General features: G+C 64.7%; 464 protein-coding genes, 4 tRNA genes, 1 other RNA gene, 3 pseudogenes and 3 riboswitches (2 of these 475 running past the window's edge). Of the genes and pseudogenes, 223 read left to right on the top strand and 249 right to left on the bottom strand.

Translation table 11 applies throughout. From position 1 onward, the window contains the following. Both GRI47_RS03425 and GRI47_RS03420 read right to left on the bottom strand, forming a co-directional pair. A protein-coding gene (locus GRI47_RS03425) for a M1 family metallopeptidase (RefSeq protein WP_202387164.1) crosses the window boundary here: on the bottom strand, positions 1-1197 show its start. 1215 nt of this gene lie to the left of the window's left edge; the window shows 1197 of its 2412 coding nt (coding positions 1-1197); the start codon lies at positions 1195-1197; its stop codon lies off the left edge, out of view. A 227-nt stretch (positions 1198-1424) separates the two neighbouring features. Next, entirely contained in the window at positions 1425-1811 is a 387-nt protein-coding gene (locus GRI47_RS03420) for a response regulator transcription factor (RefSeq protein ID WP_160659959.1), read from the bottom strand. A 277-nt stretch (positions 1812-2088) separates the two neighbouring features. Between GRI47_RS03420 and asd the strand changes: the two genes are divergently transcribed. Continuing rightward, positions 2089-2940, top strand: a complete 852-nt coding sequence (gene asd / locus GRI47_RS03415) for an archaetidylserine decarboxylase (RefSeq protein WP_160659958.1) — start codon at positions 2089-2091, stop codon at positions 2938-2940. A gap of 19 nt (positions 2941-2959) precedes the next feature. Here the strand turns inward: asd and GRI47_RS03410 are convergent, their stop codons facing one another. Then, positions 2960-6595: a CHASE domain-containing protein gene (locus GRI47_RS03410; protein ID WP_160659957.1), complete on the bottom strand. Its 3636-nt coding sequence runs from the start codon at positions 6593-6595 to the stop codon at positions 2960-2962. Between the two features lie 287 nt (positions 6596-6882). Between GRI47_RS03410 and GRI47_RS03405 the strand changes: the two genes are divergently transcribed. Next, on the top strand, positions 6883-8601 hold the full coding sequence (locus GRI47_RS03405; protein ID WP_160659956.1) for a DEAD/DEAH box helicase: 1719 nt from the start codon (positions 6883-6885) through the stop codon (positions 8599-8601). Positions 8602-8603: 2 nt separating this feature from the next. Here the strand turns inward: GRI47_RS03405 and GRI47_RS03400 are convergent, their stop codons facing one another. After that, a complete protein-coding gene (locus GRI47_RS03400) occupies positions 8604-8873 on the bottom strand; it encodes a hypothetical protein (protein WP_160659955.1) in 270 nt (89 codons plus the stop codon). A gap of 74 nt (positions 8874-8947) precedes the next feature. Between GRI47_RS03400 and GRI47_RS03395 the strand changes: the two genes are divergently transcribed. After that, positions 8948-10309: an MATE family efflux transporter gene (locus GRI47_RS03395; RefSeq protein WP_160659954.1), complete on the top strand. Its 1362-nt coding sequence runs from the start codon at positions 8948-8950 to the stop codon at positions 10307-10309. A gap of 4 nt (positions 10310-10313) precedes the next feature. On the opposite strand, the gene GRI47_RS03390 is transcribed toward GRI47_RS03395, so the two are convergent. Then, a complete protein-coding gene (locus GRI47_RS03390) occupies positions 10314-11510 on the bottom strand; it encodes a GGDEF domain-containing protein (RefSeq protein WP_160659953.1) in 1197 nt (398 codons plus the stop codon). A 99-nt stretch (positions 11511-11609) separates the two neighbouring features. After that, positions 11610-12983, bottom strand: a complete 1374-nt coding sequence (locus tag GRI47_RS03385; RefSeq protein ID WP_160659952.1) for a M20/M25/M40 family metallo-hydrolase — start codon at positions 12981-12983, stop codon at positions 11610-11612. A gap of 121 nt (positions 12984-13104) precedes the next feature. On the opposite strand from GRI47_RS03385, the gene ettA reads away from it, so the two are divergent. Together ettA and GRI47_RS03375 are read left to right on the top strand one after the other, a co-directional pair. Then, positions 13105-14778 (top strand): energy-dependent translational throttle protein EttA, encoded by a 1674-nt coding sequence (ettA, locus tag GRI47_RS03380; RefSeq protein ID WP_160659951.1) that lies wholly within the window; start codon positions 13105-13107, stop codon positions 14776-14778. A 153-nt stretch (positions 14779-14931) separates the two neighbouring features. Next, a complete protein-coding gene (locus tag GRI47_RS03375) occupies positions 14932-15369 on the top strand; it encodes an FKBP-type peptidyl-prolyl cis-trans isomerase (RefSeq protein WP_160659950.1) in 438 nt (145 codons plus the stop codon). A gap of 42 nt (positions 15370-15411) precedes the next feature. On the opposite strand, the gene GRI47_RS03370 is transcribed toward GRI47_RS03375, so the two are convergent. Further along, positions 15412-15981 carry a PNPOx family protein gene (locus GRI47_RS03370; protein ID WP_160659949.1) on the bottom strand — a complete coding sequence of 190 codons (570 nt, stop codon included), beginning with the start codon at positions 15979-15981 and terminating at the stop codon, positions 15412-15414. Positions 15982-16179: 198 nt separating this feature from the next. Between GRI47_RS03370 and GRI47_RS03365 the strand changes: the two genes are divergently transcribed. Beyond that, entirely contained in the window at positions 16180-17226 is a 1047-nt protein-coding gene (locus GRI47_RS03365) for an RcnB family protein (protein ID WP_160659948.1), read from the top strand. Positions 17227-17326: 100 nt separating this feature from the next. On the opposite strand, the gene GRI47_RS03360 is transcribed toward GRI47_RS03365, so the two are convergent. Then, entirely contained in the window at positions 17327-17878 is a 552-nt protein-coding gene (locus GRI47_RS03360) for a cytochrome b (RefSeq protein ID WP_160659947.1), read from the bottom strand. 103 nt (positions 17879-17981) lie between these two features. On the opposite strand from GRI47_RS03360, the gene GRI47_RS03355 reads away from it, so the two are divergent. After that, positions 17982-18671, top strand: coding sequence for a prolyl hydroxylase family protein (locus tag GRI47_RS03355; RefSeq protein WP_160659946.1), 690 nt, complete (start codon positions 17982-17984; stop codon positions 18669-18671). Positions 18672-18709: 38 nt separating this feature from the next. Here the strand turns inward: GRI47_RS03355 and GRI47_RS03350 are convergent, their stop codons facing one another. Both GRI47_RS03350 and GRI47_RS03345 read right to left on the bottom strand, forming a co-directional pair. Then, positions 18710-19783, bottom strand: coding sequence for a PAS domain-containing protein (locus GRI47_RS03350; RefSeq protein WP_160659945.1), 1074 nt, complete (start codon positions 19781-19783; stop codon positions 18710-18712). A 22-nt stretch (positions 19784-19805) separates the two neighbouring features. Then, a complete protein-coding gene (locus GRI47_RS03345) occupies positions 19806-21437 on the bottom strand; it encodes a lysine--tRNA ligase (protein ID WP_160659944.1) in 1632 nt (543 codons plus the stop codon). Positions 21438-21552: 115 nt separating this feature from the next. Here GRI47_RS03345 and GRI47_RS03340 point away from each other — a divergent pair, with 115 nt between their 5' ends. Together GRI47_RS03340 and GRI47_RS03335 are read left to right on the top strand one after the other, a co-directional pair. Next, positions 21553-24315, top strand: coding sequence for an ATP-dependent DNA helicase (locus GRI47_RS03340; protein ID WP_160659943.1), 2763 nt, complete (start codon positions 21553-21555; stop codon positions 24313-24315). Continuing rightward, a complete protein-coding gene (locus tag GRI47_RS03335) occupies positions 24312-24833 on the top strand; it encodes a histidine phosphatase family protein (protein WP_160659942.1) in 522 nt (173 codons plus the stop codon). Before GRI47_RS03340 ends, GRI47_RS03335 begins: the two co-directional genes overlap by 4 nt. Here GRI47_RS03335 and soxR read toward each other — a convergent pair. Further along, the gene (gene soxR, locus GRI47_RS03330; RefSeq protein ID WP_160659941.1) at positions 24830-25267 is read right to left on the bottom strand and encodes a redox-sensitive transcriptional activator SoxR; all 438 of its coding nucleotides are present in this window, start codon (positions 25265-25267) and stop codon (positions 24830-24832) included. The genes GRI47_RS03335 and soxR overlap by 4 nt on opposite strands. A gap of 138 nt (positions 25268-25405) precedes the next feature. Between soxR and GRI47_RS03325 the strand changes: the two genes are divergently transcribed. Both GRI47_RS03325 and GRI47_RS03320 read left to right on the top strand, forming a co-directional pair. Continuing rightward, positions 25406-25801 (top strand): VOC family protein, encoded by a 396-nt coding sequence (locus tag GRI47_RS03325; RefSeq protein ID WP_160659940.1) that lies wholly within the window; start codon positions 25406-25408, stop codon positions 25799-25801. Further along, a complete protein-coding gene (locus GRI47_RS03320) occupies positions 25788-26591 on the top strand; it encodes an arylamine N-acetyltransferase family protein (RefSeq protein WP_160659939.1) in 804 nt (267 codons plus the stop codon). The genes GRI47_RS03325 and GRI47_RS03320 overlap by 14 nt, the downstream gene beginning before the upstream one ends. 13 nt (positions 26592-26604) lie before the next feature. Here GRI47_RS03320 and GRI47_RS03315 read toward each other — a convergent pair whose 3' ends face one another. Then, on the bottom strand, positions 26605-26922 hold the full coding sequence (locus tag GRI47_RS03315) for an ArsR/SmtB family transcription factor (protein ID WP_160659938.1): 318 nt from the start codon (positions 26920-26922) through the stop codon (positions 26605-26607). Positions 26923-27054: 132 nt separating this feature from the next. Between GRI47_RS03315 and GRI47_RS03310 the strand changes: the two genes are divergently transcribed. Then, complete coding sequence (locus GRI47_RS03310; RefSeq protein ID WP_160659937.1) at positions 27055-28128, top strand: succinylglutamate desuccinylase/aspartoacylase family protein; 1074 nt, start codon at positions 27055-27057, stop codon at positions 28126-28128. Here GRI47_RS03310 and dapA read toward each other — a convergent pair. Continuing rightward, a complete protein-coding gene (dapA, locus tag GRI47_RS03305) occupies positions 28125-29006 on the bottom strand; it encodes a 4-hydroxy-tetrahydrodipicolinate synthase (RefSeq protein ID WP_160659936.1) in 882 nt (293 codons plus the stop codon). The genes GRI47_RS03310 and dapA overlap by 4 nt on opposite strands. Positions 29007-29101: 95 nt before the next feature. Between dapA and GRI47_RS03300 the strand changes: the two genes are divergently transcribed. From GRI47_RS03300 to GRI47_RS03290, 3 genes are read left to right on the top strand one after another with little or no spacing between them, the layout of a single operon-like run. Next, complete coding sequence (locus tag GRI47_RS03300) at positions 29102-31057, top strand: lytic transglycosylase domain-containing protein (protein WP_160659935.1); 1956 nt, start codon at positions 29102-29104, stop codon at positions 31055-31057. A gap of 20 nt (positions 31058-31077) precedes the next feature. Continuing rightward, entirely contained in the window at positions 31078-31593 is a 516-nt protein-coding gene (locus GRI47_RS03295; RefSeq protein ID WP_160659934.1) for a GreA/GreB family elongation factor, read from the top strand. Beyond that, positions 31586-32080: an invasion associated locus B family protein gene (locus tag GRI47_RS03290; RefSeq protein ID WP_160659933.1), complete on the top strand. Its 495-nt coding sequence runs from the start codon at positions 31586-31588 to the stop codon at positions 32078-32080. The genes GRI47_RS03295 and GRI47_RS03290 overlap by 8 nt, the downstream gene beginning before the upstream one ends. Positions 32081-32145: 65 nt before the next feature. On the opposite strand, the gene GRI47_RS03285 is transcribed toward GRI47_RS03290, so the two are convergent. Further along, positions 32146-32811 carry an outer membrane protein gene (locus GRI47_RS03285; protein WP_160659932.1) on the bottom strand — a complete coding sequence of 222 codons (666 nt, stop codon included), beginning with the start codon at positions 32809-32811 and terminating at the stop codon, positions 32146-32148. Positions 32812-33086: 275 nt separating this feature from the next. On the opposite strand from GRI47_RS03285, the gene rlmN reads away from it, so the two are divergent. From rlmN to GRI47_RS03230, 11 genes are all read left to right on the top strand, one after another. Continuing rightward, a complete protein-coding gene (rlmN, locus tag GRI47_RS03280) occupies positions 33087-34343 on the top strand; it encodes a dual-specificity RNA methyltransferase RlmN (RefSeq protein ID WP_160659931.1) in 1257 nt (418 codons plus the stop codon). A gap of 4 nt (positions 34344-34347) precedes the next feature. After that, positions 34348-35367: a septation protein IspZ gene (locus GRI47_RS03275; RefSeq protein ID WP_160659930.1), complete on the top strand. Its 1020-nt coding sequence runs from the start codon at positions 34348-34350 to the stop codon at positions 35365-35367. Further along, on the top strand, positions 35364-35966 hold the full coding sequence (locus GRI47_RS03270; protein WP_160659929.1) for a class I SAM-dependent methyltransferase: 603 nt from the start codon (positions 35364-35366) through the stop codon (positions 35964-35966). Before GRI47_RS03275 ends, GRI47_RS03270 begins: the two co-directional genes overlap by 4 nt. Further along, positions 35963-36601, top strand: a complete 639-nt coding sequence (locus GRI47_RS03265; protein WP_160659928.1) for an MOSC domain-containing protein — start codon at positions 35963-35965, stop codon at positions 36599-36601. Before GRI47_RS03270 ends, GRI47_RS03265 begins: the two co-directional genes overlap by 4 nt. 136 nt (positions 36602-36737) lie before the next feature. Next, positions 36738-37124 carry a glycine zipper 2TM domain-containing protein gene (locus GRI47_RS03260; protein ID WP_160659927.1) on the top strand — a complete coding sequence of 129 codons (387 nt, stop codon included), beginning with the start codon at positions 36738-36740 and terminating at the stop codon, positions 37122-37124. A 104-nt stretch (positions 37125-37228) separates the two neighbouring features. Next, positions 37229-38014, top strand: a complete 786-nt coding sequence (locus tag GRI47_RS03255; RefSeq protein WP_160659926.1) for an SDR family oxidoreductase — start codon at positions 37229-37231, stop codon at positions 38012-38014. Then, positions 38011-38688, top strand: coding sequence for a cytochrome b/b6 domain-containing protein (locus tag GRI47_RS03250; protein ID WP_160659925.1), 678 nt, complete (start codon positions 38011-38013; stop codon positions 38686-38688). The genes GRI47_RS03255 and GRI47_RS03250 overlap by 4 nt, the downstream gene beginning before the upstream one ends. Beyond that, positions 38685-39422, top strand: a complete 738-nt coding sequence (locus GRI47_RS03245; RefSeq protein ID WP_160659924.1) for a molybdopterin-binding protein — start codon at positions 38685-38687, stop codon at positions 39420-39422. The genes GRI47_RS03250 and GRI47_RS03245 overlap by 4 nt, the downstream gene beginning before the upstream one ends. Positions 39423-39511: 89 nt before the next feature. Continuing rightward, positions 39512-39775, top strand: coding sequence for a DksA/TraR family C4-type zinc finger protein (locus GRI47_RS03240; RefSeq protein ID WP_160659923.1), 264 nt, complete (start codon positions 39512-39514; stop codon positions 39773-39775). A gap of 166 nt (positions 39776-39941) precedes the next feature. Next, complete coding sequence (locus tag GRI47_RS03235; protein ID WP_160661284.1) at positions 39942-41174, top strand: argininosuccinate synthase; 1233 nt, start codon at positions 39942-39944, stop codon at positions 41172-41174. A 162-nt stretch (positions 41175-41336) separates the two neighbouring features. After that, positions 41337-41837 carry a septal ring lytic transglycosylase RlpA family protein gene (locus GRI47_RS03230; protein ID WP_160659922.1) on the top strand — a complete coding sequence of 167 codons (501 nt, stop codon included), beginning with the start codon at positions 41337-41339 and terminating at the stop codon, positions 41835-41837. A gap of 99 nt (positions 41838-41936) precedes the next feature. Here GRI47_RS03230 and GRI47_RS03225 read toward each other — a convergent pair whose 3' ends face one another. The 4 genes from GRI47_RS03225 to uvrA all read right to left on the bottom strand — a co-directional run bounded on the left by GRI47_RS03225 (position 41937) and on the right by uvrA (position 47517). After that, entirely contained in the window at positions 41937-42179 is a 243-nt protein-coding gene (locus GRI47_RS03225; RefSeq protein WP_160659921.1) for a hypothetical protein, read from the bottom strand. Positions 42180-42551: 372 nt separating this feature from the next. Then, entirely contained in the window at positions 42552-43427 is an 876-nt protein-coding gene (locus GRI47_RS15235; protein ID WP_160659920.1) for a restriction endonuclease, read from the bottom strand. Then, entirely contained in the window at positions 43424-44533 is a 1110-nt protein-coding gene (locus GRI47_RS03215; protein WP_160659919.1) for a hypothetical protein, read from the bottom strand. The genes GRI47_RS15235 and GRI47_RS03215 overlap by 4 nt, the downstream gene beginning before the upstream one ends. 56 nt (positions 44534-44589) lie before the next feature. Continuing rightward, on the bottom strand, positions 44590-47517 hold the full coding sequence (gene uvrA, locus GRI47_RS03210; RefSeq protein ID WP_160659918.1) for an excinuclease ABC subunit UvrA: 2928 nt from the start codon (positions 47515-47517) through the stop codon (positions 44590-44592). A 247-nt stretch (positions 47518-47764) separates the two neighbouring features. On the opposite strand from uvrA, the gene GRI47_RS03205 reads away from it, so the two are divergent. Beyond that, positions 47765-48946, top strand: a complete 1182-nt coding sequence (locus GRI47_RS03205) for a GGDEF domain-containing protein (RefSeq protein ID WP_160659917.1) — start codon at positions 47765-47767, stop codon at positions 48944-48946. On the opposite strand, the gene GRI47_RS03200 is transcribed toward GRI47_RS03205, so the two are convergent. Further along, complete coding sequence (locus tag GRI47_RS03200; protein ID WP_160659916.1) at positions 48943-49155, bottom strand: hypothetical protein; 213 nt, start codon at positions 49153-49155, stop codon at positions 48943-48945. The genes GRI47_RS03205 and GRI47_RS03200 overlap by 4 nt on opposite strands. 345 nt (positions 49156-49500) lie before the next feature. On the opposite strand from GRI47_RS03200, the gene GRI47_RS03195 reads away from it, so the two are divergent. The 4 genes from GRI47_RS03195 (at position 49501) to GRI47_RS03180 (ending at position 54081) form a co-directional block, all read left to right on the top strand. Then, entirely contained in the window at positions 49501-50412 is a 912-nt protein-coding gene (locus GRI47_RS03195) for a lysozyme (protein ID WP_237452605.1), read from the top strand. Positions 50413-50434: 22 nt separating this feature from the next. Then, a complete protein-coding gene (thpR, locus tag GRI47_RS03190; RefSeq protein ID WP_337190627.1) occupies positions 50435-50974 on the top strand; it encodes an RNA 2',3'-cyclic phosphodiesterase in 540 nt (179 codons plus the stop codon). Positions 50975-51003: 29 nt separating this feature from the next. Then, positions 51004-51666 (top strand): hypothetical protein, encoded by a 663-nt coding sequence (locus tag GRI47_RS03185; protein WP_237452604.1) that lies wholly within the window; start codon positions 51004-51006, stop codon positions 51664-51666. Positions 51667-51807: 141 nt separating this feature from the next. Further along, positions 51808-54081, top strand: a complete 2274-nt coding sequence (locus GRI47_RS03180) for a M3 family metallopeptidase (protein WP_160659914.1) — start codon at positions 51808-51810, stop codon at positions 54079-54081. Between the two features lie 207 nt (positions 54082-54288). On the opposite strand, the gene GRI47_RS03175 is transcribed toward GRI47_RS03180, so the two are convergent. Genes GRI47_RS03175 through GRI47_RS03155 form a run of 5 tightly spaced genes read right to left on the bottom strand, consistent with a single transcriptional unit; the run spans position 54289 to position 59103 of the window. Next, positions 54289-54588 (bottom strand): GCN5-related N-acetyltransferase, encoded by a 300-nt coding sequence (locus tag GRI47_RS03175; protein WP_160659913.1) that lies wholly within the window; start codon positions 54586-54588, stop codon positions 54289-54291. Between the two features lie 48 nt (positions 54589-54636). After that, positions 54637-55362: an ABC transporter ATP-binding protein gene (locus GRI47_RS03170; protein WP_160659912.1), complete on the bottom strand. Its 726-nt coding sequence runs from the start codon at positions 55360-55362 to the stop codon at positions 54637-54639. After that, positions 55359-56324 carry a FecCD family ABC transporter permease gene (locus GRI47_RS03165; protein ID WP_160659911.1) on the bottom strand — a complete coding sequence of 322 codons (966 nt, stop codon included), beginning with the start codon at positions 56322-56324 and terminating at the stop codon, positions 55359-55361. The genes GRI47_RS03170 and GRI47_RS03165 overlap by 4 nt, the downstream gene beginning before the upstream one ends. Next, positions 56321-57133: an ABC transporter substrate-binding protein gene (locus GRI47_RS03160; RefSeq protein ID WP_160659910.1), complete on the bottom strand. Its 813-nt coding sequence runs from the start codon at positions 57131-57133 to the stop codon at positions 56321-56323. Before GRI47_RS03160 ends, GRI47_RS03165 begins: the two co-directional genes overlap by 4 nt. Next, on the bottom strand, positions 57130-59103 hold the full coding sequence (locus GRI47_RS03155) for a TonB-dependent receptor plug domain-containing protein (RefSeq protein ID WP_160659909.1): 1974 nt from the start codon (positions 59101-59103) through the stop codon (positions 57130-57132). Before GRI47_RS03155 ends, GRI47_RS03160 begins: the two co-directional genes overlap by 4 nt. Positions 59104-59209: 106 nt before the next feature. After that, positions 59210-59398, bottom strand: a riboswitch (cobalamin riboswitch). A gap of 264 nt (positions 59399-59662) precedes the next feature. Between GRI47_RS03155 and GRI47_RS03150 the strand changes: the two genes are divergently transcribed. The 11 genes from GRI47_RS03150 (at position 59663) to GRI47_RS03100 (ending at position 71597) form a co-directional block, all read left to right on the top strand. Further along, entirely contained in the window at positions 59663-60691 is a 1029-nt protein-coding gene (locus GRI47_RS03150) for a cell wall hydrolase (RefSeq protein WP_160659908.1), read from the top strand. Positions 60692-60823: 132 nt separating this feature from the next. Beyond that, positions 60824-61153, top strand: coding sequence for a hypothetical protein (locus GRI47_RS14920; protein WP_237452603.1), 330 nt, complete (start codon positions 60824-60826; stop codon positions 61151-61153). 304 nt (positions 61154-61457) lie between these two features. Next, entirely contained in the window at positions 61458-62420 is a 963-nt protein-coding gene (gene mdh / locus GRI47_RS03140; RefSeq protein ID WP_160659907.1) for a malate dehydrogenase, read from the top strand. A 109-nt stretch (positions 62421-62529) separates the two neighbouring features. Further along, positions 62530-63420, top strand: coding sequence for a succinate--CoA ligase subunit alpha (sucD, locus tag GRI47_RS03135; RefSeq protein WP_160659906.1), 891 nt, complete (start codon positions 62530-62532; stop codon positions 63418-63420). Between the two features lie 76 nt (positions 63421-63496). After that, positions 63497-66349, top strand: coding sequence for a 2-oxoglutarate dehydrogenase E1 component (locus tag GRI47_RS03130; protein WP_160659905.1), 2853 nt, complete (start codon positions 63497-63499; stop codon positions 66347-66349). Between the two features lie 12 nt (positions 66350-66361). Then, entirely contained in the window at positions 66362-67621 is a 1260-nt protein-coding gene (odhB, locus tag GRI47_RS03125) for a 2-oxoglutarate dehydrogenase complex dihydrolipoyllysine-residue succinyltransferase (protein WP_160659904.1), read from the top strand. A gap of 5 nt (positions 67622-67626) precedes the next feature. Beyond that, positions 67627-67977, top strand: coding sequence for a hypothetical protein (locus GRI47_RS03120; RefSeq protein ID WP_160659903.1), 351 nt, complete (start codon positions 67627-67629; stop codon positions 67975-67977). Beyond that, entirely contained in the window at positions 67977-69395 is a 1419-nt protein-coding gene (lpdA, locus tag GRI47_RS03115) for a dihydrolipoyl dehydrogenase (protein ID WP_160659902.1), read from the top strand. Before GRI47_RS03120 ends, lpdA begins: the two co-directional genes overlap by 1 nt. A 7-nt stretch (positions 69396-69402) precedes the next feature. Then, a complete protein-coding gene (locus tag GRI47_RS03110) occupies positions 69403-70242 on the top strand; it encodes a hypothetical protein (protein ID WP_160659901.1) in 840 nt (279 codons plus the stop codon). 2 nt (positions 70243-70244) lie between these two features. Then, the gene (locus GRI47_RS03105; protein WP_160659900.1) at positions 70245-70955 is read left to right on the top strand and encodes a PepSY domain-containing protein; all 711 of its coding nucleotides are present in this window, start codon (positions 70245-70247) and stop codon (positions 70953-70955) included. 6 nt (positions 70956-70961) lie between these two features. Next, positions 70962-71597 carry a trimeric intracellular cation channel family protein gene (locus tag GRI47_RS03100; RefSeq protein ID WP_160659899.1) on the top strand — a complete coding sequence of 212 codons (636 nt, stop codon included), beginning with the start codon at positions 70962-70964 and terminating at the stop codon, positions 71595-71597. Positions 71598-71609: 12 nt separating this feature from the next. On the opposite strand, the gene GRI47_RS03095 is transcribed toward GRI47_RS03100, so the two are convergent. The 12 genes from GRI47_RS03095 to rplO form a co-directional block, all read right to left on the bottom strand. Continuing rightward, positions 71610-72413 (bottom strand): hypothetical protein, encoded by an 804-nt coding sequence (locus GRI47_RS03095; protein ID WP_160659898.1) that lies wholly within the window; start codon positions 72411-72413, stop codon positions 71610-71612. 122 nt (positions 72414-72535) lie between these two features. Next, the gene (locus GRI47_RS03090) at positions 72536-73087 is read right to left on the bottom strand and encodes a hypothetical protein (RefSeq protein ID WP_160659897.1); all 552 of its coding nucleotides are present in this window, start codon (positions 73085-73087) and stop codon (positions 72536-72538) included. 168 nt (positions 73088-73255) lie between these two features. Further along, positions 73256-75400, bottom strand: a complete 2145-nt coding sequence (locus GRI47_RS03085) for a prolyl oligopeptidase family serine peptidase (RefSeq protein WP_160659896.1) — start codon at positions 75398-75400, stop codon at positions 73256-73258. Between the two features lie 153 nt (positions 75401-75553). Further along, entirely contained in the window at positions 75554-75976 is a 423-nt protein-coding gene (gene rplQ / locus GRI47_RS03080; RefSeq protein ID WP_160659895.1) for a 50S ribosomal protein L17, read from the bottom strand. Between the two features lie 80 nt (positions 75977-76056). Further along, positions 76057-77112 (bottom strand): DNA-directed RNA polymerase subunit alpha, encoded by a 1056-nt coding sequence (locus GRI47_RS03075; protein WP_160659894.1) that lies wholly within the window; start codon positions 77110-77112, stop codon positions 76057-76059. Between the two features lie 113 nt (positions 77113-77225). Further along, positions 77226-77615: a 30S ribosomal protein S11 gene (gene rpsK, locus GRI47_RS03070; RefSeq protein ID WP_067680150.1), complete on the bottom strand. Its 390-nt coding sequence runs from the start codon at positions 77613-77615 to the stop codon at positions 77226-77228. A 59-nt stretch (positions 77616-77674) separates the two neighbouring features. Next, positions 77675-78043 carry a 30S ribosomal protein S13 gene (gene rpsM, locus GRI47_RS03065; protein ID WP_160659893.1) on the bottom strand — a complete coding sequence of 123 codons (369 nt, stop codon included), beginning with the start codon at positions 78041-78043 and terminating at the stop codon, positions 77675-77677. 304 nt (positions 78044-78347) lie between these two features. Next, positions 78348-79718 (bottom strand): NADP-specific glutamate dehydrogenase, encoded by a 1371-nt coding sequence (gdhA, locus tag GRI47_RS03060; RefSeq protein WP_237452602.1) that lies wholly within the window; start codon positions 79716-79718, stop codon positions 78348-78350. Between the two features lie 84 nt (positions 79719-79802). After that, positions 79803-80474, bottom strand: coding sequence for an SRPBCC family protein (locus tag GRI47_RS03055; RefSeq protein ID WP_160659892.1), 672 nt, complete (start codon positions 80472-80474; stop codon positions 79803-79805). 64 nt (positions 80475-80538) lie between these two features. Further along, positions 80539-81183, bottom strand: a complete 645-nt coding sequence (locus tag GRI47_RS03050) for an adenylate kinase (protein WP_160659891.1) — start codon at positions 81181-81183, stop codon at positions 80539-80541. 47 nt (positions 81184-81230) lie between these two features. After that, complete coding sequence (secY, locus tag GRI47_RS03045; RefSeq protein ID WP_160659890.1) at positions 81231-82595, bottom strand: preprotein translocase subunit SecY; 1365 nt, start codon at positions 82593-82595, stop codon at positions 81231-81233. Between the two features lie 104 nt (positions 82596-82699). Continuing rightward, positions 82700-83224, bottom strand: a complete 525-nt coding sequence (gene rplO, locus GRI47_RS03040) for a 50S ribosomal protein L15 (protein WP_160659889.1) — start codon at positions 83222-83224, stop codon at positions 82700-82702. A gap of 164 nt (positions 83225-83388) precedes the next feature. Between rplO and GRI47_RS03035 the strand changes: the two genes are divergently transcribed. After that, entirely contained in the window at positions 83389-84891 is a 1503-nt protein-coding gene (locus GRI47_RS03035) for a hypothetical protein (protein WP_160659888.1), read from the top strand. A gap of 71 nt (positions 84892-84962) precedes the next feature. Here the strand turns inward: GRI47_RS03035 and rpmD are convergent, their stop codons facing one another. The 25 genes from rpmD to GRI47_RS02910 form a co-directional block, all read right to left on the bottom strand. Continuing rightward, on the bottom strand, positions 84963-85148 hold the full coding sequence (gene rpmD, locus GRI47_RS03030; RefSeq protein WP_160659887.1) for a 50S ribosomal protein L30: 186 nt from the start codon (positions 85146-85148) through the stop codon (positions 84963-84965). Between the two features lie 5 nt (positions 85149-85153). Continuing rightward, a complete protein-coding gene (gene rpsE, locus GRI47_RS03025; protein ID WP_337190682.1) occupies positions 85154-86005 on the bottom strand; it encodes a 30S ribosomal protein S5 in 852 nt (283 codons plus the stop codon). After that, entirely contained in the window at positions 86005-86349 is a 345-nt protein-coding gene (gene rplR, locus GRI47_RS03020; protein WP_160659886.1) for a 50S ribosomal protein L18, read from the bottom strand. The genes rpsE and rplR overlap by 1 nt, the downstream gene beginning before the upstream one ends. 1 nt (position 86350) lies before the next feature. Further along, positions 86351-86884, bottom strand: coding sequence for a 50S ribosomal protein L6 (gene rplF / locus GRI47_RS03015; RefSeq protein ID WP_160659885.1), 534 nt, complete (start codon positions 86882-86884; stop codon positions 86351-86353). After that, complete coding sequence (gene rpsH / locus GRI47_RS03010; protein ID WP_160659884.1) at positions 86884-87279, bottom strand: 30S ribosomal protein S8; 396 nt, start codon at positions 87277-87279, stop codon at positions 86884-86886. Before rpsH ends, rplF begins: the two co-directional genes overlap by 1 nt. Before the next feature lie 11 nt (positions 87280-87290). Continuing rightward, a complete protein-coding gene (gene rpsN, locus GRI47_RS03005; RefSeq protein WP_067680186.1) occupies positions 87291-87596 on the bottom strand; it encodes a 30S ribosomal protein S14 in 306 nt (101 codons plus the stop codon). Between the two features lie 26 nt (positions 87597-87622). Further along, positions 87623-88216 carry a 50S ribosomal protein L5 gene (gene rplE / locus GRI47_RS03000; RefSeq protein ID WP_160659883.1) on the bottom strand — a complete coding sequence of 198 codons (594 nt, stop codon included), beginning with the start codon at positions 88214-88216 and terminating at the stop codon, positions 87623-87625. Beyond that, positions 88209-88529: a 50S ribosomal protein L24 gene (gene rplX, locus GRI47_RS02995; protein WP_160659882.1), complete on the bottom strand. Its 321-nt coding sequence runs from the start codon at positions 88527-88529 to the stop codon at positions 88209-88211. Before rplX ends, rplE begins: the two co-directional genes overlap by 8 nt. Continuing rightward, the gene (gene rplN, locus GRI47_RS02990) at positions 88529-88897 is read right to left on the bottom strand and encodes a 50S ribosomal protein L14 (protein ID WP_067680194.1); all 369 of its coding nucleotides are present in this window, start codon (positions 88895-88897) and stop codon (positions 88529-88531) included. The genes rplX and rplN overlap by 1 nt, the downstream gene beginning before the upstream one ends. Before the next feature lie 56 nt (positions 88898-88953). After that, positions 88954-89244: a 30S ribosomal protein S17 gene (gene rpsQ / locus GRI47_RS02985; protein ID WP_067680197.1), complete on the bottom strand. Its 291-nt coding sequence runs from the start codon at positions 89242-89244 to the stop codon at positions 88954-88956. Positions 89245-89254: 10 nt separating this feature from the next. Then, entirely contained in the window at positions 89255-89464 is a 210-nt protein-coding gene (rpmC, locus tag GRI47_RS02980) for a 50S ribosomal protein L29 (RefSeq protein WP_202387264.1), read from the bottom strand. Further along, entirely contained in the window at positions 89464-89898 is a 435-nt protein-coding gene (gene rplP, locus GRI47_RS02975; RefSeq protein WP_160659880.1) for a 50S ribosomal protein L16, read from the bottom strand. Before rplP ends, rpmC begins: the two co-directional genes overlap by 1 nt. Positions 89899-89920: 22 nt before the next feature. Next, positions 89921-90616 (bottom strand): 30S ribosomal protein S3, encoded by a 696-nt coding sequence (gene rpsC, locus GRI47_RS02970; protein ID WP_160659879.1) that lies wholly within the window; start codon positions 90614-90616, stop codon positions 89921-89923. Between the two features lies 1 nt (position 90617). After that, positions 90618-90995 (bottom strand): 50S ribosomal protein L22, encoded by a 378-nt coding sequence (gene rplV / locus GRI47_RS02965; protein WP_067681480.1) that lies wholly within the window; start codon positions 90993-90995, stop codon positions 90618-90620. Next, complete coding sequence (gene rpsS / locus GRI47_RS02960; RefSeq protein ID WP_160659878.1) at positions 90995-91270, bottom strand: 30S ribosomal protein S19; 276 nt, start codon at positions 91268-91270, stop codon at positions 90995-90997. Before rpsS ends, rplV begins: the two co-directional genes overlap by 1 nt. Before the next feature lie 6 nt (positions 91271-91276). After that, on the bottom strand, positions 91277-92113 hold the full coding sequence (gene rplB / locus GRI47_RS02955; protein ID WP_067678691.1) for a 50S ribosomal protein L2: 837 nt from the start codon (positions 92111-92113) through the stop codon (positions 91277-91279). A 4-nt stretch (positions 92114-92117) separates the two neighbouring features. After that, positions 92118-92435: a 50S ribosomal protein L23 gene (locus GRI47_RS02950; RefSeq protein WP_160659877.1), complete on the bottom strand. Its 318-nt coding sequence runs from the start codon at positions 92433-92435 to the stop codon at positions 92118-92120. Further along, positions 92428-93051: a 50S ribosomal protein L4 gene (rplD, locus tag GRI47_RS02945; protein ID WP_160659876.1), complete on the bottom strand. Its 624-nt coding sequence runs from the start codon at positions 93049-93051 to the stop codon at positions 92428-92430. The genes GRI47_RS02950 and rplD overlap by 8 nt, the downstream gene beginning before the upstream one ends. A 4-nt stretch (positions 93052-93055) precedes the next feature. Further along, positions 93056-93922: a 50S ribosomal protein L3 gene (gene rplC, locus GRI47_RS02940; protein WP_160659875.1), complete on the bottom strand. Its 867-nt coding sequence runs from the start codon at positions 93920-93922 to the stop codon at positions 93056-93058. A 249-nt stretch (positions 93923-94171) separates the two neighbouring features. Next, positions 94172-94483: a 30S ribosomal protein S10 gene (rpsJ, locus tag GRI47_RS02935; RefSeq protein WP_006831877.1), complete on the bottom strand. Its 312-nt coding sequence runs from the start codon at positions 94481-94483 to the stop codon at positions 94172-94174. Positions 94484-94838: 355 nt separating this feature from the next. Further along, positions 94839-96014, bottom strand: coding sequence for an elongation factor Tu (gene tuf / locus GRI47_RS02930; RefSeq protein ID WP_160659874.1), 1176 nt, complete (start codon positions 96012-96014; stop codon positions 94839-94841). A gap of 125 nt (positions 96015-96139) precedes the next feature. Beyond that, positions 96140-98275 (bottom strand): elongation factor G, encoded by a 2136-nt coding sequence (fusA, locus tag GRI47_RS02925; protein WP_160659873.1) that lies wholly within the window; start codon positions 98273-98275, stop codon positions 96140-96142. 122 nt (positions 98276-98397) lie between these two features. Beyond that, positions 98398-98868, bottom strand: a complete 471-nt coding sequence (rpsG, locus tag GRI47_RS02920) for a 30S ribosomal protein S7 (RefSeq protein WP_067678709.1) — start codon at positions 98866-98868, stop codon at positions 98398-98400. A gap of 161 nt (positions 98869-99029) precedes the next feature. Then, entirely contained in the window at positions 99030-99401 is a 372-nt protein-coding gene (rpsL, locus tag GRI47_RS02915; RefSeq protein WP_019831557.1) for a 30S ribosomal protein S12, read from the bottom strand. 821 nt (positions 99402-100222) lie between these two features. After that, on the bottom strand, positions 100223-101020 hold the full coding sequence (locus GRI47_RS02910) for a LysR family transcriptional regulator (RefSeq protein WP_160659872.1): 798 nt from the start codon (positions 101018-101020) through the stop codon (positions 100223-100225). Positions 101021-101126: 106 nt separating this feature from the next. Here GRI47_RS02910 and GRI47_RS02905 point away from each other — a divergent pair, with 106 nt between their 5' ends. After that, the gene (locus GRI47_RS02905; protein WP_237452601.1) at positions 101127-103367 is read left to right on the top strand and encodes an RNA degradosome polyphosphate kinase; all 2241 of its coding nucleotides are present in this window, start codon (positions 101127-101129) and stop codon (positions 103365-103367) included. Beyond that, positions 103364-104905, top strand: a complete 1542-nt coding sequence (locus tag GRI47_RS02900) for a Ppx/GppA family phosphatase (protein WP_337190626.1) — start codon at positions 103364-103366, stop codon at positions 104903-104905. Before GRI47_RS02905 ends, GRI47_RS02900 begins: the two co-directional genes overlap by 4 nt. Positions 104906-104928: 23 nt before the next feature. Here GRI47_RS02900 and apaG read toward each other — a convergent pair whose 3' ends face one another. Next, on the bottom strand, positions 104929-105327 hold the full coding sequence (gene apaG / locus GRI47_RS02895) for a Co2+/Mg2+ efflux protein ApaG (protein WP_160659871.1): 399 nt from the start codon (positions 105325-105327) through the stop codon (positions 104929-104931). 80 nt (positions 105328-105407) lie between these two features. Between apaG and GRI47_RS02890 the strand changes: the two genes are divergently transcribed. Both GRI47_RS02890 and GRI47_RS02885 read left to right on the top strand, forming a co-directional pair. Next, a complete protein-coding gene (locus GRI47_RS02890; RefSeq protein WP_160659870.1) occupies positions 105408-105725 on the top strand; it encodes an excalibur calcium-binding domain-containing protein in 318 nt (105 codons plus the stop codon). 138 nt (positions 105726-105863) lie between these two features. Then, positions 105864-106283: a DUF6628 family protein gene (locus tag GRI47_RS02885; protein ID WP_160659869.1), complete on the top strand. Its 420-nt coding sequence runs from the start codon at positions 105864-105866 to the stop codon at positions 106281-106283. Between the two features lie 7 nt (positions 106284-106290). Here the strand turns inward: GRI47_RS02885 and GRI47_RS02880 are convergent, their stop codons facing one another. Next, a complete protein-coding gene (locus tag GRI47_RS02880; protein ID WP_160659868.1) occupies positions 106291-107496 on the bottom strand; it encodes a trans-sulfuration enzyme family protein in 1206 nt (401 codons plus the stop codon). A 116-nt stretch (positions 107497-107612) separates the two neighbouring features. Beyond that, positions 107613-107819 carry a hypothetical protein gene (locus tag GRI47_RS02875; protein WP_160659867.1) on the bottom strand — a complete coding sequence of 69 codons (207 nt, stop codon included), beginning with the start codon at positions 107817-107819 and terminating at the stop codon, positions 107613-107615. Positions 107820-108069: 250 nt separating this feature from the next. Here GRI47_RS02875 and GRI47_RS02870 point away from each other — a divergent pair, with 250 nt between their 5' ends. Beyond that, positions 108070-109371, top strand: coding sequence for a phospholipid carrier-dependent glycosyltransferase (locus GRI47_RS02870; protein WP_160659866.1), 1302 nt, complete (start codon positions 108070-108072; stop codon positions 109369-109371). Positions 109372-109375: 4 nt separating this feature from the next. Here the strand turns inward: GRI47_RS02870 and GRI47_RS02865 are convergent, their stop codons facing one another. The 7 genes from GRI47_RS02865 to gorA form a co-directional block, all read right to left on the bottom strand. Then, positions 109376-110515: a glycosyltransferase gene (locus GRI47_RS02865; RefSeq protein WP_237452600.1), complete on the bottom strand. Its 1140-nt coding sequence runs from the start codon at positions 110513-110515 to the stop codon at positions 109376-109378. Between the two features lie 31 nt (positions 110516-110546). Further along, a complete protein-coding gene (leuB, locus tag GRI47_RS02860; protein ID WP_160659864.1) occupies positions 110547-111614 on the bottom strand; it encodes a 3-isopropylmalate dehydrogenase in 1068 nt (355 codons plus the stop codon). A gap of 175 nt (positions 111615-111789) precedes the next feature. Beyond that, the gene (gene recO / locus GRI47_RS02855; RefSeq protein WP_160659863.1) at positions 111790-112401 is read right to left on the bottom strand and encodes a DNA repair protein RecO; all 612 of its coding nucleotides are present in this window, start codon (positions 112399-112401) and stop codon (positions 111790-111792) included. A gap of 25 nt (positions 112402-112426) precedes the next feature. Continuing rightward, the gene (locus GRI47_RS02850; protein WP_160659862.1) at positions 112427-112660 is read right to left on the bottom strand and encodes a hypothetical protein; all 234 of its coding nucleotides are present in this window, start codon (positions 112658-112660) and stop codon (positions 112427-112429) included. Between the two features lie 74 nt (positions 112661-112734). After that, positions 112735-112995, bottom strand: a complete 261-nt coding sequence (locus tag GRI47_RS02845; RefSeq protein ID WP_160659861.1) for an accessory factor UbiK family protein — start codon at positions 112993-112995, stop codon at positions 112735-112737. A 43-nt stretch (positions 112996-113038) separates the two neighbouring features. After that, positions 113039-113593, bottom strand: coding sequence for a TspO/MBR family protein (locus tag GRI47_RS02840; protein ID WP_160659860.1), 555 nt, complete (start codon positions 113591-113593; stop codon positions 113039-113041). 84 nt (positions 113594-113677) lie between these two features. Then, the gene (gene gorA, locus GRI47_RS02835) at positions 113678-115045 is read right to left on the bottom strand and encodes a glutathione-disulfide reductase (RefSeq protein WP_160659859.1); all 1368 of its coding nucleotides are present in this window, start codon (positions 115043-115045) and stop codon (positions 113678-113680) included. 166 nt (positions 115046-115211) lie between these two features. On the opposite strand from gorA, the gene GRI47_RS02830 reads away from it, so the two are divergent. Then, positions 115212-116321, top strand: coding sequence for a mechanosensitive ion channel family protein (locus tag GRI47_RS02830; RefSeq protein ID WP_160659858.1), 1110 nt, complete (start codon positions 115212-115214; stop codon positions 116319-116321). 3 nt (positions 116322-116324) lie between these two features. Here GRI47_RS02830 and GRI47_RS02825 read toward each other — a convergent pair whose 3' ends face one another. From GRI47_RS02825 to pgi, 6 genes are all read right to left on the bottom strand, one after another. After that, positions 116325-117737, bottom strand: coding sequence for a DEAD/DEAH box helicase (locus tag GRI47_RS02825; RefSeq protein WP_160659857.1), 1413 nt, complete (start codon positions 117735-117737; stop codon positions 116325-116327). A 203-nt stretch (positions 117738-117940) separates the two neighbouring features. Further along, positions 117941-118651 carry a CDP-alcohol phosphatidyltransferase family protein gene (locus tag GRI47_RS02820; protein ID WP_160659856.1) on the bottom strand — a complete coding sequence of 237 codons (711 nt, stop codon included), beginning with the start codon at positions 118649-118651 and terminating at the stop codon, positions 117941-117943. A 72-nt stretch (positions 118652-118723) separates the two neighbouring features. After that, entirely contained in the window at positions 118724-119314 is a 591-nt protein-coding gene (locus tag GRI47_RS02815) for an urea carboxylase-associated family protein (protein ID WP_337190625.1), read from the bottom strand. Beyond that, positions 119311-120012 carry a guanitoxin biosynthesis heme-dependent pre-guanitoxin N-hydroxylase GntA gene (gene gntA, locus GRI47_RS02810; RefSeq protein WP_160659854.1) on the bottom strand — a complete coding sequence of 234 codons (702 nt, stop codon included), beginning with the start codon at positions 120010-120012 and terminating at the stop codon, positions 119311-119313. Before gntA ends, GRI47_RS02815 begins: the two co-directional genes overlap by 4 nt. A 53-nt stretch (positions 120013-120065) precedes the next feature. Further along, entirely contained in the window at positions 120066-120959 is an 894-nt protein-coding gene (locus GRI47_RS02805) for an SGNH/GDSL hydrolase family protein (protein WP_160659853.1), read from the bottom strand. Then, the gene (pgi, locus tag GRI47_RS02800) at positions 120956-122539 is read right to left on the bottom strand and encodes a glucose-6-phosphate isomerase (protein ID WP_160659852.1); all 1584 of its coding nucleotides are present in this window, start codon (positions 122537-122539) and stop codon (positions 120956-120958) included. The genes GRI47_RS02805 and pgi overlap by 4 nt, the downstream gene beginning before the upstream one ends. A gap of 84 nt (positions 122540-122623) precedes the next feature. Here pgi and lepB point away from each other — a divergent pair, with 84 nt between their 5' ends. Genes lepB through era form a run of 3 tightly spaced genes read left to right on the top strand, consistent with a single transcriptional unit; the run spans position 122624 to position 125045 of the window. After that, the gene (gene lepB, locus GRI47_RS02795; RefSeq protein ID WP_160659851.1) at positions 122624-123466 is read left to right on the top strand and encodes a signal peptidase I; all 843 of its coding nucleotides are present in this window, start codon (positions 122624-122626) and stop codon (positions 123464-123466) included. Then, on the top strand, positions 123421-124134 hold the full coding sequence (gene rnc / locus GRI47_RS02790) for a ribonuclease III (protein ID WP_160661276.1): 714 nt from the start codon (positions 123421-123423) through the stop codon (positions 124132-124134). The genes lepB and rnc overlap by 46 nt, the downstream gene beginning before the upstream one ends. Further along, positions 124131-125045, top strand: a complete 915-nt coding sequence (gene era / locus GRI47_RS02785) for a GTPase Era (protein ID WP_160659850.1) — start codon at positions 124131-124133, stop codon at positions 125043-125045. Before rnc ends, era begins: the two co-directional genes overlap by 4 nt. A 10-nt stretch (positions 125046-125055) precedes the next feature. On the opposite strand, the gene GRI47_RS02780 is transcribed toward era, so the two are convergent. The 6 genes from GRI47_RS02780 to plsY all read right to left on the bottom strand — a co-directional run bounded on the left by GRI47_RS02780 (position 125056) and on the right by plsY (position 131616). Then, the gene (locus GRI47_RS02780; protein ID WP_237452599.1) at positions 125056-126417 is read right to left on the bottom strand and encodes an MFS transporter; all 1362 of its coding nucleotides are present in this window, start codon (positions 126415-126417) and stop codon (positions 125056-125058) included. Positions 126418-126535: 118 nt separating this feature from the next. Next, positions 126536-126718, bottom strand: a complete 183-nt coding sequence (locus tag GRI47_RS02775; protein ID WP_160659848.1) for a hypothetical protein — start codon at positions 126716-126718, stop codon at positions 126536-126538. Then, positions 126718-129306: a type I DNA topoisomerase gene (gene topA / locus GRI47_RS02770; protein WP_160659847.1), complete on the bottom strand. Its 2589-nt coding sequence runs from the start codon at positions 129304-129306 to the stop codon at positions 126718-126720. The genes GRI47_RS02775 and topA overlap by 1 nt, the downstream gene beginning before the upstream one ends. Before the next feature lie 204 nt (positions 129307-129510). Next, positions 129511-129813, bottom strand: a complete 303-nt coding sequence (locus GRI47_RS02765) for a GIY-YIG nuclease family protein (RefSeq protein WP_160659846.1) — start codon at positions 129811-129813, stop codon at positions 129511-129513. Positions 129814-129931: 118 nt separating this feature from the next. After that, positions 129932-131023: a DNA-processing protein DprA gene (dprA, locus tag GRI47_RS02760; protein WP_160659845.1), complete on the bottom strand. Its 1092-nt coding sequence runs from the start codon at positions 131021-131023 to the stop codon at positions 129932-129934. Next, positions 131020-131616 (bottom strand): glycerol-3-phosphate 1-O-acyltransferase PlsY, encoded by a 597-nt coding sequence (gene plsY, locus GRI47_RS02755; protein ID WP_160659844.1) that lies wholly within the window; start codon positions 131614-131616, stop codon positions 131020-131022. Before plsY ends, dprA begins: the two co-directional genes overlap by 4 nt. A 139-nt stretch (positions 131617-131755) precedes the next feature. Here plsY and murI point away from each other — a divergent pair, with 139 nt between their 5' ends. The 6 genes from murI to GRI47_RS02725 all read left to right on the top strand — a co-directional run bounded on the left by murI (position 131756) and on the right by GRI47_RS02725 (position 137143). Beyond that, on the top strand, positions 131756-132526 hold the full coding sequence (gene murI / locus GRI47_RS02750; RefSeq protein ID WP_419956980.1) for a glutamate racemase: 771 nt from the start codon (positions 131756-131758) through the stop codon (positions 132524-132526). 119 nt (positions 132527-132645) lie between these two features. Further along, the gene (gene hemA, locus GRI47_RS02745) at positions 132646-133866 is read left to right on the top strand and encodes a 5-aminolevulinate synthase (protein WP_160659842.1); all 1221 of its coding nucleotides are present in this window, start codon (positions 132646-132648) and stop codon (positions 133864-133866) included. Continuing rightward, entirely contained in the window at positions 133863-134342 is a 480-nt protein-coding gene (locus tag GRI47_RS02740; RefSeq protein ID WP_160659841.1) for a hypothetical protein, read from the top strand. Before hemA ends, GRI47_RS02740 begins: the two co-directional genes overlap by 4 nt. 48 nt (positions 134343-134390) lie before the next feature. Beyond that, entirely contained in the window at positions 134391-135608 is a 1218-nt protein-coding gene (locus GRI47_RS02735) for a cell wall hydrolase (RefSeq protein ID WP_160659840.1), read from the top strand. A gap of 59 nt (positions 135609-135667) precedes the next feature. After that, entirely contained in the window at positions 135668-136366 is a 699-nt protein-coding gene (locus GRI47_RS02730) for a nitroreductase (protein ID WP_160659839.1), read from the top strand. A gap of 6 nt (positions 136367-136372) precedes the next feature. After that, positions 136373-137143 (top strand): hypothetical protein, encoded by a 771-nt coding sequence (locus GRI47_RS02725; RefSeq protein ID WP_160659838.1) that lies wholly within the window; start codon positions 136373-136375, stop codon positions 137141-137143. A gap of 7 nt (positions 137144-137150) precedes the next feature. Here the strand turns inward: GRI47_RS02725 and GRI47_RS02720 are convergent, their stop codons facing one another. From GRI47_RS02720 to GRI47_RS02700, 5 genes are all read right to left on the bottom strand, one after another. Further along, on the bottom strand, positions 137151-137756 hold the full coding sequence (locus GRI47_RS02720) for an SOS response-associated peptidase (RefSeq protein ID WP_160659837.1): 606 nt from the start codon (positions 137754-137756) through the stop codon (positions 137151-137153). A 26-nt stretch (positions 137757-137782) separates the two neighbouring features. Then, the gene (locus GRI47_RS02715; RefSeq protein ID WP_160659836.1) at positions 137783-138985 is read right to left on the bottom strand and encodes a type III PLP-dependent enzyme domain-containing protein; all 1203 of its coding nucleotides are present in this window, start codon (positions 138983-138985) and stop codon (positions 137783-137785) included. A 215-nt stretch (positions 138986-139200) separates the two neighbouring features. Next, positions 139201-140373 (bottom strand): carboxynorspermidine decarboxylase, encoded by a 1173-nt coding sequence (locus tag GRI47_RS02710; RefSeq protein ID WP_160659835.1) that lies wholly within the window; start codon positions 140371-140373, stop codon positions 139201-139203. Between the two features lie 55 nt (positions 140374-140428). After that, the gene (locus tag GRI47_RS02705; protein WP_160659834.1) at positions 140429-140839 is read right to left on the bottom strand and encodes a GxxExxY protein; all 411 of its coding nucleotides are present in this window, start codon (positions 140837-140839) and stop codon (positions 140429-140431) included. Between the two features lie 36 nt (positions 140840-140875). Next, positions 140876-142087: a saccharopine dehydrogenase family protein gene (locus GRI47_RS02700; protein ID WP_160659833.1), complete on the bottom strand. Its 1212-nt coding sequence runs from the start codon at positions 142085-142087 to the stop codon at positions 140876-140878. A gap of 61 nt (positions 142088-142148) precedes the next feature. Here GRI47_RS02700 and GRI47_RS02695 point away from each other — a divergent pair, with 61 nt between their 5' ends. Both GRI47_RS02695 and GRI47_RS02690 read left to right on the top strand, forming a co-directional pair. Further along, positions 142149-143129: a threonine ammonia-lyase gene (locus GRI47_RS02695; RefSeq protein WP_160659832.1), complete on the top strand. Its 981-nt coding sequence runs from the start codon at positions 142149-142151 to the stop codon at positions 143127-143129. A gap of 198 nt (positions 143130-143327) precedes the next feature. Then, positions 143328-143771: an MAPEG family protein gene (locus GRI47_RS02690; RefSeq protein ID WP_160659831.1), complete on the top strand. Its 444-nt coding sequence runs from the start codon at positions 143328-143330 to the stop codon at positions 143769-143771. A gap of 3 nt (positions 143772-143774) precedes the next feature. Here GRI47_RS02690 and trxB read toward each other — a convergent pair whose 3' ends face one another. From trxB to GRI47_RS02655, 7 genes are all read right to left on the bottom strand, one after another. Further along, on the bottom strand, positions 143775-144761 hold the full coding sequence (gene trxB / locus GRI47_RS02685; protein WP_160659830.1) for a thioredoxin-disulfide reductase: 987 nt from the start codon (positions 144759-144761) through the stop codon (positions 143775-143777). A gap of 64 nt (positions 144762-144825) precedes the next feature. Next, complete coding sequence (locus GRI47_RS02680; RefSeq protein ID WP_160659829.1) at positions 144826-145608, bottom strand: tyrosine-protein phosphatase; 783 nt, start codon at positions 145606-145608, stop codon at positions 144826-144828. 49 nt (positions 145609-145657) lie between these two features. Next, positions 145658-146335, bottom strand: a complete 678-nt coding sequence (locus tag GRI47_RS02675; protein ID WP_160659828.1) for a retropepsin-like aspartic protease family protein — start codon at positions 146333-146335, stop codon at positions 145658-145660. 53 nt (positions 146336-146388) lie between these two features. Continuing rightward, positions 146389-147387, bottom strand: coding sequence for an L-histidine N(alpha)-methyltransferase (gene egtD / locus GRI47_RS02670; protein WP_160659827.1), 999 nt, complete (start codon positions 147385-147387; stop codon positions 146389-146391). Then, positions 147387-148694 carry an ergothioneine biosynthesis protein EgtB gene (gene egtB / locus GRI47_RS02665; RefSeq protein WP_160659826.1) on the bottom strand — a complete coding sequence of 436 codons (1308 nt, stop codon included), beginning with the start codon at positions 148692-148694 and terminating at the stop codon, positions 147387-147389. The genes egtD and egtB overlap by 1 nt, the downstream gene beginning before the upstream one ends. 120 nt (positions 148695-148814) lie before the next feature. Beyond that, positions 148815-150185: a class II 3-deoxy-7-phosphoheptulonate synthase gene (locus GRI47_RS02660; RefSeq protein ID WP_160661275.1), complete on the bottom strand. Its 1371-nt coding sequence runs from the start codon at positions 150183-150185 to the stop codon at positions 148815-148817. A gap of 146 nt (positions 150186-150331) precedes the next feature. Next, positions 150332-153304 carry a M16 family metallopeptidase gene (locus GRI47_RS02655; protein ID WP_160659825.1) on the bottom strand — a complete coding sequence of 991 codons (2973 nt, stop codon included), beginning with the start codon at positions 153302-153304 and terminating at the stop codon, positions 150332-150334. 130 nt (positions 153305-153434) lie between these two features. Here GRI47_RS02655 and GRI47_RS02650 point away from each other — a divergent pair, with 130 nt between their 5' ends. The 7 genes from GRI47_RS02650 (at position 153435) to GRI47_RS02620 (ending at position 157818) form a co-directional block, all read left to right on the top strand. Beyond that, a complete protein-coding gene (locus tag GRI47_RS02650; protein ID WP_160659824.1) occupies positions 153435-154022 on the top strand; it encodes a NifU family protein in 588 nt (195 codons plus the stop codon). A 30-nt stretch (positions 154023-154052) separates the two neighbouring features. Beyond that, entirely contained in the window at positions 154053-154661 is a 609-nt protein-coding gene (locus tag GRI47_RS02645; protein ID WP_160659823.1) for a malonic semialdehyde reductase, read from the top strand. Between the two features lie 59 nt (positions 154662-154720). After that, the gene (tsaB, locus tag GRI47_RS02640; protein WP_160659822.1) at positions 154721-155383 is read left to right on the top strand and encodes a tRNA (adenosine(37)-N6)-threonylcarbamoyltransferase complex dimerization subunit type 1 TsaB; all 663 of its coding nucleotides are present in this window, start codon (positions 154721-154723) and stop codon (positions 155381-155383) included. Beyond that, a complete protein-coding gene (locus tag GRI47_RS02635; protein ID WP_237452597.1) occupies positions 155380-155838 on the top strand; it encodes a GNAT family N-acetyltransferase in 459 nt (152 codons plus the stop codon). The genes tsaB and GRI47_RS02635 overlap by 4 nt, the downstream gene beginning before the upstream one ends. A gap of 119 nt (positions 155839-155957) precedes the next feature. Then, complete coding sequence (locus GRI47_RS02630) at positions 155958-156398, top strand: Ros/MucR family transcriptional regulator (RefSeq protein WP_160659821.1); 441 nt, start codon at positions 155958-155960, stop codon at positions 156396-156398. Between the two features lie 77 nt (positions 156399-156475). Continuing rightward, entirely contained in the window at positions 156476-156901 is a 426-nt protein-coding gene (locus GRI47_RS02625; RefSeq protein WP_067680791.1) for a Fur family transcriptional regulator, read from the top strand. Between the two features lie 74 nt (positions 156902-156975). Further along, positions 156976-157818, top strand: a complete 843-nt coding sequence (locus GRI47_RS02620; protein ID WP_160661273.1) for a lysophospholipid acyltransferase family protein — start codon at positions 156976-156978, stop codon at positions 157816-157818. On the opposite strand, the gene GRI47_RS02615 is transcribed toward GRI47_RS02620, so the two are convergent. The 6 genes from GRI47_RS02615 to GRI47_RS02590 all read right to left on the bottom strand — a co-directional run bounded on the left by GRI47_RS02615 (position 157815) and on the right by GRI47_RS02590 (position 163285). Further along, positions 157815-158699: a LysR family transcriptional regulator gene (locus GRI47_RS02615; RefSeq protein ID WP_160659820.1), complete on the bottom strand. Its 885-nt coding sequence runs from the start codon at positions 158697-158699 to the stop codon at positions 157815-157817. The genes GRI47_RS02620 and GRI47_RS02615 overlap by 4 nt on opposite strands. Before the next feature lie 73 nt (positions 158700-158772). Further along, the gene (locus GRI47_RS02610; RefSeq protein ID WP_160659819.1) at positions 158773-159702 is read right to left on the bottom strand and encodes a hemolysin family protein; all 930 of its coding nucleotides are present in this window, start codon (positions 159700-159702) and stop codon (positions 158773-158775) included. A gap of 22 nt (positions 159703-159724) precedes the next feature. Then, positions 159725-160216 carry an rRNA maturation RNase YbeY gene (ybeY, locus tag GRI47_RS02605; RefSeq protein WP_160659818.1) on the bottom strand — a complete coding sequence of 164 codons (492 nt, stop codon included), beginning with the start codon at positions 160214-160216 and terminating at the stop codon, positions 159725-159727. Then, on the bottom strand, positions 160216-161271 hold the full coding sequence (locus GRI47_RS02600; RefSeq protein ID WP_237452596.1) for a PhoH family protein: 1056 nt from the start codon (positions 161269-161271) through the stop codon (positions 160216-160218). The genes ybeY and GRI47_RS02600 overlap by 1 nt, the downstream gene beginning before the upstream one ends. Positions 161272-161391: 120 nt before the next feature. Next, a complete protein-coding gene (gene miaB, locus GRI47_RS02595; protein ID WP_160659817.1) occupies positions 161392-162735 on the bottom strand; it encodes a tRNA (N6-isopentenyl adenosine(37)-C2)-methylthiotransferase MiaB in 1344 nt (447 codons plus the stop codon). 88 nt (positions 162736-162823) lie between these two features. Continuing rightward, the gene (locus GRI47_RS02590; protein WP_160659816.1) at positions 162824-163285 is read right to left on the bottom strand and encodes a peptidylprolyl isomerase; all 462 of its coding nucleotides are present in this window, start codon (positions 163283-163285) and stop codon (positions 162824-162826) included. Positions 163286-163388: 103 nt separating this feature from the next. Here GRI47_RS02590 and mgtE point away from each other — a divergent pair, with 103 nt between their 5' ends. The 3 genes from mgtE (at position 163389) to GRI47_RS02575 (ending at position 165690) form a co-directional block, all read left to right on the top strand. Continuing rightward, positions 163389-164834: a magnesium transporter gene (gene mgtE, locus GRI47_RS02585; RefSeq protein WP_160659815.1), complete on the top strand. Its 1446-nt coding sequence runs from the start codon at positions 163389-163391 to the stop codon at positions 164832-164834. Between the two features lie 170 nt (positions 164835-165004). Further along, complete coding sequence (locus GRI47_RS02580) at positions 165005-165394, top strand: DUF1489 family protein (RefSeq protein ID WP_160659814.1); 390 nt, start codon at positions 165005-165007, stop codon at positions 165392-165394. Positions 165395-165444: 50 nt separating this feature from the next. Further along, a complete protein-coding gene (locus tag GRI47_RS02575) occupies positions 165445-165690 on the top strand; it encodes a hypothetical protein (RefSeq protein ID WP_160659813.1) in 246 nt (81 codons plus the stop codon). Positions 165691-165747: 57 nt separating this feature from the next. Here the strand turns inward: GRI47_RS02575 and GRI47_RS02570 are convergent, their stop codons facing one another. The 3 genes from GRI47_RS02570 to GRI47_RS02560 are packed head-to-tail and all read right to left on the bottom strand — an operon-like array spanning position 165748 to position 168598. Continuing rightward, positions 165748-166431 carry a DsbA family oxidoreductase gene (locus GRI47_RS02570; RefSeq protein WP_160659812.1) on the bottom strand — a complete coding sequence of 228 codons (684 nt, stop codon included), beginning with the start codon at positions 166429-166431 and terminating at the stop codon, positions 165748-165750. Continuing rightward, positions 166428-167300 (bottom strand): NAD(+) diphosphatase, encoded by an 873-nt coding sequence (nudC, locus tag GRI47_RS02565; RefSeq protein WP_237452595.1) that lies wholly within the window; start codon positions 167298-167300, stop codon positions 166428-166430. The genes GRI47_RS02570 and nudC overlap by 4 nt, the downstream gene beginning before the upstream one ends. Beyond that, entirely contained in the window at positions 167297-168598 is a 1302-nt protein-coding gene (locus GRI47_RS02560) for a serine hydrolase (RefSeq protein ID WP_160659811.1), read from the bottom strand. The genes nudC and GRI47_RS02560 overlap by 4 nt, the downstream gene beginning before the upstream one ends. 108 nt (positions 168599-168706) lie before the next feature. Between GRI47_RS02560 and GRI47_RS02555 the strand changes: the two genes are divergently transcribed. Then, complete coding sequence (locus GRI47_RS02555) at positions 168707-168958, top strand: hypothetical protein (protein ID WP_419956979.1); 252 nt, start codon at positions 168707-168709, stop codon at positions 168956-168958. Positions 168959-168965: 7 nt separating this feature from the next. Here GRI47_RS02555 and GRI47_RS02550 read toward each other — a convergent pair whose 3' ends face one another. Then, the gene (locus tag GRI47_RS02550) at positions 168966-169988 is read right to left on the bottom strand and encodes an NUDIX domain-containing protein (protein WP_160659810.1); all 1023 of its coding nucleotides are present in this window, start codon (positions 169986-169988) and stop codon (positions 168966-168968) included. 29 nt (positions 169989-170017) lie between these two features. Here GRI47_RS02550 and GRI47_RS02545 point away from each other — a divergent pair, with 29 nt between their 5' ends. The 5 genes from GRI47_RS02545 (at position 170018) to GRI47_RS02525 (ending at position 176637) form a co-directional block, all read left to right on the top strand. After that, positions 170018-170605, top strand: coding sequence for a DUF721 domain-containing protein (locus tag GRI47_RS02545; RefSeq protein WP_160659809.1), 588 nt, complete (start codon positions 170018-170020; stop codon positions 170603-170605). A gap of 17 nt (positions 170606-170622) precedes the next feature. Beyond that, positions 170623-171327 (top strand): DsbA family protein, encoded by a 705-nt coding sequence (locus GRI47_RS02540; RefSeq protein ID WP_160659808.1) that lies wholly within the window; start codon positions 170623-170625, stop codon positions 171325-171327. 89 nt (positions 171328-171416) lie between these two features. Next, on the top strand, positions 171417-172169 hold the full coding sequence (locus GRI47_RS02535) for a DsbA family protein (protein WP_160659807.1): 753 nt from the start codon (positions 171417-171419) through the stop codon (positions 172167-172169). Between the two features lie 9 nt (positions 172170-172178). Continuing rightward, complete coding sequence (locus GRI47_RS02530) at positions 172179-175622, top strand: AAA family ATPase (protein ID WP_160659806.1); 3444 nt, start codon at positions 172179-172181, stop codon at positions 175620-175622. A 163-nt stretch (positions 175623-175785) separates the two neighbouring features. After that, on the top strand, positions 175786-176637 hold the full coding sequence (locus GRI47_RS02525) for an OmpA family protein (protein ID WP_160659805.1): 852 nt from the start codon (positions 175786-175788) through the stop codon (positions 176635-176637). A 75-nt stretch (positions 176638-176712) separates the two neighbouring features. Here the strand turns inward: GRI47_RS02525 and GRI47_RS02520 are convergent, their stop codons facing one another. The 5 genes from GRI47_RS02520 to rpmF all read right to left on the bottom strand — a co-directional run bounded on the left by GRI47_RS02520 (position 176713) and on the right by rpmF (position 179737). Further along, positions 176713-177102, bottom strand: coding sequence for a MerR family transcriptional regulator (locus GRI47_RS02520; RefSeq protein ID WP_160659804.1), 390 nt, complete (start codon positions 177100-177102; stop codon positions 176713-176715). Between the two features lie 20 nt (positions 177103-177122). Further along, a complete protein-coding gene (locus tag GRI47_RS02515; RefSeq protein WP_160659803.1) occupies positions 177123-177419 on the bottom strand; it encodes an integration host factor subunit alpha in 297 nt (98 codons plus the stop codon). Between the two features lie 104 nt (positions 177420-177523). Beyond that, positions 177524-178489 carry a beta-ketoacyl-ACP synthase III gene (locus GRI47_RS02510; RefSeq protein ID WP_160659802.1) on the bottom strand — a complete coding sequence of 322 codons (966 nt, stop codon included), beginning with the start codon at positions 178487-178489 and terminating at the stop codon, positions 177524-177526. After that, a complete protein-coding gene (gene plsX, locus GRI47_RS02505) occupies positions 178486-179535 on the bottom strand; it encodes a phosphate acyltransferase PlsX (RefSeq protein ID WP_160659801.1) in 1050 nt (349 codons plus the stop codon). Before plsX ends, GRI47_RS02510 begins: the two co-directional genes overlap by 4 nt. Positions 179536-179557: 22 nt before the next feature. Beyond that, positions 179558-179737 carry a 50S ribosomal protein L32 gene (gene rpmF, locus GRI47_RS02500; RefSeq protein ID WP_067678449.1) on the bottom strand — a complete coding sequence of 60 codons (180 nt, stop codon included), beginning with the start codon at positions 179735-179737 and terminating at the stop codon, positions 179558-179560. Positions 179738-179935: 198 nt separating this feature from the next. On the opposite strand from rpmF, the gene GRI47_RS02495 reads away from it, so the two are divergent. Next, the gene (locus GRI47_RS02495; protein ID WP_160659800.1) at positions 179936-180334 is read left to right on the top strand and encodes an MAPEG family protein; all 399 of its coding nucleotides are present in this window, start codon (positions 179936-179938) and stop codon (positions 180332-180334) included. Between the two features lie 5 nt (positions 180335-180339). Here GRI47_RS02495 and GRI47_RS02490 read toward each other — a convergent pair whose 3' ends face one another. The 4 genes from GRI47_RS02490 to GRI47_RS02475 form a co-directional block, all read right to left on the bottom strand. Continuing rightward, positions 180340-180981, bottom strand: a complete 642-nt coding sequence (locus GRI47_RS02490) for an MBL fold metallo-hydrolase (RefSeq protein WP_067678588.1) — start codon at positions 180979-180981, stop codon at positions 180340-180342. 105 nt (positions 180982-181086) lie between these two features. Further along, a complete protein-coding gene (locus tag GRI47_RS02485) occupies positions 181087-181371 on the bottom strand; it encodes a hypothetical protein (protein ID WP_160659799.1) in 285 nt (94 codons plus the stop codon). A 113-nt stretch (positions 181372-181484) separates the two neighbouring features. After that, the gene (locus tag GRI47_RS02480; protein ID WP_237452594.1) at positions 181485-181874 is read right to left on the bottom strand and encodes a hypothetical protein; all 390 of its coding nucleotides are present in this window, start codon (positions 181872-181874) and stop codon (positions 181485-181487) included. A 101-nt stretch (positions 181875-181975) separates the two neighbouring features. Further along, entirely contained in the window at positions 181976-182662 is a 687-nt protein-coding gene (locus tag GRI47_RS02475) for a S24 family peptidase (RefSeq protein ID WP_160659798.1), read from the bottom strand. A 125-nt stretch (positions 182663-182787) separates the two neighbouring features. Between GRI47_RS02475 and GRI47_RS02470 the strand changes: the two genes are divergently transcribed. Together GRI47_RS02470 and GRI47_RS02465 are read left to right on the top strand one after the other, a co-directional pair. Continuing rightward, positions 182788-182973 (top strand): hypothetical protein, encoded by a 186-nt coding sequence (locus GRI47_RS02470; protein ID WP_160659797.1) that lies wholly within the window; start codon positions 182788-182790, stop codon positions 182971-182973. After that, positions 182966-183334, top strand: coding sequence for a hypothetical protein (locus GRI47_RS02465; RefSeq protein WP_237452593.1), 369 nt, complete (start codon positions 182966-182968; stop codon positions 183332-183334). The genes GRI47_RS02470 and GRI47_RS02465 overlap by 8 nt, the downstream gene beginning before the upstream one ends. Positions 183335-183430: 96 nt before the next feature. Here the strand turns inward: GRI47_RS02465 and GRI47_RS02460 are convergent, their stop codons facing one another. The 6 genes from GRI47_RS02460 to fsa are packed head-to-tail and all read right to left on the bottom strand — an operon-like array spanning position 183431 to position 190504. Beyond that, positions 183431-184861: an aldehyde dehydrogenase family protein gene (locus GRI47_RS02460; RefSeq protein ID WP_160659796.1), complete on the bottom strand. Its 1431-nt coding sequence runs from the start codon at positions 184859-184861 to the stop codon at positions 183431-183433. 51 nt (positions 184862-184912) lie between these two features. Further along, complete coding sequence (locus tag GRI47_RS02455; protein ID WP_160659795.1) at positions 184913-185851, bottom strand: D-2-hydroxyacid dehydrogenase; 939 nt, start codon at positions 185849-185851, stop codon at positions 184913-184915. After that, entirely contained in the window at positions 185848-187314 is a 1467-nt protein-coding gene (gene cysS, locus GRI47_RS02450; protein ID WP_160659794.1) for a cysteine--tRNA ligase, read from the bottom strand. Before cysS ends, GRI47_RS02455 begins: the two co-directional genes overlap by 4 nt. A 25-nt stretch (positions 187315-187339) precedes the next feature. After that, the gene (locus GRI47_RS02445; RefSeq protein ID WP_160659793.1) at positions 187340-188014 is read right to left on the bottom strand and encodes a nitroreductase family protein; all 675 of its coding nucleotides are present in this window, start codon (positions 188012-188014) and stop codon (positions 187340-187342) included. After that, the gene (gene cobT / locus GRI47_RS02440; protein ID WP_160659792.1) at positions 188011-189840 is read right to left on the bottom strand and encodes a cobaltochelatase subunit CobT; all 1830 of its coding nucleotides are present in this window, start codon (positions 189838-189840) and stop codon (positions 188011-188013) included. The genes GRI47_RS02445 and cobT overlap by 4 nt, the downstream gene beginning before the upstream one ends. Before the next feature lie 10 nt (positions 189841-189850). Beyond that, on the bottom strand, positions 189851-190504 hold the full coding sequence (gene fsa, locus GRI47_RS02435; protein WP_160659791.1) for a fructose-6-phosphate aldolase: 654 nt from the start codon (positions 190502-190504) through the stop codon (positions 189851-189853). 157 nt (positions 190505-190661) lie between these two features. Between fsa and GRI47_RS02430 the strand changes: the two genes are divergently transcribed. Beyond that, positions 190662-191255 (top strand): DUF2490 domain-containing protein, encoded by a 594-nt coding sequence (locus tag GRI47_RS02430; protein ID WP_160659790.1) that lies wholly within the window; start codon positions 190662-190664, stop codon positions 191253-191255. 145 nt (positions 191256-191400) lie between these two features. Continuing rightward, positions 191401-191490: riboswitch (yybP-ykoY riboswitch) on the top strand. Positions 191491-191597: 107 nt separating this feature from the next. Beyond that, positions 191598-192155 (top strand): manganese efflux pump MntP, encoded by a 558-nt coding sequence (locus GRI47_RS02425; RefSeq protein ID WP_237452592.1) that lies wholly within the window; start codon positions 191598-191600, stop codon positions 192153-192155. Positions 192156-192188: 33 nt separating this feature from the next. Here GRI47_RS02425 and GRI47_RS02420 read toward each other — a convergent pair whose 3' ends face one another. Continuing rightward, positions 192189-192929, bottom strand: coding sequence for a DUF4197 domain-containing protein (locus tag GRI47_RS02420; RefSeq protein ID WP_160659788.1), 741 nt, complete (start codon positions 192927-192929; stop codon positions 192189-192191). Positions 192930-193022: 93 nt separating this feature from the next. On the opposite strand from GRI47_RS02420, the gene GRI47_RS02415 reads away from it, so the two are divergent. The 3 genes from GRI47_RS02415 (at position 193023) to GRI47_RS02405 (ending at position 198306) form a co-directional block, all read left to right on the top strand. After that, entirely contained in the window at positions 193023-195188 is a 2166-nt protein-coding gene (locus GRI47_RS02415) for a primosomal protein N' (RefSeq protein ID WP_160659787.1), read from the top strand. Between the two features lie 43 nt (positions 195189-195231). Continuing rightward, positions 195232-196806 carry a cryptochrome/photolyase family protein gene (locus tag GRI47_RS02410; RefSeq protein ID WP_160659786.1) on the top strand — a complete coding sequence of 525 codons (1575 nt, stop codon included), beginning with the start codon at positions 195232-195234 and terminating at the stop codon, positions 196804-196806. 120 nt (positions 196807-196926) lie between these two features. Beyond that, positions 196927-198306, top strand: coding sequence for an NAD-dependent succinate-semialdehyde dehydrogenase (locus GRI47_RS02405; RefSeq protein WP_160659785.1), 1380 nt, complete (start codon positions 196927-196929; stop codon positions 198304-198306). 98 nt (positions 198307-198404) lie between these two features. On the opposite strand, the gene ada is transcribed toward GRI47_RS02405, so the two are convergent. Continuing rightward, positions 198405-199460: a bifunctional DNA-binding transcriptional regulator/O6-methylguanine-DNA methyltransferase Ada gene (ada, locus tag GRI47_RS02400; protein ID WP_160659784.1), complete on the bottom strand. Its 1056-nt coding sequence runs from the start codon at positions 199458-199460 to the stop codon at positions 198405-198407. Between the two features lie 83 nt (positions 199461-199543). Between ada and GRI47_RS02395 the strand changes: the two genes are divergently transcribed. After that, complete coding sequence (locus GRI47_RS02395) at positions 199544-201136, top strand: S1C family serine protease (RefSeq protein WP_160659783.1); 1593 nt, start codon at positions 199544-199546, stop codon at positions 201134-201136. 9 nt (positions 201137-201145) lie between these two features. Here GRI47_RS02395 and GRI47_RS02390 read toward each other — a convergent pair whose 3' ends face one another. Continuing rightward, positions 201146-201985, bottom strand: coding sequence for a TauD/TfdA dioxygenase family protein (locus GRI47_RS02390; RefSeq protein WP_160659782.1), 840 nt, complete (start codon positions 201983-201985; stop codon positions 201146-201148). A 204-nt stretch (positions 201986-202189) separates the two neighbouring features. Here GRI47_RS02390 and GRI47_RS02385 point away from each other — a divergent pair, with 204 nt between their 5' ends. The 8 genes from GRI47_RS02385 to GRI47_RS02350 all read left to right on the top strand — a co-directional run bounded on the left by GRI47_RS02385 (position 202190) and on the right by GRI47_RS02350 (position 209148). Further along, positions 202190-202744 carry a F0F1 ATP synthase subunit delta gene (locus tag GRI47_RS02385; RefSeq protein WP_160659781.1) on the top strand — a complete coding sequence of 185 codons (555 nt, stop codon included), beginning with the start codon at positions 202190-202192 and terminating at the stop codon, positions 202742-202744. Between the two features lie 12 nt (positions 202745-202756). Beyond that, positions 202757-204286, top strand: a complete 1530-nt coding sequence (gene atpA, locus GRI47_RS02380; RefSeq protein ID WP_160659780.1) for a F0F1 ATP synthase subunit alpha — start codon at positions 202757-202759, stop codon at positions 204284-204286. A gap of 110 nt (positions 204287-204396) precedes the next feature. Further along, a complete protein-coding gene (locus GRI47_RS02375; protein WP_160659779.1) occupies positions 204397-205272 on the top strand; it encodes a F0F1 ATP synthase subunit gamma in 876 nt (291 codons plus the stop codon). 61 nt (positions 205273-205333) lie between these two features. Then, entirely contained in the window at positions 205334-205672 is a 339-nt protein-coding gene (locus GRI47_RS02370) for a hypothetical protein (protein ID WP_160659778.1), read from the top strand. Between the two features lie 45 nt (positions 205673-205717). After that, the gene (atpD, locus tag GRI47_RS02365) at positions 205718-207175 is read left to right on the top strand and encodes a F0F1 ATP synthase subunit beta (protein ID WP_160659777.1); all 1458 of its coding nucleotides are present in this window, start codon (positions 205718-205720) and stop codon (positions 207173-207175) included. Continuing rightward, positions 207175-207357: an eL24 family ribosomal protein gene (locus GRI47_RS02360; RefSeq protein WP_160659776.1), complete on the top strand. Its 183-nt coding sequence runs from the start codon at positions 207175-207177 to the stop codon at positions 207355-207357. The genes atpD and GRI47_RS02360 overlap by 1 nt, the downstream gene beginning before the upstream one ends. A gap of 1 nt (position 207358) precedes the next feature. Beyond that, on the top strand, positions 207359-207616 hold the full coding sequence (locus tag GRI47_RS02355) for an ATP synthase F1 subunit epsilon (RefSeq protein ID WP_160659775.1): 258 nt from the start codon (positions 207359-207361) through the stop codon (positions 207614-207616). A gap of 56 nt (positions 207617-207672) precedes the next feature. Next, positions 207673-209148 (top strand): ArnT family glycosyltransferase, encoded by a 1476-nt coding sequence (locus tag GRI47_RS02350; RefSeq protein WP_160659774.1) that lies wholly within the window; start codon positions 207673-207675, stop codon positions 209146-209148. Positions 209149-209164: 16 nt separating this feature from the next. Here GRI47_RS02350 and glmU read toward each other — a convergent pair whose 3' ends face one another. Further along, the gene (glmU, locus tag GRI47_RS02345; RefSeq protein WP_160659773.1) at positions 209165-210526 is read right to left on the bottom strand and encodes a bifunctional UDP-N-acetylglucosamine diphosphorylase/glucosamine-1-phosphate N-acetyltransferase GlmU; all 1362 of its coding nucleotides are present in this window, start codon (positions 210524-210526) and stop codon (positions 209165-209167) included. Between the two features lie 62 nt (positions 210527-210588). Between glmU and GRI47_RS02340 the strand changes: the two genes are divergently transcribed. The 3 genes from GRI47_RS02340 (at position 210589) to GRI47_RS02330 (ending at position 213598) form a co-directional block, all read left to right on the top strand. Continuing rightward, complete coding sequence (locus GRI47_RS02340; RefSeq protein WP_160659772.1) at positions 210589-211284, top strand: HAD hydrolase-like protein; 696 nt, start codon at positions 210589-210591, stop codon at positions 211282-211284. Between the two features lie 146 nt (positions 211285-211430). Continuing rightward, positions 211431-212360, top strand: a complete 930-nt coding sequence (locus GRI47_RS02335) for an SDR family NAD(P)-dependent oxidoreductase (protein WP_160659771.1) — start codon at positions 211431-211433, stop codon at positions 212358-212360. Between the two features lie 71 nt (positions 212361-212431). Beyond that, on the top strand, positions 212432-213598 hold the full coding sequence (locus GRI47_RS02330) for a hypothetical protein (RefSeq protein WP_160659770.1): 1167 nt from the start codon (positions 212432-212434) through the stop codon (positions 213596-213598). Positions 213599-213823: 225 nt separating this feature from the next. On the opposite strand, the gene GRI47_RS02325 is transcribed toward GRI47_RS02330, so the two are convergent. The 4 genes from GRI47_RS02325 to GRI47_RS02310 are packed head-to-tail and all read right to left on the bottom strand — an operon-like array spanning position 213824 to position 216855. Continuing rightward, positions 213824-214183 (bottom strand): DUF2794 domain-containing protein, encoded by a 360-nt coding sequence (locus GRI47_RS02325; RefSeq protein ID WP_160659769.1) that lies wholly within the window; start codon positions 214181-214183, stop codon positions 213824-213826. Further along, complete coding sequence (gene epsC / locus GRI47_RS02320) at positions 214183-214893, bottom strand: serine O-acetyltransferase EpsC (RefSeq protein WP_160659768.1); 711 nt, start codon at positions 214891-214893, stop codon at positions 214183-214185. Before epsC ends, GRI47_RS02325 begins: the two co-directional genes overlap by 1 nt. 28 nt (positions 214894-214921) lie before the next feature. Beyond that, positions 214922-215533 (bottom strand): HdaA/DnaA family protein, encoded by a 612-nt coding sequence (locus GRI47_RS02315; protein ID WP_160659767.1) that lies wholly within the window; start codon positions 215531-215533, stop codon positions 214922-214924. A gap of 26 nt (positions 215534-215559) precedes the next feature. Then, positions 215560-216855: a heavy-metal-associated domain-containing protein gene (locus GRI47_RS02310; protein WP_237452591.1), complete on the bottom strand. Its 1296-nt coding sequence runs from the start codon at positions 216853-216855 to the stop codon at positions 215560-215562. 69 nt (positions 216856-216924) lie between these two features. Between GRI47_RS02310 and purM the strand changes: the two genes are divergently transcribed. The 3 genes from purM to GRI47_RS02295 are packed head-to-tail and all read left to right on the top strand — an operon-like array spanning position 216925 to position 219813. After that, positions 216925-218022 carry a phosphoribosylformylglycinamidine cyclo-ligase gene (purM, locus tag GRI47_RS02305; RefSeq protein ID WP_160661266.1) on the top strand — a complete coding sequence of 366 codons (1098 nt, stop codon included), beginning with the start codon at positions 216925-216927 and terminating at the stop codon, positions 218020-218022. Then, positions 218015-218614: a phosphoribosylglycinamide formyltransferase gene (purN, locus tag GRI47_RS02300; RefSeq protein WP_160659766.1), complete on the top strand. Its 600-nt coding sequence runs from the start codon at positions 218015-218017 to the stop codon at positions 218612-218614. Before purM ends, purN begins: the two co-directional genes overlap by 8 nt. Beyond that, entirely contained in the window at positions 218614-219813 is a 1200-nt protein-coding gene (locus GRI47_RS02295) for a sulfotransferase family protein (RefSeq protein ID WP_160659765.1), read from the top strand. The genes purN and GRI47_RS02295 overlap by 1 nt, the downstream gene beginning before the upstream one ends. A 1-nt stretch (position 219814) precedes the next feature. On the opposite strand, the gene ndk is transcribed toward GRI47_RS02295, so the two are convergent. The 5 genes from ndk to GRI47_RS02270 form a co-directional block, all read right to left on the bottom strand. Further along, positions 219815-220237 carry a nucleoside-diphosphate kinase gene (gene ndk / locus GRI47_RS02290; protein ID WP_160659764.1) on the bottom strand — a complete coding sequence of 141 codons (423 nt, stop codon included), beginning with the start codon at positions 220235-220237 and terminating at the stop codon, positions 219815-219817. 83 nt (positions 220238-220320) lie between these two features. Beyond that, positions 220321-220854: a hypothetical protein gene (locus GRI47_RS02285; RefSeq protein WP_160659763.1), complete on the bottom strand. Its 534-nt coding sequence runs from the start codon at positions 220852-220854 to the stop codon at positions 220321-220323. Positions 220855-220887: 33 nt separating this feature from the next. Next, entirely contained in the window at positions 220888-221337 is a 450-nt protein-coding gene (locus tag GRI47_RS02280) for a DNA polymerase III subunit chi (protein ID WP_160659762.1), read from the bottom strand. Positions 221338-221341: 4 nt separating this feature from the next. Continuing rightward, complete coding sequence (locus GRI47_RS02275; protein WP_160661265.1) at positions 221342-221494, bottom strand: DUF2256 domain-containing protein; 153 nt, start codon at positions 221492-221494, stop codon at positions 221342-221344. 32 nt (positions 221495-221526) lie between these two features. Next, positions 221527-222981, bottom strand: a complete 1455-nt coding sequence (locus tag GRI47_RS02270) for a leucyl aminopeptidase (protein ID WP_160659761.1) — start codon at positions 222979-222981, stop codon at positions 221527-221529. Positions 222982-223095: 114 nt separating this feature from the next. Between GRI47_RS02270 and GRI47_RS02265 the strand changes: the two genes are divergently transcribed. The 5 genes from GRI47_RS02265 to GRI47_RS02245 all read left to right on the top strand — a co-directional run bounded on the left by GRI47_RS02265 (position 223096) and on the right by GRI47_RS02245 (position 229471). Beyond that, positions 223096-225489, top strand: a complete 2394-nt coding sequence (locus GRI47_RS02265; RefSeq protein WP_160659760.1) for an LPS-assembly protein LptD — start codon at positions 223096-223098, stop codon at positions 225487-225489. Positions 225490-225627: 138 nt separating this feature from the next. Beyond that, positions 225628-226980 carry a peptidylprolyl isomerase gene (locus GRI47_RS02260; protein WP_337190623.1) on the top strand — a complete coding sequence of 451 codons (1353 nt, stop codon included), beginning with the start codon at positions 225628-225630 and terminating at the stop codon, positions 226978-226980. 1 nt (position 226981) lies between these two features. Next, positions 226982-227980 (top strand): 4-hydroxythreonine-4-phosphate dehydrogenase PdxA, encoded by a 999-nt coding sequence (pdxA, locus tag GRI47_RS02255; protein WP_160659759.1) that lies wholly within the window; start codon positions 226982-226984, stop codon positions 227978-227980. After that, positions 227980-228816 carry a 16S rRNA (adenine(1518)-N(6)/adenine(1519)-N(6))-dimethyltransferase RsmA gene (gene rsmA, locus GRI47_RS02250; protein ID WP_160659758.1) on the top strand — a complete coding sequence of 279 codons (837 nt, stop codon included), beginning with the start codon at positions 227980-227982 and terminating at the stop codon, positions 228814-228816. The genes pdxA and rsmA overlap by 1 nt, the downstream gene beginning before the upstream one ends. A gap of 40 nt (positions 228817-228856) precedes the next feature. After that, positions 228857-229471 (top strand): flavodoxin family protein, encoded by a 615-nt coding sequence (locus tag GRI47_RS02245; protein WP_160659757.1) that lies wholly within the window; start codon positions 228857-228859, stop codon positions 229469-229471. 3 nt (positions 229472-229474) lie between these two features. Here the strand turns inward: GRI47_RS02245 and GRI47_RS02240 are convergent, their stop codons facing one another. Continuing rightward, positions 229475-231580, bottom strand: a complete 2106-nt coding sequence (locus tag GRI47_RS02240; RefSeq protein ID WP_160659756.1) for a malate synthase G — start codon at positions 231578-231580, stop codon at positions 229475-229477. A 172-nt stretch (positions 231581-231752) separates the two neighbouring features. Here GRI47_RS02240 and GRI47_RS02235 point away from each other — a divergent pair, with 172 nt between their 5' ends. From GRI47_RS02235 to GRI47_RS02220, 4 genes are all read left to right on the top strand, one after another. Further along, on the top strand, positions 231753-232952 hold the full coding sequence (locus tag GRI47_RS02235; RefSeq protein WP_160659755.1) for a hydrolase: 1200 nt from the start codon (positions 231753-231755) through the stop codon (positions 232950-232952). Further along, positions 232949-233965, top strand: coding sequence for an arginine N-succinyltransferase (locus GRI47_RS02230; RefSeq protein WP_160659754.1), 1017 nt, complete (start codon positions 232949-232951; stop codon positions 233963-233965). Before GRI47_RS02235 ends, GRI47_RS02230 begins: the two co-directional genes overlap by 4 nt. Beyond that, positions 233962-235212, top strand: coding sequence for an N-succinylarginine dihydrolase (locus GRI47_RS02225; protein ID WP_160659753.1), 1251 nt, complete (start codon positions 233962-233964; stop codon positions 235210-235212). The genes GRI47_RS02230 and GRI47_RS02225 overlap by 4 nt, the downstream gene beginning before the upstream one ends. 133 nt (positions 235213-235345) lie before the next feature. Further along, entirely contained in the window at positions 235346-235588 is a 243-nt protein-coding gene (locus GRI47_RS02220; protein WP_160659752.1) for a hypothetical protein, read from the top strand. Between the two features lie 134 nt (positions 235589-235722). Here the strand turns inward: GRI47_RS02220 and ssrA are convergent. Together ssrA and mscL are read right to left on the bottom strand one after the other, a co-directional pair. Then, positions 235723-236066, bottom strand: a transfer-messenger RNA (tmRNA) gene (ssrA, locus tag GRI47_RS02215). A 150-nt stretch (positions 236067-236216) separates the two neighbouring features. Continuing rightward, positions 236217-236696 (bottom strand): large conductance mechanosensitive channel protein MscL, encoded by a 480-nt coding sequence (gene mscL, locus GRI47_RS02210; protein WP_160659751.1) that lies wholly within the window; start codon positions 236694-236696, stop codon positions 236217-236219. Between the two features lie 144 nt (positions 236697-236840). On the opposite strand from mscL, the gene GRI47_RS02205 reads away from it, so the two are divergent. The 5 genes from GRI47_RS02205 to GRI47_RS02185 are packed head-to-tail and all read left to right on the top strand — an operon-like array spanning position 236841 to position 240341. Next, complete coding sequence (locus GRI47_RS02205) at positions 236841-237461, top strand: LemA family protein (protein WP_160659750.1); 621 nt, start codon at positions 236841-236843, stop codon at positions 237459-237461. 8 nt (positions 237462-237469) lie between these two features. Further along, positions 237470-238333: a TPM domain-containing protein gene (locus GRI47_RS02200; protein ID WP_337190622.1), complete on the top strand. Its 864-nt coding sequence runs from the start codon at positions 237470-237472 to the stop codon at positions 238331-238333. Then, positions 238334-239008 carry a TPM domain-containing protein gene (locus GRI47_RS02195; protein ID WP_160659749.1) on the top strand — a complete coding sequence of 225 codons (675 nt, stop codon included), beginning with the start codon at positions 238334-238336 and terminating at the stop codon, positions 239006-239008. Beyond that, positions 239005-239544, top strand: coding sequence for an NUDIX hydrolase (locus GRI47_RS02190; protein ID WP_160659748.1), 540 nt, complete (start codon positions 239005-239007; stop codon positions 239542-239544). Before GRI47_RS02195 ends, GRI47_RS02190 begins: the two co-directional genes overlap by 4 nt. A gap of 2 nt (positions 239545-239546) precedes the next feature. Continuing rightward, positions 239547-240341: an SDR family oxidoreductase gene (locus GRI47_RS02185; RefSeq protein WP_160659747.1), complete on the top strand. Its 795-nt coding sequence runs from the start codon at positions 239547-239549 to the stop codon at positions 240339-240341. A gap of 65 nt (positions 240342-240406) precedes the next feature. Here GRI47_RS02185 and GRI47_RS02180 read toward each other — a convergent pair whose 3' ends face one another. From GRI47_RS02180 to GRI47_RS14745, 3 genes are read right to left on the bottom strand one after another with little or no spacing between them, the layout of a single operon-like run. Continuing rightward, positions 240407-240622, bottom strand: coding sequence for a PspC domain-containing protein (locus tag GRI47_RS02180; RefSeq protein ID WP_160659746.1), 216 nt, complete (start codon positions 240620-240622; stop codon positions 240407-240409). Next, on the bottom strand, positions 240619-240732 hold the full coding sequence (locus GRI47_RS02175) for a recombination protein F (RefSeq protein ID WP_160659745.1): 114 nt from the start codon (positions 240730-240732) through the stop codon (positions 240619-240621). The genes GRI47_RS02180 and GRI47_RS02175 overlap by 4 nt, the downstream gene beginning before the upstream one ends. A 25-nt stretch (positions 240733-240757) precedes the next feature. Then, positions 240758-240871 carry an enoyl-CoA hydratase gene (locus tag GRI47_RS14745; RefSeq protein ID WP_202387154.1) on the bottom strand — a complete coding sequence of 38 codons (114 nt, stop codon included), beginning with the start codon at positions 240869-240871 and terminating at the stop codon, positions 240758-240760. Positions 240872-241095: 224 nt separating this feature from the next. Here GRI47_RS14745 and recF point away from each other — a divergent pair, with 224 nt between their 5' ends. Next, positions 241096-242187 (top strand): DNA replication/repair protein RecF, encoded by a 1092-nt coding sequence (gene recF / locus GRI47_RS02170; protein WP_160659744.1) that lies wholly within the window; start codon positions 241096-241098, stop codon positions 242185-242187. A gap of 13 nt (positions 242188-242200) precedes the next feature. Here recF and GRI47_RS02165 read toward each other — a convergent pair whose 3' ends face one another. After that, positions 242201-242905, bottom strand: coding sequence for an arylesterase (locus tag GRI47_RS02165; protein ID WP_337190621.1), 705 nt, complete (start codon positions 242903-242905; stop codon positions 242201-242203). 14 nt (positions 242906-242919) lie between these two features. On the opposite strand from GRI47_RS02165, the gene GRI47_RS02160 reads away from it, so the two are divergent. Further along, positions 242920-243642: an ABC transporter ATP-binding protein gene (locus GRI47_RS02160; RefSeq protein ID WP_419956978.1), complete on the top strand. Its 723-nt coding sequence runs from the start codon at positions 242920-242922 to the stop codon at positions 243640-243642. Then, complete coding sequence (locus tag GRI47_RS02155) at positions 243639-246146, top strand: ABC transporter permease (RefSeq protein ID WP_160659743.1); 2508 nt, start codon at positions 243639-243641, stop codon at positions 246144-246146. Before GRI47_RS02160 ends, GRI47_RS02155 begins: the two co-directional genes overlap by 4 nt. Before the next feature lie 90 nt (positions 246147-246236). On the opposite strand, the gene GRI47_RS02150 is transcribed toward GRI47_RS02155, so the two are convergent. Continuing rightward, entirely contained in the window at positions 246237-248885 is a 2649-nt protein-coding gene (locus tag GRI47_RS02150) for a TonB-dependent receptor (protein ID WP_160659742.1), read from the bottom strand. Between the two features lie 302 nt (positions 248886-249187). Here GRI47_RS02150 and typA point away from each other — a divergent pair, with 302 nt between their 5' ends. Continuing rightward, positions 249188-251017: a translational GTPase TypA gene (typA, locus tag GRI47_RS02145; RefSeq protein ID WP_160659741.1), complete on the top strand. Its 1830-nt coding sequence runs from the start codon at positions 249188-249190 to the stop codon at positions 251015-251017. 144 nt (positions 251018-251161) lie between these two features. On the opposite strand, the gene budC is transcribed toward typA, so the two are convergent. The 3 genes from budC to GRI47_RS02130 form a co-directional block, all read right to left on the bottom strand. Continuing rightward, a complete protein-coding gene (gene budC / locus GRI47_RS02140) occupies positions 251162-251950 on the bottom strand; it encodes a meso-2,3-butanediol dehydrogenase (RefSeq protein WP_160659740.1) in 789 nt (262 codons plus the stop codon). Positions 251951-252030: 80 nt separating this feature from the next. After that, a complete protein-coding gene (locus tag GRI47_RS02135; protein ID WP_160659739.1) occupies positions 252031-252780 on the bottom strand; it encodes a ZIP family metal transporter in 750 nt (249 codons plus the stop codon). A 76-nt stretch (positions 252781-252856) separates the two neighbouring features. Next, positions 252857-255208: a TonB-dependent receptor gene (locus tag GRI47_RS02130; protein ID WP_160659738.1), complete on the bottom strand. Its 2352-nt coding sequence runs from the start codon at positions 255206-255208 to the stop codon at positions 252857-252859. 305 nt (positions 255209-255513) lie between these two features. On the opposite strand from GRI47_RS02130, the gene putP reads away from it, so the two are divergent. From putP to GRI47_RS02115, 3 genes are all read left to right on the top strand, one after another. Continuing rightward, positions 255514-256989 carry a sodium/proline symporter PutP gene (putP, locus tag GRI47_RS02125; RefSeq protein ID WP_160659737.1) on the top strand — a complete coding sequence of 492 codons (1476 nt, stop codon included), beginning with the start codon at positions 255514-255516 and terminating at the stop codon, positions 256987-256989. 15 nt (positions 256990-257004) lie between these two features. Continuing rightward, positions 257005-258774 carry a gamma-glutamyltransferase family protein gene (locus GRI47_RS02120; protein ID WP_160659736.1) on the top strand — a complete coding sequence of 590 codons (1770 nt, stop codon included), beginning with the start codon at positions 257005-257007 and terminating at the stop codon, positions 258772-258774. A gap of 65 nt (positions 258775-258839) precedes the next feature. Beyond that, complete coding sequence (locus tag GRI47_RS02115) at positions 258840-259526, top strand: extensin family protein (RefSeq protein ID WP_160659735.1); 687 nt, start codon at positions 258840-258842, stop codon at positions 259524-259526. 1 nt (position 259527) lies between these two features. Here GRI47_RS02115 and GRI47_RS02110 read toward each other — a convergent pair whose 3' ends face one another. From GRI47_RS02110 to GRI47_RS02090, 5 genes are all read right to left on the bottom strand, one after another. Continuing rightward, the gene (locus GRI47_RS02110) at positions 259528-260280 is read right to left on the bottom strand and encodes a proteasome-type protease (protein WP_160659734.1); all 753 of its coding nucleotides are present in this window, start codon (positions 260278-260280) and stop codon (positions 259528-259530) included. 23 nt (positions 260281-260303) lie between these two features. Further along, positions 260304-261119 (bottom strand): transglutaminase family protein, encoded by an 816-nt coding sequence (locus GRI47_RS02105; protein WP_160659733.1) that lies wholly within the window; start codon positions 261117-261119, stop codon positions 260304-260306. Beyond that, entirely contained in the window at positions 261119-262063 is a 945-nt protein-coding gene (locus tag GRI47_RS02100) for an alpha-E domain-containing protein (protein ID WP_160659732.1), read from the bottom strand. Before GRI47_RS02100 ends, GRI47_RS02105 begins: the two co-directional genes overlap by 1 nt. Next, on the bottom strand, positions 262063-263487 hold the full coding sequence (locus GRI47_RS02095; protein WP_202387152.1) for a circularly permuted type 2 ATP-grasp protein: 1425 nt from the start codon (positions 263485-263487) through the stop codon (positions 262063-262065). Before GRI47_RS02095 ends, GRI47_RS02100 begins: the two co-directional genes overlap by 1 nt. Before the next feature lie 82 nt (positions 263488-263569). Beyond that, entirely contained in the window at positions 263570-264352 is a 783-nt protein-coding gene (locus GRI47_RS02090; RefSeq protein WP_160659730.1) for an esterase/lipase family protein, read from the bottom strand. A gap of 150 nt (positions 264353-264502) precedes the next feature. Here GRI47_RS02090 and uvrB point away from each other — a divergent pair, with 150 nt between their 5' ends. The 5 genes from uvrB to GRI47_RS02065 all read left to right on the top strand — a co-directional run bounded on the left by uvrB (position 264503) and on the right by GRI47_RS02065 (position 269630). Continuing rightward, positions 264503-266698 carry an excinuclease ABC subunit UvrB gene (uvrB, locus tag GRI47_RS02085; RefSeq protein WP_160659729.1) on the top strand — a complete coding sequence of 732 codons (2196 nt, stop codon included), beginning with the start codon at positions 264503-264505 and terminating at the stop codon, positions 266696-266698. Positions 266699-266842: 144 nt separating this feature from the next. Continuing rightward, a complete protein-coding gene (locus tag GRI47_RS02080; RefSeq protein WP_160659728.1) occupies positions 266843-267124 on the top strand; it encodes a type II toxin-antitoxin system RelE/ParE family toxin in 282 nt (93 codons plus the stop codon). Beyond that, complete coding sequence (locus GRI47_RS02075) at positions 267051-267419, top strand: HigA family addiction module antitoxin (protein WP_337190681.1); 369 nt, start codon at positions 267051-267053, stop codon at positions 267417-267419. Before GRI47_RS02080 ends, GRI47_RS02075 begins: the two co-directional genes overlap by 74 nt. A 58-nt stretch (positions 267420-267477) precedes the next feature. Continuing rightward, entirely contained in the window at positions 267478-268977 is a 1500-nt protein-coding gene (locus tag GRI47_RS02070; RefSeq protein ID WP_160659726.1) for a S10 family peptidase, read from the top strand. 68 nt (positions 268978-269045) lie between these two features. Next, positions 269046-269630 (top strand): hypothetical protein, encoded by a 585-nt coding sequence (locus tag GRI47_RS02065; RefSeq protein ID WP_160659725.1) that lies wholly within the window; start codon positions 269046-269048, stop codon positions 269628-269630. Here GRI47_RS02065 and GRI47_RS02060 read toward each other — a convergent pair. Then, positions 269578-271638, bottom strand: a complete 2061-nt coding sequence (locus GRI47_RS02060; protein ID WP_337190620.1) for a protein-disulfide reductase DsbD family protein — start codon at positions 271636-271638, stop codon at positions 269578-269580. The genes GRI47_RS02065 and GRI47_RS02060 overlap by 53 nt on opposite strands. A gap of 55 nt (positions 271639-271693) precedes the next feature. On the opposite strand from GRI47_RS02060, the gene GRI47_RS02055 reads away from it, so the two are divergent. Beyond that, positions 271694-272914: a UbiH/UbiF/VisC/COQ6 family ubiquinone biosynthesis hydroxylase gene (locus GRI47_RS02055; protein WP_160659724.1), complete on the top strand. Its 1221-nt coding sequence runs from the start codon at positions 271694-271696 to the stop codon at positions 272912-272914. Between the two features lie 6 nt (positions 272915-272920). Here GRI47_RS02055 and GRI47_RS02050 read toward each other — a convergent pair whose 3' ends face one another. The 3 genes from GRI47_RS02050 to hemC form a co-directional block, all read right to left on the bottom strand. Next, positions 272921-273859, bottom strand: a complete 939-nt coding sequence (locus tag GRI47_RS02050) for a hypothetical protein (RefSeq protein WP_160659723.1) — start codon at positions 273857-273859, stop codon at positions 272921-272923. Between the two features lie 69 nt (positions 273860-273928). After that, a complete protein-coding gene (locus GRI47_RS02045; RefSeq protein WP_160659722.1) occupies positions 273929-274615 on the bottom strand; it encodes a uroporphyrinogen-III synthase in 687 nt (228 codons plus the stop codon). Next, positions 274612-275565, bottom strand: coding sequence for a hydroxymethylbilane synthase (hemC, locus tag GRI47_RS02040; protein WP_160659721.1), 954 nt, complete (start codon positions 275563-275565; stop codon positions 274612-274614). The genes GRI47_RS02045 and hemC overlap by 4 nt, the downstream gene beginning before the upstream one ends. Before the next feature lie 45 nt (positions 275566-275610). Between hemC and tsaD the strand changes: the two genes are divergently transcribed. From tsaD to GRI47_RS01995, 10 genes are all read left to right on the top strand, one after another. After that, on the top strand, positions 275611-276651 hold the full coding sequence (tsaD, locus tag GRI47_RS02035; RefSeq protein ID WP_160659720.1) for a tRNA (adenosine(37)-N6)-threonylcarbamoyltransferase complex transferase subunit TsaD: 1041 nt from the start codon (positions 275611-275613) through the stop codon (positions 276649-276651). Then, positions 276648-277643, top strand: a complete 996-nt coding sequence (locus GRI47_RS02030) for an NAD(P)H-dependent glycerol-3-phosphate dehydrogenase (protein ID WP_160659719.1) — start codon at positions 276648-276650, stop codon at positions 277641-277643. Before tsaD ends, GRI47_RS02030 begins: the two co-directional genes overlap by 4 nt. Positions 277644-277705: 62 nt before the next feature. After that, positions 277706-279214, top strand: a complete 1509-nt coding sequence (locus tag GRI47_RS02025) for a lipopolysaccharide biosynthesis protein (protein ID WP_160661259.1) — start codon at positions 277706-277708, stop codon at positions 279212-279214. Between the two features lie 84 nt (positions 279215-279298). After that, entirely contained in the window at positions 279299-280039 is a 741-nt protein-coding gene (locus GRI47_RS02020; protein ID WP_160659718.1) for an OmpA family protein, read from the top strand. After that, positions 280039-280176, top strand: a complete 138-nt coding sequence (locus GRI47_RS14740) for a hypothetical protein (protein ID WP_202387150.1) — start codon at positions 280039-280041, stop codon at positions 280174-280176. The genes GRI47_RS02020 and GRI47_RS14740 overlap by 1 nt, the downstream gene beginning before the upstream one ends. Next, positions 280173-280826, top strand: a complete 654-nt coding sequence (locus tag GRI47_RS02015; protein ID WP_419956977.1) for a helix-hairpin-helix domain-containing protein — start codon at positions 280173-280175, stop codon at positions 280824-280826. The genes GRI47_RS14740 and GRI47_RS02015 overlap by 4 nt, the downstream gene beginning before the upstream one ends. A 94-nt stretch (positions 280827-280920) precedes the next feature. Further along, entirely contained in the window at positions 280921-281274 is a 354-nt protein-coding gene (locus tag GRI47_RS02010; RefSeq protein WP_160659717.1) for a response regulator, read from the top strand. A gap of 107 nt (positions 281275-281381) precedes the next feature. Continuing rightward, positions 281382-282557, top strand: coding sequence for an acyl-CoA dehydrogenase (locus GRI47_RS02005; RefSeq protein ID WP_160661257.1), 1176 nt, complete (start codon positions 281382-281384; stop codon positions 282555-282557). 67 nt (positions 282558-282624) lie between these two features. Beyond that, positions 282625-283275, top strand: a complete 651-nt coding sequence (gene maiA, locus GRI47_RS02000) for a maleylacetoacetate isomerase (protein ID WP_160661256.1) — start codon at positions 282625-282627, stop codon at positions 283273-283275. A 13-nt stretch (positions 283276-283288) separates the two neighbouring features. Continuing rightward, on the top strand, positions 283289-284299 hold the full coding sequence (locus tag GRI47_RS01995) for a fumarylacetoacetate hydrolase family protein (RefSeq protein WP_160659716.1): 1011 nt from the start codon (positions 283289-283291) through the stop codon (positions 284297-284299). Between the two features lie 66 nt (positions 284300-284365). Here GRI47_RS01995 and GRI47_RS01990 read toward each other — a convergent pair whose 3' ends face one another. Both GRI47_RS01990 and GRI47_RS01985 read right to left on the bottom strand, forming a co-directional pair. Then, the gene (locus tag GRI47_RS01990) at positions 284366-285529 is read right to left on the bottom strand and encodes an acyl-CoA dehydrogenase family protein (RefSeq protein ID WP_160659715.1); all 1164 of its coding nucleotides are present in this window, start codon (positions 285527-285529) and stop codon (positions 284366-284368) included. 2 nt (positions 285530-285531) lie between these two features. Continuing rightward, positions 285532-286293: a crotonase/enoyl-CoA hydratase family protein gene (locus tag GRI47_RS01985; protein WP_202387146.1), complete on the bottom strand. Its 762-nt coding sequence runs from the start codon at positions 286291-286293 to the stop codon at positions 285532-285534. 100 nt (positions 286294-286393) lie between these two features. Here GRI47_RS01985 and GRI47_RS01980 point away from each other — a divergent pair, with 100 nt between their 5' ends. Beyond that, positions 286394-287662 carry an acetyl-CoA C-acetyltransferase gene (locus GRI47_RS01980; RefSeq protein WP_160659713.1) on the top strand — a complete coding sequence of 423 codons (1269 nt, stop codon included), beginning with the start codon at positions 286394-286396 and terminating at the stop codon, positions 287660-287662. Here the strand turns inward: GRI47_RS01980 and GRI47_RS01975 are convergent. The 7 genes from GRI47_RS01975 to GRI47_RS01945 form a co-directional block, all read right to left on the bottom strand. Further along, positions 287659-288648 carry a DUF2891 domain-containing protein gene (locus GRI47_RS01975; protein ID WP_160659712.1) on the bottom strand — a complete coding sequence of 330 codons (990 nt, stop codon included), beginning with the start codon at positions 288646-288648 and terminating at the stop codon, positions 287659-287661. The genes GRI47_RS01980 and GRI47_RS01975 overlap by 4 nt on opposite strands. Next, the gene (locus tag GRI47_RS01970; protein WP_160659711.1) at positions 288639-289589 is read right to left on the bottom strand and encodes a DUF979 domain-containing protein; all 951 of its coding nucleotides are present in this window, start codon (positions 289587-289589) and stop codon (positions 288639-288641) included. The genes GRI47_RS01975 and GRI47_RS01970 overlap by 10 nt, the downstream gene beginning before the upstream one ends. Further along, positions 289586-290383 carry a DUF969 domain-containing protein gene (locus GRI47_RS01965; RefSeq protein WP_160659710.1) on the bottom strand — a complete coding sequence of 266 codons (798 nt, stop codon included), beginning with the start codon at positions 290381-290383 and terminating at the stop codon, positions 289586-289588. Before GRI47_RS01965 ends, GRI47_RS01970 begins: the two co-directional genes overlap by 4 nt. After that, complete coding sequence (locus GRI47_RS01960; RefSeq protein WP_160659709.1) at positions 290380-293961, bottom strand: hydantoinase B/oxoprolinase family protein; 3582 nt, start codon at positions 293959-293961, stop codon at positions 290380-290382. Before GRI47_RS01960 ends, GRI47_RS01965 begins: the two co-directional genes overlap by 4 nt. Positions 293962-294024: 63 nt before the next feature. Next, positions 294025-295488 carry an efflux transporter outer membrane subunit gene (locus tag GRI47_RS01955; protein ID WP_160659708.1) on the bottom strand — a complete coding sequence of 488 codons (1464 nt, stop codon included), beginning with the start codon at positions 295486-295488 and terminating at the stop codon, positions 294025-294027. Continuing rightward, entirely contained in the window at positions 295485-298754 is a 3270-nt protein-coding gene (locus GRI47_RS01950; RefSeq protein ID WP_160659707.1) for an efflux RND transporter permease subunit, read from the bottom strand. Before GRI47_RS01950 ends, GRI47_RS01955 begins: the two co-directional genes overlap by 4 nt. A 3-nt stretch (positions 298755-298757) precedes the next feature. Continuing rightward, on the bottom strand, positions 298758-299936 hold the full coding sequence (locus tag GRI47_RS01945; protein ID WP_160659706.1) for an efflux RND transporter periplasmic adaptor subunit: 1179 nt from the start codon (positions 299934-299936) through the stop codon (positions 298758-298760). Between the two features lie 124 nt (positions 299937-300060). Between GRI47_RS01945 and GRI47_RS01940 the strand changes: the two genes are divergently transcribed. Beyond that, entirely contained in the window at positions 300061-300675 is a 615-nt protein-coding gene (locus GRI47_RS01940) for a TetR family transcriptional regulator (protein WP_160659705.1), read from the top strand. Positions 300676-300739: 64 nt separating this feature from the next. Here the strand turns inward: GRI47_RS01940 and GRI47_RS01935 are convergent. Together GRI47_RS01935 and GRI47_RS01930 are read right to left on the bottom strand one after the other, a co-directional pair. Further along, a tRNA-Ser gene (locus GRI47_RS01935) sits at positions 300740-300830 on the bottom strand. 132 nt (positions 300831-300962) lie between these two features. Continuing rightward, positions 300963-301643, bottom strand: a complete 681-nt coding sequence (locus GRI47_RS01930; RefSeq protein WP_160659704.1) for a hypothetical protein — start codon at positions 301641-301643, stop codon at positions 300963-300965. A 65-nt stretch (positions 301644-301708) separates the two neighbouring features. Between GRI47_RS01930 and GRI47_RS01925 the strand changes: the two genes are divergently transcribed. After that, positions 301709-302701 carry a peptidylprolyl isomerase gene (locus GRI47_RS01925; protein ID WP_160659703.1) on the top strand — a complete coding sequence of 331 codons (993 nt, stop codon included), beginning with the start codon at positions 301709-301711 and terminating at the stop codon, positions 302699-302701. Positions 302702-302708: 7 nt separating this feature from the next. On the opposite strand, the gene GRI47_RS01920 is transcribed toward GRI47_RS01925, so the two are convergent. The 3 genes from GRI47_RS01920 to hemF form a co-directional block, all read right to left on the bottom strand. Beyond that, positions 302709-304814: a RelA/SpoT family protein gene (locus GRI47_RS01920; protein ID WP_160659702.1), complete on the bottom strand. Its 2106-nt coding sequence runs from the start codon at positions 304812-304814 to the stop codon at positions 302709-302711. A 63-nt stretch (positions 304815-304877) separates the two neighbouring features. Then, positions 304878-306794: a M1 family metallopeptidase gene (locus GRI47_RS01915; RefSeq protein ID WP_337190619.1), complete on the bottom strand. Its 1917-nt coding sequence runs from the start codon at positions 306792-306794 to the stop codon at positions 304878-304880. Positions 306795-306838: 44 nt separating this feature from the next. Further along, a complete protein-coding gene (hemF, locus tag GRI47_RS01910) occupies positions 306839-307693 on the bottom strand; it encodes an oxygen-dependent coproporphyrinogen oxidase (RefSeq protein WP_160659701.1) in 855 nt (284 codons plus the stop codon). A 44-nt stretch (positions 307694-307737) separates the two neighbouring features. Between hemF and pdeM the strand changes: the two genes are divergently transcribed. The 3 genes from pdeM (at position 307738) to GRI47_RS01895 (ending at position 309811) form a co-directional block, all read left to right on the top strand. Then, the gene (gene pdeM / locus GRI47_RS01905) at positions 307738-308439 is read left to right on the top strand and encodes a ligase-associated DNA damage response endonuclease PdeM (RefSeq protein WP_160659700.1); all 702 of its coding nucleotides are present in this window, start codon (positions 307738-307740) and stop codon (positions 308437-308439) included. A gap of 144 nt (positions 308440-308583) precedes the next feature. Further along, complete coding sequence (gene infC / locus GRI47_RS01900; protein ID WP_067677661.1) at positions 308584-309102, top strand: translation initiation factor IF-3; 519 nt, start codon at positions 308584-308586, stop codon at positions 309100-309102. A gap of 61 nt (positions 309103-309163) precedes the next feature. Further along, positions 309164-309811, top strand: a complete 648-nt coding sequence (locus GRI47_RS01895) for a hypothetical protein (RefSeq protein ID WP_160659699.1) — start codon at positions 309164-309166, stop codon at positions 309809-309811. Between the two features lie 9 nt (positions 309812-309820). Here GRI47_RS01895 and GRI47_RS01890 read toward each other — a convergent pair whose 3' ends face one another. Further along, the gene (locus GRI47_RS01890; protein WP_237452590.1) at positions 309821-310495 is read right to left on the bottom strand and encodes a hypothetical protein; all 675 of its coding nucleotides are present in this window, start codon (positions 310493-310495) and stop codon (positions 309821-309823) included. Positions 310496-310721: 226 nt separating this feature from the next. Here GRI47_RS01890 and GRI47_RS01885 point away from each other — a divergent pair, with 226 nt between their 5' ends. Continuing rightward, positions 310722-312071: a cystathionine gamma-synthase family protein gene (locus tag GRI47_RS01885; RefSeq protein ID WP_160659698.1), complete on the top strand. Its 1350-nt coding sequence runs from the start codon at positions 310722-310724 to the stop codon at positions 312069-312071. Between the two features lie 71 nt (positions 312072-312142). Next, positions 312143-313051, top strand: a complete 909-nt coding sequence (locus GRI47_RS01880; protein WP_237452589.1) for an ATP-grasp domain-containing protein — start codon at positions 312143-312145, stop codon at positions 313049-313051. Here GRI47_RS01880 and GRI47_RS01875 read toward each other — a convergent pair. The 15 genes from GRI47_RS01875 to hisB form a co-directional block, all read right to left on the bottom strand. Next, on the bottom strand, positions 313048-314148 hold the full coding sequence (locus tag GRI47_RS01875; RefSeq protein ID WP_160659697.1) for an energy transducer TonB: 1101 nt from the start codon (positions 314146-314148) through the stop codon (positions 313048-313050). The genes GRI47_RS01880 and GRI47_RS01875 overlap by 4 nt on opposite strands. 39 nt (positions 314149-314187) lie before the next feature. Continuing rightward, positions 314188-314721, bottom strand: coding sequence for a J domain-containing protein (locus tag GRI47_RS01870; protein ID WP_160659696.1), 534 nt, complete (start codon positions 314719-314721; stop codon positions 314188-314190). A gap of 151 nt (positions 314722-314872) precedes the next feature. Then, on the bottom strand, positions 314873-315391 hold the full coding sequence (gene pal, locus GRI47_RS01865; RefSeq protein ID WP_160659695.1) for a peptidoglycan-associated lipoprotein Pal: 519 nt from the start codon (positions 315389-315391) through the stop codon (positions 314873-314875). 72 nt (positions 315392-315463) lie between these two features. Beyond that, positions 315464-316870, bottom strand: a complete 1407-nt coding sequence (tolB, locus tag GRI47_RS01860) for a Tol-Pal system beta propeller repeat protein TolB (RefSeq protein ID WP_160659694.1) — start codon at positions 316868-316870, stop codon at positions 315464-315466. Next, positions 316867-317778 carry a flagellar biosynthesis protein FlhF gene (locus GRI47_RS01855; protein WP_237452588.1) on the bottom strand — a complete coding sequence of 304 codons (912 nt, stop codon included), beginning with the start codon at positions 317776-317778 and terminating at the stop codon, positions 316867-316869. Before GRI47_RS01855 ends, tolB begins: the two co-directional genes overlap by 4 nt. Continuing rightward, complete coding sequence (locus GRI47_RS01850; protein ID WP_160659693.1) at positions 317768-318214, bottom strand: ExbD/TolR family protein; 447 nt, start codon at positions 318212-318214, stop codon at positions 317768-317770. The genes GRI47_RS01855 and GRI47_RS01850 overlap by 11 nt, the downstream gene beginning before the upstream one ends. Then, positions 318214-318912 carry a protein TolQ gene (gene tolQ, locus GRI47_RS01845; RefSeq protein ID WP_160659692.1) on the bottom strand — a complete coding sequence of 233 codons (699 nt, stop codon included), beginning with the start codon at positions 318910-318912 and terminating at the stop codon, positions 318214-318216. Before tolQ ends, GRI47_RS01850 begins: the two co-directional genes overlap by 1 nt. Continuing rightward, on the bottom strand, positions 318913-319365 hold the full coding sequence (locus GRI47_RS01840) for a YbgC/FadM family acyl-CoA thioesterase (RefSeq protein ID WP_160659691.1): 453 nt from the start codon (positions 319363-319365) through the stop codon (positions 318913-318915). Positions 319366-319446: 81 nt separating this feature from the next. Beyond that, positions 319447-319827: a histidine triad nucleotide-binding protein gene (locus tag GRI47_RS01835; RefSeq protein WP_160659690.1), complete on the bottom strand. Its 381-nt coding sequence runs from the start codon at positions 319825-319827 to the stop codon at positions 319447-319449. After that, on the bottom strand, positions 319827-320141 hold the full coding sequence (locus GRI47_RS01830; RefSeq protein ID WP_160659689.1) for a phosphoribosyl-ATP diphosphatase: 315 nt from the start codon (positions 320139-320141) through the stop codon (positions 319827-319829). Before GRI47_RS01830 ends, GRI47_RS01835 begins: the two co-directional genes overlap by 1 nt. A gap of 60 nt (positions 320142-320201) precedes the next feature. Then, entirely contained in the window at positions 320202-320375 is a 174-nt protein-coding gene (locus tag GRI47_RS01825) for a hypothetical protein (protein ID WP_160659688.1), read from the bottom strand. A gap of 92 nt (positions 320376-320467) precedes the next feature. Beyond that, on the bottom strand, positions 320468-321226 hold the full coding sequence (gene hisF, locus GRI47_RS01820) for an imidazole glycerol phosphate synthase subunit HisF (RefSeq protein ID WP_160661251.1): 759 nt from the start codon (positions 321224-321226) through the stop codon (positions 320468-320470). 241 nt (positions 321227-321467) lie between these two features. Then, on the bottom strand, positions 321468-322208 hold the full coding sequence (gene hisA / locus GRI47_RS01815; RefSeq protein ID WP_160659687.1) for a 1-(5-phosphoribosyl)-5-[(5-phosphoribosylamino)methylideneamino]imidazole-4-carboxamide isomerase: 741 nt from the start codon (positions 322206-322208) through the stop codon (positions 321468-321470). A 4-nt stretch (positions 322209-322212) separates the two neighbouring features. Beyond that, entirely contained in the window at positions 322213-322839 is a 627-nt protein-coding gene (hisH, locus tag GRI47_RS01810) for an imidazole glycerol phosphate synthase subunit HisH (protein ID WP_160659686.1), read from the bottom strand. 104 nt (positions 322840-322943) lie between these two features. Then, positions 322944-323537 carry an imidazoleglycerol-phosphate dehydratase HisB gene (hisB, locus tag GRI47_RS01805; RefSeq protein WP_160659685.1) on the bottom strand — a complete coding sequence of 198 codons (594 nt, stop codon included), beginning with the start codon at positions 323535-323537 and terminating at the stop codon, positions 322944-322946. An 81-nt stretch (positions 323538-323618) separates the two neighbouring features. Here hisB and GRI47_RS01800 point away from each other — a divergent pair, with 81 nt between their 5' ends. The 4 genes from GRI47_RS01800 to GRI47_RS01785 all read left to right on the top strand — a co-directional run bounded on the left by GRI47_RS01800 (position 323619) and on the right by GRI47_RS01785 (position 326126). Continuing rightward, entirely contained in the window at positions 323619-324122 is a 504-nt protein-coding gene (locus GRI47_RS01800; protein WP_160659684.1) for an SspB family protein, read from the top strand. Positions 324123-324157: 35 nt separating this feature from the next. Beyond that, positions 324158-324571 carry a hypothetical protein gene (locus GRI47_RS01795; RefSeq protein WP_160659683.1) on the top strand — a complete coding sequence of 138 codons (414 nt, stop codon included), beginning with the start codon at positions 324158-324160 and terminating at the stop codon, positions 324569-324571. Positions 324572-324643: 72 nt separating this feature from the next. Further along, the gene (gmk, locus tag GRI47_RS01790; RefSeq protein WP_160659682.1) at positions 324644-325306 is read left to right on the top strand and encodes a guanylate kinase; all 663 of its coding nucleotides are present in this window, start codon (positions 324644-324646) and stop codon (positions 325304-325306) included. A gap of 4 nt (positions 325307-325310) precedes the next feature. After that, positions 325311-326126 carry a helix-turn-helix domain-containing protein gene (locus tag GRI47_RS01785; RefSeq protein WP_272916489.1) on the top strand — a complete coding sequence of 272 codons (816 nt, stop codon included), beginning with the start codon at positions 325311-325313 and terminating at the stop codon, positions 326124-326126. Between the two features lie 108 nt (positions 326127-326234). Here the strand turns inward: GRI47_RS01785 and GRI47_RS01780 are convergent, their stop codons facing one another. Next, positions 326235-326942 (bottom strand): PAS domain-containing protein, encoded by a 708-nt coding sequence (locus GRI47_RS01780; RefSeq protein ID WP_160659680.1) that lies wholly within the window; start codon positions 326940-326942, stop codon positions 326235-326237. 152 nt (positions 326943-327094) lie between these two features. On the opposite strand from GRI47_RS01780, the gene GRI47_RS01775 reads away from it, so the two are divergent. Further along, positions 327095-327316 (top strand): hypothetical protein, encoded by a 222-nt coding sequence (locus tag GRI47_RS01775; protein WP_160659679.1) that lies wholly within the window; start codon positions 327095-327097, stop codon positions 327314-327316. 85 nt (positions 327317-327401) lie between these two features. On the opposite strand, the gene GRI47_RS01770 is transcribed toward GRI47_RS01775, so the two are convergent. From GRI47_RS01770 to GRI47_RS01760, 3 genes are all read right to left on the bottom strand, one after another. After that, a complete protein-coding gene (locus GRI47_RS01770; protein ID WP_160659678.1) occupies positions 327402-328208 on the bottom strand; it encodes an SDR family oxidoreductase in 807 nt (268 codons plus the stop codon). 38 nt (positions 328209-328246) lie between these two features. Next, entirely contained in the window at positions 328247-329386 is a 1140-nt protein-coding gene (locus GRI47_RS01765; RefSeq protein ID WP_160659677.1) for an acyl-CoA dehydrogenase family protein, read from the bottom strand. 125 nt (positions 329387-329511) lie between these two features. Beyond that, positions 329512-330690, bottom strand: coding sequence for an acyl-CoA dehydrogenase family protein (locus tag GRI47_RS01760; RefSeq protein ID WP_160659676.1), 1179 nt, complete (start codon positions 330688-330690; stop codon positions 329512-329514). 219 nt (positions 330691-330909) lie between these two features. Between GRI47_RS01760 and GRI47_RS01755 the strand changes: the two genes are divergently transcribed. The 4 genes from GRI47_RS01755 to GRI47_RS01740 all read left to right on the top strand — a co-directional run bounded on the left by GRI47_RS01755 (position 330910) and on the right by GRI47_RS01740 (position 335995). Continuing rightward, positions 330910-332370 (top strand): MFS transporter, encoded by a 1461-nt coding sequence (locus GRI47_RS01755; protein WP_160659675.1) that lies wholly within the window; start codon positions 330910-330912, stop codon positions 332368-332370. 96 nt (positions 332371-332466) lie between these two features. After that, a complete protein-coding gene (locus tag GRI47_RS01750; RefSeq protein WP_160659674.1) occupies positions 332467-333819 on the top strand; it encodes an acyl-CoA dehydrogenase family protein in 1353 nt (450 codons plus the stop codon). After that, entirely contained in the window at positions 333819-334916 is a 1098-nt protein-coding gene (locus GRI47_RS01745; RefSeq protein WP_160659673.1) for a Zn-dependent alcohol dehydrogenase, read from the top strand. Before GRI47_RS01750 ends, GRI47_RS01745 begins: the two co-directional genes overlap by 1 nt. Beyond that, on the top strand, positions 334916-335995 hold the full coding sequence (locus GRI47_RS01740) for a phosphotransferase family protein (protein ID WP_160659672.1): 1080 nt from the start codon (positions 334916-334918) through the stop codon (positions 335993-335995). Before GRI47_RS01745 ends, GRI47_RS01740 begins: the two co-directional genes overlap by 1 nt. 18 nt (positions 335996-336013) lie before the next feature. Here GRI47_RS01740 and GRI47_RS01735 read toward each other — a convergent pair whose 3' ends face one another. Next, positions 336014-338206, bottom strand: coding sequence for a S8 family peptidase (locus GRI47_RS01735; RefSeq protein ID WP_160659671.1), 2193 nt, complete (start codon positions 338204-338206; stop codon positions 336014-336016). A 389-nt stretch (positions 338207-338595) separates the two neighbouring features. Between GRI47_RS01735 and dapD the strand changes: the two genes are divergently transcribed. From dapD to GRI47_RS01695, 8 genes are all read left to right on the top strand, one after another. After that, positions 338596-339420 (top strand): 2,3,4,5-tetrahydropyridine-2,6-dicarboxylate N-succinyltransferase, encoded by an 825-nt coding sequence (dapD, locus tag GRI47_RS01730; protein ID WP_160659670.1) that lies wholly within the window; start codon positions 338596-338598, stop codon positions 339418-339420. Positions 339421-339523: 103 nt separating this feature from the next. Next, positions 339524-339829 (top strand): hypothetical protein, encoded by a 306-nt coding sequence (locus GRI47_RS01725; RefSeq protein WP_160659669.1) that lies wholly within the window; start codon positions 339524-339526, stop codon positions 339827-339829. A gap of 128 nt (positions 339830-339957) precedes the next feature. After that, the gene (locus GRI47_RS01720; RefSeq protein ID WP_160659668.1) at positions 339958-340185 is read left to right on the top strand and encodes a hypervirulence associated TUDOR domain-containing protein; all 228 of its coding nucleotides are present in this window, start codon (positions 339958-339960) and stop codon (positions 340183-340185) included. Next, the gene (locus GRI47_RS01715) at positions 340185-340379 is read left to right on the top strand and encodes a DUF3008 family protein (RefSeq protein WP_160659667.1); all 195 of its coding nucleotides are present in this window, start codon (positions 340185-340187) and stop codon (positions 340377-340379) included. The genes GRI47_RS01720 and GRI47_RS01715 overlap by 1 nt, the downstream gene beginning before the upstream one ends. Continuing rightward, a complete protein-coding gene (locus GRI47_RS01710; RefSeq protein WP_160659666.1) occupies positions 340379-340723 on the top strand; it encodes a DUF3140 domain-containing protein in 345 nt (114 codons plus the stop codon). Before GRI47_RS01715 ends, GRI47_RS01710 begins: the two co-directional genes overlap by 1 nt. A gap of 5 nt (positions 340724-340728) precedes the next feature. Further along, the gene (locus tag GRI47_RS01705) at positions 340729-341151 is read left to right on the top strand and encodes a DUF1810 domain-containing protein (RefSeq protein WP_160659665.1); all 423 of its coding nucleotides are present in this window, start codon (positions 340729-340731) and stop codon (positions 341149-341151) included. Positions 341152-341175: 24 nt separating this feature from the next. Next, positions 341176-341439 carry a DUF3253 domain-containing protein gene (locus GRI47_RS01700; protein ID WP_160659664.1) on the top strand — a complete coding sequence of 88 codons (264 nt, stop codon included), beginning with the start codon at positions 341176-341178 and terminating at the stop codon, positions 341437-341439. Next, a complete protein-coding gene (locus GRI47_RS01695; protein WP_160659663.1) occupies positions 341436-341840 on the top strand; it encodes a DoxX family protein in 405 nt (134 codons plus the stop codon). Before GRI47_RS01700 ends, GRI47_RS01695 begins: the two co-directional genes overlap by 4 nt. A 15-nt stretch (positions 341841-341855) precedes the next feature. Here GRI47_RS01695 and GRI47_RS01690 read toward each other — a convergent pair whose 3' ends face one another. Next, the gene (locus GRI47_RS01690) at positions 341856-342107 is read right to left on the bottom strand and encodes an SWIB/MDM2 domain-containing protein (protein ID WP_160659662.1); all 252 of its coding nucleotides are present in this window, start codon (positions 342105-342107) and stop codon (positions 341856-341858) included. 74 nt (positions 342108-342181) lie between these two features. Then, entirely contained in the window at positions 342182-342796 is a 615-nt protein-coding gene (locus GRI47_RS01685; RefSeq protein WP_337190618.1) for a YbhB/YbcL family Raf kinase inhibitor-like protein, read from the bottom strand. Between the two features lie 240 nt (positions 342797-343036). On the opposite strand from GRI47_RS01685, the gene GRI47_RS01680 reads away from it, so the two are divergent. After that, positions 343037-344455: a S41 family peptidase gene (locus GRI47_RS01680; protein WP_160659660.1), complete on the top strand. Its 1419-nt coding sequence runs from the start codon at positions 343037-343039 to the stop codon at positions 344453-344455. Between the two features lie 81 nt (positions 344456-344536). Here GRI47_RS01680 and GRI47_RS01675 read toward each other — a convergent pair whose 3' ends face one another. Beyond that, positions 344537-344932: a response regulator gene (locus GRI47_RS01675; protein ID WP_160659659.1), complete on the bottom strand. Its 396-nt coding sequence runs from the start codon at positions 344930-344932 to the stop codon at positions 344537-344539. Between the two features lie 10 nt (positions 344933-344942). Further along, positions 344943-346103 (bottom strand): PAS domain-containing protein, encoded by a 1161-nt coding sequence (locus GRI47_RS01670; RefSeq protein ID WP_337190617.1) that lies wholly within the window; start codon positions 346101-346103, stop codon positions 344943-344945. A gap of 131 nt (positions 346104-346234) precedes the next feature. Between GRI47_RS01670 and GRI47_RS01665 the strand changes: the two genes are divergently transcribed. After that, positions 346235-346570, top strand: coding sequence for an Mpo1-like protein (locus tag GRI47_RS01665; protein WP_160659658.1), 336 nt, complete (start codon positions 346235-346237; stop codon positions 346568-346570). 71 nt (positions 346571-346641) lie between these two features. On the opposite strand, the gene GRI47_RS01660 is transcribed toward GRI47_RS01665, so the two are convergent. Beyond that, positions 346642-347097, bottom strand: coding sequence for a DUF3429 domain-containing protein (locus GRI47_RS01660; protein ID WP_160659657.1), 456 nt, complete (start codon positions 347095-347097; stop codon positions 346642-346644). A 19-nt stretch (positions 347098-347116) separates the two neighbouring features. Next, positions 347117-347599, bottom strand: coding sequence for a COG3650 family protein (locus GRI47_RS01655; RefSeq protein WP_237452586.1), 483 nt, complete (start codon positions 347597-347599; stop codon positions 347117-347119). Positions 347600-347711: 112 nt separating this feature from the next. Between GRI47_RS01655 and GRI47_RS01650 the strand changes: the two genes are divergently transcribed. Further along, positions 347712-348335 (top strand): hypothetical protein, encoded by a 624-nt coding sequence (locus GRI47_RS01650; RefSeq protein ID WP_160659656.1) that lies wholly within the window; start codon positions 347712-347714, stop codon positions 348333-348335. A gap of 105 nt (positions 348336-348440) precedes the next feature. On the opposite strand, the gene GRI47_RS01645 is transcribed toward GRI47_RS01650, so the two are convergent. Together GRI47_RS01645 and GRI47_RS01640 are read right to left on the bottom strand one after the other, a co-directional pair. Further along, positions 348441-349028, bottom strand: coding sequence for a fasciclin domain-containing protein (locus tag GRI47_RS01645; RefSeq protein ID WP_160659655.1), 588 nt, complete (start codon positions 349026-349028; stop codon positions 348441-348443). A gap of 177 nt (positions 349029-349205) precedes the next feature. Then, complete coding sequence (locus GRI47_RS01640; protein ID WP_160659654.1) at positions 349206-349550, bottom strand: HPF/RaiA family ribosome-associated protein; 345 nt, start codon at positions 349548-349550, stop codon at positions 349206-349208. Positions 349551-349845: 295 nt separating this feature from the next. Here GRI47_RS01640 and GRI47_RS01635 point away from each other — a divergent pair, with 295 nt between their 5' ends. Beyond that, positions 349846-350328: a DUF188 domain-containing protein gene (locus GRI47_RS01635; RefSeq protein ID WP_419956976.1), complete on the top strand. Its 483-nt coding sequence runs from the start codon at positions 349846-349848 to the stop codon at positions 350326-350328. An 8-nt stretch (positions 350329-350336) separates the two neighbouring features. Here GRI47_RS01635 and GRI47_RS01630 read toward each other — a convergent pair whose 3' ends face one another. After that, entirely contained in the window at positions 350337-351884 is a 1548-nt protein-coding gene (locus GRI47_RS01630) for an anti-phage dCTP deaminase (protein WP_160659653.1), read from the bottom strand. Between the two features lie 282 nt (positions 351885-352166). After that, positions 352167-354056 carry a phosphomethylpyrimidine synthase ThiC gene (gene thiC, locus GRI47_RS01625; RefSeq protein ID WP_160659652.1) on the bottom strand — a complete coding sequence of 630 codons (1890 nt, stop codon included), beginning with the start codon at positions 354054-354056 and terminating at the stop codon, positions 352167-352169. Between the two features lie 38 nt (positions 354057-354094). Beyond that, a riboswitch (TPP riboswitch) is annotated at positions 354095-354202 on the bottom strand. 33 nt (positions 354203-354235) lie between these two features. Between thiC and GRI47_RS01620 the strand changes: the two genes are divergently transcribed. Continuing rightward, positions 354236-354916 carry a DUF6445 family protein gene (locus GRI47_RS01620; RefSeq protein ID WP_160659651.1) on the top strand — a complete coding sequence of 227 codons (681 nt, stop codon included), beginning with the start codon at positions 354236-354238 and terminating at the stop codon, positions 354914-354916. A 15-nt stretch (positions 354917-354931) separates the two neighbouring features. Here the strand turns inward: GRI47_RS01620 and GRI47_RS01615 are convergent, their stop codons facing one another. Next, positions 354932-355117, bottom strand: coding sequence for a DUF1328 domain-containing protein (locus GRI47_RS01615; RefSeq protein WP_160661247.1), 186 nt, complete (start codon positions 355115-355117; stop codon positions 354932-354934). Positions 355118-355303: 186 nt separating this feature from the next. Here GRI47_RS01615 and GRI47_RS01610 point away from each other — a divergent pair, with 186 nt between their 5' ends. Next, a complete protein-coding gene (locus tag GRI47_RS01610; protein ID WP_160659650.1) occupies positions 355304-356911 on the top strand; it encodes an AbgT family transporter in 1608 nt (535 codons plus the stop codon). A 160-nt stretch (positions 356912-357071) separates the two neighbouring features. On the opposite strand, the gene GRI47_RS15320 is transcribed toward GRI47_RS01610, so the two are convergent. The 3 genes from GRI47_RS15320 to GRI47_RS01595 are packed head-to-tail and all read right to left on the bottom strand — an operon-like array spanning position 357072 to position 359742. Continuing rightward, entirely contained in the window at positions 357072-357284 is a 213-nt protein-coding gene (locus GRI47_RS15320; protein ID WP_160659649.1) for a DUF2474 family protein, read from the bottom strand. Then, entirely contained in the window at positions 357284-358279 is a 996-nt protein-coding gene (cydB, locus tag GRI47_RS01600; protein ID WP_160661246.1) for a cytochrome d ubiquinol oxidase subunit II, read from the bottom strand. Before cydB ends, GRI47_RS15320 begins: the two co-directional genes overlap by 1 nt. A 2-nt stretch (positions 358280-358281) precedes the next feature. Then, positions 358282-359742 carry a cytochrome ubiquinol oxidase subunit I gene (locus tag GRI47_RS01595; RefSeq protein ID WP_160661245.1) on the bottom strand — a complete coding sequence of 487 codons (1461 nt, stop codon included), beginning with the start codon at positions 359740-359742 and terminating at the stop codon, positions 358282-358284. Between the two features lie 169 nt (positions 359743-359911). Here GRI47_RS01595 and GRI47_RS01590 point away from each other — a divergent pair, with 169 nt between their 5' ends. Both GRI47_RS01590 and GRI47_RS01585 read left to right on the top strand, forming a co-directional pair. Continuing rightward, complete coding sequence (locus tag GRI47_RS01590; RefSeq protein WP_160659648.1) at positions 359912-362020, top strand: amino acid permease; 2109 nt, start codon at positions 359912-359914, stop codon at positions 362018-362020. 89 nt (positions 362021-362109) lie between these two features. Continuing rightward, positions 362110-364158, top strand: coding sequence for a TonB-dependent receptor plug domain-containing protein (locus GRI47_RS01585; RefSeq protein WP_237452585.1), 2049 nt, complete (start codon positions 362110-362112; stop codon positions 364156-364158). Between the two features lie 33 nt (positions 364159-364191). Here the strand turns inward: GRI47_RS01585 and GRI47_RS01580 are convergent. Further along, positions 364192-364281: transfer RNA gene (locus tag GRI47_RS01580), tRNA-Ser, on the bottom strand. Between the two features lie 179 nt (positions 364282-364460). On the opposite strand from GRI47_RS01580, the gene hspQ reads away from it, so the two are divergent. Next, positions 364461-364841 carry a heat shock protein HspQ gene (gene hspQ / locus GRI47_RS01575; protein ID WP_160659647.1) on the top strand — a complete coding sequence of 127 codons (381 nt, stop codon included), beginning with the start codon at positions 364461-364463 and terminating at the stop codon, positions 364839-364841. Positions 364842-364880: 39 nt separating this feature from the next. Here the strand turns inward: hspQ and GRI47_RS01570 are convergent, their stop codons facing one another. Next, positions 364881-365804, bottom strand: a complete 924-nt coding sequence (locus GRI47_RS01570; RefSeq protein WP_160659646.1) for an ABC transporter permease — start codon at positions 365802-365804, stop codon at positions 364881-364883. A gap of 108 nt (positions 365805-365912) precedes the next feature. Between GRI47_RS01570 and GRI47_RS01565 the strand changes: the two genes are divergently transcribed. From GRI47_RS01565 to GRI47_RS01555, 3 genes are all read left to right on the top strand, one after another. Further along, positions 365913-366686 (top strand): GcrA family cell cycle regulator, encoded by a 774-nt coding sequence (locus GRI47_RS01565; RefSeq protein WP_160659645.1) that lies wholly within the window; start codon positions 365913-365915, stop codon positions 366684-366686. A gap of 176 nt (positions 366687-366862) precedes the next feature. After that, on the top strand, positions 366863-368044 hold the full coding sequence (locus GRI47_RS01560) for a GGDEF domain-containing protein (protein WP_160659644.1): 1182 nt from the start codon (positions 366863-366865) through the stop codon (positions 368042-368044). A gap of 38 nt (positions 368045-368082) precedes the next feature. Further along, on the top strand, positions 368083-368604 hold the full coding sequence (locus GRI47_RS01555; protein WP_160659643.1) for a DUF1993 domain-containing protein: 522 nt from the start codon (positions 368083-368085) through the stop codon (positions 368602-368604). Between the two features lie 19 nt (positions 368605-368623). Here GRI47_RS01555 and GRI47_RS01550 read toward each other — a convergent pair whose 3' ends face one another. Next, positions 368624-369304 (bottom strand): spermidine synthase, encoded by a 681-nt coding sequence (locus GRI47_RS01550; protein WP_160659642.1) that lies wholly within the window; start codon positions 369302-369304, stop codon positions 368624-368626. A 95-nt stretch (positions 369305-369399) separates the two neighbouring features. Between GRI47_RS01550 and GRI47_RS01545 the strand changes: the two genes are divergently transcribed. Beyond that, positions 369400-370503, top strand: coding sequence for an NAD(P)-dependent alcohol dehydrogenase (locus GRI47_RS01545; RefSeq protein WP_160659641.1), 1104 nt, complete (start codon positions 369400-369402; stop codon positions 370501-370503). 82 nt (positions 370504-370585) lie between these two features. On the opposite strand, the gene pnp is transcribed toward GRI47_RS01545, so the two are convergent. The 12 genes from pnp to pspF all read right to left on the bottom strand — a co-directional run bounded on the left by pnp (position 370586) and on the right by pspF (position 383629). Then, the gene (gene pnp / locus GRI47_RS01540) at positions 370586-372892 is read right to left on the bottom strand and encodes a polyribonucleotide nucleotidyltransferase (protein WP_160659640.1); all 2307 of its coding nucleotides are present in this window, start codon (positions 372890-372892) and stop codon (positions 370586-370588) included. Positions 372893-373065: 173 nt separating this feature from the next. Then, positions 373066-373335, bottom strand: a complete 270-nt coding sequence (rpsO, locus tag GRI47_RS01535) for a 30S ribosomal protein S15 (protein WP_067679500.1) — start codon at positions 373333-373335, stop codon at positions 373066-373068. 5 nt (positions 373336-373340) lie between these two features. Continuing rightward, on the bottom strand, positions 373341-374414 hold the full coding sequence (truB, locus tag GRI47_RS01530; RefSeq protein ID WP_160659639.1) for a tRNA pseudouridine(55) synthase TruB: 1074 nt from the start codon (positions 374412-374414) through the stop codon (positions 373341-373343). After that, positions 374411-375103, bottom strand: a complete 693-nt coding sequence (locus GRI47_RS01525) for a site-2 protease family protein (protein ID WP_160659638.1) — start codon at positions 375101-375103, stop codon at positions 374411-374413. Before GRI47_RS01525 ends, truB begins: the two co-directional genes overlap by 4 nt. A 24-nt stretch (positions 375104-375127) precedes the next feature. Beyond that, on the bottom strand, positions 375128-375667 hold the full coding sequence (locus GRI47_RS01520) for a GrpB family protein (protein ID WP_160659637.1): 540 nt from the start codon (positions 375665-375667) through the stop codon (positions 375128-375130). A gap of 1 nt (position 375668) precedes the next feature. After that, complete coding sequence (locus tag GRI47_RS01515) at positions 375669-376244, bottom strand: thymidine kinase (RefSeq protein WP_160659636.1); 576 nt, start codon at positions 376242-376244, stop codon at positions 375669-375671. A gap of 185 nt (positions 376245-376429) precedes the next feature. Continuing rightward, complete coding sequence (rbfA, locus tag GRI47_RS01510; protein ID WP_160659635.1) at positions 376430-376822, bottom strand: 30S ribosome-binding factor RbfA; 393 nt, start codon at positions 376820-376822, stop codon at positions 376430-376432. A gap of 18 nt (positions 376823-376840) precedes the next feature. After that, positions 376841-379417 carry a translation initiation factor IF-2 gene (gene infB / locus GRI47_RS01505; protein ID WP_160659634.1) on the bottom strand — a complete coding sequence of 859 codons (2577 nt, stop codon included), beginning with the start codon at positions 379415-379417 and terminating at the stop codon, positions 376841-376843. After that, complete coding sequence (locus GRI47_RS01500) at positions 379418-380266, bottom strand: DUF448 domain-containing protein (protein ID WP_160659633.1); 849 nt, start codon at positions 380264-380266, stop codon at positions 379418-379420. It lies immediately after the preceding gene. After that, positions 380247-381911 (bottom strand): transcription termination factor NusA, encoded by a 1665-nt coding sequence (gene nusA / locus GRI47_RS01495; protein WP_160659632.1) that lies wholly within the window; start codon positions 381909-381911, stop codon positions 380247-380249. Before nusA ends, GRI47_RS01500 begins: the two co-directional genes overlap by 20 nt. Next, complete coding sequence (gene rimP, locus GRI47_RS01490) at positions 381911-382474, bottom strand: ribosome maturation protein RimP (protein WP_160659631.1); 564 nt, start codon at positions 382472-382474, stop codon at positions 381911-381913. The genes nusA and rimP overlap by 1 nt, the downstream gene beginning before the upstream one ends. A gap of 132 nt (positions 382475-382606) precedes the next feature. Beyond that, positions 382607-383629 carry a phage shock protein operon transcriptional activator gene (gene pspF / locus GRI47_RS01485; RefSeq protein WP_160659630.1) on the bottom strand — a complete coding sequence of 341 codons (1023 nt, stop codon included), beginning with the start codon at positions 383627-383629 and terminating at the stop codon, positions 382607-382609. A gap of 122 nt (positions 383630-383751) precedes the next feature. Between pspF and GRI47_RS01480 the strand changes: the two genes are divergently transcribed. The 12 genes from GRI47_RS01480 to GRI47_RS01425 are packed head-to-tail and all read left to right on the top strand — an operon-like array spanning position 383752 to position 388218. Continuing rightward, complete coding sequence (locus GRI47_RS01480; RefSeq protein WP_160659629.1) at positions 383752-383943, top strand: hypothetical protein; 192 nt, start codon at positions 383752-383754, stop codon at positions 383941-383943. After that, positions 383940-384863: a phage shock protein PspA gene (gene pspA, locus GRI47_RS01475; protein ID WP_419956975.1), complete on the top strand. Its 924-nt coding sequence runs from the start codon at positions 383940-383942 to the stop codon at positions 384861-384863. Before GRI47_RS01480 ends, pspA begins: the two co-directional genes overlap by 4 nt. Before the next feature lie 3 nt (positions 384864-384866). After that, on the top strand, positions 384867-385163 hold the full coding sequence (pspB, locus tag GRI47_RS01470) for an envelope stress response membrane protein PspB (protein ID WP_160659628.1): 297 nt from the start codon (positions 384867-384869) through the stop codon (positions 385161-385163). Further along, positions 385160-385534 (top strand): envelope stress response membrane protein PspC, encoded by a 375-nt coding sequence (gene pspC / locus GRI47_RS01465; RefSeq protein ID WP_160659627.1) that lies wholly within the window; start codon positions 385160-385162, stop codon positions 385532-385534. Before pspB ends, pspC begins: the two co-directional genes overlap by 4 nt. A 36-nt stretch (positions 385535-385570) precedes the next feature. After that, entirely contained in the window at positions 385571-385888 is a 318-nt protein-coding gene (locus GRI47_RS01460) for a hypothetical protein (protein ID WP_160659626.1), read from the top strand. Beyond that, on the top strand, positions 385888-386208 hold the full coding sequence (locus GRI47_RS01455; protein WP_160659625.1) for a hypothetical protein: 321 nt from the start codon (positions 385888-385890) through the stop codon (positions 386206-386208). The genes GRI47_RS01460 and GRI47_RS01455 overlap by 1 nt, the downstream gene beginning before the upstream one ends. Next, positions 386205-386546: a hypothetical protein gene (locus tag GRI47_RS01450; protein ID WP_419956974.1), complete on the top strand. Its 342-nt coding sequence runs from the start codon at positions 386205-386207 to the stop codon at positions 386544-386546. Before GRI47_RS01455 ends, GRI47_RS01450 begins: the two co-directional genes overlap by 4 nt. Then, positions 386546-386833: a hypothetical protein gene (locus GRI47_RS01445; protein ID WP_160659624.1), complete on the top strand. Its 288-nt coding sequence runs from the start codon at positions 386546-386548 to the stop codon at positions 386831-386833. The genes GRI47_RS01450 and GRI47_RS01445 overlap by 1 nt, the downstream gene beginning before the upstream one ends. After that, positions 386830-387150: a hypothetical protein gene (locus GRI47_RS01440; RefSeq protein WP_160659623.1), complete on the top strand. Its 321-nt coding sequence runs from the start codon at positions 386830-386832 to the stop codon at positions 387148-387150. Before GRI47_RS01445 ends, GRI47_RS01440 begins: the two co-directional genes overlap by 4 nt. A 39-nt stretch (positions 387151-387189) precedes the next feature. Next, a complete protein-coding gene (locus GRI47_RS01435) occupies positions 387190-387423 on the top strand; it encodes a hypothetical protein (protein WP_160659622.1) in 234 nt (77 codons plus the stop codon). A gap of 24 nt (positions 387424-387447) precedes the next feature. After that, on the top strand, positions 387448-387852 hold the full coding sequence (locus GRI47_RS01430; RefSeq protein ID WP_160659621.1) for a SufE family protein: 405 nt from the start codon (positions 387448-387450) through the stop codon (positions 387850-387852). Positions 387853-387870: 18 nt separating this feature from the next. Continuing rightward, positions 387871-388218: a YbaN family protein gene (locus tag GRI47_RS01425; protein WP_160659620.1), complete on the top strand. Its 348-nt coding sequence runs from the start codon at positions 387871-387873 to the stop codon at positions 388216-388218. 3 nt (positions 388219-388221) lie between these two features. On the opposite strand, the gene GRI47_RS01420 is transcribed toward GRI47_RS01425, so the two are convergent. The 3 genes from GRI47_RS01420 to GRI47_RS01410 form a co-directional block, all read right to left on the bottom strand. Further along, a complete protein-coding gene (locus tag GRI47_RS01420) occupies positions 388222-388734 on the bottom strand; it encodes a sterol desaturase family protein (protein WP_337190616.1) in 513 nt (170 codons plus the stop codon). Beyond that, a complete protein-coding gene (locus GRI47_RS01415; RefSeq protein WP_160659618.1) occupies positions 388731-389513 on the bottom strand; it encodes a fatty acid desaturase in 783 nt (260 codons plus the stop codon). The genes GRI47_RS01420 and GRI47_RS01415 overlap by 4 nt, the downstream gene beginning before the upstream one ends. Before the next feature lie 84 nt (positions 389514-389597). Next, positions 389598-390020, bottom strand: a complete 423-nt coding sequence (locus GRI47_RS01410) for an acyl-CoA thioesterase (RefSeq protein WP_160659617.1) — start codon at positions 390018-390020, stop codon at positions 389598-389600. Positions 390021-390134: 114 nt separating this feature from the next. Here GRI47_RS01410 and leuC point away from each other — a divergent pair, with 114 nt between their 5' ends. The 22 genes from leuC (at position 390135) to GRI47_RS15310 (ending at position 404111) form a co-directional block, all read left to right on the top strand. Continuing rightward, positions 390135-391574 (top strand): 3-isopropylmalate dehydratase large subunit, encoded by a 1440-nt coding sequence (gene leuC / locus GRI47_RS01405; RefSeq protein WP_160661241.1) that lies wholly within the window; start codon positions 390135-390137, stop codon positions 391572-391574. 50 nt (positions 391575-391624) lie between these two features. Next, complete coding sequence (locus GRI47_RS01400; RefSeq protein ID WP_160659616.1) at positions 391625-391789, top strand: isopropylmalate isomerase; 165 nt, start codon at positions 391625-391627, stop codon at positions 391787-391789. Continuing rightward, positions 391789-392394 (top strand): 3-isopropylmalate dehydratase small subunit, encoded by a 606-nt coding sequence (leuD, locus tag GRI47_RS01395; RefSeq protein ID WP_160659615.1) that lies wholly within the window; start codon positions 391789-391791, stop codon positions 392392-392394. Before GRI47_RS01400 ends, leuD begins: the two co-directional genes overlap by 1 nt. A 38-nt stretch (positions 392395-392432) precedes the next feature. Next, positions 392433-393428 carry an NADPH:quinone oxidoreductase family protein gene (locus tag GRI47_RS01390; RefSeq protein ID WP_160659614.1) on the top strand — a complete coding sequence of 332 codons (996 nt, stop codon included), beginning with the start codon at positions 392433-392435 and terminating at the stop codon, positions 393426-393428. A gap of 81 nt (positions 393429-393509) precedes the next feature. Further along, the gene (locus tag GRI47_RS01385; RefSeq protein WP_160661240.1) at positions 393510-393848 is read left to right on the top strand and encodes an ATPase inhibitor subunit zeta; all 339 of its coding nucleotides are present in this window, start codon (positions 393510-393512) and stop codon (positions 393846-393848) included. A gap of 4 nt (positions 393849-393852) precedes the next feature. Next, entirely contained in the window at positions 393853-394089 is a 237-nt protein-coding gene (locus GRI47_RS01380; RefSeq protein ID WP_160659613.1) for a BolA family protein, read from the top strand. Positions 394090-394125: 36 nt separating this feature from the next. Next, complete coding sequence (gene grxD, locus GRI47_RS01375) at positions 394126-394455, top strand: Grx4 family monothiol glutaredoxin (protein ID WP_160659612.1); 330 nt, start codon at positions 394126-394128, stop codon at positions 394453-394455. A 295-nt stretch (positions 394456-394750) separates the two neighbouring features. Continuing rightward, positions 394751-395530, top strand: coding sequence for an NUDIX hydrolase (locus GRI47_RS01370; RefSeq protein ID WP_160659611.1), 780 nt, complete (start codon positions 394751-394753; stop codon positions 395528-395530). A gap of 247 nt (positions 395531-395777) precedes the next feature. After that, complete coding sequence (locus GRI47_RS01365) at positions 395778-396053, top strand: hypothetical protein (RefSeq protein WP_160659610.1); 276 nt, start codon at positions 395778-395780, stop codon at positions 396051-396053. Next, on the top strand, positions 396050-396301 hold the full coding sequence (locus tag GRI47_RS01360) for a hypothetical protein (RefSeq protein ID WP_160659609.1): 252 nt from the start codon (positions 396050-396052) through the stop codon (positions 396299-396301). The genes GRI47_RS01365 and GRI47_RS01360 overlap by 4 nt, the downstream gene beginning before the upstream one ends. A 3-nt stretch (positions 396302-396304) precedes the next feature. Then, the gene (locus tag GRI47_RS01355) at positions 396305-397456 is read left to right on the top strand and encodes a tyrosine-type recombinase/integrase (RefSeq protein WP_160659608.1); all 1152 of its coding nucleotides are present in this window, start codon (positions 396305-396307) and stop codon (positions 397454-397456) included. After that, positions 397456-398010 carry a hypothetical protein gene (locus GRI47_RS01350; protein ID WP_160659607.1) on the top strand — a complete coding sequence of 185 codons (555 nt, stop codon included), beginning with the start codon at positions 397456-397458 and terminating at the stop codon, positions 398008-398010. Before GRI47_RS01355 ends, GRI47_RS01350 begins: the two co-directional genes overlap by 1 nt. Positions 398011-398088: 78 nt before the next feature. Then, positions 398089-398268: an AlpA family phage regulatory protein gene (locus tag GRI47_RS15315; RefSeq protein WP_160659606.1), complete on the top strand. Its 180-nt coding sequence runs from the start codon at positions 398089-398091 to the stop codon at positions 398266-398268. Positions 398269-398458: 190 nt separating this feature from the next. Next, positions 398459-398770, top strand: coding sequence for a hypothetical protein (locus tag GRI47_RS01340; protein WP_160659605.1), 312 nt, complete (start codon positions 398459-398461; stop codon positions 398768-398770). Next, complete coding sequence (locus GRI47_RS01335; protein WP_160659604.1) at positions 398763-399935, top strand: AAA family ATPase; 1173 nt, start codon at positions 398763-398765, stop codon at positions 399933-399935. The genes GRI47_RS01340 and GRI47_RS01335 overlap by 8 nt, the downstream gene beginning before the upstream one ends. A gap of 287 nt (positions 399936-400222) precedes the next feature. Beyond that, positions 400223-400510, top strand: coding sequence for a P27 family phage terminase small subunit (locus GRI47_RS01330; protein ID WP_160659603.1), 288 nt, complete (start codon positions 400223-400225; stop codon positions 400508-400510). 10 nt (positions 400511-400520) lie between these two features. Then, positions 400521-400775, top strand: a complete 255-nt coding sequence (locus tag GRI47_RS01325) for a hypothetical protein (protein WP_160659602.1) — start codon at positions 400521-400523, stop codon at positions 400773-400775. 25 nt (positions 400776-400800) lie between these two features. Further along, positions 400801-401067 (top strand): hypothetical protein, encoded by a 267-nt coding sequence (locus GRI47_RS01320; RefSeq protein ID WP_160659601.1) that lies wholly within the window; start codon positions 400801-400803, stop codon positions 401065-401067. Further along, positions 401030-401383: a hypothetical protein gene (locus tag GRI47_RS01315; protein ID WP_160659600.1), complete on the top strand. Its 354-nt coding sequence runs from the start codon at positions 401030-401032 to the stop codon at positions 401381-401383. The genes GRI47_RS01320 and GRI47_RS01315 overlap by 38 nt, the downstream gene beginning before the upstream one ends. A gap of 76 nt (positions 401384-401459) precedes the next feature. Further along, complete coding sequence (locus GRI47_RS01310) at positions 401460-402710, top strand: phage major capsid protein (RefSeq protein WP_160659599.1); 1251 nt, start codon at positions 401460-401462, stop codon at positions 402708-402710. Between the two features lie 325 nt (positions 402711-403035). After that, a complete protein-coding gene (locus GRI47_RS01305; RefSeq protein ID WP_160659598.1) occupies positions 403036-403689 on the top strand; it encodes a hypothetical protein in 654 nt (217 codons plus the stop codon). Further along, entirely contained in the window at positions 403677-404111 is a 435-nt protein-coding gene (locus tag GRI47_RS15310; protein ID WP_419956973.1) for a DUF6950 family protein, read from the top strand. Before GRI47_RS01305 ends, GRI47_RS15310 begins: the two co-directional genes overlap by 13 nt. Positions 404112-404143: 32 nt before the next feature. On the opposite strand, the gene GRI47_RS01300 is transcribed toward GRI47_RS15310, so the two are convergent. Both GRI47_RS01300 and GRI47_RS01295 read right to left on the bottom strand, forming a co-directional pair. After that, entirely contained in the window at positions 404144-404998 is an 855-nt protein-coding gene (locus GRI47_RS01300; protein WP_337190615.1) for an AbiJ-NTD4 domain-containing protein, read from the bottom strand. A 60-nt stretch (positions 404999-405058) separates the two neighbouring features. Next, positions 405059-405135 (bottom strand) — tRNA-Arg (locus GRI47_RS01295). Between the two features lie 61 nt (positions 405136-405196). On the opposite strand from GRI47_RS01295, the gene GRI47_RS01290 reads away from it, so the two are divergent. Further along, entirely contained in the window at positions 405197-405964 is a 768-nt protein-coding gene (locus tag GRI47_RS01290; RefSeq protein ID WP_160659596.1) for a queuosine precursor transporter, read from the top strand. 53 nt (positions 405965-406017) lie between these two features. On the opposite strand, the gene GRI47_RS01285 is transcribed toward GRI47_RS01290, so the two are convergent. The 10 genes from GRI47_RS01285 to GRI47_RS01240 form a co-directional block, all read right to left on the bottom strand. Beyond that, positions 406018-408921 carry a TonB-dependent receptor gene (locus tag GRI47_RS01285; protein WP_160659595.1) on the bottom strand — a complete coding sequence of 968 codons (2904 nt, stop codon included), beginning with the start codon at positions 408919-408921 and terminating at the stop codon, positions 406018-406020. A 172-nt stretch (positions 408922-409093) separates the two neighbouring features. Continuing rightward, a complete protein-coding gene (gene virB11 / locus GRI47_RS01280) occupies positions 409094-410110 on the bottom strand; it encodes a P-type DNA transfer ATPase VirB11 (protein WP_160659594.1) in 1017 nt (338 codons plus the stop codon). Between the two features lie 16 nt (positions 410111-410126). After that, on the bottom strand, positions 410127-411266 hold the full coding sequence (locus GRI47_RS01275; RefSeq protein ID WP_237452688.1) for a TrbI/VirB10 family protein: 1140 nt from the start codon (positions 411264-411266) through the stop codon (positions 410127-410129). Next, positions 411266-412090: a TrbG/VirB9 family P-type conjugative transfer protein gene (locus GRI47_RS01270; RefSeq protein WP_160659593.1), complete on the bottom strand. Its 825-nt coding sequence runs from the start codon at positions 412088-412090 to the stop codon at positions 411266-411268. Before GRI47_RS01270 ends, GRI47_RS01275 begins: the two co-directional genes overlap by 1 nt. Next, positions 412087-413298: a TrbL/VirB6 family protein gene (locus GRI47_RS01265; protein WP_160659592.1), complete on the bottom strand. Its 1212-nt coding sequence runs from the start codon at positions 413296-413298 to the stop codon at positions 412087-412089. The genes GRI47_RS01270 and GRI47_RS01265 overlap by 4 nt, the downstream gene beginning before the upstream one ends. Further along, complete coding sequence (locus GRI47_RS01260) at positions 413295-415739, bottom strand: VirB4 family type IV secretion/conjugal transfer ATPase (protein ID WP_160659591.1); 2445 nt, start codon at positions 415737-415739, stop codon at positions 413295-413297. Before GRI47_RS01260 ends, GRI47_RS01265 begins: the two co-directional genes overlap by 4 nt. A gap of 72 nt (positions 415740-415811) precedes the next feature. Next, positions 415812-416096 carry a VirB3 family type IV secretion system protein gene (locus GRI47_RS01255; protein ID WP_160659590.1) on the bottom strand — a complete coding sequence of 95 codons (285 nt, stop codon included), beginning with the start codon at positions 416094-416096 and terminating at the stop codon, positions 415812-415814. A gap of 1 nt (position 416097) precedes the next feature. After that, positions 416098-416400 carry a TrbC/VirB2 family protein gene (locus GRI47_RS01250; RefSeq protein ID WP_160659589.1) on the bottom strand — a complete coding sequence of 101 codons (303 nt, stop codon included), beginning with the start codon at positions 416398-416400 and terminating at the stop codon, positions 416098-416100. An 8-nt stretch (positions 416401-416408) separates the two neighbouring features. After that, complete coding sequence (locus GRI47_RS01245) at positions 416409-417080, bottom strand: lytic transglycosylase domain-containing protein (RefSeq protein ID WP_160659588.1); 672 nt, start codon at positions 417078-417080, stop codon at positions 416409-416411. Positions 417081-417259: 179 nt separating this feature from the next. Further along, positions 417260-417643 (bottom strand): hypothetical protein, encoded by a 384-nt coding sequence (locus tag GRI47_RS01240; protein WP_160659587.1) that lies wholly within the window; start codon positions 417641-417643, stop codon positions 417260-417262. Positions 417644-417924: 281 nt separating this feature from the next. On the opposite strand from GRI47_RS01240, the gene GRI47_RS01235 reads away from it, so the two are divergent. Then, positions 417925-419499, top strand: coding sequence for a hypothetical protein (locus GRI47_RS01235; RefSeq protein ID WP_160659586.1), 1575 nt, complete (start codon positions 417925-417927; stop codon positions 419497-419499). Positions 419500-419627: 128 nt separating this feature from the next. After that, the gene (locus GRI47_RS01230) at positions 419628-422384 is read left to right on the top strand and encodes a TonB-dependent receptor domain-containing protein (protein WP_160661238.1); all 2757 of its coding nucleotides are present in this window, start codon (positions 419628-419630) and stop codon (positions 422382-422384) included. A 72-nt stretch (positions 422385-422456) separates the two neighbouring features. Here the strand turns inward: GRI47_RS01230 and hslU are convergent, their stop codons facing one another. From hslU to GRI47_RS01215, 3 genes are read right to left on the bottom strand one after another with little or no spacing between them, the layout of a single operon-like run. Further along, positions 422457-423758 carry an ATP-dependent protease ATPase subunit HslU gene (gene hslU / locus GRI47_RS01225; protein ID WP_160659585.1) on the bottom strand — a complete coding sequence of 434 codons (1302 nt, stop codon included), beginning with the start codon at positions 423756-423758 and terminating at the stop codon, positions 422457-422459. 38 nt (positions 423759-423796) lie between these two features. Beyond that, on the bottom strand, positions 423797-424357 hold the full coding sequence (gene hslV, locus GRI47_RS01220; protein WP_160659584.1) for an ATP-dependent protease subunit HslV: 561 nt from the start codon (positions 424355-424357) through the stop codon (positions 423797-423799). Between the two features lie 45 nt (positions 424358-424402). Beyond that, positions 424403-424885, bottom strand: a complete 483-nt coding sequence (locus GRI47_RS01215; RefSeq protein WP_419956992.1) for an outer membrane protein assembly factor BamE — start codon at positions 424883-424885, stop codon at positions 424403-424405. Between the two features lie 204 nt (positions 424886-425089). On the opposite strand from GRI47_RS01215, the gene GRI47_RS01210 reads away from it, so the two are divergent. Both GRI47_RS01210 and GRI47_RS01205 read left to right on the top strand, forming a co-directional pair. Continuing rightward, positions 425090-425602 carry a ubiquinol-cytochrome C chaperone family protein gene (locus tag GRI47_RS01210; RefSeq protein ID WP_160659583.1) on the top strand — a complete coding sequence of 171 codons (513 nt, stop codon included), beginning with the start codon at positions 425090-425092 and terminating at the stop codon, positions 425600-425602. Further along, positions 425599-426135, top strand: a complete 537-nt coding sequence (locus GRI47_RS01205) for a YceD family protein (RefSeq protein WP_237452584.1) — start codon at positions 425599-425601, stop codon at positions 426133-426135. The genes GRI47_RS01210 and GRI47_RS01205 overlap by 4 nt, the downstream gene beginning before the upstream one ends. A 21-nt stretch (positions 426136-426156) precedes the next feature. Here the strand turns inward: GRI47_RS01205 and ssb are convergent, their stop codons facing one another. From ssb to GRI47_RS01180, 5 genes are all read right to left on the bottom strand, one after another. Then, on the bottom strand, positions 426157-426723 hold the full coding sequence (ssb, locus tag GRI47_RS01200; protein ID WP_160659582.1) for a single-stranded DNA-binding protein: 567 nt from the start codon (positions 426721-426723) through the stop codon (positions 426157-426159). Between the two features lie 91 nt (positions 426724-426814). Continuing rightward, positions 426815-428701: a ferrous iron transporter B gene (gene feoB / locus GRI47_RS01195; RefSeq protein WP_160659581.1), complete on the bottom strand. Its 1887-nt coding sequence runs from the start codon at positions 428699-428701 to the stop codon at positions 426815-426817. Continuing rightward, positions 428698-428955, bottom strand: coding sequence for a FeoA family protein (locus GRI47_RS01190; protein ID WP_160659580.1), 258 nt, complete (start codon positions 428953-428955; stop codon positions 428698-428700). Before GRI47_RS01190 ends, feoB begins: the two co-directional genes overlap by 4 nt. A 206-nt stretch (positions 428956-429161) precedes the next feature. Beyond that, positions 429162-429815 carry a COQ9 family protein gene (locus GRI47_RS01185; protein WP_160661235.1) on the bottom strand — a complete coding sequence of 218 codons (654 nt, stop codon included), beginning with the start codon at positions 429813-429815 and terminating at the stop codon, positions 429162-429164. A gap of 41 nt (positions 429816-429856) precedes the next feature. After that, positions 429857-430438 carry an ankyrin repeat domain-containing protein gene (locus tag GRI47_RS01180; protein WP_337190614.1) on the bottom strand — a complete coding sequence of 194 codons (582 nt, stop codon included), beginning with the start codon at positions 430436-430438 and terminating at the stop codon, positions 429857-429859. 122 nt (positions 430439-430560) lie between these two features. On the opposite strand from GRI47_RS01180, the gene GRI47_RS01175 reads away from it, so the two are divergent. From GRI47_RS01175 to GRI47_RS01150, 6 genes are read left to right on the top strand one after another with little or no spacing between them, the layout of a single operon-like run. Continuing rightward, positions 430561-431190, top strand: coding sequence for an SCO family protein (locus GRI47_RS01175; RefSeq protein WP_160659579.1), 630 nt, complete (start codon positions 430561-430563; stop codon positions 431188-431190). Continuing rightward, positions 431178-431636, top strand: a complete 459-nt coding sequence (locus tag GRI47_RS01170; RefSeq protein WP_160659578.1) for a YcgN family cysteine cluster protein — start codon at positions 431178-431180, stop codon at positions 431634-431636. Before GRI47_RS01175 ends, GRI47_RS01170 begins: the two co-directional genes overlap by 13 nt. A 14-nt stretch (positions 431637-431650) precedes the next feature. Then, positions 431651-432397 carry a M48 family metallopeptidase gene (locus tag GRI47_RS01165; RefSeq protein ID WP_160659577.1) on the top strand — a complete coding sequence of 249 codons (747 nt, stop codon included), beginning with the start codon at positions 431651-431653 and terminating at the stop codon, positions 432395-432397. A gap of 48 nt (positions 432398-432445) precedes the next feature. Next, positions 432446-432916 carry a hypothetical protein gene (locus GRI47_RS14910; RefSeq protein ID WP_160659576.1) on the top strand — a complete coding sequence of 157 codons (471 nt, stop codon included), beginning with the start codon at positions 432446-432448 and terminating at the stop codon, positions 432914-432916. 1 nt (position 432917) lies between these two features. After that, on the top strand, positions 432918-433892 hold the full coding sequence (ribD, locus tag GRI47_RS01155; protein ID WP_237452686.1) for a bifunctional diaminohydroxyphosphoribosylaminopyrimidine deaminase/5-amino-6-(5-phosphoribosylamino)uracil reductase RibD: 975 nt from the start codon (positions 432918-432920) through the stop codon (positions 433890-433892). A 4-nt stretch (positions 433893-433896) separates the two neighbouring features. Continuing rightward, the gene (locus tag GRI47_RS01150; RefSeq protein WP_160659574.1) at positions 433897-434529 is read left to right on the top strand and encodes a riboflavin synthase; all 633 of its coding nucleotides are present in this window, start codon (positions 433897-433899) and stop codon (positions 434527-434529) included. A gap of 24 nt (positions 434530-434553) precedes the next feature. On the opposite strand, the gene GRI47_RS01145 is transcribed toward GRI47_RS01150, so the two are convergent. Next, positions 434554-435732 (bottom strand): amino acid aminotransferase, encoded by a 1179-nt coding sequence (locus GRI47_RS01145; protein ID WP_160661233.1) that lies wholly within the window; start codon positions 435730-435732, stop codon positions 434554-434556. A gap of 94 nt (positions 435733-435826) precedes the next feature. Next, positions 435827-436681: a DUF1134 domain-containing protein gene (locus tag GRI47_RS01140; protein WP_160659573.1), complete on the bottom strand. Its 855-nt coding sequence runs from the start codon at positions 436679-436681 to the stop codon at positions 435827-435829. Positions 436682-436942: 261 nt separating this feature from the next. Between GRI47_RS01140 and GRI47_RS01135 the strand changes: the two genes are divergently transcribed. Next, positions 436943-437033, top strand: a tRNA-Ser gene (locus GRI47_RS01135). Positions 437034-437179: 146 nt separating this feature from the next. Continuing rightward, positions 437180-437377: pseudogene (locus tag GRI47_RS14905) on the top strand (Arm DNA-binding domain-containing protein); the annotation flags it as partial. Positions 437378-437544: 167 nt separating this feature from the next. On the opposite strand, the gene GRI47_RS15230 reads toward GRI47_RS14905, so the two are convergent. Then, positions 437545-438135 carry a tyrosine-type recombinase/integrase gene (locus tag GRI47_RS15230; RefSeq protein WP_337190613.1) on the bottom strand — a complete coding sequence of 197 codons (591 nt, stop codon included), beginning with the start codon at positions 438133-438135 and terminating at the stop codon, positions 437545-437547. Between the two features lie 14 nt (positions 438136-438149). Between GRI47_RS15230 and GRI47_RS01125 the strand changes: the two are divergent. Continuing rightward, positions 438150-438377: pseudogene (locus GRI47_RS01125) on the top strand (IS3 family transposase); the annotation flags it as partial. Between the two features lie 18 nt (positions 438378-438395). On the opposite strand, the gene GRI47_RS01120 reads toward GRI47_RS01125, so the two are convergent. Beyond that, positions 438396-438713, bottom strand: a complete 318-nt coding sequence (locus tag GRI47_RS01120) for a hypothetical protein (RefSeq protein ID WP_156488969.1) — start codon at positions 438711-438713, stop codon at positions 438396-438398. A 432-nt stretch (positions 438714-439145) separates the two neighbouring features. On the opposite strand from GRI47_RS01120, the gene GRI47_RS01115 reads away from it, so the two are divergent. Then, on the top strand, positions 439146-439526 hold the full coding sequence (locus GRI47_RS01115) for a hypothetical protein (RefSeq protein WP_160659571.1): 381 nt from the start codon (positions 439146-439148) through the stop codon (positions 439524-439526). Between the two features lie 562 nt (positions 439527-440088). Here the strand turns inward: GRI47_RS01115 and GRI47_RS01110 are convergent. The 5 genes and pseudogenes from GRI47_RS01110 to arsH all read right to left on the bottom strand — a co-directional run. Beyond that, complete coding sequence (locus GRI47_RS01110) at positions 440089-441006, bottom strand: DUF1259 domain-containing protein (RefSeq protein WP_225081837.1); 918 nt, start codon at positions 441004-441006, stop codon at positions 440089-440091. A gap of 23 nt (positions 441007-441029) precedes the next feature. Continuing rightward, complete coding sequence (gene chrA, locus GRI47_RS01105; protein ID WP_160659570.1) at positions 441030-442424, bottom strand: chromate efflux transporter; 1395 nt, start codon at positions 442422-442424, stop codon at positions 441030-441032. Between the two features lie 330 nt (positions 442425-442754). After that, positions 442755-443024, bottom strand: a pseudogene (locus GRI47_RS01100) (carboxymuconolactone decarboxylase family protein); the annotation flags it as partial. 235 nt (positions 443025-443259) lie between these two features. Beyond that, on the bottom strand, positions 443260-444357 hold the full coding sequence (locus GRI47_RS01095) for an APC family permease (protein ID WP_202387135.1): 1098 nt from the start codon (positions 444355-444357) through the stop codon (positions 443260-443262). A gap of 207 nt (positions 444358-444564) precedes the next feature. Continuing rightward, a protein-coding gene (gene arsH / locus GRI47_RS01090) for an arsenical resistance protein ArsH (RefSeq protein ID WP_119593915.1) crosses the window boundary here: on the bottom strand, positions 444565-444693 show its 3' end. The gene runs 621 nt beyond the window's last position; 129 of the gene's 750 nt are visible here — the last part of the coding sequence; its start codon lies beyond the right edge, outside the window; the stop codon is at positions 444565-444567.

Raw genomic sequence — 444693 nt, 5'->3', positions numbered from 1 at the left:
GTCGAAGCTGAAGCGCGAATAGACCTCCATCGTGTGGACGACGGCTGCGGTCGAATATTTCTGCCACAGCTCGCCGCCTTCCTTGGGGTAGAAGGACATCGCCATCACGGTCTCGTTCTCGGCACCGGGCTGGTTATGGCCCTGCGCATCCCAGGCGAATTTGCGGCTCGACGCCCAGGCGAAATCGCGCACGTTCTGCGCGGAATAGCGCCAGGTCTTCATGCCCGATGCGCCGCTGCGCTCGTTCGCTTCGGCTTCCTGCGGGGTGACGATGAAGACCGGCGCATCAGCAGTGCGCGCCCGCTCCAGACGCTGGATCTGTTGGGCGGTCAGGACCTGCGTGGGGTTCTGCAACACGCCGGTCGACGACACGATGTGATCGTCCGGCACGGTGATCGAAACATCGTAATCGCCGAATTCCAGCGTGAACTCGCCCCGGCCCAGGAACTCCTTGTTGTGCCAGCCTTCATAGTCCGAATAGGCGACCATTCGCGGAAACCACTGCGCCATCAGGAAGATGTCGTTGCCGCCGGGGCGCGGATCGTCGGGGAAGTGTTCGTAGCCCGATCGCGCATAGACCGCGTTTTCCTCGACGATGTTGAAATCCCATTCGATCGTGAATTCGACGCTCTGCCCCGGCGCGAGCGCCACCGGCAGATCGATCCGCATCAGCGTGCCTACGACCGTGCGCTTCAGCTCGCCGCCGCCGACCAGTCGCAGCGAGCGGATGTCGTAGCCGAATTGATTGTCCTCCATCGTCTGCTGGCGGCGCAGTTCCTCCAGCGACAGGCGCGCGGGCTGGCTGCCGCTGGCATTGCTCACCGCCGGACCGCGCCGCCCCGCCCCGCCGAAATCGTCGGTCAGTTCGGCCATGGAATCGTTGCGGAAGATGTTCTGGTCGAGCTGCATCCACAGCCAGGGTAGCGAGTCAGGCGAATTGTTGGTGTAGCGGATCGTGGCGCGCGAACTCGACCGGCGGCGGTCCTCGTCCAGCGTCGTCTCGATCGTGTAATCGGCTTCCTGCTGCCAATATTGATGGCCCGGCGCGCCAGAGGCGTTGCGATAGACATTGGCCGTCGGCAGCACTTCGTCGAGCTGGCGGAACTTGTCTTCGAACGAGCCCTTGGTCTGCTCGATCCCCTGCGCAGCGGCAGGCGAGGCCACTAGCATGGCGCACAGCGTAACGATCCGTTTCAATGGTATCTCCCCTGACCCCATATCGGGGCCTTAAGCCCATGGATTAGCAGCACTCGCCCGGCAATGGCAACGCATCTGCGGCGTGGGAGAGCGCACGCATAGCGGATGGGGAAGGACAGGCTGCGAAAGGGAGTAGCGACGCCGTCACTTGGTGTGAATGTGATCGGAGGGGCCGCAGGGATTAGTCACGAAGGAGAAAGTAGAAAGGCCGAATTCTTGCGCCAGATTCAGCCCGCCAGGACCCGGCGCGATCGGCCGAGCAATTCCTCTGTCCGAAAGACCACTTCTTCGGGGTCGAACGGCTTCACCATGTAATCATCGGCGCCTTCGTAGAAAGCGATCGCCTTGTCGTTATCGCTCGATACGGCGGACAACATCATGACAGGGACAAGGGTCGTAAACGCATTGCGCCGCAGATCGCGCAACAATTCCATTCCCGGCACCCCAGGCATACGCTGGTCGAGGATAATGGCGTCGGGCTTTCGGTCGCGAATGACCTCGATGGCCTGCGAGGAGTCTCCGATCCAGCCGAAGGTGTGCCCGGCGTCGAAGAAAGCCGCCCCGACCATCTCCGCGACGATCTCGTCATCCTCGATAAGAAAAATCTTAGCCATGTATCCCCCACGATTATGTTTGGATTCGTACGCACGCCCCGCAGAATATTTTTTGACCCATCGGCGATAGTGGCGAAGCATTAACAGGCTGTAAAAACGCGAAGTTTTTCTTTTCTGCGCTTATTGGCGTTAGGAATCCCCAAGCCATGGCCGCTTCGAGACAGCCAGCCGTCCGGCATCATCATTGCCGCGCGGTGGCCCTGTCGATATGCCCGCATCCTTCGCCAGCTCGGCAATCCGATCCGGCACGATCCTCAAGACACGGCGTTGGATAACGATGAGCGACCGCCTCTTCATCCTGTTTCAGCACCTCCTTCCCAAGCAGGGCCTCACCCGCCTGGCAGGCCGGGTGGCGAATGCGCGGCGGGGTCGATCGACCACTGGGCTGATCCGCTGGTTCGTCGATCGCTACGGCGTCGACATGAGCGAGGCGGAAAACCCCGACATCGCGAGTTACGAGACCTTCAACGATTTCTTCACCCGCCCTCTCAAACTTGGTGCGCGCCCTCTGGCCGATGCGCCCTTCGTGTCTCCGGTCGACGGGGCGATCAGCCGGTTCGGCGAGATCGAGGATCACCACATCATCCAGGCCAAGGGGCATGGTTTCACCACCGCGCAATTGCTCGCCGGAGACACCGCGCTTGCGGAGCGATTCCGCCACGGCAGCTTCGCCAACCTCTATCTCTCGCCGCGCGACTACCATCGCCTGCATATGCCATGCGCCGGGCGGTTGGAGCGGATGATCTATGTCCCCGGATCGCTATTTTCCGTGAACCCGGTGACCGCGCGCGGCGTGCCGGGTCTGTTCGCGCGCAACGAGCGGACCGTGTGCGTCTTCAGGTCCGAGCAGCACGGCCAGTTCGTCATGGTGCTGGTCGGCGCCACCATCGTCGGCAGTATGGAGACGGTGTGGCATGGCGTGGTCAATCCCGAACGGACGGGCGAAATTGCGCAATGGGATTACACCGATCGGGACATCATGCTCGATCAGGGCGAGGAGATGGGACGCTTTCGGCTCGGCTCGACAGTCATCATGCTGTTTGAACAGGACACGATTGCGTTCAATCGGGACTGGACGCCCGAAGGAAGCATCCGGCTGGGCGAGATGATGGGGCGAATACCGGCCTGAGCCGCCGCTTCACGCGAGATCACTCGTCCTCAATTGTTTCTTCCGGGCTCTCCTGCCCGAGCAGTCGGTCGATCCTCGTCAGCATCGCCCGCATTTCGCCATCGTCTTCGCAGGCCAGCAGGGCCTTTTCAGTCTCCAGACACCGGCTGCCAAGCTCCGCCCCGTCGAAATAGGCGGCGGTTCCAGCGATCTGGTGCAGAAGCCCCGCAATGTCGTCGCGCGTATCCCTATCGATCGAGCCCATCGCCTGCGCCGCAGCGATCGCATCGCGCGTCGCGGTCAGGCGATCGGCGAACATCTTGCGCAGACGCGGACTTGTGGCAGCATCGCGCCTGGCGGCAGCGGGTTTTGCTGACGCAGGCTTGGACGGAGCCGGTCTCGTATCGTCTTCGCCAGGCGAGGCCGACCATTGTGCGATCACCCGCGAAAGATCCCCCATCCGCAGGGGCTTCGCCAGATGCCCCTGCATCCCGGCCACGCGGCACTGGCGGATATCGTCGGTATAGGCGTTGGCGGTGACGGCGATGATGGGCAGTTCAGCGGGTGAGAAGCCCGCCTCGCGGATCGCCATCGTCGCGCCGACGCCGTCTAGCACCGGCATCTGCATATCCATCAGAACCAGATCGAAGGGAGCGCCTTTCTCCCTGGCGAGCCGAACTTTAGCGATCGCCTCGCGCCCATTCTCAGCCAGTTCGCATGTGTGCCCCGCCTTTTCGACCATGGCGCGCGTCAGCTCTTGGTTCACCGGGTTGTCTTCGGCGACGAGGATGCGAAGATTCCCCGATTGCGAAGCCTCGCCGTTATCCGGGCTTCCGAACTCTTCGCCTTCTTCCGCCACCGGCTCGGCTACGCGCAGCGGCAGGTCGAGGATGAAGACCGACCCCTTGCCGAGTTCGCTTTCCACCCGAAGGTCGCCGCCCATCAGCCGCGCCAGTTCAGCGCTGATCGGCAGGCCGAGCCCCGTTCCGCCGAAGCGGCGCGCCGTGGTCGCATCGGCCTGGGTGAATTTCTCGAACACGTTTTCCAGCCGGTCGGCGGGAATGCCGATCCCGGTGTCGCGGACTGTAATCCGTATAACCCGATCATCGCCTGATGGGATGATCTCCAAACCCAGCGCCACCTCGCCCTCTTCGGTGAACTTGACCGCATTGCCGAGCAGGTTGAGGACGATCTGGCGCAACCGCATCTTGTCGACCACCACACGGGAAGGCAGATCGGGGTCGATATCGAGATTGAGGTGGATGCGCTTCGCCTTGGCGACCGGCTCCATCAGACGCAGGCAACTGCGCATCGTATGGCGCATATCGGCTGGTTCGCCGTTCACGCTCATCTGATTGGCCTCGATCTTGGCGAGATCGAGCAGATCGTTGAGCAAGCGCAGCATCGCATTGCCGGAATCCGCGATCATCCCCAGACGGCGGCGCTGGACCGGGTCTTTTTCTTCGCAAAGCGCGAGTTCGGTGAACCCGATCACCCCGTTCATGGGCGTGCGTATCTCGTGGCTCATATTGGCAAGGAAGCTGGTCTTGGCCTCATCCGCAGCGCGCGCACGGTCGCGTGCATCGGTGAGGCTGCGTCGCATCTCGACCTCTTCGGTGCGATCGATAATGACGCCGAACAGGGACTTGGCCCCGGCATTGTCCGCAGCGGCAATTTCGCCGCCCCGATCGCCCTCCCCGTCGTTTCCGGCATGTCCGATCACCTCGACATGGCGAAAGGTACCCTCGGCCACCATCAGCCGCGCGTTGAAGCGAAAGCCCGTCTTGCTCGCGGCGGCTTCGGCAATCGCATCCTCGACGAAGGGCCGGTCTTCGGGATGATAGAACTCGATCGCCTTGTCGAGTGTGGGCGGGGCCTTTCCTTCGAGCCCATGCAGGCGGAAGACCTCGTCCGACCAATCGACGGTTCCCTGCTCGAGATCGACATACCAATGCCCGACATGGGCGGTGGCTTCGGCGAGATTGAGCATCCGGTTGCGCTCTTCCACCTCTGCGGTGGCTTCCTCGACCATCCGCACCACCACTGCCTCGCGCCGGGAAAGGGCGACCAGGAGGAGGCCGAGAAGGATCGTGACCACGATGCCGGACGCGAGGACGATAAGAGGCTCGTCAGACGTTATACGTTCCTCGAAGGCCGGCAGGGCGCGCCAGCGAAGCGTGATCGGCTCGTTCGCCATCTCGATCGTACGGACGATCTCGAATGCGGGTGCGGATGCCCGGTCGACACCCGTCGCATACATGAGGTCGTCGGGTTCGGTGCTGCGCCCGAAGAACACCTCGAGCGAGAAATCGCCACCCTGGCGCGGCGTCAGATCGGCCAGGAAATCCGCCGCGATCAGAGGCGAATAGGACCACCGCCGTCCGAACTGGGGATCATCTTCCTCGATCGGACGCATCAGCAGGAAGCCGACCCCTTGCCCGGAATCCTGCACCAGCTTGATCGGGCGCGTGATGGTGGGCTGCCCCGTCGCCGACGAAAGCGCGATCGCATCGCGGCGCCCCTGTTCGAAGGCGAGATCGAGGCCGAGAGCGGCGAGATTGTCCTCCAGCGGCTCGATCCGGTCGATGACGAAGTGCACGTCGCTATCGACCTCGGGGTGAACGGCAAATCGATCGCCGAATTCGTCTGCGAACTGGTTTCTGAACGTCTCCATCTTGTCGGCCCGCACCTCGCGGAAAATGCCGAGGCCGCGCATGCCCGGATAGGAGTGCTCGAGGTGGAGGCGGCTGACATAGTTGCGCCAAGCGTCGGGCGTAACGTGATTGCTCAGCGCCGCGAACGCTCCCGCCGCTTCGATCGCGCGGGAATAGGTTCCCAGCCGATAGGCCAGCGCCTGTTCGGTGTCGGTGGCGAGCGCTTCGAAGCTCTCGTTCGACTGGTGATACGCTTGCTCGGCCGCGTGGCGCGTGGCGTAGAATGTCAGCAGCAGCGTGGTCGTGAGACAGGCGGCGATGAGCGCGCTCGCTCTGCCGAGCGCCCTGCCCCGCCACAGCATCGTGATCGGCGAATGGCCGGAAAAGATCAGGATCGGGAGGACGAAGAATATCCCGAGAACGTCACCGAAGAGCCATGTCGACCAGTTCGTGCCGATCATCTCGACTGGCACGGCCCCCGCCATGACGAGGGTTCCGACCCCGATCGTCGCGGATATCAGGCAGGGCAGGATCAGTGCGCCGGTCAGCCGCATCAGTTGGCGCCAGTCGCGCGCCTCGATCCGCGCCGAAAGTCGCTGGAACATCGCCCAGCCCGCAAGCGCCTGGAGGCAGGCACCCAGTCCGACTATCGCCGCGATGGCGAGCGGGAGGATCGCCTCGCGCACGCTTGTGATGCCTTCGAAACTGTGGAGGATGTTGATCGCCGCGGAACCCATCCACACGCCCGCGCAGATCCGGGGCCCGCGCAGCAGCAGTGCCGCCAGCGCGACGCCCGATGCGGGCCAGACCACGGTCGCATATCCCGGCGGCACGGCGAGCGAGAGGCCGATATAGCCGGCGATGAAATAACAGACCGCGAGCACGGCGGGATCGATCAGCCAGCGCAGCCTCGAATGAGCGCTGGGAAGCGTTGGTTTGGGCGTTTCCGCCCCTTCGTGGTCGCGCGCTGGCATCCCGGCGGATTCGCCATTCGGCACGGCATCGATTGTCGAATGGATCACATTAACCACCTAACCGCTTCGCGAAACTCGGGTTCGCAAGCTGCCAGCGCTATCGCGAGACGGTAAATTTTTCGCAAAACCGGGCCTATTCTTCGACGAGAAGCGCAGGCGGGGCATCACGCCAAATTAAGGGGCTAAATTAGGAGGCGCTTTTTCCCGCGCGATGGTCTAACGGGCTCGCACAAATGTGCGCCCACACGCGCCCGCCCCCCGCTCCCCCAAGCGCTTCCCCCCGTTCCGCTCCGGCCGCAAGGCCGCGTGCGCTCGCTCGAAAGTTTCTGATTTCCATGCCGTTCCCCCAATCCCCCGCCCCACTGGCCCAAGCCCTGTCCTCGCGCGGATACGATACGCCGACCTCGGTGCAGGAGGCCGTGCTGCAACCCGAAGCGAGGGGGCGCGATCTGGTCGTGTCCGCACAGACCGGGTCGGGCAAGACAGTGGCCTTCGGTCTCGCCTTCGCAGATCAAGTGCTGGGCGAAGACGGCGATCTGTTTTCGCGCGGCGCCCCGTCGGCCCTCGTGATCGCTCCGACGCGCGAGCTGGCCCTTCAGGTCAGCAAGGAACTGGGCTGGCTGTATGAAAAGACCGGCGCGCGTATCGCATCCTGCGTCGGCGGGATGAACCCGCAGGCCGAACGCCGTGCCCTGAAGGCGGGCGCCACCATCGTGGTCGGCACGCCCGGTCGGTTGCGCGATCACATCGAGCGCGGCGCGCTCGACCTCTCGGCGCTTGCCGTCGTCGTGCTCGACGAAGCGGACGAAATGCTCGACATGGGTTTTCGCGAGGAGCTGGAATACATCCTCGACGCCACGCCCCAGGGGCGGCGCGTGCTGATGTTCTCCGCCACCATGCCGCGCCCGATCGAAGCGATGGCGCGCCGTTACCAGCAGGATGCGCTGCGCATCGCCACGGGAGGCCAGGAACGCGGCCATGGGGACATCGCCTATCAGGCTGTCGCCGTCCCCCCCGCCGCGATCGAGACGGCGGTCGTCAATCTCCTGCGCTTCCACGAGGCGGAGACCGCGATCCTGTTCTGCGCCACGCGCGAGCGGGTGCGGCAATTGCACACCGTCCTGCAGGATCGCGGTTTCGCTGCTGTCGCACTGTCGGGCGAACATTCCCAGTCGGAGCGCAACCAGGCCCTCCAGGCCTTGCGTGACGGGCGCGCGCGGGTCTGCGTGGCCACGGATGTCGCCGCGCGCGGGATCGACCTGCCTTCGCTGACGCTGGTCATCCATGTCGACTTGCCGCGCGATGCGGAGACCTTGCAGCACCGCTCGGGCCGCACCGGGCGCGCCGGGCGCAAGGGTACGGCGGTGATGGTGGTCCCCTTCAACCGCCGTCGCCGCACCGAAGGGATGCTGCGCCACGCCGGGATCGAGACGCTGTGGATCGACGTGCCCGATCGCAAGGCGGTGCTGGCGCAGGATCGCACGCGTCTCCTCGAAACGCTGTTGCAGCCGATCGACGCCGCTTCGGTCGAGGACGCGGATCGCGAGCTTGCCGATACCCTTCTCAACGAGCGCAGCCCGCGCGACATCGCGCTGCTATTGGCGCAGGCCTATCGCGCCAAGCTGCCCGAACCGGAGGAGTTTTCGGCCCAGACCGTGGATGCCCATCGCGCCGCGCAGAAAGAGAAGCACCGCGCCGGGTTCGAGGATACGGTCTGGTTCCGGCTCGATGTCGGACGCCGCCGCAATGCCGATCCGCGCTGGATCCTGCCGATCCTGTGCCGCCGCGGCGGGATCACCCGCAACGAGATCGGCGCGATCCGCATCGGTCCCAACGAAACCTATTTCCAGATCCCCCGCACCGTCGCCGACAGTTTCGCCAGCACCGCGGCGAAGACCGCCGGTCAGGATGAAAAGGGTGGCGAGCTGACGATCGAGCGCTCCGCCGAAGGGCCGCGTGTCCAGGCACGCGAGAATGGGCGCAAGAAGCGGCATCAGGATTTCCATCCCAAACCGTCGAACCGCCACGACGCGCGGCGCAAGCGCAACGCCTGAGCCTAATCGTCCGGGGGATCGTTGGCCTGAGCCATCAGATCCATCAGATTGCGCGCGGCCTCCCGATCCTCTTCGTGTTCGAACGCGACGTCGAGATCGGGGGCTGCGTCGAACATATGGAGCAGGGTCCACAGGGCGAAGCGCCGCCCGCGATCCTGTTCCAGGCCGAAATCGACCCGCATCCGCTCGACCCCGGCGCGGGTGGCCTCGGGATCGATCGCGGCCAGATCGCGCGTGCCGAAATAGTTCTGCATGAGGTCGCGTAAGTCCATCCGCCATCGCTAGCCGAGCGCGCCGTGGATGCAAGCGCTTGCCCGATCGCGCTGCGCGCCGCATGGCTCCTGCGATGCGGTCCCGTTCCTTGTCCCTTTCAGCGCCGATAGACACGCGGGCGATCTGGGCTATCGCCCTGCCCGCCATGGTCACCAATGTCGCCACCGCGCTGATCGGCGTCGGCGATATGTGGATTGTCGGACGGTTGGGCGATGCGCCGACGCAGGGCGCGGTCGATATCAGGGCGCGGCTGTTCGCCATGCTGTTCGTCGTCATGAACTTCCTCAAGACAGGCACCACGGGGCTGGTCGCCCAGGCAGGAACGCGCAGCGAAGGCGGGGCTGGCGGCGAAGCGCAGGCGGCCCTGCTGCTACGCGGCCTCGTGGTCGGTGTGACGATCGCTGCGCTGCTGCTGGTGCTCAAGCCCGTGCTCCTGCCGCGCCTGCTCGGCGTGTTGGGCGCCGAGGGCGGTGTCCTCGGAGCGGCGCGCATCTATGCCGACATCCGATACTGGAGCGCGCCCGCCGTGTTGGCGAATTTCGCCCTGGTCGGCTTCCTCGTCGGGCAGAGACGGATGCGTGCCGTGCTCGCCTTCGAGGTGGCCTATAACCTTCTCAATCTCGCGCTTGGGCTATTCCTCGCCCTGGGCCTCGATTGGGGTATCGCCGGGATCGGCTGGTCCAGCTTCGTCGCCGAATATGCCAAGCTTGCCGCGATCGCGCTGTTCGTGCTGCGCGGCGAGACGGGGCGCGCGATACGAGCCGCCGCACGCTCCGCTTCGATCCTCTCGCTGACGAAATTGCGCCCTTTCCTGTCGGTCAATCGCGACCTGTTTTTGAGGACCGTGGTGCTGATGATCGCGCTCGCCGCCCTCACCCGCCTCAGTGCGGAGCGGGGCCCAGTGGTGCTGGCTGCGAACGGGATCTTCCACCAGCTCTTCGTCCTCATGGCGCTGCTGCTCGACGGGTTCGAGAATGCGGCGCAGGTCCTCAACGGAGAGCGGCGCGGGGCCGACGACCGGGCGGGCTTTACCGCCTATATGCGGGCGATCCTGTGGCGCGGCTTCGCGCTCGCTGCCTGCGTATCGCTCGCGCTGGCGTTGTTCGCAGGGCCACTGATCGACGCCTTCGCCGCGACGCCCGCCGTGGCCGAGACCGGACGCTCCTATGCAATATGGCTCGCGATCATGCCCTTCGCTGGCGTCGCGGCCTTCGTGTTCGACGGCGTTTTCGTTGGGGCGAGCTGGACGCGCGCTCTGCTCGTTTCCATGATCGGCGCGGCGGCGGTCTATGCCCTGTCGCTGTGGCTGACCTGGCCGCTGGGCAATGACGGTCTGTGGCTGTCCTTCGTCCTGTTCCTGGCCCTCAGGGCAGGGTTCCAGCTCGTGCTGGTCCCCCGCCTGCTGCGCCAGGAATTCGGCACGGAACGGCTATGACCGGTCAGGCGTGGGCGGCGGCAATCGAAGCGATCGCGCCGGATGGCATTGCGTTTCCACCATCCTGCATCACGCAGTTCCGGCCGGCTTGCTTGGCCCGATACAATGCGGCATCGGCCCGCGCGAACAGCTTGCCATAGCCTTCGCCCGGCTTCATTTCTGCCACCCCGAAGCTCGCAGTCAGACGAATATCGGAAGGAAGCCCTTCTATCGGCAGACAGCTCATCTCGCGCCGGATGCGATCTGCGAGGCCCGTCGCGCCCGCCCCGTCGCATTGCCACACGATCACGCAGAATTCCTCGCCGCCGATCCGGCCCGCATGATCGCCATCGCGCACCATGCGCGCAATCAGCCGCCCGAAGGTCGCGATGGCATGGTCCCCCGCCTGATGCCCCCAGATGTCATTGACCCGCTTGAAATAATCGATGTCGGCCACGATCGCGCTCGCCACGATCCCATTGGCATGAGCCTGCTCGATCAGGTCCGTCGCCCGGCTTTCGAAGGCTTTGCGCGCGTAAAGGCCCGTAAGCAGATCGCGCGAGGAATCGTCCCTCACCTTGTGCATCAGATCGACGATGCAGGCCGCGACCATCGCCATCGCCATCATCAGCGACACCACCGCTACCATCGCCACCATCACGGCATAGAACACTGACTCGCGATAGACCTCGCCGCTCACCACGCCCTGGTAGAGGATTGTCGTGAAGGGGCGGATGAAGAACTGCGCGGCGGACAGTATCATGATCCACAGCAGCACCCGGTCGATCGCCGCGGTTCGTCCGCTACGCGATAGAATCTGCGCGCCGAGTGCCATCAAGATACCGTAACAGGTGTTGGACGCGTAGATGCGGGCATTCACATTCGACGCGACATCGCCAGTGGCGAGCGCGATCGCCGTCGCGACCACGATCGCCGCCATGATCGGAACGCGGACGCGCACGCCCGCCCGGCGGCAGACCCCCCAAACCGTCCCGCAAACGCCTGCGGAATATCCGAAATGCGTGATCAGGACCGACGAAGTCGAATCCCCGGTGGAATCGAAGTGAAAGGCCAGGAATCCGATGGCCGTCCCGAAATAGCCCAGCCCCATGGCCAGCACATGCCGCGCCGCCCGATCGCGCCACCACAGAAGCAGAAAAGTCGCCGCGAAAAGCAGCGCGATCGCCGGATTGATGAGGCCGATGATCTGGTTCTGCATCATCCCCCCGGCTTCCTTCGGTCTCCTGCAACCCGGCGTCCGGTCTAGCTTGCCAAGGTTAACGCTTGCTCAAGAGCCGTGACGATGCAGCGCCCTGGCAATTCAACGCGGCAGGATCGCACCCGGCTCGTTCGCCAGGATACCGACCACCTGCGTCCACACCGCCACGTTCTGGCGCAGCTGGACCGGATCGATCTTGTCCAGCGTATCGTCGGGCGTGTGGTGCAGGTCGAAATAGCGGGTGCCGTCCTGCTGAAGGTCGATGATCGCGGTCTTCTGGTCGCGGGCGATGTCGATATCCGCACCGCCGGTTGCGACAGCCGTGCCGTTCGACACGCCGAAGCGCGCCACCGCGCTGGCGATCCGGGCGTGGAGCGCCGGATTGGCTTCACGGAAATTGCTTTCGAAGCGCCAGATGCGATCGGCGCCGAAATCGCTTTCCAGCCCCACCGCAATCGGTTCGTCGATATGGGCGGCGCTATAGGCCTTGGAGCCCCACAGGCCGGTTTCCTCCGCGCCCGCCATCAGCACGCGAATGGTGCGCAGCGGCTGTGCGCCCGAGGCCGCATGTTTCGCCGCCGCCGCGACGATGCCGCAGCCCGCCCCATCGTCGAATGCGCCGGTCCCGTTCCACCAGCTGTCGAGATGGCAGGCGACGAGCACCGGCGGCAGCGAGGGATCGCGCCCGACGATTTCGCCGACGACATTGCCGCTCGTCGTCATGCCCAGACGGCGCGGCGTCAGCGTCAGCTTCATGCGGATCGGCGTACCCTGCGCGCGGTCGAACATGCGTTCGAGATTCGCCGCATCGGGCAGGCTCAGCGCGCCGGCCGGGGTCGGCTCGACGCCATCGGGGAAGCTGGTGCCGCCGGTATGCGGGTTGCGATGATAATCGGTTCCCACCGCCTTGATGATGGTCGCTACCGCGCCCTTGCTCGCCGCGATCCCCGCGCCGACCCAGCGCGCGGGCCCTGCAAACCCGTATTGCGAGCCGTCCTGCGTCGGCGTCATCGAATGCGAGATATAAGCGATCTTGCCCTCGAGGCTGCCATCGGGCGCAGCGCGCAGCGCGTCGACGTTCTCGAACTCGACCACTTCCGCCTCGATCCCGTCCGGCCCGGTCGAGGCGCTGTTGCCGAGCGGCTGGATGACCAGCGGCTGGGCATAGGGGCTGAGGATTTCCGCCTTATGCGTATCGCCCGGCACCCAGGTATCCATCTCGAACGGCTCGTCCGCGACGTTTACGAAGCCGTTGCGCTTGAGCCAGGCGACCGCCCAGTCGCGTCCGCGCTGCTCCGCCTCGGTGCCTGCCTGACGCGGGCCGACTTCGGTGGTGACGCCTTCGACGAAATCCCAGGCATAGCGATCCTGCGTCAGCGCCGCATCGGCGGCAGAGGCGACGGGATCGGCCTGCGCCACCACAGGGGTGGCGACGGTGGCGAGGAGGGCGGCGGCGAGCATGGCGGTTCTGGTCATGCGCGCTTCGCTATCGGGCATTGAAGCGCCTGCCAAGCGTCAAACTTGCCCCCTTCCCCGCCAGCGCCTATCTGACGCGCAGATTTCCCCGATTCCAGATTTTTGAAGAGGAACGCCGTCCGTGTCCGCCCAATACGCCTATGTCATGAAGAACATGACCAAGACCTTCCCCGGCGCCCAGAAGCCGGTCCTGTCGAACATCAACCTGCAATTCTACCAAGGCGCCAAGATCGGCATCGTCGGCCCCAACGGCGCCGGTAAATCGACGCTGATCAAGATCATGGCCGGGATCGACAAGGACTATACCGGCGAAGCCTGGGCGGGCGAGAACATCACCGTCGGCTATCTCGAGCAGGAGCCGGAGCTCGACGAGAGCAAGACCGTGCTCGAAAACGTCAAGGACGGCGCGCGCGACATCGCCGACATGGTCGAACGCTTCAACCAGATCGGCATGGAAATGGGCGAGGAAGACGCCGATTTCGACGCGCTCAGCACCGAGATGTCCGATCTCCAGGACAAGATCGACGCGGTCGATGGCTGGACGCTCGACAACCAGCTCGAAGTCGCGATGGAAGCGCTGCGCTGCCCTCCCGGCGACTGGCCCGTCACCGATCTTTCGGGCGGTGAGAAGCGCCGCGTGGCGCTCACCCGCCTGCTTATCCAGAAGCCGTCGATCCTGCTGCTGGACGAGCCGACCAACCACCTCGACGCGGAATCCGTACAGTGGCTGGAAAACCACCTCAAGGAGTATGCGGGCGCGGTGCTGATGATCACCCACGATCGCTACTTCCTCGACAATGTGGTGGGCTGGATCCTCGAGCTCGATCGCGGATCGTATTACCCCTACGAGGGCAATTACTCGACCTATCTCGAGAAGAAGGCCAAGCGCCTCGAACAGGAAAGCCGCGAGGAATCGGGCCGCTCCAAGGCGCTCAGCCGCGAACTCGAATGGATCCGCCAGACCCCCAGCGCGCGCCAGACCAAGTCCAAGGCGCGTATCCGCAAGTTCGAGGAATTGCAGGAGAGCCAGAACGATCGCAAGCCCGGCAAGGCGCAGATCGTCATCCAGGTGCCCGAACGTCTGGGCGGCAAGGTGATCGAAGCGAACAACATCTCGAAGGCCTATGGCGACAAGCTGTTGTTCGAAAACCTGTCCTTCATGCTGCCGCCGGGCGGCATCGTCGGCGTGATCGGGCCGAACGGTGCGGGTAAGTCGACGCTCTTCAAGATCCTGACCGGCAAGGAAGAACCCGACAGCGGAACCGTCGAAATCGGCTCGACCGTCCATCTCGGCTATGTCGACCAGAGCCGCGACCATCTGAACCCGTCGAACAATGTCTGGGAGGAAATCTCGGACGGGCTCGATTATATGAAGGTCAACGGCCACGACACCAGCACCCGCGCCTATGTCGGGGCCTTCAACTTCAAGGGACAGGACCAGCAGAAGAACGTCGGCAAGCTGTCGGGCGGCGAACGCAATCGCGTCCACATGGCCAAGATGCTGAAAGAAGGCGGCAACGTCCTGCTGCTGGACGAACCGACCAACGACCTCGACGTGGAAACGCTTGGTGCGCTGGAAGAAGCGATCGAGAACTTCGCCGGCTGCGCCGTGGTCATCAGCCACGACCGCTTCTTCCTCGACCGTCTCGCCACCCACATCCTCGCCTTCGAGGGCGACAGCCATGTCGAATGGTTCGAGGGTAATTTCGAGGCTTACGAGGAAGACAAGCGCCGCCGCCTGGGCGATGCGGCGGATCGGCCTACGCGCCTCGCCTACAAGAAGCTGACGCGCTGAGCCCGGACGGGGAGAGTCCGCTTCGTTTGACTCTCCCCGTCCCGCTTCCCACATGGGTGTCGACGCGCTCGATACGCGGGCGCATTTCCTGACGGCGCAGTCGCGGGCCTGAGCGCCCCCGCGCCGCGAACACGAAATCCCCAAAGGATATCCATGACGACTCCCACAAACGGCGACACCGTGACCATCGACTACGTCCTCAAGCGGGGGGACGGCGAACAGGTCGGCACCACCGCGCAGAGCGGGCCGCAGGACGTTCAACTCGGCGCGGGCCAGATCTTCCCGCAGATCGAGGCGGCCCTGACCGATATGAAGGTGGGCGACGAGCAGAGCGTCTCCATCCCCTGCGACAGCGCCTTCGGGCAGCGCCAGGACGCGCTCGTGGTCGACATTCCGCGCGAGAACCTGCCGCCCGAACCCGCCCCGCAGCCGGGAATGGCCTTGCAGGCGCAATCGCCCGATGGCCAGCCGATGACGCTCTATGTCGTCGAGGTCGGCGAAACGGCCGTCAAGGCTGACGGAAATCACCCGCTCGCGGGCGAGGACCTCACATTTGACATCACACTGCGCGATATCAAGCAGGCTGCGTGAAGCTTGGGCGGCGGGCATGATCGCCCGCCGCCTATCAGTATTTTAGGGCGCCACCCATCGGCCTTTGCCGTGCAGGAATTGCGCGCGCACATGGCCGTCATTGGACAGGTAGAACCAGTCCGCTTCCTCGACCGTGACCAGCAGGACCGCGAAATTCTCGCGCGCTGGTTCTAGGTCTTCGTCGCTGGGCTCGACCCCTTCGAACCGCTCGGGAAGCCCGCTTGTCGGTCCGTCCGATACCGCGCCGGGGCCGTCACCCAGATAGCAGCGCCGCGCGAAATTGGTCGCTTCCTCCCATGCAGCGTCGGCGATGGGGCCATAGTGCTCGATCCGTCCGGTGCCCCGGCAGCGGAGCTGGATCTTCGCTCCGGCATCGTAGAACAGCACACCCACCGGCGCGCTTTCACCGATCGCCGCCACCTTGGGAGCGCGGGCATCGGTGTTGAAGCGCAGGGTCCATGCATCCTCGTCAAAGGCGCGCAGGACCATGATCCGGGCGTCGGCATCCGCAGTGGCAATAGCGGGGCAATGGAAGGCCGATTTCCGATCGCTCGCGCCGCGCTTCAGGCGCTGGGCGATATCGGTTCGGACGGCGTCGAGAGTGTCGAACATCCGATAGGTGAGACAGCGTCGCGACCAAGCTGTCAATCACCACATCGTTCATAGTTCGGCGCGCAAATATGAACAATAAGCGTTGCACCCGGTTCAGTTTCGCGTCATGGCCGGACCGATACTGCACCATTTATCGCATCGGCGATCATTCAAGCCGCAATGGTGGGGCGGCTTTCCACGGGGAAGGACAAAAGCTCCATGACGAATATCTTATTGAAAGGCAGCGCCCTGGGGGCCTTGGCGGTTGCGCTTGGCCTCTCGGCCATGTCGGCCTCGGCTGCCCCCGCCGTCGATTTCGACGCGCCGATGGTGGCGATCGATACCGGCGTATCGGCGCAGGCTGCGGAACTCGCGCAGGATCGCGACCAGTATCGTCGTGGGCGCAGCGAGCGCAGTGAACGCCGTCAGGTGCTTCGCGAGCGGGCCGCCGCGCCCGATGCCGCGGTCGCACCCGCCCGCGCTCAGCGAGCCCAGGAAGCGCGCCGCACCGAAACTCAGCAGCGCGCGCAACGGCCCGATCGTTCGGGCCAGGGGGACTCGCGGGACGGCAACGTCTTCCGCCGCGCCAACGAAGCGCTTCGCGAACAGGCCCGCGCCGATGCGGCCCGCCGTGACGCACGCCAGGACGCGCGCGACCAGCGCAGCCCCTCTGGGAGCAATTGGCGCGAGCGGCGCGAGGACGCTCGCGAGCGTCAGCAGGATCGGCGCGAGGATTGGCGCGATCGTCGGCAGGATCGTCGCGAGGATGCGCGAGACCAGCAGCAGGACCGCCGCGACGCCTATCGCGACCAGAGGAACTGGCGCGACCAGCGCGATCAGAGCCGCTATCGCGACCAGCGAAGCTGGGATCAGAGCCGCTATCGCGACCAGCGTCAGGCCTATCGCAATGGCTATGGCCGCTATTACGATGGACGCCGTTGGAACGATTACCGTGTCTGGAACCGCAGCGACTGGCGCCGGAACCAGCGCTACGACTGGCATCGATATCGCGCCGCCAATCGCAGCCTGTTCAATATCGGCCGGTATTATTCGCCCTATCGCAATCACCGCTACAGCCGGATTTCGATCGGTTTCACGCTCGGCAGCGGCTTCTATTCCAACCGCTATTATATCAACGATCCGTGGCGTTATCGCCTGCCCGAAGTCTACGGCCCCTATCGCTGGGTGCGCTATTACGACGACGTCCTGCTGGTCGATATCTACAGCGGCGAAGTGGTCGACGTGATCTACGACTTCTTCTGGTAGTCGTTTTTGAAATCTCCGGTGGCTTTGAGAGTGGTCTGCCGGAGGACTGGCCCCCTGCCCCGCGCACGATTGCGGGCCGGGGGCCTCTTTTTGGGTCTCGCTAGACTTTTCCGAAGGGCAGCATACGGAAGATGCCGCCATTCCTGTCGAAGAAGGTGTGCTTGAGCGCGCCGAGAATATGCAGGCCGATCAGATAGATGAAGATCGAGCCGCCGGTTCCGTGAGCCGAGAACAGCGCGCTGCCCAACGCATCGTTCTTCCCAATCGGCAGCGGTGGAATCGTGAACAGGCCGAACATGTCGATCTCGCGTCCGGTGAGGGAATTGGCGATCCATGCGCCCAGCGGAAGAGCGATCAGCAGCACGTAGAAGATGACGTGCACCACGCGCGCCAACACCTGTTCCCACCTGGCGAGATCCGAGGGCAAGGGAGGGACCGGGTGGGTCCAGCGCCAGGCGAGCCGCCCCAGCGTCAGGGCCAGGATGAGGATGCCCAAAGCCTTGTGATTGGCGAAGATGGCGCCCCTGTCGGCACCCTGGGCATGATGGGCCGCCTCTGCGATCCGCCAGTTCACGATCACGGCGATTGCGATGGTCCAGTGAAAGATCATGGCGCCAACGGAATATCGACGATTGGTATTGGTGTTCGGCATGGACCCCTCCTGCTTATCCGTGCGGCGGCCATGAATTAACGACCATCCTGCCTTCCGCAAGGGATGTCTTGCGGCAGGCAGGGTGTTTGCTACATCCCTGACCATGGCCTCCAGCGCGACTTATGACACGTCCTCCCTGCCCAATCCCGATCGCGCCGCGCTCAAACGCGTCGGTGCGCAGGTTCGCGAACGGCTGGCGCAGGATACCGGGATCTATCGCTTCCCGACCGAAGATGCCGAGATTTTCGCGCTCGGCGGCTTTCTGTCGCCTTCCGAATGCGAGCGGCTGATCGCCATGATCGATGCGATCGCGAGGCCTAGCCAGCTGCACGATCAGGATTACGCCAAGGGATTCCGTACGTCCTATTCCGGCGATCTCGACCCGACCCATGCTTTCGTCAAAAGCGTTTCGCGCCGGATCGACGATCTGCTGGGCATCGATCCGCGCTTCGGGGAATCGATCCAGGGGCAGCGCTATCTCCCCGGCCAGGAATTCAAGCCGCATAACGACTGGTTCTATACCGACCAGCCTTACTGGAAACTGGAAAACGAACGCGGAGGCCAGCGCAGCTGGACCGCCATGGCCTTCCTCAACAAGGTGGAGGAAGGCGGACACACCTTCTTCCCCGAAATCGAAGCGGCGATCGAACCCGAACCCGGCGTCCTGCTGATCTGGAACAACGCCCTGCCCGACGGGACGCCCAACGAGGCGACGCTTCATGCGGGAACGCCGGTGGTGAAGGGACAGAAATACGTGCTGACCAAATGGTATCGCACCCGCGAGTGGAGCTGATCCTCCGGTAGTTGCAGTCGGTTCGAGCCGTTACCGAGTTAGGTCTGCACCTTGCGCGGCACGCGGATCGTCGCGCGCAAGCCTTCGGGGTCGAGCCGGCTTTCCACCGATCCACCGATACCGCCGATCACACCCTGCATCAGCCGCGTGCCGGTCCCTTTGCTGATCGCATCCCGGCCCCCATCGGACAGGCCGATGGCCTGGCCCAGCAGCTCGATCCAGTGAACCACGATGAAATCGTCCTCGACCTCCCAGTCGATATGGACCCGCCCGTCGCCACGCGACAGGGCGCCGTATTTGATGGCATTCGTCGCCAGTTCATGCAGGCTGAGGCCGAGCGGCGTGACGTGTTTGCGCGGCAGTTCGAACGTGTCGCCCACGATATCGATCCGGTCGGCATTGGAACTGCGATAGGGCTTCATCACCGCCTCGACCAAGGTGCGCAGGTCGGAGGAATCGCTGTCCATTCCCGTGGCCGAGAGGGAAACCCGGTGGGCGGCCGCCAGCGCTTCGATGCGGCGCTGGACCTTTTCGGATAGTTCCTCGACCTCTTCCGCGCCCCGAGCCGACAGGCGCACGATCGCGGTCAGAACGGCAAACAGATTGTCGGTGCGATGGCGCAATTCATCCGCCACCCGGTCGTTCTCCACGATCGTATCGCGCGCGGCCAGCAATTCGCTGACATCCCATTGCGAGCCGAAGAAATACTCAAGCTCGCCTTCGGGGTTATAGATCGGCCCGACGTGAACCGCGTTCCAGAACGACGTGCCATCCTTGCGGTAATTCAGGATGTCGGCCACGGTATAGACGCGCTGCTCGACCGCGCTGCGCAGGCGCGCCACGGCGGAAGGCGCGGTCTTTTCTCCCTGGAGGAACCGGCAATTGCGCCCGATGATCTCGTCGATCGGGTATCCCGTCAGGTCGACGAAAGCCTGGTTGCAATAGACGATCGGGCAATCGGGCTGATGCGGATCGGAAATGCACTGCGCCATCCGGGTCTGCGCGGTGGTCTGCAAAAACAATTGGTCGGCCGTGAGACGCAGCGAGGACAGACGCGCGGAATGCCCCGCATCGCCCGCGTTCCCGCCTGTTGCATCGTCACTCTCCGCCATGTTGCGAATCCCTGCCCAGGGTTCAGTCCCCCAGTGCATCCTTTATCAAAGCACGTGTATTGTCGATCCCGTAAAGAGCGACGAAGCTACCCATACGCGGGCCCTGATCGCTGCCCAATAAAGTTTGATATAATGCCTTGAACCAATCGCGAAGGGATTCGAAACCGTAGGCTTCATCCTTGCCTATTTCATAGATCGCAGTCTGGATGTCTTCGGCCGAGGTCCCCTGCGCCATCCCGGCCAGTTCTTGGTCGAGTCTTTGCAACGCTGCCGCTTCATTCTGTTCAGCCTTGCGGCGCTGGAGCGAGGGCGCGACGAAATCGCGGTTATAGGCCAGCGCCTTGTCCACCAGCGCATCAAGTTCGGGATGCGCCGAGGGATCGGGATCGGCGATGTAATTGCCCAGATACGACCACACCTGATCGCGATCCGCCTGCGCACCCAAAACGCCGACGAGGTTCAACAGCAAAGCGTAGGTCACTGGCAGGCTGTCGCCCGCGCCCGGTGCTTCGCTACCCACGAACCCGCCATTCGCGCGCGCCAGATGCCAGACCGGATTGCCGAGCTGCTTGTCCAGATCCTGTTCGGCCAGCCGCTCGCGGAACTGCCAGTAATCGTCGACCGCGCGCGGGATCACGCCGCCATGCAGCTGCTTCGCGCTCTTGGGATTGGGGAAAATGTAGAAGCCGAGCGAATCCTCGCTCCCATATTCGAGCCACTGCTCGATCGTGAGGCCGTTGCCCTTGGACTTCGATATCTTCTCGCCGTTCTCGTCCAGGAACAGCTCGTAGATCAGCCCTTCGGGTTTTCTGCCGCCCAGGACCTGCGCGATCTTGCCCGACTGGATGCCGGTATCGGTCAGGTCCTTGCCATACATTTCATAGTCGACGCCCTGCGCCACCCAGCGCATGGCGAAATCCACCTTCCACTGAAGCTTGGCCATGCCGCCCAGCGCGGATTGTTCGATTTCGCTCCCATCCTCGTCGGTGAAGCGGACCGTTCCGGCCTCGGCATCCACGACCTCGACCGGCACCTGCAACACGCGCCCGGTCGTGGGGCTGATCGGCATGATCGGCGAATAGGTCGCCGCGCGTTCGGCCCGCAAGGTGGGCAGCATGATGTCGAGGATCGCCTGGTTCTTGCGCATAACCTCGCGCAGCGCATCGTCGAAAGCGCCCGAATTGTAGCGATCGCTGGCCGAGACGAATTCATAAGCGAACCCGAACCGGTCGAGAAATTCGCGCAGCATCGCGTTGTTGTGCGCGGCGAAGCTGTCGTGATCGGTGTCGAACGGGTTCGGCACCCGGCTCAGGGGCAGGTGCAGATTGTCCTGCAACAACTGCTGGTTGGGCACATTGTCGGGGACCTTGCGCAACCCGTCCATATCGTCGCTGAAGGCCACCAGCCGCGTCTTGCCGTCTTCCGGCTTCGCGCCGATCAGCGCTTCGAACGCACGGCGGACCAGCGTGGTGCGGAGCACTTCCTGGAACGTGCCGATATGCGGCAGGCCGCTGGGGCCGTAGCCGGTCTCGAACAGGACCGGCGATCCGTCAGGCTTGGCACCGTCGGGATAGCGCTTCAGGAGCTTCTGCGCCTCCTGGAAGGGCCAGGCTTTGGAGGAATTGGCGGCGGTCATCAGGTCGGTCATGGTCATCGCCCGCGCTTTTCCGTGAATTTCCGCGCTGTTGCAAGTGCGAACCACACAACGCGGCGCGGATCGGCGGCCAGTCTTGTTTACTTTTCGTTCCAGGCTTGGAATAGCACCTTTCGTGACCGAGCCTGCCGTCGAACCCCTGGCCCTCCCCGCGATCCATGCCAGCCATGCGGGCACATGGCTGCGCGATGCGAATGGGGAAACGCGCGGCTGTTCCAAGGGCGAGGCGGTGATGGCCGCAGCCGACACTCCCCTCTTGCTGCTGAACGCGCCGCTGGTCGCCAATCGTCTGGGCTATCCCGACTTGTCCGGGCTCGATCTTCTGGAGCTGTTCGCTTTCGTGAGACCAGCGCGGTTCTGCGTGCCGACACCCAAAGGGTTGGCCGAGGCGCTCGATCTCGCTGTGCCGGGTAGCGACGATGCCGTGCCTCTGTTGCTTCAGAGAGCGGCCGCGCGTCTGCTCGAGATCTGCGCGAGCGGCGATTGGGCCGAGCGGGAGGGCGCGTGGTCCTCTTTGCAATCGCTAACCCGGCTGCGCTGGCCCTGGGCGCAGGTGCTCGCCCCGCACATCAAGAAACCCGAACGGGCGGAGAAATGGCTGTTCTCGCGCCTGCCCGAATGGGAGGAGGCGCCCGAACGCACACAGCCCCAGCAGGTCGCGCTCGACGAACTGGCGATCGAGGGCAAGCTGGAACGCCTGACCGGCGAAGGCGCCGAAAAGCGCGAGGGGCAGCGCCTGTTCGCGCGCGGCGCGGGCGGCGTTTTCGCACCGCGCGCGCAGGACAGGAGGCCCCATATCTTGCTGGCGCAGGCCGGGACCGGGATCGGCAAGACGCTGGGCTATCTCGCCCCCGCCTCGCTCTGGGCGGAACGATCGGGCGGAACGGTCTGGGTCTCGACCTACACCAAGAACTTGCAGCGCCAGTTGCGCAAGGAGAGCAGCCGCGCCTGGCCGGATCGGCGCGCCGATGGATCGCGCCCGGTGGTGGTGCGCAAGGGGCGCGAGAATTATCTCTGCCTGCTCAACCTCGAAGATGCGCTACAAGGCGGGTTCGCGGGGCGCCCTGCCATTCTAGCGCAACTGGTGGCGCGCTGGGCTGCCTATTCGCAGGATGGCGACATGATCGGCGGCGATCTGCCCGGCTGGCTCGGCACGCTGTTCAGAAAGCGCGGGATCGCCGCGCTGACCGACCAGCGCGGCGAATGCGTCTATGCCGGGTGCCCGCATTACAGAAAATGCTTCATCGAACGCAGCGCGCGGGCGAGCGCGCAGGCCGATCTCGTCATCGCCAATCATGCACTGGTGATGGTCAACGCCGCGCGGGGTAGAGACCATGCCCAGCGCCCGACACGCATCGTGTTCGACGAGGGGCATCACGTCTTCGATGCCGCCGATTCGACCTTTTCCGCCGCGCTCACAGGGCAGGAAAGCATCGAACTGCGGCGCTGGATCGTCGGGCCGGAACGCGGCAATCGCGGGCGGCGCCGGGGCCTCGCCGCGCGGCTCGCCGATGTCGCCAGCTATGACGATGCGGGCGGCGAGGCGGTCGAGGCGGCGGTTGCCGCGGCGCAGGACCTCCCCTCGGAAGGCTGGCTGGGCCGATTGGCGGAAGGCGCTCCTTTGGGCCCCGTCGAGGCCCTGCTCGCCCAGGTCCGCGCCACGACCTATGCGCGCGACGAGAGCGGGCAGGAGGCGGGATACGGGATCGAGACCGAAACCGCATCGCTCCCCGGCGAGCTGGTCGAGGCGGCGGGCATGGCGGCGCAGGCCCTCGCCGCGATCCGCACACCGCTGATGAAGCTGGCGGGCCGGTTGGAGGCCATCATCGTGGATGCGCCGGACTGGCTCGACGGACAGGGGCGCGCCCGGATCGAAGGGGCACGCCATTCGCTCGCCTGGCGGATCGACCTGCTGGCCGCATGGGAGGCGCTCTTGTCGCGGCTCGGCGGCCCGGCGGACCCCGATTTCGTCGACTGGCTGGCCGTCGATCGCAATGATGCGCGCGAATTCGATGTCGGGCTGCATCGCCACTGGGTCGATCCGATGAAACCCTTCGCCCGCACCGTGCTCGAGCCCGCGCATGGCGTGATGCTGACCAGCGCAACGCTAACAGATCGCGGCGAGGATGGGCCGGACTGGCCGCACGCCGTGGCGCGCAGCGGTGCCGCGCATCTCGAAATCGCGCCGCGCACCAGCCAATCGGACAGCCCCTTCGATTACGCCAACCGTGCCGAGGTCCTGATCGTGACCGATATCAGGCGCGGCGATATTGCCGGGCTCGCCGGTGCCTATGCGCGGTTGATCGAGGCATCGGATGGCGGCGTTCTCGGCCTTTTCACCGCGATCCGGCGAATGCGCGCGGTGCATGGCCGCATCGCCGACCGGCTCGCGCGCGCTGGCCTGCCACTCTACGCCCAGCATGTCGATCCGATCGACACCGGCACGCTCACCGACATCTTCCGCGACGATCCGCGCGCCAGCCTGCTCGGCACCGATGCGCTGCGCGACGGGGTGGACGTGCCGGGGCGGTCCTTGCGCTGCGTCGTCATGGAAAGCGTGCCCTGGCCGCGCCCCACCATTCTCCACCGGGCGCGTCGCGCCGCCGCCGCGGATGAGCCCGGCGGCGCCAAGGGGCATGACGATCGCATCATCCGCGCCCGCCTCGCCCAGGCGTTCGGACGGTTGATCCGCACGCGCGAGGATGCCGGCCATTTCGTCGTCCTCTCATCCGCCTTCCCCTCGCGCTTTCTCTCCGCCTTCCCCGATGGCACCCCGGTCCTTCGCCTGACGCTCGCGGAAGCTTTACAGCGGGTCGCGCAAGGTGTTCATGCGGTGCCGGGTGGCGAAACGGCCAAAGAGAGCAAGGAAAGCGCGTGAAGATCCTCGGCCTGATGCGTCATGCAAAATCGGATTGGAGCGATGGCGACACGCGCGATTTCGATCGCGGGTTGAACGCGCGCGGGCGCAAGGGCGCGCGGCTTATGGGCGATCATATCCGCGACCACGGGATCAAATGGGATGCGCTGATCGCCAGCCCGGCCCAGCGGGTGAAGACGACACTCGAAGAGGCCTTGCCCGAACTGTCGCCCGAATGGGACCGCCGCCTCTATCTCGCCGGGACCGACACGATGATGGATGTGCTGCATCAGGCGAGCGGCAAGGCCGTGCTGATCGCGGCTCATAATCCCGGTCTCGGCGACATGGTCCTCGAACTGGTCGCGCCCGCGCATGAGAACGCCCTGTTCGACGAAGCGAAGGTGAAATTCCCGACCGCGAGCTACGCTGTCTTCGAACTGGATATCGATGATTGGGCGGATTTGACGCCGGAATGCGGCAAGCTCGTCCACTTCGCGCGCCCGCGCGATCTCGATCCCGAGCTTGGGCCGGATACCTAACGCAGGATGCGCGGCCCCGCCCCGCCCTCGGCGGCGATGTCCTGCGGATTGTAGATCTGGCAAGTCTTGAGGCTCAGGCAGCCGCAGCCGATACATCCGTCGAGATTGTCGCGCATCGCCTGCAATTGCGCGATGCGCTCGTCCAGCCCGCCACGGATCGCCTCGCTGATCTTCCACCAGTCGAAACTGCTCGGTGTGCGACCCTTGGGCAGCGCGCGGAGATGTTCGCCGATCTCTTCGAGCGAGAGGCCGAGCTTCTGGACGATCAGGATGAAGCTCAGCCGACGGATATCGCTGCGCAGAAAGCGCCGCTGATTGCCGCCAGTACGCATCGGTTCGATCAGCCCCTTGTCCTCGTAGAAGCGGATCGCGGAGACGCTGAGCCCCGTGCGGCGGGCGAGTTCGCCTATCGAAAGTGTGTCGTTCGGTCCCATCGATCACACTGATAGCGACGTTGCGGCTTGACCTCAAGCAAACTTGAGGTTGCATGAGTGTGGGCACCGGACCTGCCGCATGGGAAGCCTGCCTCACTGTCGAAGCGGGCACACGCGGCGGTTCGGATGGAGATGTCCATGCCCGATCGAACCCACGTTTCCGCCCGGCTCGAACACGTCAATATCTCGTCGAGCGACCCGGACCGGCTCGCCGATCTGATCGCCCAGATCACCGGATGGACCCGCCGATGGGAAGGCCCAGCCATGGCTGGCGGACGCACCATCCATCTCGGCGATGCGCAGGCCTATCTCGCGATTTACACCAATCCGGACGTCGCTGCCGGGTTCGGCAAGGGCGCGCCGATGAACCATATCGGGATCGCGGTCAGCGATCTGGATGCGGCCGAAGCGCTGGTGGCCGAGGCCGGTCTGCTTCCGTTTAATCAGGGACAATACGAGCCCGGACCGCGCAGCTTCTATTTCCTCGATTGGGACGGAATCGAATTCGAGGTAGTCAGCTATGAAGCCGCTTGATCGCTATCTCGCGCGGATAGGATTGACAGGCCCTCTGACGCCAGATCTGAATGGACTGCGCGCCATCGTCTCTCGGCATGTCGCTACTTTTCCCTTCGAAACGCTGGATATCCATCTCGGTCGCCCACCCGGGATTGAACCGCGTCGCGCCTTCACCAAGATGGTCGATCAGAAGCGCGGAGGATGGTGCTACGAACAGAACGGACTTCTGGGCATGATGCTCGACCAAATCGGCTTCACGACCGTCCGCCTGTCGTGCACGGTCCAGAACCATCGTTCTGCAACGGCCCGTCCTGGCTCGCATCTCGCACTGCTGGTGCTGCTGGAACGCCCCTATCTGGTGGACGTCGGCTTCGGAGGCAGCCTAACGCAACCGCTTCCGCTCAAGGGGGGCACGTGGTCGGACGGCCCCTTCGTGGTTTCCCTTGAAGACCTCGGCAACGATGGCTGGCGTTTCACTGAACGCCTAGCCGGGCGGGATCCATTCGGCTTCGACTTCCGCGCCGAGCCCGCGGACGAGGCCGAACTCGCCAGGATGAGCGAATGGCAGGGAAAAGATGGGAATTCGCCGTTCGTTACGCGCTTGACGGTGCAGCGTCGAGATGGCGATCGTCATCTCAGCCTCCGGGGTAAAAGCTTGACCGAACACCGATCGGGACCAGTCCTTATCCGGCACGTCGAGACAGCAAGGGACCTCGTTGCCATCCTCGAACAAGAGTTCGAACTCGATTTGCCACAACTCCTCCGGCTGCCATTGCCCGAATTCGGCGCGCCCACCAGCGACGATTGATCTCGGGGTGAAGTCAGCCGGGGGCGTGGAGTTCGGCCGCCCCCTGGAAGCCCGCCATCGCGCCCAGTGGCACCTCTTCGAACCGTCCCAGCCACCGGCGCGCCATCTTGGCCAGCGGGATCGGGTTAAGGTAATGTCGCTTGCAGCGCCCGTCACGCTCGGAAGCGACCAGTTCGGCCGCTTCCAGCACGGCGAGGTGCTTGGCCACCGCCTGGCGCGTGATCGGCAGGTCTTCCGACAGGTCCGACAGCGTCATCCCGCCCCGCTCGCTCAAGCGATCGAGCAGCAGCCGCCGCGTTGGGTCGGACAGGGCGGAGAAGGTATCGGTCATGGGCGGCAGGCTATGGCGGGGGTCGCGAGTCGCGCAAGTTAGCCGCCCCCGCCCCGCCCGTTTTTTCCACGACCGGCGCTACGCGCGCTTTTTCGCTTGCGCATGGCTGCCCCGGTGTTCCTAAATCTCCGCATGAGTTCGCACAACGCGCCCGCCCCCTTCGCCATCCACGATCGCAGCATCGCACCCGGAACGAGCGAGATCCTGACGATCCCGGTCAGCCAGCAGGTCACGGGCCTCGATTCCTCGCTGGCGTTGAAAGTGCTGCATGGGGCCAAGCGCGGTCCATGCGTTTTCGTGAGTGCGGGCATCCACGGGGACGAGATCGTCGGCACCGCCATCGTCCAGCGCCTGCTCGACCATCTCATGCCGGAACACCTTTCGGGCACGGTGATCCTGGCGCCCGCCGTCAATATCTACGGCTTCGCCGCGCACAGCCGCTATCTGCCCGACCGGCGCGATCTCAATCGCAGCTTTCCGGGCCATGAGGGGGGTAGCCTCGCTGCGCAGCTCGCGCATTGCTTCCTCGCCAATGTGATCGAACGCTGCACGCTCGGCATCGATATGCACACCGCCGCAGTCCACCGCTACAATCTGCCGCAGATACGGATCGCCTCGGGCAGTCCCTATCTGACCGAACTGGCCATGGCCTTCGGCGCGCCGATCATCGTCGAAAGCCCGCTGCGGCCCGGATCGATGCGGGCGCTCGCGGCTGAACGTGAAGTTCCGATGCTTCTCCTGGAAGCAGGCGAGGCGCTGCGTTTCGATCGCTATTCGATCGGCGTCGGGGCTGCGGGCGTGCTGCGGGTGCTTGCCTATATCGGCATGATCGCGGCGAGCGACGGGATCGATAACACCGCCGTCCCGATGCGCGCCAACCGATCCCACTGGGTGCGCGCGCCGCGCGGCGGGGTCTCTCGCCGGGTGAGGAAATCGGGCGATATCGTGCGCCAGGGCAATCTGCTGGCCGTGGTCGGCGGTCTGTTCGGCGAAGACGGCATAGAACTCGTCAGCCCGATCGACGGCGTCATCATCGGCCACGCGACACTGCCCGTGGTCAATCAGGGCGATGCCCTGTTCCATATCGCCGAGGTCGGAGCGCTCGACCATGTTGGGGAAAACGCGCATTCGATCGTCGAGGCGATGGCCGTCAGCGACCCGCCCTTCCCGGCCTCGCCGATCCTCGACGAGGACGAATTGCTTTAGATCAGTCCCGCGATCGCAAGCGCCTCGTCCACCGCCTTGCGGCTGGCATCGCTGGCGCGGCAGATCGGCAGGCGGACCTCGTCGGAGAACCAGTCATGCACCCGGCTGAGCGCGTATTTCACCGGCGCGGGGCTCGCGTCCGAGAACATCGCGTAATGCAGCGGGAACAGGCGGTCGTTCAATTCGCGCGCCTTTGCCAGTTCGTTGGCGGCGATCGCCTCGTGGAATTCGGCGCACAGTTTCGGCGCGACATTCGCGGTGACGGAGATACACCCCGATCCGCCCGCCGCCGCATGGGGCAACCACAATTCGTCATTGCCCGACAATTGGCAGAAATCCTTGGACAGGCCCATGCGATGATCGGCCACGCGCGACAGATCGCCGCTCGCATCCTTGATCGCCACGATCCGGTCGGGGAATCGGCGCACCAGTTCCACAACCGTCTCGTCCTCGATATCGGTGACGGTGCGTCCCGGCACGTTGTACAGCACGATCGGCAGGTCGCTGTGTTCGGCGAGATAGCTGAAATGGGCGATCAGCCCGGTCTGGCTCGGGCGGTTGTAATAGGGCGCGACGCACAGCCCAGCAGTCGCCCCCGCCTTCTTCGAAAACCCCATATGGAGCAGCGCGTTCTTGGTATCGTTGCTGCCGCAGCCCGCGATCACCGGGACGCGGCCCGCCGCCTGTTCGATACAGACCTCGATCACCCGGTGATGCTCGGCATTGGACAGCGTCGACGCCTCTCCCGTGGTACCGCAGGGGACCAGCCCCTTGCTCCCGTTCTCGATCTGCCAGTCGATCAGCTTGCGATAAGCGACCTCGTCGAACGCTCCGTCGCGAAAAGGAGTCGCCAGAGCGGGAATCGAACCTGTGAACATTTACCCGGATCCTGCGTTAGAGGCATGACAATGCGGGCGAATTCGCCGCATCGACGCGATTTCATTCAGCGCCTGATAAGGAGCGGGGGGACATTATGTCCAGCATGGTACTCAAAACAGTTTTCAAGACCGCAATTCTCGCCGGCACCGCGCTGGCGACCCCTTCCATCGCCAGCGCGCAGGACGGATCGAGCTGGGACCGCGCGCGCAGCAATCTCGTTGCGGGGCAGCAGGGCGCGATGGCTCCCGCGATCGAGCGGTGGGAATATCTGATCGGTCAGGATGGGTTGCCCTTCGCGACCTACGCCAATTTCATCACCACCTATGAGGGCTTCCCGCAGCAGGACCGCTTGCAGCGCCGTGCAGAGGCCGCGCTGGATCGCGATCCGGTCACCCCCGACCAGCTGGTCGCCTTCTTCGATCGCAACCCGCCGATCACCAATAGCGCGAAGGCTCGCTATGCTCTCGCGCTCGGCACACAGAACCGGGCCGAGGCGTATGACGTGGCTCGCGCGGCATGGCGCGGCGGCACGATGAGCGGGCCTTCGGAGGCCTATATCCAAGGGCTCTACGGCACGCGCTTCTCCGCCGAGGATCAGGACGCGCGCATGGATGCGCTGTTGTGGCAGGGCGATAGCGAAGGTGCCGCGCGGCAGGCGGTGCGCGTCTCGCCGCAATCGCGCGCGCTGGCGATGGCGCGCCTGTCGCTGTTGCAGGGTTCGATGCCCGACACATCCGCGCTCGCGCCGAATGTCGCGCGCAGCGATCCGGGCTATATCTACAATCTCGTGCGCCACTACCGCACCTCGCGCCAGATGCCGCAGGCGATCGCGCTCCTGACCAGTCGCCCGAGCTTCGAGCAGCCTGCTTTCGATCCCGAAGCGATGATCGGCGAAATGCTCAGCGTCGCGCGCGGCGCCAGTCCCGGCCAGGCGGCCCAGATCGCCGCATCGGTCGACGATCTGTTCGCGCCCGGCTTCGACGTCAGCACGGGCAGCTATCGCCTGCGCGACGATTACACCTCGCTTGTCTGGCTCGGCGGGACTTCCGCCCTGTGGGATCTTGGCGACGGACGCCGCGCCGCGCCGCTATTCTATCGCTACGGCGCCGCCGCGCAGACACCGCAGACCCGGTCCAAGGGGTTCTACTGGGCGGGCCTCGCCGCGAAGCATGCCGGGATGACGGACGAGGCGAACCGCTATTACGAGATGGCCGCCGAATATGCGGACCGGTTCTACGGCCAGTTGGCGTTGAAGGAGTTGGGCCGCCCGGTCCCCAAGCTCGCCGCCGACAATCTGACCGTCCCCACACCCGAAGCGCGCCAGGCCTTTGCCGCCCAGCCGATCGTGGCCGCCGTGCGCGAAGTCGCCCGCGATGCTCCCTGGCGCACCGGCATCCAGTTCTATCGCGAACTGGCCCAATCGGCTGACACGCTGGAAGAACACCAGATGGTCGCCGATCTCGCCCGCGAAATCGGGCGGCGCGATCTGGCGGTCAATGTCGCCGAAGCGGCGGGCGCGGACGGACATCACGAATTCGTGACGCAGGGCTTTCCCGTCCTGCCGCTCCCCCCGGGCGCCGAATTCACGCTGGTCCACGCGATCGCGCGACAGGAAAGCCAGTTCGCGCAGAACGCGATCAGCCATGCGGGCGCGCGCGGCCTGATGCAGCTGATGCCGGGCACCGCGCGCGAGGAAGCGGACAAGGCGGGCGTGACCTACATGTCCTCCTCCCTCATCGACGATGCGAATTACAACGTCCGCCTCGGTTCCAATCACATCACGCGGCTCGTGAGCTATTACGACGGCAGCTATCCGCTCGCCTTCGCGGCCTACAATGCCGGGCCGGGCAATGTGAACAAATGGCTGCGCTCGAACGGCGATCCGCGCACCGGATCGATCAGCTGGGTCGAATGGATCGAGAAGATCCCGTTCTTCGAGACCAAGAACTATGTCCAGCGTGTGATCGAGAATGCGGCGGTCTACGAACAGCTCTATCCCGAACGCACCGCCTATGGCCGCGCACGCTCGGCTGGTGACTTCCTGCGCTGATCTGCGGTAGGAGGCGGGCGATGCCTGCCTCCTCTCCGCCTCCCGATACCAACGCCCCTGCGCGCAAGACCAATCCGATCAGCGCGGCGGGCTACGCCGCGTTGAAAGCGCGTTACGATCACCTGCTCGGCACCGAACGGCCGGAAATCGCCGAAATCGTGAACTGGGCGGCGGGCAATGGCGATCGCAGCGAGAACGGGGACTATCTATATGGCCGCAAGCGGATGCGCGAGATCGACCGCGAACTCGGCCATCTGGCGCGCCGGATGAAGGCCGCCCGCGTCATCGAACCGCACGAACAGGTCGATAGAAGCCGGGTGTTCTTCGGCGCCACGGTCACCCTCGCCGACGAGGACGATGCGCGCCGCACCGTCACCCTGGTCGGCGATGACGAACAGGACGCAGGCCGGGGCAGGATCGGCTGGACCAGCCCGCTGGCGCGCGCTCTGCGCGGTGCGGCTTTGGGCGATCTGCGGACCGTGCGCCTGCCCGGCGGGGTGAAGGAGTGGGAAATCATCGAGATCGCCTATGATTAGGCTCGCCGCCGTCGCGCTGCTCGCCGCCGCAGCCCCGCTCCAGGCCAAGGACAGCCTCGGCGTCTTCGGGGATTGGGGGGCGTTTCGCGACGAGCTTCGCAATGGAGGCGGCCCGCGCTGCTATGCCATCGCCATGCCCGCGCCGAGCCGGCTGCAACGCGACCACGAACCCTATGCCACCATCGCGACCTGGCCGCGCCGCGCGATCCGTGGTCAGGTTCATTTCCGCCTGTCGCGCGATCTTCGCGATGCAGCCGCGGTCACGCTGAACATGAACGGCAAGCGCTTCACCCTGACCGGCGGCGGAGCGGACGCCTGGGCGCAGGATCGCGCAATGGATGCCGCCATCGTCGCCGCGATGCGATCCGCCAGCCGGATGACGGTCTCCTCCGTGGATCGGAGCGGTCGGCGCTTCTCGAACACCTACACGCTCGACGGCGCATCGTCCGCCATGGATGCCGCGACCGTGGCCTGCGCCCGCCGCTAGACACGAAAAAGCCGGAGGCGCTCGAAGCGCCCCCGGCCCCTTTTTTTTCGTCGATCAGGCGGCGCTTAGAAGCGCAGGCCGTAACCCACCATCACCTGATGACGGTCGAGATCGATCTCGCCCAGATCCTGATCGGGCGTGTCGCCTTCGAAGTCGAGTTCGGCATCGCTGTAGTTCGAATAGCGGTATTCGATCTTCGCGTAGCTGTTCCCGCTCAGCGCGTATTCCGCACCCGCGCCGATGCGGAAGCCATCGGTGTCGATCTTGGCGCGATATTCGTCACCGTCGAACGAGCTTTCGATGTTGTAGCGGGCGTTGGTGTAGCCGCCCTTGCCGTAGATCAGCAGGTCCGGCGCGGCGAGGAAACCGGCGCGCGCACCGACATAGATGTCGCGGCCCGTCTCGACATTGCCGAGGCCGAAGCCTTCGAAATCGCCGTTGGTGAACTCGGTCTTGGCGGTGGAATCGCTCAGTTCCGCTTCGAGACCGAGGACGACGCCACCGGCGTTGAAATCGTAACCCGCGCCGATGCCGTAATTGAAGCCGTCGATCGACTGGTCGTCGTTCTCGTTCGCTTCGTTGTCCGCATCGCTACCGGCCTGGCTGACGTCGTAACCGGCGAGGCCTTCGACGCGGAAGCCGGTGAAGGGAGCGTCGGCGCTCTGCGCCATGGCGGGGGCTGCAACCGCGAAGGTGGAAGCGGCGGCGAAAAGGGCAGTAATGGTCTTCATTGGTATTCTCCGTTAACAGCGCGACCCTCGGCATCGGCTATTCATCCGGTGCGTCGCGTCGGGCACGGAGAGGAAACGGCGGCCCAAGCCGTGTAGTTTCATTAACGTCACACAACATGAAACTGTGGCATTTTTGAAACATTGTTGCGACCAGATGAACGGATTTTCGGGATGGATGGCCGGGAACCGGCGATGGTCGGCACGGAGGCCATCTGAGCACCCATCCCAGCGCCCGCTTCCAAAACCCGCCTGACATCGCTATATGGCGCGCTCCCATGGCCGATACGAACCTCATGAGCATCCCCGGGCAGATCGACCCGGTTCCCGTCGCGCGCGACATTACTCCGCGTGCCGATGGCCGCACCGACCTGCTCGGCCTGTCGAAAGACCGCATCCGCGCCCTCTTCGCCGATGCCGGTCTCGATGCGAAGCAGGCCAAGCTGCGCGCCAAGCAGGTGTTCCACTGGCTCTATCACCGCGGCGTCACCGATTTCGAGGCGATGACGGACATCGCCAAGACGATGCGCCCGTGGCTGACGGAACGCTTCGTGATCGGGCGCCCCAACGTGGTCGAGGCCCAGCATTCGACGGACGGGACCCGCAAATGGCTGCTGCGCACCGATGACGGCCACGAATTCGAGATGGTCTTCATCCCCGATGCGGATCGCGGGACTTTGTGCGTCTCCAGCCAGGTCGGCTGCACGCTCAATTGCCGGTTCTGCCATACCGGCACGATGCGGCTGGTGCGCAATCTGACGCCCGGCGAGATCGTGGGGCAGGTCATGCTGGCGCGCGATGCGCTGGGCGAATGGCCGAAAGGGCGGATGGACGATCTGGGCGACGAGAGCGAGAGCGCCTACACCTCGGACGGGCGCCTGCTCACCAATATCGTCATGATGGGCATGGGCGAACCGCTCTACAATTTCGACAATGTGCGCGATGCGCTGCGCATCGTGATGGATGGAGACGGGCTGGCGCTGTCGAAGCGCCGCATCACTTTGTCGACCAGCGGCGTCGTGCCGATGATGGCCCGCTGCGGCGAGGAGATCGGCGTCAATCTCGCCGTGTCGCTCCACGCCGTCACCAAGGATATCCGTGACGAGATCGTGCCGATCAACAAGAAATACGGCATCGAGGAATTGCTGCAGGCCTGCGCCGATTATCCCGGCGCGTCCAACGCCCGGCGCATCACGTTCGAATATGTGATGCTGAAGAACAAGAACGACAGCGACGAGGACGCGCGCGAGCTCGTCCGCCTGATCAAGCAGTACGATCTGCCCGCCAAGGTCAACCTCATCCCCTTCAACCCCTGGGGCGGCGCGCCTTACGAATGTTCGAGCCCGGAGCGGATCAGGCGTTTTTCCGACATCGTCTTCGAAGGTGGAATCAGCGCGCCTGTGCGCACGCCAAGGGGGCGCGATATCGACGCCGCCTGCGGGCAGTTGAAGACCGCGGCGGAGAAGAAGAGCCGTGCCCAGCGCGATCGCGAGGCGGCGGAAGCGGCAGAAACGACGCAGGCCGTCGAGGCCTGAGCACATGGCCGAAAAGCAAGGCGGGCTGACGCTCTGGCGCTACCGCCGCCAGTTCGCGGTGGACGGCGTTCCGGGATGCGTTACGCTGCGCTCGCGCACGGACGGGCTGTTCAGTGAGCTCGAACTGAATGGTCGCATCGTCGCTCGCGACCAGACTCCCGCCATCGGGCCTTCGGCGGTGCGCAATCACCTCCTTACTTCGACGCTTCCTGACGGATCGCTCCTGACGGTAGAAGCCGGCTATATCAGCTCGCGCAATATGGGGATCGCAGTCCGCCGCGATGATGTGACCGTGCATGAGAGCCACCCCGGAAGAACCATTGCCTATCCCGAGAAATACCGCGCGCAGATGGTGGCCTACGCGGACGGATCGATGGGCGACGCCTTCAAGCAGAACGCCAGCGGCGATGCGAATTCGGAGATCGATTTCAGCGCGTTCAAGCGCAACCGCATTCCGCTCGCCGTCGATATCCTGCTCGGCCTCCTGTTCTTCGTGATCGCCAAATATACCGACCTCACCACCGCTGCGATCGTGGGTGCGGGATTGGGTCTCGCGCTGCTGGTCGCGCAGAAGATCACGAAGATCGACCTGCTCGGCGGGCTGGCGCTGTTCGGCATCGCGCTGATGATCGCCTCTGCCGCTCTCGCGCTGATGTTCCAGTCCGACGAGGCGGTGAAATATCGCACCACGGTGATCGGCCTTGTCAGCGCGGGTCTGTTCCTGATCGACGGGCTGCGCGGCGGGAACGGGCTGGCGATCCGGCTGAAGAATTACCTCCCCTATCGCGGGATCGACGCCGGGCGGCTGGGGATCGGCATGGGATTGATGGGGGCCGCGATGGCCGCGCTCAACCTGATCGTCGCGCTCTACACCTCGACCGATGTCTGGCTGTTCTACAGCACCTTCGCCGATTTCGTCGTGTCGATGGGGCTGATCCTGATCGTGTTCCAATATGCGCAGGGCAAAATCTGGCGCGAGACATGGCCGCGCTATCGCCCGCCGCCTGCGGACGAGGCCGGATGAGCGCCGACCCGGCCACGCTCGCCTTCTATGCCGGGCTTGCGCCGGGTTTGACCGCGAGTTCCGGGCAGGCGCCCAGCCGCCATCTCGACGGCTTCCTCGACCGGCTGGAGCCAGGCGCGCGCGTCCTCGAACTAGGATGTGGAACCGGGCGTGATGGGGCGCACATCGCTGAGCGCGGCTTCGTGGTGGACGCGACCGACGCGGTTCCCGCGATGGTAAGGAAGGCGAACGAACGCTTCGACCTCGGCGCGCGGGTCATGCGCTTTGACGAGCTTGCGGCGCGCGGGGAATACGACGCGGTCTGGGCCCATGCCTGTCTGCTCCATGTCGCGCGCGCCGATCTGCCCGATGTCCTCGCGGCGATCCGCACCGCGCTGAAGCCCGGCGGATGGCATTATGCCAGCTATAAACTCGGCAATGGTGAGGGACGCTGCCTGCTGGGCCGCCTGCACAATTTCCCCGACGCCGATTGGATCGCGGGCCTCTATCGCGAGGTAGGCTTCGCGATCGCGGATAGCGAGATATTCCGTGGGCAAGGCGCCGATGGGACGGTTCGCGATTGGATCGCGCTCACCGTGCGCTTAAAAGACCCCGCATGACGTCCCTTACCGCCCTCTGCATCGGCCAACCCAAACCCTTCCGCGGCGAGGATACCAGCGCGATCGACAAACACCCGGTCGACGGCCGGGTCGCGATCCGTTCGCTCGGCCTAGCGGGCGATGCGGTGGCCGACCCCAAATATCACGGCGGGCCGGAAATGGCGGTCCATCATTACCCGCACGACCACTATCCGATATGGCGCGATTATCTTGGGGGACACGATCTCCTCTCCCGCTACGGCGCGTTCGGGGAGAACATCGTCGCGACCGGCTTGGCCGAGAACCAAGTCCATATCGGGGACCGGTTCCGCATCGGCGGCGCGCTGCTCGAAATCAGCCAGCCGCGCCAGCCATGCTGGAAGATCGAACACCGGTTCGCTCGCAAGGGGATGATCAAGCATATCCTCAAGACCCATGCCTGCGGTTGGTATTACCGCGTGATCGAGGAAGGCGAGGCCGAAGCGGGCGATGCGATCGAGCGCGTCGAAGTCGGTCATGCGGAATGGTCCGTCGCACGGGTTTTCGCTGCCCTGTTCGACCCGGACGATCGAACCACACCCGCAGATCTGCGCGCCATCGCCAACCTCGATCGGCTGTGCCCGCAATGGCGCGGCAAGGCGCGCGACCTTTTATGACTGCCGCATTTCGTCGCGAAAATCCGCACGTTCCGTCGCGGATTTCGCCTTACAACCGCGCGTTCACCTGAGGTTGTGGGCCCATGGCCAAACGACTGGATCGTAGTTTTCAAATTCAGTCATGAGGACATAACTTATGAAAAAGCTCACTCTGGCGTTCGCCGCATCGACCATGGCCGTAACCGGGATCGGAACCGCTGCCCCGGCCCTTGCCGATCCGCCGTCTTGGGCGCCCGCCCATGGCAAGCGCGCCAAGGATCGCGCACGCTATGACAGCCGTGGCTATTACGTGCAGCCGCAGCGCATCACGCGCTCCGACCGGATGTGGCAGGGCAATGACGGTCGCTATTACTGCAAGCGCGACAACGGGACGACCGGCCTCGTGATCGGCGCGGGCGTCGGCGCGCTCGCCGGGCACGAACTGGCGGGCCGCGGTGATCGGACGCTCGGCGCGATCCTCGGCGGCGCGGTCGGCGCTCTGGTCGGTCGCGAGATCGATCGCGGGAGCCTTAGCTGCCGCTAAGACGCTGAACAGCCTTGCGAAGAATGGCGCGTCGCCTTTTCCCGGACCTTTTGGGGAGGCGGCGCGCCTTTTCTTTACGCAGGGCTCCGCTATGGTCGCGGGCGATGGCCGACAGTGAAAGACCCAGCGTGCTCGTGACCGGCGGTGCCAAGCGCCTCGGCGCGGGGATCGCGCGCGGGTTCGGCGAGGCGGGCTGGCATGTGATCGTGCATTACGGCCAGTCGCGCGAGGAGGCCGAACGGCTTGCCGCAGACCTTCCGAGCGCGGAGACGGTGACCTGCGATTTGGAAGACGGTGACGCCTCGGTCGCGATGGTCGAGGCTGTGGCCGGACGGCTCGCGGACTGGCGCGTGCTGGTCAATTGCGCCAGCGTGTTCGAACCCGACGAGGTCGGGGCACTCGATCCCGAAACCGGACGACGCACTATGCAGATCAACGCGCGGACCCCTGCGCGCATGGCGCAGGCCTTTCTGACCCACGCGCGAGCCAGGGGCGGACGGCGGGTCATCAGCGTGACCGACCAGAAGCTGCGCAATCCCAACCCCGATTTCTTCAGCTACACGATGAGCAAGCACGCGCTCGGATCGACGATCCCGATGCTATCCAAGGGCCGTGCACTGGCGGGATGGCGCGAGACGGATCGGATCTACGGCCTCGCCCCCGGTGCCATTCTGCCCAGCCACGATCAGGACGAGGATGAGGCCGAGGTCAGCCATCGCCTCAATTTGCTTGGCCGCAAGACCGGCAAGGACGAGGTTGCGCGCGCCGCCCTGTTCCTGTCGCATGGCTGGCTCGCCAGCGGCCAGACCCTGTTCGTCGATAGCGGCCAGCATCTGTGCGATCAGGATCGCGACGTCATCTATCTCGCGCGCGAAAAGATGGACTCATGACCAAACCCGCCAAGCGCCACGCGCTGACCACACGCCTATGGCACTGGAGCAATCTCGTCGCCGTGGTGATCCTCTTCATGTCGGGCCTCACCATTTCCAACGCGCATCGCTATCTCTATTGGGGCGAGTGGGGGTTCGAGGCGAAAGACGCCTGGCTCGCCGTCCCGCGCTTTCCCGACTGGATGACGATTCCCGGCTATTACAGTCTGGCGGTGGCGCGCGACTGGCACATCCTCGCCGCGTGGCTGTTCGCGCTGACGCTGCTGTTCGGCTGGATCGCGATGCTATTGAACCGCCATTTCAAGCGCGACATCGCGACACGCCGCGAAGAATGGCGTCCCGCCAACATCAAGGCCGACGTCGCCGCGCATCTCAAGCTCGATTTCGAACATGGCAAGGGCAAGTATAATTTCCTTCAGAAGATCACCTATGGCCTCGTCCTCGGCGTGATCCTGCCGGGAATGGTTCTGACCGGGATCGCGATCAGTCCGGGGATGGAGCCGAGTTTCGGCTGGATGGTCGACCTGATGGGCGGGCGCCAATCGGCGCGCAGTTTCCATTTCATCTTCGCCGCGCTGCTGTTCGCCTTCTTCGTTATCCACGTCTTGCTGGTGATCCTGTCCGGGCCGGTCTGGCAGCTGCGCAGCATGATCACCGGAAGGGACGCGCGATGAAGCGCCGCAATTTCCTCGTCGCTGCGGGCGCGGCGTTCCTCGCGGGCTGCAACAAGGTGGCCGAAAGCGCGCCGGGTGCGAAACTGCTCTCCGCCGCCGAAAGCTGGCACAAAACCGCGCATCGCTTCCTCACGGATCGCGAGGCACTGGCCCCCGAATATCCGCGCAGCGCGATCAGCCCCTATTTCCGCGGCAACGGCTCGACCGATCCGACGAATGGCGATTATCAGGCGCAGGCCGCGAGCGATTTCGCGGACTGGCGGCTGGAAGTGCGCGGCCTTGTCGAGACGCCGCTCACCCTCACGCTCGACAATATCCGCCGCCTGCCCCAGCGCACCCAGGTGACCCGCCACGATTGCGTCGAGGGATGGAGCGCGATCGGCGAATGGACCGGGCCGCAACTCTCCGTGTTGCTCGAAGCGGCGAAACTCAGGCCCGAAGCGCGCTACATCGTCTTCCGTTGCGCCGATGAATTGTCGGGTGCGCGCTATTACGAGAGCGTCGATCTGGTCGACGCCTATCACCCCCAAACCATCATCGCCCATCGCCTCAATGGCGAGCCGCTTCCCATCAAGAACGGCGCCCCGCTACGGATGCGGATCGAGCGCCAGCTGGGATACAAGCACGCCAAATATCTGACCGCGATCGAAGCGGTGGCGAGCCTCGACGATCTCTACGGCGGCCATGGCGGCTATTGGGAGGATCGCGGCTACCAATGGTATGCGGGGATCTGAGCCCACACCCTGAGGAGCGAAGCGCGGCTTGCGTTTCGCCCGCCCCGCCCCCACCTTTAAACTTCGCAACCAGTTGAAAGGAAGCGGAAATGGCGGGCGGATGGACGCGGGATGGCGCGGTGCAGGATCAGATCGACGACACCGTGTCGGATGCGGTCAGCGCCGCGCGCGCCCGTATGCCCAGTGGCGAGAGCGAGCGCTGGTGCCTCGAATGCGGCGAGGAAATTCCCGAAAAGCGCCGGACTGCCCTTCCCGGCGTGAAACGCTGCGTCGAATGCCAGTCCGGTCAGGATGCCTCGGCCCGGAGCAGCGGGTTCAACCGCCGTGGGAGCAAGGACAGCCAACTCCGCTGACCCAGGCGGCGCCTGCGAAACGCAGCTTTGGCCTTTCGCACCAAAACCATTTTCCTACCCGCCCGCCCCGGTGCTAGCACCCGCGCGACTCGCGAGAGCCCCGCTCTTCGCATCCCATGTATTCCGCGCAATCCCACAGGTGCCGCCCATGTCCGATATCAAGCCCATGTCCGATATCAAGAAAGTCGTCCTCGCCTATTCCGGCGGCCTCGACACGTCCGTCATCGCCAAATGGCTCGAGGCCGAACGTGGGCTGGAGGTCGTCACCTTCACGGCCGATCTGGGTCAGGGCGAGGAGATCGAGCCTGCCCGCGAGAAAGCCCGCGCCATGGGCATTCCCGACGAACACATCTTCATCGAGGATCTGCGCGAGGAATTCGTGCGCGATTTCGTCTTCCCGATGATGCGCGCCAATGCCCGGTACGAAGGGGATTACCTCCTCGGCACCAGCATCGCGCGGCCCCTGATCTCCAAGCGGCTGGTCGAGATCGCGCGCGAGACGGGCGCGGACGCGATCGCCCACGGCGCTACCGGCAAGGGCAACGATCAGGTCCGCTTCGAACTCAGCGCCTATGCGCTCGCGCCCGATATCAAGGTGATCGCCCCCTGGCGCGAATGGGACCTGACCAGCCGCACCGCGCTGATCGCCTGGGCCGAACAGCACCAGATCCAGGTGCCCAAGGACAAGCGCGGCGAAAGCCCGTTCTCGACCGATGCGAACCTCCTCCACACCTCGTCCGAAGGCAAGGTCCTGGAAGATCCGTGGGAGGAAACGCCGGATTACGTCTATTCTCGCACCGACCATCCCGAGGATGCGCCCGACACCCCTGAATATATCACGATCGACTTCGAAAAGGGCGACGGGACCGCGCTCAACGGCGAAAAGATGAGCCCCGCCGAACTGCTCACCGCGCTCAACGATCTGGGTCGCAAACACGGGATCGGGCGTCTCGATCTGGTCGAGAACCGCTTCGTCGGCATGAAATCGCGGGGCATGTACGAGACGCCGGGTGGCGAGATCTATGCCCGCGCCCATCGCGGGATCGAACAGATCACGCTCGATCGCGGTGCCGCGCATCTCAAGGACGAGCTGATGCCGCGCTATGCGGAGCTGATCTATAACGGGCTGTGGTTCAGCCCCGAGCGGCTGATGTTGCAGGCGGCGATCGATCTCAGCCAGGAAAAGGTCGACGGCACGGTGCGGCTGAAGCTCTACAAGGGTAACGCCATGGTCGTCGGCCGCAAATCGCCGCATTCGCTGTATTCGGAGGCGCACGTCACCTTCGAGGACGATGCGGGCGCCTACGACCAGAAGGATGCGGAGGGCTTCATCAAGCTCAACGCATTGCGGCTGCGTCTGCTGGCCCAGCGCGACGGGGGCGGCAGAGGGGCGGATTGATCGCAATCAGAGCGATTCGGGCCTGAGAATTCGCCCGAGCGACTGGTCGTCCGGCTCAAACCACGACGAATCGTGGCAAGATCGAGGCAAATTCCCGACGCGTAAACGACTCCCGCGCTTCGCTCGGCTATCAGGCTGGGCGAAACAACGGAGGACACTAAAATGTCCAAACGCGTATTTCGTTCCTTTGCTCTTGCCGCGATCATTGCCAGCCCCGCCACCGCCGCCACCCCGGCCGAGCGCGTGAGCGAAGCGCATTTCGCCGCCGCCTTCACGGCGCATTCCGCCCTTCCCCAGCCTTCCGCGCCCGCCGCCGGAGCGGTCGATCTCGACACGTTCGATCCGCCGATCGAGGAAGCCCCGGTCGCGCGCGCGATCGGCAGCGGCACCGCCTCCTATTACGGCGCCAAGTTCCAGGGCCGCCGCACCGCGAGCGGCGAGAAGTTCGACATGCACGCGATGACCGCAGCGCACCGCACCCTGCCCTTCGGCACGCTGGTCGAGGTCACCAACCCCCGCAATGGCAAGACCGTGACCGTCCGCATCAACGATCGCGGCCCCTTCCACGGCAACCGCATCCTCGACGTAAGCCGCGCCGCCGCCACCGAACTCGGCCTGATCCAGCGCGGCAGCGGCACGGTGGAGCTGGCGCTGCTGGATTGAGGGTGGGGTAGAAAAGCTCTGCCCCCTTTATTGCGCGATAGGCGCTAAGGGCGGCCCAGCGCGAACGCACGGCTCGCCACGAACGCTAAACGATCCTCATCAGGACCGGCCCCGACCGACCACCGGAACCCCCGCGCCATTCTCCCCGAACGCGTCCTGGAGCGCTTCGAGGACGAGATCGTCCACCGCATCGCCCACATCGGGCACCCCACCCACCGCCGCGACCATCCGCAGATAGCGCTGCGCGGCAGCGGGATTGTCGGCGAGAAGCTCGGGATTTCGGGCGTGTCGGCTATGGTTCCATGCTCCGTGTGAGGAAAGGAACCGAGGCAGGTATGGCATTTGGGGGTTGTAGGACAGTTTTTTTAGATCGTAGATAGCTTGGCGAAACGCGGAGGATTTGACAACGTGATAGAGTGTCCTGTGCAACAGGTCGCCGTCATTCTAAGGGAACAGCCTGGTAAGCAGCACTGTCTGGTCCTAAACTAATGAAGCAATCGCCCAGGATCAGGCGCAGCGCGCTTCCCGATGCGGCCTGCGTCGGCATGAATTTGCCACGCCTCAAGGGCCCCGTGCTTAGTCGGCTTGGGGTTAGCCGACAGGTCGGGGACGGTATGGACAGGGGTGCCTCTCGGGTTCGTGGAGGAGGGGCCAGAGAGGAATATTGGTCCGAGGGGTGTAAGACAGAGTTTTGCGTTGAGTCGGACCGGCCTCTCAGTGAATCGATTGGAGCATCCAGTCTTTAAATACCGCCTCGGAAAACCCCCCCGTCTCTGGGACTATACCGACTCCCAAATCAGCCAAATACGTCGCGATTTGGTCTCCAGAACGAATTATTATACCTGACTTTTCAGCAACAGAGCGGGCACCTTCCGTTACAGGTCCTGTACTTATTAGAAGCGCAAAAACTGGGCTGAAAGACTTTAGTGACAGGTCCTCAAGCAAACAGAAATCGTCGTTCGAGAAATGTCGTGATCTCGCGAGCTCCAAACTACCAACAAGTTCTCTAACTGTAGATGGATTTAGCGGTCTATTTGGATAATGCTTGGCCTGCCCAATGAAATCAATTTGCATATCATGCGCGAGCTTAAAGATATTTTTAGGGTGCGAAAGTAGCTCGCCCAAACGCGTTGTGCCGACAAAATCTATTCCTTGATCGCCGGTTTGCCTAGTTTTCTCCGACACAGATGCTCCAAGAGACCGGATCAATGCGGCACCGAATAATTCAAACTGGTTATGGTCAAGTGCTTTCATGCAAGCCAAAATGGATGCGATTTGGCGTCGCCCCTGTTTCGCCAGAGAAAGCTTGTCGTCGTCAGCGACCTCCGGCCTACCGGCTCCGCCGACGTGAGATCGAAAAGCGCCTACAACTTCGAGCGTATGAACCAAGCCATCAGCTTGGGCGGATCGTTGGCGGTCGTCGATGATCTTTACGATTGCTGATCGACGTGTCGCAGCCAAACCGACAGCATCAATTTCGTCGTAACCGCCTTGGCAAAGCGCAGCGGTCACCGCGTCAGTTAAGTTTCGAGCTTCGCCGTCGATGCCAATTTCTGCCTCAAGGGCATCGACGATATTCGCGTTCTTCACTCATCATCCTCAAGAACCTTATCGATCGCATCGAAGACTGCTCTTAATTCTGCCCAAAGTTGCTTCGTTCGATCGGTCGGATCATTCCAAGCATCAATGCCCGGTTTACGAAGTCCTTTGAGAGCCTGCCTGAGAGCATACTCTGTGGCACCAGATTGATCCGTCTCAGCTTCATCGTCCGCAACCTTCACAGCCTCATCGAATGATTTCTCTGGATCAGACAATAGCGCGAGCGCGGCATCGCTTTCGACTATCTGTTTTAATTGTCGAATCTGGCGATTGGCATTCTGAAGTTTTGGGTCGTATTTCTCACCATCCACCTCAGACGGGCTAAGGAGCTGATAAAACAATGTTCGACTCTCATCATTCTGAGCCGTGTATGTATCGTTTGAGAAATCAAGCCATTCGCGTAGCTGTGGGGAGGAGACTGTTTCATGGAAAAAGCTGTACAACTTCGGGCTTGCATGAACGCCAAATTCATCGTCGCTCTCCATCTGGTTGAGCGCCTTCGATGCCCGGTATCGCCTTCCTACCTCTTGAGGGCTTATCCCAATTTGCTTCGCAACTTGGGAAAAGCTCTCCGCCTCGTCTTCGTACATCTCGACCACAAGCTTTGCTTGCTGATACGCGCCCCATTCACGGATCCCAGAAACATGGCGAATAGCCATGAGAGTCTTGTGAAAATTGTCTTTTTCCTTTTCATCACCACTCACAATTATGACTGGCAGAGCGCTTAATGAGCTTTTGACCTCGTCAGAAAGATCAACCGAACCATCCTCTTGATCCCGTAGAAGTGTCTTCACCGCTGCGGCGCGGCGATTCCCTTCAATGACCAAATAGCGCTTCTTGTTGTCCTGCTCATCGAACTCTTCAACTACCAATTGGTCTAATGGGACGAAGCCATTGCTCGCGATCGAATCCCTCAACGACTCAAGATCGAAGCCCTGATGGGACGTAAGAAGGTCCAACGCCTTAGCTTGAACGCCATCCTCGCCGTAGCGTTCGCGCTTGGCGACTTTTCTATATCCGGGGATATCGAGGAATCGATAGTTGTTGGGGTCTAAAAGCAACTGCTCAGGAGCGATTTTTGTGACTTCGGTTTCCACTACTATCCCCTAGGTGTTGACGCCTTCTGATACGCAGCCAGACGCTGCTAAATCAACTACTGAGCCAGCTCTTTCACCCGCAACAGCATCGGCTTGAGATACCGCCCCGTGAAGCTCGCCTCCGTTGCGGCGACCTCTTCCGGCGTGCCTTTGGCCACGATCTCGCCGCCGCGCACGCCGCCGCCCGGCCCAAGGTCCAGCAGGTAATCCGCCGTCTTGATGACATCCAGATTGTGCTCGATCACCACCACACTGTTGCCCTGGTCCACCAGCCGGTGCAGCACTTCGAGCAGCTTGCGCACGTCTTCGAAATGCAGGCCGGTGGTCGGCTCGTCGAGGATGTAGAGCGTCTGTCCGGTGCTGCGGCGGCTTAATTCTTTGGCGAGCTTCACCCGCTGCGCCTCGCCGCCCGACAGGGTGGTCGCCTGCTGGCCGACCTTGACGTAGCCGAGGCCCACCTCGTTCAGCATGTGCATTTTGTCGCGGATGGGGGGGACGTTTTCGAAGAAGGTTTCCGCATCCTCCACCGTCATGTCGAGCACGTCGGCGATGGAGTGGCCCTTGAACTTCACCTCCAGCGTTTCGCGGTTGTAGCGCTTGCCGCCGCATTCCTCGCAGGTGACGTAGACGTCGGGCAGGAAGTGCATCTCGATCTTGATCAGGCCGTCGCCCTGGCACGCCTCGCACCGGCCGCCCTTGACGTTGAAGCTGAAGCGGCCGGGCTTGTAGCCGCGCGCTTGGCTCTCGGGGAGGCCCGCGAACCAGTCGCGGATCTGGGTGAAGGCGCCGGTATAGGTGGCGGGGTTCGATCGCGGCGTGCGGCCGATGGGGGACTGGTCGATCTCGATCACCTTGTCGCAATTATCGAGCCCGGTGACCTTGTCATGCGCGCCCGCCACGATGCGCGCGCCGTTCAACGTGCGCGCGGCGGCGGCGTAGAGGGTGTCGATGGTGAAGCTCGACTTGCCCGAGCCGGATACGCCGGTGACGCAGGTGAAGGTCCCGAGCGGGATCGAGGCGGTGACGTCGTTCAGATTGTTCGCGCGGGCGCCATGGACAGTGATCTGCTTGCCATTGCCCTTGCGGCGTTCCTTCGGAACCGCGATCTCGCGCCGCCCGGTGAGGTAGTCCGCCGTGAGCGATTTCTTGGACTTGAGCACCTGCTTCAGCGTGCCTTCCGCCACGACCTCGCCCCCGCGCACGCCCGCGCCGGGGCCGAGATCGACGACGTAATCGGCGGCACGGATCGCATCCTCGTCATGCTCCACGACGATCACCGTGTTGCCGAGATCGCGCAGGCGTTTGAGCGTTTCCAGAAGCCGGTCGTTGTCGCGCTGGTGGAGGCCGATGCTGGGCTCGTCGAGCACGTAGAGCACGCCCGACAGCCCGCTGCCGATCTGCGAGGCGAGGCGGATGCGCTGGCTCTCCCCGCCCGACAGCGTGCCGCTGGTCCGGTCGAGATTGAGGTAGTCGAGCCCGACATTGTCGAGGAAGCCCAGCCGCTCGTTGATTTCCTTGAGGATGGCCTTGGCGATCTGCGATTGCTGGTCGTTCAGATGCTCGGGCAGGCCGAGGAACCAGGCCTTGGCATCGGCGACGCTCATCTTGGTGGGGGTGGCGATGTCGGTGACCCCAGAAGGACCTGGGATCTTCACCGCCAGCGCCTTTTCGTTGAGGCGCTTGCCGTTGCAGGTCTCGCAGGGCTGCGCGGTCTGGAACTTGGACAATTCCTCGCGCATCCAGGCGCTTTCGGTCTGGAGCAGGCGGCGGTTGAGATTGCCGATCACGCCTTCGAACGGCTTCTTGACCGTGTAGCTCTTGCGCCCGTCCTTGAAGGTGAGCGGGATGGCGCGGCCCTTGGTGCCGAACAGGATGATGTCCCGGATTTCCTTGTCGAAATCCTCCCACGGGGTCTCGAGGCTGAACTCGTATTCCTTGGCGAGGCTGGCGAGCACCTGCATGTAATAGGGCGAAGGCGGGTTCGATTTCGCCCAGGGCACCACGGCGCCTTTCTTGAGGGTCAGCGCCTCGTTGGGGACGACCAGCTGGGGATCGAACAATTGCTTTTCGCCGATGCCGTCGCAGGTCGGGCAGGCGCCCTGCGGCGCGTTGAAGCTGAACAGGCGCGGCTCGATCTCCTCGATGGTGAAGCCGCTGACCGGACAGGCAAATTTTTCGGAGAAGACGATACGATTGGCGGGCAGGCCCGCGCCTTTCATCGCGCCCCCTCCCTCGCCCTCATTCTCGCGGCCCGGCACCACGCCATCGGCAAGGTCGACATAGGCGAGACCATCGGCCAGCCGCAGCGCCTGTTCGAAACTGTCGGCCAGGCGCGTCTCGATGCCTTCCTTCACCGCCAGGCGATCGACCACCACCTCGACATCATGCTTGAACTTCTTGTCGAGCGCGGGCGCTTCCTCGATCGGGTATATCTCGCCATCGATCCGCACGCGGGTGAAGCCCGCCTTCTGCCATTCGGCGAGTTCGCGGCGGTATTCGCCCTTGCGCCCGCGCACCACCGGCGCGAGCAGATAGAGCCGCGTGCCTTCGGGCAGCGCCATCACGCGATCGACCATATTGGATACCGTCTGCGCTTCGATCGGCAGGCCGGTGGCGGGCGAATAAGGCACGCCGACACGCGCCCACAACAGGCGCATATAATCGTAGATTTCGGTCACGGTCGCGACCGTGGAACGCGGATTGCGGCTCGTCGTCTTCTGTTCGATCGAGATGGCGGGAGACAGCCCGTCGATATGTTCGACATCGGGCTTCTGCATCATCTCGAGGAATTGCCGCGCATAAGCGCTCAGCGATTCCACATAGCGCCGCTGCCCTTCCGCATAGATCGTATCGAAGGCCAGACTGGACTTGCCAGAGCCCGAAAGCCCGGTGATCACGATCAGCGCATCGCGCGGCAGATCGATATCGACACCCTTGAGATTGTGTTCGCGCGCGCCGCGCACCGATATTTTCGTAAGAGCCATGGGTTGGGCGTGTTCCGCAAATGTTCGTCAGGGTCAAGAAGAGGATCGAGCCCACCTCGGAACCGTCAACGGTCGGGCTGCTCGGTTCGGTTCCATGTGGGAGCGATCGCATGGAATTTAAGGGGATTACGCGATCGGCAAACCTGGTGTTAACCAAGTCAGGGCTAAAATTGGCTCACTTCCACCGAAAAGAGTGGTGTTTCGCGTCTAGCGAATAAAGAAATTGAGCGGGCAGAGGACGGTCAGGATGCAGGGCACGGACGGTATCGACGCGATCACCAGGCGTGTCGATCGCCAGATCGAGGTCAGCGAGCGCGCGGTTAATCGCCAGAAGCTCAGCCTGGTGCTCGAAATCGAGAAGAAAGCCCAAATTGCCAATGCCGTGTGCTGGCTTATCATGGTGTTCGCGGTGTTCCAGTTGGGCGATCCGATGGCCTTCGCCATCCCGCTAGCCAGCCGCTTCGTGGCAAGCCCGCTGACCCATATCAGTTTCAAGCGCGCCCGCGCGATCCTTGCCGATGGCGGCAAGGGTTCGCAGGCGATTCGCCCTGTTGCTCTTGCCCTGATCGTGGGCGGCGCGAGCTGGGCCAGCATGTTACCCCCGCTTCTCGCCAACTCGCTCAACGAGCCTGCGGCGATGCTGATATTCGGATCGCTGGTGGCAGGGATCACGATCATCGTCAGTATGCTGGCACCCGTCCCGGTCCTGGCGCTGACCTATTCCGCGGGGTTTCAGTTTACGGCCCTGGCCCTGCTGTTACTCGAACAAAACGATGGGCGCGATTGGGGCGCCTTGTTGGCGATTAGCACGCTCTTCCTGGTTTTCCTGGCTTATGCTTTCGCGGCGACGAACCGTCAGGAGGAGACGGCGCGCACTCTCGTCACCAACCGGGCGCTGACCCGGCAATTGGAGGATTCCCTGCGCGAGGTCGAGCAATTGGCGTATCGCGATCACCTGACCGGCCTGATGAACCGTCGTTCGTTCTTCCGTTTCGCCGAAACGCTCGATCCCGCGCAAACGCGGCATGTGCTGACAATCGATCTCGACCATTTCAAGGCGATCAACGACACGTTCGGTCACGCCGCCGGCGATCTCGTGCTGGAACGGGTGGGCGCGGCCTTGCGCGAAGTGGTATCCGGGCTGGAGGGCAACGAACATTGCGCGGCGCGCACCGGGGGCGAGGAATTCGTCATGATAGTGGCTATCGACGATATGGAACGGGCCATCGGCGTGGCCGAGAAAATCCGCTTTGCCATTGGCGGCCTGTCCGCCGGAATGCCCTATGCCGAACTCAAGACTTCCGCATCGATCGGGGTTGGGGAATGGGCAGCTGGCGACGACCTCGACGAGGTCCTCGCGCGGGCCGACAGGGCGACCTATCGTGCCAAGGCAGGGGGCCGCAACCGGGTCGAGCGTTCGGCTGCCTAGAACAGCGTTTGGGGGCGCGGCGTTTCGAGGCCGAGCTGACTGGCGATCAGGTCGATCCACTGACCGACCTGCGCGATTTCCTCCTCGGTTACGGCGCTGCGGGAGCGGGCCGCATCCGCCGCGTCTTTCGTAGCGAAATCCTCACCCGACTTGGCATGGCTGGCGAAGACCGGCCCTTCGGCAATTTCTTGCGCGGTCGCTCGCTCCATCCCGAAGCTCAGATACGCCCGGTCGGCCCGGCGCCACGCCCGCTCCGGCCCGTGCGGCGAGAATATGCGGTTCGTTAAGCGCCGCGACCTTCCCCGGCCGATGGAGCGCGCGCGCAAGCGGGGTTGAGCGGCAGAATGCGGGGTTTCGGCTACGCAAGGGGGATCGGACGGTATTCACGTGCAAGCCGTGTCCGATTCTCGGTGAACCGAGGACCCTTCCCCCTTCGCCGTCCGTTAATGGGGTAAGACGGGGGCCCAAGTCTGCGCTTTGCGAAGAATTTGCCGCGAGTGCGGGCCTGATCGAGGCTCCCACCAACGAGAAGTTGCCCGGAGCACCCGCAAGCCATGTCCGCCAATCCCAGCCAGCGCGCGCCAGACCGCCAGCGTCCCCCGCGCAAGCCATCCGATTCCGCCGAACGGATTCGCCAGATGCTGAAGGACCTCGACATGCCCTTGGATGGCGTGCCGGCGAGCCGTGACGCTGCGGCGGACAGGCGCTTTGCGGAAGCCCGCAAGCAACGCGAACGCGAGGCGAAGAAGCGCCATCGTAGCGACCTATCGCTCGCCCGTCGTGCAGCGCGCAAGGCGTTCAACGTCAAGCCGAACATGTCGTCTCGGAGGGCGGCAACCGCCATGCTGACGGCAGGCGCGGTCGGACTTGCCGCCTTTACCAACCCCTTCGGACCCAGCCGCTCGATCGGCGGCGTGGTGGACACGCACGCCGTTTACGAAGATCCGACCCAGACGCGTCTGGCTGCGCACAAAATTGGCACGAGCGCCGATTTCAAGCGTGCGCTGATCCAGGAAGAAGGCGTGCGTTACATCGTCTATCGCGACGTGGCGGGGTATCCGACCGTGGGCATCGGCCATCTCGTCGATCCTGAAGATGGCCTCAGGGTCGGCGACCGGGTGTCGAAGGAGCAGATCCTCGAATTCCTCGAAACCGATCTTTCCGATGCCGAACGCCACGTGCGTGAGCTTGTCGGCGATCTGCCGCTCTATCAGCATGAATTCGATGCGCTGGTCGATCTTGTCTACAATGTCGGTCCGGGCAATGTCGCGGAGGACGAAAGCCCGCGTCTCAACGCCGCGATCCAGGCGCGCGATTACGATGCCATCGCGGCGGAGTTGAACTATACCCACGCCGCCGGGCAGGTTGCGCGCGGGCTCCAGTTCCGCTCCGAACGACGCGAGAAGATATTCAGTGAAGCCGCCTATGACGATCCCCGCGAAAGCGAGTTTTCCTCCACCGTCTGAGCCAGATCGTGAGCCCAAGATCGTGAGCCATCGCCTTTTCGTCGCAATCCGGCCTCCGCCGCCTATCCGCGACATGCTGATCGACCGCATGGAAGCGCTCGACGGAGCGCGCTGGCAGGATGACGACCAATTGCACGTCACGCTGCGTTTCGTCGGCGAGGTTGATGCCCGGATGGCTGACGATCTGGTCGCCTCGCTCGCCAGCGTCGATTGCCCGCCCTTCCCGCTCTCTCTGGCGGGTGTCGGCCATTTCGAGCGCAAGGGTCGCGCGCACACCCTGTGGGCTGGCCTTGGCGAAAGCGAGGCGTTGCGCCGCTTGCAGGGCCGGGTCGAAATGGCGTGTCGCCGGGCGGGCCTGCCGCCAGAAACCCGCAAATTCGCGCCGCACATCACCATTGCGCGGCTGAACGCTAGCACTGATCCGATAGGTCCGTGGATAGCCCGGCAAGGCGATCTCGCCAGCCAGCCCTGGATCGTCGATGCGTTTACCCTGTTCGAAAGCCATCTCAGCGCCTCGGGCGCGCTTTACGAGCCTGTCAGGCGCTATGCGCTTCTCCGTTAACACCAATCCGACCGATAGACCCCGTACCGATGCCGAAATACCTCCTCCCGCTCCTCCCCATTCTCGCGACAGGATGTTCGCCCGTATCCGATCCTTCGCCCGAAATTCGCGGGCAGGATCAGGCGATGGCGATGCGCACGCAGGACAGGGATGAAACGCCCCTTCTCGACGCGATGACGGAGAAGCCGGAGGATTGCCTGCTGATGGTGTGGTCCAATCAGCGGAGCCGCGACATCGAGTTCGACCGGGCCAACGATCTCGTCGACGGGGGCGCGATATCCTGCGCCACCAACACCAGCGCCAGCCAGTTCCAGGCCGCGATCGATGCCTTGCGAGCTGCGGCCCGATCGGGCGACAAGGCGCGAATGCTCGAACAATTGGGCCTGCCGCTGCTCTATATCGATGGCGATGGCGAGGAGGTCGAACTCGACGACGATCAGGTCGACGCGTTGTATGACGAAGTGTTCGACGCGCGGTTGATCGATGCGATCGAGCGGCTCGACCTGTCGCGCATGACGGTGGTCCCGGAACGCGGCGGCTTCTTCGAACTCGGCTCGATCTGGCTGGTGGTGGACAAGGCGGGGGGCCGCCCGCGCCTCGTCACTGTCAATCGCCAGGCACTGGACGAGGCAGCCGGGGCGGCGCGGCGCAAGGCGCAGGACCGGCAGGGCGAGCCCGTCCCTGACCTTTAAACCGCGCAAAGGTTGGGATCCAAAGGCTCCGCGCTTGCAATCGCCATCAATCCGCTGTTCAAGCGCGATCATATACAAACGCAACCATTCCTGCCTTTCGCGATCCGCGCGGGGCGCCCCGTTCGAACTGGAGAGACATTTATGAAGGCCCAGATCCTGGCCACCACCGCCGCCGCCGCCCTGTTGGCCGGTTGCAGCACCACGATGAGCGATACTGCCATGGCCTCGACCAATTCCACCGCGGTCGCCGACGCCGACATTCCCGAAGGAACCGGCTATTTCGCTTCTGACAGCACCCTCCCCTTCCACGCGCCCGATTTCAGCGCGATCTCGGAAGACGATTACATTCCGGCCTTCAATCAGGGCATGGCGATCCAGACCGCTGAGGTCGAAGCGATCGTGAACAATCCCGCCGCGCCCACTTTCGACAACACGATCGTCGCGCTCGAGAAGTCGGGCCGGATGCTCGACCGCGTCGGCAACGTCTTCTTCGCGCTGACGGGCTCCAACACCACCGATCGCCTGACCGAGATCGAGACCGAGATCAGCCCCAAGCTGACCGCGCATTACGACAGCATCACGCTGAACCCCGCGCTCTTCCAGCGCGTGAAGGCAGTCTATGACAATCGCGCCGCGATGGCGATGACGGTCGAGGACGCCAAGCTGCTCGAAAACACCTTTGACGGCATGGTGCATGCCGGTGCCTTGCTGACCGATGCGCAGCGCGAACAGGTGAAGTCGATCAATTCGCAGCTCTCGACGCTGACGACCGATTTCTCGCAGCGTGCCCGCAATGCCATGGCGGACCAGCCGGTGATCTTCGACACCCGCGCCGAACTCGCCGGGCTCAGCGAAGGCGATATCACCGCTGCCGCCAATCTCGCGACCGAGAAAGGCTATGACGGCAAATTCGCGATCGCGCTGCAGAACACCACGCAGCAGCCGCTTCTCCCGGCCATGGAAAACCGGGCCGCGCGCGAAAAGCTGTTCAACGCCAGCTATCACCGCGCCGACGGGACGACCGATATCGACACCCGGATGCTGATCGCCCAGATCGCCGAACTGCGCGCGCAGAAGGCCGCTCTTTTCGGCGAACCCGACTGGGCCAGCTATGCGATGTGGGACCGGATGGCGGAAACGCCCAAGACCGCGCTCGACTTCATGGGCCAGATGGTCCCCGCCCTGGCCGCCACGCAGCGGCGCGAGGCGGCCATGCTGAACGCGGCGATCGCTGCGGATGGCGGCGATTACACCGTCAAGCCGTGGGACTGGTATCGCTACGCCAACAAGATCAAGGCAGAGCAGTACGATCTCGACGAAGACGCGGTCATGGAATATTTCCAGATCGACAAGGTGCTGGAAGATGGCGTGTTCTACATGGCCAACCAGCTTTACGGCCTGAACTTCGAACGCCGGACGGACCTGCCGGTCTATCACCCCGACGTGTCGGTCTACACCGTGTTCGACCGCGACGGGTCGGAACTCGGCCTGTTCTATTTCGACCCGTATCAGCGCCCGTCCAAGCGCGGCGGTGCGTGGATGAGCAATTTCGTCGAACAGAGCGATCTGTGGGGCACCAAGCCGGTGATCTACAACGTGCTCAACATTCCCAAGGCGCCGGAAGGCGAACCGCAGCTGGTCAGCTTCGACTGGGTCAACACCGCCTTCCACGAATTCGGACACGCCCTGCACGGCTTCTTCGCGGACCAGAAATACGAGAGCCTGTCGGGCACCGCCACGGCGCGCGATTTCGTCGAATATCCCAGCCAGGTCCACGAAATGTGGGCCACCTGGCCGAGCGTGCTGTCGAACTACGCCAAGCACTACAAGACCGGCGAGACCATCCCTGCCGAAATGATCGAGAAGATCGAAGCGGCCTCGAAGTTCAACCAGGGCTATGATTTCGGGGAAACGGTGGAAGCTGCCCTCCTCGACATGAAGTGGAGCGCGCTGACCCCGCAGCAGGCCGCCGCGCTCGACACGCCCGAAAAGGTCGACGCGTTCGAGCGCCGGTCCCTTCAGGAACTGGGGCTGGAGATCGATCTGGTGCCGCCGCGCTATCGCAGCACCTATTTCAACCACATCTTCAGCGGACCGACCGGCTATTCGGCGGGCTATTACAGCTATCTGTGGACCGAGATGCTCGATCGCGACAGCCGCAAGTGGTTTCGCGAGAATGGCGGACTGACGCGCGAGAATGGCGACCATTATCGCGACACCGTGCTGAGCCGTGGTGGGACGATGGATTACTTCCAGATGTTCCAGAACTTCGCCGGGCGCCAGCCGGACGTCACGCCGATGCTCGAAGCGCGCGGACTGGTTCCGGGCAACGAAGCGGCGGACAGCGAAGTCGCCGATGACGGCCCGGCCACTGTCGGCGATGCGGGCAATGCCGGGACCGGCACCGTACAGTAAGCGCGTCGTCCGAACGAAACTCGAAAGGGGCGGGCTTCGGTCCGCCCCTTTTTTCGTCTGGTGTCGGCCTTGCGCGTAACGCAGCTGGATCGCCGCGTCGCCTTCGGTTCCTCGCAATGACGAAGGGGGAACACCACCTCTATTCTCGTCATTGCGAGCGTAGCGAAGCAATTCAAAGCGGCGCCGAACCGCATCCGGAAAACAAAATCAGGCTAACTCGCCTTGGCCGCGCCAGGCGAGCGAATTGCGGTTGAGATCGTCGAGATCCTCGCTCCCGGCGATCGCCGCTTCGCCGAGGGCGATGGCGCGTTCGAGCAGGTCGTCGGGGGCGTTGCGATAGGCGGGCGCGGGAATTTCATTGTTCCATTTCTCGCCCACCGCATTGTCAAGCAGGATGCGTTGGAAACAATGATCTTCGAACACGGGCCAGCCGCGCTGTTGGGCGAGGCCCGGCATTCGGTCGCGGGTGAGGGCGAACCAGCGCCGAGCGGTATTGTCTGAAGCCATGGTCGCCGAACGCGCGACAGGCGATCGGGTGCCAGAGCGCCAAGAAAATCAGACGGAAAGGGCGCGCCGTCCGGGTGGGCCGACCCATTCGCCCCGCACGCCGAAGACTCGCTCGATACTCTCGCGCGACAGGGCTTCGCTCGGCGGACCGTCCGCGACGATCGCACCGCGATCCAGCAGGACCACGCGATCGGCGTGGTTCAGCGCGATGGCAAGATCGTGCAGCACCAGGGCCACGCCGCGCCCCCGCCGCGCCTCGCTAACGAGATGGCGCATGATGATCCGCTGATGCGCGAGGTCGAGCGCGGCGAGCGGCTCGTCGGCGAGAATCCAGTCGGGCTCGCCCGCCAGGATGCGCGCAAGGAGGACGCGCGCCGTCTCGCCGCCGGACAGGGTCAGCACGCGGCGCTGTTCGAAGGGGCGCAAATCCAGCGCGTCGATCGCCGCATCGACGGGCCCTTTCGCGCGATCGCCGTGCGGCATACGGCCCAGCTCGATCAGGCTCCGCACTGGCACGTCCCAGGCGATCTCGGGTGATTGCGGCAGATAGCCGATGCGCCGGGCGCGCTCGCGGGGATTGTCGCGTCCCGGCAGAAGATCGCCCAGCAGCGTCTCGCCCGCATTGGGCTTGAGCAGACCCGCCATGACCTCGAGCAGGGTAGATTTGCCAGCGCCGTTGGGTCCGCAGATTGCCGTGACCTTGCCGGGCTCGAGCGCGAGCGTGACGCCGGACAGGCGCTTACCCAGCGACACGTCCCTCACCGAAAGGGTCATCCCATCGCTCCCGCAAGCCCGCGCCGCATCCGCAGCAGCAGGGCAAGGAAGAAGGGCGCGCCGAGCAGGCTGAGCGCGATGCCGAGCCGCAATTCGGTGACCAGCGGCAGCACGCGCACCACGCTGTCCGCAGCGAGAACCAGCAGCGCCCCTGCCAATGCGCTCGGCAACAAGAGCGAGGACGGACGCCGGTCGGTCAGCGGGCGAACCAGATGTGGCACGATCAGGCCGACAAAACCGATGATCCCCGCCACCGCCACGCTCGCGCCCACGGTCAAGGCCACGCCGACGATGAGCAGCCAGAGCAATCGTGTCGGATCGACGCCGAGCGAGCGGGCGACCGCATCGCCCAGAGTCAGCGCGTCGAGCGCCGGTCCGGCGCGCCACAGCACCGCGATGCCGAGCGTCACCAGCGGCGCGGCGATCCAGACCTCGCGCCAGCCGCGATCGGTCAGTGCGCCGTTTAGCCACAACACGATCTCGCTCATCGCGAAGGCATTGGGGGCAAGGCTGATTGCAAGCGCGGTCAGCGCTCCGGCAAGGCTCGCCACCATCAGGCCCGCGAGCGTGAACAGGGCGATCCCGCCCGTGCGTCCCGCGATCAGCGCCAACAGGCCCATCGCGGTCCCGGCCCCGACCAGCGCGAAGGCGGGCAAGAGCCAGGGCGACGCCGTATAGCCGAACCACAACGCCACCACCGCGCCCAGCGCCGCCCCTGGGGCGATCCCGAACAGGCCCGGATCGGCGAGCGGATTGCGCAGATAGCCCTGCATCGCCGCGCCCGATGCGCCGAGACCCGCTCCAATGACGATCGCGAGCACGCCGCGCGGCAGGCGCAGTTCTGCGAGTATCAGGGCGGCGTTGGGCGTGCTCGCCGGATCGACCCAGACCCTCCCTGCCAGCAGCGACAACGGCAGGGCGATCGCGAGCAGTACGGCAAGGATCAGCGAGGCGCGCGTCATGACGCAACGCTCTGTCGCAGGGCGCGCAGTTTCGCCATCGCGCGGGGAATGGTCGGCCCGCCGCAATAGACGAGGTTGGGATCGAGCCGCGCGATCCGCGTATCCGGCAGGGCGGCCAGAGCGGGATGGCCCTGCCCCCGTTCGCTGCCCGCGACCAGCAGCAGGTCCGGCGGATCGGCGAGGACCGCTTCGAGCGAGAGATAATCCGCCTGCCCCAGCCCACGGTTCGCCGCGCCATTGGCAAGCCCCGCGCGGGCAAGCAATTCGCTGACCAATGTGGCCTCTCCCGGCACGATCCCGCCCGATTGCCAGAGGACGGTGTCGACCGGGGTTTCTGCGGAAGGCCGCGCGGCCTTCTCGATTCGTGCAACCAGCGCCTCGCCCGCCGCCTTGTCGCCAGTCAGCGCCGCGAGCTGGCGGACCTGGGCGATACTGTCCGCCACGCTGCCGACGCTGCCCACGGTCTCGACCCTGATGCCGAGATCGGCCAGCGCCGCCCGCGTGGCAGGGGCGATGAAACTGCCCGCGACCACCACATCGGGGTCGAGCGCCAGCACCTCCTCCACCGTGCCGCCGGTCGCTTCGTATCGGGCCGCATCGCCCGGCTGCATCGAGCTGGCGCGCGGGTCCTTGCTGTAATGCGAGATCGCCAGCAACTGCCCCGGCGCGGTAACCTCGGCGAGGATCGCATCGGCGCAGGGGTTGAGGCTGACGATGGTGGGACGGGTTTTCGGCGCCGGGGCGGGCGTCGGTTCCGGCGCCGAGCATCCGCCCAGCGCCAGCACCGCCGCCGCGACGAGGCGGATCACATCCGCGTCCTCACACCGACAAACGCGCCCCGCCCCGCCTGAGCGTAACCCGCTGCGGTCTGGTAGTCCTCGTCGAACACATTCTCGACCCGGCCGAATATCTCGACCGCGTCTGTGACAGGCATCGCGGCGCGCAGATCGACCAGCGTATAGCCATCAAGCCTGACGCTGTTCGCCGCATTGTCGAAACTGTCGCCAACGAGGCGCAGATCGGCGCCGAGCCGCACCCCGAACGGCGCTTCGTAATCAGCGTAGAGCGTCGCCGAATGGCGCGGACGGCGCGCCAACTCGTTGCCGGTCGTCCGGTCCTCGGTATCGATCAGGCTGTAGATGGCGGAGACGCGGAAGGTTTCGCCGAGCAGGGCGCTGCCCTCCACCTCGATCCCCTGCGCGCGGGCGCGGTCGGTGTTCTCGTAATATCCGAACGGGCGCGATGCGCAGATCGGGGCGGGGTTCTGGAAACACGAGGCGAAGCCGATCAGATCCTCGCTATCGCGCCGGAATCCCGTCACCGCGAAATAGCGCGCCGCACTGCGGTCGCCCAGCGCGATGCCGAGATCGTAACTGGTGCTGCGTTCGGGCTGCAAAGCCTCGTTGCCGAAATCGCTGAAGAGCTGGAACAAAGTCGGCGCCTTGAAGCCTTCGCCGATACTGCCCTTCACGCGCCAGCCACCGCCGAGCGCATAGCTGACATCGCCGCCGAAGCTGACCGCGCTGCCGAACAATTCGTGATCGTCGACCCGCGCGCCCGCATGGGCAGCAAGCCCGCCGAACACCCAACCGGCCTGGAGATAGCCGCCGGTGATCGAGACATCCGCCCCGGCATCGCTGTCGGTCGCATAGCTCGACCAGTATTGTTCGCCGCCGAAAGCCAGAGTCAGCCCCCCGATCGCGCGATATTCGCCGCGCAGTTGCAGGCTGTCGGTATGGCCGTCGCTCGAAAAGCTGGGGCCGGTCAGCGGATTGGCGTTTTCGCGCTCGGTATCGGACAGGCCGTAGGACCCGCGCAGGGTCAGATTCTGCCCGTAATAAGTCGCGCCCACCGCGCCCGAATATTGCCGCGTGTGCTGCGTATCGAGCGTATCGCCGAACGCGAAAGTCGGCGGCGCGAAGCCGTCGATGTCGAGATCGCTTTCGGCGTAGCGGGCATTGGCGAAGAGTTCGATTGCATCGGTGACATCGAAGAAGGCGCTGCCGCCGAGCCCGAACTGTCTCGTCCCGTCCTTCTCGGTCCCATTGGCCGCCGCAGAAAATCCGTCCGTGCGCAGCGCCGATCCGCTGAGACCGACAAAATAGCGATCCCCCTCGACCCCACCCGAGACGGCCGAGGTGAGCGTGTCGCGCGCGCCATATTCGAGCGAGGCGTCGAGACCTGCCGCGCCGCGGGTCGAGACGTTCAGCACCCCACCCAGCGCATCGGCTCCCCAGATCGTGCTGTTGGCGCCGCGCGTCAGGTCGAGGCTGGCGACGTTCGTGGCGAGCAGGGTTCCGAAATCGAAGCCGCCGCCGGGGGACGCCTGATCTGCCACGCGCACTCCGTCGACCAGCACCAGCAGCTGTTGGGATGCCGCGCCGCGCACGTTCAGGCCGGTGAAGCTGCCGATCGGCCCGTTCCGCACCGAGGTTACGCCGGGCAGGCGCGCAAAGACGCGGCTGAGGTCGGCACCTTGGATCGCGGCGATTTCGTCGCGGCCGATCACGGTCACCGACTGGCCGGTATTGTCGGGATCGAGCGAGAAACCGGTCGCGGTGACGGTGATCACATCCGCTCCGCCATCCTCGCGCGCGACGAATTCGATCTCGCGGCGCTGTTCCGGCGGCACGGGGGCAGGGCCGCCCTGCCCGGCGATGATCTCGGCCAGAGCCTCTTCGCCCGCATCTCTATCGGGCTGCGCCTCGGACTGCGTTTGCTGCGCAGATGCGGCGATGGACAGGCAGGAAACAGACAGGGAAAACAGGAATTTATACATGATACCTCCAAAAATGAACGAACGCCGCTCATTACGGAGGGAGCGCCTTCCCCAGGATCGGGATAGGCGGCTCTCGCCCGTCTGCCATCGGTACACCCCGCCCGCGGCCGAACGACACGCATGGGCAGGTCTCCTGGCTCCCGGATCACCGCTTCCCCGCCGCCTTCCCGTATCCGAAGATACAGTGGCCTATGGCGGGATCGCTCCCCGGTCACAGTTGCGGGGGCAGCCGGGGCGTTTGACCCCGTTCCCTCTTAGGCCGGCGCGAACCGGCACCCATGACGCTGGCGGCGCGCTTAGGCGCGGTGCGGGCCGGTGGCAAGCGGCGCGTGGCTTGAACGGCTCTGCCGCATCCTACGCATTAGTGCTAAGGCAAGCTTTGCGCTGCTAAGGCGGCGGATCGGTGGAGAAGGACACGCGCGATTCCATGACCGGGTTCGAAACCGGAAGGCGACCACGAAGCTCGGCTGCGCGCGCACGCAGGCGGCGGTCGGGTGCGCGTGCCCACGATCGGGCGCCTGTCGCGACGGGCCGCGAACCGATCTCGCGGCGTCGCATCATGGCGGTGAGCGCGCTGCTGGTCGCAGTGGCGGTGCCTGCCTTGGCCGAGCCGATCGCCTGGGACACGTTGGCGGCCCGCGCCTTCGGCCTCGAACGCAGCAAGGCCGCGCCCACCCCGATGCCGTTCGAACGGCCGGGTCAAAGCTTCCCCGGTTCCGCCTTCTATTACCTCGAGGAGACGCCCCGCCTCGCGCTCGATTTCGACGAATTGCGCGTCTCCGGTGACAAGGAGGGGACGGTCCAGTTCGCCGCCAGCAGCCTGCCCGCCGATGCCAGCGCCGCCGCCGCGCCTGCCTTCCAATCGGCAGGATCGGGCATCGACAAGGCGCGTGCGCTGCAATGCCTGTCGATGGCGGTCTATTACGAAGCGGCGAGCGAGAGCCATGCCGGGCAGGAGGCGGTGGCTCAGGTAGTGCTCAACCGTGTGGCCCACCCCGCCTATCCGAACAGTGTGTGCGGCGTGGTCTTTCAGGGGTCGGAGCGGCATACGGGCTGCCAGTTCACCTTTACCTGCGACGGCAGCCTCAATCGCCGCCCAGCCGCGCGGCCCTGGGCGGTGGCGCAATCGGTGGCGCTCGAGGCTCTTTCCGGCAAGGTGTTCGCCCCCGTCGGCACCGCCACCCATTACCACACCCATGCGGTCAATCCCTATTGGGCGAGCAGCCTCGACCTGATCGGGTCGATCGGGGCGCATCGATTCTATCGCTGGAAAGGGCGCGCGGGCCTCGCCGATGCGTTCTCCATGAGCTATCGCGGCGGCGAGCCTTTGGCCGCGCCCAAGCCACGCCTCGCGGGCGATGCCGTTCCCTCGCTCGTGACCGAACCGGATCGCACGATATCGCCCCCTCTCCTCCCCGGCCGCACCCTGTCGGAGCCGCCCTCCCCCGCCGAGGCTTTCGCTCCGCCACGCGGGTCCGGTCCGGTCGAAGCGCAACAGCCGCAGGTCGACGACAATTTGCCAAGCGGCGGCACGGTGAAACCCGAATATGCGCGCAGCGGCCAGTGGATCCGCAAGCCCGGCACCTGACCGGGAGCAGGTCAGAGGCGCGAATTGGGAGCGGCCCGAGACCTTTACGCACTGGAAACCTTGCCGCGGAACAGAAGGTTAGCGACCCGCCCCTTACAGAGACCTCGCCACAGAGCGAGGTCGCCTATCCAAATGCCGTATTCCATCGCCGCCCCGATCGTCACTTCGCGAACCCTCATGGTCCGCATCGGCGCGGATGGTTTCCACCGGCGCGCGCATAATGACAACGGATCGGCCCTTCCCGAGCCCGATGCGCAGTCGGATATGCTGCTGGCCGCAGCGCTGAAATGCCTCACGCAGCATGGGCTGCGCGCGGCGCAGGAAGCGCATGACCGGGCCGAACGCGCATTCCTGGCAGGCGAGCGGGCGAATTGCGACTGGTGGCTGGGCGTGTGCAGGATGCTCGATCGCAGGCTGGCGAACGGCCTCTGCGAGAGATTCGAGGCGCGCACCACCCCTTAACGACCGCCGAGCCGGAACCCGATGCGCTCATCGGCGTAGGGATAGGGGCCGTTGGAAAATGGCGCGGCCCTAGCGGCGCCAGCTCTTATTGCAATTGCGAACCAATCGCATAAATAGTTTGATGCCCCAGCGCGTTATCGGTTGCAATCGGGTTTTCGCGGGCCTAGGTCGCTTGGCGAATTGCCGAGCGTGATGCCTTTGCGGGATGCGGGTGCGCGCCGGTTCGATCGACCGTTTCGGCCCAAGGTCGGACAGAGCGATCGAAGGCAGGCCGGGTCCCGCGTTTTTATAAGGACGGACAGATATGGCCCGCAAGAAGATCGCCCTCATCGGTTCCGGCATGATCGGCGGCACACTCGCCCATCTCGCCGCGAAGAAGGAAATGGGCGATATCGTCCTGTTCGACATCGCCGAGGGGATGCCGCAGGGCAAGGCGCTTGACCTCAGCCAGTGCGGCCCGGTCGAAGGCTTCGACGCGAAGATCACCGGCACGAACGATTATGCCGATATCGCCGGTGCCGATGTCGTGATCGTGACCGCGGGCGTTCCGCGCAAGCCCGGCATGAGCCGCGACGATCTTCTCGGCATTAACCTCAAGGTGATGAAGTCGGTCGGCGAAGGCATCAAGAACAACTGCCCCGACGCATTCGTGATCTGTATCACCAACCCGCTCGACGCGATGGTCTGGGCGCTGCGCGAATTCAGCGGCCTGCCGCACAACAAGGTCGTCGGCATGGCCGGCGTTCTCGACAGCGCGCGCTTCGCCACCTTCCTCGCATGGGAATTCGACGTTTCGGTGAAGGACGTGAACGCCTTCGTCCTCGGCGGCCACGGCGACACCATGGTGCCCGTCACCAGCTACACGACGATCAACGGCATCCCAGTCAACGACTTTGCGAAGATCAAGGGCGTGTCGGAAAGCCGCATCGATGAAATCGTCGACCGCACCCGCAAGGGTGGCGGCGAAATCGTCGGCCTGCTCGGCAACGGCTCGGCTTACTATGCTCCGGCCACCAGCGCGATCGCGATGGCGGAAGCCTATCTGGGCGACCAGAAGCGCATCCTGCCCTGCGCAAGCTATGTCGAAGGCAAATACGGCCTCGACGGTCTCTATGTCGGCGTCCCCACCGTAATCGGCGCGGGCGGCACCGAGGATGTGATCGAGATCGAACTGTCTGACGAAGAAAAGAGCAACCTCAAGGTCTCGACCGACGCGGTCGAGGAACTGCTCGAGGCCTGCAAGGGCTTGGACGAAAGTCTGAAGTAAGCCCTGAACGAAATATCGTCACTCCGGCGCAGCTGGAGTCTTGTGCCGCGAGGTGCGGCATTGCTGATAGCGATCCCAGCTTTCGCTGGGATGACGAAAGGACAATCGGATGAGCATCCTCGTAGACAAGAACACCAAGGTCATCACGCAAGGGATGACCGGCAACACCGGCACTTTCCACACGCAGCAGGCGCTCGATTACGGGACGCAGATGGTTGCGGGCGTGACGCCGGGTAAGGGCGGCACCGACCATATCGGCCTGCCGCAATTCGATACCGTCAAGGAAGCCAAGGCCGAAACCGGCGCGACCGCTTCGTGCATCTACGTGCCGCCGCCATTCGCCGCCGACGCGATCCTCGAAGCGATCGATGCGGAAATCGAACTGATCGTAGCCATTACCGAGGGTATTCCGGTTCTCGACATGGTGAAGGTCAAGGCCGCGCTCACGGGCTCCAAGTCGCGCCTGATCGGTCCGAACTGCCCCGGCGTCCTCACGCCCGGCGAATGCAAGATCGGCATCATGCCGGGTTCGATCTTCCAGAAGGGTTCGGTCGGCGTGGTCTCGCGTTCGGGTACGCTGACCTACGAAGCCGTCCACCAGACCACCATGGTCGGCCTCGGCCAGACCACGGCTGTCGGCATCGGCGGCGATCCGGTCAACGGCACGAACTTCATCGACGTGCTCGACCTCTTCCTCGACGACGACGACACCAAGTCGATCATCATGATCGGCGAGATCGGCGGCAGCGCGGAAGAAGAGGCGGCTGCCTTCATCAAGGAACAGCGCGCCAAGGGCCGTTACAAGCCGATGGTCGGCTTCATCGCGGGCCGCACGGCGCCTCCGGGCCGCCGCATGGGCCATGCGGGCGCGATCGTTTCGGGCGGCCAGGGCGGCGCGGACGACAAGATCGCGGCGATGGAAGATGCGGGCATCCGCGTCAGCCCCTCGCCCAGCGAGCTTGGCACCACGCTCGATGCGATGCTGAAGGAGCTGGCATAAGCCAGCGCGGCTGACAGAGCCGGCGCAAGCCGCGTCGGCTCTCGCGCCGACTCTCCCGGGGGCGCAGGAGATCACAATGGGTAACGAGAACCAGTCCTTCATCCCCGAACTGAGCGATCAGGACGGGCCGCAGCCGGGCCCGAGCTGGGCCAATCCGAACTGGCTGGCCGAAGTCGCCGATAGCGGCGCGGATCTGGTCCAGGCGCTCGACCCGACGCAGATGAAGCTGGTGGTCGAGCAGGCCGCGAAATCGGCGGGCAAGCCGGTGGACGACAAGGCGCTCGAAAAGGCGTCCGACGATTCCAACCGTGCGATGATGCTGGTGCGCAGCTTCCGTGTGCGCGGGCATCTTGCCGCCAATCTCGATCCGCTGTGCCTCTCGCATCGCGAACTTCCCGAGGATCTCAAGCTCGCCTGGCACGGATTCGAAGGCCAGGAAGATCTGGAAGTCTTCGTCGGCGGCGTGCTCGGCTTTGGCTGGGTCACCGTGGGCGATCTCTACGACCGGCTGCGCGAAGTCTATTGCGGCGATGTCGGCCTCGAATACATGCACATCGCCGATGTGGAGGAGCGCCGCTTCCTTCAGGACCGCATCGAATCCCCCGGCGAGACGATCCAGTTCACCGACGAAGGCAAGCGCGCCATCCTCGCCGCCGTGATCCGGGGCGAGGAGTTCGAGAAGTTCCTCGCCAAGAAATATGTCGGGACCAAGCGCTTCGGCCTCGATGGCGGGGAATCGATGATCCCGGCTTTGGAAGCGGTCATCAAATATGGCGGCCAGTCGGGCACGCGCGAGATCATCTACGGCATGGCCCATCGCGGCCGCTTGAACGTGCTCGCGAATGTGATGGCCAAGCCCTACAGGGTCATCTTCCACGAATTTTCGGGCGGCAGCGCCAATCCCGACGATGTCGGCGGTTCGGGCGACGTCAAATACCATCTCGGCACCAGCACCGACCGCGAATTCGACGGGATTTCGGTGCATATGTCGCTGGTCCCCAACCCCTCGCATCTCGAAGCGGTCAATCCGGTCGTGCTCGGCAAGGCGCGCGCCCAACAGGCGATCCGCGACGATCTGAAGAAGCACGAACAGGTCCTTCCCGTACTGATCCACGGCGATGCCGCCTTTGCGGGCCAGGGCATCGTGTGGGAGTGTTTCGGCCTGTCGGGCGTGCGCGGCTACAACACCGGCGGCTGCATTCACTTCATCATCAACAACCAGATCGGCTTCACCACCTCGCCCCAATTCGCGCGGTCGAGCCCTTATCCCTCGGATGTCGCAAAGGGCGTCCAGGCGCCGATCCTGCACGTCAATGGCGACGATCCCGAAGCGGTTACCTTCGCCTGCAAGCTGGCGATCGAATACCGCCACACTTTCGGGCGCGACATCGTGATCGATATGTGGTGCTATCGCCGCTTCGGCCATAACGAGGGCGACGAGCCGAGCTTCACCCAGCCGCTGATGTACAAGGAAATCCGCCGACATCCCAAGGTCAGCGAGCTCTACAGCGCGCGCCTCAGGGACGAAGGCGTGATCGACGAAGGCTATGCCGACCAGCTGCGCGGCGAATTCAACGATCGGCTGGAAGAGGATTTCGCCGCCGCCAAGGATTACGAACCCAACGAGGCCGACTGGTTCGGCGGACGCTGGGCGGGCCTGAACAAGCCGGCCGATCCAGAAACCGCGCGCCGCAATGTCGACACCGCGATCGAGAAGAAGCTGTTCGACAGTCTCGGCCGCACGCTGACCACGGTCCCCGACGATCTGACCATCCACAAGACCCTGGGCCGCGTCCTCAAGGCCAAGGAGGAGATGTTCTCCAGCGGCGAAGGCTTCGATTGGGCCACCGCCGAGGCGCTCGCTTTCGGTAGTCTCGTCACCGAAGGATACGGTGTGCGCCTGTCCGGCCAGGATTCCGGGCGCGGGACGTTCAGCCAGCGCCACGCCATCTGGGTCGATCAGGAGGACGAGCACAAATACGTCCCCCTCGCCACGCTGCCGCACGGCAAGTTCGAGGTCTATGACAGCATCCTGTCCGAATATGGCGTGCTCGGCTTCGAATACGGCTTTGCCATGGCCGACCCCAAGACGCTGACGATGTGGGAAGCGCAGTTCGGCGATTTCGCCAATGGCGCGCAGATCATGATCGATCAGTTCATCGCCAGCGGCGAGGTCAAGTGGCTGCGCGCCAACGGGCTCGTGATGCTTCTGCCGCACGGGTATGAAGGCCAGGGGCCGGAACACAGCTCCGCGCGTCTCGAACGCTTCCTCCAGCTGTGCGCGAACGACAATATCCAGGTCTGCAACATCACCAGCCCGGCGAATTACTTCCACGTACTGCGCCGCCAGATGCTGCGTTCGTTCCGCAAGCCGCTCGTCATCATGACGCCCAAGAGCCTGCTGCGCCATCCGCTCGCCAAGAGCGAAGCGCGCGAGTTCACCGGCGACACGCATTTCATGCGGATCAAGTCCGACATGACCGAAATCGCGGACGAGAAGGTCAAGCGCCTTGTCCTGTGCTCGGGCAAGGTCGCATACGACCTGATGCAGAAGCGCGACGAGGAGGGCCTCGAAGACGTCTCGATCGTCCGTATCGAGCAGCTCTACCCCTTCCCCGGCGAGCCGCTGGCGCTCCGCCTGGGCCGGATGCCCAACCTCGAAGAGGTGATCTGGTGCCAGGAAGAGCCCAAGAACAACGGCGCCTGGTTCTTCGTCGATCGCCTGATCGAGGATGCGCTGACCGCGTCGGGCCATCAGGGCAAACGCCCGATCTATGCCGGGCGCGAAGTCGCCGCCTCGCCCGCCACGGGCCTTGCGAAACGGCACGAGGAGCAGCAGCGCTGCCTCGTCTCGATGGCGCTGGGCCTGAACGATGGCGGCGCATCTCTGCGCGACAAATCCCAAGACACTTCTTCCAACAAGGCCTGAGGACCGACACGCATGTCCAAGGAAATCACAGTTCCCACCCTGGGTGAATCGGTCACCGAAGGCACGATCGGCGAATGGCTGAAGAAGCCCGGCGATGCCGTCGCGGTCGATGAACCCATCGCCAGCCTCGAGACCGACAAGGTCGCGGTCGAGGTCCCCTCCCCCGTCGCGGGCGTGATGGGCGAGTTGAAGGCCGAAGTCGGCGAGACGGTCGAAGTCGGCGCGGTCATCGCGATCATCGAGGAAGGCGGCACGCCCGCCGCCAAAGGCGAGGAAGCGGGCCGCGCGAAGGAAGAGCGCGAGGAAGGCAAGCAGGAACGCGCCGGTGACACGCCGAAGACGCAGGCGAAGGACGCGCCTTCGGATGCGGTCAAGGCGCTGAACCCGGCGGTGCGCCGCGCAGTGCTGGAACACGGCCTCGATCCGTCGACGATCAAGGGCACAGGCCGTGATGGCCGCCTGACCAAGGAAGACGTCGAAGCCGCCGCGAAGGCGAAGAAGAGCGGGTCGGACACGGTTGCAGACGCCGCGCCCGCGCAGGCAGCGACCTCTTCGGCGCCTGCTTCGGGCGAGCGCAAGGAAGAACGGGTCAAGATGACCCGGATGCGCCAGACGATCGCGAAGCGGCTCAAGGGCGCGCAGGACAATGCCGCGCTGCTCACCACCTTCAACGATTGCGACATGAGCGCGGTCATCGAAGCGCGCGAGAAATACAAGGACCTCTTCGCCAAGAAGCACGACATCAAATTGGGCTTCATGGGCTTCTTCGCCAAGGCCGCGTGCCTGGCGCTGAAGGACGTGCCCGCCGCCAACGCCTATATCGAGGGCGACGAGATCGTCTATCACGAGTATGTCGATATCTCGGTCGCAGTCAGCGCGCCCAACGGCCTCGTCGTCCCCGTCATCCGCGATGCGCAGGACAAGGGCTTCGCGCGGATCGAGAAGGATATCGCCGATTTCGGCAAGCGCGCGCGTGACGGCACGCTGACGATGGACGACATGAAGGGCGGCACCTTCACCATTTCGAATGGCGGCGTGTTCGGATCGCTTATGTCGACGCCGATCATCAACCCGCCGCAGAGCGCCGTGCTTGGCCTGCACCGCATCGAGGACCGCCCGGTCGTCGTGAACGGCGAGATCGTGATCCGCCCAATGATGTATCTGGCCCTGAGCTACGACCACCGCCTGATCGACGGGCGCGAGGCCGTTACCGCGCTCAAGATCATCAAGGAAGCGATCGAGGATCCGACCCGGATGCTGATCGACCTGTGATCCCCATGGCCGGCAATCGCTTTCTTACCAGGCTCGGCCTCCTTGCCCTGCCCTTCGCTTTGGCCGCGTGTGGCCAAGCGGGCGTCGGCGCGGGCGAATCCGGGACGGAAGGCAGCGGTGGCCTGACCGCGCAATTGAAGGCGCGCTGTGTCGAGCAGGTCGAGGGCATGGGCGCGGGCGATTACACCGCGGTCAGCGAACAGATCTGCGATTGCGCCAGCCGTCGGGCCCAATCCGAATTGAGCGTGGTCGATCTCGCCCAGGGCGATACCAGCGCGCTCGAAACCATCATGACGCAATGCGCCGACGAGGCACTCGGTATCGGCGCCACCACGACTAACGAGGCAGACATCTGATGAGCGATACCCAATACGATTACGACGTCCTCGTCATCGGAGCGGGCCCGGGCGGTTACGTCGCCGCGATCCGCGCCGCGCAATTGGGCCTCAAGACCGCGTGCGCGGAAAGCCGAGAGACGCTGGGCGGCACCTGCCTCAATGTCGGCTGCATCCCCTCGAAGGCGATGCTGCACGCGAGCGAGTTCTACGATGCCGCCGCGAATGGCGCGATGGCCGATATGGGTATCGAGGTTTCGCCGAAGCTCGACCTCGAAAAGATGCACGGCCAGCGCCGCGACGCGGTCAAGGGCCTGACCGGCGGGATCGAATTCCTGTTCAAGAAGAACAAGGTCGACTGGAAGAAAGGCCGCGCCACCTTCCAGGACGCGCATACCGTCAAGGTGGGCGACGAAACCGTCACGGCAAAGGACGTGATCATCGCCACCGGCTCCTCGGTCACGCCTCTCCCCGGCGTGGAGATCGACAACGCCAAGGGCGTCGTGGTCGACAGTACGGGCGCGCTGGAGCTTCAGAAGGTCCCTGAGAAGATGGTCGTCATCGGCGGCGGGGTGATCGGGCTCGAGATGGGTTCGGTCTGGAACCGCCTGGGCGCGGAAGTCGTGGTCGTGGAATTCCTCGACCAGCTGCTCCCCGGCATGGACGGCGAAGTCCGCAAGGAAGCGGGCAAGATCTTCAAGAAGCAGGGCATGGAACTGCGGCTCTCGACCAAGGTCACCGGGGTCGAGATCAAGGGCGACAAGGCCGTGCTGACGCTGGAGCCTGCTGCGGGCGGGGACAGCGAGACGCTGGAGGCGGATTGCGTCCTCGTATCGATCGGGCGGCGCCCCAACACCGAAGGCCTCGGCCTCGAAAATATCGGCCTCGAGCCCAACAAGCGCGGCCAGATCGAGGTCGATAACGATTTCCGCACCTCGGTCGACGGCGTCTGGGCGATCGGCGACGTCGCGCCCGGCCCCATGCTCGCCCACAAGGCCGAGGATGAAGGCATTGCGTGCGCTGAAAACATCGCGGGCCAGACCGGCATCGTCAATCACGACATCATTCCCGGCGTCGTTTACACCTTGCCGGAGTTCGCAGGTGTCGGCCTGACCCAGGAAGAAGCGATCGAGAAAGCGGGCGGCGACAAGGCCAAGGTCAAAGTCGGCAAGTTCCCGATGATGGCCAACAGCCGCGCCAAGACCAATCACGAGCCCGACGGTTTCGTGAAGGTCATCGCCGATGCGGAAACTGACCGCGTGCTGGGCGTCTGGGCGATCGCCAACGTCGCTGGCACGATGATCGCTCAGGCCGCGCAGGCGATGGAATTCGGCGCCACCAGCGAAGACATCGCCTATACCTGCCACGCTCACCCGACGCATTCGGAAGCGATCAAGGAAGCGGCGATGGCGGTTCAGGGCAAGCCAATCCACATCTGATCGGCGCATGATGCGCCGTTACGGGATGTCGCAGCGGTTCCGCCTCTGCTCGGCGCTATGGGTGCCGGGCCTTGGCGGAGCGATCTTCCTGATCCGCGCCGGTGCGCCGCTCACTTTCGCAGCGACCAATCTCGTCGCGCTGGCGCTCGCTCTGGGTACGATCCTTAGCGAGGGAGTACGGTGCGGACCAGGCGCGCGGCGGGTGGTCAGCGCGGCTCTCGTGGCTCTCCTGGCCCTTCCCCTGCTGACCGGACAGGACGTGGACGGGGTTGCCCGCTGGTTGCCCCTCGGGCCGCTGGCGCTGCATTCGGGAATGGTCGCCGTGCCTCTCCTGGTGGTTTGTGCCGCTACCGATGCCGATGTCCGCTGGGGCGCCGCACTACTGGTGGCTGCCATGACCTGCGCCGCAATCCAGCCCGATGCGGCGACCGCGCTCGCCTTGGCATTCACCGCCGCTACCTTGACCGTTCTGTCGCGGAGCCCTGCGATGGCGTTGACAGCAGTGCTCGGAATAATCGCCGTGGCTTTTGCCCTGCGCAGCGACGGTCCGCCCCCTCAGCCTTTCGTGGAAGACGTGCTGCCCCAGCTCTGGGCGACCCAGCCGATCGCAGCGATCCTGTTGGGGGCGACCCTGGCGTGGAGCGCCTTCATCCTCCTGACGCTCGAAGCGCCCTCGCGCCTTCCCGCTCTGGCGAGCACGGCAGCCCTTGCCGGCTTCGTTGCGATGTCCTTCCTCGGCGCCTATCCCACGCCGCTTATCGGATATGGCGCTGCGCCCTTCATCGGGTTTGGCCTTGCATTCGCAGGCCTGACGCGCTTTGCGGCGCGCGACGCGGCAGGAGGATAATCATGATGAGACGGCTCGCAAAATGGCATATCTGGCTCGGCTGGCTGGTGGGCGTGCCGCTCGTGATGTGGACGCTGACCGGCCTCGTCATGGTCTCGCGCCCGATCGAGACGGTGCGCGGCGATCACCTGCGCGCCGATATGAGCGCGGTCGATGAGTCCCTGCCCGCTGGACTGGCGCTGCCAGCCGCACTCGACCTTTCCGGCGGCGATATCGAGCGGATCGAGATCGCCTCGCCCGATGGCGTCCCGCTGGTCTGGGCAACGCGCGAGGACGGCAGCGTCCAGCGATACGACGCCCGCACCGGGCGCGCCCTCCCGCGCCTGACCATGCGCGAGGCGCAGGGCATCGCCGTCGCGGGAACGGCGATCGACGGGCAGGCTTCGGCCCCGCCGCCGCCAGCGCAATTCTTCGAAGCCGATGCCGTCCCCTTCGATTTCCGCCGCCCCATGCCCGTCTGGCAAGTCGCGATGGCGGACGGCACACACGTCTATGTCGGCGCGGACACCGCGCGGATCGAGGCGGTGCGCACGCGCTGGTGGCGGCTGTTCGATGTCATGTGGGGGCTTCATATTATGGACCTCGAAGCGCGGGAGGATACCAGCCATCCCATCCTCATCGCCTTCGCCGCTTTGTCGCTGATCGGATCGCTGGTCGGCTGCGTGCTGCTGTTCAGGCGGCGCAAGGCGCGGATCAAGGTCCCGCGCGGCTGATCCACCATGAACGAGATCGTCCTCACCCCGCTGCTCGACTGGCTGGATATCGCCGGTGTCGCGATCTTCGCGCTGACAGGCGCGCTGGTCGCCGCGAAGGAGAAGCAGACCTTCGTCACCATGGCCTTCTTCGCGCTCGTCACTGGCGTCGGCGGCGGGACCGTGCGCGATCTGCTGATCGGGGCGCCGGTCTTCTGGATCACGGACCCCTGGGTCGCCGCGGCGTGCCTCGCGACTGCACTCCTGACCTGGTTCACGCCGACGCGGTGGTGGGAAGGTCGCCTGCTCGATCTCGCGGACGGGCTGGGCCTGACCGCCTATGCGGTGCTCGGTGCGGCGAAGGCGCTCAGCTACGGCATCCCGCCGATCCCCGCCGTCCTGATGGGCGTGGTGACCGGAACCGTCGGCGGGATCATCCGCGACGTGATCGCGGGCCGCCCGTCGATCCTGATGCGGCCCGAACTCTACGTGACGGCGGCGGCCCTGTCGGCGGCGCTGGCGGTGATCGGGGAGATACTCGATCTGCCGCGCGTTCCGGTTTGGATCAGCGCAAGCGTGGCGGGATACGCCCTGCGCGCGGCTGCGATCCAGTGGCAATTGGCCCTGCCCGCCTATCGCGATCGCGACAGCGAGCGCACCTAGCCGTCCTCGGGCCTAGTAGTCGGTATCGCCCGGCAGAGGCCCGCCGGGATAGGCCGGAACGGGGCCATCCGGCGGAGGTCCGGCGTTCGGCGAGCCTTGCAGAACGGGCGCAGTGTCCGCCACGACTGCATATCCGCCCCGCGCTTCGATATCGGCGCGCGCGGCGCGATAGCGGTCGGCGGGCAATTGGTTGTCTTCACCCGAAAACGCCCGTCCGTCATAGGCGGTGCCGTAGGGAGCCGCTCCGTTTCCGTAATCTATCGTGTCGATCCGCCCGTCCTGCCCGATGGCACAGGTGAAGCCCTGCCCGTCGAACAGGCGGCCCACCACCGTCCAGCCTGCGGCATTGCGATCGACGCTGTCGACTGTCTCCACCCGCGCATCGCGTTCGATGGCGGCGACGCACAGCGACGCCGCACGGTCGAGGCCGGTGGCATTGCTGTCGCGATAGGGCTCACCGCGCCGATCTCGATAATCGCGATCCCGATAGTCGCTGTCCCGGTAGTCGCGATCCCGATACCGTTCGTCACGGTTCGAATTCTTGACCGCGTCGGCAACCGCCGCGATCCCACCGAGGATCAACACCCCGGTGATGACATCGCCCGCATCGAGGCGGTTGCGGCGATGGCGATAGCGGTAGGGATCGTAATAGCGCCCGTAATAGGCGGTGGTCTCCGAATCCGGCGACCAGGCCGAGCCTGTCGCGACCGGGTTCGACTGCATCGGAGCAGGCAGATCCGCCGCGCCTGCCGGTACGCCGAGCGAAAGGGCGGCGGTGACCGCAACAAGGCTCGCTACTCTCGATCGTTTCGTCATATACAGTCACCCCACCGGCGCGCCCCACCCCGACGCGACCTTGTCAATAATGCAAAAGGTCTGGGCGGCCCAGACTGGATACAGCCTGAACCGCCCGACGCGTTAACTCAACTCGGCTTTCCTCAACGAAGGCCGCGAATGCCGCTATAGTCGATATCGACCACCCGGCCGCGCGACACGTCGCAGGTGAACTTGCCTTCGTCCGCCCGGCGATAGCCCCGGCGATCGTAGCGATCATAGCCACGCTGGCCCTCGACGACCAAACGCCCCTTGACCTCGTATCCATAGCGTTCGCGATCGACATCACGGATCTGGGTCACGTCGGCATAGCGATACCCGTAACGGCGCACGTCACGCTGGACGGCAGCGGCGCAGAGCTGGACCGCGCGCTGGCTGTTGTCGTAACCGCGATTGTAGCGGCGGTCGTAGCGGTTGTCGTACTGGCGATCGTAATCGTAGCCGTAGCCGCGCGTGCGATAGCGATCGTCGTAGCGGTCGTTCTTGGCCGCAGAAGCGACAGCGGCGATCCCGCCGATGATCAGAGCGCCCGCGATCACGTCACCCGCATCGATCCCCCGGTCGCGATCGCGATACTGGGCGGCGGCGGGTGTGGCGGTCAGCGCCATGGCGCCGGCTGCGGCGGTGGCCATCAGGCCTTTGGTGATCGTCTGCATCGGGAGCTCCTCATGCTCGGCCGCTGCGGGTCTGCCTCGGCTTCACACACCTTTTAGGAGATCGGCAGTGAGACGAGCCTGAATTCTGCCGTCAGCCATCGTTCATTATAGCAGGCTGTTTTCTGAACGCCGATGGGGAGGATGGCAATCATCCTCCCCTTCCGGTCGTTACTCCGCCGGCGGCACTTTCAGACCCGTGTGGTAGGCGAGGAAGGCGAGGATATCGCCATATTCGTCGATCACCTTGTCGGTCGGCTTACCCGACCCGTGGCCCGCACGCGTTTCGATGCGGATCAGATGCGGTTCGTCGCCCGCATCGGCAGCCTGCAAGGCGGCCGTGTATTTGAAGCTGTGCCCCGGCACCACGCGGTCATCCGTGTCGGCGGTCGTCACCAGCATCGCGGGATAGTCCACGCCCGAACGGATGTTGTGATAGGGCGAATAGGCGCGCAGCACGGCGAAATCGGCCTCGCGGTCGGGATAGCCGTAATCGTCCACCCAATAGCGGCCCGCCGTCCAGCGATCGAAGCGCAACATATCCATTACGCCGACCGCCGCATTGGCGGCATCGACCAGGTCGGGCCGCTGATTGGTCACCGCGCCGACCAGCAGGCCGCCATTCGAGCCGCCCTGGATCGCGAGGCCTTCGGGCGTGGTATAGCCTTCCGCCTTCAGATACTCGCCCGCCGCGATGAAATCGTCGAACACGTTCTGCTTGTTGTTCAAGCGGCCCGCATCGTGCCATTCCTTGCCATATTCGCCCCCGCCGCGGATATTGGCGAGCGCGAAAGTGCCGCCCGCCTTCAGCCAGGCGAGGCGCGTGGCAGCGAAGCTCGGCGTCAGCGAGATGTTGAATCCGCCATAGCCATAGAGCAGCGTCGGCGCGGGGCCGGTCGAATCCTTGCCGCGCACGATGAACATCGGCACGCGCGTCCCGTCCTTCGAGGAATAGAACACCTGTTCCACCCGGTAATCGTCGGGCGAAAAGGCGACTTCGGGTTCGGCGAAGACCTGCGTTTCCCCAGTGTCGACATCGAGGCGATAGATCGCGCCCGGCTGGTTGAAGCTGGTGAAGCTGTAGAAGGTCTCGCTGTCGCCCGGCTCCCCGCCGAAGCCCGCGATCGACCCGATGCCGGGAAGATCGAGTTCGCCGGTGCGATTGCCGTCGAGATCGTAATAGACCGCGCGGCTGCTCGCATCCTGCATGAATTCGACCACCAGCCTGTCGCCGATGATGGAGGCGCCGGAGATGGGATTGTCGCCCTGCGGGACCACTTCCTCCCATTCCAGGGTCGGCTGCGTCAAATCGGCGCGCACGATGCGATAGCGCGGCGCATCCTTGTTGGTCATGAAATAGACCGTGTCGCCGGTTGAGGCGATCGGGCTCCACTCGTTCTCGAAACCGGTCACGATATCGCGCGTCTGCCAGCTACCATCCGCGCGGTTTTCGAGATCGATCACGCGCAATTCGTTGCGATTGTCGGTGCCGGTCGAGCTGGAAATAAAGGCCCAGCGCCCGTCATCGGTCACGCCGAGGCCATGGCCCTGCTCCTTGAATTGCGGGGTTTCATAGACCAGCTGGTCCTCGCTCTGCGGCGTGCCGAGGCGGTGGAAATAGACTTTTTGGTTGTAATTAAGGGACTGGAAATCCTGCCCCTCCTCGGTCTCGGGGAAGCGCGAATAGAAGAAGCCTTCATCGCCGAGCCAGGAAATGCCCGTGAATTTCGCCCAGCGGATCTCGTCGCTCATCTCTTCGCCGGTCGCGACGTCAAGCACCTTGATCGTGCGCCAGTCGCTGCCGCCGTCCTGGATCGCATAGGCCAGATAATCGCCCGATTTCGACGGGGCGGTGTCGGCGAGCGCGGTGGCATTGTCCGCCGACCAGGTGTTCGGATCGATCAGCAGACGGCCCTCGCCGCTCCACCCGTCGCGCACGAAATATTGCGACTGGTTCATCAGCCCGGAATTGTAACTGTAGAAATAGCGATCACCCGCCTTGGTCGGGATGCCGAAGCGTTCGTAATCGATCAGCTTGGCGAGTTCTTCCTTGAACCACTCGGTACCCGGAAGCTGTTCGAGATAGGCATCGGTGACGACATTCTGCGCCTCCACCCAGTTCGCCACCTCGGCATCGCTGCGCACATCGTTTTCAAGCCAGCGATAGGGATCGGCGATCTGCTGGCCGAAAATCGTCTCGCTGGTGTCGGTCGCGCGCGTTTCGGGATAATCCGACACGGTCTGCGCCGAAACGGGTGCGGTCGAAAGGGCGACGAGCGCGGCACCGGCAAGCGCGGCGGCAGTGATGCGGTTCATGATGGGAATCCTCTGCGTCGAATTGCGTAGAGGTAATGTAGGGCGAACGGGAAACCGTTCAATCGCCATCTCCCTGATCGCAGGGTCGGCCCATACGGAAAAGGGCCGGAAGGTTTCCCCTCCGGCCCTCGAAATCCTGGACTACGAAATCGCTTAGGCGTCTTCGTATTCTTCCTCGTCGTTCATGACGGGGCCGCTGTCCTGGCCCTTGGCGTCGACATCGCGGTCGACGAATTCGATCACGGCCATCTGCGCCGCGTCGCTGCCGCGATAGCCGGCCTTGATGACGCGGGTATAGCCCCCGTCACGATCAGCATAGCGCTCGGCCAGAACGTCGAACAGCTTCTTCAGCTGCGTCTCGTCGCCAAGGCGGCTCATGGCGAGACGACGGTTGGACAGTCCACCGCGCTTGGCGAGCGTGATCAGCTTTTCGATATAGGGGCGCAGCTCCTTCGCCTTGGGGGCGGTGGTCATGATCTGCTCGTGCTTGATCAGCGCGGCCGACATATTGCGGAACATGGCGGTGCGGTGGCCCGACTTGCGACCGAGCTTACGCTGGCGAATACCGTGACGCATAATTCATTCCTTCGTTCGTTAGGGGCCCGTTCTAGGTAGCCCATAGCTGGCGACGCTCAGGGTGCGCCGCCGGAACCCGTTCAGCCCAGAAGTTCCTGTTCGAGCTTCTTGGCCATTTCCTCGATGTTTTCCGGCGGCCATCCGGGGATGTCCATGCCGAGGCGCAGACCCATGCTGGACAGCACTTCCTTGATTTCGTTCAAGGACTTGCGGCCGAAGTTCGGCGTGCGCAGCATCTCGGCCTCGGTCTTCTGGACCAGGTCGCCGATATAGATGATGTTGTCGTTCTTGAGGCAGTTGGCCGAACGGACCGACAATTCCAGCTCGTCCACCTTCTTGAGAAGGTAGCGGTTGAGCTGGTTGGTGTCGCTTTCCTGCGGCTCGGCGGCCTGACCGATCATCGCCGAAGACGGCTGCGGAATGCCTTCCTCGAAGTGGACGAACAGGGTGAGCTGGTCCTGGAGGATGCGCGCGGCATAGGCCACGGCGTCTTCCGGGGTCACGGTGCCATCGGTTTCGACGGTCAGCGACAGCTTGTCATAATCGAGCTCCTGCCCGACGCGGGCATTCTCGACCTTGTAGCTCACCTGGCGGACCGGCGAATACAGGCTGTCGACCGGGATCAGACCGATCGGCGCATCGGCCGGACGGTTGGCGACGGCGGGCGAATAGCCCTTACCGACATCCGCGGTCAGTTCCATGTTCAGCGTCGCGCCTTCGTCGAGATGGCACAGGACCAGGTCCTTGTTCATCACCTCGATATCGCCCGAAACGGCGATGTCGCCCGCCTTGACCTCGCCCGGACCGGTGGCGGAAAGCTGGAGGCGCTTGAGGCCCTCGCCTTCCATCTTCAGCGCGATCTGCTTCACGTTGAGGACGATGTCGGTGACATCCTCGCGCACGCCGGCGAGCGAGGAGAATTCATGCAGCACGTTCTCGATCTTGATCGAGGTGATCGCCGCGCCCTGAAGCGAGGAGAGCAGCACGCGGCGCAGCGCGTTGCCGAGCGTCAGGCCGAAGCCGCGTTCCAGCGGTTCGGCAACGAAGGTGGCCTTGCGCTTCTTGTCGCCGCCTTCCTTGATCTCGAGGGTGTTGGGTTTTTTCAGTTCCTGCCAGTTCTTGTTGTTGACGGACATGGATATCCCCTGGTTCGAATACGGACGGGACCGGCGCTCTGGGCTGAGAGCGTCCGGTCCGTGAAGATGGTGTCGGCGGCCCTATCGCAACAGGGCCGCCAGGCAGGCACGGATCAGACGCGGCGGCGCTTGGAAGGCCGCACGCCATTGTGCGGGATCGGCGTCACGTCGCGGATCGAGGTGATCGTGAAGCCCACCGCGGCGAGACCGCGCAGCGCGCTCTCGCGGCCCGAACCCGGGCCCTTCACTTCGACTTCCAGCGTGCGGACGCCGTGTTCGGCGGCCTTCTTGCCGGCATCGTCGGCGGCGACCTGGGCGGCATAGGGCGTCGACTTGCGGCTGCCCTTGAAGCCCATCATCCCCGCGCTGGACCAGCTGATCGCATTGCCCTGAGCGTCGGTGATGGTGATCATCGTGTTGTTGAAGCTGGCGTTGATGTGCGCGACGCCGCTCGTGATATTCTTCTTGTCGCGCCGCCTGATCCGGCCGGGTTCGCGTGCCATGGTCTTGGTATCCTTATCTCAATCTCAAGAAGGGAAAAGCGTATCGGGGAACCCGACGCTTACTTCTTCTTGCCGGCGATCGGCTTGGCCTTGCCCTTGCGGGTGCGGGCGTTGGTGTGGGTGCGCTGGCCGCGCACGGGCAGACCCGCACGATGACGCAGGCCGCGATAGGAACGCAGATCCATCAGGCGCTTGATGTTCATCGCGGTTTCGCGGCGAAGGTCGCCCTCGACCCGGTGATCTTCGTCGATCGTTTCGCGGATGCGCAGCACTTCCTCATCGGTGAGGTCCTGCACGCGGCGCGAATGGTCGATGCCGAGCTTGTCGGCGATCTCGACGGCCGTGGTCCGGCCGATACCGTGGATATAGGTGAGCGCGATGATCACGCGCTTGTTGGTGGGGATATTCACCCCGGCAATACGAGCCACTTACTTCTCCATGCTCCACAGGGACTTACGGCGGAGGCCAACCCTATCTCATCGCTCAATTCATTCGAGACGGCGGATGGCACAAAAGCCAAAAGTCCGGTTGCAGCGCCATGGAAGAGGGCAACCGCGTGCCGGACATATCCGTGATTGTCGAATGAACCGCGCGCTTAGGACGATTCGCCCGCGGCGTCAACAGCCAGCGTCGCGCGCCATTGCGCAGCCGCCATAGGGGCGGCGCGGACGCCTGTTCGTGCCCTTCTATAGCGTACCGCGCGTCGCAGGTCAAAACGCGCCTCGCGGTCCGTCACACCACCCCGAAAGCCAGCATCGCGCCCGCGACCTTTTCGAAGCCCGCGATATTGGCGCCGCGCGCGTAATCGACTTTGCCGTCCTTATCCGCGCCATGCTCGACGCATTTGTCGTGGATTTCGGCCATCAGGTCGGTCAGCTGGTTATCGAGCTTCTCGTGGTTCCAGCTCACGCGTTCGGCGTTCTGGCTCATTTCCAGGCCCGACACCGCCACCCCGCCCGCATTCGCCGCCTTGGCCGGGGCGAAGAGGATGCCCGCATCGCGGATGGCGCGCGCGGCCGCATGGGTGGTCGGCATATTCGCGCCCTCCACCACGGCGAGGACATCGTGATCGATCAGCGCTTTCGCATCGTCCTCGTCGATCTCGTTCTGCGTGGCGCAGGGCATCGCGATGTCGCAATCGACATCCCAGGGTTGCGCCCCGTCGCCATGGTATTCGGCATCGGGATATTCCTCGACATATTCCTTGATCCGCCCGCGCCGCTCCTGCTTCAGCGCCTTGATCCAGTCGAGCTTGCCCTGATCGATTCCGTCGGCGTCATGAATGAACCCGTCCGAATCCGACAGGGTCAGCACCTTCGCTCCGCTTTCGATCAGCTTCTGCGCTGCGTGGAGCGCGACATTGCCGGCCCCCGACAGGACGACCGACTTGCCCTCCAGCGAGTCGCCCGCATGGTCGAGCATCCGGCGCAGGAAGTAGACCGCGCCGAACCCGGTCGCCTCGGGGCGCAGTTCCGACCCGCCCCATCCCAACCCCTTGCCCGTGATCGCGCCTTCCCAGCGGTTCACGATCCGTTTGTACTGGCCGAACAGGTATCCGATCTCGCGACTGCCGACGCCGATATCGCCTGCGGGCACATCGGTGTGCGGCCCGATATGGCGATAGAGTTCGGTCATGAAGCTCTGGCAGAAGCGCATGATCTCGGCATCGGACTTGCCTTTGGGGTCGAAGCTCGATCCGCCCTTACCTCCGCCCAGCGGCAGGCCGGTGAGCGCATTCTTGAAGGTCTGTTCGAAAGCGAGGAATTTGAGGACGCTTTCGGTCACGCTCGGGTGGAAGCGTAGCCCGCCCTTGTAGGGACCGATGGCGTTGTTGTTCTGCACCCGCCAACCGCGTTCGACGCGAATACGATGATCGTCGTCTTCCCAGCATACGCGGAAGCTGACGATCCGGTCTGGCTCGGTCAGGCGGCGCAGGATCTGGGCGTCGGTATATTCGGGCTTGTCGGCGATCCAGTCGAACACGTCGCGCGCCACTTCGCCCACGGCCTGGACGAATTCGTCCTGCCCTGGGTTGCGCTCGCGCAGCTCGTCCATGAGTTTGTCGAAGTCCGGCGCGGTATCGCGCTGGTCAGTCTGCGGCATCGATAGGCCCTCCGGTTTCGCGGAATTAACCTATGCCGCCAATGCATCGTTCCCTTCGATCCGACGATCAGCCCGCCAAGGAGTCTATTCTTCCATGTCGAGATCGCCGAACTGCTCGTCGAAGGCGGAGGGCTCGGCCTCGTCCGCCGGGTCATCCACCACCGGTTCGGGGTCCGATACAGCCGGAGCCGAAGTGCCGGGCAGCGCGCCAAGACGGCTGCGCAATCCGGCGAGCTGCTGGCTCATCACCTGATCCACGGCGGCGGAAATCACGGGAATCTCGAACCGCATGGGGCCGCCGACATTATACTCCCACAACACGCGGGTGCCGCCGGGGATTTCCTTGAGCGTGATCGTCAGGACGCCCTCAGCCGGTTCGCCTTGGAGTGGCCCCAGCCCTCCGCGCAGGCGCAGGACCTTGAGCGGGAAGGCCTGCACCACCGTCGCATGAAGCGCGCTGCCATCCATCGCCGATGCGTTGCTCGCATCGCCGCCGGGGATCGTCTCGCAGAAACAGCCGCCCGCCTGGGGCGTCAGGGTGAGGTTGGCGGCATCGCCCGACCAGGTGTGCTCGTCGTTCCACCAGTCGGCGGGCTTCGTCAGCGCGAGCCATACCGCCATCGGAGGCGCCGCGATCTGCGCGGTGTCGCGCGTGACGAACCCTGTCGGTGTGGTCGAGACGACCTCGGCGTTCAGCGGTCCGGCGGACGCCAGAAGCGTCGCGGCCAATGCGGCGAAAGCTGTGATATGTCGCATCGCGTTCCCTCCCCCTCGGTCCCACCGCTTTAACCCGGCGGAGCGATGGAGGAAAGGCGGATAGCTAGGCCAGGATCGAATCGATCGCGTGAGTCACGTCCGCAATGCTGGCCATCCCGTCGATCCGGCTGACGATCCCGCGCTTTTCGTAGCCGGGCAGGATCGGCGCGGTCTCGGAGCGATAGACCTGCATCCGGTGGCGCACGGTCTCTTCGTTATCGTCGGGGCGGCGCTTGAACTCGGTGCTGCCGCACTTGTCGCACACGCCTTCCGTCTCGGGCTGTTTGAAGACGTCGTGATAGCCTTCGCCGCACTTGGCGCAGGTGAAGCGGCCCGTAATGCGCTCGACAAGCGCCTCCTCGTTCACGCCCAGTTCGATGACATGGTCGAGCTTGCGGCCGTGCCGTTCGAGGATTTCGTCGAGCATCCGGGCCTGCGCTTCGGTGCGGGGATACCCGTCGAAGATCGCGCCGGTCTCGCTGCCCATCGCGGCGAGTTCGGCATCGATCAGCTCGCTGACGATATCGTCGGACACGAGCTCGCCGCGATCCATGATCGCCTTGGCCTTGATGCCCACCGGCGTGCCCGCGCTGACGGCGCCGCGCAGCATGTCCCCGGTCGAAAGCTGGCGCATACCGTGATGCTCGACCAGACGATGAGCCTGGGTGCCCTTGCCCGCACCCGGAGGGCCAAGAAGGATGATGTCCATCGTTCGAAAATTCCCTCTGCCCGAATCCTTCTATTCGGGCACGTAGCCTAGCGCATCCGGCCTTTCAACTTGGCCTTCTTGATCAGATCGCCATACTGGTGGGCCAGCAGGTGCGACTGGATCTGGCTGATCGTGTCGACCGTGACGTTCACGACGATCAGCAGGCTGGTCCCGCCAAGGAACAGCGGAATGCCCGTCTGCGCGATCATGTATTCGGGGATGACGCAGACCAGCGCGAGATAGATCGCTCCGACCACGGTGATGCGCGTCAGCACGTAATCGAGATATTCCTCGGTCCGCTTGCCCGGACGGATGCCGGGGATGAACCCGCCATTCTTCTTCAGGTTCTCCGCCGTTTCCTCGGGGTTGAAGACCACCGCGGTGTAGAAGAAGCAGAAGAAGACGATCCCCGCCGCATAGAGCGTCATGTAGATCGGCTGGCCATGCTGGAGATATTGCAGCAGGGTCTGCAACCACGCCCCGGTCGTGCTGTTCGTATCGAGCGAATTGCCCGCGAACTGCGTGATCGTGAGCGGAAGCAGCAGCAGCGAGCTGGCGAAGATCGGCGGGATCACGCCTGCGGTGTTGAGCTTCAGCGGCAGGTGGCTGCGATCGGCCTGCATCATCCCGCGCTGCGTGGCGCGCTTGGGATACTGGATCAGCAGGCGCCGCTGCGCCCGCTCCACGAAGCTGATGACGAGGATCAGGATCACGATCATGGCGATGAAGCCGATGATGATGCCGGGCGAGATCGAGCCCGTGCGACCGCCTTCGAACAGATTGCCCGCAAAGCTCGGGAACTGGGCGACGATGCCCGCCATGATGATGAGCGACACACCGTTGCCGATGCCGCGGCTGGTGATCTGCTCACCCAGCCACAACAGGAACATGGTGCCCCCGACAAGGCTGATGACCGCACCGATGCGGAACATGTAGCCGGGATCGACCACCGCCTGGATACCGCTCTGCGCGCCGTAGCTTTCGAGACCCGCGGCGAGGAACCAGCCCTGCACCGTGCACAGCAGCACCGTGCCGTAGCGGGTATATTGGTTCAGCTTCTGCCGTCCGGTCGTGCCTTCCTTCTTGAGGGCGGCGAGCGAGGGGTGGAGGGCCGCGGCGAGCTGGATCACGATCGAGGCGGTGATGTAGGGCATCACGCCCAATGCGATCAGGCTCATGCGTTCGAGGCTGCCGCCGGTGAACATGTTGAACATGTCGAGGATGCCGCCGCGCGCCGTATCGGCGAGCGATTGCAGCACCAGCGGATTGACACCCGGCAGCGGCACGAAGCTCAGGAAACGGAAGACGATCAGGGCCCCGATCGTGAACCAGATACGCTGGCGCAGTTCGGTGGCCTTGGAGAAATTGGCGAGGCTCAGATTGCTCGCGATATTATCGGCGCGTGATGCCATGTCGAAATGTCGATCCTAGCTTGGTGCCGGCCCCTCCCGGCGATGGAGGGGTAGATAGGGAGGGGTTCGCACGATGTCGAACCCCCACCCCGTGATTTTCCCGCTTACTTGGCCTTCTTGGCCTTGTTCGCTTCGGTGCGAGCGGCTTTCTTCTCGTGCTCCGGCTGCTTGGCAGCGATCACCTCGACCGAACCGCCGGCCTTCTCGACCGCTTCGATCGCGCCCTTCGACGCACCGGCGACCTTGAACGCGACCTTCGCGGTCAGCTCGCCCTTGCCGAGGAGGCGCACGCCATCCTTGCCGCCACGGGCAAGGCCAGCGGCCTTCAGCGTTTCGTGGTCGAGCGTCGCCTTGGCGTCGAGCTTGCCCGCATCGATGAACTTCTGGACCATGCCGAGGTTCACTTCGGCGAAATCCTTGCCGAACGGATTGTTGAAGCCGCGCTTCGGCAGGCGCATGTGAAGCGGCATCTGGCCGCCTTCGAAGCCCTTGATGGCGACGCCCGAACGGCTCTTCTGGCCCTTCTGGCCACGTCCGCCGGTCTTGCCCTTGCCCGAGCCGATGCCACGGCCCACGCGCATACGCTCTTTACGGGCGCCGGGATTGTCGCGGATATCATTCAGTTTCATAGTGCACTCGCTTTCGCTTTCTAGGCCCCCTAAAGGGGTGCGCGCTGTTGGAAAGGGGGGCCGATAGGAGTTTTGCCGCCGGTTGTCGACCCCAATGATTCTGCCGCATGACGCGGCGGGTTTCACACGGCGCGAGAAACGATGCAGGCGGACATGCGGTAGAGATGGCCATCCCGATCCCTTCCTTCACGACGCCGAAACAGCCGGGCCGCTGGTATCGCGGCGGGATCGCGCTGGCGGGATTTCTCCTGCTAGCGTTTCTGAGCCGGGCCGCGACTTTCGGGCATCCCGATCTCTATGTCGACGAAACCTTTTATTTCGCCGCAGGCGTCGAGATGCTGCACGGCGCCATCCCCTTCGTCGACATATGGGATCGCAAGCCGCCGGGCCATTTCCTGCTCTTTGCGGGCATCGCCGCGATCTCGGACCAATTCGTCACCTACCAGATCGTCGCAGCCATATTCGCCGGAGCGACCGCCTTCGTCATCTATCGCGCTGCGAGGCATATTTGCGGAGCCCCCGCCGCGGGTTTTGGCGGCGCGACCTACATCTTCTCGATCTACGCCTTCAACGGGTATGGCGGGCAGAGCGCGGTATTCTACAATCTGTTCGTGGCTCTTGCCGCCCTGCTCCTGCTCGCGAGCCTGTCGCGGATGGAAGAGCGCGGGACCGCGCTGCGAATCGGGATCGCGATGCTGTGTGCGGGCCTGGCGGTCGCCATCAAGACAAGTGCGGTGTTCGAAGCGGCGTTTTTCGGCCTCTTCGCCGCCGCGACGCAAATCCGCGCGAGAATGCCGCATTCGATCACGATCCGGCGCATCATGGTCTGGGCCCTGCTCGCTTTGCTTCCCTCGGCGGCTTTCGCGATCTGGTATTTCCTGCATGGGTATTGGGACGAATATTGGACCGCCATGGTCCTTTCGAATCTGCGCAAGCCTGCCGAGGAAGCGGGCGCCGGATTGCGGCTCGAAGTCATTGCCGGAATGCTCGCCCCCTTGCTGGCCAGCGCGATCGTCGGCTGCTTCTTTCTCCCGCGAGCGGCGCGAAGCCTCTTGGTCGGCTGGATGCTCGCAGCGCTGGTCGGGTTCTTCGCCCTGCCCTCGTTCTACCTCCATTATGCCCTGCCGCTGATCGCACCGTTATGCGTCCTGGCGCCAGCGGCCACCCATCTTCGGGCCCGAGGCTGGATCCTGCTGGCGAGCACAGCCATCCCGCCGCTGCTTTTCTACATTTATGTCGACAATCCCCAGACCCAAAGGGTGCGGGCCGGGATGGAGCGGCTGGTGGATGGCGTAAATCGCGGCAAGGTGGGCGGCGGCGACCTTCTCGTCTTCGATGGCCCGCCCTTGCTCTACACGATGACGGGCTCACCCTTCCCGACCCCGCTCGCCTTCCCCAACCATCTTTATCAGGCGGAAGAGCGCGACGTGAGCCATATCCCCACGCTGCCGGAGGTTAGGCGCCTTCTTGCCGCAAGGCCGGGCGTGGTCGTCGATCGCACCTTCCCCCATACCAATCGACAGACGGACCGGCTCGTTCGCGCCTATATCACGAGAAACTGCCGCCCCATGGCCAGCATGAAGGATCGGTGGGGCCATACGGTGACGGTCTATGGCTTGTGCCGGGGCGACCCGACCGCCCTATCTTCGCCACAGCCGCAAAACTAAAAAGGGCCGGACAGCGTACCACGCTGCCCGGCCTTTCTAATTTGTGCCACCTTCAAGGAAGGTCGCGTATCTCAGTCGACGATAGCGACCAGATGCGGGACCTTGGCGATCGCGCCGCGCACCTCGGGGGTGTCCTGGCGGGTCACGGTCTTGTGCATCTTGTTGAGGCCCAGGCCGATCAGGATCTTGCGCTGGCTCTCGGGCCGACGCAGCGGCGAACCGATCTGCTTGATGGTGATGGTTTTTTTGTCAGCCATCTCGATTACTCCACAAGAGCCGCGGCGTCGGCTTGCGCCTCGGCCTCGTTCGATCCACCGCGACCGAGGAGGTCGGCGATCTTCTTGCCGCGACGCTGCGCCACCGATTTCGGCGACGTCTGGTCCTGCAGCGCATCGAAGGTCGCACGGATCATGTTGTAGGGATTGGACGTGCCGACCGACTTGGTCACCACGTCGGCGACGCCAAGGCTTTCGAACACGGCGCGCATCGGACCACCGGCGATGATGCCGGTACCTGCCGGAGCCGTACGCACGGTCACCTTACCTGCACCGAAACGGCCATTGCCGTCATGGTGGAGGGTGCGGCCGTCCTTCAACGGAACGCGGATCATGTGCTTGCGCGCAGCGGCGGTCGCCTTGCTGATCGCTTCCGGCACTTCGCGGGCCTTGCCCTTGCCGAAACCGACGCGGCCCGAGCCGTCACCGACCACGACCAGCGCTGCGAAACCGAAGCGCTTGCCGCCCTTCACGGTCTTGGAGACGCGGTTGATGTGGACGAGCTTCTCAATGATGCCGTCGTCTTCTTCCTCGCGTCGTCCGCCGCGACGATCGTCGCGACCACGACCACGACCACGGCCACCACCATCACGTCCGCCGCGATCGCCGCCGCCACGGCCACCACGCTGACGCGGCTGGCCTTCGGCGCCCTGAGCGGGCGACTGGTTGTCGGCAGCTTCGGACGGCGTATCGGCCACGGCGGGCTGCTCGTTGGTCACGGCGTGTTCGGTTTCCGCAGTCGCGACACCGGCGTCAGCCTTGGCCTTCGCGACTTCGGGCGTGTCCGCCACGGCGGGAGCCGCATTGTCTTCGGGGGTCTTGTTCTCGTCGGCCATAATCAGAACTCCAGCCCGCCTTCACGGGCGGCATCGGCCAGCGCCTTGACGCGGCCATGGAACAGGAAGCCACCGCGGTCGAACACGACGGTGGTCACGCCGGCCTTCTTGGCGGCGGCGGCGATGTCCTTGCCGACCTTCTGCGCGGCATCGACATTGGCACCCGAACCCGAGGCGCCCAGCGTGGAGGCTGCGGCGACGGTCTTGCCGGCGGCATCGTCGATGATCTGCGCGTAGATGTGCTTGCCGGTGCGGTGCACCGAAAGACGCGGCTTGCCGCCCGCACGGTTGCGGAGCGCCGTGCGGACACGGCGGCGACGGCGTTCGAAGAGGGAAAGCTTGGCCATCTTACTTCTTCTTCCCTTCCTTGCGGAAGATATACTCGCCCTGGTACTTGATACCCTTGCCCTTGTAGGGTTCGGGCTTGCGCCAGCGGCGGATTTCTGCGGCGAACTGGCCGACCTTCTGCTTGTCGATGCCCGAGACGATGATCGTCGTCTGGTCGGGCGTCTTCACATCCAGACCTTCGGGAACGTCGAGATCGACGTCATGCGAATAGCCGAGCTGAAGCTTGAGCTTGCTGCCCTGCGTCGAGGCGCGATAGCCGACACCCGAGATCTGCAGCGTCTTGGAAAAGCCTTCCGTGACGCCTTCGACCAGGTTCGAAACCATCGTGCGCTGCATACCCCAGAAAGCGCGCGCCTTCTGCGTATCGTTCGCGGGCTGGACCGAGATGCCCTCGTCCTCGACCTTGTAGTCGATGAGGTCGGAAAGACCCATGGTGAGAGTGCCCTTGGGGCCCTTCACCGACAGCGTCTTGCCGTCGATATTGGCAGTGACCCCGCTGGGGATCGCCACCGGACGTTTACCGATGCGGCTCATCAGAACACCTCCGCCAGCACTTCGCCGCCGACATTCTCGCTACGCGCTTCGTTGTCCGAAAGCACGCCGCGCGGGGTCGAGACGATGGTGATGCCAAGGCCGTTGCGCACGTTCGGAAGGTCCTTCGACCCCGAATAGACGCGGCGGCCCGGCTTGGAGACGCGGGCGACGTGCTTGATCGCAGGCTCGCCCTCGAAATACTTCAGTTCGATCCGCAGCGCCTTGTGCTTGCCGCTGTCGTCTTCGCTGTAGCCACGGATGTAGCCTTCGCGCTGGAGCACTTCCAGGACGTTCGCGCGCAGCTTGCTGGCGGGCGAGAGGACGCTGTCCTTCTTCGCCTGCTGGCCGTTGCGGATACGGGTGAGCATATCACCCAGGGGATCGGTCAATGCCATGGTCTAGATCCTCACCAGCTCGACTTGGTCAGGCCGGGGATCAGGCCTTTATTGCCAAGATCCCGCAGCTCGATGCGGTTGATGCCGAACTTGCGGTAATAGCCGCGCGGGCGGCCGGTGGTGGAGCAGCGGTTGCGCACGCGCGTGGGGTTCGCATTGCGCGGCAGTTCCGCCATCTTCAGGCGCGCCATCAGCCGATCGCTCTCGTCGGCCGACTTGTCGTCCGCGATCGCCTTCAGCTTCTCGTACTTCGCAGCATACTGCTTGACGAGCTTCTTGCGCTTCTCGTTCTTATTGATCGAACTCAGTTTCGCCATTGGACTTAAGTTCCTCTCTTAGCGGCTCACGCCGCTTCCTTCTCTTGTGACGCTTCCTGGCCTTCGGGGGCCGGGAACGGGAAACCGAACAGACGCAGCAGCTCGCGCGCCTCATCGTCGGTCTTCGCCGTGGTGGTCACGATGATATCCATGCCACGGACCTTTTCGATCCGGTCGTAGCTGATCTCGGGGAACACGATCTGTTCCTTCATGCCCATCGCGTAATTGCCGCGCCCGTCGAAGCTCTTCGGGTTGAGGCCGCGAAAGTCGCGGATGCGGGGCATGGCGATGGTGACCAGGCGGTCCATGAATTCGTACATGCGGTCGCGGCGCAGAGTAACCTTCGCACCGATCGGCATGCCTTCGCGCAGCTTGAACTGGGCGATCGACTTCTTGGCCTTGGTGATGACCGGCTTCTGACCGGCGATCAGGGCCATTTCCTCGGCGGCGGTCTGGACCTTCTTCTTGTCCTGGCTCGCCTCGCCCACGCCCATGTTGAGCGTGACCTTCTCGATCCGGGGGACTTCAAGACGGTTCTTGTAACCGAACTTCTCGGTCATCGCTTTGACGACCTCGTCCTCGTACTTCTTCTTGAAGCGCGGCGTGTAGTTATCAGCCATCGATGGTCTCCCCGGACTTCACGGCGACGCGCACCTTTTTGCCGTCCTTCTCTTCGAAACGGACGCGGGTGGGCTTGCCGTCCTTCGGATCGGCCAGCGCGACCTTCGAGATGTGCATCGGGGCCGGGAAACGGTCGATGCCACCTTGCGGGTTCTGCTGGTTCGGCTTGCGGTGACGGGTGGCGACGTTCACGCCTTCGACGACGATCTTGCCGTCCTTGGGCATGACCTTCTCGACCGTGCCCGTCTGGCCCTTGTCCTTGCCGGACAGGACGACGACGGTGTCACCCTTCTTGATCTTGGCGGCGGCCATTACAGCACCTCCGGAGCGAGCGAGATGATCTTCATGAAGCCGCGGCCGCGCAGTTCGCGCACCACCGGGCCGAAGATACGGGTGCCGATCGGCTCTTCGCTCTTGTTCACGAGCACGGCGGCATTGCTGTCGAAGCGGATCACGCTACCATCGGGACGGCGAACGTCCTTCTTGGTGCGGACGATCACCGCGCGATGGACGTCGCCCTTCTTCACCTTGGCGCGCGGCTGGGCTTCCTTCACGGAAACCACGATCACGTCCCCGACACTCGCGGTGCGGCGCTTCGAGCCGCCCAGTACCTTGATGCACTGGACGCGCTTGGCGCCGCTATTGTCCGCGACGTCGAGATTGGATTGCATCTGGATCATCGATCCGGTTCCTTCTCTTGGCTTGCCGGGACAGGTGCCCGGCAGTTCCGATTACGTCAGTTTCCTGCGGCTTCGACTTCGAGGTCAGCCTCGACAGCCTGCGTGCCGCCCGCCGTCACCCGGTCCTTGACCTGCCAGGTCTTGGTCTTCGAGATCGGCTTGGTTTCTTCGATACGCACGACGTCGCCGAGCGTGTACTCGTTCTGCTCGTCATGGGCGTGATACTTCTTCGAACGGCGGATGATCTTCCCGTAAAGCGGGTGCTTCACCTTGCGCTCGACGAGCACGGTCACGGTCTTGTCGGTCTTGTCCGAGGTCACCGTGCCGATCAGGATACGCTTTGGCATAATCTGTTCCTTAAGCCTTGGCAGCCGCTGCGCGGGTGCGTTCACCCTGCAACGTCTTGATCGTGGCGATCGAGCGGCGCACTTCGCGGATGCGAGCCGGCTTTTCCAGCTGGTTGGTCGCGGCCTGGAAGCGCAGGTTGAACTGCTCGCGCTTGAGCGAGGTCAGCTCTTCGGCGAGCTGATCGTCCGACTTCTGGCGGAGGTCTTCTGTCTTGCTCATCATTCGCCTCCCAGGTGCGAGGTGTCGCCGAGGCGGGCAACGACCTTGGTCTTGACGGGCAGCTTCATCGCGGCACGCTCGAACGCTTCGGCGGCGAGCGGACCCGCGACACCGTCGAGTTCGAACAGGATGCGACCCGGCTTCACGCGGGCGGCCCAGTATTCGATCGAGCCCTTGCCCTTACCCTGACGGACTTCGGCAGGCTTCTTCGAAACCGGCACGTCCGGGAACACGCGGATCCAGAGACGGCCCTGACGCTTGATGTGGCGCGTGATCGCGCGGCGAGCCGCTTCGATCTGGCGCGCGGTGATCCGCTCGGGCTCCAGCGCCTTCAGGCCGTAGGACCCGAAATTGAGCGCGGTGCCGCCCTTGGCGTTGCCGTGGATACGGCCCTTAAACGCCTTGCGGTACTTGGTTTTCTTCGGTTGCAGCATGGTGCTTTCCTATGTCCTGCAATCAGCGCGCGGGGCGCACGCCCGAGGTCTGCGATTCCATCATCAGACGGTCATGCGCGGTCGGATCGTGGCCGAGGATCTCGCCCTTGAAGACCCACACCTTGATGCCGATGATGCCATAGGCGGTCAGCGCCTCGGCTTCGGCATAGTCGATGTTGGCGCGCAGCGTGTGAAGCGGCACGCGGCCTTCGCGATACTGTTCGACACGCGCGATTTCCGCGCCGCCGAGACGGCCGCCGCACACGATCTTGATGCCTTCGGCACCCAGACGCATGGCGGACTGGATCGCACGCTTCATCGCCCGGCGGAACGCCACGCGGCGGATCAGCTGGTCGGCAATGCCCTGGGCGACGAGCTTGGCATCGACTTCCGGCTTGCGGATTTCGACGATGTTCAGCTTCACTTCGCTGTCGGTCATCGTGGCGAGCTTGGAGCGCAGCTTCTCGATGTCCGCGCCCTTCTTGCCGATGATGACGCCGGGACGCGCGGCATAGATCGAGATGCGGCACAGCTTGGCCGGACGCTCGATCACCACCTTCGAAATCGCGGCCTGGGGCAGCGAGCTGACGATGTGCTTGCGGATCTCGATGTCCTCGCTGAGCAGCTTGGCATAGTCGCGCCCTTCGGCGTACCAGCGGCTGTCCCAGGTGCGGTTGATCTGCAGGCGCAGACCGATCGGATTGCTCTTGTGACCCATGTTACGCCTCTTCCTGCTCGCGAACCACGATCCGCAGCCGGCTGAACGGCTTGAGGATGCGCGTGGACTTGCCGCGGCCGCGCGTGTGGAACCGCTTCATGGTGATCGACTTGCCGACCGAAGCTTCCGCAACGACCAGAGCGTCGACATCCAGATCGTGATTGTTTTCCGCATTGGCGATCGCGGATGCGAGCACCTTGCTGGCGTCGCGCGCCATCGCCTTCTTGGAGAAAGCGAGGATGTTGAGGGCCTCTTCGGCCTTCTTGCCGCGGATCAGACCGGCGACGAGGTTCAGCTTCTGGGCCGAACCACGGATCGTGGTGCCGACGGCCAGAGCCTCGTTCTCACCGACGCGGCGGGGTGCCTTCTGCTTGCTCATCAGCGCTTGCCCTTCTTGTCGGCGGCGTGGCCCGGGAAGGTGCGCGTGGGCGCGAATTCACCGAGCTTGTGGCCGACCATTTCTTCCGAAACGGAAACCGGGATGAACTTGTGGCCATTGTAGACGTTGAACGTCAGGCCGACGAATTGGGGGAGGATCGTGCTGCGCCGCGACCAGGTCTTGATCGGCTTGGTGCTGCTCGCATCCTGCGCGGTTTCGGCCTTCTTGAGAAGGCTGAGTTCCACGAACGGACCCTTCCAGACGGAACGTGCCATGTGCGCTTACCTCTTCTTCTTGGCGTGGCGCGAACGGATGATCATCTTGTCCGTCTGCTTGTTGTTGCGCGTACGGGCGCCCTTGGTGGGCTTGCCCCACGGAGTGACCGGGTGACGACCGCCCGAGGTCCGGCCTTCACCACCACCATGCGGGTGGTCGACCGGGTTCTTGGCGACACCGCGCGTCAGCGGCTTCACGCCCATCCAGCGACGGCGACCGGCCTTGCCCAGGTTCTGGTTCTGGTTGTCGGGGTTCGACACGGCGCCAACGGTGCCCATGCAGTCGGCGCGCAGGTAACGCTGCTCGCCGCTATTGAGGCGCACGATGACCATGCCGCGATCGCGACCGACCAGCTGGACATAGGCCCCGGCGGAACGGGCGATCTGCCCGCCCTTGCCCGGCTTCATCTCCACATTGTGGCAGATCGTGCCGACCGGCATCTGACCCAGCAGCATGGCGTTGCCAGGCTTGGTATCGGTCTTCTCACCGGCGACGACCTTGTCACCGACAGCGAGACGCTGCGGCGCGATGATGTAGGCCTGCTCGCCATCGGCGTAGCTTACGAGCGCGATGAAGGCGGTGCGGTTGGGATCGTATTCGATCCGCTCGACAGTGCCTTCGACGTCCCACTTGCGACGCTTGAAGTCGATGAAGCGGTACTTCTGCTTGTGACCGCCGCCCATGCCGCGCGAGGTCTTGTGACCCTTGTTGTTGCGGCCGCCCGTCTTGCGCTTGCCTTCCGTGAGCGACTTGACCGGCTTGCCCTTGTACAGGCCGGACTTGTCGACGAGGATGAGGCCGCGGCGCGCGGGGCTCGTCGGATTGTAATTCTTCAGTGCCATGGGATCAGCTCACACCTTCCGTGATGTCGATCATCGAGCCCTCGGCGAGGGTCACGATCGCCTTCTTCACGTCGTTGCGCTTGTAGGGCTTGCCCTTCCAGCGCTTGGTCTTGCCCTTCACGTTGATCGTGTTGACGGCGACGACCTTGGCCTTCTGGCCGGAATAGATCGCTTCGACCGCTTCCTTGATCTGCGGCTTGGTCGCATCGCCCGCCACCTTGAACACAACCGCGTTGTGTTCCGAAGCCATGGTCGACTTCTCGGTGATGTGGGGCGAGAGGATCACGTCGTAGTGACGTGCATCGATGTCCTGCTTAGCCATTGAAACGGCCCTCCAGCTTGGCGACCGCGTCCTTGGTGAGGACCAGCGTGTCGTGCTTCAGGATGTCGTAGACATTGGCGCCCATCGCCGGGAGGACGTTGATGCCCGGCAGGTTGCGCGCGGCCTTCTTGAAGCCGTCGTTCACCGTGTCACCGTCGACGAAAAGGACCTTGCCGTTCCAGCCATTGCTGTCGAACTGGGCCTTCAGCGCCTTGGTCTTGGCATCGCTCAGCTCCAGGCTGTCGACGACGATCAGGCCGTCTTTCGCCTTGCTGGACAACGCCATCTTCAGACCGAGCGCGCGAACCTTCTTGTTCAGCGACTGGTTGAAGTCACGCTTGCGGGCACCGTGGGCCTTGCCGCCGCCAATGAAGATCGGAGCGCCGCGATCGCCGTGGCGAGCGCCGCCCGAACCCTTCTGGGCGCCGAACTTCTTGCCGGTGCGCGCCACGTCCGAACGCTCACGCGTCGGGCGGGCGGTGCCGCGGCGGTTCTCGAGCTGCCAGGTGACGACACGGTGCAGGATATCCGCACGCGGCTCGACACCGAACACCTCATCGTTGAGCTCGACGTCGCCAGCGGCTTTTCCGTCGATTTTCTGGACCTTCACCTTCACGGGATCAGCCCTCCTTGTTCTCGTCCGAGCCGGTGTCGGCTGCGGACGTATCGGTGGTGGTCTCGGTGTCAGCACCGGCTTCCTGCTCGGCAGCGAGGACTTCCTGCTGCTCAGCGGAGACCTGGGTGTTGACCTCGTGCTCGGCACCGCTCTCGACCAGACCGGCATCGGCTTCCTGATGCTCGAACTCGTCGCGGTTGCGATACATCACGCCCGGGAACGGGAGGTCTTCGTGCTTCACCTTCACGGCGTCGCGGACGAGCATCCAGCTGTTCTTGGCGCCGGGAACCGAACCCTTGACGAAGAGCAGGCCGCGATCGGCGTCGGTACGCACGATTTCGAGGTTCTGCTGGGTGCGCTGACGGTCGCCCATGTGGCCGGCCATCTTCTTGCCCTTGAACACGCGGCCCGGATCCTGGCGGTTACCCGTCGAACCGTGCGAACGGTGGCTGAGCGAGACGCCGTGCGTGGCGCGAAGACCACCGAAGCCCCAACGCTTCATGGCGCCGGCGAAGCCCTTGCCCTGCGTGTGGCCGGTGATGTCGACCTTCTGGCCGGCGATGAAATGTTCGGCCGAGATGCGCGCGCCGACGGGCAGCAGCCCGTCTTCGCCTTCGACGCGGAATTCCGCGACCTTCATCTTCAGGCCGACATCCGCCTTGGCGAAAGCTTCGCGCTGCGGCTTGTTGACGTTCTTCTGCTTCGCTTCGCCCGCGCCGAGCTGGACGGCGAAATAGCCGTCACGGTCGCCCGTGCGGTGAGCGGTAACCTGGCAGTTCTCAAGAGCGAGAACGGTCACGGGAACGTGCCGCCCATCCTCCTGGAACAGGCGGGTCATCCCGACTTTCTTTGCGATCACGCCAGTGCGCATCGTCAAAACTCCTTCACAGAGGCACCCCGGCGAAATCCGAGGGTGCGTGTCAGCCCGTTTTTCGATGCGTCGCCCCGTCCGGGCTGAACTGCCCTTCCCCGAGAGGAAGAGCGAGACGGGGGACGCAGGCCCGGATGAAATCCGGCGGTATCCCGATGTCTTGTCTGGCCTTGCGGCGAGACGGGCCTTCGGGGGCCCTGAACTGTCCGGTGCGCTTAGCGTCCTTCCGGCAGGACGGAAACCCCTCGCTTAGGCGAGCTTGATTTCGACGTTCACGCCCGCGGCGAGGTCCAGCTTCATCAGCGCGTCGACCGTCTGGGCGTTGGGCTGCACGATGTCGAGCAGCCGCTTGTAGGTGCGCACCTCGAACTGCTCGCGCGACTTCTTGTCGATGTGCGGGCCGCGGTTCACGGTGAACTTCTCGATACGCGTCGGCATGGGAATGGGGCCGCGAATAAGAGCACCCGTGCGACGTGCGGTGTCTGCGATTTCGCCAGTCGCCTGGTCGAGAACGCGGTGGTCGAACGCCTTGAGGCGGATGCGGATGTTCTGAGCTTCCATTACCTATACCGATGCGAAAGAGCCAAGGGACCACCCGACGGGTCGAGCTATCCCAAAAACAAAGGCCTGCCTCGCTTTAGCCCGGTTTCCCGGAACGGGCGGCCTCGTGAAATTCGTGTCGCAAGGGACGAATCCCCCGCTGGAGGCGCGCATATACGGGGAAGGCGGTTAGCTGGCAACCCCCTAATCCCGCCTCTTTTCCGCATTCCGCGCAAGGACACGACGAACCGTGCCACAGGGTGGATGCGGACCGGAATCACGCTTCTACAAAAACGAGGCCCGGCTCCCCATCGGAGAGCCGGGCCATCATTTTCGGCTATCGCCACTCCCCTTTTCGGGAAGCGCGATCGCTGGCTTACTTCGTGATGTTCGCCACGACGCCCGAGCCGACGGTACGGCCGCCTTCACGGATCGCGAAACGCAGACCTTCGTCCATGGCGATCGGCGCGATCAGCTTGACCGAGATGGTCACGTTGTCGCCCGGCATCACCATTTCGGTGCCTTCGGGAAGGATCACTTCGCCGGTCACGTCGGTGGTGCGGAAGTAGAACTGCGGGCGGTAGTTGGCGAAGAACGGCGTGTGACGGCCACCTTCGTCCTTCGACAGCACGTAGACTTCGGCGCTGAAATCGGTGTGCGGCGTAACCGAACCCGGCTTCGCGAGGACCTGGCCACGCTCCACGGCTTCACGGCCGACGCCACGGATCAGGGCGCCGATGTTGTCGCCGGCTTCACCGCGATCGAGCAGCTTGCGGAACATTTCCACGCCGGTGACGGTGGTCTTCTGCGTGTCCTTGATGCCGATGATTTCGACTTCGTCGCCCACGTTCACAACGCCGGTTTCGACGCGGCCGGTGACGACCGTACCACGACCCGAGATCGAGAACACGTCTTCGATCGGCATCAGGAAGTCCTTGTCGACCGGACGATCGGGCTGCGGGATGTAGCTGTCGACAGCGTCCATCAGCTCCTTGATCGACTTTTCGCCGATTTCTTCGTCACGGCCTTCGAGAGCGGCCAGAGCCGAACCCTTGACGACGGGGATTTCGTCGCCGTCGAAGCCGTATTCGCTGAGCAGTTCGCGAACTTCGAGTTCGACCAGCTCGAGCAGTTCCTCGTCATCGACCTGGTCGACCTTGTTGAGGTACACGACCAGCTGCGGCACGCCGACCTGGCGGGCCAGCAGGATGTGCTCGCGGGTCTGCGGCATGGGGCCGTCAGCGGCGTTCACGACCAGGATCGCGCCGTCCATCTGGGCGGCACCGGTGATCATGTTCTTCACGTAGTCGGCGTGGCCCGGGCAGTCGACGTGCGCATAGTGACGCGCGTCGGTTTCGTATTCCACGTGCGCGGTCGAGATGGTGATACCACGCTCACGCTCTTCGGGGGCCTTGTCGATGTTCGCGAAATCGACGGCCGAACCCTGGACCTTGGTGATCGCAGCGGTCAGCGTGGTCTTGCCGTGGTCGACGTGACCGATGGTGCCGATGTTGCAGTGCGGCTTGTTCCGCTCGAATTTTTCCTTCGCCATTGTACTCTTAACCTCTGTCTAAGATTGAATCTCTGCGGGGGAGAGAGACGGCACCCGCCGAAACAGGCGCCGCCCCTAGCTGTCTCGCTCGCCTTAGGCAAGCTTCTCCTTCACCCCATTCGCCGTCAGGCGAGCTTTTCCTTAACTTCCGCCGCGACGTTGGCCGGAACCTCGTCGTAGTGGCTGAACTGCATCGAATACTGCGCGCGGCCTTGCGTGAAGGAGCGCAGTTCGTTGACGTAGCCGAACATGTTCGCGAGCGGCACATTCGCCTCGACCGCCTGGGCGTTGCCCCGGCTGTCGGTGCCCTGGATCTGCCCGCGACGGCTGTTCAGATCGCCGATGACGTCGCCGAGATAGTCCTCGGGAGTCACGACTTCCACCTTCATGATCGGCTCGAGCAGCTTGATGCCGGCCTTCTGAGCCACTTCACGCATCGCACCGCGACCAGCGATTTCGAACGCGATCGCGCTCGAGTCGACGTCGTGGTACTTACCGTCGACCAGGCGGATCGCGAAGTCGATGATCGGGAAGCCGACCAGATGGCCGCTCTCGGCCTGCTCGCGCATGCCCTTCTCGATCGCCGGGATGTATTCGCGCGGAATGTTGCCGCCCTTGATCTGATCCTCGAAGGTGACGCCCTCGCCGCGCTCACCGGGGGTGACCACGACCTTGACTTCACCGAACTGACCCGAACCGCCTGACTGCTTCTTGTGGGTGTAGGTCACTTCGACTTCGCGGCCGAGATATTCGCGATACGCCACCTGCGGCGCGCCGACATTGGCCTCGACCTTGAACTCGCGCTTCATGCGATCGACGAGGATGTCGAGGTGAAGCTCGCCCATGCCCTTGATGATCGTCTGGCCCGATTCGTGATCGGTCGAAACGCGGAACGAGGGATCCTCGGCAGCCAGGCGGTTGAGCGCGACGCCCATCTTTTCCTGGTCGGCCTTGGTCTTCGGTTCCACCGACAGCTCGATCACGGGCTCGGGGAATTCCATCCGCTCGAGGATGATCGGCTTGGCCGGATCGCACAGCGTATCGCCCGTGGTCGTGTCCTTCATGCCCGCCAGAGCGACGATGTCGCCGGCGAACGCCTCATCGATGTCCTCGCGGTTGTTCGAGTGCATCAGCAGCATCCGCCCGACCTTTTCCTTCTTGTCCTTCACCGAGTTCAGGACCGAACCCTTGGAAAGCTTGCCGGAATAGATGCGGGTGAAGGTGAGCGAGCCGACGAACGGATCGTTCATGATCTTGAACGCGAGGGCCGCGAAGGGCTCGTCATCGCTCGACGGGCGGGTTTCCTCGACATCGCTGTCGGGCAGGACGCCCTTGATCGCCGGAACGTCGAGCGGGGACGGCATGTAGTCGACAACCGCATCGAGCAGGGGCTGGACGCCCTTGTTCTTGAAGGCCGAGCCACACAGCACGGGAACGAAGGCGCGTGCCATGGTGCCCTTGCGGATCAGCTTCTTGAGCGTAGCGGCGTCGGGCGCCTCTCCGCTTTCAAGATAGGCCTCCATCGCATCGTCGTCCTGCTCGACCGCCATTTCGACCAGCTGCTCGCGATATTCCGCGGCCTTGTCGGCAAGGTCTTCCGGGATGTCGATGAACTCGTACTTCGCGCCGAGATCTTCGTTCTGCCAGACGATGCCGCGCATGTTGACGAGATCGACAACACCCTTGAGATCGCTTTCGGCACCGATCGGAAGATAAAGAACGAGCGGCGTAGCACCGAGACGATCGACGATCGACTTCACGCAGTAATAGAAGTCCGCACCGGTGCGGTCCAATTTATTAATGAAGCACATCCGGGGAACGCCGTACTTGTCGGCCTGGCGCCATACTGTCTCGGACTGCGGTTCAACTCCGGCAACGCCGTCGAAGACTGCAACGGCGCCGTCGAGCACGCGAAGACTACGTTCGACTTCGATGGTGAAGTCGACGTGGCCAGGGGTGTCGATGATGTTGATGCGGTGCTTCGGCTCGTTGGCGCGCAGCGCTTCGGGGTCCGAGCGCGGATCCATGGTCGCGTCTTCGGCGGTCCAGAACGTGGTCGTCGCGGCGGACGTAATGGTAATACCGCGCTCCTGCTCCTGCTCCATCCAGTCCATGGTCGCGGCGCCGTCATGCACTTCGCCGATCTTGTAGGACTTGCCGGTGTAATAGAGGATGCGTTCGGTCGTGGTGGTCTTGCCGGCATCGATGTGGGCCATGATGCCGATATTGCGATAGCGCTCCAGCGGATAGTCGCGGGCCATGTGGAATTCCTCGTGAAAGCGAGAGGGTGGTCGGGGGACGAGCAAGCTCTGGCCCCTATGTAGGATCAAATGTGACAGGTTGAAGGCCGGGACGCAGCGCCCCGGCCCTCAAACCGAACGCCCTACCAGCGGTAGTGCGAGAACGCGCGGTTCGCGTCGGCCATGCGGTGGGTATCTTCCCGCTTCTTGACCGCGTTGCCGCGATTGTTGGCCGCATCCATCAGCTCGCCCGACAGGCGCGCCGACATGGTGGTTTCCGGGCGACCGCGCGCGGCGGTGATCAGCCAGCGGATGGCGAGAGCCTGGGCACGCTCGGGACGCACCTCGACCGGGACCTGATAGGTCGCACCGCCGACGCGGCGCGAACGCACCTCGACCTGCGGCTTGATGTTGTCGAGCGCGGCATGGAACAGCTCGACCGGATTGGCCTTGGCCTTCGTTTCCACCACGTCGAGCGCGGTGTAGACGATACCTTCGGCGACGGCCTTCTTGCCGTCCAGCATGAGGTTGTTCATGAACTTCGACAGGACCTGATCCCCGAACTTGGGATCCGGCAGGATTTCCCGCTTTTCGGGACGACGACGACGTGACATGGCACGAATTCCTTCTCTTGGCGCTTGCTGCTCTCGTCATTCCCGCAAAAGCGGGAATCCAGCGAGGCGCAGACTGCGCTTGAAACCTTGACCGCCCCTCCCGCCCCGCCCTTGATCCCCACCTGCGCGGGGATGACGGATGCCGGAGGAGCCGGCGCTCCTTACTTGGGACGCTTGGCGCCGTACTTCGAACGGCTCTGCTTGCGGTCCTTGACCCCTTGCGTATCGAGCACGCCGCGCAGGACGTGATAGCGCACGCCGGGAAGGTCGCGCACACGGCCGCCGCGGATCAGCACGACGCTGTGTTCCTGAAGGTTGTGGCCTTCGCCGGGGATGTAGGAGATGACTTCGCGCTGGTTGGTCAGGCGCACCTTGGCCACCTTGCGCAGAGCCGAGTTCGGCTTCTTCGGAGTCGTCGTGTAGACGCGCGTGCAGACGCCGCGCTTCTGCGGGTTCTGCTCCATCGCAGGGACCTTGGACTTGGCCTTCTGCGGTTCGCGGCCCTTGCGGACCAGCTGGTTGATTGTCGGCATGTGAGTTCTTTCTCTTCACCTGATGATCCGAGCGCGCGCATCTGTGCGCCCGGGGCGCCCCTTCCGGGCGGGAGTCGAACGACGGCGCGAAGCGCCAAAACCGGCTCCCATACCCATCGCGGGCTGGTGACAACTAGCGGACGGGGTCGGATTGTATCGGGTTCGTGCCCTTCACCGTCACCCCGGACTTGATCCGGGGTCCAGCGAACCAAGACCATCCGCCGAACGGACGATCTGCGCACGAGCCTGAAACGCTCCACCCCCGGCCCACACGGCCACCGGGTTACTCTGACGGCTGCCCCGAGCCCCTCCCCGTCGTCACCCGGCAAAACCGGGATCGCGTCGAGGTCTGGAACCCAATAGAAAAGAGCCACGCCGCACCTGGCGACTGGCCCCCGGGACATGACCGGCAATGTTCAGCTCTATCTGACCGGCGTTGGACGAGTCCCACACCGGATGGAGGCGCGCTTAGCGGGGGATGAGGGTTGGGTCAAGGGTAACGCATACGAGAGCTCGGGCGCCAAGAGCGAGCGTTGAGGTTTTTTGTTTTCCGCACGCCATCCGGCGCGCGATGTCCTCGTGCCTAGCGGCGCTGCGGGCGGCCGGTCGGCCTTGCGGTCGGCTGGTCGCCGACCGGACCATTCCCGGCCTATAGGCTTGGTGGCGGAGCTCGGGCCGTAGGCCCGCAAGCGCACGGCGCGCCCCGCAGGTGCCCCGGAGCGAAGCGGAGGGAACAGCACCAAGGACGAACCGGCGGAGGCCGGTTCGAAAAACAAAAAACTCCCGCCCAAACCCAAGCCAAGCCTCTCAGGCCAGACTACTCAACCACTCAAAAACTCAACCAGGCTCTTCACCTTGCGCGTCCGCCATTGCGGCGTGGGGGCGACCAGCCAATAGGCCCTGCGGCCCGGTTCCGGCCCGGCGAGCGCTTCCAGGCGGCCATCCTCGACCGCGTCCTTCACCAGCAATTCGGGCAGCATCGTCCGGCCCAGCCCGGCCAGCGCGCTCGACAGGGCCTGTCCGGCGTTCGAAACGGTGATCGCGGCGCTCTCGCCTTCGGGGAGCGCGACACCCCAATCGATCCAGCGTTCCGGCGCGCCGCCATGCGCCTCGGCGCGCGCCACGGTCATCCGCGCGGCAGGCGCCAGTTCCACGCCCTCGAGATCGCCCGGCCCGTCCACCAGCCGGATCGCGCAATCGAGATTGGCTTCGGTGAAGTCGGCGTGCTCGTCCGCCACGAAGGTGAAGCGCGTTTCCGGCTTGTCGGCACCGAATTCCGCCAATCGCGGCGCGAGCCACTGGGCGTAGAATTCGCGCGGCACGGCGATGGTGTAGCTGTCGCTCGCCTGTCCGGCCTGCATCGCGCTGACGCTTTCCTCGAACTTCAGGAATCCTTCGCGCAAGGGGTCGAGCCCGGCGGCACCTTCCGCGGTCAGCTCCAGCCCCTTGCTGGTGCGGCGGAACAGGACCGTGCCGAGGTGATCCTCCAGCGCCCTGATCTGCTGGCCGACGGCGGCGGGCGTCACCGCCAGCTCGTCCGCCGCGCGGGTGAAGGAGAGGTGCCGGGCAGCGGCGTCATATACGCGCAGGGCGTTCAGGGGCAGATGGGTGCGCTTCATGGTTCCTCGCGAATAGGCAGAGCGACGCCCCGGTGCAATATCCGGCATTTGACAGAGACGACGCACTGCCACATTTCCGTAGCACCCGGCCCCTAGCGCCGAGCAGATGGACGACACACCAATGAACGCCCCCGACCCTGTCGATAGCTCCGACACCGCGTCGGCGACTCCCGTGACGCTGGAAGAGGCGGCAGAGCGCTACACCAATCGCGAGCTTTCCTGGCTGAGCTTCAACCGGCGCGTGCTCGCGGAATCGGAGAACGAGGCCTATCCGCTGCTCGAACGCCTGCGCTTCCTGTCGATATCGGCCAGCAATCTCGACGAATTCACCATGGTGCGCATCGCCGGCCTCGAAGGGCAGATGACGCGCGGGATCGACACCCACGCGATCGACGGGCGCACCCCCCGCCAGCAGTTGACCGCCATCCGCGATCAGGTGCTGACACTCGAGGAACGCCAGCAGCGCAGCCTCCAGACCCTGCGCGCGTTACTGGCCGCGGAAGGGATATTGATCGCCGAGACCGACCAGCTCGATGACGAGCAGATGGCATGGGCGGAAGGCTATTTCACCACCGATATCCTGCCGCTGATCACGCCGCAGGCGATCGACCCGAGCCACCCCTTCCCCTTCGTGCAGACGATGGGCCTCGGCCTGATCTTCCGGTTGAAGCGCGGCAAGCGCAAGGCCGATCTGATGGAGATGGTGCTGATCCCCAGCGGCGCGCCGCGCTTCGTGCGCGTTCCGGGCGACAAGGCGGTCTATATCGCCATCGAGAAGCTGGTGACGCGCTTTGCCGGCCTGCTCTTCCCCGGCTTCAAGATTTTGGGCGACGGGGTTTTCCGCGTTCTCAGGGACAGCGATATCGAGGTGGAGGAAGAGGCAGAAGATCTCGTCCGCTATTTCCGCACCGCGATCCAGCGCCGCCGCCGGGGCCGTGCGGTCCTGCTCGAACTGGACGAGGAGTGCGACGAAAAGGCCGAGGCGCTGCTGCGCGAACAGTTCGATGTCGATGCCGCGATGATCGTGAAGACCGACGGGATGCTGGGCTTGAGGAACCTCGACGCGATCTGCGACGAACCGCGCCCCGATCTCAAATTCCCGCCCTTCAGCCCCCGCTATCCCGAACGCATCCTAGAACATGACGGCGATTGCTTCTCCGCCATTCGCGAAAAAGATCTGGTGATCCATCACCCCTTCGAAAGCTTCGACGTGGTGGTCGATTTCCTGGCCCAGGCGGCGAACGATCCCAATGTCGTTTCGATAAAGCAGACGCTCTATCGCGCAGGCGACCAGTCGCCGGTGATCGCCGCGCTGGTCGAGGCCGCGCAGAACGGCAAGGCGGTGACCGCGGTCGTCGAATTGAAGGCCCGCTTCGACGAAGAGCGCAATATCCGCTGGGCAAGCGAACTGGAACGCGCGGGCGTGCAGGTGATCTATGGCTTCACCGAATTGAAGACCCACGCCAAGGTCAGCCTCGTCGTCCGCCGCGAGGAAGACGGCTACCGGACCTACTGTCATTTCGGCACGGGCAATTATCACCCCGTCAATGCCAAGATTTACACCGATCTCAGCTACTTCACCGCCGATCCTGCCCTCGGGCGCGATGCGGCGCGGCTGTTCAATTTCGTCACTGGCTATATCGAACCCGAACGGCTCGAGGCGCTTGCGATCTCGCCCGGCGGCATTCGCGAAAAACTGTACGACCTGATCGATGCTGAAATCGAAGCCGCGCGTGCTGGCAGACCATCAGGCATCTGGGTTAAACTCAACGCGATCACCAATCGCGGCATGATCGACAAGCTTTACGAAGCGAGCGCGGCGGGCGTCGAAATCCGCATGGTGGTGCGCGGCATCTGCTCCTTGAAGGCGGGCGTTCCCGGCCTCTCGGAGAATATCCATGTCAAATCGATCATCGGTCGCTTTCTCGAACATGGCCGCATCTGGGCCTTTGCGAATGGCAAGGCCCTGCCAAGCCGCCAGGCCAAGGTCTATATCACCAGCGCCGATGCGATGAGCCGCAATCTCGACCGGCGGGTCGAGGTCATGGTTCCGATCATCAACAAGACCGTGCACGATCAGGTCCTTGGCCAGGTCATGCTGGCCAATATCCTCGATATCGACCAGAGCTGGGAACTGCATCCCGACGGTCAGTACGAGCGGATGCAACCTGTGAGCGGGGACGACGAGGATGCAGAAAGCTTCAACTGCCATCGGTATTTCATGAGCAATCCCTCCCTTTCCGGGCGCGGCCAGGCCCTTGAGGCCGATGCGGTCCCGCGCCTGCGGCTGAGCGGGTGTATGGGCAACCCGACGGACTTGCCTGCGGACGGGGAGGCTCGCTCGTGACGCAAACGCCCGCGACCCGGCGCGAGAAGCGCATCGTCTATCTGCCGCGCGCGGTCATCGATATCGGCTCCAACACGGTGCGCATGGTGATCTACGAAGGCTCCCCCCGCGCGCCCCGCACGGTCTGGAACGAGAAAGTGGCCGCCCGCCTCGGCCGCGACCTGTCCGAGACCGGATTGATCCCGAAGGAAGCGAGCGATGAAGCGCTCGGCGCGCTGGCCCGCTATGCGCGCATCCTCGACGATCTGGGCGTCACCGACGTGCAGACCGTGGCCACAGCGGCCGCGCGCGAGGCTGCGAACGGTGCCGAATTTCTCGCCGCCGTCGCCGAACTCGGCCTCGAACCGCGCCTTCTGACAGGCGAGGAAGAGGCGCGCATTTCGGCGACCGGCGCGATCGGCGCGTTTCCCGGTGCGCGCGGCGTGGTCGCGGACCTTGGCGGGGGCAGTCTCGAACTGGTGTCGATCGTGGACGGAGAATGCCATCAGGCGTCGAGCCTGCCGCTCGGCACGCTGCGGCTTCCCGCGCTCGATCGCAGCGACAAGAAACGGTTCAACACACGCGTGCGCGCGCAACTCGACAAGGTCGGCTGGGCGGCGGCGCATCCGGGCCCGCTCTACATGGTCGGCGGGACATGGCGCGCCTTTGCCGCCTATGCGATGATGCGGCGCGATTACCCCTTGAGCGATCCGCACGGCTTCCGGCTCGACGTCGAAGAGGCCGATATGCTGGCGCAGCGCCTGATTGCCGCCGATCCCGCAAAGCTGGCCGAGTGCCCCGGCATCAGCCAGATGCGCGCCGAATACCTCCCCGATGCCGTCGCCCTGCTGCGCCCGCTGCTCAAGGCGCTGGAGCCGGACGAGCTGGTCTTTTCCAGCTGGGGCATTCGCGAAGGCCTGCTGTTCGACCGGCTCGATCCGGTCCAGCGCGCCAAGGATCCCCTGATTGCCGGGGTGAGCGAATTCGCCACCATGCTCGGCGCGGCGATTACCGATGCGGCCCTGGTCGCGGGGTGGAGTGTCGAGCTGGCAGGCAATGGCGGCATAACCGGCCATGCGAACGCGCAGGACGAGCGCCTGCGCCTGGTCGCCGCGCAATTGTCCGACGCGCTCCAGCGGGTGGAGCCCAATCTGCGGCTCTCGCACGCCAGCGCGTGGGCGCTCGACAAGAGATGGATCGATTGCCTGCCCGCCGAACGAGCCCAGATCTGCGCGGCCCTCTATGCCAGTCTCGGGCGGACCGACTATCCCGAACGCCTGCTGGCGCTGGCCGATCGCGACGCCTTGCGCGATTCGGTCACCTGGGGATTGGGCTTCCGGCTCGCTCGCAAGCTCGGCGGGGGCTCACGCCCGGCGCTGTCGGCTTCGCGCCTCCATTGCAAGAAGCGCAAGCTGGTGCTGCGCCTCGACCCCTCGTGGGCGGAACTGGCGCATTATCCGGTCACGCGGGAGCTGGAAATTCTCGCAGGCTGGCTGGGCGTGGAAGCGAAGCTGAAGATCGCGCCGACCGATAGCGAGATCGACGAATCCGACGCCTGATTGCGGCTTCTCGGTGCTTCGTTTCAGTGGGTCGTTGCGGGCGCGGCGAGCGGGAAGAACGGGATGCGGACCTCCATCGGCGATCCGTCCGCGCGGCGGAAGCTGTAGAACCCCTCCATCGACCCATGCGGCGTTTCGAGCGGGCATCCCGAAACGTAATCATGCGACTGGCCGGGCGAGAGCGTGGGCTGTTCGCCGACCACCCCTTCGCCATCGACGATGCTGATCCGTCCCTCGGCATCGGTGATCCGCCAGTGCCGCCGTTCAAGCGTGACGGTCTCCTCCGATCCGTTCTCGATGCGGATGTGATAGACCCAGAACCACTTGCCGATCTCGGGCCGCGATTGTTCGGGCATGTAATTGACCGACACGCGAACCGTGATGTCGTGCGTGATCGCGGCATGGGGAAACAGGAATTTCATCGTCCTTCAGAATAGGCATAGACGCGCGCGGAGCAAGGGCGGGCAGGGAATTGGCAAGAAATGCGCCTTAAGCTCACCGGATGCGGAAGACATTCCTCACTCTGCTGGCCCTTGTCGGAGTAGCAACGAACGTGTCCTTTACCGGGTCGGCCGCCGCCCATCCCGGCGGGCTGAACGGCGAAGGGTGCCACAACAACCGCAAGACGGGCGACTATCACTGCCACCGCAGCGGACGCGCCGCGCAGCCGGTTTCAGCCGCGCAATCGATCGACGGGCGCGTATACTACGCCAATTGCGCTGCCGTGCGAGCCGCCGGGAAAGCGCCGTTGCGACGCGGCGATCCCGGCTATCGCGCCGGGTTGGACCGCGACGATGACGGGATAGCCTGCGAAATCTGATACCGGGACCCGGCGGTACCGGTCGCAGGCATGGGCTCTGATCCATCTGCTTGGGGAGAGAGGCTATCTCCTTCCATTCAGCTGTTGCGAATGATTTGCATTTGCATATTATAATAGCGAACCATGATGGAGGATTCGATGCCCAACGCCGCACCCGCCCCCGCACCCGGTCGTCCCGACACCGCTCTGGTCCTCCCGCTCCCTTCCGATCGCGGCAGGCGCATCGCGCTGATCCTGATCCGCCGCATGGTGGGTTGCGGTTTGCGGGATGCCTCGGCCGCCTTGCTGGCGCTCGATACGTTCGGCCCGAGTTTCCAGCGTCCGCTTACGCTCGCCCGCAGTCTGGTCGTGGACCTTGCGGGCAGTTCGCGCCGCACCATCCGCCTCGCACCGTGCTGCGCGCCAGGCATGACGCGCGACGAAGGGCTGATCGTGGCGATGATCGATGGCGAAGGCCTCGCCGCCCATGCCGCGCTGACGGACGATGCGCCCTGCAATCGCGCCTGGTCGACCGCCGCCGCCCTGGGCGCGGCGCTCGACGATTGCTGCCCGGCCTGATCCTTACCTAGAGACCCGCTTTATCGAGCGCGCGGTCGAGATCCTCGATCAGGTCGGCGACGTCTTCCAATCCGACATTGATGCGCAGCAATCCCTCGCTCACGCCCATCTCGGCGCGCGCTTCGGCGGTCATCCCGGCATGGGTGGTGCTGGCTGGGTGGCACATCAGGCTGCGCGAATCGCCGATATTGTTGGACAGGTCGATCAGCTCCAGCGCATCGAGCACGGCGAAGGCGGTTTCGCGGCTGCCGACATCGAAGGCGAAGACCGGTCCGGTCGCTGTCATCTGCCGCTTTGCGAGCTCGTGCCGCGGATGGCTGGTCAGCCCCGGATGGCGCATCTCCAGTCGCCGCCCCGCGATCGCCTCGCCCAGCGCGACCGCGTTTGCGCTCTGCCTCTCGGCGCGAAGGCTCAGCGTTTCGAGACCTTTCAAGACCACCCAGGCGTTGAAGGGCGAGATATTGGGCCCGGTGTTGCGCTGGAACGGCAACAGAACCTCGTCGATCCATTCCTGCGATCCGCACACCGCGCCCGCCAGCACGCGCCCCTGCCCGTCCATCAGCTTGGTCGCGGAATAGGCGACCACATCCGCCCCGAAATCCATCGGTTTTTGCAACGCGCTCGTCGCGAAGGCGTTGTCGACCACCGTGACGATGCCGCGGCTCTTCGCCAGTCCGCACACGAAATCCATATCGACGACGTCGAGCGTCGGATTGGCCGGCGTTTCGAAGAAGAACACCTTGGTGTTGGGGCGGATCGCCTGTTCCCAGGCATCATTGTCGGCGCTGTCCACCACGCTCGTTTCGATCCCGAAGCGCGGTAGCAGGCTGTCGAGCAACCAGCGGCACGATCCGAACGCGGCTCGCGCGCCGACCACGTGGTCGCCGGCCGATAGCTGGCAGAGCAGCGCGGTCGACATCGCCGCCATGCCGCTGGCCTGCGCGCGGCAGGCCTCGGCCCCTTCGAGCAGAGCGATGCGCTCTTCCAGCATCGCCACGGTCGGGTTCTGGAGGCGCGAATAGGTCATCCCCTCCGCTTCGCCCGCGAAGCGATCGGCTACGGTCTGGGCATCGTCATAGGTGTAGCCCGAGGTGAGGAACAGCGCCTCGCTGGTCTCGCCATGCTCCGATCGCCAGGTGCCGCCACGCACCGCCTGGGTGGCGGGGCGCCATGTCTGGGTGATCGCGCGGTCGGTTCCGGTGGTCTTCTTCATGGCCACGGGGCTTAGGCAAGCATGGCGCGCGCCGCAATCGCCCCGAGGCGCTTCGGACAACGAAAAAGGGCGGAAGGTCACCCTTCCGCCCCCAGTTTCTGCGATTCCTACAGCCCTCAGGGGCTGACGGCGTCGTCATCGTCATCATCAGCGATAAGGACGACGGCAGCGATGACGGCTGCTGCGCCGAGAGCGGCAATCAGAAGGCTGCCACCAACCAGTTCCGATTCGCTTTCGACCGGCGCAGCGGAACGATCGGCTGCGGCCAGCGGCGCTGCAACCATGGCGAACGCGGCGGTGCCGAGGGCGATTGCACGTTTCATGAAAAATCCTCCAAATTCGTACGCGAGTGGGCGAACGCGACCTTATTTGATCCAAACCTGCCCGAAGGTCCGAAACTTCCGTAAGGGTCTATCATGACAGGATTGCTGCAACGCAGCAGTTTCCGGTCGACGGCCTCCCCTTCGCGCCGGGGTGTGACTGCATTACAACAGGATGCGCCAGCCAAACCGCGTTGCTCGAGTCCGCGCCGGGAAACTTGTCAAGCGCCCGGCTCAGCCGTACCGCGCACACATGAAATCCGCGCGCACGGCATCGCAGGACCCGATCGGCTGGTGCGCGCTGTTTGCGACCGCGTTCCTGGCGCTGTGTTGCGTGCGCTTGACGATCCCCAGCATCGCCTATTTCGACGAGGTCCATTACGTCCCGGCGCTGCGCGAATGGATCGCGCTCGATCATTTCACCAATCGCGAACACCCCCCGCTCGCCAAGCAATTGCTGGCGCTGAGCGTGCTCGTATTCGGCGACAATCCGCTGGGCTGGCGTGCCCTGCCGGTCCTCGCGGGCGCGCTGGCGCTGTTCGCCGCGATGCGGGCACTGTGGTTCGCCACGCTGAGCCGTTTCGCGACGCTCGGTTACGGCGTGCTGCTCGTGACCGGATTCCACCTGTTCGTGAACGCGCGCATCGCGATGCTCGACATCTTCTATCTCGCCTTCCTCGCGCTCGCCTTCTGGCAGGGAGCGGCGGCGATGCGCGAGCCAGAGACCGGGCGTCGCAGATTGGCGATCACGGGGGTCGCGCTCGGCCTCGCCATGGCGGCGAAATGGAACGCGCTGGTGCTCGCTCCGGTGCCCGGCCTCGTCTTCCTCGGATTGCGCTGGGCGGCGGGGCGGCGGCGCCTGTTCCTCAGCCGCAGGGGATTGCCGGTTCCGGGCATCACCCTGGTCGAGGCCGCCCTGTGGCTCGGGATCGTGCCGCTCGTGGTCTATGCCGCGACCTACCTGCCCGCCTATCTCTTCGCCGATGGCGCGATCGGCAGCGCGGGCGCGCCGCGCGACATCATCGATCTTCACCGAACCATGCTGACGATGCAGGAAAATGTGGTGAAGCCCCACCCCTATCAATCGGTGTGGTGGCAGTGGGTGCTGAACCTGCGCGCGATCTGGTATCTCTACGAGCCGGTCGACGGGGCCTATCGCGGCATCCTGCTGATCGGGAACCCCTTGACCATGCTCCTGGGCCTGCCCGCGCTCGGCTGGTGCCTGTGGCGCGGCGTGGTGGGGCGGAGAGCAGGAAGGCGCGATCCGGTCGCGCTGTCGGTCGCGCTGCTTTATCTTCTGACGCTCGGCTTCTGGATCGTGGCGGCAAAGCCCATCCAGTTCTATTATCACTACATGCTGCCGAGCATGTTTCTGCTCGCCGCGCTCGCCTTGGCGCTCGACGCGTTATGGACAAGCGGGAAGCGCTGGCTGGCGCTGGCGCCGCTCGCGATCAGCGCGGCCCTGTTCGCTTGGTTCTACCCGATCCTGTCCGCCGCCCCGCTCGAGGGGAAGATGGCGTTTCTCGACTATGTCTGGCTGAAGGGCTGGCAGTAAAGCGTCAGAACCGGCCCCAGACGAAGCGGCTGGACAGGGCATAATTCCACACCGACCCGATCCCGATCCCGACCAGTGCGGCCAGGACCTCGTGAAGGCCGCGATCGTGCAGCGTCGTCGCCACCGCGACATTGGCGAAGGCGCCGATCGAACAGGCGGCGATGAAGCTGACCCAGCCCCAGAAAACCGCCTTCGATTCGGTCAGGCGCCGGTCGCGATAGGTGAGGAAATTGTTCAGCCAGAAATTGAACGTCATCGCCCCGAAAGTCGCCACCGCCTGGCCGATGCTGAATTGCGTGCCCGCAGCGAGGAACAGGTAGAGCAGCGCCATGTGGACGACCACGCCGATCAGGCCCACCGTGCCGAACAGGGCGAAGCGCGTGGGAATGACGCGCCCGAAGCTCTTGTCGTAAAGCCCGGCGAGGAAGTCGAAGGCGATGGCGCGGTCCAATTTGCTTTCGCCGGAGCGGCGGGCGGAGAAATTCATCGGGAAATCCTTGACGCGCAGGGGTTTCTCGCTGGTGGCGAGCAGGTCGAGCAAGATCTTGAAGCCGATCGCCGACAGTTTCGGCGCGAGTTCGCGGGCGGTTGCCGTCGGCAGCAGGAAATAGCCGCTCATCGGGTCGGACAGGTCGACGCCGGTCAGTTTGCGCGCGAGCGTGTTGGCCATGCCCGACAGCTTTTCGCGATCCGGGCGATTCCATTCGGCCATGCTGGCGCCATCGGCAAAGCGGCTGGCCACGGCGACGTCCGCCTCGCCCGCCTTGACCGAAGCCAGCATCGGCACGAGCAGTTTGGGATCGTGCTGGTGATCGGCGTCCATCACCGCGGCATAAGGCGCGGCGGTGGCGCAGAAGCCTTCGATCGCCGCGCTCGACAGGCCGCGCCTGCCGATCCGCTCGATCACGCGGATGCGCGGGTCCGATAATGCGAGGCGGCGCGCCTCGTCGGACGTGCCATCGGCGGAATTGTCGTCCACCACCAGAACCTCCCACCCCACCGGGCCGAGCGCATCTGCGATCCGGTCCATCAGGGGGGCGAGATTGTCGCGCTCGTTGAAGGTCGGCAGCACGATCGCAAGTTCCAGCGGCGCCGCCATATGGGGTGTCAAAAGAGCATCCTCGGGGAGGGTCGAAAGCGTCATGTCCATGCCATGTCGGCGTAGGGACAAATTCTCAAGATATGGTTTCCAACGCTTTAAGAACGGCCTCGGCGATCGTTTCGGTCGAGGCACTGCCGCCGAGATCCGCGCCGTGCACGCCATCGGCAAGAACCTGCGCCACCGCGCGCTCCACCCGGCCCGCATCCGCCTCGCGCCCCAGCGAGTGGCGCAGCAGCATGGCGAGGCTGAGGATCGCGGCGAGCGGGTTGGCCTTGCCCTGCCCGGCAATGTCCGGCGCGCTGCCATGGATCGGCTCGTAGAGGCCGAACGTGCCGTATTCGGTTTTGCGCTCGCCGAGCGAGGCGCTGGGCAAGAGGCCGATCGAGCCGACACAGGCGCTCGCCTGATCGGACAGGATATCGCCGAACAGGTTTCCGGTCAGGATCACGTCGAACTGGCCGGGGCTCTTGACCAGCTGCATCGCGGCATTGTCGACATACATGTGGTCGAGTTCGACATCGGGATAGTCGGCCGCGACCGCAATCACGGTTTCGCGCCAGATGCGGCTGGTTTCGAGGACGTTGGCCTTGTCGACGCTGGTCAGGCGCTTGCGGCGCGATTGCGCGGCGCGAAAGCCGGCATGGGCGATGCGACGCACCTCGGCCTCGTTATAGGCCATCGAATCCCACCCCTCGCGCCCGCCATCGCTGTCGCGCTCGCCCTTGGCGCCGAAATAGACGTCGCCATTGAGTTCGCGGACCACGAGAAGGTCGATCCCGCGCGCGAGCTGCGGCTTCAGGGGCGACAGGTCCTCGAGCCCCGGCCAGCCCGCCGCCGGGCGCAGATTGGCGAACAGGCCGAGTTCGGACCGCAGGCCCAAAATCGCCTGTTCGGGCCGGTGTTCGCGCGGCAGATCGTCACAGGCCGGATCGCCGACCGCACCGAACAGGACCGCATCGGCGGCGCGCGCCATGTCGATCGTCTCCTGCGGCAAGGGATGGCCGTGGCGCTTATAGGCGATCCCGCCGACATCGCCTTCGAACAGCACGAGACCGGGCAGCGCCAGCGCGTCAAGCACCCGCAGCGCCGCGCGCGTCACTTCCGGTCCGATCCCGTCACCGGGTAGAACTGCGATCTTCATTCCGTCCTCCATACTCCGATCCCGACCACCGACTCGACCTTCCCGAACCCTCGTCATTGCGAGCCGCGAAGCGGCGCGGCAATCCAGGGTCATCCGGTCACCAGTCGCCGCACCCTGGATCGCGTCGTCGCCTGCGGCTCCTCGCGATGACGATCGTTTGGGGTCAGGACGGAAGCTACACCATCCTCGCCAGCCGATCCCGCAACTGTCTGCGCGCGGCCATAACATCGGCGCGCATGTCGGCAATCAGATAGGTCGCGATCGGGCGCTCCAGCCGGTCGAGAATTTCCAGGGCCTGGCCTAGATCGGCTATCTCGGGGCGATGCCCGCCTCCGCTGCGCGCCCCGTACCCCAGCTCGCGCAGCAACAGCGTCTCGTAGCCGATCAGCGCCTCCACCCAGCCGCGCGCTGAAGGGGCATGGCAGATTGCATCGAGCAAGGCGCCGAGCGCGGCGTGGAGCGCGGGATAGGGATTGCGTTCGGGGAGGGTCGCGGCGGTCACGGCGCAGGCCCAGGCGATGGCAGCGGACGGCAGCGGCTCGCTGAGCCAGGGGCCGCGGCTGGTGGCGAGTTCGAGGCGTGCGAAGGGCAATTGGCTGTCCGATTTCGCCCTGATCTCGGCCGAGACGACATTGCCGGGGATCACGACCGGGCGCAGCTGACGCCCTCGCCCGCCCGCGACATAGGCCGCGACCACGCCCGCCTCATGCGTGAACAGCCGCGCGATCACCGCGGTTTCCCCATGCGCGCGCGCGGCGACGACAATCGCAGGCGAGGTCAGCTGCATGAGCGCGCCATACCTCGCAGCGCTATCAGGCCGTTGCTTCCTTCGATGCCTTCACCGCCATGCCCTGCGGCCGTTTCATCGACCAGTTCGCCTGCATTCGAACCTCCGGGTTGGGCGCGCACCAGATTTCGCCCGTGGCGTCGATCGCGGTCACCCAGAGCAAATTGTGTTCCTGCCCGTAATCGATGACGGCAAGGGCGTAGCCGTCGCCGCGTCCCAGAACATGGAGGGGAATGGGGGGATCGAGTTGCGTGAACATCGGCGTCACCTTTCGTTCGGGCGACGTCTCGGCTGATGGGATGTTCCCCAACCATCATATGTTGGAAAGATCGCTTATCGCGCTTCCGGCGATGTGCCCTTGGCTTCCAGCGCAGCGACCCGCGCGGCGAGATCATCGGCTTGTTCGCGGGCCTTGGCGGCCATCGCCTTAACCGCGTCGAATTCCTCGCGGGTGACGAAATCCATGCCCCCGAACACCTCGCGCGCACGTTCGCGCGCGGTTTCGCGCGCCTCGCGGGTCATTCCGGCAAAGGTTCCGGCCGCCGAATTGGCGAGTTTGACGAAATCGGCGATCAACGGGTTCTGGCTCTGCATGATGTCTATCTAGGCGCGGCGGGACGCGGCTTCAATCACCCGTTTAGCCGCCGATCCGAACCCGCTCCACCGGCGCGTCTGGGAGGCCGCCATCGAGATCGGGATTGAGCTGAAGAAACTGCCAATTCAACACGAACGCGAACAGGACCCAGGCGAGATAGGGCAGCAGCAAAACGCCCGCCAAAGTCCTGATCTTCCAGAACAGGACGATGGTGGCGATCAAGGTCACAATGACGAGACCGAGCACGATCAGCGCGCCCGTTATCTCCTGCATCCCGAAAAAGACCGGCGTCCAGGCAAGGTTAAACGCGAAATGGACCGCGAAGACGATCAGCGCCACTGTCCGCCCGCGCGCGCCCCAGGCGGCGCAGATTAGCGCAAGCGCGAAGCCGACCATCACATAGAGGATCGACCACACGATCCCGAACGTGGCCGGAGGCGGATAGATCGCGGGCTTGTCGAGCGTCTGGAACCACAGGGAATCCGGCCCGCCAGCCTGACCGGCGAGGAAACCCAGCAAAACGATCAAGGGCACGGTGAACAGCGCCCAGCGAATGAAACTGGCGCGCAACTGGCCGCGCGAGGCAAGCATGGTCATTACGGTTCTCGTCCCCCGATACCGATTCGCGACACCTCCCGCTTGTGGCGGGTCGCGAACCGCTTGCCAATCACAGAGCGCGGATCAGCGCATCAGCACCATTTCTTCCGCCATGGTCGGGTGGATCGCCACGGTGGCGTCGAAATCCGCCTTGGTCAGCCCGGCCTTCACCGCGATGGCCGCCGCCTGCATCATCTCGGGCGCATCGGGCGCGATCATGTGGATACCCACGATCTTGCCGTTCTCCCCGTCGCAGATCATCTTGATGAGGCTGCGTTCGTTGCGGCCCGCCAGCACGTTCTTCATCGGGCGGAAATCGCTGAGATAGACCTTCACGCTGCCCAGCTTATTCTTCGCCTCGCCCTCGGTCATGCCGACCGCCGCGATCGGCGGATGGCTGAACACGGCGCTCGGAATGCAACCATGGTCCACCGCCACCGGATCGCCCTTGCCGAAGAGGGTGTCGGCAAAGGCCTGGCCTTCGCGAATGGCGACGGGCGTCAACTGCACGCGATCGGTCACGTCGCCCACGGCATAGATGTGATCGATATTGGTCTTGCTGAAGCGGTCGACCTTGACCTCGCCCTTATCGCCCAGCTCGACCCCGGCATTCTCCAGCCCAAGCCCTTCCGTGTTGGGCAGGCGCCCCACCGCGAACATGACGAGATCGGCCCGCTCCTCCTCGCAATCGGACAATTTGACGAAATAGCCGCCCTCGTCACAGGGTTTGATATATTCGAAGGTCGTGTTGAAGCGGAACTTGATCCCCTTCATCGTACTGATCTGAAGCAGGCGATCGCGCACCGCCTCGTCGTAATGGCGCAGCAGGCGATCGCCGCGATTGACGATATGCACGTCGCAGCCGAACTCGTTGAAAATCCCCGCGAATTCATTGGCGATATAGCCACCGCCCGCGATGATGATCTTCTTGGGCAATTCGTCGAGATGAAACGCCTCGTTCGAACTGATCGCGTGGTCCGCGCCTTGGCATTCGGGCATGTGCGGCCGCGCACCGGTGGCGATCAGGATGTGCCTGGCGGTCACGGTCTTGCCGCTAGCCAGAGTGATCTCGTGCGGGCCGGTGATCTCGGCCCGTTCCTTGAAGATCGTGACATCGTGGTTTTCGAGCGTTTCGGTGTAAGCGCCCTCCAGCCGGTCGACATCGGCAAGGACATTGTCGCGCAGGACCTTCCAGTCGAATTTGCGCTCGCCAATCTCCCAGCCGAATTTCTGGCAGTCCTCGAGGTCCTCGGCGAAATGGGCGCCATAGACGAGCATTTTCTTCGGCACGCAGCCGCGGATCACGCAGGTGCCGCCGACCCGATGCTCTTCGGCCAGCGCCACCTTGGCGCCGTGCGCGGCGGATACGCGGCTTGCGCGCACGCCGCCCGATCCCCCGCCGATGGTGAAGAGATCGTAATCGTATTCGGTCGTATCGCTGTTCGCGGCCATCGGGTGCTCCTGGTGCGGGGGAGCGCGCGATATGGAGGTCGCGACCGCGATTGCCAAGCTCGACGGGGTATGCGGTGCTCGGGAACCCGCCGCGCGCCCCGCCCATTGGTCATGCGTCCTTGGGAGGGGATGCTGCACCGATCCGAAGCTTCGAACGGAAGACAGCATGAAAGACCCGATTTCCGACCGCGTGGTCCAAACTGCCGGACTGCTGCCCTATCCCTGGGATCTCGTCGTCTACGGCGCGATCGCAATCCTCGCCGCGCTGGCGCTCCACGCAGCGGCCTTCTTCGTGTTGCGCCGCCTGGCCCGCGGTTCGCATAGCGAATCGGACGATGTGCTGGTCCGGCGTCTTGCCCGCCCCACCCGCTACGCATTGGTGGCTCTGGCGCTCGTGATGACCGCACGCGAGATCCCGGCTTTCGACACCGTATGGCAGAAGGTGGCAGGATTCGTGATGCCTGCCCTGGTCGGCTGGATTGCGATCGCCATCCTTCATGCGCTGGTCGATGCGATGAAGATGCGCGCGGATGTCAGCGTGGCGGACAATCTCGCCGCGCGCCGCCGCCGCACCAAGCTGACCATGTTCAACCGGATCGCCACGTTCATCATCGTGTTCGTGACCGTGGGCCTGGTGCTGCTGTCGATCCCCGGCGTGCGCGACATCGGAGTTACGCTTGTCGCTTCGGCGGGTTTGGCGGGCCTGGCCGTGGGTGCCGCCGCGCAGCCGGCGCTCAAGAGCCTGATCGCGGGCGTGCAAATGGCGATGACGGAACCGATCAATATCGACGACGTGGTCATCATAGAGGGCGAATGGGGCTGGATCGAGGATATCCGCACCACCTATGTCGTGGTCAAGATCTGGGACGAGCGGCGGCTGATCGTGCCGACTTCGCAATTTCTCGAAAGCGCGTTCCAGAACTGGACCAAGAAGACCGCGCAGCTGCTTGGGACCGTATTCCTCTATCTCGACCCGTCCACCCGGATCGGCCCGATCCGTAGCGAGTTCGAAAGACAGGTGCGGGCAAATCCACGCTGGGACGGCCGCGTGCAGGTGACTCAGGTGACCGAGACGACCCGCGACGCGATCGAGGTGCGGCTGTTGATGAGCGCCAAGGATTCGCCCACCCTGTTCGACCTCAGATGCGATATCCGCGAAGGGATGCTGGAATGGCTGGCCGATAACCAGCCAGAAGCCTTCGCCAAGCTGCGGCTGGTTTCACCGGAGCCGGATGGACGGGACGCCTCCGGCCTGCTGGCCGATGCGTCCCGCTGATCCCTAGCCGCGCGGCGCCCCACCCCCGCCGCCACCGCTCCGGCGACGCCGGTTGCGATTGCGATTGCCGCCGCCCTGGCCGCCAGAACCTTGGCCGCCCGAACCCTGGCCGGAACCCTGGCCAGCCCCCTGCGGGCGACCCTTGCGGGCCCCATGCTTGGGGTTCGGTTTGCGCTTGGCCGCATCGCCAGAGGGCGTAACCTTGGGGCGGGCCATGCGCTGCTGCTTGGGCGGCGGCTTGGTCGGACCGACCCCTTCGACCACGGCACGGAAATTGTCCGGCAAGGGAAGGCGCTCGAACTCGGCGTCCGTCGTCTTGCGGATGTCCTTGAGATAGCTGCGTTCGTCCTCGGCGCAGAAGGCGATCGCAATGCCGTCCGCCCCGGCGCGCGCGGTGCGGCCGATGCGGTGGACATATTGTTCGGGCACGTTGGGCAGCTCGTAATTGATGACGTGGCTGACGCCCGGAATGTCGATCCCGCGCGCGGCCACGTCGGTCGCGATCAGCACGGGCGTCTTGGCGCGCTTGAACTCGTCGAGCGCGCGTTCGCGCTGCGGCTGGCTCTTATTGCCGTGGATCGCGTTGGCCTGGATGCCGGTCTGCGCCAGCTTCTTCACCACCCGGTCGCAACCATGCTTGGTACGGGCGAAGATCAGCACGCGCTCGATCTTGCCGGGGACCTGATGGCGGCCCGACAGGATCAGTTCGAGCAGGCTCTGCTTCTCGTCCTGCTGGACCATGAAGAGATACTGCTCGATCCGCTCGGCGGTCGTGCTTTCGGGCGTCACGCTGACCTGGACGGGATCGTGGCAATAGGCGCCGACCAGTTCCTTGATCTGCTTCGGCATCGTCGCGCTGAAGAACAGCGTCTGGCGCTCCTTCGGCGCGAGCTGGTGAATCTTGCGCAGCGCGTGGATGAAGCCGAGATCGAGCATCTGGTCCGCCTCGTCCAGCACCAGTACTTCGACGCCGTTCAGATTGAACGCCTTCTGGTCGATCAGGTCGAGCAGGCGGCCCGGCGTCGCGACGAGAATGTCGGTCCCGCGATGCAGCTTGTTGCGGTCCTTGTTGACCGAAGTGCCGCCGACGATCGAATGCACTTTGAGACCGGCAAGCGCGCCGTAATCCTTGGCGCTCTGGGCGATCTGCCCGGCCAGTTCGCGCGTCGGGGCGAGCACCAGCATACGGCAGGATTTGAATGGGGTCTGCTTGTCCGCTTCGCGCAGGCGATCGATGCTGGGCAGCATGAAGGCCGCGGTCTTGCCCGTGCCGGTCTGTGCGATGCCGAGCAGGTCGCGGCCCGACAGAACGGGCGGGATCGCCTGCGCCTGAATCGGCGTCGGCGTCGTATAGCCCTTGAGGTCAAGGGCCTGGAGGACGGGCTGCGAAAGCCCGAGATCGGAAAACTGTGTCATGAAAACTCGCATGAAATGCGGCGCGCGCGCCGAACGGGCGCGCGGTCGCGGGGTTTGAAAACCACCCGCGTGAAAAGGGAAGTCTGGGAAATTTCCGAGGCGCGGCCGGGGCGCCGGCTATCTCGCCCTGCGCCGCTTCACGCTGGCTAGCGCGCTTCGGTGACCGCCAAGTGGGCGCGGCCGAGCCTAAAGTCAAGCACTGCTCAACTGCGCCCGCGCCATTCCGCGTTGCGCGCGGGCTCTTCCACCGCCAATCGCCGCGCAGTCACCAGTGTCTGGTGGACGAACAGGACGATCATGATCGTGCCCGCAGACGCGGTGAAAATATCGAATCCGGAAATACGCCCGAACCAGCCCTGCCCTTCACTGCCGAACGCCATCATCGCCAGCGTGAAGCCGATCAACAGGAAGCGCAGCTCGGTCGGCCCGGCGGCGAGGTAGGACAGTTTCATCTCGCTCAGCACCCTGACGCGCAGGAAGGCGTGGATCGAGAGGAGGAGATAGCCCGCCAGCGCGACCAGTGCCGCTTCCAGTTCGACATAAGGCGACAGGCCGATCCCCGCGAGCACCAGTAACGTCGCCAGCCCGTCGCAGCTATGGTCGAGGAAATAGCCAAAACGCGGGCGTTCGATCTTGCGGAAGCGCGCGAGGCTTCCATCGGTGGAATCGCCGAACCACTGCACCGCATAGCCCGCAATGGCGAGGAACAGCCAATCCTCGCCCAGATTGCTGAGCAGATAGCCCGAGAAGACGAGCACCGCCCCCACCATGCCGGTAAAGGTCATCATGTCGGGCGTGACCCAGCCCGGCAGGCGGGCGCAGATAGCGTTCAGCAAGCGCCGTTCGCTACGCGCGAGCAGGTTTTCCTGGATGCGCAGGGGCGGAACGGAAGCGGGCGGCGGCTCGGAACTCATGTCGCCTCTTCGGCTCCATCGGCGATATTGTCCACCCGACGCGCATCCGGCCTTTATGCGAGCCTGCCGCGATCATCCTTCTATACGGTATTCGATCGGGCCGAAGCTCCCGCCGTTGGAATCATAGGCGCTGCACGCCGTGAGGCCGATCACGAGGTCCATTTCGGCGCGCAGCGCGAGATGATCGCCCGGCTTGCTGGTCGGCGGATCGACACGCAGCCGCCCGCTCGCGCCATCCACGGGCACGTTCATGAACACATTGAAGGCGGTGGGAATGGCGTCAGGTTCCACGCCAAAAGGTTCGAGCGCTGCGGCGAGATTGCCGAAGCATCCGCGATGAACCGGCTTGGTCGGGTAGAAATGCTTGAAGGTCGCCTCGCTGCACGGGGTCAGCAGGAAATCGTGGCGACCCACGCTGTCTTCCACGATGGTCAGCATCCGGTTCGAACGGTTGGACCATAAAGTGTTTCCCGTGGTCAGCGCGATCGTCTCCTCGTAATCGAAAGTGCGTCCATTGCTGACGACCTCGCGCACATCGTCCTTCGCATAGGCGAGGAGATCGGCGACCTGCTGGCCGCCGGGATCGGTCACGATCAGCGTCTGGCCCGTTTCGAGCACGAAGGCCGCGCCCGAACGCGGCGGGATTTCGACCGTTCCGCTCACGAGCGCTTGTCCCTGAAGGGGCATTTCCAGTCCTCACCGACCAGCCTGCCGCTATATTGCGGCGCCGCGCTCGCATCGCCGTGATCGGCCAGCATCGGATTGGTCGATCCGGCCAGCTTCGCGTCGCGCGCCATGATCGCTTCGCGCATCCGCCCGTAACGGTTCTGATCGCGCAGCCGTTCGAATTGGTCGTGCGGGTTGAACACGATGGCGGGATGCGCGAAACGGCGCGCCGGACGCGAAGCGTGGGGGTGCAGGCCGACCGCGAAGAAGGCCTTCCCGCCGAAGCTCAGCGCGAAATGCGGGTCCTGCGGATCGCGGCTGACCGTGCCTGCGTATCGCTGGCCGAGCCAGGCATCCTTGTCGGCGAAGGACTGGATACGTTCCCACATCAGACGTTCGAAGGCATCTTCGTCGAGGTTATCCGGACCCTGGAACAGAACCGCGAAGCTGTGGAGCGCGCCATCGTCTTCGCCATGCGCGGCGGCCCAGTCCAGCAGTTGTTCGTGGACTTCGAGGTCGTTCCACCCGCTGCGCAGGTCGCGCGCGCGCACCATGGTCAGATTGCCACGCGCGGAAGCCGATTTCGCTCCGACGCAGGGAAAGTCGGCGGCCTCAATGAAGGCTTTAAAAGCGGCTTCGATAGAATCGGGTTCGCCGATCGTATCGCTCGCCGCACGGTCCAGTGTCAGTGTCATGACCGCCCAACGGTGCGAAATGACTTACGGTCCCGAACCTCGCTTATGTTATGTCAGGGGTTCGCAATACCGACCTGACGCGCGGCGATCGCCTGCAATTGCTCGGCCACCTTGCCCTCGATACCCAGCTCGTGCGCCGCGCGCTCTGTCCCGCCGAATTTGCGGACGTCGTAGCCGGTTATCTGCGCGAAGACCGTCAGCGCTTCGAGGTACGATCCTTCGGCGCTGGCGTGATAGTGGTCGTAACTCCACAGGTCGATCGTGCCGTAATCGCGCCCATCATAGGGGTTGGGGTCGGCGATCCCCGCCGCGATGGCCGCGTTCCAGGCCTCGCCCACCGGAATGACCGCGTCGATATCGTCGCTCGCCCTATCCACCGCGTCCAGCTCTCGCCTGAGGTCGAGCGCCATGGTCTCGATCGGTTGGCCGTACCAGTGGCCGTTCGGCTTGTAGGTCTGGTCCGCGCGGCTCCAGGTGGACATCAGATAGACGCGCACGTCGGGCTTGGCCGCGGTGAACATCTTCGCCAGCGCGGGCGCATCGCGGCGCGTGTCGGTGGCATCGAGCGGGCGCTCGGGATTCAGCGTCGAAAATTGCTGCATCACGACCACATCCCAGCCCTGATCGATCGCCTCGCGCTTCTCGTTGAGATGGAAGTCTAGCGTGGTCCCGCCGCGCAATTCGTGGGCGACCGACCATTCCATGCCCGCCTGCTCGGCGAATTTGGCGAACAGCGCGGGAATGCCGCCGACGCGGTCGTCGGGCTTTTCGGCGTTCAGATCCTCGACGCTGTCGGGGCGATAGCGCAGCACCGCGCTGTTCGCGCCCTGGGTGAAGCTGTTGCCGATGAACAGGATACGCTCCGGCCCATGGGCCAGCGCGGGCATGGCCATGGTAGATGCGATCAGCGCGGCGGGTAGCAGCGCGAGGCGGGTGAGCGCGCTCATGCCTTCATCCCCGCCGCCTCCAGCAGCGCCTCGGTGCTCGCATCGAACCGCTCGCCCCCGCGCTCGATCGCCTTGGCCATGCTCTTGCCCAGCTCGACGCCGAACTGGTCGAAGGGATTGATCCCCATCAGGACGGCGTTGGCGAAGGTGCGGTGTTCGTGGAAGGCGATCAGCGCGCCCAGGGCCGCCGCGTCGAGATCGTCGGCCAGCATGGTGGCGCTCGGCCGGTCGCCGGGGAAATGGCGGGCGGGATCATTGCCCGGATCGCCTTTCATCAGGGCCGCCCCTTGCGCGAAGCAGTTCATCAACAGGATGCGGTGATGCGCCGGGTCGAGCGCGTCACCCGGTGCCACGCTGGCGATGAAGTCGACCGGGATCAGATGCGTGCCCTGATGCAGCAGCTGGAACACCGCGTGTTGCGCATCGGTGCCCACCCCGCCCCAGGTGATCGGCGCGGTCGGCTCGTCCACCGGCTGCATGTCGCTCGTAACGCGCTTGCCGTTCGATTCCATCTCGAGCTGTTGGAGATAGTCGGGAAACAGGCCGAGACGTTCGTCATAGGCGAAGACCGCGCGGGTCTGGCAGCCGCGGATGCGCGCATAATACCGGTCCGCGAAGGCAGCGCGCAGCGGCAGATTGGCGCGGCCCTGCGTTTCCGCGAAATGCCGGTCGACCGCCTGCGCGCCCGCCAGCATCGCTTCGAAATCGTCCCACCCGACCGCGATCGCGACCGGGAAGCCGATCGACGACCACAGCGAATACCGCCCGCCGACGCTTTCCATGAAGGGCAGGACGCGAGTCTCGTCCACGCCCCATTCGACGGCCTTTTCCGGGCTGGCCGTCAGCGCGACGACCCGGCCTGAGGGATCGGCGACGCCGTTATCCTTCAGCCAGGTCAGCGCGCTGTTGGCGTTGGTCATCGTCTCGATCGTAGTGAAGGTCTTGCTGGCCACTGCGATCATGGTCGTCGCGGGATCGCAGGCCGCGAAGGCCGCCTCCAGCGCAACGCCGTCGATGTTCGAGACGACATGCACATCCACCAGCGGGAAATCGCGCGCCAGCGCATCCACCGCCAGCGCCGGTCCCAACGCGCTGCCGCCGATACCGATATGGATCAGATGCTTGACCTCGCCCAGCGCGCCCTGATGGACCGCCTGCACCAGCAGGCGCATCCGGTCGCGCAAGGCGGCGGCTTCCTCGACATGCGCGTCCTTGCCGATGCCGCGTTCCGCCGTGTGGGTGGCGGCGCGATTCTCGGTGACGTTGACTCTCTCGCCCCCGAGCAGGGCGTCACGCCGTCCGGTAAAATCATGCGCTTCGGCGAGCGCTTCGAAATTGTCCAGAAGCACGCTGTCGAGATGGGTCTTCGACCAGTCGAACAGCACGCCGCCAGCCGTCTCGTCCGCGCCCCATTCGATCCGGCCCGACAGCATCGCGACGCGATCCTCCCCCGCCGGTTCGTCACCGCCCTCGCCGCCGTCGCGTTCCTTGCTGAAGAGTTCGCCCAAAGTCGGGCGCGGCAACGCCTCGATCCGCGCCCAGACATCGGATGCAGCGGCGTGGCGGGAGGAAGCGGACATATGCAAAAACCCTTTCGTGGCGTTCCCCCTGGGACTAGGGGTCGCTGCGATGATGGACAAGCCCGAACCCTCGCTCACATGAGCATGAGCGCCACGCTTGCACCGGAAGGGACCCGGCCCTTGCCCAAAGATCCGCAAAGCGAACCGAAACCGGGCGAAGGCTGGGGTGGCTTGCTGGCTTTCGTGGCGAAGCTGGTGCTGGCGGTCGTCCTGTTCCGCACGCTGCTGTTCGCGCCTTTCACCATCCCGAGCGAAAGCATGATGCCGCTGCTCAGGAACGGCGATTATCTGATCGCGGCGAAATGGCCCTATGGCTATTCGCGGCTGTCGCTGCCGTTCGCGGCCCCACTACCGCCCGGCCGTATCTTCGCCCATCTGCCAGAGCGCGGCGACGTCGCGATATTTCGCCATCCGGTCGACGATGTCGATTACATCAAGCGCGTGATCGGCCTTCCCGGCGATACCGTCGAGATGCGCCGGGGGCGGCTGATCCTGAACGGACGAATCGTTCCGCAGACCGCCAAAACGGAGATGTCCGTTCCGCTCTCGGCCAATACGCGCTGCCATCCAGCCGCACGCGAACGGCTGACGCCGCAAGGCAATGTGTGCGACTATGCCAGCGCGGTCGAAACCCTGCCGAACGGGCGCAGCTACCGCGTGATCGATCTCGGCACCGGTCCGGCGGACGATTTCGGTCCCGTCACCGTGCCCGAGGGGCGCCTGTTCGTCACGGGCGACAATCGCGACAATTCGCAGGACAGCCGCTATCCCGCCATTGCGAACGGCGGCGTGGGCCTCGTACCCACGGACCTGCTGGTCGGGCGCGCGAGCATGATACTGTTCTCGACCGACGGAAGCGCCCAATGGGCAAAACCCTGGACATGGTTCACCGCCGCGCGCTGGGACCGGATCGGAGACGGACTGTGAGCGAACTGACATCCGAAGCCCGCGAATGGCTGGAGAGGACCGGATACACGGTCGGCGATCCGGCATTGTGGCAGGCCGCGCTCACCCATGGCAGCATGGGGGAGAAGCGCGATTACGAACGGCTCGAATTTTTGGGCGACCGGGTCCTCGGCCTCGCCATCGCGGACTGGCTGTTCGAACGCAGCGAAGCGCCGGAAGGCAAATTGTCGCAGCGCCTAAATGCGCTTGTCAGCCGCGCCATGTGCGCGGAAATCGCGCGCGGCATCGACCTTGCGCCGCATATCCGTATCTCGAAACAGGCGAGTTCCGATGGCGGTCGCGACAGCGACAATATCCTTGGCGATGTGATGGAATCGCTGCTCGGCGCGCATTTTCTCGAACACGGGTTCGGCCCGACGCGCGATCTGGTCCACCAATTGTGGCGCCCCGCGCTCGAAAGCGGTGCGGGCAAGTCCAAGCACCCCAAGAGCGCGCTTCAGGAATGGGCCGCAGGCAATCAGCGCAAGCCACCGGAATACGAAGTCGTCGACCGGTCCGGCCCCGATCACGCGGCGAAATTCACGGTCCGGGTCAAGGTCCACAAGGTCGGCGAGGCGCAGGCCACCGCCGGCAGCAAGGGCGAAGCGGAAAAGGCTGCGGCCAAGACATTCATGGAGAAATACGGGTGAGCGATAGTCATACCAGATGCGGGATCGTCGCCGTGATCGGCGCGCCCAATGCGGGCAAATCCACGCTGGTGAACCAGTTGGTCGGCCAGAAGGTCGCGATCACATCGGCCAAGGCGCAGACCACGCGCGCGCGCATGATGGGCATCGCGCTGCACCCCGATACCGATCCCGACACGCAGATGATCCTGGTCGACACGCCCGGCATCTTCGCGCCCAAGCGGCGATTGGACCGCGCGATGGTGAGCGCGGCGTGGGAAGGCGCGGAAGCGGCGGATGCGGTGCTGCTGCTGGTCGATCCGATCAAGCAGCGCCGCCACGAACTCGAACCGCTGATCGAACAGATCGCTGGTCGCCCCGAGCGCAAGATCCTGGTGCTGAACAAGGTCGATCGGGCCAGGAAGGAACCGCTGCTCGCTTTGGCGCAGGAGCTGGGCGAGAAGGTCGATTTTACCGAGGTCTATTTCATCTCGGCCCTGACGGGGGATGGGGTGCCGGAGATGAAGGATGCGCTCGCCGCGATGATGCCGGATGCGCCGTGGATGTATCCCGAAGATCAGGTGAGCGATGCGAGCGAACGCTTGCTGGCCTGCGAGATCACCCGCGAACAGCTCTATCGCCAGCTGCACGAGGAACTGCCCTATGACAGCGCGGTGCGGCCGGAAAAATACGTCGAACGCAAGGACGGCAGCGTCGAGATCCACCAGCAGATCGTGGTCATGCGCGACAATCAGCGCGCTATCGTCCTTGGCAAGGGCGGCAGCCGCATCAAGGAGATCGGCCAGGCCGCGCGCGAGGAGCTGAGTGAGTTACTCGGTCGCAAGGTCCACCTCTTCCTCCACGTCAAGACCGACGAACGCTGGAGCGAGGACAAGGAGATGTTCGAGGAGATGGGGCTGGACTGGGTGCGGTAGATCGGCCCCGTCAGCGCACCGTATCGGGATGCTGGGGCTTTCGCACGATCGTCGCCCCGGTCGCCTTGAAGCGCCAAGCGCTGCACGCCATCGCCAATACGCAGAAGGCCAGCGCCACCGAATAGGGTGTCGCGCCCAGGCCAAGGCCCAGTGCCAGAAGCAGACCCACCACCGCCGCGCCGGTCGACTGGCCGAAGAGGCGCGCGGTCGAAAGTATACCACCCGCTGCCGCGCTGCGATCCTTCGGCGCGCTGCCGATCATCAACCGCGAATTGGGGGCGAGGAACAGGCCGAAACCCAGCGCGCAGATCGACAGGCGCCAGGCTATCCCTACCGCCCCTGCCTGATCGGGCATGAAAGCCAGCGCCACCAGGCCCGCGATCGCGATCCCCATTCCCACCACCCCCATCACCGAGGGTGATATCCGATCGGACAGCCAGCCCGCCGCCGGAGCGACGACCAGCATGGTGAGCGGGAAAGGCGCAATCAGCAAGCCGACCTCGTCGGGCGAATAGCCCATGCCCTGTTCGAAGCGGAACGGCAGCGCCACGATCAGCATCGCCGAAGCCACGAAGGCACAGACCGCAGCCAGCACCGAAAGGCCGATGACGGGGCGGCGCATCAGATCGACGGGGAGGACCGGGCGCTCCTTCGTGCTCTCGCGTCGCGTCAGGAGAAAGGCGGAGACGATCCCCAGCACGACCGCCGCCAGACCCGGCACGATCCGGTCATGCGTCGCCAGCGTCAGCCCGCCGATCAGCAGCATCGCGGTCACCGCGCTCCACACGCCGCTGACCGCATCGATCCGGCCCTTTCGCGGTTCGGGGTCGGGCAGGAAGCGCCCGATCGCCAGCGATACCAGCGCCAGGGGCGCGGCGGCGACGAAAACCCAGCGCCAGTCGAGATGCTCGACGATGAAACCGCCCAGCGTCGGCGCGATGGCGTAAGCGGTCGCCACGATCACGCTGTTGATACCGAGCCCGCTGCCGAGGCTTTTTGCCGGATAGATCGCGCGCAGCATCGCGGCGGATACAGCCAGCGCGATCCCCGCACCGAAGCTCTGCACCACGCGCACCGCGATCAATTGCCAGAAGCTATCGATCAAAAACGCTGCGGCGGATGCGGCGAAAAAGACGATCTGACCGATCTGGTAAAGGCGCCGATGGCCGATCCGGTCGCCGATCGTGGCGAAGGGCAGCAAGACCATGACCATCACCAGCTGGTAGATTGTGACGACGTTGGTCGCCGCTCCGGTGCTGACCGAAAGATCGCGCGCGATGGTCGGCAGGGCGACGTTCGCTACCGCGCCATCGACCACGAACAGGGCGGTGCCGAAGCTTATCGCGCAGATCGCCCAGATTCGCCGTGGCATGGGCAGTCCGTCGCTGCCGGGTTCTGGAGCGAGGGCGGGCGCACCGTCCGCTATTGAGTTCGGCCCTGATTTCGCACCGGGGCCTTGCGCATCCACCATGACCGAACGCCCTTCGCTGCTACCGCTTCTTCAAAATCTCGATCTTGTTCTTCTTGGCGAAATCCTTGGTCGATTCCTCGCTTCGGCCGATCGCCTTGGCGATTTCCTTGAGGCCCTTGCCCTTGCCAGCCAGCATACGAAGCTGGCCAGCCTCGTCGGCCTTCCAGGGCTGCTTATGGCGTTCGAAAAACTCCTTCGCCATCACTCGGCGTCCTTCTTCGCTGCGGCCTTCTTCTTGGCGGCGGGTTTCTTGGCCGGAGCCTTCTTGGCAGCCGTTTTCTTCGCCGGGGCCTTCTTCTTCGCCGGGGCCTTGCGCTTCTTCTTCGCAGGTCCCTTGGCCGCGCGCGCGTCGATCAGTTCGATGGCCTGCGCCTCCGTCAGATCCTCAGGCTTCATGTCCTTGGGGATCGTCGCATTGGTGGTGCCGTCGGTCACATAGGGGCCGTAGCGGCCCGGCATCACCTTCATTTCGCCGCCGCTGGTGGGATGTTCGCCTAGCGACTTGATCGGCTCCGCCTTGCCGCGCCCGCCGCCGGCACGATTGGCGGCCTGGGCGAGGATATCGACCGCGCGGTTCATCCCGACTTCGAACACTTCGCGCGTGTTCGACAGCTTCCCGTATTTGCCATCATGCCGCAGATACGGCCCGTAACGCCCTATCGCAGCTTCGATTTCCTTGCCCGTTTCGGGATGCGCGCCGACGATGCGCGGCAGGCCGAGCAGCTTGATCGCCCATTCGAGATCAAAATCGTCGAGGTCCTTGGGAATGCTCGCGCGCTTGGCCTCCTTGCCCTCGCCGAGCTGGACATAGGGGCCGAACCGACCGCTCTTGCGCTCGATCGGCAGGCCGGTTTCCGGGTCCTCGCCCATCACGCCGTCATCGGCCGGGTCCTCGCCATCCGCGCCCGGCTGGGCGAAGCGGCGAGTGTATTTGCATTCGGGATAATTCGCACAGGCGACGAAGGCGCCATAGCGCCCGCCCCTAAGGGCCAGCCGCCCGCCATCGCGGCCTTCCTGTTCGCAGAGCGGGCAGAAGCGCGGGTCCTTCCCATCGGCGCGTTCGGGGAAGAGGAAGTCGGAGAGATACTCGTCCAGCACCTCGGTGACCTCGGACGGCTTCTTCTCCATCACCTCTTCGGTCTTGGGCTTGAAGTCCTTCCAGAACGCTTCGAGCAGCTTCTTCCAGGCCTCGTTACCCGCGCTGACCTCGTCGAGTTCGTCCTCCATCCCGGCGGTGAAATCATACGCGACGTAGGTCGGGAAGAATCGCTCGAGAAACGCCGTCAATAACCGCCCGGACTCTTCTGCAAAGAAACGGTTTTTCTCCATCCTGACATAGGCTCGGTCTCGTAGCGTCTGGATGGTGCTGGCATAGGTCGAAGGGCGCCCGATACCGAGTTCCTCCAGCCGCTTGACCAGCGACGCTTCGGAAAAGCGCGGTGGCGGCTGGGTGAAATGCTGATTGGCTTCGACCGCCGTCTTGCTCGGCGCGTCGCCCTTGCGAAGGATGGGGAGTAACCCCTCGTCCTCGTCTTCGCTGTCGTCCCTACCTTCCTGATAAACAGCGAAATAACCGGGGAACTTCACCACTTGGCCAGTGGCGCGAAGCTCGTGCTGGCCGGTCGCATCGCGCAGGGTGACGGTGGTGCGTTCGAGCTGGGCGGTCGCCATCTGGCTCGCCATGGCGCGCTTGAAGATCAGGTCGTAGAGTTTGGCCTCGTCGCCCGAGCCTGCGCGATCCTTGCGGAAATCGGTCGGCCGGATCGCTTCGTGCGCTTCCTGAGCATTCTTCGCCTTCGTGCTGTAAAAGCGCGGTTTCTCCGGGCGATAATCGTCGCTGAACCGCTCCACGATGGCGTCGCGCGCAGCCATGATGGCGCTCATGTCCATCTGCACGCCGTCGGTCCGCATATAGGTGATCGCGCCCGCCTCGTAGAGCGATTGGGCCAGCCGCATCGTATGGCTGGCGGAAAAGCCGAGCTTGCGCGCCGCCTCCTGCTGCAAGGTCGAGGTGGTGAAGGGCGGCGCGGGATTGCGCTTCAGCGGCTTGGTCTCGACCTCCTCGACCGTGAAGCGCCCGTCCTCGACGGCCTTTTTCGCGGCCATGGCGCTGCCCTCGTCGCCGAGCGTCAGCTTTTCCAGCTTCCTGCCGTCGAATTTGACCAGCCGCGCATCGAAGGCGGTCCCGTCATGCTGCAATTTCGCAAGGACGCTCCAATATTCGTCAGGCCGGAAGGCCTCGATCTCACGCTCGCGCTCGCAGACGAGGCGCAGCGCGACCGACTGGACGCGGCCCGCGCTCTTCGCGCCCGGAAGGCGCCGCCACAGGACGGGCGACAGGGTGAAGCCGTAAAGATAGTCGAGGGCGCGGCGCGCCAGATAGGCGTCGATCAGGGGCTGGTCGAGCTCACGCGGGGATTTCATCGCCTCGGTCACGGCGGGCTTGGTGATTGCGTTGAAGGTCACCCGATCGACCTTGGCGGGCAGCGCCTTGCGGTTGTTGAGCAGCTCGCGGACGTGCCAGCTGATCGCTTCCCCCTCGCGATCGGGGTCGGTGGCGAGGACCAGGCGATCGGCCTTCTTGGCGGCGTCGGCGATTTCCTTGAAGCGGCTCTGCTTGTCGCGATAGAGTTCCCAGTCCATCGCGAAATCCTCGTCCGGGCGCACGCTGCCATCCTTGGGCGGCAGATCGCGGACATGGCCGTAACTGGCGAGGACCTTGAAGTCCTTGCCGAGATATTTCTCGATGGTTTTGGCTTTCGCCGGTGATTCAACGATGACGAGTTGCATGGATGAAAGAGCCGTCCCTTACGTGCGTATGTGCGTATACGCGCGAAAATGGGGATCGGGTGAGAGCGGCGTCAAGCGGGATTGTCGGAGTTGGTAGGAAGAAAGCGCAACCCCGGATCAAGTTCGGGGCGACGGTGAGGATTAGGGCACCGCATTTGGGTATCGTCGCCCCGGACTTGATCCGGGGCTACGCTGCCTTCCGCACTACTGGTTCAGATCATCGAACAGGTCGCGCCATTCCGGGTTCGCCTTTTCGACCAACGCGATCTTCCACTCGCGTCGCCAGCGCTTGAGGCGCTTTTCGTGAGCGATCGCCACGTCGATCGGTTCGGTGAATTCCGCCCAGACCAATCGATCGATCTCATGTTTTGCACAATATTCCGATCCGTGTCCTACCCGATGGGCTGCGGTGCGGGCAGCCAGATCGGATGTTACGCCGACATAGAGCTTACCGCGATACCGGTTCGCAAGGATGTATACCCAGCCGCCATGTCGTGCGCGGTCCATCGCTCAGTGCTGAGAACAGCACTGTCCCGGATCAAGTCCGGGGCGACGAGGAATGAGGGAGACGATGAAACCCGCTTCGCCATCCCGGACCTGATCCGAGATCGGGCTGCCCATCCTTTCAGCCACGAAGACTCACCCGCCCCGCGGCGTGGCGCTCCAGTCTTCCGGCGATTTCCAGTTCCAGCAGCGCCAGTTGCACCGCCGCCGCGCCTGCGCCTGATTGTCGGATCAACTCGTCCACCGAAACTGGCGCGGTGGTCAGCAGGGCGGCAATGTCCGCCGGTTCCGCCTCTGCCAGTTCTTCCGGCGCATGGTCGAACGCGCCCACCGGCTCGCGGAAGGTCGATCGCGGGCTGCCGTCGAAACCGGTCAGCAATTCCACCACATCCTCGGGCGAATTGACCAGCACTGCGCCCTCGCGGATCAGGTGGTTGCAGCCGTGGCTGCGCGGCTCGAGCGGGGAACCGGGGATCGCCATCACCTCGCGCCCCGCCTCGCCCGCCAGCCTTGCGGTGATGAGGCTGCCGGACTTGACCGCCGCTTCGACCACGAGCGTGCCCGAGGCCAATCCGGCGATGATGCGGTTGCGGCTGGGGAAATGGCTGCCGCGAGGCTCGGTGCCGGGGGGCTGTTCGGCGATCAGCAGGCCTTCGCTCGCAATGCGCTCCTGCAAGTCGCGGTGCTGCGGCGGATAGGCGATGTCGATCCCGCTGGCGATCACGCCGATCGTGCGCGGGAACGCGCCCTCATGCGCCGCGCCGTCGATTCCGCGCGCGAGGCCCGAGACGACGGTGAAGCCCACCTCGCCCAGCGCGCCTGCGAAATCGCGCGCCAGCTTGACCGCCGCCGCGCTCGCATTGCGCGCACCGACCACGGCGACACACGGGGCCGAAGCCAGCGCGAGGTCGCCGCGAAAGGTCAGGATCGGCGGCGCCCCATCGATCTCGCGCAGCAGGGCCGGATAGTCCGGCTGATCGTGGAAGAGGTATTTGGCGCCCGCGCGCCGCACCGCATCGACTTCGCGTTCGACACGCTCGCGCGGGGCCGCCTGATAGCTCTGCCCGCCGCTTTTGCCCATCTCGGGCAGCGCCTCCAGCGCCGCATTCGCATCGCCATAGCGCGCCAGGAGCTGCGCATAGCTGACAGGGCCGATGCGGGGGCTTCGCAGCAGGCGGATGCGTGCGAAAGCCTCGGCCTGGGTCAGCGTCACTTCTTGCCGCCCACCTTCGGTTCCTCACCCCGCATCAGCCGGGCGATATTGGCGCGGTGGAGGTAAATCACCAGCACCGCGATCGCCGCCAGGACGGGGAAGAATTGCGGATACCCGAACAGGGGAGCGGCGGCGGCGGCGGCCACCACCGCGCACATCCCGGCGAACGAGGAGATGCGAAAAGCTGCCAGAACGCCGAGCCAGACGGCGGCGTAGACCAACCCGATCGGCCAGGCGAGGCCGAAGCTGACACCCGCATTGGTCGCCACGCCCTTGCCGCCCTTGAAGCCGAGCCAGACCGGGTAGCAATGGCCGATCACGGCGGCCCCGGCGGCAAAGGCCATCGCCACTTCGCCCCACAATGCGCCCGCCAGCAGCACCGGCACCAGCCCCTTGACGAGATCGAGCAGCAGGGTCGCCGCCGCCAGTTTCTTGTTGCCCGTGCGCAGCACGTTGGTGGCGCCGATATTGCCGCTGCCCTGCTTGCGCACGTCGCCCAGCCCCGCCGCTCTCGTCAGCAGGAGGCCGAAGGGAATCGAACCGATCAGATAGCCGAGCAGCGCGGCAAGGATGGTGTCCACCGGGATCTCCATTCGGGCCGAGCTTGTCGAACCCCTGTTCTTTCTTCTAGCGCAGGGCTGTAAAGTGAAGGACGGTCCTTCGACAAGCTCAGGACGAACGGATTTGTCAGAAAGCCCCATATCCGCTCCATCGGCATCGGCCCCCATCCTCTTGTTCGATTCCGGTGTCGGAGGGCTGACCGTGCTGGCCGAACTGCGCGCGCTCCTGCCGCAGGCGCCGGTAATCTACGCCGCCGATATCGCCGGCCTGCCCTATGGTTCGAAGACCGAGGCGGAGGTGGCCGCGCGCGTTTCCGGCCTGTTGGGGCGCATGGCCGAACGCTATCAGCCGCGCCTCATCTGCATCGCCTGCAACACCGCCAGCACGATCGCCCTGGGCATGGTTCGCGAGGTGCTGGAGACGCCGATCGTTGGCACCGTGCCTGCGATCAAGCCCGCCGCCGCAATGACCGAAACCGGCACGATCGGCCTGCTCGGCACCGAAGCGACCGTGCGCCAGCGTTATGTCGACGATCTCGAGAACGCATTCGCGAAGGACAAGACGCTGCTGCGTTACGGCGCCAACGATCTGGTCGCGCTGGGCGAGGCGAAGCTGCGCGGCGATGCGGTGAGCGTGGATGCCGTGGCGAACGCCGCCAAGGGGCTGGTGCTGCAACCCGGCGGCGAGAATCTCGACACGGTCGTTCTGGCCTGCACCCACTTCCCCCTGCTCGAACCCGAATTGCGAGAGGCCTTCGGGCCCGGGGTGCGCTTCGTGCACGGCGCTGCGGGAATCGCGCGCCGGATCGCCAGCCTTCTCGACGGGCAGGATTTCGCGAGGACCGTACCGGATTTCGCAGTCACCACGGGGGTGGCGGAGGATTTCGACCGGCTCGCCCCTGCCTTTGCCCGGCACGGAATCGAGCGGCTGGTACGGTTCTGAAACCCGCTATTCCCTGCGAATCGTTCGCAAAGATCGCTGTGGCGAAACCCATCGCGAAGGCCTAGATGGCATTTCCATGACGGCCGCCCAAAGCGCGGCGTTGGACGAGCGATACGCGCGTGAACTACGGACACATTTTCGACCAGGCGATCGACCGGCTCCATTCGGAGGGCCGTTATCGCGTTTTTATCGACATCATGCGCAACAAGGGCGCCTTCCCCAACGCGCGCTGCTTCCACGGCCATAACGGGCCGAAACCGATCACGGTCTGGTGCTCCAACGACTACCTCGCCATGGGCCAGCATCCCAAGGTGATCGCTGCCATGGAAGAGGCGCTGCACGATGTCGGCGCCGGATCGGGCGGCACGCGCAATATCGGCGGCAACACCCACCTGCATGTCGAGCTGGAGCGCGAGCTCGCCGACCTGCACGGCAAGGAAGGCGCGCTGCTCTTCACCAGCGGCTATGTCTCGAACGACGCCACACTGTCGACGCTCGCCAAGCTGCTGCCGGGCTGCGTGATCTTCTCCGACGAGCTGAACCACGCCAGCATGATCGCGGGCATCCGCAATTCGGGCTGCGAGAAGCGGGTGTTCCGCCACAACGATCTCGACCACCTCGAAGCGCTGCTCGCCGCCGAGGATGCGGACGTGCCCAAGCTGATCGCGTTCGAGAGCGTCTATTCGATGGACGGCGACGTCGCCCCGATCCACGCGATCTGCGACCTGGCCGAGAAATACAACGCGCTGACCTATATCGACGAGGTCCACGCCGTCGGCATGTACGGCGCGCGCGGCGGCGGCATTTCGGAACGCGACGAGGCGGCGCACCGGATCGACATCATCGAAGGGACGCTGGGCAAGGCGTTCGGCGTGATGGGCGGCTATATCGCCGCCGATACCCGCGTGATCGACTGCATCCGCAGCTATGCCCCCGGCTTCATCTTCACCACTTCGCTCTCGCCCGTTCTGGTCGCGGGCGTGCTGGCGGCGGTGAAGCATCTGAAGGAATCGAGCGAGGAGCGCAATGCGCAGCAGGCGGCTGCCGCCATGCTCAAGTCGATCCTGCGCGAACGCGGGCTGCCGGTGATGGATTCGACCACCCATATCGTCCCGCTGATGGTCGGCGATCCGGTGCGCGCCAAGAAGATCAGCGACATCCTGCTCGCCGAATACGGCGTCTACGTCCAGCCGATCAATTTCCCCACCGTGCCGCGTGGGACCGAGCGTCTGCGATTCACCCCCGGCCCGGCCCATTCGGTCGAAATGATGCACGAACTGGGCGATGCGCTGGTCGAGATCTGGGACCGGATGGAACTGGAACTCCGGCAGGCGGCATGAACTCGCACCGTCTCGTGCTGCCCCTTGCCTTGGCCAGCGCGCTGGTGGCTTCGCCGCTCTTCGCGTCCGAGCCCATTGCCGAAGACGAAGGGCTTATTCTCGCACGCGAGATTGCCGGTCATTCATTCCTCGCCACGATCGGGCCATTGCAGACAGGCGCCGAGGTCGAGGCGATACTCGCCGATGCGCCCGATCTGACCGAAGAGGAGCAGGCAAGCCTGCGAGCCATCGGTCGTGAACGGGCCGATGCGCTGGGCAAGGCCGCGCTGGAGGCGGAAGCGCAGGCTCTGGCAACCGCGCTGTCGGTGGAGGATTTGCGCGCGATCGCCGCATTCGAACGCAGCCCGGCCGCGGCAAACCATCGCGCCGCCGCGCCGATGGTGATGGCTGCCGTGATGGAAGATCTGGCCGGTGTCGATTACAAGCGCGAGGTGAAGCGCAGCTTTTGCGAACGCACCGGTAAGCTCTGCGAATAATCCGGGCGCCAGGCTTTCACCGCGCCGCTCACGTCCCATCTATCCACCATGGCCGCCCTGCCTCCTTCGCCTGTGCGGGACAATCTGCCCCTGTTCGCAGTGGGGGCAATCCTGCTGCTGACCTTCCTGGCTCTGGCGGTGTTCGGCGAAGGAGAGCGCGACGCGGCCCCCACCGTGGCCGTGACGGTTTCCGGCGCGCCAGCAAGCTCCACCGCCCCACCCCCGCTCGAGGCGCTGCCCGCGAATGCAAAGGATGCGGGCGTGGTCTGGTCGCGGCTCGGCCCCGATGCCGCGCGCGAGCGCAACGCCGCCGTGCCCTTGGCAACCATCGGAGTCGGGAAAGCCGCGCCGTTCTCCTTCGCAGGCAATGGCGTCGACCGCGAACGCGCCACCGGATGTCTCGCTCTGGCGGCGCTTGCCGAAGCGGGCCAGGGCGATGCGGACCAGCGCGCCGTCATGCAGGTCGTCCTCAATCGCGTGCGCCATCCCGCTTTCGCCGGCACGGTGTGCGGCGTCGTCTTCGAAGGGTCGGAGCGCGCGACCGGGTGCCAGTTCAGCTTCACTTGTGATGGATCGCTCGCCCGCACCCATACCCCCGCCGCCATGGGCGCCGCCCGCCGCCGCGCCGCCGAGGCGCTGGGAGGATACGTCCACGCGCCGGTCGGCAACGCCACCCACTATCACGCCGAATACGTCTGGCCGTGGTGGAGCCCGCAATTGGACAAGGTCGCGGTCGTGGGCCCGCATATCTTCTATCGCTGGCGCGGTTTCTGGGGCACGGCGCAGGCGCTGGCAGCGCGCTATCGCGGCGGCGAACCCGATCCGCTGGGCCTCGAAAGAATGGCCGAAGCGATCGAGCGGCCCGAACTGCCCCGGCCCTCCTTCACCGAGGACGGCACCGCGACGCGCACGATCACGGCAGGCGATGGAGACCGTCCCCGCATCGTCGAGCGGGCGGATGCGCCGACCGCGCCGTCTTCCGGCGATCCGCGCGTCCATTTCGTCCTCGTCACGCGCGGGGACGCCCCCGATGCGTTGGTTGAGCGCGCCCGCGCCCTGTGCCGGGGCGAAGGTTTCTGCCAGGTCTATGGGTGGAGCGAGAATGCGGCGATCCCCTCCGCCCTGCCCCTCACCTCCGAGGCACGACAGGCGCTGCGCTTCAGCTTCCTTCCCGCTCGGTCCGGCAATGGCGAGGCGATCTTCTTCGACTGCCAGACCTTTCCCGCGCCGTCGCAGGGCCGCTGCCTGCCACGGGCGCGGCCGTGACGGCCTGCCGGTGCCGTAAGGGATTTGGCGGCGCGGCCTGCGGCGGCTAGAGCGGTCGCATGAGCGGAAACCCGACCCAGACCTACGCCGACATCGTCACCTCGCGCCGATCGATCCGGGGCTATCTCGACAAGCCCGTGCCGCGCGATCTGATAGAGGAGATACTGGCGCTCGCCATGCGCTCGCCCACTTCGATGAACACCCAGCCTTGGCATTTCCACGTCATCACCGGCGAGCCGCTCGACCGTATCCGCAAGGGCAATACCGAGCGTATTCTGGCAGGCGAGCCCGACAGCCGCGAATTCCGCCGGGGCGAGCCGTTCGCGGGCGTCCATCGCGAACGCCAGATCGGCGTCGCCAAGCAATTGTTCTCGGCCATGGGGATCGAGCGAGACGACAAGGCAGCGCGGCAGGACTGGGTGCTGCGCGGGTTTCGCCAGTTCGATGCGCCGGTCTGCGTGATCGTGACCTATGATCGCGAGCTTGGCGGAAGCGATGACACCGCCTTCGATTGCGGCGCCGTCACCACCGCACTCGTCAACGCCGCATGGTCGCGCGGACTGGGTTGCGTCATCAATTCGCAAGGCATCATGCAGAGCCCGGTGGTGCGCAAATATGCAGGCATCCCCGACGATCAGGTCATCATGAAGGCGGTGGCGATGGGCTGGCCGGACGAGGATTTCCCCGCCAACGCCGTCGTCAGCGAGCGCAAACCCGTGGACGAGGCGGCGCGCTTCGTCGGCTTCGAAAAGGAATAGACAGGCATGGCCGAAGCGATCGAGCACTTGGCGGACGGGTTCTGGCGCATCACGGGCGAATGCAAGATCGGCGGCCTCGTCGATCTGGGAACGCAGGCCTCGCTGGTGCGGCTCGGGAACGGCAATTTCGTCTTTCTCGACAGCTACACATTACCGGCAGACGTGCATCGCGAAGTTCTGCGGATCGTCGGCGATGCGAGGGTCGAGGCGATCCTCAACCTCCACCCCTTCCACACGCTTCATTGCGAGTGGATGCACGCGGCCTTTCCGGCAGCGAAACTCTACGGCACGGCGCGCCATGCCGAGCACCTGCCCACGCTACCGTGGCAGGAGACGCGTTGCGAGGATGTGGCGCTGGCGGAGCGTTACGGGGCCGATTTCGCCTTTTCGACTCCCGAAGGCGTGCCGCTGATCTGTTCGGACGAGAGCGTCCATTTCTCGTCCGTCCTCGCGCTCCATCGGGCGAGCGGGACGCTGCATGTCGACGATACGCTGGTCTATCTCGCCAAGGGGCCGCCCCTGTCGCTGCTGCCGATGACCGGGCGGTTGAGCTTCCATCCGACCTTGAAGAAGGCGCTCATCCCCGAAGCGGGCGCGGCTGACCTCTTCCGCGAATGGGCGATCGCGCTGGGCGTCGAATGGGCCGACACAACCCGCATCGCCGCCGCGCATAATGCGGTGCTGGAACTCGACGAGGGGGAATTTCCCGATCTCATCGGTGCGGCGCTGGGCCGGGTGAAGCCGGTGCTCGACGCGCATCGGGAGCAATACGGGTGAGGTCGCGCTAGGCCCGTTTCGTCCACGGGTCTTCGGTCCGCTCGATTTCGAGCGGGCCGGTCCACGGCACGCAAAGCGCGCGCGCATCTTCGGTCGAGCCATCGGTCCAGCCTGCCCAATCATCCCTTCCCAGCAGAACCGGCATCCGATCATGGCATTCCGCCGCGACGCCTGCGCTGTCGGTCATCACCATGGAATAGACGTCACCCCACTCCTCGCTGGTGCGCCAGATTCCGGCGACCGCGATCAACTCGGCATCCGACCGTGACAGCCAGGTCCGCGTCTTGCGCCCTTTCGCGCCTTCGGCCTCCGCCCAGGCGGTGACCGGGATCAGGCAACGCCGCTCCTCGAAGCTGTAGCGCCAGAAGAAGCTGTCGAGCTTGTCGGTGCGGGTGTTGTTGACCGGGCGGGGTTTAAGCGGTTGGCCGCCTTTCCCCTTCATCTGCAAGGGAAAGCCCCAGTTCATGCGGCGCACCGCTCCTTCCGCGATGACGACACCGGGATAGCCAGGATAGACCTCGCCAGCGAAATTCGCGCCCTGCGATGCCTCAACGGCATCGAACCAGAGCGCGACCTCGTCAACGTTCCTGGTCATGCGGTAGAGATTGCACATAGCGCGACTTTGCCGCGCTGCACGCGCTACCGCAAGCTCACCACGTTATCGCTCGCCACGCGGGCGCGGCTGCCGTCGTAGAGGCTGGCCATCGGCTCGTCCTCCACAATCACATGGCGGGTCGCGCCGAAGCCGTTGAAGTCGGTCTTCATCGCGGCGCCGTATGCGCCGAGCATCCCGATCTCGATATAGTCGCCCGCCTGGATGTCGGACGGCAGGACGAAGGGGCCCTGCATATAGTCCGCATCGTCGCAGGTCGGCCCGTAGAAGGCGAAGTCCATGTCCGGGTTGATGAGATCGTCCTCGAGCGCGCGGACGGGGAATTTCCACGCCACATGCGCGGCATCGAACAACGCGCCATAGGCGCCGTCATTGATGTAGAGCTCCTCGCCCCGGCGCTTCTCTACGCGCACGATCAGGCTGCTGTATTCTGCGCATAGCGCGCGACCGGGCTCGCACCACAATTCGGCATTGTAGGCGATCGGCAGCGCGTAGAAATGCTGGTGGATCAGCGCGAAATAATCTTCGAGCGGCGGCGGTTCGAGGCCGGGATAGACGCTCGGAAAGCCGCCGCCGACATCGACCATGTCGATCACGACCGACGCTTCGGCGATCGCCGCGCGGGTGCGGTCCAGCGCCTGAACGAAGGCGAAGGGTGTCATCGCCTGGCTGCCGACATGGAAACACACGCCCAGCCAGTCGGCATATTGGCGCGCCTCGCGCAACAGCAACGGCGCCTCGGTCAGGTCGCAGCCGAATTTCGATGCGAGCGAGAGTTCGGAATATTCGCTCGAGACGCGCAGGCGGATGCACAAGCGCAGATCGCGCGCGGCCACGCCGTCATCACCGCGGGTCGCTTCGACGATCTTTGCCAGCTCTTCAGACGAATCGAGGCTGAACGTGCGCACGCCGTGATCGAAATACGCCTCACGGATCGCGCCGGGGGCCTTGATCGGGTGCATGAAGCACAGCGTGGCATCGGGCAGCAAGCCGCGCACGAGCCGCACTTCGGTGATCGAGGCGACGTCGTAATGCGTCACCCCGCTTTCCCACAGCACGCGGATCAGGTCGGGCGAGGGATTGGCCTTGACCGCATAGAGCGACTTGCCGGGAAATTTCTCGACGAAGAACCGCGCCGCGCGCGCCGCAGCGTGGGGGCGGTTCAGAATGACGGGCTCGTCCGGCGAAAGGGCGCGAACTACGGCCTTGGCGTCAGGGAAATGCTGCAATTCAAGGGACCCCCTAAACAGCCCTTTCGGGCCATGAAACGACAAGCTGCCTTGCGGTTAGGAAGGGTCCTTGGGGCAGCGGGAGCGGCGCGTATATAGGCTGGATCATGAAACGCAAGTGAATACCCCAACGGTTCGGCGCAAGGTTGGGACGGATGCGGCGATGCTGAGATGCGGTGGGCCGTTCGCGCAGCGATCGCCGCCCGGAACAGGCGTCAGGAAAGCCGGTTGCGAAACTCCTCGTACCCGAATTCGCGCACGCATTCGAGCTGGTCGCTCTCGCTGTCCCACAGCCAGATCGACGGCAGCGGGACCCCGTTGAAGGTGTTGGTCTTGACCATGGAATAATGCGCCTGGTCGAGGAAAGCGACGCGCTGACCCGGCTCGCTGGGAACGGGCAGGCTGTAATCGCCGATCACATCGCCCGCCAGACAGGATGGACCGCCCAGCCTTACCGGCTGGTCGCCCGGCTGTTCGCCCAGCATGGCCGGGCGATAGGGCGCCTCGATCACGTCGGGCATATGGCAGGTCGCCGATACGTCGAGGATGGCGAAGGGCACTTCATTGGTGCCGGTATCGAGAATGGTGCCGACCAGGATGCCCGCATCGAGCGCGACCGCCTCGCCCGGTTCGAGATAGATCTCCGCGCCCGAATCCTCCTTCGCATCCTTCAGGAATTCGATCAGCTCCTCGCGCTGATAGTCGGCGCGGGTGATATGGTGGCCGCCGCCCATATTGATCCATTTCAGCTGCCCGAACCACGGCTCGATCGCGTCGAACACCTTGTCCCAGGTGTGATGCAAAGGCTCGAAATCCTGTTCGCACAGATTGTGGAAATGGATGCCGTCGATCCCTTCCATTATCTCGGGCGTCAGCTGGTCGATGGGGAAGCCCAACCGGCTGCCGGGGCTCGATGGATCGTAGCGCGGCACCTCGCCGGTCGGGACCTGCGGGTTGAGGCGCAGGCCGACATCGAAACTCTGCCCCGAGGCACGCGCGTTTTCGAGGATCAGCGCGGCCCGCTCGATCTGCTGCGGGGAATTGAAAATGACGTGGTCGGACAGGCGGACGACCTCGTCGAGATCTTCGGGCTTGTAGGCCGCACAATAGGTGCTGATCTCGCCATCGTAGAACTCGCTCGCCAGCCGCGCTTCGTAAAGGCCGGAGGTGCAGACACCGTCGAGATATTCCCCGATGATCGGCGCGGCGGAGAACATGCTGAAAGCCTTGAGCGCGGACAGCATCTTGATGTCCGCCGCGTCGCGAATATCGGCCAGCACCTGACAATTGGCGCGCAGCTTGGCGGCATCCACAACGAAGGCAGGACTGTCGACGCGCGAAAGGTCGAAATGAGCAAAAGCGCCCGGATCGCCGGCTTTGGTTTCCATAATGTTTCTGGTGCCTTTGTTTTGATTCACGCGAAGCCGCGAAGACGCAAAGCCATCATCGCTGGCGGAAATCTCCGTCATAATCGTTCACGACGCGCTTCAAGCCCTCCTTCATGGTTCCCTGCCCGAAATTCATGAGCAGTCCGAGCGGCAGGTTCATCAGGCGCAGATAGGTCAGAAGCTGCTTCGCATGAATTGGAGAAACGCGCTCGGTCGATTTCAATTCTAACGGAAGCATATCCTCCACCAGCAAGTCGATCCTGAACGCGTTGTCTACGACAACGCCATCATACTTGATCGGAACGGCAACCTGCCGTCGAACATGCAAGCCGCGCTTTTGGAGAAGGCCGGTTAGAAGCACCTCATATGCCGTTTCCAGTAATCCCGGCCCCAGGTCGCGATGCAGGTGGTATCCGCAATCGACCACGATGCGGGTGATTTCCTCCAGCCGATTGTGATCGATCATCTTCGTGTCTTCGCGGCTTCGCGTGAACCGAATCGACTAGAAGTCCACCGGCCCGTCCAGCTCTTTCACCTGCCAGGGGAGGCCGTGGTCGTTGAGCATGTCCATGAAGGGATCGGGGTCCAGCTGTTCCATGTTGAATACGCCGTCCCCGTCCCACTTGCCGGTGACCATCATGGCCGATCCGATCATGGCGGGCACGCCGGTGGTGTAGCTGACCGCCTGGTTGCCCGTCTCCTCGTAGGCTGCCTCGTGCGAGCAGATATTGTTGATATAGAACGTCTTCTCGCCCGAACCGTCCAGCGCCTCGCCGGTCGCGATGACGCCGATATTGGTGTTGCCCTTGGTCGTTTCGCCCAGCGTTTCCGGCTTGGGCAAGACGGCGGCGAGGAACTGGAGCGGGATGATCTCCTTGCCCTGATACTTGACCGGATCGATCCGGGTCATGCCGACATTCTGAAGCACGGTCAGGTGCTTGATGTATTCATCCCCGAACGTCATCCAGAACCGCGCGCGCTCCAGCTCCGGGTTGAACTTGGCGAGGCTTTCCAGCTCCTCGTGATACATCATGTACATGTTCTTCTTGCCGACGGCTTCGAAGTCGAATTCGACCTTCTTGGCCATCGCGGGCGTTTCGACGAACTCGCCGTTCTCCCAGTGGCGCGCGGGCGCGGTCACTTCGCGGATGTTGATTTCGGGGTTGAAATTGGTGGCGAAAGCCTGACCATGATCGCCGCCGTTGCAGTCGAGAATGTCGAGCTGGCGGATGGTCTTCAGCTTGTGTTTCTTGAGCCACATGGTGAAGACGCTGGTGACGCCCGGATCGAAACCGGAGCCGAGCAACGCCATCAGCCCCGCTTCCTTGAAACGGTCGTGATAGGCCCATTGCCAGTGATATTCGAACTTGGCCTCGTCCTTGGGCTCGTAATTGGCGGTATCGAGGTAATCGACGCCCGCTTCGAGGCAGGCGTCCATGATCGGCAGATCCTGATAGGGGAGCGCGAGATTGACGACGAGGCTCGGCTCGATCTTGCGGATCAGATTTACCATCGCGGGAACTTCCTCGGCGTCGATCTCGTAGGTCGCGATGTCGACGCCGGTGCGCTCCTTCACGCTCTTCGCGATGGCGTCGCATTTCGATTTGGTGCGGCTGGCGAGGTGGATATCGGGGAAAATATCCTTGTTCATCGCCATCTTGTGGACGCACACGCTGCTGACGCCGCCCGCGCCGATTACCAGGACTTTCGACATAACTTGCTTCTCCGAATTCGAATCTTGCCGGTTCCCTAGCGAAATGCGCTAGGTCCGCCAAATGATCCAATCCGAACCGCGCCCCAGCCACCAGCCAGACCGTATGCCGACCCGCGTAGGCGTCCTCGCCGCTGCGCGATCGATCGCGGAAATTCTCCCGCCGACGCCGCTGCTTCCCGTCGAGATTTCGGGCACGCGCTGCCATATCAAGGCCGAGAGCCTCCAGCCGATCGGCGCCTTCAAGATCAGGGGCGGCTGGTGGCGGCTCGTCAATCTTTCCGATGAGGAAAAGACGCGCGGCGTCGTGGCCGTGTCGAGCGGCAATCATGCGCAGGGGGTCGCCTGGGCGGCGCGCAGGCTCGAGATCGGGGCGAGGATCGTGATGCCGCGCAACGCCCCGCAGGTGAAGCTCGACGCGACACGGGCCTTGGGTGCGGAGATCGTGCTCTACGAACGGCCGGGCGAGGACCGGGACGAGGTCGCCGCCGCGCTGGTCGCCGAAAGCGGCGCCACCCTGGTCCATGCCTTCGGCGACAGCTGGGTGATCGAAGGACAGGGCAGCGCGGGTGTGGAGATCGCGGCGCAGCTTGGGCGCGCGCCGGACCGCATCCTGGTCTGCTGCGGCGGCGGAGGGCTGGCGGCGGGACTGTCGCTCGCCTGCCCCGACAGCGCGATCCATGTGGTCGAACCGCATGGCTGGGACATGGTCGGGCAAGCTCTCGAAGCAGGGGAAATCGTGCGCGTGACTGACGATCCGCCGACGACGATCTGCGATGCACTCCAGCCCGATGCGACGAAACCGATCAATCTCGCGGTGCTGAAGGATCGCGCCGAACCGGGCGTGACGGTGACCGATGCCGAAATCCGCACAGCGCAGCGCTTCGCCTTCTCCCACTGCAATCTCGTCGTGGAACCGGGCGGCGCGGCGGCCTTGGCTGCAGCGCTCGCGGGGAAGGTTCCGCTCACCGAAGACACGGTGATCATGGTGACGGGCGGCAATTGCGACCCGGCGCGGTTCGCCGAGACGCTGATTGGTCAGTAAGAACACTCCTGGATTGCCGCGCGGCTGCGCCGCTCGCAATGACGAAGACTAAGACCGCCTTTCTCGTCATTGCGAGCGCAGCGAAGCAATCCAGGGCGAGCAGGTGCAATTTCCTAGAGAAGGCATGGCGCTCGCGTCGTTAGGATTTGACAGCGTTTCGCGCGGCCCTAGGTTCGCGCGCAACAGGGAGAGAATATAATGCAGGCCCAAATGCTCGCACCCGCCGCCGTGCTGGTCGCCTGGTCGATCGTGATGCTGTTCTGGATGGCGTTCACTCGCCTCCCCGCCATGGCGAAAGGCGGCGGTCTGAAAGGCGCGAAGCCGGGCGGGCGCGGCCAGGATCTCGAAGGCGTCATCCCCGATCGGATCAACTGGAAGGCGCATAATTACGCGCATCTGATGGAACAGCCGACGCTGTTCTACGCCGCCGTGGTCATCATCGCGATCATGGGCCCCGGCGCGCTCGATCCGGTGTTCGCCTGGATTTATGTCGCGATCCGGATCGTCCATTCGATCTGGCAGGCGACCGTGAATATCGTGTCGGTGCGGTTCCTGCTGTTCCTGCTCTCGACGCTGGCGCTGATCTGCCTCGCCTGGCGCGCAGTGGCGCTGACGCTGTTCACGGACCCAACGCTGCTCTAAAAGCTACTCCGCCGCTTCGACCGCTTCAACATGGCCGTCGAGCTCGATCTCGAGCCCGGCCAGGAAGCGTTCGGCGTCGAGCGCCGCCATGCAGCCCGTGCCCGCCGCGGTGACGGCCTGGCGATAGGTGTGGTCCATCACGTCCCCGCAGGCGAAGACGCCGGGGATTTCGGTGCGCGGCGTGCCCGGCTCAACGATCACATAGCCGCCATCGTCGAGCGGCAGCTTCCCTTTGACGAGGTCCGTCGAAGGGGCATGGCCGATCGCGACGAAGGCGCCGTCGACCTTCAAATCGCTGCTCGAGCCATCGACCGTGTCCCGCAGCGCGAGGTGGGTGAGCCCGCCCGCCAGCGGATCGCCTTCGAAGCTCTCGACCGCCTTGTTCCAGAGGACGGTGATCTTGGGATGCTTGAGCAGGCGGTCCTGAAGAATTTTCTCGGCCCGCAATTCGTCGCGACGGTGGATCAGCGTCACGTCGTCGGAATGGTTGGTGAGGTAGAGCGCTTCCTCGACCGCAGTGTTGCCGCCGCCGATCACGGCGACCTTCTTGCCGCGATAGAAAAACCCGTCGCAGGTCGCACAGGCCGACACGCCCTTGCCGCCCAGCTCCTGTTCGCCGGGCACGCCCAGCCATTTCGCCTGCGCGCCGGTCGCGATGACGATCGCATCGCCGATATATTCATCGCCGCTGTCGCCCACCGCGCGGAAGGGAGAGCCATTTTCGAGATCCACCTCGACGATGGTGTCCCACATCATCCGCGTGCCGACATGTTCGGCCTGCGCCTTCATCTCTTCCATCAGCCAAGGGCCCTGCACTACGTCGCGAAAGCCGGGATAATTCTCGACATCGGTGGTGATCGTGAGCTGTCCGCCGGGCTGGAGGCCCTGGACCACGATCGGCTCCATCATCGCGCGCGCGCCATAGATCGCGGCGGAATAGCCCGCCGGGCCGGAACCGATGATGAGGAGCTTGGTGCGATGGGTGGCCATGAAAAATCTCGTGCGAAAGTCTTGAATAGGATGGGCGGCTATATGGGAAGCGGCGCCGCTTTTGTCACGCCAGGTAGCGTTCGCGCAGGCTTTCGCGCAATGCGTCGTCCACACCTATCTCGGCTTCAAGCCAGGCGTCGAGCGATCCGTGCTTGTCGCTGACGATCTCGTGGAAGCGGTCGAGATAGTCGCCATGCACTTCGAGAAGGGCCCGAATGCCCTCCTCGTCTAGCGTGCGGCCCAGTCGCGCCTCGATCCCCGGCACGGACTGGCGGCGCAGCACGTCGATTGTCGGCGCATCATTGGTGCGCAGGAATTCGGCGCGCTGGTCCGCCTCGCTCACGCCGAGGATATGCAGGACCAGCGTCGCCGCGATCCCGGTGCGGTCCTTGCCCGCGAAACAATGCACGAGGCTCGCCCCCTCGCGCTCGACCAGAGCGCGCAGATAGCGCGCGAACATGGTCTGCATCGCCGGGTTGACGGGCATCCGCGTATAGACCGCCAGCATCCGCTCGCGCGCGAAGGCGGCGGTGGTGGTATCGGGCGTGATGTCCATATGCGGCGGGCTGGAACTGGTCTCGCCATCGTAGAACAGCACCTCCCCATTCCAGCCTTCGACCCGGCGACAGGGATTGCGCGCCCGCTCACCCTCCCCGCGCAGATCGATCACCGTGCGAATGTCGAGCGCGGCGATGGCGGCGAGGTCCTCGTCGCTCGCCTCGACATGCTGGCCGGAGCGGTACAGCAGGCCGGTGCGAACCGTCTTGCCATCGGCACCCGGCCAGCCGCCGAAGTCGCGGAAATTGTGGATGCCTTCGGTGATGAGAAAAGGATCGGGAGTCTGCATTAGACGCGCGTGGCAGGTCGCAGCCCCGCGGACAAGCGCTGCGCGGCTATCAGGCCCCGCCGCGATCCTCCGCGTCGGGCACGAGGATCAGCGTGTTGTCCTCGACCCGCCAGCTCGACAAGCGCGACAGCACGTTCATTCCCAAAACATTGGTGCGGCCCAGATTGGGCGCGATCACCACATCGATGCCCCGCGCCTCGACATTGCCGAAACTCAGCGAATCCGCACTCGCGATCGACGCGTTGATAGGGCCGTTTGCCGTGGTGATCCTGACCGGAATGCCGCCCCGGCGCGGCTCCAGCCCGGCGGCCTCTGCGACGCCCTGCGAGACCGCCGTGACCGTCGCGCCCGTATCGACGAGGAAATTGGCCGGCACGCCGTTCACCTCCGCCTCAAGCCAGAAATGCCCATCGGGCGAGAGCGGCACGCGCGTCTCGCCGCCGGCCACGACCTGTTCGGGCAGGCCGATTTCCGGCACTGCGATATCGAGGCGCGGGTCCATGCGCGACAATTGCAGCACCACCGTCACCAGCACGCCCACCAGCGCCACGGTCGAAGCGGTGCGGATCAGCCGCCCACCGGGCACGCGGGCGCGCACCAGCATCGAACCGATCCAGCCGCCCACCATCGCGGCGAGCGCGATCATCAGCAATTCGAACCGCGGGACGGCGCGCACGATCTGGGCGATCGCATCGAAAGCGGAAGCTAAAGCGGCGGAAAAATCCATGGCTTGTCGCTACCCCGAACGGCCTGCCGAAATCCTGAACGATAAGCGCGCGATCAGGGAGCGTTGCGCGGCTCGCTCGCCTCGGCGAGGATCAGCGAGAATTGCTTCTTGCTGTCGCGCCAACGCTTGCGCGGCGACCAGCCCGCCGCCTGCAACAACAGGTTCGCGCTGCGGCGGGTGAATTTGTGGCTGTTCTCCGTGTGGATGGTCTCGCCTTCGGCCATCGCGAAAGACTGGCCCGAGATTTCGAATTGGATGGCCCGCGTCGCCACCAGATGCATTTCCACCCGCGCCATCCGGTCGTTCCAGCGCGCTTCGTGGCGCAGCGCATCGATGGGAATAGTGCCCGACAGCTCGCGATTGATCCGCCGCGCGAGATTGTAGTTGAATTCCGCCGTCACGCCCGCCGCATCGTCATAGGCCGCTTCGAGCACGGCCGGGTCCTTCACCAGATCCATCCCGATCAGCAGCATTGGCTGAACCCCGTGATCGGCGCGCAAGGTCGCGCGCATCGAGCGCAGCAAATCGACCGCCGTGCGCGGGACCATGTTGCCGATCGTGGAGCCGGGGAAGAAGCCGAGCTTGGGCAGCCTATCGATCGCATCGGGCAGATCGACTTCGCGCATGAAATCCGCCTCAATCGGATAGACCGGGAGGCCGGGGAACTTTGCCGAGAGCTCGTCCGCCGCCTGGCGCAGGAAATCGCCCGCGATATCGAGCGGAACATAAGCCGCCGGATCGATCGCGTTGAGCAGCAGTGGCGTCTTGACCGAACTGCCCGATCCGAATTCGACCACCGCCCGCCCCTTGCCGATCGCCGCGGCGAATTCGGCACCGCGCGCGGTCAGGATTTCGGCTTCGGCGCGGGTCGGATAATATTCGGGGATCTGCGTGATATCCTCGAACAATTGCGATCCCGCATCGTCATAGAGCCAGCGGGCGGGAATCGCCTTCTGCCTATGCCCCAACCCTTCGAGAACGTCCGCCCGGAACGCGCGATCGACCCCCTGCTCGTCCAGATCGACGAGCGCGATGCCCCCTTCGCTTGCCATCAGATATCCTTTGCGAGCCTTAAGCCGGTGAATTGCCAGCGTTGGTGCGGGTAGAAGAAATTGCGGTAGGAGGCGCGCGAATGGCCGCGCGCCGTCGCGCAGCTTGCGCCTTTCAGCACGAACTGCCCGCTCATGAACTTGCCGTTATATTCGCCCACGGCGCCCTCGGCAGGCCGGAAACGCGGATAGGGTAGATAACCGGACCGGGTGAATTGCCAGCAATCGCCGAACAGGTCGGTGCCCCCGACGGGAAGCGGCGGTGCGGCGCGATCCAGCTGGTTGCCGCCTGACGGATCGTGAGCGGGTGCTGCGCCCTCTTGTCCGCGCGCGACGGCCTCCCATTCGAACTCGGTCGGCAGGCGATGACCAGCCCAGCTCGCATAGGCATCCGCTTCATAATAGCTGATATGCGTGACGGGCGCGTTCGGATCGCGCTTTTGCCAGCCGGAATGGGTGAAATGGCGGTCTTCCTCCCAATAAGAGGGAGTGCGGACCCCGTTCTGGTTCACCCACGCCCAACCGTCCGACAGCCACAGCGATGCGGTCTCGTATCCTCCGTCGCTGATGAAATCGGCCCATTCGCCGTTCGTGACGAGGCGATCGGCGAGCGCGAAGGGTTCGAGCAGGACGCGGTGGACCGGGCCTTCATTGTCGAAGGCGAATCCGTCCGCCTGATGACCGATCCTCGCGATCCCGCCGGGATGGGTGTGCCAGCCCAAGTCGGACTTGTGTGCCTCCGTCAACGCATCATCGCCCTGCCACATCGCCGGGCCGAGCGGATTCTGAAACAGAGCGTGCTTGATATCGGTCAGCAGCAATTCCTGATGCTGCTGTTCATGCGCGATGCCGAGTCGGATCAGCGGCTCATGCTCAGGGTTTTCCAGCAGCGCGCCCATCGCCTCTGTCACATGGGCGCGATAGGCGAGGATCTCGTCCAGCGTCGGGCGGGACAGCATTCCGCGCGAAAAGCGGGCGATCCGCTCCCCTTCGGCCTCGTAATAGCTGTTATGGATGAAGGGCCAGCGCTCGTCGAACAGCGTGTAGCCCGGCGCGTGTTCGCGCAGCAGGAAGGTTTCCCAAAACCACGTTGTATGCGCTAGATGCCATTTGGCGGGCGAGGCATCTTCCATCGACTGGATCGTGGCGTCCGCATCGCTGAGCGGCGCGACCAGAGCTTCGCTCAGCGCGCGGGTGTCGGCAAAGGAGCTGGCCAGATCAAGAGCGGGATCAGGCGCGCGATCAGGCGCGCGATCAGGCGCTGGGGCACCCCGGATATCCGGTTGGGAACGGGTCTGGATTTGGGCCATGCTCGTGCCCCCTTTGCGTGTCTGCGCCCGCGGGATTCGCACGGGCCGACGCCTACATGGCGAACGAAACCCGAACGCGAAAGGGAAAGCACGGAATTTCTTCGCAAATCTTAACCTTGGTTAAGCCGCCGCGCGTCGCTCCGCCGCTTCCTCGTTCAGCATTTCCGCCAAAAGGAAGGCGAGTTCGAGCGATTGCGCAGCGTTGAGGCGCGGGTCGCAATGGGTGTGATAGCGATCGCCCAGCGCCTCGTCGGTGATGGCGACCGCGCCGCCGACGCATTCGGTCACGTCCTGCCCCGTCATCTCGACATGGATGCCGCCGGGATGCGTCCCTTCCGCACGGTGCACGGCGAAGAAATCGCGCGCTTCGCGCAGGATGCGGTCGAAGGGGCGCGTCTTGTAGCCGCTGTCCGATTTGACGACATTGCCGTGCATCGGATCGCAGCTCCACACCACCGGATGCCCTTCGCGTTGCACCGCGCGCACGAGCGGCGGCAGGCCCGCCTCGACCTTGTCGTGGCCGAACCGCGCGATCAGCGTGATCCGACCCGCCTCGCGATCCGGGTTCAGCGTGTCGAGCAGGCGCAGCATCGCGTCGGGCTCGAGGCTCGGCCCGCATTTCATGCCCAGCGGATTGCCGATGCCGCGCGCGAATTCGACATGCGCGCTCCCCTCGAAGCGGGTGCGATCGCCGATCCACAACATATGCGCGCTGGTATCGTACCAGTCGCCGGTCAGGCTGTCCTGACGGGTCAGCGCCTGCTCGTAGGGAAGCAGCAAAGCCTCGTGGCTGGTGTAGAAACTGGTGCGTTGCAATTGCGGCACCGTTTCGGGGTCGACGCCGCACGCTTCCATGAAGTCGAGCGCCTCGCCGATCCGGTCGGCGACGTCGCTGAAGCGGTCCGCCCATGGGCTGCGGCCCATGAAGTCGAGCGTCCAGCGATGCACCTGCCGTAGATTGGCGTAGCCGCCCCCGGCAAAGGCGCGCAGCAGGTTGAGCGTCGCGGCAGCCTGCGAACAGGCGCGCACCATGCGCTGGGGATCGGGCACACGGCTGGCGGCATCGAACCCGATCCCGTTGATATTGTCCCCGAAATAGCTTGCCAGCGTAACCCCGTCCTGCGTCTCGGTCGGCGCGCTGCGCGGCTTGGCGAATTGGCCCGCCATCCGCCCCACCTTCACCACCGGGCGCTTGCTGGCAAAGGTCAGCACGACCGCCATCTGCAACAGGACGCGGAAGGTGTCGCGGATATTGTTGGGATGGAATTCGGCGAAGCTTTCCGCGCAATCGCCACCCTGCAACAGGAAGGCGCGCCCCGCCGCCACCTCGGCGAGGTCTTCCTTGAGCGCGCGCGCTTCGCCAGCGAACACCAGCGGGGGATGCGAGGCGAGCGCTTCTTCCGCCGCCGCCAGAGCTTCCTGATCCTCGTAAGCCGGCAAGTGCCGCGCCTCGGCCTGCTTCCAGCTATCGGGGCTCCACGCCTCAGTCATAATCTTTTCCATCATCTCGGATACGGTCCGCTACGCAAGACCAGCGCGGTGCCTTGCGCAAACAGGTTTTGCTTGGCCAGCCGAAAAGGCCGATTGCCGTGATCGAGCGCGACGGCCTTGTCGCGCTGCGGTTTGTCAGTCCGCTCTCAACGCCCGCCGCGCTGCGTTGCCTGTCCCGCCTTCGCGGTGGCGAGGGTCTGACCCTGCGGGATCACGGCCAGCCGCCACCCTTCCCTACCGCCGAAATATTCCTGCGCCAGCGCCTGCATCGCCTGCGGAGTGGTGCGCGAATAATCGTTGAGGAGCGAACGCAACAGCCCGATCCGGCGCGGGTCCTGCGTGCTGCCTTCGAGCTGGAACAGCCAGAACAGATTCCCGGTCGACGCGCGCGAGATATACTGGCGCAAGGGCTCGGTAACGCGCTCCAGCTCGTCCGCCGTGGGCGGCGTCGCGGCGAGATCGCGGGCGATCCGGTCCGCTTCCTCGAAGAAGATCGGCACGTCCTTGGGCTGCAACTGGGCCAGCGCGCTGATCCGCCCGCCGCCCGCAATGTCGCTCGGCCATTCGCTGCGCACATTGGGCGCATAACTCGCCCCTGCACGCTCGCGCATCGCATCGAGCAGGCGGTTGTTGAACACCTGGACGAGGATTTCGAGCTGACGCGATTCGCGCAGATCGGTGACCCCGCCCCCGCTCGGCCAGGCGATAACCGCCGCGGCCTGATTGGCGTCGCCGCGATGATACAGCACTTTCGTTTCGCCCGCTTCGGGGAAGCCGGGGACGCGCGCGGCGACGTCCTGCGCCAGGCCTTCGCGCGGCTGCAAGGCGCCGAAGCTTTTCGCCAGCGCCTCCACCGCAGCCTCGCGCTGGAAATCGCCGAACACCAGCACTTCGACCGGCCCCTGTTTCAGGATCGGCTCCCAGAATGCGCGGAAGCCTTCGGGAGTCGCAGCCTCGATCGCGGCCAGATCGGGCGTCGCATAGCGCGGATCGCCGTCACGGATCGCGCTGTCGAGATCACGGCCCAAGACGCCCGCCGGGCTGGTGAAGTAGCTTTCATAAGCCAGCCGCGCCGCTGCCTTGGCGCGCAGCACCGGGTTCGGGTCCCAGCGCGGCATCGCCAGCTTGGCGGCGAAGAGATAGAGCTGATCCTCCAGGTCTTCCGCGCGGGTCTGGGCGAAGAAGGTGAAGCCCCCTTCGTCGATCGCGAAGTCGAAGCCCATCTTGCGCCCGGTCGAGATGCGATCGAGTTCGTCCTGGCCGAGTTCGCCGACGCCCGAACCGACCAGCGCCATCTGGCCCAGCCGCGCATAGACCGCATCGTCCGGCCCGACGGATCGATATCCACCGCCGAAGCGAACCTTTACCGCCACGCGGCCCGGTTCCGCATCGTTCGACCACAGGATCGCCTTGACCCCGTTGGCGAAATCCACCCGCTCGATATCGAGCACGCCGAGCGGCTGCGCCTGGGTGATTTCACCCGGCTCACCGATAACAGGCTGGTCGGCAAAGGAAATCTCGCTCGCCGTGACGCGCGCGCTCGCATCCGGTTCGACCGGCGCGGTCAGCGCAGTGCGCAGGGCAGCGGCATCCGCCTCCCCTGCAGCAGGTGTCGTATAGGCCGCGCGAATGACCGGCCCGCTGAACAGAGCCCGCGTGTGCTCGAGAATCTGTTCGGGCGTGATCGTGTCCTTCATGCCCCGGAATACCGTCAGCACGGTTTCGGGCGCGGCGACCGCCTCGCGGATGTCGACCGCCTGGACGATGTCGTCGGCCAGCCTGCCGCCTGCGAGAACAGCACGCTCCTCGACCGAGCTGACGAACACCTGTTCGAATTCGGCGATCTCGCGCGCCAGTTCCTCTTCGCTCGGCGGCGTGGCGAGCGCGTCGGCGATCACGCCCCGCACATCGGTCAGCGCACCGCGCCAGTCCTCGCCGATCGGCGCGAAGCTGACGAAGGTCGCGTCGGTGGAGCGGCTGACATCGTCCTGCTGGACCTGGGCGTAAAGGTAGCTGCCGCCGCCCCGCGCCCGCGCCTCCAGTCGGCGATTGATCAGCTGCTGCGCGAGCGAATCGCGCAGCAGGCCCTGATTATAGGCGATGGTGTCCTGCACCGGCCGCCAGGGCCGGAGGACGGCGTAGGTGAAGGAGCGCGGCAGATCGGGTTCGACCGTGACGGCGGTCTCGCCGACCGGGTTGGCGGGATCGGCCCCGGCGGGCGCGACCGGGTCGCCGAAATCGGGGGCAGCAACCGCCTTGCCGCTCCCCTTCCAGTCGCCGAAATATTTCTCGATCTCGGCGGCGAGAACCTCGGGATCCATGTCGCCGACCGCGACGATCACGGTGTTTTCCGGGCGATACCAGCGCTTGTAGAAGTCCGAGACGCTGCGTCCGCGGGCCGCGCCCAGCGTCTCGGGCGTGCCGATCGGGCTGCGGCTTGCGAGGCGCTGTCCGGCGAACAGGGTCTTGCGCGTGGCATCGCCGCTGCGCTGCGCCGCGCCGCCCCGCTCGCGCATTTCGGCGAGCACGATCGGCACCTCGGCGCGCACATTGGCATCGCTGAGGACGGGCGCGCGCACCATGCCGGACAACAGCTTCATGCTTTCGTCCAGCTTGGCTGCGTCGATATTGGGCAGGTCGAGCTTGTAGACCGTATGCGTCGGCGTGGTTTCGGCGTTGGTGTCGCTGCCGAACGTCGCGCCCAAGCGCTGCCAGGTCGGGATGGCCTGGGCCGGGCCGAGATATTTGCTCTCGCGGAACAGCATGTGTTCGAGAAGGTGGGCATAGCCCAGCTCGCTATCGCGTTCGTGCAGCGACCCGGCATCGATCCTGACCCGGATGGAAACCTGATCCGGCGGCACCCCATTGCGGCGCACGGCATAGCGCAACCCGTTCTTCATCTTGCCGAACAGCCATTCGGGATCGCGCGGCACGTCGCTGCCTTCGTAGATCCACGGTGTTGCGTCCCCACGCTGGAGCGCTGTCGGTGTTGGAAGCGCAATGGCCGGAGCAGTCGCCGCCGCCTCCACGGACGGTTGCGCCGCCGCGTGGGGCACGGCGAGAGCGGACAAGGGAGCGAGGAAGGCGAGGCGCCGGACGGCACGCGCAAGAAATGTCATGGAGCCTCTATAGGGATCGCCGCGGTGAAGCGCGAGTGAATGCCCGATATTTCCGACGAGATGTTAGGGACCGGCCAATCGCCCGCCCTCGCGCCTTGTAGCTTCGGCGCCCCCTGCCTATGTGCCCGCCATGTTCATCGAGACCGAAACCACGCCCAATCCCGCCAGCCTCAAATTCCTGCCGGGTCGCCCCGTCATGGACAGCGGCACGCGCGAATTCGCGGACCCCGAAGCTGCCGAGGCGAGCCCGCTGGCGCAGGCGATCTTCGACACCGGCGATGTGGTGAACGTCTTCTTCGGCAGCGATTTCATCACCGTCACCGCCGCGCCGGGTGTCGACTGGACCGATCTGAAGCCGATGGTGCTCTCGATCCTGCTCGACCATTTCGTCAGCGAGGCGCCCCTGTTCGCCGCGGCACCGGGAACGGCCGCCGGCTTTTCCGTTCCTCCCGAAGACGAGGCCTTGCTGGTCGAGGACGATCCGGCAAATGCCGATATCGTCGCGCAGATCAACGAATTGCTCGAAACGCGCGTGCGCCCGGCTGTGGCGGGGGATGGCGGGGATATCCGCTATCGCGGCTTCAAGGACGGGATCGTCTATCTCACCATGCAGGGCGCCTGCGCGGGCTGTCCGTCCTCGACCGCGACACTGAAGCACGGGATCGAAGGGCTGTTGAAGCATTACGTCCCCGAGGTCGAAGAAGTTCGCGCCGCCTGAGCGCGCTATCAATCGAAACGAGGTTCCATCATGCCCAAGCAGTTCCACGACACGCACCTTTCCGACGATGCGCTCGACCAGATTTTTCGCGAGGCGCGCAGCTATAATGGCTGGCTCGGCAAGGACGTGTCGGACGAACAGCTGCACGCGATCTACGAACTGATGAAGATGGGGCCGACCTCGGCCAATATGCAGCCCGCACGCATCGTCTGGGTCAAGTCGGACGAAGCCAAGGCCAAGCTCGTCGAATGTGTTTCCGATGGCAACAAGGACAAGGTGAAGGCCGCGCCCGTCACCGCGCTCGTGGGTTACGATATCGACTTTCACGAGGAGCTGCCCTGGCTGTTCCCCCACACCGACGCCAAGAGCTGGTTCGAAGGCGATGAGGAGGGCCGCAAGGAAGGCGCGTTCCGCAATTCCGCTCTACAGGGCGCCTATCTCATCATCGCGGCACGCGCGCTCGGCCTCGATACCGGCCCGATGTCCGGCTTCGACGCCGAAGCGGTCGAGAAGGCCTTCTTCGGCGACGATCCGAAGCACAAGGTCAATTTCATCTGCTCGATCGGCTATGGCGATGCGGAAAGCATTTTCGAGCGCAGCCCGCGTCCCGAGTTCGACAAGTTCACCCGCATCGCCTGAACCGGCGGGTCGGACCTGGCCGCTTGAAGCAACGACACAGCTGAGGCAGCGCTGACCCGATGCGAAGCGATCAACGAATCCTGGCGATCGAATGCGCCACCGAAGCGTGTTCGGTCGCGTTGTTCGGCGGCGACGGCAACGAAGACGGGCCAAGCCTGCTCGACCACCGCCACGAAACCATCGGTCGAGGGCATGCCGAGCGGCTGGTGCCCCTAATCGCCGAATTGCCCGAGCGTGGGCGCGCGGATCGCATCCTCGTTTCGCTCGGGCCGGGGAGCTTCACCGGAACGCGCATCGGGCTTGCCGCGGCACGCTCACTCGCCATCGCATGGGGCGCGGACGTGCGCGGATACCCCACTCTGGCGCTGGTCGCCGCCATGGCGAGAACGGGGCCCGAGCATGAGGGCCGAGAAATCCTCGTCGCCATGACCGGTGGTCACGGGGAAATCTTCGTCCAGCCTTTTGGCCCCGGTGGGCATCCCAGCGAACCGCATCGGTCGCTGCCCACCGACAGCGCGGCGGGCTTGTTTCGAACCGAATTCGTCGCAGGCAACAAAGCGGCCGAGCTGGTCGATAGAAGGGGATCGGGCGTGGCTCTCGACCTATTGCCCGATGCCCGCTTCGCCTGCGCGCTGCCGCAAGCGCTGCTCACCGACAGGCTGGCCCCGATCTATGGCCGCGCGCCCGACGCCAAGCCGCGCCACCTTGTGTCAGGTTCATGACAGTTCTTGATGGCATCATGCTCGTCATGGACGAAGCATTCGATCCCCATTGGGGCGAGGCCTGGACTCGCGCGCAGGTCGCCAGCTCGCTGACGATGCCGCACACCTATGCGCTGGTCGTCGATAGCGAGGGCCGGATAGATCGGCCCGCCGACGCACGCGAACCGGCGGGATTTGCCCTGATACGGAGCGCGCCGGGCGAAGAAGAACTCCTGTTGATCGGAGTGCGCCCCCGTTTTCGCAAACGCGGTCTCGGACGCATCCTGCTGGAATCGTTTTTCACGCAAGCGCGCAAGAAGAAAGCCGATCGAGTCTTCCTTGAAATGCGCGCGAACAACCCGGCGCGCAGCCTCTACACCTCGCTGGGATTCGAACAGATCGGGCATCGGCCCGACTATTATCGGCTCAGCGACGGATCACGGATCGATGCGATAACTTTCGGCAAATCCATTTGAAAATCGATCGCGGCAATAAAATACGCATTTATTCACAGCTAGTTTTTGTGTCGAATGGTGTGGCTTGACTGGACATCGTGATGTCGAAAGGTCTAGGGGCGCGAAAAAGGAGACAATCCATGGAAGAATTCCAGACCGACATGTCGGAAACGCTAATCACTCTCACTTCCGATATCGTCGCCGCGCATGTCGCCAACAACAATGTCGAAGTCGCTGATGTCCCGACTTTGATCCAAACTGTTTATTCCGCACTCGCGGGTCTTGGCGGCGAAGAACAGCCGAAAGAAGAACGACCAGAACCGGCAGTATCGGTGCGCGCCTCTGTCAAGCCTGACTACATCGTTTGCCTGGAAGACGGCAAGAAGCTGAAGATGCTCAAGCGCTATCTTCGGACCAATTACGATATGTCGCCCGAAGAGTATCGCCAGCGCTGGGATTTGCCCTCGGACTATCCGATGGTTGCACCGAACTACGCGGAGAAGCGTCGCGAACTCGCCAAGCAGATCGGTCTCGGTCGCAAGCCGGGTCAAAAGCGCGGTCGCAAGAAGAAAACAGACTGATTCGTCAGGTCACCGACTTGAGCCAGACGCCTCGGCCCCTTATGGGTCCGGGGCGTTTTGTTTAGCCGGAGCCTGTTTTGCCGCATCGGATCGATCTCGAACAGCTTTGCGCCGACAAGGGTCTGCGCATCACCGAACAGCGTCGCGTGATAGCGCGGGTGCTGTCAGACGCGGACGATCACCCCGATGTCGAGATGGTGCACGAACGCGCCAACAAGATCGATCCGGGCATTTCGATCGCCACCGTCTATCGCACCGTACGCCTGTTCGAAGAGGCGGGGATTCTCGATCGCCACGATTTCGGGGACGGCCGCTCGCGCTATGAAGCCGCGCCCGAAGCGCATCACGATCACCTGATCGATGTGGAAACGGGCAAGGTCGTGGAATTCGTCGATCCCGAACTGGAAGCCTTGCAGAAACAGATCGCGGAAAAGCTCGGCTATCGCCTCGTCGATCACCGCATGGAACTGTACGGCGTTCGGCTGGAACGCGACGAAAAGTGAGTGACGCGCCCTCGGGGCAGCCCGTTCGGAGCGAGCGGGCCCGCCGCCGGGCGGAGAAATACGGGCGCAAGCGCATGGCCGCCATGCGGGGCGAAACGGTCCCGCTGACCGTGGCGGGATGGATACGCTTCATCCTGCGTGCGATCGGTATCCTGGCCCTGCTGATCGTCTTCGTCCCGCTCCATTACCTTTATCGCATCTTCGCTTACGGTTCTCCGTTTCCGATGCTGTTCCTGCGCTACACTGCCCGCGTGGTCGGTGCGAAGGTGACGCGCGTCGGCACGCCCTTGCGGCGCGATGTCTTTTTCATTTCCAACCACCTGTCCTGGATCGACATCCTCGCCCTCGCCGGTGCGAGCGGCACGGCGTTCGTCGCCAAGCAGGAATTGTCCGAAGTGCCGGGGATTGGCCGGCTGTGCAGCCTCAACCGCACCGTCTTCGTGAAGCGCGAGAACCGCATGGGGGTCGCCGAACAGATCAACGCCTTGAAGGAGGCGTTGCAGGACAATTGGTCGGTCACCGTATTCCCCGAAGGTACGGTGACCGATGGCCAGTCTCTGTTACCGTTCAAATCGAGCATGTTGAGCGTATTGGAGCCGCCCCCGCCCGGCGTGCTCGTCCAGCCGGTGGTCATGGATTACGGCGCCGCAGCCGAAGAGATCAGCTGGATCGGCGACGAGAGCGGATTGCACAATGCGATGCGCGTAATGGCACGGCGTGGGACATTTCGGCTCAAGATCCACTTTCTCGATCCGTTCAGCCCGGAAACCCATCGCGGGAGGAAAGCCATCGCCGCGCAGGCCCGCACGCAGATCGTCGAACGGCTTGAAGAGGTGCTGGGCAAACCGTTGCGCGACTATCAACACACGGTGGACGCGATCCGGTATCGCCCTCCCCCCGCCGCGGACAACAGCTAGAGTTCTGCCCTCACCAGCCAGTCGTGAAAAATGCGCACGGGTCGCTCCTCGAGTGCGGTAGGCTTGCACACGAACCAGTAGCTGTAGGGGCTTTCGACATCGATGCCGAAGAGATCGGTCAGCCGGTCGTCTGCCGCGCGGCGCATGTGATCGTCATGCATGATCGCGATGCCGAGGCCCTGCTTGGCCGCCTCCAGCATCAACTGGCCGGAATCGTAATGGTCGATCGCCGCCGGTTCGAGATCGTGCATCGCAAGGGCCGCCTTCCACGCTTCGAAGCTGGCGGGCAATTCGTTGTGGATCAGGAAGGTCTGCGCTTCCAGCCTTTCTCGATCCGGCAAATCGCCGACCGCCTTGGCGATGTCGCGGCTGGCGATGGCGTGGACCCTGTTATGATCGAGCCGCACGGCGTGAAGGCCACTGGCAGGCCCGCGTGACAGGATGATCCCGGCGTCGAGCGTGTCGCCCACCCGGTCCTCGATATGCGCGCCGGTGTCGATATCGATATGCAGGAGCGGATGCGACCGCCGCAGTTCGGCGAGGCGCGGGAACAGCCGCTGGCTGCCGAACAGCGGGAGCACGCCCAGATGCAGGCGCAGCAGCGAAAGGTTTTCCGACTGGCTTTCCACCGCGCGGGCGAGCGATTCGAGATGCGGATTGACCGCCTCGTAGAACGCCTGCCCTTCATCGGTAAGCTGCATCGACTGGCGCGCGCGCGTGAACAGCTTCTTGCCGACGAAGGTCTCGAGATTGCCGATGCGGCGCGACAGGGCCGACGGGCTCAGGCCCAATTCGTCCGCTGCCGCGCGCGCCGAACCCAACCGCACGGTCCGCACGAACGCTTCGAGCGCGCGCAAGGGTGGAAGACGACGAATGGCCATGGCTTACCCGTATTGCCGCCCCCAACGCGTGTCGAGCGCGAATTGCATTTTCCGCAACGTTACACTTCGGTCTCTAGTTTTCGCTGTGGGTCTCTTCGGGCGCGTGCAATCGCAACCGCGTGACATGCGTTTCGTCGCCCTCGATCACCTCGATCCGCCAGCCGCTGGGATGGTCGACCACGACGCCGACCGGTGGGACCTGTTCGGCCAGGACGAAGGCCAGCCCTCCGAGGGTATCGACCGATTCCTCCACCTCGGCGAGGCGGGCGTCGATCAGTTCGGCGACATCGTCCAGTTCGGCGCGCGCATCGCATTCCCAGATCCCGTCACCCATCGGGCGGATCATTTCGAGCGGCGCATCGTCGTGCTCGTCCTCGATCTCGCCGACGATCTCTTCGACCAGATCCTCGATCGTGATGATCCCGTCAGTGCCCGAAAATTCGTCCAGCACGATGGCGAGATGCATCCGTTGGGCGCGCATGTCGGCCAGGACGTCGAGCGCGTTCCGGGTCTGCGGGACATAAAGCGGCTGGCGCATCAGCGCGGTCCAGTCGCTCGGCGGCGGATCGGCCTTGGCGAGATAGGGGAAGACGTCCTTGATGTGGATCATCCCGATCACGTCATCCAGCTGGTCGCGATAGACGGGCATCCGCGAATGGCCGTTATCGGCGAAGATCGCGATCATCTCGTCCCAGCTGGCATCGGCGCGGATCGCCACGATCTCGCCCCGCGGCACGGCGACATCGTCCGCGTCGTGCTCGCTGAAATGCAGGAGATTGCGCAGCATCTGGCGCTCGACCGGGCTGAGATCGCCCTTGGCCTTCTCCTCCGGCGTTTCCTCGCCGCCGCCATTGTCATGGCCGTGCTCGTGCTCGTCGATCGCCTCTTCGAGCTGCGCGCGCAGCGAGCGCCCGCCCTCCGTGCCTGCGAAGATGCGTTTGAAGGCGGACACCAGTCCGCCGCTACTTTCCGCGTCTCCCGCGGCGGTGTCGGAATCGGGCATGGCCCTGCAATCTGCTCCTTAGCTAGTCGCGATCCCCATATGGGTCGGCGATGTCCAGTTTGGCAAGCGCCGCGATCTCCAATCGTTCCATGGCAGCGGCCTGCTCGTCGTTTTCGACATGATCGTGACCCGCAAGATGCAGCAATCCATGGACCAGCAGATGCGCGGTATGCTGGGCGAGCGTGACGCCCTTCTCGCCGGCCTCGCGCTGGCAGGTTTCGTAGGCCAGCGCGATATCGCCCAGCATTTCCGGCCCGCCCTCCGGCGCCAGACCCAGCAGCGCATCGCGCGACAGCATGGGAAAGGACAGGACATTGGTCGGCCTGTCCTTGGCCCGCCATTCCTTGTTCAACGCCTGGACCTCGTCATCGACGGTGAACAACACGCTGGCGGTGAGGCGCGGATTGGCGAGCGCAGGCTCCACGGTTTCGGCGGCGGCGTGCGCGCGCTCGGCGAGATCCGCCCAATCGGTTTCAGCCGACGGCCAGCCGTCGACTTCGATATCGAGGTCCATCAGACGGTCGGGCCTTCGTAAGCCTCGACGATCCGCCCCACGATCGGATGGCGCACCACATCCGCGGCGGTGAAGCGGATCGTGCCGAACCCGTCGACGCCCTCCAGCTTCTCGACCGCATCGGCCAAGCCGCTCATCCGATCGCCGCCGGGAATGTCGACCTGGCGCGGATCGCCGCACACCACCATCCGGCTGTTCTGGCCGAAGCGGGTGAGGAACATCTTCATCTGCTCGCGCGTGGTGTTCTGCGCCTCGTCGAGGATGACGAAGGCATCGGCCAGAGTGCGCCCGCGCATGAAGGCGATGGGAGCGATCTCGATCTCTCCGCTCGCCAGCCGGCGCTCGACCTGTTCGGGCGGCATACAATCGTAGAGCGCGTCGTAGAGCGGGCGCAGATAGGGATCGACCTTGTCCTTCATGTCGCCGGGAAGGAAGCCGAGCTTCTCACCCGCCTCCACCGCCGGACGCGAGAGGATCAGGCGCTGCACGCTGCCGGTGATGAGCTGCGCCACGGCCTGCGCGACCGCCAGATAGGTCTTGCCCGTACCCGCCGGACCCAGCGCGAAGATGATGTCGTCACGCACCAAACTACGCATATAGGTCGCCTGCGTGGCGGAGCGCGGCACGATGGTCTTGCGACGGGTGCGGATCATGATCGGCGGCATTCCCGCCCGCTCGCCCGGCTCCGCATCGACGATACCGTCCAGCGTCGGCTCGTCCGACATGGCGATGATCGATTCGATCAGGCCCGCATCGAGATCCTGACCGACCGCCAGCTTGTCGTACATCGCCCGCAGAACGTCACGCGCCCGCGCGACGCTGTCTTCCGGTCCTTCGAGATGAAGCTCGTTGCCCCGCGCCGAGATGAAGACGCCGAGGCGGTTTTCCACCTGCACCAGATTGGCGTCGAACTGTCCGAACAGAGCACCCAGAAGGCTCTGATTGTCGAAACTCAGATCGAGTTGCGCGCGGCGCACCTCGCGCTGGGGGACGGGGGATTTGCTGAACGCGATGCGCTCGGCGCTTCCAGGCCGGTTTGCGGGTTTTCGAGCCATTGGTTCCTTTCGCTCAGATGAAAGGAATGTAGGCGGGTTGGGGCCTTACGCAAGCGAGGAAGAGTGCCGTGACAGTGGATAGTCATCGCGCTGCAACACAAGCGAAGCCTGTCCGGCGTCTTACGCGGTCTCGCGTTCCAGCAATTCGCCGGCCATCGAATTGGGCCCCGCCTCGCCCAGCCTGACCTCGACGAGATCGCCGATCGCGCAATTTCCTTCGAACCACACGCTCTGGAGCCAGGGCGACTTGCCGAGCCATTGGCCGGGAAGCTTGCCCTTGCGTTCGACGAGGACCTGGCAGGTCCGGCCCTCGGTCACACGATTGAAGGCGAACTGATCGCGGTTGAGCGCAGCCTGGAGGCGCTGGAGGCGATCATCCATAATCTCTGGCGCGATCTGTCCATCCATCGTGGCAGCCGGGGTGCCGGGGCGCGGCGAGTATTTGAAGCTGAAGGCCTGCGCGTAACCGACCGCGTCGACCAGCTTCAGCGTCTCTTCGAACTCGGCCTCGGTCTCGCCGGGAAAGCCGACGATGAAATCGCCGCTCAGCGCGATATCGGGGCGCGCGGCGCGAAAGCGGTCGAGCAGTTTGAGATAGCTTTCGGCAGTGTGCGAGCGGTTCATCGCCTTCAACACCCGGTCGCTGCCCGCCTGCACCGGCAGGTGGAGGAAGGGCATCAGCTTCTCGACCTCACCATGCGCTGCGATAAGCGCATCGTCCATGTCGGCAGGATGGCTGGTGGTGTAGCGGATGCGCGCGAGGCCATCGATCTTCGCGAGATCGCGGATCAGCCCCGCGAGGCCGACCGTGTGACCGCGCTCGTCCTCACCGCTCCATGCCGAGACGTTCTGGCCCAGCAGCGTGATCTCCTTAGCGCCCGCATCGACCAGCTTGCGCGCTTCGGTCACGAGGTCCTGATAAGGTCGGCTGATCTCCGCGCCGCGCGTATAGGGCACGACGCAATAGGTGCAGAACTTGTCGCAGCCTTCCTGCACGGTGAGAAAGGCGTTCGGCGTCACGCGCCTGCGCTCGGGAAGCGCCGCGAATTTAGCGATCGCGGGCATGTCCGTATCGGTCGCCCGTTCGCCCTTGACCGCCCGGTCGAGCATCTCCGGCAAGCGATGATAGGCCTGCGGCCCGACCACCATGGACACGGCGGGCGCACGCGCCATGATCTCCTCGCCCTCGGCCTGCGCGACGCAGCCCGCGACCGCGATCAGCGGCTCCTTGCCCGCCGCGCGCCCCGCCTTGGTCAGGCGGCCGATGTCGGAATAGACCTTCTCCGCCGCCTTCTCGCGGATGTGGCAGGTGTTGAGGACGACGAGATCGGCCTCCTCCCCCTCCGGCGCGGGCGCAATGCCCCGCTCGGCCAGCATCTCGGCCATGCGCTCGCCGTCATAGACGTTCATCTGGCAGCCGAAGGACTTGACCCGGTAGGTCTTGGGAGAATTTGTCTGTTTCATGAGTGGCGCGCCTTTACCCGAGGGGGGCGCTCCTTTCAACGAAAAGGGCGGCACTTGGCCGCCCTTCCCTCGTCGCTGTTCGTAAGGCTTACGAAACGCTCGCCTTCACGATCTTGCCCGGCGCCTTGGGCGGCTCGCCCTTGGGCAGGGCGTCGACGTGTTCCATGCCGCTCTCGACCTGACCCCAGACGGTGTACTGGCCGTCGAGGAAGTGCGCGTCGTCGAAGCAGATGAAGAACTGGCTGTTCGCGCTGTCGGGCACCTGGGTGCGGGCCATCGAGCAGGTGCCGCGCACATGCGGTTCGGCGTTGAATTCGGCCTTCAGGTCGGGCTTGTCGCTGCCGCCCATGCCGGTGCCGGTCGGATCGCCGCCCTGCGCCATGAAGCCGGGGATCACGCGGTGGAACACCACGCCGTCATAGAAGCCTTCGCCGACCAGTTCGGTGATCCGCTCGACATGGCCGGGCGCGAGATCGGGGCGCAGCTTGATGACCACGTCCTTGTTTTCGCCGTCTCCGGTGTCGAGCGTGAATGTGAGAGTGTCGGCCATCGTGTCTGTCTCCTGATGAATATGTGGCCGCCTACATAGGGTCTCCGGCCCTGATGTCACCCTCTCGCTTGCCATCCGCGTCCGACTGCCTAGAGCGGGCCGCATGGCAGACGATGCTCTCCTCGACGACGACCGGCTGACGGACGACCTGCCCGAGGATGGCGGCCGCCCGGACGACCGCATCGACGACGAGCGGATGGACGAGGAGAACACGCTCAAGCCGCAATTCGTCCGCCGGGTGGAAGACGCGCTCGAGGAAGGCGACGACGGGGCGGTCTACGATCTCGTCGAACCGCTCCACCCCGCCGATGTCGCCGACCTCCTCGAACTGTTCGACCGCGAGGATCGGCGCAAGCTCGCCTCGGCCATCACCGATCTGATGACCGGCGACGTGGTCGCGGAACTCAACGACTACGTTCGCGACGACATGATGGAGGATCTGCCCGCGGCCAGCGTGGCGCAGATCGCCGAACAGCTCGAAACCGACGACGCCGTCCAGCTGATCGAGGATCTCGACGAGGAGGACCAGCAGGCCATCCTCGCCGAGCTGGACGATGAAGACCGCATCGCGATTGAAAGCGCGCTCGCCTATCCCGAGGAGACTGCCGGGCGCCTGATGAGCCGCGAGCTGGTCGCGGTGCCCGAGCATATGAGCGTGGGCGATCTCATCGATTTCCTGCGCGACGGGCGCGACCTGCCGCAGGATTTCTTCGAGGTGTTCGTGGTGGACGAACGGCACCATCCGGTCGGCACCTGCCAATTGTCGTGGATATTGCGCACGCCGCGCAGCGTCGCCCTCGCCGACGTGATGAAGCGCGACCAGACGCTGATTCCCGCCATGCTCGACCAGGAAGAGGTCGGCAACATGTTCCAGAAATACGCCCTCATCAGCGCCGCCGTGGTGGACGAGAGCGGGCGGCTGGTCGGCCAGATGACGGTGGACGACGTTGTCCACATCATCGCCGAAGAAGCGGGCGAGGACGCGCTTCTCATGTCCGGCGCGGGCGATGGCGACATCAACGAACCGATCCGCGACGCCTATTCTGCCCGCGTGCGCTGGCTCGTCGCCAATCTGGGCACGGCGCTGCTCGCCAGCTTCATCATCGCTCTGTTCGGTGCGGCGATCGAACAATTGGTGGCGCTCGCCGTGCTGATGCCAATCGTCGCCAGTATCGGCGGGAATGCGGGCACGCAGACCATGGCGGTGACGGTCCGCGCGATCGCGATGAACCAGCTGACGCGATCGAACACCAAGCGCATATTGTGGCGCGAATTGCGCGTGGCGATGCTGAATGGTGCGACCATCGCGGTGCTGATCGGGCTGGCGACGGGCGTATTCTTCACGCCGCTGCTCGGCGGAGTGATCGCGGCGGCGATGGTGGTGAACGTGCTGGTCGCAGGTCTGGCGGGCGTCCTCGTCCCGGTCATCTTCGACCGGCTGGATCAGGACCCGGCCGTCGCGTCGAGCGTGTTCGTGACGATGATCACCGATTCCATGGGTTTCTTCGCGTTTCTCGGCCTCGCGGTCGCGAGTGGGGTGGTGGGCTGAGGCGCGCGCTCTTGGATGCCTCTGGATTGCTTCGCTTCGCTCGCAATGACGAAGAAACTCGCCTCTCTCGTCATTGCGAGGAGCGCAGCGACGAAGCAATCCAAAGCGGCTCTCCGCGCCTTTGCCCCATCCGGCTTGAGTCCCTCCGCCCCACACCCATATCGGAGCCGATGCCGCTCAATCTGACCAAGATCGCCTTTGGCGCGAAAAGCTATGCCGATATCGAAAGCTGGTTCGCCAATCGCCCGCGCATGAGCGTCAACACCCGCTATCGCCCGACGCGGTGGGAGGAATGCATCGGCGGGTCGCTGTTCTGGATTCACGAGCACAATCTGGTCGCGCGCAGCCCGATCATCGGCTTCACCGAACAGGATAACGGTCGCTGGTTCATCGACCTCGAACCCCGGCTGATCCCGGTTCTCCCCAAGCCCAAGCGCGCGCATCAGGGCTGGCGTTACCTGAAGGGCGAACCGCCCCGCGATCTGGCCGAGGGCGAAGAGGTCGGCGATGTCATCCCCGGCAGGATCGCGACGAAATTGCAGAGGCTCGGTCTGATTTAAGTCGGAACGGGACCGCTCCCTTACCCGTTGAAAGGAAAAGGAGAATTCGAATGCCCGAACGCCAGTCCCTGCATCCCGACAACGAATTGATCGACGAGATCACCGAAGGCGCGACGCCGTCGCAATCCAGCTCTTCCGGCGGCGAGGTCAATCGCCAGGTTGGCAAGCGCGCCGAGTTGAACGGCGCGACCGACCCAGCCAATCGCGAGCCGGAAGTCGGATCGGACAATCCGGCGCAGGACGCGCAGAAGGGTCCGAAGACCCGCGCCGCCATTCAGGATGAGCGCAACAGCTGATCTTCATCCCGATCGCGATAATAACGCCCCGCCCTCGCCCGGCGGGGCGTTTCGCGTTCAGGCGGGCAATTTCTCGGCCACCCGCCGCAACGCATCGGCGTAGACCTGTGGGGATTGCGCGCCGGGGATCATGAAGGCGTTCTCGACCACCATGGCGGGCACGCCGGTAATGTTGAGATCGTAGGCCGCGCGCTCCTCGGCGCGGACCTTGTGCGCCCATTCCGAACTGTCGAGGGCGACTTCGGCCTCCGCCCGGTCGAAACCGGTCTCTTGCGCGATGTCGAGCAAAACCGCGCGCTCCCCGATCGGACGACGCGCGTTGAAATGCGCGTGAAACAGGGCGAGCTTGAGATCGGTCTGGCGCGCATAGCCATGCGTGTCGCCCGCCCAGACTAGGAGCTTGTGAGCGGCGAAGGTGTTCCACATCATCGCTTCCGGTGCGGGCTCTTCGCCTTCGTAATCGAGCGACACGCCTGCCCGTTCCGCCGCCTCGCGCATCTGGCCCTGCACCCCGCGCGACTGTTCCAGCGTGCGGCCGTATTTGCGCGCGATATGCGCGGTGCGCTCCTCGCCCTCAGGCGCCATATCGGGATTGAGCTCGAACGCGTGCCAGCGCAATTCCGCCGCGATCTCCACATCGAGTTCGTCGAGCGCCTGTCTGAGATTGCCCCAGCCGACGAGGCACCAAGGGCACATCACGTCGGACCAGATATCGATGGTCAGTTTGCGGGGGTCGGTCATTTTGCGCTCCACCAGGTCAGCAGATGTGTCGCGATCGCCTCGCGCGGAGGCTTCGCGAAGGGGGCATCGGGCCCGCCGACAAGCGCCGCTTTGACCTCGTCACGCGTGAACCAGCGCAGTTCGGCCAATTCGGTCTCGTCCATCGTGACCGTATCGTCGTCGGCAAGGGCGTGGCAGCCGATCATCAGCTGGCTCGGGAACGGCCAGGGCTGGCTGGCGACATAGCTGACATCGCGCACCGTAACGCCGCTTTCCTCCAGTACCTCGCGCGCGACCGCTTCCTCGATACTCTCGCCCGGCTCCACGAAACCGGCGAGCGCGGAAAAGCGCCCCTCGCCCCAGCCGAGCCCGCGACCGAGCATCAGGCGGTCTTCATGTTCGACCAGCATGATCGTGACCGGATCGGTGCGCGGGAAATGCTGCGCGCCGCATTGCGTGCAATTTCTCTGCCATCCGCCCTTGGCGATTTCCGTCGCGCCGCCGCACTGGGCGCAGAAGCGGTGCCGCGCGTGCCAGTCGACCAGACTGCGCGCGCCGCCATAAACGGCCAGATCGCCCGGCGAGAGCGCCGCCATCGCCGCCCAGAGGGCCGGATTGGCCATGCGCGGGGCGCTGTCACCCTGCGGGGGCACACAGGCGAAGCAGGGCCGGTCTCCATCGAGGCCGAGAAAGACCAGTTCCGCATCCTGCGGCGCATCGGCCAGGCTGGTCCAGGCGAGCGCGCCCGCTTCGTCCATGCCCGGCATCAGGCCATCGAGCGCAAGCAATCGCGCCCGCCAGCCCATCATACTTGCCAACCGCTCGGGATCGGCGCGGACATGGTCGGCGCGGTCGATCCGCGATCCGGTGAAGGCAAGCGGTGCCTTCATCGTTTTTGCATCGCCGCCAGATCCTTCGCCACCGCAGCGGGAAAGCCTTCGTGGATCGGATAGGCTTCGGACGGCATGTATTGGGTGAACAGGGCCGCCCGCAGACCGGCATCGTAATTGACGAAAGCGACCGTGCCCGCCGCGCCGCCCCATCCGTAGGAGCCGCCGGTCACGCGCCCGCCCGCGCCATAACCCTGACCCTCGACCCAGGTGCCCTCGGTCTTGGCGGTTGCGGGCAGGATGTTGGACGTGCCGACACGGACCGCCAACTCGCCCATCACACGCTTTCCGTCGATCACGCCATAGCCGAGCAGCATCCGCAGGAAGCGGTCGTAATCGCGCGGGCTCGACACCAGCCCGGCGCCGCCGAAGGGGAAAGACGGCTCGTCGAGATAGATGGACGCGCGCGCCGGATCGATCGGAATGGGGACGCCGTTGACGATGCCGTAATTGGTGGTGAAGCGCCCGATCTCGCTCTGCGGCACGCGGAACCAGGTGCTGGTCATGCCGGTAGGCTGGAAGATGCGTTCATCGAGGAAGCGGTCGAACGGCATCCCGCTCGCCACCTCGATCACCCGGCCCATCAGGTCGAGCCCGACCGAATAGCTCCATTTCGATCCCGGCTGGAGGACGAGTGGCAATTCGGCCAGCCGGTCCGCGAAATTGGCGAGGCCCTTGACCGCCGTCGCGCGCCCGAGGCCCGGGATCGGCAGGCGGCTGACCTGGCCCGGCACCACGCCGCGCTCGACATAAGCCTGCGCGATCGGCCCCTTCTGGACGATATTGTAGCCCAGCCCCGCCGTATGGGTCAGCAATTGGCGGATAGTGATCGGACGTTCGGCAGGCACGGTATCGGTGAGCGATCCGTCATAGGTGCGCTGCACGCGCATATCGGCGAATTGGGGCAGTATCTCCGCAAGCGGCTGGTCGAGGCCGAGCTTTCCCTCATCGATCAGCATCATCGCCGCCATGCCGGTGATCGGCTTGGTCATCGAATAGATGCGATAGAGCGAATCGATATCCGCACGCTGAGGCTGCCCGATGGCGAGCGTGCCTTTCGCGATGGTGGTCGGCGCCTGCTGGCCCCAGCCCAGCGTCGCGACGATGTTGGCGACCTTGCGCTCGTCGACATATTTGTCCGCCATCGCGGCGACAGAGGGCCACGCGACGCGCGACGCGTTCGACGCCTGCGCGAACAGCGCAGCCGGGCCGGAAAGGGCGGCTCCGGCCCCAAGGAAGGCACCCCCGCGCAAGAGGGCGCGGCGGGAAAAACCGGTGTCGAAATCGCGATAGGCCACGGGGAAATCCTCTCTGAAATCATTGCGGGCCGATCGCCCTTGTCGCGCTCACTGTGAACGATGGATTGCGGATTGCAACCCGTTCGAAGGCGAACAATCCGCTCTTGCGTGACGAGCCGTATTACCTATCTGGGACACATGCTGAACATCGTCTCCTTCATCCTTGGCCTGCTCTCGCTGGTGATCGTGATCCCCTCGACCATTCCCCTGCTCGGCTGGGGCAATTGGTTCGCCCTGCCGCTGATCGTGGCCGGCATCGTGGTGGGACAATTGTCCTCCAAGCGTTCGGGCCGCAATTTCTGCCTGATCGTCCTGCTCGTCGCAGTGATCCGCCTGTCGCTGGGCGGAGGTATCATCTGACGCGAAATCATCCGGCGGCGAGCCGCGCGGCCTTCGCATAGAGGGTGGGCAGCCCGGCCTCGTCCAACCGGTCGATCCGCCACCACTCGCCCTCGCCGAGCGGTGCCGAACCGCGCATGACCGACAATTCGAGGTCGAAATGCGTGAAGCCATGGCGCACGAGGCCGAGCGGTTCGCCGCGCTCGCCGCCGATTCCGTCGCCGCGCGCGGACCATCCGTCATCGGGCAGACCGCGCATCCCGCCGAGCATCCCCTTGCCCGGCCTGCGTACCAACCAGACGACGGCGCCCTCCGGGCCCTCGCGCTCGATCCACCATGCCATCCCCTTGCGCAGCGGCTTGGGTTTTTTCGGCGGCTTGACGGGAAAGCGTGTGGGGTCGCCCGCCATCCTTCCCGCGCAATCGCCCGCCAGGGGGCAAAGCAGGCATTTGGGATCGCGAGTGGTGCAGATCGTCGCGCCCAGATCCATCATCGCCTGCGCGAAATCGCCCGCGCGTTCCTCGGGCGTGATCGCATCGGTTTTTGCGCGAATGGGTTTGCGCGCAGCGGGAAGCGGTTCCGAAATCGCGAACAGGCGCGCGACCACGCGTTCCACATTCGCATCCACCACCACCGCGCGGCGACCGAATGCGATCGCCGCGACCGCCGCCGCGGTATAGGCACCCAGCCCCGGCAATTCGCGCAAGGCGGCTTCGGTATCGGGGAACCCGCCCCGCTCCGCCACGGCGCGCGCCGCCTTCACGAGATTGCGCGCCCGCGAATAATAGCCCAGCCCCGCCCAGGCTGCCATCACCTCCTCTTCCGGCGCCGCGGCGAGCGCCTCGACGCTGGGCCAGCGTTCGGTGAAGGCGCGGAAATACGGCTTTACCGCCGCCACGGTCGTCTGCTGGAGCATCACTTCCGACAGCCACACGCGATAGGGATCGGTCGGCGGTTGGCCGGGCGGCGCGCGCCACGGCAACTCGCGCCCATGCCGGTCGTACCACGCCAGAAGATGGGCGGCGAAGATGGTGGTCGCGCTGGAGGTCACGCCGTTCCTATGGCATAGGCGCCGCGACGATGAAAAGCGACGACACTCCTCCAGGCAAAGCAGCGACACCGAAGTCGCGCGGGAAATCCACGGCCTCAGGCAGCGAAGCGGTAGGCCGAAAAAAAATTCGCGAATATCACCGCCCGCGCGGCGGACCGGCCCGCGCCGTGTCCGACCTCATGCCGCAGATCGGGCGCACCGCGTTCCGGCGCTTCGGCTTCGTCCAGTCCTCCGTCGTGACGCGCTGGCCCGAAATCGTGGGCGAGACCCATGCGCGCGTATGCGCTCCCGAATCGATCCGTTTCCCGCCGGGCGAGAAGTCGGAAGGCATCCTCCAGCTCGTCGTCACGCCCGCCCATGCCCCGCTGATCCAGCACGTGATCCCCGAGATCATGGAGCGGGTGAACACCTTTTTCGGCTACCGCGCGGTGGCGCGGGTGAAGATTCGGCAAGGTACGGTTAAGCCGCCCGAGGACATGGCCAATCCATCGACCAGGCCGAAAGCGCCGCCCTCGCTCAAGCCCATTCCGATGGAACTGGGCGACAGTCTGCGCGATATCGGCGACCCGGAACTGCGCACGGTGCTCGAATCGCTGGCACGCAGCTTCGGCGATTGAACAGGATGATACGAGACATGACGATGCAGGTTCGCGGCTCGAAACTGGCAGCCCGGCTTACAGCTTCGATGGCCGCGCTGGCGCTTCTTGGCACGGGCGCGGTCGCGCTGGCGCAGAACTGGTCCACCACCGTGGTCGCCAGCGATAACGGGCACAAGGTCGGCAATCCCAAGGCGAAGACCAAGCTGGTCGAATTCATGAGCTATACCTGCTCGCACTGCGCCGATTTCGCGCGCGAGGGCGATGCCGCAATCAAGCTCGCTTACCTTCCCAAGGGCGATGTCAGCTACGAAATCCGCCATCTGCTGCGCGATCCCTTCGATCTGACCGCCGCCCTGCTCACGCAATGCGGCGATCCGAAGAAATTCATGGGCAATCACAACGCCATCATCCTCAGCCAGGAAGACTGGTTCGAGAAGGGCCGCAAGACGACGCGGGCGCAGCAGGCGCGCTGGCAATTCGGATCGAACGGGGCGCGGCGGCAGGCGATCGCCAGCGATCTCGGCTTCTACGAACTGATGGAAAACCGCGGCTACACCCGCGCCCAGCTCGACAAATGCCTCATCGACGAGGCCAAGGCGAACGCGCTGGCCGAAGCGAGCCAGGCCGATGTCGAGAAATACGGCCTCACCGGCACGCCCAGCTTCGTGATGAACGGCGCGCTGCTGGACGGGGTGCACAATTGGGCCGCGCTGCGCCCGGTGCTCGACAAGCAACGCTGAGGGCGCGCCCCTTTCCCTTGCGACTGTAGCGGGCTAAGGCGGCTGCAAGGCGCCCAGCCCGATAGAAATCCCTTGTCTATGGACCTGTCATGACCCGTATCCGCTCTCTCTCTTTAGCCGCCCTGTCCGCCCCGCTCGCACTGGCACTGGCTGCCTGCGGCTCTACCGACGAAGCGGGCGAGGGCGCGGTTTCGGGACAGCCGGTCGCGGCGGTCGAAGCGCCCGCCGGCACCACCTGGACAGACACGGTCCAGGTAACCGATTCCGACGGATATCTGCTCGGCAATCCCGATGCGCCGATCAAGCTGCTCGAATACGCTTCACTGACCTGCCCCGCCTGCGCCGCCTTCGCCGCGAACGGGGCGGACCAGCTGAAGGAAGACTATGTCGCCACCGGCAAGGTCAGCTACGAATTGCGCAACCAGATTCACGGGCCGCACGATCTCGTGCTCGCCCAGATGGTCCGCTGCGGCGCGCCCGAAACCTATCATCCCCTGTCCGATCAGGTGTGGAAGAATCTTCAGGAAGTGCTGAGCCCGGTGTTCGAACGCCAGGAACAGTTCGGCCAGGCGCTCTCGCTTCCGGAAGACCAGCGCTTCGTCCAGGCGGCGCAGGTCGCAGGCTTCTACGATTTCTTCGCCGCGCGCGGCCTCAGCGAAGATCAGGCGCGCACCTGTCTCGCCGATTTCCCCGCCATGGAAGCCATCGCCGAACGGTCCGACACGCAATCGCAGCAGTTGGACGTGACGGGGACACCCACGTTTTTCATCAATGGCCGGAAAATAGACGGCAATAGTTGGGCTCAGGTCGAACAGGCTCTCCAACAGGCCGGCGCGCGCTAAGCGGGTTCGATGCAGCTCGGCAAGCTCAGGCTCAGCGGCTTCAAGAGCTTCGTCGAGCCTGCCACGCTGAGCATCGAGCCCGGGCTGACCGGCGTGGTCGGTCCCAATGGCTGCGGCAAGTCGAACCTCCTCGAAGCGATCCGCTGGGTCATGGGCGAAAACTCGCCCAAGAGTATGCGGTCGGGCGGGATGGAGGACGTCATCTTCGCGGGCACCGCAACGCGCCCCCCGCGCGATTTCGCCGAAGTCGTATTGTCGGGCACGCGCTCCGATGGTGACGAGCTGGAGGTCATGCGCCGCATCGAGCGCGGGGCGGGCTCCGCCTATCGCCTGAACGGGCGGGATGTGCGCGCGAAGGATGTCGCGCTGATCTTCGCCGATGCCGCCACCGGCGCGCACAGCCCCGCCCTCGTCAGCCAGGGCAAGATCGCGCAAGTGATCGCCGCCAAGCCGACCGAACGCCGCCAGATGCTGGAAGAAGCGGCGGGGATCGCGGGCCTGCACGTCCGCCGCCGTGACGCGGAAGCCAAGCTGCGGCAGACCGAGGCCAATCTCGCGCGCCTCGAAGATCTGATGGCGGGCCTCGACAGCCAGATCGCCTCGCTCAAGCGGCAGGCCCGCCAGGCCGAACGCTATGGCGAATTGTCCGAACAGATCCGCACTGCCGAAGCGCGCCTCGTCTTCGTGCGCTGGCGCGATGCGGCGCGTGCGGCGGACGAAGCGAAGCGCGCGGCGAAGGGCGCCGATGCGACAGTCGCCCAAGCGCAGGCGGAGGCCGACGCGGCGCAGAAGGCGCAGCGTGGGGCGGCTGAAGCACTGTCAGCGGCGCGCGAGGAACTGGCCGACCGGCGCGACGATGCCAGCGCCCACGGCCACCGGATGGCCGCGCTCACCAGCCAGCTCGAAACCGCCGAACAGCGCCTCGCCGATCTCGACCGGCAGAAGGTGCGTCTGGAAGAGGATCGGGGCGAGGCCGACCGGCTGACGCGCGATGCCGCCGAGGCGCTGGCGCGGCTCGCGAAAGACCTCGCCCAAAACGAGAAGGCGTTGGCAGACGACGAAAAAGAGCGCCCCGCCCTCGTCAGGCGCGCGGAGGATGCGGAACGCGCCAGCCGCGCCGCCGAACTGGCGCTCGCCAATGCGACGGCGGAACTGGCGGGGGTCGAGGCCGAATGGCGCGTGGTCGAAGCTGAGATCGCACAGGCCCGCGCGCGGCTCGACCGGATCGAGGCCGAGATACGCCGCATGGCCGAACAACGCGCCGCGCTTTCGGGCCGCGACGGAGAGAGCGAGGTCGAAGACGCGCGCGAGGCCGCCGAAAGCGCCGCTACCCGGCTGCGATCGGCGCGCGAGGCTCTCGAAGCGATGCGGGAGAGCAAGTCGGCGCTCCAGACTGCGCGGGACGAGGCCGCAAGCGCCCTGTCGCAGGCGCGCGCCGAACTGACAGGGGTCGAGCGCGAATGGCAGGCGCTCACCCGCGACCGCGAGGCGCGGCAACGCGCGGCGGCGAAGCGGTCCGGGCGTGGTCCCGCGATCGATGCGGTCCGCGCCGAACCGGGCTACGAGCGCGCGCTCGCCGCGGCACTCGGACGCGATGCGAAGGCTCTGCTCGGATCGCCCGATGGGGAGGAAGGACGCTACTGGACCGGGGGCGAGCCCCCCCGCCGCCTTGAAAACTCCCTGCTCGACCATGTTGCGGACTGTCCGCCCGAACTCGCCGCGCGGCTGGCGCTGGTGCATGTCGTCGACAGCGACGATGGCCGATCGCTCGAACCGGGCGAATGGCTGGTCACGATGGCAGGCCATTTGCGGCGTTGGGACGGGCTGGTCGCGCGCGGCGAAGGCGCGGCGGACGCTGCACGGCTCGAAGCGGAGAACCGGTTTCGCGAGCTCGATGGCGCGCTTCCGCCTTTAAAGGACGCTGTCGACGAGGCCGAACGCGACGAGGCTGCGACTCGCGAGGAGCTGGCGCAGCTCCAGCGGGATCTGGTCGCAGCCGAGCGTGCTGTGGCCGATGCGGCGGACGCGGAACGCGGTGCCCTGCGTGCGCTCGATCAGGCGGAAGCGGCGCGCGAGCGGATCGCGGCGCGGCTGGCCGAACTCGCCACCGCCGAGAGCGAACAGGCCGAACGCCTCGCCATCGCGCGCGCCGATCTTTCCGAAGGCGAGGCGAAGCGCAGCGCCCTGTCCGATCCGGCAGCGGGCCGGACGCGGCGCGACACTGCGCGAGATAGCAACGAGGCCGCGCGCGCCGCGATGCAGGCCAGTGCCGCGCAACTGGCCGCGCACGATCAGGCGCTGGCCGTGGCGCGCGAGCGGACGGCGGGCCAGCGATCCGACATGGCGGGCTGGCAGGCGCGCTCGGGCGATGCGGCACGGCGCCTGTCGGACATGGCACGGCGGCTGGAAGAGATCGGCGAGGAGCGCGCGATCGTCGCCGCCAAGCCCGAGGGCCTGATGCGCGAGATCGAACAGGGCGATGCGGTGCGCGCGCGGCTTTCCGAAGAGCTTACGAAAGCGGAAGCCGCGCTCTCCGAGGCGCAAGCGGCCAGCGAACAGGCCGACCGGGCCTTCTCCGCCGCCAACGAAGCCCTCGCCGCCGCGCGCGAGACTCGCGCCGGACTTTCGGCACGGGCCGAGAACCAGGAATTGCGCCGGGTGGAGATGGGCCGCGTATCGGGCGAGCGGTTCCAATGCCCGCCTCCGCTCCTGCCCGAACGGTTCGCTTTCGCCGAAGGCTCCCTGCGCTCCGCCGAACTCGAAAGCGAGGAGATGGACCGCCTCACCGCCAGCCGCGAGCGGATCGGCCCGGTCAACCTTGTGGCGGCGGACGAACTAGCGCGGATCGAGAGCCAGCACGGCGCGAATGCCGAGGAACAGGCCGAACTCGCCGAAGCGGTCGCGCGCCTGCGCGGCTCCATCGGCAGCCTCAACCGCGAAGGGCGCGAACGGCTGCGAGCCGCCTTCGAGGAAGTGAACGGCCATTTCCAGCGCCTGTTCGCGCGCCTGTTCGATGCCGGCGAAGCGCCGGGCGCCGCCGGGGGCCAGGCGCATCTGGCCCTCATCGACAGCGAGGACGTTCTCGAGGCGGGACTCGAAATCTTCGCCCAGCCGCCCGGAAAGCGCCTTCAGTCGCTGACGCTGCTGTCAGGGGGGGAACAGGCGCTGACGGCGGTGGCGCTGATCTTTGCCCTGTTCCTCACCAATCCGGCGCCGATCTGCGTGCTGGACGAGGTGGATGCGCCGTTGGACGATGCCAATATCGACCGCTTCTGCGACCTCCTCGACGCGATGGTGCGCGAAACCGACACGCGTTATCTGATCGTCACGCACAACGCCGTGACGATGAGTCGGATGCACCGCCTGTTCGGCGTGACCATGATCGAAAAGGGCGTCAGCCGCCTCGTAAGCGTCGATCTGGGGGGCGCGGAAGACCTGCTGGCGGCGGAATAGGATCTGCTTGGTGGCTTCGACTGATCGCAGGACTCGCCCCACCCGCCCCCTCTTGCCCTAATTTCGACACGATCGTTCATCCCGGCGACAGGCCGCGATGGCACCCGGCCGCTCTCTTTTGGGCGCGGCCGGTTGGCGCGCTACGTATTTCGAGGAGATTGAAATGACCAAATTCACCGCTGCGCCGCGTGCGCTCGCTTTCGCCGCCGCGATCGCCCTGCCCCTTGGTGGTGGGCTTTCCGCGCAGGAACAGGCCGCAACCGTCGACGTCTATGGCGAGGCGCTGGTCGCCGGGCCGGATGTAGACGGCATCATCTCCGCACGCCGCGACAACCGCATCCAGATCACCGCCGAAGACGGCACCAGCACCGTGGTAACGATCGACCAGGATACGGAGGTCAAGGGCAAGGGCGGTTTCCTCGGGCTCGGCAACAAGACGCTCGCCGCCGATGCGCTGATTAACGGCCTGCCGGTGAGCGTGGAAACGCTCCAGACCGCGAATGGCGATCTGGTCGCCAGCGCGATCGATTTCCGCAACAAGGATCTCGAATTCGCCTCGATGATCCGCCAGGGCACCGCGCAGGGCTTCGCCGAGCAGACCGCCGCCACCGATGCGTTGCGCAACCGGGTCGCCGATATCGACCAGTATAATGTGAAGGGTACCACGAACGTCTTCTTCGATACCGGGGAAGCCAAGCTGTCCGGTCAGGCGCAGGCCGATCTGTGCGCCGCCGCCGCACAGGCCAACGCGACCGACAACGCGCTCCTGCTCGTCGTCGGATACACCGACTCGACCGGCGACTATGATTTCAACCAGCAATTGAGCGAGAAGCGCGCGGCGCGTGTCGTCAATTACCTGCAACAGCAATGCGGCTGGAAGCCCTATCGGATGCTGACGCCGACCGGGATGGCCGAGGCCGACCCGCTGGCCGACAATTACACCGAGCAGGGCAAGGCGCAGAACCGACGCGTTGCAGTGAACGTCCTCGTCAGCAAGAGCGTCGACGGGTTGTAAGCGTTCAGAAACGAAGTGTCGGGGGTGGGAGCGATCCCGCCCCCGTTCGCTTTCTTGGCCGGTTCCTGTGCTCGATCAGGCGGCCAGCGCGCGCCTCAGATCGTCGCGAATCGCCTTGAGGCGCGGCAGGATGTTCGCCATTTCAGCACCCCGATCCTGTGCCACCGTATTGTCGGTGGAAGGTCCCGCAGTGCGATCCTCAGGCTCGCGAAGCGCGGCCTCGGCGCCCTTCAGCGTGTAGCCGTCGCGATTGACCAAACGGTCGATCCGTTCGATCAGCGCGATGTCGGCGGGCCGGTAATAGCGGCGATTGCCGCTGCGCTTCAGGGGTTGGAGCTGGGGAAACTGCTGTTCCCAATAGCGCAGGACATGCTGCTTGATGCCGAGCGCGCGGGCGACCTCGCCGATGGTGCGCAGCGCCCCATCATCCTTGCCGTCATCGAATGTCGCGTCGAACTCAGCCATGCGGCTCCCCCCGATCGCATTCACCCTTGGGCGATGCGGTCCTTCAAAAGCTGGCTCGCGCGGAAGGTCAGCACCCGGCGCGAGGTGATGGGAACTTCGACACCCGTCTTGGGATTGCGACCGATCCGTTCCTTCTTGTCGCGCAGCACGAAGCTGCCGAAGCCGGAGATCTTCACGTTTTCTCCGTCACTCAACGCATCGCACATCTTGGCCAGGATCGCTTCGACCATGTCCAGCGATTCCGCACGGCTCAATCCCATCTTGCGATTGATGGTTTCTGCCAGATCGGCGCGTGTGAGCGTACCCACAGAACGCATGTCGCTTCCTTTCGTAACAAGTGCGACCCTGTGTAACTTAACCTAAGTCTATAAAGCGCAGGCGTGCAAGCTGCAACCGATGGGGACGCCCCGTCCCGAAATGGTCACATCCGGGCCAACGCGGCACCCCATGTGAAGCCGCCGCCCATCGCTTCGAACAGCACCAGATCGCCCTTCTTCACCCGCCCGTCGCGCACCGCCACGTCGAGGGCGAGCGGGACCGAAGCGGCGGAGGTGTTGGCATGGCGATCGACGGTGACGACCACCTTCTCCTCGGCCAGGCCCAGCTTGCGCGCCGTCGCATCGAGGATGCGGGCATTGGCCTGGTGCGGCACCACCCAATCGACCTGATCGACCGCGATGCCAGCCGCCTCGATCGTTTCCCTCAAAACCTCGGCGAGGTTGACGACGGCGTGGCGGAAAACCTCGCGCCCGCGCATCCGCAGTTTTCCGACCGTGCCCGTGGTCGACGGCCCGCCATCGACATAGAGCAATTCCTTGTGCTCGCCGTCGGCGTGGAGCTTGCTGGCGAGGATGCCGGGACCGTCCTCCGCCACGTCCTGCGCTTCGAGGACGACGGCGCCCGCCCCATCCCCGAACAGGACGCAGGTGGTCCGGTCTTCCCAGTCGAGAATGCGGCTGAAGGTTTCCGCGCCGATCACCAGCGCTTTCGTGGCCATGCCGGTGCGCAGGAGCGAATCGGCCGTGGCGAGCGCGTATAGGAAGCCCGAGCAGACCGCCGCGACATCGAAGGCCACACCGCCCTTGCAGCCGAGCGCGTGCTGGACCTGCGTGGCGGTGGCGGGAAAGGTATGGTCGGGGGTGGCGGTGGCGAGGACGATCAGGCCGATCTCGCTCGCATCGACCCCCGCAGCCTCCAGCGCGCGGCGCGCCGCTTCGGTGGCGAGGCTGCTGGTGGTCTCGTCCGGTTCGGCGAGATAACGCTGGCGAATACCGGTCCGCTCGACGATCCATTCGTCCGAAGTGTCGACACGCTCTGCCAGATCGGCATTGGTGACGAGCCGACGCGGGAGAGCGGACCCCGTGCCGGTCAGGACCGAACGGATCATTTCGCCGCCCCGTTCGCGGCGAACCCCATATCCGACACCTCGCCCAGATCGTGAGCGATCCGGTTGACGATATCGTCTTCGAGCAGGCGCGCGGCGACCTTGACCGCATTGGCCACGCCCTTGGCGTTGGCGCTGCCATGGCTTTTCACGACCACGCCGTTGAGGCCGAGGAAGACCGCGCCGTTGTGGTTGTTGGGGTCGAGATGGTGCTTCAGCAATTCCGTCGCGGGCCGCGAGACGAGGAAGCCGACCTTGGAGCGGATCGAGGAGCTGAAGGCCTGCTTCAGCAGATCGGTAACGAAACGGGCCGCGCCTTCGATTGCCTTCAGGGCGATATTGCCCGAGAACCCGTCGCACACCACCACGTCGCACTGGCCACGATTGATCTTGTCGGCCTCGACGAAGCCTTCGAAATCCATCGCCAGGCCGGTGGACGCGCGCAGCCGGTTGGCGGCTTCCTGGATATCCTCGGTGCCCTTGGTTTCCTCGGTGCCGATATTGAGCAGGCGCACGCGCGGACGTTCGCGCCCGGTGACGATACGCGAATAGGCCGCGCCCATGATCGCGAACTGGACGAGATTGCGCGCATCGCAGTCGCGATTGGCGCCGAGGTCGAGCATGATGACGTCGTCTTCGCCCAATGTGGGGAGCAGCGCCGCGAGCGCGGGCCGGTCGAGCCCCGGCATGGTGCGCAGCGCCAGCTTGCTCATGGCCATGAGGGCGCCGGTATTGCCCGCGCTGACGGCGGCACCCGCCTCGCCCCGCTTCACCGCATCGACGGCGAGGCCCATGCTGGTCGTGCGGGCGCGGCGCAGCGCTCTCGACGGTTTCTCGTCGCCCCCGACCACATCCTCGCAATGGAGGATTTCGGACGCGCCGCGCATATTCGGATGGGTTTCCAGCGCGGCTTCGATCCGCGCCTGGTCGCCCACCAGCAGGAATTTGAAAGTGTCGTGCTCGCGCCGCGCCAACGCAGCGCCTTCGACCATGACGCGCACGCCATCATCCCCGCCCATCGCGTCAACGGCGATACGCGGCAAAGTCATGGCATACTCCGGTCAGCTACGGTCAGAGACCGACGGCGATGACTTCGCGGCCGTTGTAGAATCCGCAATGCGGGCACAGATTGTGCGGGCGCTTCAATTCGCCACAGTTCGAGCATTCGTGATGTGCTTCGACCTTGAGCGAATCGTGCGAACGGCGATTGCCGCGGCGGTGGGGCGATACTTTTCTTTTGGGGACGGCCATGGCGGCACCTGTTCCTCAATCAATTCGAATGGTTGATGGCCGCCCTAGGGGAAGGTCCGGGACCGCACAAGTGCGCGGCAGACCGAAATTTCCGACCCGTGACGGTGAAGGCGGGCGCTATAGCGATATTTTGCCGCGTTGCAAGCGCGCCCGTCGCCCCCTAGCACTGCGGCGCACTCAAACCGGGAAATTCGTTCTATGGATATCGTCCTGCCGATCACGCTGACATCCGCCGCGGCGGCGGCCCTCATCAATATCTGGCTCGCGGCCAGGATCGGGCAGCTACGCCTCGCGACCAAGACCGTTCACGGCGACGATGCGGGCGGACCGCTCTCGCGGCGGATGCGCGCCCAGCTCAATTTCGTCGAGAACACCGCCTTCGTCCTGATCCTGATCGCGGCGATCGAACTGGCGGGCAATGGCGGCCTCTGGCTGTCGATCACGGCGGGCGTCTACATGTTGGCGCGCGTGGCGCACGGGATCGGGATGGATGGCGAAGGCCCCACTTTGCTGCGCAAGATCGGCGTGATCGTCACCTTCGGGACCCAATTGTTCCTGGCGGGTTACGCGGTCGGCATCACCCTCGCGGTGATCTGATCCGGTCAGGCCAGCGCCGCATCGCTGACGAAGGCGTTGGTCTTGCGCTCCTGCCCGAACGTGCTGGTCGGGCCGTGGCCGGGGATGAAGGTGACATCGTCGCCCAGCGGCCAGAGCTTGGTGACTATCGCGTCGATCAAGTCCTGATGGTTGCCCATGGGGAAATCGGTGCGCCCGATACTGCCCTGGAACAGCACATCGCCGACAAGCGCGAACTTGCTCGGGCGGTGGTAGAAGATCACATGGCCGGGCGTGTGGCCGGGGCAGTGAAACACTTCCAGCTCGAGATCGCCGACGGTGACCGTCTCGCCCTCTTCCAGCCAGCGATCCGGCTCGAACGTCTGTCCGTGGACACCGAAGCGCGCGCCATCGTCGTCGAGGCGGGCGATCCAGAACCGGTCGGCCTCGTGCGGGCCTTCGATGGGAACGCCCAGCTCCTTGGCGAGAATGCCCGCTTCCCCGCAATGATCGATATGGCCGTGGGTAAGCAGGATCTTTTCCAGCTCCACGCCGGAATTCTTCAGCGCCGCCTTCACCTTGTCGAGATCGCCGCCGGGATCGACCAGCGCGCCCTTATTGGTGGCGGTGCACCAGATCAGCGAGCAATTCTGCTGGAGCGGCGTGACAGGGATGATGCCCGCCTTCATCGGCGGAGTGCGGGGCGGCGTGGTCTTCGGCTCGGTCATGCCAAGGAGATGGCGCAGCGCCACCGGCATTGCAATGCTGCCGGATCCAGGCCGCCTACGATCAACTCAACGCGACAAACGACGCCGGTTCGACCGCACCGTCTTGCCGAAATGCGCCAGACTGCGCTGGGCCGCGACCGCCGGGTCGAGCGTCGGCATTGGGCTGACCATGGCCAGAGGGAGCATCCACAGGGCGAAAATCTTCTCCGCGACCATGCGCTCGCTTTCGCGGTCCGCCACGGCGCCACCGCTCGCCAGCCGCATCGTGCGCAGGCCGATCACGGTCATCGCATCGAAGGACAGGGACCAGGCGTCGAACGCGATTCGCGGCCAGGCATTGCTGGATGTCATACCGATCCTTCCATTGGTGAGCAGAATTGTGAGCGCTTTTTCAGCATCACGCCACCGATCTTCCAGATCGGAAAGGGAGCGCCGCCGATCGGCCGCGCTCCCCTAGCGCCGGATCATCCGAGGCGGAAATCGACGATCCTTCCGTCGCTGCGGAAGGTGCAGCCGAATTCGTCACGGCGCGAATCGCGCGAATCGGTACGACCGATTACGCGAACCGAGTTTTGATCGATCTGCTCGACCCGGTCGATCGCGACACGGCCATATTGCGAGGCCTGGCGCCCGCAGGCGTTGAAGGCCGCGCGTTCGAAATCGTTGCGGTAATTCGTGCCGTAATTGTCCGGTCCGCGATAGGGTTCGTAACCGTAGGAGCCGCTGCGATAGGGATCGTCGCGATAGGTATCGCCGCCCAGAATGCCGCCGAGACCGCCCAGCCCGCCATAGGCGGAACAGCCGCCCAGAAGCATGGTGGCGGCGGCGATGGCGGGGATGAGGGATGTCTTCATGGCGATACTCCTGCAAGATCAGAGAATTACGCGCCCACCACGCGGTCGATGCCAGTGCTACGAAGCGGGGCGCCGATAGTTCCTGCGGGGTCTCCCCGGCCTCACATCCTGCCGCCCTTCCACACCACGCGGCCGATCACCTCGACCTCCTCGCGCGCGAGATCGATCGGGGCATAGGCCTCGTTGGCGCTGACCAGCGCGATGCGGCCGGGCGCGCTCGCCTGCACCTGCTTGACGTGAAGCGCCTCGCCGATGCGGACGACGAAGATGCCCTCGCCCGTGCGGCGGGTGCGATCGACGAAAATCTCGTCGCCCGATTTCAGGAGCGGATCCATACTGTCGCCTTCCACGCGGATGGCGGAAAGGTCCGCCCCTTCCAGCCCCATTTCGCGCAGCCACCGCTTGGAAAATTGGAAGCTGTCGTAGGAAATTTCCTCGGCACCATAGGAACCGGGACCCGCAGACGCTTCCAAGGGCAGGCGCGGGACGCTGACGAACCCGTCGATCCGCGCCCCGCCCGCAAGGTTCCGGCTCGGCTGGGCGATCGTGCGCGTGCCGATCGTATCGCGATCGACGCCCAGAAATTCCGCGATTCGCAGCAAGTCCGGCTCATCGAGATGACGCGGACTGCCGCGGTTCAGATATTGGTGGAGATAGGCGGGATTGCGCCCGATCAGCCGGGCCAGCGCGCTCAGCGTGTGGCCCTGATCCTTCACGATTCCGGCGAGGCGGGCGCGTGCATAGCGTTCCTCGGGTTCGAAGCGGTCGAGCGGGTCCTGCAAGTCCATGAGCGGTCCTTTCCGATGCCGCGTGGTATTTTTCCTATAGAGTAATATTTTTCCTAGACAAGTAGGATTTCAGCTGGAACGTAACGGGAACACAAGCCGACTCGCTACCAGTAACAGAGGGACCCATGCTGCTTCGCAAAGTCGAGAAATTCCTCCGCCGCCACCGCATGGCACCAACCACCTTCGGTCGCCTCGCCGCACGCGATCCGCGCTTCGTGCTCGATTTGCGCCTCGGCCGCGAGCCGCGCGGAAGGACCGAACAACGCGTGACGCGCTGGATGAATGAATATGAGGAGCCGCTCTATGTCTGATGCGCAGGCACTGGAACTCAGCAAGACCAGACCGGCCAAGCGCGCGCGGCGCACATCGGCGGACCGGCTGCGCGACGCGATCCTGGCCCTGTCGGATCATCGCGCCCAGGTGATCGCCCAATCCGAACGCTCTTGGGCCAGCATCACCTTCGCGGGCGCGCGGCACGTCTTCACGCTGATCTTCGTGGGCGAAGAAGCGGTCGAAGCGGGCGAACGCTTCGTAGCGAACCTGCCCGAACACGAATTCGCGCTGTCCGGCCATCTGGTGGCGGATGCGACGGTGAGCGAAGTCGAACACCGCATGGTGCCCAGCCCGCGCATGGTCGTGACCTGCGAAGTGCTGATGCTGGAAGAGGGGTGAATTGGGGGCAGAAGGAGATGACCCCGCTGCCCCCGATCATTCAGTTATATTCGACGATGCTCTTTTCGCGCCGACAAAATCTGTCCTCGGCCGCGCCTACCGCCGGATAACCATGTTCCTGATCTCGGTCATGTCTTCCATCGAGAAGCGGACACCTTCCCTTCCCAGTCCCGAGTTCTTCACCCCGCCATAGGGCATGTTGTCGACGCGGTAGCTGGGGATTTCGTTGACCATCAGCCCACCGACATCGACGCGGTCCCAGGCGTCGAGCACCTTGAACAGATCGCGGGTAAAGATGCCCGCCTGAAGGCCGAACTCGCTGCGATTGACCTCGGCCAGGGCATCGTCCCAGTCGCGGAATTTCATCAGCACGGCGACGGGGCCGAACGCCTCCTCGTTGACGATCTTCGCCGACCGGTCGACATTTTCGAGCAGGGTCGCTTCGACCAGCCGCCCGTCGCGCCCGCCGCCGCAGAGCACTGTCGCGCCGTTCTCGACCGCCTCGGCGATCCAGCTTTCCAGCCGCTCCGCCTCGTCATCGTCGATCATCGGGCCGATAAAGGTCTCGCGCTTCTTCGGGTCGCCCACCTTGAGGTCCTTCGCCGCCGCCACCAGTTTCTCGCGGAAATCGTCATAGACGTCCTCGTGGATGACGATGCGCTGCACGCTGATGCAGCTCTGGCCGGACTGATAGAACGTGCCCTTGATGACCCGCTCGCAGGCATCGTCGAGATCGGCGTCATGGTCGATGACGACAGCCGCATTGCCGCCCAGTTCGAGCACGACCTTCTTCTTGCCCGCCTTGGCCTTGAGCGCCCAGCCGACCGTGTCCGACCCGGTGAAGCTCAACAACTTCAGGCGCTCGTCCTCGGTGAACAGATCCGCGCCGTCGCGGCTGGCGGGCAGGATGCTGAACGCGCCTTCGGGCAGATCGGTCTCGGCCAGAATTTCACCGATGATGAGCGCCCCCAAGGGTGTCTTGCTGGCTGGCTTAAGGACGAAGGGACAACCGACCGCCAATGCAGGCGCGATCTTGTGCGCGGCGAGGTTAAGCGGGAAATTGAACGGCGAGATGAAGCTACATGGGCCCACCGGCACGCGCTTCCAGATCGCCTGATAGCCTTCCGCACGCTCCGATATGTCGAGCGGCATGACCTCCCCGCCCATGCGCACGCTTTCCTCTGCCGCGATCTCGAACGTGTCGATCAGGCGGGTGACCTCGCCCTCCGCATCGCCGATCGGCTTGCCCGCCTCGACGCAGAGCGAATAGGCCAGCTCGTCGAACCGTTCGCGGAACCGCTCGACGCAATGCATCAGCACCGCCTTGCGCCGATAGCTGGCGAGGCGCGCCATCGGCTCGGCGGCGCGGACCGTCCCGGCGATGGCCTTATCGATGATCTCGGGCGTGGCGAGCGCCGTCTTGAACGCGACTTCGCCGGTGAACTTGTCGGTAACTTCGAGATCGGTGTTCGGCTGCTCCGCTCTGTTGCAGAGGTAGAGCGGGTAGGTGTCTTTGAGAGTGGGCATGGGAGTCTCCGTTTCGAGACATTAACGGCGGCCCACCGTGTGACGTTCCGCTCAATAACCGAGCGTCAGATCCATCTGCGGCGCAACCGGCTCGCCATCGTTCCAGCGCCCGAGGTTCTCGATAAAGCGGTCGGCGCTGCGCTGGAACATCTTCGTCTGCGCGCGGCCCGACAGGTGCATGGTGATCTGCGCATTGGCGAGGCTCCACAGGGGATGATCCTCGGGCAGAGGCTCCGGGTCGGTCACGTCGAGCAACGCGGCCTCGATTCGCTTTTCTTCGAGCGCGGACACGAGCGCCGCCTGATCCACCACGTCGCCGCGCGCGATGTTGACGAGGACGGCGGTGCTTTTCATCGCCGCGAGTTCTTCCGCACCGATCATGCCGACTGTTTCCGGCGTGGAGGGCACGGCGAGCACCACCCAGTCGAAATTGCCGAGCTGGCCGCGCCATTCGTCCGGCGCGAGCGAGTTTTCGTGGCGCGAGCGGCGCACCGGCACCACCTCCATGTCGAACGCCTCCAACCGCGCCTTCACCAGCGACCCGATCGCGCCAAGGCCCAACAGCAGCACCCGCTCGCCCGCCAGTTCGCGCTTGCCGGGGCTGTCCAGCAGCCATTCTCGCCGGTCCTGCGCGCGCACGACGTCGCGGTAGCCCTTGGCGTGGGCCAGCATCAGCATGACGGTGTATTCGGCGATCGTGATCGCATTGATGCCGACCCCGTTCGTGACCGTGACGCCGCGTTTATCCAGCAGATCGAGGGGAAGAAAATCGAGCCCCGCATAGATCGAGTTCAGCCATTTCAGCGACGTCGCGGCCTTTACCACCTCCACCATCGGCTCGGGCTGGGTGAAATCGAACCACCCGATCTCGGCCTGCGGCGCCAGTTCCAGCGCCTCGTCCTTGCTGGCGAACCACAGCGGTTCGACCCAGTCGGGCAGACGCGGCTCGACCAGCGGACGGATCATGGCGGACAGGACGGTTTTGGTCATACGAGTTTCCATTCCCAACCCAGCGGATCGCCATCCATCACCTCGACGCCCATAGCCGAAAGGCTGGCGCGGATCGCATCCGATGTGGCGAAATCCTTGGCGAGGCGCGCTTCCTTGCGACGCAGCAACTCGGCCTCGATCTCGGCCTCGGTGATCTGCGCGTCCTTCGGACGGATACGAAGATCGGCGCGGGTGAGATTGGAGAGATTCAATCCAAAAATTTGATCGACGATTTCTAAAGCTTCTAAGCGAACCGATCCTGCGTCATCCAGACTTCCCAGAATTAAATCAAGGTTGGTGAGCGCGGCAGGAGTATTCAGATCATCGGAAAGGAGAAAGTCGACCCCGTCCAAATAAGACTGGAGAGCGGCTGAGCGCTTCTCTGATAACCCGGAGGCGCTTGCTAAATTTCGGGATTTTAGCGCCTCCACGGCAATCACCAGCCGCTTCAACCGCGTCAGCGCCGCGCCCAGCCCTTCCCACGAAAACTCCAGCTCGCTGCGGTAATGCGCCTGGAGGCACATCAGGCGGTAGGCGAGCGGGTGGTAGCCCTTGTCGATCAGCAGCTGGAGCCGCAGGAACTCGCCGGACGATTTGCTCATCTTGCCGGATCGCTCGACGAGGAAATTGTTATGCATCCAGATCTTCGCGCCCGAATGCGTCGCCTCGTCCAAACCGCCACACCCGCAGAACGCCTGGTTCTGCGCGATCTCGTTGGGGTGGTGAATTTCGCGGTGGTCGATCCCGCCGGTGTGAATGTCGAAGGGGAAGCCGAGCAGCTTCTCGCCCATCACCGAGCATTCGAGATGCCAGCCGGGCGCGCCCTTACCCCAGGGGGAGTCCCATTCCATCTGCCGCGTCTCGCCCCGCGGCGTCTTGCGCCAGATCGCGAAATCGGCCGCGTTGCGCTTGCCTTCGACCGCGTCGATGCGTCCCTCACCCTCTTCGGTGACGGCACGCGCCAACCGGCCGTAATCCTCGATGGTCGAAACGTCGAAATAGAGCCCGCTGTCGAGCTCGTAGCAGTGCTCGTCGGCTATGCTTTTCGCGAATTCGATCATCGGCTCGATATAATCGGTCGCGACCGACCATTCCTTCGGCTGGCGGATATTCAGCGCGGCGATATCCGCCTTGAACGCCTCGGTATAATGCGCCGCGATATCCCAGATCGATTTCTCGGATTTCGCGGCGGCCTTTTCCAGCTTGTCCTCGCCCGCATCGGCATCGTCGGTCAGATGGCCGACATCGGTGATGTTGATGATGTGGGTGAGATCGTAGCCCTTCCAGCTCAGCGTCCGGCCCAGTACGTCCGCGAAGACGTAGGCGCGCATATTGCCGATATGCGGGTAGTTGTAGACCGTTGGGCCGCAGGTATAGATGCGCGCCTCGCCCTCATGGACGGGCTGGAATTCCTCCAGCGAACGGGTCAGCGAGTTGAAGAGCTTGAGCGGGGTATCGGGCATGAAGGGCGCTTAAGCCGCAGGGCTGCTACTGCCAACCCTCCCAGCGCACGCTTTCGTCGAGCGGCGCGCGCTTCACGTCGAACCTGTTCACCGCCGCATCCTCGTCGCGATAGCCGATCGCCATGCCGCAGAAGAAGATGTGATCCTCCGGGATGTCGACCACCTCGCGGATCTGCGGGGAATAGACCGCCCACGCCTCCTGGACGCAGCTGTCCAGCCCCTCTTCGCGCAGCAGCAGCGCGATGGTCTGCAACCACATGCCGATATCCGACCATTGCGGCGGGCCCATGTATCTGGGCGTATGCACCAGCATCAGCACCGGCGCCCCGAAGGCGCGGAAATTGCGCGCGAACCATTCGAGCCGCTGGCCCTTGTCCTCACGCGCGATTTCGAGCGCGCCATACATATCCTCGCCGACGCCGAAACGGCGCTGCTCGTAGGCCCCGTCGAGTTCCGGCGGGTAGATATCGTATTCGGGCTTATGCGCCGCGCGGCCCTTGGGGAATTCCTCGGCAATGCGGTCGAACAATGCCTGCATCGGCTCGCCGCTGAGCACGATGCCATGCCAGGGTTGCGTGTTGCCGCCGGACGGCGAACGCTGCGCCTTTTCGAGAATACGAGCCAGCGTCTCGCGCTCGACCGGCTGGTCGGTAAAGGCGCGGACGGAACGGCGCGTGGCGACTGCGTCCGAAACCTTCACCCGTTCTCCCCCTCGAACAACGCCGCCAGCTGCTCGATGATCGTCCCGCCCAATTGCTCCACATCCATGATCGTGACCGAGCGTTTGTAATACCGCGTCACGTCGTGCCCGATGCCGATCGCGGCGAGCTGGACGGGCGACTGCTTCTCGATCCAGCCGATCACCTTGCGCAAATGCCCTTCGAGATAGCCCGCCTGATTGACGCTCAGCGTGCTGTCGTCGACCGGGGCGCCGTCGCTGATGACCATCAGGATGCGGCGATCCTCGGGCCGGGCGAGCAGGCGGGTGTGCGCCCACAACAGCGCCTCGCCGTCGATATTTTCCTTGAGCAGCCCTTCGCGCATCATCAGGCCGAGATTGCGGCGCGCGCGGCGCCAGGGCTCGTCCGCCTTCTTGTAGATGATGTGCCGAAGATCGTTGAGGCGGCCCGGATCGGCGGGGCGACCGTCCGCCAGCCACGCCTCGCGCGACTGGCCTCCCTTCCAGGCGCGGGTCGTGAAGCCCAGAATCTCGGTCTTCACCCCGCAGCGTTCCAGCGTTCGCGCCAAAATATCCGCGCTGATCGCCGCGATGGAGATCGGTCGCCCGCGCATCGAGCCGGAATTGTCGATCAGGAGCGTGACGACCGTGTCCTTGAACTCGGTATCGCGCTCGATCTTGTAGCTCAGCGCATGGCCGGGGCTGATGACCACGCGGGTCAGCCGCGCGGCATCCAGCAGCCCTTCTTCTTGGTCGAAATCCCAGCTGCGGTTCTGCTGCGCCATGAGGCGGCGCTGCAAGCGGTTGGCGAGCCGGGTGACGATGCCCTGCAAGCCGGCCAACTGGCTGTCGAGATAGGTCCTCAGACGATCCAGCTCCTCGTGGTCGCAAAGTTCGGGGGCCTCGACCACCTCGTCGAATTTCTCGGTGAAGGCGCGATAGTCGAACTGTTCGGGCAGGTCGGTCCAGGGGCGGTTCGGGCGGACGGGCTGCATCCCCTCCTCGCCATCGTCGGCGGGGTCGCCCTCGCCCATTTCCTGGTCGCCGCCATCCTCGCCATCGGTATCGGCATCGCTCTCGCCCTGCGCGGGTTCGCCTGCGATCTCGGAGGATTGCGGTTCGGAATCGCCCTCGTCCTGCTCGTCCTCGCCGGTCTCGTCCTCTTCCGGCGCTTCGCCCTCGTCGTCGCCGGTATCGTCGCCCGAATCGTCCGCATCTTCGGGCAAAGTGAGGTCGAGATGGCGCAGCATGTCGAGCGTCAACTGCTGGAAGGCGCGCTGGTCTTCGAGATTGTCGACCATGGAGGCGATGTCCGCCCCCGCCTTCGCTTCGATTTCGTCGCGCACCATATCGACGCCCGCGCGGGCGCGCTCGGGGATCGGCTCGCCCGTCAACGCCTCGCGCAGCATCAGGGAAAGCGCGGTAGGGAGCGGCACCTGCGAGGCCTCGTTCGCGCGCGCGATCGGGTCGGACGCGGTGCGCATCTCCACCGCCGAGGTGATGTTGCCGCGAATCCCCGCATAGCACGTGGCGCCGAGCGATTCGTAGCGCGTCTGCTCGATCGCGTCGTAACAGGCGCGCGCGATCGGCTCGCGCGGCGCACCGCTCGAATGGACCCCCTCGTCGTGATGGCGCAGCCGCAGAGCGAAGCTGTCGGCAAAGCCGCGCGCCTGCCGCGCCTGGTCGGGCGGCAGAGTGCGGCCCGGCAGGGGCACGCGGAAATTCTTGCCCGACTGGGCCGGGCTGTCCGCACTCCATGCGACCTCGACCTCGTCCTCGCGGGCGAGCGCGCGCGCCGTGCCGGTCAGCGCCTGCTTGAAACGATCGAGCGGTGTCTGTTCGGTCATGGAAGCGAAATCACAGGATCGACTGGCCCGTTCCCGCCCAATCCTTCAGAAAACCTTCGATCCCCTTGTCGGTGAGGACGTGGTTGAACAGCGCCTTGATCACCTTGGGCGGCATGGTCGCGACATCGGCACCGATGCGCGCGCTTTCCAGCACATGGGTCGCATGGCGGATGCTGGCGGCGAGGATTTCGGTCTCGTAGCCGTAATTGTCGTAGATCAGGCGGATATCGCGGATGAGGTCCATCCCGTCGAAGCCGTTATCGTCATGGCGACCGATGAAAGGCGAGATGAAGGTCGCCCCCGCCTTCGCCGCCAGCAGCGCCTGATTGGCGGAGAAGCACAGGGTGACGTTCACCATCGTGCCGTCTTCCGCCAGCGCCTTGCAGGTCTTGAGGCCATCGATCGTCAGCGGCACCTTGATGCAGACATTGTCGGCGATGGCGCGCAGCTTATCGGCTTCCTTCATCATGGTCGGATGGTCGAGCGCCACGACCTCCGCGCTCACCGGCCCGTCGACCAGCGCGCAAATCTCCTTCGTCACCTCCATGAAATCGCGTCCCGACTTGGCGATCAGCGATGGATTGGTGGTAACGCCATCGAGAAGGCCGATATCGATCAGCTCTTCGATCTCGGAAATTTCGGCGGTGTCGGCAAAGAATTTCATCTGGCGAGCGCTCCTGTCACGAACCGGTCATAAAAATCCGGCTGGGGAAGATTTCACTTTCGTGTCGCTAATGCGACAGATTTCCAACCGGAGTTATCGTCCCGTGTCGAACAGATTTCCGGCCCTTGCGATCGGCTTTGCCGCCCTGGGCGCCTTTATGCAACCGACTGCCGCCCAAGCCGCCACCAGTGACGACGAGCTGTGGATCGAGACGGGGATCAAGGGCGATATCGCACCGGGCACGGACTTCAAGCTGGAGCTGGAAACGCGCCGCCGCGAAGGGCCGAACGAATATATCCTGGGCGCGGAAGTGAACACCGACGTCTCGAGCGCATTGGCGCTTGGCGGCGGGATCGAGATCCATGACGAGGACGGCTTCACCGAAGTCCGCCCCTATCAGCAGCTGACCTTCGGCCTCGGCAAATTCGACTTCCGCAGCCGGATCGAGGAACGCTTCTATGACGGCGCCGACCGGATGGCCCTGCGCCTGCGCCAGCGCGCCCGCTTCCGCACGAAGATCGCGGACAAGATCACCGGCTTCGCCTCGGGCGAACTGCTCTACCAATTGCGCGACCGCAACGAAGGCGGCCCGCAGCGGATCGACCAATGGCGCCTCAACGCCGGCGCCACCGCCCGGATCGCGCCCGAACTGGAACTGACGGGGGGCTATCTCTTCCAGATCCGCCCGCGTGACAACGGCAACACCCGGCACACCCATGTGAGCCAGGTGTCGCTGTTCTATCGGTTCTGAGCCGCCTGTCGCGCACGGAGCGATTGCCGCGGGTCCCCGGATCGGCGGTTCTCGAACCCGCAAGCACCTCTTCGGGCAAGCGGCGGGATAGCAGGGCCAATACCTGCCGCCCCGTTGCAGAATGGTCCATGACAGGTTAGGGGCGCCGCGTTGGGGAGTAGCTTCCGACTTTAGTCGGCTCTGCGTCAACACACTTGCGCCTTGCGCATGGTGCAGAGAGCGGCGTTCGCCGCCTAGCGAGACCAGCACATCCGAGGCCTTCCGGGCGTCTCGGAGCGTGCTGTCTTGTGCCCGGCGGAGCTTGTGATGTCCCCGTTATCGATTACCGTCCTCGCCTTCAGCATGTCCGCCGATGCGTGTGCCGCCGCGATGGCTCGTGGCGCCACTACCAAGCCATCGTTCCTGCAAGCGGCCAAAGGCGGTCTCGTATTCGGCATCATCGAGACTGTGACGCCGTTGCTGGGCTGGATGCTGGGCCTCGCCGCCAGCGCCTACATAACCGCCATCGATCACTGGATCGCCTTTGGCCTACTCAGCCTCGTGGGCGGCAAGATGGCGTTGAACGCCGGACAGCGCCTCGTCGCGCGCGGCAGCGTCGACGAAACGGATACGGATGAGGTCGTGAGCAAGCATAAGGGCATGCTCGCACTGATCCTCACTGCCTTCGCAACGAGCATCGACGCGGCGGCGGTAGGCGTCACTCTCGCCTTCGTGGATGTCAACATCGTGTCGGTTGCCCTCGCCATCGGACTGACAACCTTCGTTCTCGCGACGGGCGGGCTGATGATCGGAAAGATTGTGGGCGTGAAATTCGGGCCCGTAGTCGAACTGATCGGAGGCCTTGGCCTGATGGCGATTGGAACCGGTATCCTGCTCGATCACACAGGCATTCTCGCCTAGCTTTCAGGCCGTCGATTCACGCACAGCAATCGGTCAGAACGCCGCTTCCGCGCCGAATACGCCAGCGATCAGCGGGTCGTTAACGCTGCTGGGATTGTCACGGATGAAGCTCTCCTCGCGGCCGATCTCGGTCCAGATCGTGTCGTCGATGCGGCTGGCAAAAGTGGTTGCGATGCGCGGCACATCGACGCCGGTGAGGCCCGCCAGCAATTCGCCCACCAGCGGATCCTGCGCCACGCGCATCGCCTGGCCGAGTTCGGGGACCATCGCGTCGATCAGGCGCGAGCCCATGCTGCCGCGCAGATAGGATGTCGCCGCGGTGGGCCCGCCGCGCACCAAATCGATCGCGTTCTGAAAGCCGATCACGCGCACCGCGTCGGTCACGATCGGCGCCGCGCGATAGGCCGCGTCATAGGCGAAATTGGCGAAGGCATCCTCGAGCCGGTTCTTGAACAGCGCCGAGGTGAGGATGCGCCCGAGTACGTCGCCGCGCGCGCCGAGCAGCCCGCCGAGGCCCAGCTGCGCCACCTGCGCGTCCCAGAACCCGTCGGGCTGCAACATGCGCGTGAAGGCCCGTTCGCTGGACAGGAACAGCAGGCGCTCGACCGCATCGACCAGGCTGAAGCCGCCATTGCCGAAGCTGGTGCAGGCAGGCAGCGACAACAGCGCCGCGCCCGCGCCCAGCCCACCACCGACCTTGCCGAGAAAGGCCCGGCGCCCGGTCGGGCGCTCGAGCGTGGAAACGCCAGTACGAAGGGTGAGAATATCGGTCATCTGTAATCTCCTCGAAGGTCCCACCCTTGTTTAGAGCCACTTGTTTTCAGCCACTTGTTTTAGGGGGCATGGCCCGCCCATATTGACGCATTCATGAACCGCGTGCGCTGCCTCGTCCTCAATGCCGCCCTCGGCCCGCTCGATTACAAGGTCCCGGACGGGATGTCGGTCGAGCCGGGGCAGGTCGTGGAGTGTCCACTCGGCCCGCGCGCAGTGATCGGAATCGTCTGGGAGGCGGAACGGCTTCCCGGGGCCGAGGTTCCGGCGGAAAAATTGCGTCCTTTGAGGGGCCTGCTGCCAATCCCGCCGCTGCCCGCACCCTTGCGGCGGCTGATCGAATGGACCGCGGATTATTATTGCGCACCGCTCGCCAGCGTCGCGCGGATGGCGCTGAGTTCGGGCGGCGCCCTGAAGGGCCCGGCGACGACGATCGAGTATCGGCTGACAGGCGGCCTGCCCGAACGCATGACCCCGCAGCGCCAGGCCGCGCTGGAAGCGCTCGAGGGCGAGCAGGCGACGATCCGCGAGCTGGCGGGCATTGGAGGCGTATCGGAAGGCGTGCTGCGCGGGCTGGTCAATCAGGGCTGCCTCGAACCTGTCGAGGTCGATTGCGACCGGCCTTATCACCTCGCCCGCCCCGATTTCGCTCAGGTCGATCTGTCGGACCACCAGCAGGCCGCCGCCGCCACGCTGGGCGCGGCGGTGAAGGCAGGCAAGTTCGCCCCGTTCCTGCTCGACGGCGTGACCGGATCGGGCAAGACCGAAACCTATTTCGAACCCATCGCCGAAGCCCTGCGCATGGACCGGCAGGTGCTCGTCCTGCTGCCCGAAATCGCGCTGACCGAAGCGTTCCTGTCGCGATTCGAGGAAAGGTTCGGTGCCAAACCGGTCCTCTGGCATTCCTCGCTCAAATCCACCGAGCGCCGCCGCGCCTGGCGCGCCATCGCGAACGGGACCGCGCAGGTCGTGGTCGGCGCCCGCTCGGCGCTGTTCCTCCCCTACGCCGCGCTCGGCCTGATCGTCGTCGACGAGGCGCACGAGGTCAGCTTCAAGCAGGACGATGGCGTGCGCTACAATGCGCGCGACGTGGCGGTGATGCGCGGTGCGTTCGAGGAAATTCCCGTTGTTCTGGCAAGCGCCACGCCCGCTCTGGAAAGCCTCGCCATGGTCGAGAGCGGCACCTACGCCAAGCTCGACCTGCCGAGCCGGTTCGGCGGGGCGGCAATGCCCACTATCCGCACGGTCAACCTTACCGAACATGTCCCCGGTCGCGGATCATGGCTGGCCCCTCCGCTGGTCGAGGCACTGGAAGAGCGGCTGGCGCGCGGCGAACAATCGCTGCTGTTCCTCAACCGGCGCGGCTATGCGCCGCTGACCTTGTGCCGCAATTGCGGCTTCCGCTTCCAATGCCCCAATTGCAGCGCCTGGCTGGTCGAGCATCGCTTCTCCCGCCGCCTTGCCTGCCATCATTGTGGGCACGAGACCCCGCCGCCCGACACGTGCCCCGAATGCGGCGAGCCCGATTGCCTCGTCGCCTGCGGCCCTGGGGTCGAACGGATCGCCGACGAGGTGGCTGAACGCCTGCCCGATGCGCGCGTGTTCGTCGCGACATCGGATACGCTCAATTCACCGGGACGCGCGGCGGAGTTCGTCACGCTGGTGGAGAATGGCGGGGTGGACGTGATCGTCGGCACGCAATTGGTAACCAAGGGGTTCCATTTCCCCGATCTGACGCTGGTCGGCGTTGTCGATGCCGATCTCGGCCTCGAAGGCGGCGATCTGCGCGCCGCCGAACGCACCTACCAACAGGTCGCGCAGGTGGCGGGGCGTGCGGGGCGCGGATCGAAACCGGGCGAGGTCCTGATCCAGACCCGTCACCCCGATGCGCCGGTGATCGCCGCGCTGGCGGCGGGCGATCGCGATGCTTTCTACGAAGCCGAAACCGAAGCGCGCCGCATGGCAGGCGCCCCGCCCTTCGGAAGATGGGCCGCGATCATCGTGTCGAGCGAGGAGGAAAGCGAAGCGCGCGACGCAGCCCGCCGCATCGGCGATGCCCGCCCGCGCCATGACGACATGGCGATCTACGGCCCCGCACCCGCCCCGCTGAGCCTGCTGAGAGGCCGCTACCGCTATCGCCTGCTCATCAACGCAAAACGCAGCGCGCGCTTGCAGGACACGATCCGCGAATGGCTGGGCGCGCTCGACCACCCGGCGGGAGTGCGCGTGGGGGTCGATATCGACCCATATAGTTTCGTGTGAAGCCGTCCAGGAAACGCCCGCGCCTATGTCGCGTTCTACGCGCATGGCATCTGACAGCACCGCCCCCGTCCTCGTCCCCATTCTTGGCGATCAGCTGACCCGTAATCTCGCCAGTCTGCGCGGGCGGACAAAGGACGACACCGTCATCCTGATGATGGAGGTCTGGGACGAGGCGACCTATGTCAGGCATCACAAGCAGAAGATCGTCCTGATCTTTTCCGCCATGCGCCACTTCGCCGCCGAGCTGGAGGATGCGGGCTGGACGGTCGATTACGTGAAGCTCGACGACGAGGACAACGCGGGCAGCTTCACCGGCGAAGTCGCCCGCGCGATCGAGCGGCATGATCCGCGGCTCGTCAGCGTGGTCGAAGCGGGCGAATGGCGGGTGCGCGAGGATATGGAGCAATGGGCGGACAAGTTCGCCTGCGAAGTCGAGATCCTGCGCGACGATCGCTTCATCTGCTCGCAGGCCGAGTTCGACGATTGGGCCGAGGATCGCGATGCCCTGAGAATGGAATTCTTCTATCGTGAGATGCGCCGCAAGACCGAGCTGCTGATGACCGACGAAGGCAAACCCGAAGGCGGCGAGTGGAATTACGACAGCGAGAACAGGAAGCCGCCCAAGGAAGGCCTCTCCGCACCCGAGCGCCCGAAATTCGAGCCCGACGAGATCACGCAAGCCTGCATCGCCCTTGTCGAGCAGCGCTTCGGCGACCATTTCGGCAGCCTCGAGAAATTCCGCTGGCCCGTCACGCGCGACGAGGCCGAGAAAGCCGCCGACGCCTTCTTCGCCGAGCGGATCGAGAAGTTCGGCCCCTATCAGGATGCGATGGTCGCGGGCGAGGACGATCTGTTCCATTCGATGCTGTCGACCAGCATCAATCTTGGTCTGCTCGACCCGCTGGAATTGTGCCAGCGCGCCGAACAATCCTATGAGGACCGCAAGGCGCCGTTGAACAGCGTCGAAGGCTTCATCCGCCAGCTGATCGGCTGGCGCGAATATATCCGCTGCTTCTACTGGCATCAGATGCCGCATCTGGAAAAGGCAAACGCCTTGAACGCCCAGCGCGGGTTGCCGGACTTCTACTGGACGGGGGAGACCGACATGGCCTGCCTCGCCGATTGCATCCGCTCGACGCGCGACAACGCCCATGCCCACCATATCCAGCGCCTGATGGTGCTCGGCAATTTCGCGCTGATCGCCGGGATCAATCCGCGCGAGGTGCAGGACTGGTATCTGGTCGTCTATGCCGACGCCTATCAATGGGTCGAACTGCCGAACGTGGCGGCGATGATCCTCTATGCCGATGGCGGCAAGCTCGCCAGCAAGCCCTACGCGGCAAGCGGAAACTACATCAACAAGATGTCGAACTATTGCTCGGACTGCACCTATTCGCCGCACAAGAAGACCGGCGAAGGCGCCTGCCCGTTCAATCCGCTCTACTGGCATTTCATGGACCGCCATCGCGATCGTCTGGAAAAGAACCACCGGATCGGGCGGATCTATTCGACCTGGGACCGGATGGATGCGGACAAAAGGCAGGACTATCTCGATAGCGCCGAGGCTTTCCTCGACACGCTGACTCCCGCGGACAGCAGCTGGGCGCGCAACGCGTAAACGAGCCAGCGCGGACACACGCCATTCCACCGCGCGAACGGGCCCGATTGCGTTGCGAAATGGAACCGATCGCCTGCCTCACCCCTTTCCTGTGTAACTCCAACAGGAAAGACCGCACTCATGGCAACCGTCACAACCGTCAATCCCGCCACCGGCGAGGACATCGAAACCTACACCCAGATCACCAAGGACGAGGCCTTCGCCAAGGTCGATGCCTGCCATCAGGCCTTCACCCAATGGAAGCTGCGCAGCCTCGAAGAGCGCGCCGAAATCATCAAGGGGATCGGCAAGGCGCTGCGCGACAACAAGGAAGACCTCGCCCAACTGATGACGGCCGAGGTCGGCAAGCTGATCGGCGACAGCCGCGACGAGGTCGATCTGTGCGCGGGCATCTGCGATTACACTGCCAAGACCGGCCCTGACGAACTGGCCGACGAGAAGCGCGACCCGAGCAACGCCGCGCGCGGCCTCGTCACCTATTCGCCGATCGGTGTCGTCTACGGCATCCAGCCGTGGAATTTCCCGTCCTACCAGGTCGTGCGCTATGCGATCGCCAGCCTGATGGCGGGCAATGGTGTGCTGTTGAAGCATTCCTCGCTCTGCATCGGCAGCGGGTTGATGCTGGAGAAGATTTTCAAGGAAGGCGGCCTTCCCGACGATCTCTTCACGGTGCTCGTCATCGACCACGACACATCGGACGAAATCATCGCGCATGACAAGGTGCGTGGCGTCACGCTGACCGGATCGGACGGTGCGGGCCGTCATGTCGCGGAAAAAGCCGCCAAGGTCATCAAGAAGACCGTGATGGAACTCGGCTCGAACGACGCCTATCTGGTGCTCGAAGACGCCGATATCGACCTCGCCACCAAGGTCTGTGCGCAGGCGCGGCTCTACAATAATGGCCAGACCTGCATCAACGGCAAGCGCTTCATCGTGACCGACAAGGTCTATGACGCCTTCCTCGAAAAGTTCGTTGCCCGCTTCGAGGGCGTGGAGACAGGCGATCCGACGAAGGAAGGGACCGATATGGGCCCGATGTCCTCGACCGATCAGCGCAAGGATCTGCACGAGCAGGTCGAAAAGTCGGTGTCGAAGGGCGCGAAGATCGCGTGTGGAGGCGAAATCCCCGATGGTCCGGGTGCGTTCTATCCCGCCACGGTCCTGACCGATGTCGAGCCCGGCCAGCCCGCCTATGACGACGAATTGTTTGGCCCCGTCGCCAGCGTGATCCGCGCGAAGGACGACGAGGATGCGATGAGGATCGCCAATGACAGCCGCTACGGCCTTGGCGGCGGCATCCTGTGCGGCGATACTGAACGTGCGATCGAACTGGCGTCGAAGCATTTCGACACCGGCATGGTCTATATCAACACCTATGGCGTCGCCGATCCGTCCATGCCGTTCGGCGGGGTGAAGGATTCGGGTTATGGCCGCGAACATGGCGGCTTTGGCGTGAAGGAGTTCGTCAACGCCAAGGCGATCTTCATCGGCAGCGATTGATTGCAATCTCCGGGGCGAGCATCCGTTCGGGATGATCCTGGACGACCTGCTCGCCCCGACCTACCGTTATGGTCCGAGCGCCGACGCGTAGGCGAGTATCAGGCCTGATCGGGCCTTTCCCTCTTAAGCAGCTCCGCCTTGATCTCGGTCCCATAGGCATAGCCGCCCAGCCCCCCGTCCGCCGCGATCACGCGGTGGCAGGGTATCAGGACCGCGACATGGTTCGCCCCGTTCGCCCCGCCTACCGCGCGGCTGGCCTTGGGGTTGCCGAGCGCCGCGGCCAGTTCGCCATAGCTGCGCGTTTCGCCCGGCGGGATGTCGCGAAGCGCTTGCCAGACGCGCTGCTGGAAGGCAGTGCCCATGACGTCGATCGGGATATCGGCGCCGGTGCCCGGCTGTTCGACCGCTTCGGTCACCCGATCGAACAGGGCGCGGAAATCCTCGCCCGCCGCGACCAGATCGGCCTTGGGGAAGCGGGCGCGCAAATCCGCCTCGCCTTCCCCGAAGGCAAGGCAGCATACGCCCCTGTCGGTCGCCGCGACGAGCATGGGGCCAAAGCTCGTCTCGATAACGCTCCAGGAAATCGTCACGCCCTTGCCTCCCGCCTGCCAGTCGCTCGCTCGCATCCCCAATCGTCCTTTCACATCGGCATAGAAACGGCTCGGCGCATCATAGCCCGCCGCATAGATCGCATCGGTGACCGTGCCCGCCCCCGACAGCGCGCCGCGCGCTCGTTCCTCGCGAAGCGCCCTCGCATAGGCGGCGGGCGACATCCCGGTCGATCGCAGGAACAGGCGCTGGAAATGCGCAGGCGAATAGCCGACCGCGTCCGCCAGTTCGCCTAGCGAGGGAACGGCGTCGCCCGCCTTCGCCGCAGCCTTGATCGTGTCGATCGCAGCGCGCACCGCCGCATCCTCGCGGCTGATCTGGTCGGGCGCGCAGCGTTTGCAGGCCCTGAGGCCCGCCCCTTCGGCCTCGATCGGCGTGGCATAGAAGCGGACGTTTTCCCGCTTTGGCGCGCGCGCCGGGCAGGAGGGGCGGCAATAGATCCCGGTCGAGTGCACACCTGTGACGAAGTGCCCGTCATAGGCACGGTCCTTCGCCAGCGCGATGCGCCAGCGATCGTCGTCGGTCAGGAAGGTCGATTGGGTCATGGGACAAGGGTGTTAGGCCTTACAGGCAGACTGCGCATCCCGAAGCTTGCGGTCAATGTCCGCCGAAGGGTAAGGCCCCGCCGATGGCTCGCCTTCTCGCCCTTGCCGCCTGCCTCTGCGCCCTTCTTGCGGCGTTGCCCGCCCCGGCGCTGGCCGAGCCCGCCGATATCGACGCCGCCGCGCGCGGCGTGGTGCGCGTGGTCATTATCGGGACCGAGGATACGCCCGATGGCGCGGAGGTCTTTCCGATCGGCCACGGAACCGGCTGGGCGGTCGCGCCCGACCGGATCGTGACCAACGCCCATGTCGTGCGCGACGCGATGATGGATGACAGCCTGCGGATCGGGATCGTGCCGTCGGACGGGGCGGATGCAGGCTATGCCGAGATCGTCGCCGCCGATCCGCGCAGCGACCTCGCTCTGCTGCGCATCACCAGTGGATTGCGCTTGCCACCGCTTACGATGGCGAGCGGGCCGGTATCGGACAGCGGCGAAGCCTTCGCGGTCGGCTATCCGATGAATGTCGACCGGGCGCAGGGGCTGGAGATCGGCGACATCTTCAGGAGCCAGCCCCCGGTGAAGAGCCGCGGTTTTCTTGCCGGAATGCGGCCCAGCCGCAATTTCGACACCGTGCTCCACACCGCGCCCATCGCGCGCGGCAATTCGGGCGGGCCTCTGCTGGACGGATGCGGGCGCGTGCTCGGCGTCAACAGCTTCGGTGCCGATTCGGGGGGATCGGATGCGGAGTTCTTCTTCGCCGTCTCGAATCGAGAGGTCATCCCGTTCCTGCGCGCCCACGGCGTCACTGCGCGCACCAACGACACCGCTTGCCGCAGCCTCACCGAGCTGGAAGATGACGAGCGCGAGCGGCTGGAGCGGGAACAGGCGCTCGCCCGCCAGGACATGGCCGCCCGCAGCGAGCAGGAGCGCGAGCGATTGACCCGCGCGCGCTTCGAGGCCGAGATGCAGGTCCGCGACGAGCGTGACGACCGGTTGCTGGCGAGCATCGTGCTGCTGCTGATCGGGGCGGGTGCGATCTGGTGGGCGTTCGAGAAGCGCCGCGTGCCCGAGCCGAGCGAAGACCACCCGAATCCCAGCGCCTGGCCCGTCCCCAATCGCATTGCTCTTGCCGCGGGCGGCGGTGCGATCGTCGTCGCCCTGCTCGTCCATTTCACCCGCCCCGGGATCGACGAAATCGACCGGCGGGTCGCGAGTGTCATGCAGGGGCGCGATACAGGCGAGGCCGCCGATCCCGCAAAGACAGCGACCGAAAGGCGCACTTTCCTCTGCCGTCTCGATCCGCAGCGCAGCCGCGTCACCAATGCGGAAACCGGCGATGTGCGCTTCGAATGGTCACCGGCCGGCTGCGTCAACGGGCGCACGCAATATGGCGTATCCGGCGGGACGTGGTCGCGCGTGCTGGTGCCGAATGACGAGATGGCGGTCTCGGTCAACAGCTTCGACCCGGACCGCGCGGTGTTCCGCACCGAACGCTATCTCCTCTCGCGCGACGCGATGAGCAAGGCCCGCAGCGCACGCGGCGAATACAGCGCACCGAGCTGTGAGGCCAAGGGCGCCGCGACCCAGCTCGGCGAAATGCAGAGCGGCGTGCTCGCGGCCCTGCCCTCCAACCCGAACGAGCGGCTGGTCTATGACTGCGAGCCCGTCAGGGATTGACCGCGCGGCCTAGGCCGCCAGCTTCTCGCCCGTCAGCGTGATCCGGTGCATCTCGCGGGCGTGGCCGTGATAGTCGTTCAGCGCATTGTGCCAAGTGGTGCGATTGTCCCAGATCGTGACCGTGCCCGGTTCCCACACCACGCGGGCATGATGCGCGGGGTTGCGGGCCTCCGCGAACAGTTTTTCGAGCAGCGGCAGACTGTCCGCGCGGCTTCGTCCCGCGATCGTGACGGTGAAGGACGGATTGACGTAAAGCAGCTTGCGCCCGGTGCTCGGGTGGCGGACCACGACAGGGTGAGTAGCGCCGGTGGTCAGATCCTGCCCGCGCAATTCGCCGCCGATATCGGTCTGGGCGTAGATGCCGCCTTCCTTATAGACGTGGTCGGCGGTGTGAAACGCCTCCAGCCCCTCGATCTCGCGCTTCGTATCCTCGTCCAGCGCATCATAGGCCGCGCCCATGTGGGCGAACAGCGTGTCGCCTCCCTTAGGCGGGAGAATGCGGGCGACGAGGATCGATCCCATCGCGGGCACCTGATCGTAGCTGTGATCGGTGTGCCAGGCGCCGCCGATATTGGTTTCCTGCCCGGCGGCCTTGCGCACCACCGCGATTTCGGGATGCGCGTCGGTCAGCGGAAAATAATTGTTGATGTCGATCCCGCCCCATCGTTTCGCCAGCTCGATATGCTCTTCGGGTGAGAGCGCCTGATCGCGAAACACCGCGACTCCGTGTTCGAACACCGCCCGGCGAATCGCATCCAGCGTCTCGTCTTCCGCCTCGGCCAGCCGGATATCGTGGATTGTGACGCCGCATTGCGGCGCCAGGGGCTCACTCTTCAGATCGACGGCCATCCTCTCTCTCCTTTTATAAGGAGGTTCTACAGCATCGCTGGTGGCGCGCATAGCCGCGCACCTTCGAACGGCAGGGACAGCCGGTTGCCAATTCGCGGGCCCGGTGCTAGTCGCGCGCCAGCCTGGCCCGGATGGCATCGTTCCACTCGACACGGCCCGGTTTTCGCATCGGTAATTTTCCGTCACCCGAGAGGACGAGAGCGCGTGGAGACTTCCGCCGGTATACAGGCAAGCCTTGCAGGGCGCTATGCGTCGGCCCTGTTCGATCTGGCGAGCGAGGCCGGGACCGTGACTGCGGTCGAATCGGACCTGGACAAGCTGGAGGCCGGCCTTTCCGAATCGTCCGAACTGGCCATGCTGACGACCAGCCCCAAGGTCTCGCGCGATGCCGCGAAGAAGGCGCTGTGGGGCGTTGCCGCCATCATGGGGCTGAGCGAGCTGACCCAGAATTTCCTCGGCACGCTGGCGCAGAATCGCCGCCTGTCGAAGCTGCCCGACATCATCCGCTCCTTCCGCTCGATCGCCGCCGCCCAGCGGGGTGAGGTCAGCGCCGAAGTCGCCAGCGCCCACGCTCTCACCGATGCGCAGCTCGACCAGTTGAAGGCCAAGCTCACGCAGCGCGAGGGCCGGACTGTCAAACTCACCAGCAAGGTCGATCCCGACCTGCTCGGTGGCCTCGTGGTCACCATCGGATCGAAGCGGATCGACGGCTCGATCCGCACCCGTCTCAATTCGCTTTCCCAGGCAATGAAGGCCTAAAGGACTTACATCATGGATATCCGCGCCGCAGAAATCTCCAAGGTCATCAAGGACCAGATCGCCAATTTCGGCACCGAAGCCGAAGTCAGCGAAGTCGGCACCGTGCTGAGCGTGGGTGACGGGATCGCCCGCATCCACGGCCTCGACAAGGTGCAGGCCGGCGAGATGATCGAATTCGCCAACGGCGTTCAGGGCATGGCGCTGAACCTCGAAGCCGACAATGTCGGCGCGGTGATCTTCGGGTCGGACAACGACATCAAGGAAGGCGACACGGTCAAGCGCACGCAGACCATCGTCGACGTTCCCGTCGGCAAGGCCCTGCTCGGCCGCGTGGTCGACGCGCTCGGCAATCCGATCGACGGCAAGGGCCCGATCGCGACCACCGAACGCCGCCTGGTCGAACAGAAGGCGCCCGGCATCATCCCGCGCGAATCGGTCAGCGAACCGGTCCAGTCCGGCCTCAAGGCGATCGACGCGCTCGTGCCCGTGGGTCGCGGCCAGCGCGAACTGATCATCGGCGACCGTCAGACCGGCAAGAGCGCGGTGGCGATCGACACCTTCATCAACCAGCGCGAAAACAACCAGTCGGACGACGAGAAGAAGAAGCTCTACTGCATCTACGTCGCCGTCGGCCAGAAGCGGTCGACCGTCGCGCAGATCGTCAAGAGCCTCGAGGAAAACGGCGCGATGGATTACACCATCGTGGTCGCCGCGACCGCTTCGGAGCCCGCTCCGCTTCAGTATCTCGCGCCCTATACCGGCGCCGCGATGGGTGAGTTCTTCCGCGATAACGGTATGCACGCCGTGATCGTCTATGATGACCTCTCCAAGCAGGCCGTCGCCTATCGCCAGATGTCGCTGCTCCTTCGCCGCCCGCCGGGCCGTGAAGCCTATCCGGGCGACGTGTTCTACCTCCACAGCCGCCTGCTCGAGCGTGCGGCGAAGATGAACGAGAGCGAAGGCGGCGGCTCGCTGACCGCGCTGCCGATCATCGAAACGCAGGCGGGCGACGTGTCGGCCTATATTCCCACCAACGTGATCTCGATTACGGACGGGCAGATCTTCCTCGAAACGGACCTGTTCTATCAGGGTATCCGTCCGGCCATCAACGTCGGCCTGTCGGTCAGCCGCGTCGGCGGTGCCGCGCAGACCAAGGCGATGAAGAAGGTCGCCGGCTCGATGAAGCTGGACCTCGCGCAGTACCGCGAAATGGCCGCCTTCGCGCAGTTCGGCTCGGACCTCGACGCCGCGACGCAGAAGCTCCTCAATCGCGGTGCGCGCCTGACCGAGCTTTTGAAGCAGCGCCAGTTCTCGCCCATGCCGGTGGAAGAGCAGGTCGTGTCGATCTATGCGGGCACGAACGGGTATCTCGACAAGATCGAGACCAGCCGCGTGACCGAATACGAAGCCGCCATGCTGAGCTATATGCGCAGCGAACACGCCGACGTGCTGGAGACGATCCGCACCACCGGCAAGTTCGAGGACGACACCAAGAGCAAGGTGGTGAGCGCGCTCGACACCTTCGCCAAGCAGTTCGCCTGATTTGTATCGCCGTCATCCCGGCGAAAGCCGGGATCTCGTGCCGCCAGGTACGATCCTAGTGGAAAGAGACCTCGGCCTTCGCCGGGGTGACGAAATGGAGAGTTGGTAGAGTGGCTTCACTCAAGGAACTCAAGGGCCGGATCAACTCGGTCAAGTCGACCCAGAAGATCACCAAGGCCAAGCAGATGGTCGCGGCGGCCAAGCTGCGCCGTGCCCAGGCCGCGGCCGAAGCGGCGCGTCCGTATTCGGAGCGGCTCGCGGGCGTCATGGCCAGCCTCGCCTCGCGCATTTCGGGCGGCTCCGCCCCGCGCCTGCTGGCGGGCACCGGCATGGACAAGCGCCACCTGCTGGTCGTCGTCAACACCGACAAGGGCCTGTGCGGCGGTCTCAACGCCAACATCGTCAAGGCGGCCAAGAACAAGGCGAAGGCCCTGCTCGCGGAGGGCAAGGACGTGCAGTTCTACCTCGTCGGCAAGAAAGGCCGCGCCCCGATCAAGCGCGACTATGCCGACCGGATCGAGAAGCATTTCGACACCAGCGAGGTCCGCACGCCCGGTTTCGACGAGGCCGAAGCGATCGCCGACGATCTGATCGAACGCTTCGAAAAGGGCGAATTCGACGTCGCCCACCTCGTCTACCCGGTGTTCCAGAGCGCGCTCGTCCAGGACCCGACGGTCGACCAGCTGATCCCCGTCCCCTCGATCGAAACCGACGCACCGAAAGCCGGTGACGCCGTGGTCGAATACGAGCCGGACGAGGAGGGCATCCTTGAGGAATTGCTGCCCCGCTACGTCAAGACGCAGCTGTTCGGCGCGCTTCTCGAACGCGAAGCGAGCGAACAGGGCGCCTCGATGACCGCGATGGACAACGCCACGCGCAATGCGGGCGATCTGATCAAGGATCTGACCATCCAGTACAACCGCAGCCGCCAGGCCGCGATCACGACCGAACTGATCGAAATCATCGCCGGGGCGGAAGCGCTCTAGGCCAGATATCAACGGGCGCTCTCTCCCCCCCGAAGGGCACCCCACACAGGACTTCGAACACGTGAAAAAGCTCGCTTACATCCTCCCGCTCTTCCTCCTCGCCGCCTGTGGCGAAGAGCCCGCGCCGCAGCCGGTCGACGGGGCCGCCGCTCCGGTTGCCGAGGCGACGCCTTCGCTGCCCGCGCCCGATCAGGATCTCTTCACCGCGAAATATGCCGAAGCCTGCCCCGAGGACGAGGCGGTCAACACCGCGGTCTGCAAGCGCGCCGGGCTTGGCTCGGATGACGTGATCTGCGAATTCGGCCTCGGCGAAGACGAATATCTGCGCAATTCCGCGACCCTTACCGCCGGTGACGGCGAATGGGTCTTCGCCGAACCGGACAATGTCTGCGTCGGCTGACGCGCCCCCGTTCAAGCATTTCAGGACCAAGTCAGGATAGACATCATGGCCACCGCACCCGTACTCAACCAGTCGCCTAACGGCACGATTTCCCAGGTCATCGGCGCCGTCGTCGACGTCGCTTTCGAAAGCGAACTGCCGCCGATCCTGACCGCGCTCGAAACGAAGAACGGCGCCAATACGCTGGTTCTCGAAGTCGCCCAGCACCTCGGCGAAAACACCGTGCGCACCATCGCGATGGATGGGACGGACGGGCTCGTGCGTGGGCAGGAAGTCGTCAATACGGGCGCGCAGATCAGCGTTCCGGTCGGCCCCAAGACCCTGGGCCGCATCATGAACGTGGTCGGCGAAGCGATCGACGAGCGCGGCCCCATCGGTGCCGAGCAGACCGCCCCGATCCATGCCGAGGCGCCGCTCTTCGTCGACCAGTCGACCGAAGCGGCCATCCTCGTCACCGGCATCAAGGTGATCGACCTCCTCGCCCCTTACGCCAAGGGCGGCAAGATCGGCCTGTTCGGCGGCGCGGGCGTCGGCAAGACCGTGCTGATCCAGGAACTGATCAACAACATCGCCAAGGGCCATGGCGGCGTGTCCGTCTTCGCGGGCGTGGGCGAGCGTACCCGTGAAGGCAACGATCTCTACCACGAATTCCTCGACGCGGGCGTCATCGCCAAGGACGCGGATGGCAATGCGATCTCGGAAGGCTCCAAGGTGGCGCTCGTCTTCGGCCAGATGAACGAGCCGCCGGGCGCGCGTGCCCGCGTCGCCCTGTCGGGCCTCACCATGGCGGAATATTTCCGCGACCAGGAAGGCCAGGACGTCCTGTTCTTCGTCGACAACATCTTCCGCTTCACCCAGGCCGGTTCGGAAGTGTCGGCGCTGCTCGGCCGCATCCCGTCGGCGGTGGGCTATCAGCCCACGCTCGCAACCGACATGGGCAACCTTCAGGAGCGCATCACCTCGACCAATAAGGGCTCGATCACTTCGGTGCAGGCGATCTACGTGCCCGCGGACGATTTGACCGACCCGGCGCCCGCCACCTCCTTCGCCCACTTGGACGCGACCACCACGCTGAACCGCGCGATCTCCGAACTCGGCATCTATCCGGCGGTGGACCCGCTCGATTCGACCAGCCGCGTGCTCGAACCGCGCGTCGTGGGCCAGGAGCATTACGAGACCGCCCGCCGCGTTCAGGAAACCCTGCAGAAGTACAAGTCGCTTCAGGACATCATCGCCATTCTCGGCATGGACGAGCTGTCGGAAGAGGATAAGCTGACGGTCGCGCGTGCGCGCAAGATCCAGAAATTCCTCAGCCAGCCCTTCCACGTCGCCGAGGTCTTCACCAACATTCCGGGCCAGTTCGTGCAGCTCGAAGACACGGTGAAGAGCTTCAAGGCGGTGGTCGACGGCGAATACGATCACCTTCCCGAAGCCGCCTTCTACATGGTCGGCGGCATCGATCAGGCGATCGAAAAGGCCAAGAAGCTCGCGGAAGACGCCTGATGACCGGACAGCCCGACCTTGCGGATTGCGTCAACGACGTGTGTCCCTGGTCGGGCAAGCCGGTAGCGGCCAACAGCCTGACCCGATATCGCGGCAAGGTGGTCGGCTTCTGCAACCCAGCTTGCCGAGACAAATTCGATCGCGCCGTCGGCGATTTCGACGCGGCTATCGACAGGAACTGATATGCCCCTTCATTTTGAACTCGTGACCCCCGCCAAGCTCGTCCGTTCGGAAGAGGTGCACATGGTCGTCGTGCCCGGCACCGAGGGCGAATTCGGCGTGCTCGAAGGCCATGCGCCCTTCATGTCGACGATCCGTGACGGTGCGGTTCAGGTCTACAAGACCGAGGGTGGATCGCCCGAGACGATCGAAGTGCGCGGCGGGTTCGCCGAAGTCGGCGAAAAGGGGCTGACCGTCCTCGCCGAACACGTCGAGGGCTGATCCCCCGACCGGGGGCGCACACCGCTCCTTAACCATGATCGGGCATGGCGGCAGCGATGACCGCACTGCGTGCCCTTCCCCTGACTGCATCACAGGCTCGTGGCGAGGCGCGCTGGTTCGCGCCCGTGATCCTGGCGCTCATGGTCGTCGCGACTCGGGCGATCTGGCTCGGCGATCCGGCGGCGGATTATGATGAGCAGCTCTATTCGCTGATCGGCCTACGCTGGCTCGACGGGGCCTTGCCCTATGCGGATCTGTGGGATCGCAAGCCAGCCGGCCTGTTCGCGCTTTTCGCTGTCGCCCATGCGATCGGCGGCCCGGCGCCCGTGGCCTATCAGGTCATGGCGATGGGCTTCACGCTTGCGGGCAGCCTGCTCCTATACGCCCTCGCAAGGCCGCTCGCCGATCGTTGGGGGGCTTTGCTGGCAGGCAGCGCCTATCCGATCATGCTGCCGCTCTATGGCAGTCATGCCGGGCAGAGCGAGGTGTTCTTCCTCCCGCTATTGCTCGGCGCGCTCTATCTCCTGACGGGAGATCGGCGGCATCTGGGTTTCGGACGCGCGGCTACGGCGATGCTGCTCGGCGGGCTTGCCTTACAGGTCAAGTATACCGCCCTGCCCGTCTGCGCGGCTCTGGGCGGTTTGGCGCTTTATCGATTGCACCGCCAGGGGCCGAAGCCCTCGGCTTTGCTGCGCTACGCTATGCTGTTCGCCGCGATCGGCATCGCGCCCACCATGATAGCAGCCACGATCTTTTTCTCTCTCGGCGCGGGCGAGGCCTTTTGGTGGGCCAATTTCGGCTCGTTCTTCTTGCGCGAAGGCGCGGGGCGCTGGCGCGGCGACTTGCCGATCGCCCTTTTGCCGGTCGTCGTGCCTGCCCTGCTCGGCCTGTGGGCGGCGCTGCGGCTGGCCCCGCCGCGCGATGGTGCGCTCTATGCGAGCTATGCGGTCTTTGCCGCCGGTCTGGTCGGAACGGTCTTCCTGCCGGGTACGCTTTATCTCTATTATCTGGCGGCGCTGGTTCCGGCCTCGCTTCTGCTCGCCCTTCCTCTGTTCGCCTCGCCCAGACCCCTCGCGCGCGGCATGGTGCTGCTGATGTTCGGCTTCTACGCGCTGTTCTATGTCGGGCTCGACCAGGCGGGCAAAAGCGCGCAGCGGCGCGCGAGCGTGGGCCACCTGACGCAGGCCATCGCCCCGCTGGTCGATCGAAACGGGGAATGCCTGTGGATTTTCGACGGGCCGAGCGTGCTCTATACGCGCACGAATAGCTGCATCCCGACCCGCTTCGTCTATCCCGATCATCTCAACAACGCGCTCGAGACAAACGCGCTGGGCGTGGATCAGACGGCGGAGGTGGCACGCATCCTGGCCACACGGCCGCCGGTCATCGTCACGGCCAGCGATCCGCTGACCCGTCAGAACGCGGCGGCCCGGAAGCTGGTCGCAAACGCCCTCAAACGCGATTACGAACCGCTGGCGAACGCCGAATTGGGCAAGCGGACGGTCCGAGCCTGGCGCAGGCGGGCGCGCTGACCCGCAGGCGCAAGGGTTATCCCTTCTTCGCCGCCTTCTTCTTGCGCATCGCATCGTGGAAGCGGTCGGCCCAGCCGGGCTTCACGATCTGCTCGCCCCGCACCATGCGAAGGTCGCCATCGGCCACGTCGCGGCTGACCGTGCTGCCCGCCGCCACGATCGCGTCACGCCCGATCCTGACCGGCGCGATCAGCGCGCTGTTCGATCCGATGAAGGCGCCCTCGCCGATTTCGGTCCGGTATTTGAAATAGCCGTCGTAATTGCAGGTGATCGTGCCCGCACCGATATTGGCGCGCGCACCGACCTCCGCATCGCCCAAATAGGTCAGATGGCTGGCCTTGGCCCCTTCGCCCAGATGGGCGTTCTTCATCTCGACGAAATTGCCGACGAAGCTGTCCTTCGCCATAACCGCTCCGGGGCGGAGGCGCGCATAGGGGCCGACCTGCGCCTTTTCGCCCACGCTCGCACCCTCGATATGGCTGAAGCTCTTGATATGCGCGCCATCCGCCACGGTGACGCCGGGGCCGAACACGACATTCGGATCGACCGTGACATCGCGCCCCAAATGCGTGTCCCAGCTGAAGAACACGGTGTCGGGCGCGCGCAGGGTGACGCCTTCCGCCATCCAGTGCTCGCGCTGCTCCGCCTGCCAGAGCGCTTCCGCCGCGGCGAGTTCCCCGCGCGAATTGATCCCGGCGACCTCGCCCGGATCGCGCGCGGTGACGGCGGCGCAAATGTCCCCGTCCGCGATGGCGATGTTGACGATATCGGGGAGGTAATATTCGCCCTGCGCGTTGTCGTTGCCGACCCGGTCGAGAAGGGCGAACATATCCTCGGCTCGCGCGGCCATCAGGCCCGAATTGCACAGGCGGCAGGTGCGCTCGTCCTCGCTCGCATCCTTGAATTCGACCATCTTGGCGATCCGGCCCGCATCGTCGGCGATCACGCGGCCATAGGCGAGCGCATCGTCCGGTTCGAAGCCCAGCACCACGACCTTGGGCGCGTCCGCCTCGTGCAACCGATCGAGCATGGCCTGCATGGTCTCGCCGCGCACGAAGGGCACGTCGCCATAAAGGACCAGCACGTCTCCGCTAAAGCCCGACAGCCGCTCCTGCGCCTGCTGGACCGCGTGGCCGGTGCCGAGCTGGGGTTCCTGGAGGCAGGTATCCGCCGCATCGCCGACCGCGCTTTCGACCTGATCGCGCCCCGCGCCCACGACGACGACCTGCTTTTTCGGCCCCAGGGCTTCGACGCTGGCCATCAGATGCTTCAGCATCGGACGCCCGGCGATGGGGTGCAGGACCTTGTGAAGGTCGCTCTTCATGCGGGTGCCCTTGCCCGCGGCGAGGATGACGGCGGCGAAATCGTGTTGGCTCATGGGAATGCGCCTTGCCACGACACGCTTGCGGTTTGAAGGCGCATCCTGCACCGATCCGCAGTATGAGCGATTTTCCTTTCGACATCGTCTGCTTCGACCTCGACGGCACTCTCCTCGAAACCCATCGCGACCTCGGCACGGCGGTCAATCACGCGCTGACATTGGGCGGTTTCGCCACGGTGCCGGTCGAAAGCGCGAAGGACCTGATCGGCGGCGGCGCGAAGGCGATGTTGAAACAGGCGGTGGATGCGCAGACCAAGGGCGATGGCGCACTCGACCGCGATGCGTTCAAGCGGCTCTACAAGGCCATGCTCGCCTATTACGGCGAGCATTACGCGGTCCACACCCGCCCCTATCCCGGCGTGATCGAAACGCTCGACGCGCTCGAAAAACGGGGCGTGCGCCTCGCTGTGGTGACCAACAAGTTCCAATCCTTCGCGGGCGGCGTCCTGTCGTCGCTCGACCTGATCGACCGGTTCGACTGCGTGATCGGCGGCGACAGTCTCGGCAAGGGGGAGGACGGGGAATACCGCGCCAAGCCGCTACCCGACCCCATCTTGGCGGCGCAGGAGCGCTGCGGCGGCGGATCGCTGGTCTATATCGGCGACAGCAGTTACGATCGCGACGCGGCGCGCGCTGCCAAGGTGCTCTTCATCGCCGCCTGTTACGGCTATTGCGACCTCACCGCCGAACAGTTCGGCGCCGACGCCCTGATCCAGTCGATGGACGAACTGGTCCCGGCGATCGAGAGTTTTTGACGCGCGATTCGCACCGCAAACGCGTCCAATAGCTCGTCCCGCCCCTACGGCATCGCGCCCTGCCGTGTGACCTGTTGCCAGCGCGCGGCGCGCATGGCATTCCGCTGCCCAGATTGACCTTAACGTAAACGACAACGGAGAGCCGCATGAGCATCGACTTCAAGGACAAGGTAGCCATCGTCACCGGGGCGGGCGGCGGATTGGGCCGCGAATATGCGCTCGAACTCGCCAAGCGCGGCGCCAAGGTCGTCGTCAACGATCTCGGCGGATCGCGCGACGGCACCGGCACGTCGGACGCGGCGGCCAAGGTGGTCGAGGAAATCGAAAAGGCGGGCGGTGAAGCCATCGCCAACGGCGCCTCGGTCACCGAATACGACCAGATGGAAAAGATGGTCGCGGACGCCAAGCAGAAGTGGGGCGGCGTCCATGTCCTCATCAACAATGCCGGCGTCCTGCGCGACAAGAGCTTCGCCAAGATGGAACCGGCGGATTTCGACTTCGTCGTGAAGGTCCACCTTCTCGGCAGCGCCAATGCCACCAAGGCGGCGTGGGAGACCATGCGCGAACAGGCCTATGGCCGCGTGCTGATGACTGCGAGCTCCACCGGCCTGTTCGGCAATTTCGGCCAGGCCAATTACGGCGCGGCCAAGCTCGGCCTGGCCGGGCTGACCAAGACGCTCTATCTCGAAGGGGCGAAATACAACATCAAGGTCAACACGCTTTCGCCCGTCGCGGGCACGCGCATGACCGAGGATCTGTTCCCCGAACAGGCCTTCGAACTGTTCGATCCGGTCAACGTGGTCCCCGCCGCACTGTTCCTCGTCAGCGAGGATGCGCCGACCAACGCCATCGTCGGCGCGGGTGCGGGCGGTTTCCACAGCGCTTGGACCGTGATGAACGATGCGGTCTGGCTGCCTGAAGACCAGCGCACGGTCGAAGGCTTTGCCGAGAACTGGGACAAGATCAGCGACTTCTCGAACCTGAAGGCGCCGCAGAGCGGGTCCGAACAGTCGGGCGCGATCCTGACCGCGATGCAGAAGGTCACCGGCACCGGGCCCAGCTCGGCGCGCGGCTGATCCACCAAGCGTATTGACTGAATAACACACCGGGCGTAGCTTCACCCCTTCAACAGGGTAGGAGCCGTCCGGTGTATTCAGAAGAGGACCTCAATTCCGCCGTCACCGCCGGAGCGCTCAGCGCCGAAGCGGCGGCTTCGTTCCGGGCGCATATGACGCAGGTGCGCGAAATGCCGCGGGGGGACGAAGAGAACTTCCGGCTGATCAACAGCTTCAACGACATCTTCGTGGCGATCGGCGTGATCATCATGCTGGTCGCGGCGGGTGCGATCGGGCAGGCGATCGCGAGTGCCTTCGCCCCCGTACCCCAGATCTGGGACCTCACCAGCGAGCCGACCGAAGCGCAACTCGCCGCCTGGTCCGCCGCCTCCGAATGGCAGAGCGCGCTCACGACCCTGTTTGCCGGGGCTCTGATCGCCGCGACCGCCTGGCCACTATCCGAATTCTTCACCCGGCGCCGGCGGATGGCGCTGCCCAGCATCATCCTGCTGCTCGCTTTCGTCGGCGGGTGTTTCGCGGGCGCGTTGGGCATCGGCCTGTCGCTGGGCGCCATGGACAATGAGAGCACCGGCGCCCTCTTCGTCGCCGGGGCTGGCGTGCTGGCCGCCGGGGGAGCCTGGCTGCACTGGAAGCGCTTCATGGTGCCGATCACTGTCGCAGCCGGGGCGGCTGCTGCGGCCGTGACGGTGATCGCATTGATCGTATCGCTGCTTTACGGCCCACTGGGACTGAACGAAGAAACGGTCGGCGATGCCTTGCTGGCACTGACCTTCGGCATGGGTCTCGGCGTGTTCGCCTTCGCGATGCGGTGGGATATGTCGGACCGCGAGCGCACCACGCGCCGCAGCGATGTCGCGTTCTGGCTGCACCTGCTCGCTGCCCCGATGATCGCGCATCCCGTCTTCTATTCGCTCGGCGTGATGGAAGGGGGCGATCAGGTAGGCGTGGCCGAGGCGGTCGGCGTGCTGGCGATCTATGTCCTGTTCGGCCTCGTCGCGCTGGCGATCGACCGGCGGGCCTTGCTCGTATCCGCCCTCGCCTACGTCCTCGTGGCGCTCGCCTTCCTGTTCGACCGCTTCGGCGCGGTGGAGCTGACCTTCGCGCTGACGGCGCTGGTGATCGGGTCGGCGCTGCTCAGCCTGTCCGCCTTCTGGACGCCGATCCGCAACCGGGTGGTCGCGGGTCTGCCCAATGGCTGGCAGACGCGGGTTCCGGTCGCGGGTGTGGTCCCCGGCTGAGGAGGACGGGCCGGGGCGCGTGTCCCGGCCTTTGTTCTGCGATTCGGTTTCTCGCAGAGACGCAGAGGGAAGAGAGACACGGAGAAAGTGCATTCTCGCGGCGAAGCAGCTTTGTGCTTCCGGCCTTCGATTTGGTTGGATGGATTGAGTGAAAGTGCGGCTGCGCCGCGGACGCACCTTCCTCTGCGTCTCCCTTCCCTCCGCGTCTCTGCGAGGAACGACCCCCTACGAATCCACCACCTTGACCAGCCGTCGCTCCATCGGCGCCAACACGCCAGCCAATTCGTGTCCGCGCTTCAGCACCTGGCCGTGTTCGCCGAACAGCGTCCACATGCCCTGCCGCTGGCGCAGCGACGGGCGCTTCTCTACTCGCGCCTGCGGCCGTTCGGCGGCGCGGCGGAAGGCGGCGAAGCTGGCGAAATCGCGCGTGAAATCCATGGCGTAATCGCGCCACTCGCCCGCCGCGACCATCCGACCGTAGAGGTCGAGAATGCGGGTCAGTTCCTCGCGGGTGAAGCCGACCTGATCGGCATTGCGCGCCGGAAAGGGCAACACCGCGCCGCCGGAATGGCCACTCGGCTGCATCAGCTGTTCGACCCGCTACGCTGCGTGTTTGCGACCTCGGCGGCATCGGTCGCGGCTGCCCGTCGCAGCGCCTCCAACTCGGCGCGCATCTCGGTCAATTGCTGTTCCAGCGCCTCGAACCGGCGCATGTCCGGCTCGCTCTGTTCGTTGCATGGCGTTCCATAGGGCATGAATTCGCGCATATAGGTTTCGACCGGCACCAGCGTACTGCGCGCCTTGAAGCCGATCATCGTCGCGCCCTCGGGCACATCGTCGGTGACGACCGCATTGGCGCCGATCCGCGCCCGTTCGCCCACCACGATCGGCCCGATCACCTGCGCGCCCGATCCGATGATGACATTGTCCATGATGGTCGGGTGCCGCTTGCCTCCGATCCCGTTGGTCGGATTGGTGCCACCCAGCGTCACGTTCTGGTAGATCGTCACGTCATTGCCGATCACGGCGGTTTCCCCGATCACGGTGAAGCCATGGTCGATGAAGAAATTGCGCCCGATCTTCGCGCCCGGATGGATGTCGATCGCGGTGAGGAAGCGACTGAAATGGTTCACGAACCGGGCGAGGAAATGCAGCTCCGCCTCGAACAGCCAGTGCGCGATGCGGTGCCAGAACACCGCCCAGACGCCGGGATAGGTGAGGATTTCCCAGCGGCTGCGCGGCGCGGGATCGCGCGCGCGGATGGAGTCGAGATAGGCTGTCAGCCGGTCGAACATGACGCAGGATTCTCCCACCAATCTCGGATCAAAGCAAGCGGCCCTGCTCGGGGCCTTCCACCGCGTCGAGCGCGTCGCGCCAGACCGACATGGTGGCGGGCAGTTTGCGTTCAAGAGACAAGCGATCGATTTCGGCGACCACGCGCTCGATCGCGGCGTAACTGCGGGTCAGCCGGGGGACGAGATAATCCGCCGCGGACGGGGGCAGTTGCAGGCCGCGCTGTTCGGCATGGGCCAGGATCAGCTCGCCCGCCATCGCATCGTCCGGCGCGCCGATCGCGAGCTGGAGCGACCCGCCGAGGCGCGAGCGCAGATCGGGCAGGTCGATCCGCCAACCATCGGCATCGCTGACCAGCAGCAGCGGCCGCCCATCCTCCTGCGCGCGGTTCCAGCGATGGAACAGGGCGGTCTCGTCCCATCGGTCCGCCCCGTCCACCGCCTCGCCCTTGCCCGAGGCCATGAACCAGCGCGCCAGCAGCGACTTGCCCGAGCGCGACGGCCCCACCAGCACGGCTGTGCGGAACGGCCAGTCCGATGGATCGGCCAGCGCGGCCACGGCAGCGCGATTGCCCTCGCCCACTACGATCCGCACTGGCCTGTCGGATGCGGCCACGGATAGCGGAAGGGCGATCTGGGACACGGGGAACGCTGCTCGCGGAACCGCGCCTAGCGGCTGACGGACAGCGCGTTGTTCGCCTGCCGGACCGTGAAACCCTGACTGCGCAGGGCCGCGGCGAGCTGATCGATCGAGCCTTCGAAGCCCACTGTCAGTACCGACGTGCCGCCGATCGCGGTGCTGCGAATGCCGGCGGTGCGTACGCCCGCCGCGCCGCGCACCTGCGACAGCCCGGCATTGAAGGCGGCGGCATCCGGCGTCGCGATCTGCACCGTGTAGAGGCCGACCGACCCCGGCGGCGGTGGCGTTTCGACCGGCGCTGCCGTCACGTTCGATCCCGGTTCGGCCTCCTGATTTGCGCGCGATGCCCGTTCTGCGGCAGCGGCGGCACGCTGACGTTCCGCATCGGCCCGGCCGAGGTCGATAAGGCGCTGAATCGCCGGATCGATCTGAAGATCGCCGAGGTCGAGCGTGGGATCGGGAGCCAGGCGACCGCTTGCCAGCGCCTGTTCGAAGATCTGGTCGAACCGCGCCACCGCCTTTTCCAGCATGGCTGGCAATTGTTCGGGATTGGCGGCGGTCATGCGGAACCCGGCGAGATATTCGTTATCCGGCCCGTGCCGCGCGGTGAAGGTGCCCTCAATGGGGCCGCCCGGATAGGTATAGCGCAGGTCCGCGATGGGGACGAGCACGTCGGACGCGCTGAACTGGTCGAGCACGGTGCGCCACCAGGTCCGGCTGCGCCGCCCGATCTGGCCATAGGTCACGAGCAGCGAATCGCCACCCGCACCCGAGGGGCGGACGTAATCGATCCGGCTGGAGCCCGACTGGTATTCCGCCCAGGCGCGCTGCCAGGGATTGCGCATTTCATAGACCAGCTCCGTACCGGCGGAAAACGTCACCGGGACCAGCAGCATCGGCGCCGAGCGGCGCGCCTGTTCGCTACCGCCGAGATAGGCATTGGCGCGCTGGCGATCGAAGATCACGCCGAGGCGCGCGATATAGCGGCGCGGGCCCAGTTGTTCGCGCTCGATCACGATCGCCGAAACGATGCCCGCGATCTGCGAATCCGACAGTTTCGGGCCCTTCAGCCGTTCCCACGCCTTGCGCTGAGCCTGCTGCCAGCCATTCTCCCGCGCCTCTTCGCTGCTCTTGCCGGTCGCGTCGACCTCGACTCCCGTGACCGAAATGTCACTGGATGCGGCGACCGGTGCGATTCCGCGATCGCCGCCGACCTGGGCGAAAACCGCCACCGCAAGCAGCGCGAGCGCGACGATCCCGCCGAAAACCCCGGTATAAACGGGAAGCGGGCGGCGCAGCCAAGGGAGGGTTCGGGTCGAATGCATGGGGGAAACCGCGCGCCTTTTGCCCAATGGCTTATGGAAATCCAAGCGCGAATGCGTATGGCAGGCGTCATGCAGGAAAAGAATTCGTCCTACACCTATTCCGACGCCGGGGTTTCCATCGCGGCTGGCAACGCACTGGTCAAGGCGATCGGGCCACTGGTGAAGGCCACCGCCCGCCCCGGAGCCGATGGCGAGATCGGGGGATTCGGCGGCTTCTTCGATCCGAAAGCGGCGGGCTATTCCGATCCGCTGCTGGTCGCCGCGAACGATGGTGTCGGCACCAAACTGAAGCTCGCGATCGATCATGACCGGCACGACAGCGTCGGAATCGATCTCGTCGCGATGTGCGTCAACGATCTGATCGTGCAGGGCGCGGAACCGCTGTTCTTCCTCGATTATTTCGCCACCGGAAAGCTCGAGAACGGCATTGCCGAACGCGTGATCGCGGGCATTGCCGAAGGGTGCAAGATGGCAGGCTGCGCGCTGATCGGCGGCGAGACGGCGGAAATGCCGGGCATGTATCAGGCGGGCGATTACGACCTCGCCGGTTTCTGCGTCGGCGCGGTGGAGCGCGGCGAACAATTGACGGACGAGCGAGTGGCGCCGGGCCACGTCTTGCTCGGCCTCGCCAGTTCGGGGGTTCACTCGAACGGCTATTCACTCGTGCGCAGGCTGGCGGCGGACAAGGGCTGGAAGCTCGACCGTCCGGCCCTGTTCGACAGCGACCGGCTGCTGATCGATGCGCTGATCGAACCGACCCGCATCTATGTCCAAAGCCTGCTCCCGCTGGTGCGCGACGGGCTGGTGGATGCGATGGCCCACATCACCGGCGGCGGCCTGCTCGAGAATATTCCGCGCGTGCTGCCCGAAGGCGCCCATGCCGTGGTCGATGCCGGATTGTGGGACCAGCCGCGCCTGATGGCCTTCCTGCAGGCGCAGGGCGCGATCGAGCCCGAAGAGATGGCGCGCACCTTCAATTGCGGCGTCGGCATGGTGCTGGCGGTCGAGCCCGCCAATGTCGAAATCGTCCGGTCCCGCCTGGAAGACGCGGGCGAAACCGTCCTGGCGGTGGGCGAGATCGTCGAAGGCCAGCGCGGCTGCACCGTGCGCGGCGCGGCGGGTGTCTGGTCCGCGCGGGGCGATTGGGAAGCCGTGCACAATGCCTGACACGGCCCCGCAAAGGGCTCGCATCGCGGTGTTCGTGTCGGGTCGCGGGAGCAATATGGCCGCGCTGCTCTATGCCAGCCGCCTCGATGAGGCGCCTTACGAAATCGCGCTTGTCGCGAGCAACGATCCGGGTGCCGAGGCGCTCGCCCTTGCCGAGGCGGAGGGGATCGCGACCTTCGCCCTGTCGCACAAGGGCATGACGCGCGCGGCGCATGACGCGGCGATGGAGGATGCGGCGCGCAAGGCCGGGGCCGAACACATCGCGCTCGCGGGCTATATGCGCATCCTGACACCGGGCTTCGTCCAAAGGTGGGAGGGGCGGATGCTCAACATCCATCCTTCGCTGCTGCCGAAATACACCGGGCTGGACACGCACGCGCGCGCCATCGCGGCGGGCGATTCGCATGGCGGCGTTTCGGTCCACCTCGTCACCGAGGATCTCGACGCGGGCGAAGTGCTGGGACAGATCGCGGTCGCCATTCGGCCCGACGAGACGGCGGACAGTCTCGCCGAGCGAGTCCGCATCGCCGAACACCAGCTCTATCCGCGCGTGCTTGCCGAGCATATCCGCTCAACCCGCCACGCCGATTGATGCCGCCCCGCCCGCACCCCCTCGCCGTGTCGCGCACGGCGGACCTCATGAACCGCGCGATCACGAATATGTGGAAACGCGGCCTGACGGTGCAGCCGCCGCTCGATCCCGATTTCCTCTGGGCCAAGGGGAGCAGAGGCTTCGCGCGCGAGGACGAGGTTTCGATCCGCGCGCCGGAGGACGTCGCCGATTTCCGCGCGCGGCTTGAGGCCCTGTGCCGCTCGCTGCGGGAGGAAGCGGGGCTCAACGCGCTCGGCCATACGATGGCCTATGGCCAGATCGTTGCCGCGATCGAGAAGCGCCACGCGCTGGGCCGGTTGTGGCGCGAACGGCCCGAGCTGGCGGAGACCGATATCGCACCGCCGATCGCGGTGGTCGGGCAGATGCGCGCGGGCACGACGCGGCTCCACCGCCTGCTCGCCGCCGATCCGCGTCATGCGGGGACGCGGTTTTGCAATGCGGTCGATCCGGTGCCGCCCGCGCCCGGCCATTTCGACTGGCGCCCGCTCAAGATGCGCGCGGGCCTCGCTATCGCGCGGCTGGTCAATCCCTGGCTCGACAGCCAGCACCCTTTCGGCGCGACGCGGGCCGACGAGGAACTGGGCTGGCTGACCACCGCGCTCGACGTCTGCGCGTTCGAGGCCCAGTGGCATATTCCGAGCTATGTCCGCTTCAGCGAGGGGCGCGATGCCGCCCCGCTCTATCGCGAATTCGCGCGCATCCTGCGCACCGATGCCGCCTATATGGGCGATGCGGAGCGTCCGCGCGTGCTGAAATGCCCCAAATTTGCCGAGGACATCCCCGCCCTGCTCGCCGAGCTTCCCGCCACGCGGCTGATCGTGACGCGGCGCGAGCCGGAAGATGTGCTCGCAAGCTCGGTCTCGCTCGTGGCGGCGCAATCCGCGTTTCAAAGCGGGGATCTGTCGCTGGAGAGGATGCGGCTGGAATGGGAGCGCAAGCTGGCCTTGCGCGAAGCGCGGATGGCGGCGGCGCTGGACCATTTCGACGGGCCGCTGGCAAAAGTCGATTTCACCGCACTCGGGCGCGACTGGCAGGCCGAGATCGCGCAGATCTATACCGCGCTGGGCCTGACGCTCACCGATGCGGCGTTACAGGCAATGGGTGCCGAACAGGCCCGCGCCGCGAACGGGGCGCATCACGCGCACCGGTCGCAGATCGCGGGCTTTTCGGCGTCCTGACTTAGCCGACGATTTCGTCGTCGTTGAAGAAGAAGGCGATTTCGGTCTTCGCGTTCTCATCCGAATCCGAACCGTGGACCGAATTGGCTTCGATGCTCTCGGCATAGGCCTTGCGAATCGTGCCGTCTTCGGCATCGGCGGGGTTGGTGGCGCCCATCACGTCACGGTTGCGCTTCACGGCGTCTTCGCCTTCCAGCACCTGCACCACGACCGGACCGCTGATCATGAAATCGACCAGTTCGCCATAGAACGGGCGTTCGGCGTGGACTTCGTAGAACTTCTTCGCCTGGTCCTCGCTCATGTGGATGCGCTTGGACGCGACGACGCGCAGGCCGGCTTCTTCCAGCATCTTGGTGACCGCGCCGGTCAGGTTGCGGCGGGTGGCATCGGGCTTGATGATCGAAAAGGTGCGGGTAACCGCCATGATGAATTCCTTGAATGGAGGGAATGGAATTTAGGGGGTGGAATGCGCGCGCCCGTAGCCGCGCGGGGGGATAACGGCAAGCGTCAGTTGCGCGGCTGACCTCCGGTGAGCTGATCCACGCTGAGCTGGCCCACGGTCAACTGGCCGACCGTCTCGTCCTCCTCGCGCGCGGCCTGGAAGGTGAAATGCGTGCCGTCCTCGCCCCTGCCGCCGATCATCGAGAGCGTATCGGTAGCAAGCTCGACATCGACCGCGACGCCTGCCGCCTCCGCCTCGGCGCGGTAGAAGGCGATCATGTCAGCGGGAGGTGCGTCGCTGGCGAGCGTCAAGGTAACCGACCGCCGCTCGCCGCGCCCGACTGTGACGGTCGAGCGTATGTCGGCGTCGGGATAGAGGGTGAAGCCGGTGGGAAGCTCGGCCTCCGCCCCTTCGCCGCCCTCTCCCGTGCGCAGGATCGTCGTCCCGTCCTCATTCGTGATCGAGGCGCGCGTGGCGCCGGTCTCGGGATCGACGACGTAATGACCCTTCGGCTGCGTGTCTTCGCGCGGCGGCTCGTCCTCGGACGCACCGCAGGCGGCGAGCAGGGACAGGGCAGCGATGGAACCGGCGATGCGCAAAAGGAAGCCTCCTTCCCCACCAACAGGTGGGCGTCACAGAGGGTTCCAGCCGCCTTCCTCGTTCTGTCGGAAAGCGCCGAACTCGACCGCATCTTCGGTCTGGGCGCGCGCCCTGAGATCGCGCCAGAGCGCGCGGGCCGCCTGGGTCTGGTCGGGTCCGAACAGCAGGAAGGTGCGGGCGAACGCGTTCGCTTCCTCGCGCCAGATGCCGTCCGCCAGCAGGAGGAAGCGCGCTTCGTTGGGCGCGGCGCAGGCGTCGGACAACAGGATCGGCTGGCGCGCAGCGTGGGGCACTGTCGCCTCCCCGTTGGCGAGGAAATGCGCCGGGCCTTCCTTCCACAACGCCTCGGCTATCGCGGCGCGCTGATCGCTGTCTTTGCTGACGACGAGCATTCGCTCGCCCGCCTGCAAGGTCTTCCTCGCCAGCAGGGCAACGACCTGCTCCACCGGGTCGCGCGTCAGCTGGTAGAAATCGGCCCGCATCGGCTCAGGCGCTCCCATTTGCGGATTTGGCCGAGCGGCGGCAGCGGTCGGAACAGTATTTCACACTGTCCCAATCCCGCTCCCACTTCTTGCGCCAGGCGAAATCGAGCCCGCAGGCGGCGCAGGTCTTGTGCGGCAGGTCGCCCTTGCGCCGCATCTTGCCGGTTCCGCCGCCCACGAGGCGCTCGCTCAGCCTTCGATCGTGTCGGCGACCAGCCGGTCCATCAGGCGCACGCCGAAACCGGTCGCGCCCTTGCCCCAGGTCGCGCCGGGCTTGTCGCTCCAGACCGTGCCTGCGATGTCGCAATGCGCCCAGGGAGTGCCGTCCTCGATGAAGCGGTGGAGGAATTGCGCCGCGGTGATCGATCCTGCGCCCTTGCCGCCGATATTCTTCATGTCGGCGATCGGGCTGTCGATCAGCTTGTCGTAGGCCGGGCCGATGGGGAGGCGCCAGACCTTATCGCCGCTGGCATTGCCCGCATCGGCGAGGTCCTTGGCCAGGGCATCGTCGTTCGAGAACAGGCCCGCATGTTCGTTGCCCAAGGAAATGATGATTGCGCCGGTCAGCGTGGCGAAATCGACGATGCGCGCGGGCTTAAATTCCTGCTGCGTCCAGTGGAGCGCGTCGCACAGCACGAGGCGGCCTTCGGCGTCGGTGTTCAGCACCTCGATCGTCTGGCCGGACATCGAGGTGACCACGTCGCCCGGGCGCTGGGCGTTCCCGTCGGGCATATTCTCGACGAGGCCGACCACGCCGACCACATTGGCCTTCGCCTTGCGGCGCACCAGCGCCAGCATCGCGCCCGCGACCGCACCCGCGCCGCCCATGTCCCATTTCATGTCTTCCATGCCGGGTCCGGGCTTGATCGAGATGCCGCCGGTATCGAAGGTCACGCCTTTGCCGACGAAGGCGATCGGCGCGTCACCGTCCGTGCCGCCGTTCCAGCGGATGGCGAGGATGCGCGAATCGCGGACCGAGCCCTGCCCCACGCCGAGCAGCGCGCCCATGCCGAGTTCTTCCATCTTGGCTTCATCGAGGACGATCAGCTCCGCCCCGCTGCCTTCGAAACGCTGCTGGCAGCGTTCGACGAAGGTTTCGGGATAGATGATGTTCGCCGGTTCGGTGACCAGTTCGCGCGTGAATTCGATTCCCTCGGCGAGATGCGCGGCTTCGCCCCACGCGTCTTCGGCTCCCTCGGGCGCGTTCAGGACGACGACGCGCTTCAGCGTCACCTTGTGCTCGTCCTTCATCTTGGTGCGATAGATATCGTAACGCCAGTTGCGCAGACGCAGGCCGAGAAGGACATGGGCGAGGTCCTCGGCGGCAAGACCTGTCGCATCGAGCGCGATCGTCTCTTCGCCCGCCGACTGGTACTTGCCGGAGATCGCGGCACCCGCCTTCTCGCAATTCGCCGCACGCCCTTCGGCATCGGCAGCGCCAGTCCCGATCAGGACGAGGCGCTGGACCGCGCCGTCACGCTCCACGAAACCGTCGAACAGCTGGCCCGCCGAACCCTTGAAGCGGGCAGCCTTCGCGCCTTCTTCCATGGCGCGCTCCAGCCCCTCGGGCAGCTGACCCTTGGTGGTGGTCTGGGCAAGGATGCGAACCGCTTCGGGGCGCGATTGGCTGAATTCGATCTGCATGGAGAGCTCCCGCGAGTAATAGGTGTGGCGCGGTCGCGACGCGATGTGAAGCAATGCGCGCAGCCGCTCGTGAACGCGATTGCAGTTAGGGAGCGGCGATGCGATAGGCAAGCCATGCACTCGCCCAGCGTATCCGCGCCCGATTTGCGCCGCATCCGGGCGGGCTTTTCGTTATCCACCGCGCTAAGCATCTGTCTGATCGCCGGTTTTGTCGCCGCACCCGCCTCCGCCCAGGATGGCGCGGCCACGGGCATGGCGACCGCGCAGGAACAGGCCGACCGCCCCGATCCGGCCCATTTCGAGGACGGGGAAGAGAACGAGAACGACGGCGCCGATCTGGGCCAGCGGCCCGCGGAAACCGCGCCGCAGGACACGGTCGACCTTCCTCCCGGCCAGATCGCAGGCGAGGATCAGATCGCCTTCGAAGCCGATACGTTGAGCTACGATTCGCCCAGCGACACGGTAACCGCCAGCGGCAATGTCGTGCTGCGCAGCGGCGATCGCTCGGTGCGCGCAGATCGCGTCACCTGGAACCGCAATAGCGGCGAAATCCTCGCCAATGGGCGCGTGCGCTTCGTGGACGAGAACGGCAACCAGCTGTTCTCCGACAGCGTGACGCTGACCAACGAATTCGAAGCGGGCGCGATGGAGAACCTGCTGCTCGCATTGCGCCAGGGCGGGCGGCTCGCCGCGGAAACCGGATCGCGCGCGGCGGACGGCACGGTCGAGCTGGAACGCGCAGCCTATACCGCCTGCGCCGTCACCACGCCCGAAGGCTGCGACAAGGCGCCGAGCTGGCGCATCACCGCCGACCGGGTGACCTACGATCCCAGCGACAGCCGGGTCAGCTTCCGCAACGCCTATCTCGAACTGTTCGGCGCGCGCATCCTGCCGCTGCCCGGCCTCGCCATCCGCACCGACGGGGGGCCGGTGGCGGGCTTCCTGGTGCCCGACCTGCGCCTTTCCAAGAGCAACGGGCTGGAGGTCAGCGGCAGCTATTATTGGCGATTGGGTCCCAATCGCGACGCGACGCTCAGCGCCTATCTCTTCACCGAAGCCCTGCCGATGGTCAGCGGCCAGTATCGCCAGCTGGCGGACAAGGGCGCGTTCCAGATCACCGGCTACGGCACCTATAGCCGCCGCATTTCGAGCCTGACGGGCAACCGCGTGGGCGAACGCGATTTTCGCGGCTACGTCTTCGCCAACGGCCAGTTCCAGTTCGATCCCAATTGGAGCGTTACCGGATCGGCGCGGCGCGCGAGCGACCGGACCTTCCTGCGCCGCTACGACATCAGCCGGGACGACCGGCTGCGTTCCACGATCAATGTCGAGCGGATCGACCAGAATTCCTATCTCTCGATCGCCGGCTGGGCGACGCAGACCCTGCGCCTCGGCGCCGATCTGGGCCAGGTGCCGCTCGCCCTGCCCGCGATCGATTATCGCCATCGCCTCGCCGATCCACTGCTGGGCGGCAAGGTCGAATTGCAGGCCAACAGCCTCGCCATCCTGCGCAGCGACGGGCAGGACACCCAACGCGCCTTCGCCCGCGCGAAATGGGATATGCGGCGCATTACGGGCCTGGGCCAGCTGGTCACGCTGACCGGGCTGGTGCGCGGCGACGTCTATCATTCGAGCGACAATGCGCTCACCGAAACCGCGCTCTATCGCGGCAATCCGGGCTGGGAGACGCGCGGGATCGCAGTCGCGGCGCTCGATGTCGAATGGCCGCTCGTCGGCGAGTTTCTGGGCGGCCAGCAGGTTCTGACGCCCAGAGTCCAGTTCGCTGCCAGCCCTCCCATCCGCAATCTCGCCATTCCCAACGAGGATTCGCGCGCGATCGATCTCGAAGATTCGAACCTCTTCGCGCTCAATCGCTTCCCCGGTTACGACCGGGTGGAGGATGGCGCCCGCGTCACCTACGGCCTCGACTGGCAATTGCGCGCACCGGGATGGGACGTAAACACGACCGTTGGTCAGACCTATCGCCTGGACAAGGACCCCGGCGTGTTCGTCGACGGGACGGGCCTTTCGGAACGCGTCTCGGACGTGGTCGGCCGCACGCAGGTCCGCTTCCGCGATTTCGTGAAGCTCACCCACCGCTTCCGCCTCGACAAGGACAATCTCGCCGTGCGCCGCAACGAGATCGACGCGACAGTGGGCAGCGCGCGCACCTATGCCGAAATCGGCTACCTGCGCCTCAATCGAGACATCACCCAGGTCGAGGATTTGCAGGATCGCGAGGAATTGCGCGCCGCCGCCAGAGTCGCGTTCCGCACCTATTGGTCGGTGTTCGGCTCGGGCGTCTTCAACCTCACCAATCGCGACGAGGATCCCATGCTCGGATCGGACGGTTTCCAGCCTATCCGCACCCGCCTCGGCGTCGCCTATGAGGACGACTGCCTCGAAATGGGGCTGACGTGGCGGCGCGATTATCTCGATACCGGCGATGCGCAGCGGGGCGACACCTTCCAGGTCTATTTCGCACTGCGCAATCTCGGCTTCCGCTGAGGCGCTTTGCGTCGCGCCCGTTGGCAGCGTGGCTCCGATGCGCTAATCGCCGCGGCCAATCAGCTACGGTTAAGCCGCGCGGCGGCAAAGCCGGGCCATATCCGGGCGCAATCATCGCGCCGCTATTGGACTATCTCTGTGAACCGCAAACCTGTTTCCTCCCTCGTTTCCCTCGCCGCGGTGCTCGGCCTGCTGGCCGCGCCGATGCCCGCAGTGGCGCAGGTCCAGGCGAGTGCGCCCGAGGCGAACAATCCGCTGGGCCTGCCCGAATCGGTGACGTTGCTGGGTGAAAGCAATCCCAATGTGCGCACCGCCACCGCCGTGGTGAACGGCGATGTCATCACCGGAACCGATGTCGACCAGCGCGTCGCCCTCGTCACGGCGGCGAACGATCAGGAATTGAGCGCGGAAGATATGCAGCGGCTCAAGATGCAGGTGCTGCGCAACCTGATCGACGAGACCTTGCAGATCCAGGAGGCCGCCGCGCAGGAGATCGAGGTCACCGATGCCGAGGTGGAACAGCGTTACACCGCGGTCGCGCAGCAGAATTTCGGACAGCGCGAAGGGGCGATGAACGCCTATCTCCAGCAGATAGGCTCCTCCCCCAATTCGCTGAAGCGCCAGATCCGGGGCGAGCTGGCCTGGCAGCGCCTGTTGCGCCGCAACGTCGCCCCCTTCGTCAGCGTGTCGGGCGAAGAGGTCAATGAACAGCTCGAGCGGCTCGAAGCCTCGCGCGGGACCGAAGAGTTTCGCGTGGGCGAAATCTACCTTTCCGCCACTCCCGAATCACGGGCGACGGTTGAGCAGAATGCGCGCAGCATCGTCGAGCAATTGCAGCAGGGTGGCAGCTTTGTCGCTTATGCGCGGCAATATTCGGAAGCCACGACGGCGGCGGTAGGCGGGGATCTCGGCTGGGTGCGGCCCGGTCAGCTTCCGCCGGCCCTGGCCGAAGTCGTCGCGCAGATGCAGCCGGGCCAGCTCGTCGGTCCGGTGCCGATTCCGGGCGGACTCTCGATCCTCTATCTGATCGACAAGCGCCAGGTGCTCACCGCCGATCCGCGCGATGCGGTGCTCAGCCTCAAGCAGATTTCGATCAGCTTCGAACCGGGCACCACGCAGGCGCAGGCGACATCGCGCGTCGAAAGCTTCGCGCGCGGCGTTTCGCAGATTCGCGGCTGCGGCGATGCAGAGAACGCGGCCGCCGCACTCGGGGCCAGCATCGTCACCAACGATCAGATCCGCGTCCGCTCGCTCCCATCAGCCTTGCAGGACGCGATCCTGCAATTGCAGATCGGCCAGGTCACCCCGCCCTTCGGCAGTGTGGAGGACGGTATTCGCGTGCTGATGCTGTGCGGTCGCGACGATCGCGAACAGAGCGCCGGACCCGATTTCGAAACGCTGATGAACCAGATCGAGGACGAGCGCATCGGCAAGCGCGCCCAGCGCTATCTGCGCGACCTGCGCAACGACGCCTATATCGAGTATAACTGACATGCGCCCTCTCGCCGTATCGCTTGGCGATCCGGCGGGGATCGGGCCGGAAATCATCGTCGAGAGCTGGGCGAGAAGGCACGATAGCGGCCTCGCGCCCTTCTTCGTGACCGGCGGACCCGGCATTCTGGAACAGCTTGCTATCGCGCGTGGCATCGCCTGTCCGATCGTGCGTATCGACGATCCGGCAGAGGCCGTTCGGCGCTTCGACGATGGGCTTCCCGTGCTGGGACAGGACGATGCGCCCTATCGCCCCGGAACACCTGACGATGCGGGAGCGGCGCTCGCTCTGGGGTCGCTGGCAGAGGCCGTGCGGATGGCGCTGCTCGGCAAGGCATCCGGTGTCGTCACCGCGCCCGTCGCCAAGGCGCAGCTCGCGCGGGTCGGGTTCGAATTTCCCGGCCAGACCGAATTTCTCGCCGCCGCCTGCGGGCTGGGGCCGGACGAGGTGGTGATGATGCTCGCCGGGCCCAGTCTGCGCGCCGTTCCAGTGACGGTCCATTGCGCGCTGGCCGACGTTCCGCGGCTGATCGACACGAAGACCATCGCGGCCAAGGCGCGGATCGTCGCCAGCGCCCTCTCCCGCGATTTCGGGATCGAGGCGCCGCGCATCGCGGTCTGCGGCCTCAATCCCCATGCGGGTGAAGGCGGCAAATTCGGCCATGAGGAGCGTGACATCATCGCCCCCGCCATCGATATCCTGCGCAGCGAAGGGATCGCCGTGACCGGCCCGCACCCCGCCGATGCCCTGTTCACCCCGCGCGCGCGCCAGACCTATGACGCGGCGCTGGCGATGTATCACGATCAGGCGCTTGTTCCCCTGAAAGCGCTCGATTTCGACGAGGGCGTGAACGTCACGCTCGGCCTGCCGATCGTGCGGACCTCGCCCGATCACGGGACGGCGTTCGACATCGCGGGCAAGGGTCTTGCCGATCCGGGCGCGATGATGGCGGCGCTCAGAATGGCGAGCGCGATGGCGGAACGGCGGGCGCTTTCCTGATGCCCGACCTTCCCCCCTTGCGCGAAGTGATCGCGCGCCACGGCCTGTCCGCGAGCAAGGCGCTGGGCCAGAATTTCCTCTTCGACGAACAGCTGCTCGACCGGATCGCGGCGATCCCCGGCGATCTTTCCGGCAAGCAGGTTCTCGAAATCGGCCCCGGCCCCGGCGGCCTCACCCGCGCATTGCTGCGGGCGGGCGCGCGCGTCACCGCGATCGAGATGGATCCGCGCTGCCTGCCCGCCCTCGCCGAACTCGAAGAGGCCTTTCCCGGCCAGCTGACCGTGATCCATGGCGATGCGATGAAGCTCGACCATGCCGAGTTGATCGGCGGCGAAGCGTTCGAAGTGGTCGCGAACCTGCCCTACAATGTCGGCACCGCCCTGTTCGTGCGCTGGCTTTCGGGCGAGGACTGGCCGCCGCTCTGGACGGGGCTGACACTGATGTTCCAGCAGGAGGTCGCCCAGCGGATCGTCGCCGCACCGGGAGGCTCCGCCTATGGTCGGCTGGCCGTCCTGGCCCAGTGGCGCGGTGAGGCGAAGCTGGCGATGAAGGTCCATCGCAGCGCGTTCACGCCGCCGCCCAAGGTCATGAGCGCGATTGTCCATGTGACGCCCGCTGCGATGCCCGAAGGGGTCAGCGCGCGCACGCTCGAACGCCTGACCGAGGCCGCCTTCGGCCAGCGCCGCAAGATGCTGCGCCAGAGCCTCAAGGGCGTGCCCGGCGCGGTCGAGGCGATGGATATGCTCGGCATCGATCCGCAAAGGCGGGCGGAGACCCTCTTGGTCGGGGAGTTCGTCGCATTGGCCCGGCACTTGGACAGAGCGGCGAAACGATAGGTGTGGCTCGTGCATTGACCGGGCAAAGGAGAAATTTGTTATGCCCGTCAAAGCCATAGCCATAAATTGCTCGCTCAAGAAAAGCTCGGGCGAGGCGAGTTCCACCGACGCCATGATCGCGCTGCTGAAAGAGCAGTTCGCCGCGCATGAGGTGGAAGTGACCGAGACCGTGCGGATCGCGGACTACAATGTCCTGCCCGGCGTTACGTCCGACGAAGGCGAAGGTGATGATTGGCCTGAACTGCGCGAAAAAATCCTCGCGCACGACATCCTGATCTTCGGCGGGCCGATCTGGATGGGTCAGATCGGATCGATCGCCAAGCGCGTCCTCGAACGAATGGACGCCTTTCTCGGCGAGACCGACGAGAAGGGCCGGATGCCGAGTTCGGGCAAGGTCGCCGTCGCCGCGATCGTAGGGAACGAGGATGGCGCGCATTGGAGTTCGGCCCAATTGTTCCAGTCGCTCAACGATACCGGCTGGACGATCCCCGCCGTCGCCGCGTGCTATTGGGTCGGCGAAGCGATGGGCAGCGTGGACTTCAAGGAATTGGACGAAACGCCCGACAAGACCATCGAGACCGCCAAGATGGTGGCGACCAATGCTTCCCACCTCGCCAAGCTGCTACAGGGCAATCCCTACCCCGGCACGGCTTGACGCTCAGCCCGCCTTCTTAACCCGCCGCCATTCATGCAGCAGCGGTTCGGTATAGCCGCTTGGCTGGGAAACGCCCTTGAAGATCAGATCCTTCGCGGCGCTGAAGGCGGGGGCGTCCCGGTTCTCCAGCAGGGGTTCATAAGCCGGATCGCCCGCGTTCTGCGCATCGACCTTGGCGGCCATGCGGGTGAGCGCATCCATCACCTGATCTTCGCTCACAACGCCGTGCAGCAGCCAGTTGGCGATATGCTGCGACGAAATGCGCAGCGTCGCGCGGTCCTCCATCAGCCCGACATCGTTGATATCGGGCACCTTGGAACAGCCGACGCCCTGGTCGATCCAGCGCACCACATAGCCCAGCAGGCCCTGGCAATTATTGTCGAGCTCCTCGCGGATTTCCGCGTCCGACCAATTCACCCCATTCGCCAGCGGGATCGTCAGCAACTCGTCCAGCTTCGCCGCATCGGGCAGCCCCTTCTGGATCTCGAACACGTCCTCGCGGTGGTAGTGGATCGCGTGCAGGGTCGCGGCGGTCGGGCTCGGCACCCAGGCGGTGTTGGCCCCGGCGCGCAGATGGCCGATCTTCTCGATCATCATCTGCCCCATCAGATCGGGCGCGGCCCACATGCCCTTCCCGATCTGCGCCCGGCCCGAAAGCCCGTGGGCGAGCCCGATCCCGACATTGCGCGCCTCATACGCCTTGAGCCAGGGCGCGCCTTTCATCGCGCCCTTGCGCAGCATCGGTCCGGCCCGCATCGAGGTGTGCATCTCGTCCCCGGTCCGGTCGAGGAAGCCGGTGTTGATGAAGACGATGCGGTCCTTCACCGCTTGGATGCAGGCGCCGAGATTGGCGGATGTGCGCCGTTCCTCGTCCATCACGCCGACCTTCATGGTGTGGCGCGCGAGCCCGAGCAGATCCTCCACCGTATCGAACAGGTCGTTGGTGAAAGCGCACTCCTCCGGCCCGTGCATCTTGGGCTTCACGATATAGATCGAGCCCGTGCGCGAATTGCCGAACCGCCCCCTACCCATTCCGGGGCCCGCCACGTCGAGCGCGCCGATCGCACCGGTGACGACCGCGTCCATGATCCCTTCGGGAATCTCGCCACCCTGCCATCGCATGGCAGGATTGGTCATCAAGTGACCGACATTGCGCACGAACATCAGGCTGCGGCCCGGCAGGCGATGGTCGGCCCCATCCGCATCGCGATAGATCTTGTCCTCGCAAAGCCGCCGCGTCAGCTTCGCCCCGCCCTTCTCGAAACTCTCCTCGAGATCGCCGCGGATCACGCCAAGCCAGTTGCGATAGCCGAGCAGCTTGTCCTCCGCATCGACCGCCGCGACCGAATCTTCAAGATCCGCAATGGTGGTGAGTGCCGCTTCGAGAACGATATCGCTGATCCCGGCCTTGTCGGTCCGCCCGACCGGGTGATCGGAGGCGAACTGCACCTCGATATGGAGGCCGTTATGCCTGAACAGCAGACCGGCATCGGTCTTGCCGACGAACCCGCTTTCGTCAGAGAGGTGGATGTCGTCCGCGCCCGAGATGTCCCGCCAGCTTCCCTCCGCTAGCGGCAGGATTTCGTCGAGGAAGCGGCGGCCCTCCGCGATCACCGCATCGCCGCGCTTCCGATCGTACCCTCCCGAAACCGGTGGTGGGGCATCGAGCGCATCGGTGCCGTAGAGCGCGTCGTAAAGGCTGCCCCAGCGCGCATTGGCCGCGTTGAGGAGGAAGCGCGCGTTGAGGATCGGCACGACCAGCTGCGGCCCCGCCATGGTCGCGATTTCGGGATCGACATTGTCCGTCCCGATCGTGAAGGGCGCGGGCTCGGGGACGAGATAGCCGATCTCCTCCAGAAAGGCGCGATAGGCTTCCGCATCGTGCGCCTGTCCGGCGCGATCCACATGCCATGCGTCAATCTTCGCCTGAAGCTCTTCGCGCGTCTCCAACAGATGGCGATTGCGCGGGGCGAACTCGCCCAACAGGGCGGCGAAGCCCTGCCAGAACGCATCCGCGTCCTTCTCCAGCGCGTTCAGAATCTCGGTCTCGATGAAATCGGCCAAAGCGGGATCGACCTCGATCCCGGCGCGGTTCACGTAATTCGTCATGAAAGAAAACTCACCCGTACTCTGCTGCCATTCGAAAAGCGGATCCCGGGGAGGAGATGGCAGGCTTATGCGGGCGCAGGCAAGCCTTTGCAAGAGGAGCCTTCGCGATCGGTCGTGAAGGCCCGAGGCACCGGGCTGGCAAACCCCTCGCCCCGCCGCTAAGCCCCCATCGATGACCAGACACGCCGACCTTCTCGACCGTATCGATGCCAAGACCATGCTCGACCAGACCCTCGACTGGGCGTCGATCAATACCGGCACCGCCAATCTCGACGGGCTGGCGGTGATGGCGGAGAAGCTTTCGTCCGCCTTCTCCGCCCTTCCCGGGGAAATCGAACTGGTCGAACCCGCCAGGGTCAGCGCCATTGCCGCTGACGGGACCGAATTCGAAAAGCCCCATGGCCGCCACATGGTTCTGCGCGTCCGCCCCGACGCGGAACGGCGCGTGGTGCTGACGGGGCATATGGACACCGTCTACCCCGCCGACCATCCCTTCCAAGAGAACAGCTGGCTTGACGACGAGACCGTGAACGGACCCGGCACCGCCGACATGAAGGGCGGACTCTGCGTGATCCTCCACGCGTTGAAGGCATTCGAGGCGAGCGGGGGCGCGCATCGCCTCGGCTATGACGTCATGATCAATTCGGACGAGGAAACCGGCAGCCTCGCGAGCCGCCCGCTGATCGAGCAATTGGCGCAGGGGAAATACGCGGCGCTGACCTACGAGCCCAGCGCCCTTCCCGACGGCACGCTCGCCCATGCGCGCGGAGGCACCGGAAATTACTCGATCACTTTGCGGGGCCGCAGCGCCCATGCCGGGCGCAATCCGCAGGACGGGCGCAACGCCATCGTCGCCGCGTCCGATCTCGTCATGCGGATCGTCGAACTTGCGAAGGACGATATCACGATCAATCCGGCCAAGATCGAAGGCGGCGCGGCCAATAATGTCGTGCCCGACCTGGCGATCCTGCGCTTCAATATCCGCCCCAAATCGACCGACGCGATGGAGCGCTTCGACGGCGAACTCGCGCCCATCCTCGCCGCGATCGAGGCGCGGCACGAGGTTTCCGTCCATCGCCATGGCGGGGTCACCCGTCCGCCCAAGCCGGTCGACGATCGCGCGCAGAAGCTGTTCGATCTCGTCAGGAGCTGCGGCGCGGAACTCGGCCAGACCATCGGCTGGAAACCGACCGGCGGCGTGTGCGACGGCAACAATATCGCCTCGTGCGGCGTGCCCGTGGTCGACACCATGGGCGTACGCGGCGGCGCGATCCACTCGCCGGACGAATTCATGATCGTTCCCTCGCTCGCCGAGCGGGCCGCCCTGTCCGCGCTCGTTCTCGAAAAGCTCGCCAACGGAGACCCGCTTTGACCTTTCGCCTGCGCGCCGCCCGGCCCGAAGATATCGAACCGCTTTACGAAATGGCGAAGCTGACCGGGGGCGGCTTCACCAATTTGCCCGCCGATCGCAACGCCCTGGAAGCCAAGCTGGCCCGTGCCCAGGCCGCCTTCGCGCGCGACGACGACGAATTGGGCGACGATCAGTTCGTCCTGGTGCTGGAGAATACCGAAAACGGTCAGGTGCGCGGCACCTGCCAGCTGTTCACGCAGGTCGGCCAGCAATGGCCGTTCTATTCCTATCGCCTCACCACGCTCACCCAGCACAGCCAGGAACTCGACCGCACGGTCCGCGCCGAATTGCTGAGCCTCGTCACCGATCTCGAAGGGTCGAGCGAGGTCGGCGGCCTGTTCCTCCATCCCAATGAGCGCGCGGGCGGATTGGGCCTGCTGCTCGCGCGCAGCCGATACCTGTTCATCGCCATGCATCGCCTGCGCTTCGCTCCGCGCATCCTCGCCGAACTGCGCGGCATCATCGACGATGCGGGCGGGTCGCCGTTCTGGGACGGTGTCGCGGGCCGGTTCTTCGGCATGAGTTTTCAGGAAGCGGACTATTTCAACGCCATCAACGGCAACCAGTTCATCGCCGACCTGATGCCGAAACACCCGGTCTATGTCGCAATGCTGGATGAAGATGCGCGCAAGGTGATCGGCCTGCCCCACCCGACCGGTCGCGCAGCGATGCGGATGCTGGAGCAGGAAGGATTTGCTTACGAAAACTATGTCGACATCTTCGACGGCGGGCCCACCATGACCGCGCGCACCGATCGGGTGAAGAGCATCGCCGAGGCGACCCCATCTACTGTGAGCGACATCGCGCTCGATATCGGAGAACGCGCGCTGATCGCCACCGGAACCCTCTCCGATTTCCGCTGCGCCTATGGGCGGCGCGATATTGGCGAGGACGGTACGATCGCCATCGACGCCACCTGCGCGCGCACGCTCGAGATCGGTGTGGGCGACGAGGTCTGGAGCGTGGCGCGATGAGCCTGGTCGAGATCAATTTCGACGGGATCGTCGGCCCGTCGCACAATTACGCCGGGCTCAGTCTCGGCAATATCGCCAGCGCCAGTCACAAGGGCGATGCGAGCTTCCCGCGCGCCGCCGCCCTTCAGGGCATCGCGAAGATGCGCGGGAATATGGAGCGGGGTCTGCCGCAGGGCTTCCTGCTCCCGCTGCCGCGGCCGAATTACGGGTTGCTGCGCGATCTGGGCGCTGATGGGAGCCTCGACGGTCCGTTGCTTGCCGCCGCATGGTCGGCGTCGAGCATGTGGACCGCCAACGCCGCCACGGTCAGCCCGGCACCCGATACAGGCGACGGCCTCTGCCATCTGACGCCCGCCAATCTCGTCACCATGCTGCATCGCGGGCAGGAATGGCGCGATACCAAGCGCCAGCTCGACCTTGCCTTTGCCGATCCGCGCCATTTCAGAGTCCATGATGCGGTTCCGGCCAGCTTCGGGGACGAAGGCGCGGCCAATCACATGCGCTTTTGCGAAGGCCACGGATCGCCGGGCGTCGAAGCGTTCGTCTGGGGCCGGCAAGGCGGCAAATTCCCCGCGCGCCAGCACGAACAGGCGAGCCGGGCGGTGGCGCGCCTCCATCGGCTCGACCCGGATGCCTGCGTTTTCATCGAACAGAACCCCGAAGCGATCGCGGCAGGCGCTTTCCACAACGACGTGGTCGCGGTCGCCAACGAGCGCGTGCTGTTCACCCACGCCCGCGCCTTCGCTGACCAGCAGGGCGCCTATGCGGCGATCCGCGCCGCCTTCCCGGCGCTGGAGGTGGTGGAGGTTCCCGAGGATGCAGTCAGCCTCGAAGAAGCGATCCGCACTTACCTCTTCAACGCACAGCTCCTCACGCTCCCCAGCGGCGAAATGGCGCTGGTGGTGCCGAGCGAATGCCAGGACAGCCCGTCGGTCTGGTCGTGGTGCGAAAAGATGCTGGCGAGCAACGGTCCGATCCGCAAGGTCATCCCCGTGGATGTGCGCCAGTCCATGGCCAATGGCGGCGGCCCGGCCTGCCTGCGCCTGCGCGTGGTGGCCAATCCCGCGACGGTCGATGCCCGCTTCCTCCTCGACGAGGCGAAGGCGACACGGATCGAGGCGGTGGTAGCCGAAATGTGGCCCGAGCGGATCGAACCGTCCGAGATTGGAAGCGAAGCGCTTGCCGAGCGGGTCATTGATGCGCGTGAGGCCCTGCTCGGCGTGCTGGCGCTCGACGACTTGCTCTGACCGGCGACGATGAATGGCCTGGGGTGTCGGAACGGTTTACACCCGCCGACCGGTTAACCATGGAAGTCCGCAGAAATCCTCGGCTGGCACGCCTTTTGCTGCCATAAAGGTTAAGAAAGGATCGCGTCCCCAAGTGCTGCACAAGATCAAGCGTCTCTTCGTGATCAAGAACCGCTTCGAAGCGTATCTGATCATTTTCGCGCTCGCTCTGGGCGCGATGACGCGTGGGGCCCATTATACCGAGATCTATCCCGGCCCGATGGGCTACGTCCTGATGGCGGCCACCGCAGGCGCGGTGTTCCTCGGCGGGGCGAAAATTCTCGATTGCCTGCGCTACGAGCGCGAGGCGAAGGCGGCGGAAATTTCGGAAAGTTAGGTGGGGGTTTCTGTTGCTAGCTACCCATGGCTTTTGTTTTCATGGGGCGAGTACCGTTCCGTCTTCGGAAACCTCGGCTCTTTCAACCTAGCAAAGGTGGGGCGGTTCTGTTGCTAGGCCCGCCCCGAGCCCCCGGAATCCGCTTCTGTTGCCCGGTGGGTCCAACCGCGCTTTAGCTTTGTAAGATCAGGGCGTTAGCCCGTCAGATTACGCAGCGAGAGCGAGTGCTTCGTTGTCGTTGGCACTTGTGTGTTGCGAACAGTTTTACGGGTTACTCAGCCCGGGCGAAAATACCGTCTTTCAGCACACGTCGATCCTAGTTCGGCCCCGTCATAAACCGCGACAATGCGCGGTTTGTGGTGGAGCCGCCGGGTACTGCCCCCGGGTCCGTTGTACCTATTACACGGCACCATTTATCGCCATAGTCGGCCGAAACCGACAGACCCCATATAGGCGATCGAGCGTGAATTTAAAGTGACTCGATCACGCGTTCGCGTTTGCCCACCCCGTTTTCGTCATTGCGAGGCGACGAAGGCGCCGCGGCAATCCAGGGACGCTCGGAACCGCTCTGGATTGCTTCGCTTCGCTCGCAATGACGAATGTTGAGGGGACAGCCTGCTTTGGCAGGTCAGCTTGGCGTCGACTTTCCACCCTTCAATTCCGCGAGGATCTTCTTCAGCACGTCCAGCTGCGGATCGGTCGGAACCTCCGGGTTGGTCGAGCTGTCTTCGGTTTCCGCCTGTTTGCGCTGGATTTCCTCGGTCACCTTGTTGACGCTGCGGACCAGCATGAACAGGGCGAAGGCGACGATCAGGAAATTGATGACCGCGGTGATCAGCGCGCCATAGCCGATCATGGCCACGCCCGCTTCCTTCAGCTGCTCGTAATTGTCGAGCGCGCCTTCGTATCCTTCGGGCACCTCGCCCAGCATCAGGAACCAGTTGGAGAAATCGATATCGCCGAAGAGCCAGCCGATCAGCGGCATCAGGATCGCTTCGGTCAACTGCGTGACGATCCCGCTGAACGCCGCACCGATCACGACGCCCACCGCCAGGTCGATCACATTGCCGCGCGCGATGAACTTCCGGAATTCGGTCCCCAATGCCATGATTGTCCTCCCTTGAGCTGATCCGCGATCCATCTGCCCGCTCACTTGCTCGCGATCAAGCGGAGGAATCCCGTCGATCGCGCTTGAACGGGCGGGCGGGTGTGCTAACTTGCCAAGACACTCAATCAGGAGACCGACGACACCATGAACCGCACTGCCATCTTTCGCACCGCAATCGTAGCCATGGCCGCGCTCGCGCTGTCGGCTTGCGGGATCAATTCGGTCCCGACCAAGGAAGAAGCGGCGAAGGCGCAATGGGGCAATGTCGAAACCGCCCTGCAGCGGCGTTCGGACGTGATCCCCAACCTCGTCTCGGTTGTCCAGGCCGCCGCGATCTCCGAACAGAACATCCTGCAAGGCGTGATCGATGCCCGCGCCCGCGCCACCTCGATCAACATCACGACCGACGACCTCTCGAACCCGGAAGAATTCCAGCGCTTCAACGAGGCGCAGAACCAGCTTACCCAGGCGCTGGGGCAGCTGCGCACCGTGGTCGAAAACTATCCGCAGCTCGCCAGCCAGCCGCGCTTCGGCGATCTGATGGTCGCGATCGACGAGGCGAACAACCTCATCAACACCGAGCGCGTGCGCTATAACGAGGCGGCGCGCGACTATAACACGGAAATCCGCACCTTCCCTTCGACTATCGGGGCGAACATCATCCATGGCGCCGAACCGCTGGAATATTTCGAAGCCGACGCCGCGAGCCGCGCCAATCCCGAGGTCGACATGAGCGGCATCACCGGAACTGCGGGAGCGAACTGAGCAGCGCCATGATGCGCCTGTTCCTGACCTGCTGGCTGCTGCTGGCCGCGCTGTGCGCTGGGCCGGCGGCGGCCCAGGCCGACCTGCCGCCGCGCCCGGACGGGCCGGTCTATGACGGCGCCGCCATGCTTTCGGCGCAGACCGAGGCGGCGCTCGACCAGCGTCTTCGCGCCTATAATCAGGAAACGGGCCGCACCATCGTGGTGGCGACCGTGTCCTCGCTCGGGGGCGAGACGATCGAGCCTTACGCGACGCGCCTGTTCGAGACCTGGGGCATTGGCGGCGAAAAGCGCGACACCGGCCTGCTCCTCCTCGTCGCGCGCGACGATCGGCGGATGCGGATCGAGGTCGGCTATGGGCTGCATCCCTATTTCGGCGGCATCATGGCCGGGCGGGTCGTCAACGACGTCATCACGCCGCGCTTCAAGGCGGGGGATTTCGATGGCGGGGTGACGGAGGGCGTCGACGCCATTCTCGATCACCTGGCAAACAGCCCCGAAGATGCCGTTGCGATCGAGGAAGCGCAGCAGGCGGCGGAGCAGGCACGCCAGTCGCGCGATGGCGGTTTTCCCATCGGCGCGATTATCTGGATCGCCTTCATCCTGTTCTTCTTCGTCCTTCCCATGCTGCGCGGACGCGGGCGCAAGCGGCGCTTCGGCGGCGGCAGGCGCGGCCGCGCCGGTCCCTGGGGCAATGCCGCGCGCGACATCATCCTGTGGGAAGCCGGCAAGGCGATCGCGCGCGGCCTCTCCGACAGCGACGACTGGGGCGGAGGTGGCGGCTTCGGCGGCGGTGGCTTCGGTGGCGGGGGCGGCTTCGGCGGCTTCGGTGGCGGCATGTCCGGTGGCGGCGGCGCCTCGGGAGGCTGGTAGATGGCGTATCTCTCCGAACAGCAGCACCGGCTCGTCTCCGACGCGGTCGCAGAGGCCGAGCTAACCACCAGCGGCGAGATCGTCACCGTGCTTGCCGACCGCAGCGACGGCTATTCCGATGTCGTGCTGGTCTATGCAGCCGGTATGGCGTTCACCGCGATGAGCGTCTTCGCCGCCCTGCCCCGACCTTTCCTCGACCTGTGGGATGCGCTCATCGGCGGGTGGGGCCATGACTGGTCCACAGGCGAGCTTGCCAGCATGACGATCGCGCTCGGCCTCGTGGCCTTCGCTGTGAGCTGGGTGGCGCTGAGTTTCGACGCGCTGCGCTTCGCGCTCGTTCCAAAACCGGTCAAGGCGGCGCGCGCCCGCGATGCCGCTGTCCGCCATTTCAAGGTCGGCGCGGAAAGCCGCACCCATGGGCGCACCGGCGTGCTCCTCTATCTCTCCATGCGCGAACACCGGGCCGAAATCGTGGCCGACGCGACCATCGCATCGCAGGTCCCGGCGGAGGTCTGGGGCGAGGCGATGGCCGATATGCTCGGCGAAATCCGCGAAGGACGCGTGGCCGAGGGGCTGGCGGCGGGCATCCGCGATGTCGGCCTGGTTCTCGCGGAACGCTTCCCTCGCGACGCGGAGGACACCAATGAACTGCCCGACAGGCTGATCGAGGTATGACCCCCGACCACGACGCGCCCGAACGGATCGAATGGCAGGGCGATTACATCACCGCCAAGACCCGCGGGCGCTGGGAATATGTCGGGCGCGCCCGCAATATACGCGCCGCGGTGATCCTGCCTCTGATCGGGAACGACGTGATCCTGGTCGAACAATATCGCGTCCCGCTGGGCCGCAATTGCATCGAACTGCCCGCAGGCCTGATCGGCGACGAAGAAGGCAAGGCCGACGAGGACGACCTCTCCGCCGCAGGCCGCGAGCTGGAGGAAGAAACCGGCTATCGTGCCGCGAAGCTCGAAGACATCGGCCAGTTCTTCTCTTCGCCCGGCATGGTCAGCGAAAGCTTCACGCTCGTCCGCGCCACCGGGCTGGACCGGGTCGGCGAAGGGGGCGGGACCGCGACTGAGGACATCGCCGTCCACCGCGTCGCGCGGGCGGGCCTCAAGGAATTTCTCGACCGGAAACGCGCCGAAGGTTGCGGTGTCGACGTGCGCCTGCTCTTGCTCTTGGGACAGGACATAATCGCGGGAGAGTAAACGTGGCGGAAGCGAAACAGGGCAGGTGCGCGGGCAAGCTGGCGCTGGTGACCGGCGCGGCGCAGGGTCTGGGGCGCGCCCATGCGACGCGGCTGGCTGAGGAAGGCGCGCGCGTCCTCTGCACCGATCGCAACGGAGAAGGCGCGGAAGAAACCGCGCGACTGATCGACGAACAGATGGGGAGCGGCACGGCCTTCGCCTGCGCGCACGACGTTACCGATATCGACGCCTGGTCCGATGCCGTCGCAATGGCGCGCGACAAGATGGGTGGATTGAATGTCCTGGTGAACAATGCCGGGATCGGCGTCGGCGGCAATATCGAGACCTGCGATTTCGACGACTGGAAGCGGTGCTTTGCGGTAAATGTCGATTCGATCTTCCACGGCTGCCGCGCGGCGCTGCCGCTGATGCGCGAGCACGCGCCGGGCTCGATCGTCAACATCTCCAGCATCGCCGGGCTGATCGCCAGCGATACGATGCCCGCCTATAATTCGTCGAAGGCGGCGGTGTGGATGCTGTCCAAATCGATCGCGCTTCACTGCGCCAAGAACCGCATGGATATCCGCTGCAATTCGATCCACCCTACTTTCGTGGACACGCCGATCCTCGACGGGACGGCGAAGAACCACAATCTCGACAAGGACGTGTTGCTCGAAAAGCTCGCCCGGCAGATCCCGCTGAGGAAAGTCGGCGAGCCGAACGATATCGCCGATGCGGTGGTCTATCTCGCCAGCGACGAGAGCAAATTCATGACCGGGGCCGAGCTGAAGCTCGACGGCGGTATTTCGGCGATGTGATGTTTTCGCGCTCGCGGGCCGTTCGGGCCCGTTTGGCGAGGGGAGGAGAGCGAACTCCCCTCCCCTCAATCCGCGATCAGGCCGATCGCGAGGTAGATCAGCAGGAAGCTGCCGAGGCCGAGCAGTGTGCCGAGCACGAAACCGACCCGCACCAAAGTCACGTCGATCCCGAAATGGCGGGCGATGCCGCTGCAAACGCCCATGAGTTTGCGGTTCTGGCGGTCGAGCGCGAAGCCCTTGCTGGGGGTGCCGCCGGCGGGGGAATTGCGAAGGTCGTTCATGCCAGCATTCCGTTCGGCGAGGCGGGAATGATCGCGGTGGCGAAGAAGACGGCCGAGATGGCCAGCGAGAAGGCGGCTGCGAACAGCTTGCTGCCGTCGAAGTCGGACATGGGAATTTCCTTTTCTTGAGATGATTTAGGCGATGAGGACGGATGGGCTGGCGGGGACGATCGCGGCGGCCATGCAGAGCGCCGAAATGGCGAAGGCGGCGATGGCGGCGAAGGCGTTGTTGGCGTTGAAGAGAGACATAATCGGTTTCCTTTTTCCCTGAACCCGGCCTTTCCGGGTGACGGAAACATGGTTGCAACCGCCGTGCCAAACTCGAAAAACGGCGTATTTCCGCCATTCGCCCTCCAAGAGAAGCTGACAGCCTCGTTCATCAATCCGAAAGGTTGGGAATTTTTCCCATTTCTTGGATTTCACCCTATTCGGGTGGATAGGATCGTGTGCACGAGCTATTGCCCGGACCGTCCATGGCGCTCGACCGCATCTCCCTTTCCGGCTACCGCAACCACATCGATACCGCGATCAAGGGCACGCGGGCGGTCAATCTGCTCGTCGGCGCGAATGGGGCGGGCAAGACGAATGTGCTCGAGGCGCTCTCGCTCTTCGCGCCGGGTCGCGGAATGCGCCGCGCGGCGCTTGCCGATATGGCAAGGCACGATGGCGGCGGTGGGTTCGCGATCGGCGCGGACCTGACCGCCGCGCACATTGGAGAGGGAGAGCCCGTCCGCCTCGGCACCTATACCGAACCTGCGCGACCGGGTCGCCGCCGGGTGCGGATCAACGGCGCGGAGAAGAGCGCGGTGGCGCTGGGCGAGTGGCTGGCGGTCGGCTGGCTGACTCCGGCGATGGACGGGCTGTTCACCGGCCCGGCGCAGGACCGGCGGCGCTATCTCGACCGGTTGGCGCTCGCGCTCGACCCGGATCATGCCAGTCGCGCCAATCGCTACGAAGCGGCGCTGCGCGAACGTAACCGGCTGTTGTCGGACGATCGCGAGCTCGATCCGGTCTGGCTCGACGCCATAGAAGCGCAATTGGCAGAACACGGCGCGGCCCTGTCGCGCGGGCGCGCCGCCCTGATCGACGCGATGATGGCGGAAATCGTGATCCAGCCCGAAGCGCCTTTCCCGCGCCCCGCCCTCAGCTATGCGCCCGGTGGCCCGGAGGGGTTCGAGGCGCTGTCCCAGGCGCTCCATGACGGACGCCGCCGCGACCGTGCTGCGCAGCGCACGCTTACCGGCCCGCACCGCGACGATCTGGAGGTGCTCTACGCCGCCAAGCGAATGCCCGCCGCCGCCTGTTCGACCGGGGAGCAGAAGGCGCTGTTGCTGGCGATGACGCTGGCCCACGCTGCCCTCGCGGCGAAGGGGCGCGCCTCGCTCTTATTGCTGGACGAGGTCGCCGCCCATCTCGATCCCGACCGCCGCATCGCCCTGTTCGACCGCCTGCGCAGCGGCGGCGCGCAAGTGTGGATGACGGGAACGGAAATCGCCCCCTTCGAAGCGATTGCGGGCGAGGCGGCGGTGTGGGAGGTTCGGGGCGGCGCGGCTTCGCCTCGCTGAGCGATACCCGACGCTACTGCGCTGGCGGCAGGGCCTCGACCACCTCGGCCACCGTATCGTTCGCCAGCACCTGCAGGCCCTCCTCCGTCGGGTGGATGCGATCGTTCTGGAACAGTTCGGGACGCTGATAGACCGTCTCCAGCCAGAACGGGATCAGGTCCGCCCCGTATTCCTGCGCCAGATCGCCATAGAGCGCGTCGAAATCGCGCTGGAATTCCGGCCCGTAATTGGGCGGCGCGCGCATCCCCATCAGCAGCACCGGAATGCCGCGATCCCGCAATTCGCTGAGCATCGCTTCGAAATTGGCGCGCGTTTCTGATGGCGGAATGCCGCGCAACAGATCGTTGCCGCCCAGTTCGAGAATGACGAGGTCGATATTCTGCTGCTTGTCGAGCACGAAGGGGAGGCGCTGGCGCCCCGCCCCGCTGGTGTCGCCCGATACGCCCGCATTGACGATCCGTGCGTCGATCCCGCGTGCGCGCAGGGCCGTTTCGAGCTTGGCCGGATAGCTGTTTTCCGTCCCGACACCGTATCCCGCAAACAGGCTGTCCCCGAAAGCGAGGATGCGGCGTTCCGGCCCGCTGACAGGGATTTGCGGCGTGTCGTCATTCGCCGCGACGGGCGCGGTTTCACGCGGCTGGGGCGCGGGATCGGCGCTCTGCCCGCACGCAGCGAGTGCTATCAGCAGCGGAATGATCGACAGACGGACGAATTGCACCGGCGAGGCTCCTTGTGGGGGACAACGCCCTGTGCCATCGCAGTGAAGTGACCAATTCTCAAGCTGCGATCTCCGCCCGAAATCTCACTCTCACGCTCGGCACCGCGGAGGCTCCAGTAGAAATCCTGCGCGGCGTCGATCTCGACGTGATGCCCGGCGAGACCCTCGCGCTGCTCGGCCCGTCCGGGTCGGGCAAGAGCTCGCTGATGGCGGTCCTGTCGGGCCTCGAACGCGCCACGGGGGGAACGCTCGAGGTCGCGGGCCAGGATTTCGTCGGCATGGACGAGGACGCGCTGGCCCATGCGCGGCGCGGGCGGATCGGGATCGTGTTGCAGGCTTTCCACCTCCTGCCGACCATGACGGCGCAGGAAAACGTCGCCACGCCGATGGAATTGTCGGGCGAGAGCGATGCCCAGGGGCGCGCCCGTGCCGAGCTGGAGGTGGTCGGCCTCGTCCATCGGCTCGACCATTATCCGCAGCAATTGTCGGGCGGCGAGCAGCAGCGCGTCGCCATCGCGCGCGCCATCGCGCCAAGGCCGGACCTGATCTTCGCCGACGAGCCGACCGGCAATCTCGACGCCGCGACCGGCCACGAGATCGTCGACCTGCTGTTCGCGAGACGGGCCGAGACCGGGGCGACCCTGCTGGTCATCACCCACGATCCCGAACTGGCGAAGCAATGCGACCGGGTGATCCAGCTGGGTGACGGGGTGATCGCGAGCGATACGAAGCGATGAGCTGGGCCGAAGCCTGGCGTATCGCGCGCCGCGATCTGAATGCGCGCTTCAAGGGCCTGCGCCTGCTGCTGGTCTGCCTGTTCCTGGGCACGGGGGCGTTGGCGGCGATAGGAACGCTGACTGCCGCCATCGAAGGCGAGATCGCTTCAAGCGGGCAGGAATTGCTCGGCGGCGATCTCGAAATCGAATTGTGGCAGCGCGCTTTGAATCCTGAAGAGGATGCCGCGCTCGCCGAATACGGATCGCTGACGCGCGGCTATCGCTTGCAGGCCATGGCCCGGAACGGCGATCAGGCGGTGCCGATCGGGTTGAAGGCCGTCGACGATGCCTATCCGCTTTATGGCGCGCTGACCTTGCAGGACGGCCGCAATGCAGGCGCGCCAGCATCGGGAGAGGCTTGGCTCGATCGGGGGGCCGCAGAGAGGCTGGGTGTTGGGCCGGGCGATACGATCGCCATCGGAACGCGCAGCGTGACGGTCGGCGGGATCATCGCGACCGAGCCCGACAAATTGAGCGAGGGATTCCAGCTCGGCCCGACCGTGATCGTGGCCGAGAGCCTGCCCGAAGCGGCGGGGCTGCTGGCGCCCGGTTCGATGTTCCAGAGCAAGACCCGCGTCGCCTTCGACACGCCGCGCGATCCTCAGGACGTGCGTGACGAGCTGGAGGACCGCTTCCCCGAAGCCGGGTTCGATTTCCGCACCGCCGATCGCGCATCGCCCGGTGCGGATCGCTTCGTCAGCCGGATGAGCGAGTTCCTGACCCTGGTCGGCCTCGCAGCGCTCGTCATCGCCGGGATCGGGATCGGTGGAGGCGTAACCTCCTATCTCGACGCGCGGCGACAGGCGATCGCGACGCTCAAGATTCTCGGCGCGACAAGCACCGATATCGCGCGCATTTACGCGCTCCAGATCGGGGCGGCGGCGCTGGTGGGCAGTCTTGCGGGATTGCTCGTGGGTGTGGCGGTGACGCCGCTGCTGGCGGTCGCACTGTCCGGCCTGCTCCCGGTCGAGACCGGCCTTGTAGTCGATCCGCTCGCGCTCCTCACTGCGCTGGCCTACGGATTGCTGGTCGCCTTCGTCTTCGCCGCGCCGCCGCTGCTGCGCGCGCGGCATTTCCCCGCGATGGCGCTGATGCGGGCGCGGATCGCGCCGCTGGCACAGGACCGGCAGGCGTTGATCGCGGTCGGCTTGGGCCTCGCAGCGATCGTCGCGCTGGCCCTGCTGAGGGCGAGCAATTGGCAATTGTCGGGCCTGTTCCTCTTGGGCGCAGCCCTGGCACTCGGCCTGCTCGCCCTGCTGGGCCTCGCGATCCGCAAGCTCGCCGGTGCCCTGCCCCGCCCGAACAACCCGATCGCGCGCAATGCGCTCGCCAATCTGCACCGCCCCGGCTCCTCAACCGGCGCGCTCGTGACCGCGCTCGGCTTCGGCCTCGCCGCCTTCGTCCTGCTCGCCGCGGTCCAGTCGGCCATCGACGGCAATATCGAACGCCGCGTGCCCGAGCAGGCGCCCGACTATTTCGTGCTCGACGTACCGCGCGATTCGATCGCGGATTTCGAGGCCCTTGTTCGCGAGGAAGACCCCGCTGCCGATATCCGCACCGTGCCCGCCCTGCGCGGCGCGGTACTCGCTTTCGGGGCTGAGGGCGCGATGACCCGCACCGCCGAACTCGAAGAGATCCCCGACGGCGCCTGGGCCCTGCGCGGCGAGCGCGGGCTGACCTATGCCGACGGGGTTCCTCCCGGTAACACCATCGTCGAAGGCGAATGGTGGGGGCCATTCCATGAGGGCGAGCCGCTGGTCAGCGTGGATCAGGAATTCGCCGAGGCCGCAGGGCTCGAAATCGGCGACCTCCTGACCTTCGGCGTGCTCGGCACCGAGCGCACCGCCCGTATCGCCAATCTGCGCACGATCGATTGGGAGAGTCTCGGCTTCAACTACGTCTTCGTCCTCAGCCCGAATGCGCTGGACGATGTGCCGCACAATCTCGCCGCGACGATCGAACTGACGCCCGGAACGCCCACCGCGCCGATCCTGCAAGGGCTGGTGCGCGAATTCCCCTCCTCCTCGGTGATCGAGGTCGGCGGCATATTGGAGCAGGCGCGTACGCTTCTCGAACAGGTCGGCCTTGCCACGCTGGCCGCGGCGAGCGTGGCGGTGCTGGCAGGTCTCGCGGTCCTGCTCGGCGCGATCGCGGCGGCGCGGGCCGCGCGAACCTACGATACGGTGATCCTGCGCGTTCTGGGCGCGGACCGGCGGCAGGTCCTGATGATGCAGCTGATCGAATACGGCGTGCTGGCCTTGGCGCTCGCAATGGTGGCGCTGGGGCTCGGCAGCCTGCTCGCCTGGCTGGTCATCACCCAATTGTTCGAATTCGACTGGCTGCCCGATTGGGGCGAGATCTTCGCTGTGCTCGGAATGGGGCTCGCCGTAGTGATGGGCTTCGCGCTCGGCGGATCGCTCCCGCTGCTGCGAGCCAAACCGGCACAGGCGCTTCGGGCCTTGTAACCTTACCGCTTCAGGCGGACCAGGAGGCGGGACAAAGAAAAGGGGGCCCGAAAGCCCCCTTCCCCTTCAAATGCTTGAAAGCCGATCCGCTCAGAACCGCATCCGCGCCGTCACGCCGTAAGTGCGCGGCTGGCTGGGATAGCCCGAGATCGAGCCCGCCTGAGCGGTGCTCGGGAAGATCTGGGTGAGATACTGCTCGTTGCCGAGATTGCGGACATAGCCGCTCAGCTCGAACCCGTTCTCCATCGCGAAGGTCAGCGATGCGTTCACCTGATTGACCTCGCGCGTATAATTGCGGGCGATCGCGCGCTGCTGTTCGAAGGTGCCGAAGCCCGGAACCCCTTCGAGCAGCTGGGTGTCGCTCTCGTGGTAATAGTCGACACGGCCGATCAGCAGGTTCCCGCTCGATCCCAGTTCCTGCGTGTAGGTCGCCGAGGTGGCGATCGTGAAGGAGGGGATACCCGCCGGGCGCGTGCCCGTCAGGTCGCCGACAGCCGAATTGGTGAAGCTGTCATAGATCGGATCGAGATGGGTCAGCGCGAAGGTGAAGACCAGCGCGTCGGTCGAGCTGATCGTGCTGTCGAGTTCGAAACCGCGAGTCGACTGCTGGCCCGCATTGGCGAGGGCGAAGCCCGTTCCGGTGAAGACGTTCGACTGGAAGCCGTCCAGCGTCTGGTCGAACAGCGCGAGGTTGAGCGCGAAGCCCGGATAATCGAGCTTGATGCCCAGTTCGTAGACTTCCGATTCCTCGGGACCAGCGAACCGCGAACCGGTGCCGAGATTGGGGACCGCGATGCCCGCATCCCGGATCGGCGAGGACGGAGCGAGGATCAGGCTGCCGCGCGGGCCGGGCGTGTAGTCGGACGCCAGCGGGCGGCTGTCACGCGACAGGTTGACCGAGCTGGCCTTGAAGCCGGTCGCATAGGTGAAATACGCGTTGATATTGTCGTTCACCTCGTAGGCGATGCGGCCCGTGTAGCTCCAGTCGTCGTCTTCCGTCTTGCCCGGTTCGACCGCGTTCGGCACGCCCAGGAAGGGCGGGATGAACTGCAAGGGCTGAAGGGCGAGCAGCGGGTTGACCGCCGGATTGACCGCAGCGCCCGTGATCGCACCGAAGATGGGGCGCGTCGCCGGATTGGTGGCGAAGCCGTTGATGACCGCGGGGGTCACCGCGCCAGGCGCCACGTTGAGCGCACGGGCGATCTGACCGACGATGAAGGCATCGACGAGATTGACGTTCGCCAGCGGATCGAAGGATTGCTGCGCGAGAGTGAAGTCCTTCTCGTCCTTGGTGTAGTTGAAGCCGCCGGTCAGCGTGAGCCGATCAGTGATTTCGAAATCCACCGTTCCGAAGATCGAATAGCTCTCGTTCTGAAGCGTGAAGGCTTCACGCGAGAGCGGACCCTGCGCGAAGCTGCCACCCTGCGGGATGCCCAGCGCCGCTTCGGCCGCCGGAAGCGCGCCGCCCGCCAGCGCGTTGAAGAACGGCCGAGCCGCCGCGCCATTGTCGAGGCCGCTGGTCTGCACCACGTCTTCGTTGAAATAGAACCCGCCGAGCAGGAAGTTCAGCGGCCCGTCGAAATCCGACGTCAGGCGCAGTTCCTGCGTGAAGGTGTCGACCGCCTGGTCGCGGAATTCGCTGACGATGTCGGCGCTGGTGAAATCGACGTCCTGCTGGTTGAAGGCGCGCAGTTCGCGATAGGCGGTGATCGAGGTCAACGACATCGCGCCGATCTCGTATTCCGCCTGGAGCGAGCCGCCATAGCTTTCAATGTCGTTGACCGGCAGCCGGTTGAGATAGGCTTCGTAGCTGAACGGATCGTTCGCCGCGACATTGCCGCCGACCGCGCGGGTGGCCGCGAAAGTCGGCCCGGCGAGGACATTGCCGGCAAAGCAGCAATTCTCGTCGATCTTCGAATAATCGCCGATCGCGCGGACCGTGAGCGGCCCGCCATTGTCGAACAGCAGCTGCGCACGCGCGCCCCAGCGATTGCGATCGTTGATCTTCTCGTCGAGATTGACGACGTCGACATAGCCGTCGCGGGTGTTGTAATTCCCCTCGACCGAGAAAGCCACGCTGTCGGTGATCGGCCCCGTCACGTCGCCGCGCACGACGATATTGTCGTAATTGCCGTAGCTGAGCGAGGCGCTTCCACCGAAATCGAACTGCGGTTCGCGCGTAACGACCGAGATGATCCCCGCGCTGGCGTTCTTGCCGAACAGGGTCGATTGCGGGCCGCGAAGGACCTCGATGCGGGCGACATTGGCGAGATCGTTGATCTGCGCCGCCGAACGCGAGCGATAGACCCCGTCGATGAACACGCCGACCGAAGGCTCGACGCCGACATTGTTGGCGCCGTTGCCGAAGCCGCGGATGAAGAAGGTGGTGTTGGCCGAGCTCTGCAGCTGGCTCACCCGCAGCGAGGGCGCGACGGTCTGAAGGTCGAGCAGGTCGCGGATTTCTGCGCGCTCAAGCGTCTCGCCGGTGGTCACGCTGACCGAGACGGGCGTTTCCTGGAGCGTCTGCGCGCGTTTGGTGGCGGTAACGATGATCGTGTCGGCGCCGGCGGCGGGGGCCACGTCGGGCTCGCCATCGGTCAGATCGGCATCGTTATCGAGCGTCGTGGTGTCTTCTTCGATCGCCTGTGCGGCAGCGGCGCTGGGCATGAGGGCGATGGCGGCGACACCGGCGAACAGGCCAGCAGATACGCCGCGCGAAAACGAACGCGAAAAATTCATGGACAACCTCTCTCATACAGGTGCGGATCTGTCCGATCCGCCTCTCTCCCAAGCGTGTCTTTGTCACACTCGTCGGGGGCGTTCCCCTACGTGTCCTACGCGATCGGAACAAGCGCGATCCCCGGATTTCCAAGTGATTCAGGCCGTGTTGCAGCGCTGCCACAGTTTCCGCTACGGCTTCGCGGAGCGAGGCGCGCCTCTGTTTGCTTGCCGCATTGCAGCAAGTGGGCTAGGGGGCGCGCGCACCGGGTGTTCGATCGCCCGTTCCCCTTTTCCCGACCCTCACGAAAGCACCCCGCCCCATGTCCCGCGACCTGCGCAACGTCGCCATCATCGCCCACGTCGACCACGGCAAGACCACTCTGGTGGACCAGCTGTTCCGCCAGTCCGGCACCTTCCGCGAAAACCAGCGCGTGGAAGAACGCGCCATGGATTCGGGCGATCTCGAAAAGGAACGCGGGATCACCATCCTCGCCAAGTGCACCAGCGTGGAATGGGAGCATGAGGGCAAGACCACCCGCATCAACATCGTCGACACCCCCGGCCACGCCGATTTCGGCGCCGAGGTGGAGCGTATCCTCAGCATGGTCGACGGGGTGATCCTGCTTGTCGATGCCGCCGAAGGGCCGATGCCGCAGACCAAGTTCGTCACCGGCAAGGCGCTGGCGCTGGGCCTCAAGCCGATCGTTGTCGTCAACAAGATCGACCGCAGCGATGCGCGCCCTGATGAAGTGCTGGACGAGTGTTTCGAACTGTTCCTCAGCCTCGACGCGAATGACGAGCAGCTCGACTTCCCCTCGCTCTGGGCCTCGGGCCGCGACGGCTATGCCAGCCCCGATGCGACCGCGCGTTCGGGCGATCTCGAACCGCTGTTCAAGCTGATCGTCGATCACGTTCCGGCCCCCGGCCTCGACACGGACGGGCCGTTCAGCTTCCTCGCCACCCTGCTCGACCGCGACAATTTCATGGGCCGCGTCCTGACGGGCCGGGTCCAGTCCGGCACGGTCAAGATCAACGATCCGATCCGCGCGCTGGATGCCGACGGCAATGTCGTCGAAGTCGGCCGCGCGACCAAGCTGATGAGCTTTGACGGGCTCGACCGCGTGCCGGTCGAAAGCGCGCAGGCGGGCGACATCATCGCGATGGCGGGCCTCGAAAAGGCGACCGTGTCGAACACCATCGCCGATCCGGCGGTGACCGAACCGATCGCCGCCCAGCCGATCGATCCGCCGACGCTGGCGATGCGCTTCTCGGTCAATGACAGCCCGCTGGCGGGCCGCGAGGGATCGAAGGTCACCAGCCGCATGATTCGCGACCGGCTGATGCGCGAGGCGGAAACCAATGTCGCCATCCGCGTCACCGAAAGCGACGACAAGGACAGCTTCGAAGTCGCCGGGCGCGGCGAATTGCAGCTGGGCGTCCTCATCGAAACGATGCGCCGCGAAGGCTTCGAACTCGGCATTTCGCGCCCGCGCGTCCTGTTCCGCGAGGAAAACGGCCAGCGCATGGAGCCGTTCGAGACCGTCGTCATCGACGTGGACGACGAACATTCGGGCACGGTCGTCGAGAAGATGCAGCGCCGCAAGGCCGAGCTGACCGACATGCGCCCCTCGGGCGCGGGTAAGACGCGCGTGACCTTCTCCGCCCCCAGCCGCGGCCTGATCGGCTATCACGGCGAATTCCTCTCCGACACGCGCGGCACCGGGATCATGAACCGGTTGTTCGAGAAATACGACGCGCACAAGGGCCCGATCGAAGGCCGCCAGAACGGCGTTCTTCTCTCGATGGTGGCGGGCGAGGCGACCGGTTATGCCCTGTTCGCGCTCGAAGATCGCGGCGAGCTGTTCATCGGCAGCGGTGCCAAGATCTACGAAGGCATGGTCATCGGCGAAAATGCCAAGCCGCAGGATCTCGAAGTCAATCCGCTCAAGTCCAAGCAGCTCACCAACTTCCGCTCGACCGGCAAGGACGATGCGATCCGCCTGACGCCGCCGCGCGTGATGACGCTGGAACAGGCCATCGCCTATATCGACGACGACGAGATGGTCGAAGTGACGCCCCAGACCATTCGCCTGCGCAAGGCGATCCTCGACCCGCATGAGCGCAAGAAGGCCAAGCGCAAGGACGGATAACTGGTCGGAGGCGGCCGGTCCCGGATCGGGCCGCCCCTGATTGCCGCGGCGCTGCGCGCCTCGCAATGACGAGATTGGGAAATACCCGCACCTTCGTCATTGCGAGCGGAGCGAAGCAATCCAGAGCCTCACTGCGCCTACGCCTCAGTCCCCGAACGCCATGAAGTTCGGCTGCCCGTTCGACGCGCTGACGCCGCCATCGACCGGCAGGTTCGCGCCCGTCACGAACCGCGCATCCTCGCTGGCGAGGAAAGCGACGACGCTTGCCACATCCTCGGGCTCGCCCGCGCGGCCCAAGGGAATGCGGCGCAGGAATGCCTGCATCAATTCCTTCTTGTCGCGGATACCCTCGCTCATTTCGGTCCGGGTCAGCGAAGGCAGGACGGCGTTCACGCGAATGCCCTGCGCACCCAGCTGCAGCGCGAGGCCGCGCGTCAGATTGGTCACCGCGCCCTTCGACGCGTTGTAGATCGGCATGGTCCAGTCGCCGCCGCTGCCCGACACGCTCGAAGTGTTGACGATCGACGCACCGCCCGCGATTTCGCTCTTGGCGAGTTCGGGGATCGCCGCGCGGCACATATAGAGCATCCCCTTGACGTTGATGTCGATCACGCTCTCGATATCCTCGTCCTCCGCTTCGGAAAGCTGCCCGGTGGCGGCGATGCCGGCATTGTTCACCAGCACGTCGAGCCCGCCGAAGCGTTCGACCGTCTTCTCGACGATCTCTTTGGCAAAATCGGCGCCTCCGATTGCGCCCTCGACGATCAGAGTGCGCTCGTCGGGAAAATCCTTCGCGACGTCCTCAAGGTCTTCGCGGGTGCGCGAATTGAGGACGACATTCGCGCCTTCCTCGGAAAAGCGGCGCGCGATGGCGGCGCCGATGCCGGAGGAGGAGCCGGTGACGATGATCGTGTTACCGGAAAAGCGGTTCATGGTTCGGACCTTTCAAGGGTTCGGAAGAATTGAGCGTTCGCCCAAGAAACCAGCCCCGTCGCCGGAAGGTCCTCGAAACATCACGCGGCGAAGTAGAACTCCGCCAGCACCAGGCCCGCATACAGAACAGCACCGCATAGGAACGGCCAGAAGCTGCTTTCGCGCTCTTCCGGCAATTCCTCTTTCAGGATCACCAGGATCATGGCTCCACCCACGAAGGCGAACAGGCCGCCGATCGCGATTGCGGGCAATTCGACAAACAGCCCCGTGATCCAGCCCGCCAGGGTCGCCGTGACAAGCGCCCAGCGGCCCGCGCGGTCGTAGATTTCAGGGTGGTCCGCACGGCTGGCGAAATCGGCGGTGACGAAATGCAGCAGCAGCGCGACGAAGAACAGGGCGAGCCCTTCCAGCGTTGCATCCTCGCGGTGGTTCAGGAGATAGGCGACGATGAAGATCAGCAGCCCGCTCGCCGCGATGTGGAGCCAGAAGATCCCGCTGCGGGGGCGGTTTTCGGCGCGTTCGCGCCCCCCGCGCGAGACCACCAGAGCGCGCTCGATCCCATAGAACAGCGCGAGGCCTGCCAGCGACAGGGTATAGACCCAAGCCTCCGCGGCCCCGCGCGCCAGGCCCGTCGCGCGCTGGAACGTGGCACCATGCGCGCCCAGTTCGGGCAGGATGTGCAGGAAGACGTAAGCGACCGCCACGCCGCCCGCGAAGCTCAGCCAGCGGCTGCGCGGCTCGACATCGAGGAAGCGCAGCCGTCCGACGAACAGATGCACCGCGCAGAAGGCGAGCGCCATGAAGGCGGTGACGGGCTCTATCGCGGGCATGGATGCGGCCTAGCGCGCACAGGCCGATGCCGAAAGGGGCGGACTGTTATCGGCCCGCCCCTTTCAAATTGGTCGATCAGAACCGGGCTTTTGCACTCACCCCGTAAAGCCGCGGCTCGGCGGGAATGAAGGTGGGGATACCGAACGCGCCGCCGGTGTTACCGGCATCGAGCAGATAATCCTCGTCGGTGGCATTGCGGATGAAGCCCGCGATCTCGAAGCGGTCATCCCCGAAGCTGACGCCTGCGCGCGCATTCACCAGCGTTACCCCCTCCTGCGAGATCAGGGGTCGGTTCGGCACTTCGAAGAAGATGCGGCTGCGATAGGTGATGCTGGGCGTAGCGAAGACGCGCATACCGTTGCCGAGTGGATAGTCGACGGTGAAACCGCCCGCCGCCTGCCATTCGGGTTGAAGGCGGAAACGGTCGCCCGCGAAGACGCCGTTCTCCGGCTTGTCGTCGATCCCGCCATCGATGTAGCCGACATTGCCGAACAGGCTCAGCCAGTCGGTCGGGTTCACCGCCAGTTCCGCCTCGACCCCCAGATTGCTGGCGCTGCCCGCGCTTCTGGTGACGCTGGTGCCGTCGGGCTGCGTGATGGTGACCTGGAAGCCCTCATATTCCTGGTAATAGACGCCCAGCGAGCCCGACACGACGCCGCTGGCGAATTTCAACCCCCCTTCGTAATTCCAGACCGTCTCTTCGGGAACGGGTTGCAGATTGGGGACCACCGCCCCGCCCGCGCGCCGCGCGCTCAATTGCACCACCGGCGAACGGCGGCCCTTCGAGACGGTCGCGAAGACGTTGAGATCGGGCGTCAGGCGATAGAGCGCGTTGAAGCGGGGCAGGACGGCGGAATAGCTGGCATCGGCTTCGAACACGCGCCCGCCGGTATTGAGCTGGCCGGGGATCAGCGGAGCGCCGGTCAGGACCGAATTGGGCACGTTCGTGACATAGCCCGACTTCCTCTGTTCGATCAGCAGGCGCGCGCCCGCCGTCAGCTCCAGTGCGGGCACGGGGATGAAGGTGACGTCGGCGAAGGTCGAATAGCTCTGATTGTCGCCCCGGTTCTCGAACACCGAAGAATAGGGAATGGCCGTCGCCGCCCCGCGCGTGAGAATAGCGGTCACGCGGGAGGCCGGGACCGATCCGTCCGCTCCGACGCAGGGAATCCCGGCAATCAGCGGGTTGGGCGTGGCGACGGTGGTGAGGCATTGCAGGAAAGTGCCCTCCTCGGTCGAGAAGGGGACGGTCTGGTTGCCTTTTTCGGTGAAGAAATTCCAGCCGAAGGCGGCGCGCCACATCGGATCGACGTAGCTGAAGCGGCCTTCATGGCTGAACTGCCGCCCTTCCGCGATTTCCGCGAATTCGAGGAAGGGCGCGGGGCTGCCATCGGCGTCGAACACCTCCGCGCTGTCGAATTCGCGATATCCGTTGACCGTGGTGAAGGTCCAGCTGTCGCCGAATTCATATTCCGCAGTCAGATTGGCATCGTAGACCTCGCGGTTGAGGCCGAGCTGCGCATCCCCCAGCGCGGCTTCGGAATAGGGCGATCCGCCCAATTGCGCGTCTCCGAACGGATCGGCTGGCCCGTTCGCCGTCGGGAATCTGCCCGAAATGAACGGGGTGCCGCCATTGCGCTGGCGATCGAACGTGCCGATCAGGTCGACCGTCAGCCTGTCGCTCGGGATGAAGCGCAGCGATGCGCGCACGCCGAGATTGTCCTGCGCATACAGCTCCTCCTCCTGCGAGGCGGCGAGATTTTCGACATAGCCGTCGCGCGTGCGCCATTCGAAGGCCACGCGCCCGGCCAGCACGTCGGACCCGGCATTGACGTATCCCGACAGGAGCGTCGCATCGTAATTGCCGTAACCGCCCGCGATTTCACCGGAGAAGCCGGGGCGCGGCCTGGCGCTGACGAGGCTGATCGCTCCCACCGCGCTTGCCGTGCCGAACAGGGTCGCCTGCGGCCCCTTGATCACCTCGACGCGGTCGAGATCGTAGATCGCCTGATACGATCCGCGCGAACGCGAGATGTCGACGCCGTTGTAATAGAGCGTGACGCGCGGCCCCTGCTGCGACGAGCCCGAATCCGACGTGACCCCGCGGATGACGACGCCGGGATTGTTGGCGCTCTGTTCCTGGATGTTGAGGCCCGGCACGTAGTTCGACAATTCGTCGAGATCGGTGACGCCCAATTCCTCGATGCGCTCCCCGCGCAGGGCTGAAATCGTGATCGGCACATCGGCGGCGCGCTGTTCGATCTTCTGGGCGGTGACGATGATCTCGTTCGCCGAAGAGGGCGATTCTTGGGGAGTGGGTTCCGCCTGCTGATCCGGCTGGGCGGCGGATTGCGCCTGAAGCGTGGCGACGGGGACAAGCGCGCTGGAAAGGGCGAGCAGGCGGATTACGGAACGCGAAGGCGACATGATACAAATTTCCCGTCGTTGAAAGACGCGAGCCCCATCGTCGCTCCGCATGACCGGGGCGTGTCGGTTGCGTTTCGTATTGGTGAAACAGGACCGTTTCGTCAGGTCGAGACGGTCTGGGTCCCATGATTGTGTTATTTTCGACACGCCTGCCCGCGGCCGGATGGCGATGGCGAGGGAAAGGATGCTTCGATCGCGATGGCGCTCTCGCAAAGATATTAGCCGCCTGTCCCACGCAGCCTAGCCTTCGATCAAATTCGCGCCGCGAGGATGACAGCGCGCCTCTGGTCTGTATGTAACGCCCTATGCAGACGGGAACACTCATCACGCTCGCCCTCTATTTCCTCCTGATGATCGGGATCGGCCTGTTCGCCTGGAAGCGATCGACCGACACCAGCGAAGGCTACATGCTGGCGGGGCGGAATCTGCACCCCGCCGTCGCGGCGCTCAGTGCGGGCGCCTCCGATATGAGCGGGTGGCTGCTGCTCGGCCTGCCCGGCGCGCTTTATGCAGCCGGCCTCGTGGAAGCCTGGATCGGAATCGGTCTGTTCGTTGGGGCCGTCGCGAACTGGATCATCGTCGCGCCGCGCCTGCGCCAGCAGACCGAGGAACTGGGCAATGCGCTGACCATCCCCGAATTCCTCGCCAACCGCTTTCCCGACAAGGCGAAGACGCTGCGCGTCGTCTCCGGCCTCGTGATCGTCGTGTTCTTCACCGTCTATACCGCGGCGGGCCTCGTTGGCGGGGGCAAATTGTTCGAGACCGCCTTCGCCAATATCCTGCCCGCAACCGGGATGAGCGATTACATGATGGGCATCTGGATCACTGCGCTGGTGGTCCTCGCCTATACGATGGTCGGCGGGTTCCTGGCCGTCAGCCTGACCGATTTCGTCCAGGGCTGCATCATGGTTGTCGCGCTGGTGCTGATGCCGCTGGTCGTGATGTTCGGCCCTGGCGGCACGGCGGGCGGTTCGATCGAGGCGGTCGCGGCGAGCCAGCCGGGCTTCCTGAGCCTGACGCAGGGCCTGACCTTCCTGGGCTTCGTCAGTGCCGTGACCTGGGGGCTCGGCTATTTCGGCCAGCCGCATATCATCGTGCGGTTCATGGCGATTTCCTCTCTCGAGAAGGTCAAGGTCGCGCGCAATATCGGGCTGGCGTGGATGGGCGTGGCCTTGATCGGCGCGCTCGGCGTCGGCATCGCGGGCCGCGCCTATGCGCAGCGCAACGGCATCGTGCTCGACGATCCCGAGACGATCTTCATCGTGTTGTCGGACCTGCTCTTCCACCCGCTCGTCACCGGCTTCCTGTTCGCAGCCCTGCTCGCCGCGATCATGAGCACGATCAGCTCGCAGCTGCTCGTTTCCTCAAGCTCGCTGACCGAGGATTTCTATCGCCTGTTCTTGCGCAAACACGCCAGCGAGCGCGAGGCGGTCAATGTCGGGCGCGTCTGCGTCGCGCTGGTGGCGGTGGCCGCGATATGGATCGCGCGCGATCCCAATAGCGAGGTGCTGGGCCTCGTCGCGAATGCCTGGGCCGGGTTCGGCGCAGCCTTCGGACCGCTGATCATCCTGGCGCTGACCTGGGACCGGATGACCGGCGCGGGCGCCGTGGCCGGTCTTTTGACAGGCGCGGCGGTGGTCGGCCTGTGGATCGCGCTCGGCCTCAACAGCGACTTCATCAACGGCCAGGGGCTTTACGAGATCGTGCCCGGCTTCATCGCCTCGTGGCTGGCGATCGTGCTTGTCAGCAAGGCCACGGGGGGCCACAAAGCTCCCGCCTGAATGGGAGAGAATTCAATGCGTTTCCTTACCGCCGCGGCCATCCTGGCCCTGATCGCCCACCCCGCCACGGCGCAGGAAGCGAAACCCATCGAAGACCAGATCGGCGCGGGCGGGCGCCCGGTCGGCGCGAACTGGTCGCGCAGTCCGGTGATCGCCCAGAACGGCATGGCCGCGACCGCGCACCCGCTGGCGACCCAGGTGGCGCTCGATACGTTGAAAGCGGGCGGCAGCGCGGTCGATGCGGCGATCGCCGCCAACGCCGCGCTCGGGTTGATGGAGCCGACTGGAAACGGCATTGGCGGCGATCTGTTCGCCATCGTCTGGGACCCGAAGACGCAGAAACTCTATGGCCTCAACGGCTCGGGCCGCAGCCCCAGCGGGCAGACTCTGGCGCAGCTCAAGGAAAAGCTCGGCGATGCGACATCGCTGCCCGCTTATGGCCCCCTCCCCGTCACGATCCCCGGAACGGTCGATGCCTGGTTCGAACTGCACGATCGGTTCGGCAAACGGACGATGGCCGAAAACCTCGCCCCCACCGTGCGCTATGCGCGCGAAGGCCATCCGGTCGCCCCGGTCATCGCCATGTATCTCGACCGTTCGCTCGCCGCCTATTCGCGGCGCGAGGACGAATTCGATTTCTCGAATGCGCGCAAGGTCTGGTTCGCCGATGGCAGCGCGCCGGAAGCGGGCGAGATCTTCAAGAATCCCGACCTTGCCAACACTCTGGAGACGATCGGGCGCGAAGGGCGCGATGCGTTCTACGAGGGCGCGCTGGCCGAAACGATGGTGACCTATCTCCAGCGGCAGAACAGCGCCTTCACTCGCGCCGATTTCGCCGCGCATGACAGCGAATGGGTCGATCCCGCCTGCGCGACCTATCGCGACGGGTTCGAACTGTGCGAACTGCCGCCCAACAGCCAGGGCTTCGCTGCCTTGCAGATGGTCAATATCCTGAAGAACGTCGATCTGGCACAGTGGGAGCGCGGCAGTCCCGAGGCCATGCATTACATGACCGAGGCCAAGCGGCTAGCTTACGAGGATGTCGCGCGCTTCTACGCCGATCCCGACTTCTCCGCACTGCCCGCCGAACTGCTGAGCGAGGAATACGGGCGCGAACGCTTCGCGCTGATCGATCCCGCCAAGGCCACCGCCTATGGCCCCGGCGAGCCCAAGCTGGAGGGCGAAGGCGACACCACCTATCTGACCGTGGTCGATGGCGAGGGGATGATGGTCAGCCTCATCCAGTCGAACTATCGCGGCATGGGCGGCGGGCTGGTGCCCGATGGCCTCGGCTTCATGTTCCAGGACCGGGGCGAGCTTTACAGCCTCGATCCCGCGCATCCCAATGCCTATGCGCCCTCCAAGCGCCCCTTTCAGACCATCATCCCCGCCTTCGTGAAGAAGGACGGCGCGCCCTATATGACGCTCGGCCTGATGGGCGGCGGGATGCAGCCGCAGGGCCACGTCCAGGTGTTGGTCAACATCGTCGATTATGGGATGAACCTGCAGGAAGCGGGTGATGCGGCGCGCTTCAACCACGATGGCGGGCGCCAGCCGACCGATAGCGTCAGCGGCCCGATCGAGGACCCGATGGGCACGCTGTTCGTCGAGCCCGGCATTCCCACCGCCACGATCGAGCAGCTGCGCGCGATGGGTCACAAGGTCGAAGTGGTCGATAACGGGATCATGTTCGGCGGCTATCAGGCGATCGCGCGCGATCCCGAAACCGGCGTTCTCACCGGCGCGACCGAAATGCGCAAGGACGGTCAGGCCTCCGGCTACTGACACGCGAGATAAAGGTCGGGGCTTTCTTCGGCCTGCGTTAACCAAACGGGCGGCATAGCGGGGCCATGCTCCGCTGTGCCGCCGCCCGTTTCTCGACTTTGGCTCTCCTCGCCCTTCTCGCCGCCTGCAACGCCCTGCCGACGGGCCGCGCGCCGGAGCGGATACCGACCGGGCCGATCTCGCGCCCCGCCGTCCCGCCCGAACCGACGCGCGAGGCGCGCCAGTGCATCGCCGAACTGGCGAAAGACGGCACTAGCTTCGCCGTCCAGCCCGACGCCTTTTACGGCGCAGGCTGTTCGACCGTGAACACCGTGCGGATCGAGGGCCTTACCAGCGATGCGGACACGATCGCGGTCACCAATCTCGGCGCGGTGACCTGCCCGCTGGCGCGCACCTTCGGCGGATGGGCCCGCTACGGCGTCGATCGCGCGGCGCGTCAGATCCTCGGCAGTGCGCTCATCCGTATCGAGACGATGGGCAGCTATTCCTGCCGCAACGTGGCCGGGACGGGCCGCCGCTCCGCCCATGCGCGGGCCGAGGCGATCGATGTCGCGGCCTTCGTACTTGCCGACGGGCGCAGGATCAGCGTGCTCGGCGACTGGAATGCGGGCGAGGCGGACGAGCGCGAATTCCTGCGGACCGTGCAGCGCAGCGCCTGCAAGCGCTTCGGAACGGTGCTAGGACCCGATTACAACGCCGCCCACGCCAACCACTTCCATTTGGAAGAAGGCAATGGCAGCTTCTGCCGCTGACTTATTTGGGATGGGGTCGATAGAAGCTGTAATCGGGCAATGAATGGAAGGCGTGCTTCAGCGCGTCGCCCCAACCCGCCGAGATCGCCTGGAAATAGGGATCGTCATAGGCGATCCGCTCGGTATGGCTCGCTTCGAACGTGTCGCGCGGGATCACCATTAGATCGAGTGGCAGGCCGACCGACAGATTGGCCTTCAACGTCGAATCGAAGCTCACCATCAGCAGTTTGACGGCATCTTCCATGCTCATTTCGCGGTCGTATCCGCGCAGGATGATCGGGCGGCCGTATTTGGTCTCGCCGATCTGGAAGAAGGGGGTGTCGGCGCTCGCTTCGATGAAATTGCCCTCGGGATAGATCAGGAACAGGCGCGGCTCCATGCCTGCGATCTGGCCGGCCACGATGATCGAGGCGGTAAAGCGCCCCCGCCCCCGATCGCCGTTTTCCTGCTGGCGATTGCCGACCGTGTGGCGCAGCAGGCGCCCGATCTCGCTCGCGACCTGGAACATGGTCGGCGATTTCAGCAGCACGTTGTCGCGCTCGTCCGGCGCCTTCATCCGCTCTTCGAGCTGGCTTACCACCGCCTGCGTCGTCGCGAGATTGCCCGCGGTCATCACCGTGATGATCCGCTCGCCCTCGACCCGCCACGAGAACATCTTGCGGAAGACCGAGATGTTGTCGACACCCGAATTGGTGCGGGTGTCGCTCATCAACACGAGGCCCTTATCGACCATCATGCCTACGCAATACGTCATTGAAATCCCCAGCCCATCGGGCGTTATTGCTGTACCTGTCGCTGCTCCACCGCCACCTCGACCTCCAGCTCCTGCGAAGCGGTGCCGAAGCTGATCCCGGTGACAGGAGCGGCATCGCGGTAATCGCGGCCCGTGGCAACCCGGACATAGCGCTGATCGGGGCTGATACCGTTGGAGATATCGAATCCGACCCAGCCGAGCCCTTCGACATAGGCTTCGGTCCAGGCGTGGGTGGCGTCCTGTTCGACCCGGTCGTCCATCATCAGATAGCCGCTGACATAGCGCGCCGGAATGTCGAGCATCCGGGCCGCGCCGATGAAGATATGGGCATGGTCCTGGCAGACCCCGGCCCCCTTGCCGAGCGCTTCCTCGCCCTTGGTATCGACGCCGGTGCTGCCGATCCGGTATTCCACGCGATCGAGAATCTCCGCCGACAGGGCGTGGAGCATGTCGAGTGGGCCTAGGTCGCGCCCGCGCATCTCCGCGGCGAGTGCGCGCATCTTGGGGCCGGGCCGGGTGAGATCGCTTTGGCTGCAAAAGCTCCAAAGCGGCAGGTGCCCGGCGTGCCGACCGATCACGCCTGCGTGGTCGCTCGTATCGACCTCTCCCCGGCAGGTGATGGTGACAATCGACGCCTCGCTATCGACCGAAACCAGCGTGGTCGTGTTGTGGTGCTGATCCTCATAGGTCAGCTCGGGCGATGCATTGTCGTATTCCATCTCCCAGGACAGGATTTCCTGGCCCTGGGTTTCCTTGGGCGTCAGGCGCAATCTCTGGAGCGCGTGGACGACCGGTTCGGAGAAGCGATAGCGGGTGGTGTGGCGGATAGAGAGGCGCATCAGGACAGGAACCTGTAATCTTCGGCAATGGCCGCGCCGATCGCCGCGTTCGACGCCATGAACTGGCGCAGGAATTCGTGCAGGCCCTGATCGAAGATCGAATCGATCGTGCGCTCGCTCAAGGAAATATCGGCGCTGCGCATCAGCATGTTGCTCTGGCCTTCGCTCCCGCGCATCCGGGCGAGCGCGGCGAGATTTTCCCGCAGCGCGGTGTGGCAATAGGACAGGCTGCGCGGAAACCGTTCGTCCAGCACCAGAAATTCGACGATACCGCGCGCGTCGATCTGTCCGGCATTGAGCCAGCGATACGACCGATCGCCCGAAACCGCGCGCAGCACCGTGTCCCACTGGCCCGTATCGAGGCTGGAGCCGACATAGGACAGCGACGGCAGCAGCAGGTAATATTTCATGTCGAGAATGCGCGCGATGCTGTCGGCGCGTTCGATGAAGGTGCCCGCGCGGGCAAAGTGGAAGCTTTGGTCGCGCAGCATCGTGCCGATCACCGCGCCATGGGTCAGCGTGCCCGCGCGGCGCACCGCTGCCACCACTTCACCGACGCGCTGTTCGCCGACCGGCCGCTCCAGCATCTCGCTGATATGCAGCCAGCTGTCGTTGACCGCCTCCCACACCTCGCCGGTGATGACATTGCGCGACTGGCGCGCATTCGAGCGCACATTGCCGAGCATGGCGAGGACGCTGGAGGGATTGTCCTTGTCGCGAAGGACGTAATTCCACGCCTGCATTCCCGTATAGCTGGCGTTCTTCGCCTCGTATCCCGACCTCTGCCCGGCGGTCAGGATGACCGAGCGCCACTCCTCCTCCGCGCTCACCACGTCGCGCGTCAGCGCCATGCGCAGGCCCGTGTCGAGCAGGCGCGCGGTATTCTCGGCCCGCTCGAGATAGCGGAACATCCAGAACAGCGAATTGGCGGTGCGCGCTAGCATCAGTCCTTCAACACCCACGTATCCTTGGTTCCGCCGCCCTGGCTGGAATTGACCACCAGCGAACCCTTCTTCAACGCGACCCGCGTCAATCCGCCCGGCGTGATATCGACATTGTCGGGCGAGACGAGCACGAAGGGCCGCAGATCGACATGGCGCGGGGCCAAACCCTGTTTGGTGTAGATCGGGCAGGTCGACAGCGACAGGGTCGGCTGGGCGATGTAGTTTTCAGGCCGCGCCTTCAGCTTGTCGCGGAAATCGGCGATCTCGCGCTTCGATGCGGTCGGGCCGATGAGCATCCCGTATCCGCCCGATCCGTGCACTTCCTTGACCACCAGTTCGGACAGATTGTCGAGCACGTATTTGAGGCTCTCCTCCTCGGCGCAGCGCCACGTTTCGACATTGGGCAATAACGGCTTTTCGCCGGTGTAGAACTCCACGATCTCGGGCATGAAGCTGTAGATCGCCTTGTCGTCGCACACGCCGGTTCCGGGCGCGTTGGCGATCGTCACCCTGCCCGCGCGATAGACGTCCATGATGCCGGGCACGCCCAACACGCTGTCGGGGTTGAAGGTCAACGGATCGAGGAATTCGTCATCGACCCGGCGATAGATCACGTCGACCGGCTTGTAGCCCGCCGTGGTGCGCATCTGCACGCGCCCGCCGACAACCCGCAGATCGCTGCCTTCGACGAGTTCCGCCCCCATCTGGTCGGCCAGGAAAGCGTGTTCGAAATAGGCGGAATTGAAGATGCCGGGTGTCAGCACCGCGATCACCGGCTTGCCCTCGGTACAGTCGGGCGCACAGGCCGCCAGGCTGCGCGCAAGGCGGCGCGGATAGTTCGAGACGGTTTCGACCGGAACCCGCATGAACAGTTCCGGGAACATCGCCATCATCGTCTCGCGGTTCTCCAGCATATAGGAGACGCCGCTGGGCGTGCGGGCATTGTCTTCCAGGACGAAGAATTCGTCCGGCCCGGTGCGGACCAGATCGATGCCGACGATGTGGGTATAGACCCCACCCGGCGGGGTGAAGCCGACCATGTTGGGCAGCCAGGCGGCATTATTGCGGAACAGGCGTTCGGGCACGCGGCCTGCGCGGATGATTTCCTGCCGGTGATAGAGATCGTGCATGAAGGCGTTGAGCGCACTGACCCGCTGCTCGATCCCGCGCGTCAGCCGACGCCATTCGCCCGCGTCGATGATGCGCGGCACCATGTCGAAGGGGATCAGCCTCTCCTCGGCCTCATCCTCTCCGTAGACATTGAAGGTGATTCCGGTCCGCCGAAACGCCTGTTCGGCGTCGCGATGCTTGCGCTTGAGAAACGCGCCGTCCTGATCCGCGAACCATTCCTGATACCCGCTATACGCGTGGCGCACATTGCCATCGGCATCGTGCATCTCGTCGAATTGGTCGCTAGCGGCCATGGTCCCCCGATTGTGATGCCCCATTTCCCGGTGGGGCGGAAAGCTCTGGTGCAGTGCAGCACCGGTCCACCTTAACAAAGGTTCAGGGGCAGTCCAGTTCCCTTAACACGCTTTCGATCGCTTCGGGCGTGTTCACGAATCCCATATGGGTACAGCGCAGGCAGACCGTCCGGTCGCGCTCTCCGGGGCGGCCACAGGCGCTGCGCGGGCTGACCACGCCGTCGCGCGGGCTCCACAGGGCCACCGTCTCTACCGGAGGCTTTTCGGACGGATTCGCGTCGAATTCAGGCTCGTCCACGCGGTGCCCCGCGATCGCCTGATAGGCGCGCCAGCCATTATTGGCGCGCGGGCTGCCGGAAAAGGGCGATCCCATGGTGATGATCTTGGCCACTTTATCGGGATGCAATTTGGCGATTTCGCGCGCCATGACACCGCCGAGGCTCCATCCGACGAGCACCACCGGCTCTCCCGTCCGTTCGAACAGGTCGATCAACCGGCGCTCCACCTTTCGGAACCGATCCTCGGTCGCGCCGAAATTGTAGCCGACGCCCCAGCGCTTGGCCGTGTGGCCCGCCTTTTCGAGCTGCCGCGCCATGTAGCGCATGCGGATCGGATGGGCGCCGAAACCGGGGAGGAGCATGACGGTGCGCTTGTGCTTGGCCTCGGCGATATCCAGCGTCGGGCGGAACAGGCGCTTCACCGGTTCCGCCACCCAGCCGAGTTCGCCGAGCAGCAGCTTGGCGCGCGGGGCCGATACCTCTTCCGCGCACGGCTCGCTCGCCAGCGCCCAGCGCCGGGCCAGCTCCGCCTTGTGCTGGAGAGCGGCCTCGCGCAGCGCGATGTCTTTGAACGGTAACGTTGCCATAATGGTTTCATAACGCGCAGACTGGCTGAACCGATCCCTAAACGCGCGCGATCTTTCGAGCGTCACGAAACCGTAACATCCGCTCCCCCGTGCGCGGCCAATTGCCTTGGCCCGTTGTCTCGGGAGGAAGCGTTCCCCATATGTGCGCCCATGGCTGAACTCGTAATCCGCAGGGGGCTGGAAGAGCCCGACACCACCGGGCAGTTCGTGCCCCACAAGCCCAGCCGCCCGGAAAAATCCATGGGCGGCAGGCGCTTCGAACTGGTGAGCGACTATACGCCCGCAGGCGACCAGCCGACCGCGATCGCCGAGCTGACCGAAAGCGCGCGCGATGGCGAACAGACCCAGGTCCTGCTGGGCGTCACAGGCTCGGGCAAGACCTTCACCATGGCGAAGGTGATCGAGGAATTGCAGCGCCCCGCCCTGATCCTGGCACCCAACAAGATTCTCGCCGCACAGCTCTATGGGGAGTTCAAGAGCTTCTTCCCCAACAACGCGGTCGAATATTTCGTTTCCTATTACGACTATTACCAGCCCGAAGCCTACGTCCCCCGCTCGGACACCTACATCGAGAAGGAAAGTTCGGTGAACGAGGCGATCGACCGGATGCGCCATTCGGCCACGCGCGCTTTGCTCGAACGCGACGACGTGATCATTGTCGCCTCGGTCAGCTGCCTTTACGGGATCGGCTCGGTCGAGACCTATTCGGCCATGATCTTCGACATCAAGAAAGGCGACACGGTCGACCAGCGCGAGCTGATCCGCAAGCTCGTCGCGCTCCAGTACAAGCGCAACGATGCAGGGTTCGCGCGCGGCAATTTCCGGGTGCGCGGCGACAATCTCGAGCTCTTCCCCAGCCACCTCGAGGACACGGCCTGGCGGATCAGCTTTTTCGGCGACGATATCGAGGAGATCGCCGAATTCGATCCGCTGACGGGCAAGAAGGGGCAGATCCTCGACAAGGTGCGCGTCTATGCGAATTCGCACTACGTCACGCCCGGCCCGACGATGAAACAGGCCAGCGCCGCGATCAAATTCGAGCTGGAAGAGCGCCTGAAGGAATTGAACGCGGAAGGCCGCCTGCTCGAAGCCCAGCGGCTGGAACAGCGCACCAATTTCGACCTCGAAATGATCGCGGCCACCGGCAGCTGCGCGGGGATCGAGAACTATTCGCGCTTCCTGACCGGGCGCCTGCCCGGTGAGCCGCCGCCCACTCTGTTCGAATACCTCCCCGAGAACGCGCTGCTCTTCGTCGATGAAAGCCACCAGACCGTGCCCCAGGTTGGCGCGATGGCGCGCGGGGACCATCGCCGCAAGATCACGCTGGCCGAATACGGCTTCCGCCTGCCGAGTTGTATCGACAACCGACCCCTTCGCTTCAACGAATGGGACGCGATGCGCCCGCAGACCTTCTGCGTGTCGGCCACGCCCGGCGGCTGGGAGATGGAGCAGACCGGCGGCGTCTTCGCCGAACAGGTCATCCGCCCCACCGGCCTGATCGATCCGCCAGTCAATATACGCCCGGTCGAGGATCAGGTGCAGGACTGTATCGAGGAGTGCAAGAAGACCGCTGCCAAGGGCTATCGCACGCTGGTGACGACCCTCACCAAGCGCATGGCCGAGGATCTGACCGAATTCATGCACGAGGCGGGCGTCAGAGTCCGCTACATGCACAGCGATGTCGAGACGCTGGAGCGTATCGAGCTGATCCGCGATCTGCGGCTGGGCGTTTACGACGTGCTGGTGGGCATCAACCTCCTGCGCGAAGGGCTCGACATTCCCGAATGCGGTCTCGTCTGCATTCTTGACGCCGACAAGGAAGGCTTCCTGCGTAGCGAAACCTCGCTGATCCAGACCATCGGGCGCGCCGCCCGCAATGTCGACGGGCACGTGATCCTTTACGCCGATCGCATCACCGGATCGATGGAACGGGCGATGGCCGAAACCGAACGCCGCCGCGAGAAACAGCGCGAATACAACGAAGAGCACGGCATCACCCCGCAGACGATCAAGCGCCAGATCGCGGATATCGTCGCGCACACCGCGGCGGGCGACGGGGTCACGGTCGACACCGGAGACGACGAGCGCAACAATCTGGTCGGCCACAATCTGCGCGCCTATATCGAGGATCTCGAAAAGCGGATGCGCAACGCCGCCGCCGATCTCGAATTCGAGGAGGCAGGCCGGTTGCGCGACGAAATCCGCCGCCTCGAAAACGACGAACTCGGCCTCGGCGATCAGGAAAAGAAAGCCCCGCTGGTCGGGCGCAGCAATGAAGGCAAGCCGGGCACCCGCAAGACCCGCTATGGCAAGACGCGCTACAAGAAGATGGGTGGGAAACCGTAGCGGCGCGACGCCATCCATAATCTGTGGATAACTTATCGCTTAAAAACAGACCCTTGATGAAATATGCCAATTAGACGACAGACCTGAAATTTTTGGACGCCGGTCTTTCTTGATCATTAGCAAGCTGCATCGAATGAGGCAGACATGATCGAAACTTTCGCCGACAAGGAAGCAGAACGGCTCTGGTCTGGTCAGCGCAGCAAGAAGCTGCCGCCTGACATTCAGCCACGTGCGCTAGCCAAACTTGCCATTCTTGACGCTGCCGAAACGCTCGATGACCTACGGCTGCCGCCCAGTAACCGCCTGCACGCACTCTCTTCCGACCGTGTCGGACAGCATTCGGTTTCAATTAATGCGCAATGGCGTATATGCTTTCGTTGGAAAGGCGGACACGCATACGATGTCGAAATCGTCGACTATCACTGATCGCTCCGATTGGCTGCATATCCCCCATGCGGGCGAATTGCTCGTGTCCGAATTCATGGAGCCGCTTCAGCTTGATACCTCTGCTTTGGCGAAATCCATCGAGGTCGATCAGGCGCGCCTCCAAGCCCTGATCGATGGTAGTAAGCGCGTGGACGGTGAGCTCGATCTTCGCCTTACCCGCTATTTTCGTCTGTCTGAAGGGTTCTTCCTTCGTCTCCAGGCAAGCGCCGAATTGCGCACTGCGAAGCGCGCTTTGAATGGCGAACTCGATCGTATCCAGCCACGGGCCGCCTGAGATTGATCGATCAAATCCGCGCGTTTACCTGGCACGCTGGCCCTGCCATAGCTCCAGCATGACGCTTCGCACTGCACTGGCCGCTGTTCTTCTTGCCGCCTCACCGTCCGCGCTGATCGCGCAGGGCAAGCCCGCCACCGATACCGCCGCACCGGCCGACATCGTCCCGCAGGTTCGCAGCCGCGACCTGACCGGCACGTTCGGGGGGCAGCGCGTGGCCTATACCGCCACGGTCAAGGAGAACGTCCTGTTTTCCGACGATGGGACCAAGCCCGAAGCGGTGATCGTCACCACCAGCTATGTCGCCAATCCGCGCGATACCTCGCGGCCCGTCTTCTTCCTGTTCAATGGCGGGCCGGGTTCGGGCTCGGTCTGGTTGCAAATGGGCGCGTTCGGGCCGAAGCGGGTCGCGATCCCCAGCGATGCGCGCGATGACGGTGCGCCGCCCTATCCCATCCTCGACAATCCCGACAGCCTGCTCGACGTCGCGGATCTCGTCTTCATCGATCCGCCGGGCACCGGCTTCAGCTATCTGACCGACGGGACCGACCCGAAGAAATATTACGGCCTCACGCAGGATGCGCGCGCCGTGGCGGACGTGATCCGGTTGTGGCTGAACGAGAACGGGCGCTGGAACAGCCCCAAATATCTCGGCGGGGAAAGCTATGGCACCACCCGCACCGCCACCGTGGTCAACGAGCTGGAGGCGGGCACCTACAACGATGTCGGCCTCAATGGGCTGGTGCTGATCTCGACTATCCTCGATTTCGCCGGGCGCGAGCCGACGCCGGGTAACGAGATGGCCTATATCGTCACGCTGCCCAATATGGCGGCGGCGGCCTATTATCACGGCAAGGTTCAGGCCCCTTCGGTCGAAGCGATCGTGGAAGAGGCGCGGCAATTCGCCATCGGGCCTTATGCCTCCGCGCTTCTGAAGGGGCAGGACCTGCCCGCCGCAGAACGCGCCTCGGTCCGCGCGGAGCTGTCGCGGCTGACAGGCCTGTCCGAGACCTATCTCGACCGGGCCGAATTGCGCGTCACCGACCAGCGGTTCTACAAGGAATTGCTGCGCGATCGCGGCCTGACGATCGGGCGCTTGGACGCGCGCTATACGGGCCGCGATTACGACGCGGCGGGCGAGACGCCCGATAACGATCCCAGCTTCTACGGCATCGATGCGGGCTATACCGCCGCGATCAACAGCTGGCTGCGCGAGACGCTGGGGTTCGAGACGCGACGTGAATACCAGTCGATCGGGTTCGAGCCGGGCCGCAACTGGGACTGGTCGCTCGGCCAGGGTCGCGGTGCCTATCTCAACGTCGCGCCCTATATCGGCCAGGCGATGCGGGAAAATTCAGGCCTCAGGACCTTCGTCGCGCAGGGTTATTACGATTTCGCCACGCCGTTCTTCGGGGCGGAATATTCGCTCAACCGCGTGGGTATCCCGCAGGACCGGGTCCAGTTCCATTATTACGATGCCGGGCACATGATGTATGTGCGGGACGAGGATCGGGCGAAACTGTCGCGCGATCTGCGCGCCTTCATCCGCGCACGCTAGGGTGCACGGCTCCGGGACCGGGATAGCAGGCTTGCATGACAAGATCGATGGAGCCTAGCGCGGGCGCGATGCGTCACTTGCTTCTGTTTCTGCCGTTGCTTGCGCTCGCCGCGTGCAAGCCGCCCGCCTCGGACGATTATGTCGCCCGCGTCCCGATCGAGGAGCGCGCCGCACCTTCGGAGCCGATCCTCTCGCCCGACACCGAAGGCGCCGCCTGGGTCTCGGGCCAGCCGAAGGAGGGCGCGGTGGAGCGCATCATCTACGGCGCACCCGGCCAGCGCCCGCTGATGGCGCTGTCTTGCCTCGATTCCGGCGAGAACGTGCGCGTCGGATACGAACGGCTGGTCCGCGCCGATCCCCGTGCGCAGGCCATCCTGGCGCTGATCGGCAATTCGCACGTCACGCGCCTGTTCGTGAACGCGGTGGAGACCGGCGATGCGTGGACATGGCGCGGTGCGGTTCCGGCGGACGAACCGGGCCTCGATGCGCTGACCGGCGGACGCTCGGTCGAGGCGACGGTGCCGGGTGCGGGATCGGTGATCCTGAATGCCAGCCCGCTGCCGGGCGAACTCATCGATCGCTGCCGGGAGCGCCAGCGCGCTAAGGAGCTGGCGGAGCAGCCCGCGCAAGAGCAGGCAGAGCCTCAGGCGTAAGCACTTGCGGCAATTGCCGCGCCTCGCTCCCCGGCGGATACCACAGATAGAGCGGAACCCCCGCCGCACCCTGATCGGCGAGGAAGCTGGCGATCGCCTCGTCGCGCCGGGTCCAGTCGCCGCGGAGGCTTACGACGCCCGCCTTCTCGAAAGCCGCGCGCGTCGCCTCGCGCTCGATCGCGACGCTTTCATTGACCTTGCAGGTCACGCACCAATCGGCCGTGAACCACACGAAGACCGGACGGCCCGAAGCGCGCGCTTCCGCCAGCGCTGCTTGCGAAAAGGGTTGGGGATCGAGCAGGCTTTCGGATGCTGTCACTTCGCGCGCGACGGGCTGCGACGCGCTCCACCACCCGAGGACGAGCGCGGCGGCGAGCGCGGCCCAGCCGAACCGGCTCCTGCGCCCTAGCAGCACGATGGCCCCTGCCACGACCAGGATCGCGACCAGCACCGCGAGCGCGAGGAACGGCCATCCGCCGAGCCGCCAGACCAGCCATCCCAAGGCCGCTACGGTCAGGCCCATCGGCAGCGCCATCCACCGCCGGAACCGTTCAAGCCATGGGCCGGGGCGCGGCAGGAGGCGCCTGATCGCAGGCACGAACCCGATCACGAGGAACGGCAATGCGAGGCCGAGGCCAAGCGCGGCGAAAATCGCCATTCCTTCCATAGGCGCGAGCACAAGTGCCGCGCCCAGAGCCAGCGCCATGAACGGGCCGGTGCACGGCGTTGCGACCAAAGCCGCGAGCAGGCCGGTCGCGAAGGAGCCGCCCGTGCTCGAACCCTGGCCGGAAATCGCGAAACCGGGAAGTTCGAACAGGCCGCTGAAATTCGCCGTGATCGCTGCCGTCAGCGCGAACAGAGCGAGCACCACACCCGGCTCCTGCAGTTGGAACGCCCAGCCGACCTGCTGGCCCGCCGCGCGCAAGGCCATCACGAGCGCGCCAAGGCCTGCACAGGCGAGCACGACACCCGCCGTGTAAGCCAGCGCATCGCGCCGCGCCGCCGTCTCGTCCCCACCCGCTCTGGCAAGGGCGAGCGCCTTGAGGCTGAGGATCGGGAATACGCAGGGCATGATGTTGAGGAGAAGGCCGCCAGCGAAAGCCGCCGCCAGCAGCAGCCAGAGCGACGGCAGGGCGGCGTCGGAAGGAAGGGGCACCGCGCCGTCGAGCGGGATCGCCTGCGGTGCGGCCTCGAACCGCAGACCCTGTCCGTCGCCGAACCCGATAATCCCGGAGAGACTGGCAATCCCTCCCTCGCCCGACCCGTCCCCGGCTAAAGGAATTTCCGCAACCAGCAGGTTGCCCTTGCGAAGGAAGCGCTGCGGCGCAGCGTAATCGACGCGCGCGCCGCCGCCCAAATCGTCCTCCCGCAAGAAGACATGCGGATCGCCGAGCGCGAGGTCGGCGGGAAGCGGGATCGCGATCCGCAAGGTCTCGCCGATCACCTCGAACCCGCCCTCGCGATCGAGCAGGGGCGCGACCTCCGCCCGCCACCGCGCGAAATCGCCGCCCTGCCTCGCTTCCAGCCGCGCATCCTGCGGCACGCAGATCCGGTCCGTGCAGGCGAGATAGGTGACGAAACCCGACAGCGGAGCGCGCCCCAGCGCGCTGGCATCCGCCCCCACCCGGACCGGCACCAGCACGGTATACTCGCCTTCGTAGATATGGTTCATCAGCCCCGCGATCACCAACCGCTCGGGCACGGGGTAGATCGGCTCGCCCATCGTCCAGCCGTCCGGCAGGTCGAGCGTCAGGTCCATGCCCTGCCCCGCATCGCCCGGATTGGCGTAATAGCCATGCCATTCGGGGCCGCTGGGCCTGAACTGGAGCGCGAGCATCCATTCCTCGCCCGCCTGCGGCGCGCCGTCGGCGAAAAGCGATACCGCGATATTCTCGTCGCCAAAACGCGGTTCCTGCGCGCGCAGGCCGGGAGCGGCCAGCAGCGACAGCGCCATCACCAGCAGCGCCAGCGCGGCGCGGAATTCCCGCAATATCCTTGCCTCGATCACGCGGCAGCCTCTACTGCCCGCACGTCCGCCGCGCAACGAGCTAGGGAGCCCCGATTTGGCCGAGAACGATACACGAGATCTGCTCATCATCGGTGGCGGGCTGGTCGGCATGACGCTGGCGCTGGCTGCGGCAAAGAAGGGGATGACCAGCCATGTGGTCGATCGCGCCGATCCGGCGGATCTGACCGCGGAAGGCTTCGACGGGCGCGCCTCCGCAATATCGACGGCGAGCTGGCGATTGTTCCGCCATATCGGGCTGGGCGAGGCGCTCGAACCATTCGGCTGTCCGATCGAATCGATCGCGGTGACCGACCAGATGAAGCCGGGCCGCATCGATTTCACGCCCGAACCCCACGAAGGATCGCTGGGGCGCATGTTCGCCAACCGCCAATTGCGCCTCGCTCTGTTCGAAGCCGCGCGGGCCGAACCCGCGATCGCGTGGCACGAACGCGCCGAGATCAAATCGCGCGAACGCGGCGAATATGGCGTTTCGGTAACGCTTGCGGACGGACAGGTGCTGCGCGCCGCGCTGATGGTCGGCGCGGAGGGGCGCGGGTCGCCCACGCGCGAGGAGGCGGGCATCGCCATCGCCCAGTGGCAATACGATCACCGCGCGATCATTTCAGGCCTCACGCACGAGAAACCGCATGACGGCGTGGCGTGGGAAATCTTCTACCCCGCCGGACCTTTCGCGCTTCTGCCGATGCGCGACGCCGAGGACGGGTCGCATCGCAGCGCTCTGGTCTGGACGGTGGACGAGAAGGATGCGGCGGGAACGCTGAAACTTGGCGACCGCGCGTTCCTGGCCGAGGTCGAGACGCGGATGCACGATATTTTGGGCAGGGTCACCGCCGCCGGTCCCCGGTCCAGCTTCCCGCTGGGGTTCCATCATACGGCAAAGATCACCGACCAGCGGCTCGCGCTGATCGGGGATGCCGCGCACGGCATCCATCCGATCGCGGGCCAGGGCCTCAATCTCGGCCTGCGCGATGTCGGCGCCTTGGTCGAAGTGCTCGAAGAGGCGCTGCGCCTTGGTCTCGACCTGGGCGATGCGCAGATCCTCGCACGCTACGAACGCTGGCGCGGGCTCGACAGCTTCATGGTGGCGCTGGCGACCGACGGGCTGACACGCCTGTTCGGCGTGCCCGGCAAAACCGCCTCGGCGGTGCGCAGGCTCGGCATGGGCGGCGTCCAGCGCATCGGCCCGTTGAAGGACTGGTTCATGGACGAGGCGCGGGGCATCACCGGCGACCTGCCGGAATTGCTACGCGCCTGATTTAGCTCAGACTTCGGGCGCGCCCTGCACCGGGCTCGCCTGCTCGATCCGGTTGCCCGCTCCGTCGCGCAGGCGGCGCGGTTCGAGGACAGCGGCGGTCTCGATCAAGTCGAGCGCGCGCTGGGTCGCCGCATAGCGTTCGGCACTGGCGATCCACTGGGTGGCATTGTTTGCCCCCGGCAAGTTGCGCACTTCCGCGATCGCGGCTTCGGTGCGCCCGCTTTCGAGGAACATGCGCGCCCGATCGAGCCGCCGCTCCGGCTGCGGCGACGGCGTGCTTTCGCGCCGCACGACGAAAAGCTGCGACAATTCGCTGCGCACGAGATCCCAGCTGAAACGCTTGTCGGGCTCCGCAAGACTTGGCGCCAGCCCGTCCAATCGCGCAGTCAGCATGTCGAGCGTGATCGGATCGCGCGAGCTGTCGATGATCGTGCGCACCGCATTGGGCATGGCATCGCCGAACCGCAGTCGCAGCTGATCGGCGAGGAAGCCCAGCTCCGCCCCCTTCTCGATCGCGCGGCGTGTGGCAAAGGCGATCAGCAGCCCTTCGGCGCGCGCGGTGTTGCCCGCCGCTGCCTGCGCCTGCAGATCAAGCCTCGCGAGCCGCTGTTCGGCAGCGGCGAGGCGCTGGTCGATCCCGCCCTGCTGGTCCACCACCCGCTCCACCGCGGCGGCCTGGCGCGCGGCATTGGTGGCGCTGGCGCGCGGCGTCGGCATGGGCGAAGCGGTGGCGAGGTCCGCCGGTTGCGCTTCGCCGGAGAGGAGCGCGGTATCCTGCCGCTCGCCATCGCTCGCCCCCTTGTTCTGCGCGCCGAGATAGCGGTAGGTCCCGTAGCCGATCACCGCCCCGCCGAGCAGGAACGACGCCGTCAGCGCGATCAGCACCGGGCGATAGGAGGTGCGCGCGCGCTTCGTGCTCGCAATAGAATTGGTGGTGTCGTTCATTCAGGTCCGCTTGCGATCCCGCGCTGTTGTCCCTTCGAGGCCCCCGCACCGAAATGCATCGGCCCGCCTTTACCCGACCTTACTACACACTTGCGCCGCCAAGGCCAGCAGAGCGGCATCGTTTGGGCGGTCGGCGATGTGGATGGCGCGCCAGCCATCGCCTGCAGCGGGCAGCAGGCGCGGGCCGATCAGCACCGTATCCAGCCGCGCGCGAGACAGACCCAGCCGCTCGCATTCCTCCCCGAAATGGCGTGCGAGTTCGGCGGAATGGAGCAGGACGACGCCGCCCCGACCAAGATTTTCCGCAAGCGCCGGGGGGATCGGGAGATGACGCAGGCGATAGACGATCGCGTCCGTCACTTCGATCCCCGGAGGCGTTTCGAGCGCGATCCGCGCTTCGCCGCAGGGGCGCAGAAGCTTCAGAGCGCGACTAGCGAGCGAATTGAGGACATTGGCGAGACCGCCATGCCCGACGGTCTCGACCGTAAACCCGTTCTCCCGCGCCGCATCGGCGGTGGTCTCGCCGACGCAATGGACGGGCAGGTCATGCAATTCTTCGAGAAATCGGCCACCGTGGCGGAACACGTTCGCGCTGCCGACGAGCAGGCCGTCGAAGCGTTGCTCGGGAATTTGCCAGCCGACCGACTCGACCTCGGCGAGCGGTTCGCCCTCCACTTTCAAGCCGATGGACCGGGCGGCGGCGGCGCTTGCGCTCCAGCCGGGTTCGGGCCGGAGCAGGAAGGCCGCTCGGCTCACGCGGCCCCGTCGAACAGCGATCGGACCTGCTCCGGCGCGTCTCGCAGCAGCGAGTGGGCGAGTTCGCGCGGCGCGTCGCGATCCGTTCGTGCGAACCTTGCTTCATCCTCGATACGGATCGCACCGTCGGCGCTGTAGATCGCGGCACGCAGGACCAGTTCGTCGCCATCGATGCGGCTCAAGGCGGCGACCGGGCTGTGGCACGAACCGCCCAACCCTTCGAGCAGAGCGCGCTCCGCCATCACCTCGTCATGGCTCGGCGCGTGATCGATCGCGGCGAAGATCGCCCGCATCCTCTCATCGCCCGCGCGGCATTCGATCCCGATCGCGGCCTGCCCCGGCGCGGGCAACCAGTCTTCGGGTGCAAGCCGCGCGCCGACCGCATTCTCGCCCAACCGGTTGAGCCCGGCAGCAGCGAGGAAAGTCGCATCGACATTGCCCGCCGCGAGCTTCGCCATGCGAGTCGCGACATTGCCGCGAAAGGTGACGACGCGGCAATCGGGCCGGCGATGGAGCAATTGCGCCGCGCGGCGCGGTGCGCTCGTGCCGATCGTCGCCCATTGCGGCAGGGCGATGACCGATTCCGCGCCCAGCAGCCGGTCGGCGCGATCCTCGCGCTTCAGGATCGCGGCAATCGCGAAGCCTTCGGGCCGGAGCGTCTCGACATCCTTCATCGAGTGAACTGCCCCGTCGATCCAGCCTTCTTCCAGCCAGATATCGAGCTCGCGCGTCCACAGGGCCTTGCCGCCGATCTCGGCCAGCGGGCGGTCCTGTATCCGGTCTCCGCTGGCGATCACCGGCATGAGATCGACCGCGCTCTCGTCCCAGCCATGCGCCGCGCACAGCCGCGCCCGCGCCTCGCTCGCCTGCGCCATCGCGAGCGGCGAACGGCGGGTGCCGAGGCGGATCGGTCGATCGAGAGAGGTGGATTTCGAAACGGAGGTTGGCATCGCGTCGCCTTGCCCTAGCGGTGTGGGTCGCTAAGGGGAAGCGCGATGGGCTTGGTACTCGGGATAGAATCGAGCTGCGACGAAACCGCGGCGGCGCTGGTGACGAGCGATCGCACGATCCTCGCGCAGCGGATCGCCTCGCAGGATGCGGAGCACGCGCCCTATGGCGGCGTGGTCCCCGAAATCGCCGCGCGTGCCCATGCGGAGCGGCTGGCCCCGATGATCGCGGCGGTGCTGGAAGATGCGGGCAAGACGCTGGACGATTGCGACGCGATCGCGGCGACGGCGGGTCCGGGCCTCATCGGTGGCGTCATGGTCGGGCTGGTCAGCGCCAAGGCGCTGGCAATGGCGAGCGACACGCCGCTCATCGCCGTCAACCATCTCGAAGGTCACGCCCTTTCGCCGCGCTTGGCCGACCCAACGCTGGATTTCCCCTATCTCCTCCTTCTCGCCTCGGGCGGGCATTGCCAGATCCTGTTGGTCGAAGGAGTCGGGCGGCACACCCGGCTCGCCACGACGATCGACGATGCGTTGGGCGAAGCCTTCGACAAGAGCGCCAAGGTGCTGGGGCTCGGCTATCCCGGCGGCCCGGCGGTGGAGCGGCTGGCGAAGGAGGGCGATGCCACGAAAGTTCCCTTGCCCCGTCCCCTGCTGGGATCGAAGGAGCCGCATTTCTCCTTCGCGGGCCTTAAGAGTGCGGTCCTGCGCGCCAAGGAAGCAGGAATTTATGCGGACGCCGATATCGCGGCGAGTTTTCAAGCGGCGGCGCTCGACTGCGTGCTCGACCGGCTGAAATTCAGCTGGGATCGTATCGACAGGGTTCCGGCGCTCGTCGTGGCGGGGGGCGTCGCGGCCAACCAGGCGATCCGCGCCGGTCTCGAACGTTTCGCAGAAGAGCGCGCGATGCGGTTCGTCGCGCCGCCGCCGAAACTATGCACCGACAATGCGGCGATGATCGCCTGGGCGGGGTGCGAGCGGCTGGCGCTGGACGGATTCCGGCCCGACCCGCTCGACATCGCCGCACGCCCGCGCTGGCCGCTCGACCCGGCGGCCGAACCGGCGCGCGGGGCGGGAGTGAAGGCATGACGGTGCAAGCGAAGATCGGCGTCCTCGGCGCGGGCGCCTGGGGCACCGCGCTCGCCCAGATGCTGGCGAGCAACGGGCGCGAGGTATTGTTGTGGGCGCGCGAGGAAGCGCTGGTCGAGGAGATCAACGCCGCGCGGACCAATTCGCTTTATCTTCCCTCGGCCCGGCTCGCCCCTTCGATCCGCGCGACCAGCGATTTGGCCGCGATCGCCGCGCTCGACATCGCGCTGGTCGTCACGCCCGCGCAGCATATGGGCAGCGTGCTCGGCGCCATGCCGGACCATCCCCGCGACCTGGTTCTGTGCTCCAAGGGGATCGAGGCGAGCAGCGGGCGACTGATGAACCATGTCGCGCGCGACGTGGCGCCCGGTTCGGCCATCGCAGTCCTCTCCGGTCCGACCTTCGCGCACGAGGTGGCGGACGGCCTGCCCACGGCGGTCACGCTCGCGTGCGGTGGAGGGGAAGACCAGTGGGAGCGGCTCGCCCCTGCCATCGCGCGGCCAGCCTTCCGCCCCTATTATTCCGACGATGTCGCGGGCGCCGAGATTGGCGGCGCGGTCAAGAACGTGCTCGCCATCGCCTGCGGCGTCGTCGACGGGCTGGATCTCGGCCAGAACGCGCGCGCCGCCCTGATCGCGCGCGGCTATGCCGAGATGCTCCGCTTCGGCGAGGCGCTGAGTGCGCGGGCGGAAACACTGGCGGGCCTGTGCGGGCTGGGCGATCTGGTGCTGACCTGCTCCTCCACCTCCAGCCGCAATTTCTCGCTCGGCAAGGCGCTGGGCGAAGGGCGCAGCGCCGCCGAGCTGATGGCGGATCGCCGCACCGTGGCCGAAGGCGCGCACACCGCCCCGGTGCTCGCCCGCATGGCGCGCGACATGGATATCGCCATGCCGATCGTAGACGCGGTGGAGCGGCTGCTGGACGGGGCGGAGGCGCGCGGTGTCGTCTCCGACCTGCTCGCCCGGCCGCTGCGCGCGGAACGCGGCGCCTGAGCGTGAGCCTGCCGCCCCGGATTCCGCCCGGCCCTCCCCCCGGTTCGCCAGCAGTCGCGGGCCTGCCGCCAAACGGCGCGCCCGACGGCCCCGATGGCGATATCGCCGCGCTGGCCAAGGGCGGGCGCACCAACTTCCTCGGCTTCCTGCTGCGCCTCGCCGCGCGCATCCCTTTCCTCTTCATCGCCGGACGCCTCTATGGCGCGGCGGAGCTGGGGCGGTTCGCTTCGGCGCTGGTGGTGGTCGAACTCGTCGCGCTGCTGTGTTCGCTCGGCGAAAAGCGGGGCCTCGCCCAGCGCTTGGCCGAAGGCGAGGGCAAGACCCATCCCACCAATGTCGTGTTCGACGGTATTCTGCTGGCGACGTTGTTTTCCAGCCTTGCCGCGCTGTTCTTCTGGTTCGTGCCCGCGCCCCTGTTCCCGTCAGGCCAATACACTTGGCTCGACCTGCTGATCGTGCTGGCGATCCCCGGCTATGCGCTGACCGAGATCGTCCTTGCCGCGCAGGCCTATAAATACGACATCGCGACCACTGTCAGGGCGCGTGCCGTGGTCGAACCCTGGGCGATCTCGATCATGGCGGGGGTGTTCTATTTCGTGCCCGCCCTCCAGAAGTCCGGGCTCAATCTCGCCTATCTCGTGTCGATCTACGCCGGTCTCGCGGTCGGCCTGTGGTCGTTCCTGAGGAGTTACGGCCTGCCGAAGGGTTGGCGACCGCGCCCGCGCGCAATGAGCCGGATGACGGTGCGCGCTCTGCCGCTGGCGACGGCGGATGCGATCGAATGGGGCACGAGGCGCGTCGACATCTTCATCCTCGGCCTGTTCGCCGCGCCTGCCGCGGTCGGGGTGTATTACGTGGCGCAGCAGGTTGCGAGCCTGCCGCAGAAGCTGAAGACCAGTTTCGAGCCCATCCTCGGCCCGGTCATCACGAAGAATCTGAAGACCAAGAACTACGCCAAGATCGCGCAGCAGGTCTGTCAGGTTGGCTTCTGGATCACTGCGATGCAGGCGGGTATCGCCCTGGCGCTGGGCTTGCCGGGCGAAGCGGTGATGGGGCTCGTCGGACCGAATTTCGTCGGCGGGACCGGGGCGCTCGCCTTCCTCCTTGCCGCGGAAGTGGTGGCGGCCACCGCGGTCGTGTCCGAAGCGGCGCTGATCTATGTCGCGCGGGTGCGCAATCTGTGGATCTCGATCGCCACCATCGCCTTCCAGGCCGTGCTGACGGTGGGCCTGATCCTGTTGGTCGAGACGATGGATTATCCCGAAGCATTCAAGGCCGCCGCCGCCGCGATCGCCCTGATGATCGCCCTGGGCCTCGCCAGCTTGGTCAAGGCCATGCTGCTGGGCCGCATTCTCGGCCACCCGGTCAACAATTGGCGCTGGGCGGTCGTTTGGGCGGCAGCGCCCGCGATCGTCGTCGGCTATGGCGTCACGCGCCTGCCCGAATGGGCCGAGCTTCTATTCGGCATTCCCGCCATCCTGCTCGCCTATGGCTGGGTGATCTGGCGCAAGGGCTTCGGCCCGGAAGATCGCGTCCTGTTCCGCCGCAACGGCGCGCCGGACGCCAATTGATCCTGCGCGAACCGCCGATCGTTTGCCCGATTAGGCGGGTTAGCCCCCTTTTGCTCCGCGCCCCCGCCCGCTAAGGCGGCGCGCATGTCCCCTCGCCCCCTCCTCGCCTTCGGTGCCGGTGCCGCGCTCGTTATCGCGCTCGGCTATGTCGGCGGTCAGCGATACGGCGATCAATTCCTCGCGGCCAAGACGGGCGAGATCGAAGCCGCGATCGCGTCGGCGGATGGCGGGCCGGTCACGGCGCGTCTGATCAATCCGCTGGGATCGGCCATGCGCCATCCCTTGCTCCAGAACGGCGAATCTCTTCCCGAAGCGACCCGTGCCCGCGTGGCGCAGGCGGTCGCGGCGGTACCGGGCGTGGGCGGCGTGTCGTGGGAAGACGGGTCCGCTACCGCGCAGGCCAGCGCCACCCAATACACCCCGCTCCACTGCCAGGAAGATGTCGAGGGGCTCCTGCGCTCGCGCTCAATCCGGTTCGAGGAAGGCTCCGCCGCGCTCGATCCCGCCAGCCGCGTGCTGCTCGACGAGGTCGCCGATGCGCTGCGCCCCTGCCTCGGCTCGATCATCGCGATCACCGGCCATACCGACAATACCGGCCCCGAACCGGGCAATCTCGAGCTCAGCCAGGAACGCGCGCGCACGGTGCGCGAAGGACTGGTCGCGCGCGGCATTCCGCGTGACGGATTGCGGGCACGCGGGATCGGATCGCAGGAGCCGGTGGAGGGACTGGCGCCGGGCGATCCGGCCAATCGCCGCATCGAATTCTCGGTCATCGCGACCGAACCGCTCCTCCCCACCCCCGTCGACACGCCCGGAGCGCGCTGATGCCCATCTGGTTCGAGATCACGGTCATGATGCTGAGCGCCTATGGCCTCGGCGCGGCGACGGGCTGGGCCTTGTGGAACCGCTCGGCCCCCGACGGGCCCGACCTTGACGATCACGACAGCGACGGAGACGCATGATGATGGAAATGATTGAAGCGAACTGGCCGCTGCTGCTGGTCGCTTTCCTAATCGGGCTCGTGATCGCGTGGTTCCTGTTCAACGCGAACCGGCGCACCAAGGTTACGGGGGAGCGGAGCGATGTTCTCGACGAAGGCGCCGCGCCCGCCGCGCGCAATCAGGCGCTGATCGATTCCGCTCCGTCCGCCAGCGCAGGCGTCCCGAAAGAAGCCGCTCCGGTCGTCCCCCCCGCCACTCCAATGGGGCTAGCGGGTGCCGGGGAGGTGGTCGCCGCCAGCGCGGTGGAAACGCAGGCGGAGCGCGCGGACGAAAATTTGGACGAAAGCGCGGAAAGCCCTGCTCCCGCCGCACCACCCGCCCCGGTTGAAGTGCCCGAGCGCCCATCCAAGGACGCCCCCTTGGCCGATGGCGCGGACGATCTGACGAGGATCAAGGGGGTTGGCCCCAAGCTCGCCAATGCCCTGCGCGAGCTTGGCATAACCTCCTTCGCCGAGATCGCCAGCTGGGACGAGGCCGAGATCGACCGGATCGATGCCAAGCTCGGCCGTTTCCAGGGCCGCATCCGCCGCGACGACTGGAAAACCCAGGCGGCCCTGCTCGCGGGCGGGGACACGGCGGCCTATGAAAGCAAGTTCGGCCGGCTGGACTGATCCGGCTTATCGCTTGACCTCCTCCCTTTAGCCCCTAGCCTTGCGAATCGGCGGAAAGCCGATGTGTCTGGGGGTCGCAAAGGAGAAGAGGAATATGGGCCAACCAGTCATTCTTGTCGCCGAGGACGAGACCATAGTCGCCTGGGATCTGTGCGCGACGGTGGAAGAAGCGGGCTACACCGTCGAAGGGCCCTATACCGATATCTCCTCCGCCATGCTCGCCTATCAGAAGCAGAAGCCGGACCTCGCGATCCTCGACGTGCAATTGGGCGACGGAAACGTCTTCCCCCTCGCCGAACAGATGATGGCCGAAGATATTCCCGTCATCTTCCATTCGGGCAATTATACGCCGGACGAGGTCGCGGAACGCTTCCCGCGATCGCACGCGCTGGCAAAGCCCTGCCCGCCTGCCGCAATCATCGATTCGGTCCAGAACGCTCTACGCTGATCGGGTATTTCTGCCGGGGCGCCCTCGCCAGCGCCCGCATACCCTTGATGCGCTCCCGCAAGCCTGCCATCGGTTCTGCGGAGACTTGAGGAGATAGTATGGCCGGCATGGTGCCCTTCGCATGGGACGATCCCTTCGCGCTCGACGATCAGTTGAGCGAAGACGAACGCATGATCCGCGACGCAGCGCACGCCTTCGCGCAAGGCGAATTGCAGCCGCGCGTGCAGGCAGCTTTCAGCGCGGAGAAGGACGCGCCTGAGCTGTTTCCCCTGATGGGGCAGGCGGGGCTGCTGGGCGCGACGATTCCCGAGGAGTTCGGCGGCGCGGGTGCAAGCTATGTCGCCTACGGCCTGATCGCGCGCGAGATCGAGCGAGTCGATAGCGGCTATCGTTCGATGGCGAGCGTTCAGTCGAGCCTCGTGATGTATCCGATCCACGCCTATGGGTCGGACGAACAGCATCGCAAATATCTGCCCGGCCTCGCCAGCGGCGAATTGATCGGCTGTTTCGGCCTGACCGAACCCGATGCGGGCAGCGATCCGGGATCGATGAAGACGGTCGCCAAACAGGACGGGGACGGATACGTCATTTCAGGCTCCAAGACCTGGATCTCCAACTCCCCCTTTGCCGACGTCTTCGTGATCTGGGCCAAGAGCGAGGCGCATGGCGGCAAGATCCGCGGCTTCGTCCTGGAAAAGGGCATGGAGGGGCTCTCCGCGCCCAAGATCGAAGGCAAATTGTCGCTCCGCGCCAGCACCACCGGCATGATCGTGATGGACGAGGTGCGCGTGGGCGCCGATGCGCTGCTGCCCAATGTCGAAGGGCTGAAAGGTCCGTTCGGCTGCCTAAACCGCGCGCGCTATGGCATCAGCTGGGGCGCGATGGGCGCTGCGGAATTCTGTATGCACGCGGCGCGGCAATACGGGCTGGATCGCCACCAGTTCGACGTGCCCTTGGCGTCCAAACAGCTCTACCAGTTGAAGCTCGCCGACATGCTGACCGATATCGGAATGGGCCTGCAGGCGAGCCTGCGCGTCGGGCGCCTGATGGACGAAGGCAAGTTCGCGCCGGAGATGATCTCGATCGTCAAGCGCAACAATGTCGGCAAGGCGCTCGATATCGCGCGCAAGGCCCGCGATATGCATGGCGGCAACGGGATTTCCGAGGAATATCAGGTTATCCGCCACATGGTGAACCTGGAAACGGTCAACACCTATGAAGGCACGCATGACGTCCACGCCCTGATCCTGGGCCGGGCGATCACGGGCATTCCGGCGTTCTGATCGCCCATTCCGCGCGCGTCGGACCTCCGGCGCGCGCCATGCATTGGGACAAGTGATGACCCAGGACATTCGCCTCTACGGCTATTACCGCAGTTCCACCTCATACCGCCTGCGCATCGCGCTCGCCTTGAAGGGGCTCGCTTTCGATTACGTACCCGTCAATCTGCTCGAAAGCGAACAGAAGGGCGAAGCCTATAAGGGCCGCAATCCCTTCGGATCGGTGCCGATGCTGGAGGCCGGGGGCCGCGACCGGGCGCAGTCGATGGCGCAGCTTGAATGGCTGGACGAAGCCTATCCCAATACGCCGCGCCTGTTGCCCGAAAATATCGAAGACCGCTTCACTGCCCGCGAACTCGCCTATGCCGTGGCGACAGAGCTTCATGCGCCGCTGAATCTCCCGGTCTTGAAATATCTCAAGGACCCGCTCGGCCATTCGCAGGACGAGGTCGACACCTTCTACCGCCATTTCCTCGCCCGCACGCTCGACCCGCTGGAAGAGCGGTTGGCTCAGCTCGATACGAAGGACTTCCTGTTCGACCGGCCGGGCCTGTTCGAAGTCGTCCTGCTGCCGCAGGTCTATAATGCGCGGCGCTTCGATTTCGCCTTCGCCGACAAGCCGCATATTTCGCGGATCGAGCGGGCCTGTCTCGGCATGACAGAATTCCAGCGCGCCCACCCCGACGCGCAACCCGACAATCCCGAAAACACAAGAAACTGAAGGACCAGCCCTTATGAAACTCGCCACGCTCAACGATGGAACCCGCGACGGGAAGCTGGTCGTCGTCTCCAAAGACCTGACGCGCTATTGCGCCGCCGACAATATCGCACCGACCCTTCAGGCCGCGCTCGACGACTGGGATCGGATCGCCCCCAAGCTGCAAGCGCTCTACACCGATGTCGAGCACGAGGCGGTGCCCTGCGAACGCTTTCACGAGCGCGAGGCGCATTCGCCGCTTCCGCGCGCCTATCAGTGGGCGGACGGTTCGGCCTATATCAATCACGTCGAACTGGTGCGGAAAGCGCGCGATGCGGAAGTACCGGAAAGCTTCTATCACGATCCGTTGATGTACCAGGGCGGTTCGGACAAGTTCCTGCCGCCGCGCGCGGACATCCCCTTGGGCGATCCCGCCTGGGGCTGCGACATGGAAGGCGAGATCGCCGTCATCACCGACGACGTGCCGATGGGCGTGTCGAAGGAAGAGGCAGCGGATCACATCAAGCTGCTGATGCTGGTCAACGACGTGTCCTTGCGCGGCCTGATCCCGGCGGAACTTGGCAAGGGGTTCGGTTTCTTCCAGTCCAAGCCGTCGAGCGCGTTCAGCCCCGTCGCGGTGACGCCCGACGAATTGGGCGATGCCTGGAAGGATAGCGTGATCCACCTGCCGCTGATGGTCGATTACAATGGCGAGTCCTTCGGCCGCGCCGAGGCGGGCGAGGACGCGACCTTCAGCCTCGCCGAACTGGTCGCCCATGCCGCCAAGACGCGCGAACTGGGCGCGGGCGCGATCATCGGATCGGGCACGGTTTCGAACAAGGGCGAGGATGGCGGCCCCGGCAAGCCGGTCAGCGAAGGCGGGCGCGGCTATAGCTGCATCGCCGAAATCCGCATGATCGAAACGATCTACGACGGCGAACCGAAGACCCGCTTCATGCGGGCGGGCGACACTGTCCGGGTCGAGATGAAGGACCACCAGGGTCACTCGATCTTCGGCGCGATCGAACAGAAGGTGGTGGAGGCCTAGTCTTCAAGATATCGGAGAGGGGGACCACAAACAAAGCATGGTCCCCCTTCCCCTTAAGCGCACGCATCACATCGAACGCGCGATCACCATCTTCATAATCTCGTTCGACCCGCCGAAGATCCGGCTGATGCGGCTGTCGCGGAACATGCGCGCGATCGGGTAATCATTGATATAGCCTGCCCCGCCATGCAGCTGCAGGCACTTGTCCACCACTTCGCCCTGCAATTCGGTCACCCAGTATTTGGCCATGCAGGCGGTCGGCACGTCCAACTCGCCCTTCAGGTGCTTGGCGATGCAGTCGTTGACGAAGATCTTCGCCGCCGTGCCCTTCGCCTTCAGGTCCGCGAGCACGAACTGGGTGTTCTGGAAATCCCAGATCGTCTGGCCGAACGCCTTGCGCTCCTTGGTGAACTTCACAGTCTCTTCCAGCGCGCGTTCGATCACCGTCATGCCGCCCATCGCGATGATGAGGCGCTCCTGCGGCAATTCGCCCATCAGCTGATAGAAGCCCTTGCCCTCTTCCCCGCCGAGCACGTTTTCCGCCGGGACGAACACGTCGTCGAAGAACAACTCGCTGGTGTCCTGCGCATCGAGCCCGACCTTGTCGAGCTTCTTGCCGCGCTGGAACCCTTCCGCGCCTTCGGTCTCCAGCAGCATCAGCGAGATACCCTTGGCCCGCTCCTTCGGGTCGGTCTTGGCGACGATGATGATGAAGTCGGCGATCTGGCCGTTGGAGATATAGGTCTTGGCCCCGTTGATCCGGTAGCCGTTCCCGTCCTTCAGCGCAGTGGTGGTGATGCTCTGAAGGTCGGAGCCGACACCCGGCTCGGTCATGGCGATGGCGCTGACCAGCTCGCCCGAAACCAGCTTGGGCAGATATTTCTTCTTCTGCTCCTCGGTCCCGTGGCGGACCAGATAGGGCAGGATCACAGTGTTGTGGAGGCTGGCGGAAAAGCCTTCGACGCCGTGTTTGCCCTGTTGGTCGATCACCACCATTTCATGGCGGAAGTCGCCGCCATGGCCGCCATATTCTTCCGGGACGGACGCGCCGAGCAGACCCGCTGCGCCAGCCTCTTTCCAGAATTCGCGCTCGACCTGGCCATCCTCGCGCCATTTCAGCACGCGCTTTTCGGGCGCGTGCTTTTCGTAGAACTTGCCGACCGCGTCGGAGAAGATCGCGATCTCCTCGTCCTGCATATATTCGGGTTCGGGTACGTCGATGACGGCCATGCTTATTTCCCCTTCCAGTTCGGCTTGCGCTTCTCGGCGAAGGCGGCTGCGCCTTCGCGGGCGTCCTCGCTGACGAAGACTGGGCCGATCAGCTGCGCCTGCCTGTCGTAGCGCTCGTCCATCGACCAGCCGCGCGATTCCTTGAGGATCTGTTTCGACACGCGCACCGCCAGCGGGCCGTTTTCGGCGATCTTGCGCGCCAGTTCCTTCGCCCCGTCGAGCGCGGAGCCGGAGACCACGCGGTTGATCAGGCCGAGTTCGTAAGCGCGGCCCGCATCGATGAACTCGCCCGTCAGCGCCAGCTCCATGGCGATCCGTTCGGGGATCTGGTCAGGCAGCATCATCACCCCGCCCGCCGCCGCGACGAGGCCACGCTTGGCTTCGGGGATGCCAAACTTGGCGCCGTCATTCGCCACCACCAGATCGCAGGCGATCATCAATTCGAGCCCGCCCGCCAGCGCATAGCCTTCGACGGCGGCGATCAGTGGCTTTTTCGGCGGCGCCTGGACCACGCCCCCGAAGCCGCGCCCTTCCACGCTCGGGCTCTCGCCGCGCAGGAAGCCCTTGAGATCCATGCCCGAACAGAACGTGCCGCCCGCCCCGGTCAGGATCGCGACGCGCAGATCGTCCTGCGCGTCCAGCCGGTCCATCGCCGCAGCGATCCCTTCGGCGGCGGCCTTGTTCATTGCGTTCTTGGCTTCGGGGCGGTTGATCGTGACGATCAAAACGCCGTCCTCGACCTCGGTCTGTACCTCTTCGCTCATGCCTCTCTCCATTGCATTTCGAAACTGGTCTTGCCGCAGTGCTGCTTGAGGCTTACGCAAACGTCAACCGGCAATCGCCGGAGCGAGAGAGGAGCACGCCATGCCTGAAGCCTATATCATCGACGCCGTCCGCACCCCGCGCGGGATCGGAAAGCAGGGGAAAGGTGCGCTTGCCGCCATGCACCCGCAGCATCTCGCCGCGACCGTGCTGAAGGCGATCGCCGAGCGCAACGATCTCGACACGGCGACGGTGGACGACGTGATCTGGTCGGTCAGCACGCAGGACGGAATGCAGGCAGGCGATCTGGGTCGGATGGCCGCGCTCGATGCGGGCTATGACGTGACCTCGAGCGGGACCACGCTCGACCGGTTCTGCGGTGGCGGGATCACCAGCGTGGCGCTGGCTGCGGCACAGGTGATGAGCGGGATGGAGGATTGCGTCGTCGCGGGCGGGACCGAGATGATGAGCCTCACCGCGCAGATGGCGAAAGAGAAGATAGCGGCAGGCCTCAGGCCGCCGATGATGGGCAGCTATAACGAGCGGCTCCAGGCGACTCACCCGCAGAGCCATCAGGGCGTGTGTGGCGATGCGATTGCCAGCAAGGAAGGCTTCACCCGCGAGGAACTGGACGAGGTCGGCTATCGCAGCCAGCAGCGCGCCGCCAAGGCGATCGAGGAAGGCCGGTTCGACAGATCGCTAGTGCCGGTGAAGGACGATCAGGGCGCAATCGTGCTGGACCGCGAGGAATTTCCCCGGCCCCAGACCACGCGCGAAGGCCTCGCCGAATTGCAGCCCGCCTTCACCAAGATCGCCGACATGCCGCTCGACACAAACGGCACCACGTTTCGCGGGCTGGTGAATGCGAAATATCCCGACCTCGCAATCGAGCATTTCCACCATGCGGGCAATTCCTCGGGCGTGGTCGATGGCGCGGCGGCGGTGCTGGTGACGAGCCGCGACTATGCCGAGAAGCACGGTCTTAAGCCGCGCGCGCGGATCGTGGCGACCGCGAATATGGGCGATGATCCCACGCTGATGCTGAACGCCCCCGTTCCAGCGGCGAGGAAGGTGCTGGAAAAGGCTGGCCTCACCGTGGACGATATCGACCTGTTCGAAATCAACGAGGCCTTCGCGGTGGTCGCGGCGAAATTCGTGCGCGATCTCGGGCTCGACTGGGACAAGGTCAATGTGAATGGCGGCTCGATCGCGCTGGGCCACCCGATCGGGGCGACCGGATCGATCCTGATCGGCACGATCGTCGACGAACTGGAGCGGCAGGACAAGCGCTATGGTCTCGTCACGATGTGCGCCGCGGGCGGCATGGCCCCGGCGATCATCGTCGAACGGGTGAGCGATTTCGTCGACTAGCGGGGCGCGAGCAGCGCAAGCAGCGCGAAGCTCGCCAGCCAGTGTTCGCCCATGTAATCGCCCGCCACGCTGGCTTCGGCGGCGGCGAAATGGCGATCGGCCAGCGCGCGCATGTCGGCCACGGCAGAATGCGGCGCGATGGCCGAAGCGATTTCGCGCAAGGCCCAGGCGCGGCTGAGATTGAGCCCGTCGAGATGGGCGATCTTGCCGTCGCTGCGATCGGACACGAAGGCGGGCTCGCATTCGTTTTTCAGCCAGCCATTGTCGATCACCAGCGCCTCGAACCAGGGCGCGAACCTCTCGCGCGGCCAGGTGCGGGACATCAGCAGCGCAGCGGTGAGGACAGGGGACAGGAACTCGTCGCCGCCCGGCTCCCATCCGCGATAGTCGCTCCGATCCGCAAAAGCGGTCTCGGCCCAGCCGTCGATGGTCGCGACGAGCGCGGCATCGCGCTCGCCAGCCCAGTCGCGCGTCAGGACGAGAGCGAAGCTGGTGTTGAAATGGGTGCCGACAGTGATCGGATAGGTCAGCAGCGGCAGATAGGCGGCGAACCGCTCTCCAAACGCGCGCGCGAGCGGTTCCAGCCTCGCGCCCCATTCGCGATCCTGATGTCGCGCGGCCTCTGCGTGCAAGGCCAGCAGCCAGCCCCAGCCATAAGGTCGCTCGAACCCGCGCGCTTCGGGCCGGTCGAGATAGGCACGTTCGACCGCCAGCTTTTCCTCGGTGAACGTCTCGTCCGCCAGCGCCGTGATCTCTTCCGCTTCGGGCGTGGCGGGGAACAGGCGCCGCAAGGTCAGCAACGTCCACCAGCCATGGACGCAGCTGTGCCAGTCGAAGCTGCCGAAGAACGCCGGATGCGCCGTGCGCGGAGGCCTTACGTCCGCTTCCGAGGCGAAAACGTGATCGTCCTTGTAAGGGTAAGGCCGCGTCACATGGCCCAGCGCGATCCGGGCGTAGCTTCGCGCCAGATCTTCGGTCAATTCCATAGCCAGAACCCCGCCAGATAGATGATCGCCACATTGCATCCCCAGAGCGGGATCGCGGTCCAGACCTGCTGGCGGATCACGCCGTTCTGATCGTCGAGTTCGAGCAGGGCGGCGGGCACGATGTTGAAATTGGCCGCCATCGGCGTCAGCAGCGTGCCGCAGAAGCCCGCCAGCATCCCCACCGCGCCGATTACCGCCGGATTGCCGCCGTAATCCTCGACCAGAAGCGGTATCCCGATCGCCGCCGCCATCACCGGGAAGGCGGCAAAGGCATTGCCCATGATCATCGTGAACAGCGCCATGCCGAAGCAAAAGACCAGGACGGTCACGAAGACGCTGTTCTCCGGGATCACCTCACCCGCCAGCGCGCCGATCACATCGCCCACGCCCGCCAGCGCAAACACGGCGCCCAGCGCCGCCAGCATTTGCGGCAGGATCGCCGCCCAGCCGATCGAATCGAGCAGGCGCCGCCCTTCTTCCGCCGGCGCCAGCACGGGCGGTCGCAGCCAGATCATGGCGGCGACCAGAGCGACGAGCACGCCCACACCGAACAGGATCAGCGTCTCGCGCCGCGCTTCGAACAGGCCGGTCTCGCCGAAAGGCGTGTAATTGTAGAGCAGCGTACCCACCACAGCCGTCAGCGGTACGATCAGCGCGGGCAGGAACAGGCGATTGCCCAAGATTGCGGAAAAGTTCAGCCGCTCTTCCGGCGTAGTGGTCGGCGGATCGCTGCGCTTCAGCAGGCCAAGCCCGGCAATGCCCACCATCGCCAGCACCAGCACGCCATTCGCGAAATCGCCCATATGGCTGCCGAACAGGAAGCTCGCCGCGAGCAGACCCCAGAACGCGCCATTGCCCCAGCATCGATCGCGCAAGGACAGCAGCGCCCAGATCGCGAAGAACGCGCCCGCGAGGATATAGAGCCATTCATAGGTGATCATGCCCGCTCCTCCCCGGTACGGGAAGGGGGACCGCCATGCGTAACATGGGGGTGGAGGGGCACCGGATCAGAAACCGGCAAACGTGCCCCTCCCCCATCCTTCGGATGGTCCCCCTCCCCCGATGGGGAAGGATTGCGGCCCATCCGCCGGTCCATGGCGAGGATGCGCCCGCCATGGATCAGGAAGGCGCAGATCGCGGTCGGGATCGCCCAGACCGAGAGTTGCAGCGGCGTCAGCGGATAGCCCGCGGCCTCGAACACGCCCTGGATCAGGAGGATCGAGGCGATCGCGAAGAAGATGTCCTCACCGAAGAACAGCCCGACATTGTCGGTCGCCGCCGACATGGCGAGCACTTTCTGCCGCTCGGCTTCGGGCAGGACCCCGTGCGATTTGGTGGCCGCCGCCTCCGCCATGGGCGCGACGAGGGGCCGCACCGCCTGGGGATGGCCGCCGATATCCTTCATCCCCAAGGCCGCAGTCAATTGGCGGAACAGGAGATAGAGCACCAGTAACTTGCCCATGGTCGCGCCCCGCACGCTCTCGATCAGGCTTCGCGCGCGCTGCTGCAATCCGTAGCGTTCGAGCAGGCCGATCACCGGCAGGATGATCCACGTCACCGAGATATAGCGATTGTCGTTGAAGGCGCGCCCCAGTGCCTCGACCACCGCGACGATGTCGAGTCCTGCCAGAAGCCCCGTCGCCACCGCCGCACCGACCACCACGAGCAGCGGATTGAACCGCAGCGCGAAGCCGATGACGACCAGCGCGATGCCGAGCAGCGGCCAATAGTTCATGCGCCATATCCTCCGCCGCCGGGGGTCAGGATCACGAAGGCGTCGCCGGGCTGCATTTCGGCCGATCCCGTCGCGCCCAATTCCTCGCGCGATCCATCGGCCCGCTCGACCCAGTTGCGTCCCGGCTCGGCATCGCCGCCGCCAGCAATACCCTGCGGCGGATGTTCGCGGCGATTGGCGAGGATGTTCGCGCGCATGTCGTCGAGGAAGGTCACGCGCCGCTCCACCCCGTCGCCACCACTATGCGCGCCCTTCCCGCCCGATCCGCGCCTGATCGCGAAGCGGTCGAGCCGAACCGGGAGGCGCGTTTCGAAAATCTCCGGATCGGTCAGGCGCGAATTGGTCATGTGAGTCTGAACCGCGCTCGTCCCGTCATGATCTGGCCCCGCCCCCGATCCACCGCAGATCGTCTCGTAATACTGATCGCGCGCATTTCCGAAGGTGAAATTGTTCATCGTCCCTTGGCTCGGCGCGAGGCGACCGGTGGCGGCGAACAGCGCATCGGTGACAACCTGGCTGGTCTCGACATTGCCCGCCACCACCGCCGCGCCGGGGCGCGGGTTCAGCATCGATCCTTCGGGCACGACCAGCTCGACCGGGCGCAGGCAGCCATCGTTCATCGGGATCGCATCATCGATCAGCGTGCGCAGGACATAGAGCGTCGCGGCGCGCGTTATCGAGCGCGGCGCGTTGAAATTGTCCGGGCGCTGGTCGCTGGTGCCAGTGAAGTCGATCACGGCAGCGCGCGCTTCGCGGACGATGCGGATTGCCACCTTGACCACCGCGCCATTGTCCATCGGATAAGCGAACTGCCCGTCCTCGAGGCGATCGAGCAGTCGCCGCACGCTTTCTTCGGCATTAGCCAGCACGTGGCCCATATAGGCCGCAACCGTCTCGCCACCGGAATCGCGCGCGGCGCTGTGGAGCAATTCGGCCCCGCGCGTGCAGGCAGCGAGCTGGGCCCTCAGGTCGGACAGGTTGCGATCGGGATTGCGGGCGGGATATTCGGCGCTCGCCAGCAGGGCACGGACCGCGTCCTCGCGAAAACGCCCTCCGTCGACGAGCAGGAAATCGTCGATCATCACGCCTTCTTCCACGATCGTGCGGCTTTCGGGCGGCATCGATCCAGGCGCGATGCCGCCGATATCGGCATGATGACCGCGTGCGGCGACGAAGGCGTCGGGTTCGTCCGAAGCCTCATCGTAGAAGACCGGCACGATCACGGTGATGTCGGGCAGATGCGTGCCGCCACGATAGGGATCGTTGAGCATATAGGCATCGCCGCGCCGGAATCCACGCCCGTCCCTTTCGCTCCCACGCGTCTCGATCACCCGCGCGATGGAATCGCCCATGCTGCCCAGATGCACCGGAATATGCGGCGCATTGGCGATCAGCGCGCCTTCGGCATCGAACAGCGCGCAGGAGAAATCGAGCCGTTCCTTGATGTTGACCGAACTCGCCGTGCTTTGGAGCACCACGCCCATCTCCTCGGCGATGGCCATGAAGAGATTGTTGTAGATTTCGAGCCGGACCGGATCGACATGGCTGCGCTCCGAAACGCCCGCTGCCTGCGCACGCTCGAGCGGTTCTGTGCGTGTGAGCACGAGGCTGCCTTCCGACTGAAGGCGCGCCTGCCAGCCGGGTTCGACCACGGTGGTCGAGCCGGGATCTATGATCAGCGCCGGACCGTCCACATTATCGTCCATGCTCAGCGCCGCGCGTTCCATGGTCCTCCAGTCTCCCGAGGGCGTTCCGCCCGCCGCCACCGGCTCCACCTCCGCCGTGTCGAGCCCGCCGGAAAAGCCGCTCGCCTCGACGCTGAGGGCCTCGACCACGATCGGGGCCGCATCGTCGGAATAGCCGAAGCGCTGGCGGTGAAGGCGGCGGAAATTCGCGTCCATCGCGGCTTTGTCCTCGCAATCGACGGTCAGAATGCTGTCGCTGCCGGAAAACCGCAGGCGTGCCCGGCTTTCGAGCGTTATCGCATCCGCTGCGATGCCCTGTTCGAGCAGGTCGGTGCGTGCTTCTTCCTGCAAAGCCGCCAGATCGTCATCATAGGATTCCTCCAGCGGCCGCACCAGACTGACCTCGCGGATCGCCTTCACCGGGGCGAGGCCGATCCCGTAGGCTGACAGCATCCCTGCGAGCGGATGGACCAGCACCGTCTCGATCCCCAATTCGTCCGCCACCTTGCAGGCGTGCTGGCCGCCAGCACCGCCGAAACAGGCGAGCGCGTATTGCGTCACGTCATGGCCGCGCGCGACGCTGATCTTGCGGATCGCATTGGCCATGCTGTCCACCGCGATGGCAAGGAAGCCTTGCGCGATATCCTCGATCGGACGCGGCTCTGCCCCTAGCTTTTGGACGGCGGCGGCGATCTCTTCCAACCGTGCCTTCGCTGCGCCGGGATCGAGCGGAGCGTCGCCAGCGGGGCCGAACACGCTCGGGAAGAAGGCCGGATCGATCCGGCCGAGGACGAGGTTGCAATCGGTCACTGTCAGCGGCCCGCCCTTGCGATAGCAGGCGGGTCCCGGATCGGCGCCCGCGCTTTCAGGGCCGACACGGAAGCGCGAACCGTCGAAGCTGCAAATCGAGCCGCCGCCTGCCGCTACCGTGTGGATCTGCATCATCGGCGCGGCGACGCGCACGCCTGCGACCGTGCTGTCCCCAGTCAGCTCGTAATGGCCCGCATAATGGGCGACATCGGTACTCGTCCCGCCCATGTCGAAGCCGATCAGCTTCGTATGGCCGAGCGCCGCGCCAGTCGCCGCCATGCCGACCACGCCGCCTGCCGGACCCGACAGGATCGCATCCTTGCCCCGGAACGCGCCGACCTCGGCCAGCCCCCCGTTCGACTGCATGAAGCGCAACGCGCCGGTTTGCGGCAGGCTGGCGCGCAGATTATCGGTGTAGCGATCGAGGACGGGGGAGAGGTAGGCATCGACGCAGGTTGTGTCGCCGCGCGGGACGAGCCGGATCAGCGGCGCGACCTCGTGGCTGACGCTGACCTGCGCGAAGCCCAGTTCGCGCGCCAGATCGCGGAGCTTCACTTCGTGATCGCGGTGTGTCCAGCCATGCATGAGGACGATCGCGATGGACTCGAACCCATCCTCGCGCAGGGCGGCGAACTCTCGCCGCGCCGCGTCGACATCGAGCGGTTCGAGCACTTCGCCATCGACCGCCACGCGCTCGGTAATCTCGACCACGCGTTCGGGCAATTGTTCGGGCAGGACGATATGGCGCGCGAAGATATCGGGCCGGGCCTGCGTTCCGATCCTTAAAGCGTCGGCAAAGCCGCGCGTGATGGCCAGCGCGATCCGCGCGCCCTTGCGTTCGAGCAAGGCATTGGTCGCGACGGTGGTGCCGACGCGCATTTCCGCGATCGGCGCATCCGGCGCGTATCGTTGCATCAGGCGCCGCACCGCTTCGCTGGCGGCGTCATCGTATCGTCCGGGGTCCTCGGACAGCAATTTGTCCGTCACCAGCCGACCGTCGGGCGTGGTGGCGACGACATCGGTGAAGGTGCCGCCGCGATCGACCGCGAAGCGCCAGCTCGGCTTGGAGGAAGCGTCTGTCATGGGCCGGTGCTTGGCACGCAGCACGGCGGAATTCAAACGCCGCCCGCCTTTATGCGCTTCGCATCAGTCGGGCGGCGTTTCCCCGTTATCCGCCAGCGGAGCACCCCCACCGAGCGCCACGAACAGCGTCGCGCGGTTCTGGAGCCAGGCGCGCTCGGTCGCGAGCAATTGCTGTTGCGCGTTGAACAGATTGCGCTCCGCATCCAGCACTTCGAGGTAATCGGCCACACCTTCGCGATAGCGGAGCCGCGCGATGCGGGCGATCCGTTCCTGCGCGGTGACGGCGCGGCGCAACGTCTCCACCTGCTCGGCGAGCCAGCGCCTTCCGGCCAGCGCATCCGAAACCTCGCGAAACGCGGTCTGCACGGTGCGGTCGTAATTCGCGACCTGCTCGACCTCCAGCGCCTGCGCCAGATCGAGATCGGCCTCGCGCGCGCCCCAGTCGAAGATCGGCAGGGAGATCGCCGGTCCGAAACTCCATCCCAAGCTGTCGCCCGAGAACAATCCGTCGAGGCTGGTCGAGGACAGGCCCGCATTGCCCGTCAGCGAAATGGTAGGAAAGAAGGCCGCCCGCGCCGCGCCGATATTGGCGCGCGCGGCCCGCAATTGCTCTTCGGCTGCAACGATGTCGGGACGCACCAGCAAAAGGTCGGACGGCAAACCGGCGGCGAGGCGGCGATCGTCGCCCTGGCCTGCCAGCGTCAGCCCCTCGGGCAGGCCGCCCGGAACCGTCCCTCCGACGAGGACGGCGAGCTGGTTGCGCAATCGCGCCAGAGCCAGCCGCTCGCTCGCCAGCTGCTGTTCGGCCTGGGTCAGCAGGGTTTCCGCCTGCCGATAGGGGAGCGCGGAGGTCACGCCCGCATCCAGCCGCAATTGCGCGATCCTGAGCCCTTCGCGGCGGCTTTCGGCGGTCGCTTCGGCCAGCGCGATCTGCTCTTCGGTTTCGACGATCTCGAAATAGGTCGTCGCGGTGTCGGCGATCAGCGAAAGATAGAAGGCGCGCTGCGCCGCCACGGTGGCGAGATATTCGGCGCGCGCGGCTTCGCTGAGGCTGGCGATCCGGCCCCAGAAATCGAGTTCGAAGCTGCTGACGCCGACGCCGACATCGAAGCGGTTGAACGTCACCGACGAAGGCGCGCCCTCTACATCGCCGGTATCGAGCGCGGGATTGACACCGAGCGGCTGACGCGTGCGGGTCGCCCCGCCGGTCGCGACGACCGTAGGCAATTGGCGGCTGTCCTGAATGCGATAGCGCGCTCGCGCCTGCTCGATCCGCGCCGTGGCGGCGAGAAGATCGCGATTGTTCTCCAGCGCGCTCCCGATCAGCGCGACGAGGCGCGGATCATTGAACCATTCGCGATAGGACAATTGCGCCGCGACCACCTCGCCATCGGGGCGATAGTCGGGATCGAAGACCGGTGCGGTCGCGGCTTGTGGGCGCGTATGTTCTGGCGCCATGCTCGCGCAACCGGCAAGGGCCGTCGAAGCCAGCGCGAGGACGAAAACGGTGTGAAGCGAACGGGTCATCGCGCGGTATCTCCTTCGGGGCGCTGTTCGCGGCTTTGTTCGGGGCCTTGAACGGCCACGGCCTCGCTTTCCTCGATATGTCCGGCGGCAGACGGCTGCTTGCGGCTGATATTCCGGCGCACGAGCAGATACAGCATCGGGATCAGGAAGATGCCGAGCACGGTCGCCGCGATCATGCCGCCCGCGACCCCCGTGCCCACCGCGATCCGGCTGGCCGCGCCCGCGCCGCTCGCCAGCACCAGCGGGACCATCCCCATGGTGAAGGCGAGCGAGGTCATGATGATCGGCCTCAGGCGGAGGCGCGCCGCGGCCTTGACCGCGTCGATCCGCCTTAGTCCCCGCTCCTCTTCCTCGATCGCGAATTCGACGATCAGGATGGCGTTTTTGGCGGCAAGGCCGATAATGGTGATGAGGCCGACGTTGAAATAGACATCCGCCGAAAGCCCGCGCAGCATCGAGAACAGCACCGCGCCCAGCACGCCCATCGGCACGATCAGCAACACCGCCAGAGGCACCGCCCAGCTTTCATAAAGCGCGGCGAGCACCAGGAAGACGACCACGACCGACAGGCCAAGCAAAAGGCCGATCTGGCCGCCCGCCTGCTTCTCCTCGTAGGAGATACCGGTCCATTCATAGCCGATCCCAGCGGGCAATTGGCTGGCGAGCTGCTCCATCTCGGCCAGCGCGGCGCCGGAGGATTCGCCCGGCGCGGCCATGCCCGACAGCGTCATCGCCGGATAGCCGTTATAGCGCGCGAGACTTGCGGGCGCGGCGGACCATTCGGCGGTGGCGAAGGCGCTGAACGGCACCAGTTCGCCCTGCGCGTTGGGAATGCGCAGCGCCAGCACATCGTCGGGCGTCATGCGATAGGGCGCATCGGCCTGCACCAACACCTGAAGAACCCGCCCGTCCCGATTGAAATCATTGGCATAGGCCGACCCGAAGGCGATCGAGAGGGCGGAATTGACGTCCGTCAGCGAAAGACCGAGCGCGCGGGCCTGGACCCGGTCGATGTCGATCGCGACCTCGGGGCTCGGCCCCTGATCCTCGGGGCGCAGATTGGCGATGACCGAGCTTTGCGATGCCATGCCGAGCAATTGGTCGCGCGCCGCGGTCAGCGCCTCGCGTCCCAGCCCGCCGCGATCCTGCAATTTGAGCGTGAAGCCGCTTGCCTGCCCCAGCGACTGGATCGCGGGCGGCTGGATCACGAAAGCGATCGCCCCTTCGATCTGGCTGAATACGCCCATGGCCTGGCCTAGGATCTCGTCCGCAGCGCTGCCATCGGCGGTGCGCTCGTCCCACGGTTTGAACGAGGCGAACATGATCGCGTTGTTCTGGCCCGATCCGAAGAAGCTGAAGCCACGCACGACGACGAGATTCTCGACCTCGTCGCGCGCCAGCCACCAATCCTGGATCGGCTCCAGCGCCTCGTCGGTCCGCTCCTGCGTGGCGCCGGGGGGTGCCTGGACGGCCGTGATGAGGAATCCCTGATCTTCCGTAGGCAGGAAGGCCGAAGGCAGTCGCGCGAACAGCAGCACGGTGACGAGGCCGAGCGCCAGAAACACTGCAAAGGCCCGCCATGGGCGCGACAGGATACGGTCGTTGGCCCGCCCGTATTTCTCCTGCATCCGCGCGAACCAGCGATTGAAGCGCCCGAAGAAGCGGGCAGCAGCAGCGCGAACGCGCGCCAGCCTGCCGCGCCAGCCGGGCTGCGCCTCGGCCTCTTCGTCGGCCACCGGATCTTCGGTGTGGTCGTGGCCATGCTCGATCGGTTTCAGGAACGTCGCGCACAGGGCCGGGGTCAGGGACAGGGCAAGGAAGGCGGAGAAGAAGATCGAGATCGCCAGCGTGACCGAGAACTGGCGATAGATTCCGCCCGTCGATCCGGGGAAGAACGCCATCGGCACGAACACCGCGATCAAGACCAGCGTGATGCCGATGATGGCCCCGCTGATCTGACCCATCGCCTTGCGGGTGGCTTGAAGCGGAGGAAGGCCTTCCTCGCGCATGATCCGCTCGACATTCTCGATCACCACGATCGCATCGTCGACGAGGATGCCGATCGCCAGCACCATGCCGAACAGCGAGAGCACGTTGATCGAGAAACCGAACAGCCACAGGCCGAGACAGGCGCCCGCCAGCGCGATCGGGACGACCAGCGTCGGGATCAAAGTCGCGCGCCAGTTCTGAAGGAACAGGAACATGACGAGGAAAACGAGCGCCATCGCCTCGGCCAGCGTCTTGACCACCTCTTCGACCGACGCCTGGACGAAGGGCGTGGTGTCGTAGGGGATCGACCAGGCGACATCGCCCGGCAGGCCCGCCGAAAGCTGCTCCATCCGCTCCCTCACGCCTTCCGCGGCGGCCAGCGCATTGGCCCCGGTCGCCAGCTGGACGGCCATGCCCGCCATCGGTTTGCCGTTGAGCGTCGTCGACGTGGCATAGCTTTGCGCACCGATCTCGACCCGCGCCACCTCGCCAAGTCGCACCACGGCCGCGCCGGTGCTGGCGCGCAGGATGATGTTCTCGAACTCCTCGACGCTGGTGAAACGCCCGTCGGTGGTGATCGTCGCGGTGATCTGCTGACCATCGGCAGTCGGTTGCGCGCCGATCGAACCGCCGGCGGTCTGCGCGTTCTGTTCGCGGATCGCGGCGAGGACAGCGGTGGGGGAAAGATTGTAGGACGCCAGCGCGTCGGGATCGAGCCAGATGCGCATCGCATATTGCGATCCGAACAGCGTCACATCGCCCACCCCGCCCACGCGGCGCAATTCGTCCACGACCTGCGTCGCGGCGATATTGCCGAGATCGGTGGTGTCGAGCGCGCCGCTCTGCGACGTCAGCGCCACGATCATCAGGAAGCCCGCATTCGCCTGACGCACGGTGATCCCTTGTCGGCGGACCTCCTCGGGCAGACGCGCCTCGACCGTGCTGAGGCGGTTCTGCACCTCGGTCTGGGCGATGTCGATATCGGTGCCCGCCTCGAAGGTCAGCGTGATCGTGGCTGTGCCGTTGGAGGCGCTGGAGGAGGACATGTAGAGGAAACCCTCGACCCCGTTCAGCTGCTGCTCGATCACCTGGGTGACGTTCTGTTCCAGCGTCTCGGCATCGGCGCCGGGATAGACCACGTTGATCGCCAGCGATGGCGGCGCGACTTCGGGATATTGCTCGATCGGCAAAGCGCGCAGGGCGATGATCCCGGCCAGCAGAATGCCGAGTGAGACCACCCAGGCGAAGATCGGCCGGTCGATGAAGAAGCGGGCCATGATCTACCGTGCTCCGCCGCTGCGCGCGGGCTGTTGCGCGTTCGCGGCCCCGCCGGTCTGCGGTCGGGATTGGGGCTGCACGACCTTGACCGGCGCGCCGGGGCGGATTTTCTGCAGATTGGTGACGATCACCCGGTCGCCCACTTTGAGCCCGCTTTCCACGATCCAGCGCCCGTCCACCATCGCACCCAGCTTCACCGGTCGGACAGCGGCCTGCCCCTCGCCATCGACGACGAATACGGTTCCGCCATCCTCGGTCAGCGAAACCGCGCGCTGGGGCACGGTCAGCCCGTTCTGGACTTGCCCCGCGAAGATGCGGGCGCGGACGAATTCGCCCGGCAGGAGAAGGTTCTGCGGATTGGGAAATTCGGCGCGCAGTTCGACCGTCCCGGTCTCCTGGTCGACCGAATAGGCGAGGAAGTCGATAAAGCCCGCCACCGGATATTCCGTCCCGTCGCTGAACGTCAGGCGCACTTCGACGCGGTCGTTGGCGTCGAGATCGATTTCACCCGCCGCAATGGCGCGGCGGATGCGGATCACTTCGCTCGCGGCTTGGGCGAAGCTGACATAGACGGGCGAGATCTGCTCGATCCGCGTCATCAGCGTGCCCTCGGCCTGGCTGACCAGCGCCCCTTCGGTCACCTGCGCACGGCCCACCCGGCCCGCGATCGGCGCGCGCACGGTGGTATAGCCGAGCTGCAACGACGATGCCTCCAATTGGGCGCGGATCTGGGCGACAATGGCCTGCGCCTCGCGCGATGCGGCAAGCGCGGCATCGTATTCCTGGCCGCTGATCGCGTTTTCCTCGACCAGCGGGCGATAGCGTTCGACCACGGCGCGGGCATTGGCGGCGGTCGCCTGCGCGCGCTGCAATGCGGCCTGGGTCTGGGCATAGCTGGCGCGCAATTCGCGCGGATCGATCCGGAACAGCGGCTGCCCGGCGCGAACGTCGGTGCCTTCTTCGTAAAGCCGCTGCTGGACGATCCCGGTCACCCGCGCACGGACTTCGGCCACGCGCACCGGTTCGACCCGGCCCGGCAGTTCGATCACATTGGGGACCGACTGGCTCGCGATGGTGACCGTGCGGACCGGGATCGGCTGCGGCGCAGGCGGCGCCTCGGCACCGGAACACGCGCCAAGCAGGAGGGTTGCGGCCAGGCCAGCGGCAAGGAGGGGCTTCATGACAAACGGTCTTTCGCGGAACGGCAGAATCGGGATCGGCCTGATTAATTGATTGTGCAGGTGCGAAGGTGTAATAGGCATTACACCCTTGCCCCGCAACCCACTTTGCTAGAGCCCTGTAAACGTGACCGATCTTTCCGAATGCGACCGCCTCGACCAGCGCCGCCGTGCCATCCTCGCATCGGCGCGCGCGCTGTTCGTGGAACAGGGCTACGAAAAGACGACGCTGGGTGAGATTGTGGAGCGTGCCGGCGGATCGCTGGCGACGGTTTACAAATTGTTCGGCAATAAGGACGGCCTGCTGGAAGCGGTCATCTTCGAAGGCGCGCAATCGGGCGAGGCGCTGATCCGCGAGGCGAGCGCGCTTGGTGGCGGTCCCGCAGCGATCCTGCACCGGCTGGCCGTATCGCTCGATGCGCATTTCCTCGATCCCGAAGTCGTCGCGCTGGTCAGGATCGTGATTGCGCGCAGCATCAACAACCGCGATTTCGCGCGGCTCTTCTTCGAACGCACTGCCACCAGCACCCGGACCGCAATCGAAGATCTGTTCGAAAGCTGGCACCGCAGCGGCGTCGCGATGAACGGGACGCCTGCGGCTCTGGCCGAACTGTTCCTGGGCCTGTTCGTCAGCGACGTGCACGCAGAGGCGATCAGCCACGGCATTGGCCTCGCCCGCTCCCCCGAACGCCTGCGCGCCCGTACCGATTTCTTCATTCAGGGCGCCGGACTGGGCGGCTAATCGAGGCGGTTAGGGGAATGGAAAGCCCCGGCCTAAAGCAGCGAAGCGGTAGGCCCAAACAAGATGGCGGAGCAGGAGGGATTCGAACCCTCGATACGGGGTTACCGTATACACACTTTCCAGGCGTGCGCCTTCGACCACTCGGCCACTGCTCCGCATTCCCGATTGGCCTGACGAGCAGGCGCCTGGACCGGGAGGGCGGCGCTCTAGCGGGCGCTGGGCGAGTGTGCAAGCCACGGATGGTCGGATGGCGGAATTGCCGCCAAGCCATCGAAGCAGGTGCCCGCCTAGAGGCCGATCGCGCCGCGCAGTCTCGTCAGCAGGTCTGGCGCATGGAGCGACGCCATCGCGGGATCGTCCGACCAGTCCATGGCTTCGCGTTCGGTTTCCAGGACCCCAACCGGCTCGCCAGCCAGCATCACCGGCAATCCCATGCCGTACGCTCTCAACCCGTAATCGAGTGCGGCGCGCGGGCCAGTGAGGTCCGTGTTCAAAAATCCGAGTTCGGCATGGGCGACGCGCGTCACCAGGACGGCCTCTCCCGTAACGCTTGCGGCCATCTGCGGCACGCGGTCGGCGCGCACAAGATCGAGTGAGAGCGGGTGGGATGGATCGCGCTGGACGAAGGCGCCGCCCACGGTTCGATCGCGCATGGGCGACAGGACCGCCCCCGCCATGACCAGCGGCTCGTGCGGGTCGGCAACCATCGCGGCGTCCGCCAGAAGACGGTCGAGCGCGCCGTGATCGAGCGTTAGTTTCTCGTCGATCCACACGAACGCGTCGTAATCGCGCTCGGTCGCGATCGCAGCCTGCCAGGCTCGATTGAGCGTTTCAGCCCAATCGGTCCCGCTGGCGAAGAAAATATCCTCCTCGCCAAACCCGCGCTGTCCGGCCAGCGAGGCCAGGCAGGATGCCGCCCCTTCGGAAAGGCGGGCGACGAGAATTGCGACACGGGGGGAGTGGTCCATCGCATCCGAGCCTAGCCCAGCGATGCGAGCTTGCAAGTCGGGATATGCATGGCAGGATGGCGGTCATGATCCGTACGCTCCCTTTGGCTCTGCCCTTGTCGCTCGCTGCCCTCGTTTTGTCCCTCCCCGCGACCGCTCAGGATGCGCCCAGCCCGAACCAGGTTGTGGCAGAGGCGAATGCAGAGGAATGGGTAAAGATCGCGCCCGAAGACCTGCTGGTGATGACGCTCGCCCCGGACCGGGACGGGGAGGCACGCGAGGTGGTAATCCAGCTGATGCCCGAACCGTTCAGCCAGGGATGGGTCGCCAATATCCGCACCCTCGCCCGCGCGGGCTGGTATGACGGGATCAGCGTCAACCGGGTGCAGGACAATTACGTCGTCCAGTGGGGCGATCCGAATTACGATAACCCCGAGGCGGAAGGCGCGGCCAAGCCTTTGCCGGATGGGCTGCGGGTGATGGATGAGAGCGACTATGTCGACGTCGTCCGCGCAGCCGAACCGGGCGACGACAAGATCGTCCTCTGGCATCCGAGACCGGATTTGCGGGACATCTACGCCCAAATCGCCACCTTTGCGAAAGGCTGGCCGATCGGTATCGAGACAACGCAGGACACCAAGGCTGTAAGACGCTGGCCCGTCCACTGCTACGGCATGGTCGGCGTCGGTCGCGGCATGTCGCCGGACACCGGCTCGGGCGCGGAACTCTACACGGTGATCGGCCATGCGCCGCGCCATCTCGACCGGAATATCGCGCTCGTGGGCCGGATCGTCTCGGGGATGGAATACCTCTCCTCTCTACCGCGCGGGACCGGCGATCTGGGTTTCTATACCAGCGAGGAAGCGGACGAGCGCACCCCGATCCTTTCGATCCGCGTGGCGAGCGATCTGCCTGCCGCCGAACAGCCAAAATTCGAATATCTCTCGACCGCAGGCGGTACATTCCTGCGCTATGCCGAAGCGCGGGCCAATCGGCGCGATCCGTTCTTCATCATGCCTGCGGGCGGCGCGGATATCTGCAATATCCCGGTGCCGCTAAGGGCCGCGCCCGCAGACTAACCAGCAGCTAGATACGCTCCGCCTGCGCGACCGAATCGCTGGCTCTCAGCGCGCTCAGTATGCGCGTCAGATGCGCCAGGTCCTGCACTTGCAGGTCGACTTCGTAGGTCGTGAAGGGATGGTCGAGTTGGACCTGGCTCAGCGAGGTCACGTTGACATTGTTCTTGGCGAAGATGCCTGCCATCTCGGCAAGCGTTCCGGGCCGGTCGTACAGCGTCACGCACAGCCGCCCGACCGCGCCGACCGATTGCTGGGTCCATGACAGATCGATCCAGTCGCTATCGATCCCGCTGGCGAGGCGATGGCAGTCGATCGTGTGGACCTCCACCTTGGCGCCCGACCGGCGCGTACCCACGATCCGGTCCCCCGGCACCGGATGGCAGCAGGGTGCAAGGTCGAACCCGACCCCCGGAGTCAGGCCGCGGATCGACAGCGCCTTCTTGCCCGGCGTCCAGTCCTGCCCTTCGGGCAATTCGTCGGTGCAGCCGGGCAGCAACGCCTCCATCACCTCGCGATCCTCGATCTTGGCCGAACCGATCGCGTAATAGAGGTCCTCGGCCTCTTCCATGTCGAGCCGCTCCAGCGCTTCCGTGAGCGCCTTCTTCCCGATCTTGGCCGGGACCTTGGCGGCGATTTCCTGATAGAGTTTCTGGCCGATCTCCGCGAGTTCGAAGCGCTCTTTCAATCGCACCGCGCGGCGGATCGTCGCGCGCGCCTTGCCCGTGACGACGAAGGCCAGCCAGGACAATTGCGGCTCGGCCTCCTTGCCCTTGATGATCTCGACCACATCGCCATTCGCAAGCGGGGTGCGCAACGGAACGTGGCGCCCGTTGATCTTCGCACCCACGGTCTGCGCGCCGAGATCGCTGTGCACCGCGAAGGCGAAATCGACCGGCGTGGCGCCCTTGGGCAATTGGAACAGCGCGCCCTTTGGGGTGAAGGCGAAAATGCGATCCTGATAGATCGCCAGCTTGGTGTGTTCGAGCAATTCCTCGGGATCGTGGCTGGTATCGACGATCTCGATCAGGTCGCGCAGCCATCCCACCTGCCCGTCAGGCTTGACCGTGTTGCTCGGCCCGCCCTGCTTGTAGGCCCAGTGTGCGGCGAGGCCGAATTCGTTGCGGCGATGCATTTCGCGAGTGCGTATCTGGACTTCGACGCGCATCGAATTTTCATACATCAGGCTCGTGTGCAGGGACCGATAGCCATTGGTCTTGGGCGTCGAGATATAGTCCTTGAACTTGCCCGGCAGCGCCTGCCACGTCTGGTGCAGGACGCCCAGCGCCGCGTAGCAATCCGCCTCGTCGTCGGTAAGGACGCGGAAGGCCATGATGTCGGTCACCTGTTCGAAGCTGACATGGCGCTCGGCCATCTTGCGCCAGATCGAATAGGGGTGCTTCTCGCGCCCCGTGACCTCGACCTTGAGACCCGCTTCGGCCAGCGCGTGCTTGATGTCGAGCGCGATCGCGTCGACCTGGCCGGTGTCGAGCGCGCGCAACTGATCGAGCCGGTTTTCGATCGTGCGATAGGCTTCGGGCTCCAGCTGCTCGAAGGCGAGCAGCTGCATTTCGCGCATATATTCGTACATCCCCACCCGCTCGGCCAGGGGGGCGTAGATATCCATCGTCTCGCGCGCGATGCGGCTGCGCTTGTCGGGATTCTTGATGAAATGGAGCGTGCGCATATTGTGCAGCCGGTCACCCAGCTTGACCAGCAGCACGCGGATATCCTCGCTCATCGCGAGCAGGAACTTGCGCAGATTTTCCGCCGCCCGCTCGTTCTCGGGCATCTGCTCGATCTTCGACAGCTTGGTCACGCCATCGACGAGGCGGGCGACCTTGGGGCCGAAATTGATCTCGATATCGTCGATCGTCGCCAGCGTATCCTCGACCGTGTCGTGCAACAGCGCGGTGGCGATCGTTTCCTGGTCGAGCTTGAGATCGGTCATCAGACCGGCGACCTCGACAGGATGGCTGAAATAGGGATCGCCGCTGGCGCGCGTCTGGGTGCCGTGTTTCTGCACGGTGTAGACATAGGCGCGGTTCAACATCGCCTCGTCGGCGTCTGGGTCGTATTCCTTGACCCGTTCGACTAGTTCGTACTGGCGCAGCATCGTCGCGCCACGATGTGAGGATTCAGCGCGCTATTGCAATGCAAAAACGCGCGCCAAGCCTGTTCATCCGCCGGTTCCGATCACCCGATCCACGCCCGCGCGCGTGACGGCGTGATAGCTGTCGCGCGTTTCGGCGTAGATGCGGCGCGCGATCGGCTGGCCCCATTCGCCTTCGCCCATCAGCACCGCGAAGAGCGGCCTCACGAATTTCGCGCGGCCCACGCGGGCGAGGAATTGCTCCGCCTGCGGCACGGCCGGTTCGTAGCGATTGGCGAGCGCGAGTTCGAGCCAGAGGAACAGTTCCTCGTTATTGCCCGTGGCCGACAGGCCCAGCGCATCGTCCAGCGCGGCGAGCTGCGCGGCACTGCGGGTCTTGGGGATATTGTCGAGGAAGCGCTGGCGTTCCGCGCTGGTCCAGCCGTCATAGCCCGCAGGGATCGCGCCACTATTGGCATAGGCGCGCACCGCCGCATCGACGCTGGCGAAGGCCGCCGGATCGGGCCGCGCGACATTGCTCGGAAGGCCCGGCTCGTAGATCCATTCGCGCAACATCAACCGCTCGGCCTCGGCCGGATTGCGGACCAGATTGCGCTGCATGTCTTCGAGCAGCATCGCGCTGGTCGCGGGCTGGAAGGCGTGATTGTCGAACCATTGACGCAGCCAGGCGTCGAACCGCTCGCGACCGACGATGCTTTCGACCGTGCGCAGGAAATACGATCCCTTGTCGTAAGCGATCGCACTGCCGACCAGATCGCCGCCATCGCTCTGCTGATGCAACGCGGTGCCGGGGGCATCGGCGCCCACCTCGGCTAAAGTCTCCTCGATATTGGCGAAGGCGAGCGCGGCTTCCTGTTCGGCGCGCTTCTTGCCGTAGAGCTCCTCAACGATGCGGTTCTCGAAATAGGAGGTGACGCCTTCGTTCAGCCAGCCATCGCCCCACACCGCATTGGTGACCAGATTGCCCGACCAGCTATGCGCCAGTTCATGCGCGACGAGGCCGTTATTCGACTTGTCGCCTGCGATGAAGGTGGGGGTGAGGAAAGTCATCACCGGGTTTTCCATGCCGCCGTAGGGGAAGGCGGGCGGCAGCACGATCATGTCGTACCGGCCCCAGCGATAGGGGCCGTAAAGCTTCTCCGCCGCATCCACCATGCGCTCGACATCGGAGACCTCGCGCGCCGCGCGCTCGATCGTGGCAGGCTCCGCCCAGACCCCGGTGCGCGGGCCGAGATCGCGATGGACGATATCGCCCGCCGCGATGGCGATCAGATAGGGCGCGACAGGCTTGTCCATCGCGAAGCGGAAGGCGCGGCGATTGCCTTCGACCGCTTCCGGCTCACCCTGCGAAAGGCCGGACATGACCACGGTCAGATCTTCGGGAGCAGTAATCCGCGCGCTCCAGGTCTGGCGGATGCCGGGACTATCCTGCGTCGGAATCCAGGTGCGGTTGAGCGTGGCCTGGCCTTGGCTGAACAGGAAGGGATGCTCGCCCCCTTCGGTCTGTTCGGGCGTCAGCCATTGCATGGCGTCGGCATCCTTCGCCGAATAGCGCACCGTAATCTCGCGCGATTCGCCCATGCGGATCGTCAGGGGCGCGCCCTTGCCTTCGACCCGCTGGCCGACCGTATAGGCGAGCGGGCGCCCCGCCGCATCGGTGATGGCAGTGATGTCGAGGCCGTCATCGTCGAGGACCACCGTATCGACCCCGGGCTTCGCCACGATGTCGAGCATCGCGGTGCCCGCCACGGTCTGGCGCGCGAAATCGAGATCGAGGTCGAGATCCACATGGCTGACCCGCGCTTCCAGCGGGCGCGCGAAGGTCTGGTTGTCGACCGCGTCGGGCCGGTCGAGAACGGGCGCGATCGCGGGCGCATCGGAGGATGCCATGCCGGAGGGGACGCCTGAGGGAACCGTCGCGCACGCGGCGAGCAGCAGGCCCGCGCCTGCGGGAAACGAGCGGGTGAGGTTGCGAAAAGTCATGACAATTCCTTGTGATAGGGGCGCTGCATGGCACCTTAACGGCGTCAGCTCCACACCGCTTCGGGTGGCAGGCTCATCAGGATGGCATCGATATTCCCGCCGGTCTTGAGGCCGAACAGCGTGCCGCGATCGTAGACGAGGTTGAATTCGGCATAGCGCCCGCGCCATTCGAGCTGGGTCTGCTTGTCCTCCGGCGTGAAGGCGCTCTCCATCCGGCGGCGGACGAGCTTCGGGAATATGTCCAGGAACGCTTCGCCGACATCGCGGGTGAAGGCGAAATTGCGCGCGAAGCTTTCTTCGTCAGCGCATTCGAGATGGTCGTAGAAGATACCGCCCACGCCGCGATGGACGCCGCGATGGGGGATGTAGAAATAATCGTCCGCCCATTTGCTGAAGCGTTCGTAATAGGTCGGGTTATGCGCGGCGCAGGCGGCGCGAAACCGGGCGTGGAAATCCTCGGTATCCTCCTTGTAGGGGATCGGCGGATTGAGGTCCGCCCCGCCCCCGAACCACGCCTTGCCAGTGACGAGGAAGCGGGTGTTCATATGGACCGCCGGGACGTGCGGATTCGCCATATGGGCGACCAGGCTGATCCCGGTGGCGGTAAAGCGCGGATCGTCGGGATCGACGCCGTTCATCGTCTTGGCGAATTCCGCTTCGAACGATCCGCGCACGGTCGATACGTTGACGCCGACCTTTTCGAACACCTTGCCCTTCATCAGTCCGCGCGTGCCCCCGCCCGGATCGGGATTGCCTTCCTCGTGCCGCTGCCAGGGCAGGTAGTCGAAGCGCGCATCCGATCCCGCCTCGTGCTCGATCGCTTCGAATTCGGCGCAAATGCGATCCCGCAGCGTTTCGAACCAGGTGCGGGCGGCTTCGGTCTGTTGGGTCCAATTCATCGCCACCCCTTGCCAAGCGGAATCCGGGAGGGCAAGAGCGGGCCATGGTTCCCCTTTCGTTCGCCGATCAGGAATGGCTGCTTACCGAAGGCCGTGCGCTGTACTGGCCGCGCGAGCAGGCCCTGCTGGTGGCGGACCTCCATCTCGAGAAAGGGAGCTTCTTCGCGCGCCACGGGCAGATGATCCCGCCCTATGACAGCCGCGAGACGCTGGAGCGGGTGGCACTGGCGATCCGCGAGACGGGCGCGCGGCGAGTCATCACGCTCGGCGACAATTTCCACGATTCGGATGGATCCACCCGGCTGGAACCGCATGCCTGCGGGATGCTGGAGGCGCTGACCAAGGCGGTCGACTGGGTGTGGATCACCGGAAACCACGATCCCGATATGGAAGCCCGCTGCGGCGGCACGCTGGTCGAGGAGCTGGCGATCGGCGGCACAATCCTGCGCCACCGCGCCATGCCGGGCGAAACGCGGCCCGAACTGTCGGGCCATTATCATCCGCGTGTACAAGTGACCGTCCAGCGTCGCCATATCCGCCGCCCCTGCGCCGTCATCAGCGCGAATGAAGGCGCGGACGGGCGGCCATCGGGCCGCATGATCCTGCCTGCTTTCGGCGCCTATACCGGCGGGATGAACGCCGCCGATCCGGCGATCCTCAAGGCGCTCCAGCCCGCCAATGCGATCGATGCGGTAGTCCCGGCGAAGGGTCGCCTGGCGCGTTTCCCCCTGTGGCGGGCGGGATAGAATTTGCCCGCGTGGCCTTCGCGCCACGCCGGATGGGGCACCTTCGCACTACCCACTTCCGAATCCTTGCAAGAATGCCTACATGGGGCGATCCAAGGCAATGATACAGGAGATAGCCCCATAGCCCGTCCACCCCGTCGTTCCATGCAGCCGCCGGTCAAGAGCGGCCCGCGCTACGACAATTTCATCCAATCGCCCAAGGTCCGCGTCATCGATGACGAGGGAGAGAATCTGGGCGTAATGTTCACCCGCGAAGCGATCGAGCAGGCCAACGAGAAGGGTCTGAACCTCGTCGAAGTGTCCCCCAATGCGGACCCGCCGGTGTGCAAGTTCCTCGACGTCGGCAAGCATCGCTACGAGGCGCAGAAAAAAGCGAACCTCGCGCGCAAGACGCAGAAGACCCAGGACATCAAAGAGGTCAAGATGCGCCCGAACATCGACACGCACGATTACGATGTGAAGATGCGCAACGTGGTCAAGTTCATCGAGAATGGTGACAAGGTGAAGTGCACCCTGCGCTTCCGTGGCCGCGAAATGGCGCACCAGCAACTCGGCATGGACCTGCTGAATCGGGTCCGCGACGATGTCGAAGAGATCGCGAAGGTCGAAAGCTTCCCGCGCCTCGAAGGGCGCCAGATGCTGATGGTGCTCGCACCCAAGTAACGGACCATCCCTGACCGCCACGAACCGGGGAACGGCGACCGCCGCCCCCGGTTGAGGTGGAATGGCGCGTCTCTTATCCCATACCCTGATAGTCGTCGGCCTTGCCGGAGCACTCGCGCTCGGCGGGTGTTCCGATGCAGACCAGCCCGCTTTCATCGAACGCGGCGATGCCGCCCGAGCGGGCAACGCCGAACCGCCGGTGGTTTCCCGGACCCCTTCGGACACGCCGACCAGAGAGGCCACGACAAATGCCGCATCGCCGCCGCCGGGTTACACCGATGGGTCCGGCATCAACGACGGCTATCCCGACCTGACCCCGCCCGTCCTTACGCCCGAGGCCGAGCGGGGCGATCCAGGCGCGCGAAGCGTTCTGGTGAACTTCGCTCGCGCGATCGAGATGCGCGAATACGATCAGGCCTGGGCGATGCTGACGCCGCGAGCGCAGCAGCAATGGAGCAGAGCGCGCTTCAACGGCCTGTTCGAAGGCCTGCGGGAGATTACGGTGGCCGTCCCGGACGGGACCATCGAAGGCGCTGCCGGATCGAGCTATTACACGAGCGATGCCGAGATCACCGCGAGCGATGCGGACGGAAGACCAATCCGTCTCGAAGGCCCGATCATCCTGCGCCGGGTCAATGACGTGCCGGGTTCGAGCGCCGAGGAGCGCCGCTGGCATATCGACACCATCGAGCTTTTAGCGACGCATTGATCGGCGAGATCACTCGATTTCGAAATCCAGCACGGTGAAGGTCGCAGGCGCGGTCGCGTAGACCCCGTGGCCGCGCCCATTACTGCCGCCAAAGGTGAAGCCCACGCGATGCGCGTCGTTCACGGCCCGCCGAAAGCCTTCGCGGTTCTGGTGCGCCGAAGGTCCGGTCATGGCGATCCAGTCCTCGTCCAACCCGATGCTCACCTCGTGGACGCCGGGGCTCAGGGGCATTTCGCGCGCATTGGGGGAATACCAGCGATAATCGGGATGGCGCATCCGCCAGCTATCGCCCGCTCGCTGGAAATAGAGCGACAGGGTCGCTGGCCCCGCGGCGGGATTTTCCTGCTGGATGAAGCGCGTTCCGCGCGGTGCATCGATGCGATAGCGCAGCGTGATCCGCCGCGCCCCTTCGAGCGATCGCACCGGAAGGGTCACGTAGTGGACATGCCCGTCCCGCTTCGTCGGACCCGGTATCGTGAAGCTCGCGCCGTCGCGTCCTTCATAGGGACGAAGCGGCATTCCGACAGAGTAATTGCGCCCATCGATGATCGGCCCGATCTGCCACGCCCCGGCAGGCGGCGCCTCAGCCCCAGCAGGAACCGCCAAGGCAGTCGCGGCCCCCGCAGCCAGAGCGGTCTTGACGTAGGTGCGCAGTCGCGGCGAGCGATGGGAGGTTCTGGTCATGCAGGCTGTCTACAGCAGGGCGACTGAAACGATCCTGACCTGGCCGTAAACCCGGCTGTAATCTGCGCACCGGGTTGATCGATAGCGGCGAGGCTCGTAATCCGCCCGGGCAACGGCCCCCGGTGGAGAGGCGTTCCTGCGGAGGTTAGGAACGGGTGCTTCCGATGCGGCCCTTTCTAAGCCCCCGCCTTCCTGGGGGCGTGCCGAACCAGGAAGGACATCGCCCATGAGCGAAACCGACATCATCGACCCCACCACCCCGCGCAAGAATCCCAAACCGGAAGTCACCAAGATCGACGGACGCGCACTGAAGCCCGCCACGCTGATGATGGGCCATGGCTATGATCCGACCTTGTCGGAAGGGAGCCTGAAGCCGCCGATATTCCTCACCAGCACCTTCGCCTTCCCCAGCGCGGCAGACGGCAAGCGCCATTTCGAAGGCATCACCGGCAAGCGCCCCGGCGGCGCGGACGGCCTCGTCTATTCGCGCTTCAACGCGCCGAACCAGGAAATCCTCGAAGATCGCCTGTCGATCTGGGACGGGGCCGAAGACGCGCTGAGCTTTTCGAGCGGCATGACCGCGATCTGCGTGCTGATGCTGGCCTACGCTTCGCAGGGCGACGTGATCGTCCATTCTGGCCCGCTCTATGCCGCATCCGAAGGCTTCGTCGCCAAGGTGTTGGCGAAATTCGGCGTCACTTATGTCGATTTCCCCGCTGGCGCCACGCGCGAAGAGATCGACGCGGTGCTCGAAAAGGCCAAGCAACAGGCTTCCGATCAGGGCGGCAAGGTCTGCATGATCTACCTCGAAAGCCCCGGCAATCCGACCAATGCCCTCGTCGATATCGAGGCCGTCAGGGACGCGCGCGACGCGGCGGGACTGGGCGATGCTCAAGCAGCCGAAGGCGGTAGCATCGGACAAGGATGCCCGATCGCGATCGACAACACTTTCCTGGGGCCGCTGTGGCAGCGCCCGCTCGATCATGGGGCCGATATCGTCGTTTATTCGCTGACGAAATATGTCGGCGGCCACTCGGACCTCGTCGCGGGCTCGATCGCAGGGGCGAAGAAGTGGATGGACCCGGTGCGAGCCTTGCGCAACACGATGGGCGGCATCTGCGATCCCAACACCGCCTGGATGCTGCTGCGATCCCTGGAAACCGTGGAATTGCGGATGCAGCGCGCGGGCGAGAACGCGGCCAAGGTGTGCGACTATCTCAGCAAGCATGAGAAGGTCGAAGGGCTGGGCTATCTCGGCATGATCGAAGGGGCGCGCCAGAAGGACATTTACGACCGCCACTGCCTCGGTGCCGGGTCGACCTTCTCGCTCCTGCTGAAGGGTGGCGAGGCGGAATGCTTCCGCTTCCTCGATGCGCTCAAGATCGCAAAGCTTGCCGTCAGCCTCGGTGGAACCGAGACGCTTGCCAGCCATCCGGCGTCGATGACCCACCTTTCGGTTGCCGAAGGGCGCCGGGCGGAGCTCGGCATTTCGGACAATCTCGTCCGCATTTCGATCGGGATCGAGGATGCGGACGATTTGATCGCCGATTTCGAACAGGCGCTCGAGCAGGTCTGAGCCTGTCCATGTAAACCGTCACCCCGGGCTCGACCACGGGTCTGGGGTGACACGTTTTTGAAGCTGTTGACTTGACCCGCATCGCCTTCCTCGCCTGCGCCGAAACGCTGCCCCCGACCGGGCCGAACCCCGGCCCGCGGCGCGGCGATGCGTTCGAGCACGATCTCGAAATCGCGGCTCTGCGCCCTGCTTTCGAAGCCGCCGGAATGGATCTGGTCGAACTGGACTGGCGCGCCCCGATCGAGGATTTCACCGGTATCGATCTCGCTCTGCTCGGCACGGCGTGGGATTATCAGGACCATCCCGAGGCGTTTCTGACCCGGCTCGACGAGCTTGCCGGAAGCGGCATCGCGGTCTGCAATCCCCCCGACATCGTGCGCTGGAACGCGGACAAGGGCTATCTGCGCGAACTGGCGCAACGCGGCGTCCCCACCATTCCGACCCGCTGGCACGATGATGCGGGGCGTGACCAGATCGCCGCCGCGATGGACGATTTCGCGACCGACCGGGTGGTGGTGAAACGCTGCGTGGGTGCGGGCGCGCTGGGCCAGCACAGCTTTTCGCGCGACAGCCTGCCCGATTCCGAATGGCACATGGGTCATGCCTGCCTGATCCAGCCCTTCCTTGCGAGCGTGGTCGAGGAGGGCGAATACACGTTCGTCTTTATTGACGGACAGTTCAGCCATGGAGTCCTGAAACGCGCGGCTGCGGGCGATTACCGGATCCAGTCGCTCTATGGCGGGGTCGAGAGCGTCTACACGCCGAGCGAGGCCGATCTGGCGAACGCCGAGGCCGTGATGGCCGCCCTGCCCTTCGCGGATCCGCTCTACGCCCGCATAGACATGGCGCGGCTTCCGTCAGGCGACTTGGCGGTGATGGAAGCGGAGCTGATCGAACCCTATCTCTACCCCCAACAGGGGCCGGATCTGGGCGAGCGAATGGCCGAAGTGGTACGCGCCCGCCTCGCCCGACGGATTTAGCTGTTCACGCTCGCCGGTTCGGGCGCGCCGCTTCCCTGCATCCGATAGAAGACCCGCGTCTCGCAGTTAGTGAAGCCCGTATTCTTCTGCGCGCTCGATCGCTCGATCATCCTCTTTGCGGCCTCGCCGAAATCATCGGTCGGCTCGGCGCGCAGAACGCGGACATTCCCGACCTCTCCCCACGTCGCGACATCATAGGCGATGTCCGCCCACCCCTCGATCGAACGCGCCAGATAGGCCTCAGGGAAAATCCGCTGCGGTTCGCGATTCCATTCCAAGGCCTCGCAGAGATCGGTCCAGCCGGGTGCGCGCGGCGGCGCAGGCGGCGCCGGCAGGACCGCCGCATTGCGCCAATAGGGATAGCTGCAATTGCGCCTGAGCGGCCCTTCCGTGAAACGGCTGTTCTCCACCGCCTCTTCCGACGCCTTGGCGAGTGCATCATTGCCGGTCCCGTAAAGGTGGCGGACATTCACCGTCTCGCCCGAAGCCGCGACATCGAACCCGATCATCGCCCAGTCGCGCACGCCGGGCGTTGCGGGAATGTCATCGAAGTTCGGAAAGGCCCGCATCAGCGGCTGCGTCCCCGGACGGCACTCGTCGCCCGCATGGAGCCGATCATACGCCTCTTTCGGCAGGCGCGGTGTCTGGTTGGTCATGACATAGGATGCCAGTTCGACCGGCTCGGCCTTGTCCGCCGGACGCATCACCGGCTGATAGGTTATCGAGCAACCCTCACGCGCAGCACCCACTTCGTAGCGGCTCGATGCCAGAGCGGGTCCGGCAGTCCCTTGCGCGTAAGCGGGAGGCGAGGTGCGTACGATCGAGAGCGGCCGTCCTGTCGGATCGATCGCGAACTCGAACGCCATCGCGGAGGGCGGAGAGCCCCGGCCGTTCCACAGCGTGTTATAGGGTCGGCGACCTTCGACGACGGGGGCTTCGGCACCAGTTTCGCAGCGGACCGGGCCCGGAATCCAGCTGACCAATTGCGGCGCGGGCGTATCGGTCGATTGAGAAGGATCGGGAGGACTGATCAGGATCGGCGGAGGTGGCGGAACCAGCCCGGTTGCGCCCGCCAGAAGCGATAAGAGCCCGATCATCCCCATATCTCCCAACCTCTTACGTTTAAAAGGGCTGCCCTAGCCCTTCCATTCGCGCCGTTCTTCGGCGGCTTTCAGGACTTCGTAGGCGACCTGCAATTTCTGGAATTCCTGCGCGGCTTCGGCGTCGTTCGGCTTCACGTCCGGGTGGACCGTCTTCGCCTTTTCGCGCCAGGCTTTCTTGATCGCGGGGAAATCGGCATCGCTTTCGAGGCCGAGCGCGTCCAACGCGCGCATCTCGTCCTGGGTGCGCGACCCATCGCCGCTGCCGCCCCAGCCGTAATGCTGCGCTTCGGCATAGCCTGCATTCTCGCTGCGTTCGGCCTTCGCGCGCGCTTCCTTCTCGGCTTTGTCGAGGCCTTCGAAATAGTCCCATTTCTGATTGTATTCGGCGGCGTGGCGCTGGCAGAAATACCAGCGATCGCGGCTGTTGGGCGCCTTGGGCGCGGGGCAATCGCCCACCTCCTCACAGCCATGGCGGTCGCACAGCTTGACGTTCGCCGCCGCGCGCTCGCTTTCATAGCCGCGCCAGCGGGGAAAGCCCCAATCGTTGGAACGACGGGGCTTAGGCATGGGTAATAGAATGGAATTGAAGCATCGGGCCCAATCTAGGGCCTAAGCCCCGCGATGCCAATCATGCAGAAGGGTCAATCACGCAGAAGGGCCGATCGCGCAGAAGGGCAGAGCGTTTCTGTCTGAACCGCCCTCCCCTTCCGCAACTCGATCAGTTGATCACCACACTCGCGGCGCGGCGGTTCTGCGCCCAGGCGCTTTCATTGCTGCCGAGAGCCACCGGACGTTCCTTGCCGTAGCTGACGGTGCGGATGCGCGTCGCCGGGATGCCCAGGCTGACGAGGTAGTTCTTCGCCGCATTGGCGCGCCGTTCGCCCAGCGCGAGGTTGTATTCGCGCGTGCCGCGCTCGTCCGCATGGCCTTCGACGGTGAAGGTGATCTGCGGATACTGGCTGAAATACTGCGCCTGCACCTGAAGGCGGCGCGTGTCCTCGGCATCGATATTGTAACGATCGGTATCGAAATAGACGACCGTGTTCTGCGCGCCGACAGTTTCGGTGAAGTGACGCTGCGTGCCGGGAGCGGCCACGCCCGGCCCCGTCGGCGTCGGAGTGGTCGTCGGCGTGGTCTGCTGCGGGGGCGGCGGCAATTCCTCGGGCGGCTGCTTCTTACAGGCTGCGAGCGCGAGCGCGCTGGCAAGGCAGACGGTGGCGGTCAGGCGGGTGTTCATAGGGGCCGATCCTTTTCGACTGTTTCAAAACCGGTACGCGACCCGGCAGATGCAATACTAAATCCAATGATCCTACGGCAGGATCGGTCCCCAGGCCGGGTCCGAACCGTCAACCGGGGTCGGCAGCTGGCGCTCGTTCTCGCCCGTCAGATCGACCTGCCACAGCCCGGTATTGCCCGAATTGCGCTCGGTGCGGAAAAACTGGACGATGCGGCCATTGGGCGACCAGGTGGGCGCCTCGTCCTGCCATCCGCTGGTCAGGCGGCGGGCGTTCCCGCCGCTCGGCGTCATGACGTAGATGTTGAAATTGCTCGCATTGGTGAACGCGATCTGGTCGCCGCGCGGGCTCCATTCGGGCGTCGCGCAGCGCGAGCTGCCGAAGCTGATGCGGCGCTGGTTCGTGCCGTCGGCGTTCATGACATAGCATTGCTGATTGCCCGAGCGATCGCTCTCGAACACGATCTGGCGCCCGTCGGGCGAGAAGGATCCGCCGATATCGATCCCCGGCGCATCGGTCAGCCGGACGCTCTGCCCGCCGGTCGCGGGGACGCGGTAGATATCGGTATTGCCGCCGACCGCCATCGAATAGAGGATATAGCGCCCGTCCGGGCTCCAGCGCGGGGCGAAGGTGGGATTGGCGCTTTCGGTCACCAGCGTCTGCGACCCCGTCCCCACATCGTAGACATAGATGCGCGGGTTCCCGTCGACATAGCTCAGATAGACGAGCTGGCGATAATCGGGGGAATAGCGCGGTGTCAGCGCGGTCGAACGGCCGGTGGTGATGAAGCGGTGGTTCGCCCCGTCGCTGTCCATGATGGCGAGGCGCTTGGTCCGGTTATCCTTCGGACCCGTCTCCGCAATATAGGCGATGCGGCTGTCGAAGAACGGGCTTTCCCCGGTCAGGCGCGAATAGACGAGATCGGCGCATTTATGCGCGGCGCGGCGCCAGTCGGACGGGGGCACCACCCACCCTTCGCGCACCAGCTCGTCGCGCAGGGCCATGTCGTAGAGATAGCAGCCGATCGTCAGCTTCCCGTCGCTGCGCCCGCGGACATAGCCATGCACCAGCATTTCGGCATTCCGGCTCGACCAGGTGCCCCAGGCGGGCGCGGTGATCTCGGAATAGCTGGGGGTCGGCAACGAATCCGGGCCGGTCGGCTTAAACAACCCGTTATTGCGCAAATCCGAAGTGATGACGCGCGCCAGCTCGAGCCCGAGCGCGGACGTGCCCGACTGGTTGGCGGGCGTCGGCACGTTGCGGTCGGTCGCGAAGGCGGGGATGGCGATGCCGAGATCATCGAGCCGACCTTCATAGCTGACCGAGACATTCAGGCCTTCGCCCTCGTCCACGGTCTCGATCACACCGCCTTCAGGGGGCGCCTCGCCCAAGTCCTGATTCTGGGCGCTGAGCGGGATGGCGATGAGCGCTGCGCCAGTGAGCAGTGGGGCCAGCAGCGGGGCGAGAATACGCGAAATCATTGGGCGAGCCTCCAGTCGAGGTTGGCGGTGATGGTCTTCCAGGCCTCGTAATATTCTTCCGGCAGGTCGAACGGCGCGGCCAGTTGCACGGCGCGGATCGCCTGTTCGGCATGGCGGTCGGCCTGGGCGCGATTGGTGTCGTTGACGCCGGTCTGGCGCGCCACGGTGGGGCGGCCCTGCAATTTCCCATCCGGGCTCAGCTGGAAGCGCACATAGGTAACGATCTTTTCGACCTCCGGCCCGTTGGGCGGCTGCCAGTGCGGCTTGATCTGGCGCGCGACGGCGGATGCGATCGAGGCCTTGGCGCTCGCCCCGATCTGCGAGGCGGGGGTGCGGGTTTCGGTGCTGGTCGCGCTGTCGCCCGCTCCGGCGAGGAAATTGTCGCCAATGCGCGATGCGCCGCCACTCCGCGCGGCGGGCTGCGCCGGGCGCTCGGCAGCTCTGGCGGGCGCTTCCGTGCGCCGGGGCGTTTCCGCGCGGCGCGAAGGGGCTGGCGCAGGCGTGCGCGCGCGCTCGGTCTGGCGCGGCGCCGGTCGCTCTACCGGACGCGGTGCCGGGCGTTCGACCGGGCGGGCTACGGGCCGCTCGACCGGTCTTTCGACGGGCCGTTCCACCGGTCGCTCGACTGGCGCGGGCAGGATTTCGGACAGCGGCGCGGGCGTGTCGCTCAGGACGGGCGCCATCGAGGCGGCACTCTCGCTGACCGGATCGGGCGCGGTCGACGTCAGGCCCACCTCGTCGGTCAGATTGACGGTCATGCGCTCGATCGGCTGGACCGCCTCGCGCTTGGTCGGCTGGAGGAGGAGCACGATCAGCAGCAGGATATGCAGCGCGATGGCCACGAACAGGCCGATGCGCTCTTCCCCTACAAGACCCGTTCTCTCCATCATCACGCGGCTATGGCGCATCCGATGAACGACCGGTGACCAGCGAGATGCGGTTCAGTCCGGCGCGGTTCAATTCGCCCATGATCGCCATCACGCGGCCGTAATCGAGCGCGCGATCGGCGCGAAGCACGACATCGGGGCCGTCTCCCATCTGCTCGATTCCTGCGAGCGCCGCCGCAAAGCCGCCGGCGGGCACCGGCGTGTCGTCGATAAAGGCATTGCCCTGCGCATCGAGGCTGATCGTGATCGACTGCGCCTCGTTATCCATCGCATTGGCGCGGCTGTCGGGAAGGTCCAGGGGGACGCCCGAATTCAAGAGCGGCGCGGTCACCATGAAGATGATGAGCAGCACCAGCATGACGTCGACGAAGGGCGTGACGTTGATCTCCGCCATCGGCGCCCGCCGCGATCCGCCGCGCCGCCTCCGGCTGGAGGACGAGCCGAGCGACATCGCCATTATTTAAGCTCCAGCTGGCGGCTGAAGCTGGAATGCAGCCGATCGGAAAAGCGCGTCAGCCGCGCTTCGTAGCGGTTCACCGAATGGCTGAAGCGGTTATAGGCGATCACCGCCGGGATGGCCGCGAAGAGCCCGATCGCGGTGGCGAACAGCGCTTCCGAAATACCCGGCGCGACCACGGCCAGCGAGGAATTTTCCTGCGCGCCGATCTGGAAGAAGCTGTTCATGATCCCCCAGACCGTCCCGAACAGGCCGACGAAAGGCGCGACCGATCCGACCGTGGCGAGGAAGTTCAGCCGATCCGCAAGAATGTCCGCCTCGTTGGCGACCTGGCTTTCCATCGCGGAGGCGAGCCGCTGCCGGACACCGTCGCGATCCTTCACCCCGTCGCGCGTCGAACGGCGCCATTCGGCCACGCCCGCATTGGCGACGCGCGCGGGCGGCAGATCCTTGCGCCCGCGTTCGGACATGAAGCGGTCGAAATTCTCCGCCTGCCAGAAATCCTCTTCGTAGGATTTGGTCTTGCCGTTCAGGCGGCCCATCCTGAGGCCGAAGCCGACAATGATCATCCAGACCCAGATGCTGGCGAGCAGGAGCCCCGCCATCACGAGCTGGACGACGATGTCGGCATCGAGAAACAGCTCAACCGGATCGAGCCGGGTCGGCGCCGCGACGGCAAGCAGGGAAATAGTGGTCATCTAGAGTCCTGGGTTTTCCATAAAGCGGGCAAAGGCGGCACGCCATTCTTCGGGCTGGCGACGCGGGCGGCCATCGGGCGCGACGAAGCCGACGCGCAATTCGGCCTCGGCCAGCACCTCGTCGCCGCGGCGCGCGGTCTGGTGCATCCGACAGCTCGCGGCGCGCATTTCGGTGCAGCGCGTCTCGATCATGACGTCATCGTCGAGCTTGGCGGGGCGCAGATATTTCAGGCGCACGTCGGCAACGGCATAGGCCCCCTCGCCCGCTTCGATCGCCGCGCGCTGGTCGATATCGAGGCGGCGCAAGAGATCGGACCGGGCCCGTTCGAACCAGCGCAGGTAGTTCGCGTGATAGGTAATGCCCGACAGGTCGGTATCCTCGTAATAGACGCGCACGGCATAGAAATGCGCAGCGCCGTCTATCGTGCCATCGGGGAAGGAGGGTCGAGCCATCACCGGCGCGTTAGCCGAGGTCGGACTCCCCCGGCAATCGAAACCGACGAAGCGTTGGCGAGAGGCGATGGATGCTCGGTCTTATCGCCGCGCAATCATTGGTCCGAGCGGTTCGCCGCCGAAGAGGTGGACATGGAGATGCGGAACCTCCTGCCCCCCATGCGGCCCGACATTTGCGAGCAGGCGATAGCCGGGTTCGACCAGCCCCTTCTGTCGCGCCACTGTCCCGACCGCCCGGACGAAACCGCCGATTTCCTCGTCCGACGCGTGCTGCGAGAAATCGTCCCAACTCACATAGCGGCCCTTGGGGACGACCAGCGTGTGGATTTCGGCCTGCGCGTTGATATCCTCGAAGGCGTAGGCCCATTGGTCTTCATAGACCTTGGTCGAAGGTATTTCGCCGCGCAGGATTTTGGCGAAGATGTTGTCGTCATCATAGGGCTTTGTCGCGTCGATGGGCATCAGCTGGTCCTGTTCGCTTTTTCCTCGAGACCCGAGACACCCTCGCGGCGATCGAGTTCGGCCATCACGTCGGCAAGGCTTACATCCTTTTCCGCCAGCATAACCAGCAGGTGGAACAGTACGTCCGCCGCTTCCCCTATCAGTTCCTCGCGGTCTTCCGCCAGCGCGGCGACCACCGCCTCGACCGCTTCCTCGCCGAATTTGCGCGCGATCACCGGCAGGCCGCGCGCCGAGAGGCTGGCGACATAACTGGTTTCGGGGGCCGCCCGGCGGCGTTGGGCGATCGTGTCTTCCAGGCGAGTGAGCGTGTCCATGATCGCTTATCCATGCGGCGCGGCGCGGGCGAAATCAATGCTGTGGAGGTGCGTCTCCGCTCAATCCTCGCTCGGTGCGCCCGATCGAATCCCGATCAGCCGTCCGGCCACCAGCGCGCCGCACGCAGTCAGGATCACGGCGAGCGCGCTCGGTTCGCCGACTGCGTTCGTCACGGTCCGCACGAACGGCAGGCCCGCGACCTGGGTAGCAAAAGCGGCGAGGTGATTCGTCATGCGATGCTCGTATCATAGGATGTCGGAAGCAAGGGTGCCGCGCGAAGGGCTGTCCCTTTGCGAGACTGGGGCGACAGATTTCGCGAAAAGGCCTAGACGCGCACCGGCAGGCCCGCGGCGCGCAGGGCGTCATGCGCCTCGGCAATCGAGTGCTGGCCGAAATGAAAGATCGATGCGGCGAGAACCGCACTCGCATGGCCCTCGGTCACGCCTGCGACGAGGTGGTCCAGCGTCCCGACGCCGCCGCTGGCGATCACGGGCACACGCACCGCATCGGCGATCGTGCGGGTGAGTTCAAGGTCGTAGCCCCGCTTCGTCCCATCCCCATCCATCGAGGTGACGAGCAATTCGCCCGCGCCTAGTTCGGCCAGGCGCACGGCGTGTTCGACCGCGTCGATCCCGGTCGCGCGGCGCCCGCCATGGGTAAAGATTTCCCAGCCATCTCCGGTAGCCCGCGCATCCACGCTGGCGACCACGCACTGGCTTCCGAAGCGCTCGGCGATCTCCGCGACCAGTTCGGGCTTTTCGACCGCCGCGCTGTTGACGGCGACCTTGTCAGCGCCTGCCAGCAGCAGCGCGCGCGCATCCTCGGCGCTGCGCACTCCGCCCCCCACGGTCAGCGGCATGAAGCAGACCGCCGCCGTGCGCCGGACGATGTCGAGCAAGGTCCCCCGCCCCTCATGGCTGGCGGAGATGTCGAGGAAGCACAATTCGTCGGCGCCCGCCGCATCATAGGCCTGCGCCTGCTCGACCGGATCGCCGGCATCCTTGAGATCGACGAAATTGACGCCCTTGACGACGCGGCCGTTGGCCACATCGAGACAGGGGATCACGCGCACGCGGACGGTCATGCGGTCCATCCCAATTGTTCGCGCGGAGACGCGGAGACGCGGAGATTTTTTTGGGTGCTCACAGAGGCACAGAGGCACAGAGAGATATTCTCTGCGCCGCAGGCGATCCTTGTTTGTGACGAAAGCGGCGAAATGACATTGCGGCTTCGCCGCCAAGGGAAACGTGCTCGGTGCCTCTCTGCCTCTGTGAGCGGAATTCCCTTCTCTTGCTCCGCGTCTCCGCGTCTCCGCCTGAAAACCATCACCCGCGCCCCTCGCCTCTCCGCGCCATCGCCAGCGCCGCGCCGAGGTCGAGCCGCCCATCATACAGCGCACGCCCGGTGATGACCCCCTCGATCCCCTCGTGAGCGTGCAGCGACAGGACGTGGATATCGTCCAGCCCCTTCACCCCGCCGCTGGCGATCACCGGAAGACTGGTCCGGCGCGCTAGATCGAGCGTGGCGTCGATATTGCAGCCCTTCAGCAGCCCGTCGCGCCCGATATCGGTGAACAGGAGCGAGGCAACGCCCGCATCCTCGAACCGGCGTGCCATGTCGTGGACGGGCACGTCGGAGACTTCCGCCCAGCCCTCGGTCGCCACCATCCCGTCGCGCGCATCGACCGCGACGACGATGCCGTTTTCCCATTCCTTCGCCATGTCCTTGACGAATTGCGGGTCCTTGAGGGCCGCCGATCCGATCACCAGTCGCGATACGCCCAGAGCGAACCAGCCCTCGACATCGGAAGGTTTGCGGATCCCGCCACCCAATTGGACATGGCCGGGAAACGCCTCGACGATCCGCTCGACCGCTTCGCGATTACGGCTCTCGCCCGCGAAGGCTCCGTCGAGATCGACGACATGGAGATGCTCGGCGCCTGCGTCCGCGAACAGCAGCGCCTGCGCGGTGGGATCGTCACCATAGACGGTGGCACGGTCCATATCGCCTTCGGCGAGGCGCACCACCTGGCCGTTCTTCAGATCGATGGCAGGAAAGACGATCATCGGGTCACGGCCGCCATGCGAGAAACCTTTCGAGCAATGCCAGCCCATAGGCCTGGCTCTTTTCGGGATGGAACTGGACACCGAGCAGATTGTCGCGCCCGACCGCCGCGACAAGGCCGCCACCATGATCGGTCATCGCGATCACGTCGCGCCCACTGTCCGCGTGGAAATGGTAGGAATGGAGGAAATAGGCCTCTCCGGTTTCGATCACCGGATCGCCCTTTGCATGGGGCGTGGTGGCGACATCGTTCCAGCCCATATGCGGCACCTTCACGCTGACATCGATCGGCTCGATCGCGCGCACTTCGCCCGCAATCCAGTCGAGGCCTGCGGTGGTGCCATGTTCCAGGCCCCTGGTCGCCAGCAATTGCATACCGACGCAGATGCCCAGGAACGGCGCGCCGCCCACGCGAACCCGCTCGGCCATCGCCTCGATCGCGCCGTCCTGCGCCCGCAAGCCTTCGGCGCAGGCCCTGAACGAGCCGACGCCGGGCAGAACGATCCGGTCGGCGCTGCGCAATACGTCAGGATCGGCAGTGACACTCACCTTTGCCCCGACCTTGCGCAGCGCATTCTCGACCGAATGGAGATTGCCCGCGCCGTAATCGACGAGAGCGACAACCTCACCCATTTTTCGTCTCCGCACGCCCCTCCGGGCGCGCGATGTCCTCGCGCCTTGCGGCGCTGCGGACGGCCGGTCGGCCTTGCGGCTGCTGCGCAGCCGATGCCAGGCGATTATCCACCTAGTTGTCCCTTCGTACTGGGAATTGTGCCGCCCTTGCGCGGATCGATCTCGACCGCCTGGCGCATGGCGCGCGCGAAGCCCTTGTACATCGCTTCGCAGATATGGTGGTTGTTGCTGCCGTAGATCAGCTCGCAATGCAGCGTGATGCCCGCCGTCTGCGCGACCGAGTGGAACCAGTGCTCGATCAGCTCGGTGTCCCACTCGCCGAGCTTTGTCTGCGTGAACCCCGCCTTCCAGACGAGCCACGGACGGCCCGAAATATCCAGCGCCACGCGCGCCAGCGTTTCGTCCATCGGCGAATAGGCGGTGCCGTACCGCGCGATCCCGCCCTTGTCGCCCAGCGCCTGATTGATCGCCTGGCCCAAAGCCAACGCGCTGTCCTCGGTCGTGTGGTGCTGATCGACATGGAGATCCCCGTCGACCTTCATCGTCACGTCGATCAGCGAATGGCGGCTGACCTGTTCGACCATGTGATCGAGAAATCCGATCCCCGTCGCGATGTCGTATTGTCCCGTCCCGTCGAGATCGACCTCGACGAGGATCTTCGTTTCCGCGGTATTCCGCTCTATCCGGCCGGTGCGCATGGGGCGCGCTATAGAAGCTGTGCACGGCTTCGCAAGCATTCCGGCTTGACCGGCGCGCGACGCCGCTCCACCTAGCGCGCCATGAGCGACGATCCGCCCGACAGCCTGATCCCCTATGACGCCATCGTGCAGGAGGCCCTGCGTGCCGTGGTCGGCCGCGTGCTCGGCGAAATCGTCGCGGGCGGCAGCGAATTGCCCGGCGCGCACCATTTCTACATCACGTTCAAGACTCACGCGGCGGGCGTCAGCGTCCCGCCGTCCTTGCGCGAACGCTTCCCCGACGAGATGACGATCGTGCTTCAGAACAAGTTCTGGGACCTGAAGGTGGAAGAAGACCGGTTCAGCGTCGGCCTCAGCTTCAACCAGATCCCCGCCGAACTCGTGATCCCCTACGCCGCGATCACCCAATTCGTCGATCCGGCTGTCGATTTCGGGCTCCAGTTTCAGGCCACGGTCGAAGGGTTGGAGCCGACCGAGACCGACGATCCCGAAAATGACGGGGCGGAACAGGGCGATGGCCCGCCCGTTGTTGAAAGCGAAGACGGATCGAACGTCGTCACGGTCGATTTCGGTCGCAAGAAATAAGGCGCACGCAGGCTGCGCCATACAGGGGCAGTAGCATGGTAAAACACGTCAGCGCATACGGGGCCAAGGCCATCGACAAGGCACGAGCGAAAACACCCGGCAAGACCGACGGAATGCCCGGCCCGACAGACAATCCCGCCACCAATCTCATGATGGCTGATGTGGTGATCCGCGCCGGATCCTATGTCGCGCGCCGCGCGATCGAAAAGGGGATATTGCGCGGTCGCTACGGCAAGGATGTCGCGAAGAATATCGTCCAGAACAAGACGCTTGGCCAATCGCTCGTCAGCTTCGGCCTTGCCAAGCTCGCGACGAAGAACCTGCCCGGCGCGGTGATCGTGGGCGGCGGCGCCCTGGTCAAAACCCTTTACGATCGGCGCAAGAGCCGGGGCCACCAGCGCCGCGAGGGCGACCGCGAATTGATCGAACAGGCGCATCGCGACGACTGATCGGGCGCAAGCCTTGGGCTTATCGACATCCTCTGACTTGATTCGCGTGCGCTTGGCGTTTCATAGGCCCGCATGGCCGAATCTGCTTCCACACCTTCTCTCGAACCCGACGCCGACCTCCATCGGCGTGGGCTGATGTTCATCCTGTCCTCGCCCAGCGGGGCAGGCAAGACGACGATTAGCCGGATGCTGCTCGACGCGGACGAGGAAATCCGCCTCTCGGTCAGCGTGACCACGCGCCAACCGCGTCCGGGGGAGATCGAGGGCGTCCATTACCACTTCGTCAGCGATGTCGAATTCGATGCCATGATCGAAGAGGACGATTTCTACGAATGGGCCCCTGTCTTCGGTCACCGTTACGGCACCCCCAAGGGCCGCATCCGCACCGCTTTGAAGCAGGGCCAGGATTTCCTGTTCGATATCGACTGGCAGGGCACGCAGCAGCTCTATCAGAAGGACCAGCAGGACGTGGTCCGCGTCTTCATCCTCCCCCCCAGCATTGCCGAGCTGCGCCGTCGCCTGGAGGGCCGCGCCACCGACGATATGGGCACGATCGATGCCCGCATGGATCGCGCCCGCAGCGAGATCAGCCATTGGGACGCCTATGATTACGTCGTCATCAACGACGATGTCGACAGCTGCTTCGCCAAGGTGCGCGAAATCCTCCATGCCGAACGGATGAAACGCCAGCGCCAGACCGGCCTCATTCCCTTCGTTCGCGAATTGATGACCTAATCCGATGAGCGCTGGGACCGACAGCCGGATCGACGCCCTGACCGATCGCGAGCGGGAGGTGTTGCACCTGCTGCTCGCCGGCCACACCGCGAAGTCCGCCGCCACCGAACTCGATCTGTCGGTCCATACGGTCAACGACTACTTGCGCGAAGCCCGCAGGAAACTTGGGGTGTCTAGCAGCCGGGAGGCCGCAAGAATCTTGGGGGAGCAGGATAGGGACGCCCCCCAAAACCGCGCGCCCGACGAAATCGGGATAGGCGCGGCCACACGGGAAGACGATCATGCGAAGCCATCAGCAACACCGGGAGCGCGATCCTATCGCCCCTGGATCATTGGAGGTTTCATAATGTTGACAGCCGCAATCGCCGCCGCTCTCGCTCTGACCACTTTCGCACCTTCGGATTCGGGCGCGACCAATGAGGTCGTGTCTGCCAAGCCAACATCCGGGGGAGAAAAACAGATGGAAGCCACCGTACGGGAAAACGCCCTCGCCGTGGACGCCGCGCGCTCCTTCGCGCGTCATGTTGATGCGGGCGATTACACCGCGAGCTGGGCAGAAGCGGGGCCGATGTTCAAACAGGCGGTGACCGCCGATGCATGGGCCGCCCAGGTTGCGCCGATCCGCGCACCCTTGGGACCTGTGGTCAGCCGGACGGAAAAATCGATCGAGAGCCAGACCGAATTGCCTGGCGTCCCGCGCGGCGATTATCGCTTGATTTCCTTCGCCACCGATTTCTCGAACGCATCGGGCCGCATCGAAACCTTCGTAATGGCGAAGGACAATGGCCGTTGGGGCGTGGTCGGTTACTTCATCCGCTGAAAGCGCGTCCGCTAAAGTATCGCGGGCCGGAGGCGATCAGCCTGCGGCCCGCTTTCGTTTGATGAAGGTGATGAAGCCGATCGCGGCGCTGCGCGATCCTGCGCCGTGTCAGGCGCAATTGGCGCGATCCGGGAATGGCAGGACGGTCGAACTCTGCTCCTCGTAGGGCAACCAGCGCACGCCGTTGACGGTGCCGTCCTCGCTCAACAGTTCGAGTCGTGCGTTGGAGAGCGTGCGGATAAGGCGTTGCATGGTCGAGCGCTGGGTCGATTTCTTCGCGTCATCGGTCTCCATCCGCCGGACGGTCGATCGCGACAAGCCGGCCTCGCGCGCCAGATCTTCCGCCGACCAGCCGAGCATCGCCCTGGCCGCCCGCAGAGCCGCCGGACGGATCGCGACGACCGTAGCCGAAGCATCGTTCCGCGAAACCGGGGCGATGGCGTTTGGCCGCATCCGATGGGTCATGCGAAGGATCATCCCGATCCAGGCGCTGACATTGCCCTCGCCGTCGAATTCGGGGACCCCACGCGCATTATACCAACGATATGAACCATCCTGCATCTTTACGCGGAATTCGGTGTTGTATTCGATGCCGTGATCGAGCGCGTTCTTCCAGGCTTCGCCCGCGCGCTGCACATCGTCAGGGTGGATCACTTCGAGCCATCCCGCCCCCTGCGCCGCATGCGAGGTCTGGCCGGTCATTTCCTCCCAGCCCGACAGGCGTGTGATATGGCCGCTCGCATCCGTCTCGAACACCGCAGCCGCCGCGCCTGAGACCAGTTTGATCAATTGCTGGTGAGACATCGTGTCGGGCATGGTGCAAACTTACCACATTTACGCGAACCGCTCCAGCGCCAATCCGAAATTGACGCAAATTGGGCCTTAACCAAACTATTAGGCTATCTTCGGTCCCGGAAAAGGCATAGAGAAATCAATAAGGTCTATTCTGGAGAGAGGGGCGGACCATTATGACGCCTGATGCGATCGTCACGATGTCCGAGAAGGAGATGCTTCATCGGCTCCGCAATCTGGAACAGATCAACGAATTCCTGATCCGGTTCCTCCTGGACGTGAGCACCCATCTCGACGCCGCTTTGGGGGAGGACGGACTGGGAAGCGATGTTTCCGCGCTCGTTCTTGCGCGCGAACGCACCTCTCGCCTGCGTGAGCGAATCGCAATCCCGTGCTAGGGATCGGCCTCGCATCGGGGTGGGGAATTCTCGATAGGTAACGTCACGCCCAAACGACAGGCGCAGGGCGATGGTATGCGGGGGGTCACCGCCCCCCTGAAGGATCCGCGAAATGAGTCGGAAGGTGGGCGTTGACGATGCCGCCATCCACCGTCAGCGTCTCGCCGATCGTGTAATCGCCCGCCCGGCTGGCGAGATAGACCGCCGTGCCGCCCATATCCAGTTTGTCGCCCACGCGCTTGCTCGGAATGCCCTTGGCGCTCTGCTCCTCCATATCGCGCGCAACCTTGTTCATGTTCGACGGGAACGCGCCGGGGGCAAGGCTGGTGACGTAGATGTGATCGCTCACCAGCCGCGCCGCCATACGCCGCGTCAGGTGGATCAGCGCGGCTTTCGAGGCCTGATAGCTATAGGTCTCCCACGGATTGACGCGCTGCCCGTCGATCGAGGTGATGTTGATGACCTTGGCCGGACGATCGGCGCTGGCGGCGGCGGTGAGCAGCGTATGGAGCTTCTGCGTCAGGAAGAACGGCGTCTTGACGTTCAGATCCATGACCTTGTCCCAGCCGGCTTCGGGGAATTCGGCATAATCCGCGCCCCAGGCAGCGCCGGCATTGTTGACGAGGATATCGAGCCGATCCTCCTTCGACGACAATTCCGCCACCAATTCGTCGATGCCTTCCATCGTGGAAATATCGCCTTGGATCGGGACGACCCGATCGCCCAGCTCCTCAGCGGTTTCGTGCAATTCGCCGCCCTTGCGCGCGGTGATATAGACTCGCTCGATCCCGGCGGCGAGGAAGCCTTCGACGATCATGCGTCCGATCCCGCGGCTCCCCCCGGTGACGAGCGCGATGCGCCCCTTGAGGCTGAATAGGTCTTCGAGGGTCATGTCCTGTCTCCTTGCCCCGTCGGGCGGGGCCTGTCTCTTTAGTATCCGCTCAGTTCCGCGACGCGGTTGGCGTGGTAATACTGATCGCCGAGGAACTCCTGCAGCGCGCGGTCGCGTTTCATGTAGAGGCCGATATCGTATTCGTCGGTCATGCCGATGCCGCCATGCATCTGCACGCCCTCGCGCACCGCGAGACCTGCCGCCTTGGCGACCTTGGCCTTGGCGACGCTGGACATGAGCTCGGCCTGTTCGCTGCCGCCGTCGAGCAGCTGCGCCGCCTTGATGGTGACGGCGCGCGCGATCTCGACTTCGGAATAGAGATGCGCGGCGCGATGCTGGAGCGCCTGGAATTCGCCGATCAATTTGCCGAACTGCTTGCGCTGCTTGAGGTAATCGACGGTCATGTCCATCGCCCCGCGCGCCACGCCGACGCCTTCCGCCGCCGCGCCGACACGCCCTGCGGTGAGCATCGCATTCAGGACCGCGCGCCCGCCATCGACTTCGCCGATCACCGCATCGCCATCCAGTTCGACACCGTCGAACGTGATGTGGCTCGCCATCGAGCTGTCGACCAGGCGCACGCTGTCATGGCTCATGCCATTGGCATCCTGGGGTACGGCGAACAGCGTCAACCCATCCTCGTCGCTATCGCTGCCCGACGTGCGCGCAGCGACCACGATCATCTCGGCGCTGGCGCCGTAAACGACGAAATCCTTCTTGCCCGACAGGCGGAAGCCATTGCCCGATTTCTCGGCCTTGCAGGCGATCCGCTCGGGGCGGTGCTTGGGGCCCTCGTCGATGGCGACGGCATAGACCTTCTCGCCCGCGACCATGTCGGGAAGCCAGCGGCCTTTCACATCGTCGCTCCCATGCTTGAGCGCGGTCGCCGCGAGCACGGAGGACGACAGGAAAGGCGACGGCGTCAGATTGCGGCCGATCTCCTCGAGCACGATCCCGGCTTCGACATGGCCCATATCGAGCCCGCCATGGTCTTCGCCCACCAGAATGCCGGTGAAGCCCATCTCGGCGAACTGCTTCCACAGCGCATGGCCGAAGCCGTCCTTGCAATTGCGGTCGCGCCAATGGCGCAGCTGGTCCTTGATGGCGCCCTGTTCGGCCATGAACTGCTGCGCGGTTTCGGCGAGCATCGCCTGATCTTCGTCGTGATAGAGTGGCATAGTATCTCTCTCCTAAGCCCCTCCCCTTCAGGGGAGGGGTTGGGGTGGGGGCTGTAAGGTTGGCGTCATCCTGTGACACGCCCCACCCCCGACCCCTCCCCTGAAGGGGAGGGGAGTTTCAGCAGTCAGGCCCCCGGCAGGTCGAGGATGCGCTTCGAAATGACGTTCAGCATCACCTCGCTGGTGCCGCCTTCGATGCTGTTCGCCTTGGTGCGCAGCCAGCCGCGCGCGGTCTTGCCGCCGCTGGTCTCCTCGCTCTCCCATTCGAGAGCGCGGCTGCCGCCTGCTGCCATCAGCAATTCATGACGCCGCTTGTTCAGCTCGGTCCCGGCATATTTGAGCATGTTCGGCTGGGCGGGATGGCCCTTATTGACCTTGAGCTCGTCCATGAACTTCTCGCTCATCGCGGTGAAGGACAGCGCGTCGACATCGAACATCGCCATTTCAGCGCGCAGCACGGGGTCGAGTTCGCCTTGACGGCTCGTCACCGCGCCGAGCGAGGAGGCGCGATCGCCGCCGCCGGTCGCGGAAATCATCTCACGCTCGTGGCCGAGCAGATATTTTGCCACGTCCCAGCCGCGATTGATCTCTCCGACATAGCCGGGAATGTCCTCGCCATAGCTCTTCGGCACCTTCACATCGTCCATGAAGGTTTCGCAGAACGGGCTGTTGCCGCTGATCAGCTTGATCGGCTTGGTCGAGACACCGTCATTCGCCATGTCGAACAGCATGAAGGTGATGCCCTGATACTTGTTCTCCTTGTCGGTGCGGACGAGGCAGAAGATCCAGTCCGCCTCGTCGGCATAGCTCGTCCAGATCTTCTGGCCGTTGACGATCCAATGATCGCCCTTGTCCTCGCCAAAGGTCTGCATCGAGACGAGGTCCGACCCACTGCCCGGCTCGGAATAGCCCTGGCACCAGCGGATTTCGCCGCGCGCGATCTCGTTGAGGAAACGCTGCTTCTGCCCCTCGGTGCCGAAATGCAGAAGCGCCGGGCCGAGCATCCAGATACCGAAGCTCGACAAGGGCGGACGCGCGCCGATGCGCGCCATTTCCTGGCGCAGGATTTTGCCTTCGGCCGGCGTTAGCCCCGCACCGCCATACTCCTTCGGCCATTCGGGAACGGTATAGCCCTTGTCGCGGCAGGCTTCGAACCATGCCTTCTGCGCATCGTTCTTGAAGCTGGCGTTGCGGCCACCCCAATAGACATCTTCCTCGTCACGCACGGGCTGGCGCATTTCGGGCGGGCAATTGGCTTCCAGCCAGTCGCGCACTTCGCTGCGGAAGCTTTCGGGATCGGACATTTCGGCCTTCCTCTCTCGGTCTCGACTCTCTTCGTTGACGTAAACGTTAAGTCGATTCGCACCCCTTCCGCAAGGGCGATCGCGCCGAGCCGCCATGCCGTAGCGTCGAGCGGTTTCGATTGACGCCGGGGGCTGCGAGCCTAGGCTCGAAGCCGGGAAAGAGGAGCGAGAAATGGCCGGTAATGCGCGGATCCGTCGCAGTTGCAGGGTGTCGTCCTGATGGCGTTTACCACCGGCCCGCTGCCGCAGCGCCTCAAGATCGTGCATGGGTTCGGCGCGGTCGCCTTCGGCGTGAAGGATAGCGGGTTCAGTTTCTTCCTGCTGATCTTCTACAATCAGGTTCTGGGGATGAACGCCGCGCTGGTCAGCGCCGCGCTCGCCTGTGCGCTGCTGGTCGATGCGGTGATCGATCCGATCCTCGGCCACCTGTCCGATCGCACCTATACGCGCTGGGGCCGCCGCCTGCCCTGGCTCTATGCCGCCGCCCTGCCCCTCGCGCTGGCCTGGGCCGTGCTCTGGAACCCGACGATCGACGGGACGCCCAGCTTCTGGGAACTGCTCGGCATCGCCGTGGTGGTGCGCATCCTCCTGTCGGCGTGCGAGGTGCCCTCGGTCAGCCTCGTGCCCGAAATCACGCAGGATTACGACCAGCGCACGACGCTGTTCCGCTATCGCTACCTGTTCGGATGGTTGGGCGGGATCGTGATGATGTTCCTCGCCTATCGGGTGTTCATGCCGGGCGCGGAAGGGATGCTCCAGCCGGGCGGATACAGCCTGTTCGGCATCTTCGGGGCAGGCCTCATCTTCCTGTCGGTGGTGGGCTCCGCCATCGGTCAGCATCGTCTGGTGGCTCGCCTTCCCGAGCACCGTCCCCCGCCCTTCTCGCTGCGCAATGCCTTCGGGGAGATCGGCGAAGCCTTCAAGGAACGCGCCTTCCTGATCTTCGCCGCGGGCGCGCTCGCCGCCTATGTCTCGCAGGGGATGACCTTCTCGATCTCGAATTATCTCAACCTGTTCGTCTGGCAGTTCGATCAGACGGCGCTGACGCTCTACCCGATCGTCCTGTTTTTCAGCGTCGTGCTGATGTTCTTCATCGTCGGGCCGATGCACCGCAGATGGGGCAAGCCGCGTTCGGCGGCGATCGGTATGATCGTATCGTTCCTGATCGGCTTTTCGCCCTATGCCCTGCTTCTCATCGGGTTCTGGCCGCAGGTGGGCAGCGCGGCATCGACGGGCGGCTTCTACGCGTTCGTCCTGATCGCCAATGCGTTCGGGATCGTCGCGCTGATCTCCGCCACCTCGATGATCGCCGAGATCGTCGAGGCCTTCGAAGAGCGCACCGGACGCCGGGCGGAAGGGACATTCTATGCGGGCAATTGGTTCGTCCAGAAATGCGCGACCGGGGCGGGCATCTTCATCACCGGCCAGATCGTGGCGCTGTCGCAATTGCCCAACAATGCCGCCCAGGGCGAAGTCGGCGGTGACGTGATCGCGACGATGGTGCTGCTGTTCGGCGCGCTTTCGGCGCTGCTGGCAAGCTTCGCGGCGTTCTGGCTGGTGCGCTTCCCGATCACGCGCGAAGACCACGAGGCGCGGCTGGCTTCGCTGAATGCGACGCCGGGCGAAGCGCTCGACGCTACGGCACGCGCGGATCGCGACGCGCACATCACCCCGCCCTGATTTCAGCCCGTGGAATAGGCCTTGGCGGACGCGGTTGGCTCTGCCAGTTTCCGGGCAAAGAACGACAGACGAGACGAGTAGAGAGGACCCTCAGACATGGATTTCGAACCCACCGAACGGCAGGCCTATTGGCGCGACCGTGTGAAGAGCTTCATCGCCGATCACATCCGCCCCGCCGTGCCGACCTATCTCGAACAGGATGCGGAAGGAGAGCGCTGGAAGGTGATCCCGGTGGTTGAGGAGCTGAAGGCCAAAGCCAAGGCGCAGGGCCTGTGGAACCTGTTCATGCCGCCACGCAATGACAGCCATCATCATGTCGACGAAAGCTTCGAATTCGAAGGCCCCGGTCTCACCAATCTCGAATACGCCATGTGCGCGGAGGAAATGGGCCGCATCGGTTTCGCGAGCGAGGTCTTCAACTGCTCCGCGCCCGATACCGGCAATATGGAGGTGTTCCACCGCTACGGCACGCGCGAACAGAAGGACCAGTGGCTGAACCCGCTGATGAACGGCGAGATCCGCTCCGCCTTCCTGATGACCGAGCCCTATACGGCGAGTTCGGACGCCACCAATATCGAGACGCGGATCGAAAAGGATGGCGACGAATACGTCATCAACGGCCGCAAATGGTGGTCCTCCGGCGTGGGCGATCCGCGCTGCAAGGTCGCGATCGTGATGGGCAAGACGGATTTTTCCGCCCAGCGCCATGCGCAGCAATCGATGATCCTGATGCCGCTCGATGCCGAAGGCGTCACGGTGCTGCGCCATCTGCCCGTGTTCGGCTATGACGATGCGCCGCACGGCCACATGGAAGTCGAATTGAAGGACGTGCGCGTGCCCGCCTCGAACATGCTGCTGGGCGAAGGGCGCGGCTTCGAGATCGCGCAGGGCCGCCTCGGTCCGGGCCGCATCCACCACTGTATGCGCACCATCGGCGTGGCGGAAGAAGCGCTCGAAAAGATGTGCCGCCGCCTTCAGGAGCGCGAGGCGTTCGGCAAGCCGATCTACAAGCATTCGGTCTGGGAAGAGCGCGTCGCGCGCGCCCGGATCGATATCGACATGACCCGCCTGCTCTGCCTCAAGGCGGCGGACATGATGGACAAGGTCGGCAACAAATCCGCCAAGCAGGAAATCGCGATGATCAAGGTCCAGGCGCCGAACATGGCGCTCAAGATCATCGACGATGCGATCCAGGCGCATGGCGGCGGCGGCGTGTCCAACGATTACGGGCTCGCCAACGCCTATGCCCATCAGCGCACGCTGCGCCTGGCGGACGGTCCGGACGAGGTCCACGCCCGCTCCATCGCGCGCATGGAATTCGCCAAGCACGCGCCCAATGAAGGGCCGGGTTCGAACGCTCTGCGCGGCGGCAACGCCCATTCGGCGAGCGCGGGCAGCGCGGGTGCCAGCGCAGGCATGAGCAGCGGTGACGTGGGAGCTTCGCGCTGATGGCAAAGGCCGCAATTCTCGAACAGACCGGCAGTCTCACGATCGGCGAGGTCACACTCGCCGATCCGCTGCCGCACGAAGTCCTGATCGACACCAAGGCCTGTGGCCTGTGCCATTCGGACCTCCATTTCATCGACGGGGCCTACCCCCACCCCATGCCCGCCATTCCGGGGCACGAGGCGGCGGGCGTGGTGCGCGCGGTCGGGTCGGAGGTGAAGACGGTGAAGCCGGGCGACCATGTGGTCACCTGCCTTTCCGCCTTTTGCGGCCATTGCGAATTCTGCGTCACGGGCCGGATGGCGCTGTGCATGGGCGCCGATACGCGCCGCCCGCAGACCGCCGATCCGCGCATCATGCGCAGTGACGGCCCAGGCTCGGGATCCCCGGTCGCGCAGATGCTGAACCTGTCGGCCTTCTGCGAACAGATGCTGATCCACGAACACGCCTGCGTCGCCATCGACAAGGACATGCCGCTCGATCGCGCCGCCATCATCGGCTGCGCGGTGACGACGGGGGCGGGCGCGGTGTTCAACGCCTGCTCGGTCGTGCCGGGCGAAGCGGTCGCGGTGGTCGGCTGCGGCGGCGTCGGCCTAGCGGTCGTCAACGCGGCCAAGATCGCGGGCGCGGGCAAGGTGATCGCGATCGATCCGTTGAAGGAGAAACGCGACCTCGCCGAAGCGCTCGGCGCGACGCACACGGTCGATGCGATGGCGGACGATGCGGTCGAACAGGTGATGAAGATCACGGGCGGCGGCGTCCACCACGCGATCGAGGCGGTCGGGCGCGATGCCTCGGCCAAGCTCGCGGTTAAGCTGCTTCGCCGCGGCGGCACGGCCACGATCCTCGGCATGATGCCATTGGACTGCAAGGTCGGCCTCGGCGCGATGGACCTGCTGTCGGGCAAGAAACTCCAGGGCGCGATCATGGGGATGAACCATTTCCCGGTCGATCTGCCGCGCCTTGTCGATTTCTACATGCGCGGCCTGCTTGATCTCGACACGATCATCGCGGAGCGTATCCCTCTGGAAGACATCAACAAGGGTTTCGACACGATGCGCGAAGGCCATTCCGCCCGCAGCGTGGTGGTGTTCGACTGATGGCGGACGAAACGATCGATTTCGACAAGGAGATGGTCGGCACCGTCGCGGTGCCGGATGCCGACACGCTCGACCTCGACCGGCTGACGACATGGTTCGAGGCCAATGTCGAAGGCTTCGAAGGGCCGATCTCCTATTCGAAGTTCAAAGGCGGCCAGTCCAACCCGACCTACCGCATCGATACGCCGAACCGCAGCTATGTCCTGCGCCGCCAGCCTTTCGGCAAATTGCTGCCGAGCGCCCACGCCGTGGATCGCGAATACAAGGCGATGTCGGCGCTGGGCCCGACGGGGTTTCCGGTGCCGAAGACCTACGGCCTGTGCGAGGATACGGACGTCATCGGATCGATGTTCTTCGTCATGGGCCTCGCCGATGGACGGTCTTTGTGGAACGGCGCTCTGCCCGGCATCGCGAAGGAGGATCGCCGCGCGATCTATCACGCGATGATCGACACCATGGCCGATCTCCACACGACCGACCCGGCGAAGATCGGCATGGACGATTTCGGCAAGCCGCAGGATTACTGCGCGCGCCAGATCGCCCGCTGGACCAAGCAGTATCGCCTGTCCGAGACCGAGACGATCCCCGAAATGGATCGCCTTATCGAATGGCTGCCCGAGACGATCCCGCCGCAGCACGAAAGCTCGGTCGTCCATGGCGATTACCGGCTCGACAATCTGATTTTCAAAAAGGACGCCAATCGCGTCCTCGCCGTGCTCGATTGGGAATTATCTACTCTGGGCGATCCGGTCGCCGATTTCGCCTATCTCATGCTCAACTGGCACAATCCGGCGGATGGGCGCGCGGGCCTGCTCGGCCTCGATCTCGAAGAGCTGGGCATTCCGTCGCAGGACGAGGCGGTCGAACGCTATGTCGCGCGCACCGGCTATCCGGTCCCGCCGATGGACTGGTATTTCGCCTACAACCTCTTCCGGCTCGCCGGGATCATGCAGGGTATCAAGAAGCGCGTGATCGACGGCACGGCCAGTTCCGCCCACGCCAAGGCGATGAGCGAGCGGGTGGTCCCGCTGGTCCAGCGCGCGCACCAGTTCGCGCTGGATGCGGGGATGCCGGCCTAGCTCGGAAGCCCCCGCTTCCTAAAAACCCCGGCTCCACGTCACCGCCACGCCCGCATCGTCGGGCGCCTGAGCGTAATGGCCGGGATCGGTGCGGTAATAGAGGCTCGCCGATGCCCATCCCCTGGCGAGCGGGCCACGCCATGCGAGTTCGCCCACCGTCTCGCGTCCCGACGGGGCAAGCGACAGGCGGCGCGTGCCGAAGCCCGCGCTTTCGCTGGCATAATCGTAGCTGACGGGGAGCATCAGATCGATCCCCCCACGCGTCACGCGAAGCGGTTGCGACAGGCGGAAGCCGAGCGTGTCGGCATTTCCGAAGACTTGCGCCCGCGTCAGGTCGAGCGACCACGCCTGGCTTTGGAAGCGCGACCCGCCAGCCACAAAGCCGCTCCTATCGGCGCGGGTCAGACCGTGGCGATAGGCCCCGCCCAGCGACCAGCCCGGCGCGACATCCCAGCGGCCCGAAGCATCGACGAACAGCGTGTCCGCCCCGCCCGCGCCGAAGCCCTGCGCCAGATAGGCGCCGAGGATCGTATCCTCCTCCTGCAACCATGACAGGCCGAGCGTCGTATCGAGATTTCCGAACCGGCGATCGGCTGCAAGCGACAGGGTATGCGTCGCGCGCCGGTCGCGCACGCCCTGGAAAACCTCTTCCCCCTGGCGGCGATTGCCGATCCATGCCTCGCCGCTTTCGGCGCTCGCGGTCAGGCCGAGACGGCCGAACTCGCGCCTTACGGCCACGCTCGCATCGCTGCTGCGCGAAAAGCCCACATCGCCGCCCGCATCGCTCGCGATCAGGAAGGCCGGACGCTCCTGCGCCTGCATCCGGCTGGCAAGGCCGAAGGCGCCTTCGCGCATGGCGAAGCCGATCTGCATGTCGGGCGCGACGCGCGCGATCATCCGTGCGGCGAGGACTTCGGCTCCCTCCGCTTCGCGCGTGCTGAGCTGCATCTGGCGCGCCATTGCGCCTTCTGCGGTGGTCTGCGCCGCGAACCGCGCATCGCCGACGGTGAAGCCCAGCGAAAGGTTCGCATTGCCGCCACCGATCTGCCGCTGTCCGCCTGCTAGCGCGTTGTGCAGCCGGTATTCCGGCACCGCGCCGCGCGATCCCGAGGTCACATCGTATTCGTAGGCGCGCTTGTATTCGTCGAGCAGGACGCCGGTGAGGCCCTGCGACCCCGCCAGCGCATCGCCCATCGGCGCGGAACCGATCACCGATGTCTCGCCGATGCGCATCACGCTGGTCCCGCCCGCAAGCGTGGTGGTCCCGCGCGGGGCGAAGGCCGCCGCGATATCGAGCATACCGCGCCCATAGGTCGTATCGACGCCCGTCTCGCCCAGATCGCGCGCGGTTTCGAGCAGGATCTGGACGATCTGCGCGCCGGTGAGGTTGGGAAAAGCCTGCGCCATCAGCGCGACCGCCCCGGCGACTTGCGGCGCGGCGAAGCTGGTGCCGGAAAACAGCAGGCGGAAACTGCCCCGCTCGTCACGCCCGACGAAGATCTGCCCGTTTTCGTAGACGCAGCAGATCCGCTCGCCCCGCGCGGTGAGATAGAAGTTCGCCTGGCTACCGGCGCGCTGGCTGAAGCTGGATATCTGCGATCCCTCGTCGATCGAGCCGACGATGATGACATTGCTTCCGCCCGCTTCGCGGATACCGCTGGCAAAGGGCGTCGGCTGGTTGGGATCGACATCCGCCTTGCTGCCATCGCCGCCATTCCCGGCGGCGACCACGATGACGATGCCTGCACTTGCCGCGCGGCGGACCGCTGCCAGAGTCGCGGAGCCGACCCCGCCGCCGCCCAGGCTCAGATTGATGACGGTCGCGCCGGAAGACACCGCTTGGTCGATCCCCCGAGCAATATCCCCGTCGGAGAAACTGCATGTCAGATTGGTGTTCTCCGGCGTATCGTCGCCGCACGTACCGGGCCGATCTGCTCGCAGCGCCAGCACCCGCGCATCGTAGGCGATCCCGAGAATGCCGGTATCGTTGCGCGCCGCCGCCGCGACGAGCGCGACATTGGTGCCGTGGTCGTCCTCGCCATCGACGCTGCGGTTGCCCGCGACGTCGCGCGAATCGGGATGGATGCGCCCTGTAAATTCAGGACTGTCGAGATCGATGCCCGTATCGACGACCGCGATGATCCGCCCCGATCCGGTCGCGCCGCGCTGCCACGCGCTGACGGCCTTGTGCTGTTCGGGCCCGTCAGACATCCGAAATTCGGCGGTATCGAAGGAAGACGGCGCCGGAGTAGGCGTCGGCGTGGGGGTCGGTGCAGGTGCCGGTGCGGGAGGCGGGGTCGGTGACGGCGTAGGCTGCGGCGCGGGCGTGCTGATGACAGGGCCACCCCCACTGCCGCCTCCGCCACAAGCGGCGAGCAGCGCCAGCGCTCCGATCGCCGCGCCGCTGCGCAGTGCATGACGATCAATTCGGGAGATTTTTCTCAATGCCATGGCGAACCCTCTTCGTGCGCGATCCGTACACCATTGCGATGTCGTAACTATTAACGGCTGGGCGGCACGGCGCTTGCCGGTTCGCGGCCATCTATCTAACAGCGCCCCAAACGCCCGTTTCGACCAATCGCCTGAAGGACCCCAGCCCCATGACCGCAAACCTCGCCCGAGCCATCGAAGCTGCCTGGGACGATCGGGCCTCGGTCACTCCCGAAAGCCATGAGGTGCGCGACCATGTCGAACGCGCGCTCGCCATGCTCGACAGCGGCGAGGCGCGCGTGGCCGAGCCCGATGGGACCGGCGGGTGGCAGGTCAATCAATGGCTCAAGAAGGCCGTGCTCCTGAGCTTCCGCCTCAACGACAATCAGGTGATGGACGGCGGCAGTGCGGGCCATCCTGCCTTCGACAAGGTGCCCAGCAAGTTCGCCGGATGGGACGATGCGCGCTTCCGCGCGGCGGGATTTCGCGTGGTGCCGGGCGCGGTCGCGCGTGCCGGGGCCTATATCGCGCCGGGCTGCGTCCTGATGCCGAGCTTCGTTAATATCGGCGCCCATGTCGGCAAGGGTACGATGGTCGATACCTTTGCCAGCATCGGCAGCTGCGCCCAGGTGGGTGAGAACTGCCACATCTCGGCGGGCGCGGGCATCGGCGGCGTGCTCGAACCGATGCAGGCGAACCCCACCATCATCGGCGACAATTGCTTCATCGGCGCGCGCAGCGAAATCGTCGAGGGCGTGATCGTCGGCGAAGGATCGGTGGTGGCGATGGGCGTCTTCATCACCCAGTCGACCAAGATCGTCGACCGGGCGACCGGCACGGTCACGCGCGGTGAAATCCCGCCTTATTCCGTCGTCGTCCCCGGCACCCTGCCCGATCCCGATGGCGGCCCCTCGCTTGCCTGCGCGGTCATCGTGAAGACGGTGGATGCCCGGACGCGCGAAAAGACCGGCATCAACGAGTTGCTGCGCGATTGACGTGCGGCATATCAGGGAACACAGTATATCAGGGAACATAAGGGCCGCAGTACGGTAATCCCACGAACCGAATGCGCCTGATCCAAAGGGAAAGACTTATCACATGCGTAGCGATGGCAACGAAACCCACGTAACCGAAACCGAAGCCAGCGGCGGTTCGAAAGAAGGCGTCGTGCGCTGGGTGCTGATCATCGGCACATTGCTGGCCGTGATCCTCCTCTCCGCCATCTGGATTTTCGGTGCCGCCTCGCAGAACGAGGTCGAATCGGAAGTCAACGTGTCCGATCGCATCCAGGCGCAGGACGATGCTGCCGGCATCGACGGGGTGACGATGGACGATGCGGACAAGATGGAAGGCACCGCCAACGACACAGCGGCCGACAGCCCGCTCCAGACCATCGAGAACTGAGGCGAGAACTAAGGCGAGAACCGAGCCGAGACCCCGGGGCGACACCGGGAGCGAGAACTGACACCCGTCAGGAACGCCCCGCGCCCCGGCGGATTGAACTCTCCGACACGAGAATGCGGAGAGATTATATGAGCAATCCGAACAGCTTCCGGACCGACCAGTATGTCGAATGGGAATGGGGCAACGGCAAAGGCAAGGGCCAGATCAAGGAACGCTTCGAGCGCGAGGTGACCCGCACCCTTCAGGGTAGCGAAATCACCAAGGACGGGACCGAGGACAATCCGGCCTATCTGATCAAGCAGGAAGATGGCGACGAGGTCCTGAAGCGCGGCAGCGAATTGTCGGCGCAGAACTGATGCCCGCCAAGAGCAAGGCGCAGCAGAAGGCTGCCGGAGCCGCCCTGTCCGCCAAGCGCGGCGATACCAAGGTCGGCGACCTTCAGGGCGCATCCAAGCAGATGTATGACAGCATGAGCGAGGACGAGCTGGAGGATTATGCCTCCACCGACCTCGACGGGCTGCCCGACCACGTCGACGAGGATGACAGCTGATGGCGTCGGACACGGATGACGACCGCGAGGAAACCTGGTCCGAATTTCGCGACTGCGTCAACATGGCGCCCCAGGAACTCGAAGACTGGCTCGATACCGAGGAATCGAAATCTGTTGGCGACAGCGATGGCGGCGAAAGCACCGGTCACAGATCGGGGCGCCGCATCGTCGCAATTAAGCGCACGAACAAGGGCGATCTCACCGACAGCCAATGGGAGCATATGGACAAGGTGGTCGGCTATATCCACCGCCACCTCGCCCAGCGTCCCGACGGCGATATTGAGGACACGGACTGGCGCTACAGCCTGATGAACTGGGGCCACGATCCGCTCAAGGCGGACTGAGCGCCATGGCCGATGCTGATCCCTTCGCGCATTTCCTTACTGCACAGGAGGACGTGTTCGACGCGGCGCTGGCGGAATTGAATGCAGGGCGGAAACGAGGCCATTGGATGTGGTTTGTCTTCCCGCAAATCGCGGGCCTCGGGTCGAGTGAAATGGCCCGCCGTTTCGCTTTGTCCGGCAAGGCCGAGGCACGCGCCTTCGCGAAACATCCCGTTTTTGGCGATCGCTTGGATCAGGCGACCGAAGCCATGCTGGACTGGGCCGGGACGATGGCGGCGGAGGAAATCCTGGGACCGGTGGATGCGATGAAATTCCGCAGTTCGATGACTCTGTTCGAAGCATCGGCAGACGATACCGACCCCTTTACCGCCGCGCTCGACCAGTTCTACGAGGGGGAGCGCGACGCCCTCACCCTCCAGCGTCTCTGATCACACGGTTTGAAGAGAAGCGTCATGGCTTGCGCCACCCCCCGATCGGCCATTCAGGCCCTGCTCGACGAGCGCAAACGGGGGGCGTCTATCTGTCCGAGCGAAGCGGCACGCATTCTGGCTCGCGATGGTGAGGATTGGCGCAAATCCATGCCCATAGTCCATGCGGCGGTCGACGAAATGATCGGCGAAGCAATTGTCACTATCAGCTGGAAGGGACAGGGGCTCCGGACACGCGAAGGCCCGTATCGGATTTCGCTGACCACGAATGCGAGTGACGAGCCGTGATCCGCGCGCTCCTCCGCCTCCTATTGGCATCACTCTACGCGATCGCCGGAGTGCTCCACATCGTTGCGCCGCGACCATTTCTGTCGATCATGCCGGGCGGCTTGCCCTACCCTGAAGCGATCGTGCTGTTGACCGGCGTCGCGGAACTGATCGGCGCGATCGCGCTGGCCCAGGGATGGTCATCGACGCTGCAACGGGCCGGAGCGATCGGCCTCGCCCTTTATGCGGTTTGCGTTTTCCCGGCCAATATAAACCATTTCGCGCTCGACATGGCGCGGCCCGACAACGGTCTGGGCCTTGCCTATCATATCCCGCGCATGTTCGCCCAACCGATCATCGTCTGGTGGGCGCTGTGGGCCGGCGGCGTCACGGACTGGCCGTTCCGCCGCCGACACAACTGAAAGGAATTGACCCTGTCAGCTCATATGCTTCGAGACGGCACCGGTCATCTTGAACATCGAAATCTGTTCCTTACCGATCACCGCGCCCAGCTTGTCGTCGGGGTTGATCATGCGGCGGTCCTTGGCGTCCTGGAGGTCGTTCGCCTTGATGTGGTCCCACACCTTGGACGTGACCTGAGCGCGCGTCATCGGACCCTTGCCCACGACGTTTTCCAGCTCGGGCGAGAGATTGACGGGCTTCTGTAGTGCGTTGTTCTTCCCAGCCATGATATGTCCTTTCCTGTCAGGCTCGTTTTTCGAGATGCGCCCCCGGGGCGGAGCCGCACCATTCTTAATCGTTGTCAGTCGAGGTCGAGATCTTCGGGATCGATGCCCAGATCCTCTTCGAGATCGAGGTCTTCGCGTTCGTGCCCTTCGAACCGCCCTGTCAGCACTGCACAGGCCACGACATGGTCCTTGATCGACGCTTCGACATCCTCGCGCGTGGCGCCGGGCATCAGCGTCAGCGGCAAGTCGAGCGCGAACAGCTGGAAGACATAGCGATGTTCCTTGCCGATCGGCGGATCGGGCAACAGCCATTCGGAATTGCCACGCGCATTCTTGCCCGCGCGGGGCGGAACCTCGCCTTCGAACAATTTGCCGCGCTGACCGGGAAAGCCCCAGGCGAGCCAGTGCAGAAGCGGCTTGTCGGCGGGCGCATCCGCATCCTCTACGATCAGGACCACTTCCTGCGTGCCCGGAGGCGGCGCGCTCCATTCGAGCGGCGGAGCGACGGCGTCCTCCTCGATTGCGGTGAAGCTGGGATCGAGTTCATCGCCGTGCTTGAAAGCGGGGCTGGTCAGAGCGAAGCCCGAACGGCCGAGCAGTTTTTCCGAACCGAAGCGCGCGATTGCGAGATCGTTGGCGAAAGCTCCGCCGCCGACCGCCCGCGTCACCCAGTTCTCACCATCACTCACGCCACTTGATCCTTTGATTGCCACAAAACGGTGCACTGTTTGGGCTGCGCCGTTGCGCCGCGCCATGGGAACGAGGGAAATATGCACCGTTTTTATCCGAAAACACCCCTTTTTCGTGGCGCACCACTCAATTCGTCCCAAGCAATTGGCACTCAGGCGCGATTAAGGCATGGTGGATGAAGCATTATCTTGGGGGGAGAGGCTTCTCCCGGATTCGCAATTTTCGCCTGGAGTCGCATCATGGCCTTCGCTCGTTCCGTACTGTCCGCCACTCTCGCCTTGTCGCTCGTCGCTTGTGGAGGCGGTGGTGGCAGCTCGTCGGCGCCGCCGACCGGCGGTACACCGACGCCGCCCTCATCTGGGGGCGACACCTGTTCACTCGCCAACCGCCAGCAATTCGTGCGCGACGTGCTGAACGAATGGTATCTGTTCCCCGACCTCCTCGCGACAAACGTAACCGCGTCGAACTACACGAATGTCCAGGATTATATCGACGCGCTGGTCGCCCCGGCGCGCGCGCAGTCGAAGGATCGTTTCTTCACCTACATCACGTCGATCAAGGAAGAGAACGCCCTGATCCAGAGCGGATCGAGCGCCGGCTTCGGCATTCGCCTCGCCTACGACACCAGCGCCAATCGCGTCTTCGTCCTCGAAGCGTTCGAAGCCGGTACGGCTTTCCAGGCGGGCATGGACCGCGGCACCGAATTGCTGACCATCGGCGGCCAGTCGGTCGCGTCCCTGATGTCGAGCGGGGGGCCGCAGGCGGTCATCAACGCGCTTGGGCCTTCCGACCCTGGGGTCGCGCGGTCCTTCACCTTCCGCACCCGGGAGGGTACCGAACGCAACGCCAATATCACCAAGACCGAATTCTCGCTCGATCCGATCTCTGATCGTTACGGCGTCAAGGTCCTCAACGACGGCACCGGTCCGGTCGGCTATATCAACCTGCGCACCTTCATCGTCGAGGATGCGGGACCCCAACTGCGCACGGCGTTCCAGCAATTCCGGCAGCAGGGGATTACCAAGGTCATCCTCGACCTGCGCTATAATGGCGGCGGGCTGGTTTCGGTCGCGGAACTGCTCGGTGATCTGATGGCAGCCGACAAGAGTGGCCAGGTCTTCAGCAAGACCGTGTTGCGGCCTTCCAAATCCTCGGAGAACGAAATCGATCGCTTTGCGTCGCAGCCCCAGGCCATTGCGGCGACGAAGATCGCGGTGATCGGACGCGGGGGCACGGCGTCGGCCAGCGAATTGGTGACCAATTCCTTCATCCCCTATCTGGGCGACAACCTCGCGCTGGTCGGGACCAACACGTTCGGCAAGCCCGTCGGTCAGTTCGCCTTCGACCGTTCGGCGTGCGACGATCGCTTGCGCGCGGTCGCGTTCAAGACGACCAATGCCAACGATCAGGGCGAATATTTCACCGGCCTTGCCAGCGTGGTTCGGCGGACCTGCGCCGCCAGCGATGGGATTTTCGAGCAGCTGGGCGATCCGGCCGAAGCGTCCGTCAAAGCGGCGCTGGATTTCCTGGGCGGTCGCACCTGCACGCCGATCAGCAGCGGCGGCGATCAGACGGTGCAATCGGCCGGCGGTCGCCAGCAACTTCTCCAGCCGAACATTCCCAGCCCCGCGCAGCGAGAAGTGCCGGGCCTGTTCTGACGGATTCCTGTGCGTTTATGAATAACGGGGCGGCGGAGAAATCCGGCGCCCCGTTTTTTCATCGCCGTTCCTGCCGAAAGATCAGTGAGCGGGGGCTGCCGTCGGCGATTTCTCCTGTCGGGCTCCACGCAATTCGCTCAGCGCGGTGGCGATGACCTTGTCGGAGGATGCCGGCTTGGGGACATAGACCGCGTCCAGCATTTCGAAGACTTCTTCCTGCCGGTTCGCGTCACCCGAATGGATGATATAGGGGATCGAACGTTCTGAAAGTTCGCGGGCGATAGGCAGGCAGTTCTCTCCGCCCACGAGGTTGAAATCCAGCACCGCGACATCGACGCCATCTTCGATCAGGGCCATGGCTTCCGACACGCAGGACGCGCAGCAGGGCTTGAAGCCCCGATCCTCGGCGGCAAATTCGAGATCCATGAGGATTAGCGGTTCATCATCAACCAGCAATATCGAAATCGGTTCGGTCAAGGCGGCAATCCTATATCGTCACTTCCACAACCGCTTCGAGACCGTGCGGTTTCCAAACCCGTTCGATTTTCCCGGTCGCCGATCGAACGATCCGGTCCATGATGGCCGTCCCGACCCCCGGCGAGATACGCGCCTCGTCCACGGTCGGTCCGCCGCTCTCGCGCCATTCGAGGCGGGCTTTCTCGCCCCCTTCGACGATGCACCAATCGACGGTGACGCGGCCTTCCGGCGATGACCAGGCCCCATGCTGTTCCGCATTGGCGGCGAATTCGTGCAGGATCAGGCCGATCACCGAAACGCTCCCGAACGGGACGCGCGCGCCGTTCCCCTCGATCGAGATCGCCATGCCTGCCGCACGATAGGGTTCGAGGATCGCGCGGATCGCCGGGCCCAGTTCGATCGAACCGCTGGCCGCATCATCGAGTGTCGTTTCATAGGCGCGGCCCAGGGCCTGGATCCGCGAATTGATCTCGGCCGCCTCTCCCTCGATCTCGTGCATACGTCCGCTGACCGTGACGATGCCCGAGATGACGGCGAACATGTTCTTCATGCGATGCGACAATTCGCGCGCCAGCACGCGCGCATGTTCCTCGCCCGCCCGCGCGCTCTTGACGTCGGTGACGTCCCACTGGCTGCCGAAGAAATAGATCAGCTCGCCCGCATCGTTGTAGATCGGGCCGAGATGCAGCGCGTTCCAGAACGCACTCCCATCCTTGCGATAATTGAGCAGTTCGACGATCGCGACCTCTTCGCTTTCGATCGCCTGCCGCATGGCCTGGACCTGTTCGCGATCGGTGCGCTTGCCCTGAAGGAAACGGCAATTGCGCCCGACGATCTCGTCCTCGTCATATCCGGTCAGTTCGCGAAAGGCGCGATTGGCGAAGACGATGGGATTGTCGTGCTGGTTCGGATCGGTCAGGCAGATCGCCATGCGGGTCTGCGCCATGGCCTGTTCGAACAGCATACCCGACGAGCCCGCGAACTGCGCCTGACCGCGCGAGGCCAGAAAGCGTCCCGGACTCTCGTCGAACCGCATATGCGACTGATTGCTGGAGCGCTCATCGCCATCGCGCTCGTGCGTGCCTTCGGGCGCATCGGCACGCTCCTGCGTGTCTTCAGGCGCATCGCTGATCGGCATTTCCGCGGACCGGTCTTCGGTGTCGTCCTTCACTGGCTGTCCTTGCTATCGGTTAAGACACGCCCTGATAGAACTGGTCACGCTTAAAGACCGGACTCGTTCCGCATGCGGTTCTCTTCGAGCTTCGCTTGACCGATCCCTCACAGGAACGCAAGCTGACTTGCATGGCCCGGACCTACACGACTTTCGCCGAATTCTGGCCCTTCTATCTGCGCGAACATTCCAAGCCGCGTACGCGCGCACTGCATTATGTCGGCACAACGCTCGTGATCGCGCTGGCCATCTTCGCCTTGGCGACCGCAAGCTGGTGGCTCCTCGCCGCGCTGCCGGTCGCGGGCTATTTCTTCGCCTGGATCGCGCATTTCGGGGTGGAGAAGAACCGCCCGGCAACCTTTACCTATCCGGCCTGGAGCCTGAAGGCGGATTTCAAGATGTGGTGGCTGTGGCTGACAGGTCGGCTCGGCCCCGAACTCGACCGTGCGGGCGTAACGCGCGCCTAAGCCGATCAAGCCCTAAGCCGATCAAGCCCTAAGCCGATCAAGCCCTAAGCCGATCAAGCGTTGCCAGCCGGTCAGGCCAGGGCAGCGGCGATGGTCAGCGAGCCCAGGCCGAGCGAGAGGGGGACGCGCAAGGCCATCCACCAGCGCGGCGCCAGCGGACCCAGAGCACGGTCGACCAGCGGGCTGAACAGGATCGCCCCTCCAAGAGCGACCAGCGAGGGTTCCGGCCCTGCCAGATCGAACACCAGCGGCAGGAACGCCGCCAAGGCCATCAGGCTCGGCAGGATAGCCGCGATCCACACCCAGCCCAGCGTGCGGCGCCGTTCCGCCGCAGGCGCCGATGCGGCGATGCCCCACCAGGTCCCGCCGAGGAAAGTGAAGATCAGCGCAGCATAGGCGAAGGCGATCAGAGTCGCAGGCTCACGCAAGGCGCTTTGGCCGAGATGCAACACACCGACGCAGGCGATCTGCGGCAACAGGCCGGCCAGACCCAGCATTCGCGGCAGGAATGGGACGTTTCCGATCATCGGCCCAATCACTGGCCTCTCAGGGCTGCGCCGGGCCGCGGAACGGCTGCCGATCGGTATAGGCGCAGCCTTGCAGGGTCTCGTCACCGACAACCAGAGTCGCGACATAGGGAAAGATGCGATCGCTCATCCCGTCCGAGCAATCGCCCGGCGTGACGGCGACGTCCACTGCCGCCCCACCTTTGCTCCCGCTGGTACGATCCGTCATCCGGCCGCTGAAGGAGAGACCGTTATTGCCCGCAAACCGCTCGACGGGAAAGGTCACACCCTCCTGATCCTCGATCGTCATGTAGCGCATGGTGCCGCCTTCGATCTCGGCACTCCAGAACGGTTCGGTGCCGGAAAGCGAGATCGCCTCGCCACTCGCGATCCCGCTAAAGGCAGTGGTCTCGCGTGCATCGGGGCCTGCCCCGCCCGCTGAGCCGCAGCCCGAAAGCGCGAGCGCCATCACGATCATGCCGAGCGCCGTGAATGCGTAGCGGGGAAACGCGGATACCATCATCACTCCTGCCGGGACGGCCTGCCTGGACAAAGGGCGTATGCGGCAAAGCGTCACTCGCTTCAATGGTGGCGCCCCCTTGGAACGCGGGGTGTGCTGGCGCGTTAGTCCGGTCATGCAGATCGCGCCTCGCCTTGCTCTGGCCGCAGCCGTCATCGCCCTTGGCGGCGCTACCGGCGGCGCGGTCATCGGAGCACAGATTGGCGAGACCGGAATCATTCGCCATGCGAGTGTCGGCGGCGAGCGTCCGCAGTATGATTTTCAGGCCGATTACGACCGGCCGAATTTGGCCCGGACGGACGAACGCCCGCCCGATCATTATGCCATCGAAACGCCCGAGGGTCATTTCGAAGTGGGCGAATTGCGCGAACGCGGACTATATCGCAACCGTCGCTATTCCGCCTATGATGCGGCGCTCGCTGCCGAGGATCGCGCTTGGGAACAGGACATGGCCGCGCTCTCGAGCGACGATTGGCAGCCGGACCCTCGATTTGCCGACCGCGAATGGCGCCGGGCGGGCGGCAATGCGTATGAGAGCCGCGAATATGGCGTGACGGTCATTCGCAACACCCCTGACAATACGCGCTCGGTGGCCGCCTCGAAAGCTGGCGGAATGGAAGACGTGGCTCCTGCGGCTCAGCTGCCAGTCAACGAGCCCGCGCCCAGCGCGATCGGGCCGCAGGAGGTCCAACCGCTCGATCTGCCCGTCCCGGTGACCCTTCCCCCTCCCTCGCAATAAGGTCGGTATCGCGGCAGCGAAGTGCCGCTTGCCTACGCTGGATGCCAAAACAAAAAGGCGGCCCCGTTGGGGACCGCCTTTCTTTCTGAACCGATGCTCTCGCGATTAGGCGGGCATCAGCACCGTGTCGATCGCATGGATCACGCCATTGGAGGCTTCCACATCGGTCTGCGTCACGGTCGCGGTGTTACCGGCGGCATCGCGCAGGACGACATTGTCGCCGTCCATCATGGCCGTCAGTGTGCCGCCATTGACGGTGGTGATCGTGTAGCCATCGGCTCCTGCATCCTGGATCGCCTGAGCGAGCGTCGCTGCATCGACGTTACCTTCCACCACGTGATAGGTGAGGATGTTCGCCAGATCCTGCTGGCCCGCCGGGCTCATCAGCTCGTCACGCGTCGCCTGCGGGACCTTTTCGAACGCCGCGTTGGTCGGAGCGAACACCGTATACGGGCCCGTGCCCGAAAGCGTCGCGCCGAGATCGGCGGAGGTCACGGCCGAAACCAGCGTCGAGAAATCGGGGTTGCCCTGCGCGACTTCTACGACGGTTCCTGCGGCCATGTCGTCATTGGCCATCTGATCGGCCATCATGGAATCTTCGGTCGTCACAGTGGTGTCTTCCTCGGCGGGCGAGCCGCAGGCGGCAAGCGCGAGCGTGGCGGCAGAGGCGAGAGCGATGGACAGCTTTTTCATATGTCGTTTCCTTCAGATGAAGTTCGGCCGGGATAGGCATTGGCGCCGGGGACGAACGATTGGCGACCCCTCGTCCCCAAGGGCCTTCGCATCACCTACGAACGCGGCGGACCATCGTTCCAATAAAGGCGAAAATGCGGCGCGCTGGGTAGAGCGTCCGCGCTCACCTTCAGTGCCTCACATCACCTTTTCGGGCGAGGGATCGTGACGGTGCTTGTCCGCCTTGCCGAGATGGCGTTCCAGCCGCTGAGCGAGCGTATTCGCCGCCTTGCGCGCCGCGCCGTCGACCGTGTCCGACTTGCCCGTCACCCCGATCGGCTTGCCGCCGCTGATCCGCGCTTCGATCGTGCAGGCCTTGTCGTCCGCCCCGTGCTTGGCGCCGTTCTCGTCGCGGACATGGATTTCGATCCGCGTCAGCTTGCTTTCGAATCGCGCGAGCTTCTCGCGCACCGCCGCCTCGATCCGCTCGGCGACGTTTTCCGTGCCCATCACCGAACTATCGGAATTGAATTGCACTTGCATGGTATCAGACCCTTTCTCTCTCACTTGAAGTCCTGTCGATTCAACCGGCTGGACAAAGGGCCGTTCCGGGCGCGGCGTGCTGTCGAACGGCTCGGGGAAACCACCCGGCGCAAACGGCGCGGATCGGGGAGAATTGTTTACGCAGCCGCGCCCGAGCGGCTAGCACCCGCGCCATGACGCAGCCCGACACGCCAGCCGCAACCATCCTTGTCGACGCCGATGCCTGCCCGGTGAAGGAGGAAATCTACCGCGTGGCCGAGCGATATGGCGCGCCCCTCACAATGTACAGGTCCGCGTGGTCAGCAACAGCCCCTTCCGCGTGCCGGTGAACGAGCGGGTCAAGCGCGTAGTGGTGGGCGACGGTTACGGGTCGCCCCATATCTCTTTGGGCGACCCGCAAGGGCGACCGCCCGCCGACCGGTTAGGCCGAAAGCAAAGCTGGGCGGACGCCCAGCGCCCGGCGTCTGAGGGTCCAAAATACGACGCAGCGGACGACTGGATCGCGGAGAACGCAGGCCCGCGCAGCGTGGTGATCACCGCCGACATCCTGCTGGCGGAACGCTGCTGCAACGCGGGTGCAACGGTCCTGCGCCACGACGGCAAACCCTTCGACGCCGCCAGCATCGGCACCGCCCTCGCCACCCGCGCAATCATGGAAGACCTGCGCGCCGGGATGGATGGGGTTGGCGGTGGACCCCCGCCGTTCGGGAAGGCGGATAGGTCGAACTTCCTGCAGGCGCTGGAACGGGTTTTATGGGAACACTCTCGAAAGAAATGAATAAGATTTTATCTGGCCAGGGTAAATTCGCCCCTGATACGATCCAACTCAATTTCTTCTAATTGAACATATTTAGGTAGCGCGTTGGGAATAAGAGGTTGAGGCTCGTCTTCTTTTGAATACCAAGCTCTAGCTCTCCCGCCAGTTTTTCTAGAACCTTTCTCAAAAATATCTCTGTAACGGAATGGAGATATACCTAAGAATGGAATGAAGCTTACTTTATTTGAACTTACTTTCTCGATCTCAATCTCATTTGAGTGCAGCTGCTTAGCTCGACTTTTTGGATAAGGTTCGAGAAAGTGAACCCTATGAATTCCCGAAGCAATTATATGTTTTGTGCAATTGTGGCAGGGGAATGTTGTTACATAAAGGGTGCAGTCCTTAATGCGTTTACCTAGGCGGGCGGCGTCACAGATGGAGACCATTTCCGCATGAACGACACGTCCGTATTCGGTTAAGTCGCTAACCTGAGATTCCTTTAGGCAACCTTTGTGCGGGACATCGGATTCTCCGCGCCCAAGTAGGGTCTCAACGAAGGTGTCGGAAGAAACATCGTCGGTTCCATCAACCGAAAGTAGTTTGGCATTTGAAAGGCGCTCCAGAAGGTCACGAATTACGTCCTTCTTCAAGATGTCATTTGGATCGTGACCCAACCTTACATCACGGAAATCCGGCTCTTCGCCTGACCAATATGTACCGCCAAATGCGCGAGGAACCTCGTTGCAGCCTTGCGAAACTATCTCTCCATCAGCAGTGAAAATAGCAGAACCGACTTGGCGTGAAAGATCAGTCGATCTCAGTGAGGCGGCTTTCGCTGCATACATGCCATATTCCGTTTTGGTCGGACCTATATCCACACGACCAAAAAAGGCTTGAATAAACCTCTCAAGACCGGATCGCATCTGGTCTCGATTTATCCCATCAACAAACACATCAGCTAAATGAAATGTGTCTCGGAGATGTTGCACGTGACTGGCCTGTCCTTCATTTTGGTCTCGAAGCAACAGCTTCCATGCTTGCTCAATAATCTCAGGCAGTGCGGTCGAGAGCGGTAAACTTTCCTTACCCTTCTCCTTTACCCGCTCAAAGCGATGCTCTTCACTTCCGTAACCCGATATCAGAATAAATCGTTTCCCATAGATCCGTCTTAGAGAATCGACCTCTTCCGGCCTTTTAAGTTGGCGAATTATAAACGCTGTTTCGGCTAAAACTTCGGCATCGCTATTAAGATCGGCGAGAAGTGCCTGACGATGCTCTCTGATACCGGCGATCATAAGGCGAACAAGAGCGTCAGGTGTTCCGGCTAGCTCGCAAAGCTTGTTCGCGTAGTCCATTTTGAAGTTCATATTGGCGAAAAAATCATCGCCGTTTTTTTCGACGCCTGATGCTTCGTAGCGCATCATCAAATCGGTAACACGAATGGTACGATGATCGTAGCCGACTTGCTCAAGAGCCCTACCCACTTCGTTAGCCATTTGCTCAATGTCGATACCAATGGGACCGGCTAAACCGATGACGAGCTCAGGGTGACTCAAAAGACGCAGCTGGTCGGACATATGGTGCCTCCAATCCCTAGATCATTGCGCTTCTGATTTTGGTAAGCTTAAACGGAGCTCACAGCAAACCATGGGGAGATCGAGTATGGCTAAAACCGATAAAAACTCCGGGCGTACAGAGTGGAAAGCAAGCGAATCCACCAGCAGAATGGCTCGGATTATGGGTGTCGAATTCCATACCCATGATCGATGGACCGCTTCAGGCAGATCTTCTGACCAAGCTAGGCAAAGAGCCTAGATAGACAAATGTGGAAAAAAGGGCGGCTCAATGGCCGCCCTTTTTTATTCTGCAGATCCCTCCGGCAAATATAACTTCTCTCCTTTCTCCCGATACACCTTGCTCATCTCCTCCATCCCCTCGCGCGCCTCTTCGGCCTCCTCAGCCGAAGTCTCCCGCTTGATGCTCTCGCTCGCCAGATAGCTGTCCGAGTTCTGCTTGGCGGCAAAATCCCGCACTTCCTGGGTGATCTTCATCGAGCAGAATTTCGGGCCGCACATAGAGCAGAAATGGGCGGTCTTGGCGCCTTCCGCCGGTAGCGTCTGGTCGTGATATTGCTCGGCGGTTTCCGGGTCGAGCGAGAGGTTGAACTGATCGCGCCAGCGGAATTCAAAGCGGGCTTTCGACAGCGCGTCGTCGCGGACCTTGGCGGCCGGGTGGCCCTTGGCGAGGTCGGCGGCGTGGGCGGCGAGCTTGTAGGTCACCACGCCCACCTTCACATCGTCACGGTCGGGCAGGCCGAGGTGTTCCTTGGGCGTGACGTAGCAGAGCATGGCGGTGCCGTACCAGCCGATCTGCGCCGCGCCGATGCCGCTGGTGATGTGATCGTAACCCGGCGCGATATCGGTGACGAGCGGGCCGAGCGTGTAGAACGGGGCTTCGCCACACGCCTCCAGCTGCTTGTCCATGTTCTCCTTGATCTTGTGCATAGGCACGTGGCCCGGCCCTTCGATCATCACCTGCACGTCCTCGGCCCAGGCGCGCCTGGTGAGCTCGCCCAGCGTGTAGAGCTCAGCGAATTGCGCTTCGTCGTTCGCGTCAGCGATGCTGCCGGGCCGCAACCCGTCGCCCAGCGAATAGGCGATGTCGTAGGCCTTCATGATCTCGGTGATCTCGTCGAAGCGTTCGTAGAGGAAGCTCTCCTTGTGATGCGCGAGGCACCATTTCGCCATGATCGAGCCGCCGCGGCTGACGATGCCGGTGACGCGCTTGGCGGTCATCGGCACATAAGGCAGGCGGACGCCCGCATGGATGGTGAAATAGTCGACGCCCTGCTCGGCCTGTTCGATCAGCGTGTCGCGGAAGATGTCCCAGGTGAGGTCCTCGGCGATACCGCCGACCTTTTCGAGCGCCTGATAGATCGGCACGGTGCCCACCGGCACGGCGGAATTGCGGATGATCCATTCGCGCGTGTCGTGGATGTTGCGACCGGTGGAAAGGTCCATGATCGTGTCCGCACCCCAGCGCGTCGCCCAGACCATCTTGTCGACTTCGCTCGCGACGTCACTCGCAACCGCGGAGTTGCCGATATTGGCGTTGATCTTGACGAGGAAATTGCGCCCGATCGCCATCGGTTCGCTTTCGGGGTGGTTGATATTGTTGGGGATGATCGCCCTTCCCCGCGCCACCTCGTCGCGAACGAATTCGGGGGTGACGTATTCGGGGATGGCGGCGCCCCAGCTGTTCCCGTCGAGCTCGCGGCGGACATAATCGCGCCCGATATTCTCGCGTTCCGCCACATATTCCATCTCGGGCGTGATGATGCCCTGCCGCGCATAGTGCATCTGGCTGACGTTCTGGCCGGATTTGGCGCGCAGGGGCCGGTGGTTGACGTTCGGGAATTGCGGCACGCCGCCCGAACGATCGGGGCCGAGCTGGCCGTTATCTTCGGGCTTCACCGGCCTCGCATCGTATTCCTCGACATCGCCGCGCGCCATGATCCAGTCGCGGCGCAGCTTGGGAAGGCCGCCCTGAATGTCGATCCGGGCGTTGGCGTCGGTATAGGGGCCGCTGGTGTCGTAGACGCGGACCGGCTCCTCGCCGCCCTCGAGCTGGATCTCGCGCATGGCGACGCGCACGCCGCTGCCGCTTTTCGCGCCGACATGGACCTTGCGGCTGCCGCGAATGGGCCCGGTGGTGACACCGATCTCGAGCTTGGAATTGATGTCGGCCATGCGTTTCTCTCCTCGTGACGGAGAGAGAGCGGATGTCCGGATGAGGCCCGCCCACTCCCTCCGCCGATCTTAATCGGTTCAGGTTCAACGGGTCGGGCGGTGCTACGCGCCCCTCTCAGCGTCAGCACGCTCCCCGGGGATGGCTCGACACTAGGCGCGACGACAGGCATAGTCCAGCCATGCCGGAAACACCGCACGTCACCGTCCACCGCTTCGGGCAGGAGAAGCAGCCGGTGGTGCAGATCGATGGCTTCAGCGGCAGAGCGGAAGAGCTGCTCGCTCGCGGGCGCGCGGCGGAGTATCAGGACGGGGGTGCCAGCTATCCCGGCATCAGGGCGTGGTGCGAGCCGGATTATCTCGACCGCAATCGCGACCTGATGTTCTCCGCGCTCCAGCAGGTGTTCGGGTTTCGGCAGGGGATCAGCCTCGACGTATCGACCTTCTCGATCGTCACGCTGCCCGAGGCAAAGCTGAGCCCGCTCCAGCGCATCCCGCATTACGACCACGCCAGCGGCGAGATCGTGGCGATCATGCATTATCTTCTCGGGCCGGAGAGCGGCGGGACCGCCTTCTATCGCCATCGCCGAACCGGGTTCGAGACAATCACGCCGGAGCGCGAGGATGCTTACAACGCTGCGTTGGCCGAGGACGAGCGCGCATACGGGATGCCCCCGCCGCGCTATCATTACGGGGACAGCGATCGCTACGAATTGATCGGCGAGGTCGAGGCGCGGCCGGACCGGCTGATCCTCTATCGCGGGAAGCTGCTGCATTCGGGCGTCATACCCGATCCCGCAGCGCTCACCGACGATCCGGCCGATGCGCGCCTGACGATCAACATGTTCCTGCGCGGACGGTGATCGTGGTGCTTGGGCTTATTTGAAGGTGTTCTTCACCTTCCTGCCCGCCATGATCCCGAGCACCAGGAAGACGACGAAAAGCACCGTCGCGATGACGGCAAGCACGATGGCGACATCCACCATCGTCCCGGCGAGGCCCCCGAAACCGAGAATGGCCGCGACGGCGGCGATGACGAGGCAGAGGATCGCGAGTTTTATCATGGAAGGGGAATGGGCGGCGCGGCTGCCGGTTCCTTGAAGCACGAGGTTTCGCCCCATCGTCCACCGCAGGTTCACTTGCGGCTTGCTCCTCTATGCGAGTGGCCGCTACCGGCTGCGCTTCGAGACCGCGCGCCTAGGCGCCTCCCGCCCCTGCCCTGACTTTTCGGGGCATCGACCGGAGTGACCATGACCGAATTTCCGCCCCCCGCCGATCAGCCCGATCCCGCCGTGCCCGCAAAGAGGGGCGCGTTCACGCGCTTCCTCGATGGGGTGGAATGGCTGGGCAATCTGCTGCCGCATCCGGTAACCCTGTTCGCGCTGCTGGCGCTGGGCATCGTTCTATTGTCCGGCCTGTTCGGTGCGCTGGGCGTGGCTGTCGTCGATCCGAGGCCGCAAGGTGCGCCGGGTGTCGCCGAGGACGGGATGATCCGCGCGGTCAGCCTGATGAATGGCGATGGGCTTCGCCGCATCTTCACCGGGCTGGTCGACAATTTCACCAGCTTCGCGCCGCTGGGCGTGGTGCTGGTCGCCATGCTGGGCGTAGGCGTCGCGGAGAAATCCGGGCTGCTGAGCGCGGCGGTGCGGTCGATGGTGCTGGGCGCTCCGCCCAAGCTCGTTACCGTCGCGATCGTGTTCGCGGGCATCATCTCCAACACCGCGAGCGAGGTCGGCTATGTCGTGCTCATCCCTCTGGGCGGCGCGATCTATTACGCGCTCGGGCGGCATCCCCTGGCCGGGATGGCGGCGGCCTTTGCAGGCGTATCGGGCGGTTACAGCGCCAATCTGCTGATCGGGACGATCGACCCTCTTCTGGCGGGGATCACGCAGGAAGCCGCGCAATTGATCGATCCCGACTACCGCGTGCTGGCGACCGCGAACTGGTATTTCATGGTCGCGAGCACCTTCCTCATCACCGCGATCGGCAGCCTCGTCTCGATCTACATCGTGGAGCCGCAGCTGGGAAAATACGACGCTTCGAAGGCCGATCCCGACATTCTCGACGACGAGATGATGAAGCCGCTCGACGCATCGGAGCGCAAGGGACTGCGCTGGGCCGGGATCGCCATGCTCGGCGTCTTCGCGCTGATGGCGCTGACGCTGTGGCCTGAATGGGGCGTGTTCCGCAATCCGGAGACAGGCGACCGGATGGACTCGCCCTTCTTCGACGGGTTCGTGGTGTGGATCCTGATCTTCTTCGTGGTGCTGGGATACGCCTATGGCCGCGCGGCCAGGACGATGAAGAGCGACCGCGACGTGATCGACGCGATGGCAGGCGCCCTGTCCTCGCTCGGCCTTTACATCGTGCTGGTCTTCTTCGCCGCGCAATTCGTCGCGTTCTTCGGTTGGACCAATCTGGGCGGGATCACGGCGGTGACCGGGGCGCAATTCCTGGTCGATACCGGGATGACGGGGCCGGCGGTGTTCTTCCTCTTCATTCTGCTCTGCGCCATCATCAACCTCTCGCTCGGCTCCGCGAGCGCGCAATGGGCGGTCACCGCGCCGATCTTCGTGCCGATGCTGATGCTGATCGGCTATTCGCCCGAAGCGATCCAGGCGGCCTATCGCATCGGCGATTCCACCACCAACATCATCACCCCGATGATGAGCTATTTCGGCCTGATCCTGGCCTGGGCGACGCGCTATCAGAAGGATCTGGGCGTCGGCACGCTGATCGCGATGATGCTGCCCTATTCGATGTTCTTCCTCGCGGCGTGGTCGGTGTTCTTCTATCTGTGGACCTTCATCCTCGGCCTGCCGGTGGGGCCGGGATCGCCGACCTATTACGAAGGGTAAGCGGTTGACGAGCGGCACGGCGGCGCTCTGGATTGCTTCGTCGCTTCGCTCCTCGCAATGACGAGGATGGTAGGGAGCTTCTCCTCGTCATCGCGAGGGGCGTAGCCCCTTGGCGATCCAGGGGCGGCTCAGTGCCGCGTCAGCCGATTCTCCGGCGAGGCTAGACCCCCAGCCACCAGCGGATCACCATCGCGACCGCGCCCAACACGGCGACGCTGCCCGCCCAGATAGCCGCCATCCAGCCGAGGCGTTGCCAGAGGGGTTTTTCCTCGCTCGGTTCCGCGTCACTGCTCGAGCGAGCCTTTGTTCGCGCTACCGCTTCGCTGCTTGAGCGAGCCTTTGTTCGCGCTACCGCTCCGCTGCTTGAGCGCATTAGTGATACCCCTCATGCCCGACCTTGCCGCGGAACACGTAATAGGCCCAGGCGGTGTAGGCGAGGATCAGCGGCATGGTGATGGCGACGCCCACCAGCATGAAGATCTGGCTGCGTTCGGGCGCGGCGGCGTCCCAGATCGTGACGTCCGGCGGAATGACATAGGGCCAGATCGTCACGCCCAGCCCCGCCATGCCGAAGAAGAACAGCGCAAGGCTGAGCCAGAAGGGCTTCGAATGCCGCTCGACCGACAGCGCACGTAACAGCGCCAGCGCGATCAGACCGGTGAGGATCGGGACGGGCGCGGCGTAATAGATTTCCGGCGCGGTCAGCCAGCGTTCGGCATATTCGGCATTGAGGAAAACGTTGTAGAGGCTCACCGCCCCCATCAGCACGAATGTCGCCCAGGCCGCGCGCTTGCCCAATTTGCGCGCATGATTTTGGCTCTCACCGTCGAGTTTCCACACCAGCCAGGTCGCGCCCAACAAGGCATAGCCCGCCACGGTGCCGAGACCCGTCAGCAGCGTGTAGGGCGTCAGCCAGTCCCACCAGCTGCCCGCATAGGCGCGATCGACCACTTCGATCCCCTGCAACAGCGCGCCCAAGGTCATCCCCTGCGCCATCGCCGCGACGAGGCTGCCGCCCGTAAAGGCCACGTCCCACAATTTGCGGTGCGACGGATCGCGCCAGCGATATTCGAACGCGACGCCGCGAAAGACGAGGCCGAGCAGCATGGCGATTATCAAAGGATAGGTCGCGGGCAGGATCACCGCATAGGCCAGCGGAAAGGCCGCGAACAATCCGCCTCCGCCCAGCACCAGCCAGGTCTCGTTCCCGTCCCAGACCGGCGCGATCGAATTCATTGCCCGGTCCCGTTCCGGCCCGACCTCGAAGGTCGGGAACAGGATGCCGATGCCGAGATCGAAGCCGTCCATCACCACATAGGCGAACACTGCGAAGGCGATTATGAACGCCCAGACGGTGGTGAGGTCCATGGTCATGGCCGCTCCTCCGGTTCCTGCTTGCTGCCGGACAGGTCCTTGGTGGTCTCGTCAGACGGGTCCTGCGTCAGACCGGGCGTGATACCGGCCGTACGGATCGGGCCCTTGTCGCCGCGCTTGACCCCGTATTCGCCCGCATGGGGCGCCTTGCGCATCAGATGGAGGATGTACCAGACGCCCGCGCCGAAGACGAAGAAATAGACCACGACGAAGGCGACCAGCGAAGCGCCCACTGCGGGCGCGGCGAGCGGGCTGGCGGCATCTTCGGTGCGTAAGAGATTGTAGATCACGTAAGGCTGACGGCCGACCTCGGTGGTGATCCACCCGGCGAGCACCGCGACGAAGCCGGAAGGTGCCATGACCAGCGCGGCGCGGTGCAGCCAGCTCCATTCGTAGAGCTTACCACGCCATCGGGCGAGCAGGCTCCACATCCCGACGCCAAGCATCGCGAAACCGACCGCGATCATGATGCGGAAGCTCCAGAACACGATCGCCACCGGCGGCTGCTCGTCGTCGGGAATCGTGTCGAGGCCGGCCAGCGGCGCGTCGAGATCGTGCTTCAGGATCAGGCTGGACAGCTTCGGAATACCGACCGCGTAATCCAGCCGCTGCTCCTTGTCGTTCGGAATCCCGAACAGATAGAGCGGCGCGCCATCGGGGTGGCTCTCGTAATGCCCCTCCATCGCCATGACCTTTTGCGGCTGATGCTCCAGCGTGTTGAGGCCATGCATGTCGCCCGCAAAGATCTGCACGGGCACGACGAGCGCGGCCATCCACATCGCCATCGAGAACATCTTTCTCGCATGGGTGTTGGTGCGATCCTTGATGAGATGGAAGGCTCCCACCCCGCCGACCACGAAAGCGGTCGTGATGAAAGCGGCCAGCACGGTGTGGACGAGGCGATAGGGGAAGCTGGGATTGAACACGATCGTCCACCAGCTCGGCCCCGGCAGGAATTGGCCGTTGGCGCCCATCTCGTAACCCACGGGCGTGTGCATCCAGCTGTTGACGCTGAGGATCCAGAAGGCGGAGATACACGTCCCCACCGCCACCATCAGCGTGGCGGCGAAGTGGAGCTTCTTACCCACCCGCTCCATCCCGAACAGCATGACGCCGAGAAATCCGGCCTCGAGGAAGAAGGCGGTCAGCACCTCATAGGCCATCAGCGGTCCGATGACCGGCCCGGCCACGTCGGAGAAGACCGACCAATTGGTGCCGAACTGGTAACTCATCACGATGCCCGAGACGACGCCCATGGCGAAGGCGATCGCGAAGATCTTCAGCCAGTATTTGAACAGGTCGAGATAGAGCGGCTTGCCCGTCTTCAGCCACAGGCCTTCGAGCACCGCGAGGAAGCTCGCCAGCCCGATAGAGAAGGCCGGGAAAATGAAGTGGAAGCTCACCGTGAAGGCGAACTGTATGCGGGCGAGCAGCAGGGCGTCGAAACCATCGAACATCGTGGCGGCGCCCATAGCGGATCGCAGGCCGCGCGGCCATCGCGTTGCACGCAAGATCCGTTGCACGGGAGAGCGGATCGACCGACGGCGAGCATAGCTGCGGAGGAACGCTTCGCTCTCCCGGCCTTTATTCATGAAACCGGGTCGCACATATCTTCGGGGGCACATCATGGCGGCAGCATCCGCGCCTGCGGGCAGCAAACCGAAACTCGTCAAGAGTCTCAAGCTGTTCGACGTCTATGCGGTGGCCACCGGCGCGATGTTCTCGTCCGGCCTGTTCCTCCTGCCCGGCATCGCCGCGGCGCAGACCGGCAATTCGGTCTGGCTCGCCTATCTCGTCGCCGGGCTGATGATCCTTCCCGCCATGTATTGCATGGCCGAACTGTCCACCGCCATGCCGCGGTCGGGCGGGACCTATTTCTTCCTCGACCGCAGCATGGGGCCGTTGATGGGCACTGTCGGGGGCCTGGGATCCTGGGTCGCGGTGGTGTTCAAAAGCGCCTTCGCCCTCGTCGGCATGGGCGCCTATCTCGCACTCTATATCGATCTGCCGATCACCGTCACCGCGATCGCGCTGACCATCGCCTTCGGGCTGTTGAATATGTTCGGCGCCAAGGAGACGACGCTGTTGCAGCGTATTCTGGTGGGCACGCTGGTCGTGATCCTCACCGCCTTCTGCATCTTCGGCCTCGCGCGCACCGGCATTGCCGACGCCTTCGCGCCCGAGCCCGGATATGGCAGCTTCTTCCGCGACGGGTTCGGCGGCTTCTTCGCCACGATCGGTCTCGTTTTCGTGTCGTATGCAGGCCTGACCAAGGTCGCCAGCGTCGCCGAGGAGATCGAGAACCCCGATCGCAACATCCCGCTCGGAATGACGCTGTCGCTCGCCACCGCGACCGCGATCTACACCCTGGGGACGCTCGTCATCGTCACGGTCATGCCGCCGCAGGATTTGTTCGGAAGCCTGACCCCGGTGGCCGATGCCGGATCGCGCTTCCTCGGCTGGCTGCCCTACGATCTGGGCGTCACTCTGATCGTCGTGTCCGCCGTGGCCGCCTTCGCGTCGACCGGGAATGCGGGTATCATGTCCGCCTCGCGCTATCCCTATGCGATGGCGAAGGACAAGCTGCTTCCAGCCACGCTCGCGCGCCTGGGCAAGAGCGGCACGCCCACGCTGGCGATCGCGATCACCGTTCTGGTCATGATCGCCGTCCTGATCGTCTTCGACGTGGAATCGGTCGCCAAGCTCGCCAGCGCGTTCCAATTGCTGCTGTTCGGCCTCGTCTGCCTGGCGGTGATCGTGATGCGCGAAAGCAGGATCGACAGCTATCGTCCGGGCTTCCGCACGCCGCTCTATCCCTGGGTTCCGATCGCGGGCGTTTTGCTCGCCTTTTGGCTGATCCTCGAAATGGGCGCGGTCGCGATCCTGTTCACCATCGCGCTGTCGGTCCTCTGCGGCCTCTATTACCAGCTCTACGCCTCCAAGCGCGTGAAGCGGCGCGGCGCGATCTTCCACATGCATCGCCATCTCGGCCACAACACCTTCGAAGGGATCGAGCACGAACTGACCGCCATCGTGCACGAGCGAACCCAGCCCCAGAATCTGAGCTATGAAAGCGTCGTCGCGCGCAGCGTGCTGGTCGACCATACGCGCGGTAGCTTCGACCGGGCCGCGCTGATCGAAGAGATGGTGGCCCTGGGCCAGGAACGCTTCGGCATGAGCGAAGAGGCCATTCGCGGTGTCTTTGAAGGCGAGCGGATGGATGTCCACGCGATCCGCCCGAATATGTATCTCGCCTACAAGACCGTATCCGATATCGAGGAATCGCAGCTCTTCATCTTCCGCTTCGGCAATCGGGCGAGCGTGGACATCCTCGGTGCGCGCAACGTCCACACGCTGATGTATCTGATCCTGCCCGAAGAGCCTGCGGGTCTCGATCTCAGGATTGTCGGCCATCTCGCCGAAGTGGCGCAAAGCGATCGGTTCGAGGAACGCTGGCTCGCCGCAAAGGACGAGAACGAGCTGGCGGCGGTGCTGGTGCGCGACGATCATTTCGTGCGCGAGCGCGCGGCGAAGATCCCGGCGCTGTCCTCACAAATGGGTAAGTCCTTGCGAGACATCGACCTGCCGGGCTCCTGCCTCGTCATGCTGGTCGAGCGCGATGAGCAGCTCATGATCGCCGAGCCGGACCTAGCGATAGAACCGGACGATCTCGTCTCCATTCTGGGCGAGCCGAACGATCTCAGCCTGCTCTACGATCCGACCTATCTCGAATGACGGGCTCGGCTGCGGCACGTGGTGCCGGATCGGCCTTGACCCCCACCCGGTTTTGGCGCGAAGCGCGCACCTGTCGCAAAGGGGTCGCAATGCATTCGCGCAAATATATCGGATATTCCCAGTTTCTTGTTGGCGCCGCGCTGGCAGCCATGCTCCCCGCGCAGCTTTTGGCGCAATCGGGCGATACAGGAGAGTCCGAAACCGAACCCGCCGATCCGGTCATCATCGTAACCGGCGAGGGGCTCGCGGAGACGCCCGCCACCCCCGCCTATGCCACGCAAATCATCGAGCGCGACCGGCTCGTCTCAACCGGATCGGGCCGGATCGAGGACGCGCTGTCATCCGTAGCCGGTTTCCAGCAATTCCGTCGTTCCGACAGCCGCTCGGCGAACCCCAGCGCACAGGGCGTGACCCTGCGCGCGCTTGGCGGCAATGCGTCGAGCCGGGCCGCCGTCCTGCTCGACGGGGTGCCGATGGCCGATCCCTTCTTCGGCTTCATCCCCTTCACCGCCATCGCCCCCGAGCGGCTGGCAAGCGCGCGGGTCACGCGCGGCGGCGGGTCGGGACCGTTCGGCGCGGGCGCACTGGCGGGAACGATCGAGCTGACCAGTGCCGATGCGGCGACTTTGGGCCGGTTCGGCGGCCATGCCTATGTCAACGATCGGGGAGAAACCGAGGCCGCAGCCCATCTCGCTGGTGATCTGGGAGAAGGGTTCGGCGTGGTTTCGGGGCGCTGGGACCGGGGTAAAGGCTTCTTCACCACCCCCGAGGCCGATCGCGTCTCCGCCACCGCGCGCGCCCGGTTCGACAGCTATTCGCTCCAGGCGCGCGGGGTCGCGCCGCTGACGGACACCGTGGAACTGCAGGCGCGCGTCCTCGTCTATGACGATCGCCGAACGCTTCGCTTCGACGGCGCAGACAGTTCGAGCAGCGGGCAGGACGCGAGCCTGCGCCTGATCGGTCGCGGCGATTGGCAGTTCGATGCGCTCGCCTATCTCCAGGCCCGCAATTTCACCAATGTCGTCATCAGTTCGACCCGCTTCGTCCCCGTGTTAGACCAGCGGAACACACCCTCGACCGGGATCGGCGGCAAGTTCGAAATCCGCCCGCCTGTCGGCGACAGGAAAGTGCTTCGCATCGGCACCGACTATCGCAGCAGCGATGGTGAGCTGTACGAGGTCGCCCTCAGTGCCTTTACCGGAAACGTCACCGAACGGCGCAATGCCGGGGGCACCAACACCGATTTGGGCGTCTTCGTCGAAGACGATCTGCTGCTCGGCCCGCTGACGCTGACTGCGGGCGCGCGGCTCGATCGCTACACCATCCGCAACGGTTTCTTCGCGGCCACCGATGCGAATGGCGTGACTCTGCGCGAATTCGCTTACGACGATCGCGCGGGCTGGGAGGAATCCTTCCGCGGCGGCTTCGTCTTCGAAGCGGGCGGCGGTTTTCGTCTGCGCGGCGCCGCCTATACCGGCCTGCGCCTTCCGACGCTCAACGAATTATACCGCCCCTTCGTGGTCTTCCCGGTCACGACGAATGCCAATGCCGCGCTCGACAACGAGCGGCTGGAAGGGTTCGAGGCGGGGATCGATTTTCGGCCGGATGAGACCGTCGATCTCTCGCTCACCGCGTTCGACAATCGCGTCGTAGGGGCGATCGCCAATGTCACGCTCGACCGCGTGACGCGCCAGCGGCAGAATATCGACCGGATCCGCGCTCGCGGTATCGAAGGGAGCGCGGGCCTGGGTTTCGGCGCGCTGCGCTTCGACGGCTCGATCGCCTATACCGATGCCGAGGCTCGCCAGACCGGCGCGGATTTCGACGGGAACCGGCCGGCGCAGACCCCGCAATGGGCGGGCAGCGCGACGCTGAGCTATCGCTTCGGCCAGCGCGGCCTCCTCGCAGCGACATTGCGCCATGTCGGGAAGCAGTTCGAGGACGATCTCGAAACCGACATCCTTCCCGCCGCGACGACGATCGACGCCTTTGCCGAATTGCCGCTGACGCGCATGGTCTCGCTCGTCCTGAGGGGCGAGAACCTGACGGACGAGGATGTCGTGACCCGCAATCAGGGCGGTTCGATCGATTACGCTGCGCCGCGCACCGTCTGGGCGGGGATCAAGCTGGGGATGTGACCGAAGCTGACTGGCCGTCCGGTATCGGCTAAATGGCGGAGAGGGTGGGATTCGAACCCACGGTACGGTTGCCCGCACACTGCATTTCGAGTGCAGCGCATTCGACCACTCTGCCACCTCTCCGCGTCTTGCGCGATCATCGGGCCTCGGCCCGATCGGCATCCCCGGTCGTTTGGGAGCAGCGCCGTTAGCGCAGGGGCGGCGCCTTGCCAAGGCAATTGTGGCGGATAGGCGCGCGATAATCGGGGACGAGAAAGCGCGTGCCCTTGTGCGGCAAGGCTTGCTTCCCATATCCAACGCCTATGCAACGCGCCCTGTTCTTCTCCCCCCAGGCCGGTCGCACGATCGATGCCCCCGCCCTTCTCGAGACCCGCTTCGCCATCGGCGACGTCGTGCGCCATCGCATGTTCGATTTCCGCGGCGTGATCTTCGATATCGATCCGGTCTTCGCGAATAGCGAGGAATGGTACGAATCGATCCCCGAAAGCATCCGGCCCGATCGCGACCAGCCCTTCTATCACCTCTTCGCCGAGAATGACGACGAGAGCTATGTCGCCTATGTGAGCCAGCAGAATCTGGTGCGCGATGCGGCGAACGGCCCGGTCGATCACCCCGAGGTGGCGCGGCTGTTCGATGCCTTTTCCAAGGGACGGTACCGGATGCAGCGCGCCCTCACCCACTGAACGGGACGCACTGATTGGGGAGGCGCGGGGGTCTTTCGCCTAGGCCTTGATCTTCCAGCCTGATTTCAACAGCTTGTAGCAGATGACGGCCAGCGCCAGATTGAAGGCGCCGAGCCCGATCCCCGCCCAGACCACTGGCATGGTGCCCGGCCCGATATCGCTGGCCCCGAGAAATCCGAAGCGGAACCCGGAAATCACGTAGAAGAAGGGGTTGAGGCGGCTGATCGTCTGGAACAGGGGCGCGAGATTGTCGATGAGGTAGAACGTCCCCGACAGCAGTGCGAGCGGCGCGACGACCAGCGTCGTGATGGCCGCGTTGTGATCGAATTTCTCCGCCCAGAGCGAGGTGATGAGCCCGAACAGGCTCAGCATCGCGGCGCCCATCAGGCCGAACCAGACGATGGCGAGCGCCCCGACCCAGCCTGCGAGATGGAGCGCGGCACCGGGATAAAGCGCGATCGCCAGCGCCAGGGCCGCGCCGACAGCCACTGCGCGCGTCATCGCGGCGAGGACGATGCCCGCCATCAGCTCTCCTTCGGAAAGCGGCGGCATCAGCAGGTCGATGATTGTCCCCTGGATCTTGCCAGACAGGAACGAGAAACTGCTATTGGCGAAGGCGTTCTGCATCATCGCCATCACGATCAGGCCCGGCGCGATGAAATCGGCGAACGGCACGCCGAGGACGCTGCGATCGCCGCGCCCCAGAGCGACGTCGAAAATCACCAGGAACAGCACCGTACTGACCGCCGGACCCCAGATCGTCTGCGTCTGCACCTTGAGAAACCGGCGAACCTCCTTAATATAGAGGCTCCACAGGCCGATGCGGTTGATCCCGGTGATGACCGGCTGACCGCGCGGCGCAAATCGGGTCCGGCCCGCATCCCCACCCTGCACGAAAGCGGCATCGGTGTCGGCTGCAAGGGCGGCTGGACGTGATTGGGGAGTCTGGGCTTGATCGGCCATGATGGCGCGACTAGGCCCTGTCACCCGCGCTGGCAAGGCTTGCCCGGCCCGGTCGTCTCACGAATTGAGGTGGGACCGCCGCAGCCTCAGACAGGAAATGATTTACGCATGAGCTGGACCGACGAACGCATCGCGACGCTGAAGAAAATGTGGGAAGGCGGCTCGACCGCCAGCCAGATCGCCGACGAGCTGGGCGGGGTCAGCCGCAACGCCGTGATCGGCAAGGCGCATCGCCTCGGCCTGAAATCGCGTCCGTCTCCGGTGAAATCCGCCGACAAGAAGGCCGCGCCCGCCAAGAAGCCGGCCACCGCGCCGAAACCGGCAGCGGCCAAGAAACCTGCGACGAAGAAGGCCGCGCCCTCGCCGAAGCCCGCCCCTGCGGTGGCCCAGACGGGGAGCGCCGCGCCTGCCCCTTCCACAAGCCCGGCGGCCAAACCCGCCGCGTCGGCACCTGCGCCCGCAGCGGCCCCGGCCGCCGCTCCGGTCAACGCGTCCGGCAATCCCGCAGCGACATCGCAACCGCTTCCCAACAAGCAGGCCGATACGCCCAAGATCGTCTCGGTCGGCCCGGGCGGCTTCCTGCGCCAGGGACCCGGCGATCAGCAGCCGCCGATCCCGCCCGCGCCGCCGCGCCGCCTCGTACCTGCCAAGCCGAGCCCCGAGATCGCGGACAAGACCAGCCTGCTCGACCTCAGCGAAAAGGTCTGTCGCTGGCCGATGGGCCATCCGGGCGAACCGGATTTCCATTTCTGCGGCGAGGCGGTGAACCCCGGCTTCCCCTATTGCGTCGAGCATTGCGGACGGGCCTATCAGGCGCAGCTGCCGCGCGGTGCGCGCCGTCCTCCGCCACCCCTCCCCTTCGGCGGTCCGCGCGTGCGTTGATGGGGTTTCTGGCCTCTCGAACACACTGAAATTTGGGCGCGGACGCGGATGGTTAAGGAACCATCCCTTCCTCGTTAACGCTGTCGCTTAAGCCAATGACAGCCCGGAAGCGGCAAAAGCTTGCCGCGGCGTTTGCCGGGTGCAAGAACGTCATCGGGGCTAGAGCGACAGCGCAAATGGATTGGGCGAGTTTCACGATCGGCGCATGGATCGCCTGCATGGTCGCCTTCGCGGTGGGCGCGGCAGGCCTGTTTCTCGTCATCCGCCGCGTTTTCCTCCTATGGCTCAGTGCCCGCCTGCTCGCCATTGGTGCGCTCGGTCTCACTCTGCCCCCACTTGCCGGAACTCTCTTCGCCGACCCGCAGAGGCTTCTTGTTACGCGGCTCGTCGCGACGGATGTGAGCATCGCCTTCGCCGGTGCTCTGATGGCGACCTATCTGGAACGGGCGCTAGGGCATCAGCGCCTGCGCAGGCTATTCTGGGCCATATTCCCTATGGGGATCGCGCTTGCCTTGTGCGCGCCTCTTTTCGCGGACGATTTCCTGCCGCTCTGGCTGCATACAGCGAGCGTCCTGATCATGATCGCGATGATGACGAGTGGACTTGTCGTCGCGATCCGCAGCGCGAGCCGTTCGGCGATGTTTCAGGCGATTGCCTGGGGCCCTGCCCTGGCCGTCGGATTCGTCGCGATCTATTGCGAATTGGTCCTCGGCGGTCCCTTTCCCTTTTATGCGCAAGCGATGCTGGCGGCCCTGATGTTCGAGGCGATCGTCACTCCTGTCGGCCTTGGCAGCGGGTTCGGAACTGTCCAGCGCGAACGGAACGCGGCACTCGCGCAGATGCAATTGGCGACCGAAGCCAGCGCGCTCGATCCCCTTACCGGTATCGCCAATCGGCGGGGCCTCAAACGAACATTCCTGTCGGGAGAACAACGTCCCAAGGGGCTTGCGGTGATCGATTGCGACCTCTTCAAGCGCGTCAACGATAATTTCGGCCATGATACGGGCGACCGCGTCCTCGTCGCCGTCGGCGCGGCGCTCGGCGCGAACGAGACGATCTTTCCCGCCCGGCTCGGCGGAGAAGAGTTCGTGATCCTGCTTTATGGCGAGGATTGGCAGCGCGATGCCGAAGCCGCCCGCCGCAACATTCCAGCGGTCGTCGGCCAGCGCGTGCCCGATCTGCCCTTCCCGGTTACGGCCAGCGCAGGCCTGTCCGCGATCCTCGCCGACGACAGCCTCGAATCCGCGATCAAGCGCGCCGACCGGGCGCTTTATGCCGCAAAGGATGCAGGGCGCGATCGCTCGATCGCTCTCACCGATTTCCGCCGCCATTTCACGCGCCTCGAAGAGGTTGGCTGAAACCTCGCAACCCCGTCCGTCAGTCTGAAGGAACCGCAATGCCCATCTCGCTCCACGCCGCCTTCGTCCCCAGCGCGTTGCAGATCATCGGCAGCACCAGACGCCTCTGCGATACCGCCGAGAGCTGGTGCGGCGAGCAGGATCGCGACGCGCAAACGGTTCTGAATGCGCGTATCTACGAGGATATGCTGCCCTTCGCCTATCAGGTGAAGAGCGTGGCGGTGCATACGCGCGGAGCCGTCGCCGCGCTGCAGGAAGGGCGCTTCAGCCCCGACATGGCGCCGCCGCCCGATAGCTTCGACGGGCTGCGGGCGGCGCTGGACGAGGCGAAGGCGGCGCTGGAGGGCACTGACGAAAGCGCGCTGGAAGATGTCATCGGCAAGGAGGTCCGGTTCGAATTCGGCAAGCTGTCGCTGCCCTTCGATGCCGAGGAATTCCTGCTGAGCTTCAGCCAGCCGAATTATTCTTTCCATGCCGCCACGGCGTATGACATTCTGCGCATGTTGGGCATCAAGATCGGCAAGACCGACTTCCTCGGCCGATTGCGGATGCGTCGCTAGGGCGTTTTGACCCCGTTGCTCAGCTCTTGCGCGCGAACCAGATCGTGTGGCGCGGGCCCTTATTGTTCGGCCGCGCGCGCACCGTGCGGACATCCACCGCGAAGCCCGCTTCTTTCAGGCGCAGCGTGAACTTGTGATCGGGCGCGGCGGACCAGACGGCGAGGATGCCGCCCGGATTCAACGCCTCGCGCGCCTTGGCGAGGCCGGTGCGGGTATAGAGGCGGCTGTTCTGGTCGCGCACGATGCCATCCGGGCCGTTGTCGACATCGAGCAGGATCGCGTCCCATTTCGGGCAGGTCCCGTCATTGGCATCGTCGATCAGCGCGGCGACATCGCATAAGACCACCTCACCGCGCGGATCGGACAGAGTCTCGCCCGTCAAATCGGCGAGCGGCCCGCGCGCCCAGTCGAGGATTTCGGGCACCACCTCCGCCACGGTCACGCTGGCGCCCTCGCCTGCATGGGCGAGCGCGGCCCGGAAGGTGAAGCCCATGCCATAGCCGCCGATGAGGACGCGCGGTGCTGGCCTCGCCAGTTCGGCAAGGGTCAGCTCCGCGAGCTGTTCCTCGCTGAACTGCATCCGCGTGCCCATCAGCTCGTCCCGTCCGAACATGATGACGAAATCGCGCCCGTGAGAAATGAGCGTCAGCGTGTCCCCTCCGGGGATTTGCGCGGTGGCAAGGGTTTCGCGGGGTAGCATGGCGAAGGGCTCTAGCGCCGCGTTCCCCGCGATGCACGTCGGAACTGTCGAGCCAAGGCAGCGGTTGATCGGCTAGACATCAAGGAGAGACCCCCATGCCCAACCAAGCCCGCATCGCCATGGTCGAAAAAGCCGGAGCGGATTTCGAAATCGTCGAAAAAACCATCGACGATCCCGGCGCCCATGAGGTGCTGGTGGAACTGGCCGCGGTGGGCGTGTGCCACACCGACCTCGCCGTGCAGAACGGCGATCTGCCGACGAATTTCCCCGTCGTGCTTGGCCATGAAGGCGCGGGCACCGTCAAGGCGGTGGGCGAGCACGTCCGCGATCTCGCTCCGGGCGACAAGGTCGTCCTCTCCTACGGGTCATGCGGCCATTGCCGCCCCTGCGAGGAAGGCGACCCCGCCTATTGCCTGGATTTCGAAGCGTTGAATTTCATGAACAAGCGCCAGGGCGACGAGGATGCGGTGTTCGCCGATGGGCCCAACGCCGCCTTCTTCCAGCAATCCAGCTTCGCGACCCTTTCGATCGCGCATGAACGCAATGTCGTGAAGATCGAGGAGGATGTCGATATCGCGCTGCTCGGGCCGCTCGGATGCGGAATCCAGACCGGCGCGGGCGCGGTGCTGCGGACGGCGAAGCCGCAGGCCGGTTCGGCGCTCCTCGTCTCGGGCGTCGGCAGCGTGGGTATGTCGGCGGTGATGGCAGCGCGACTGGCGGGGTGCAGCACCATCGTCGCGGTCGACATGAACGCCGAACGCCTGGAGCTAGCCAAGGAACTGGGCGCGACCCATTCGGTGGAGGTCTCCAAGGATACCGATCTCGGCGAGGAAATCCGCAAGATCGTGGCCGAGGGCGTCGATTACGCGATCGAGTGCAGCGGCAACGCGAACGCCGCACGCGCCGCCTGGGGCAGCCTGGCCAAGCGCGGCACCATGGTCGTGGTCGGCGCGCCGCCTTCGGGCACCGATTACAGTTTCGACGCCAACGAACAGATCCTGTCGGGCCGCAAGATCGTCGGCTGCGTGGAGGGCGATTCCAAGGTCAAGCAGTTCATCCCCGAACTGGTGCGCCTGCATCTTCAGGACCGCTTCCCGTTCGACCGGCTGGTGAAGCGCTACAGCTTCGACGACATCAACCAGGCGGTGAAGGATCTGCACGACGGCAAGGTGATGAAGCCGATCCTCGAAATGGGCTGATTTCGTCCGACACGGAATGGCCGACACGAAAAAGGGGCCGCAGCATCGCCGCGGCCCCTTTTCTTTTGGTCAATCCGAAGGATCAGTCCTTCAGGAAGTCCGGCACATGCGCCGGGCCGTCGCTGGAACCGCCATCGCGGTTGCCGCCCCGGTCATTGCCGCGACCGCCGCCACGACCACCACGGTCGCCGCCACGGCCGCCGCCGCCGCCTCTCGGGCCACGGCGATCGCCGCCACGACCGCCTTCGCGGTCACCACGCGGTTCGCGCGGAGGACGGGTGTCCTCCAGCTCTTCGCCGGTTTCCTGGTCGACGACGCGCATCGACAGGCGGACCTTGCCGCGCTGGTCGATCTCGAGGACCTTGACCTTCACTTCCTGGCCTTCCGACACGACGTCGGTCGGCTTTTCGACGCGCTCGTTCTTCATTTCGCTGACATGGACGAGACCGTCCTTGCCGCCCATGAAGTTCACGAAGGCCCCGAAATCGACGATGTTGACGACCTTGCCGTTGTAGATCTTGCCGACTTCCGCCTCTTCGACGATGCCTTCGATCCAACGCTTCGCGGCTTCGATCTCGTCGGCATTGCTCGAGGAGATCTTGATCGTGCCCTCGTCGTCGATGTCGACCTTGGCACCCGTTTCGGCGACGATCTCGCGGATCACCTTGCCGCCCGTGCCGATGACGTCGCGAATCTTCGACTTGTCGATCTGCATCGTCTCGATGCGCGGCGCGTGCTTGGACACGCCCGAACGCGACGAGCCCAGCGCCTTGTTCATTTCGCCCAGAATGTGCGCGCGACCGGCCTTGGCCTGTTCGAGCGCCTTGGTCATGATCTCCTGCGTGATGCCGGCGACCTTGATGTCCATCTGGAGCGAGGTGATGCCCTTTTCCGAACCCGCGACCTTGAAGTCCATGTCGCCGAGGTGATCTTCGTCACCCAGGATGTCCGACAGGACGGCGAATTCGTCGCCTTCGAGGATCAGGCCCATGGCGATGCCGGACACCGGACGTTCGATCGGAACGCCCGCATCCATCATGCTGAGGCACCCGCCGCATACCGTCGCCATCGAGGACGAGCCATTGGACTCGGTGATGTCGCTGAGGATGCGGATCGTATAGGGGAAGTCCTCATGGCTCGGCAGGACCGGGTGCAGCGCGCGCCAGGCGAGCTTGCCGTGGCCGGTTTCGCGGCGGCTGGTGAAGCCGAAGCGGCCCACTTCGCCGACCGAATAGGGCGGGAAGTTGTAGTGCAGCATGAAGGGGTTGTAGGACAGGCCTTCGAGCCCGTCGATCATCTGCTCGGCATCCTTGGTGCCCAGCGTGGTGGTGCAGATCGCCTGCGTCTCACCGCGCGTGAACAGGGCCGAACCGTGCGTACGGGGCAGCAGGCCGACCATCGCTTCGATCGGGCGGACCTGATCGAGCTTACGCCCGTCGATACGCTGGCCGTCCTTGAGGATGGCGCCGCGCACGATGTCGCTTTCCAGCTTCTTGACCGCCTTGTTGGCGACCATCTGGGTCTGCGGCTCTTCGTCGGCGAAGGCTTCCTTGGCCTTGGCGCGGGCGGCGTTGAGCGCGTCCGAACGGGCCGACTTGTCGGTCAGCTTGTAGGCGGCGGCGATGTCGTCACCGACGATCCCGCGCAGCTTTTCCTTGATCGCCGAGGTATCGTCCGAGGTATCCACGTCCCACGGATCCTTGGCGGCCTGTTCGGCGAGGTCGATGATCGCACCGATGACCTTGCGGCTTTCCTCGTGCGCGAACATCACGGCGCCGAGCATTTCCTCTTCGGTCAGCTCCTTGGCTTCGGATTCGACCATCATCACCGCGTCCTGCGTGGCGGCGACGACGAGGTCGAGGCGACCCTCTTCGTCGAGCGCGCTGGAGAGCGACGGGTTCAGTTCGTATTCGCCGTTGCGGAAGCCGACGCGCGCGGCGCCGATCGGGCCCATGAAGGGCACGCCCGAAATGGTGAGCGCGGCCGAAGCGGCGATCATCGCGACGATATCGGGCTCGGTCTCGCCATCATAGCTGAGGACCTGCGCGATCACGTTGATCTCGTTGTAGAAGCCTTCCGGGAAGAGCGGCCGCACGGGGCGGTCGATCAGGCGGCTGGTCAGCGTTTCCTTCTCCGTGGCGCGGCCTTCGCGCTTGAAGAAGCCGCCCGGAATACGGCCCGCGGCGGAGAATTTTTCCTGGTAGTGCACGGTGAGCGGGAAGAAGTCCTGCCCTTCGCGGACGCTCTTTGCAGCGGTGACCGCGCAAAGAACGACGGTTTCGCCGTAAGTGGCGAGGACCGCGCCGTCAGCCTGACGGGCAATGCGGCCGGTTTCCAGAGTGAGGGTCTTTCCGCCCCACTCCAGCGATACGGTTTTCGTGTCGAACATGTATTTTCCTTAACGATCCCGCGCGCCACATTGCGTCGCGGGGCCTACTGTGCCGGGTATTCCGTCCCGGTCCGGTCCGAGGCTTTTCGCCTCCATGGTCCGCACCCTGCCGGATTGCACGGGTGCCGGATAAACGAAGGGGCGACCATCGAGCCGCCCCTTCGCAAAAACTCTTACTTACGCAGACCCAGCTTCTGGATCAGGGCGTTGTAGCGCTCGACATCCATCTTCTTGAGGAAGGCGAGCAGCTTGCGCCGCTGGTTGACCATCATCAGGAGGCCACGACGCGAGTGGTTGTCCTTGTGATTGTCCTTGAAGTGTTCGGTCAGGTTGCGGATGCGTTCGGTCAGGATGGCGACCTGGACTTCGGGAGACCCGGTGTCGCCCTCGCTCTGGGCGTTGTCCTTGATGATTTCCGCTTTGCGTTCGGCGGTTACCGACATGTATTCTACTCCGCGACATCGGGAAGGTTGAAGCCCCGCACGACCTTAGCCGTGCCGCCTTGAAGTTCCATCAAAGCGATCGGGACATCGCCCAGTTTCGCTAAATGGAGCCCATCCGGCTGGGACAGTTCCGACAAGACCCGGCCCTGGCGGACCGCCTGCGCGCTCGTCGGGTCGAGGGGTAGGACCGGGATGTCGTCCAGTCCGGCCTCCAGCGGCAGGAGAAGGTGTTCAAGTGGCGCGCCCTTAGCGATTTCCTCAAGAGTGTCCAGCGAAATCGCCTGTTCCTCGCGGAACGGCCCGGCCTTGATGCGCCTGAGATAGGTGACATGCCCCACGGTTCCAAGCGCATGTGCGATGTCCCGTGCCAACGACCGGATATACGTCCCCTTCGAGACATGCGCGACGAGCGTGACGCTGTCCGCGAATTCGAGCGGGGCCTGAGGGTCGTAGGGGTCGGGCCGACCGAGCGTGGTGGCGAAGGCCGAGGTCAGGTCCATCAGTGAACTGTCCTCGTCACCCCCGCGAAGGCGGGGGTCCATGCGACCTTGCGCGGTTTCGCCACCGTCGTCTGGATTCCCGCCTTCGCGGGGATGACGAAACACGCGTAGATCATAAACCGTCACGCGGCGGGTCTTCATCTCGACCTCCTCGCCTGCGCGGGCGCGGTCATAGGCGCGCTTGCCGTCGATCATCAGCGCGGAATATTTGGGCGGAACCTGCTCGATCTCCCCGGTGAAATGGTCGAGTACCGCCACGACCGCCGCCATGGGCGGGCGATGGTCGGAGGTCCGCACCACCGCGCCTTCGGTATCGAGCGTTTCCGTCTCTTCGCCGAATGCAATCGTGAAGGCGTAGATCTTGTCGCTGTCGAGCATCCGCCCGGCAAGCTTGGTCGCCTCGCCCAGCGCGATCGGAAGGACGCCTTCCGCCAGAGGATCGAGCGTGCCGCCATGGCCGACCTTGGTCCTGGGATAGCCTCCCTGCCTGAGTACGCGCTTGACCGCGCCCACCGCCTGGGTCGAGCCCATGCCGCGCGGCTTGTCGAGGATCAGCCAGCCGGATGCGGGATGGATCATCCTGCGATCATCCGCGCCACCGTGTCCGCAATCCCGGCGAAGATCTGCTGCGCCCACATCACCGGCGGCAACACGACATGCTCCACGATCCCGCTATCGGGAAAGGCCCAGGTGGCCGCGATGAGGATCACGAAGAACGCCATGCCCAGTCCCTGCGCCTTCTGCCAGTGGCGGGCATAGCGGCGGGGCAGCAGCCCGCCGACGATATGCGAGCCGTCGAAGGGCGGGATCGGCAGGAGATTGAACAGCGCCAGGAAGACGTTGATCAGGATGAAGGTTCCGCCCGCCGTCACCGCCCAGTCGGGCAATGCCTCGCCTGCACTGAAAGCGATGCCCGCAAAGACCCCGAACAGGACCGCGCCAAGCAGCGCCAGCACCAGATTGGTCCCCGGCCCCGCCGCCGCGACCGCCATCATGCCGTAGCGGGGATTGTTCAGCCGCCGCGCATTCGCCGGTACCGGCTTCGCCCAGCCGAAGATCGGCCCGCCGAACAGCGCCAGCGCGCCCGGCACCAACAGCGTGCCGATCGGATCGACATGGCGAATGGGGTTGAGCGACAGCCGCCGCTGTTCCTTCGCGGTCGGATCGCCGAGCATCAGCGCGGCCCAGCCATGCGCGACCTCGTGGAAGACGATGGCGACGATCAGGCACGGCACGAGAATGGCCGCGAGGAGGAGGGTTTCGGTCATGGTCTCTATGTAGGTGCGGCAAACTTAACCGGAAGGGTCGTGGCGTGCGCGGTGGCGCATCCAGACGAGCGCTTCACCCTCGATCGCTTTCACAAGTCCGTCCTTGCGCGCGATGTAATCGTCCGTTCCGCGCCATTCCCCGACGATGCGCATTTTCAGGGCGGAGTAATCCGCGGCTCGCTCGGAATGCGTTCTCAGATAGTCGCGAAAGGCGAGATGCCGCTGCGCCTCGTCCGATCCCCATACGAAAACATGGAGGTGATGGGTTCGCCGCCCCGCATCGTCGCTCTTTCGGAAATAGCGGCGCCCGGAAATGCCGTACTCTCCCTTCGCCTCGTACCCGGCCCCTTGCAGGGCATGGGAGCGCGCGTCGATCTTCTCAAGCGAGGTCGCCTCCACCAGAATGTCGATGATCGGCTTTGCGAAAATATCCGCGATCGCGGTGCTGCCGATGTGGTGCAACGCCACTGCCTCCGGCCCCAGCGCCATGCGCACTATTTCGCTTTCCCGTTGGAAATCCTGCACCCATTCCCGGCGGTGGGGCACGGGCACGGCGTTCGACATCTCAACCCGCCAGCGCGCTGGTGAAATGCTTGCGGCATAGTGCGACGTAGCGCTCGTTTCCGCCGATCTCGGTCTGCTCGCCCGCGCTGACGGCCTGGCCGCTTTCGTCGACGCGCAGATTCATCGTCGCCTTGCGGCCGCAATGGCACACGCCTTTCAATTCGACGAGCTTGTCAGCAATGCCCAAAAGCGCGGCGGAACCGGGGAAGAGTTCGCCCTGAAAATCGGTCCTGAGGCCATAACAGACCACCGGGATGCCCGCCTCGTCCGCCAGTCGCGCGCATTGCCAGACCTGATCGCGCGTCAGGAACTGGGCCTCGTCGATCAACACGCAATCGAGCGGTTGCGTATCATGCGCCGCGCGGATCGCGGCCCAAAGGTCGGTATCGGGATCGTAGAGATGCGCATCCGCCTCCAGCCCGATGCGGCTCCTGACCATGCCCTGTCCGCGCGTATCCAGCCGCGCGGTCCACACCATCGTGCGCATCCCGCGCTCGCGATAGTTGAAATCGGCCTGCAACAGCGTGGAACTCTTCCCCGCATTCATGCTGGCATAGTAGAAATAGAGCTTGGCCATGAAGCCGCCTTAGCGTGGTTTCGTCTCCGCGAGGAGCGCGGTGCGACGGCAATCCACCGTATGCGCGGTTGGTCCTGGATTGCCGCGCGACCTGCGGTCGCTCGGAATGACGAGGTTATAAATGGATGCCCTTGATTTCGTCATTGCGAGGAGCGCAGCGACGAAGCAATCCAGAGCCGCCATGCTCAGTCGTCCAGGTCGCGCGCCACCTTGGGATCGTTCAGCAATCGCTCGATCCGGTCCGCCTCGTCGAAGCTCTCGTCGGGCTGGAAGCTCAGGCGGGGCGCGAATTTCAGGCCCAGCCGCTGTGCGACCTCTTTCTGGAAGAAGGCGGTGTTGGTGCGCAGCGCCTTCAACACCGCAGTCTCGTCCTCGCCCATCAGCGGCTTCACGTAAGCCTTGGCGTTCCTGAGGTCCGGGGTCATCCGCACCTCGGTCACGCTGATCGTATGCGCGCGCAGCACGTCGTCATGCGCCTCGCCCCGGGCGAGCAGTTCGGATAGGATATGCCGCACCCGCTCCCCCACCTTGAGGACGCGGACGGATTGCTGTTCGGACGAAGACGCGTGTTTTGCCATCGAGGGTGGGCGAGCGGACTAGAGAGTCCGCTCTTGCTCCGTCACCTCGAACACTTCGAGCTGGTCGCCCGCGCGGATGTCGTTCGTATCCGCCAGCACGACGCCGCATTCGAGACCCGAGCGGACCTCGTCGACATCGTCCTTGAAGCGGCGCAGCGACTGGATGGTCGTGGCCGAGACGATGACGTCGTCGCGCGTGAGGCGGGCATGGACGCCCTTGCGAATAACGCCTTCGACCACGAGCAGACCCGCCGCCTTGTCCTTCTTGCCGGACTTGAAGACTTCCTTGACCTCGGCGCGGCCGATGACGTTCTCGACCTTGAGCGGTCCGAGCTCGCCGAGCATCTCCTTCGTGATCTCCTCCGTGAGGTGGTAGATCACGTCGAAATACTTCATCTCGACATTGTCGCGCTTGACCAATTCGCGCGCCTTGGGATTGGGGCGCACGTTGAAGCCGATGATCGGCGCCTTGCTGGCAGCGGCCAGCTGGACGTCGCTTTCGGTGATCGCGCCGACGCCCGCGTGCAGAACGCGCACCTTGATGTCGTCGTTCGACAGGTTGTGGAGCGCCGCATTGATCGCTTCGACCGATCCCTGCACGTCCGCCTTCACCAGCACCGGGAATTCGATCACGTTCGACTGGAGGCCAGCGAACATGGTGTCGAAATTGGTGGGGGCGAGCGCGGTGCGCTTCTCGGTCGCCTTGGACTGGCGGAACTCGGCGACCTCGCGGGCGCGCTGTTCGTTCTCGACCACGGTCAGCGTGTCGCCCGCATTGGGCACTCCGCCAAGGCCCAGGACCTCGACCGGCATGGACGGCCCGGCTTCCTTGATCTGCTTGCCCTGATCGTTGACGATCGCGCGGACGCGGCCGCTCTGAGTGCCGACCACGAAGGTGTCGCCACGCTTCAGCGTGCCGCGCGTGACGAGCACGGTCGCGACCGGGCCGCGGCCCTTGTCGAGCTGCGCTTCGATCACGGTCGCCTCGGCCTCGCGATCGGGGCGCGCCTTCAGTTCGAGCAGTTCGGCCTGGAGATTGATCGCCTCGAGCAGCTCGTCGAGCCCGGTCTTCTCCTTGGCGGAGATTTCGACGTCCTGCGTATCGCCGGACATCTTCTCCACGATGACCTCGTGTTCGAGCAGGCGGTTGCGGATATTGTCGGGATTGGCTTCGGGCTTGTCGACCTTGTTGATCGCCACGATCATCGGGACACCGGCGGCCTTGGTGTGATTGATCGCCTCGATCGTCTGCGGCATCACGCCATCGTCGGCGGCGACCACCAGCACGACGATATCGGTGACGTTCGCACCGCGCGCGCGCATCTGGGTGAAGGCGGCGTGGCCCGGCGTGTCGAGGAAGGTGATCGCATCGCCCTTCTTCGTCTTCACCTGATAGCTGCCGATATGCTGGGTGATGCCCCCGGCTTCGCCCTTCACCACATTCGCCCCGCGCAGCGCGTCGAGCAGGCTGGTCTTGCCGTGATCGACATGGCCCATGATGGTAACGACCGGCGGACGCGGACGCAGCGTTTCTTCGGGATCGCTATCGTCCTCATTGACGATGTCGACATCGGCTTCGGACACGCGCTGGACGTTGTGGCCGAACTGGTCGACCAGCAATTCGGCGGTGTCCTGGTCGATCGTCTGGTTGACGGTGACCATCATGCCGAGATTGAACAATTCCTTCACCAGGTCCGCGCCCTTTTCGGCCATGCGGTTGGCGAGTTCCTGCACGGTGATCGCTTCGGGCACGACCACGTCGCGCACCTGCTTCTCGCGCGGCTTGCTGGGGCCGCCCTGACCGCGACGCTCCTTTTCGCGCGCACGCTTCAGCGCGGCGAGCGAACGGGCGCGGCGGCCCTCGTCCTCGTTCAGAGCCTTGGTGACGGACAGTTTGCCCGAACGGCGCTTGTCGGGACGCTCCGCAGTCGTGACGGTGCGCGCCTTCTTGTCGTCCTTCTTGGGCTTTTCCGGGCGCTTGGGCTCGGGACGCGCGACGGGCGTGAAGCGGCGCGGCGCGGGTGCGGCGGGCGCACCTTCGCCTGCCGCGTCGGTGGCGGCTTCGCCGGTAGCATCAGAACTTGAATCCTGATTTTCGGCCGGAGCGGACTGAGCCTCTTCCTCAGCGCGCTCGGCGGCGGCCTTCTCGGCCTGTGCCTCGGCTTCCTTCTGCGCTTCCTTTTCCTGAGCCTTGGTCTCGGCGCGCTTCTTCTCGTCCTCGACCGCCTGCTTCGCTTCGCGTTCCTCGCGGACGCGCGCTTCCTCGGCCAGACGCAGGCGATCTTCCTCCGCCTCGCGCTGGAGACGGGCGACACGCTCCTGCGGCGTCTCGTCAGACGGCGCGGGACGCTTGGGCGCGGGAGCCTTGGCGACCGGAGCGGGCGCCGGGGCCGGGGCAGGCGCCGGTGCGGGCGCTGCGGCAGGCGCAGGTGCAGGCTCGGGCGCCTCGCCCGGCTTCACGAGCTTGCGGCGCCGCTTCACCTCGACCGCGACCTTGTTGGTGCGGCCATGGCTGAAGGTCTGCTTGACCTCGCCCGGCTGGCTGCCCTTGAGGGACAGCGGCTTGCGGGCAGGTTTCTTGTCGTCGTCGCTCATCTAGCTCGTTCTTTCTTCCGTATTCGTCATCTCGCGGCCCGCCCCGATGGGGGCCGCGCCATCGTTCAAATCGCTCTGCGTATCGTTCGTATTCGTGGCCGCTTCCGGTGCTTGAGCATCGGTCGCATCCCCGCTGAAATGGATCAGGCGCTGGAGAAGCCCCGCGATCCGCGCCGCCGCCCTGGGATGTCCCACGGCCAGATGCACCACATTCTCGCGGCCCAATGCCACAGACAACGCCATGCGGTCCAGCGGCAAGACGAGGCCGCGATCGCCGCTGCCCTCGCGCTCGGCGCCGACGCGCCATGCCTGGTCGAGCTTCTTGCGCCCGTCTTCGCTGGCATCGCTGGCATGAGCCAGCAGTTCGACCGCGCCCCCGCGCGCCGCTTCGGCGATGCGCTGGGTGCCCAAGATAAGGCTTCCCGCTCTCAGTTCCAGCCCCAGCCGGTCGAGCAGGACGCGCGCGAGCGCGCTTTCGATCTTTTCGGGCAGGTCGGCAGGGATTTCGAGATCGCCGGACTTGAAGGCGCGGGCGAGCGCGGCCTTTAGCCGCCCCTTGGCCATCGCCTCCTCAAGCTCGGCGCGCGTAACGCCGATCCACGCACCACGGCCCGGAGCCTTGGCCTGCACATCGGGTAGGACCAGGCCCGAAGGCGACACGGCGAGGCGGATCAGCCCCTCGCGCGGCGACGATTCGCCCGCAAGGATGCAGCGCCGCTCGTTCTGCTTGCCTTCGGACTGTTGGCGCTTTGCGGGCGCACCCTTCCCCGCCCCGTCCCCTTCAGGGGACGAGATCGGGTCGGCTCGGTCTGTCTGGGACGCTAGGCGCTCATTGTTCGGAGTCCGCATGAGCGGCCTCCTGTGAATCGGAGGAGGCGGCGGGAGCCGGTTCCTCATCTTCGAACCAGTGGGCGCGGGCGGCCATGATGATCTCGTTGCCCTGCTCTTCGTTCAGGCCAAATTCGCCGAGCACCCCGCCCTTGTCTTCGGGACGCTGCGCCGGACGGCGCATCGGCGGGCCGCTCATGTCGCCAGCGGGCTGGCGGCGACGCGGCGCCTCGCGCTTCTTGGCGATCAGTTCGTCGGTGGCGAGATCGGCCAGATCGTCGAGCGTCTTGATCCCCGCCTTGCCGAGCACGACCAGCATCTGTTCGGTGAGGTGCGGCAGTTCGGCGAGATCGTCCTCGACGCCCAGTTCGCGGCGCGTCTCGCGATGCGCGGCTTCCTGGCGCTCGATCGCTTCGACCGCGCGGCTCTGCAATTCCTCGGCCAGCTCCTCGTCGAAGCCTTCGATCGCGGCCAGTTCGTCGAGTTCGACATAGGCGACCTCGTCCAGCTCGGCGAAGCCTTCGGCCACCAGCAGCTGCGACAGCGTCTCGTCGACGTCGAGTTCTTCCTCGAACATCTTGGAGCGTTCGGCGAATTCCTTCGACCGCTTCTCGCTCGCCTCTTCCTCGGTCATGATGTCGATCTGGTGACCGGTCAGCTGGCTGGCGAGACGCACGTTCTGGCCGCGACGGCCGATCGCCAGAGACAGCTGATCGTCGGGCACGACGACTTCGATGCGGCCCTCTTCCTCGTCGAGCACGACGCGCGCGACGGTGGCGGGCTGGAGCGCGTTGACGATGAAGGTCGCCTGCTCCTCGCTCCAGGGGATGATGTCGATCTTCTCGCCCTGCAATTCCTGGACGACCGCCTGGACGCGGCTGCCCTTCATGCCGACGCAGGCGCCGACCGGGTCGATCGAGCTGTCATGCGAGATAACGCCGATCTTGGCGCGGCTGCCCGGATCGCGGGCGGCGGCCTTGATCTCGATGATGCCGTCGTAGATTTCGGGCACTTCCTGCGCGAACAGCTTCTTCATGAATTCAGGCGCGGCACGGCTGAGGAAGATCTGCGGGCCGCGATTGTTGCGCTCCACCTTGGTGATCAGCGCGCGCACCCGCTCGCCCACACGGGCGGCTTCGCGCGGGATCTGCTGGTCGCGGCGAATGACGCCTTCGGCCCGGCCGAGATTGACGATGACATGGCCGAATTCGACCGACTTGATGACGCCGGTGATGACTTCGCCCGCGCGGTCCTTGAATTCCTCGTACTGGCGCTCACGCTCGGCATCGCGGACCTTCTGGAAGATCACCTGCTTGGCGGACTGCGCGTCGATGCGGCCGAGATCAACCGGCGGCAGCGGATCGACGATGAAATCGCCCAGCTTCGCATCCTTGTCGAGCTTTTGCGCGGCGGCGAGATCGACCTGCTTGAAATAATCCTCGACCTCCTCGACCACTTCGACGACGCGCCACAGGCGCAGGTCGCCGCTATTGGGATCGAGCTTGGCGCGGATGTCGTTCTCGGCGCCGTAGCGCGCACGCGCGGCCTTCTGGATCGCCTCTTCCATCGCTTCGATCACGATGGACTTGTCGATCATCTTCTCGGATGCGACCGAATTGGCGATCGCGAGGAGTTCGGCCTTGTTGGCGGAAATGGCACTGGCCATCAGTCGTCTGCCTTTTCTTCAGTTTCGACGATTTCGTCGGCACCGCTCGTGTCGAGCGGCTGGGTGGCGGCGATCAGCGCGTCGGTCAAGACGAGCTGCGCCGAATGAATCTTTTCGCGGGGGACGCTGGTCTCGCCCGCCTTGCGATCGACGATGGTGACCATACCATCCTCTATCCCGACAAGTTCGCCGCGCAGATTGCGCTGGCCGTTCCAGGCCTTGTCCATCGCGATCTTGGTTTCATGCCCCGCCCAGGCGGAGAAATCCTTTGCGCGGGTCAGCGGACGATCGATACCGGGCGAGCTGACTTCGAGGTGATAGGCCCCGTCGATCAGCACCTCGCCCTCTTCCTCCAGCGCGTCGATCCGGTCGGAGACGCGGCGCGAGAGGGCGGCGCATTGTTCGATCACGAGCTGCCCGGTCTTCGGATCCTCGGCCATGATCTGCAGCGCCTGGGCGCCGTCGCCGGCTTCGGACGGCATGATCTTCACGCGCACGAGTTCGAAACCCAGCGCGGCCGCTTCGGGTTCGATCACTTCGGTCAGACGCGCCAGATCGGCCATTCGCTCTCCAGATTTGCAAGGCATCGCAGCGACAGGCCTTCGTGGCCGGCCCCTCGCGGCGCCAGCCCCTCCAGTGTCGCGACAATGTCGGGATGTCAGTCTACCTAACCTTCACGCACAGTAATGGCAAGCTCAATCGCTTTCGCCCAGCCCGTGCTTCTTGATGCAGTGGCGTAGCTGGTCGTAGCTGAGGCCTAGCGCCTTGGCGGTCTGGCGCTGGTTCCAGCGGTGCTTGCCGAGCGCGTGTTCCACGATCGCGCGCTCGTGCTCGTCCACCGCTGCGCGCAGATCGGCGATCGAATCGTAATCGGGCCCGCTCGATTCGCGGGCGGGTGCCGACGGGCCGCGTGGCTCGGCGCGCAGGGGCGGCGCGGCGGGCTTCCACGGGCTGTCGAACGGGTCGAAGACGACATGGCCGATCGGATTTCCCCAATCGTCCCAGCGATAGACCGCGCGTTCGACCACATTGCGCAGCTCGCGGACATTGCCCGGCCAGGGGTGCTGTTCCATCTGTTCGCGGATGTGGTCGGCAAAACCAGGCCACCCTTCCCAGCCGATCTCCGCCGCCATGCGACGCCCGAAATATTCGGAGAGAACCGCTATATCGCCTTCGCGCACCCGCAAAGGCGGCAGGGTTATAACCTCGAAACTCAGGCGATCGAGCAGGTCGGCGCGAAAATCGCCGCGCTCGGCCTTGGTCGGAAGATCCTCATTGGTGGCGGCGACGATGCGCACGTCCACGCGGACCGGGCGGCTCGCGCCGATGCGCGTGACCTCGCCGTATTCGACCGCACGCAGCAATCTCTCCTGCGCGCCCATCGACAGCGTGCCCAATTCGTCGAGGAACAGCGTGCCCTTGTCCGCCTCCTCGAACCGGCCGACGCGCTGCTTCGTGGCGCCGGTGAAGGCGCCCGCCTCGTGCCCGAACAATTCGGCCTCGATCAGCGTTTCGGGCAGAGCGGCGCAGTTCATCGTGACGAGCGGTTCGTCCCAGCGGGTCGACAGGCGATGGAGGCGTTCGGCAATCAATTCCTTGCCCGTTCCGCGCTCGCCAATGATCAGAACCGGACGCCGCATCGGTGCGGCACGGCTGGTCCGCTCGACCGCGTCGAGAAAGGCACCAGATTGCCCGACGAACTGATTTTCCCGCTCCATAGCCCATGGATTAGCGAAAATTCCCATATCTTGGCAACTGGCACCGCAATGTCGTTCGTCGAATTATAGAATGTCTCTTTTTATCAGTATCTTATGTGATTTGGCATACAGCTTGCTAATCTATGAACAACACACGAAACCAGACCGGAAAGATCAGAACCATGTACGACCTTCGCTTCTTCCGCACCCGCCTCGGCCACGCCGCGATGGTCAGCGTGGCCGCGATGGTCACTTTCATCGCTTTCCAAGGCCAGGCCCCGGCAAACCCGCCCGCGCCGCCGATCAGCGGGTTCGCCCAGGTGGAACTGGCATGAGCGATCGTGAGGACCCCCGCCTGATGAGGGACAACAGCAATCTGCGGCCAGAACGCCGCCCCTCGCGGATCGAGGAAGAGGTCGAGCGCCTGCGCCGGTCCCCCACCCCGACCCAGCGTGATCGCCAGTCCGACCGATCGGACAGAATGTCGGCCGGAGACTGGATGGACGGCGCCAGGGTCGAAGCGAAACTCAACGAATTCTTTTCCAACGGAGCACCTTTGATGGGAATATTCAGCCGCACCCGCGACATCATCGCGGCCAATTTCAACGATATGCTCGACAAGGCGGACGACCCTTCGAAGATGATCCGCATGATCATCCTCGAAATGGAAGAAACGCTCGTCGAAGTCCGCGCCAGCGCGGCGCGCACCATCGCCGACCAGAAGGAAATGCACCGCAAGACCGTGCAGCTCGACCGGTTGCAGGCCGACTGGTCCGAAAAGGCGCAGCTCGCTCTGTCGAAGGATCGCGAGGATCTGGCCCGCGCGGCGCTCGTCGAAAAGAAGAAGGCCGCCGATATCTCCGACCAGCTGAAGCAGGAGATCTCGGTGCTCGACGATGCCCTGCGCGCCTACGAGCAGGATATCGCCAAATTGCAGAACCGCCTGCGTGAGGCGCGCAGCCGCCAGACCGCCATCGCCGCCCGCCTCGAAAGCGCGGAGAACCGCGTCAAGCTGCGCACGCTGATGAGCACCGAGCGGACCGACGAGGCTCTGGCGCGCTTCGACCAGCTGGAGCGCCGGGTCGATTACGCCGAAGGGCGCGCCGATGCGCTCTCGATCGCCGACAACAGCGACAAGAACAGCCTCGCCGACGAGATCGCCGCGCTGGAAGGCTCGGACGCGATCGACGACGAACTGGCACAGATGAAAAAGGCGCTCGGCAAGCCCGAAGACGCCGGAAACAAGGAGGGTTGATCCATGGAAGAAGTCTTTGCCGTCGTCGCGATCTTTATCGCCCTGCCGTGGATCGTCATGCATTACGTGACCAAGTGGAAGACCTCCGCTTCGATCACCAGCGATGACGAGGTCCTGCTCGAAGAGCTCTACAACCTCGCCAAGCGCCTCGATGAGCGCATGGACACGGTCGAGCGCCTGGTCGCCAGCGACAACGCCGATTTCAAGCCCGCCCGCCTCGTCCACGACAGCGAGGTCGACAACCAGCAGCTGCGCGAACTCGAGCAGATGATGGCCGAGAAGAAAGGATCGATGAAATGAACAGCCCCCGCACCACTCTCTATCGCGACAAGCAGAATGCGAAGCTGATGGGCGTGTGCTCGGGCCTCGCGGATTATACCGGGGTCAATGTGTTCTGGCTGCGCATGGCGGTCGTCATCATGGTCCTCATCACCGGATTCGCCCTGCCCGCCTATTTCATCGCCGGCCTGCTGCTCGATAAGAAGCCGCCCTATCTCTACGCCGATCAGGACGAGAACCGGTACTGGCAGCGCGTCCGGCAGAGCCCGAAGCGCACGGCCCGCGAAATCCGCGCCAAGATGAAGGACGTGGACCGCCGCCTCGCCGAGGTCGAACATTTCTACGTCAGCTCGAACCCGCGCCTCACCGCAGAGATCGAGCGCCTGCGCTGAGGGGCGCGGAACTAAGGGGAACAGGAGGAAATTACGATGGATCTGGGGATTTTGATACCGCTTGCAGGTATCGTCATGGGGTGCGGCATTCCAATGGTCGCGATCTGGTCGAAGCAGAAGATCAAGGTTGCGGAAATGCAGGTTTCCGCCACCGCCCAGCACACCGCCGAACGTGCCGCCCAATATGCCAGCCAGGTCCAGAAGCTCGAAGACCGGGTCCGCGTCCTCGAACGCATCGTTACCGACAAAGGCTATGACGTCGCCACCCAGATCGAGGCGCTGCGCGACGTCCGAAGCGTCGAAACCGATGATAGCGGCACACCGCTGAGCTTCGAAAAGCGGGAGAGAGTGTAATGGACCGCGAAATCATGATCGCGCTGATCGTGCTCGCCGTGACCGTGGGCTGGCTGATCAACAACTGGATCCGCGCCAAGCACGGCTACCCGCTTGAAAACGATTGGGGCGGCCTGGTCGAAAAGACCGATACCGAGGAGAACAAGCGGCTTCGCGAGGAGAACCGCGAGCTCAACGACAAGCTCGACACCATGCAGGATCGCATGATCGTGCTTGAAAAGATCGTGACCGACCGCGGCTATTCGCTGTCGGAAGAGATCGAGGCGCTGCGCGACGATCGCCGCAAACAGGACGCGCCGCAGGGCAGGGAGAGGGCATGATGCAGTTCACGGATTTCCTCCCCTATCTCGGCTGGATCATCGGCGGCGCGTTCACGCTCGGCGCGGCGGGGATTCTTGCGTCGGTCCACACGACCCGGCTCAAGATCAAGAACGGCTATCCCCTCGAAGGGATGTGGGGACAGTCCCTGAAGCCGGGAACCACCAGCCAGGCGCAGGAGCGCGTGGCACTGCTGACGCAGGAAAACGCCCAGCTGCGCGCCGAGATGGGCGCGATGAAGGACCGGCTCGCCAATGTCGAACGCATCGTCACCGACAGCGGCTATCAGCTCAGCCACGAATTCGAGCGGCTGAAGGACAAAGGCCAGGAGGCGAACTGATGGGCTGGGAAATCATCCCCATCACGATCGGCACCGTGGCACTGGTCGCCATCGTCCTGGGCATGGCGCAGGACAGTTTCCAGGCCTGGCTCAAGCACAAGGAGAGGCAGATGGAGCTGATGGCCAACAAGACCGCCGAACAGGCCGCGCAATACGCCGCCAAGGCGCAGAAGCTGGAAGCCCGCGTGCGCGTTCTCGAACGCATCGCCATCGATCGCGGCTCCGATCTCGCCATGCAGATCGAGGATCTGCGCGACGGCAATGAGCTGGAGGAGAGCGTGCAATGACCGGCTGGGCTCTGGTCGCGCTGGTGGGCATCGTCATCTGGGGGATCGTGCAGATCTACACTCGGCGCCATGACGGCGCGCTGGGCGTGACGCGGGACGAGGACGGCAATCCGGTCTTCCCTCCCGCCCGACATGACGACCGCGACCCAGGCGAGGCGTGCGAGATGCGGCGCGAAATCGAAAATCTGCGCGAGCGCATCCGCGTGCTCGAACGCATCGCCACCGACAGCAATTCCCTCGACGCGCGCGAGACGCGGCGGCTTTCCGCCGAGATCGACGCGCTGCGCACCGAGGGCGAGAAACACGACAAGGACTAAAGGGCATCAAGGCCCCTTCGAGGAAAGGACATGAGGGAAATGTTCGACCCCACCATCATCATCGCGGTCGCCGCCCTGATCGGGCTCGCGATAACGGCCACGGCCCTGCTGGTCGGCTGGCGCGGCTGGCTGGCGCTGAAGGAGCGCGAACTGGCCGAAGGGCGCAGCGAGCCCGAGCGCGGCAGCACCATCGGCGCCGCCCGGATCGAGATATCCGATCTGAAGGAACGCATCCGCAAACTGGAAGCGATCGCGAGCGGGGTGGAATTGTGACGCGAAGCGCCTAGATGGCGGCTCATGCGCTCACTCGATGACATTGCCGAAGAATACGAATTTCTCGAAGGCGACGAACGCTATCGCCTGCTGATCGAGCTGGGTCGCGATCTCGAACCCATGCCCGATGCGTTGAAGACCGACGCGACTCTGGTGCGCGGCTGTTCGGCGGCGGTATGGGTCTATCCCACCGGCGATGCGGGGAAGCTGCATTTCCTCGCCGACAGCAATGCCGCGATCACCAAGGGGATCGTCGCGCTCGTGGTCGCGGCGGTGCAGGACAGGCCCGCCAGCGAAGTCGCCAGGATGGACGTCGCCGAAGCGCTCGCCCCGTTCGATCTCAGGAACCAGCTCTCGAGCAATCGGACCCAGGGCGTGCCCAATATGATCGCCCTCGTGCAGGAACACGCCGCGCGGCTCGCTTCCTGAGCGCGCCGCAAGCGCGCCATGCGCCGCCTCTATCTCGCGCTCGGTCTCGTCAGCCTGGGCCTCGGCATAATCGGCGCATTCCTGCCCCTGCTCCCCACCGTCCCCTTCCTGCTGCTCGCCGCCTTCCTGTTCGCGCGCGGTAATCCCGTCTGGGAGAAACGCTTGCTCGACCATCCTCGCTGGGGCCCGCCGATCCGCGACTGGCGGGCGCGGCGCGCGATCGGGCGGCGCGCGAAATACCTGGCGATCGCCTCGCTGGTGGCGGGCGCGGTGCTGACCTGGTGGACGCTGGGTGCGCCCTATCACTGGATTTCGATCGCCGTGCTGGCAATCACCGGCAGCTGGATCGCCACCCGCCCTGAATAGGGTCTAGCGGACCCTGTCGATCCCCGCGCTGTCGCGCACCACCGCCACGCCCGCTTCGCGCTGGCGCTTCAATTCGGCCTTCAGCTTCGCCGGATGGCCCGCGAAGACGAAACCGAAGCTGACCCCGCCTTCCTTGCCGATCGTCGCATGATGCAGCTTGTGCGCCTGCACCAGCCGCTTGGCATAGCCGCTCTTGGGCACCCATTTGAAATAGCGCTGATGCACCAGCCCGTCATGGACGATGGTATAGATCAGGCCGTAGCAGGTGATCCCGAAGGCGATCCACCACAGCAGTTCGGACACGAAATATCCCACCGCGAACATTATGAACACGATCGTCCCGAAGGTGACCGCGTAGAGATCGTTCTTCTCCAGCGCGTTGTCGTGCGGTTCGTGATGGTCGCGGTGCCACCCCCAGCCCCAGCCGTGCATCACGTATTTGTGCGCCCACCAGGCGAAGATCTCCATGCCGACGATCGACAGGACTATGGTGAGGAGAATGGCGGGAAGGCTCACGGGCGGGTCTCTTGAAGGCGGTCTCGTTCGATCAGCGCGCGACGCGCGGCGGGCAGGCCCCACCATGGGATATGCGGCGCGCGATGGTGTTCGTGATGATACCCGAAATGGAAACACGACGCCAGCGAGGCGAGCGTGCCCAGATCGTCGCTGCGCGCATTGTGTCGGTCGCTGAAGCCGTCCGCGTCATGGCGGTGGGGCCGATAGGTCCCGAAGTAAAACAGCTGGAGCGAGGAAGCGATCGCGGGCAGTCCGTAGAGGATTACGATATTGACGACCGGCACGCCCGCGACCAGCCAATAGACCGTTACCACCGTGCCGACGAAGGCTATCGACTGCCAGCCGAAATACCGGCGCAGGAACACCGCATACCACGGCCAGAACCTCGTGGGATGATCGACGCTGAAATCGGGGTCGCCCGCCGTGCCGGGGGCCGTATGGTGCGCAAAATGCGCCGCGCGCATCCGCTTCCAGCCGAAGCCCGCATAGACGAACAGGAGGAAGCCCCCGACCCAATCGTTGATCGCCCCGCCGCCGGGCACCAGCGATCCGTGCATGGCATCATGGCTGGCGATGAACATCCCGACCGAGAGCCAGCAAAGCAGCACCGCGAGGATCAGGGCGAGCGGCAGGCTGCTCCAGCTCAGGACGAAACCGAACATCCCATAGAGATGCAGCGCCAGCCACGCGGCGAATATCGCTGCTGTCAGGAATAGCCCCGTCGCCGCCTGCTGTCGCCGCCCGGTGGGCGCGATGTCTGTCTCGGTCCGGCTTCGCATGGCGCGGATATAGGGCCGCGCCCCTTCAAGCGCAAAACATTCAGGGCCCGGGTGCCAAGCCCTTGCGCGTCAGGCCCTTGGGCGTCAGGCCCCGGTGGTCTTCGCCTTGGCCGGCATTCCGAAAAAGGTTTCCGCCACATGGCGGCTGATGCGCGCCGGGCGATGCGTTTCGCTGTCGAGGCAGCACCACATGCTCTGCACCTCGGCCAGCACTTCCTCGCCCCGGCGGATGACCGTGTTGTAGAACGAACGGGCGCCCGCGATCTTTTCCAGCACGGTTTCGGCGATCACCGCGTCATGCAGGAAAGCGGGGCGGCGATATGTGATCTCGTGCTTCAGCGCGACCCACGCCTTGCTCGCGACCTCTTCGGCAGGCGCGAGTTTCTGCCAATGGGCGAGCACCGTGTCCTGCACCCAGCCGAGATAGCGGGCATTGTTGACATGGCCCATGAAGTCGATGTCTTCGGGTTGGACGGTAATCGGATGGCTGAAGGGCTTTGCTGACATATGTGTCAGTTAGCGCATTAAACCTTACCTTTCCATGACATTCGTAAAGCCATTGCGAGGAAGGGCGCTGGTGCCTTGCGCGCGGGGCGAGGCTGCCGCAGAAAAAGCCTCATGATGGCCAGCCGCCCCCGCACCCTCTACGAAAAGATCTGGGACGCCCATGTCGTGGCGCAGCCCGACGATCCCGCCTCGGACGATACCTGCCTCGTCTATATCGACCGGCATCTCGTCCACGAAGTCACCAGCCCGCAGGCGTTCGAGGCGCTGCGCCTCGCCGGGCGCACTGTGCGCAGGCCCGACCTGACGCTGGCCGTGCCCGACCACAACCTGCCGACCACCGCACGCCTCGCGCCCAACGGGGCACGGCTTCCCATCGAGGATCCGCAGAGCGCCGCGCAGCTCGCCGCGCTGGAGCGCAACGCACCCGCCTTCGGCATCCGCTATATCGACGCGGTCGCGCCCGAACAGGGGATCGTCCACGTCGTCGGCCCGGAACAGGGCTTCTCGCTTCCCGGCGCGACGATCGTGTGCGGCGATTCGCACACCGCCGCCCATGGCGGGGTCGGCGCGCTCGCCTTCGGGATCGGCACCAGCGAGGTCGAACACGTGCTGGCGACCCAGACGCTGCAATTGCGTCGCTCGAAGACGATGGAAATCCGCGTCGAGGGCAAACTCGGACCCGGTGTCACGCCAAAGGACCTGATCCTGCACATCATCGGCGTGATCGGCACGGGCGGCGGGACGGGCCATGTGATCGAATATCGTGGGGACGTGTTCGAACGGATGAGCGTCGAAGGGCGGCTGACGGTCTGCAACATGTCGATCGAAGGCGGCGCGCGTGCCGGCCTGATCGCGCCCGACGAGACCGTCTTTTCCTATCTCAAGGGCCGTCACTACGCCCCGCAGGGCGAAGCCTGGGATCGCGCGGTCGCATGGTGGCGCTCGCTCCGCACGGACGAGGGCGCGGTGTTCGACAAATCGGTCGTGATCGACGCCGCCGATGTCGAACCCACGGTCAGCTGGGGAACCAGCCCCGAAGACGTGGTGGCGGTGGGCGGCAGCGTGCCCGCGCCCGACAGCTTCGCCGACCCGTCCAAGCAGGCCGCCGCGCGCAAGAGCCTCGATTACATGGGTCTCGAACCGGGAACGCCGATTGCGGACGTGGCAATCGAGAACGTGTTCATCGGCAGCTGCACCAACAGCCGGATCGAGGATCTGCGCGCCGCTGCCGAGGTGCTGCGCGGGCGGACCAAGGCGGCCAATGTGCGCTGGGCCATCGCGGTGCCGGGATCGGGCCTCGTCAAGCGCCAGGCGGAAGAGGAAGGCCTCGACAAGGTCTTCACCGACGCCGGGTTCGAATGGCGCGAGCCGGGCTGTTCGGCCTGCCTCGCCATGAACCCCGACAAGGTACCGCCGGGCGAACGCTGCGCCAGCACCTCGAACCGCAATTTCGTCGGCCGCCAGGGCCCCGGCGCGCGCACCCATCTGATGAGCCCGGCCATGGCCGCCGCTGCCGCGGTGACGGGCCGGATCGCGGATGTGCGCCAGCTGTAAATCGGCCCTTTGATCTTGCCAGCCCCCTTACCCTTCCGCATGAGACCCGCATGAGCAAACTTCCCAAATCCACCGCCGCCATCGCAGGCGCGATCGGCTCCGCCGCCATCGCCGCCGCCCTGCTCTATGCAGGCAAGCGCAAGCAGAAGTCCGATCGCAACAAACCACACCAGCCGGGTCCGATCCCTTCCGGGGAAGCGCCCGAAACCGATTGATGCGCGCCGTTTCCACCATCCACGGTCGCGCCATTCCGCTGGGCCTCAAGAACGTCGACACCGACGTCATCATCCCCGCGCACTGGCTCAAGACGGTCACCCGCGAAGGCCTGGGCAAAGGCGCGTTCGAAACCATCCGCCAGGCGCCCGGAAACCCCTTCGACGTGGAGGATTTCGCAGGCGCGCCCATCCTGATCGCGGGCGATAATTTCGGCTGCGGGTCGAGCCGCGAACACGCCGCCTGGGCGATGCTCGACATGGGGCTGACCGCGGTGATCGCGCCCAGCTTTTCCGACATCTTTTCAGGCAATGCCTTCAAGAACGGGATTCTCGCGGTCGAACTGCCGCAGGATCAGGTCGATCGCCTGCTCGAGGTAGCGCAGACCCACCCGATCACGATCGATCTCGAGAACCAGGTCGTTACGACCCCGTTTCAGGACCGTTTCGCCTTCGATGTGGACCCGTTTCGCAAGCGCTGCCTGCTGGAGGGGCTGGACGAGATCGGCCTGACGCTCGCCAGCGCGGATGCGATCACGCATCACGAAGCGGGGCGTGCGCAGGACCTTCCCTGGCTGGATCGTCCGCTGGTCGCAAACGCCCCATAGACCTACAGAAAAACTAAAAAATCTAGGAGAGAGCCGCCATGAAAGCAGTCCTGTCGAAAGAAGTCGGCGGACCCGACACCCTCGTGGTCGAGGATCTGGACAGTCCCACGCCCGACCAGGGCGAGGTGCTGATCGAGGTCGCGGCGTGCGCGATCAATTTTCCCGACAGCCTTATCATCAAGGATATGTACCAGATGAAGCCGCCCCGCCCCTTCTCGCCCGGCGGCGAGATTTCGGGGACGGTGGCCGCGCTCGGCGAAGGCGTGTCGGGCTGGCAGGTCGGTGACCGGGTGATTGCCGGGATCGGCGCAGGGGGCCTGCGCGAACAGGTCGTGGTGCCCGCGGCGCGGCTCTTCAAAGTGCCCGAGGGGATCGACCTCGTGCAGGCGAGCGCGCTGCTGATGACCTACGGGACGACCATTCACGGCCTCAAGGATCGCGGCGACATCAAGGCTGGCGAAACCGTGCTGGTGCTCGGCGCGGCGGGCGGCGTGGGCCTTTCGGCGGTGGAACTCGCCAAGGCCTATGGTGCGCGCGTGGTCGCCGCCGTCTCCACGCAGGAAAAGGGCGAGGTCGCGAAGAAGGCCGGTGCCGACGAGATCGTCATCTACCCCCGCGCACCCTTCGACAAGGACCAGTCGAAGGCGCTCGCCCAGCAGTTCAAGGAGGCGGTCGGCCCGAACGGGGCGGATATCGTCTACGATATCGTGGGCGGCGATTATTCCGAACCGGCCCTGCGCGCGATCGCGTGGGAGGGACGCTTCCTCGTCATCGGCTTCCCCGCAGGGATCGCCAAGATGCCGCTCAACCTGACGCTCCTCAAAAGCTGCGACATTCGCGGCGTGTTCTGGGGCGCCTTCACCGCGCGTGAGCCGGAGAAGAACGCCGCCAACATCGCCGAACTCTTCCAGCTCTGGCAGGACGGAAAGATCGCCCCGCTGATCAGCGAGACCTATCCGCTCGACAAGGCGCATGAGGCGATCGCCAAGCTCGAAAGCCGCAGCGCGATCGGCAAGCTGGTCGTCACGATGTAGCGCTTGGCGCCGCGACCGGCTTGCCCGCGCCTCAAGGCGCGCCTATCTGCGCGGCGACCTGTTTTTTTCCAGAGGATACGGATTATGGACTTCAAGGATCGTGAGCGCGGCGAGGAAGCCAAGTTCGCCTTTGACGAGGAAAACGCCTTCAAGATCGCCGCGCGTCGCAACCGCCTGCTCGGCGAATGGGCGGCGGGCCTGATGAATCTAAGCGAGGAAGAAACCGACGCCTATAAAAAGGCCGTCGTCCAGGCCGATTTCGAGGAAGCCGGTGACGAGGACGTGGTCCGCAAGCTGCTCGGCGATCTGACCGCCGCCGACTGCGATGTCAGCGAAGCCGATATCCGCGCCAAGCTGAGCGAATGCAGTGTCGAGGCGCGCCGCCAGTTCATGGGCGAAGCGCGCGACGGTCAGGTCTGATCCGATGCCGATGGCAGCAGACGAAATCGAGCGGCTGATCCGCGAAGGCCTCCCCGACGCCGAAGTCACGATCCGCGATCTGGCAGGCGACGGCGATCATTACGCCGCCCATGTCGTCAGCCCCGCTTTCGCGGGCAAGAGCCGGGTCCAGCAGCACAAGCTCGTCTACGAGGCCCTCGGCACGCGCATGGGCGGCGAACTCCACGCCTTGCAACTGACCACGCAAGCCCCCACGTCCTGACCGGATTTGAACGCAATTATTCGAGGATCTGGTCTCATGGCCGACGCAAACGCCCGCATTTCCGACATTGTCGGCTCCAACGACGTGGTGCTTTTCATGAAGGGCACGCCGCTTTTCCCGCAATGCGGCTTTTCCAGCCGCGCGGTCGCCATCCTCGACCATTGCGGTGTCGGCTATGAAAGCGTCGACGTGTTGCAGGACATGGAAATCCGCCAGGGGATCAAGGCCTATTCCGACTGGCCGACCATTCCACAGCTCTATGTGAAGGGCGAATTCGTCGGCGGCAGCGACATCATGATGGAGATGTTCGAAGCCGGTGAAATGCAGGCGCTGATGGACGAAAAGCAGGTCGCCAAGGCTTCCTGAGCGATTTCCCCGATATCCCGGACAAAAGAAAACCCCCGCGACGACCAAATCGCGGGGGCTTCTTTTTGCGGGAAGCGAGCCAAGAACCAGAATGGCCCGCTTCTGATCGAAGACATTTGAGACAGGCCAAGATTAGCACACAACGTGCCAAATCCCCGTTTCGACCAATATCCTAACCCTGCGATGGTTAACGCATCGCTACCAAACGCAAGCGATGTAAATTTTTCCGACACCGGCATGATCGACCGGTCCGCCCCGCTTGGCAGAATCGCGCGCGGCAGGCACTAAAGCCCTAATGCCCCCACCCTCCGATCCGATTCCCGCCGCCACGCTGGTCGTCTTCCGCGAGGGACGGGCCGCGCCCGAACCCGAGATCCTGATGGTGGTGCGGTCCCGGCAATTGCGCTTCGCGGGCGGCATGGCCGTCTTCCCGGGTGGCCGCGTCGATCCCGAGGACCGCGATCTGGCGGCGCAATCGGTCCCGGACGCAGGGGAGGATGAGCATGACGAACTGGCGCACCGCATCGCCGCGATCCGCGAGACGCTGGAAGAGACCGGGCTGGCGCTCGGCCTGACGGGCACGATCGATGCGGACCGCGCCGCCGACGCGCGCAAGCTGGCGCTGGAAAAGGGCGCGCTGGCGCCGGTGCTCGAAAGCTTCGGCTGGAGCCTCGATCCCGCCGCGCTGATTCCCTTCGCCCGCTGGCTTCCTCTCGGTCTGGCGCATGACCGGATCTTCGACACCCGCTTCTATCTCGCCGATCTGGGCACGGGTGCCGTGGACGTCGCCGTGGACGAGACCGAGAACACAAGCCTGTTCTGGACCAGCGCCAAGGATGCGCTCGCCATGGCCGACCGGGGCGAGATTTCGGTGATCTTCCCGACTCGGCGCAACCTCGAACGGCTCGCCCAATTCGCAAGCTATGACGAGGCCCGCGCCCATGCCGAGGCGATTCCGGTCAGGACGATCACGCCTGAAATCGATAAAAGCGGCCCGCATCCGGTCCTGCGCATCCCAGATGACGCCGGCTATCCGGTCACGGAGGAAATACTCGACAGCGCGATGCGGGGTTGATGGCGCGCCCGGCAGGACTCGAACCTGCTGCCTCAAGATTAGAAGTTAGGTCGATAAGCATCCGCTAAGGTCCGAAGGCGTCTCTCGCCGAGAGAAAAGCGTCCGCCTACGTCCGAAGCTATTGCATATTATCCGGGACCGGGTTACCTAATCTGTTACCTATTGCCGATAAGGTAACAGGCGAGCCAGGAGGGAGGGTGGAGCCTCCGACCCGGCTCTGACCACAACCGTCCACAGGAGACGATCAATGGCTACCGACACAATACCGACTGATCCGGCTGCGCGCAAAGCGAAGTCATCCGCTCTTTATGATGCGAGCTGCATCCTCGACATGATCGGCAATGAGCTGGAACGGGTGAGCGAGACGGCTTACGCGCTCGCGACTGCCGAAGTGTTCCAAGAGAACGCGCAGAACGCTTTCTACACGATCGGCTCGCTGCTTGAGCGGCTTCGCGCCGATACGAAATCTCACGAGAACCGCTACGACAAAAGCCGTTCCGAACTTTCGGGAGATGCGAAATGAACCCAGAATTGAAGCAAGCGCTCGACGCCTTCCGCATCAATCGCTGTTCACTTTCGACCGGCATTGACGCCGCGCACGAAATTCTTCCTCAGATACACGGCATCGCCACGTTAATGGAGATGGGTTTCCGCAAAGAGGGCAATGGCGAAGCACTTTTCGACAATGCCAATCCCGAACTGGTAGCGGCAGCGTTAGATGGCATCGCCAACCTTGCCGCCCTTGCCATGCTCAACATGGACGAGCTCTAAGCCATGCTGACCGATACGAAGATCGCAGCAATCAAGCCGCCCGCTAAAGGGCAGCAAGAGCATCCCGATCACAAAGTGACGGGGCTGCGGCTTCGTGTCGGCGCTGGCGGCGCGAAAACTTGGACCTTGCGCCGCCGCGTTGGGGGGAAGGTCATTAACCGTAAGCTCGGCACCTACCCGGCCATGCGGCTGGCAGCGGCGCGCGATGCAGCCGAGACTATGATCGCGGCGCTGGAACGCGATGGCAGCACGGAAGGGCTCGATCGAACCTTTGAGGCGGCGGCAGAGGCGTGGATCGAAGCGAAAAACCGACCCGACCTAATCCGACGCCAACTCGAATTGCATGTCTATCCCGACTGGCGGGATCGCAAGCTGGGCAGCATCAAGCGCGCCGAAATTCGCGATCTAATACAAGGGCTGGAAGGCGATGTCCTCCCGAACCGGGTCCTCGCCACGATCAAGACGGTTTTTGGCTATGCCATCTCGCAGGATTGGATCGAAACCTCTCCGGCCGATCGCATCGACAAGCCGAATAGCGAGGCCGCGCGAGAGCGGTTCCTTTCGATGGACGAAGTCGCGCGCGTGTGGAACGCGTCGGGGCTGCTCGGCTATCCTGACGGGCCGTGGATGCGTCTATTGCTGTTGACAGGCCAGAGGCGCAGCGAGGTCGCTGCGATGCAGTGGGCGGATCTTGACCTCGACAATGCGACCTGGACGCTCACAGCGGCCCACACGAAGGCAAAGCGGGCGCACCTAGTCCCCCTCGCCCCTGCGGCGGTCGATATCATCAAAGCCATGCCAGAGCTTGGCGATTACGTTTTCTCGACGAGCGCGAATTCACCGATAAAGGGTTTTGCCCGATCGAAGCGCCAGCTGGACGAATGGCTCGAAAGCAAGTGCGCGGGCCTGTCCGAACCTTGGCGCTATCACGATCTACGCAGAACTGCCGCCACACATATGGTCCGTCTCGGGATTCCCGAACTTGTCGTCTCGCGAGTGCTGAACCATCGCGTTCAGGGCGTGACGGGGCAGGTCTATGCCTTGCATTCCTACGCGCCAGAAAAGCGCCATGCGCTTGAAGCCTGGGCGGCTGAGGTCGATCGCGCGGTGAATGGTGAGCGCGGCGGCAATATCATTCGGTTGGAGAAGGCCTAATGCCTGGTGGCGTCGTCAATAACCCGGCCCAAAATATTCAATCGGCGGTCCAGCGGACGGTGCCAGAGTTTCCCATTGAGCACTTCAACAGAATTGCGTCGATGTATTTCACTGAATACCATCACGAAGCGGAATCGCCGGGTGCCGTTCGCCAAAAGATGGACGCGATTGGACGCAAGGCGGGTGCCCTTTGGATCGAATTGGGCAACCTCTCTGAAGAATCGAAAGATACCCTGTTTGCCGGATCCATGAAGATGGGAATCGCGGACATTGAATCATTTTCGAATTCGCTTCGTGACCTGATGATGGCCACGCGCCACGCAGAGAATAGCTTGCAGGACGTTGCCAAAGGCCGGGGCCGGGGCGCACTCGCGGCGCTAGTCTCTCGCCTCGCTGGCGTGATGGATGGAATTGGCATGCCGTTAGACGCAAAGCCTAGAGGCGATCTTGTCTATCTGATCGAAAGCGCGCTTGACGCCTATGGTCACGAAACCGGACCAGCACTGAAAGCCGCTCAAAGGCACTTGGACAAAATACGCTCCAATCTAGCCTAATTGTGTCCAGCAGTCCTTGCTGCCATCCGATTAAATGTGTGTATTTACGAAGCCGTCCGAAACAACGGAGCGGCTTCAATGACCAAGTTTCTACGCTTTCCGGCGGTGATCGAACGCACCGGCCTGTCACGATCCACTATCTATGAAATGATGGATCGCGAAGAATTCCCGCGCCCTGTTAAGATCGGCGCGCGCGCTGTCGCATGGTCCTCGGATCGGCTTGACGCCTGGATGACTGAAAGGATGGAAGCTGCCTAATGCAGAAACGCCGCCCCATGAGGGACGGCGCTGATCTGCTTGCTGGCGATCGCGACTGTCCTACTCAAAACCCATCTTTTTTGCAACCTTCAACGGTTACAGAACTGCGCGCGTTGCATTTAATATCTCGTCGTCATGTTCGACCGGGTATGGCATCGACACTGGCCGCGCTGGCGTTTGGTGGTCCGCAATGACTATTCAGACAGCCATCAAGCCGGACGAAATTTACACCTTTCTCGGCACGATCCCGGATGACGAATATGAGCGCCGCGCGAAGCTACGGAGCTATCGCAACGCCGCCAGCGCCATGCTTGCCACCACGCAATCGAACACGGCCCGGCACCTCGCTTGGGAAGTGATCGAATGGGTCAGCCCTAACCTCTACTCGCCCTGCCCGCTCGAATGGCTCGACAAGCTCAATCAGCTCGCCAAGCGCCTGATGCTGACCGCGATCCAAGCGCAAGAAATGGACGACCTTTTGCGGGAGGCGACCGATGCTTGATACGATCGAACCCGAAACCTTTTTCGGCCACGACCGGGACGGCAATCTGATCGAGTGGGAGTCCCAAGAGGCATACGACCGTCATCACGACGGGCAGGACTATCCTGACGATTACAAGCGGCCCGACAGCACTCGTTGCAGAGAAATCAAAGCGCGGTTGCTCCATCTCAGCGCAATTGAGCCAGTTCTAAGCATATCCTACCTTGTGAAAGGATGGCTTTCGGCAGGCGGCTATTCGATCATCTACGGCCCTTCCAATGCGGGCAAAACCTTCGTGGCGCTCGACATGGCGATGCACGTGGCTGCCAGGAAAGAATGGCGGGGCTGCAAGGTCAACGGCGGTCCCGTGTTCTATATCGCTGCCGAGGGCGGCTCTGGCGTCCTAAACAGGCTCGCCGCCTTCAAAGTCGAACACGCCGACATGGCGGATGCGGATTTCACACTCCTGCCGATCGGCGTTGACCTTCACGGCAGTGGAGACGCGGCGATCATCATTGAATTGCTGAAGGGGACAGACCCGGCGCTGATCGTCGTGGACACGCTCGCGCGCTCGATGGGCGAAGGTGACGAGAACACCGCGAAGGATGCGGGCATGTTCATCCGTAACTGCGACCTGATACGCGAGGCGACCGGGGCGCACGTCGCTGTGATCCATCACACCGGCAAGGAAGAGGACCGAGGCGGGCGTGGTTCGTCGGCATATCGGGCAGCTGCCGACACGGAAATCCTGATCGCGAACCATCGCATATCGAGCAAAAAACAGCGCGACATGGCTGCGCCTAACGAGCTTCATTACTCACTGCGCACCGTGACCTTAGGCTGCGATGATGACGGCGACCCGGTAACGAGTGCCGTGGTCGATCCAGCGGACGCGCCACCTGCCATCCGCAAGCCGCTCAAGGGCAAAGACGAAGTAGCGATGACGGCGCTGAATGAGGCGCTTCGCGAACATGGTCGGAATGACTTGGGCGATGACTACCCTTCCGGGTGTCCAGCCGTCGCAATCGAACACTGGCGGGAAGCATGTGCCGCGCATGGTCTCACTACTGGGGCAAGCGATGCGGCTGCTCGCATGGCCTTCAAACGAGCAAAGGACAAGCTGATGGATCTAGATGAGGTTCGCGAATTCGGTGGTCACGTCTGGAAGGTGCGCGACGATGGATAGGATCGAGCGTCACAACCGTAACAGACCGTCACTGTTCGTAACGTGTTCGGGCCTGTCGCACCGTAACGAACGTCACACACCTCTAGGAGGTGTGACGGTTGTTACGCAGGCTGGAAGGCTGACTGATGTCCCCCCGACCTAAAAGTCTGAGCCGATGAGGGACGGAAGGCGGCGGGTGCACAATTTTCTTCATCCCCGAAATTTGATTTGAGGATCCCATGGGAAGACATCGAAAACCGACACGCCTCCACATCCTCAGCGGATCGGCAGCGAAGCATCCCGATCGAATGCGGGAACGGCAGAACGAGCCGATAGCAGCGGGTGATGATATTCGCTCTGCACCGCCACCGAATAATCTTCATGACGGACTGGCGACCGTTTGGCAGCAAGTCGCCTCGCTAGTGCCGAAGGACATTGCCGGGAAAGCCGACCAGCTCGCCTTCGAAGCATTGGTGAGGCTTATTTACACGATGCGCAGCAGGGAAGCCAAGGCGGCACATTTTGCGCGCCTTCAATCTCTGCTCGCTGAATTCGGAATGACGCCTGCCGCGCGGGCGCGTCTCTGCAAACTTTAGGAGAATTCAGATGCTACCGATAACCGATGCTGAGGAGGCGGTAATCGAAACCGCCCGCAAGCTGACCCGCTCTCTCGTATCCAAGTTGACCGAACGCGGCGTGCAACCTGCCGATGCGACGATCGCGCTGGCATATGCCCTGCATGACGCGGCCACCGAACTCACCGGCGATCCCGTCTCAGCGATCGAATGGATGCGAACCGCCGCTGACCTGATGGAACGGCAGATGATGGGAGGAGGCGATGGAAAGCCAACGGCGCACTGAATTGATTGCCCATGCTGACCCGGCAGTGCGCGATGCCGCGCTCGCCCTGGTCGATGAACTCACCCGGCCCTTCGATGCGGGCGAACTGGAGCGAGAGCTTGTCCAATACTACACCCGGAAGAAAGCGCGCGAAATCATCCACGCGCTCAAATTCTTCGATGTCGTCCTCCTTCGGGCAGACGGAAGCGAGACACCGAAGCATAATCGGCCCCGTCCGCTGTATGGGCCGTCCTCGCAGACCCGGCAGCGAACGAGTGGCAGTTCGCGCCGCCGCAGCCAAGCTGAGCGATAATCTATCGGCAAGCGCCAAAGCTGCGGAAGTCGCGCGGCTTGCCGTGTCGGCATATCTGAAGGACGAACAGCGCACAGATCCCTTCGACCAGGCGCTTCATGAAGCGCAACAACGCCTCGACCCTGATCCGGTGGAGGCTCTCGCGACAGGACATGACAGCGCACTAGCTAGCGATTTCCTTCGCCATCGGGTGAGCCGCTACCGGGCGCGCGAGTGCAGACAGATCGGCGATAGGGAATGGCAGAGAGAAACGGTGGCAATCGCCAAGACTGTCGAAAAGAAAATGGCGAGAAGATTTCGAGATTATCTCAAATAGTTGCCCAAAACCGGTTTTTCGGCAGCGAGACTATGCAAGCGCTGTGATCCTGAATTGTAAACATGGGATCGAACACATGAACCTAAGCACTACCCCTCTCGCTTTGGCAGCGGCGCTTGCCAATCCTCCGCGCGCTCTTGTCGGTGCACCCCGCGCCGAAGGCAACGCGCAATCCATCCTCTCCGAACTGCAAGGGGCATTTACCGACTTCCGCGCCCGCCACGACGAGCGCCTGAACGCGATCGAGAACGAACTCGACAAGAACGCGACGGACCGCGCTTTTGCACGACTGAGCGGCGCTTCGGACGGGATGCCGGTGGACCACGAATACACCCAAACCTTTGCCAGCTATTTTCGCAAGGGCGACGGGTCGGCTGAAGCTGCACTGACCTCCGCCAACGCGACGGGCGAGCGCCTCGCGATTCAGAACAGCATGAGCGTCGGGACGAACAGCGATGGCGGGTATCTCGCTCCGGTCGAATGGGATCGGCAGGTTCGCCAGAAGCTGCGCGAGACTTCGCCCATGCGACAGATTGCCCAAGTCCAGCCGACCAGCAACGGCGCATTCTCGACCATTTGGAACAACGACACGTGGGGATCGGGCTGGGTCGGTGAAACCGCAGCGCGCCCTCAGACCTCCACCGCCAGCCTGTCGCAGCTCGTTTTCGAAGCGGGCGAAATCTACGCAATGCCGGCCGCAACTCAGCGCCTACTCGATGATAGCGCGATCAACGTGGACACTTGGCTCGCGGACAGCGTGGAAGCTGAGTTCGCTCGCCAAGAGAATATCGCGTTCATCTCTGGTAATGGCACTAACAAGCCGCGCGGCCTGCTGACCTATGTGCCCGGCGGCGCGTCGGATGGCGTCCACCCTGGCGGCAATCTGGCGACGTTCAACACTGAAAGCGCGACTGACATCCCCGGCGGCGATACCCTGATCGATTTCAAGTATCAGCTGGCAGCGCCTTATCGCCAGAACGCCCGGTTCTTGATGAACAGCCAGACCGCTGCACGCATTGCGAAGCTGAAGGACAACGACGGCAATTATCTGTGGCGCGAAGGTCTTACCGCAGACGAACCGGCGTCATTGCTCGGGCGCCCGGTGACGATTGACGAAGCAATGCCCGACATCGGCGGGGATGCCTACCCGATCGCGTTCGGTGATTTCCAGGCCGGCTACCTCATCAACGATCGCATCGGAATGCGCGTTCTACGGGATCCCTTCACCTCGAAGCCCTTCGTCCTGTTCTATTGCACGAAGCGAGTCGGCGGCGGCGTCCTCGATCCGAACGCCATCAAGCTGCTGAAGGTCGCAGTGACCGCCTAATATCAGACCAGAAGGGTGGAGATGTTCGGTAGCACATCGGCCTCCACCCTCCGCACTCGCGCCGAAGGAATGCGAACACTGCGGCGAGCCGATCAACGTGAGCGACCACTGCGGGCCGAGCGGGCGCGAGCAAGAAAACGGAAGGCCTGTTGAATGGCAAAAGTAGCAAGAACCATCGGAGCCGTCGCGGGCGTGGTCGCCCTTTCGCTCGCCATCCCTGGCTTGGGTCCGGCAATCGGGTTGACTGCCGCACAAGCCGCGTCAGCCGCCGCCATAGCCTCCCCGCCTTCGGCCCACGCATCCATCGCGAAAAAGGAACTGATCTATGACGCTTCAGAATGGTCTGATCGCGAACGGAAAAGCCTATCTATGGACGGACTCGCTAGTGCTGAATGGCGAGACGGGCGAGCCCTTAGGGCTGGCGAAAAAGGCGATCTTCGGGCAGTCGCAACCTTGGGCGATGTCGTTCACCACGATCGGCAATCCGAACTTCTCAGTCTTCGCGTGGGAGATGGAAAGAGCGGACCCGAAAGACACCGACCAGCTAATCGAAGCGGCGCTTTTGGGCCTTCGTCAGTATTGCTCCGATGGATCCTTGGGGCGCGTGCTTTTGGCTAGTTGTTGGAATGAGCCTCGCCTTTTCGGAATATCGAGCGATGCCATTCACGGCCTGCCATGGGGCGTCTATTCCATGGACCACCATGTTGCGCCTTGGCACTCTACCGAGGAAATGACCGTTACGCTCAACACGATGCCGGACATCATCGCGGAACAAGTGACCGGCAACTTCTCCTGGCAGGGCGGCGAACCAATCGCGCGAGCGACCCGAAAGATTGGCGGTCAAATTGCACGAATTGAGGTTTCGCCTTCAGGCGTTCGGGAAAGCGAAATTCAGCTGGCGGGGCGCGCTGGCAAAATGCTGCGGCGCTCATTTGACGAAGGACTTAAGGCTGGTCGGATGCTGCAATGCGCAGCCTGACACCAGCGGAGCGTGTAGCAGCCACCCAGGCGGTAATTGATCGCTTTAGAGACAAGCCCTTTTCATGGGCAGGCGCGAACTGCATCGCCTTGGCGCGGATGCAGGCGAAGGGCTTGGGACATCCGGTCCCCCCTGTGCCGCAATTCAGGTCCGCTTTGGGGGCCAAGCGGGCCATGGCTAAGCGAGGAGCCGCCAGCGTGGCAGAGTTGCTCGACAAGCACTTCCAGCGCCATCTAGCGCCAGCATTCGCGCAAACCGGGGATCTAGTCGTCCTGGCGGGCGATGAGGACGCTACGGGCCTTCAAGCAGTCTGCATCTCGGATGGCCGGGGAAATCTGTTTGGATGGCACGAGAAGCGGCCAGAGGGCCTATCCGTCATTAAGTGGGCCGATGGCGACATCGCGGCGGCTTGGCGCTTGTAGGAGTAGACACCGCCCCCGTTCCACAAATTTGATTAGACCGGGCCCACCGCCTTTGCAGCGCCTAGAAGGTAGCTGATCGTCGAAGCGCATAATCCGAACAGAAAAAGCGCTTCACGTTCAGTCACGTTTTCCGAACTCTGAGCGCCTTGGGAATGCCGCACACCTTTTTCGTCGCTTGCATACCCGTAGATTTTCAAAATGACCTCTCGCAATGCGGGGTGACTGATCCGGCCATCCTTAGCCATCTCTTTCACTAGATCGGATAGCGTGTTTTTCTCATCTTCGCACACGAAGCGCGCGGCAGACTCTACTGCGGCGACGCTTTGGTGGGCGGCTCCCGACCAATCGCCATTGGTCAAGCAAACAGATGCCTGCCGGAAATGAGATTTCGCGCCACTGGCGCTTAACCGATCCATATCCTTAGACGCGTTCGAGATAGTAGCGGTTGCTTCATCGCTCACCACAGGATGTAGCAAGCCATCGGTAACACGATAAGCGGCGCGTGTATCGACCAAAGCCTGCGCAATCGCGCCCTTCCGATTAAAGTCCTCATCGTCGAGCAAAAATTGTATGAAGTTGAAAACAGAAACGTAGCTTCCGCTCATCTCCTTTTTTAAAATTTCCTGCCACATACCATAATAGCTGGGAGCTTCATCAATCATCCTGTGCTGATCTTCGATCCACCACCGCCTCAGTATTGCGGAAGTTCTTCCAGTAACCTTCTGGTAAGTAGTTCCACTGGCGTTTGAGCTCTGTAGCCAACCTAATACGATAGACCACAACTTAGCCCGAGTTGCAGAACTTATCGTGCCAGTTTCCGCTTGTGAGGGCAGCGGAACCAGTCCCTGCCGCTGCGCGAACGTGATTTTGGCCGAATCTGTAGACATACGCCCGTTACCTATGCGTTACCTGAAGCTTTCTAGGTAACTTGCCGATCCTTGGATTTCTGGCGCGCCCGGCAGGACTCGAACCTGCTGCCTCAAGATTAGAAGTCTCGCGCTCTATCCAGATGAGCTACGGGCGCGCGCCGGGGGCGTCATAACGCCGCTTTGCGGGCGCGCCAATCGCGGATAAGCGGACACAGGATGGAAAAGCCCGCACCACAGCCAGTCGTCGCGGCGCCCGATGGCCCGCGCTTTCGCTATTTCGACCTCGTGATGGCGGGGTTCGTCACGGTCCTCCTTCTTTCGAACATCATCGGCGCCGCCAAATTGTCCGCCGTGCCGGTGCCGTTCTGGCCCCAGGGCTGGTGGCCCGCTGCGGACGGGACCTTCATCTTCGGCGCGGGCATCCTGTTCTTCCCGATCAGCTACGTCCTCGGCGACGTGCTGACCGAGGTTTACGGCTATGCCCGCGCCCGCCGGGTGATCTGGGCCGGCTTTGCCGCGCTGATCTTCATGGCGGCGATGAGCGCGATCGTGGTCGCCATGCCGCCCGCCGCAAGCTGGACCGGGCAGGACGCCTACGAACAGGTGTTCGGCCTCGTTCCCCGCATCGTCCTCGCCTCGATCATCGCCTTCTGGGCGGGAGAGTTCGTCAATTCCTTCGTCATGGCGAAGATGAAGATCTGGACAGGGGGCCGCGCCTTATGGAGCCGCACCATCGGATCGACCGTGGTCGGCCAGGGCGTCGATAGCCTGCTATTCTACCCGATCGCCTTTCTGGGCGTCTGGCAAACGGGCGACGTCCTGCTGGTGATGGTCACCAATTGGGCTCTGAAGGTTTTGTGGGAGGCGCTGCTGACGCCCGTCACCTACGCGGTCGTGGGCTGGCTGAAGCGACGCGAGGGGGTCGAAATCTTTGATACCGGGACCGACTTCTCGCCCTTCGCCAAGGACCGTTCGCGGATATGAAAAGGGCCGGACGATAGGCCCGGCCCTTCCATAATTTCTCTTCGGTCTGGGTTCTAGAAGCTCGCCCCCACCGCGATACCGTAGCGGCGCGGATCGAGCGTGAAGATATTGGTGAAATTCCCCGAGCTGGCATCGGTCACGTAAAGCCCGGTGACCGAGTTCGCGTCGAAGATGTTCTGGATGAACCCACGCACGAAGAAGCGGTTGTCGGGTCCGTTCAGCTGGATCTGCGCATTCGCCTGCACGAAGGGTTCGATCCGGTTGACGCGTCCGTTGAAGACATTGCCGAACTGCTCGCCCGTCAGCGCAAGGTCGAAGCGCGGGACCAGGCTCATGTCGTTATCGAAGCGGACGGTGTATTGCGCGCCGACCGAGGCCTTGAGATTGGGGGCCTGGGGCAGCTTGTTGCCGCGCAGATTGACCTCGACCCCCGGGCTCAGCACCTGGATGCCGCCGAAGGCCTGGCCGATCGCCGCCGCCTGCTGCGACAGCACCGAACAGATCGAGAAAGCGCCGGTCGACGCGATGCCGCCATCCGACGGGAACGCGGTCGGCGCACGCAGGCCCAGCGCCGGATTGACGGCGGAGACGAAGGCACGCGCCCCTGCCCCGGTCACCGCGCAGAGCGAGCCGTTGGAGATATCCTTGATGATGACCGCATTGGGATCGCCGCCGCCCGGATCGCGCGGATTGCTGAAGAACTGGTCGCCCGCCACCTTGGCGTTGAGGACGCTCAAATTCATGTTGATCAGCAGATCGTCGCTCGGGCGGAACACCGTCTCCAGCTCGGCGCCGTAGATATCGGCATCGATCGTGTCGTTGACCGATGTCCGGTTCACGATGCGACTAAGCTGCAAACCTTTGTATTTGTAGAAGAAGCCCGTGAGATTGATCTGCGCGGCGCCGTTCAGGAATATGTTTTTCGACCCGATCTCGAAGGCGTCGACTTTTTCCGGCCCGAAGAATTCGTTGACGTTGAATTCCGGTGCGACCGGCGGATTGATCCCGCCCGATTTGTAGCCCCGCGAATAGCTGACATAGAGATTGTGGTCGGGCGAGATCTCGTAGTCGAGCACGGCGCGCCCGGTGATCGCGTCGAAGGATACGCTACGTTCCTGCAACAATTGATTGCCCGGCGTGCTCGCATCGGCATCGAACGTGCCGACGAAGGGCGAATCGAAGGGATCGCCGTCATTGCTGAAGGGATTGAGGAAATTGGCCAGCGTGGTGCGCGCCGCGACGGTCTTGCTGTCGTCGTTGTAGCGGATGCCGCCAGTGAAGCTCAGCCGGTCGGTCAGGTCGACATAGGCTTCCGCGAAGATGCCGAAGCTTTCCAGTTTGAAGTCGGTCGTGTTGTTCCGATACATCGACGTCGCGAGGTAGGACGGCGGCAGGCCGCGGGCGAACGCGGAGAACGTGCCCAGGATCGCGGTCGCGTAATCGAGGCCGAACGAATTCACGTAATAGCTGTTCTCGCTTACCTCCGTCTCGGCATAAATGCCGCCGATCAGGAAGTTGAACGGCCCGTCGAAATCGCTGCTCAGGATCGCTTCCGCCGACCAGGCAGTCTGGTCCTGATTGGACCTGTCGAAGGCGAGAGGCACGCTGGAGCACAGCGAATTGCCTTCGAAGGCGCCGCGGTTGCCGTCGTCATTGTCCGAGGTGCAGAGCGGCCCACCCGGCCCCTGCGGCGTCAATGCTGCGGCGATCGGCGCGAAATAGGCGTTCGATCCGGGAAAAGTCGGCACGCCGTTCGCGGCGAAGAAGGCCAGCGTGTTGAGCGCGGTCGCATAGCCCGACCGGTCGAGCACGCCGAGATTGTAATCCTGCCGCGAATCGACCGAGGTTTCCTGATAGATGCCGGTCAGCGACAGGTTCATCGAACCCACCTCCTGGTCGAGATGCGCCTGCACCTGCAATTCGTCGGCGAAATAATCCGGCGTGAAGGCGGTGTTGACGGTGCGGACATCGTCCGGCTCGTCGAAACCGGCATAGCCGTCACGCCCATAGACGCTGCCCAGGCCGAGCGCGGCCGGAATGCCCTGGATACGGAACAATTCCTGCGAACTCAGCACGGTCGCGAGTGTGGAATTGGCGTTGGTCTTGTCGAAATCGAGCCGGTTGGCAAGGCAGCCCAGCACGCCCGTCGGATCGCGCTGACACAATTGCTTCTGGATGCGCAAACGGTCGTCGTTTTCGCGGAAATAGAAGCCCATCAGGTCGAGCGTGGTACTCGCAGTCGGCTCGAAACGGAGCGATCCGCGCACCGCATACATATCGCGCCCGTCGATCTGGGAATCGTCGAACAGATTGGTCGTGAATCCGTCGCGGTTGAGGTAGAAGCCCGCGACCCGCGCGGCCAGGGTATCGCCGATGGGCACGTTGATCATGCCCTTGGCCTTGATGCTGTCGTAATTGCCGTATTCGAATTCGCCCCCCCCGGCGAATTGGCCCATTTCGGGCTTCGCGGTGACGACGTTGACCACGCCCGAAGTCGCGTTGCGCCCGAACAGCGTGCCCTGCGGCCCACGCAGCACCTCGATCCGCTCGAGGTCGAAATATTCGGTCTCGAACAGGCGCGTGCCGAACAGCGGCGATCCGTTGGTGTGGATCGCGGTGGCGCTGTCGCAGGTCACGCCCACGCACAAATCGCCGATCCCGCGGATTGTGAAGCTGGAGGCGGTGAAATTGGATTTGGTGAAGGAGACGTTGGGCAGCGTCAGCTGGAGGTCCGCCGCGTTCTCGATCTGCTGGGCCTCCAGGGCCTCCGCGTCGAAAGCGCTGACTGCGATCGGGACTTCCTGAAGGCTCTGGCTCTGGCGCTGGGCAGTGACGATGATGGTCGGCGAATTGATTTGCGGATCTTCGAGATCGCTGTCACCTGCCGATTGCGCATGAGCCGGAATTGCGAACGCGCCGGCGCACAGACCGGCCAATAGAGTGGCCTTAACCCTCATAATCCCTCTCCCTGTCGACGCCGCTTTCATGCGGTCTATCGCAGAGAGGCTAACACAAACGGCTTTCTTGGCAAGGGCCAACGCAGCAATGTTGCGCAGCGTAGCTCATGGGCGCCGGAGCGGTGCTAAGCCCGCCCTCCGGTCACGAAAGATCAGGAAAGGTCAGGAAAGCTCAGACGAGATCGGCGCTCAGCGATATCTGGCTGATCCCGCGCCCGCCGCGATCGTCGCGGCCCAGCTGGACGAGGACGTCGATCACGCTCGCTGCATAGGCGATCGTGTCGCTGCGGGTGAGGCCGATGCCGGTCTGCATCACCATCAGCGACAATTGCTCGAGCGCGCCGCGCAGGCTGTTGGCGTGGATGGTGGAAAAGCTGCCCGGATGGCCGGTATTGATCGCGCGCAGGAAGCTAACGCTTTCCGACCCGCGCAATTCGCCCAGCACGATCCGGTCGGGCCGGAGGCGAAGCGCCGCCTGGAGCAATTCGTTCGAGGTAATCTTGGCCTCGCCCAATTCGCCTTTCACCGCGACGAGGCCGACGCCATTTTCACCGGGCAGTTTCAATTCGGGCGTATCTTCGACCAGAACCACGCGCTCATGCTTCGGAATCTCGCCGAGCATGGCGTTCAAAAAGGTGGTCTTGCCCGTGCTGGTGCCGCCCGAGATCAGGATGGTGCGCCGCTGGCGGATCGCTTCGCGCAGGAAGGGGATCGGTTCCTTCTGCGGGTCAGGCATGGCGCCCTGCGTCGCCGGGCGCAGCGGCCCGCGATCATAGGCGTCGAGCGGCAGGTCGAGCCTGCGGTGACGGCGGATCGCCATCGCCCAGTGGCGGCGCGAGGCGGGCGGGCCGCAGAACTGCACGCGCGCGCCATCCGGCAGAGTCGCGCCCAGAAGCGGGTGTTCGCGATTGATCCCCTGATGGCTGACGCGCGCGACCTGTTCGGCGAGGCGCTGGATCAGCCGATCGTCGATCTCGGGAATGCGATGGCACTGCATCCCCGGTTGCGCGCTATCCTCCACCCACACCTCGCCCGGCCCGTTGACGAGGATCTCGGTGACGGTGTCGCGGTCCAGCCATTCGCGAAAAGGGGCGAGATAGGCGTCGAGATAGACGCTGCGCTCGCCGATAACGGGGGCGGGATCAGTGTCCTCGGGCTGGCCCTGGAAAGGGTGGATCTCGGCGCTCATGGTCGGGTCGCGCGGGTCAGCTGACCTGCGTGAAATCGAGATCGCGCGCGGTGAAGATGCGGATCGGCTCACCCTGGCGCACGCGCACGGTGGGGCTGCGCTGGCTGTCCTGCTGGGCCGCCGTGGCCGCAGCGGAGGTGCCTGCCCCGCCGAGGACGACCGCACCCGCTCCGCCGCTCGCCAGCGTGCCGAGCCCGCCGACGACCGACAGCAGCATGGCCGATCCGAAGCGGCTGAAGAACCCGTCGCCCGAAACCTTGCCCGCGAGCCCCGTCGTCCCGTCGAAGCCGATCGCGGGCGAAGCGAGATTGACCGAGGCCCCGTCGGGCCGGATCAGCCGCGTCCAGATGACATAGGCGCGCTTCTGCCCGCCTTGGATGCCCGACTGGTACTGACCGATCAGGCGGCTCGACCGGGGCACGAGCACGCGCGTCCCGTCGAAACTGCGCACGTCCTGGCTGACGACCGCGCGGACATAGCCGGGGACGTTGGTATCGATCGCGGTTTCGAGCACCGCGGGGATCAGCGTGCCCTGCGTCACCGTGGTGCCGGGATTGGTCATCGCCTGCGCGCGCGCGGGAGCGCCGCCGACGCCGCCGACGCGGCTGGCGAAATCGCCCGGCGAATTGCCCGCTGTCACCGCGCTCTCGCCACCTGCGGGCGCCCCGGTCTCACCCGGAGCGAGCGTCGACGGCGAGGCGCCGGAATCGAACACCACGGTCGGGCTGGCATAGGGATTGCCCATCGGCGCCGGAGTGACCAGAGGCGGCGCGGAATAGACCGGGGACGGCGCCGGATCGGCCTGCACGAAGCCGGGCTGCGCCGGAGTCACCGCGGCTTCCGGTATGACAACGCCTTCGGGAACCTGTTCGACCGGTGGCGGCACGGCCTCAGCCTGCTGGCCGCCGACGCCCTCGGGCTCGGCCATGCGCGCCGAGTTCATGCTCCACAGCGTCACCAGCCCGAGCCCGGCGACCAGAGCAATGCCCGCGACCATCCCAAGCCCTTCGGTCTTGCCCTTCTTGGCCGCAACCGCAGGATAGGCGTTGCGCGACGCGAGATCGATGATCTCGGCCTCGCTCTCGTCGCGCGGATCGACATCGTTGGCAGCGCCCGTCGCTTCGCTCTTGGGCGGCAATCGCATGGCCATACGCATCATTTCATCTCCTTAGCCGACGCGAAGGTCGATCCGGCGGTGCCGGTTCTTGCAGAGGTAGCCGCCCTGCGTTCCGCGAGGTCCGGGCCGGAATAGACCAGCACCGCGCGATCCTCGCCCGATCGCAGCACGATCTCGCTCGGCACGCCGTCGACCACGATCGTATCGCCGCGCACCGTGAAATTCACCGGCCCTTCGGACCCCTTGGGTCCGGCCATCAGGATGGCGGGAACCGCTCTGCCTTCGGGCCAGGTCATGAACACCGCCTCGCCATCGTCGAAGGTGCGCACCGGCAGCAGCGCCGCATCGCCGCTGGCGGCCCATGCGAAATTGAGCTCGGCCGGGTCCTGCACGGCCAGCGGATCCTGCGCGGCGGCGATCTCGGTCGAGGTGCGGGCATCGGCCAGCTGCGCTTCGCCGGGCAGTTCGATGGGCTTGGGCTTTTCGGGATAGGTGAAGCTCAGCACATAAATCGGTCGCGCGGACGGCGAGGCGACGAGGTCGAACAGATAGGTCCGCTCGTTCGTGACGACGGTCATATTGGTCGAGGCGCGCGGGCTGAGCGGCTTCACGAACAGGAGGTTGGCGCGCTTGTTGGGCGTGACCTGCCAGCTTTCGGAATCGCCGATCGCGACGTTCTCGATCGCCTCGTCCTCGGCGAACTTGATCGTCGCCTGGACCTTTACCTGGCCGTTGATGCGCACGACGCGGCTTTCGTCGTAGCGCACCTCGACGAGGCGCGCATCGTCGGCGTGGGCGGGCGCGGCGAGCGGGCCTGCGGATGCGAGAACGAGGGCGAGCGCGGTTGCGACCGGGCGGATCATGATTTTGTCTCCAGGGATTTCGCTCCATTGCGCGCGGCTTCGGGCGAGCGGAACCGGCTCCCCACCCCCTGCGCGCGCGACGGGCCGGATTTTAGCGGCGCTGCCTGAGCGCCGCCTGAAGCGGTGGCGAACACCTTGACCGTGCGCGCGCCGCCGCTGCCACCAGCGTAACCGGCGCCCCCTGCCCCGTCATTGGCGGCAGAGGCGACCTGCTGGGCCGACAGATTGATCTGTCGCGCCTGGGCCATCGAATTGCTGGCCGCCTGCGCGGCTTCGGTCTGGCGCGCATTATAGGCGGCGGCGGTCTGGGCCGCAGGAACGGCGGCTGTGTTGACACCGGCGTCACGGTCCTTGTCCGATCCCGCGAGGCCGAACACCGTCCAGCCGCCTACCATCGTCGCGGTCGTCTTGAGGACGAGGAACATCAGCGCGACATGCACCGCCCCGATCATGAAGAAGCCCATCGCCGCCTGGGCGTTTATCTCGCCCGGCGTCGCCACCAGCCTGCTGAGGATCGGCACGGCGAGTTCGAGCATGATCGTCCCGCCGAGCACCGCGAACAGCGGCGCCAGCGCCAGCATCACGACGCCCTTCAGCCAGCCTGCGAACAGCCCGCGCGTGCCGTTGAACAGCGCCATGACGACGAAGACAGGGCCGAGCGCCAGCAGAATCGCAAGCGCGATCTTGGCAGTGACGAGGAGGCCCAGCGTGCCGAGCATGAACAGCATCGCGCCCATCCACATCATCCCCGGCGGGGAAAAGGCCGAGATGTCGTCCTGCCCCTGGCTCGCTTCCTGAATGGCGAGGAAGACCACGTCGATCTTCTGCGCGAAGACATCCGTGGCGGAACCGTCGACGCCGGTGAGGATGCCCGCCAGCTGGTTCGGCCCGCCGACCACGAGGTTCCAGACCACGCTTTGATAGGCGACCCAGCTGGTCGCGAAAGTCAGCACGAGACCGATCGTGATCATGCGCGGCGTCAGCGCCCGCACGCCGAGGCTCGACCGGCCGGTAAGGAGCTGGAGGCCGAAGATCGCGATATAGAGCGTCAGCAGAATCGTCAGCACCGTCGCCATCGATCCGCCAGGCGCGAACAGGCGCCCAAAGGCTTCGGACGTGACCTGCCCCGCCGTGCAATCGACCGCGCGCAGCGCCGCCGCGACGCCTGAGCCCGCCTGTGCGGCGATCTGTGCGCAATCGACGCTCATTCGGCGGCCAGTTTCTGGGCTTCGAGCGCTTCGGGAAGGTCGGCCCAGGCATCACCCGCATCGCCCGGCCAGGGCGCGCCGGTGAGCGTCGGGAACCAGTCGGCAGGCGCGTCGCCCACCGCCGAGCGCAACAGGTCGAGACGGCGCACCGCGCTTTCGCGGCCCGACAGGACGGTGAGCACTTCGGGCGCACCCGACAGGTCCAGCCGGACGACGACGCTCGCATCGGGCTGGCGGATCAGGAAACACCGGCTGTGCGCAGGCAGAGTGCGGATCAGCGCCAGCTCGTGCTGCGTCAGGCCGAAACCGTCGCAATAATCCTCGGGCCGCGCACGGCTGTTGGGCATGAAGATCATCGTCGCGGTCTGTTCGACCAGCGCAGTCGAGATGCGGCTTTCCAATGCGTCGCGCGCGCTCTGCGTGGCGAAACCGACCAGCGCGTTGCGCTTACGCAGCGTCTTCAGCCAGTCACGGATGCGCGCCGCGAAAATCTCGTCGTCGAGCGCCTTCCAGCCCTCGTCGATCAGGATCATCGTCGGATCGCCGTCCAGCCGCTCTTCGATGCGGTGGAAGAGATACATCATGGTCGGCGTGCGCAGCTTGGGATTTTCGAGCAGCGCGGTCATGTCGAAACCGAGCACGCGGGCGCTGAGATCGAGCCGGTCCTCCGCATTGTCGAACAGCCAGCCATGCTCGCCATCCCCGATCCACGCGGCGAGCCGGTCGGCCAGATCGCCCGGCTGCGGACGGCGCGCGCCCGACAGCAATTCCTTGAAATGCCGCAGCCGCCGCAGCGACCCGTCATTGTGATAGGCCGCATCGACCGCAGTGGCGATGATCGCGTCTTCTTCCGGCCCCTCGGCCTTCAGCATGACGCTGAGCCAATCGCGCAGGAAGCCGCGATTGCCCGGCGTATCGGGCAATGCGAGCGGATTGAACCCGGTCGGCTCGCCCGAACGGATCGAATCATAGCGCCCGCCGATCCCGCGAATGAACAGTTCCGCGCCGCGATCCTTGTCGAACAGGACCGTGCGGGGCTTGAACTTCTGCGCCTGCGCGGCGAGGAAATTCATCACCACGGTCTTGCCCGATCCCGACGGACCGATGACCGAGAAATTGCCCAGATCGCCGTGGTGGAAATTGAAGAAGAAGGGGGTGGAGCTGGTGGTCTGGAGCAGCGTGACCGCCTCGCCCCAGTGGTTGCCGTCGGGCTTGCCGAGGGCGAAGCCGTGCAAGCTGCCGAAGCTCGCCATATTGGCGCTGGAGATCAGCGCGCGGCGCACCAGATAGCCCTCGTTTCCGGGGAACTGGCCCCAGAAGCTCGGTTCGAGATTGGTGTCCTCGCGCACGGCGATCGCGCCGGTGTCGCTGATCGCGGCGGCACAGGCGGCGGCGGCATCGTCCAGCCGCGCCAGATCGCGCTCGCGCACCAGCACGGTCAGGTGATGATCGCCGAAACCGACCGACCCCGCGCCCAGTGCATCGCGCGCGGCCAGCATATCGCCGCGTTCGGCGGCCGCTTCCTCGTCGGCGGATTTGAGGCGACGGATCGCCAGATCCATCCGCTCGCGCGCGGTCTGGCGCTCCTGCGGGGCGTAGCTCTCGCTCACGATCATCTCGTAAGGCAGGCGCAGCAGCGCATCGAGCAGGCCCGGCGTGGTCGCTTCGGGATATTCCTTGAGGCCCAGGATCGCGGAGAAATCGGGCGCGCCCGATCCGCGCTGCTCCAGCGCGTCCAGCCCGAAGCTGACCCGGCGATAGGGCAGCATGTGGCCGATATCGACATCGTCGCCCGGACGGCGCACGGGCCGCATCTCGCCATTATACAGCGCCGAAAGCAGCTCGAGCAGCTCGTTATTGGTGGTGCCGTTCGGCCCGGCATAATCGCCCAGCGGCTGCGCCCCATAGGCCGAAAGCGAAGCGGCCAGCCCGGTCGCGGCGGCGCGCAGCGAGCGCAGGTCCTTGGGATCGACCTCGACTTCGGAGCCACCCTTGCCCCTCTTCTTCCAGGCCTTGGCGGTGCGTTCGACCCAGCCCGCCTTGCCCCGCGCGGGGCGACGGATCAGCGTGATGAACTGGTCGTTGATGAAGAGCGATCCCGATCCCAGCCGTTCCTGCCAGCGCGCATCGATATGGCGGCTGAGCGGATCGGGAAAGGCCGCTTCGAGATCGACCTCGACCCGGCGGCGGATCACGTGATGATACATGACGAAGCGCGCATCCAGCGTCGAACGCAGCATCACCTCGCGCGTGGCGGCGTGGGCGTTCAGCGCCTCGCTGTCCTCGGTCTCGAACAGCAGGCCGGGGACCTGCAGGGCCGTCATCACGCTGCCATCGCGCAGCAGCAGCGTGTTTTCGTCGACCAGGCGGGCATAGGGCAGCCGATCACCGGCGCGCGCTTCCTTCGCGCTCCAGGCCGCTGCTCCTTTCCACTTGCTCATAGGTCGCGATCCTTTTGGTTTGGCCTTATGCTTCGGCCTTATCGTTCGACGGGCGCATCCGGCCCGCCGGGTCTAGGCAGCGTAGCTGTTGCAGCCCCACTTGTTGTAATTCTTCACTCGCGGGCATTTGGACACTTTCGTGATCCACAGATCGAAGATCCGCGGTTCGCGAAGGCAGGCGAAATAGCCGATCCCATGCATCACCGCGAAGACCAGCAGCGCCAGCCAGCTGCCGGTGATCAGAAACGCCTCGGTCGTCACCATCCCGTTGATGATGAAGTAATTGAACGTCACGCCCGCGAACATCTGCGGGCGGGTGAGCGCGCGGTGGACGGGATGGCGGACCAGCTGGCTCATCCTAGACGCCCGATGCCGCGCCCTGGATGCCCGCCACGATGGAGGCCGCACCGAACAGGATGAACACGCCGATGATCACGGTCGCCCCGAAACGCCAGTTCAGCCGCCCGGTCAGCATCATGAAGCCGACCGCTGCCACCGCCATCACCGCGACGGCCGTGGCGACATTGCCGAGCAGCGTACCCTGAAGCCAGCCGAGGGCGGCCACGATCGGACCCGAACCGGCGGGATCGGCGGCCTGCGCGAAGGCGGCGGTAGGGGAAGCCAGAAGCGCCAGAGCGGCGGCACGGAATACGGAACGCATAGAACAGTCTACTCCCGGGAATGATCGGACAGGCGGCCCATAATGGCCGCGACATAAAGCTGGGTTTCGCGAATGCGCGGGATGCCCCCGGCGCGCAGCACTCTCCCCGGCCCTGCATTATAGGCCGCCAGCGCTTTCTCCAAGTCGCCATCGAAGCGGTCGATCTGTTCGCGCAGATAGCGCGCGCCGCCTTCCAGATTGGCGAAGGGATCGTCAGGGTTCACGCCGAGGTCGCGGGCGGTGCCCGGCATCAGCTGGGCCAGGCCGCGCGCGCCGACGGGCGAGCGGGCATCGTGGCGCCAGCGGCTTTCCTGCCAGACCAGCGCCTCGATCAGCGACGGGCTGAGGTCGAAGCGCGCGGCGAGTTCGTCGACCTTGGCGCGATAGTTTTGCGGCACCCCCATCGCATGGAGGCGCGGATCGGCCACCGCGCGATCGGGCAGCATGAGGCCCTCGATCGCTTCGAGGGCACCATCATCGACCGCGAGCACCGCCGTTTCGGGCAAAGCCTCGGGCGAGCCGCCGGCGATCCAGCGCGCGGCGCCATCGTCGATCTGGAGGACATCCGCCTTGGCCGGCACCGCGATCAGGGTCTGTGCGCCGACCAGGGCCGCGCCAAGCAGCACAGCGCCGCGCAGGACGGTCCGCGATAATCTGCCTGCCGAAACGGCTCGAATCATAGCGCCCTCCACACTCCCGGTCGCACTGGCTACAATACATGACACGCGGGTGACACGGATATGAACCAGTTCCCGCCATTCGTCCCACCGAAAAAACGGCCCAACGAAAAAAGGCCCGCCCGATGATCGGACGAGCCGTATTCATACCCCACGCCGAAGCGTGGACCCGCTAAACCAGTTTAACGCGAGGCGATCGACGCCGTGGAGGCAAAGGCGCCGCGATCCAGCATCGCCAGTCCCTTCCGCGCGAGCGCGCGGGAATCCACCCACTTGCCGTCGGCGGTTTCCAGTTCGGCCCGATCGTCATGCATCATGGCGGCTTCGAACAGATCGCGGGCCCGCGCATCGTCCCCGCGGCGCGCATGGGCGATGGCGAGATTGATCAGCAAGGCCGGGTCCTTTGCAGCCTGATCGGCATCGGCGCCAATCGCGCGGATGGCGGCGGCATCGCGCCCTTCGACCAGTTCCTGGGTCCCGAAGCTCGAACCCTGACCCTCGTCGGTCATGGCCACGGGCGTGTGCGCAGCAAGGGCCAGCGCGGTAATCTGTGCGAGAGCGAACATCGGTCATCTCCTCTTTCCCGCAGCTTTTATGCAGGCACAGGTCCGATGGTGCAACATAACTGCAACATTGTCATTTAAGTGTCATTCGCGTTCCGGGTGTCATGACTCTTCCCCTCGAACCCAGGCATTTCTGCCATTCGATCAGTTGGCTGGACGGAATCTCCGGTTTGTAAGCGAAGTGTCACGGACGGACACAAACTGTCACGCAGCGGGCCTAGCGGGCGAGTCGCGATCAAGCTTCGCGACACAATTCATCCGGTTTTTTGAGGGGACCGCTGCCCGTGACTAATCTTTTCCGTACGCTCGTACTCGGCACCAGCGCGCTCGCATTGGCGAGTTGCGGGGCCGACGAAATCGTTTCGCCGGGCACCGGCGGCAACATCACCATCAACAATCCCCCGGCACCGGCGCCCGCTCCCGCGCCGACCCCTACGCCGACCAGCACGCTGGTGACCCCGGCGGCGGGCTGCCCCACGATTTCGAACCCCGACCAGCTGGTGAATGACGGCACGATCTCCGGTCCGACCGGCGAATATCGCGTCTGCACCATGCCTGCGCGCTTCACTGCGTCGAGCACGCTGCCTTTCAATCGCGGCATTCTCTATCGCATGAACGGCCGCGTCGATGTCGGCACCGATGGCGGCCCGGCCCCGGACGCTTCGGACGGCGCGACCGACAGCAACGTCAATCTGACCATGGAACCGGGCGTGCGCGTCTATGCCGCCGGATCGAGCTTCCTGATGGTCAATCGCGGCAACCGCCTGACCGCCGTCGGCACGCAGGCTCGCCCGATCATCTTCACCAGCCGCGACAACGTTCAGGGGCTGAACAATGACAGCTCGTCGGGCCAGTGGGGCGGTGTCGTCCTCGCGGGCCGCGCGCCCGTCACGGACTGCATCGCGCCGGGCGCCACCCCTGGCAGCGTCAATTGCGAACGCCAGGTCGAAGGCGCGGCGCAGCCCGCTTTGTTCGGCGGTGCGACCCCGAACGACAAGAGTGGCGATCTCGCCTATGTCCAGATCCGCTATTCCGGCTTCGTCCTGTCGGGCGACAACGAATTGCAGGCGCTGACCACCGGCGGCACCGGCACCGGCACCACCTTCGACCGCGTGATGAGCTACAACAGCTCGGACGACGGCGTCGAATTCTTCGGCGGCCGCGTCAACATGACGCGCCTGATCGTGGTCGGCGCGGAAGACGATTCGATCGACACCGATACCGGCGTGAACGCCAATATGCAGTTCGTGATCGCGGTCCAGCGCCCCGGCGTCGGCGACACGATCATCGAAGCGGATTCGAGCAACGCCTTCAACAATTCGACTCCGCGCCAGAACACGCAGATCTCGAACGCCACCTTCATCGCAAATAGCGGCACCCGCGACCAGGCGATCCGCATTCGCGGCGGCACCGATTATGCGATCGTCAACAGCGTCCTCGTCGACCGTCAGGGCGCGACGCCGTGCCTGCGCATCGACAATGCGGAAACGATCCAGACCACGGGTGACGACGAATTGGGCGTGCCGCGCTTCAATTCCTTCGTGCTCGATTGCGCCACCGATTTCCGCAATGGCAGCGGCGTGACCGCCGATCAGACGCAGGGCATCTTCAACGCCGGTTCGAACAACAACGCCAATTTCACGAACACGCTTTCGATGACCTTCGTCAACGGCGCGAACGAGAACGGCGTGGCGGTGTTCAACCCGACGGCGCTGAGCAGCTTCTTCACCACTCCGACGAATATCGGCGCGGTCTATCCGGGCAACAACACCTGGATCAACGGCTGGACCTGCAACTCGGCCACCGCGACCTTCGACAACGCGGTGACCGCCTGCACCTCGCTGCCGGTCTATTCCTGATCGCAGTCTGAAAGGGGGGAGTGGGCCATCCGCCCGCTCCCCCTGTCTCACTTTCGGCCGGGCCACGTCCGGCCCCGCACAGACCAATTGAATTCGACCAGATGAGGGGGTCATCCATGTCCTTCGACATGTCCACCGGCAAGAAGCTGACCGGGTTGCTGCTTTTCACTACGGCGCTGTCCTGCCCGGCCCTCGCTTTCGCGCAGGGCACTGGCGGCCCGCCCAGCGGCGTCGCGCAGGGCGAATCGCCCGAACCGGAGGACGACGATGTCCTGACCGACACCGCCGCGGGCGTCGGCCAGGATACGCAGATCGACACCCAGATCGACGAGACGCCCGAAGTTTCTGTTCCCGGCGGCGATCTCATCGTCGTGACCGGGCGCCGCCGGGTCGAACCCGAGCGCAATTCCACGCAGGTTATCTCGGTCCTCTCCGCCGAGGCCATCGCACGAACGGGCGAAGGCGACATCGCCGGCGCCCTGAGCCGCGTGACCGGGCTTTCGACCGTGGGCAACGGCCTCGTCTATGTCCGCGGGCTCGGCGATCGCTATTCGCTGGCGCTCCTGAACGGCCTCCCTTTGCCCTCGCCCCAGCCGCTGAGCCGCGTCGTCCCGCTCGACATCTTTCCGACCAATGTCGTCGCCTCCAGCCTGGTGCAGAAGACCTATTCCGCGAATTTCCCCGGCGAATTCGGCGGCGGCGTCATCAATCTGACGACCAAGGCGATCCCCGACGAAAGCTTCGTCACGCTGTCCGCAGGGATCAGCGGGGACGAGCAGACCACCTTCTCCAAGGGCTACACCTATTACGGCTCGCAATATGACTGGTTCGGCTTCGACGATGGCAGCCGCGACATCGTTCCTGCGCTGCAGAGCTTCCTCGACAGCGGTGCGCGCATCAGCGATCCCGGCGTCGACAGCCAAGCGATCCTGACCCAGCTCGGCAATCCGAACCGCATCCTGTTGCAGAAGACCGACTGGACGCCCGCGAACCTCTCGGGCGGCATCACCATGGGCACCAGCGCCGATTTCGGCGACACGGGCCGCATCGGCGTGATCGCCACCGCCTCGCTCAGCAACAAATGGCGCAATCGCCGCATCACGCAGCAGACCGCGATCAACGCCGATCTCGAATTGCGGTCCGATTTCACCGATTTCGTCACCGACAACCGCATCCTCCTGAACGGATTGCTCGGTTTCGGGCTGGAGATCGGAGAGCACCAGTTCCGTTTCACCAACCTCTTCATCCGCGACAGCCTCAAGCGCGGCTCGCTCGCACTGGGGGACGATCTCCAGAACGGGGACACCGACCTCGTCCAGGATACCGCCTGGTTCGAACGCCAGCTCTACAACTCGCAATTCGTCGGCGAGATGGAGTTCGGCGATCTCTCGGTCGATCTGCGTGGCGGCTATGCCCAGACGCAGCGCGAAGCGCCGTATGAGTGGGAATTCACCTATTCGCGCAGCAACAATGCCGGCGATCCGCTGGGCGAACTGTTCCTCAACACGCTCGACCCGCAGCGCGGCGGCGCGATCGTCTCCTTCTCCGACCTGACCGAGGACCTGTATTTCGGCGGGATCGATCTGGGCTATCGCGTAACCGATCGAATCGGCGTGACGATCGGTTACGCTTATAGCGATACCGACCGCTTCTCGACCCGGCGCGAATTCGACATTCGCGCCACCACCGGCTTCCCGGACATCTTCGGCGCCTTCCGGCCCGACAATCTACTCGGCGATTCGCTGATCCAGCTGGGTTACGATCCCACGGCGCAGAAAGCGGCGGGCATCGGGCCGTTCAACTTCAACATCTTCGAAACGACCCAGAGCGATCCGGCCTTCGCCGCCAATCTGACCGTCCATGCGGGCTATGCGAAGGTGAACATCGTTCCCTTCGACACCGTCACGCTCGATCTCGGCGTGCGCTACGAGGATGCGACGCAGACCGTCAGCCCGGTCGAGGTGTTCGCCGTGCCGCTGAATTCGGGCAGCGGCACCGATCTCAGGAACGATTACTGGCTGCCCGGCGGCACCATTACCTGGGAGGCGACCGATCGCCTGCAATTGCGGGCCAGCGCATCGAAGACGATCGCCCGGCCCCAGTTCCGCGAGCTGATCTACCAGACCTATTTCGATCCCGAAACCAACCGCCAGTTCAATGGCAATCCGCGCCTCGTCGACAGCGAGCTTATCAACGCCGAAGCGCGCGCCGAATATTATCTCGGTGGCGGCGACAAGATCAGTTTGGCGGGCTTTTTCAAGGATATCGAAAACCCGATCGAGGTGTTCTCGAGCTTCTCGGACAACGAACAGGTCAGCGGCTTCGCCAACGCCCCGTCGGCCACGCTTTACGGCTTGGAATTCGAATCCCAGCTCGGCGAGGATCTCTACGATTGGGGCGGGTTCTTCGAAACGAAGCGCGCGATCCTGATCGCGAACTATACCTATACGACCTCCGAACTGAAGGTCGGCGACAACGACATCGTCAGCGTCTTCCCCTTTGCCGACCAGCCAGCGTCGAACTTCTTCAATGACGGCGTCGCGCTGACCGGACAGTCGGATCACCTCGTGAACCTGCAACTCGGCCTCGAGGATACCGAGGATCTGCAGCAATTCACCATGCTGCTGAGCTATGCCAGCGAGCGGGTGACCAGCCGCGGCACGGCGAACCTGCCCGATATCGTCGAGGATCCGGGTCTGAGGCTCGACCTCGTCTATCGGCAGGGGCTGAACCTCGGCGGGGTGCCGCTCGAACTGAAGCTCGAAGCACGCAACGTCACCGGGCGCGACCATTTCGAATTTCAGGACAACGGCACGCGCCGGATCGACATCAACAGCTACGAGGTGGGCCGCAGCTTCGGCGCGTCGATTTCCGCCGAATTCTGACAGCCCGTCGCACCCCACAAAAAAGGCGCCTCCTGACGGGGGCGCCTTTTTCGTTGTCCGATTGCTCGAGCGTCAGAGGATATATTTCGACAGGTCGGTATCGCCCGCCAGATCGTCCAGCCGCTCCCGCACATAGGCCGCGTCGATGGTGATCGTCTCGCCCGCATGGTCCTCGGCCTCGAAGCTGATGTCCTCGAGCAGGCGCTCCATCACCGTCTGAAGGCGCCGTGCCCCGATATTTTCGACGCTCTCGTTCACACGCGCGGCAATCTTCGCGACTTCCGCGATGGCGTCCTCGGCAATATCGAGCGTCACGTCCTCGGTCCCGATCAACGCCTTGTACTGCGCCGGGAGATTGGCGCGGGTCTCGGTCAGGATGGCGACGAAATCCTCTTCGGTCAGCGCGCGCAACTCGACCCGGATCGGGAGGCGGCCCTGCAATTCGGGCAGCATGTCGCTGGGCTTCGAAACGTGGAACGCGCCGCTGGCGATGAAGAGGACGTGATCGGTCTTCATCGGACCGTATTTGGTCGCAACCGTGGTGCCCTCGATCAGCGGCAGCAGGTCGCGCTGCACGCCCTCGCGGCTGACCGAGCCGCCGCGCACTTCCGACACCGCTATCTTGTCGATCTCGTCGAGGAACACGATCCCGTTCGTCTCCGCGTTCTCCAGCGCGACGCGGGCGACGTCCTCCTGATCCATGCGCTTTTCGGCCTCTTCCTCGACCAGACGGTCCCAGGCATCGGGCACTTTCAATTTGCGGCGCTTGAGGTTCGATTTGCCCATCGCCTTGCCGAGCATATCGCTGAGATCGATCATGCCGACATTGCCGGGCATTCCGGGGACTTCCATCGCGCTTTGCGGCTGGTCCTTGACCTCGATCTCCACCTCGGTCTCGTTCATCGCGTTCTCGACGATGCGCTGGCGAAAGGCCTCGCGCGTCGCCTCGCTGGCGTTCTCGCCGACGAGCGCGTTCAGCAGCCGGTCCATCGCGGCCTGCGATGCGGCCTCGCGCACCGCCTCGCGGCGGCGGTCCTTTTCGAGGCGGATCGCTTCCTCGACCAGGTCGCGCGCGATCTGCTCGACATCGCGGCCGACATAGCCGACCGCGGTGAACTTGGTCGCTTCCACCTTTACGAAAGGCGCATCGGCCAGCTTGGCTAGGCGGCGGCTGATCTCGGTCTTGCCGCAGCCGGTCGGGCCGATCATCAGAATGTTCTTGGGCGTGACCTCGTCGCGCAGGTCGGGGCTGAGCCGTTGGCGCCGCCAGCGATTGCGTAGCGCCACGGCGACCGCGCGCTTGGCGTCCTTCTGGCCGATGATGTGCTCGTCCAGCGCGGCGACGATCGCCTTGGGGGTGAGAGAATCTGACATAAAAGGGATAAATTCCGTTTGGTACGGACGGAGAAGTCTCAGACCTCTTCCACCGTCACATTGCCATTGGTGAAGACGCAGATATCGGCGGCGACCTGCATCGCCTTGCGCGCGATGGTTTCGGGATCGTCCTCGTATTCGGCGATCGCCTTGGCCGCAGCGAGCGCATAATTGCCGCCCGATCCGATCGCGGTGATCCCGCCTTCCGGCTCCAACACGTCGCCATTGCCGGTGAGGACGAGCAGATTGTCCTTGTCCGCGACGATCATGAGCGCTTCGAGATTGCGCAGATATTTGTCGGTGCGCCAGTCCTTGGTCAGTTCGACCGCGGCGCGCAGAAGCTGGCCGCTATACTGCTCCAGCTTCTTTTCGAGGCGTTCGAACAGGGTGAAGGCATCGGCGGTCGCGCCTGCGAACCCGGCGACGACCGCGCCCTTTTCTCCGATGCGGCGGACCTTGCGGGCATTCGGCTTCATCACCGTATTGCCCATGGAAACCTGCCCGTCGCCCGCAACGACGATCCGGTCGCCCTTGCGCACGCCGATGATGGTGGTGCCGTGCCACTGGGTCAGGCCGTGGCGATTTTCGCTGTCACTCATGCGGCGCGATATGGGGCTGCGCCATCACGGTTCAAGAATGATGCGTCAGCCGCCGGGGCCGCGCGGTGCGCCGCCGCCCGCACCCGGTGCGCCGACCACGCCGATATTGCCGAACAGGTCTTCGAGGAAGCCGCGTTCGCGCCCGAGCGTCGGGGTCTTGTCGCTTTCCGGCGAGAGATAGACCACCTGGTCGATCCCGGTCGTGTCCGCCGCCAGCACGTTGCCGGTCGGATCGAAGCGGATGGCAAGCACACGGTGCGCTTCGATCTGCGGGCGGACGAAGGGTTTGCGCGCCGTCGTGCTCGACACGTAATACCAGATCGGGTCGCCATACTGGCTGGTGAAGGTCGGCCGGCCCAGCGTCGCTTCCACCGATCGCTGGTTATCGAGGCCCGGCTGAATCGCGTTCACCAGCGTGCTGTCGACGATATAGCCGCGGTTCTCGCGGATGGAGGTGCAGGCGGGCAGAACGGCGACGGCCCCCGCGAGGAGGGCGATGCTGGCGATCTTGCGACCATGTGCGCGGATGGAAATCACTCAAACTCCGTATCGTCTGGCGCGCCGAGCGAATGGGCCGGAGCACGATAAAACTGGTGGGCCACGCCTTAAGCGCCCGCGCCCGGGCTTGCAAATACTTGCAACCTCGCGCTTGGGATGCAGGGCTTGAATTGCCGCTGAACGCAGCCGACCTTTCCTGCTAACGAGCGCCCCACCCCGCATGAGCCTGCCATTATGAGCCTTTTCGACCGACTTTTCCGCAAGCCCGCCGATCCGCGCGAGGCGATGCGGCCCCTATGGCACCGCACGGTCGCCATCGCGCGCGAGCCCGAATGGTACGCGCAATGCGGTGTCGCGGATACGCTGGAAGGCCGGTTCGACATGGTGACCGCCGCGCTGGCGCTGGTCATGCTGCGCATGGAAACCGATCCCGCACTGGCGCCGCGCACCGCCTATCTCACCGAAATCTTTGTCGAGGATATGGACGGGCAATTGCGCCAGTCCGGCGTGGGCGATCTGGTGGTCGGCAAGAAGATCGGCAAATTGATGAGCACGCTGGGCGGGCGGCTCGGCGCCTATCGCGAGGGGTTTGCGGATAGCGGCCCTACGCTGGAGGACGCCGCGCGCCGCAATGTGACGTTGACCGACGATTCGCTGGCGCCCCGGCTTGCCGAACGGTTGCGGGCGCTTCGCCTGCGGCTCGACGTGACGGACGCCGATGCGATGCTGGCGGGGGAGATCGCATGACCGCTCCCGATATGCGCGCGCCCGAGATGAGCCGGATCATCAAGCTCGATCGCCTGCCCGATGGCGCGATGCGGATCGAGGCGGACGAGGACGAACGCCGCAGGCTCGCCGGGCGGTTCGGCCTGCCTGCCGTCCACGAATTGGTGGCGACCATCCGGCTGACGCGCGAGGGCGAGGCGATTGCCGCCGCAGGTAATCTGACTGCCCGGTTCGAACAGGCCTGCGCGGTTTCGGGAGAGGCTTTCGCCAACACTGTCGAGGAGCCTGTCGCCCTGCGCTTCGTGCCTGCCTATTCACACGCCGATACGGGCGATGAAGAGGAAGAGATCGAACTGTCCGAGGATGAGCTGGACGAGGTGCCCTACGAGGGGCAGTCCTTCGATCTCGGCGAAGCGATCGCGCAGAGCTTCGGCCTCGCCGTGGATCCCTATGCGCGGGGTCCTGAGGCCGACATTGCGCGCGAGGATAACGGATTGGACAAGCCCGAGACCGGCGGCGCCTTTGCCGCGCTCGCCGCTCTCAGGAAGGACTGACGCGCCGGAACGCTCTGCCGTTTAGAACGGAATGTCGTCGTCGAGGTCGTCGTAGTTCGAGCCGCCGCCGGAGCCGCCACCCTGGTTGCCCGACCCGCCGCTCTGGCCGCCGCCATAGCCGCCCTGGTTCCCGCCGCCATAACCGCCGCCGGACCCACCGCCATAACCGCCGCCCGACTGGCCGCCGCCGTAATTGCCGCCCCCGCCGCCGCCGCCGCCGCCGCGCTGTCCGCCTCCGGGCCCGTCGAGCATGGTCAGCGTGCCGTCGAAACCGCGCAGCACCACTTCGGTGCTATAGCGATCCTGCCCGTTCTGATCCTGCCATTTGCGGGTCTGCAACTTGCCTTCGATGAAGACCTTGCTGCCTTTCTTGAGGTAGTTTTCGCAGACATTGATCAGGCCTTCGGAAAAGATCGCAACCGTGTGCCATTCGGTCCGTTCCTGCCGTTCGCCGGTGTTGCGATCCTTCCACTGTTCGCTGGTGGCGATGCGCAGATTGCACACCTTGCCGCCGTTCTGGAAGCTGCGCACCTCGGGGTCCTGCCCGAGATTGCCGATCAGCATGACTTTGTTGAGGCTGCCTGCCATCGATTCGTCCCTTCGTGTCTGTTGGGCGATGGCCTAACCGAGCGTCCGGCACGGGGCTAGGCCCGCGTGTAATTATGCACGGTGCTTCGTGCTAAAGTCCCAGCCCGACTGCCACCCAATAGGTCAGACCGGCGAAAATCCAGGCCAGCGCGAACAGATAGACGGTCATGAAGATCGGCCATTTCCACCCGTTCGTCTCGCGCTTGGTCACCGCGATGGTCGAGAGGCATTGCGGCGCGAACACGAACCAGGCGAGGAAGGCTAGCGCGGTGGGAAGGCTCCACAGCGCCGAAATCCGGTCGGTCACGCCCTGCGCTTCAAGCTCCTCGTCATCGGCATCGACCGCATAGGTCGTGGCGAGCGCGGTGACGGCCACTTCGCGCGCGGCGAGCGCGGGGATCAGCGCCAGGCTCATCTCGCGGTTGAAGCCGACCGGTTCGAGCACCGGATGCAGCGTATCCGCGACAGCCCCTGCATAGCTCGCATCGAGCTGGCTTTCGCCCGGTTCGGCCCGCGGGAAGCTCAACAGCACCCATAGCGCGATCGTGGCGACGAAGATGATGGTCCCCGCCCGGCGCAGGAACACCCATGCTCGCTGCCACAATCCAATCGCGAGATCCTTGATGCGCGGCAGCTGGTACCGCGGCATCTCCATGATGAAGCCCGACGCCCCGCCCTTCGCCACGGTGAAGCGCAGCACGAAGGCCACCACCATAGCGCCGACTATCCCAGCGACATAGAGCGCGAAAAGGACCAGACCCTGCAAACCGATGCCCGGCCCAACGGTGGTCGCCGGAATGAAGGCCGCGATGATGACCGCATAGACCGGCAGGCGCGCCGAACAGGTCATCAGCGGCGCGATCAGGATCGTCGTCAGCCGGTCCTTGGGATCGGAGATGCTGCGCGTCGCCATGATGCCGGGAATGGCGCAGGCGAAGCTCGAAAGGAGCGGGATGAAGCTCCTACCCGACAGGCCGACGCTGGCCATCAGCCGGTCCATGAGGAAGGCGGCGCGGGCCATGTAGCCGGTCGCTTCCATGATCAGGATGAAGAAGAACAGGATGATGATCTGCGGCAGGAAGACGACGACCGATCCGACACCCGCCAGCACGCCTTCGGTGAGGAAATCGCGCACCAGCCCCGCCGGAAGCGCCTCGCTCACCACGCCTGACAAGGCCCCGACCACGCCCTCCAGCGCATCGGCGAAGGGCGTCGCCCAGGCGAAGACAGCCTGGAAGACGACGAACAGGAGGCCGAAGAGGATGACCGGGCCGAGCCAGGGGTTCAGCAGAACCCGGTCAGCCCCGTTTTCGATCGTATGGCGCGTGCTTTTCGACAGGATCGCGGCGCGCGCGATGTGCTTGGCGGAAAGACGCCGTTCCGGCAGCGTCAGGTGCCAGCGGCGATGCAGCTCCTCGTCCGCATGGCTCTCTGCTTCCGCGATGGCGGCGGTCAGTTCGGCGAGGCCCTTGCGGCGCACTGCCACAGTGGGGATCACCGGCACGCCGAGTGCCTCGGACAAGGCGTCGGGATCGAGCACCAGCCCGTCCCGCTCGGCCAGATCGACCATGTTGAGCGCGACCACCGTTGGGCGCCCCAGTTCGAGGACTTCCTGCGCGAAGACGAGATGCTGTTCGAGATTGGCAGCGTCGAGGACGATGACCAGCACGTCCGGCGCGCGTTCGCCCTGGAATTCGCCCGACACGACATCGCGCGTCACTGCCTCGTCAGGGCTTGCGGCATCGAAGCTGTAGGAGCCGGGCAGGTCGAGCAGTTCGACGGTCTCGCCCCTTCCATCCCTGGACGGCAGAGCGAGGCGCCCTGCCTTACGCTCGACCGTGACGCCGGGATAATTGGCGATCTTCTGGCGCGCGCCGGTCAGGGCGTTGAACAGCGCGCTCTTGCCGGCATTGGGATTGCCGACCAGCGCGGCGCTGCGCAGCCTTGTGGCGGAGGCGGGAGGATCGTCGCGGCTCATGCCGTGGCTCCTGCATCGACGAGTTCGATTTCGATGGCGGCGGCATGGGCGCGGCGCAAGGCCACTGTCATCCGCCCGACCCTGACTGCAAGTGGATCGCGCCCACCGAACACGCCGCGATGCAGCATCGCGATTTCCGCACCCTCGTCCAATCCGAGCGCGCGCAGGCGCTTGGCCTCGTCGCCGGCCAACCTGTCCCAGTCGACAGAGACGATTCGCGCAGGTGTGTTGTGTCGAAGCGCATCCAAAGTCATGCGCTGAGCCCTGTCAGAGGCAGCGCGTAATTGCAACCGATTATCAATAGCGGGGAGCGCGAACCGCTGGTCGCGCTTCTTTTATTTGAGGACCCGCCTCCGCGGGTCCATCCTCGGTGCTGATCCCGCCGCTTCGCGCCGGGGCACCTGCGGGGCGCGCCGTGCGCTTGCGGTCCGCTGGTCGCGGACCGACCGTGCCGGAAAGACTATCTCACCGGATAGCGTAAACGGCCCAGGAAGCGCATCATGCTGAAGCTCTCGCGCTCGCGGCCCAGGTATTGGGCCTTGGCTTTTTCGAACTTCATCACCCCGTCGATGCGGCGGTCGAGGAAGGCGCGCGTCTCCTGCTTGTCCTCGCTCTCGTCGGAAACGAATACAGCCAAAGTCGCGCCATAGATTCCGGCGAGGATGGTGCGTTTCGTATAATGGTTCCAGTCGGTCGCGGTGTCGCCCGCGAGGCGCCACATGAGGTCCGCGCTGCTCCATCCGGTCTTCAGCGATGCGGCGGCGTTCTGCGGCATCGCCATGATCGCGGTGGCGCGGCGCAGCGCCTCTTCCTGCCCGCGCACCGCGTCGAGCCGGAACTGGACGAGACTGCGAATGCGTTCGCGCACCTTCATCGCGCCCAGCTTTTCGGGCGTCATCCGCTCGGCCATCTCGCGGTCGATCGTGGCGATCCAGGCTTCGATCATCGCCATCTGGCTGAGCCCGCTCTTGCCCTTGAAGGCAAGCCGGGCGACATCGCGATCGACCCCCGCCTGATCCGCCGCCATGGCCAGCGCCTCCTCGCTCCAGCCATCGAAAATGGCCGCATCGGCGATCAGCGGGGCGAGATGGAGCCGCAATTCGGCAAGCGTCATGTCCGCCGGATCGAGCGCGGACGGGCTGGTGTCGGCTGCGCTCACAGGCTCGGCCCGTAGGTCTTGCCGCCGCCCTTTTCCGCGCGGTCGGCATCGGCCTGCGCGATTTCCTGCAACACCGGACCGCCACCGACCATCAATTGCGCATAGTCGCGCGCCGAGCGGCCCGAATTGTCGGTCCGGTCGGGGCTGGCGCCGTTCTTTAACAGGACGCGGATCATCGCGGTGTCGCGGCGGTGGATGGCGGAAATCAGCGGTGTCTCCCCGGCGGCATTCGCCTGATCGACCTGCGCGCCCGCCTTAAGCAGCGCCTCGATCCCTTCGATATAGCCGAGCTGCGTCGCGATCTGGAGCGGGGTTACGCCCTTTTTGTCCGCGATGTCGGGATTGCCGCCGCGTGCCGTCAGGAAGGCGATCCAGTTCGCGTCGCGGCGTTCGGTCACGATATGCATGGCCGTGCGCCCGGTGGCGAAATCGCGGGTGTTGATCAGCGTGTTGCCCGGCTGGTTCAGCGCGTTGATGACCGTGTCGCCATCCCGCTCCTTCACCGCTTTCAGGAATTCATAGCCTTCGGACATGTGCTGCGCCGCGACCGGCTGCGCCATTACGGCCGATACGGCCACCGGCGCGGCCAGGGCCTTGAGAATTGTCGCTGCGATCCGATCTTTACCAAGCACTTCGCCAGACCCTCGTTCTGTGTTGGATTGGGGAAGACGCCCCCTTGCCCGCACGGCTTTAGCAGAGCATGAACCGCGACACCATGGCCCCTCCGATCCGTTTCAAATCCCGCCTGCTCTGCATCGCGCTCGCGCCCCTCTTCCTCGCAGCGTGCGATGCGAGTGCACCCGCCCCTCCGCCCGAAGAACCGCCGCTGGCGGGCGCCGATATCGGCGGGCCGTTCGAACTGACCGGGGAAGACGGCAAGACGTATGGATGGGACGATTTCGACGGCAAGTACCGGATCGTCTATTTCGGTTACGCCTATTGCCCCGATGTCTGCCCGACCGATGTGCAGCGCATGGCGCAGGGGCTGAGACTGTTCGAGACGGAATCGCCCGAGCTGGCGCGGCAGATCCAGCCGATCTTCATCACCATCGACCCGGCGCGCGACACACAAGAAGTCGTCGGCGAATTCACCGACGCCTTCCATCCGCGCCTGCTCGGCCTCACGGGAACGCCCGAACAGGTCGAGAAGGCGGCCGAGGTGTTCCGGGTCTATTACCAGAAGGGCGCGGACCAGCCGGGCGGCGGCTATCTGATGGATCATTCCAATTTCACCTTCCTGTTCGGCCCCGACGGGGCACCGCTGGCCACGCTGCCGACCGATCTTGGCCCCGAGGCGGTGGCCGAGGAACTCCGAAAATGGGTGAAATGAGGGACCGGTTCTGGGAGCGCCCGCTGGCCGAGCTATCGCCCGAGGAGTGGGAGGCGCTTTGCGACGGGTGCGGGCGCTGCTGCCTCCACAAGATCGAGGACGAGGATACCGGCGAAATCGCCGACACCAATGTCGCGTGCCGCCTGCTCGATTGCGAGACCGCGCAGTGCAGCGACTACCGGAACCGCAAGAGCTTCGTGCCCGATTGCCTGCGCCTGACCCTCAAGATCGTCGACAGCGTCGAATGGCTCCCCCGCACCTGCGCCTATCGCGTGCGCGCCGAAGGGCGGCCTTTGCCCGACTGGCATTACCTGATTTCCGGTGACCGGCAGGCGGTGGTGCGTGCGGGCGTATCGGTGTCGGGCCGCGTCATCAGTGAAACCCGCGCAGGGCCGCTCGAACACCACATCGTCGAGTGGGATGATGAAGAGGCAGACGGTATCTAATGAAAGCGGGCGCCATGATCGAATGGCTGCGCGCCGATAGCCCGTCGAAACCGGCGAAACCGGCGGTGCCGCCGCAGATCGAGCTGCTGGGCCGTGCCATTCCCATCCATATCACGCGCCACCCCCGCGCGCGCCGATTGACCATGCGGCTCGCCCCCGATGGCGGTGCGGTGCGCGTCACCATGCCGCGCTGGAGCCGCCAGGCCGAAGCGATCCGCTTCGCGCAGGACCGGCGCGCATGGCTCGAAGCGCAGGCGGCCAAGGTTCCGACCCGCGAGGACCCGGTCGCGCGCGGCCATATCCTCTGGCGCGGGCGGACGCTCGCGATCGACTGGCGCGCCGATGCGCCCCGCCGCCCGGTCCTGACCGGCGACACGCTCGCATTGGGTGGCCCGGCGGAAACGGTGTCGAAACGCCTCGCCCGCTGGCTGGAAAGCGAGGCGGAGCGTCTGATGGCCCATGATGTCGCCTTCTATTGCGAGCGGGCGGGCATCGCCGCCCCGCCCCTGCGCCTGTCCCGCGCGCAGCGTCGCTGGGGCAGCTGTTCGAGCAGCGGGACGGTGCGGATCAACTGGCGGCTGGTGCAGGCACCCGACGCGGTGCGCCGCTCCGTCGTCGCGCACGAAGTCGCGCACCTCGTCCATTTCGATCACAGCCCGGCCTTCCACGCTTTGCTCGCCGATCTGTACGAAGGCGACCAGCGCGAGGCGGATGTGTGGCTCAAAACCGAGGGACGCTCGCTCTACGCCGATTTCGGGTGAAACGCTCGCCTCTGGCACTTTCGCGTCCGACGCTCTATCTTCTGCGTCATGCGCCTCTCCACGCGATTCAACCCGGTCGGCGGGATTCAGGATTTCTGGTCCGAATTCACCCGGCCCAATCCCTATCGCTGGCCGATCCTGATCGCGTCCATGCTGTGCACGTTCGGCCTGTTGTTCTGGGTGACGAAGGAACGTGTCATCGGCCCGCCCGCGCGCCCCGAGGTGACCTTCATCTCGACCTTCGCCGAAGGACGGACGGACGATGAGATCGTCGCCTCCAACCTCGCCAACCAGCGATTGCAGGACCAGATCCGCGAGGAACAGGCCGTGCGCGAGGAAGAGGTGCGCGACATGTATCGCACGCTCGGGCGTGCGAGCGGCCTCGATGTCGACGCGATGGAAGCCGAGATCGCCGCCGATCGCGCCCGGCAGGAAGCGCGCCGCGAACGCCTCTTGGAAGCGGCGGGCATCCCTTCCCGGACCCAAGCCGAAGCCGATCCTGAAACCGCCGCCGAATAAGCTGACCGCAGCGCAGGACCGGCGCTGGCTCGACGCGGCAGCGCGGCTGGCGCTGCGCGGGCGCCCGCTCGCGCGTCCCAATCCGTCTGTCGGCGCGCTGATCGTCAAGGATGGCCGCGTGGTCGGACGCGGCTGGACGCAGGCCGGGGGAAGGCCCCATGCAGAGGCGGTCGCGCTGCAACAGGCCGGCGCCGCCGCGATAGGAGCGACGCTCTACGTAACGCTCGAACCCTGCGCTCACCTGTCGCCGCGCGGCCCGTCATGCGCCTCGCTGCTCGCGGAGAGCGGGATCGCGCGCGCCATCGTCGGCTGCGGCGATCCCGATCCGCGCACGGCGGGACAGGGCCTTGAAAGAATGCGCGCGGCGGGGATCGAGACCGCGCTGGTCGATCATGCCGCATCCCGGAAAAGCCTCGCAGGCTATCTGATGCGCGCGCATTTGGGGCGCCCGCACGTCACGCTCAAGCTGGCGATCTCGCTCGACGGATGCATCGCCCTGGCCGACGGGTCGAGCCGCTGGATCACGGGGGCCGAAGCGCGCGCCCACGTCCATTCGCGGCGCGCGCTCGCCGACGTGATCCTCGTCGGCGGCGGCACCTGGCGCGCCGACGCGCCCCGGCTCGACGCGCGCCTTCCCGGGCTCGCCGATCGCAACCCCGAGCGCGTGGTCCTGACGCGCGGGACGATCGAGGGTCCCCGCTGCATCGCCTCACCCGAAGCGATCGCCACGCTCGATGCCCAATATCTTTATGTCGAAGGGGGCGCCGCCACCGCAGCCGCTTTTCTCGCCGCCGATCTGGTCGACCGTCTCGACATCTACCGGGCGCCCATCGTGATCGGGAACGGCCTGCCCGCCATCACGGATATCGGGCTTGGCGATCTTGCCGAGGCGCATGGCCGCTGGCAGAGGGCCGAGACCCGCCTTCTCGGCGAGGATATCTACGAGCGCTTCGAGCGCGTCCGCGACAAAGGATAATCGCATGTTCACCGGCATCGTCACCGCCATCGGCCGGATCGCCGCCGTCGAGAAGACCGGCGATACGGCGGTACGGATCGCCTGTCCCGACGCCGCGCAATGGCAACCCGATGCGATCGCGCTGGGCGCCTCGATCGCCTGTTCGGGAGTCTGCCTGACCGTGACCGAAACCGGGGCCGATGCGGACGGCCCGTGGTTCGCGGTCGACGTTTCGGGCGAGACGATCGCGCGCACCGTTCCCGATATGTGGAGCGAAGGCCGCCCCCTCAATCTCGAACGCGCGCTCAGGATCGGGGACGAATTGGGCGGCCATCTGGTCACCGGCCACGTCGACACTGTGGGTGAAGTCGTACTCGCGCGCGAAGACGGCGGATCGCGCAAGATCGCCATCCGCATCGGTCGCCAGCACGCGCCCTTCGTCGCGCCCAAGGGCTCGATCACCATCGATGGCGTGTCCCTGACGGTGAACGACGTGCGCGACCGGCCGGACGGGTCCTGCGATTTCTCGCTGAACCTCATCCCCCATACGGGCGAGGTCACGACGCTGGGTCGCCTCGACGAGGAGGCCCAAGTCAATCTCGAGATCGACGTGCTGGCCCGCTATCTCCAGAGAATGCGCGCGCTCGACCCGAATTGAGCGGGCGAGAGCGCAAGAGGCGGGTCAGCCCGCGACCTTTTCCAGCGCCGCGATGAAATTGTCGATATTGCCGCGGTGAAGCCCGGCCACGTTGATCCGGCCCGATCCGGCCATGTAGATCCCGTGATCTTCGCGCAGCTTCGCGATCTGGTCGCTCGACAGGGGCAGGACTGCAAACAGGCCGTTCTGATCGGCCAGTGCGCCGAGATTGAGACCGGGAATGGCCGCGTCCGCCGCCGCCAGCCGTTCGCGCACGCCGCGCATCCGCTCACGCATGTCGCCGAGTTCGTCGAGCCATTCGCGCGAAAGACCCTCGTCCTCAAGCACGATCCGCACCGCCGCGCCGCCGTGATCGGGTGGCATCGACCAGGTAGCGCGCGCCAGCATGTTGGCGTTGGACATGATCGTATCAAGATCGTCGGGCTTCTTCGCCAGCACGTAGAATGCGCCCACGCGGTCCCGATAGAGGCCGAAATTCTTGTCGCAGCTATAGGCGACCAGCGCCTCGGGCACGGCAGCGATCACCTGGCGCACGCCCGCCGCATCCTCGTCCATCCCGTGGCCGAGGCCCTGATAGGCGATGTCGAGAACCGGGATCACCGCACTCGTCGCAAGTGCCTCGGCGATGGCGCGCCATTGCTCGTCCGTGTAATCGATCCCGGTCGGGTTGTGGCAGCATCCGTGGAGCAACACGACATCGCCCGCCTCCCCTTCGCGGACCACTCGCAACACCGCTTCGACATTGGCGGTCCCATCGGGAAGGGCATGGTCGAACGGCACCGTCTCCAGACCCAGATCCGCCACGATCTGCGCGTGGTTGGGCCAGCTGGGCGTGCCGAGATGGACGCGCCGCGTCCCCGCCTTTTGCGCCAGGGCCAGCGCCAGGCGCACCGCGCCGGTCCCGCCCGGCGTCTGCATTCCCGCGATCCGCCCGCCGCGATCCGCGTCCTCGCCGAAGATATGCGGCATAAGACCCGACACGAAGGCACCATCGCCTTCCGGGCCGAGATAACTCTTGGAATCCTGCTCGTCGACGAGGCGCTGTTCCGCGCCCTTGATGGCCTTGAAGACCGGCGTGGCGCCATCGCCGGTGCGGTAGACGCCGACCCCGAGGTCGATCTTGTCCGCGCGCGGATCGGCGGCGTGAAGCTTGATGAGCGCGAGCAGCGCATCGGCGGGCTGGGCTTTGAGAGCGTCGAGCATGGGCGCGTCCTTGCCCGCGCACAGGGGCGCCCGCAACAGGGAATTGTCTATCGCATGGACGAGATCGGCTTCACCCGCGCTCTCGATCAATCGATCAGAAGGGCAACCAGCGCTGCTTCTTCGAGAATTTCATGTAGCCCGCATTGATGCCGAGCCTGAGGCCTGCGCCGACCCTGATCGGGATCAGGACGACATCGCCCTTGCGCAGGTAACTCGCGGTCATCCCGCCGATGGCATAGGCCTGCCCCTCGCCTGCGGGATAGCGCTCGTAGAGTTCCTCGCTGTCGTAGAGATTGTAGACGAGGACGAAGGTGCTGCCCGCATTGGCGCCCGCATCGAAGCCGATCGACGGTCCGGTCCAGTAGACCGGCCGCTCGCCCTCCACCTTGTGATAAAGCGTCCCCGAACCGTAGCGCGCGCCGACAATGAAGGCGCCGCCAGCCTCGCGCCCGACGATATAGGCGTTGGGCTGGCCCTGTTCGGCGAGGAGTTTCTGGATCAGCTTCGCGACCCCTTCGGCGCCCTTGCCGAACACGCCCTCGGCCGCGCCTATCAGATCGTCCTCGCGATAGGTCGTCGTGGGATCGTCGGCGGGGGAGACCTGCGCCTCGGGAACAGCCACGGTATCGCCGGCCACATCATTCCCGGAATCGCTCCCAGGGTCACTCCACATGGGCGCGGATGTCTGCGTGGCGGTGTCATCGGGATAGGACACGCTGGGTTCGGCGGGACGCGGATCGGCATAGACGTCGCGATCGCCGGGGCTTTCCTCGAGATCGCCATCGATCGGCGCCTCATAGGCGTCGTTGGGATCGACTCGTTCGACCTGCGCGGAAAGCGGAGCCGCCATCAGGCCGAGTGCGGCAAGCCCGGTCGTGAAGGCTGTGAAGAGCGGGCGCATGGCGATCATGGTCCGGTTGCGCGGCAAGGATGCGGCGGACAGGTTCATGGCGGGGTTCCCCTCCCTTGGGCCAGACAGGATGGCGCGCGATCCACGGACGCGCCTCTACGGTTAACACGAGACGGCGTGGATCGCACCACGGCAATGAGCGCGCGATGAACCGAATCCGAAACGCGCCGAAGCGAGTCCGTCAGGCCGTCAGGCCGTCAGACTGGCAGGCGGATCGTGTGGCTCTCCCCGAGCAAACCCCCTTGAAGCGAACCCCACCCCCCGTTATAGCGCGCCCCTCGCAGCCGACGTGCTCGCTGCGGAGACGTGGGTGAGTGGCTGAAACCAGTTCCCTGCTAAGGAACCGTACTCTATCAGGGTACCGAGGGTTCGAATCCCTCCGTCTCCGCCACCACCCTTTCCCCCATTTTCCACCGATGACCTGAAAAAGCCAAGCATTTGCGCGGCTTATCAGGTGATTCGGGTCCCACACTGTCCTTGCTCATCCATCGGTGTCCGATTGGATTTGTGGGAATAAATGTGGGAGAATTTGCAGCCATGGGTAAGCTTTCGGCAACAGCGGTAAAGGCCGCCTCGAGACCCGGCAAATTAGGCGATGGCGATGGGCTTTACCTCGTGGTGAAGTCGTCGGGCACGAAGAGCTGGATGGTCCGGGTGCAGAAAAACGGCAATCGCCGCGATTTCGGTCTCGGAGGCGCATCGAAGATATCGCTGGCGGTCGCACGTGAGCGGGCCCGCGAGGTTCGAACCTGGGTCGAACTGGGACTGGACCCGCTGTTCGAGCGCCGGAAGGCGGAAGGCATTCCCACCTTCCGGGAAGCCACCGCCAAGGTGCTCGCCCAGCATCGATCGACCTGGCGCAACGAGAAACACGAGCAGCAATGGATCAGGACGCTGGAAGCCTATGCCTTCCTCCCTCGCATGCCGGGAAAGACGAGCTCGCAGTTTCTCACGCGCAGTTCCATGCAGCGCTCGATGATCAGTATTGCCCGATCGCACAGCGGCACGACATGCTCGCGATTGGCTTTCATCCGCTCCTTGGGAATAGTCCAGAGCTTCTCGCGCAGATCGAACTCTTCGAACACCGCATGGCGCACTTCGCCTGAGCGGGCCGCGGTCAGGATCGCAAACTCCAGCGCCAGCCTGCTGTAGCTCTCGCGCTCGCGCAGGCGCGGGATGAAGTCAGGCACCTTAGCATAAGCCATGGCCGCGAAGTGGCCTTCCTTCTTCGGCTGGCGCGGCAGGCCCTTGCTGATCGCGCGCATGGGCGCCTCGCTGTCCCGGTATCCCGAAGCATAAGCCCAGTCGAGCACGGTCCCGATCCGCTGGCGCACCCGGCGCGCCGTCTCAGGCTTTGCCAGCCAGATCTCGGCCAGCACATTGCGGATCATCGGTCCCGTGATGTCATTGACCTGCACATTGCCAAGATGGGGGAAGGCGATGTCCGATATGACGCTGACCAAGCTGCTGCGCGAGATGAAAGAGAGTTGCACGGTTCACGGCTTCCGCTCGGCGTGGCAACTGCCATGACAACGCAGTGGTCGAGAGCTTCTTCAACCTGCTCAAACGCGAACGCGTCCGGCGGCGGACCTATCGCTCACGAGACGAGGCCAGACAGGATGTGTTCGATTACATCGAGATGTTCTACAACCCGATACGCAAGCATGTGAGAAACGGGATGCTGTCACCCGTAGAGTTCGAACGGCAGCAGATGATGAGCACCGAGGGCGTCTAGAAAACTAGGGGCTATTCATCAATGTCCGTAGCGTGAGCGTTCTTCCTGCCATGTCTCGTCAGTTAGATTTTCACGCATGTTCGCGTCGAAAGCTTCGAGTGAAACCTCAGCTGGAAACACCATTTTAGAACCACTTTCGAGTTTAAGCCGAGCAAGTTCAGTTAGTGCTTGATGGAACGACCACGCTCCTATCGCGAGCCAATCGTCGTGGTCGATCTGGGGCTCCAAGCTGTCGTAGCAGTGCACAACGCTCCAAATTGGGTCTCCTGAGCCCGAACTGGCATCGCTCGTCAGAATGATGGAGTCCGGCCACAAAGTGCGGATGCGTTCAAACAAGTGTCGAGCTTTCATTGCAGGTAATATACAAGCTTGGATCGTAGCCTTCCAGAGGCCAATGACGTATGTCGGCTAACCACCCCGTTCTTGCCATCTCCGCCCGGCGGAATGATCACCAAATCCGGACCTTCCGCTGCCGACGCCGTTTACGACATCTTGGCAACGCGCATCAGTTTCCGTCCAGTAGCCCTACCGTGTTTCCCTCTGGATCGCTGAAATCTGAATAGCGGAGGGCTTTGTATCCATCGATTTACTCGGCTTCGGAACACTTCTTCGGCCTCGTTTCTCTTGGCCCAGGGACCTCGCACAATATCTAGCAAATGTCCCCGGCCAAGATCCAACTCAGCTATCCTGCCTTGATCACTGAAAGTCGAATGTCGCGAAAAAGGACGTTCGTAGACCTTCCACAATTAGGTTTCGGATCATAGAAAATTGCCTTTCAGTACCGGATTTGGAACACTCTTTATTGGAGTCGCCCTAAGGTGCGACTTCCAGCAACTCGTCATACTTGCAACCGTATTCCCCGCGATCGGGTGTCGCGAGAAGATCGCCAGTGAAGGTCAGTCTCTGACCCAGTTTGAGCTCAAGGTTCCTGTAGCGCAATACGCGGCCATCGAAGGAAGAATTCGCCGGCAGTATCAGACCGGAACGCCCCCCGTCCCGTTCGACAAAAAGGCAGCCATGCTCATATCCGAGAACGCCCTCTGCGCCCTCAAGAGCGGATTGGCCAGGCGTTCCGTCGGCGGCGCTCAACGCGCCGTGACGGTCGAATGGGTATTGCTCTTCTGCGGTGTTAACGGGCGCCTCTTCTGACGCACAGGATGCGAGGCCCAAGGCGAACGCGAGACTCAGAATTTTTTTAGTATGCAAGGCGATAATCCCACGAATATACGTCGTCGATGCTCGTATAGGTGATGCTGAGCGACTGCGCCGAACCGAGATAATGCGCGGAAGTCAGCAACTATTCCGAAGTTGCGCAATCGGGTGAACGTCCGCTTCCTTAACCCAAGATCCTAAAAGCAGCCTGTCGGCAAACCACCCCAGTTCTCGCCGTTAAGACCAAGTGTGGATTGTGCCAGAAGCGGACCAGCAGATTGCAACGCCAAAGCGGCCATGTGAGACAGCCTCCTGCTTCCCGATATCTGCCGTCGACTCAGCTTATGCGCTTCAGCCATTTTGGGGCCGCTTCGAGACAGTCTGGTTTCGGGCGTTTTCCTAAGGAAACGGACAATCCGTTCGCAACCCAAATCGCATTCAAAGGCAACCCCGTAAAGTTAACGACATAACTCACGTCCCGGCCATTTCGAAGACAATGCCTGTCGCAATGAGGTGCAAGCGATCGCTGCCTTACTGATTTTTATCGGAATGGTTGCGCCTATCCGGTTTCGGCCTGTGCGTTACGGGCAGCAGCAATCGCCGCTGCAAGCTCTTTTGCTGGACCCACTCCCCAGTAGTGGAGGAAGTAAAACATCGGTTCACCGCCGATCATGTGGTTATGCAATGCTACGATATGGATATCCCGCTCGCGCAGTGCGCGGAGCACGGGCTGGACTTCGTCCTCGGTCATGATGAAGTCACCATCCACGGCGGCAAGGTCGTTGGTGCCCGAGAACGCCGCCCAGGTCGTAAGCCCCATCGAACCACCGATCTCAACGCCGTGCATGCGGCCTTGGCGAGCGAAGGTGTATTTCACGACACCATCGGCGATGCTTGGCTCGGTGCCCAAGATTTCGCTCAGCGCCAGGGCTTCGATCGTGCCGTTTGCATCCGGCGTCATGCCACCGAAACTGCGCTGCGGCGTCGGCGAGGCGGCGCGCACTTCCTTGATGGCATCCCAGACGGCTTTTACACCCGCTGCCATCTTGGCGGTTTCCCCATGCCCGCCGATATGCATAAAATAGACCGGCGGATCGTCGAATATGAAATGATTGTGCAGCGCGGTGACGGTCAACCCGTTGGCGAGGGCAGCGTCCATCGCGGCTGTTATCTCATCCTCGAATACGACCGTGTCGCCCATGACCATCACTCCGCCATCGACGGGTTTGAAGGCAGCCCATGAGCCGAGACCTGCCGGGGGATCGAGGCGCATGCCGTCGACCATCACCGGCACGTCGGCGCGCGTCCAACCGATGCGTGCGACCCCATCGTCGGTCATGGTGACCTCCGAGTGCGATGCCTCGAAAATCAGTGCCTCGAGATTGCCGAGATTATCCTGCGCGTGAAGAGCCGCCGACATCGCTGATAGCGATAGAGCCAAGCCGCCGACGAACAATGTTCTGCGTAATTGCTTCATCTTAGTTCTCCTTGGATGTGATTTCAGGTGCCAGCCATCATTGCGAGGTAATACAGCGACCCAATGAGTGCGCTCACGAAGAGAACGAGCAACATCCCGATCTTGAAGCGCAGCATGGCGATCAGGGCCGCAGCGGCAATGACGACGGAGGCGACGTCGATCGTGGCGAAGTCCGGCACGAGCAGGCGTGCGCCGTAACCTCGAACCTCGTCAAGCCGTGCGAAGGCAACGTGCAGCGCAAACCAGATGGCAAGGTTTAGGATCACACCGACGACTGCTGCCGTCACCGCCGAAAGCGCCGCTGTCAGAAGCTTCACGCCGCGCAGTTTTTCGATAAATGGCGCACCAAGGAAAATCCATAGGAAGCACGGCACGAACGTGACCCACGTGACGATGACCGAAGCCGCGATGCCCGAAGCCACCGGGCCTAACATGTCTGCTTCGCGATATCCCCCCATGAACCCCACGAATTGGACGACCTGGATCAGTGGACCCGGCGTGGTCTCCGCCATGCCCAACCCATCGAGCATTTCACCGGGGGCAAGCCAGCCATGCGTCTGCACGGCTTCCTGCGCCATATAGGCCAGCACGGCATACGCGCCCCCGAATGTCACGACCGCGAGCTTGGAGAAGAAAACCGCCAGTTCCGTGAACACGTGATTTGGGCCAACAAGAAGGATCAGCGCAATTATGGGAGCTGCCCAGATGCTGCCCCAGATCAAGGCCGTGCGGACTGCTCCGCGCCATGTAGGCTGCGCTTTCGCCATACCGCCTGTATGAAGCACGGCTTCCGGCTCGCTCTCCCCGTCCTCGGTCGTTTCACGGGCGCGAATGACCAGAAACCGTGCAGGATCGAAATGCCCTCCAAGAAAACCGACCAGCGCGGCGGCCGCGATAATCAGCGGGAAAGGTGCATCGAATGCGAATATCGCCACGAAGGCTGCGGCGGCAATCAGATACATGGGCCAAGTTTTCAATGCCCTTTTCCCGATGCGCAGCAGGGCCTCGATGACTATGGCGAGCACCGCCGCCTTAATGCCGAAGAAAATCGCCTGGACGAAGCTGGCCTCCTGAAAACTGGCATAGAGCACGCTAAGCGCCATAATGCTGAGGAAGCCGGGAAGGACGAACAGGCATCCTGCGACGAGGCCACCGCGAACGCCGTGGAGCAACCAGCCAATATAGGTGGCGAGCTGCATGGCTTCCGGTCCGGGCAGGAGCATGCAGTAATTGAGCGCATGCAGGAACCGGTTCTCGCCGATCCAGCGCTTTTCATCGACTAGAATGCGGTGCATCACCGCGATCTGGCCGGCTGGCCCACCAAAGCTCAACGCGCCTATGCGCGCCCAGACACGCACCCCATCGGAAAACGGGATCGGAGTTTGTTCTACGGAACCTGAATTAGCGGGAGAATTCATCAACGCGTCCTTCGCACACAGCTCATCGAGCCGGACTTGGGCGCATTGCCTTACCGGGCGCCGGAATAAGTGCCCGAAGTCAAACTGCTAGATCATTGATCTGGTGTTGTCAAAAGCCTTACGCGAACAGTCTGCCTTGCCCTTGGAGAATGTCGGCTTTCGAAATCTGGATCTGTATCTTCAATTTCCGGAATGAGGGCGCGTAGCTGCCGGGGCTTGCTACTTGCCTCGACGGCGGCTTTCGCGGCTTAGCCTCCTGAAAGCGGACCGGAAGCTTTCCACCCCGTTGCGGACATTCGCCTGGGCAGAATTCCTTACCGCAAGCTGCCGTCAATTAGGCTCATCCTGATCGAATTCGCTGGCATCCGAGCTCGAGTAGACTTCCTTGGCGGCTTGCATCCCGTTCAACGCTGCTGGAAATCCGGCATACACGCTCATCTGGATGATAATTTCCTCGATCTCGCTCTTCGTAAGACCGACATTGAGTCCGGCTTGGATGTGGACCTTCAACTGGGGCTGTGCCGTGCCCATCGCCGTAAGGGCTGCGATCGTCGCGATCTCTCGTTCGCGGAGGCCAAGACCGGGCCGTGCGTAGATATCGGCGAACGGGTACCGTCATTCCGCTCCATTCGAGCGCCTCGACATGCATCGCCCAATACGCCTGCACTACACGGTTGCGGCGGTCGGTCGTCAGCTTGCCGCCCTTGCGGCGGCGCTTGCACCGACGCTCGGTCGCCCCGCGTTCGACCCGGATTTTGGCCGCTTTCCTGTCCGTCAGCACGTCGAGCCAGCGCACGAAAGTGGTCTCGGTGAGCTTGTGCACGCGGCAATAGGTTTATAGCCGCTGATCGTCGGGCAGGCGCAGCGCCGCGAGGTTGGAGATCGCGTAATAGATCAGGACCGTGAAGGCGCTGAACGCCCAGACCGTCTCGACGCTGCCAATTGCTGCCAGCCCGGTTACGAGCACACCAACCAGTATGACTGCAGAAGCTGGTTCCTTTTCCGCTTCGGTCAATCGGCCGAAGACTGGCGGAATATCGCCTCGTCGCCCCATGGCGAGCACCACGCGCGACAGTCCGAGGATCAGGTTCAGCAACACGCCAAGCATCGCAGTGATAGCGCCTATTGCCACCAACAAGGCAAGCGAACGCGACCCCATGGCGGTGGCGGCGGTCTGGAGGGTAGTTGCCTGCCGGTCCGGCGCGTCCGCAAAAACGGCAGTTCCAACGATGCCCACGACCACCGCCGCCACGCATATGTAGAGGGCCGCCGTCACCGCAACCGTGACGATGATGGCCCGGGGGATCGTCCGATGCGGCTCCCGCACCTCCTCGCCAAGAGTGGCAATGCGACCGTAGCCCGTGAAGGCAACGAACATTAGCGCTGACGCATAGAGGAACGCCGATGCTGGAGATTCTTCACGGTCCGAGAAAAAGGGCGTCCAATTTGAACTACCGGTTGCGAACGCACTCGGAGAACCGAAGAGGATGAAGCCGCCCAGCGCCGCGAGCGTCACCGAAACGATTGCGATATTCACCCAGCTTGAGCGCTTGATTCCAGCGAGCACCAAAAGCGTGAAAAACAAGACCGAACCCATCGCGACCCAAGGCATTGCCGCCGCACCTCCGCCTGCCATCGGCAGCGCATAGCCTGCGAAACCCAGCGCTGCGGTGGCGGCGGAAGCCGATTTCGCACAGAGGAACATCCAGCCTGCGGTGAGCCCGAGGCGCGGGTTGAGGTAGCGATAACCGTATTCATAAGTGCCACCACTCACGGGGTGACTGGCGGCGAGCTGCGCGCTCGACAGGGCGTTGCAGGTCGCAACCAGCGCGGCAAGCGCGATCGCCAGGAGGACCGATGGGCCAGCAACCCCAGCGGCGATACCGATGCTGACGAATACGCCGGTTCCGACCATCGAGCCGAGGCCCATCATGATCGCGCCTCCTATGCCGAGGTCACGCGATAGTCGGTGGCTCGATTCGTTCATCTATATAACCTTGGTATCGTGTGCGAACTCCCAACGGGAGCCCGCGCAGAGAGCGTTGGGTAACTGAAATGGGCGGCGGGATTTCGGTAAACCGCCGGGCCTATGTTACATGATGTCTAGCGGTATTGGCAGCGCACCACTCATCGAACTCCATCAAGATGAGGGGTTCAAGGCAATCGCCGATATGTCCTTTTGTGGATCGATGGCGCGACCTGCTTCCTTGCGTTCCGAGTAGCGGTCGACCAACTGTTCGGCGTGCGGCCGCAGCAGCACCGTGAAGCG

The organism is Qipengyuania pelagi, assembly GCF_009827295.1.
GTDB lineage: Bacteria > Pseudomonadota > Alphaproteobacteria > Sphingomonadales > Sphingomonadaceae > Qipengyuania > Qipengyuania pelagi.
This window is presented reverse-complemented; position numbering and strand designations above follow the sequence as displayed.

What these genes read in the sequence shown, in the direction of transcription:
- GRI47_RS03420 (WP_160659959.1), bottom strand. Translation starts at nt 1,811, where the DNA reads ATGGCTAAGATTTTTCTTATCGAGGATGACGAGATCGTCGCGGAGATG.
- asd (WP_160659958.1), top strand. Translation starts at nt 2,089, where the DNA reads ATGAGCGACCGCCTCTTCATCCTGTTTCAGCACCTCCTTCCCAAGCAG.
- GRI47_RS03405 (WP_160659956.1), top strand. Translation starts at nt 6,883, where the DNA reads ATGCCGTTCCCCCAATCCCCCGCCCCACTGGCCCAAGCCCTGTCCTCG.
- GRI47_RS03400 (WP_160659955.1), bottom strand. Translation starts at nt 8,873, where the DNA reads ATGGACTTACGCGACCTCATGCAGAACTATTTCGGCACGCGCGATCTG.
- GRI47_RS03395 (WP_160659954.1), top strand. Translation starts at nt 8,948, where the DNA reads ATGCGGTCCCGTTCCTTGTCCCTTTCAGCGCCGATAGACACGCGGGCG.
- GRI47_RS03390 (WP_160659953.1), bottom strand. Translation starts at nt 11,510, where the DNA reads ATGATGCAGAACCAGATCATCGGCCTCATCAATCCGGCGATCGCGCTG.
- GRI47_RS03385 (WP_160659952.1), bottom strand. Translation starts at nt 12,983, where the DNA reads ATGACCAGAACCGCCATGCTCGCCGCCGCCCTCCTCGCCACCGTCGCC.
- GRI47_RS03375 (WP_160659950.1), top strand. Translation starts at nt 14,932, where the DNA reads ATGACGACTCCCACAAACGGCGACACCGTGACCATCGACTACGTCCTC.
- GRI47_RS03370 (WP_160659949.1), bottom strand. Translation starts at nt 15,981, where the DNA reads ATGTTCGACACTCTCGACGCCGTCCGAACCGATATCGCCCAGCGCCTG.
- GRI47_RS03365 (WP_160659948.1), top strand. Translation starts at nt 16,180, where the DNA reads ATGACGAATATCTTATTGAAAGGCAGCGCCCTGGGGGCCTTGGCGGTT.
- GRI47_RS03360 (WP_160659947.1), bottom strand. Translation starts at nt 17,878, where the DNA reads ATGCCGAACACCAATACCAATCGTCGATATTCCGTTGGCGCCATGATC.
- GRI47_RS03355 (WP_160659946.1), top strand. Translation starts at nt 17,982, where the DNA reads ATGGCCTCCAGCGCGACTTATGACACGTCCTCCCTGCCCAATCCCGAT.
- GRI47_RS03350 (WP_160659945.1), bottom strand. Translation starts at nt 19,783, where the DNA reads ATGGCGGAGAGTGACGATGCAACAGGCGGGAACGCGGGCGATGCGGGG.
- GRI47_RS03345 (WP_160659944.1), bottom strand. Translation starts at nt 21,437, where the DNA reads ATGACCATGACCGACCTGATGACCGCCGCCAATTCCTCCAAAGCCTGG.
- soxR (WP_160659941.1), bottom strand. Translation starts at nt 25,267, where the DNA reads ATGGGACCGAACGACACACTTTCGATAGGCGAACTCGCCCGCCGCACG.
- GRI47_RS03325 (WP_160659940.1), top strand. Translation starts at nt 25,406, where the DNA reads ATGCCCGATCGAACCCACGTTTCCGCCCGGCTCGAACACGTCAATATC.
- GRI47_RS03320 (WP_160659939.1), top strand. Translation starts at nt 25,788, where the DNA reads ATGAAGCCGCTTGATCGCTATCTCGCGCGGATAGGATTGACAGGCCCT.
- GRI47_RS03315 (WP_160659938.1), bottom strand. Translation starts at nt 26,922, where the DNA reads ATGACCGATACCTTCTCCGCCCTGTCCGACCCAACGCGGCGGCTGCTG.
- GRI47_RS03310 (WP_160659937.1), top strand. Translation starts at nt 27,055, where the DNA reads ATGAGTTCGCACAACGCGCCCGCCCCCTTCGCCATCCACGATCGCAGC.
- dapA (WP_160659936.1), bottom strand. Translation starts at nt 29,006, where the DNA reads ATGTTCACAGGTTCGATTCCCGCTCTGGCGACTCCTTTTCGCGACGGA.
- GRI47_RS03300 (WP_160659935.1), top strand. Translation starts at nt 29,102, where the DNA reads ATGTCCAGCATGGTACTCAAAACAGTTTTCAAGACCGCAATTCTCGCC.
- GRI47_RS03295 (WP_160659934.1), top strand. Translation starts at nt 31,078, where the DNA reads ATGCCTGCCTCCTCTCCGCCTCCCGATACCAACGCCCCTGCGCGCAAG.
- GRI47_RS03290 (WP_160659933.1), top strand. Translation starts at nt 31,586, where the DNA reads ATGATTAGGCTCGCCGCCGTCGCGCTGCTCGCCGCCGCAGCCCCGCTC.
- GRI47_RS03285 (WP_160659932.1), bottom strand. Translation starts at nt 32,811, where the DNA reads ATGAAGACCATTACTGCCCTTTTCGCCGCCGCTTCCACCTTCGCGGTT.
- rlmN (WP_160659931.1), top strand. Translation starts at nt 33,087, where the DNA reads ATGGCCGATACGAACCTCATGAGCATCCCCGGGCAGATCGACCCGGTT.
- GRI47_RS03275 (WP_160659930.1), top strand. Translation starts at nt 34,348, where the DNA reads ATGGCCGAAAAGCAAGGCGGGCTGACGCTCTGGCGCTACCGCCGCCAG.
- GRI47_RS03270 (WP_160659929.1), top strand. Translation starts at nt 35,364, where the DNA reads ATGAGCGCCGACCCGGCCACGCTCGCCTTCTATGCCGGGCTTGCGCCG.
- GRI47_RS03265 (WP_160659928.1), top strand. Translation starts at nt 35,963, where the DNA reads ATGACGTCCCTTACCGCCCTCTGCATCGGCCAACCCAAACCCTTCCGC.
- GRI47_RS03260 (WP_160659927.1), top strand. Translation starts at nt 36,738, where the DNA reads ATGAAAAAGCTCACTCTGGCGTTCGCCGCATCGACCATGGCCGTAACC.
- GRI47_RS03255 (WP_160659926.1), top strand. Translation starts at nt 37,229, where the DNA reads ATGGCCGACAGTGAAAGACCCAGCGTGCTCGTGACCGGCGGTGCCAAG.
- GRI47_RS03250 (WP_160659925.1), top strand. Translation starts at nt 38,011, where the DNA reads ATGACCAAACCCGCCAAGCGCCACGCGCTGACCACACGCCTATGGCAC.
- GRI47_RS03245 (WP_160659924.1), top strand. Translation starts at nt 38,685, where the DNA reads ATGAAGCGCCGCAATTTCCTCGTCGCTGCGGGCGCGGCGTTCCTCGCG.
- GRI47_RS03240 (WP_160659923.1), top strand. Translation starts at nt 39,512, where the DNA reads ATGGCGGGCGGATGGACGCGGGATGGCGCGGTGCAGGATCAGATCGAC.
- GRI47_RS03235 (WP_160661284.1), top strand. Translation starts at nt 39,942, where the DNA reads ATGTCCGATATCAAGAAAGTCGTCCTCGCCTATTCCGGCGGCCTCGAC.
- GRI47_RS03230 (WP_160659922.1), top strand. Translation starts at nt 41,337, where the DNA reads ATGTCCAAACGCGTATTTCGTTCCTTTGCTCTTGCCGCGATCATTGCC.
- GRI47_RS03225 (WP_160659921.1), bottom strand. Translation starts at nt 42,179, where the DNA reads ATGCCATACCTGCCTCGGTTCCTTTCCTCACACGGAGCATGGAACCAT.
- uvrA (WP_160659918.1), bottom strand. Translation starts at nt 47,517, where the DNA reads ATGGCTCTTACGAAAATATCGGTGCGCGGCGCGCGCGAACACAATCTC.
- GRI47_RS03205 (WP_160659917.1), top strand. Translation starts at nt 47,765, where the DNA reads ATGCAGGGCACGGACGGTATCGACGCGATCACCAGGCGTGTCGATCGC.
- GRI47_RS03200 (WP_160659916.1), bottom strand. Translation starts at nt 49,155, where the DNA reads ATGGAGCGAGCGACCGCGCAAGAAATTGCCGAAGGGCCGGTCTTCGCC.
- GRI47_RS03195 (WP_237452605.1), top strand. Translation starts at nt 49,501, where the DNA reads ATGTCCGCCAATCCCAGCCAGCGCGCGCCAGACCGCCAGCGTCCCCCG.
- GRI47_RS03185 (WP_237452604.1), top strand. Translation starts at nt 51,004, where the DNA reads ATGCCGAAATACCTCCTCCCGCTCCTCCCCATTCTCGCGACAGGATGT.
- GRI47_RS03180 (WP_160659914.1), top strand. Translation starts at nt 51,808, where the DNA reads ATGAAGGCCCAGATCCTGGCCACCACCGCCGCCGCCGCCCTGTTGGCC.
- GRI47_RS03175 (WP_160659913.1), bottom strand. Translation starts at nt 54,588, where the DNA reads ATGGCTTCAGACAATACCGCTCGGCGCTGGTTCGCCCTCACCCGCGAC.
- GRI47_RS03170 (WP_160659912.1), bottom strand. Translation starts at nt 55,362, where the DNA reads ATGACCCTTTCGGTGAGGGACGTGTCGCTGGGTAAGCGCCTGTCCGGC.
- GRI47_RS03165 (WP_160659911.1), bottom strand. Translation starts at nt 56,324, where the DNA reads ATGACGCGCGCCTCGCTGATCCTTGCCGTACTGCTCGCGATCGCCCTG.
- GRI47_RS03155 (WP_160659909.1), bottom strand. Translation starts at nt 59,103, where the DNA reads ATGTATAAATTCCTGTTTTCCCTGTCTGTTTCCTGCCTGTCCATCGCC.
- GRI47_RS03150 (WP_160659908.1), top strand. Translation starts at nt 59,663, where the DNA reads ATGGCGGTGAGCGCGCTGCTGGTCGCAGTGGCGGTGCCTGCCTTGGCC.
- GRI47_RS14920 (WP_237452603.1), top strand. Translation starts at nt 60,824, where the DNA reads ATGCCGTATTCCATCGCCGCCCCGATCGTCACTTCGCGAACCCTCATG.
- mdh (WP_160659907.1), top strand. Translation starts at nt 61,458, where the DNA reads ATGGCCCGCAAGAAGATCGCCCTCATCGGTTCCGGCATGATCGGCGGC.
- sucD (WP_160659906.1), top strand. Translation starts at nt 62,530, where the DNA reads ATGAGCATCCTCGTAGACAAGAACACCAAGGTCATCACGCAAGGGATG.
- GRI47_RS03130 (WP_160659905.1), top strand. Translation starts at nt 63,497, where the DNA reads ATGGGTAACGAGAACCAGTCCTTCATCCCCGAACTGAGCGATCAGGAC.
- odhB (WP_160659904.1), top strand. Translation starts at nt 66,362, where the DNA reads ATGTCCAAGGAAATCACAGTTCCCACCCTGGGTGAATCGGTCACCGAA.
- GRI47_RS03120 (WP_160659903.1), top strand. Translation starts at nt 67,627, where the DNA reads ATGGCCGGCAATCGCTTTCTTACCAGGCTCGGCCTCCTTGCCCTGCCC.
- lpdA (WP_160659902.1), top strand. Translation starts at nt 67,977, where the DNA reads ATGAGCGATACCCAATACGATTACGACGTCCTCGTCATCGGAGCGGGC.
- GRI47_RS03110 (WP_160659901.1), top strand. Translation starts at nt 69,403, where the DNA reads ATGATGCGCCGTTACGGGATGTCGCAGCGGTTCCGCCTCTGCTCGGCG.
- GRI47_RS03105 (WP_160659900.1), top strand. Translation starts at nt 70,245, where the DNA reads ATGATGAGACGGCTCGCAAAATGGCATATCTGGCTCGGCTGGCTGGTG.
- GRI47_RS03100 (WP_160659899.1), top strand. Translation starts at nt 70,962, where the DNA reads ATGAACGAGATCGTCCTCACCCCGCTGCTCGACTGGCTGGATATCGCC.
- GRI47_RS03095 (WP_160659898.1), bottom strand. Translation starts at nt 72,413, where the DNA reads ATGACGAAACGATCGAGAGTAGCGAGCCTTGTTGCGGTCACCGCCGCC.
- GRI47_RS03090 (WP_160659897.1), bottom strand. Translation starts at nt 73,087, where the DNA reads ATGCAGACGATCACCAAAGGCCTGATGGCCACCGCCGCAGCCGGCGCC.
- GRI47_RS03085 (WP_160659896.1), bottom strand. Translation starts at nt 75,400, where the DNA reads ATGAACCGCATCACTGCCGCCGCGCTTGCCGGTGCCGCGCTCGTCGCC.
- rplQ (WP_160659895.1), bottom strand. Translation starts at nt 75,976, where the DNA reads ATGCGTCACGGTATTCGCCAGCGTAAGCTCGGTCGCAAGTCGGGCCAC.
- GRI47_RS03075 (WP_160659894.1), bottom strand. Translation starts at nt 77,112, where the DNA reads ATGTCCGTCAACAACAAGAACTGGCAGGAACTGAAAAAACCCAACACC.
- rpsK (WP_067680150.1), bottom strand. Translation starts at nt 77,615, where the DNA reads ATGGCACGCGAACCCGGCCGGATCAGGCGGCGCGACAAGAAGAATATC.
- gdhA (WP_237452602.1), bottom strand. Translation starts at nt 79,718, where the DNA reads ATGCCGCAGACTGACCAGCGCGATACCGCGCCGGACTTCGACAAACTC.
- GRI47_RS03055 (WP_160659892.1), bottom strand. Translation starts at nt 80,474, where the DNA reads ATGCGACATATCACAGCTTTCGCCGCATTGGCCGCGACGCTTCTGGCG.
- GRI47_RS03050 (WP_160659891.1), bottom strand. Translation starts at nt 81,183, where the DNA reads ATGGACATCATCCTTCTTGGCCCTCCGGGTGCGGGCAAGGGCACCCAG.
- secY (WP_160659890.1), bottom strand. Translation starts at nt 82,595, where the DNA reads ATGGCATCACGCGCCGATAATATCGCGAGCAATCTGAGCCTCGCCAAT.
- rplO (WP_160659889.1), bottom strand. Translation starts at nt 83,224, where the DNA reads ATGAAACTGAATGATATCCGCGACAATCCCGGCGCCCGTAAAGAGCGT.
- GRI47_RS03035 (WP_160659888.1), top strand. Translation starts at nt 83,389, where the DNA reads ATGGCCATCCCGATCCCTTCCTTCACGACGCCGAAACAGCCGGGCCGC.
- rpmD (WP_160659887.1), bottom strand. Translation starts at nt 85,148, where the DNA reads ATGGCTGACAAAAAAACCATCACCATCAAGCAGATCGGTTCGCCGCTG.
- rplR (WP_160659886.1), bottom strand. Translation starts at nt 86,349, where the DNA reads ATGGCCAAGCTTTCCCTCTTCGAACGCCGTCGCCGCCGTGTCCGCACG.
- rplF (WP_160659885.1), bottom strand. Translation starts at nt 86,884, where the DNA reads ATGAGCCGCATCGGTAAACGTCCGGTGGCGATCCCCAGCGGGGTCACT.
- rpsH (WP_160659884.1), bottom strand. Translation starts at nt 87,279, where the DNA reads ATGGCATTGACCGATCCCCTGGGTGATATGCTCACCCGTATCCGCAAC.
- rpsN (WP_067680186.1), bottom strand. Translation starts at nt 87,596, where the DNA reads ATGGCGAAACTGAGTTCGATCAATAAGAACGAGAAGCGCAAGAAGCTC.
- rplE (WP_160659883.1), bottom strand. Translation starts at nt 88,216, where the DNA reads ATGGCTGATAACTACACGCCGCGCTTCAAGAAGAAGTACGAGGACGAG.
- rplX (WP_160659882.1), bottom strand. Translation starts at nt 88,529, where the DNA reads ATGGCCGCCGCCAAGATCAAGAAGGGTGACACCGTCGTCGTCCTGTCC.
- rplN (WP_067680194.1), bottom strand. Translation starts at nt 88,897, where the DNA reads ATGATCCAGATGCAATCCAATCTCGACGTCGCGGACAATAGCGGCGCC.
- rpsQ (WP_067680197.1), bottom strand. Translation starts at nt 89,244, where the DNA reads ATGCCAAAGCGTATCCTGATCGGCACGGTGACCTCGGACAAGACCGAC.
- rpmC (WP_202387264.1), bottom strand. Translation starts at nt 89,464, where the DNA reads ATGAGCAAGACAGAAGACCTCCGCCAGAAGTCGGACGATCAGCTCGCC.
- rplP (WP_160659880.1), bottom strand. Translation starts at nt 89,898, where the DNA reads ATGCTGCAACCGAAGAAAACCAAGTACCGCAAGGCGTTTAAGGGCCGT.
- rpsC (WP_160659879.1), bottom strand. Translation starts at nt 90,616, where the DNA reads ATGGGTCACAAGAGCAATCCGATCGGTCTGCGCCTGCAGATCAACCGC.
- rplV (WP_067681480.1), bottom strand. Translation starts at nt 90,995, where the DNA reads ATGAGCAAGCAGAAGGCACCCCGCCGCGTCGGTGAGAACGAGGCTCTG.
- rpsS (WP_160659878.1), bottom strand. Translation starts at nt 91,270, where the DNA reads ATGGCACGTTCCGTCTGGAAGGGTCCGTTCGTGGAACTCAGCCTTCTC.
- rplB (WP_067678691.1), bottom strand. Translation starts at nt 92,113, where the DNA reads ATGGCACTGAAGAATTACAATCCGACGAGCCCCGCGCGCCGCGGCCTC.
- GRI47_RS02950 (WP_160659877.1), bottom strand. Translation starts at nt 92,435, where the DNA reads ATGGCTAAGCAGGACATCGATGCACGTCACTACGACGTGATCCTCTCG.
- rplC (WP_160659875.1), bottom strand. Translation starts at nt 93,922, where the DNA reads ATGCGCACTGGCGTGATCGCAAAGAAAGTCGGGATGACCCGCCTGTTC.
- rpsJ (WP_006831877.1), bottom strand. Translation starts at nt 94,483, where the DNA reads ATGGAAGCTCAGAACATCCGCATCCGCCTCAAGGCGTTCGACCACCGC.
- tuf (WP_160659874.1), bottom strand. Translation starts at nt 96,014, where the DNA reads ATGGCGAAGGAAAAATTCGAGCGGAACAAGCCGCACTGCAACATCGGC.
- fusA (WP_160659873.1), bottom strand. Translation starts at nt 98,275, where the DNA reads ATGGCCCGCGACTATCCGCTGGAGCGCTATCGCAATATCGGCATCATG.
- rpsG (WP_067678709.1), bottom strand. Translation starts at nt 98,868, where the DNA reads ATGTCACGTCGTCGTCGTCCCGAAAAGCGGGAAATCCTGCCGGATCCC.
- rpsL (WP_019831557.1), bottom strand. Translation starts at nt 99,401, where the DNA reads ATGCCGACAATCAACCAGCTGGTCCGCAAGGGCCGCGAACCGCAGAAG.
- GRI47_RS02910 (WP_160659872.1), bottom strand. Translation starts at nt 101,020, where the DNA reads ATGAAGCGCACCCATCTGCCCCTGAACGCCCTGCGCGTATATGACGCC.
- GRI47_RS02905 (WP_237452601.1), top strand. Translation starts at nt 101,127, where the DNA reads ATGGACGACACACCAATGAACGCCCCCGACCCTGTCGATAGCTCCGAC.
- apaG (WP_160659871.1), bottom strand. Translation starts at nt 105,327, where the DNA reads ATGAAATTCCTGTTTCCCCATGCCGCGATCACGCACGACATCACGGTT.
- GRI47_RS02890 (WP_160659870.1), top strand. Translation starts at nt 105,408, where the DNA reads ATGCGGAAGACATTCCTCACTCTGCTGGCCCTTGTCGGAGTAGCAACG.
- GRI47_RS02885 (WP_160659869.1), top strand. Translation starts at nt 105,864, where the DNA reads ATGCCCAACGCCGCACCCGCCCCCGCACCCGGTCGTCCCGACACCGCT.
- GRI47_RS02880 (WP_160659868.1), bottom strand. Translation starts at nt 107,496, where the DNA reads ATGAAGAAGACCACCGGAACCGACCGCGCGATCACCCAGACATGGCGC.
- GRI47_RS02875 (WP_160659867.1), bottom strand. Translation starts at nt 107,819, where the DNA reads ATGAAACGTGCAATCGCCCTCGGCACCGCCGCGTTCGCCATGGTTGCA.
- GRI47_RS02870 (WP_160659866.1), top strand. Translation starts at nt 108,070, where the DNA reads ATGAAATCCGCGCGCACGGCATCGCAGGACCCGATCGGCTGGTGCGCG.
- GRI47_RS02865 (WP_237452600.1), bottom strand. Translation starts at nt 110,515, where the DNA reads ATGACGCTTTCGACCCTCCCCGAGGATGCTCTTTTGACACCCCATATG.
- leuB (WP_160659864.1), bottom strand. Translation starts at nt 111,614, where the DNA reads ATGAAGATCGCAGTTCTACCCGGTGACGGGATCGGACCGGAAGTGACG.
- recO (WP_160659863.1), bottom strand. Translation starts at nt 112,401, where the DNA reads ATGCAGCTGACCTCGCCTGCGATTGTCGTCGCCGCGCGCGCGCATGGG.
- GRI47_RS02850 (WP_160659862.1), bottom strand. Translation starts at nt 112,660, where the DNA reads ATGTTCACGCAACTCGATCCCCCCATTCCCCTCCATGTTCTGGGACGC.
- GRI47_RS02845 (WP_160659861.1), bottom strand. Translation starts at nt 112,995, where the DNA reads ATGCAGAGCCAGAACCCGTTGATCGCCGATTTCGTCAAACTCGCCAAT.
- GRI47_RS02840 (WP_160659860.1), bottom strand. Translation starts at nt 113,593, where the DNA reads ATGACCATGCTTGCCTCGCGCGGCCAGTTGCGCGCCAGTTTCATTCGC.
- gorA (WP_160659859.1), bottom strand. Translation starts at nt 115,045, where the DNA reads ATGGCCGCGAACAGCGATACGACCGAATACGATTACGATCTCTTCACC.
- GRI47_RS02830 (WP_160659858.1), top strand. Translation starts at nt 115,212, where the DNA reads ATGAAAGACCCGATTTCCGACCGCGTGGTCCAAACTGCCGGACTGCTG.
- GRI47_RS02825 (WP_160659857.1), bottom strand. Translation starts at nt 117,737, where the DNA reads ATGACACAGTTTTCCGATCTCGGGCTTTCGCAGCCCGTCCTCCAGGCC.
- GRI47_RS02820 (WP_160659856.1), bottom strand. Translation starts at nt 118,651, where the DNA reads ATGAGTTCCGAGCCGCCGCCCGCTTCCGTTCCGCCCCTGCGCATCCAG.
- gntA (WP_160659854.1), bottom strand. Translation starts at nt 120,012, where the DNA reads ATGACACTGACACTGGACCGTGCGGCGAGCGATACGATCGGCGAACCC.
- GRI47_RS02805 (WP_160659853.1), bottom strand. Translation starts at nt 120,959, where the DNA reads ATGAGCGCGCTCACCCGCCTCGCGCTGCTACCCGCCGCGCTGATCGCA.
- pgi (WP_160659852.1), bottom strand. Translation starts at nt 122,539, where the DNA reads ATGTCCGCTTCCTCCCGCCACGCCGCTGCATCCGATGTCTGGGCGCGG.
- lepB (WP_160659851.1), top strand. Translation starts at nt 122,624, where the DNA reads ATGAGCGCCACGCTTGCACCGGAAGGGACCCGGCCCTTGCCCAAAGAT.
- rnc (WP_160661276.1), top strand. Translation starts at nt 123,421, where the DNA reads ATGGTTCACCGCCGCGCGCTGGGACCGGATCGGAGACGGACTGTGAGC.
- GRI47_RS02780 (WP_237452599.1), bottom strand. Translation starts at nt 126,417, where the DNA reads ATGCCACGGCGAATCTGGGCGATCTGCGCGATAAGCTTCGGCACCGCC.
- GRI47_RS02775 (WP_160659848.1), bottom strand. Translation starts at nt 126,718, where the DNA reads ATGGCGAAGGAGTTTTTCGAACGCCATAAGCAGCCCTGGAAGGCCGAC.
- topA (WP_160659847.1), bottom strand. Translation starts at nt 129,306, where the DNA reads ATGCAACTCGTCATCGTTGAATCACCGGCGAAAGCCAAAACCATCGAG.
- GRI47_RS02765 (WP_160659846.1), bottom strand. Translation starts at nt 129,813, where the DNA reads ATGGACCGCGCACGACATGGCGGCTGGGTATACATCCTTGCGAACCGG.
- plsY (WP_160659844.1), bottom strand. Translation starts at nt 131,616, where the DNA reads ATGGAGATCCCGGTGGACACCATCCTTGCCGCGCTGCTCGGCTATCTG.
- GRI47_RS02740 (WP_160659841.1), top strand. Translation starts at nt 133,863, where the DNA reads ATGAACTCGCACCGTCTCGTGCTGCCCCTTGCCTTGGCCAGCGCGCTG.
- GRI47_RS02735 (WP_160659840.1), top strand. Translation starts at nt 134,391, where the DNA reads ATGGCCGCCCTGCCTCCTTCGCCTGTGCGGGACAATCTGCCCCTGTTC.
- GRI47_RS02730 (WP_160659839.1), top strand. Translation starts at nt 135,668, where the DNA reads ATGAGCGGAAACCCGACCCAGACCTACGCCGACATCGTCACCTCGCGC.
- GRI47_RS02725 (WP_160659838.1), top strand. Translation starts at nt 136,373, where the DNA reads ATGGCCGAAGCGATCGAGCACTTGGCGGACGGGTTCTGGCGCATCACG.
- GRI47_RS02720 (WP_160659837.1), bottom strand. Translation starts at nt 137,756, where the DNA reads ATGTGCAATCTCTACCGCATGACCAGGAACGTTGACGAGGTCGCGCTC.
- GRI47_RS02710 (WP_160659835.1), bottom strand. Translation starts at nt 140,373, where the DNA reads ATGGAAACCAAAGCCGGCGATCCGGGCGCTTTTGCTCATTTCGACCTT.
- GRI47_RS02705 (WP_160659834.1), bottom strand. Translation starts at nt 140,839, where the DNA reads ATGATCGATCACAATCGGCTGGAGGAAATCACCCGCATCGTGGTCGAT.
- GRI47_RS02700 (WP_160659833.1), bottom strand. Translation starts at nt 142,087, where the DNA reads ATGTCGAAAGTCCTGGTAATCGGCGCGGGCGGCGTCAGCAGCGTGTGC.
- GRI47_RS02695 (WP_160659832.1), top strand. Translation starts at nt 142,149, where the DNA reads ATGATCCAATCCGAACCGCGCCCCAGCCACCAGCCAGACCGTATGCCG.
- GRI47_RS02690 (WP_160659831.1), top strand. Translation starts at nt 143,328, where the DNA reads ATGCAGGCCCAAATGCTCGCACCCGCCGCCGTGCTGGTCGCCTGGTCG.
- trxB (WP_160659830.1), bottom strand. Translation starts at nt 144,761, where the DNA reads ATGGCCACCCATCGCACCAAGCTCCTCATCATCGGTTCCGGCCCGGCG.
- GRI47_RS02680 (WP_160659829.1), bottom strand. Translation starts at nt 145,608, where the DNA reads ATGCAGACTCCCGATCCTTTTCTCATCACCGAAGGCATCCACAATTTC.
- GRI47_RS02675 (WP_160659828.1), bottom strand. Translation starts at nt 146,335, where the DNA reads ATGGATTTTTCCGCCGCTTTAGCTTCCGCTTTCGATGCGATCGCCCAG.
- egtD (WP_160659827.1), bottom strand. Translation starts at nt 147,387, where the DNA reads ATGGCAAGCGAAGGGGGCATCGCGCTCGTCGATCTGGACGAGCAGGGG.
- egtB (WP_160659826.1), bottom strand. Translation starts at nt 148,694, where the DNA reads ATGGCCCAAATCCAGACCCGTTCCCAACCGGATATCCGGGGTGCCCCA.
- GRI47_RS02660 (WP_160661275.1), bottom strand. Translation starts at nt 150,185, where the DNA reads ATGACTGAGGCGTGGAGCCCCGATAGCTGGAAGCAGGCCGAGGCGCGG.
- GRI47_RS02655 (WP_160659825.1), bottom strand. Translation starts at nt 153,304, where the DNA reads ATGACATTTCTTGCGCGTGCCGTCCGGCGCCTCGCCTTCCTCGCTCCC.
- GRI47_RS02650 (WP_160659824.1), top strand. Translation starts at nt 153,435, where the DNA reads ATGTTCATCGAGACCGAAACCACGCCCAATCCCGCCAGCCTCAAATTC.
- GRI47_RS02645 (WP_160659823.1), top strand. Translation starts at nt 154,053, where the DNA reads ATGCCCAAGCAGTTCCACGACACGCACCTTTCCGACGATGCGCTCGAC.
- tsaB (WP_160659822.1), top strand. Translation starts at nt 154,721, where the DNA reads ATGCGAAGCGATCAACGAATCCTGGCGATCGAATGCGCCACCGAAGCG.
- GRI47_RS02635 (WP_237452597.1), top strand. Translation starts at nt 155,380, where the DNA reads ATGACAGTTCTTGATGGCATCATGCTCGTCATGGACGAAGCATTCGAT.
- GRI47_RS02630 (WP_160659821.1), top strand. Translation starts at nt 155,958, where the DNA reads ATGGAAGAATTCCAGACCGACATGTCGGAAACGCTAATCACTCTCACT.
- GRI47_RS02620 (WP_160661273.1), top strand. Translation starts at nt 156,976, where the DNA reads ATGGCCGCCATGCGGGGCGAAACGGTCCCGCTGACCGTGGCGGGATGG.
- GRI47_RS02615 (WP_160659820.1), bottom strand. Translation starts at nt 158,699, where the DNA reads ATGGCCATTCGTCGTCTTCCACCCTTGCGCGCGCTCGAAGCGTTCGTG.
- GRI47_RS02610 (WP_160659819.1), bottom strand. Translation starts at nt 159,702, where the DNA reads ATGCCCGATTCCGACACCGCCGCGGGAGACGCGGAAAGTAGCGGCGGA.
- ybeY (WP_160659818.1), bottom strand. Translation starts at nt 160,216, where the DNA reads ATGGACCTCGATATCGAAGTCGACGGCTGGCCGTCGGCTGAAACCGAT.
- GRI47_RS02600 (WP_237452596.1), bottom strand. Translation starts at nt 161,271, where the DNA reads ATGGCTCGAAAACCCGCAAACCGGCCTGGAAGCGCCGAGCGCATCGCG.
- miaB (WP_160659817.1), bottom strand. Translation starts at nt 162,735, where the DNA reads ATGAAACAGACAAATTCTCCCAAGACCTACCGGGTCAAGTCCTTCGGC.
- GRI47_RS02590 (WP_160659816.1), bottom strand. Translation starts at nt 163,285, where the DNA reads ATGGCCGACACTCTCACATTCACGCTCGACACCGGAGACGGCGAAAAC.
- mgtE (WP_160659815.1), top strand. Translation starts at nt 163,389, where the DNA reads ATGGCAGACGATGCTCTCCTCGACGACGACCGGCTGACGGACGACCTG.
- GRI47_RS02580 (WP_160659814.1), top strand. Translation starts at nt 165,005, where the DNA reads ATGCCGCTCAATCTGACCAAGATCGCCTTTGGCGCGAAAAGCTATGCC.
- GRI47_RS02575 (WP_160659813.1), top strand. Translation starts at nt 165,445, where the DNA reads ATGCCCGAACGCCAGTCCCTGCATCCCGACAACGAATTGATCGACGAG.
- GRI47_RS02570 (WP_160659812.1), bottom strand. Translation starts at nt 166,431, where the DNA reads ATGACCGACCCCCGCAAACTGACCATCGATATCTGGTCCGACGTGATG.
- nudC (WP_237452595.1), bottom strand. Translation starts at nt 167,300, where the DNA reads ATGAAGGCACCGCTTGCCTTCACCGGATCGCGGATCGACCGCGCCGAC.
- GRI47_RS02545 (WP_160659809.1), top strand. Translation starts at nt 170,018, where the DNA reads ATGAAAAGCGACGACACTCCTCCAGGCAAAGCAGCGACACCGAAGTCG.
- GRI47_RS02540 (WP_160659808.1), top strand. Translation starts at nt 170,623, where the DNA reads ATGACGATGCAGGTTCGCGGCTCGAAACTGGCAGCCCGGCTTACAGCT.
- GRI47_RS02535 (WP_160659807.1), top strand. Translation starts at nt 171,417, where the DNA reads ATGACCCGTATCCGCTCTCTCTCTTTAGCCGCCCTGTCCGCCCCGCTC.
- GRI47_RS02530 (WP_160659806.1), top strand. Translation starts at nt 172,179, where the DNA reads ATGCAGCTCGGCAAGCTCAGGCTCAGCGGCTTCAAGAGCTTCGTCGAG.
- GRI47_RS02525 (WP_160659805.1), top strand. Translation starts at nt 175,786, where the DNA reads ATGACCAAATTCACCGCTGCGCCGCGTGCGCTCGCTTTCGCCGCCGCG.
- GRI47_RS02520 (WP_160659804.1), bottom strand. Translation starts at nt 177,102, where the DNA reads ATGGCTGAGTTCGACGCGACATTCGATGACGGCAAGGATGATGGGGCG.
- GRI47_RS02515 (WP_160659803.1), bottom strand. Translation starts at nt 177,419, where the DNA reads ATGCGTTCTGTGGGTACGCTCACACGCGCCGATCTGGCAGAAACCATC.
- GRI47_RS02510 (WP_160659802.1), bottom strand. Translation starts at nt 178,489, where the DNA reads ATGATCCGTTCGGTCCTGACCGGCACGGGGTCCGCTCTCCCGCGTCGG.
- plsX (WP_160659801.1), bottom strand. Translation starts at nt 179,535, where the DNA reads ATGACTTTGCCGCGTATCGCCGTTGACGCGATGGGCGGGGATGATGGC.
- rpmF (WP_067678449.1), bottom strand. Translation starts at nt 179,737, where the DNA reads ATGGCCGTCCCCAAAAGAAAAGTATCGCCCCACCGCCGCGGCAATCGC.
- GRI47_RS02495 (WP_160659800.1), top strand. Translation starts at nt 179,936, where the DNA reads ATGGATATCGTCCTGCCGATCACGCTGACATCCGCCGCGGCGGCGGCC.
- GRI47_RS02490 (WP_067678588.1), bottom strand. Translation starts at nt 180,981, where the DNA reads ATGAAGGCGGGCATCATCCCTGTCACGCCGCTCCAGCAGAATTGCTCG.
- GRI47_RS02485 (WP_160659799.1), bottom strand. Translation starts at nt 181,371, where the DNA reads ATGACATCCAGCAATGCCTGGCCGCGAATCGCGTTCGACGCCTGGTCC.
- GRI47_RS02480 (WP_237452594.1), bottom strand. Translation starts at nt 181,874, where the DNA reads ATGAAGACATCCCTCATCCCCGCCATCGCCGCCGCCACCATGCTTCTG.
- GRI47_RS02475 (WP_160659798.1), bottom strand. Translation starts at nt 182,662, where the DNA reads ATGGACTTGCAGGACCCGCTCGACCGCTTCGAACCCGAGGAACGCTAT.
- GRI47_RS02470 (WP_160659797.1), top strand. Translation starts at nt 182,788, where the DNA reads ATGCTGCTTCGCAAAGTCGAGAAATTCCTCCGCCGCCACCGCATGGCA.
- GRI47_RS02465 (WP_237452593.1), top strand. Translation starts at nt 182,966, where the DNA reads ATGTCTGATGCGCAGGCACTGGAACTCAGCAAGACCAGACCGGCCAAG.
- GRI47_RS02460 (WP_160659796.1), bottom strand. Translation starts at nt 184,861, where the DNA reads ATGCCCACTCTCAAAGACACCTACCCGCTCTACCTCTGCAACAGAGCG.
- GRI47_RS02455 (WP_160659795.1), bottom strand. Translation starts at nt 185,851, where the DNA reads ATGACCAAAACCGTCCTGTCCGCCATGATCCGTCCGCTGGTCGAGCCG.
- cysS (WP_160659794.1), bottom strand. Translation starts at nt 187,314, where the DNA reads ATGCCCGATACCCCGCTCAAGCTCTTCAACTCGCTGACCCGTTCGCTG.
- cobT (WP_160659792.1), bottom strand. Translation starts at nt 189,840, where the DNA reads ATGACCGAACAGACACCGCTCGATCGTTTCAAGCAGGCGCTGACCGGC.
- fsa (WP_160659791.1), bottom strand. Translation starts at nt 190,504, where the DNA reads ATGAAATTCTTTGCCGACACCGCCGAAATTTCCGAGATCGAAGAGCTG.
- GRI47_RS02430 (WP_160659790.1), top strand. Translation starts at nt 190,662, where the DNA reads ATGCAACCGACTGCCGCCCAAGCCGCCACCAGTGACGACGAGCTGTGG.
- GRI47_RS02425 (WP_237452592.1), top strand. Translation starts at nt 191,598, where the DNA reads ATGTCCGCCGATGCGTGTGCCGCCGCGATGGCTCGTGGCGCCACTACC.
- GRI47_RS02420 (WP_160659788.1), bottom strand. Translation starts at nt 192,929, where the DNA reads ATGACCGATATTCTCACCCTTCGTACTGGCGTTTCCACGCTCGAGCGC.
- GRI47_RS02415 (WP_160659787.1), top strand. Translation starts at nt 193,023, where the DNA reads ATGAACCGCGTGCGCTGCCTCGTCCTCAATGCCGCCCTCGGCCCGCTC.
- GRI47_RS02410 (WP_160659786.1), top strand. Translation starts at nt 195,232, where the DNA reads ATGGCATCTGACAGCACCGCCCCCGTCCTCGTCCCCATTCTTGGCGAT.
- GRI47_RS02405 (WP_160659785.1), top strand. Translation starts at nt 196,927, where the DNA reads ATGGCAACCGTCACAACCGTCAATCCCGCCACCGGCGAGGACATCGAA.
- ada (WP_160659784.1), bottom strand. Translation starts at nt 199,460, where the DNA reads ATGACCCAATCGACCTTCCTGACCGACGACGATCGCTGGCGCATCGCG.
- GRI47_RS02395 (WP_160659783.1), top strand. Translation starts at nt 199,544, where the DNA reads ATGGCTCGCCTTCTCGCCCTTGCCGCCTGCCTCTGCGCCCTTCTTGCG.
- GRI47_RS02390 (WP_160659782.1), bottom strand. Translation starts at nt 201,985, where the DNA reads ATGGCCGTCGATCTGAAGAGTGAGCCCCTGGCGCCGCAATGCGGCGTC.
- atpA (WP_160659780.1), top strand. Translation starts at nt 202,757, where the DNA reads ATGGATATCCGCGCCGCAGAAATCTCCAAGGTCATCAAGGACCAGATC.
- atpD (WP_160659777.1), top strand. Translation starts at nt 205,718, where the DNA reads ATGGCCACCGCACCCGTACTCAACCAGTCGCCTAACGGCACGATTTCC.
- GRI47_RS02360 (WP_160659776.1), top strand. Translation starts at nt 207,175, where the DNA reads ATGACCGGACAGCCCGACCTTGCGGATTGCGTCAACGACGTGTGTCCC.
- GRI47_RS02355 (WP_160659775.1), top strand. Translation starts at nt 207,359, where the DNA reads ATGCCCCTTCATTTTGAACTCGTGACCCCCGCCAAGCTCGTCCGTTCG.
- GRI47_RS02350 (WP_160659774.1), top strand. Translation starts at nt 207,673, where the DNA reads ATGACCGCACTGCGTGCCCTTCCCCTGACTGCATCACAGGCTCGTGGC.
- glmU (WP_160659773.1), bottom strand. Translation starts at nt 210,526, where the DNA reads ATGAGCCAACACGATTTCGCCGCCGTCATCCTCGCCGCGGGCAAGGGC.
- GRI47_RS02340 (WP_160659772.1), top strand. Translation starts at nt 210,589, where the DNA reads ATGAGCGATTTTCCTTTCGACATCGTCTGCTTCGACCTCGACGGCACT.
- GRI47_RS02335 (WP_160659771.1), top strand. Translation starts at nt 211,431, where the DNA reads ATGAGCATCGACTTCAAGGACAAGGTAGCCATCGTCACCGGGGCGGGC.
- GRI47_RS02325 (WP_160659769.1), bottom strand. Translation starts at nt 214,183, where the DNA reads ATGCAGCCGAGTGGCCATTCCGGCGGCGCGGTGTTGCCCTTTCCGGCG.
- epsC (WP_160659768.1), bottom strand. Translation starts at nt 214,893, where the DNA reads ATGTTCGACCGGCTGACAGCCTATCTCGACTCCATCCGCGCGCGCGAT.
- GRI47_RS02310 (WP_237452591.1), bottom strand. Translation starts at nt 216,855, where the DNA reads ATGCATTCGACCCGAACCCTCCCTTGGCTGCGCCGCCCGCTTCCCGTT.
- purM (WP_160661266.1), top strand. Translation starts at nt 216,925, where the DNA reads ATGCAGGAAAAGAATTCGTCCTACACCTATTCCGACGCCGGGGTTTCC.
- purN (WP_160659766.1), top strand. Translation starts at nt 218,015, where the DNA reads ATGCCTGACACGGCCCCGCAAAGGGCTCGCATCGCGGTGTTCGTGTCG.
- GRI47_RS02295 (WP_160659765.1), top strand. Translation starts at nt 218,614, where the DNA reads ATGCCGCCCCGCCCGCACCCCCTCGCCGTGTCGCGCACGGCGGACCTC.
- ndk (WP_160659764.1), bottom strand. Translation starts at nt 220,237, where the DNA reads ATGGCGGTTACCCGCACCTTTTCGATCATCAAGCCCGATGCCACCCGC.
- GRI47_RS02280 (WP_160659762.1), bottom strand. Translation starts at nt 221,337, where the DNA reads ATGCGGGCCGATTTCTACCAGCTGACGCGCGACCCGGTGGAGCAGGTC.
- GRI47_RS02275 (WP_160661265.1), bottom strand. Translation starts at nt 221,494, where the DNA reads ATGCGGCGCAAGGGCGACCTGCCGCACAAGACCTGCGCCGCCTGCGGG.
- GRI47_RS02270 (WP_160659761.1), bottom strand. Translation starts at nt 222,981, where the DNA reads ATGCAGATCGAATTCAGCCAATCGCGCCCCGAAGCGGTTCGCATCCTT.
- GRI47_RS02265 (WP_160659760.1), top strand. Translation starts at nt 223,096, where the DNA reads ATGCACTCGCCCAGCGTATCCGCGCCCGATTTGCGCCGCATCCGGGCG.
- pdxA (WP_160659759.1), top strand. Translation starts at nt 226,982, where the DNA reads ATGCGCCCTCTCGCCGTATCGCTTGGCGATCCGGCGGGGATCGGGCCG.
- rsmA (WP_160659758.1), top strand. Translation starts at nt 227,980, where the DNA reads ATGCCCGACCTTCCCCCCTTGCGCGAAGTGATCGCGCGCCACGGCCTG.
- GRI47_RS02245 (WP_160659757.1), top strand. Translation starts at nt 228,857, where the DNA reads ATGCCCGTCAAAGCCATAGCCATAAATTGCTCGCTCAAGAAAAGCTCG.
- GRI47_RS02240 (WP_160659756.1), bottom strand. Translation starts at nt 231,580, where the DNA reads ATGACGAATTACGTGAACCGCGCCGGGATCGAGGTCGATCCCGCTTTG.
- GRI47_RS02235 (WP_160659755.1), top strand. Translation starts at nt 231,753, where the DNA reads ATGACCAGACACGCCGACCTTCTCGACCGTATCGATGCCAAGACCATG.
- GRI47_RS02225 (WP_160659753.1), top strand. Translation starts at nt 233,962, where the DNA reads ATGAGCCTGGTCGAGATCAATTTCGACGGGATCGTCGGCCCGTCGCAC.
- mscL (WP_160659751.1), bottom strand. Translation starts at nt 236,696, where the DNA reads ATGGCATTGGGGACCGAATTCCGGAAGTTCATCGCGCGCGGCAATGTG.
- GRI47_RS02205 (WP_160659750.1), top strand. Translation starts at nt 236,841, where the DNA reads ATGAACCGCACTGCCATCTTTCGCACCGCAATCGTAGCCATGGCCGCG.
- GRI47_RS02200 (WP_337190622.1), top strand. Translation starts at nt 237,470, where the DNA reads ATGATGCGCCTGTTCCTGACCTGCTGGCTGCTGCTGGCCGCGCTGTGC.
- GRI47_RS02195 (WP_160659749.1), top strand. Translation starts at nt 238,334, where the DNA reads ATGGCGTATCTCTCCGAACAGCAGCACCGGCTCGTCTCCGACGCGGTC.
- GRI47_RS02190 (WP_160659748.1), top strand. Translation starts at nt 239,005, where the DNA reads ATGACCCCCGACCACGACGCGCCCGAACGGATCGAATGGCAGGGCGAT.
- GRI47_RS02180 (WP_160659746.1), bottom strand. Translation starts at nt 240,622, where the DNA reads ATGAACGACCTTCGCAATTCCCCCGCCGGCGGCACCCCCAGCAAGGGC.
- GRI47_RS02175 (WP_160659745.1), bottom strand. Translation starts at nt 240,732, where the DNA reads ATGTCCGACTTCGACGGCAGCAAGCTGTTCGCAGCCGCCTTCTCGCTG.
- GRI47_RS14745 (WP_202387154.1), bottom strand. Translation starts at nt 240,871, where the DNA reads ATGTCTCTCTTCAACGCCAACAACGCCTTCGCCGCCATCGCCGCCTTC.
- recF (WP_160659744.1), top strand. Translation starts at nt 241,096, where the DNA reads ATGGCGCTCGACCGCATCTCCCTTTCCGGCTACCGCAACCACATCGAT.
- GRI47_RS02155 (WP_160659743.1), top strand. Translation starts at nt 243,639, where the DNA reads ATGAGCTGGGCCGAAGCCTGGCGTATCGCGCGCCGCGATCTGAATGCG.
- GRI47_RS02150 (WP_160659742.1), bottom strand. Translation starts at nt 248,885, where the DNA reads ATGAATTTTTCGCGTTCGTTTTCGCGCGGCGTATCTGCTGGCCTGTTC.
- typA (WP_160659741.1), top strand. Translation starts at nt 249,188, where the DNA reads ATGTCCCGCGACCTGCGCAACGTCGCCATCATCGCCCACGTCGACCAC.
- budC (WP_160659740.1), bottom strand. Translation starts at nt 251,950, where the DNA reads ATGAACCGCTTTTCCGGTAACACGATCATCGTCACCGGCTCCTCCTCC.
- GRI47_RS02135 (WP_160659739.1), bottom strand. Translation starts at nt 252,780, where the DNA reads ATGCCCGCGATAGAGCCCGTCACCGCCTTCATGGCGCTCGCCTTCTGC.
- GRI47_RS02130 (WP_160659738.1), bottom strand. Translation starts at nt 255,208, where the DNA reads ATGTCGCCTTCGCGTTCCGTAATCCGCCTGCTCGCCCTTTCCAGCGCG.
- putP (WP_160659737.1), top strand. Translation starts at nt 255,514, where the DNA reads ATGCAGACGGGAACACTCATCACGCTCGCCCTCTATTTCCTCCTGATG.
- GRI47_RS02120 (WP_160659736.1), top strand. Translation starts at nt 257,005, where the DNA reads ATGCGTTTCCTTACCGCCGCGGCCATCCTGGCCCTGATCGCCCACCCC.
- GRI47_RS02115 (WP_160659735.1), top strand. Translation starts at nt 258,840, where the DNA reads ATGCTCCGCTGTGCCGCCGCCCGTTTCTCGACTTTGGCTCTCCTCGCC.
- GRI47_RS02110 (WP_160659734.1), bottom strand. Translation starts at nt 260,280, where the DNA reads ATGACGTATTGCGTAGGCATGATGGTCGATAAGGGCCTCGTGTTGATG.
- GRI47_RS02105 (WP_160659733.1), bottom strand. Translation starts at nt 261,119, where the DNA reads ATGCGCCTCTCTATCCGCCACACCACCCGCTATCGCTTCTCCGAACCG.
- GRI47_RS02100 (WP_160659732.1), bottom strand. Translation starts at nt 262,063, where the DNA reads ATGCTAGCGCGCACCGCCAATTCGCTGTTCTGGATGTTCCGCTATCTC.
- GRI47_RS02095 (WP_202387152.1), bottom strand. Translation starts at nt 263,487, where the DNA reads ATGGCCGCTAGCGACCAATTCGACGAGATGCACGATGCCGATGGCAAT.
- GRI47_RS02090 (WP_160659730.1), bottom strand. Translation starts at nt 264,352, where the DNA reads ATGGCAACGTTACCGTTCAAAGACATCGCGCTGCGCGAGGCCGCTCTC.
- uvrB (WP_160659729.1), top strand. Translation starts at nt 264,503, where the DNA reads ATGGCTGAACTCGTAATCCGCAGGGGGCTGGAAGAGCCCGACACCACC.
- GRI47_RS02080 (WP_160659728.1), top strand. Translation starts at nt 266,843, where the DNA reads ATGATCGAAACTTTCGCCGACAAGGAAGCAGAACGGCTCTGGTCTGGT.
- GRI47_RS02075 (WP_337190681.1), top strand. Translation starts at nt 267,051, where the DNA reads ATGCGCAATGGCGTATATGCTTTCGTTGGAAAGGCGGACACGCATACG.
- GRI47_RS02070 (WP_160659726.1), top strand. Translation starts at nt 267,478, where the DNA reads ATGACGCTTCGCACTGCACTGGCCGCTGTTCTTCTTGCCGCCTCACCG.
- GRI47_RS02065 (WP_160659725.1), top strand. Translation starts at nt 269,046, where the DNA reads ATGCGTCACTTGCTTCTGTTTCTGCCGTTGCTTGCGCTCGCCGCGTGC.
- GRI47_RS02050 (WP_160659723.1), bottom strand. Translation starts at nt 273,859, where the DNA reads ATGAACGACACCACCAATTCTATTGCGAGCACGAAGCGCGCGCGCACC.
- hemC (WP_160659721.1), bottom strand. Translation starts at nt 275,565, where the DNA reads ATGCCAACCTCCGTTTCGAAATCCACCTCTCTCGATCGACCGATCCGC.
- tsaD (WP_160659720.1), top strand. Translation starts at nt 275,611, where the DNA reads ATGGGCTTGGTACTCGGGATAGAATCGAGCTGCGACGAAACCGCGGCG.
- GRI47_RS02030 (WP_160659719.1), top strand. Translation starts at nt 276,648, where the DNA reads ATGACGGTGCAAGCGAAGATCGGCGTCCTCGGCGCGGGCGCCTGGGGC.
- GRI47_RS02020 (WP_160659718.1), top strand. Translation starts at nt 279,299, where the DNA reads ATGTCCCCTCGCCCCCTCCTCGCCTTCGGTGCCGGTGCCGCGCTCGTT.
- GRI47_RS14740 (WP_202387150.1), top strand. Translation starts at nt 280,039, where the DNA reads ATGCCCATCTGGTTCGAGATCACGGTCATGATGCTGAGCGCCTATGGC.
- GRI47_RS02015 (WP_419956977.1), top strand. Translation starts at nt 280,173, where the DNA reads ATGATGATGGAAATGATTGAAGCGAACTGGCCGCTGCTGCTGGTCGCT.
- GRI47_RS02010 (WP_160659717.1), top strand. Translation starts at nt 280,921, where the DNA reads ATGGGCCAACCAGTCATTCTTGTCGCCGAGGACGAGACCATAGTCGCC.
- GRI47_RS02005 (WP_160661257.1), top strand. Translation starts at nt 281,382, where the DNA reads ATGGTGCCCTTCGCATGGGACGATCCCTTCGCGCTCGACGATCAGTTG.
- GRI47_RS01995 (WP_160659716.1), top strand. Translation starts at nt 283,289, where the DNA reads ATGAAACTCGCCACGCTCAACGATGGAACCCGCGACGGGAAGCTGGTC.
- GRI47_RS01990 (WP_160659715.1), bottom strand. Translation starts at nt 285,529, where the DNA reads ATGGCCGTCATCGACGTACCCGAACCCGAATATATGCAGGACGAGGAG.
- GRI47_RS01985 (WP_202387146.1), bottom strand. Translation starts at nt 286,293, where the DNA reads ATGAGCGAAGAGGTACAGACCGAGGTCGAGGACGGCGTTTTGATCGTC.
- GRI47_RS01980 (WP_160659713.1), top strand. Translation starts at nt 286,394, where the DNA reads ATGCCTGAAGCCTATATCATCGACGCCGTCCGCACCCCGCGCGGGATC.
- GRI47_RS01975 (WP_160659712.1), bottom strand. Translation starts at nt 288,648, where the DNA reads ATGGAATTGACCGAAGATCTGGCGCGAAGCTACGCCCGGATCGCGCTG.
- GRI47_RS01970 (WP_160659711.1), bottom strand. Translation starts at nt 289,589, where the DNA reads ATGATCACCTATGAATGGCTCTATATCCTCGCGGGCGCGTTCTTCGCG.
- GRI47_RS01965 (WP_160659710.1), bottom strand. Translation starts at nt 290,383, where the DNA reads ATGAACTATTGGCCGCTGCTCGGCATCGCGCTGGTCGTCATCGGCTTC.
- GRI47_RS01960 (WP_160659709.1), bottom strand. Translation starts at nt 293,961, where the DNA reads ATGACAGACGCTTCCTCCAAGCCGAGCTGGCGCTTCGCGGTCGATCGC.
- GRI47_RS01955 (WP_160659708.1), bottom strand. Translation starts at nt 295,488, where the DNA reads ATGACCCGTTCGCTTCACACCGTTTTCGTCCTCGCGCTGGCTTCGACG.
- GRI47_RS01950 (WP_160659707.1), bottom strand. Translation starts at nt 298,754, where the DNA reads ATGGCCCGCTTCTTCATCGACCGGCCGATCTTCGCCTGGGTGGTCTCA.
- GRI47_RS01945 (WP_160659706.1), bottom strand. Translation starts at nt 299,936, where the DNA reads ATGAAGCCCCTCCTTGCCGCTGGCCTGGCCGCAACCCTCCTGCTTGGC.
- GRI47_RS01930 (WP_160659704.1), bottom strand. Translation starts at nt 301,643, where the DNA reads ATGGACCACTCCCCCCGTGTCGCAATTCTCGTCGCCCGCCTTTCCGAA.
- GRI47_RS01925 (WP_160659703.1), top strand. Translation starts at nt 301,709, where the DNA reads ATGATCCGTACGCTCCCTTTGGCTCTGCCCTTGTCGCTCGCTGCCCTC.
- GRI47_RS01920 (WP_160659702.1), bottom strand. Translation starts at nt 304,814, where the DNA reads ATGCTGCGCCAGTACGAACTAGTCGAACGGGTCAAGGAATACGACCCA.
- GRI47_RS01915 (WP_337190619.1), bottom strand. Translation starts at nt 306,794, where the DNA reads ATGACTTTTCGCAACCTCACCCGCTCGTTTCCCGCAGGCGCGGGCCTG.
- hemF (WP_160659701.1), bottom strand. Translation starts at nt 307,693, where the DNA reads ATGAATTGGACCCAACAGACCGAAGCCGCCCGCACCTGGTTCGAAACG.
- pdeM (WP_160659700.1), top strand. Translation starts at nt 307,738, where the DNA reads ATGGTTCCCCTTTCGTTCGCCGATCAGGAATGGCTGCTTACCGAAGGC.
- infC (WP_067677661.1), top strand. Translation starts at nt 308,584, where the DNA reads ATGCAGCCGCCGGTCAAGAGCGGCCCGCGCTACGACAATTTCATCCAA.
- GRI47_RS01895 (WP_160659699.1), top strand. Translation starts at nt 309,164, where the DNA reads ATGGCGCGTCTCTTATCCCATACCCTGATAGTCGTCGGCCTTGCCGGA.
- GRI47_RS01890 (WP_237452590.1), bottom strand. Translation starts at nt 310,495, where the DNA reads ATGACCAGAACCTCCCATCGCTCGCCGCGACTGCGCACCTACGTCAAG.
- GRI47_RS01885 (WP_160659698.1), top strand. Translation starts at nt 310,722, where the DNA reads ATGAGCGAAACCGACATCATCGACCCCACCACCCCGCGCAAGAATCCC.
- GRI47_RS01875 (WP_160659697.1), bottom strand. Translation starts at nt 314,148, where the DNA reads ATGATCGGGCTCTTATCGCTTCTGGCGGGCGCAACCGGGCTGGTTCCG.
- GRI47_RS01870 (WP_160659696.1), bottom strand. Translation starts at nt 314,721, where the DNA reads ATGCCTAAGCCCCGTCGTTCCAACGATTGGGGCTTTCCCCGCTGGCGC.
- pal (WP_160659695.1), bottom strand. Translation starts at nt 315,391, where the DNA reads ATGAACACCCGCCTGACCGCCACCGTCTGCCTTGCCAGCGCGCTCGCG.
- tolB (WP_160659694.1), bottom strand. Translation starts at nt 316,870, where the DNA reads ATGATTTCGCGTATTCTCGCCCCGCTGCTGGCCCCACTGCTCACTGGC.
- GRI47_RS01855 (WP_237452588.1), bottom strand. Translation starts at nt 317,778, where the DNA reads ATGCGCCATAGCCGCGTGATGATGGAGAGAACGGGTCTTGTAGGGGAA.
- GRI47_RS01850 (WP_160659693.1), bottom strand. Translation starts at nt 318,214, where the DNA reads ATGGCGATGTCGCTCGGCTCGTCCTCCAGCCGGAGGCGGCGCGGCGGA.
- tolQ (WP_160659692.1), bottom strand. Translation starts at nt 318,912, where the DNA reads ATGACCACTATTTCCCTGCTTGCCGTCGCGGCGCCGACCCGGCTCGAT.
- GRI47_RS01840 (WP_160659691.1), bottom strand. Translation starts at nt 319,365, where the DNA reads ATGGCTCGACCCTCCTTCCCCGATGGCACGATAGACGGCGCTGCGCAT.
- GRI47_RS01835 (WP_160659690.1), bottom strand. Translation starts at nt 319,827, where the DNA reads ATGCCCATCGACGCGACAAAGCCCTATGATGACGACAACATCTTCGCC.
- GRI47_RS01830 (WP_160659689.1), bottom strand. Translation starts at nt 320,141, where the DNA reads ATGGACACGCTCACTCGCCTGGAAGACACGATCGCCCAACGCCGCCGG.
- GRI47_RS01825 (WP_160659688.1), bottom strand. Translation starts at nt 320,375, where the DNA reads ATGACGAATCACCTCGCCGCTTTTGCTACCCAGGTCGCGGGCCTGCCG.
- hisF (WP_160661251.1), bottom strand. Translation starts at nt 321,226, where the DNA reads ATGACCGTCCGCGTGCGCGTGATCCCCTGTCTCGATGTGGCCAACGGC.
- hisA (WP_160659687.1), bottom strand. Translation starts at nt 322,208, where the DNA reads ATGATCGTCTTTCCTGCCATCGATCTGAAGAACGGCCAGGTGGTGCGC.
- hisH (WP_160659686.1), bottom strand. Translation starts at nt 322,839, where the DNA reads ATGGGTGAGGTTGTCGCTCTCGTCGATTACGGCGCGGGCAATCTCCAT.
- hisB (WP_160659685.1), bottom strand. Translation starts at nt 323,537, where the DNA reads ATGCGCACCGGCCGGATAGAGCGGAATACCGCGGAAACGAAGATCCTC.
- GRI47_RS01800 (WP_160659684.1), top strand. Translation starts at nt 323,619, where the DNA reads ATGAGCGACGATCCGCCCGACAGCCTGATCCCCTATGACGCCATCGTG.
- GRI47_RS01795 (WP_160659683.1), top strand. Translation starts at nt 324,158, where the DNA reads ATGGTAAAACACGTCAGCGCATACGGGGCCAAGGCCATCGACAAGGCA.
- gmk (WP_160659682.1), top strand. Translation starts at nt 324,644, where the DNA reads ATGGCCGAATCTGCTTCCACACCTTCTCTCGAACCCGACGCCGACCTC.
- GRI47_RS01785 (WP_272916489.1), top strand. Translation starts at nt 325,311, where the DNA reads ATGAGCGCTGGGACCGACAGCCGGATCGACGCCCTGACCGATCGCGAG.
- GRI47_RS01780 (WP_160659680.1), bottom strand. Translation starts at nt 326,942, where the DNA reads ATGCCCGACACGATGTCTCACCAGCAATTGATCAAACTGGTCTCAGGC.
- GRI47_RS01775 (WP_160659679.1), top strand. Translation starts at nt 327,095, where the DNA reads ATGACGCCTGATGCGATCGTCACGATGTCCGAGAAGGAGATGCTTCAT.
- GRI47_RS01770 (WP_160659678.1), bottom strand. Translation starts at nt 328,208, where the DNA reads ATGACCCTCGAAGACCTATTCAGCCTCAAGGGGCGCATCGCGCTCGTC.
- GRI47_RS01765 (WP_160659677.1), bottom strand. Translation starts at nt 329,386, where the DNA reads ATGCCACTCTATCACGACGAAGATCAGGCGATGCTCGCCGAAACCGCG.
- GRI47_RS01760 (WP_160659676.1), bottom strand. Translation starts at nt 330,690, where the DNA reads ATGTCCGATCCCGAAAGCTTCCGCAGCGAAGTGCGCGACTGGCTGGAA.
- GRI47_RS01755 (WP_160659675.1), top strand. Translation starts at nt 330,910, where the DNA reads ATGGCGTTTACCACCGGCCCGCTGCCGCAGCGCCTCAAGATCGTGCAT.
- GRI47_RS01750 (WP_160659674.1), top strand. Translation starts at nt 332,467, where the DNA reads ATGGATTTCGAACCCACCGAACGGCAGGCCTATTGGCGCGACCGTGTG.
- GRI47_RS01745 (WP_160659673.1), top strand. Translation starts at nt 333,819, where the DNA reads ATGGCAAAGGCCGCAATTCTCGAACAGACCGGCAGTCTCACGATCGGC.
- GRI47_RS01740 (WP_160659672.1), top strand. Translation starts at nt 334,916, where the DNA reads ATGGCGGACGAAACGATCGATTTCGACAAGGAGATGGTCGGCACCGTC.
- GRI47_RS01735 (WP_160659671.1), bottom strand. Translation starts at nt 338,206, where the DNA reads ATGTCTGACGGGCCCGAACAGCACAAGGCCGTCAGCGCGTGGCAGCGC.
- dapD (WP_160659670.1), top strand. Translation starts at nt 338,596, where the DNA reads ATGACCGCAAACCTCGCCCGAGCCATCGAAGCTGCCTGGGACGATCGG.
- GRI47_RS01725 (WP_160659669.1), top strand. Translation starts at nt 339,524, where the DNA reads ATGCGTAGCGATGGCAACGAAACCCACGTAACCGAAACCGAAGCCAGC.
- GRI47_RS01720 (WP_160659668.1), top strand. Translation starts at nt 339,958, where the DNA reads ATGAGCAATCCGAACAGCTTCCGGACCGACCAGTATGTCGAATGGGAA.
- GRI47_RS01715 (WP_160659667.1), top strand. Translation starts at nt 340,185, where the DNA reads ATGCCCGCCAAGAGCAAGGCGCAGCAGAAGGCTGCCGGAGCCGCCCTG.
- GRI47_RS01710 (WP_160659666.1), top strand. Translation starts at nt 340,379, where the DNA reads ATGGCGTCGGACACGGATGACGACCGCGAGGAAACCTGGTCCGAATTT.
- GRI47_RS01705 (WP_160659665.1), top strand. Translation starts at nt 340,729, where the DNA reads ATGGCCGATGCTGATCCCTTCGCGCATTTCCTTACTGCACAGGAGGAC.
- GRI47_RS01700 (WP_160659664.1), top strand. Translation starts at nt 341,176, where the DNA reads ATGGCTTGCGCCACCCCCCGATCGGCCATTCAGGCCCTGCTCGACGAG.
- GRI47_RS01690 (WP_160659662.1), bottom strand. Translation starts at nt 342,107, where the DNA reads ATGGCTGGGAAGAACAACGCACTACAGAAGCCCGTCAATCTCTCGCCC.
- GRI47_RS01680 (WP_160659660.1), top strand. Translation starts at nt 343,037, where the DNA reads ATGGCCTTCGCTCGTTCCGTACTGTCCGCCACTCTCGCCTTGTCGCTC.
- GRI47_RS01665 (WP_160659658.1), top strand. Translation starts at nt 346,235, where the DNA reads ATGGCCCGGACCTACACGACTTTCGCCGAATTCTGGCCCTTCTATCTG.
- GRI47_RS01660 (WP_160659657.1), bottom strand. Translation starts at nt 347,097, where the DNA reads ATGATCGGAAACGTCCCATTCCTGCCGCGAATGCTGGGTCTGGCCGGC.
- GRI47_RS01655 (WP_237452586.1), bottom strand. Translation starts at nt 347,599, where the DNA reads ATGATGGTATCCGCGTTTCCCCGCTACGCATTCACGGCGCTCGGCATG.
- GRI47_RS01650 (WP_160659656.1), top strand. Translation starts at nt 347,712, where the DNA reads ATGCAGATCGCGCCTCGCCTTGCTCTGGCCGCAGCCGTCATCGCCCTT.
- GRI47_RS01645 (WP_160659655.1), bottom strand. Translation starts at nt 349,028, where the DNA reads ATGAAAAAGCTGTCCATCGCTCTCGCCTCTGCCGCCACGCTCGCGCTT.
- GRI47_RS01640 (WP_160659654.1), bottom strand. Translation starts at nt 349,550, where the DNA reads ATGCAAGTGCAATTCAATTCCGATAGTTCGGTGATGGGCACGGAAAAC.
- GRI47_RS01630 (WP_160659653.1), bottom strand. Translation starts at nt 351,884, where the DNA reads ATGTCCGACCAGCTGCGTCTTTTGAGTCACCCTGAGCTCGTCATCGGT.
- thiC (WP_160659652.1), bottom strand. Translation starts at nt 354,056, where the DNA reads ATGGCCGACATCAATTCCAAGCTCGAGATCGGTGTCACCACCGGGCCC.
- GRI47_RS01620 (WP_160659651.1), top strand. Translation starts at nt 354,236, where the DNA reads ATGCCGGAAACACCGCACGTCACCGTCCACCGCTTCGGGCAGGAGAAG.
- GRI47_RS01615 (WP_160661247.1), bottom strand. Translation starts at nt 355,117, where the DNA reads ATGATAAAACTCGCGATCCTCTGCCTCGTCATCGCCGCCGTCGCGGCC.
- GRI47_RS01610 (WP_160659650.1), top strand. Translation starts at nt 355,304, where the DNA reads ATGACCGAATTTCCGCCCCCCGCCGATCAGCCCGATCCCGCCGTGCCC.
- GRI47_RS15320 (WP_160659649.1), bottom strand. Translation starts at nt 357,284, where the DNA reads ATGCGCTCAAGCAGCGGAGCGGTAGCGCGAACAAAGGCTCGCTCAAGC.
- cydB (WP_160661246.1), bottom strand. Translation starts at nt 358,279, where the DNA reads ATGGACCTCACCACCGTCTGGGCGTTCATAATCGCCTTCGCAGTGTTC.
- GRI47_RS01595 (WP_160661245.1), bottom strand. Translation starts at nt 359,742, where the DNA reads ATGTTCGATGGTTTCGACGCCCTGCTGCTCGCCCGCATACAGTTCGCC.
- GRI47_RS01590 (WP_160659648.1), top strand. Translation starts at nt 359,912, where the DNA reads ATGGCGGCAGCATCCGCGCCTGCGGGCAGCAAACCGAAACTCGTCAAG.
- GRI47_RS01585 (WP_237452585.1), top strand. Translation starts at nt 362,110, where the DNA reads ATGCATTCGCGCAAATATATCGGATATTCCCAGTTTCTTGTTGGCGCC.
- hspQ (WP_160659647.1), top strand. Translation starts at nt 364,461, where the DNA reads ATGCAACGCGCCCTGTTCTTCTCCCCCCAGGCCGGTCGCACGATCGAT.
- GRI47_RS01570 (WP_160659646.1), bottom strand. Translation starts at nt 365,804, where the DNA reads ATGGCCGATCAAGCCCAGACTCCCCAATCACGTCCAGCCGCCCTTGCA.
- GRI47_RS01565 (WP_160659645.1), top strand. Translation starts at nt 365,913, where the DNA reads ATGAGCTGGACCGACGAACGCATCGCGACGCTGAAGAAAATGTGGGAA.
- GRI47_RS01560 (WP_160659644.1), top strand. Translation starts at nt 366,863, where the DNA reads ATGGATTGGGCGAGTTTCACGATCGGCGCATGGATCGCCTGCATGGTC.
- GRI47_RS01555 (WP_160659643.1), top strand. Translation starts at nt 368,083, where the DNA reads ATGCCCATCTCGCTCCACGCCGCCTTCGTCCCCAGCGCGTTGCAGATC.
- GRI47_RS01550 (WP_160659642.1), bottom strand. Translation starts at nt 369,304, where the DNA reads ATGCTACCCCGCGAAACCCTTGCCACCGCGCAAATCCCCGGAGGGGAC.
- GRI47_RS01545 (WP_160659641.1), top strand. Translation starts at nt 369,400, where the DNA reads ATGCCCAACCAAGCCCGCATCGCCATGGTCGAAAAAGCCGGAGCGGAT.
- pnp (WP_160659640.1), bottom strand. Translation starts at nt 372,892, where the DNA reads ATGTTCGACACGAAAACCGTATCGCTGGAGTGGGGCGGAAAGACCCTC.
- rpsO (WP_067679500.1), bottom strand. Translation starts at nt 373,335, where the DNA reads ATGTCGGTAACCGCCGAACGCAAAGCGGAAATCATCAAGGACAACGCC.
- truB (WP_160659639.1), bottom strand. Translation starts at nt 374,414, where the DNA reads ATGATCCATCCCGCATCCGGCTGGCTGATCCTCGACAAGCCGCGCGGC.
- GRI47_RS01525 (WP_160659638.1), bottom strand. Translation starts at nt 375,103, where the DNA reads ATGACCGAAACCCTCCTCCTCGCGGCCATTCTCGTGCCGTGCCTGATC.
- GRI47_RS01520 (WP_160659637.1), bottom strand. Translation starts at nt 375,667, where the DNA reads ATGTCGAACGCCGTGCCCGTGCCCCACCGCCGGGAATGGGTGCAGGAT.
- GRI47_RS01515 (WP_160659636.1), bottom strand. Translation starts at nt 376,244, where the DNA reads ATGGCCAAGCTCTATTTCTACTATGCCAGCATGAATGCGGGGAAGAGT.
- rbfA (WP_160659635.1), bottom strand. Translation starts at nt 376,822, where the DNA reads ATGGCAAAACACGCGTCTTCGTCCGAACAGCAATCCGTCCGCGTCCTC.
- infB (WP_160659634.1), bottom strand. Translation starts at nt 379,417, where the DNA reads ATGAGCGACGACGACAAGAAACCTGCCCGCAAGCCGCTGTCCCTCAAG.
- GRI47_RS01500 (WP_160659633.1), bottom strand. Translation starts at nt 380,266, where the DNA reads ATGCGGACTCCGAACAATGAGCGCCTAGCGTCCCAGACAGACCGAGCC.
- nusA (WP_160659632.1), bottom strand. Translation starts at nt 381,911, where the DNA reads ATGGCCAGTGCCATTTCCGCCAACAAGGCCGAACTCCTCGCGATCGCC.
- rimP (WP_160659631.1), bottom strand. Translation starts at nt 382,474, where the DNA reads ATGGCCGATCTGGCGCGTCTGACCGAAGTGATCGAACCCGAAGCGGCC.
- pspF (WP_160659630.1), bottom strand. Translation starts at nt 383,629, where the DNA reads ATGGAGCGGGAAAATCAGTTCGTCGGGCAATCTGGTGCCTTTCTCGAC.
- GRI47_RS01480 (WP_160659629.1), top strand. Translation starts at nt 383,752, where the DNA reads ATGAACAACACACGAAACCAGACCGGAAAGATCAGAACCATGTACGAC.
- pspA (WP_419956975.1), top strand. Translation starts at nt 383,940, where the DNA reads ATGAGCGATCGTGAGGACCCCCGCCTGATGAGGGACAACAGCAATCTG.
- pspB (WP_160659628.1), top strand. Translation starts at nt 384,867, where the DNA reads ATGGAAGAAGTCTTTGCCGTCGTCGCGATCTTTATCGCCCTGCCGTGG.
- pspC (WP_160659627.1), top strand. Translation starts at nt 385,160, where the DNA reads ATGAACAGCCCCCGCACCACTCTCTATCGCGACAAGCAGAATGCGAAG.
- GRI47_RS01460 (WP_160659626.1), top strand. Translation starts at nt 385,571, where the DNA reads ATGGATCTGGGGATTTTGATACCGCTTGCAGGTATCGTCATGGGGTGC.
- GRI47_RS01455 (WP_160659625.1), top strand. Translation starts at nt 385,888, where the DNA reads ATGGACCGCGAAATCATGATCGCGCTGATCGTGCTCGCCGTGACCGTG.
- GRI47_RS01450 (WP_419956974.1), top strand. Translation starts at nt 386,205, where the DNA reads ATGATGCAGTTCACGGATTTCCTCCCCTATCTCGGCTGGATCATCGGC.
- GRI47_RS01445 (WP_160659624.1), top strand. Translation starts at nt 386,546, where the DNA reads ATGGGCTGGGAAATCATCCCCATCACGATCGGCACCGTGGCACTGGTC.
- GRI47_RS01440 (WP_160659623.1), top strand. Translation starts at nt 386,830, where the DNA reads ATGACCGGCTGGGCTCTGGTCGCGCTGGTGGGCATCGTCATCTGGGGG.
- GRI47_RS01435 (WP_160659622.1), top strand. Translation starts at nt 387,190, where the DNA reads ATGTTCGACCCCACCATCATCATCGCGGTCGCCGCCCTGATCGGGCTC.
- GRI47_RS01430 (WP_160659621.1), top strand. Translation starts at nt 387,448, where the DNA reads ATGCGCTCACTCGATGACATTGCCGAAGAATACGAATTTCTCGAAGGC.
- GRI47_RS01425 (WP_160659620.1), top strand. Translation starts at nt 387,871, where the DNA reads ATGCGCCGCCTCTATCTCGCGCTCGGTCTCGTCAGCCTGGGCCTCGGC.
- GRI47_RS01415 (WP_160659618.1), bottom strand. Translation starts at nt 389,513, where the DNA reads ATGCGAAGCCGGACCGAGACAGACATCGCGCCCACCGGGCGGCGACAG.
- GRI47_RS01410 (WP_160659617.1), bottom strand. Translation starts at nt 390,020, where the DNA reads ATGTCAGCAAAGCCCTTCAGCCATCCGATTACCGTCCAACCCGAAGAC.
- leuC (WP_160661241.1), top strand. Translation starts at nt 390,135, where the DNA reads ATGGCCAGCCGCCCCCGCACCCTCTACGAAAAGATCTGGGACGCCCAT.
- GRI47_RS01400 (WP_160659616.1), top strand. Translation starts at nt 391,625, where the DNA reads ATGAGCAAACTTCCCAAATCCACCGCCGCCATCGCAGGCGCGATCGGC.
- leuD (WP_160659615.1), top strand. Translation starts at nt 391,789, where the DNA reads ATGCGCGCCGTTTCCACCATCCACGGTCGCGCCATTCCGCTGGGCCTC.
- GRI47_RS01390 (WP_160659614.1), top strand. Translation starts at nt 392,433, where the DNA reads ATGAAAGCAGTCCTGTCGAAAGAAGTCGGCGGACCCGACACCCTCGTG.
- GRI47_RS01380 (WP_160659613.1), top strand. Translation starts at nt 393,853, where the DNA reads ATGCCGATGGCAGCAGACGAAATCGAGCGGCTGATCCGCGAAGGCCTC.
- grxD (WP_160659612.1), top strand. Translation starts at nt 394,126, where the DNA reads ATGGCCGACGCAAACGCCCGCATTTCCGACATTGTCGGCTCCAACGAC.
- GRI47_RS01370 (WP_160659611.1), top strand. Translation starts at nt 394,751, where the DNA reads ATGCCCCCACCCTCCGATCCGATTCCCGCCGCCACGCTGGTCGTCTTC.
- GRI47_RS01365 (WP_160659610.1), top strand. Translation starts at nt 395,778, where the DNA reads ATGGCTACCGACACAATACCGACTGATCCGGCTGCGCGCAAAGCGAAG.
- GRI47_RS01360 (WP_160659609.1), top strand. Translation starts at nt 396,050, where the DNA reads ATGAACCCAGAATTGAAGCAAGCGCTCGACGCCTTCCGCATCAATCGC.
- GRI47_RS01355 (WP_160659608.1), top strand. Translation starts at nt 396,305, where the DNA reads ATGCTGACCGATACGAAGATCGCAGCAATCAAGCCGCCCGCTAAAGGG.
- GRI47_RS01350 (WP_160659607.1), top strand. Translation starts at nt 397,456, where the DNA reads ATGCCTGGTGGCGTCGTCAATAACCCGGCCCAAAATATTCAATCGGCG.
- GRI47_RS15315 (WP_160659606.1), top strand. Translation starts at nt 398,089, where the DNA reads ATGACCAAGTTTCTACGCTTTCCGGCGGTGATCGAACGCACCGGCCTG.
- GRI47_RS01340 (WP_160659605.1), top strand. Translation starts at nt 398,459, where the DNA reads ATGACTATTCAGACAGCCATCAAGCCGGACGAAATTTACACCTTTCTC.
- GRI47_RS01335 (WP_160659604.1), top strand. Translation starts at nt 398,763, where the DNA reads ATGCTTGATACGATCGAACCCGAAACCTTTTTCGGCCACGACCGGGAC.
- GRI47_RS01330 (WP_160659603.1), top strand. Translation starts at nt 400,223, where the DNA reads ATGCGGGAACGGCAGAACGAGCCGATAGCAGCGGGTGATGATATTCGC.
- GRI47_RS01325 (WP_160659602.1), top strand. Translation starts at nt 400,521, where the DNA reads ATGCTACCGATAACCGATGCTGAGGAGGCGGTAATCGAAACCGCCCGC.
- GRI47_RS01310 (WP_160659599.1), top strand. Translation starts at nt 401,460, where the DNA reads ATGAACCTAAGCACTACCCCTCTCGCTTTGGCAGCGGCGCTTGCCAAT.
- GRI47_RS01305 (WP_160659598.1), top strand. Translation starts at nt 403,036, where the DNA reads ATGACGCTTCAGAATGGTCTGATCGCGAACGGAAAAGCCTATCTATGG.
- GRI47_RS15310 (WP_419956973.1), top strand. Translation starts at nt 403,677, where the DNA reads ATGCGCAGCCTGACACCAGCGGAGCGTGTAGCAGCCACCCAGGCGGTA.
- GRI47_RS01300 (WP_337190615.1), bottom strand. Translation starts at nt 404,998, where the DNA reads ATGTCTACAGATTCGGCCAAAATCACGTTCGCGCAGCGGCAGGGACTG.
- GRI47_RS01290 (WP_160659596.1), top strand. Translation starts at nt 405,197, where the DNA reads ATGGAAAAGCCCGCACCACAGCCAGTCGTCGCGGCGCCCGATGGCCCG.
- GRI47_RS01285 (WP_160659595.1), bottom strand. Translation starts at nt 408,921, where the DNA reads ATGAGGGTTAAGGCCACTCTATTGGCCGGTCTGTGCGCCGGCGCGTTC.
- virB11 (WP_160659594.1), bottom strand. Translation starts at nt 410,110, where the DNA reads ATGAGCGCCGAGATCCACCCTTTCCAGGGCCAGCCCGAGGACACTGAT.
- GRI47_RS01275 (WP_237452688.1), bottom strand. Translation starts at nt 411,266, where the DNA reads ATGCGTATGGCCATGCGATTGCCGCCCAAGAGCGAAGCGACGGGCGCT.
- GRI47_RS01270 (WP_160659593.1), bottom strand. Translation starts at nt 412,090, where the DNA reads ATGATCCGCCCGGTCGCAACCGCGCTCGCCCTCGTTCTCGCATCCGCA.
- GRI47_RS01265 (WP_160659592.1), bottom strand. Translation starts at nt 413,298, where the DNA reads ATGAGCGTCGATTGCGCACAGATCGCCGCACAGGCGGGCTCAGGCGTC.
- GRI47_RS01260 (WP_160659591.1), bottom strand. Translation starts at nt 415,739, where the DNA reads ATGAGCAAGTGGAAAGGAGCAGCGGCCTGGAGCGCGAAGGAAGCGCGC.
- GRI47_RS01255 (WP_160659590.1), bottom strand. Translation starts at nt 416,096, where the DNA reads ATGAGCCAGCTGGTCCGCCATCCCGTCCACCGCGCGCTCACCCGCCCG.
- GRI47_RS01250 (WP_160659589.1), bottom strand. Translation starts at nt 416,400, where the DNA reads ATGCGTTCCGTATTCCGTGCCGCCGCTCTGGCGCTTCTGGCTTCCCCT.
- GRI47_RS01245 (WP_160659588.1), bottom strand. Translation starts at nt 417,080, where the DNA reads ATGATTCGAGCCGTTTCGGCAGGCAGATTATCGCGGACCGTCCTGCGC.
- GRI47_RS01240 (WP_160659587.1), bottom strand. Translation starts at nt 417,643, where the DNA reads ATGTTCGCTCTCGCACAGATTACCGCGCTGGCCCTTGCTGCGCACACG.
- GRI47_RS01230 (WP_160661238.1), top strand. Translation starts at nt 419,628, where the DNA reads ATGTCCACCGGCAAGAAGCTGACCGGGTTGCTGCTTTTCACTACGGCG.
- hslU (WP_160659585.1), bottom strand. Translation starts at nt 423,758, where the DNA reads ATGTCAGATTCTCTCACCCCCAAGGCGATCGTCGCCGCGCTGGACGAG.
- hslV (WP_160659584.1), bottom strand. Translation starts at nt 424,357, where the DNA reads ATGAGTGACAGCGAAAATCGCCACGGCCTGACCCAGTGGCACGGCACC.
- GRI47_RS01210 (WP_160659583.1), top strand. Translation starts at nt 425,090, where the DNA reads ATGAGCCTTTTCGACCGACTTTTCCGCAAGCCCGCCGATCCGCGCGAG.
- GRI47_RS01205 (WP_237452584.1), top strand. Translation starts at nt 425,599, where the DNA reads ATGACCGCTCCCGATATGCGCGCGCCCGAGATGAGCCGGATCATCAAG.
- ssb (WP_160659582.1), bottom strand. Translation starts at nt 426,723, where the DNA reads ATGGCAGGCAGCCTCAACAAAGTCATGCTGATCGGCAATCTCGGGCAG.
- feoB (WP_160659581.1), bottom strand. Translation starts at nt 428,701, where the DNA reads ATGAGCCGCGACGATCCTCCCGCCTCCGCCACAAGGCTGCGCAGCGCC.
- GRI47_RS01190 (WP_160659580.1), bottom strand. Translation starts at nt 428,955, where the DNA reads ATGACTTTGGATGCGCTTCGACACAACACACCTGCGCGAATCGTCTCT.
- GRI47_RS01185 (WP_160661235.1), bottom strand. Translation starts at nt 429,815, where the DNA reads ATGACGCTTGCCGAATTGCGGCTCCATCTCGCCCCGCTGATCGCCGAT.
- GRI47_RS01175 (WP_160659579.1), top strand. Translation starts at nt 430,561, where the DNA reads ATGAACCGCGACACCATGGCCCCTCCGATCCGTTTCAAATCCCGCCTG.
- GRI47_RS01170 (WP_160659578.1), top strand. Translation starts at nt 431,178, where the DNA reads ATGGGTGAAATGAGGGACCGGTTCTGGGAGCGCCCGCTGGCCGAGCTA.
- GRI47_RS01165 (WP_160659577.1), top strand. Translation starts at nt 431,651, where the DNA reads ATGATCGAATGGCTGCGCGCCGATAGCCCGTCGAAACCGGCGAAACCG.
- GRI47_RS14910 (WP_160659576.1), top strand. Translation starts at nt 432,446, where the DNA reads ATGCGCCTCTCCACGCGATTCAACCCGGTCGGCGGGATTCAGGATTTC.
- GRI47_RS01150 (WP_160659574.1), top strand. Translation starts at nt 433,897, where the DNA reads ATGTTCACCGGCATCGTCACCGCCATCGGCCGGATCGCCGCCGTCGAG.
- GRI47_RS01145 (WP_160661233.1), bottom strand. Translation starts at nt 435,732, where the DNA reads ATGCTCGACGCTCTCAAAGCCCAGCCCGCCGATGCGCTGCTCGCGCTC.
- GRI47_RS01140 (WP_160659573.1), bottom strand. Translation starts at nt 436,681, where the DNA reads ATGAACCTGTCCGCCGCATCCTTGCCGCGCAACCGGACCATGATCGCC.
- GRI47_RS01110 (WP_225081837.1), bottom strand. Translation starts at nt 441,006, where the DNA reads ATGAAGCAATTACGCAGAACATTGTTCGTCGGCGGCTTGGCTCTATCG.
- chrA (WP_160659570.1), bottom strand. Translation starts at nt 442,424, where the DNA reads ATGAATTCTCCCGCTAATTCAGGTTCCGTAGAACAAACTCCGATCCCG.
- GRI47_RS01095 (WP_202387135.1), bottom strand. Translation starts at nt 444,357, where the DNA reads ATGATGGGCCTCGGCTCGATGGTCGGAACCGGCGTATTCGTCAGCATC.